The organism is Bordetella saccharivorans, from assembly GCF_045862855.1.
GTDB classification, from domain to species: Bacteria; Pseudomonadota; Gammaproteobacteria; order Burkholderiales; family Burkholderiaceae_B; genus Bordetella_A; species Bordetella_A petrii_F.
Map to the genome: position 1 here is coordinate 222,584 of NZ_BAAFZO010000001.1, position 444,432 is coordinate 667,015.

416 protein-coding genes, 5 tRNA genes and 1 other RNA gene (2 of these 422 only partly in view) are annotated in these 444,432 nt (G+C 69.3%); 194 read left to right on the top strand and 228 right to left on the bottom strand.

Annotated features, from left to right (window positions below):
* The 3 genes from ACKTT0_RS01080 to ACKTT0_RS01090 all read left to right on the top strand — a co-directional run.
* On the top strand, positions 1-456 hold the 3' portion of the coding sequence (locus ACKTT0_RS01080) for an SURF1 family protein (protein WP_407847408.1). It extends 312 nt beyond the left edge of the window; only the last 456 of its 768 coding nucleotides appear in the window; the start codon falls outside the window, past its left edge; its stop codon occupies positions 454-456.
* An 89-nt stretch (positions 457-545) separates the two neighbouring features.
* Positions 546-622, top strand: a tRNA-Pro gene (locus ACKTT0_RS01085).
* Between the two features lie 314 nt (positions 623-936).
* Positions 937-2,148 carry a hypothetical protein gene (locus ACKTT0_RS01090; protein ID WP_407847410.1) on the top strand — a complete coding sequence of 404 codons (1,212 nt, stop codon included), beginning with the start codon at positions 937-939 and terminating at the stop codon, positions 2,146-2,148.
* A gap of 77 nt (positions 2,149-2,225) precedes the next feature.
* Here ACKTT0_RS01090 and ACKTT0_RS01095 read toward each other — a convergent pair whose 3' ends face one another.
* The 3 genes from ACKTT0_RS01095 to ACKTT0_RS01105 all read right to left on the bottom strand — a co-directional run bounded on the left by ACKTT0_RS01095 (position 2,226) and on the right by ACKTT0_RS01105 (position 5,649).
* The gene (locus tag ACKTT0_RS01095; protein ID WP_407847411.1) at positions 2,226-2,870 is read right to left on the bottom strand and encodes an MAE_28990/MAE_18760 family HEPN-like nuclease; all 645 of its coding nucleotides are present in this window, start codon (positions 2,868-2,870) and stop codon (positions 2,226-2,228) included.
* Positions 2,867-3,985: a DUF262 domain-containing protein gene (locus tag ACKTT0_RS01100; protein WP_407847413.1), complete on the bottom strand. Its 1,119-nt coding sequence runs from the start codon at positions 3,983-3,985 to the stop codon at positions 2,867-2,869. The genes ACKTT0_RS01095 and ACKTT0_RS01100 overlap by 4 nt, the downstream gene beginning before the upstream one ends.
* A 659-nt stretch (positions 3,986-4,644) precedes the next feature.
* On the bottom strand, positions 4,645-5,649 hold the full coding sequence (locus ACKTT0_RS01105; protein WP_407847414.1) for a helix-turn-helix transcriptional regulator: 1,005 nt from the start codon (positions 5,647-5,649) through the stop codon (positions 4,645-4,647).
* A 173-nt stretch (positions 5,650-5,822) separates the two neighbouring features.
* On the opposite strand from ACKTT0_RS01105, the gene ACKTT0_RS01110 reads away from it, so the two are divergent.
* Positions 5,823-8,042 carry a TonB-dependent siderophore receptor gene (locus ACKTT0_RS01110; protein WP_407847415.1) on the top strand — a complete coding sequence of 740 codons (2,220 nt, stop codon included), beginning with the start codon at positions 5,823-5,825 and terminating at the stop codon, positions 8,040-8,042.
* Complete coding sequence (locus ACKTT0_RS01115; protein WP_407847417.1) at positions 8,042-8,962, top strand: alpha/beta hydrolase; 921 nt, start codon at positions 8,042-8,044, stop codon at positions 8,960-8,962. The genes ACKTT0_RS01110 and ACKTT0_RS01115 overlap by 1 nt, the downstream gene beginning before the upstream one ends.
* A gap of 717 nt (positions 8,963-9,679) precedes the next feature.
* Here the strand turns inward: ACKTT0_RS01115 and pstB are convergent.
* The 5 genes from pstB to ppk1 all read right to left on the bottom strand — a co-directional run bounded on the left by pstB (position 9,680) and on the right by ppk1 (position 15,746).
* A complete protein-coding gene (pstB, locus tag ACKTT0_RS01120; protein ID WP_407847419.1) occupies positions 9,680-10,453 on the bottom strand; it encodes a phosphate ABC transporter ATP-binding protein PstB in 774 nt (257 codons plus the stop codon).
* Between the two features lie 39 nt (positions 10,454-10,492).
* Positions 10,493-11,350, bottom strand: coding sequence for a phosphate ABC transporter permease PstA (gene pstA, locus ACKTT0_RS01125; protein WP_407847420.1), 858 nt, complete (start codon positions 11,348-11,350; stop codon positions 10,493-10,495).
* Positions 11,351-11,370: 20 nt separating this feature from the next.
* Positions 11,371-12,387, bottom strand: coding sequence for a phosphate ABC transporter permease subunit PstC (gene pstC, locus ACKTT0_RS01130; protein ID WP_407847422.1), 1,017 nt, complete (start codon positions 12,385-12,387; stop codon positions 11,371-11,373).
* Between the two features lie 101 nt (positions 12,388-12,488).
* Complete coding sequence (gene pstS, locus ACKTT0_RS01135; RefSeq protein WP_407847423.1) at positions 12,489-13,529, bottom strand: phosphate ABC transporter substrate-binding protein PstS; 1,041 nt, start codon at positions 13,527-13,529, stop codon at positions 12,489-12,491.
* 141 nt (positions 13,530-13,670) lie between these two features.
* Positions 13,671-15,746, bottom strand: coding sequence for a polyphosphate kinase 1 (gene ppk1 / locus ACKTT0_RS01140; RefSeq protein ID WP_407847425.1), 2,076 nt, complete (start codon positions 15,744-15,746; stop codon positions 13,671-13,673).
* A 186-nt stretch (positions 15,747-15,932) separates the two neighbouring features.
* Between ppk1 and ppx the strand changes: the two genes are divergently transcribed.
* Positions 15,933-17,420, top strand: a complete 1,488-nt coding sequence (gene ppx / locus ACKTT0_RS01145; RefSeq protein ID WP_407847427.1) for an exopolyphosphatase — start codon at positions 15,933-15,935, stop codon at positions 17,418-17,420.
* A gap of 65 nt (positions 17,421-17,485) precedes the next feature.
* On the opposite strand, the gene ACKTT0_RS01150 is transcribed toward ppx, so the two are convergent.
* From ACKTT0_RS01150 to ACKTT0_RS01170, 5 genes are all read right to left on the bottom strand, one after another.
* Complete coding sequence (locus tag ACKTT0_RS01150) at positions 17,486-18,286, bottom strand: GNAT family N-acetyltransferase (protein ID WP_407847428.1); 801 nt, start codon at positions 18,284-18,286, stop codon at positions 17,486-17,488.
* 211 nt (positions 18,287-18,497) lie between these two features.
* Entirely contained in the window at positions 18,498-19,841 is a 1,344-nt protein-coding gene (glmM, locus tag ACKTT0_RS01155; protein ID WP_407847430.1) for a phosphoglucosamine mutase, read from the bottom strand.
* A complete protein-coding gene (gene folP, locus ACKTT0_RS01160) occupies positions 19,838-20,680 on the bottom strand; it encodes a dihydropteroate synthase (RefSeq protein WP_407847432.1) in 843 nt (280 codons plus the stop codon). Before folP ends, glmM begins: the two co-directional genes overlap by 4 nt.
* A gap of 19 nt (positions 20,681-20,699) precedes the next feature.
* Positions 20,700-22,589 (bottom strand): ATP-dependent zinc metalloprotease FtsH, encoded by a 1,890-nt coding sequence (ftsH, locus tag ACKTT0_RS01165; protein ID WP_407847434.1) that lies wholly within the window; start codon positions 22,587-22,589, stop codon positions 20,700-20,702.
* Between the two features lie 191 nt (positions 22,590-22,780).
* A complete protein-coding gene (locus ACKTT0_RS01170; protein ID WP_407847436.1) occupies positions 22,781-23,449 on the bottom strand; it encodes an RlmE family RNA methyltransferase in 669 nt (222 codons plus the stop codon).
* Positions 23,450-23,467: 18 nt separating this feature from the next.
* On the opposite strand from ACKTT0_RS01170, the gene ACKTT0_RS01175 reads away from it, so the two are divergent.
* A complete protein-coding gene (locus tag ACKTT0_RS01175; RefSeq protein WP_407847438.1) occupies positions 23,468-24,091 on the top strand; it encodes a YhbY family RNA-binding protein in 624 nt (207 codons plus the stop codon).
* On the opposite strand, the gene ACKTT0_RS01180 is transcribed toward ACKTT0_RS01175, so the two are convergent.
* The 3 genes from ACKTT0_RS01180 to ACKTT0_RS01190 form a co-directional block, all read right to left on the bottom strand.
* On the bottom strand, positions 24,040-24,477 hold the full coding sequence (locus ACKTT0_RS01180; RefSeq protein ID WP_407847440.1) for a DUF4149 domain-containing protein: 438 nt from the start codon (positions 24,475-24,477) through the stop codon (positions 24,040-24,042). The two genes, ACKTT0_RS01175 and ACKTT0_RS01180, sit on opposite strands and share 52 nt — an antisense overlap.
* 31 nt (positions 24,478-24,508) lie before the next feature.
* Positions 24,509-24,985 (bottom strand): transcription elongation factor GreA, encoded by a 477-nt coding sequence (greA, locus tag ACKTT0_RS01185; protein WP_407847442.1) that lies wholly within the window; start codon positions 24,983-24,985, stop codon positions 24,509-24,511.
* A 406-nt stretch (positions 24,986-25,391) separates the two neighbouring features.
* A complete protein-coding gene (locus tag ACKTT0_RS01190; protein WP_407847443.1) occupies positions 25,392-26,714 on the bottom strand; it encodes a solute carrier family 23 protein in 1,323 nt (440 codons plus the stop codon).
* Positions 26,715-26,856: 142 nt separating this feature from the next.
* Between ACKTT0_RS01190 and ACKTT0_RS01195 the strand changes: the two genes are divergently transcribed.
* A complete protein-coding gene (locus tag ACKTT0_RS01195; RefSeq protein WP_407847444.1) occupies positions 26,857-27,510 on the top strand; it encodes a histidine phosphatase family protein in 654 nt (217 codons plus the stop codon).
* Positions 27,511-27,526: 16 nt separating this feature from the next.
* On the opposite strand, the gene ACKTT0_RS01200 is transcribed toward ACKTT0_RS01195, so the two are convergent.
* The 4 genes from ACKTT0_RS01200 to carA form a co-directional block, all read right to left on the bottom strand.
* Positions 27,527-28,861 (bottom strand): ferredoxin reductase family protein, encoded by a 1,335-nt coding sequence (locus ACKTT0_RS01200; protein ID WP_407847446.1) that lies wholly within the window; start codon positions 28,859-28,861, stop codon positions 27,527-27,529.
* Between the two features lie 172 nt (positions 28,862-29,033).
* Positions 29,034-29,792 (bottom strand): SDR family oxidoreductase, encoded by a 759-nt coding sequence (locus ACKTT0_RS01205; protein ID WP_407847448.1) that lies wholly within the window; start codon positions 29,790-29,792, stop codon positions 29,034-29,036.
* A gap of 57 nt (positions 29,793-29,849) precedes the next feature.
* Positions 29,850-33,095 (bottom strand): carbamoyl-phosphate synthase large subunit, encoded by a 3,246-nt coding sequence (carB, locus tag ACKTT0_RS01210; RefSeq protein WP_407847450.1) that lies wholly within the window; start codon positions 33,093-33,095, stop codon positions 29,850-29,852.
* Positions 33,096-33,105: 10 nt separating this feature from the next.
* The gene (carA, locus tag ACKTT0_RS01215) at positions 33,106-34,260 is read right to left on the bottom strand and encodes a glutamine-hydrolyzing carbamoyl-phosphate synthase small subunit (RefSeq protein WP_407847453.1); all 1,155 of its coding nucleotides are present in this window, start codon (positions 34,258-34,260) and stop codon (positions 33,106-33,108) included.
* A gap of 177 nt (positions 34,261-34,437) precedes the next feature.
* Between carA and tal the strand changes: the two genes are divergently transcribed.
* Positions 34,438-35,391: a transaldolase gene (gene tal / locus ACKTT0_RS01220; protein ID WP_407847454.1), complete on the top strand. Its 954-nt coding sequence runs from the start codon at positions 34,438-34,440 to the stop codon at positions 35,389-35,391.
* Positions 35,392-35,553: 162 nt separating this feature from the next.
* On the opposite strand, the gene ACKTT0_RS01225 is transcribed toward tal, so the two are convergent.
* The 15 genes from ACKTT0_RS01225 to ACKTT0_RS01295 form a co-directional block, all read right to left on the bottom strand.
* A complete protein-coding gene (locus tag ACKTT0_RS01225) occupies positions 35,554-36,081 on the bottom strand; it encodes a carboxymuconolactone decarboxylase family protein (protein WP_407847456.1) in 528 nt (175 codons plus the stop codon).
* Between the two features lie 47 nt (positions 36,082-36,128).
* A complete protein-coding gene (locus ACKTT0_RS01230) occupies positions 36,129-36,923 on the bottom strand; it encodes an ABC transporter permease (protein WP_407847458.1) in 795 nt (264 codons plus the stop codon).
* Position 36,924: 1 nt separating this feature from the next.
* Entirely contained in the window at positions 36,925-37,734 is an 810-nt protein-coding gene (locus tag ACKTT0_RS01235; protein ID WP_407847460.1) for an ABC transporter ATP-binding protein, read from the bottom strand.
* Positions 37,727-38,767: an ABC transporter substrate-binding protein gene (locus tag ACKTT0_RS01240; RefSeq protein WP_407847461.1), complete on the bottom strand. Its 1,041-nt coding sequence runs from the start codon at positions 38,765-38,767 to the stop codon at positions 37,727-37,729. Before ACKTT0_RS01240 ends, ACKTT0_RS01235 begins: the two co-directional genes overlap by 8 nt.
* A gap of 90 nt (positions 38,768-38,857) precedes the next feature.
* Positions 38,858-40,123, bottom strand: coding sequence for a CaiB/BaiF CoA transferase family protein (locus ACKTT0_RS01245; protein WP_407847462.1), 1,266 nt, complete (start codon positions 40,121-40,123; stop codon positions 38,858-38,860).
* A 52-nt stretch (positions 40,124-40,175) separates the two neighbouring features.
* Positions 40,176-40,784, bottom strand: a complete 609-nt coding sequence (gene recR, locus ACKTT0_RS01250) for a recombination mediator RecR (RefSeq protein ID WP_407847463.1) — start codon at positions 40,782-40,784, stop codon at positions 40,176-40,178.
* 19 nt (positions 40,785-40,803) lie between these two features.
* On the bottom strand, positions 40,804-41,130 hold the full coding sequence (locus ACKTT0_RS01255) for a YbaB/EbfC family nucleoid-associated protein (protein WP_407847465.1): 327 nt from the start codon (positions 41,128-41,130) through the stop codon (positions 40,804-40,806).
* 59 nt (positions 41,131-41,189) lie between these two features.
* Positions 41,190-43,214: a DNA polymerase III subunit gamma/tau gene (locus ACKTT0_RS01260; RefSeq protein ID WP_407847466.1), complete on the bottom strand. Its 2,025-nt coding sequence runs from the start codon at positions 43,212-43,214 to the stop codon at positions 41,190-41,192.
* 121 nt (positions 43,215-43,335) lie between these two features.
* Positions 43,336-43,433: signal recognition particle sRNA small type (gene ffs / locus ACKTT0_RS01265), an RNA gene on the bottom strand.
* A gap of 144 nt (positions 43,434-43,577) precedes the next feature.
* The gene (locus ACKTT0_RS01270) at positions 43,578-43,973 is read right to left on the bottom strand and encodes an OsmC family protein (protein WP_407847467.1); all 396 of its coding nucleotides are present in this window, start codon (positions 43,971-43,973) and stop codon (positions 43,578-43,580) included.
* A 115-nt stretch (positions 43,974-44,088) separates the two neighbouring features.
* On the bottom strand, positions 44,089-47,520 hold the full coding sequence (locus ACKTT0_RS01275; RefSeq protein WP_407847469.1) for a UvrD-helicase domain-containing protein: 3,432 nt from the start codon (positions 47,518-47,520) through the stop codon (positions 44,089-44,091).
* Positions 47,517-50,195 (bottom strand): PD-(D/E)XK nuclease family protein, encoded by a 2,679-nt coding sequence (locus ACKTT0_RS01280; RefSeq protein ID WP_407847471.1) that lies wholly within the window; start codon positions 50,193-50,195, stop codon positions 47,517-47,519. Before ACKTT0_RS01280 ends, ACKTT0_RS01275 begins: the two co-directional genes overlap by 4 nt.
* A gap of 94 nt (positions 50,196-50,289) precedes the next feature.
* Positions 50,290-50,424: a hypothetical protein gene (locus ACKTT0_RS01285; RefSeq protein ID WP_407847473.1), complete on the bottom strand. Its 135-nt coding sequence runs from the start codon at positions 50,422-50,424 to the stop codon at positions 50,290-50,292.
* A gap of 1 nt (position 50,425) precedes the next feature.
* Positions 50,426-51,631: an MFS transporter gene (locus ACKTT0_RS01290; protein WP_407847475.1), complete on the bottom strand. Its 1,206-nt coding sequence runs from the start codon at positions 51,629-51,631 to the stop codon at positions 50,426-50,428.
* A gap of 150 nt (positions 51,632-51,781) precedes the next feature.
* On the bottom strand, positions 51,782-52,492 hold the full coding sequence (locus ACKTT0_RS01295; protein ID WP_407852359.1) for a Crp/Fnr family transcriptional regulator: 711 nt from the start codon (positions 52,490-52,492) through the stop codon (positions 51,782-51,784).
* 163 nt (positions 52,493-52,655) lie between these two features.
* On the opposite strand from ACKTT0_RS01295, the gene ACKTT0_RS01300 reads away from it, so the two are divergent.
* The 4 genes from ACKTT0_RS01300 (at position 52,656) to pbpG (ending at position 57,675) form a co-directional block, all read left to right on the top strand.
* The gene (locus ACKTT0_RS01300) at positions 52,656-54,311 is read left to right on the top strand and encodes an acyl-CoA synthetase (RefSeq protein ID WP_407847477.1); all 1,656 of its coding nucleotides are present in this window, start codon (positions 52,656-52,658) and stop codon (positions 54,309-54,311) included.
* Between the two features lie 25 nt (positions 54,312-54,336).
* On the top strand, positions 54,337-56,106 hold the full coding sequence (locus tag ACKTT0_RS01305) for an acyl-CoA dehydrogenase (protein ID WP_407847479.1): 1,770 nt from the start codon (positions 54,337-54,339) through the stop codon (positions 56,104-56,106).
* A gap of 86 nt (positions 56,107-56,192) precedes the next feature.
* Positions 56,193-56,267, top strand: a tRNA-Arg gene (locus ACKTT0_RS01310).
* A gap of 163 nt (positions 56,268-56,430) precedes the next feature.
* Entirely contained in the window at positions 56,431-57,675 is a 1,245-nt protein-coding gene (pbpG, locus tag ACKTT0_RS01315) for a D-alanyl-D-alanine endopeptidase (protein ID WP_407847481.1), read from the top strand.
* A 14-nt stretch (positions 57,676-57,689) separates the two neighbouring features.
* Here pbpG and ACKTT0_RS01320 read toward each other — a convergent pair whose 3' ends face one another.
* From ACKTT0_RS01320 to ACKTT0_RS01340, 5 genes are all read right to left on the bottom strand, one after another.
* Positions 57,690-58,070, bottom strand: coding sequence for a ribbon-helix-helix domain-containing protein (locus ACKTT0_RS01320; RefSeq protein ID WP_407847483.1), 381 nt, complete (start codon positions 58,068-58,070; stop codon positions 57,690-57,692).
* 134 nt (positions 58,071-58,204) lie between these two features.
* Complete coding sequence (locus ACKTT0_RS01325; protein ID WP_407852360.1) at positions 58,205-58,783, bottom strand: DJ-1/PfpI family protein; 579 nt, start codon at positions 58,781-58,783, stop codon at positions 58,205-58,207.
* Between the two features lie 158 nt (positions 58,784-58,941).
* Entirely contained in the window at positions 58,942-59,430 is a 489-nt protein-coding gene (ybaK, locus tag ACKTT0_RS01330; protein ID WP_407847485.1) for a Cys-tRNA(Pro) deacylase, read from the bottom strand.
* A gap of 92 nt (positions 59,431-59,522) precedes the next feature.
* Positions 59,523-60,458 (bottom strand): site-specific tyrosine recombinase XerD, encoded by a 936-nt coding sequence (gene xerD / locus ACKTT0_RS01335; RefSeq protein ID WP_407847486.1) that lies wholly within the window; start codon positions 60,456-60,458, stop codon positions 59,523-59,525.
* 100 nt (positions 60,459-60,558) lie between these two features.
* On the bottom strand, positions 60,559-61,434 hold the full coding sequence (locus tag ACKTT0_RS01340) for a LysR substrate-binding domain-containing protein (RefSeq protein WP_407847487.1): 876 nt from the start codon (positions 61,432-61,434) through the stop codon (positions 60,559-60,561).
* A gap of 283 nt (positions 61,435-61,717) precedes the next feature.
* On the opposite strand from ACKTT0_RS01340, the gene ACKTT0_RS01345 reads away from it, so the two are divergent.
* Complete coding sequence (locus ACKTT0_RS01345) at positions 61,718-63,412, top strand: thiamine pyrophosphate-binding protein (RefSeq protein WP_407847489.1); 1,695 nt, start codon at positions 61,718-61,720, stop codon at positions 63,410-63,412.
* Positions 63,413-63,468: 56 nt separating this feature from the next.
* Positions 63,469-64,662, top strand: coding sequence for an acyl-CoA dehydrogenase (locus ACKTT0_RS01350; protein ID WP_028353178.1), 1,194 nt, complete (start codon positions 63,469-63,471; stop codon positions 64,660-64,662).
* A 139-nt stretch (positions 64,663-64,801) separates the two neighbouring features.
* Here ACKTT0_RS01350 and ACKTT0_RS01355 read toward each other — a convergent pair whose 3' ends face one another.
* The 5 genes from ACKTT0_RS01355 to ACKTT0_RS01375 all read right to left on the bottom strand — a co-directional run bounded on the left by ACKTT0_RS01355 (position 64,802) and on the right by ACKTT0_RS01375 (position 71,338).
* A complete protein-coding gene (locus ACKTT0_RS01355) occupies positions 64,802-65,245 on the bottom strand; it encodes a MaoC family dehydratase (protein WP_028353177.1) in 444 nt (147 codons plus the stop codon).
* An 83-nt stretch (positions 65,246-65,328) separates the two neighbouring features.
* The gene (gene boxA, locus ACKTT0_RS01360; RefSeq protein WP_407847491.1) at positions 65,329-66,582 is read right to left on the bottom strand and encodes a benzoyl-CoA 2,3-epoxidase subunit BoxA; all 1,254 of its coding nucleotides are present in this window, start codon (positions 66,580-66,582) and stop codon (positions 65,329-65,331) included.
* 16 nt (positions 66,583-66,598) lie between these two features.
* Positions 66,599-68,026, bottom strand: coding sequence for a benzoyl-CoA 2,3-epoxidase subunit BoxB (boxB, locus tag ACKTT0_RS01365; RefSeq protein ID WP_407847493.1), 1,428 nt, complete (start codon positions 68,024-68,026; stop codon positions 66,599-66,601).
* A gap of 208 nt (positions 68,027-68,234) precedes the next feature.
* Positions 68,235-69,893 (bottom strand): 2,3-epoxybenzoyl-CoA dihydrolase, encoded by a 1,659-nt coding sequence (boxC, locus tag ACKTT0_RS01370; protein ID WP_407847494.1) that lies wholly within the window; start codon positions 69,891-69,893, stop codon positions 68,235-68,237.
* Between the two features lie 536 nt (positions 69,894-70,429).
* Positions 70,430-71,338 (bottom strand): helix-turn-helix transcriptional regulator, encoded by a 909-nt coding sequence (locus ACKTT0_RS01375; protein WP_407847496.1) that lies wholly within the window; start codon positions 71,336-71,338, stop codon positions 70,430-70,432.
* A 181-nt stretch (positions 71,339-71,519) separates the two neighbouring features.
* On the opposite strand from ACKTT0_RS01375, the gene ACKTT0_RS01380 reads away from it, so the two are divergent.
* Genes ACKTT0_RS01380 through ACKTT0_RS01420 form a run of 9 tightly spaced genes read left to right on the top strand, consistent with a single transcriptional unit; the run spans position 71,520 to position 80,564 of the window.
* A complete protein-coding gene (locus ACKTT0_RS01380; protein WP_407847498.1) occupies positions 71,520-71,990 on the top strand; it encodes a 4-hydroxylaminobenzoate lyase in 471 nt (156 codons plus the stop codon).
* A gap of 4 nt (positions 71,991-71,994) precedes the next feature.
* On the top strand, positions 71,995-73,539 hold the full coding sequence (locus tag ACKTT0_RS01385) for a 3,4-dehydroadipyl-CoA semialdehyde dehydrogenase (RefSeq protein ID WP_407847499.1): 1,545 nt from the start codon (positions 71,995-71,997) through the stop codon (positions 73,537-73,539).
* Between the two features lie 37 nt (positions 73,540-73,576).
* Positions 73,577-75,136 carry a benzoate-CoA ligase family protein gene (locus ACKTT0_RS01390; protein ID WP_407847501.1) on the top strand — a complete coding sequence of 520 codons (1,560 nt, stop codon included), beginning with the start codon at positions 73,577-73,579 and terminating at the stop codon, positions 75,134-75,136.
* 38 nt (positions 75,137-75,174) lie between these two features.
* Positions 75,175-75,960 (top strand): alpha/beta fold hydrolase, encoded by a 786-nt coding sequence (locus ACKTT0_RS01395; protein ID WP_407852361.1) that lies wholly within the window; start codon positions 75,175-75,177, stop codon positions 75,958-75,960.
* A 38-nt stretch (positions 75,961-75,998) separates the two neighbouring features.
* Positions 75,999-77,159, top strand: a complete 1,161-nt coding sequence (locus ACKTT0_RS01400; RefSeq protein ID WP_407847503.1) for an ABC transporter substrate-binding protein — start codon at positions 75,999-76,001, stop codon at positions 77,157-77,159.
* Between the two features lie 22 nt (positions 77,160-77,181).
* The gene (locus ACKTT0_RS01405; RefSeq protein WP_407847505.1) at positions 77,182-78,063 is read left to right on the top strand and encodes a branched-chain amino acid ABC transporter permease; all 882 of its coding nucleotides are present in this window, start codon (positions 77,182-77,184) and stop codon (positions 78,061-78,063) included.
* Between the two features lie 5 nt (positions 78,064-78,068).
* A complete protein-coding gene (locus tag ACKTT0_RS01410) occupies positions 78,069-79,115 on the top strand; it encodes a branched-chain amino acid ABC transporter permease (RefSeq protein ID WP_407847507.1) in 1,047 nt (348 codons plus the stop codon).
* Entirely contained in the window at positions 79,108-79,866 is a 759-nt protein-coding gene (locus ACKTT0_RS01415; protein WP_407847508.1) for an ABC transporter ATP-binding protein, read from the top strand. Before ACKTT0_RS01410 ends, ACKTT0_RS01415 begins: the two co-directional genes overlap by 8 nt.
* The gene (locus tag ACKTT0_RS01420; protein ID WP_407847510.1) at positions 79,854-80,564 is read left to right on the top strand and encodes an ABC transporter ATP-binding protein; all 711 of its coding nucleotides are present in this window, start codon (positions 79,854-79,856) and stop codon (positions 80,562-80,564) included. The genes ACKTT0_RS01415 and ACKTT0_RS01420 overlap by 13 nt, the downstream gene beginning before the upstream one ends.
* A 15-nt stretch (positions 80,565-80,579) precedes the next feature.
* On the opposite strand, the gene ACKTT0_RS01425 is transcribed toward ACKTT0_RS01420, so the two are convergent.
* From ACKTT0_RS01425 to ACKTT0_RS01450, 6 genes are all read right to left on the bottom strand, one after another.
* Positions 80,580-81,332: an amino acid ABC transporter ATP-binding protein gene (locus ACKTT0_RS01425; RefSeq protein ID WP_407847512.1), complete on the bottom strand. Its 753-nt coding sequence runs from the start codon at positions 81,330-81,332 to the stop codon at positions 80,580-80,582.
* A 3-nt stretch (positions 81,333-81,335) separates the two neighbouring features.
* Positions 81,336-82,028 (bottom strand): amino acid ABC transporter permease, encoded by a 693-nt coding sequence (locus ACKTT0_RS01430; protein ID WP_407847514.1) that lies wholly within the window; start codon positions 82,026-82,028, stop codon positions 81,336-81,338.
* Positions 82,029-82,053: 25 nt separating this feature from the next.
* Positions 82,054-82,845, bottom strand: coding sequence for an ABC transporter substrate-binding protein (locus tag ACKTT0_RS01435; protein ID WP_407847516.1), 792 nt, complete (start codon positions 82,843-82,845; stop codon positions 82,054-82,056).
* Positions 82,846-82,881: 36 nt separating this feature from the next.
* Positions 82,882-83,787, bottom strand: a complete 906-nt coding sequence (locus tag ACKTT0_RS01440) for an arginase family protein (RefSeq protein WP_407852362.1) — start codon at positions 83,785-83,787, stop codon at positions 82,882-82,884.
* Positions 83,788-83,976: 189 nt separating this feature from the next.
* Positions 83,977-84,864 (bottom strand): IclR family transcriptional regulator, encoded by an 888-nt coding sequence (locus ACKTT0_RS01445; protein ID WP_407847518.1) that lies wholly within the window; start codon positions 84,862-84,864, stop codon positions 83,977-83,979.
* A gap of 95 nt (positions 84,865-84,959) precedes the next feature.
* The gene (locus ACKTT0_RS01450) at positions 84,960-86,519 is read right to left on the bottom strand and encodes an acetolactate synthase large subunit (RefSeq protein ID WP_407847520.1); all 1,560 of its coding nucleotides are present in this window, start codon (positions 86,517-86,519) and stop codon (positions 84,960-84,962) included.
* A 494-nt stretch (positions 86,520-87,013) separates the two neighbouring features.
* On the opposite strand from ACKTT0_RS01450, the gene ACKTT0_RS01455 reads away from it, so the two are divergent.
* From ACKTT0_RS01455 to ACKTT0_RS01470, 4 genes are read left to right on the top strand one after another with little or no spacing between them, the layout of a single operon-like run.
* Positions 87,014-88,021 carry a Bug family tripartite tricarboxylate transporter substrate binding protein gene (locus tag ACKTT0_RS01455; protein ID WP_407847522.1) on the top strand — a complete coding sequence of 336 codons (1,008 nt, stop codon included), beginning with the start codon at positions 87,014-87,016 and terminating at the stop codon, positions 88,019-88,021.
* Between the two features lie 18 nt (positions 88,022-88,039).
* Positions 88,040-88,720: a 3-oxoacid CoA-transferase subunit A gene (locus ACKTT0_RS01460; RefSeq protein ID WP_094807332.1), complete on the top strand. Its 681-nt coding sequence runs from the start codon at positions 88,040-88,042 to the stop codon at positions 88,718-88,720.
* Positions 88,721-88,728: 8 nt separating this feature from the next.
* Positions 88,729-89,385: a 3-oxoacid CoA-transferase subunit B gene (locus tag ACKTT0_RS01465; protein WP_407847523.1), complete on the top strand. Its 657-nt coding sequence runs from the start codon at positions 88,729-88,731 to the stop codon at positions 89,383-89,385.
* Positions 89,385-90,212 (top strand): IclR family transcriptional regulator domain-containing protein, encoded by an 828-nt coding sequence (locus tag ACKTT0_RS01470; RefSeq protein ID WP_028353154.1) that lies wholly within the window; start codon positions 89,385-89,387, stop codon positions 90,210-90,212. Before ACKTT0_RS01465 ends, ACKTT0_RS01470 begins: the two co-directional genes overlap by 1 nt.
* Before the next feature lie 28 nt (positions 90,213-90,240).
* On the opposite strand, the gene ACKTT0_RS01475 is transcribed toward ACKTT0_RS01470, so the two are convergent.
* The 7 genes from ACKTT0_RS01475 to ACKTT0_RS01505 all read right to left on the bottom strand — a co-directional run bounded on the left by ACKTT0_RS01475 (position 90,241) and on the right by ACKTT0_RS01505 (position 96,044).
* On the bottom strand, positions 90,241-91,263 hold the full coding sequence (locus ACKTT0_RS01475) for an amino acid ABC transporter substrate-binding protein (protein WP_407847525.1): 1,023 nt from the start codon (positions 91,261-91,263) through the stop codon (positions 90,241-90,243).
* 140 nt (positions 91,264-91,403) lie between these two features.
* A complete protein-coding gene (locus ACKTT0_RS01480; RefSeq protein WP_407847527.1) occupies positions 91,404-92,459 on the bottom strand; it encodes an L-threonylcarbamoyladenylate synthase in 1,056 nt (351 codons plus the stop codon).
* Between the two features lie 9 nt (positions 92,460-92,468).
* Positions 92,469-93,662 (bottom strand): 5-(carboxyamino)imidazole ribonucleotide synthase, encoded by a 1,194-nt coding sequence (locus tag ACKTT0_RS01485; protein WP_407847529.1) that lies wholly within the window; start codon positions 93,660-93,662, stop codon positions 92,469-92,471.
* Positions 93,663-93,699: 37 nt separating this feature from the next.
* On the bottom strand, positions 93,700-94,221 hold the full coding sequence (purE, locus tag ACKTT0_RS01490) for a 5-(carboxyamino)imidazole ribonucleotide mutase (RefSeq protein WP_407847531.1): 522 nt from the start codon (positions 94,219-94,221) through the stop codon (positions 93,700-93,702).
* A 99-nt stretch (positions 94,222-94,320) separates the two neighbouring features.
* The gene (locus ACKTT0_RS01495; protein WP_407847533.1) at positions 94,321-94,875 is read right to left on the bottom strand and encodes a disulfide bond formation protein B; all 555 of its coding nucleotides are present in this window, start codon (positions 94,873-94,875) and stop codon (positions 94,321-94,323) included.
* Positions 94,876-95,028: a DUF5993 family protein gene (locus tag ACKTT0_RS01500; RefSeq protein ID WP_407847534.1), complete on the bottom strand. Its 153-nt coding sequence runs from the start codon at positions 95,026-95,028 to the stop codon at positions 94,876-94,878.
* Positions 95,029-95,162: 134 nt separating this feature from the next.
* Positions 95,163-96,044 carry a phosphoribosylaminoimidazolesuccinocarboxamide synthase gene (locus ACKTT0_RS01505; RefSeq protein WP_407847536.1) on the bottom strand — a complete coding sequence of 294 codons (882 nt, stop codon included), beginning with the start codon at positions 96,042-96,044 and terminating at the stop codon, positions 95,163-95,165.
* A 124-nt stretch (positions 96,045-96,168) separates the two neighbouring features.
* On the opposite strand from ACKTT0_RS01505, the gene ACKTT0_RS01510 reads away from it, so the two are divergent.
* Positions 96,169-96,597: a GFA family protein gene (locus ACKTT0_RS01510; protein ID WP_407847538.1), complete on the top strand. Its 429-nt coding sequence runs from the start codon at positions 96,169-96,171 to the stop codon at positions 96,595-96,597.
* 46 nt (positions 96,598-96,643) lie between these two features.
* On the opposite strand, the gene fba is transcribed toward ACKTT0_RS01510, so the two are convergent.
* From fba to phnG, 8 genes are all read right to left on the bottom strand, one after another.
* Positions 96,644-97,708 carry a class II fructose-bisphosphate aldolase gene (gene fba, locus ACKTT0_RS01515; protein WP_028353146.1) on the bottom strand — a complete coding sequence of 355 codons (1,065 nt, stop codon included), beginning with the start codon at positions 97,706-97,708 and terminating at the stop codon, positions 96,644-96,646.
* A 220-nt stretch (positions 97,709-97,928) separates the two neighbouring features.
* Complete coding sequence (locus ACKTT0_RS01520; protein ID WP_407847540.1) at positions 97,929-99,116, bottom strand: alpha-D-ribose 1-methylphosphonate 5-triphosphate diphosphatase; 1,188 nt, start codon at positions 99,114-99,116, stop codon at positions 97,929-97,931.
* Between the two features lie 2 nt (positions 99,117-99,118).
* A complete protein-coding gene (phnL, locus tag ACKTT0_RS01525) occupies positions 99,119-99,835 on the bottom strand; it encodes a phosphonate C-P lyase system protein PhnL (protein ID WP_407847541.1) in 717 nt (238 codons plus the stop codon).
* A gap of 4 nt (positions 99,836-99,839) precedes the next feature.
* Positions 99,840-100,616 (bottom strand): phosphonate C-P lyase system protein PhnK, encoded by a 777-nt coding sequence (gene phnK / locus ACKTT0_RS01530; RefSeq protein ID WP_407847543.1) that lies wholly within the window; start codon positions 100,614-100,616, stop codon positions 99,840-99,842.
* Positions 100,613-101,515 carry an alpha-D-ribose 1-methylphosphonate 5-phosphate C-P-lyase PhnJ gene (locus tag ACKTT0_RS01535; protein ID WP_407847545.1) on the bottom strand — a complete coding sequence of 301 codons (903 nt, stop codon included), beginning with the start codon at positions 101,513-101,515 and terminating at the stop codon, positions 100,613-100,615. The genes phnK and ACKTT0_RS01535 overlap by 4 nt, the downstream gene beginning before the upstream one ends.
* Positions 101,512-102,660 carry a carbon-phosphorus lyase complex subunit gene (locus ACKTT0_RS01540; protein WP_407847546.1) on the bottom strand — a complete coding sequence of 383 codons (1,149 nt, stop codon included), beginning with the start codon at positions 102,658-102,660 and terminating at the stop codon, positions 101,512-101,514. The genes ACKTT0_RS01535 and ACKTT0_RS01540 overlap by 4 nt, the downstream gene beginning before the upstream one ends.
* A gap of 3 nt (positions 102,661-102,663) precedes the next feature.
* A complete protein-coding gene (gene phnH, locus ACKTT0_RS01545) occupies positions 102,664-103,272 on the bottom strand; it encodes a phosphonate C-P lyase system protein PhnH (protein WP_407847548.1) in 609 nt (202 codons plus the stop codon).
* A gap of 1 nt (position 103,273) precedes the next feature.
* Positions 103,274-103,741, bottom strand: a complete 468-nt coding sequence (gene phnG, locus ACKTT0_RS01550) for a phosphonate C-P lyase system protein PhnG (RefSeq protein ID WP_407847550.1) — start codon at positions 103,739-103,741, stop codon at positions 103,274-103,276.
* A gap of 194 nt (positions 103,742-103,935) precedes the next feature.
* Between phnG and phnF the strand changes: the two genes are divergently transcribed.
* From phnF to phnN, 4 genes are all read left to right on the top strand, one after another.
* Positions 103,936-104,661: a phosphonate metabolism transcriptional regulator PhnF gene (phnF, locus tag ACKTT0_RS01555; RefSeq protein ID WP_407847552.1), complete on the top strand. Its 726-nt coding sequence runs from the start codon at positions 103,936-103,938 to the stop codon at positions 104,659-104,661.
* 69 nt (positions 104,662-104,730) lie between these two features.
* A complete protein-coding gene (locus tag ACKTT0_RS01560; RefSeq protein WP_407847554.1) occupies positions 104,731-105,927 on the top strand; it encodes an alpha-D-ribose 1-methylphosphonate 5-triphosphate diphosphatase in 1,197 nt (398 codons plus the stop codon).
* 13 nt (positions 105,928-105,940) lie between these two features.
* The gene (locus ACKTT0_RS01565; RefSeq protein WP_407847556.1) at positions 105,941-106,675 is read left to right on the top strand and encodes a DUF1045 domain-containing protein; all 735 of its coding nucleotides are present in this window, start codon (positions 105,941-105,943) and stop codon (positions 106,673-106,675) included.
* On the top strand, positions 106,672-107,277 hold the full coding sequence (gene phnN, locus ACKTT0_RS01570) for a phosphonate metabolism protein/1,5-bisphosphokinase (PRPP-forming) PhnN (protein WP_407847558.1): 606 nt from the start codon (positions 106,672-106,674) through the stop codon (positions 107,275-107,277). The genes ACKTT0_RS01565 and phnN overlap by 4 nt, the downstream gene beginning before the upstream one ends.
* Before the next feature lies 1 nt (position 107,278).
* Here phnN and tet read toward each other — a convergent pair whose 3' ends face one another.
* Positions 107,279-108,481 carry a Tet(A)/Tet(B)/Tet(C) family tetracycline efflux MFS transporter gene (gene tet / locus ACKTT0_RS01575; protein ID WP_407847560.1) on the bottom strand — a complete coding sequence of 401 codons (1,203 nt, stop codon included), beginning with the start codon at positions 108,479-108,481 and terminating at the stop codon, positions 107,279-107,281.
* 82 nt (positions 108,482-108,563) lie between these two features.
* Between tet and ACKTT0_RS01580 the strand changes: the two genes are divergently transcribed.
* Positions 108,564-109,217 (top strand): TetR/AcrR family transcriptional regulator C-terminal domain-containing protein, encoded by a 654-nt coding sequence (locus ACKTT0_RS01580; protein ID WP_407847562.1) that lies wholly within the window; start codon positions 108,564-108,566, stop codon positions 109,215-109,217.
* Here the strand turns inward: ACKTT0_RS01580 and phnE are convergent.
* The 3 genes from phnE to phnC form a co-directional block, all read right to left on the bottom strand.
* A complete protein-coding gene (gene phnE / locus ACKTT0_RS01585; RefSeq protein WP_407847564.1) occupies positions 109,150-109,944 on the bottom strand; it encodes a phosphonate ABC transporter, permease protein PhnE in 795 nt (264 codons plus the stop codon). The genes ACKTT0_RS01580 and phnE overlap by 68 nt on opposite strands.
* A gap of 67 nt (positions 109,945-110,011) precedes the next feature.
* A complete protein-coding gene (gene phnD / locus ACKTT0_RS01590) occupies positions 110,012-110,995 on the bottom strand; it encodes a phosphonate ABC transporter substrate-binding protein (protein WP_407847566.1) in 984 nt (327 codons plus the stop codon).
* Positions 110,996-111,031: 36 nt separating this feature from the next.
* A complete protein-coding gene (gene phnC, locus ACKTT0_RS01595) occupies positions 111,032-111,874 on the bottom strand; it encodes a phosphonate ABC transporter ATP-binding protein (protein ID WP_407847568.1) in 843 nt (280 codons plus the stop codon).
* Positions 111,875-112,052: 178 nt separating this feature from the next.
* Here phnC and ACKTT0_RS01600 point away from each other — a divergent pair, with 178 nt between their 5' ends.
* The gene (locus ACKTT0_RS01600; RefSeq protein ID WP_028353308.1) at positions 112,053-112,463 is read left to right on the top strand and encodes a GFA family protein; all 411 of its coding nucleotides are present in this window, start codon (positions 112,053-112,055) and stop codon (positions 112,461-112,463) included.
* 66 nt (positions 112,464-112,529) lie between these two features.
* Here the strand turns inward: ACKTT0_RS01600 and ACKTT0_RS01605 are convergent, their stop codons facing one another.
* Entirely contained in the window at positions 112,530-112,952 is a 423-nt protein-coding gene (locus tag ACKTT0_RS01605; protein ID WP_407847570.1) for a YciI family protein, read from the bottom strand.
* A 600-nt stretch (positions 112,953-113,552) separates the two neighbouring features.
* Here ACKTT0_RS01605 and infA point away from each other — a divergent pair.
* Positions 113,553-113,816: a translation initiation factor IF-1 gene (gene infA, locus ACKTT0_RS01610; RefSeq protein WP_407847572.1), complete on the top strand. Its 264-nt coding sequence runs from the start codon at positions 113,553-113,555 to the stop codon at positions 113,814-113,816.
* A gap of 44 nt (positions 113,817-113,860) precedes the next feature.
* On the top strand, positions 113,861-114,136 hold the full coding sequence (locus tag ACKTT0_RS01615; RefSeq protein ID WP_407852363.1) for a hypothetical protein: 276 nt from the start codon (positions 113,861-113,863) through the stop codon (positions 114,134-114,136).
* Positions 114,137-114,160: 24 nt separating this feature from the next.
* Here the strand turns inward: ACKTT0_RS01615 and ACKTT0_RS01620 are convergent, their stop codons facing one another.
* The 3 genes from ACKTT0_RS01620 to mog are packed head-to-tail and all read right to left on the bottom strand — an operon-like array spanning position 114,161 to position 116,066.
* The gene (locus tag ACKTT0_RS01620) at positions 114,161-115,006 is read right to left on the bottom strand and encodes a peptidoglycan DD-metalloendopeptidase family protein (protein ID WP_407852364.1); all 846 of its coding nucleotides are present in this window, start codon (positions 115,004-115,006) and stop codon (positions 114,161-114,163) included.
* Positions 115,007-115,038: 32 nt separating this feature from the next.
* On the bottom strand, positions 115,039-115,377 hold the full coding sequence (locus ACKTT0_RS01625) for a hypothetical protein (RefSeq protein WP_407847573.1): 339 nt from the start codon (positions 115,375-115,377) through the stop codon (positions 115,039-115,041).
* A gap of 53 nt (positions 115,378-115,430) precedes the next feature.
* Entirely contained in the window at positions 115,431-116,066 is a 636-nt protein-coding gene (gene mog / locus ACKTT0_RS01630; protein WP_407847575.1) for a molybdopterin adenylyltransferase, read from the bottom strand.
* A gap of 147 nt (positions 116,067-116,213) precedes the next feature.
* Here mog and ACKTT0_RS01635 point away from each other — a divergent pair, with 147 nt between their 5' ends.
* The gene (locus tag ACKTT0_RS01635; protein WP_407847576.1) at positions 116,214-117,692 is read left to right on the top strand and encodes an inorganic phosphate transporter; all 1,479 of its coding nucleotides are present in this window, start codon (positions 116,214-116,216) and stop codon (positions 117,690-117,692) included.
* A gap of 15 nt (positions 117,693-117,707) precedes the next feature.
* Here the strand turns inward: ACKTT0_RS01635 and ACKTT0_RS01640 are convergent, their stop codons facing one another.
* Both ACKTT0_RS01640 and ACKTT0_RS01645 read right to left on the bottom strand, forming a co-directional pair.
* Positions 117,708-118,049, bottom strand: a complete 342-nt coding sequence (locus ACKTT0_RS01640) for an AzlD domain-containing protein (RefSeq protein WP_407847577.1) — start codon at positions 118,047-118,049, stop codon at positions 117,708-117,710.
* Positions 118,046-118,765 carry an AzlC family ABC transporter permease gene (locus tag ACKTT0_RS01645; RefSeq protein WP_407847579.1) on the bottom strand — a complete coding sequence of 240 codons (720 nt, stop codon included), beginning with the start codon at positions 118,763-118,765 and terminating at the stop codon, positions 118,046-118,048. The genes ACKTT0_RS01640 and ACKTT0_RS01645 overlap by 4 nt, the downstream gene beginning before the upstream one ends.
* 179 nt (positions 118,766-118,944) lie before the next feature.
* Between ACKTT0_RS01645 and ACKTT0_RS01650 the strand changes: the two genes are divergently transcribed.
* The 6 genes from ACKTT0_RS01650 to ACKTT0_RS01675 all read left to right on the top strand — a co-directional run bounded on the left by ACKTT0_RS01650 (position 118,945) and on the right by ACKTT0_RS01675 (position 124,458).
* Positions 118,945-119,430 (top strand): GNAT family N-acetyltransferase, encoded by a 486-nt coding sequence (locus tag ACKTT0_RS01650; protein ID WP_407847581.1) that lies wholly within the window; start codon positions 118,945-118,947, stop codon positions 119,428-119,430.
* Between the two features lie 3 nt (positions 119,431-119,433).
* A complete protein-coding gene (locus ACKTT0_RS01655) occupies positions 119,434-120,003 on the top strand; it encodes a DinB family protein (protein WP_407847582.1) in 570 nt (189 codons plus the stop codon).
* The gene (locus ACKTT0_RS01660; RefSeq protein ID WP_407847584.1) at positions 120,000-120,329 is read left to right on the top strand and encodes a DHCW motif cupin fold protein; all 330 of its coding nucleotides are present in this window, start codon (positions 120,000-120,002) and stop codon (positions 120,327-120,329) included. Before ACKTT0_RS01655 ends, ACKTT0_RS01660 begins: the two co-directional genes overlap by 4 nt.
* A gap of 111 nt (positions 120,330-120,440) precedes the next feature.
* Complete coding sequence (gene yfcF, locus ACKTT0_RS01665) at positions 120,441-121,097, top strand: glutathione transferase (RefSeq protein WP_407847586.1); 657 nt, start codon at positions 120,441-120,443, stop codon at positions 121,095-121,097.
* Positions 121,097-121,489 carry a VOC family protein gene (locus ACKTT0_RS01670; RefSeq protein WP_407847588.1) on the top strand — a complete coding sequence of 131 codons (393 nt, stop codon included), beginning with the start codon at positions 121,097-121,099 and terminating at the stop codon, positions 121,487-121,489. Before yfcF ends, ACKTT0_RS01670 begins: the two co-directional genes overlap by 1 nt.
* 662 nt (positions 121,490-122,151) lie before the next feature.
* Positions 122,152-124,458: a DUF3141 domain-containing protein gene (locus ACKTT0_RS01675; RefSeq protein WP_407847589.1), complete on the top strand. Its 2,307-nt coding sequence runs from the start codon at positions 122,152-122,154 to the stop codon at positions 124,456-124,458.
* Between the two features lie 66 nt (positions 124,459-124,524).
* On the opposite strand, the gene ACKTT0_RS01680 is transcribed toward ACKTT0_RS01675, so the two are convergent.
* The 3 genes from ACKTT0_RS01680 to tkt are packed head-to-tail and all read right to left on the bottom strand — an operon-like array spanning position 124,525 to position 128,815.
* Entirely contained in the window at positions 124,525-125,718 is a 1,194-nt protein-coding gene (locus ACKTT0_RS01680; protein ID WP_407847590.1) for a phosphoglycerate kinase, read from the bottom strand.
* Positions 125,719-125,723: 5 nt separating this feature from the next.
* Positions 125,724-126,734, bottom strand: a complete 1,011-nt coding sequence (gene gap, locus ACKTT0_RS01685) for a type I glyceraldehyde-3-phosphate dehydrogenase (protein WP_028353110.1) — start codon at positions 126,732-126,734, stop codon at positions 125,724-125,726.
* A gap of 14 nt (positions 126,735-126,748) precedes the next feature.
* Entirely contained in the window at positions 126,749-128,815 is a 2,067-nt protein-coding gene (tkt, locus tag ACKTT0_RS01690; RefSeq protein ID WP_407847593.1) for a transketolase, read from the bottom strand.
* A gap of 243 nt (positions 128,816-129,058) precedes the next feature.
* Between tkt and ACKTT0_RS01695 the strand changes: the two genes are divergently transcribed.
* Positions 129,059-129,793, top strand: a complete 735-nt coding sequence (locus ACKTT0_RS01695; RefSeq protein WP_407847595.1) for a 16S rRNA (uracil(1498)-N(3))-methyltransferase — start codon at positions 129,059-129,061, stop codon at positions 129,791-129,793.
* A 45-nt stretch (positions 129,794-129,838) separates the two neighbouring features.
* Here the strand turns inward: ACKTT0_RS01695 and ACKTT0_RS01700 are convergent, their stop codons facing one another.
* From ACKTT0_RS01700 to ACKTT0_RS01715, 4 genes are all read right to left on the bottom strand, one after another.
* The gene (locus ACKTT0_RS01700; protein WP_028353107.1) at positions 129,839-130,303 is read right to left on the bottom strand and encodes a barstar family protein; all 465 of its coding nucleotides are present in this window, start codon (positions 130,301-130,303) and stop codon (positions 129,839-129,841) included.
* Entirely contained in the window at positions 130,300-131,463 is a 1,164-nt protein-coding gene (locus ACKTT0_RS01705; RefSeq protein ID WP_407852365.1) for a patatin-like phospholipase family protein, read from the bottom strand. The genes ACKTT0_RS01700 and ACKTT0_RS01705 overlap by 4 nt, the downstream gene beginning before the upstream one ends.
* Before the next feature lie 46 nt (positions 131,464-131,509).
* Positions 131,510-133,798 carry an NADP-dependent malic enzyme gene (locus ACKTT0_RS01710; protein WP_407847597.1) on the bottom strand — a complete coding sequence of 763 codons (2,289 nt, stop codon included), beginning with the start codon at positions 133,796-133,798 and terminating at the stop codon, positions 131,510-131,512.
* 134 nt (positions 133,799-133,932) lie between these two features.
* Positions 133,933-134,796 carry an FAD-binding oxidoreductase gene (locus ACKTT0_RS01715; protein WP_407847598.1) on the bottom strand — a complete coding sequence of 288 codons (864 nt, stop codon included), beginning with the start codon at positions 134,794-134,796 and terminating at the stop codon, positions 133,933-133,935.
* 31 nt (positions 134,797-134,827) lie between these two features.
* Between ACKTT0_RS01715 and ACKTT0_RS01720 the strand changes: the two genes are divergently transcribed.
* Positions 134,828-135,982 (top strand): pyridoxal phosphate-dependent aminotransferase, encoded by a 1,155-nt coding sequence (locus tag ACKTT0_RS01720; protein WP_407847599.1) that lies wholly within the window; start codon positions 134,828-134,830, stop codon positions 135,980-135,982.
* A 27-nt stretch (positions 135,983-136,009) separates the two neighbouring features.
* Here the strand turns inward: ACKTT0_RS01720 and ACKTT0_RS01725 are convergent, their stop codons facing one another.
* Positions 136,010-136,846 (bottom strand): lytic transglycosylase domain-containing protein, encoded by an 837-nt coding sequence (locus ACKTT0_RS01725; protein ID WP_407847601.1) that lies wholly within the window; start codon positions 136,844-136,846, stop codon positions 136,010-136,012.
* Between the two features lie 81 nt (positions 136,847-136,927).
* Here ACKTT0_RS01725 and ACKTT0_RS01730 point away from each other — a divergent pair, with 81 nt between their 5' ends.
* Positions 136,928-138,472, top strand: a complete 1,545-nt coding sequence (locus ACKTT0_RS01730) for a UbiD family decarboxylase (protein ID WP_407847603.1) — start codon at positions 136,928-136,930, stop codon at positions 138,470-138,472.
* Here ACKTT0_RS01730 and ACKTT0_RS01735 read toward each other — a convergent pair whose 3' ends face one another.
* The 4 genes from ACKTT0_RS01735 to ACKTT0_RS01750 form a co-directional block, all read right to left on the bottom strand.
* Entirely contained in the window at positions 138,473-138,847 is a 375-nt protein-coding gene (locus ACKTT0_RS01735) for a hypothetical protein (RefSeq protein WP_407847605.1), read from the bottom strand.
* A gap of 1 nt (position 138,848) precedes the next feature.
* Entirely contained in the window at positions 138,849-139,265 is a 417-nt protein-coding gene (locus ACKTT0_RS01740; RefSeq protein ID WP_407847607.1) for a phage holin family protein, read from the bottom strand.
* Positions 139,266-139,305: 40 nt separating this feature from the next.
* Complete coding sequence (locus ACKTT0_RS01745; protein ID WP_028353098.1) at positions 139,306-139,623, bottom strand: ElaB/YgaM/YqjD family protein; 318 nt, start codon at positions 139,621-139,623, stop codon at positions 139,306-139,308.
* A gap of 81 nt (positions 139,624-139,704) precedes the next feature.
* A complete protein-coding gene (locus ACKTT0_RS01750; RefSeq protein WP_407852366.1) occupies positions 139,705-140,430 on the bottom strand; it encodes a hypothetical protein in 726 nt (241 codons plus the stop codon).
* A 208-nt stretch (positions 140,431-140,638) separates the two neighbouring features.
* On the opposite strand from ACKTT0_RS01750, the gene ACKTT0_RS01755 reads away from it, so the two are divergent.
* Positions 140,639-141,334: a hypothetical protein gene (locus tag ACKTT0_RS01755; RefSeq protein WP_407847609.1), complete on the top strand. Its 696-nt coding sequence runs from the start codon at positions 140,639-140,641 to the stop codon at positions 141,332-141,334.
* A 27-nt stretch (positions 141,335-141,361) separates the two neighbouring features.
* Here ACKTT0_RS01755 and ACKTT0_RS01760 read toward each other — a convergent pair whose 3' ends face one another.
* From ACKTT0_RS01760 to ACKTT0_RS01785, 6 genes are read right to left on the bottom strand one after another with little or no spacing between them, the layout of a single operon-like run.
* The gene (locus ACKTT0_RS01760; RefSeq protein ID WP_407847611.1) at positions 141,362-144,085 is read right to left on the bottom strand and encodes a nitrate reductase; all 2,724 of its coding nucleotides are present in this window, start codon (positions 144,083-144,085) and stop codon (positions 141,362-141,364) included.
* Positions 144,086-144,090: 5 nt separating this feature from the next.
* Positions 144,091-144,429 (bottom strand): nitrite reductase small subunit NirD, encoded by a 339-nt coding sequence (gene nirD / locus ACKTT0_RS01765; RefSeq protein WP_407847613.1) that lies wholly within the window; start codon positions 144,427-144,429, stop codon positions 144,091-144,093.
* A gap of 8 nt (positions 144,430-144,437) precedes the next feature.
* Positions 144,438-146,876 (bottom strand): nitrite reductase large subunit NirB, encoded by a 2,439-nt coding sequence (gene nirB / locus ACKTT0_RS01770; protein WP_407847615.1) that lies wholly within the window; start codon positions 146,874-146,876, stop codon positions 144,438-144,440.
* Positions 146,877-146,907: 31 nt separating this feature from the next.
* Positions 146,908-147,753 carry an ABC transporter ATP-binding protein gene (locus ACKTT0_RS01775; protein WP_407847616.1) on the bottom strand — a complete coding sequence of 282 codons (846 nt, stop codon included), beginning with the start codon at positions 147,751-147,753 and terminating at the stop codon, positions 146,908-146,910.
* Between the two features lie 3 nt (positions 147,754-147,756).
* Positions 147,757-148,584 (bottom strand): nitrate ABC transporter permease, encoded by an 828-nt coding sequence (gene ntrB / locus ACKTT0_RS01780; protein WP_407847617.1) that lies wholly within the window; start codon positions 148,582-148,584, stop codon positions 147,757-147,759.
* Positions 148,585-148,596: 12 nt separating this feature from the next.
* Positions 148,597-149,895, bottom strand: a complete 1,299-nt coding sequence (locus ACKTT0_RS01785) for a CmpA/NrtA family ABC transporter substrate-binding protein (RefSeq protein ID WP_407852367.1) — start codon at positions 149,893-149,895, stop codon at positions 148,597-148,599.
* 354 nt (positions 149,896-150,249) lie between these two features.
* On the opposite strand from ACKTT0_RS01785, the gene ACKTT0_RS01790 reads away from it, so the two are divergent.
* Both ACKTT0_RS01790 and cysG read left to right on the top strand, forming a co-directional pair.
* Entirely contained in the window at positions 150,250-150,846 is a 597-nt protein-coding gene (locus ACKTT0_RS01790; RefSeq protein WP_407847618.1) for an ANTAR domain-containing response regulator, read from the top strand.
* Positions 150,847-150,958: 112 nt separating this feature from the next.
* Positions 150,959-152,374: a siroheme synthase CysG gene (gene cysG / locus ACKTT0_RS01795; protein ID WP_407847620.1), complete on the top strand. Its 1,416-nt coding sequence runs from the start codon at positions 150,959-150,961 to the stop codon at positions 152,372-152,374.
* Positions 152,375-152,422: 48 nt separating this feature from the next.
* Here the strand turns inward: cysG and upp are convergent, their stop codons facing one another.
* On the bottom strand, positions 152,423-153,061 hold the full coding sequence (upp, locus tag ACKTT0_RS01800) for a uracil phosphoribosyltransferase (RefSeq protein WP_407847621.1): 639 nt from the start codon (positions 153,059-153,061) through the stop codon (positions 152,423-152,425).
* 82 nt (positions 153,062-153,143) lie between these two features.
* A complete protein-coding gene (gene dacB, locus ACKTT0_RS01805) occupies positions 153,144-154,589 on the bottom strand; it encodes a D-alanyl-D-alanine carboxypeptidase/D-alanyl-D-alanine endopeptidase (protein WP_407847622.1) in 1,446 nt (481 codons plus the stop codon).
* A 150-nt stretch (positions 154,590-154,739) separates the two neighbouring features.
* Here dacB and queA point away from each other — a divergent pair, with 150 nt between their 5' ends.
* The 5 genes from queA (at position 154,740) to secF (ending at position 160,475) form a co-directional block, all read left to right on the top strand.
* On the top strand, positions 154,740-155,792 hold the full coding sequence (gene queA, locus ACKTT0_RS01810; RefSeq protein ID WP_407847624.1) for a tRNA preQ1(34) S-adenosylmethionine ribosyltransferase-isomerase QueA: 1,053 nt from the start codon (positions 154,740-154,742) through the stop codon (positions 155,790-155,792).
* Between the two features lie 2 nt (positions 155,793-155,794).
* A complete protein-coding gene (gene tgt, locus ACKTT0_RS01815) occupies positions 155,795-156,931 on the top strand; it encodes a tRNA guanosine(34) transglycosylase Tgt (protein ID WP_407847626.1) in 1,137 nt (378 codons plus the stop codon).
* A 272-nt stretch (positions 156,932-157,203) separates the two neighbouring features.
* Positions 157,204-157,545: a preprotein translocase subunit YajC gene (gene yajC / locus ACKTT0_RS01820; RefSeq protein WP_407847628.1), complete on the top strand. Its 342-nt coding sequence runs from the start codon at positions 157,204-157,206 to the stop codon at positions 157,543-157,545.
* A 66-nt stretch (positions 157,546-157,611) separates the two neighbouring features.
* A complete protein-coding gene (secD, locus tag ACKTT0_RS01825; protein ID WP_407847630.1) occupies positions 157,612-159,492 on the top strand; it encodes a protein translocase subunit SecD in 1,881 nt (626 codons plus the stop codon).
* Between the two features lie 50 nt (positions 159,493-159,542).
* Positions 159,543-160,475, top strand: coding sequence for a protein translocase subunit SecF (gene secF / locus ACKTT0_RS01830; protein ID WP_407847632.1), 933 nt, complete (start codon positions 159,543-159,545; stop codon positions 160,473-160,475).
* A 33-nt stretch (positions 160,476-160,508) separates the two neighbouring features.
* On the opposite strand, the gene ACKTT0_RS01835 is transcribed toward secF, so the two are convergent.
* Positions 160,509-161,426, bottom strand: coding sequence for a LysR family transcriptional regulator (locus ACKTT0_RS01835; protein ID WP_407847634.1), 918 nt, complete (start codon positions 161,424-161,426; stop codon positions 160,509-160,511).
* 113 nt (positions 161,427-161,539) lie between these two features.
* On the opposite strand from ACKTT0_RS01835, the gene ACKTT0_RS01840 reads away from it, so the two are divergent.
* From ACKTT0_RS01840 to ACKTT0_RS01850, 3 genes are all read left to right on the top strand, one after another.
* On the top strand, positions 161,540-162,544 hold the full coding sequence (locus ACKTT0_RS01840; RefSeq protein WP_407847636.1) for a Bug family tripartite tricarboxylate transporter substrate binding protein: 1,005 nt from the start codon (positions 161,540-161,542) through the stop codon (positions 162,542-162,544).
* A 34-nt stretch (positions 162,545-162,578) separates the two neighbouring features.
* Complete coding sequence (locus tag ACKTT0_RS01845; RefSeq protein WP_407847637.1) at positions 162,579-163,649, top strand: Ldh family oxidoreductase; 1,071 nt, start codon at positions 162,579-162,581, stop codon at positions 163,647-163,649.
* A gap of 103 nt (positions 163,650-163,752) precedes the next feature.
* Positions 163,753-164,490, top strand: coding sequence for an ABC transporter substrate-binding protein (locus tag ACKTT0_RS01850; protein ID WP_407852368.1), 738 nt, complete (start codon positions 163,753-163,755; stop codon positions 164,488-164,490).
* Between the two features lie 49 nt (positions 164,491-164,539).
* Here the strand turns inward: ACKTT0_RS01850 and ACKTT0_RS01855 are convergent, their stop codons facing one another.
* Positions 164,540-165,241 (bottom strand): phosphatase PAP2 family protein, encoded by a 702-nt coding sequence (locus tag ACKTT0_RS01855; protein WP_407847638.1) that lies wholly within the window; start codon positions 165,239-165,241, stop codon positions 164,540-164,542.
* Positions 165,242-165,472: 231 nt separating this feature from the next.
* On the opposite strand from ACKTT0_RS01855, the gene miaB reads away from it, so the two are divergent.
* The 9 genes from miaB to ACKTT0_RS01900 all read left to right on the top strand — a co-directional run bounded on the left by miaB (position 165,473) and on the right by ACKTT0_RS01900 (position 172,658).
* Entirely contained in the window at positions 165,473-166,891 is a 1,419-nt protein-coding gene (gene miaB / locus ACKTT0_RS01860) for a tRNA (N6-isopentenyl adenosine(37)-C2)-methylthiotransferase MiaB (protein WP_407847639.1), read from the top strand.
* Positions 166,888-167,922, top strand: a complete 1,035-nt coding sequence (locus tag ACKTT0_RS01865; RefSeq protein ID WP_407847640.1) for a PhoH family protein — start codon at positions 166,888-166,890, stop codon at positions 167,920-167,922. Before miaB ends, ACKTT0_RS01865 begins: the two co-directional genes overlap by 4 nt.
* Positions 167,912-168,379 carry an rRNA maturation RNase YbeY gene (ybeY, locus tag ACKTT0_RS01870; protein ID WP_407847641.1) on the top strand — a complete coding sequence of 156 codons (468 nt, stop codon included), beginning with the start codon at positions 167,912-167,914 and terminating at the stop codon, positions 168,377-168,379. Before ACKTT0_RS01865 ends, ybeY begins: the two co-directional genes overlap by 11 nt.
* 81 nt (positions 168,380-168,460) lie before the next feature.
* Positions 168,461-169,360, top strand: coding sequence for an HlyC/CorC family transporter (locus ACKTT0_RS01875; RefSeq protein ID WP_407847642.1), 900 nt, complete (start codon positions 168,461-168,463; stop codon positions 169,358-169,360).
* The gene (lnt, locus tag ACKTT0_RS01880) at positions 169,357-170,997 is read left to right on the top strand and encodes an apolipoprotein N-acyltransferase (protein WP_407847644.1); all 1,641 of its coding nucleotides are present in this window, start codon (positions 169,357-169,359) and stop codon (positions 170,995-170,997) included. The genes ACKTT0_RS01875 and lnt overlap by 4 nt, the downstream gene beginning before the upstream one ends.
* Before the next feature lie 167 nt (positions 170,998-171,164).
* A tRNA-Ala gene (locus ACKTT0_RS01885) sits at positions 171,165-171,240 on the top strand.
* Between the two features lie 41 nt (positions 171,241-171,281).
* Positions 171,282-171,357 (top strand) — tRNA-Glu (locus ACKTT0_RS01890).
* Between the two features lie 28 nt (positions 171,358-171,385).
* Positions 171,386-171,462: transfer RNA gene (locus ACKTT0_RS01895), tRNA-Asp, on the top strand.
* A gap of 227 nt (positions 171,463-171,689) precedes the next feature.
* Positions 171,690-172,658 carry a LysR substrate-binding domain-containing protein gene (locus ACKTT0_RS01900; RefSeq protein WP_407847645.1) on the top strand — a complete coding sequence of 323 codons (969 nt, stop codon included), beginning with the start codon at positions 171,690-171,692 and terminating at the stop codon, positions 172,656-172,658.
* Here ACKTT0_RS01900 and ACKTT0_RS01905 read toward each other — a convergent pair.
* The 8 genes from ACKTT0_RS01905 to ACKTT0_RS01940 all read right to left on the bottom strand — a co-directional run bounded on the left by ACKTT0_RS01905 (position 172,655) and on the right by ACKTT0_RS01940 (position 180,651).
* Complete coding sequence (locus ACKTT0_RS01905; RefSeq protein WP_028353074.1) at positions 172,655-173,038, bottom strand: RidA family protein; 384 nt, start codon at positions 173,036-173,038, stop codon at positions 172,655-172,657. The genes ACKTT0_RS01900 and ACKTT0_RS01905 overlap by 4 nt on opposite strands.
* Positions 173,039-173,097: 59 nt before the next feature.
* Positions 173,098-173,880, bottom strand: a complete 783-nt coding sequence (locus ACKTT0_RS01910) for an ABC transporter permease (protein ID WP_407847648.1) — start codon at positions 173,878-173,880, stop codon at positions 173,098-173,100.
* Positions 173,881-173,888: 8 nt separating this feature from the next.
* Positions 173,889-174,764 (bottom strand): ABC transporter permease, encoded by an 876-nt coding sequence (locus ACKTT0_RS01915; protein WP_407847649.1) that lies wholly within the window; start codon positions 174,762-174,764, stop codon positions 173,889-173,891.
* Entirely contained in the window at positions 174,757-175,782 is a 1,026-nt protein-coding gene (locus tag ACKTT0_RS01920; RefSeq protein ID WP_407847651.1) for an ABC transporter ATP-binding protein, read from the bottom strand. Before ACKTT0_RS01920 ends, ACKTT0_RS01915 begins: the two co-directional genes overlap by 8 nt.
* Positions 175,779-176,858, bottom strand: coding sequence for an extracellular solute-binding protein (locus ACKTT0_RS01925; protein WP_407847652.1), 1,080 nt, complete (start codon positions 176,856-176,858; stop codon positions 175,779-175,781). Before ACKTT0_RS01925 ends, ACKTT0_RS01920 begins: the two co-directional genes overlap by 4 nt.
* Before the next feature lie 13 nt (positions 176,859-176,871).
* Entirely contained in the window at positions 176,872-178,107 is a 1,236-nt protein-coding gene (locus tag ACKTT0_RS01930) for an NAD(P)/FAD-dependent oxidoreductase (protein WP_407847654.1), read from the bottom strand.
* A 302-nt stretch (positions 178,108-178,409) separates the two neighbouring features.
* Positions 178,410-179,291, bottom strand: a complete 882-nt coding sequence (locus ACKTT0_RS01935; protein WP_407847656.1) for a MurR/RpiR family transcriptional regulator — start codon at positions 179,289-179,291, stop codon at positions 178,410-178,412.
* Between the two features lie 28 nt (positions 179,292-179,319).
* Positions 179,320-180,651: an aspartate aminotransferase family protein gene (locus tag ACKTT0_RS01940; RefSeq protein ID WP_407847657.1), complete on the bottom strand. Its 1,332-nt coding sequence runs from the start codon at positions 180,649-180,651 to the stop codon at positions 179,320-179,322.
* A gap of 150 nt (positions 180,652-180,801) precedes the next feature.
* Between ACKTT0_RS01940 and ACKTT0_RS01945 the strand changes: the two genes are divergently transcribed.
* From ACKTT0_RS01945 to ACKTT0_RS01955, 3 genes are read left to right on the top strand one after another with little or no spacing between them, the layout of a single operon-like run.
* A complete protein-coding gene (locus ACKTT0_RS01945) occupies positions 180,802-181,620 on the top strand; it encodes a carbon-nitrogen hydrolase family protein (protein ID WP_407847658.1) in 819 nt (272 codons plus the stop codon).
* Positions 181,621-181,666: 46 nt separating this feature from the next.
* Positions 181,667-182,671: a Bug family tripartite tricarboxylate transporter substrate binding protein gene (locus ACKTT0_RS01950; RefSeq protein ID WP_407847660.1), complete on the top strand. Its 1,005-nt coding sequence runs from the start codon at positions 181,667-181,669 to the stop codon at positions 182,669-182,671.
* A complete protein-coding gene (locus ACKTT0_RS01955; RefSeq protein ID WP_407847662.1) occupies positions 182,668-184,167 on the top strand; it encodes a M81 family metallopeptidase in 1,500 nt (499 codons plus the stop codon). The genes ACKTT0_RS01950 and ACKTT0_RS01955 overlap by 4 nt, the downstream gene beginning before the upstream one ends.
* 74 nt (positions 184,168-184,241) lie before the next feature.
* On the opposite strand, the gene ACKTT0_RS01960 is transcribed toward ACKTT0_RS01955, so the two are convergent.
* A complete protein-coding gene (locus ACKTT0_RS01960; RefSeq protein WP_407847663.1) occupies positions 184,242-185,135 on the bottom strand; it encodes a LysR family transcriptional regulator in 894 nt (297 codons plus the stop codon).
* Positions 185,136-185,270: 135 nt separating this feature from the next.
* Between ACKTT0_RS01960 and ACKTT0_RS01965 the strand changes: the two genes are divergently transcribed.
* The 4 genes from ACKTT0_RS01965 to ACKTT0_RS01980 are packed head-to-tail and all read left to right on the top strand — an operon-like array spanning position 185,271 to position 189,046.
* A complete protein-coding gene (locus ACKTT0_RS01965; protein ID WP_407847665.1) occupies positions 185,271-186,242 on the top strand; it encodes a Bug family tripartite tricarboxylate transporter substrate binding protein in 972 nt (323 codons plus the stop codon).
* A gap of 1 nt (position 186,243) precedes the next feature.
* Positions 186,244-187,416 carry a CaiB/BaiF CoA transferase family protein gene (locus tag ACKTT0_RS01970; protein WP_407847667.1) on the top strand — a complete coding sequence of 391 codons (1,173 nt, stop codon included), beginning with the start codon at positions 186,244-186,246 and terminating at the stop codon, positions 187,414-187,416.
* An 11-nt stretch (positions 187,417-187,427) separates the two neighbouring features.
* Positions 187,428-188,303, top strand: coding sequence for an HpcH/HpaI aldolase/citrate lyase family protein (locus ACKTT0_RS01975; protein ID WP_407847668.1), 876 nt, complete (start codon positions 187,428-187,430; stop codon positions 188,301-188,303).
* A gap of 47 nt (positions 188,304-188,350) precedes the next feature.
* A complete protein-coding gene (locus ACKTT0_RS01980; protein ID WP_407847669.1) occupies positions 188,351-189,046 on the top strand; it encodes a GntR family transcriptional regulator in 696 nt (231 codons plus the stop codon).
* Between the two features lie 43 nt (positions 189,047-189,089).
* On the opposite strand, the gene ACKTT0_RS01985 is transcribed toward ACKTT0_RS01980, so the two are convergent.
* The 6 genes from ACKTT0_RS01985 to acnA form a co-directional block, all read right to left on the bottom strand.
* Positions 189,090-190,475: an FAD-dependent oxidoreductase gene (locus ACKTT0_RS01985; protein ID WP_407847671.1), complete on the bottom strand. Its 1,386-nt coding sequence runs from the start codon at positions 190,473-190,475 to the stop codon at positions 189,090-189,092.
* A 15-nt stretch (positions 190,476-190,490) separates the two neighbouring features.
* Positions 190,491-191,498 carry a Bug family tripartite tricarboxylate transporter substrate binding protein gene (locus ACKTT0_RS01990; protein WP_407847672.1) on the bottom strand — a complete coding sequence of 336 codons (1,008 nt, stop codon included), beginning with the start codon at positions 191,496-191,498 and terminating at the stop codon, positions 190,491-190,493.
* Between the two features lie 125 nt (positions 191,499-191,623).
* A complete protein-coding gene (locus tag ACKTT0_RS01995; RefSeq protein WP_407847673.1) occupies positions 191,624-192,622 on the bottom strand; it encodes a CobW family GTP-binding protein in 999 nt (332 codons plus the stop codon).
* 10 nt (positions 192,623-192,632) lie between these two features.
* A complete protein-coding gene (locus ACKTT0_RS02000) occupies positions 192,633-193,352 on the bottom strand; it encodes an isochorismatase family protein (protein WP_289785687.1) in 720 nt (239 codons plus the stop codon).
* Positions 193,353-193,377: 25 nt separating this feature from the next.
* Positions 193,378-194,751 carry a dihydroorotase gene (locus ACKTT0_RS02005; protein ID WP_407847675.1) on the bottom strand — a complete coding sequence of 458 codons (1,374 nt, stop codon included), beginning with the start codon at positions 194,749-194,751 and terminating at the stop codon, positions 193,378-193,380.
* A 27-nt stretch (positions 194,752-194,778) separates the two neighbouring features.
* Positions 194,779-197,445 (bottom strand): aconitate hydratase AcnA, encoded by a 2,667-nt coding sequence (gene acnA, locus ACKTT0_RS02010; RefSeq protein WP_407847676.1) that lies wholly within the window; start codon positions 197,443-197,445, stop codon positions 194,779-194,781.
* Positions 197,446-197,672: 227 nt separating this feature from the next.
* Between acnA and ACKTT0_RS02015 the strand changes: the two genes are divergently transcribed.
* The 3 genes from ACKTT0_RS02015 (at position 197,673) to ACKTT0_RS02025 (ending at position 201,036) form a co-directional block, all read left to right on the top strand.
* Positions 197,673-198,569: an isocitrate lyase/PEP mutase family protein gene (locus ACKTT0_RS02015; RefSeq protein WP_407847678.1), complete on the top strand. Its 897-nt coding sequence runs from the start codon at positions 197,673-197,675 to the stop codon at positions 198,567-198,569.
* A 584-nt stretch (positions 198,570-199,153) separates the two neighbouring features.
* Positions 199,154-200,182, top strand: a complete 1,029-nt coding sequence (bioB, locus tag ACKTT0_RS02020; RefSeq protein WP_407847680.1) for a biotin synthase BioB — start codon at positions 199,154-199,156, stop codon at positions 200,180-200,182.
* Positions 200,179-201,036 (top strand): EamA family transporter, encoded by an 858-nt coding sequence (locus ACKTT0_RS02025; protein ID WP_407852369.1) that lies wholly within the window; start codon positions 200,179-200,181, stop codon positions 201,034-201,036. Before bioB ends, ACKTT0_RS02025 begins: the two co-directional genes overlap by 4 nt.
* Positions 201,037-201,938: 902 nt before the next feature.
* Here the strand turns inward: ACKTT0_RS02025 and ACKTT0_RS02030 are convergent.
* Positions 201,939-203,297 (bottom strand): MFS transporter, encoded by a 1,359-nt coding sequence (locus ACKTT0_RS02030; RefSeq protein ID WP_407847682.1) that lies wholly within the window; start codon positions 203,295-203,297, stop codon positions 201,939-201,941.
* A 77-nt stretch (positions 203,298-203,374) separates the two neighbouring features.
* A complete protein-coding gene (locus tag ACKTT0_RS02035) occupies positions 203,375-203,878 on the bottom strand; it encodes a peroxiredoxin (protein ID WP_407847684.1) in 504 nt (167 codons plus the stop codon).
* 188 nt (positions 203,879-204,066) lie between these two features.
* On the opposite strand from ACKTT0_RS02035, the gene ACKTT0_RS02040 reads away from it, so the two are divergent.
* Positions 204,067-204,480, top strand: coding sequence for a hypothetical protein (locus tag ACKTT0_RS02040; RefSeq protein WP_407847686.1), 414 nt, complete (start codon positions 204,067-204,069; stop codon positions 204,478-204,480).
* A 41-nt stretch (positions 204,481-204,521) separates the two neighbouring features.
* Here ACKTT0_RS02040 and ACKTT0_RS02045 read toward each other — a convergent pair whose 3' ends face one another.
* Entirely contained in the window at positions 204,522-208,010 is a 3,489-nt protein-coding gene (locus tag ACKTT0_RS02045) for a DUF748 domain-containing protein (protein ID WP_407847687.1), read from the bottom strand.
* Positions 208,011-208,139: 129 nt separating this feature from the next.
* On the opposite strand from ACKTT0_RS02045, the gene moaC reads away from it, so the two are divergent.
* The 4 genes from moaC to ACKTT0_RS02065 are packed head-to-tail and all read left to right on the top strand — an operon-like array spanning position 208,140 to position 210,576.
* Complete coding sequence (moaC, locus tag ACKTT0_RS02050) at positions 208,140-208,628, top strand: cyclic pyranopterin monophosphate synthase MoaC (protein ID WP_407847689.1); 489 nt, start codon at positions 208,140-208,142, stop codon at positions 208,626-208,628.
* On the top strand, positions 208,609-208,860 hold the full coding sequence (moaD, locus tag ACKTT0_RS02055; RefSeq protein ID WP_028353049.1) for a molybdopterin converting factor subunit 1: 252 nt from the start codon (positions 208,609-208,611) through the stop codon (positions 208,858-208,860). The genes moaC and moaD overlap by 20 nt, the downstream gene beginning before the upstream one ends.
* A gap of 3 nt (positions 208,861-208,863) precedes the next feature.
* On the top strand, positions 208,864-209,337 hold the full coding sequence (locus tag ACKTT0_RS02060; RefSeq protein ID WP_407847691.1) for a molybdenum cofactor biosynthesis protein MoaE: 474 nt from the start codon (positions 208,864-208,866) through the stop codon (positions 209,335-209,337).
* Positions 209,338-209,370: 33 nt separating this feature from the next.
* Complete coding sequence (locus ACKTT0_RS02065) at positions 209,371-210,576, top strand: molybdopterin molybdotransferase MoeA (RefSeq protein ID WP_407852370.1); 1,206 nt, start codon at positions 209,371-209,373, stop codon at positions 210,574-210,576.
* A gap of 20 nt (positions 210,577-210,596) precedes the next feature.
* Here ACKTT0_RS02065 and ACKTT0_RS02070 read toward each other — a convergent pair whose 3' ends face one another.
* The 9 genes from ACKTT0_RS02070 to ACKTT0_RS02110 form a co-directional block, all read right to left on the bottom strand.
* The gene (locus ACKTT0_RS02070; protein WP_407847693.1) at positions 210,597-211,217 is read right to left on the bottom strand and encodes a cysteine dioxygenase family protein; all 621 of its coding nucleotides are present in this window, start codon (positions 211,215-211,217) and stop codon (positions 210,597-210,599) included.
* Positions 211,217-212,209: an acrylyl-CoA reductase (NADPH) gene (gene acuI / locus ACKTT0_RS02075; protein WP_407847695.1), complete on the bottom strand. Its 993-nt coding sequence runs from the start codon at positions 212,207-212,209 to the stop codon at positions 211,217-211,219. The genes ACKTT0_RS02070 and acuI overlap by 1 nt, the downstream gene beginning before the upstream one ends.
* A 102-nt stretch (positions 212,210-212,311) precedes the next feature.
* A complete protein-coding gene (locus ACKTT0_RS02080; RefSeq protein WP_407847697.1) occupies positions 212,312-213,058 on the bottom strand; it encodes an enoyl-CoA hydratase/isomerase family protein in 747 nt (248 codons plus the stop codon).
* A complete protein-coding gene (locus tag ACKTT0_RS02085; RefSeq protein ID WP_407847699.1) occupies positions 213,055-214,566 on the bottom strand; it encodes a class I adenylate-forming enzyme family protein in 1,512 nt (503 codons plus the stop codon). The genes ACKTT0_RS02080 and ACKTT0_RS02085 overlap by 4 nt, the downstream gene beginning before the upstream one ends.
* Entirely contained in the window at positions 214,563-215,534 is a 972-nt protein-coding gene (locus ACKTT0_RS02090; protein ID WP_407847700.1) for a tripartite tricarboxylate transporter substrate binding protein, read from the bottom strand. Before ACKTT0_RS02090 ends, ACKTT0_RS02085 begins: the two co-directional genes overlap by 4 nt.
* Positions 215,535-215,599: 65 nt before the next feature.
* Positions 215,600-215,941 carry a carboxymuconolactone decarboxylase family protein gene (locus ACKTT0_RS02095; RefSeq protein WP_028353041.1) on the bottom strand — a complete coding sequence of 114 codons (342 nt, stop codon included), beginning with the start codon at positions 215,939-215,941 and terminating at the stop codon, positions 215,600-215,602.
* A gap of 54 nt (positions 215,942-215,995) precedes the next feature.
* Positions 215,996-217,198, bottom strand: a complete 1,203-nt coding sequence (locus ACKTT0_RS02100; protein ID WP_407847701.1) for a mandelate racemase/muconate lactonizing enzyme family protein — start codon at positions 217,196-217,198, stop codon at positions 215,996-215,998.
* 310 nt (positions 217,199-217,508) lie between these two features.
* On the bottom strand, positions 217,509-218,285 hold the full coding sequence (locus ACKTT0_RS02105; RefSeq protein ID WP_407847703.1) for an IclR family transcriptional regulator: 777 nt from the start codon (positions 218,283-218,285) through the stop codon (positions 217,509-217,511).
* Positions 218,286-218,353: 68 nt separating this feature from the next.
* Complete coding sequence (locus ACKTT0_RS02110; protein WP_407847704.1) at positions 218,354-219,319, bottom strand: tripartite tricarboxylate transporter substrate binding protein; 966 nt, start codon at positions 219,317-219,319, stop codon at positions 218,354-218,356.
* A gap of 126 nt (positions 219,320-219,445) precedes the next feature.
* On the opposite strand from ACKTT0_RS02110, the gene ACKTT0_RS02115 reads away from it, so the two are divergent.
* The 5 genes from ACKTT0_RS02115 (at position 219,446) to ACKTT0_RS02135 (ending at position 224,632) form a co-directional block, all read left to right on the top strand.
* Positions 219,446-220,606 (top strand): CaiB/BaiF CoA transferase family protein, encoded by a 1,161-nt coding sequence (locus tag ACKTT0_RS02115; RefSeq protein ID WP_407847706.1) that lies wholly within the window; start codon positions 219,446-219,448, stop codon positions 220,604-220,606.
* Between the two features lie 5 nt (positions 220,607-220,611).
* Positions 220,612-221,334 (top strand): enoyl-CoA hydratase/isomerase family protein, encoded by a 723-nt coding sequence (locus tag ACKTT0_RS02120; protein WP_407847707.1) that lies wholly within the window; start codon positions 220,612-220,614, stop codon positions 221,332-221,334.
* Between the two features lie 34 nt (positions 221,335-221,368).
* Positions 221,369-222,196, top strand: coding sequence for a CoA transferase subunit A (locus ACKTT0_RS02125; protein WP_407847708.1), 828 nt, complete (start codon positions 221,369-221,371; stop codon positions 222,194-222,196).
* Positions 222,193-222,927, top strand: a complete 735-nt coding sequence (locus tag ACKTT0_RS02130; RefSeq protein ID WP_407847709.1) for a CoA-transferase subunit beta — start codon at positions 222,193-222,195, stop codon at positions 222,925-222,927. The genes ACKTT0_RS02125 and ACKTT0_RS02130 overlap by 4 nt, the downstream gene beginning before the upstream one ends.
* Before the next feature lie 217 nt (positions 222,928-223,144).
* Positions 223,145-224,632 (top strand): class I adenylate-forming enzyme family protein, encoded by a 1,488-nt coding sequence (locus tag ACKTT0_RS02135; protein ID WP_407847711.1) that lies wholly within the window; start codon positions 223,145-223,147, stop codon positions 224,630-224,632.
* 8 nt (positions 224,633-224,640) lie between these two features.
* Here ACKTT0_RS02135 and moaA read toward each other — a convergent pair whose 3' ends face one another.
* Both moaA and ACKTT0_RS02145 read right to left on the bottom strand, forming a co-directional pair.
* Positions 224,641-225,741, bottom strand: a complete 1,101-nt coding sequence (moaA, locus tag ACKTT0_RS02140; RefSeq protein WP_407847713.1) for a GTP 3',8-cyclase MoaA — start codon at positions 225,739-225,741, stop codon at positions 224,641-224,643.
* A gap of 21 nt (positions 225,742-225,762) precedes the next feature.
* A complete protein-coding gene (locus tag ACKTT0_RS02145; protein WP_407847715.1) occupies positions 225,763-226,857 on the bottom strand; it encodes a substrate-binding domain-containing protein in 1,095 nt (364 codons plus the stop codon).
* Positions 226,858-227,018: 161 nt separating this feature from the next.
* Here ACKTT0_RS02145 and ACKTT0_RS02150 point away from each other — a divergent pair, with 161 nt between their 5' ends.
* The 7 genes from ACKTT0_RS02150 to ACKTT0_RS02180 all read left to right on the top strand — a co-directional run bounded on the left by ACKTT0_RS02150 (position 227,019) and on the right by ACKTT0_RS02180 (position 236,462).
* The gene (locus ACKTT0_RS02150) at positions 227,019-227,573 is read left to right on the top strand and encodes a formate dehydrogenase subunit gamma (RefSeq protein WP_407847716.1); all 555 of its coding nucleotides are present in this window, start codon (positions 227,019-227,021) and stop codon (positions 227,571-227,573) included.
* Positions 227,570-229,138: a formate dehydrogenase beta subunit gene (locus tag ACKTT0_RS02155; protein ID WP_407847718.1), complete on the top strand. Its 1,569-nt coding sequence runs from the start codon at positions 227,570-227,572 to the stop codon at positions 229,136-229,138. The genes ACKTT0_RS02150 and ACKTT0_RS02155 overlap by 4 nt, the downstream gene beginning before the upstream one ends.
* Positions 229,139-229,155: 17 nt before the next feature.
* Positions 229,156-232,032 (top strand): formate dehydrogenase subunit alpha, encoded by a 2,877-nt coding sequence (fdhF, locus tag ACKTT0_RS02160; protein WP_407847720.1) that lies wholly within the window; start codon positions 229,156-229,158, stop codon positions 232,030-232,032.
* Positions 232,033-232,046: 14 nt separating this feature from the next.
* The gene (gene fdhD / locus ACKTT0_RS02165; protein WP_407847722.1) at positions 232,047-232,883 is read left to right on the top strand and encodes a formate dehydrogenase accessory sulfurtransferase FdhD; all 837 of its coding nucleotides are present in this window, start codon (positions 232,047-232,049) and stop codon (positions 232,881-232,883) included.
* 6 nt (positions 232,884-232,889) lie between these two features.
* The gene (locus ACKTT0_RS02170) at positions 232,890-233,141 is read left to right on the top strand and encodes a formate dehydrogenase subunit delta (protein ID WP_407847723.1); all 252 of its coding nucleotides are present in this window, start codon (positions 232,890-232,892) and stop codon (positions 233,139-233,141) included.
* A 134-nt stretch (positions 233,142-233,275) separates the two neighbouring features.
* Positions 233,276-234,406: a methyltransferase gene (locus ACKTT0_RS02175; protein ID WP_407847725.1), complete on the top strand. Its 1,131-nt coding sequence runs from the start codon at positions 233,276-233,278 to the stop codon at positions 234,404-234,406.
* A gap of 133 nt (positions 234,407-234,539) precedes the next feature.
* Complete coding sequence (locus tag ACKTT0_RS02180) at positions 234,540-236,462, top strand: bifunctional metallophosphatase/5'-nucleotidase (RefSeq protein ID WP_407852371.1); 1,923 nt, start codon at positions 234,540-234,542, stop codon at positions 236,460-236,462.
* 823 nt (positions 236,463-237,285) lie between these two features.
* On the opposite strand, the gene ACKTT0_RS02185 is transcribed toward ACKTT0_RS02180, so the two are convergent.
* Positions 237,286-238,194, bottom strand: a complete 909-nt coding sequence (locus ACKTT0_RS02185; protein ID WP_407847727.1) for a LysR substrate-binding domain-containing protein — start codon at positions 238,192-238,194, stop codon at positions 237,286-237,288.
* A 102-nt stretch (positions 238,195-238,296) separates the two neighbouring features.
* Here ACKTT0_RS02185 and ACKTT0_RS02190 point away from each other — a divergent pair, with 102 nt between their 5' ends.
* From ACKTT0_RS02190 to ACKTT0_RS02205, 4 genes are all read left to right on the top strand, one after another.
* Complete coding sequence (locus ACKTT0_RS02190; protein WP_407847728.1) at positions 238,297-241,839, top strand: indolepyruvate ferredoxin oxidoreductase family protein; 3,543 nt, start codon at positions 238,297-238,299, stop codon at positions 241,837-241,839.
* Between the two features lie 88 nt (positions 241,840-241,927).
* The gene (locus ACKTT0_RS02195) at positions 241,928-242,830 is read left to right on the top strand and encodes a LysR substrate-binding domain-containing protein (RefSeq protein ID WP_407847730.1); all 903 of its coding nucleotides are present in this window, start codon (positions 241,928-241,930) and stop codon (positions 242,828-242,830) included.
* Positions 242,831-242,952: 122 nt separating this feature from the next.
* Positions 242,953-243,927, top strand: a complete 975-nt coding sequence (locus ACKTT0_RS02200; protein ID WP_407847731.1) for a Bug family tripartite tricarboxylate transporter substrate binding protein — start codon at positions 242,953-242,955, stop codon at positions 243,925-243,927.
* A 12-nt stretch (positions 243,928-243,939) separates the two neighbouring features.
* Positions 243,940-245,928 (top strand): aconitase family protein, encoded by a 1,989-nt coding sequence (locus tag ACKTT0_RS02205; RefSeq protein ID WP_407847732.1) that lies wholly within the window; start codon positions 243,940-243,942, stop codon positions 245,926-245,928.
* A 4-nt stretch (positions 245,929-245,932) separates the two neighbouring features.
* Here the strand turns inward: ACKTT0_RS02205 and ACKTT0_RS02210 are convergent, their stop codons facing one another.
* The 3 genes from ACKTT0_RS02210 to ACKTT0_RS02220 are packed head-to-tail and all read right to left on the bottom strand — an operon-like array spanning position 245,933 to position 247,636.
* The gene (locus tag ACKTT0_RS02210; protein ID WP_407847734.1) at positions 245,933-246,493 is read right to left on the bottom strand and encodes an RraA family protein; all 561 of its coding nucleotides are present in this window, start codon (positions 246,491-246,493) and stop codon (positions 245,933-245,935) included.
* 40 nt (positions 246,494-246,533) lie between these two features.
* On the bottom strand, positions 246,534-247,064 hold the full coding sequence (locus ACKTT0_RS02215; RefSeq protein ID WP_407847736.1) for a chromate transporter: 531 nt from the start codon (positions 247,062-247,064) through the stop codon (positions 246,534-246,536).
* The gene (locus ACKTT0_RS02220) at positions 247,061-247,636 is read right to left on the bottom strand and encodes a chromate transporter (RefSeq protein ID WP_407847738.1); all 576 of its coding nucleotides are present in this window, start codon (positions 247,634-247,636) and stop codon (positions 247,061-247,063) included. Before ACKTT0_RS02220 ends, ACKTT0_RS02215 begins: the two co-directional genes overlap by 4 nt.
* A 179-nt stretch (positions 247,637-247,815) precedes the next feature.
* Between ACKTT0_RS02220 and ACKTT0_RS02225 the strand changes: the two genes are divergently transcribed.
* From ACKTT0_RS02225 to hutG, 3 genes are all read left to right on the top strand, one after another.
* A complete protein-coding gene (locus tag ACKTT0_RS02225) occupies positions 247,816-248,634 on the top strand; it encodes an EamA family transporter (RefSeq protein WP_407852372.1) in 819 nt (272 codons plus the stop codon).
* Between the two features lie 73 nt (positions 248,635-248,707).
* Positions 248,708-249,412: an SDR family oxidoreductase gene (locus tag ACKTT0_RS02230; RefSeq protein ID WP_407847739.1), complete on the top strand. Its 705-nt coding sequence runs from the start codon at positions 248,708-248,710 to the stop codon at positions 249,410-249,412.
* Positions 249,413-249,493: 81 nt separating this feature from the next.
* Entirely contained in the window at positions 249,494-250,288 is a 795-nt protein-coding gene (gene hutG / locus ACKTT0_RS02235; protein WP_407847741.1) for an N-formylglutamate deformylase, read from the top strand.
* A 10-nt stretch (positions 250,289-250,298) separates the two neighbouring features.
* Here hutG and ACKTT0_RS02240 read toward each other — a convergent pair whose 3' ends face one another.
* From ACKTT0_RS02240 to ACKTT0_RS02255, 4 genes are all read right to left on the bottom strand, one after another.
* Positions 250,299-251,126: an anti-sigma factor family protein gene (locus tag ACKTT0_RS02240; RefSeq protein ID WP_407847742.1), complete on the bottom strand. Its 828-nt coding sequence runs from the start codon at positions 251,124-251,126 to the stop codon at positions 250,299-250,301.
* A gap of 1 nt (position 251,127) precedes the next feature.
* The gene (locus tag ACKTT0_RS02245) at positions 251,128-251,640 is read right to left on the bottom strand and encodes an RNA polymerase sigma factor (protein WP_407847743.1); all 513 of its coding nucleotides are present in this window, start codon (positions 251,638-251,640) and stop codon (positions 251,128-251,130) included.
* 18 nt (positions 251,641-251,658) lie between these two features.
* Positions 251,659-252,039, bottom strand: a complete 381-nt coding sequence (locus tag ACKTT0_RS02250; RefSeq protein WP_407847745.1) for a COG4315 family predicted lipoprotein — start codon at positions 252,037-252,039, stop codon at positions 251,659-251,661.
* Positions 252,040-252,112: 73 nt separating this feature from the next.
* Positions 252,113-252,595 (bottom strand): YajQ family cyclic di-GMP-binding protein, encoded by a 483-nt coding sequence (locus ACKTT0_RS02255; protein ID WP_407847747.1) that lies wholly within the window; start codon positions 252,593-252,595, stop codon positions 252,113-252,115.
* A gap of 143 nt (positions 252,596-252,738) precedes the next feature.
* Between ACKTT0_RS02255 and ACKTT0_RS02260 the strand changes: the two genes are divergently transcribed.
* Positions 252,739-253,206 carry a CopD family protein gene (locus tag ACKTT0_RS02260; RefSeq protein ID WP_407847749.1) on the top strand — a complete coding sequence of 156 codons (468 nt, stop codon included), beginning with the start codon at positions 252,739-252,741 and terminating at the stop codon, positions 253,204-253,206.
* A 62-nt stretch (positions 253,207-253,268) separates the two neighbouring features.
* Here the strand turns inward: ACKTT0_RS02260 and ACKTT0_RS02265 are convergent, their stop codons facing one another.
* From ACKTT0_RS02265 to ACKTT0_RS02305, 9 genes are all read right to left on the bottom strand, one after another.
* Positions 253,269-254,252, bottom strand: coding sequence for an IS110 family RNA-guided transposase (locus ACKTT0_RS02265; protein ID WP_407847750.1), 984 nt, complete (start codon positions 254,250-254,252; stop codon positions 253,269-253,271).
* A 565-nt stretch (positions 254,253-254,817) separates the two neighbouring features.
* Positions 254,818-255,807: a Bug family tripartite tricarboxylate transporter substrate binding protein gene (locus ACKTT0_RS02270; protein ID WP_407847752.1), complete on the bottom strand. Its 990-nt coding sequence runs from the start codon at positions 255,805-255,807 to the stop codon at positions 254,818-254,820.
* 71 nt (positions 255,808-255,878) lie between these two features.
* On the bottom strand, positions 255,879-257,108 hold the full coding sequence (locus tag ACKTT0_RS02275; RefSeq protein WP_407847754.1) for a pyridoxal phosphate-dependent aminotransferase: 1,230 nt from the start codon (positions 257,106-257,108) through the stop codon (positions 255,879-255,881).
* 42 nt (positions 257,109-257,150) lie between these two features.
* A complete protein-coding gene (locus tag ACKTT0_RS02280; RefSeq protein ID WP_407847756.1) occupies positions 257,151-257,501 on the bottom strand; it encodes a RidA family protein in 351 nt (116 codons plus the stop codon).
* Positions 257,498-258,421 (bottom strand): NAD(P)-dependent oxidoreductase, encoded by a 924-nt coding sequence (locus tag ACKTT0_RS02285; protein WP_407847757.1) that lies wholly within the window; start codon positions 258,419-258,421, stop codon positions 257,498-257,500. Before ACKTT0_RS02285 ends, ACKTT0_RS02280 begins: the two co-directional genes overlap by 4 nt.
* A gap of 39 nt (positions 258,422-258,460) precedes the next feature.
* Positions 258,461-259,192 carry a GntR family transcriptional regulator gene (locus ACKTT0_RS02290; RefSeq protein ID WP_407847759.1) on the bottom strand — a complete coding sequence of 244 codons (732 nt, stop codon included), beginning with the start codon at positions 259,190-259,192 and terminating at the stop codon, positions 258,461-258,463.
* 21 nt (positions 259,193-259,213) lie between these two features.
* Positions 259,214-260,008 (bottom strand): amino acid ABC transporter ATP-binding protein, encoded by a 795-nt coding sequence (locus tag ACKTT0_RS02295; protein WP_407847761.1) that lies wholly within the window; start codon positions 260,006-260,008, stop codon positions 259,214-259,216.
* Entirely contained in the window at positions 260,005-260,670 is a 666-nt protein-coding gene (locus ACKTT0_RS02300) for an amino acid ABC transporter permease (protein WP_407847763.1), read from the bottom strand. The genes ACKTT0_RS02295 and ACKTT0_RS02300 overlap by 4 nt, the downstream gene beginning before the upstream one ends.
* Positions 260,671-260,682: 12 nt before the next feature.
* The gene (locus ACKTT0_RS02305) at positions 260,683-261,546 is read right to left on the bottom strand and encodes a transporter substrate-binding domain-containing protein (protein WP_407847765.1); all 864 of its coding nucleotides are present in this window, start codon (positions 261,544-261,546) and stop codon (positions 260,683-260,685) included.
* 192 nt (positions 261,547-261,738) lie between these two features.
* On the opposite strand from ACKTT0_RS02305, the gene ACKTT0_RS02310 reads away from it, so the two are divergent.
* The 8 genes from ACKTT0_RS02310 (at position 261,739) to ACKTT0_RS02345 (ending at position 268,238) form a co-directional block, all read left to right on the top strand.
* Positions 261,739-263,400: a thiamine pyrophosphate-binding protein gene (locus tag ACKTT0_RS02310; RefSeq protein WP_407847767.1), complete on the top strand. Its 1,662-nt coding sequence runs from the start codon at positions 261,739-261,741 to the stop codon at positions 263,398-263,400.
* Positions 263,397-264,665 (top strand): NAD(P)/FAD-dependent oxidoreductase, encoded by a 1,269-nt coding sequence (locus ACKTT0_RS02315; RefSeq protein ID WP_407847769.1) that lies wholly within the window; start codon positions 263,397-263,399, stop codon positions 264,663-264,665. The genes ACKTT0_RS02310 and ACKTT0_RS02315 overlap by 4 nt, the downstream gene beginning before the upstream one ends.
* A 32-nt stretch (positions 264,666-264,697) precedes the next feature.
* Positions 264,698-265,438 carry an aspartate/glutamate racemase family protein gene (locus tag ACKTT0_RS02320; protein ID WP_407847771.1) on the top strand — a complete coding sequence of 247 codons (741 nt, stop codon included), beginning with the start codon at positions 264,698-264,700 and terminating at the stop codon, positions 265,436-265,438.
* 85 nt (positions 265,439-265,523) lie between these two features.
* Complete coding sequence (locus tag ACKTT0_RS02325) at positions 265,524-266,216, top strand: GntR family transcriptional regulator (protein WP_407847773.1); 693 nt, start codon at positions 265,524-265,526, stop codon at positions 266,214-266,216.
* A 218-nt stretch (positions 266,217-266,434) separates the two neighbouring features.
* Complete coding sequence (locus tag ACKTT0_RS02330; protein ID WP_407847774.1) at positions 266,435-266,752, top strand: DUF4148 domain-containing protein; 318 nt, start codon at positions 266,435-266,437, stop codon at positions 266,750-266,752.
* 79 nt (positions 266,753-266,831) lie between these two features.
* Positions 266,832-267,146 carry a DUF4148 domain-containing protein gene (locus tag ACKTT0_RS02335; protein WP_407847775.1) on the top strand — a complete coding sequence of 105 codons (315 nt, stop codon included), beginning with the start codon at positions 266,832-266,834 and terminating at the stop codon, positions 267,144-267,146.
* 73 nt (positions 267,147-267,219) lie between these two features.
* Positions 267,220-267,552 carry a DUF4148 domain-containing protein gene (locus tag ACKTT0_RS02340; RefSeq protein WP_407847776.1) on the top strand — a complete coding sequence of 111 codons (333 nt, stop codon included), beginning with the start codon at positions 267,220-267,222 and terminating at the stop codon, positions 267,550-267,552.
* 113 nt (positions 267,553-267,665) lie between these two features.
* Positions 267,666-268,238: a TetR/AcrR family transcriptional regulator gene (locus ACKTT0_RS02345; protein WP_407847777.1), complete on the top strand. Its 573-nt coding sequence runs from the start codon at positions 267,666-267,668 to the stop codon at positions 268,236-268,238.
* On the opposite strand, the gene ACKTT0_RS02350 is transcribed toward ACKTT0_RS02345, so the two are convergent.
* Positions 268,216-268,938, bottom strand: a complete 723-nt coding sequence (locus ACKTT0_RS02350) for a GntR family transcriptional regulator (RefSeq protein ID WP_407847778.1) — start codon at positions 268,936-268,938, stop codon at positions 268,216-268,218. The two genes, ACKTT0_RS02345 and ACKTT0_RS02350, sit on opposite strands and share 23 nt — an antisense overlap.
* A gap of 125 nt (positions 268,939-269,063) precedes the next feature.
* On the opposite strand from ACKTT0_RS02350, the gene ACKTT0_RS02355 reads away from it, so the two are divergent.
* The 3 genes from ACKTT0_RS02355 to ACKTT0_RS02365 are packed head-to-tail and all read left to right on the top strand — an operon-like array spanning position 269,064 to position 272,948.
* A complete protein-coding gene (locus tag ACKTT0_RS02355) occupies positions 269,064-270,404 on the top strand; it encodes a class-II fumarase/aspartase family protein (protein ID WP_407847780.1) in 1,341 nt (446 codons plus the stop codon).
* 38 nt (positions 270,405-270,442) lie between these two features.
* Positions 270,443-271,423, top strand: a complete 981-nt coding sequence (locus ACKTT0_RS02360) for a Bug family tripartite tricarboxylate transporter substrate binding protein (RefSeq protein ID WP_407847782.1) — start codon at positions 270,443-270,445, stop codon at positions 271,421-271,423.
* Positions 271,424-271,448: 25 nt separating this feature from the next.
* On the top strand, positions 271,449-272,948 hold the full coding sequence (locus ACKTT0_RS02365) for a fumarate hydratase (protein ID WP_407847783.1): 1,500 nt from the start codon (positions 271,449-271,451) through the stop codon (positions 272,946-272,948).
* Here ACKTT0_RS02365 and ACKTT0_RS02370 read toward each other — a convergent pair.
* Positions 272,935-273,507 (bottom strand): TetR/AcrR family transcriptional regulator, encoded by a 573-nt coding sequence (locus tag ACKTT0_RS02370; RefSeq protein WP_028352991.1) that lies wholly within the window; start codon positions 273,505-273,507, stop codon positions 272,935-272,937. The genes ACKTT0_RS02365 and ACKTT0_RS02370 overlap by 14 nt on opposite strands.
* A gap of 122 nt (positions 273,508-273,629) precedes the next feature.
* Between ACKTT0_RS02370 and ACKTT0_RS02375 the strand changes: the two genes are divergently transcribed.
* Positions 273,630-274,280, top strand: a complete 651-nt coding sequence (locus tag ACKTT0_RS02375) for an HD domain-containing protein (protein WP_407847785.1) — start codon at positions 273,630-273,632, stop codon at positions 274,278-274,280.
* Positions 274,281-274,669: 389 nt separating this feature from the next.
* Here the strand turns inward: ACKTT0_RS02375 and ACKTT0_RS02380 are convergent, their stop codons facing one another.
* From ACKTT0_RS02380 to ACKTT0_RS02405, 6 genes are all read right to left on the bottom strand, one after another.
* Positions 274,670-275,383 carry a haloacid dehalogenase type II gene (locus tag ACKTT0_RS02380; RefSeq protein WP_407847787.1) on the bottom strand — a complete coding sequence of 238 codons (714 nt, stop codon included), beginning with the start codon at positions 275,381-275,383 and terminating at the stop codon, positions 274,670-274,672.
* 96 nt (positions 275,384-275,479) lie between these two features.
* Positions 275,480-276,649: an alpha-hydroxy acid oxidase gene (locus tag ACKTT0_RS02385; protein WP_407847788.1), complete on the bottom strand. Its 1,170-nt coding sequence runs from the start codon at positions 276,647-276,649 to the stop codon at positions 275,480-275,482.
* An 8-nt stretch (positions 276,650-276,657) separates the two neighbouring features.
* Positions 276,658-277,635, bottom strand: a complete 978-nt coding sequence (locus tag ACKTT0_RS02390) for a Bug family tripartite tricarboxylate transporter substrate binding protein (RefSeq protein WP_407847789.1) — start codon at positions 277,633-277,635, stop codon at positions 276,658-276,660.
* Positions 277,636-277,709: 74 nt separating this feature from the next.
* On the bottom strand, positions 277,710-278,624 hold the full coding sequence (locus tag ACKTT0_RS02395; protein WP_407847790.1) for a fumarylacetoacetate hydrolase family protein: 915 nt from the start codon (positions 278,622-278,624) through the stop codon (positions 277,710-277,712).
* Positions 278,621-279,499, bottom strand: a complete 879-nt coding sequence (locus ACKTT0_RS02400; RefSeq protein WP_407847791.1) for a TauD/TfdA dioxygenase family protein — start codon at positions 279,497-279,499, stop codon at positions 278,621-278,623. The genes ACKTT0_RS02395 and ACKTT0_RS02400 overlap by 4 nt, the downstream gene beginning before the upstream one ends.
* 27 nt (positions 279,500-279,526) lie before the next feature.
* Complete coding sequence (locus tag ACKTT0_RS02405) at positions 279,527-280,690, bottom strand: iron-containing alcohol dehydrogenase family protein (RefSeq protein WP_407847793.1); 1,164 nt, start codon at positions 280,688-280,690, stop codon at positions 279,527-279,529.
* A 136-nt stretch (positions 280,691-280,826) separates the two neighbouring features.
* On the opposite strand from ACKTT0_RS02405, the gene ACKTT0_RS02410 reads away from it, so the two are divergent.
* From ACKTT0_RS02410 to ACKTT0_RS02420, 3 genes are all read left to right on the top strand, one after another.
* Positions 280,827-281,744, top strand: coding sequence for a LysR family transcriptional regulator (locus tag ACKTT0_RS02410; protein WP_407847794.1), 918 nt, complete (start codon positions 280,827-280,829; stop codon positions 281,742-281,744).
* Between the two features lie 139 nt (positions 281,745-281,883).
* The gene (locus ACKTT0_RS02415; RefSeq protein ID WP_407847796.1) at positions 281,884-282,876 is read left to right on the top strand and encodes a Bug family tripartite tricarboxylate transporter substrate binding protein; all 993 of its coding nucleotides are present in this window, start codon (positions 281,884-281,886) and stop codon (positions 282,874-282,876) included.
* A 2-nt stretch (positions 282,877-282,878) separates the two neighbouring features.
* The gene (locus ACKTT0_RS02420; protein WP_407847797.1) at positions 282,879-283,955 is read left to right on the top strand and encodes an NADH:flavin oxidoreductase/NADH oxidase; all 1,077 of its coding nucleotides are present in this window, start codon (positions 282,879-282,881) and stop codon (positions 283,953-283,955) included.
* A 309-nt stretch (positions 283,956-284,264) separates the two neighbouring features.
* On the opposite strand, the gene ACKTT0_RS02425 is transcribed toward ACKTT0_RS02420, so the two are convergent.
* Genes ACKTT0_RS02425 through ACKTT0_RS02450 form a run of 6 tightly spaced genes read right to left on the bottom strand, consistent with a single transcriptional unit; the run spans position 284,265 to position 293,006 of the window.
* A complete protein-coding gene (locus tag ACKTT0_RS02425; RefSeq protein ID WP_407847799.1) occupies positions 284,265-285,506 on the bottom strand; it encodes an MFS transporter in 1,242 nt (413 codons plus the stop codon).
* A gap of 36 nt (positions 285,507-285,542) precedes the next feature.
* Positions 285,543-286,289 carry a peptidylprolyl isomerase gene (locus ACKTT0_RS02430; RefSeq protein ID WP_407847801.1) on the bottom strand — a complete coding sequence of 249 codons (747 nt, stop codon included), beginning with the start codon at positions 286,287-286,289 and terminating at the stop codon, positions 285,543-285,545.
* Positions 286,290-286,299: 10 nt separating this feature from the next.
* Positions 286,300-286,986 carry a respiratory nitrate reductase subunit gamma gene (narI, locus tag ACKTT0_RS02435; protein ID WP_407847802.1) on the bottom strand — a complete coding sequence of 229 codons (687 nt, stop codon included), beginning with the start codon at positions 286,984-286,986 and terminating at the stop codon, positions 286,300-286,302.
* Entirely contained in the window at positions 286,979-287,668 is a 690-nt protein-coding gene (gene narJ / locus ACKTT0_RS02440; RefSeq protein ID WP_407847804.1) for a nitrate reductase molybdenum cofactor assembly chaperone, read from the bottom strand. The genes narI and narJ overlap by 8 nt, the downstream gene beginning before the upstream one ends.
* 13 nt (positions 287,669-287,681) lie before the next feature.
* Positions 287,682-289,232 (bottom strand): nitrate reductase subunit beta, encoded by a 1,551-nt coding sequence (narH, locus tag ACKTT0_RS02445; RefSeq protein WP_407847806.1) that lies wholly within the window; start codon positions 289,230-289,232, stop codon positions 287,682-287,684.
* A gap of 15 nt (positions 289,233-289,247) precedes the next feature.
* On the bottom strand, positions 289,248-293,006 hold the full coding sequence (locus ACKTT0_RS02450; protein ID WP_407847808.1) for a nitrate reductase subunit alpha: 3,759 nt from the start codon (positions 293,004-293,006) through the stop codon (positions 289,248-289,250).
* A gap of 244 nt (positions 293,007-293,250) precedes the next feature.
* Between ACKTT0_RS02450 and ACKTT0_RS02455 the strand changes: the two genes are divergently transcribed.
* From ACKTT0_RS02455 to ACKTT0_RS02465, 3 genes are all read left to right on the top strand, one after another.
* Positions 293,251-293,601 (top strand): VOC family protein, encoded by a 351-nt coding sequence (locus ACKTT0_RS02455; RefSeq protein WP_407847809.1) that lies wholly within the window; start codon positions 293,251-293,253, stop codon positions 293,599-293,601.
* Between the two features lie 7 nt (positions 293,602-293,608).
* Entirely contained in the window at positions 293,609-294,175 is a 567-nt protein-coding gene (locus tag ACKTT0_RS02460; protein WP_407847811.1) for a GNAT family N-acetyltransferase, read from the top strand.
* 78 nt (positions 294,176-294,253) lie between these two features.
* A complete protein-coding gene (locus ACKTT0_RS02465; RefSeq protein WP_407847813.1) occupies positions 294,254-295,567 on the top strand; it encodes a hypothetical protein in 1,314 nt (437 codons plus the stop codon).
* A gap of 40 nt (positions 295,568-295,607) precedes the next feature.
* On the opposite strand, the gene ACKTT0_RS02470 is transcribed toward ACKTT0_RS02465, so the two are convergent.
* Genes ACKTT0_RS02470 through ACKTT0_RS02480 form a run of 3 tightly spaced genes read right to left on the bottom strand, consistent with a single transcriptional unit; the run spans position 295,608 to position 297,405 of the window.
* Complete coding sequence (locus ACKTT0_RS02470) at positions 295,608-296,222, bottom strand: hypothetical protein (RefSeq protein WP_407847815.1); 615 nt, start codon at positions 296,220-296,222, stop codon at positions 295,608-295,610.
* Entirely contained in the window at positions 296,219-296,809 is a 591-nt protein-coding gene (locus ACKTT0_RS02475; protein WP_407847817.1) for a hypothetical protein, read from the bottom strand. Before ACKTT0_RS02475 ends, ACKTT0_RS02470 begins: the two co-directional genes overlap by 4 nt.
* Positions 296,806-297,405, bottom strand: a complete 600-nt coding sequence (locus tag ACKTT0_RS02480) for a hypothetical protein (RefSeq protein ID WP_407847818.1) — start codon at positions 297,403-297,405, stop codon at positions 296,806-296,808. The genes ACKTT0_RS02475 and ACKTT0_RS02480 overlap by 4 nt, the downstream gene beginning before the upstream one ends.
* 185 nt (positions 297,406-297,590) lie before the next feature.
* Between ACKTT0_RS02480 and ACKTT0_RS02485 the strand changes: the two genes are divergently transcribed.
* The 7 genes from ACKTT0_RS02485 (at position 297,591) to ACKTT0_RS02515 (ending at position 307,275) form a co-directional block, all read left to right on the top strand.
* Positions 297,591-298,706, top strand: coding sequence for an NAD(P)H-dependent flavin oxidoreductase (locus ACKTT0_RS02485; RefSeq protein WP_407847820.1), 1,116 nt, complete (start codon positions 297,591-297,593; stop codon positions 298,704-298,706).
* Between the two features lie 4 nt (positions 298,707-298,710).
* Positions 298,711-299,517, top strand: coding sequence for an AraC family transcriptional regulator (locus tag ACKTT0_RS02490; protein WP_407847822.1), 807 nt, complete (start codon positions 298,711-298,713; stop codon positions 299,515-299,517).
* Positions 299,518-299,594: 77 nt separating this feature from the next.
* Positions 299,595-300,491 carry a DMT family transporter gene (locus ACKTT0_RS02495; protein WP_407847824.1) on the top strand — a complete coding sequence of 299 codons (897 nt, stop codon included), beginning with the start codon at positions 299,595-299,597 and terminating at the stop codon, positions 300,489-300,491.
* Positions 300,492-300,540: 49 nt separating this feature from the next.
* The gene (locus tag ACKTT0_RS02500) at positions 300,541-301,947 is read left to right on the top strand and encodes a cytochrome ubiquinol oxidase subunit I (RefSeq protein ID WP_407847825.1); all 1,407 of its coding nucleotides are present in this window, start codon (positions 300,541-300,543) and stop codon (positions 301,945-301,947) included.
* The gene (gene cydB, locus ACKTT0_RS02505) at positions 301,937-302,944 is read left to right on the top strand and encodes a cytochrome d ubiquinol oxidase subunit II (RefSeq protein WP_407847827.1); all 1,008 of its coding nucleotides are present in this window, start codon (positions 301,937-301,939) and stop codon (positions 302,942-302,944) included. Before ACKTT0_RS02500 ends, cydB begins: the two co-directional genes overlap by 11 nt.
* A gap of 1 nt (position 302,945) precedes the next feature.
* Positions 302,946-303,077: a DUF2474 domain-containing protein gene (locus ACKTT0_RS02510; protein WP_407847829.1), complete on the top strand. Its 132-nt coding sequence runs from the start codon at positions 302,946-302,948 to the stop codon at positions 303,075-303,077.
* A gap of 76 nt (positions 303,078-303,153) precedes the next feature.
* Positions 303,154-307,275: a CheR family methyltransferase gene (locus ACKTT0_RS02515; RefSeq protein WP_407847831.1), complete on the top strand. Its 4,122-nt coding sequence runs from the start codon at positions 303,154-303,156 to the stop codon at positions 307,273-307,275.
* Between the two features lie 30 nt (positions 307,276-307,305).
* Here ACKTT0_RS02515 and ACKTT0_RS02520 read toward each other — a convergent pair whose 3' ends face one another.
* Positions 307,306-307,677: a hypothetical protein gene (locus ACKTT0_RS02520; RefSeq protein WP_407847832.1), complete on the bottom strand. Its 372-nt coding sequence runs from the start codon at positions 307,675-307,677 to the stop codon at positions 307,306-307,308.
* A gap of 125 nt (positions 307,678-307,802) precedes the next feature.
* Here ACKTT0_RS02520 and ACKTT0_RS02525 point away from each other — a divergent pair, with 125 nt between their 5' ends.
* Genes ACKTT0_RS02525 through ACKTT0_RS02535 form a run of 3 tightly spaced genes read left to right on the top strand, consistent with a single transcriptional unit; the run spans position 307,803 to position 311,210 of the window.
* Positions 307,803-308,540 (top strand): gluconate 2-dehydrogenase subunit 3 family protein, encoded by a 738-nt coding sequence (locus ACKTT0_RS02525; protein ID WP_407847833.1) that lies wholly within the window; start codon positions 307,803-307,805, stop codon positions 308,538-308,540.
* Positions 308,533-310,305, top strand: coding sequence for a GMC family oxidoreductase (locus ACKTT0_RS02530; RefSeq protein WP_407847835.1), 1,773 nt, complete (start codon positions 308,533-308,535; stop codon positions 310,303-310,305). The genes ACKTT0_RS02525 and ACKTT0_RS02530 overlap by 8 nt, the downstream gene beginning before the upstream one ends.
* The gene (locus tag ACKTT0_RS02535) at positions 310,302-311,210 is read left to right on the top strand and encodes a c-type cytochrome (protein ID WP_407847837.1); all 909 of its coding nucleotides are present in this window, start codon (positions 310,302-310,304) and stop codon (positions 311,208-311,210) included. Before ACKTT0_RS02530 ends, ACKTT0_RS02535 begins: the two co-directional genes overlap by 4 nt.
* A 4-nt stretch (positions 311,211-311,214) precedes the next feature.
* Here the strand turns inward: ACKTT0_RS02535 and ACKTT0_RS02540 are convergent, their stop codons facing one another.
* The 9 genes from ACKTT0_RS02540 to ACKTT0_RS02580 form a co-directional block, all read right to left on the bottom strand.
* On the bottom strand, positions 311,215-311,742 hold the full coding sequence (locus ACKTT0_RS02540; RefSeq protein ID WP_407847838.1) for a GNAT family N-acetyltransferase: 528 nt from the start codon (positions 311,740-311,742) through the stop codon (positions 311,215-311,217).
* Between the two features lie 8 nt (positions 311,743-311,750).
* Complete coding sequence (locus tag ACKTT0_RS02545; protein ID WP_407847839.1) at positions 311,751-312,326, bottom strand: helix-turn-helix domain-containing protein; 576 nt, start codon at positions 312,324-312,326, stop codon at positions 311,751-311,753.
* Between the two features lie 98 nt (positions 312,327-312,424).
* Positions 312,425-312,850 carry a CBS domain-containing protein gene (locus ACKTT0_RS02550; protein WP_407847841.1) on the bottom strand — a complete coding sequence of 142 codons (426 nt, stop codon included), beginning with the start codon at positions 312,848-312,850 and terminating at the stop codon, positions 312,425-312,427.
* Between the two features lie 65 nt (positions 312,851-312,915).
* Complete coding sequence (locus ACKTT0_RS02555; RefSeq protein WP_407847843.1) at positions 312,916-313,221, bottom strand: hypothetical protein; 306 nt, start codon at positions 313,219-313,221, stop codon at positions 312,916-312,918.
* A gap of 119 nt (positions 313,222-313,340) precedes the next feature.
* The gene (locus ACKTT0_RS02560) at positions 313,341-315,398 is read right to left on the bottom strand and encodes a TonB-dependent copper receptor (RefSeq protein WP_407847845.1); all 2,058 of its coding nucleotides are present in this window, start codon (positions 315,396-315,398) and stop codon (positions 313,341-313,343) included.
* A gap of 153 nt (positions 315,399-315,551) precedes the next feature.
* On the bottom strand, positions 315,552-315,977 hold the full coding sequence (locus ACKTT0_RS02565) for a DUF2946 family protein (protein WP_407847847.1): 426 nt from the start codon (positions 315,975-315,977) through the stop codon (positions 315,552-315,554).
* 72 nt (positions 315,978-316,049) lie between these two features.
* Positions 316,050-317,051: a glycerophosphodiester phosphodiesterase family protein gene (locus ACKTT0_RS02570; protein WP_407847849.1), complete on the bottom strand. Its 1,002-nt coding sequence runs from the start codon at positions 317,049-317,051 to the stop codon at positions 316,050-316,052.
* 6 nt (positions 317,052-317,057) lie between these two features.
* Positions 317,058-317,720: a thiopurine S-methyltransferase gene (locus ACKTT0_RS02575; protein ID WP_407847850.1), complete on the bottom strand. Its 663-nt coding sequence runs from the start codon at positions 317,718-317,720 to the stop codon at positions 317,058-317,060.
* Between the two features lie 37 nt (positions 317,721-317,757).
* Entirely contained in the window at positions 317,758-318,624 is an 867-nt protein-coding gene (locus ACKTT0_RS02580) for an alpha/beta fold hydrolase (RefSeq protein WP_407847852.1), read from the bottom strand.
* A 78-nt stretch (positions 318,625-318,702) separates the two neighbouring features.
* On the opposite strand from ACKTT0_RS02580, the gene ACKTT0_RS02585 reads away from it, so the two are divergent.
* Positions 318,703-319,323, top strand: a complete 621-nt coding sequence (locus tag ACKTT0_RS02585) for a CGNR zinc finger domain-containing protein (protein WP_407847854.1) — start codon at positions 318,703-318,705, stop codon at positions 319,321-319,323.
* On the opposite strand, the gene ACKTT0_RS02590 is transcribed toward ACKTT0_RS02585, so the two are convergent.
* Positions 319,320-320,300: a DMT family transporter gene (locus tag ACKTT0_RS02590; RefSeq protein WP_407847856.1), complete on the bottom strand. Its 981-nt coding sequence runs from the start codon at positions 320,298-320,300 to the stop codon at positions 319,320-319,322. The two genes, ACKTT0_RS02585 and ACKTT0_RS02590, sit on opposite strands and share 4 nt — an antisense overlap.
* Positions 320,301-320,426: 126 nt before the next feature.
* On the opposite strand from ACKTT0_RS02590, the gene ACKTT0_RS02595 reads away from it, so the two are divergent.
* Positions 320,427-321,278, top strand: a complete 852-nt coding sequence (locus tag ACKTT0_RS02595) for a LysR family transcriptional regulator (protein WP_407847858.1) — start codon at positions 320,427-320,429, stop codon at positions 321,276-321,278.
* Here the strand turns inward: ACKTT0_RS02595 and ACKTT0_RS02600 are convergent.
* The 3 genes from ACKTT0_RS02600 to ACKTT0_RS02610 form a co-directional block, all read right to left on the bottom strand.
* A complete protein-coding gene (locus tag ACKTT0_RS02600) occupies positions 321,268-321,717 on the bottom strand; it encodes a hypothetical protein (RefSeq protein WP_407847860.1) in 450 nt (149 codons plus the stop codon). The genes ACKTT0_RS02595 and ACKTT0_RS02600 overlap by 11 nt on opposite strands.
* Positions 321,692-322,084, bottom strand: a complete 393-nt coding sequence (locus ACKTT0_RS02605) for a phage holin family protein (RefSeq protein ID WP_407847861.1) — start codon at positions 322,082-322,084, stop codon at positions 321,692-321,694. The genes ACKTT0_RS02600 and ACKTT0_RS02605 overlap by 26 nt, the downstream gene beginning before the upstream one ends.
* A gap of 66 nt (positions 322,085-322,150) precedes the next feature.
* Positions 322,151-322,732, bottom strand: a complete 582-nt coding sequence (locus ACKTT0_RS02610; RefSeq protein WP_407847863.1) for a YceI family protein — start codon at positions 322,730-322,732, stop codon at positions 322,151-322,153.
* Positions 322,733-322,892: 160 nt separating this feature from the next.
* Between ACKTT0_RS02610 and ACKTT0_RS02615 the strand changes: the two genes are divergently transcribed.
* Positions 322,893-323,261, top strand: coding sequence for a hypothetical protein (locus tag ACKTT0_RS02615; RefSeq protein ID WP_407847865.1), 369 nt, complete (start codon positions 322,893-322,895; stop codon positions 323,259-323,261).
* A gap of 22 nt (positions 323,262-323,283) precedes the next feature.
* Here ACKTT0_RS02615 and kdpE read toward each other — a convergent pair whose 3' ends face one another.
* The 6 genes from kdpE to kdpF are packed head-to-tail and all read right to left on the bottom strand — an operon-like array spanning position 323,284 to position 331,358.
* Positions 323,284-323,976, bottom strand: coding sequence for a two-component system response regulator KdpE (gene kdpE / locus ACKTT0_RS02620; RefSeq protein WP_407847867.1), 693 nt, complete (start codon positions 323,974-323,976; stop codon positions 323,284-323,286).
* 7 nt (positions 323,977-323,983) lie between these two features.
* On the bottom strand, positions 323,984-326,749 hold the full coding sequence (locus ACKTT0_RS02625) for a DUF4118 domain-containing protein (protein WP_407847869.1): 2,766 nt from the start codon (positions 326,747-326,749) through the stop codon (positions 323,984-323,986).
* A 44-nt stretch (positions 326,750-326,793) separates the two neighbouring features.
* Entirely contained in the window at positions 326,794-327,402 is a 609-nt protein-coding gene (gene kdpC, locus ACKTT0_RS02630; RefSeq protein ID WP_407847871.1) for a potassium-transporting ATPase subunit KdpC, read from the bottom strand.
* Between the two features lie 23 nt (positions 327,403-327,425).
* Positions 327,426-329,504 carry a potassium-transporting ATPase subunit KdpB gene (kdpB, locus tag ACKTT0_RS02635; protein ID WP_407847872.1) on the bottom strand — a complete coding sequence of 693 codons (2,079 nt, stop codon included), beginning with the start codon at positions 329,502-329,504 and terminating at the stop codon, positions 327,426-327,428.
* A gap of 22 nt (positions 329,505-329,526) precedes the next feature.
* On the bottom strand, positions 329,527-331,269 hold the full coding sequence (kdpA, locus tag ACKTT0_RS02640; RefSeq protein WP_407847873.1) for a potassium-transporting ATPase subunit KdpA: 1,743 nt from the start codon (positions 331,267-331,269) through the stop codon (positions 329,527-329,529).
* On the bottom strand, positions 331,269-331,358 hold the full coding sequence (kdpF, locus tag ACKTT0_RS02645; RefSeq protein WP_289786528.1) for a K(+)-transporting ATPase subunit F: 90 nt from the start codon (positions 331,356-331,358) through the stop codon (positions 331,269-331,271). The genes kdpA and kdpF overlap by 1 nt, the downstream gene beginning before the upstream one ends.
* Positions 331,359-331,664: 306 nt before the next feature.
* Here kdpF and ACKTT0_RS02650 point away from each other — a divergent pair, with 306 nt between their 5' ends.
* Entirely contained in the window at positions 331,665-332,384 is a 720-nt protein-coding gene (locus tag ACKTT0_RS02650; RefSeq protein WP_407847874.1) for an aldolase, read from the top strand.
* 13 nt (positions 332,385-332,397) lie between these two features.
* On the opposite strand, the gene ACKTT0_RS02655 is transcribed toward ACKTT0_RS02650, so the two are convergent.
* The 4 genes from ACKTT0_RS02655 to ACKTT0_RS02670 form a co-directional block, all read right to left on the bottom strand.
* Positions 332,398-333,858, bottom strand: a complete 1,461-nt coding sequence (locus ACKTT0_RS02655) for an amidase (RefSeq protein WP_407847876.1) — start codon at positions 333,856-333,858, stop codon at positions 332,398-332,400.
* 52 nt (positions 333,859-333,910) lie between these two features.
* Positions 333,911-334,342: a VOC family protein gene (locus tag ACKTT0_RS02660; protein WP_407847878.1), complete on the bottom strand. Its 432-nt coding sequence runs from the start codon at positions 334,340-334,342 to the stop codon at positions 333,911-333,913.
* A gap of 723 nt (positions 334,343-335,065) precedes the next feature.
* Positions 335,066-336,334: a cytochrome P450 gene (locus tag ACKTT0_RS02665; protein ID WP_407847880.1), complete on the bottom strand. Its 1,269-nt coding sequence runs from the start codon at positions 336,332-336,334 to the stop codon at positions 335,066-335,068.
* 37 nt (positions 336,335-336,371) lie between these two features.
* On the bottom strand, positions 336,372-336,584 hold the full coding sequence (locus tag ACKTT0_RS02670) for a DUF3079 domain-containing protein (RefSeq protein ID WP_407847882.1): 213 nt from the start codon (positions 336,582-336,584) through the stop codon (positions 336,372-336,374).
* Between the two features lie 295 nt (positions 336,585-336,879).
* Here ACKTT0_RS02670 and ACKTT0_RS02675 point away from each other — a divergent pair, with 295 nt between their 5' ends.
* Positions 336,880-337,332 (top strand): GNAT family acetyltransferase, encoded by a 453-nt coding sequence (locus ACKTT0_RS02675; RefSeq protein WP_407847884.1) that lies wholly within the window; start codon positions 336,880-336,882, stop codon positions 337,330-337,332.
* A 15-nt stretch (positions 337,333-337,347) separates the two neighbouring features.
* On the opposite strand, the gene ACKTT0_RS02680 is transcribed toward ACKTT0_RS02675, so the two are convergent.
* Positions 337,348-339,822, bottom strand: coding sequence for an NAD-dependent epimerase/dehydratase family protein (locus tag ACKTT0_RS02680; protein ID WP_407847886.1), 2,475 nt, complete (start codon positions 339,820-339,822; stop codon positions 337,348-337,350).
* A 182-nt stretch (positions 339,823-340,004) separates the two neighbouring features.
* Between ACKTT0_RS02680 and ACKTT0_RS02685 the strand changes: the two genes are divergently transcribed.
* Complete coding sequence (locus ACKTT0_RS02685; RefSeq protein WP_407847887.1) at positions 340,005-341,300, top strand: M20/M25/M40 family metallo-hydrolase; 1,296 nt, start codon at positions 340,005-340,007, stop codon at positions 341,298-341,300.
* Between the two features lie 76 nt (positions 341,301-341,376).
* Here ACKTT0_RS02685 and ACKTT0_RS02690 read toward each other — a convergent pair whose 3' ends face one another.
* Positions 341,377-342,030: a hydrolase gene (locus ACKTT0_RS02690; protein WP_407847889.1), complete on the bottom strand. Its 654-nt coding sequence runs from the start codon at positions 342,028-342,030 to the stop codon at positions 341,377-341,379.
* A gap of 227 nt (positions 342,031-342,257) precedes the next feature.
* Here ACKTT0_RS02690 and ACKTT0_RS02695 point away from each other — a divergent pair, with 227 nt between their 5' ends.
* Positions 342,258-343,157, top strand: coding sequence for a LysR family transcriptional regulator (locus ACKTT0_RS02695; protein ID WP_407847891.1), 900 nt, complete (start codon positions 342,258-342,260; stop codon positions 343,155-343,157).
* A 126-nt stretch (positions 343,158-343,283) separates the two neighbouring features.
* Here ACKTT0_RS02695 and ACKTT0_RS02700 read toward each other — a convergent pair whose 3' ends face one another.
* From ACKTT0_RS02700 to ACKTT0_RS02710, 3 genes are read right to left on the bottom strand one after another with little or no spacing between them, the layout of a single operon-like run.
* Entirely contained in the window at positions 343,284-344,330 is a 1,047-nt protein-coding gene (locus ACKTT0_RS02700; protein WP_407847894.1) for an HlyD family secretion protein, read from the bottom strand.
* Positions 344,331-344,350: 20 nt separating this feature from the next.
* On the bottom strand, positions 344,351-345,844 hold the full coding sequence (locus ACKTT0_RS02705) for an MFS transporter (RefSeq protein ID WP_407847895.1): 1,494 nt from the start codon (positions 345,842-345,844) through the stop codon (positions 344,351-344,353).
* A complete protein-coding gene (locus ACKTT0_RS02710) occupies positions 345,844-347,325 on the bottom strand; it encodes an efflux transporter outer membrane subunit (protein WP_407847896.1) in 1,482 nt (493 codons plus the stop codon). The genes ACKTT0_RS02705 and ACKTT0_RS02710 overlap by 1 nt, the downstream gene beginning before the upstream one ends.
* A gap of 108 nt (positions 347,326-347,433) precedes the next feature.
* On the opposite strand from ACKTT0_RS02710, the gene ACKTT0_RS02715 reads away from it, so the two are divergent.
* The 3 genes from ACKTT0_RS02715 to ACKTT0_RS02725 all read left to right on the top strand — a co-directional run bounded on the left by ACKTT0_RS02715 (position 347,434) and on the right by ACKTT0_RS02725 (position 349,420).
* Positions 347,434-348,069, top strand: a complete 636-nt coding sequence (locus tag ACKTT0_RS02715) for a TetR/AcrR family transcriptional regulator (RefSeq protein WP_407847898.1) — start codon at positions 347,434-347,436, stop codon at positions 348,067-348,069.
* A gap of 47 nt (positions 348,070-348,116) precedes the next feature.
* The gene (locus ACKTT0_RS02720; RefSeq protein ID WP_407847899.1) at positions 348,117-348,959 is read left to right on the top strand and encodes a helix-turn-helix transcriptional regulator; all 843 of its coding nucleotides are present in this window, start codon (positions 348,117-348,119) and stop codon (positions 348,957-348,959) included.
* A gap of 83 nt (positions 348,960-349,042) precedes the next feature.
* A complete protein-coding gene (locus tag ACKTT0_RS02725; protein ID WP_094807472.1) occupies positions 349,043-349,420 on the top strand; it encodes a cupin domain-containing protein in 378 nt (125 codons plus the stop codon).
* Between the two features lie 21 nt (positions 349,421-349,441).
* On the opposite strand, the gene ACKTT0_RS02730 is transcribed toward ACKTT0_RS02725, so the two are convergent.
* Both ACKTT0_RS02730 and ACKTT0_RS02735 read right to left on the bottom strand, forming a co-directional pair.
* Positions 349,442-350,920, bottom strand: coding sequence for a SulP family inorganic anion transporter (locus ACKTT0_RS02730; protein WP_407847900.1), 1,479 nt, complete (start codon positions 350,918-350,920; stop codon positions 349,442-349,444).
* 275 nt (positions 350,921-351,195) lie between these two features.
* Positions 351,196-352,152 carry a Bug family tripartite tricarboxylate transporter substrate binding protein gene (locus ACKTT0_RS02735; RefSeq protein WP_407847902.1) on the bottom strand — a complete coding sequence of 319 codons (957 nt, stop codon included), beginning with the start codon at positions 352,150-352,152 and terminating at the stop codon, positions 351,196-351,198.
* 117 nt (positions 352,153-352,269) lie between these two features.
* On the opposite strand from ACKTT0_RS02735, the gene ACKTT0_RS02740 reads away from it, so the two are divergent.
* Positions 352,270-353,205 carry a LysR family transcriptional regulator gene (locus ACKTT0_RS02740; RefSeq protein WP_407847904.1) on the top strand — a complete coding sequence of 312 codons (936 nt, stop codon included), beginning with the start codon at positions 352,270-352,272 and terminating at the stop codon, positions 353,203-353,205.
* 3 nt (positions 353,206-353,208) lie between these two features.
* Here ACKTT0_RS02740 and ACKTT0_RS02745 read toward each other — a convergent pair whose 3' ends face one another.
* Positions 353,209-354,177 carry a Bug family tripartite tricarboxylate transporter substrate binding protein gene (locus ACKTT0_RS02745; RefSeq protein ID WP_407847905.1) on the bottom strand — a complete coding sequence of 323 codons (969 nt, stop codon included), beginning with the start codon at positions 354,175-354,177 and terminating at the stop codon, positions 353,209-353,211.
* A gap of 53 nt (positions 354,178-354,230) precedes the next feature.
* Positions 354,231-356,573, bottom strand: coding sequence for an acyl-CoA dehydrogenase family protein (locus tag ACKTT0_RS02750; protein ID WP_407847906.1), 2,343 nt, complete (start codon positions 356,571-356,573; stop codon positions 354,231-354,233).
* A 208-nt stretch (positions 356,574-356,781) separates the two neighbouring features.
* Here ACKTT0_RS02750 and ACKTT0_RS02755 point away from each other — a divergent pair, with 208 nt between their 5' ends.
* The 6 genes from ACKTT0_RS02755 to ACKTT0_RS02780 all read left to right on the top strand — a co-directional run bounded on the left by ACKTT0_RS02755 (position 356,782) and on the right by ACKTT0_RS02780 (position 364,532).
* A complete protein-coding gene (locus ACKTT0_RS02755) occupies positions 356,782-358,002 on the top strand; it encodes a CaiB/BaiF CoA transferase family protein (protein WP_407847908.1) in 1,221 nt (406 codons plus the stop codon).
* A gap of 14 nt (positions 358,003-358,016) precedes the next feature.
* On the top strand, positions 358,017-358,814 hold the full coding sequence (locus tag ACKTT0_RS02760) for an enoyl-CoA hydratase/isomerase family protein (protein ID WP_094807477.1): 798 nt from the start codon (positions 358,017-358,019) through the stop codon (positions 358,812-358,814).
* 106 nt (positions 358,815-358,920) lie between these two features.
* Positions 358,921-360,144: a CaiB/BaiF CoA transferase family protein gene (locus ACKTT0_RS02765; protein WP_407847910.1), complete on the top strand. Its 1,224-nt coding sequence runs from the start codon at positions 358,921-358,923 to the stop codon at positions 360,142-360,144.
* The gene (locus ACKTT0_RS02770; RefSeq protein ID WP_407847912.1) at positions 360,141-362,480 is read left to right on the top strand and encodes an acyl-CoA dehydrogenase family protein; all 2,340 of its coding nucleotides are present in this window, start codon (positions 360,141-360,143) and stop codon (positions 362,478-362,480) included. The genes ACKTT0_RS02765 and ACKTT0_RS02770 overlap by 4 nt, the downstream gene beginning before the upstream one ends.
* Positions 362,481-362,528: 48 nt before the next feature.
* On the top strand, positions 362,529-363,500 hold the full coding sequence (locus ACKTT0_RS02775) for a Bug family tripartite tricarboxylate transporter substrate binding protein (RefSeq protein ID WP_407847914.1): 972 nt from the start codon (positions 362,529-362,531) through the stop codon (positions 363,498-363,500).
* 54 nt (positions 363,501-363,554) lie between these two features.
* On the top strand, positions 363,555-364,532 hold the full coding sequence (locus ACKTT0_RS02780) for a LysR family transcriptional regulator (protein ID WP_407847916.1): 978 nt from the start codon (positions 363,555-363,557) through the stop codon (positions 364,530-364,532).
* A 9-nt stretch (positions 364,533-364,541) separates the two neighbouring features.
* Here ACKTT0_RS02780 and ACKTT0_RS02785 read toward each other — a convergent pair whose 3' ends face one another.
* Genes ACKTT0_RS02785 through ACKTT0_RS02795 form a run of 3 tightly spaced genes read right to left on the bottom strand, consistent with a single transcriptional unit; the run spans position 364,542 to position 366,686 of the window.
* On the bottom strand, positions 364,542-365,444 hold the full coding sequence (locus tag ACKTT0_RS02785) for an amidohydrolase family protein (RefSeq protein WP_407847917.1): 903 nt from the start codon (positions 365,442-365,444) through the stop codon (positions 364,542-364,544).
* Positions 365,445-365,446: 2 nt separating this feature from the next.
* Positions 365,447-366,058: a carboxymuconolactone decarboxylase family protein gene (locus ACKTT0_RS02790; RefSeq protein WP_407847918.1), complete on the bottom strand. Its 612-nt coding sequence runs from the start codon at positions 366,056-366,058 to the stop codon at positions 365,447-365,449.
* A gap of 13 nt (positions 366,059-366,071) precedes the next feature.
* Positions 366,072-366,686, bottom strand: a complete 615-nt coding sequence (locus ACKTT0_RS02795) for a glutathione S-transferase family protein (RefSeq protein WP_407847920.1) — start codon at positions 366,684-366,686, stop codon at positions 366,072-366,074.
* Positions 366,687-366,832: 146 nt separating this feature from the next.
* Between ACKTT0_RS02795 and ACKTT0_RS02800 the strand changes: the two genes are divergently transcribed.
* Positions 366,833-367,219, top strand: a complete 387-nt coding sequence (locus tag ACKTT0_RS02800; RefSeq protein ID WP_407847921.1) for a VOC family protein — start codon at positions 366,833-366,835, stop codon at positions 367,217-367,219.
* A 28-nt stretch (positions 367,220-367,247) separates the two neighbouring features.
* Here ACKTT0_RS02800 and ACKTT0_RS02805 read toward each other — a convergent pair whose 3' ends face one another.
* On the bottom strand, positions 367,248-367,574 hold the full coding sequence (locus ACKTT0_RS02805; protein ID WP_407847923.1) for a hypothetical protein: 327 nt from the start codon (positions 367,572-367,574) through the stop codon (positions 367,248-367,250).
* 170 nt (positions 367,575-367,744) lie between these two features.
* Here ACKTT0_RS02805 and ACKTT0_RS02810 point away from each other — a divergent pair, with 170 nt between their 5' ends.
* From ACKTT0_RS02810 to sodC, 5 genes are all read left to right on the top strand, one after another.
* Positions 367,745-368,638 carry an MBL fold metallo-hydrolase gene (locus ACKTT0_RS02810; RefSeq protein ID WP_407852373.1) on the top strand — a complete coding sequence of 298 codons (894 nt, stop codon included), beginning with the start codon at positions 367,745-367,747 and terminating at the stop codon, positions 368,636-368,638.
* A 41-nt stretch (positions 368,639-368,679) separates the two neighbouring features.
* The gene (locus ACKTT0_RS02815; RefSeq protein WP_407847924.1) at positions 368,680-369,951 is read left to right on the top strand and encodes an NAD(P)/FAD-dependent oxidoreductase; all 1,272 of its coding nucleotides are present in this window, start codon (positions 368,680-368,682) and stop codon (positions 369,949-369,951) included.
* A 459-nt stretch (positions 369,952-370,410) separates the two neighbouring features.
* Positions 370,411-372,099, top strand: coding sequence for a sodium:solute symporter family protein (locus ACKTT0_RS02820; protein WP_407847925.1), 1,689 nt, complete (start codon positions 370,411-370,413; stop codon positions 372,097-372,099).
* Between the two features lie 31 nt (positions 372,100-372,130).
* A complete protein-coding gene (locus ACKTT0_RS02825) occupies positions 372,131-372,253 on the top strand; it encodes a putative transporter small subunit (RefSeq protein WP_407847927.1) in 123 nt (40 codons plus the stop codon).
* Between the two features lie 138 nt (positions 372,254-372,391).
* Complete coding sequence (gene sodC / locus ACKTT0_RS02830; protein WP_407847928.1) at positions 372,392-372,922, top strand: superoxide dismutase [Cu-Zn] SodC; 531 nt, start codon at positions 372,392-372,394, stop codon at positions 372,920-372,922.
* Positions 372,923-372,991: 69 nt separating this feature from the next.
* Here sodC and lon read toward each other — a convergent pair whose 3' ends face one another.
* The 3 genes from lon to ACKTT0_RS02845 all read right to left on the bottom strand — a co-directional run bounded on the left by lon (position 372,992) and on the right by ACKTT0_RS02845 (position 377,004).
* Entirely contained in the window at positions 372,992-375,343 is a 2,352-nt protein-coding gene (lon, locus tag ACKTT0_RS02835; protein ID WP_407847930.1) for an endopeptidase La, read from the bottom strand.
* Positions 375,340-375,747: an Hsp20/alpha crystallin family protein gene (locus ACKTT0_RS02840; protein WP_028352453.1), complete on the bottom strand. Its 408-nt coding sequence runs from the start codon at positions 375,745-375,747 to the stop codon at positions 375,340-375,342. The genes lon and ACKTT0_RS02840 overlap by 4 nt, the downstream gene beginning before the upstream one ends.
* A gap of 246 nt (positions 375,748-375,993) precedes the next feature.
* Positions 375,994-377,004, bottom strand: a complete 1,011-nt coding sequence (locus ACKTT0_RS02845) for an aldo/keto reductase (protein ID WP_407847932.1) — start codon at positions 377,002-377,004, stop codon at positions 375,994-375,996.
* Between the two features lie 225 nt (positions 377,005-377,229).
* Here ACKTT0_RS02845 and ACKTT0_RS02850 point away from each other — a divergent pair, with 225 nt between their 5' ends.
* From ACKTT0_RS02850 to ACKTT0_RS02870, 5 genes are all read left to right on the top strand, one after another.
* Positions 377,230-378,018 carry a class II aldolase/adducin family protein gene (locus ACKTT0_RS02850; RefSeq protein WP_407847934.1) on the top strand — a complete coding sequence of 263 codons (789 nt, stop codon included), beginning with the start codon at positions 377,230-377,232 and terminating at the stop codon, positions 378,016-378,018.
* Between the two features lie 123 nt (positions 378,019-378,141).
* Entirely contained in the window at positions 378,142-379,101 is a 960-nt protein-coding gene (locus ACKTT0_RS02855) for a Bug family tripartite tricarboxylate transporter substrate binding protein (RefSeq protein ID WP_407847935.1), read from the top strand.
* On the top strand, positions 379,098-380,066 hold the full coding sequence (locus tag ACKTT0_RS02860) for a D-2-hydroxyacid dehydrogenase (protein ID WP_407847937.1): 969 nt from the start codon (positions 379,098-379,100) through the stop codon (positions 380,064-380,066). The genes ACKTT0_RS02855 and ACKTT0_RS02860 overlap by 4 nt, the downstream gene beginning before the upstream one ends.
* A gap of 90 nt (positions 380,067-380,156) precedes the next feature.
* The gene (locus tag ACKTT0_RS02865) at positions 380,157-381,626 is read left to right on the top strand and encodes a phytoene desaturase family protein (protein ID WP_407847938.1); all 1,470 of its coding nucleotides are present in this window, start codon (positions 380,157-380,159) and stop codon (positions 381,624-381,626) included.
* Positions 381,627-381,656: 30 nt separating this feature from the next.
* Positions 381,657-382,274, top strand: a complete 618-nt coding sequence (locus tag ACKTT0_RS02870) for a TetR/AcrR family transcriptional regulator (RefSeq protein WP_407847940.1) — start codon at positions 381,657-381,659, stop codon at positions 382,272-382,274.
* A 12-nt stretch (positions 382,275-382,286) separates the two neighbouring features.
* Here ACKTT0_RS02870 and ACKTT0_RS02875 read toward each other — a convergent pair whose 3' ends face one another.
* Positions 382,287-382,976, bottom strand: coding sequence for a GntR family transcriptional regulator (locus ACKTT0_RS02875; RefSeq protein ID WP_407847942.1), 690 nt, complete (start codon positions 382,974-382,976; stop codon positions 382,287-382,289).
* Positions 382,977-383,074: 98 nt separating this feature from the next.
* Positions 383,075-384,028, bottom strand: a complete 954-nt coding sequence (locus ACKTT0_RS02880; RefSeq protein WP_407847943.1) for a Bug family tripartite tricarboxylate transporter substrate binding protein — start codon at positions 384,026-384,028, stop codon at positions 383,075-383,077.
* Between the two features lie 150 nt (positions 384,029-384,178).
* On the opposite strand from ACKTT0_RS02880, the gene ACKTT0_RS02885 reads away from it, so the two are divergent.
* From ACKTT0_RS02885 to arsH, 6 genes are all read left to right on the top strand, one after another.
* The gene (locus ACKTT0_RS02885; protein WP_407847945.1) at positions 384,179-385,771 is read left to right on the top strand and encodes an AMP-binding protein; all 1,593 of its coding nucleotides are present in this window, start codon (positions 384,179-384,181) and stop codon (positions 385,769-385,771) included.
* A gap of 69 nt (positions 385,772-385,840) precedes the next feature.
* Positions 385,841-386,614: a citryl-CoA lyase gene (locus ACKTT0_RS02890; protein WP_407847946.1), complete on the top strand. Its 774-nt coding sequence runs from the start codon at positions 385,841-385,843 to the stop codon at positions 386,612-386,614.
* A gap of 70 nt (positions 386,615-386,684) precedes the next feature.
* On the top strand, positions 386,685-387,017 hold the full coding sequence (locus ACKTT0_RS02895) for an ArsR/SmtB family transcription factor (RefSeq protein ID WP_407847948.1): 333 nt from the start codon (positions 386,685-386,687) through the stop codon (positions 387,015-387,017).
* A 7-nt stretch (positions 387,018-387,024) separates the two neighbouring features.
* Positions 387,025-387,519, top strand: coding sequence for an arsenate reductase ArsC (locus tag ACKTT0_RS02900; protein ID WP_407847950.1), 495 nt, complete (start codon positions 387,025-387,027; stop codon positions 387,517-387,519).
* An 8-nt stretch (positions 387,520-387,527) separates the two neighbouring features.
* On the top strand, positions 387,528-388,595 hold the full coding sequence (arsB, locus tag ACKTT0_RS02905) for an ACR3 family arsenite efflux transporter (RefSeq protein WP_407847952.1): 1,068 nt from the start codon (positions 387,528-387,530) through the stop codon (positions 388,593-388,595).
* Positions 388,596-388,611: 16 nt separating this feature from the next.
* Positions 388,612-389,325, top strand: a complete 714-nt coding sequence (arsH, locus tag ACKTT0_RS02910) for an arsenical resistance protein ArsH (protein WP_407847954.1) — start codon at positions 388,612-388,614, stop codon at positions 389,323-389,325.
* A gap of 19 nt (positions 389,326-389,344) precedes the next feature.
* On the opposite strand, the gene ACKTT0_RS02915 is transcribed toward arsH, so the two are convergent.
* Both ACKTT0_RS02915 and ACKTT0_RS02920 read right to left on the bottom strand, forming a co-directional pair.
* On the bottom strand, positions 389,345-390,313 hold the full coding sequence (locus ACKTT0_RS02915; RefSeq protein ID WP_407847956.1) for a tripartite tricarboxylate transporter substrate binding protein: 969 nt from the start codon (positions 390,311-390,313) through the stop codon (positions 389,345-389,347).
* Between the two features lie 58 nt (positions 390,314-390,371).
* The gene (locus ACKTT0_RS02920) at positions 390,372-391,229 is read right to left on the bottom strand and encodes a TauD/TfdA dioxygenase family protein (RefSeq protein WP_407847958.1); all 858 of its coding nucleotides are present in this window, start codon (positions 391,227-391,229) and stop codon (positions 390,372-390,374) included.
* A 140-nt stretch (positions 391,230-391,369) separates the two neighbouring features.
* Between ACKTT0_RS02920 and ACKTT0_RS02925 the strand changes: the two genes are divergently transcribed.
* Positions 391,370-392,167, top strand: coding sequence for an IclR family transcriptional regulator (locus tag ACKTT0_RS02925; RefSeq protein WP_407847960.1), 798 nt, complete (start codon positions 391,370-391,372; stop codon positions 392,165-392,167).
* A gap of 10 nt (positions 392,168-392,177) precedes the next feature.
* Here ACKTT0_RS02925 and ACKTT0_RS02930 read toward each other — a convergent pair whose 3' ends face one another.
* Complete coding sequence (locus ACKTT0_RS02930) at positions 392,178-393,383, bottom strand: MFS transporter (protein WP_407847962.1); 1,206 nt, start codon at positions 393,381-393,383, stop codon at positions 392,178-392,180.
* A 104-nt stretch (positions 393,384-393,487) separates the two neighbouring features.
* On the opposite strand from ACKTT0_RS02930, the gene ACKTT0_RS02935 reads away from it, so the two are divergent.
* A complete protein-coding gene (locus ACKTT0_RS02935; protein WP_028352467.1) occupies positions 393,488-394,471 on the top strand; it encodes an AraC family transcriptional regulator in 984 nt (327 codons plus the stop codon).
* 13 nt (positions 394,472-394,484) lie between these two features.
* On the opposite strand, the gene ACKTT0_RS02940 is transcribed toward ACKTT0_RS02935, so the two are convergent.
* Complete coding sequence (locus tag ACKTT0_RS02940; protein ID WP_407847964.1) at positions 394,485-394,691, bottom strand: DUF7661 family protein; 207 nt, start codon at positions 394,689-394,691, stop codon at positions 394,485-394,487.
* A 74-nt stretch (positions 394,692-394,765) separates the two neighbouring features.
* Between ACKTT0_RS02940 and ACKTT0_RS02945 the strand changes: the two genes are divergently transcribed.
* The 4 genes from ACKTT0_RS02945 to ACKTT0_RS02960 all read left to right on the top strand — a co-directional run bounded on the left by ACKTT0_RS02945 (position 394,766) and on the right by ACKTT0_RS02960 (position 398,754).
* Positions 394,766-395,374, top strand: coding sequence for a LysE family translocator (locus ACKTT0_RS02945; protein ID WP_407847966.1), 609 nt, complete (start codon positions 394,766-394,768; stop codon positions 395,372-395,374).
* 30 nt (positions 395,375-395,404) lie between these two features.
* Positions 395,405-396,340 carry a LysR family transcriptional regulator gene (locus ACKTT0_RS02950; protein WP_407847968.1) on the top strand — a complete coding sequence of 312 codons (936 nt, stop codon included), beginning with the start codon at positions 395,405-395,407 and terminating at the stop codon, positions 396,338-396,340.
* A gap of 131 nt (positions 396,341-396,471) precedes the next feature.
* Positions 396,472-397,740, top strand: a complete 1,269-nt coding sequence (locus tag ACKTT0_RS02955) for a carboxylesterase/lipase family protein (RefSeq protein WP_407847970.1) — start codon at positions 396,472-396,474, stop codon at positions 397,738-397,740.
* A gap of 60 nt (positions 397,741-397,800) precedes the next feature.
* Entirely contained in the window at positions 397,801-398,754 is a 954-nt protein-coding gene (locus tag ACKTT0_RS02960) for a Bug family tripartite tricarboxylate transporter substrate binding protein (RefSeq protein WP_407847972.1), read from the top strand.
* A 16-nt stretch (positions 398,755-398,770) separates the two neighbouring features.
* On the opposite strand, the gene ACKTT0_RS02965 is transcribed toward ACKTT0_RS02960, so the two are convergent.
* From ACKTT0_RS02965 to ACKTT0_RS02995, 7 genes are read right to left on the bottom strand one after another with little or no spacing between them, the layout of a single operon-like run.
* Positions 398,771-399,496, bottom strand: coding sequence for an amino acid ABC transporter ATP-binding protein (locus tag ACKTT0_RS02965; protein ID WP_407847974.1), 726 nt, complete (start codon positions 399,494-399,496; stop codon positions 398,771-398,773).
* A gap of 22 nt (positions 399,497-399,518) precedes the next feature.
* Positions 399,519-400,214 carry an amino acid ABC transporter permease gene (locus tag ACKTT0_RS02970; RefSeq protein ID WP_407847976.1) on the bottom strand — a complete coding sequence of 232 codons (696 nt, stop codon included), beginning with the start codon at positions 400,212-400,214 and terminating at the stop codon, positions 399,519-399,521.
* A complete protein-coding gene (locus ACKTT0_RS02975; RefSeq protein WP_407847978.1) occupies positions 400,211-400,912 on the bottom strand; it encodes an amino acid ABC transporter permease in 702 nt (233 codons plus the stop codon). Before ACKTT0_RS02975 ends, ACKTT0_RS02970 begins: the two co-directional genes overlap by 4 nt.
* A 46-nt stretch (positions 400,913-400,958) precedes the next feature.
* Complete coding sequence (locus ACKTT0_RS02980; protein ID WP_407847980.1) at positions 400,959-401,813, bottom strand: ABC transporter substrate-binding protein; 855 nt, start codon at positions 401,811-401,813, stop codon at positions 400,959-400,961.
* A gap of 24 nt (positions 401,814-401,837) precedes the next feature.
* Positions 401,838-403,442: a rhodanese-like domain-containing protein gene (locus ACKTT0_RS02985; protein ID WP_407847982.1), complete on the bottom strand. Its 1,605-nt coding sequence runs from the start codon at positions 403,440-403,442 to the stop codon at positions 401,838-401,840.
* On the bottom strand, positions 403,439-404,623 hold the full coding sequence (gene metC / locus ACKTT0_RS02990) for a cystathionine beta-lyase (RefSeq protein WP_407847984.1): 1,185 nt from the start codon (positions 404,621-404,623) through the stop codon (positions 403,439-403,441). The genes ACKTT0_RS02985 and metC overlap by 4 nt, the downstream gene beginning before the upstream one ends.
* The gene (locus ACKTT0_RS02995) at positions 404,623-405,210 is read right to left on the bottom strand and encodes a cysteine dioxygenase family protein (RefSeq protein ID WP_407847986.1); all 588 of its coding nucleotides are present in this window, start codon (positions 405,208-405,210) and stop codon (positions 404,623-404,625) included. The genes metC and ACKTT0_RS02995 overlap by 1 nt, the downstream gene beginning before the upstream one ends.
* Before the next feature lie 143 nt (positions 405,211-405,353).
* Between ACKTT0_RS02995 and ACKTT0_RS03000 the strand changes: the two genes are divergently transcribed.
* From ACKTT0_RS03000 to ACKTT0_RS03020, 5 genes are all read left to right on the top strand, one after another.
* Positions 405,354-406,217 (top strand): LysR substrate-binding domain-containing protein, encoded by an 864-nt coding sequence (locus ACKTT0_RS03000; RefSeq protein ID WP_407847988.1) that lies wholly within the window; start codon positions 405,354-405,356, stop codon positions 406,215-406,217.
* A 96-nt stretch (positions 406,218-406,313) separates the two neighbouring features.
* On the top strand, positions 406,314-407,039 hold the full coding sequence (locus tag ACKTT0_RS03005) for a DUF3348 domain-containing protein (RefSeq protein ID WP_407847990.1): 726 nt from the start codon (positions 406,314-406,316) through the stop codon (positions 407,037-407,039).
* A 6-nt stretch (positions 407,040-407,045) separates the two neighbouring features.
* A complete protein-coding gene (locus ACKTT0_RS03010; protein WP_407847992.1) occupies positions 407,046-409,601 on the top strand; it encodes a DUF802 domain-containing protein in 2,556 nt (851 codons plus the stop codon).
* Positions 409,598-410,245: an OmpA family protein gene (locus tag ACKTT0_RS03015; protein ID WP_407847994.1), complete on the top strand. Its 648-nt coding sequence runs from the start codon at positions 409,598-409,600 to the stop codon at positions 410,243-410,245. The genes ACKTT0_RS03010 and ACKTT0_RS03015 overlap by 4 nt, the downstream gene beginning before the upstream one ends.
* A complete protein-coding gene (locus ACKTT0_RS03020; protein WP_407847996.1) occupies positions 410,238-410,861 on the top strand; it encodes a DUF2894 domain-containing protein in 624 nt (207 codons plus the stop codon). Before ACKTT0_RS03015 ends, ACKTT0_RS03020 begins: the two co-directional genes overlap by 8 nt.
* Here the strand turns inward: ACKTT0_RS03020 and ACKTT0_RS03025 are convergent, their stop codons facing one another.
* The 3 genes from ACKTT0_RS03025 to ACKTT0_RS03035 all read right to left on the bottom strand — a co-directional run bounded on the left by ACKTT0_RS03025 (position 410,862) and on the right by ACKTT0_RS03035 (position 413,600).
* Positions 410,862-411,572 (bottom strand): ribonuclease activity regulator RraA, encoded by a 711-nt coding sequence (locus ACKTT0_RS03025; RefSeq protein WP_407847998.1) that lies wholly within the window; start codon positions 411,570-411,572, stop codon positions 410,862-410,864.
* Between the two features lie 99 nt (positions 411,573-411,671).
* Complete coding sequence (locus tag ACKTT0_RS03030) at positions 411,672-412,334, bottom strand: Vgb family protein (protein ID WP_407848000.1); 663 nt, start codon at positions 412,332-412,334, stop codon at positions 411,672-411,674.
* 45 nt (positions 412,335-412,379) lie between these two features.
* Positions 412,380-413,600 carry a helix-turn-helix domain-containing protein gene (locus ACKTT0_RS03035; RefSeq protein WP_407848002.1) on the bottom strand — a complete coding sequence of 407 codons (1,221 nt, stop codon included), beginning with the start codon at positions 413,598-413,600 and terminating at the stop codon, positions 412,380-412,382.
* A 127-nt stretch (positions 413,601-413,727) separates the two neighbouring features.
* Here ACKTT0_RS03035 and ACKTT0_RS03040 point away from each other — a divergent pair, with 127 nt between their 5' ends.
* Together ACKTT0_RS03040 and ACKTT0_RS03045 are read left to right on the top strand one after the other, a co-directional pair.
* Positions 413,728-414,510, top strand: coding sequence for a DUF899 domain-containing protein (locus ACKTT0_RS03040; RefSeq protein ID WP_407848004.1), 783 nt, complete (start codon positions 413,728-413,730; stop codon positions 414,508-414,510).
* Positions 414,511-414,531: 21 nt separating this feature from the next.
* Positions 414,532-415,194 (top strand): copper chaperone, encoded by a 663-nt coding sequence (locus tag ACKTT0_RS03045; protein ID WP_407848006.1) that lies wholly within the window; start codon positions 414,532-414,534, stop codon positions 415,192-415,194.
* A 13-nt stretch (positions 415,195-415,207) separates the two neighbouring features.
* Here the strand turns inward: ACKTT0_RS03045 and ACKTT0_RS03050 are convergent, their stop codons facing one another.
* Positions 415,208-415,834, bottom strand: coding sequence for a DapH/DapD/GlmU-related protein (locus ACKTT0_RS03050; protein ID WP_407848008.1), 627 nt, complete (start codon positions 415,832-415,834; stop codon positions 415,208-415,210).
* 237 nt (positions 415,835-416,071) lie between these two features.
* Here ACKTT0_RS03050 and ACKTT0_RS03055 point away from each other — a divergent pair, with 237 nt between their 5' ends.
* From ACKTT0_RS03055 to ACKTT0_RS03065, 3 genes are all read left to right on the top strand, one after another.
* Positions 416,072-416,233 (top strand): hypothetical protein, encoded by a 162-nt coding sequence (locus tag ACKTT0_RS03055; RefSeq protein WP_407852501.1) that lies wholly within the window; start codon positions 416,072-416,074, stop codon positions 416,231-416,233.
* Positions 416,234-416,254: 21 nt separating this feature from the next.
* Positions 416,255-417,571 carry a YXWGXW repeat-containing protein gene (locus ACKTT0_RS03060; RefSeq protein ID WP_407848010.1) on the top strand — a complete coding sequence of 439 codons (1,317 nt, stop codon included), beginning with the start codon at positions 416,255-416,257 and terminating at the stop codon, positions 417,569-417,571.
* Positions 417,572-417,730: 159 nt separating this feature from the next.
* A complete protein-coding gene (locus ACKTT0_RS03065) occupies positions 417,731-418,633 on the top strand; it encodes a LysR family transcriptional regulator (protein ID WP_407848012.1) in 903 nt (300 codons plus the stop codon).
* A 1-nt stretch (position 418,634) separates the two neighbouring features.
* Here the strand turns inward: ACKTT0_RS03065 and ACKTT0_RS03070 are convergent, their stop codons facing one another.
* The 3 genes from ACKTT0_RS03070 to ACKTT0_RS03080 form a co-directional block, all read right to left on the bottom strand.
* Positions 418,635-419,612: a Bug family tripartite tricarboxylate transporter substrate binding protein gene (locus ACKTT0_RS03070; protein ID WP_407848014.1), complete on the bottom strand. Its 978-nt coding sequence runs from the start codon at positions 419,610-419,612 to the stop codon at positions 418,635-418,637.
* Positions 419,613-419,722: 110 nt separating this feature from the next.
* Positions 419,723-420,646, bottom strand: coding sequence for an NAD(P)-dependent oxidoreductase (locus ACKTT0_RS03075; RefSeq protein WP_407848016.1), 924 nt, complete (start codon positions 420,644-420,646; stop codon positions 419,723-419,725).
* Positions 420,643-421,056 carry a carboxymuconolactone decarboxylase family protein gene (locus ACKTT0_RS03080; RefSeq protein ID WP_407848018.1) on the bottom strand — a complete coding sequence of 138 codons (414 nt, stop codon included), beginning with the start codon at positions 421,054-421,056 and terminating at the stop codon, positions 420,643-420,645. Before ACKTT0_RS03080 ends, ACKTT0_RS03075 begins: the two co-directional genes overlap by 4 nt.
* A 174-nt stretch (positions 421,057-421,230) precedes the next feature.
* Here ACKTT0_RS03080 and ACKTT0_RS03085 point away from each other — a divergent pair, with 174 nt between their 5' ends.
* The 10 genes from ACKTT0_RS03085 to ACKTT0_RS03130 all read left to right on the top strand — a co-directional run bounded on the left by ACKTT0_RS03085 (position 421,231) and on the right by ACKTT0_RS03130 (position 430,343).
* A complete protein-coding gene (locus ACKTT0_RS03085) occupies positions 421,231-422,445 on the top strand; it encodes an ABC transporter substrate-binding protein (protein WP_407848020.1) in 1,215 nt (404 codons plus the stop codon).
* A gap of 9 nt (positions 422,446-422,454) precedes the next feature.
* Positions 422,455-423,315, top strand: coding sequence for a branched-chain amino acid ABC transporter permease (locus ACKTT0_RS03090; protein ID WP_407848022.1), 861 nt, complete (start codon positions 422,455-422,457; stop codon positions 423,313-423,315).
* Positions 423,315-424,298, top strand: coding sequence for a branched-chain amino acid ABC transporter permease (locus ACKTT0_RS03095; protein WP_407848024.1), 984 nt, complete (start codon positions 423,315-423,317; stop codon positions 424,296-424,298). The genes ACKTT0_RS03090 and ACKTT0_RS03095 overlap by 1 nt, the downstream gene beginning before the upstream one ends.
* Positions 424,291-425,031 carry an ABC transporter ATP-binding protein gene (locus ACKTT0_RS03100; RefSeq protein WP_407848026.1) on the top strand — a complete coding sequence of 247 codons (741 nt, stop codon included), beginning with the start codon at positions 424,291-424,293 and terminating at the stop codon, positions 425,029-425,031. The genes ACKTT0_RS03095 and ACKTT0_RS03100 overlap by 8 nt, the downstream gene beginning before the upstream one ends.
* The gene (locus ACKTT0_RS03105; RefSeq protein ID WP_407848028.1) at positions 425,028-425,741 is read left to right on the top strand and encodes an ABC transporter ATP-binding protein; all 714 of its coding nucleotides are present in this window, start codon (positions 425,028-425,030) and stop codon (positions 425,739-425,741) included. Before ACKTT0_RS03100 ends, ACKTT0_RS03105 begins: the two co-directional genes overlap by 4 nt.
* A gap of 124 nt (positions 425,742-425,865) precedes the next feature.
* Positions 425,866-426,609 carry a GntR family transcriptional regulator gene (locus ACKTT0_RS03110; RefSeq protein ID WP_407848030.1) on the top strand — a complete coding sequence of 248 codons (744 nt, stop codon included), beginning with the start codon at positions 425,866-425,868 and terminating at the stop codon, positions 426,607-426,609.
* Entirely contained in the window at positions 426,554-427,786 is a 1,233-nt protein-coding gene (locus ACKTT0_RS03115; protein WP_407848032.1) for an alpha/beta fold hydrolase, read from the top strand. The genes ACKTT0_RS03110 and ACKTT0_RS03115 overlap by 56 nt, the downstream gene beginning before the upstream one ends.
* Positions 427,783-428,592, top strand: coding sequence for an N-acyl homoserine lactonase family protein (locus ACKTT0_RS03120; protein WP_407848034.1), 810 nt, complete (start codon positions 427,783-427,785; stop codon positions 428,590-428,592). The genes ACKTT0_RS03115 and ACKTT0_RS03120 overlap by 4 nt, the downstream gene beginning before the upstream one ends.
* Before the next feature lie 91 nt (positions 428,593-428,683).
* Positions 428,684-429,688 (top strand): glycine betaine ABC transporter substrate-binding protein, encoded by a 1,005-nt coding sequence (locus tag ACKTT0_RS03125; RefSeq protein WP_407852374.1) that lies wholly within the window; start codon positions 428,684-428,686, stop codon positions 429,686-429,688.
* A gap of 25 nt (positions 429,689-429,713) precedes the next feature.
* Positions 429,714-430,343, top strand: coding sequence for a LysE family translocator (locus ACKTT0_RS03130; protein WP_407848036.1), 630 nt, complete (start codon positions 429,714-429,716; stop codon positions 430,341-430,343).
* Positions 430,344-430,365: 22 nt separating this feature from the next.
* Here the strand turns inward: ACKTT0_RS03130 and ACKTT0_RS03135 are convergent, their stop codons facing one another.
* On the bottom strand, positions 430,366-430,608 hold the full coding sequence (locus tag ACKTT0_RS03135) for a hypothetical protein (protein WP_407848038.1): 243 nt from the start codon (positions 430,606-430,608) through the stop codon (positions 430,366-430,368).
* Between the two features lie 113 nt (positions 430,609-430,721).
* On the opposite strand from ACKTT0_RS03135, the gene ACKTT0_RS03140 reads away from it, so the two are divergent.
* Positions 430,722-431,126, top strand: a complete 405-nt coding sequence (locus tag ACKTT0_RS03140) for a lysozyme inhibitor LprI family protein (protein WP_407848040.1) — start codon at positions 430,722-430,724, stop codon at positions 431,124-431,126.
* Positions 431,127-431,130: 4 nt separating this feature from the next.
* Here the strand turns inward: ACKTT0_RS03140 and ACKTT0_RS03145 are convergent, their stop codons facing one another.
* Positions 431,131-432,459 (bottom strand): aminotransferase-like domain-containing protein, encoded by a 1,329-nt coding sequence (locus ACKTT0_RS03145; RefSeq protein ID WP_407848042.1) that lies wholly within the window; start codon positions 432,457-432,459, stop codon positions 431,131-431,133.
* Between the two features lie 122 nt (positions 432,460-432,581).
* Between ACKTT0_RS03145 and ACKTT0_RS03150 the strand changes: the two genes are divergently transcribed.
* Entirely contained in the window at positions 432,582-433,478 is an 897-nt protein-coding gene (locus tag ACKTT0_RS03150) for a DMT family transporter (protein WP_407848044.1), read from the top strand.
* Between the two features lie 34 nt (positions 433,479-433,512).
* Here ACKTT0_RS03150 and ACKTT0_RS03155 read toward each other — a convergent pair whose 3' ends face one another.
* The 5 genes from ACKTT0_RS03155 to ACKTT0_RS03175 all read right to left on the bottom strand — a co-directional run bounded on the left by ACKTT0_RS03155 (position 433,513) and on the right by ACKTT0_RS03175 (position 439,664).
* Positions 433,513-434,343: an SAM-dependent methyltransferase gene (locus ACKTT0_RS03155; RefSeq protein ID WP_407848046.1), complete on the bottom strand. Its 831-nt coding sequence runs from the start codon at positions 434,341-434,343 to the stop codon at positions 433,513-433,515.
* Between the two features lie 6 nt (positions 434,344-434,349).
* Positions 434,350-435,816, bottom strand: coding sequence for an APC family permease (locus ACKTT0_RS03160; protein WP_407848048.1), 1,467 nt, complete (start codon positions 435,814-435,816; stop codon positions 434,350-434,352).
* A gap of 12 nt (positions 435,817-435,828) precedes the next feature.
* Positions 435,829-437,202, bottom strand: a complete 1,374-nt coding sequence (locus ACKTT0_RS03165; protein WP_407848050.1) for a heavy metal sensor histidine kinase — start codon at positions 437,200-437,202, stop codon at positions 435,829-435,831.
* On the bottom strand, positions 437,199-437,897 hold the full coding sequence (locus tag ACKTT0_RS03170) for a heavy metal response regulator transcription factor (RefSeq protein ID WP_407848052.1): 699 nt from the start codon (positions 437,895-437,897) through the stop codon (positions 437,199-437,201). The genes ACKTT0_RS03165 and ACKTT0_RS03170 overlap by 4 nt, the downstream gene beginning before the upstream one ends.
* A gap of 210 nt (positions 437,898-438,107) precedes the next feature.
* Entirely contained in the window at positions 438,108-439,664 is a 1,557-nt protein-coding gene (locus ACKTT0_RS03175) for an argininosuccinate lyase (protein ID WP_407848054.1), read from the bottom strand.
* A gap of 139 nt (positions 439,665-439,803) precedes the next feature.
* Here ACKTT0_RS03175 and ACKTT0_RS03180 point away from each other — a divergent pair, with 139 nt between their 5' ends.
* Both ACKTT0_RS03180 and cobN read left to right on the top strand, forming a co-directional pair.
* The gene (locus tag ACKTT0_RS03180) at positions 439,804-441,810 is read left to right on the top strand and encodes a TonB-dependent receptor domain-containing protein (RefSeq protein ID WP_407848056.1); all 2,007 of its coding nucleotides are present in this window, start codon (positions 439,804-439,806) and stop codon (positions 441,808-441,810) included.
* On the top strand, positions 441,810-444,432 hold the 5' portion of the coding sequence (cobN, locus tag ACKTT0_RS03185) for a cobaltochelatase subunit CobN (protein WP_407848058.1). Its footprint extends 1,334 nt past the window's final position; the window shows 2,623 of its 3,957 coding nt (coding positions 1-2,623); it begins with the start codon at positions 441,810-441,812; its stop codon lies beyond the right edge, outside the window. Before ACKTT0_RS03180 ends, cobN begins: the two co-directional genes overlap by 1 nt.

Below are 444,432 nucleotides of genomic sequence, written 5' to 3' on the forward strand. Positions count from 1 at the left end.
GGCAGCGGCTACTGGGTGATGACGCCGATGGAACTGCGCGGCGGCGGCACGGTGCTGGTCAACCGCGGCTTCGTGCTGCCGGCCTGGCGCAAGCGGCCGGCCGCGGCCGCGCCGGCCGGCGAAACCCAGGTGACCGGGCTGCTGCGCATGTCCGAGCCCGATTTCCCGTTCCTGCGTCACAACGACCCGGCCCAGGATCTCTGGTACTCGCGCGATACCCAGGCCATCGCCGCGGCGCGCGGCCTGGGCCAGGTGGCGCCCTACTTCATCGATGCCGCCAAGGGACCGCAGCCGGCGCCCGATCCCGCCGTGGCGCCGGTGCCGGGCCTGACCGTGCTGCACTTCCGCAACCACCACTTGTCGTACGCCATTACCTGGTTCGCGCTGGCGGCCATGGTGATCGTCGGCGCCGTCATCGTCGTGCGGGTCGAGCGCCGCTCCCGCTCCAGGGTGTAGCGGGCGGGCTTGCACACTCTCAGGTACAATCCACCCCCGTCGCCGGTGCGGAAAGGCAGTTCATCCCGCCCGGCATGCAGCAGTTCCGTCGGGGCGTAGCGCAGCCTGGTAGCGCATCTGCTTTGGGAGCAGAGGGTCGCGAGTTCGAATCCCGCCGCCCCGACCAATAAAATCAAAGGGTTAGCTCAGATGATGAGCTAACCCTTTGTGCTTTTGGGGAGCCAAGGGGCCAGCGCTAAGCGGAATCTTCGGCAAAGTGTTATTCCTTGCTGCGGCCCCTTTGTCAGTTAGGCTTTGGTTAGGAAAAGATTAGGTTTCCGGAAAGCCTGGGAATCCGCATAAAAAGGGCTGTCCGGCCATTTTGCCATCTTGGGTTAGGAAGGCTAGGTTTTCCCCAGCCCCTCCCGGAAACTTGTGGTGCTCGGCTTGGTGCGTCGTTGGCTATTATTGATCGCTAATGCAACCCACGGTTAAAGAGCAATGGCCATACGCCTCAGCGAGAAGTACCTCCAGCAAATTGAAGCGTGCGTCGACACCATCCAAGTCGACAATTGGATCGAGGTGTTTGAGACCGAAGCTTTCCGTGAATTGAGAGAGTCCGTCAAAAAAATACACGGCACCTACTTGACTGATGGCGATGCCGGACACCTCATTCTGAGCCGTCTAGTGGAGGTCTTCGTTGGAGAGCCGGGGCCTCGAGGTGGGGCAATAGTATGGGAAGAGAACTCAGATTTGCGAGAAAAGCTTATTGATTCTCTTCGAGATGATATCCAGTCGCTGCCCTGGACCGTGCAGGTGAATTTCCCGCTTCCCCGATTCAACCGATTCGGGGATTTCGAGATAAAGATATGCGACTCGCTATCACTACAGACGCGGCTGGCGCCTGTAAGCCCGATGCTTGAGGGGCTGAATCCTCTTATTGGCCTTGTGAGGAATCAAGGACATGCGTGGCTATGTGTCACTGTTAATGGTTATATCGATAGCTTGCATGAATCGGCTGCGGTGAGCTCCGCGATTACGCAAGCCAAGCGTTGCCTATACTTTTTTGGCGGGTTTGCTGCAGCTTCGCCGTGGGACGTCCTTCAAGCTGAAGCGTTCGCCAACGGCCCGCGCGGCAGCCAAGCCATTCGCCTTCCCCATTCGCTAGAACGGTACTTTGGCGGACTGGCCCCTGTCGAAAGCCGGCTCGCAATATATGACCATTCCGAAGGCAAAGGGCTATTAGGGGGCGCGTTCCGTCCCGCTAATACCGATGACGAGCGATGCATGGCTCTGCGCGACAATCTAGGCGTGGCGCAGAGTTTCTTCGAACGGCGCGAGCATGAGGACTTTGACGCGATAGCTGCAGCTATCGAGTGGTATATAGACTCGATAACTGCTGACAATCAGACTTTCGCCTACATCGCTGCGTGCATTGGACTGGAAGCTCTTCTAGGTTATGGAGACTCCACGGAGCGCATGGACGCCATGTCATCCCGACTAAGCGACCGCTATGGATTCCTTCTTGGGACTGGTCGCAAGCAACGCGATAGGCTGGCAGAAGAATTCAAGCAAATGCTATCTTTGAGAGGAAAGCTCGTGCATGCTCGTAGCAAGCGGCTAACGGCCGGTGAGCAGCAACAACTACATCAGGTGCAGAACATGCTTAGCAAAGTGATTGGCAAAGAAATCTCAGTTTTCATTCGTCAGTGACGTGGGCTTCGCAGATTCGGCATGGTTCGACGGTGATAGATCGCACCATCCACGCGTCATGCCTGAGTGTGCGTGTGCTACGCGGCGCGATACTTGCCCAGCAATGCCCGATTCTCCAGTGCATTGCCAAAAAGTCTCACGATTCCCATCGTTTTATCGGCAAGTTCGTCTAGATCATGCGCCCCTACTAAAGTGTCTTCACCATGTGCAATTGAGTTACGGCGCTTCAGTAGGAACACATCCACAAAATCGGGGTCGATCTCGAGTTTAGCCGGATTGATCCCGCAGACCAGACATATGTCGCAGAAGACATCGTAGTTTAGATTTGCAGTGGAAACGAGGTCGAGGTTCGCTCTGGAAAATCTAACTGTAGACGCTCCCAATATTTCGTCGATCAAGGCACAACGCTCCGCTAAGCTCGTCTTCGATCGCGACAGCGCGGCCAGCCGAGGCATGAAATGATTTCGAAGAAATTGGGGGTCTAGCTCGCCAAAACGGAGTTTGCGCATCGAAACGTGCTCAAGATACTTCTGCGCTGCAAACCGGACATAACCTTCCCAATGCGCGTAGCAAATCGTAACTAGGGCGCGTAGTAGTACGCGCTGTAAATTGGCGTCGGCGCGGAACGCCGCGGTTTTTAGGTCGGATATTTCGCGCAGTCGCCAGGTCCGATCAGATGTAAGCTGCTGGGATAGAATCTCTTCAGAATACGGTTTCGTCACGGTCTGAACCACCTCGTCCCGAATGGAACCGTTCGCTGGATGCGTGTAGTTCCGCGGAGGCCGCCTGCCGTAAATGTGCTGACTTCTGCTTGGCTCCAAAATTCTTGGGTACGTTGGCGAACGTAGGCTATCGGATCTGGTTCTTGCTGAATCAAAGGGAGGTTGTGCGCGATGCCTACTGCTATCCCTTCAAGACCTACGAGGCCCACTTTTCCAATGTGACGATTTGATGCTGCGTCAAAGCGGCGCAGCGCGTCATCACCAAGCGCCTGCTGCAGCAGATCGAAAACTTGGTTCAACAAATTCACGTCCGTCGCGGTCTCTCCGAGATGTGCGAGATCAACGATGCCCGAATCAATGTATTCTTCAACGTCCAGCGAGCCGTCGTAATCCACAAGTGAATGGACCAAGAATCGAACGGCCAGTTCCATATGCCGCTGCCGCTCCATTTGGTCTTCGCTCGTGTTCACGAGGCTAAGGAACGATTGCCGCTCGGCGGCCGCCTTGATCCCGCGAAAATACTCGGCGTTCACCATGAGCATTATGCAATTCCGCAGTTCCTGAGCATTTGCTTGCGTTCCACCGGCGTTCAGTCGCTGAAAGAGATCGAACTTGGTCTGGGTGTCGCTGGGTCGCTTAAGTATCTCAACGCCTATGCGCGCACGACGAATCGCCAACTGGTGTGGCTTGCTCAAAGGGTTTTGCTCCGCAATCGTCGCGTCTGGGATGTTTTCGGAACACTCCCAGACCGAATTGTGCAAAGACGGAAGATACTTGGTCGATTCAAGAAGCGAAGGCGGGACTAAGTTCTCGCTCTCCGGGTCTTTGAGCTTTCCCATGAACTCCAAGATGGTGGACAAGCGCTGTAGACCATCTATCAGCTCCCACTTTCCATCTTCATTTTCAAACACGAATATGGGTGGCAAGGGGATGCCCAAAAGCAAGGATTCAACGAGCCGTGACTTCTGAGTTATGTTCCATCTGAATAATCTTTGGAATTCCGGAGCAATCACAATTTCGTTTTCTTCGTACATCGTGACCACCTCGCCGATGGACATTTGATACGCGTCTGTTCTGACTTGCCGTTGAGCGGCGTTGATTTCTTGTTCAAGCATGGCCAGAGACCTCCACTAAACCGGGTGTAGTTTCCGAGACTTACCACCAGTTAAGATGTTACGGGTTGTCACGCTAAAGGATACCCCAGAACGTGTCGGAAATTGGGGGGAGTCTCCGCGATTCGAAGTGACCCAGTCAATTCCTAAGGAAATCGATGGGGCGGGGAGTCCGCCGCGAATTGTTGCGGCCAGGGCAGCCAATCGGTGAGGGCACTTAAGAGGGAAGTTAGATGGCGGCCAACGGCGTCTGCGTTTGCGCCCACCGTCCGTCCGGTCGAATTCCATTTCCTTCGCGTCGGGCCGAGCGTTGTGCAGTGCTATGTCGGTCAGTAGATTGGTCGCCATAGAAGTCTGGGTCTTCGATGGACCATCTAGGGGGCCAGAGCTTTGTGGCTGCTGGCGGCTGTTGGAAGACTTTGGCGGACTTCGAATAGCTGGAAAGCCAACAAAGAAGCGAGTGTGGCGCTTCCTGGGGACTTTCGCGGACTTCGACGGAAAGGCTCTCTTTGCTTTGGAAACAGGGGTCGCGAGTTCGAATCCCGCCGCGCCGACCACTCACATCAAGAGGCTTGCATGCTCCGGCATGCAGGCCTTTTTGTTTGGTCGCGAACCCGCGCCGGCGCTCGATCCGCCCCTGCACCGCTCACGCGGCCCCGTTCTCAGCGCAGCTTCCCCACCCGCCCCGGCGGCACGCCGTAGCGCCGGCGAAACGCCGTGGCGAAGTTCTCCGGGCTGGAATAGCCGGCGATCCACGCCGCCTGGGCCACGCTGACCGCCTCGCGCTCCAGCGCCAGCCGGGCGCGCGCCAGGCGGGCGTCGCGCAGATAGGCGAACACGGTCGTGCCCCAGGCCGCGCGGAAATGCCGCTGCAGCGTGTTGACGCTGACGCAGGCATGGCGCGCGATCTGCTCCAGCGTGAAATCGTCGGCCTGGCCGCTGTCGAGCAGGTCGCGCACCTGTTCCATGCGGGCGCGCTCGCGCCGGCCCAGCCCGGCCCCCATGCGCACGGGCGCGCCGCCGCCCAGGCAGGCGAAGGCCTCGACCGCCAGGTCGAACGCGCGCGACTCCTGGTACAGCCGCCACAACGGCGGGTCCAGGTCGGGCGGCGCCAGCATCTGCTCGACCAGCGCGGCCGCCTGCGCCGAAGCCTGCCACGGGCGGACCGCGAGGTGCCGGCCGGCGAACGCCAGGCAGGGATGTTCGCCGTCATCGCCGAAACGGCGCCGCAGCCAGTCCGCGGCGAACGTCAGGCTGACGGTGCGCTCGATGTCGCCGCGCCGCGACTGCCGCGCGAAGGCGGTGGGCTCGGCCACCGCCACCAGCGCGCCGTTGGCGCCGCCGCCGGGCCGCGGCCCCAGCAGCAAACGATGCTTCCCGAAACTGACGTCGGCCTTGCCGCCTATGGTCAGCGCCACCCGCAGGCCCGGCCGCAGGACGGCATGCACGGCCACCCCCTGCAAGTCGCGCGCGTCGACCCGGTGCAGGATCAGGCCATCGGCCAGCGGCACGGTATGGACCAGGCCCTCGAATACCGGCCGCTGCGCCCCGGGCGCGATGACGGCGTACTGCGCCGTGCCGTGGCGCGCCTGCTCGCGCAAGGCCGGCACATACAACTGCGCCGCGCGCCGCGGGGAAGAACCAATGTCGAAGAACGCTGATGTCATGGGATTGAGGATCAGGCAAAGCTTTCTGGCGGCCGGCCAAAGCCGGCCACGCCGCCCGCCTGACATAATGTTGAACGTCAAATGATATTAGAAATCATTACTGATTAAACCATATCGGGCGCGTCGCCGGGCAACCGGGGCGCGCCGCTTATTGCGCACTCGGAGAATCCGGCATGTCCACGCCCCCATACGCGCGCCCTTGCGTCGGCGCCGTCGTCAGCCTCGCCTTGTCCGGCGCCGCCCTGGCCCAGAACGCGGCCCCGGCGCAAGACCCCGCCCAGGTCCAGGAAATGGCGGCCGTGCAGGTGCTGGGCACGGCCGAGGAAGAGATCAAGGAATCGCTGGGGGTCTCGGTCATCACGGCCGACGAAATCGAGCGCCGCCCGCCCACCAATGACCTGTCGGACCTGATCCGCCGCGAGCCGGGGGTCAACCTGACCGGCAACAGCGCCAGCGGGGCGCGCGGCAACAGCCGCCAGATCGATATCCGCGGCATGGGCCCCGAGAACACTCTCATCCTGATCGATGGCAAGCCGGTCAGCTCGCGCAATGCGGTGCGCTATGGCTGGAACGGCGACCGCGACACGCGCGGCGACAGCAACTGGGTGCCGGCCGAGGAAGTGGAGCGCATCGAAGTGATCCGCGGGCCGGCCGCGGCGCGCTACGGCTCGGGCGCCATGGGCGGGGTGGTGAACATCATCACCAAGCAGCCCAGCGACAAGCCGACGGCATCGGCCACGTATTACCTGAACCAGCCGGAAGACAGCGACGAGGGCAATACCAACCGCGTCAACGTGCGCCTGTCCAGCCCGATCAGCGAGACGCTGAGCATGCGGATCTACGGCAACTACAACAAGACCAACCCGGATTCGCGCGACATCAACGCCGGCCACGCGGCAACGTCCGAGAACGGCAACCCCGAGACCTCGGGCCGCGAAGGCGTGATCAACCAGGACCTGAACGCGCTGTTTTCGTGGCGCCCCGACACCCGCAATACGGTCGACCTGGAAATGGGCTTCAGCCGCCAGGGCAACCTGTTCGCCGGCGACACCATGAACAACGCCAACAGCGATTTCTCGGACAGCCTGTACGGCGAAGAAACCAACGCCATGTACCGCGAGAACTTCAGCCTGTCGCACCGCGGCGACTACGACTGGGGCACCTCGCGCGCGTCGCTGTCGTATGACTACACCCGCAACGCGCGCCAGATGGAAGGCCTGGCGGGCGGCCCCGAGGGCGCCCCGGTGGACCAGGGCCGCGACACCGCGCGCCTGAAGAACCTGCGCGCTGCCGGCGAGATCAATGTGCCGTTCCGGCTGGGCTGGCAGCAGGTGGCCACGATCGGCGTGGAATACCTGCGTGAATCGCTCAACGACCCCTCCGCCATGCGCCAGACCTACTCGGGCACCGGCGGCACCATCGGCGACACGGCGGGCAGCGACCGCCCCACCAAGACCAAGCAGAACAGCTACGCGCTGTTCGTGGAAGACAATATCGAGGCGGGCCTGCGCACCACCTTGACGCCGGGCCTGCGCTTCGACCACAACAGCGAGTTCGGCAGCAACTGGAGCCCCAGCCTGAACGCCTCGTACGCGGCCACCGACGCGTTCCGCATCAAGGGCGGCATCGCGCGCGCCTACAAGGCGCCCAACCTGTACCAGTCCAACCCCAACTACCTGCTCTACAGCCGGGGCAACGGCTGCCTGCAATCGGAGACCAATTCGGGCGGCTGCTACCTGGTGGGCAACGAGAACCTGAAACCCGAGATCAGCGTCAACAAGGAAATCGGCTTCGAGTACGACCCCGGCACGTGGCGCACCAGCGCGGCGTACTTCCGCAACGACTACAAGAACAAGATCGTGGCGGATACGGAGTTCATGTACCGGCTGCCCAATGGCGCGCGGGTGCTGCAATGGACCAACAGCGGCAAGGCGGTGGTGGAAGGCCTGGAAGGCAACCTGTTCATTCCGCTGACCCCGGCGCTGGACTGGAACACCAACTTCACCTACATGCTGCAGTCGAAGAACAAGGACACCGGCGAGCCGCTCAGCGTGATCCCGGAATACACCATCAACAGCACGCTGGACTGGTACTACACCTCGCAATGGTCGTTCCAGGCCAACCTGACCTACTATGGCAAGCAGAAGGGCCCGAAGACCAACCTGCGCACGGGCGAAAACCTGGAGGACAGCGGCTTGCAGACCATCAGCCCGTACGCCCTGGTGGGCTTGAGCGTGGGCTACGTGCCCAACAAGAACCTGCGGTTCCGCGTCGGCGTCAGCAACCTGTTCGACAAGCAGCTGTACCGCGAAGGCAATGCCTCGTCGGCTGGCGCCGCCACGTATAACGAACCGGGCCGCGCCTATTACGCCACCGTGACGGTGACCTACTGATGCGGCGCAATAGCCATCGCCGGCGCTGCGCCGTGGCGGCGCTGTGCGGCGCGCTGCTTGGCGGCGCGCCGGCCGCGTCGCAGCCGGTGCTGGACGATGGCATGACGCCGGCCCAGGCGCGCGCCCGCCTGGGGCTGCTGGGCCTGGCGCAGCAGCATGTGCTGCCGCGCGGCGACGGCCAGCGCGCGGCGCGGGTGCACATCATCGTGCCGCCTGGCCCCGCGCCCGCCAGCGGCTGGCCGGTGCTGTACCTGCTGGACGGCAATGCCACCCTGCAGGCGCTGGCCACGGCCGGCCGCGCGCCGCGGGCGGTGCTGGTGGGCATAGGCTATGACGTCGACGCGCGCCTGGATGTGAACGCGCGCGCCTGGGACTACACGCCCCGGCTGCCCGGCGCTTCCACGCAGGGCAGCCCGGACCCGCGCCAGCCTGGCCGCCGCAACGGCGGCGCCGATGCCTGGCTGGAGCTGATCGAGCAGTGCGTCAAGCCGCTGGCGCGGGCGGCCGTCCGCCTCGACGAGACGCGCCAGACCCTGTACGGCCATTCATATGGCGGCCTGTTCGTGCTGCACGCGCTGCGGACCGACCCCCAGGCCTTCCAGCGCTATGTGGCGGCCAGTCCGTCGCTGTGGTGGCATGCGCCCTACATGACGGAACGCCTGCGCACACTGGACGCCGCCGGCTGCTGCGGCGCCGCGCCGCGCCAGCTGTACCTGTGGGTCGGCGAAGAAGAGCGCTCGCGGGCCGAGCGCGCGACGTCCCGCCCCGCCGGCGCCACCGCCAATGCCCGCGCCCTGGCGGCCGAACTGGCCGACAAGCCGGGGCTGGCGGTGCATTACCGTTCCTTCCCCGGCCTGGGCCATGGCGCCATGCTCGGCGCATCGGCCCGCGAAGCGGCCCGCATCGCCGCCCTCCCCTGAGCCACCTGGAGCGGGCGGCGGGGAGCAGGCGTCCTGGCGTGCATGAGATGCCAGACGCCCGGGGCGGCATGAGGTGTCTGACACCCCAGGAGACACCCACGGCATGCCGCCGCCGCGGCCGGGTGTCAGACACCTTCGGAGCGAGGCACCTTCCAACGCGGCATGAGGTGTCTGACACCCCAAGAGACGCCTGCAGCATGCCGCCGCCGCGGCCGGGGTGTCAGACACCTTCGGAGCGAAACACCTTCCAACGCGGCATGAGGTGTCTGACACCCCAAGAGACGCCCGCGGCATGCCGCCGCCGCGGCCGGGGTGTCAGACACCTTCGGAGCGAAACACCTTCCAACGCGGCATGAGGTGTCTGACACCCCAGGAGACGCCCACGGCATGCCGCCGCCGCGGCCGGGTGTCAGACACCTTCGAAGCGAGGCACCTTCCAAGGCAGCAAGAGGTGTCTGACACCCCAGGAGACGCCCACGGCATGCCGCCGCCGCGGCCGGGTGTCAGACACCTTCGGAGCGAGACACCTTCCAACGCGGCATGAGGTGTCTGACACCCCAGGAGACGCCCGCGGCATGCCGCCGCCGCGGCCGGGGTGTCAGACACCTTCGGAGCGAGACACCTTCCAGGCCTTCGGCGCGGCGCATCGGCTGCCGACGCAAAAAGGGCCCGGCTCCCCTGCGGGAGCCAGGCCCCTTGGACCACCGGCCCGATGGTTCAGCCGAAACGACCGGTGATGTAGTCTTCGGTTTCCTTGCGGGCCGGCTTGACGAAGATCTGGTCGGTCTCGCCGAATTCCATGAGCTCGCCCAGGTACATATAGGCGGTGTAGTCCGAGCAGCGCGCCGCCTGCTGCATGTTGTGGGTCACGATGACCACCGTGTAGTCGTTCTTCAGTTCGGCGATCAGCTCTTCGATCTTGGCGGTGGAAATCGGGTCCAGCGCCGAGCACGGTTCGTCCAGCAACAGCACTTCGGGCTTGATGGCCACGCCGCGGGCAATGCACAGGCGCTGCTGCTGCCCGCCCGACAGGCTGTTGCCGCTCTGGTGCAGCTTGTCCTTGACTTCGTTCCACAGCGCCGCCTTGGACAGCGCCCATTCGACACGCTCGTCCATCTCGCCCTTGGACATGCGCTCGAACAGGCGCACGCCGAAGGCGATGTTGTCGTAGATGCTCATGGGAAACGGCGTCGGCTTCTGGAATACCATGCCGACCTTGGCGCGGATCAGCGAAATGTCGGTCTTGGAAGTCAGCAGGTTTTCGCCGTCGAGCACGATCTCGCCCTCGGCGCGCTGGCCCGGGTACAGCTCGAACATGCGGTTGAAAGTGCGCAGCAGCGTCGACTTGCCGCAGCCCGAGGGGCCGATGAAAGCCGTGACCTTGTTCTCGCGGATCGACATGTTCACGTTGCGGATCGCATGGAACTTGCCATAGTAGAAGTTCAAGTTCTTGACTTCGATCTTGGCTTTGGCGGAGGCGGTGTTTTCCATAAGTCTTCCTGAAGCCGGCGCGGCGCGCCGGCGTGGCGATCACGATTTGCGGAACAGGTTGCGAGCCAGGATATTGATGCCCAGCACCAGCAGGGTGATCAGGGTGGCGCCGGCCCAGGCCAGGTCGTTCCAGTCCTGGAAGGGGCTGGCGGCGTACTGGTAGATGACCACCGGCAGGTTGGCCATGGGCTGGTTCATGTTCAGCGACATGAACTGGTTGGACAGCGCGGTGAACAAGAGCGGCGCGGTCTCGCCCGAGATGCGGGCGATGGCCAGCAGGATGCCGGTGATGATGCCGGTCTTGGCGGCGCGATAGCACACCATGGTGATCATGCGCCACTTGGGGCAGCCCAGCGCCGCCGTGGCCTCGCGCAGGCTGTTGGGCACCAGCATCAGCATGTTGTCGGTGGTGCGCACCACCACCGGGATCACCAGGATCGACAGCGCCACGGCGCCGGCCCAGCCCGAATAGTGGCCGACCTGCGCCACGTACACGGCGTAGATAAACAGGCCGATGATGATCGACGGCGCCGACAGCAGCACGTCGTTGAGGAACCGGGTGGCAGGCGCCAGCCAGCCGCGCTGGCCGTATTCGGCCAGGTAGGTGCCGGCCAGGATGCCGACCGGCGTGCCGATCAGCGTGCCCACGCCGGCCATCAGCAAGCTGCCGGCGATGGCGTTGATCAGGCCGCCCTGTTGCCCGGGCGGCGGCGTGATCTCGGTGAACAGCGTCAGCGACAGCGCGGGCGCGCCCTTGAACAGCAGCGTCAAGATGATCCAGAACAGCCAGAACAGCCCGAACAGCAGCGTGGCCAGCGAGATGGTCAACATGACCTTGTTGACCATGTGGCGCCGGCGGTAGATGCCGTTCTTCATGTTGAGTACGGATTCAGCCATATTTTTTTCCCGGTGCGTGCTCAGGTCTTCTTGCCTTCCGCCGCCGACAGGCGCAGCAGCAGGACCTTGGAGAGCGCCAGCACCACAGTGGTGATCAGGAACAGGATCAGGCCCAGTTCCAGCAGCGCGGATTTCTGCAGGCCGCCGGCTTCGTTGAATTCATTGGCCAGCGCCGAGGCGATGGAGTTGCCGGGCGAGAACAGGGAATCGGGCGAGCGGAAGGCGTTGCCGATGACGAACGTGACCGCCATGGTCTCGCCCAGCGCGCGGCCCAGGCCGAGCATGATGCCGCCGATGACGCCCGACTTGGTGTACGGCAGCACCACGCGCCACATCACTTCCCAGGTAGTGCTGCCCAGGCCGTAGGCCGATTCCTTCAGCATGGGCGGGACCAGTTCGAACACGTCGCGCATCACGGCGGCGATGAACGGGATGATCATGATGGACAGGATCAGGCCGGCCGTGAAAATACCGATGCCGAATGGCGGGCCGGCGAAGAAGCCGCCGACGACCGGCAGGCCGCCCAGCGCGGCGATCAGGCCCGGCTGCACATACTGCTGGAAGATCGGCACGAAGATGAACAGGCCCCACATGCCGTAGATGATGGACGGGATGGCGGCCAGCATCTCGATGGCAGTGCCCAGCGGGCGCCGCAGCCAGGAGGGCGACAGCTCGGTCAGGAAGATGGCGATGCCGAACGAGACCGGGACCGCGATGATCAGCGCAATCGCCGAGGTGAGCAGCGTGCCGATGATGGGCACCACCGCCCCGTAGTTCTGCTGGACCGGATCCCAATCGTTCAGCCACAGGAACGACAGGCCGTACTTGGCCAGGGACTCGCGGCTGCCGTAGATCAGCGAGACCATGATCGCCGCCAGCAGGATGAACACCAGGAAGGCGAACAGGCGGGTCAGGTTCTTGAACAGCGCATCCATTAGCGCGTTGTTGTTTGGCTTCATAGGCGGGGGCGTGCCGGTGGTGACGGAGTCCGTCCCGCGGGACGGTAGCGACACGCTATTATCCAATACCGCGCTCATGGATGGGCTTTCCTTGGTTACGCTGCGGGGGTGCGTGCAGGGGGACACAGCTTGGCGCGCGGGCCTGCCGGCCCGCGCGCCGTGTTACTGCAGGCCCGGAGTTACTTCCAGACCGCCTTGCCGTCGGCGCTCTTGATCTCGCCCCAGGCGGCGCGGATCTCGTCCGTGACGTTGTCGGGCAGCGGCACGTAGTCCAGCTCGGCGGCGGCCTTGTCGCCGTTCTTGAAGGCCCAGTCGAAGAACTCGAGCACGGCGCGGCCTTGCTCGGGCTTGTCCTGCACCTTGTGCACCAGGATGAAGGTGGCGGCGGTCACGGGCCACGACTCGGCGCCGGGCTCGTTGGTCAGCACCACGCCCATGCCGGGCGCGCTCTTCCAGTCGGCGTTGGCGGCCGCGGCGGCGAAGGCCGACTGCTCGGGCTGCACGAACTTGCCGTCCTTGTTCTGCAGCTGGGTCCAGGCCAGCTTGTTCTGCTTGGCGTAGGCGTATTCGACGTAGCCGATCGAGTTCTTCAGCTGGCCCACGTACGCGGCCACGCCTTCGTTACCCTTGCCGCCCTGGCCGGTGGGCCACTTCACGGCCTTGCCCTCGCCCACTTTCTCTTTCCACTCGGGCGACACTTTCGACAGGTAGTTGGTCCAGCCGAAGGTCGTGCCCGAGCCATCCGAACGGTGCACCACCACGATGTCGGTCGAGGGCAGCTTCAGGTCGGGGTTCAGCGCCTTGATGGCCGCGTCGTCCCACTTCTTGACCTTGCCCAGGAAGATGTCGGCCAGCACCGGGCCCGACAGCTTCAGCTGGCCGGGCTGGACGCCGTCGATGTTGACCACCGGCACCGTGCCGCCGATCACGGCCGGGAACTGCAGCAGGCCGCTCTTTTCGAGGTCGTCGGCCTTGAGGGGATCGTCCGAGGCGCCGAAGTCGACCGTCTTGGCCTTGATCTGCTGCTGGCCGCCGCCCGAGCCGATCGACTGGTAGTTGACGGCATTGTCGGTCGCGGCCTTGTAGTCGGAGGCCCACTTGGCATACACCGGGTACGGGAACGACGCGCCGGCGCCGGTGATGTTGGCGGCCTGCACGGCGAAAACGGCGCCGCTCAGGGCGACGCCGATGGTGATTTGCTTGAAGACACGGTTGAACATTAGGGTTCCTTCTGTGCTCGTTGAGGGAGTCGCGGCGGGCTGACTGCGCCCGTCTCATCAATCGACGGGTCAAATGTTAAAAGCGCAACATGACAAGACCGTGACAGTCACATACGTGACATCCACGCCGGCCGCCGGGGCCTACTTGTCCAGCCGCTCCATGAGGAAATCGTGCAGGTTGAAGGCCGGGCGGCGGTTGCGCACCCGGACATACGAGCCGTCGGCCTGCTGCTGCCAGGCAAGCTGGTTGTCGCGCAGCGCGAAGGTGAACGATTCGTCGATGACCCGCTTCCTGAGCGCCTTGTCGTACACCGGGAAGGCGACCTCGACGCGCCGGAAGAAATTGCGGTCCATCCAGTCGGCCGAGGACAGGTAGACGGTTTCCTCGCCGTCCGCATAGAAATAAAACACCCGCGAGTGCTCCAGGAAGCGCCCGACGATGGAACGCACCCGGATGTTGTCAGACAACCCGGGCACCCCGGCGCGCAGGGCGCACACGCCGCGCACCACCAGGTCGATCTTCACGCCGGCCTGGCTCGCCTTGTACAGCTCGGCGATGATCTGCTCCTCGAGCAGCGAGTTCATCTTGGCCATGATGCGGGCCCGCCGGCCGGCCTTGGCGGCCCGGATTTCGGCCCGGATCAGCGCCATCATGGATTCATGCAGGGTGAACGGCGACTGCAGCAGGGACTTCAGCGTGCGCCGGGCCCCCAGGCCGGTAAGCTGGGTGAACACCTTGTCCATGTCTTCGCACAGCCGCGGGTCGGCCGTCAACAGGCCAAAGTCGGTGTACAGCCGGGCGGTGCGCGGGTGGTAGTTGCCGGTGCCCAGGTGGGCATAGCGGCGCAGGCGGCCTTTTTCGCGGCGCAGCACCAGCGCCATCTTGGCATGGGTCTTGTGCGCCACCACCCCGTAGACCACATGCGCCCCCACCTCCTCGAGGCGGGCGGCCCAGTTGATATTAGTCTGCTCGTCGAAGCGGGCCATCAGCTCCACCACCACGGTCACTTCCTTGCCCGCCCGCGCCGCCGCCAGCAGGATCTGCATCAGCTCGGAGTCTTCCCCGGTGCGGTAGATGGTCTGCTTGATGGCCATCACGTCCGGATCCAGCGCGGCGGCCGTGAGGAAATCGATGACCGGCTGGAACGACTGGTATGGATGGTGCAGCAGGCGGTCGGCCTCGGCGACGGCGGCAAACAGTTCCGCCGGCTTGTCGGCCACGCGGTCGAACGGGGCCGGCACGCTCGCATGGTGCGCCGGGAACAGCAGGTCGGGTCGGGTGCCGGTGTTGCACAGCTGCATCAGCCGCGACAGGTTCACCGGCCCGTTGACGCGGTACGTATCCTCGGCCGTCAGCGAGAATTCCCGCTGCAGATAGGCCTCCAGGTCGGGCGGCGTCAGGCGGTCGATCTCCAGCCGGACGGCGGCGCCGAAGTTGCGCTGCGACAATTCCCCCTGCAAGGCGTGGCGCAGGTTGGTGACCTCTTCCTCGTCGACGAACAAGTCGCTGTTGCGGGTGACGCGCCACTGGTAGCAGCCCAGCATTTCCAGGCCGGGGAACAGCTCGCCCACGAAGGCGCGCATCAGGGAAGTCAGCAGCACGTAGCCATCGGGCTGGCCCGACACCTCGGGCGGCATCTTGATCAACCGCGGCAGTGCCCGGGGCGCCTGGACCACGGCGATCGACGCCTGGCGGCCGAAAGCGTCGGCGCCCGAGAGCGCCACGATGAAATTCAGGCTCTTGTTGTAGACACGCGGGAACGGGTGCGCCGGGTCGAGCCCGATCGGCGTCAGCAGCGGCATGACGTCGCGATTGAAGACATTGCGCGCCCACTCCTGCTGCTCGGCGTTCCATTCCGATGCATGGTGCAGCGCAATACCCTCGGCGTCCAGGCGCGGCAGGATCGCGTCGTTCAGCAGGGTGTATTGCCGATCCACCAGCGTGTGCACCGCCTGCTGCACCCGCTCGAACGCCTCGGCCGGCGTCAGGCCGTCCGGGCCGGTCATGGCCGGGTTCTGGCGCTGCTGCTCTTTCAGGCTGGAAATGCGGATTTCGAAGAATTCGTCCAGGTTGGAACTGACGATGCAGACATAGCGCAGGCGCTCGAGCAGCGGCACCTGGGGGTTTTCCGCCATGGCCAGGACCCGTTCGTTGAATTTCAACAGCGACAGCTCGCGATTCAGAAACGGGGGCTCAGCGGCCTGACGAGTCGACATACCGGGTTTCCAATCTAGGGGTTGCGGGGGGCAAGGCACTGGTTTTACTGCAGTTATGTGACGGTTCCATGACATGGCGGCACGACCTGCTAGCGTACGCCAAAAAGGGACGCTTTACCCCGGGGCAAGGCGCTGTCATATCGGTTCTCTATAATCGCGGCACTGACAGCCTCACCGACACGTCGCATGGATCACCTTCTGGCCGCCGTAGACCTCGGCTCCAACAGCTTTCGCCTCTCGATCGGGCGAGTCGTCCAGCAGGAAGGGGGGCCGCAGATCTACCAGATCGACCGCCTGAAGGAAACGGTGCGCCTGGCCGCCGGCCTGGACCACGACAAGCGGCTGGACGAGCCGGCCGTGGCGCGGGCGGTCGCGGTGCTGGAGCGCTTCGGCGAACGCCTGCGCAGCTTCCACCCCAGCCGGGTGCGGGCGGTGGCCACCAATACGTTCCGGGTGGCCCGCAACACGCCCGAGTTCCTGCCCCGCGCCGAAGCGGCCCTGGGTTTTCCCATCGAAGTCATCGCCGGGCGCGAAGAAGCCCGGCTGATTTTTTCCGGGGTCGTCCATACCCTGCCCCTGTCGGCCAACAAGCGGCTGGTCATCGATATCGGCGGCGGCTCGACCGAAGTCATCATCGGCAAGGGGTTCGAGCCCGGACTGATGTCGTCGCTCTACATGGGCTGCGTCAGCTACAGCCGGCAGTTCTTCCCCGACGGGGCGGTCGATGCCCACCAGATGAAGCAGGCCGAACTGGCGGCGCGGCGCGAAATCGAGGTGATCGCCAAGCAGTATCGCAAGACGGGCTGGAAGGAAGCCTATGGCTCCTCCGGCACGGCCAAGGCGCTGTACGCCATCCTGACCGAATGCGGCTTCTCCGACCGCGGCATCACCCGCGCCGGCCTGAACCGCCTGAAAGACCGCATCATCCGTTCCGGCCGGGTGGTCCCGCAGGAACTGCCGGGCATCAAGCTCGAGCGCGCCGACGTGCTGCCGGGCGGCCTGGCCATCATGAGCGCCCTGTTCGACGAGCTGGGCATCGACGTCATGCACACCGGCGACGGCGCCCTGCGGCTGGGGGTGCTGTACGACCTGCTGGGCCGCGACGCGGCCCACGACAAGCGCGACGAATCGGTGCAGCAGTTCATGAAGCGCTACCACATCGATGCCAGCCAGGCACAGCGGGTGCGCCAGGCCGCGCTGTCGTTCTTCGACTCGATCTACGACGCCGACGACCGCCGCGCGGAACTGCGCCTGGCGCTGGGATGGGCCGCCGACCTGCACGAGGTGGGCCTGTCGATCGCCCACAACGCGTACCACAAGCACACCGCCTATGTGCTGGGCAATGCCGACATGCCGGGGTTCTCGCGGGCCGACCAGCAATTGCTGGCGCTGCTGGCGCTGGGCCACCAGGGCAAGCTGGGCAAGCTGGAGCCGCTGGTGCGCGAACGCAGCCAGTGGGTGGCCATCCTGTGCCTGCGCCTGGCGGTGTTGCTGCTGCGCCGCCGCGCCGACATCGCGCAACTGCCCCTGACCGTGTCGGTCAAGGGCGAATCCATCGTCGTGAAGGTGGACCGGGCCTGGCTCGCCAAGCATCCGCTCAGCGACTTCACGCTGCGTACCGAGGAATCAGAATGGCGAAAAGTCGGTTTCTCGTTCGAGCTGCTTGAGTTCTAGCCGCAACGGCCGGGTCGCCCGGCAAATGAGCCGGATGCGCAGTCTCCTGAGCAGCCGGCGCATGATCAGCGCACCTCGTGGGGCGCGGCGTCCAGCCCGAAATGGCGCCGGTAGCGCTCGTCCATGCGGGTCATGTCGAGCAGCACCGGGAAATCCGCCGCGTTGAAATCCGGGTCCCAGGCGGGCTCGCCGCAGATGCGGGCGCCCAGCTTCAGGTAGCCCTTGATGAGCGGCGGCACGCGCGCGGGCAGCGTGCTGTTCAGGCGCTCCACGGGATAGCGGTGCAGCGGCTCGACCCGCGGCAGGCTGTCGTCCTTGAGATGGCCGGCCACGTTGCGCCACACCTCGGCGGCGGTCACGCCGTCATCGCGCAGGCTGACGCTGGCGCAGCCCAGCATGTAGCGGTAGCCGCCGCGGCGCATGAATTCGGCCAGGCCGGACCACAGCAGCATGATGGCGGCGCCGCTGCGGTGGTCGACGTGCGTGCAGGAGCGCCCCACTTCCACCAGTTGGCTGCGCAGCGGCTCGAGGCCGGACAGGTCGAACTCCGATTCGGAATAGTAGCTGCCCGCCTCGCGGGCCTTCTCGGGCGTCAGGATCCGATAAGTCCCCACGACACGGCCGGTATCGAGCTCGCGAACCATCAGATGCTCGCACCATTGGTCGAAACGGTCCTGTTCGATGCCGTCATGCGCATCGGGGAAAACCGCGCCCATGTCTTCGGTGAAGACGTCGTACCGCAGCCGTTGAATTCGCTCGACCTCGTCGGCCGTGCGCGCCAACCCTACGACGAGGATGCGCGCGGGGGCGTCCTCCCAGGGTTCGGCGGCGTTACGCCGCGCATCGATGCGTGCTAATTCGAGCATTGCGCAGGACTCCTAGAAGTGTCCGGACAGTGTGGAGGCCCGATATGTCAGGCTTCTGACAAAGATGTGACATGACTATGAAGTTTACGCCGAAGCCAGTTTACTTCCAGTTGATTCAAAATGATTCGAAATACGTCAACAGTGGCGCCATGCCCGGCACAAAAAAGCCGGACCCGCGAACGGACCCGGCCCTGTTTCCAGGCGACCGCCCTCAGGCCAAGCTGGCCGCCAGTTTCTCGGCGCATGTGGTCGCGAGGCCCGCGTCCTCGGCCTCGACCATCAGGCGCAGCTTGGGCTCGGTGCCGGACGCGCGGATCAGCACCCGCCCCCGCCCGGCCAGCTCGGCTTCGACGCCGCGCCGGGCCTCGGCCAGCCCTGCGTGGGTCTTCCAGTCGGTGCCCGGCTGCAGCGGCACGTTGATCATTTTCTGGGGATACATCTGCAGGTCGCCCAGCCATTCGGCCAGGGTCTGCTTGCTGCGGCACAGGGCAGTCAGGACCTGCAGGGCGGCAATGATGCCGTCGCCCGTGGTGTGGCGGTCCAGGCAGATCAGGTGGCCCGAGCTCTCGCCGCCGTACAGCCAGCCGCGCGCCTGCATCTGCTCCATGACGTAGCGGTCGCCCACGTTGGCGCGCTCGAAGCCGATGCCCAGCCGCTGCATCTGCAATTCGAAGCCGTAGTTGGTCATCAGCGTGCCCACCACCCCGGCCACCGGGCCATGCACCATGCGTTCGCGCACGATGGCATACAGCAGCTCGTCGCCGTTGAAGATGCGGCCCGCGCCGTCGACCATCTGCAGGCGGTCGGCATCGCCATCGAGGGCAATGCCCAGGTGCGCGCCGTGCTCGCGCACTGCCTTGGCCAGCGGTTCGGGATGCAGCGCGCCGACGCCTTCGTTGATGTTCAGGCCATTGGGCGAAACGCCGATGGCATGGACCTCGGCGCCCAGCTCGCGGAACACATGCGGGGCGATGTTGTAGGCCGCGCCGTGGGCGGCATCGACGACGATCTTGACGCCGTTGAGGTCCAGGTCGTTGGGGAAGGTGCTCTTGCAGAATTCGATGTAGCGGCCCTGCGAGTCCGGCATGCGGCGCGCCCGGCCCAGCTTTTCCGAGGCCACGCAGCCCAGCGGCTCGTCGAGGGCGGCCTCGATCTCGGCTTCGGTATCGTCGGGCAGCTTCATGCCCTGGGCCGAGAAGAACTTGATGCCGTTGTCCTGGTACGGATTGTGCGACGCGCTGATGACGATGCCCGCCACCTGGCGCAGCGCGCGCGTCAGGTACGCCACCGCCGGCGTGGGCACGGGCCCTGCCAGCTGCACGTCGATGCCCGCGGCCGACAGGCCGGCCTCGAGCGCGGATTCGAGCATGTAGCCGGAGGTGCGGGTGTCCTTGCCGATGATCACCTGGGGCCGGCTGCCGCCGCGGCCGGCGTGGTGGCGGGCCAGCACGCGGCCCGCCGCGTAGCCCAGGCGCAGCGCGAAGCCGGCATTGATGACTTCGCCGCCGACTTCGCCTCGCACGCCGTCGGTTCCGAAATATTTGCGTTGACTCATGGACGTATGGCTCCTTGTTCGGCCGCTTGCCAGACTTTCAGTGCATCGACGGTGGCGGCCACGTCGTGCACGCGCACGATCGAGGCGCCACGCGCCACGCAGGCCAATGCGCCGGCGATGCTGCCGGCCAGGCGGTCAGCCACCGGCTTGCCGGTAGCGTCGCCGATCATGGTCTTGCGTGAGAGTCCGGTCAGTAGCGGATAGCTGGATACACGCAGGCTGGAGAGCCGGCGCAACAATTGATAGTTGTGGTCGGCGGTCTTGCCGAAACCGAAACCGGGATCGAGCACGATGCGGCGTGGATCCACCCAGGCGGCGCGCAGGCGCTGCGCCCGGGCGCCCAGGAAGACGCCGATCTCGCCCAGCAGGTCGCTGTATTCCGGCGCCTGCTGCATGGTGCCCGGCTCGCCCTTCATGTGCATCACGCACAACCCGCAGCGCGATTGCGCCACGGCCTCGATGGCGCCGGGCTGCCGGAAGCCGTAGATGTCGTTGATCATGTCGGCGCCGGCGTCGAGCACGGCGCGCATCACATCGGGCTTGAAGGTGTCGACCGACAGCGGCACGCCGCAGTCGCGCAGGGCCTCGATCACCGGCAGCAGCCGGGCCAGCTCGTCCGGCGCCGCTACCGGCGTGGCGCCCGGCCGCGTGGATTCGCCGCCCAGGTCGAGGATGTGCGCGCCCTCGTCGATCAAGCGGCGCGCGTGCCGCACGGCGGAATCGGTATCGTCGTGCTGCCCGCCGTCGGAGAACGAGTCGGGCGTGATATTGACGATGCCCATCACCAACGGGCGCTCAAGATCGAACTCGAAGCGCCCGCACAGGAAGGTATTGGCCATAGACCGAGCCGGTGTGTCCTCAGACGGCGGCCGGCGTGCTGCTGCCGCCGGTCGCCAGACCGGTGGGCGGCGTGTCGGCGTTGTCCGACGGACCCTGCGGCGTCTTGGGAGGACGCGGCGGGCGGCCCGAAGTAATGTCGTTGATCTGGTCGGCGTCGATGGTTTCCCATTCGAGCAGCGCGCGGGTCATGGACTCGACCATGTCGCGGTTGTCTTCGAGGATCTTGCGCGCCACGCCGTATTGCTCGTCGATGATGCGGCGGATCTCGGCGTCCACCTTCTGCATGGTGGCCTCGGACATGTGCGTGGTCTTGGTGACGCTGCGGCCTAGGAATACCTCGCCCTCGTTCTCGGCGTACACCATGGGGCCCAGCTCGCTGGTCATGCCGTAGCGGGTGACGATGTCGCGGGCGATGGCGGTGGCCCGCTCGAAGTCGTTCGAGGCGCCGGTCGTCATCTGGTTCATGAAGATCTCTTCGGCGATGCGGCCGCCGAACAGCACCGCGATGGTGTTCAGCAGGCGTTCCTTGTCCATGCTGTAGCGGTCGTTCTCGGGCAGCTGCATGGTCACGCCCAGCGCGCGGCCGCGCGGGATGATGGTGACCTTGTGCACCGGGTCGGTCTTGGGCAGCATCTTGGCGACGATGGCATGGCCGGACTCGTGGTAGGCGGTGTTCTTGCGCTCTTCCTCGGGCATGACGATGGAGCGGCGCTCCGCGCCCATGATGATCTTGTCCTTGGCCTTTTCGAAGTCGGACATGTCGACGGTGCGGCCATTGCGCCGGGCGGCGAACAGGGCCGCCTCGTTGACCAGGTTGGCCAGGTCGGCGCCCGAGAAGCCGGGCGTGCCGCGGGCCAGGATGGTGGCGTCGACGTTGGGCGACAGCGGCACCTTGCGCATGTGCACCTTCAGGATCTGCTCGCGGCCGCGGATGTCGGGCAGCGGCACCACGACCTGGCGGTCGAAGCGCCCGGGGCGCAGCAGCGCCGGGTCGAGCACGTCGGGCCGGTTGGTGGCGGCGATGACGATGACGCCCTGGCCGGACTCGAAGCCGTCCATCTCGACCAGCATCTGGTTGAGGGTCTGTTCGCGTTCGTCGTTGCCGCCGCCCAGGCCGGCGCCGCGCTGGCGACCGACCGCGTCGATTTCGTCGATGAAGATGATGCACGGGGCGTGCTTCTTGGCGTTCTCGAACATGTCGCGCACGCGCGCCGCGCCCACGCCGACGAACATCTCGACGAAGTCGGAACCCGAGATGCTGAAGAACGGCACCTTGGCCTCGCCGGCGATGGCCTTGGCCAGCAGTGTCTTGCCGGTGCCGGGCGAACCTACCATCAGCACGCCGCGCGGAATGCGGCCGCCCAGTTTCTGGAACTTGCTGGGGTCGCGCAGGAAATCGACCAGTTCCTGTACGTCTTCCTTGGCCTCGTCGCAGCCGGCGACGTCGGCGAAGGTGATCTGGTTGGTGTTCTCGTCGAGCATGCGCGCGCGCGACTTGCCGAAGCTGAATGCGCCGCCGCGCCCGCCGCCCTGCATCTGCCGCATGAAGAACACCCACACGCCGATCAGCAGCAGCATGGGGAACCACGACACGAAGATGCTCATGAGCAGCGACGGTTCCTCGCGGGCCTTGCCGGAGACCTCGACGCCGTACTTGAGCAGGTCGGACACCATCCAGAGGTCGCCCGGCGAGGTCAGGGTGTATGCGCGGCCGGTGTCGGGCGTGACGTAGAGGACGTCGCCCTGCACGTCGACCTTGCGGATACGGCCCGACTTGGCGTCTTCCATGAACTGGGTGTAGCTGACGCCGTCCTGCGTCTGCGCACGCCCATCGAATTGTTTGAATACCGTGAACAGGACCAGTGCGATCACCATCCAGACCGCGACTTTAGAAAATGAATTGTTCAAGGTCGATCTCCTGCTTTCGATTCCGACCGGCAACCGCGCACCCGCGTATATGGCACAGTCACAAGTATGTCAATAGCTCATTCTACCCTGCCGGGGCAGATTCCGTCTGGACGCCCCCTGGGCGCCTGATACATATTCGAACTGGGAAGTGGCTGGGCCTCGACAGGAATGGGTTGTAGGTGCGGCGGATGTCAGGCGCCCTGCGCAGGGATCGACACCGCTTTTTCTTGCTTCAGGTCGCGCGCCACCAGGAAGGTTTCCGAGGACTTGTCGCGCGAGGCCTTGGGCTTGCGTTCCACCACCCGCTTGAAGCGCTGCTTGAAGGCCTGCACGATCTGCGAAAACCCGCTGCCGTGGAAAGCCTTGACGATCAGGGCGCCATCGGGCTTGAGGTGGGCGCAGGCGAATTCCAGGGCCAGCTCGCAGACATGCTGGATACGCGCGGAATCGGCGACACCGACTCCCGACAAGTTGGGGGCCATGTCGGAAATTACAAGATCCACCGGCTGGCCGCCCACCATTTCTTGCAACTGTTGCAAAACGGCGTCGTCGCGGAAGTCGCCCTGGATGAACTCCACCCCGGCCACGGGCTCCATGGGCAGCAGGTCCAGGGCGATGATGCGCCCGTCGACCGCGCCCCCGGGGCCGGCCAGGCGCTCGCGCGCGACCTGCGACCAGCTGCCGGGCGCCGAGCCGAGGTCCACGACCACGTCGCCGCGGCGCATGAGCTTTTCGGTGTCGAGGATCTCGATCAGCTTGAAGGCGGCCCGCGCCCGGTAGCCCTTCTGTTGCGCCAGCTTCACATAAGGGTCGTTGATGTGCTGGTGAATCCAGTCTTTAGAGAATTTCTTCTTGGCCATTACCGTACAATTCCACGCATGCCTATATTAGAACTCACCTCTCGCGAGCGCAGCGACTTGCGTTCGGCCGCCCACCCGTTGCGCCCGGTCGTCCTGATCGGCGACAACGGGCTGACCGACGCGGTCCTGAAAGAAATCGACCGCGCCCTGGCCTCGCATGGGCTGATCAAGGTGCGCGCCGGCGGCAGCGACCGCGACGAGCGCGAAGCCATGCTGGCCGCCATCTGCGACGCCCTGTCGTGCGCGCCCGTCCACCACCTGGGCAAGACGCTGATACTGTTCCGCCCGCTGCCGGGCAACGTCGCGTCCGCCGAACCGGCCGACCCCGCCCGCGCCCGGCGCAAGCCTTCCGAACCCTACACGCCCAAGAAGCTGGCCGCCCAGGGCAAGACCGTCTCCAAGCGCGCCCCGGCCCGCAAGGCCAAGGCGGACCCGGCCGAACCGGCCAACCCGGCCGCGCGCGGCCTCCTGAACAAGGCCGGCCGCCCCGTGCGTCCTACCACCAAGAAAACCGCGTCCGCATCGCCGCATGGTATTCCGCGCCGCGCCGGCAGCGCGCTGAGCCTGCGCGCCGGGGCGCGCGGCGGCCTTCAGCGCACCACGGCCACCAGCCGCAGGGCCGCCAGGGCCACCAAGAAGTAAATACCGCCAGACACGTTGTGCAGCAGGTCGGGATCGGCCCACGCCGGCACCGCCTGCCCGGCCGCGGCGAGCGCGCGGCCATGGTTCATGAGGGTGTTCAACCCGAAATACCCGATGCCTGTGCCCACCGCCATCAGCAGGACGGTGCGGCGCCCGGGGCCTTGCAACGCCTGGCCATGCGCCAGGCGATCGAGAATCAGCATAATTACCGCGCCCCCCAGCCCGCCCACGGCGAGCACCTGGAACATTCGGGCGACGACCTCGGCCGCGACGGCGGCATCCAGCATGGAAAGCGAGGCGGGCGCGACCAGCGCGCCGATGCACCACAAGGCGCCGCACCACAGTGCCGCGATCAGGCGGACCAGGATACGTGCAAGGTTGGGCATCGTCTGTGTTCCCAGGGGGCGGCGGCGTCGGTCAGATGTAACGGACGCTGAGCACTTCGTACTCGCGCACGCCCGACGGCGCCTTGACTTCGACCACGTCGCCCTCGGATTTGCCGATCAGGGCGCGCGCCACCGGGCTCGACACCGAGATCAGGTTGGACTTGATATCGGCCTCCACGTCGCCGACGATCTGGTACGACACGCGGTCGCCGGAATCCAGGTCTTCGATGTCGACGGTGGCTCCGAATACGGCGCGGCCGTCGGCCTCGAGCGAGGCGGGGTCGATGATGTGGGCATTGGAAAGCGTGCCTTCGAGTTCGGCAATACGGCCTTCGATGAAGCCCTGGCGTTCGCGGGCGGCGTCGTACTCGGCGTTTTCCGACAGATCACCCTGGGCACGGGCCTCGGCAATGGCGTTGATCACCGCAGGTCGTTCGATGGTTTTCAGCCGGTGCAGCTCGGCTTGCAAGCGCTCGGCCCCGCGCGCGGTCAAAGGAATGGCAGACATGTCGTTTCCCAAACAAAAGTAGAAAACGCCCCGAATGGAGCGTTTCGGTGAAAGGCCGCAGCCAGGCTTGTGGCCTGCGCCGCTGGTGCGGGGACAAGCCGCAGGAGTGCGCGGCAGGTTCGAACAGGGCGGGAGCATGGTCGAACCCGATGACTACTGGCTCCGGACCATCCGCGCTGATCGGCCTGCCGGTTTTCCGACGACAAGGCTGCGACCAAAACAAAACCCCGGCTCGGGTCGGAACCGGGGCAAGCAAGACCCCATTGTGGTCAAAATCCAGCGGAATTGCAAGCCATCTGTAAGGCCGGCATTTCGGCGTATTTCGCCGCAGTAGCCGGCAATATGCCGGAACTTGAAAAATAGGGGCGGACCTTGGCGCGACCGGCGCCATGGCCCGCCTGTGCGCCTACACCACCCGGCGGCCGCTGCGGCGCAGGAGCGCGTAGAGAATGATGGCGCCGAAGGTGGCGGTGCCGATGCCACCGAGCGTGAACGCGCCCAGCTTGATGGTGAAGTCGCCCGCGCCCATCACCAGGGTGACGGCCGCGACGATCAGGTTGCGGTTGTCGCTGAAGTCGACCTGGTTCACCACCCAGATGCGCGCGCCGGCCACCGCGATCAGGCCGAACACCACCACCGACATGCCGCCCAGCACGGGCGCGGGAATGGTCTGGATCAAGGCGCCGAACTTGGGCGAGAAGCCCAGCACAATGGCGATGCAGGCTGCCACCACGAACACCAGGGTGGAATAGATGCGGGTCACCGCCATCACGCCGATATTCTCGGCATAGGTGGTGACGCCGGTGCCACCCACCGCGCCCGACACCATGGTCGCCACGCCGTCGCCCACGAAGGCCCGGCCGAGGTAGCGGTCGAGGTTCTGCCCCGTCATGGCGCTCACCGCCTTGATGTGGCCCAGGTTCTCGGCCACCAGGATGATGGCCACCGGCACGATCAGGCCCATGGCGTCGGCCCGGAACACCGGCGCGGCAAAGTGCGGCAGGCCGAACCAGGCGGCCGCCGCCACCCCGGAGAAGTCCATCGGCTTGCCCAGGCCCAGGCCGTTGGCGCAGATCGCATAAATGACGCAGGCCAGCAGCAGGCCCACCAGGATCAGCAGGCGCTGCACCGTGCCACGGGTGTACACCGCGATGCCGCCGACGCACAAGATGGTGACGATCGCCATGGTGGCGTCGAAACCGGACGCGCCCATGGCGCCCTTGGCGGCGATGGGGGCCAGGTTCAGCCCGATGACGGCCACCACGGCCCCGGTGACCACCGGCGGCATCAGCGCCTCGATCCAGCCGGCGCCGCCGCCGGCGCGGGCATTGGCCGCCCAGACCACCAGGCCGATCAGGGCGTACGCCAGACCGCAGGCGATGATAGCGCCCAGCGCCACGCCGATATTGGCGTTGGGGCCCGCACCCGCGTAGCCCGTCACCGCCACCACTCCGCCGATGAAGGCGAAGCTCGAGCCGAGGTAGCTGGGCACGCGCCCGCCGACGAACAGGAAGAAGATCAGGGTGCCGATGCCGGACATCAGGATGGCGACATTCGGGTCGAAGCCCATGATCAGCGGCGCCAGCACGGTCGAGCCGAACATGGCGACCACGTGTTGGGCCCCCATGGCGATGTTCTTGGGCCAGGAAAGGCGTTCTTCGGGCGCGATGATGGCGCCCGGCGCCGTTTCGTCGGCCAGCTTCCAGCGCGGGAAATAGGAATTGGACATGGGCTCCCCGATAGTCGGATGGGAATTATTGGATGGGCGGGCGCAAGTGTAGGGGCGGCCGGCCCGGCCGGCAATACGGTCCAGCCCGCGGGCCGGCCGGCCCGGCTGGTAAGCTCCTGCCTGCGACATTACTGGAAAGCGCATGACTGAGATCTGGTTCATCCGCCACGGCGAAACCGCCTGGAACCTGGAACGCCGCCTGCAAGGATGGCAGGACATCGCCCTGAATGACACCGGCCGCCAGCAGGCCGGCCAGCTGGCCGCGCGCGTGTGTGAAGAGGCCGGCGCGCGGCCCTTCGCGGCGCTCTACAGCAGCGACTTGCAGCGCGCCCATGCCACCGCCCTGCCCATCGCCGCCGGGACAGGCCTGCGCGTGCGCACCGAACCTGGCCTGCGCGAACGCGGCTTCGGCGTGCTGGAGGGCTTGGCCATCGACCGTATCGACGCGGAAGCGCCGGCCGCCGCGGCGGCCTGGAAAAGCCGCGACCCGCTGCGCCCGGTGGAAGGCGGCGAGACACTGGGGCAATTCCAGGCGCGCGTGCTCGCTACCATCGAGGACCTGGCCGAGCGCCATGCCGGCGAACGCATTCTGGCCGTCACGCATGGCGGCGTGCTGGACATCGTCTGGCGCCATGCTTCCGGCGTGGCGCTGGACGTGCCGCGCCACGCCGCGCTGCTGAATGCCAGCATCAACCGCGTGGCCGCCGAGCGGCGCCAGTGGCGGGTGCTGGACTGGGGCGACGTGGCACACATCGCCGCCGAGGCCGGCGACGATGTGGTGCCCTGGGCGCGTTGATTGCGGCAGGCGCCGCTCAGCGCATTTCGAACAGTTCCTGGTGGAAGTCGGCCGGCGCCAGGCCATGCGCCACCAGATCGCGCCGCAACGCCGCGCCGAACGCCGCCGGACCGCAGAACCAGACGCTGGCCTGCTGCCACTCGGGAACGGCGCTGCGCAGGCGCGCGCCGTCCAGGCGCCCGTCGATGTCGTCCAGCATCAGGTGCAGCGCAACCCCGGCCGCCCGCGCATCGGCCACCAGGGTGTCGATGGCGGCCGGGGAGCGGACCGAAGACGGGTGGAACAGATCGATGGAGGGTTGCGGACCGGGGCGGTTCGCCAGATGCTGCATGCGCGCGATGAACGGCGTGATGCCGATGCCGGCGCCGACCCAGATCTGCCGCGGCTTGCGGTCGTCGAAGGTGAAACAGCCATAGGGCCCTTCGACCACCGCCGGTTCGCCGGGCGTGAGCGTCTCGTACAGGTGGGCGGTGTAGTCGCCCAGGGCCTTGATGAAGAAGGTGAGCGTGCGCTCGCGCGGCCGCCACGCCGAAGCGATGGTATAGGGATGCGCGCCTTCGCGGCGGTCGAAGGTCACGAACGCGAACTGGCCCGGCCGGTGCCCCGGCCAGGCGCCGTGCAGCTCGATGGCGGCCTGCACCGCGCGTGTCTCGGGATAGGTGGCGACGCGCGCGACCCGGCCTGCCACGGTGTGGCGCGCCCCGACCCGCTTGAACAGCGCCAGCAACGCCGACACCGTCCCCGCGGCCAGCAGCGCGGCCATGACGATGCCCAGGGGCTGGGCCCAGTAGGCGAACTCGAGCAGGATGACGGCGTGGAACACCAGCACCAGGTAGATGACGGCCAGGATGGTGTGGGTCTGGGCGAAAGACCGGTACGGGAAGCGCTTGACCAGGGCCAGGATGATCAGCAGCGCGGCGGGATAGAAAGCGGCCCATTCGCCGAGCGTCTCCGCCAGGCCCCGCTGGCTGCGCAGCATTTGCTCGAAGGCGCTGTAATCCGGCGCGCCCTGCCCCGCCGGCTTGACCAGCCAGCCCCAGCCGACCGCCCACTTGGTGCCCCGCGCCCACAGCCAGTGCACCGTGCCGACGGCCAGGGCGGCGATGCCCAGCCATTTGTGCAGCCGGTACATCTTGTCCAGCCCGTCGAACCACGGCTCCAGCCAGCGCGGCCGGGTGGCGAGGACCATGGCGACGCTCATCGCCCCCATGGCCAGCACCCCGGTGTACTGGACCATGGCGCGCCGCAGGGGAAAGTAGCCGAGCGGCCAGGGGAAGACCCTGTCGGCCAGCAGCCAGAGCAGGGTCAACGCGACCAACAAGATACCGAAGGCAAGCTTGATTCTTTTCATGGGACGCCATACTGCTGTGTGGCGTCCGCGGCACGGGATCGCGCCTGGTCATGAAAAACGCCTGTCTGTGCAGCGTCCCGACTGTATCGCAGCGCTGCCGGCCAGAATGCCGGCAGCGGCCGTTATCGCAACGGCCGTTGATACACGTCAAGCCCTGGCGCCGTGCGTCCGGTCAGCGCCGCGGCTTGCGCGGCGCATTGCGCGCGGCGCGGTCGTACAGCGCGTTGGGCAGCAGACGCAACAGCTTGGCGACGATGCCCATTTGCCAGGGAATGACGGTGTAGGACGTGCCGCGGGCGATGGCCGCCTGCGCGCGGGCCGCGAAGGCATCGGCTTCCATCAGGAACGGCATCGCATAGGGATTGTGCGCGGTCATGGCGGTCTTGATATAGCCGGGCGCGATCGTGACCACGCCGATGCCATGGCGCGCCAGCTCGACCCGCAGGCTTTCGCAATAGCCGATGACGGCGGCCTTCGATGCGCTGTAGGCGCCGGCCCCGGGCAGGCCGCGGATGCCCGCCACGCTGGCGATGCCGACCAGCCGCCCTGCCCCGGCGTCGCGCATGGGCGCGATGAACGGCTCGAAGGTGGCGACCGTCGCCAGCAGATTGGTGGCGACGATGGCTTGGAAAACGTCGAAGTCCTCGCCGTGCTCGGTGAGCGTGCCGGCGCTGATGCCGGCGCTGGCGATCACTACGTCGACCCGGCCGTCGCAGGCGCCGATGAAGTCGTGCGCGGCGGCGTGCAGGGCCGCGCGGTCGCGCACGTCGAGCGCATAGCAGCGGTGCTGGCCCGGCAGGGAATCGGCCAGCTCGCGCAGGACGTCGCCGCGCCGCGCCACCAGGCCCAGCCGCGCGCCATCCTGCGCGTAGCGCCGCGCCAGCGCGCGGCCCAGGCCGCTGCTGGCGCCGGTGATGAAGACGTTCTGCATGAGCGGGGGTCCGGAAAGCCGGCCGCGCAGCGCGGCCGGCCCGGTAACGGTAGACCGTTAAGCGGCGGACTGCAATCCGGCGTGCAGTTCCTGCAACGGATACACCTGCAGGCCGAGCCCCTGGCGCAGGTACTGCATGCCCTCGACCGCGGCGCGCGCGCCGGCGATGGTGGTGAAGAACGTGACCCGCGCCGCCAGGGCCTGCGTACGGATGGTGCGCGAATCGGCGATGGCGTTGCGGCGTTCCTCGACGGTGTTGATGACCAGCGAGATCTCGCCGTTCTTGACCATGTCGACGATGTGCGGACGGCCCTCGGTGACCTTGTTGACTACCTGCACCGGGATGCCCGAGGCCTCGATCTGGGCGGCGGTGCCGCGCGTGGCCACCAGCTTGAAGCCCAGGTTGTGCAGGCCGCGCGCCACTTCGACGGCGCGGGGCTTGTCCTGGTCCTTGACGCTGATGAAGGCCGTGCCGTTCTCGGGCAGGCGCACGCCGGCGGCCAGCTGCGACTTGACGAAGGCTTCGCCGAAGCTGGTGCCCACGCCCATGACTTCGCCGGTGGACTTCATTTCGGGACCGAGGATGGTGTCCACGCCGGGGAACTTCACGAACGGGAAGACCGCTTCCTTCACCGAGAAGTAGGACGGCACGACCTCGCGCGTGATGCCCTGGGCGGCCAGGGTGCGGCCGGCCATGGCGCGCGCGGCGATCTTGGCCAGCTGCAGGCCGGTGGCCTTGGAAACGTACGGCACCGTGCGCGAGGCGCGCGGATTGACTTCCAGGACGTAGACATCGCCGCCCTGGATGGCGAACTGCACGTTCATCAGGCCGTTGACGTTCAGGGCGCGCGCCATCATGGTGGTCTGGCGCTTGATCTCGGCGATGACCTCGGCCGAGAGCGAATACGGCGGCAGGCTGCAGGCCGAATCGCCGGAGTGCACGCCGGCCTGCTCGATGTGTTCCATGACGCCGCCGATGAAGACGGTTTCGCCGTCGGACAGGCAATCGACGTCGACTTCGGTCGCGTTGTTGAGGAAGCGGTCGAGCAGCACGGGGGAATCGTTGCTGACCTTGACCGCCTCGCGCATGTAGCGCTCGAGGTCTTGCTGCTCATGCACGATTTCCATGGCGCGGCCGCCCAGCACGTAGCTGGGGCGCACCACCAGGGGATAGCCGATGTCGGCGGCGTGCGCCAGGGCCTCGCCCTCGGTGCGCGCGGTGCGGTTGGGCGGCTGGCGCAGGCCGAGCTTGTTGAGCAGCTTCTGGAAGCGCTCGCGGTCCTCGGCCACGTCGATGGATTCCGGGCTGGTGCCGATGATGGGCACGCCGTTGGCTTCCAGGGCGCGCGCCAGCTTCAGCGGCGTCTGGCCGCCGTACTGGACGATCATGCCCACCGGGTTTTCCTTGTGGACGATTTCCAGCACGTCTTCGAGCGTGAGGGGCTCGAAGTACAGGCGATCGGAGGTGTCGTAGTCGGTGGAGACGGTTTCCGGGTTGCAGTTGACCATGATGGTCTCGTAGCCGTCTTCGCGCAGCGCCAGCGCCGCGTGCACGCAGCAGTAGTCGAACTCGATGCCCTGGCCGATGCGGTTGGGCCCGCCGCCCAGCACGATGATCTTCTTGCGGTCGGTGGGTTGCGCCTCGCATTCGTCCTCGTACGTGGAGTACATGTAGGCGGTGCGGGTGGCGAACTCGGCGGCGCAGGTGTCGACGCGCTTGTACACCGGGCGCACGTTCAGCTGGTGGCGCAGCTTGCGGATCTCGGACTCGGACGAGTCCAGCAGGAAGGCCAGGCGGCGGTCGGAGAAGCCCATGCGCTTGAGCTGCCACAGCGTGGCGTAGTCGAGGTCGGCCAGGGTCTTCTGCTCGAGCGCCAGCTCGATGTCGACGATTTCCTTGATTTGCGCCAGGAACCACGGGTCGATGCGCGTGATGTTGTGCACTTCGTCCAGCGTGAAGCCTTGCGCGAAGGCGTCGCCCACGTACCAAATGCGCTCGGGGCCGGGCTCGCCCAGCTCGACCTGCAGCTTCTCGCGGTCGGTGGTTTTCTGGTTCAGGCCGTCCACGCCGACTTCCAGGCCGCGCAGGGCCTTCTGGAACGATTCCTTGAAGGTGCGGCCGATGGCCATGACCTCGCCGACCGACTTCATCTGTGTGGTCAGGCGGGCGTCGGCCTGCGGGAATTTCTCGAACGCGAAACGCGGCACCTTGGTGACCACGTAGTCGATGGAAGGCTCGAACGAGGCCGGCGTGGCGCCGCCGGTGATCTCGTTGCGCAGTTCGTCGAGGGTGTAGCCCACCGCCAGGCGCGCGGCGACCTTGGCAATGGGGAAACCGGTGGCCTTGGAAGCCAGGGCCGACGAACGCGACACGCGCGGATTCATCTCGATGACGATCATGCGGCCGTTATGGGGATTGACCGCGAACTGCACGTTGGAACCGCCCGTGTCGACGCCGATCTCGCGCAGCACCGCAATGGATGCGTTGCGCATGATCTGGTATTCCTTGTCGGTGAGCGTCTGGGCCGGCGCGACGGTGATGGAGTCGCCCGTGTGCACGCCCATGGGGTCGAGGTTCTCGATGGAGCAGACGATGATGCAGTTGTCGGCCTTGTCGCGCACGACCTCCATCTCGAATTCCTTCCAGCCCAGCAGCGACTCTTCGATCAGCAGTTCGCTGGTGGGCGAGGCCTCGAGGCCGCGGCGGCAGATGGTTTCGAATTCCTCGGCGTTGTAGGCGATGCCGCCGCCCGAGCCACCCATGGTGAAGCTGGGGCGGATGACCGCCGGGAAGCCGGAAGTGCCGGTCTCGGCCGCGATGCGGCGCTGCACTTCCCAGGCTTCGTCCATGCTGTGCGCGATGCCCGACTTGGCCGACTCCAGGCCGATGGCGGTCATGGCCTGCTTGAACTTCTGGCGGTCCTCGGCTTTTTCGATGGCCTGTTCGTTGGCGCCGATGAGCTCGACGTTGTGCTTCTCGAGCACGCCGTGGCGGGCCAGGTCGAGCGCGCAGTTCAGCGCCGTCTGCCCGCCCATGGTGGGCAGCAGGGCGTCGGGTTTTTCGCGTTCGATGATTTTCTCGACCGCCTGCCAGGTGATCGGCTCGATGTAGGTGACGTCGGCCGTTTCCGGGTCGGTCATGATGGTGGCCGGGTTGCTGTTCACCAGGATGGTGCGGTAGCCCTCGGCCTTGAGCGCCTTGCACGCCTGCGCGCCGGAATAGTCGAACTCGCAGGCCTGCCCGATGATGATGGGGCCGGCGCCGATGATGAGGATGCTTTTTAGATCTGTACGCTTGGGCATGATGCGATGATTATTTCTGGCCGGCCATCAGGCTGATGAATTTGTCGAACAGCACGATGATGTCGTGCGGGCCCGGGCTGGCCTCGGGGTGGCCCTGGAAACAGAACGCGGGACGGTCGGTGAGCTCGAAACCCTGCAGCGTGCCGTCGAACAGCGACACATGGGTGACGCGGGCGTTGGCCGGCAGCGTAGCGGCGTCGACGTTGAAGCCGTGGTTCTGGCTGGTGATGAAGACGCGCTTGGAATCGAGATCCTGCACCGGGTGGTTGGCGCCGTGGTGGCCGGTTTTCATTTTCACCGTCTTGCCGCCCACGGCCAGGCCCATGATCTGGTGGCCCAGGCAGATGCCGAAGACGGGCAGCTTGCGCTCCAGGAAGACGCGGGTGGCGGCGATGGCGTAGTCGCAGGGCTCCGGGTCGCCCGGGCCGTTGGCCAGGAAGACGCCGTCCGGCTCGAGCTTGAGGACGTCCTCGGCGGAGGTCTGGGCCGGCACCAGCGTGATGCGGCAGCCGCGGTCGGCCATCAGGCGCAGGATGTTGTACTTGACGCCGAAGTCGTAGGCGACCACGTGGAAGCGGTCCTGCGCGGGCGCGCCGAAGCTTTCGCCCAGGCGCCAGGTGCCCTGTTTCCAGTCCTGGCTTTCCTTGATGGAGACGACCTTGGCGAGGTCCTGGCCGGTCATGCCGGGGAAGCCGCGCGCCAGCTCGACGGCGCGCTCGGCGTCGTCGCCCACCAGGATGCAGGCGCCCTGGGCGCCGCCGTCGCGCAGGATGCGGGTGAGCTTGCGGGTGTCGACTCCGGAAATGGCGACTACGCCCTGGGCGGCCAGGTACTCGGGCAGGGACTGGGTGGCGCGGAAGTTGGACACCCGCGCGGGGCAGTCGCGCACCACCAGGCCGGAGGCCAGCACGCGCGCGGTTTCGACGTCTTCGGCGTTGACGCCGGTATTACCGATGTGCGGGTAGGTGAGCGTGACGATCTGGCCGTTATAGCTGGGATCGGTGAGGATTTCTTGGTAGCCGGTCATGGCGGTGTTGAACACCACTTCGGCCACCGTATGCCCTGGTGCGCCGATGGATACGCCCCGGAAAATGGTACCGTCCGCCAAAGCCAGAATTGCAGGAGGGAAGCGATCGGCACCCTCGGGAAAAAGTTGCGGCAGCACAGTAAACCCCGGTTTAAGAATCAGTAATCAAACCTTGGAATTATACCCTGGAAGGGCCATTTGCCCGGGGAACCGCGCCGAATAAGGCTGCGGGCCGGGGTTTTCGTGTCAAAACCGGCCCATGCCTAGTGATACCCTACCCTTATCGACAACCTTTGCCTTTGTTGATCTGTCCCCATGTCCAGCCAATTAGAAGCCCTGCGTCGCCACACCACCGTTGTCGCCGATACCGGCGATTTTGAAGCCATGCGGACGCTGCGTCCGACCGACGCCACCACCAACCCGTCGCTGATCCTCAAGGCGGTCCAGAAAGACGCCTACCGTCCGCTGCTGGACCAAGTGGTGCGCGACCACCGCGGCGCGCCGCTGCCCGAGCTGACCGACCGGCTGCTGGTGGCATTCGGGCGCGAGATCCTCAACATCGTGCCGGGCCGGGTGTCGACCGAAGTCGACGCGCGCCTGTCGTTCGATACGCGTGCCACGGTGGAACGCGCGCGCGGCCTGGTCGCGCTGTACGAGGCGGCCGGCATTGCGCGCGAGCGCGTGCTGATCAAGATGGCATCGACCTGGGAAGGCATCCAGGCGGCGCGCGTGCTGCAGGCCGACGGCATCCGCTGCAACCTGACGCTGCTGTTCTCGCTGCCCCAGGCGGTGGCCTGCGCCGACGCCGGCGTGCAGCTCATCTCGCCTTTCGTGGGCCGCATCTACGACTGGTACAAGAAGGCCGCCGGCGCCGACTGGGTGGAAACCGCCAACGCCGGCGCGGACGACCCCGGCGTGCAGTCGGTGACCGAGATCTACCGCTATTACAAGCACCACGGCATCGCCACCGAGATCATGGGCGCCAGCTTCCGCAACACCGGCCAGATCCTGGCGCTGGCGGGCTGCGACCTGCTGACCATCAGCCCCGAATTGCTGCAGGAACTGGCCGGCACGCCCGGCGACGCGCCGGCCCGCCTGGTGCGCGACATGGACGCCGGCGGCGTGCCCGCGCGCCGCCCGGCCGATGAAGTGTGGTTCCGCACCGAGCTGAACGCCAATGCCATGGCCACGGAGAAGCTGGCCGAGGGCATCCGGCTGTTCTCCGCCGACGCGGTCAAGCTGGATGCCTTGCTGGGCGCGGGCCAGTGACCATGGCGGTGTCTGACGCGCAAGGTGTCAGACACCTGCTATCGGCTGTGGCGCTCACCGGGCGGTGTCTGACACACAAGGTGTCAGACACCTGGTATTGGCTGTGGCGCTCGTCGGGCGGTGTCTGACACCGTAGGTGTCAGACACCTGCGCCGCGCGCGGTCAGCGCTGGTCGTGCGAGTGCACCTGCAGGGCTTCCAGGAAGCGCGACACCATGTTGTAGGCCGCCACGGTGGCGGTCAGCTCGACCATCAGCTTGTCGCTGCCCATGGCCTGGCGCGCCGCATCGAACACCGGCTGCGGCACCTGGATCTGGCGCGTCATGGCGTCGGTATAGGCCAGCACGGCGCGCTCGCGCGCGGCGAACAGGTCCGAGGACTCCCATTGGTCGAGCGCGTCGAGCTGGGCCTGGCTGATGCCCTCGCGCCGCGCGATGGGCGCGTGCTGGTCGGCCTCGTAGGGCGCGCCATTGAGCACCGCCACCCGCATGATGACCAGCTCGCGCAAATCGCCGGGCAGGCTGCTGAGCTGGCGGATCGACGTCAGGTAGTTCAGCCAGCCGCCAGCCACGGCGGGACTGTGCAACAGCATCTGGTACAGGTGCAGCACGCTGCCGCGCTCGGCGACGATGCGCTCGACCAGCGGCTGGGCTTCGGGATGGGACAGATCGGCGTAGGGAAGACGCGCCATGCGGGAAACTCCGGGAAGGCGGCGGCCCCGCGCGGGGCCGCGCGGGGTCAGATTTTTTCGGTCTCGCCCGTCTTGGGCTGCCATTTCATCAGGCGCTGCTCGCCCAGCCCGACGATGTAGTCGAGCACCAGCGCAAAGGCGGTCAGCACCACGATGCCGGCGAACACCGTGTTGACGTCGAAGGTGCCCTCGGCCTGCAGGATCAGGTAGCCCACACCGCTGGCCGAGCCCAGGTACTCGCCCACCACGGCGCCCACGAAGGCCAGGCCTACCGAGGTGTGCAGGCTGGAGAACACCCAGCTGGTGGCCGACGGCAGGTATACGTGGCGCAGCAACTGGCGGCGCCCGGCGCCCAGCATGCGGGCGTTGTCGAGCAAGGTGGGGCTGACTTCGCGCACGCCCTGGTAGACATTGAAGAACACGATGAAGAACACCAGCGTCACGGCCAGCGCCACCTTGGACCAGATGCCCAGGCCGAACCACATGCCGAAGATCGGCGCCAGGATGACGCGCGGCATGGAGTTGGCCGCCTTGATGTAGGGATCGAGGATGGCGCTGGCGGTGCTCGACAGCCCCAGCCACAGGCCGAAGCCCATGCCGAACACCGTGCCGATGAAGAAGGCCAGCACGGTCTCGGCCAGCGTGACCCACAAGTGGCGGTAGATATCGCCATTGGTGACGAACCACGCCCAGATGCGGCCCCATACTTCCAGTGGCTGGCCGAAGAAGAACGCGACCTTGGGGTCGAGGGTGACAAAATGCCAGACCAGCAGAATGGCCACCAGCAACAACAGTTGCCAGATGCGCAGGCTGGCCGAACCGGGTTTGATCAATCTGGACATCTCAAGCTCGCTTTTGCTGGGCATAGCCCTTCAGGACTTCCTCGCGCAGCACGCCCCAGATGGCCGCGTGCAGCTCGACGAAACGCGGATGCGTGCGCACTTCCGCCACGTCGCGCGGACGCGGCAGGTCGATGGCGAATTCACCGATGGGATGGGTGCCGGGACCGGCCGACAGCACCACCACGCGGTCGCTCATGGCGATGGCCTCGTCCAGGTCGTGGGTAATGAACAGCACGGCCTTGCGCTTGGCCATCCACAGTTCGAGGACTTCGTTTTCCATCAACTGGCGCGTCTGGATGTCGAGCGCCGAAAAGGGCTCGTCCATGAGGATGATGTCAGGGTCGCGGATCAGCGTCTGGGCCAGCATGGCGCGCTTGCGCATGCCACCCGACATCTGGTGCGGATAGCGCTCCTCGAAGCCGCCCAGGCCGACGCGGCGCAGCCAGTCGCGGCCGCGCTCGAGCGCCTCGGCGCGCGCCACGCCGGCGAATTCCAGGCCGGCGATGACGTTCTCCAGCGCGCTGCGCCAGGGCAGCAGCGCCTCGCCCTGGAACATGTAGCCGGCCCGCCGGTTGATGCCCTGCAGGGGCTGGCCGAATACCTTCACCTGTCCCGACGAGGGCGCCAGCAGGCCCGCGCCGACATTCAGCAAGGTGGACTTGCCGCAGCCCGTGGGGCCCACGACCGAGACGAACTCGCCCGGGGCGATGGCCAGGCTGGTGTCCTGCACGGCGGTATAGCGCTTGCCCCCGCCGTCGCGCGACACGAAGGTGCAGGTGATGTGCTCGAGCGAAAGTGCTGCATCAGCCATTGGGATACTTCTCGTTGGCACGGCGGGTGAACTCGTTGGTCCAGGCCTTGGCGGGATCGATCTTGGCCGCGTCGAACCCCTTCACGTAGGCGGCCAGGGCCTTGGTGGCAGTGGCTGCGCCGTCCTCGGGAATGACGCCGTCGGGCGACAGGCCCTCCATGCTTTTCTCGATGGCGGCCTTGTAGACGGCCGGGTCGCCCAGCAAGTACTGGGTCGGCACGGTCTTGGCGATTTCCTCTGCGCCGGCCTTCTGGATCCACTTGTCGGCACGCACGATGGCGTTGGTGAGCGCCTGCACCGTATTGGGGTTGGCGTCGATGAAGGCCTGCGGCGCGTACAGGCTGCCGGCGGGCATGTTGCCGCCGAAGATTTCCTGCGTATCCTTGAGGGTGCGGGTATCGACGATGATCTCGATGTCGCCGGGCATGGCCAGCATCGACACCACCGGGTCGGTGTTGGAAATGGCGTCGATCTGGCCACTGCGCAGCGCGGTCACCGCGCCGGCGCCGGCGCCCACGCCGATGATGGAGACGTCGCTGTCGCGCAGGCCATGCTTGGACAGGAAGAAGCTCACCACCATGTTGGTGGACGAGCCGGGCGCGGTCACGCCGATCTTCTTGCCCTTGAGGTCGGCCGGGCCTTTGTAGTCGGGCATGTTCTTCTTGGACACGCCGACCCCGATCATGGGCGCGCGGCCTTGCTGCACGAAGGCGCGGTAGAACTGCCCCTTGGACTGCATGTGCAGGGTGTGCTCGAAGGCGCCCGACACCACGTCGGCGCTGCCGCCGACCACGGCCTGCAGGGCCTTGGAACCGCCGGCGAAGTCGGCGATATTGACATCCAGGCCCTCGTCCTTGAAGTAGCCCTTGACCTCGGCGATGGTCAGCGGCAGGTAATAAATGAGCGCCTTGCCGCCGACCGCGATCTGCACGCTCTGCTTTTCGAGCTTCTGCGCGCGCACGATGGCTGGCGCCATGCCCACGGCGCCGGCCGCGCCGGCCAGCTTGAGCACATCACGACGAGTGATTGACATTAGGGTCTCCTTTGCCGCTGGGCGGCCTGTGTCTGCGTTGCGGCCTGGACGGCCGTCGTCTTGGCATTCCGGAAGCGCCGGGCGGGCATGTTACATGGCGCGCGGCGGCAGGCCGACTGCGCCGCTGGCGGCCAGTTCGGCGATCGCCGCAGCATCATACCCCAGCGATTTCAGGACATCTTCGGTATGTTCCCCTAGGCGCGGGCCGAGCCAGCGCGTGCCGCCCGGCGTCTCGGACAGGCGCGGCACCACGGCCGGCAGCTTGACGGGGCTGCCGTCGGGGAAGCGGTGCTGTTCGATCATGCCGCGCGCGATGAACTGCGGATCGGCGAACATGTCGGCCACGCTGTAGATCTTGCCCACGGGCACGTCGGCGCCGCGCAGGATCTCCAGCGCCTGGTCGATGGTGCGCGTGTCGCACCAGCGCTGGATGGCGCCGTCGATTTCATCGGCGCGGCGGGCGCGCCCGTCGTTGCGGGCCAGCTGCGGGTCCTCGGCCAGGTCATCGCGGCCGATGGCGTGCATCAGCCGGTTGAAGATGGCGTCGCCGTTGCCCGCGATCACCACGTTCTGGCCGTCGCGGGTCGTATACGTATTGGACGGCACGATGCCCGGCAGGGCGCCGCCAGTGCGCTCGCGCACCACGCCGGCGACGTCGTACTCGGGCACCAGGCTTTCCATCAGGTTGAAGACGGATTCGTACAGGGCGACGTCGACCATCTGCCCCTGCCCCGCCACGCAATCGGCTCCTTCCTTGCCGTTCCAGCGGCCGCCGGTGGCGTCGCGATGGCGCAGCGCCATCAGCGCGCCTATCACCGCGTGCAGCGCGGCGATCGAATCGCCCACTGAAATCCCCACGCGCACGGGCGGGCGGTCGGGGTGGCCGGACACGTAGCGCAGGCCGCCCATCGATTCGGCGATGGCGCCGAAGCCGGGCGCATCGCGCATCGGCCCGGTCTGGCCATAGCCGGACAGCCGCACCATGACCAGCGCAGGGTTCACGGCGCGCAGCTGCTCGTAGCCCAGCCCCCATTTCTCGAGCACGCCGGGGCGGTAGTTTTCCACCACGATGTCGGCATCCAGCGCCAGGCGGCGGGCGATGTCGCGGCCGCGCGGGTCCTTGAGATTGAGGGCGATCGACTGCTTGTTGCGGGCCTGCACCGTCCACCACAGCGAATTGCCTTCGTGCAGGTGCCGCCAACTGCGGATGGGATCGCCGCCGCCGGTGCCGTCGGGCCCGTGCGGGGTCTCGACCTTGATGACGCTGGCGCCGAATTCTCCCAGCATGCGGGCGGCGAACGGGCCGGCGATCAGCGTGCCCAGTTCGAGGACCTTGACGCCCTTCAGCGCGGACATGGGGTGTCTCCTTCGTTGCGGCCGGCGGCGCCTCGGCGCGCCAGCCGTATTGCTATGCGGACTTGCGCTCCATCAGGGCCCAGGCGATGGTGCCGGCGTCGACATATTCGAGCTCGCTGCCGGCCGGCACGCCGCGCGCCAGCCGCGTTACCTTCAGGCCCTTGCCGGCCAGCACTTCGCCCAGGAAGTGCGCGGTGGTCTCGCCCTCGGCAGTGAAATTGGTGGCCAGGATGACCTCCTGTACCACGCCGTCGGAGGCGCGCTCGAGCAGCCGCTGGAAATCCAGTTCGCGCGGGCCGATGCCCTCGAGCGGCGCCACCCGGCCCATCAGCACGTAGTACAGGCCGCGGTAGCCGTGGCTGGCCTCGATCATGTTCTGGTCGGCCGGCGTCTCGACGATGCACAGCAGCGACGGGTCGCGCTTGGGATTGGCGCAGGTGGCGCAGATCTCGTCTTCGGTAAAGCTGTTGCAGCGCGCGCAATGGCGCAGGTTCTGCACCGCGCCGGCCAGCGCCCGGCCGAGCAGGTCGGCCCCCTGCAAGTCGTGCTGCAGCAGGTGATAGGCCATGCGGCGGGCCGAGCGCACGCCTACGCCCGGCAGGCGGCGCAATGCCTCGATCAGCGAGACCAGCGGCTCGGGTTCGGGGAGCTGGGGATCCATCGCGCCGGGCAATGCGGGCTTAGAACGGCAGCTTCATGCCCGGCGGCAGCGGCATGCCGGCCGTGACGCTGGCCATTTTCTCCTGGGCCGTGCTTTCCGCCTTGCGCAGCGCGTCGTTGAACGCCGCGGCGACCAGGTCCTCGAGCATGTCCTTGTCGTCGGCCAGCAGGCTGGGATCGATGGCCACGCGCTTGACGTCGTGGCGGCAGGTCATGGTTACCTTGACCAGGCCGCCGCCGGATTCGCCTTCGACGACGATCTCGGCCAGCGCGTCCTGGGCCTTCTTCATGTTTTCCTGCATCTGCTGGGCCTGGCGCATCAGGCCGGCCAGTTGTCCTTTCATCATGATGGAAGCTTCCTTGAATGAGAGTGGAATGCGCGGGTCGCCCCGGTATCAGGGGCCATTCACGCGGACGGATCGACGGCCCGGACCGAGCCGGGCAGGACGCGGCCGCCGAAATCGGCCACCAGCGCCTGCACGAAGGGGTCGACGGCGACGGCGTCCTCGGCGGCCTGCTGGCGGGCCGCGCGTTCGATCTGCGCGACGGCGTGCGCCGTGCCGTCGCCGGTGGCGCCGACTTCGATTTCCAGGCGCAGGCCTTGTCCGAAATGTTCACACAGGACGGTCTGCAGCCGGACGCGGCTTTCGCTTTCCGCCAGGGTCTTGACGGCGACGCGCAGCACGACCGCGTCGCCCTGCACGCCGGCCCATTCGCTCTGGCGCGCCAGCTCGGCGGCCAGCCCGGTGACCGGCAGGCGCGCGGCCAGGCCGGGCCATTCGGTGGCGGACATGGCGTCCAGGCGCGGGCCCGATTGCCTGGCGCGGCGCGGCACCGGCTGCACGCGGGGCGCGGGCACCCTGGCCTCGGCCGGCGCGGCCGTGGCCAGGGTTTCGAACTCGTCTTCCGGGTCGGCCGTGAACTCGGCGGCGGGCAGGTAGCCCCCCTCGGCCTCATCGGGAATGTCTTCGTCCACCCAGGCAGGCGGCTCGTCGGTGGCGGGCGCCGGCGCCTTGGCCTGGGCGGCCGGCGGCGTGACCGCCAGCGCGGCGGCGGGCGCAGCCTTGGCGGGCGGCGCGGGCTCGGCGGGCGGGGAGTCTTCCCAGGGCGGAATGTCGGCGGCCGCCGGCGCCGCCTTGGCGGACGGCTGGGGCGCGGCCCCGCCCGCCGCGGCGGGCGGGGCGGCGACAGGCTTGGCCGTTGCCGCGGCGGGGGGCACGGCGGCAGGCGGCGGCGCGGCGGTGGCGGCGGCCTGCGCCGCCGGGGCCCGGGCCACCGGCGCCGGCTGGACTGCCGGCATAGGCTGCGTGGCCGGCGCGGGCGCCTGCAGCGCCGCGGCCGGGCCGGCCTGGCCGTTCAGGGCCAGCATGCGCAGGCAGGCCATGATGAAGCCGGCGTACTCGTCGGGCGCCAGCGACAGCTCGCCGCGGCTGTGCACGGCCACGGAATAGAACAATTGCACCGCATCGGGGTGCAGCATGCCGCCCAGCCGCGCGATGTCGCCGGCCAGCGGGTCATCGGCCGGCGTGGCGCCCGGCACGCGCTGCTCGATGGCCACGCGCGACAACAGCACCGCCAGGTCGGCCAGCGCGCCGGCATAGGACAGCCCGCGGGTGGCCAGCTCGTCGGCGACCGCCAGCACGCCGGTGGCGTCGCCGGCGGCGAGGGCGTCGAGCAGGCGCACCAGGTGGCGCTGGTCGATGGTGCCGAGCATGCCGCGCACGGCTTCCTCGGTCAGGTTGCCGGCGCTGTAGGCGATGGCCTGGTCGGTCAGGGACAGGGCATCGCGCATGGAGCCGCTGGCCGCCTGGGCGACCAGGCGCAGGGCCGGCAGCTCGAAGCCCACGGATTCCTCGCCCAGCACCGCCTGCAGGTGGCCGACGATGGCGTCGGGCGGCATCTGCTTCAGGTTGAATTGCAGGCAGCGCGACAGCACTGTGACCGGGATTTTCTGCGGGTCGGTGGTCGCCAGGATGAACTTCACATGCGGCGGCGGCTCTTCGAGCGTCTTGAGCATGGCGTTGAACGCATGCCCGGTCAGCATGTGGACTTCGTCGATCATGTAGACCTTGAAGCGGCCCGCGCCAGGCGCGTATACGGCCTGTTCGAGCAACTGGGTCATTTCCTCGACGCCGCGGTTCGAGGCGGCATCGAGCTCGAGGTAGTCGACGAAACGGCCGGCGTCGATCTCGGTGCAGGCGCGGCACTGGCCGCACGGGCTCGAGGTAATGCCCTGCTCGCAGTTGAGCGACTTGGCCAGGATGCGTGAAAGCGTCGTCTTGCCCACGCCGCGCGTGCCGGTGAACAGCCAGGCGTGGTGCAGGCGCTGGGAGTCGAGCGCGTGTGTCAGCGCGCGCACCACGTGGTCCTGCCCAACCAGGGTATCGAACGAGCGCGGCCGCCACTTGCGGGCCAGTACCAGATAAGTCATGGGCGGATTGTAGAGCCAGTTGCGCGCGGCCGGCGCGCCGGAAATGCAAAGGGGCGCCGCAACCAGGGCGCGGACTGCATGACAATCCGTTCCGATTACGGCGCCCCTTTGGGGAAACCGGTGGGGCGAGCCTTACTCCGGCACTGATCCTAAACGACTATGGCTGCTTCGTTCCCGACCTGACCAGGTTCACCGCCGAACCATGCGAAGGGGCCCGCCACCTCGAATTCTAACAGAGCGGCCGGGAGGCCGCCTGTTGGAATTCGAGGTGGCGGGCCCCAGGGGGGCTGTATGGGGGCTCCCTCCCCCCGCCCTCCCCCCGGGGGGAGGGGGCTGGCGGCGGCGAGTGATGCGCCGGGCGGACTACGTGGGTGTCATGGTTATCGTGGGCATGTGGATGCGTACGGGCTTTGAGAGGGTGTGGGCGACGGGGGAGTTTTGCGCGGCTTGGCGGACGAGGTCCTGGTGTTCGGGCGAGAGCGGCGCCTGGAAGCGGATGGCGACATTGAAGGCGGTCTGGTGATCCAGGCGCTCGATGTCGACCTCGACGGTGTGTTCGGCAAGCGCGATGCCGTGGCGTTCGGCGGCCATCTCGATGGACATGCACAGGCATGCGGCGAGCGCGCTTTCCAGCAGTTCATGGGGGCGCATGCCGGCGTCGCCTCCCCTGCCGGCCTTGCGGGTATCGGCAAGCAACTGATGACGCCCGTTGGTGATCGAGACCGCGTAGGGTTCGCGCTTGCGGGTGGCCGTGACCATATCGTCCTCCTTTTCGACAGAGGTCGACAGCCTACGCGTGAATGTCGCGGCCGGGCAGGCAAGCGCCCATACTGGTACAGGCGCTGACAGCCTGGACCCGCGCCGCGTGCGGCTGCTATAGGTCGATCCAGAGCTGGGCGCGCGGGAAATACAGCGCCGCGCGGGCCGGCCGGGTGTCCAGGGCGGTGACCTGGGCGCAATAGCGGGCCAGTTGCTCGGCGTGGCGCTGGCGCATGCGGGTGGCGAAGTGGGCGGCGGACTCGCCGGGATGCGGGCGGGCTGTCTTGTAATCGACCACCAGCCAGCCGTCCTCGGTGCTGAGGGCCAGGTCGATAACAGATACCCGGCCGGCCGCGTCGATGAGCGGCCACTCGCGGCGCGCGCCGGATTGCGACAGCAGCCAGCGGCCGCGTTCGTGCTCCAGCGTGGCCAGCAGCGTGTCCAGCACCGCCCGGGCTGCCTCGGGCGCTTGCGCGGCGGGCAGGCCAGCGCGCGTCAACTGCCTTTGCATCGCGGGCAAATGGGCGCGCAGGATCTCGGCCGGCCAGGCCGGCAGGCCATCCTGGCCGATGCGCGCCAGCCAGGCGTGCGCCAGCGTGCCGATGGCGGCGTCGTAGGCGGTTTCCAGTTGCCAGGCGGGATGCTCGGCGGCGTCGCCCGCCGGCGCGAAGCCGGCGCCGGACGCGGGAAGCGCCGCGCCGAGGGTTGCGATGGCGGCGTCGGCCAGGCGGCGCAGCGGCTCGCCGCGCACCTGGGCGGCGGCCTCGTCGTCAGCCGGCGCTTCGCCCTGCCAATCGGCCGGCGGGACCTTCTGGTCGGCGGGCAGCCAATCCCACAGGCGGCCCAGCAGGCTGGCGGCGGGCGGCGGCTTGGGCTGCCCGGTGGCACGGTCGACGGCCACATTGCCCACCAGGTGCAGCCGGTGACGCGCGCGGGTGGCGGCCACGTACAGCAGGCGGTCGGTCTCGAACGCGGCGCGGCGCTTCTCGCGCAGCCCCAGGTAGCGCGAGACGGGATCCGGCTCTTTGTCGGCGCGCGGCTTGACCGGCCCGAACAGCACGCGCTCGCCGCTCTGCTCGAAGCTGACCAGCGGCGCACGGTCGGCGCGCGGCGCGCGATGCAGTCCGTACAGGATGACCGTGTCGAACTGCAGGCCCTTGGACTTGTGCATGGTCATGATCTCGACCACGCTGCCATCGCCCGCGCCGCCCTCGGGCGCGGCGAACAGGCGGGCCAGCGCGGCATCCAGCCGCGCCGGGTCGAGTCCGCCATGCGGCGCCAGGCGCTCGATCAGCAGGAACAGGCTTTCCGCGTCTTCTGCGGCGCTCGGGCTGGCATACAGGGCCGCGCCGCCCAGGCGTCGCCACAGCGCCTCCAGCCAGGCTGCCAGCGGCATGGCGCCGCTGGCATTGGCCGCGTCGAGCAGGACGGCGGCCGCGTGGCGCAGGCGCGCGAATTCGCCGGCCGGCAGCAGGCGCTCCGCGGGGCACGGGGCCGCGGCGGGCGAGCCCCATAGCGGCAGGGTCTGCCCGGCGGCCGGCTCCGGCTCGGCGCGCGGCGCGCGCAACGCCTCGGCCAGCAGCACCGGCACCGGCGTGGCCAGGTCGTGGCCGAACAGGGCATGCAGGGTATCGAGCGTGAGCCCGCACCAGGGCGCGCGCAGGACCGACAGCCAGGCCAGCCGGTCAGCGGGGTGCGACAGCGCGCGCATCAGTTGCACCAGGTCGGACACGACCGGGCGCTGCGCCAGCGGCACCAGGTCGACCGCGCGGCAGCGTATGCCCGCCTCCGTCAGCCGCCGCACCAGTTGGCCCAGGTGGCCCCGCGCGCGCACCAGGATGGCCACGGGATGCCGGCTGTCCGGATCGCGTTGGTCGAGCGCCTGGCGCACCAGTTGCACCGTCAAGGCTTCGGCAGCGGCATCGGCCGCCGCCGCGCCCTCCGCGCTGAATGCGGCATGGAAGCGCACCGGCTCGCCCGGCAGGGCCGGATTGAAGGCGGCCGAATCGGTGTAGGCGATGGCGCCCGCCGCCGCGTCGTTGCGCGCGGGCAGCAGGCCCCGGAAGGTGGCGTTGACCCATTCGACCACGCCGGCCTGCGAACGGAAATTGTCGGTCAGTTGCAGGAAGTCGGGCGCGATTTCGCCTACGCCGCGCTCGGCCGCCTGCAGGAACAGCCCCACTTCGGCCTTGCGGAAGCGGTAGATGGACTGCATGGGATCGCCCACCAGGAACAGCGTGCGGCCATCGCCCGGCTGCCAGCCGGCGGTGAGCGTGGCCAGCAGGTGGATCTGCGTCAGGCTGGTGTCCTGGAACTCGTCCACCAGCAAGTGGCGTATTGAGGCGTCCAGCTTCAGCAGCAGCTCGCCGGGGTCGTCGGCGCTGCCCAGCGCGTGCGTGGCGCGCTGCGCGATCTCGATGAAATCGACTTCGCCGGTTTCGGCGAAGCGCAACTGCAATTGCGCGACCGCCAGCTTCAGGGTCATGAGCTGCGCGCCCAGCACGCGCCACTGCGCATCGGTGAACTCGGCCGGCGGCACCTTGTCCACCGCGTCCAGCATCCAGACCCAGGCGGCCTTCGGATCGGCCGCGTCGAGCCACTGGGTGAATACGTCCTTGTGGTCGCACTTGGGCGGAAAGCCCAGCTTCTTGTTGATGCCGCGCGCGCTGCGCAAGCCGCCGGAAGCGGTCAGCAACAGGTGACGCACTGCTTTCCATTGGTCCAGCCAGGCCGCGTCGGGCTCGAGCGGCGCATCCCAGTCGCGCAGCGGCGCCAGGGCATGCGGCAGGCCGTCCGCGTCGAGCGCGGCCGCCGCCATGCGCGCCGGCCAGCGCAGCGCGTCGCCCCAGCCGGGCGGCATGGCCCGCGCCAGCGCCTGCAGGTCTTCGCCGATGGCTTCGGCCAGGGCGTCCTGCAGGGCCAGGCGATCGCTGCCGCGCGACAGCAGCGGCAGCCACTGGTCGCGCTGGCCCAGCATCGCGGCGATGGCTTCGGCAGCCGCCTGCGTGTCCACGTCCAGGTGCGCCAGCAGTATGCGCACGGCTTCGAAATCATCAGCCAGCGCCAGGGTGGCGCGCGCGGCGGCATCGTAGTGCGCCTGCGCGTCGTCGGCGATGCCGGGCATGCCGCCCAGCTCGGACAGCCACGGCATGCCGCGCACCAGCCCGGCGCAGAATGAATCGATGGTACGGATGGACAGGCGCGCCGGGTGCTGCAGCAGCTTCCATCCCAGCGCGTCGTTGCGCGCCAGCGCGGCGCGCGCCAGCTCCCAGCTGCGCCGGCCATGGTCAGTGCCGGGCATGGGGCCGTTGCCGTCGCGCAGCTTGCTCAGCACGCGTGCGTGCATTTCCGATGCCGCCTTGCGGGTGAATGTGATGGCCACGATTTCCTCGGGCCGGTTCACGGTGGCCAGCAGCGCCAGGATGCGGTCGGTGAGCAGTTCCGTCTTGCCCGAACCGGCCGGCGCCTGCACCAGGAACGAGGCGGCCGGGTCCAGCGCGCGGGCGCGCGCCGCGTGGTCGGAGGGTTGGCGGGCGGATCCGCTCATGCCGCGTCGTCCTCGTCTTCCAGGTGCAGCCGCAGGAACGGCATGGCATCGCAGTACTTCAGGTCATCGCGCCGGTAGGCCAGGTTGGCGGCATGGCCGCTGGCGTACTCGTCGGCCAGCACTTCGACCGCCGCGCGCCAGCGCCGCAGGATGTCGCCCCAGGCCTGGCCTTCGAACGCCTTGCTGGCGCCCGCTTCGGTCACGCCCTCGAGGCCCAGCTCGGCATCGGCCAAGCCGCTGGCGGCCACCTGGCGCGCGTGTACCTGGGCCAGCACCAGCGCGGCTACGCCGGCATCCGGCACCTCGCCGGCCAGCACGGCGGCATAGAACGGCAACTGCAGGTTCACGGGCCGGGCGCGCGCCCAGTCGGATTCGGGATTGCCTGGCGCCATGCCGGTCTTGTAGTCGACGATGGCGGCGCGGCCATCGGCCAGCCGGTCCAGGCGGTCCAGCCGCACGGTCAGGGCCAGCGGGCCGCGCGACCAGCGGTGCGTTTCCTCGACCTGCGCCACCTCGAATGGCAGCCGGCGCGCCTCCAGGTCCAGCCAGTCGGCCAGCACGCCGCGGGCCCGCGCGCATTCCAGCTCGCGCAGGGCCGGTGGATAGGCGTGCAATTCTTCATCCGCCGCCTGTTCGACCGCCGTGCCGACCAAGCCCTCGAGGCGCCCCTCGGCCATTGCTTCATGCAATTGTTCCTGGCCGGACAGCATGCGCCAGACGAGCTCCAGCGCGCGGTGCAGGAACTGTCCGCGCACATTCTGGGCGGCGACGTCCGCGTAGTCGGCCAGCGCCCTGCCCCCCAGCCGGTGGCGCACGAACGCCCACAGGGGATTGCGCGCCTGCGTGTCCAGCACGTCGAGCCCGCCCGAGGCGCCCGCGGACGCGCCGTCGCCAGTAGGCGGCGCCAGCGCCGGGCCGCGCTCGTCGTCCAGCACTTGCTGCGGCAGGACCTCGGCCGGCGCGGCCGCCGGCATCTGCCACGCGGCCGGCGGCAGATCGGCAATCAACGGCGAGGGCCGCAGTTCGCGCTCGCCATCGAGATGGGGATGACTGACGACGATATCGGGCGCGCAGCGGCACAGCGCGGCGAACAGCGCCTCGGCCCACTGCCGCTCGCGTTCGGGCGTGGCGCGCGGCGCGCCGGCCTGGCGCAGCACGGTCAGCGGCAGCAGCGGATTGGGCTGCGGCGTGGCCGGCAGCACATCGTCGGTGAGCCCGAGCATCCACACGCCATCCCAATGGCCGCCCTCCGCTTCCAGCAGGCCCAGCACATCCAGCCGGGCCGACGGATCGCGCTGCGGCTGGAACGAGGCCGCCGCGGCGGCGCTGGCCAGCAGCCGGACGGCGGCGCGGCCGTCGAGCGGGCCGGCGGCCGGCGCCAGCGCGGCATACCGGCCCAGCAATTCTCCGAAAGCTCCCATGACCTGGTAGCCGACGCTGTCCAGTGGCCGCTCGCCCGGGAAGCCCAGCGCCACCAGCGCCGCGCGGATCGCCGGCATCCAGAGGTCGCAGGTGGCGTGCCGGCCGACGGCCAGCCACGCGTCCAGCGCCGCCTGCCAGGCCCCCGACAACGCCGCGCAATCGGCCAGGTCCTTGCGCCAGCGCGCGGCATCGATGCGCACCCGGGCCTGGCGGCGCCAGCGCGCGTCGATGGCGGCATGGCGCCCGAGGTCGCGGCGGTCTCCGGCACAATGTCCGGCCAGCAGCGCGGCGCCCAGCACGGGCGCCTCGGCTTCGCCGGCCTGGGCCATTTCCGCCAGCGCGCGCAGCCAGGCCAGCGCCGCGCGCACGGCGGGCCACTCGTCCAGCGGCCGGCCGACCGCCACGTTGAAGGCATGCCCGCCCGGGGCCAGCGCCTGGCCGATCACGCGACGCGCGAACGGCGACTCGGCCTGCAACTGCGCCGAAACGATGGCAAAACGCCCGGCCGGCTGCTCGGCCAGCCGCTGTGCGGCCCAGGCTGCCGCGGCGCGCCATTCGGCGCCGGCGTCGGCGGCGCAATAACGCACCGGCAGCGCCGCGTCGGTGAGCACATCGCGCAGCCACGCGAGCCGCGCCCCGGCTGCCTCGAACGCATCCAGCAAGGCAGCGAAGCGCGGCGACACATCCGTGAACCCGGCCAGCACCAGGTGCCGGGGCGCGGACACCGCGCCCTGTTGCAAGGCGCGCAGCACCCGTTCGTAGCCCTGGTTGGCATCTTCGGCATCGATCTCGCGCAGGCGCTCGCGATAGCGCCGGCGCCAGCGCGAGAAACCCCGGTATTCGTCGGTATCGGCGCCCGCCGGCACCGCCAGGCGCCATTCGTCCATCAGCGTGTCGGCGTCGCTGGCCAGCGACGCCGCCTGCCGGGTATCGAGCAATACGCGGCCGGCTTCTTCCGCGCCGATCGCATCGGCCCAGACCATCTGGGCGGCAAAGCTGTCGAGCCTGTAGGCCGGCAGGTCGGCCTGCGGCGCGAAGGCCAGTTCGCCGGCCGCTTCGGCCAGCCAGGCCGCCAGCGGCAGCACCCGCGGCAACTCGCTGACCTGGCGCTCGCGCCGCAACTGGCCGGCCAGGTCGAGCGTCAAGCGGCGCGCCAGCCGGTTGTTGACGGTCAGCACCAGCGTCCCCGCGGCCGGCAACTGCCCGGCTTGTTCGAGGGTAATGAGGGTGCGCGAATCCGGTTCGTGGGGCATGCCGTGGTCAGCGCCGCCTGGGCCGGCGCATCGGTCGTTCATTCAGTTGGGGCAACACAGGCCGTAGGATAACGCTGCCCGCCCGCGATGCGCCTCAGAAGCCGCACATCGCGGCCAGCGTTTCCCAGTTCAGGCGCAGCTCGGGCATGGTATAGCCCACGAAGCCGAGCACCAGCACGCCGGCCAGCACGACGCCGCCCAACACGCGCCAGATGCGGCGGCGCGCCACTTCAGGCCCCCTGCCCCTGCAGCGCGGGCTGCTGCAACGGTTGCTCGCGCACCGGCAGGCACAGCGCCGCCGCGACCACGGCCAGGATCACGCCGATCCACCACATCAGGTCGTAGTTGCCCGTGCTGGCATAGACGTAGCCGCCCAGCCACACGCCGATGAAGCTGCCCACCTGGTGCCCCAGGAAAGCGATGCCCGACAAGGTGGCGGCATAGCGCAGGCCGTAGATCTGGCCGATCAGGCCCTGGGTGAGCGGCACCGTGCCGAGCCAGAACAGTCCCATCCAGGCGGCGAAGGCATACAGCACCCACGGCGACAGCGGCAGCGCCAGCAACAACAGCATGCCGAAGGCGCGCAGGCCGTAGACGCCGGCCAGCAACAGCTTCTTGCTGTGCCGGCCGCCCAGCTTGCCGGCATAGAAAGAGCCCAGCACGTTGAACAGGCCGATCAGGGCGATGGCGGTCGCGCCGTGGCTGGCATTGAGGCCGCCGTCGACGACATAGGCCGGCAAGTGCAGCGTGATGAAGGCGGTGTGGAAACCGCAGACGAAGTAGCTGCCGTACAGGAAATGGAAGGAAGGATGGCGCATGGCCTGGCGCACTGCCGCCGACAGCGATTGCCCGCCGGCGTGCGCGCCGGGCTTGCCGCGCAGGAAATACGCCAGCGGCGCGCCCGCGGCCACCAGCAGCGACAGCGCCCACAACGCGCCGGGCCAGTCCAGGCCGGTGATCAGCAACTGGCCGGCCGGCACCACCAGGAACTGCCCCAGCGACCCGCCCGCGCTGGCGATGCCCATCGCGGTGCTGCGGTAGGCCGGCGGCACCGAGCGCGCCACTACCGGCAGGATCACCGGGAACGTGGTGCCCGCCTGGCCCAGCCCCACCAGCAGCCCGGCGCTGAGATACAGGCTCAGCTCATCGGTGGCAAAGCGCGTGCCGATCATGCCGGCCACATACAGCAGCGCCCCCAGCGCGACGGTGCGGCCCGAGCCATAGCGGTCGGCCAGCATGCCCATCAGGATGCTGGCCGCGCCCCACACCAGGTTCTGCAGCGCGAACGCCATGGAAAAGACGTCGCGGCCCCAGCCGTGCGCCAGGCCCATGGGCTGCATGAACAGCCCGAACGTGGCGCGCACGCCCATCGCGAGCAGCACGACCAGCGTACCCAGCAACACGGTACGCAACGAAATGGATTGCGGATTGGACATCTGGCTTGCCTGCCTGGCGGTTGTATCGTTGTTGGCGCCCCGTTCTCCGTGGGGCGGTTGGCGCGCAGCGGAACACGCACGCCAGTATACCCAGCGGCGCCCCCTGCCGGCCGACGCGCCGCCGCCCGCAACGTCGGTGCGGCGGCAGGTTCAGATCTGGTCCAGCCCGTAGTGTCGCAGCCGGTCCGGGTCGAGCGCGGTGATCTGGTTGTAGGCCAGGGCCAGTATGCGCTGGTCGGCCAGCATCTGCAGCGCCTGGTTGACGCGCTGGCGCGACAGCCCGGTGAGAAAGCCGAGCTCTTCCTGGGAGATGGCGAGGCTGGCGCCGGCCGGCGCGCGCGGCTGCGGCCGCAGCAGCCGCGCCAGCGCCTGCGCCACGCGCGCGTCCGGATCGAGCAGGCGGTGGTTCTGGATGGAGGCGATGAACTCGCCCATGCGGTCGTTCATCTGCGCGATGACGAAATGCGCAAATGGCAGGCTGGCGGCCAGCAGGGCCAGGAACGTGGCCGCCGGCACCTGCATGACGAGTGACGGCCGCAAGGCGACCACGTCGTACTTGCGCAGCTCGCGCTTGATGACGCTGCCCTCGCCGAACCAGCAGTCCGGCGGCACGCCCGAGAACGTGCAGCTGCGCCCCGACTCGTTGTAGACCGACAGCTTGAGCAGGCCGCTGTGCACCCCCAGCCAGTAATCGGAGGGCGCATTGCGGCGCGCCACCCAGGCGCCGCCGGCGACGTGCTCGGCCCGCGAGGTGGCCAGCACCAGGTCACGGTGCGCGGCGCTCAGGCCGGCGAACCATGCGCAGCCCTGGAACAGCTCGGCAAGCTCGGCGGAAGAAACACTGCGGGCGGCATCGGACATGGAAACACGCTTCATTTGAGCGCCGCCAGCGGACGGCGCCTCTGTCGTGCTGGCGACAGACGCCATTTTCACGCCCCTCCTATCCTAGGGCAACGAGCCAGATCAAACCCGGGCCGGTGGTCCGCCCCGCGACCGCCACACGGCCCGCCCAGGAGACAAACGCATGTCCAGCATGTTCAGCCGCGGCCTTGAACGCCGTTCCGCCAACCACGAGCCCCTTACCCCGGTCGATTTCATCGCCCGCGCCGCCGAAGTCTACGGCCACCGCCTCGCCATGGTGCACGGCGCGGTACGCCGCACCTGGAGCCAGACCTACGAGCGCGCCCAGCGGCTGGCCGGCGCGCTGGCCCGGGCAGGCGTGGGCCGCGGCGATACGGTCGCCGTCATGCTGCCGAACATCCCCGCCATGATCGAAGCCCATTTCGGCGTGCCCATGCTGGGCGCCGTGCTCAACACGCTCAATACGCGCCTGGACCTGCCCAGCGTGCTGTTCATGCTGGGCCACGGCGAAGCCCGCGCGCTCATCGTCGACACCGAATACGCCGAGATCGCGCGGCGCGCCCGCGCCGAGTTTCCGCACCTGCTCGTCATCTCGGTGCACGATCTCCCCGAGGCCCCCGCCACGCTGCCGGGCGCCACCGACTACGAAGCCTTCCTGGCCGCCGCGCCGGCCCGCTTCGACTGGCAGCCGCCGGCGGACGAATGGGACGCCATCGCCCTGAACTACACGTCGGGCACCACCGGCAACCCGAAGGGCGTCGTCTACCACCACCGCGGCGCCTACCTGAACGCCATCAGCAACATCCTCGAGTGGGACCTGCCCAAGCATCCGGTCTACCTGTGGACCTTGCCGCTGTTCCACTGCAACGGCTGGTGCTTCGCCTGGACCCTGGCGGCGCGCGCGGGCGTGAATGTCTGCCTGCGCAAGTTCGACCCGCAAACCGTCTTCGACCTGATCCGCGCCGAGCGCGTCACCCACTACTGCGGCGCGCCCGTGGTGCAGAGCGCGCTCGCCAACGCGCCGGCCGAGATGCGGGCCGGCATCTCTCACTCGGTGCGCACCATGGTGGCCGGCGCCGCGCCGGCGCCCTCGGTCATCGCCCGCATGCGCGAGATCGGCTTCGACCTCACCCACGTCTACGGCCTGACGGAAGTCTACGGACCGGCCGCGGTCTGCGCGCCGCAAGACAGCTGGGGCGCGCTCGACGAAGAGCGCCGGGCGCTGCTCATGGCCCGCCAGGGCGTGCGCTACCACCTGCAGGCGGGCATATCGGTGCGCGACCCGGACACCATGCAGCCGGTGCCGGCCGACGAACAGACGGTCGGCGAGATCATGTTCCGCGGCAACCTCTGCATGAAGGGCTACCTGAAGAACGAACGCGCCACCGAGGCGGCGTTCCGCGGCGGCTGGTTCCATACGGGCGACCTCGGCGTGCTGACCGCCGACGGCTACGTACGCATCAAGGATCGCAGCAAGGACATCATCATCTCCGGCGGCGAGAACATCTCCAGCATCGAGGTCGAGGACGCGCTCTACGGCCATCCCGCGGTCGCGGCGGCGGCGGTGGTGGCCATGCCCGACCCGAAATGGGGCGAGACGCCGTGCGCCTTCATCGAGCTCAAGCCCGGCGCCGGCGTCACCGCCGAGGAAATCATCGCGCACTGCCGCCTGCTGCTGCCCGGCTTCAAGGTGCCCAGGACGGTGCGCTTCGGCGAATTACCCAAGACATCCACCGGCAAGATCCAGAAATTCGAACTGCGCGCGGCGGTCGGCGCCACGCGCGCCATCGACCTGGCCAACCCCGACAACCCCGCCTGAATCCCCCTCTTCCCGAGTACCCGCCATGCCTTACGTCGCCCCCGTGAAAGACATGCTGTTCGTGATGCACCGGCTGGCGGGCCTGGCCCAGGTGGCCGCCCTGCCCGGCTTCGAGGACGCCAGCCCCGACACGGCCCAGGCGGTGCTCGAACAGGCGGCCCAGTTCGCCGGCGCGGTGGTGGCGCCGCTGAACCAGCCCGCCGACCGCGAGCCGGGCGCCTGGCACGATGGCCAGGTCCACGCCGCCGCCGGCTTCCGCGAAGCCTTGCGCCAGTACGCCGATGCCGGCTGGCAAGGCATGACCCACCCCGTAGCCTACGGCGGCCAGGGCCTGCCCGGCCTCATCGCGGCGCCCTGCGCCGAAATGCTCAATGCCGCCAACCTGTCGTTCGCGCTGTGCCCGCTGCTGACCAACGGCGCCATCGAGGCCCTGCTGGCGGCCGGCTCGCCCGAACTGCGCAGCCGCTACCTCGAGCCCCTGATCGCCGGCCGCTGGACCGGCACCATGAACCTCACCGAGCCGCAGGCCGGCTCCGACCTGGCCCTGCTGCGCGCGCGCGCCGAGCCGGCCGGCGACGGCAGCTATCGCATCCGCGGCACCAAGATCTTCATCACCTACGGCGAGCACGACCTGGCCGAGAACATCGTGCACCTGGTGCTGGCGCGGCTGCCCGGCGCGCCGGACGGCATCCGCGGGCTGTCGCTGTTCCTGGTGCCCAAGTTCCTGCCTGACGCCGCGGGCGCGCCAGGCCCGCGCAACGACGTGCACTGCGTGTCCATCGAGCACAAGCTCGGCATCAGGGCCAGCCCGACCGCGACCATGCAGTTCGGCGACGCCGGCGGCGCCGTCGGCTACCTGGTGGGCCAGGAAAACCACGGCCTGGACGCCATGTTCGTCATGATGAACGCGGCCCGCTTCGCCGTCGGGCTGCAGGGCGTGGCCATCGCCGAGCGCGCCTACCAGCGCGCACGGGCGTACGCAGCCGAGCGCGTGCAGAGCCGGCCGGTGGATGGTTCATCGCGCCAGGCCGTGCCCATCCTCGAACATCCCGACGTCCGGCGCATGCTGGGCATCATGCGGGCGCTCGGCGAGGCCGGCCGCGCGCTGGCGTACTGCGCCGCCGCCCACGCGGACCACGCCCACGCCGCCCCCGACCCGGCCGAGCGCGCGCGCCACCAGGCAATACACGCGTTCCTGGTGCCCATCGTCAAGGGCTGGTGCACCGAAATGTCCATCGAGGTCGCCAGCCTGGGCATCCAGGTGCATGGCGGCATGGGCTACATCGAGGAAACCGGCGCGGCCCAGTACTACCGCGACGCGCGCATCCTGACCATCTACGAGGGCACCACCGCCATCCAGGCCAACGACCTGGTGGGCCGCAAGACCCTGCGCGACGGCGGCGCGGTGGCGCGCGGGCTCATGGCCGAAATCCGCCAGACCGAGGCCCTGCTCGAGACGCGCGCCGAACCGGCCGCCCAGCGCATGCTGGGCCCGCTGCGCCAGGGCCGCGAGGCCCTGGGCGCGGCGGTCGATTTCGTGCTGGCCCATGCGGCCGGGCATCCCAATGCCATCCACGGCGCGGCGGTGCCGTACCTGATGCTGGCCGGCACGGTGCTGGCCGGCTGGCAGATGGCGCGGGCGCTGCTCGCCAGCCTGGACGCGCAGCACGAGGATCCGGCCTTCCACCAAGCCAAGATCGCCACCGCGCAATGCTATGCCCTGCAACGGCTGACCCAGGCGCCGGGGCTGGCCGCCGTGGTGCTGGGCTCGATCGACTACGCCGTGCAGCCCTGAGGCCGGATGCTAGAATTGCCCCCTTGCAAGGCCCTCGCGCCGCCCATAATGGGCTTTGTTTTCAGCAACTTGCAAATCCCGCACGGCTCGCCGTAGTTAAATGGATATAACCGGCCCCTCCTAAGGGTCAATTGGTGGTTCGATTCCACCCGGCGAGGCCATCTTCCCGCCCCCTGGGCATCCCTTCCGCGCACGCGCTTGCCCAGCTGTTGAAAAAGCTGTTTAAATTCTGCGCGTAAGCCTATAATTCATTTCGCTTTTTCCGGCTCCGCTCCAGCCACCTCGGTCGTTCGGTCACGCATCTCTTTTTACCCTGCTTTAATTATGGTCTTTTCCTGGAAACGTGCCCTCGCGACCACCCTGGCGCCCCTGGCGCTGGCATTGGGCATGCTGCCGTTCGCCGCGGATGCGGCCAAGACGACCGACCCCTGCAAGACCAACGCCAAATCGGCGGCCTGCAAGGCCGCCAAGGCCAAGGCAGCCAAGACGACCAAGAAATCGACCGCCGCCACCGCCAGCAAGAAAGCCGACGCCAAGAAACCGGCCACCAAGACCACCAGCGCCAAGACCGTCTCCAGGCAAAGCGCCTCCAAGAAGGCGGCGGCGGCCAAGGCCGGCGGCAAGAGCGCCACGGCATCGAAAAAGACTGCCAAGAAAACGGCATCGACCAAGCGCACCGCCAAGAACACGGCGGTGGCGTCCAAGCACAAGGCCCGCAAGAGCACCATCGTCTACCGCCAGAATACCCGCGCCAAGGCCAGGACGGCCCAGGCCCGCGCCGAGGCGGCGCTGCCGCCGCCGGCCGCCTCCGTGCGCGCGGAAATCAACGCCCTGCGCTCCAATACGGCTTACGCGCAAGATCTCGAAACCTCGACCGTGCTGTTCGCCAAGAACGACAACGTGGTGCGGCCGATCGCCTCGATCTCCAAGCTGATGACGGCGCTGGTGGTGGTGGACGCCAACCAGCCCATGGATGAAATGCTGGAGATCACCGAGGACGACGTCGACACGCTGAAGCACACCACGTCGCGCCTGCGCGTGGGCACCCGGCTCAGCCGCGGCGACATGCTGCACCTGGCGCTGATGTCGTCGGAAAACCGCGCCGCGCATGCCCTCGGGCGCAACTACCCGGGCGGGCTGCCGGCGTTCGTCGCGGCCATGAACCAGAAAGCGCGAGCGCTGGGCATGAGCAACACCCGCTTCGTCGAGCCCACGGGCTTGTCCAGCCAGAATGTTTCGTCGCCGCGCGACCTGGCGCGCCTGCTGCGCGCCGCCGCGCAGCGCCCGCTGATCCACCGCTATTCCACCGACGACGAATACGAAGTGGACGTGGCCGACCGCACCCAGGTGTTCCGCAACACCAACCTGCTGGTGCGCAAGGCCGATTGGGACATCAAGGTGTCCAAGACCGGCTTCATCAACGAGGCGGGCGAATGCCTGGTGATGCTGGCGCGCATCAACGGCCGCGACGTGGCCATCGTGCTGCTCGACTCCCAGGGCAAGCTGTCGCGCATCGGCGACGCGGTGCGCCTGCGGCGCATCCTGCAAAGCGACGTGGCCATGCTGTAGCGTGGCGCCGCCCCTCAGGCGGCGACCCGGCGCGGCGCGGCGCCGTCATGCCAGGCGTCCGGCAGCCCCGCCAGCACCGCCTGCGCGTCCAGCGACCGGATCGGCACGGCGACATCGGCCGGAATGCGCCCGTCGACCTGCAGCAGCTCGTAGCGCAGGCAGCATACGCGTAAAAACGACGCGAAATTGGCGGCCTCGCCGCGATAATCCACCAGTTCGTCGTACAGGCGCTCGATCAGCTGATTGACGCGCATGCCGTCGCGCGCGGCGATTTCCTCCAGCACGGACCAGAACAGGCGTTCGAGCCGCACGCTGGTGGCGACGCCGTGCAGGCGCAGCGAACGGCTTTCGGGCGTGTATGAGTCCGGGTTGGCGCGGATGAAGATTTCGCACATGGCAGTGGCTCCTGGTGGGATGTCCCACTGTACGATCGGCGCCCGGCGCGCGGCAAGCGCCGCCCGCGGCCGGCGCGACGGCCGGGCGCGGCGTCGCGCGCGCAGGCGGGCGCCTGCGCGCCGCGCTTGCCGGCTCAGTGCGTGATGCGCGTGCCCAGCACCGCCAGGAACTGCGCCAGCCAGGCGGGATGCGCCGGCCAGGCCGGGGCGGTGACCAGGTTGCCGTCGGTATGCGCCTGGTCGATGGCGATCTCGGCATACGTGCCGCCGGCCAGCCGGACTTCCGGCGCGCAGGCGGGATAGGCCGAGCAGGTGCGCCCTTCCAGGATGCCGGCGGCCGCCAGCAGCTGGGCGCCGTGGCACACCGCCGCAATTGGCTTGCCGGCGCGGTCGAACTGCCGCACCAGTTCCAGCACCTGTTCATTCAGGCGCAGGTACTCGGGCGCGCGGCCGCCCGGGATCACCAGGCCGTCGTAGGCATCGGCGTCGGCCTGCTCGAAGTCCTGGTTCAGGGTGAAATCGTGGCCGCGCTTTTCGCTGTAGGTCTGCGCGCCCTCGAAGTCGTGGATGGCGGTGGCCACGCGATCGCCCGACTTCTTGCCCGGGCAGACGGCGTGCACGGTGTGTCCCACCGCCTGCAGCGCCTGGAACGGCACCATGGTTTCGTAATCTTCGGCGTAGTCGCCCACCAGCATCAGCAGTTTCTTGCCCACAGCGGTCTCCTTGGGGTTCGGGGAGGTCGGCACGATCGGATGCGTGCGGGCCGGCAAGCGCCATGCCCGGGCGCGGGCGCCCGACATCTCCGGGTAGTGACCCACCGATTGTGCGGCAGGGCCGGGCGCGGCAGGTGGTACAGGAATACCGCCCGCGCCTATTCCAGCGCCACCGACACCGGGCGGGCATCGAGCAGGCTGACCAGCACCTGGGGGTCGATGCCGATCAGGTAGCCGCGCCGCCCGCCATTGATGTAGACCACGGGGTAGTCGAGCACCTGCGCCTCGACCCACACGGGCATGCGCTTGCGCGTGCCGAACGGCGATGTGCCGCCCACTTGGTACCCGGAGTGCCGCTGGGCCACCTCGGGATGGCAGGGCGCCACTTTCTTCAGGCCGGCCTGCCGCGCCAGGTTCTTGGTGGACACTTCGCGGTCGCCATGCATGACCACCACCAGCGGACGCGCGGCCTCGTCTTCCATGATGAGCGTCTTGACCACGGCGTGCGGGTCCAGGCCCAACTGGCGGGCGGCCTCGCCGGCGCCGCCGTGGTCGACATAGTCGTACGTATGCTCGGTATAGGCGATGTGGTGCCGCTTCAGCATCTGCGTGGCGGGCGTTTCGGAAACGTGGCGGGCTTTGCTCATGGCTGCATGCGGGCCGGACAGAATGAACGGCAAAGGCGCTAGTTTAGGACTGTTCCCGCCGGCAGCGAGCCCGGCGGCGCCGGGACCGCGCTTCAGGCGCGCGGATGATGCGCGGCGTGCAGCGCCTTCAGGCGCTCGCGCGCCACGTGGGTGTAGATCTGCGTGGTGGAAATATCGGCGTGGCCCAGCAGCATCTGCACCACCCGCAGGTCGGCGCCGTGGTTCAGCAGGTGCGTGGCGAAGGCATGGCGCAGCACGTGAGGCGACAACGGCGCGCGGATGCCGGCGATGACGGCGTACTTCTTGATGAGCTGCCAGAACGCCTGGCGCGTCATGGGCTGGGCGCGCGCGGTCAGGAATAGCGCGTCGCTGACGCGCGCGCCAGCCAGGTCGGGCCGCGCGCCCTGCAGATAGCGGTCGATCCAGTGAGCAGCCTCGGCGCCCAGCGGCACCAGGCGGTCCTTGCCGCCCTTGCCCATGACCACGCGCACCACGCCTTCGTTGAGGCTGACTTCCAGCACCTTGATGTTGACCAGCTCCGACACGCGCAGGCCGGTGGCGTAGAGGGTCTCCAGCATGGCGCGGTCGCGCAGGCCGCGTGCCGTATTCAAGTCGGGCGTGGCCAGCAGGGCCTCGACCTGCGCTTCCGAAAGGGTCTTGGGCATGCGCGGCGGCTGCTTGGCCGCGCTGAGCGTCAGGCAGGGATCGCGCTGGGCGCGATGCTCGCGCAGCGCCCAGGCGTAGAAGCGGCGCAGCGCCGCCAGGCGCCGGTTGGCGGTGGTGGCGCGGCTGTCGGCGTGGCGCGCGGCGAACCAGGCCTCGATATCGGCCGTGCCGGCCTCGCGCAGCTGCCCCGCCGAGGCCGCGCCGCCGCGCTCGCCGGGGTTTTCGAGCCAGTGTGCGAAAGCGGTCAGGTCGCGCCGGTAGGCGGCCAGGGTGTTGGCCGCCAGGCCGTCCTCGAGCCAGACGGCGTCGATGAAAGCGTCGATATCGGCCTGCGAGGCCAGCGGATCGGCAGCGGAAGGCATGCGGGAGAAAACCATGGGCGGATGCGCGCTCATTCTACGGGACGGGGCGCCTGCGGAAACAATCCCGGCATGACAATCCCGGCACGGCCGCGCGCCGGCGTCAGGCCGCCGCCGTCAGCCAGCCCTCGAAGGCCTTGAGCGCATCGGAGCGCTCGTCGCGCTGCGGGTAGCCGAAGTAATAGCCCTGCCCCACCGCCAGCGCTTGCGGCACCGGCTGCACCAGCGTGCCCGCCTGCAGCGCCGGCTGCGCCAGGAAATGCGGTACCAGGCCCACCCCCAGGCCGGCCTGCGCCGCCGCCAGCATCATGGTGAACAGCTCGTAGCGCGGGCCCCCGGCGGCCTGCGGACCGTAGGGCTGGCGGTTGGCCGCATACCACTGGCGCCACGCGTCGGGGCGCGAGCTCAGGTGCAGGTGGGTCAGGCCGGCCAGGCCGTCGCCGGCGCGGCGCGGCAGGTGCGGCGCGCACACCGGCACCAGCTCTTTTTCGGGAAACAGCAACACCCCCTGCGTGCCGGGCCAGATGCCGCTGGCGTGGTACAGCGCGCCGTCGAACGGCTGGTCTTTGAACTGGAACGGCAGGGTCCGCACCGACAGGCTGACGGTGATGTCCGGGTGGCGCTGCTGGAAGCCGGCCAGGCGCGGGATCAGCCAGGTCGTCGCCAGGGTGGGCACCACGGCGATGTGGATGCTGCGGCCCATGCCGGTGCGGCTGACCAGGCCGAAGGTGTCTTTCTCGATCTGGTCCAGGTGATGGCGGATGCGGCCGGCGTATTCCGCCCCATGGTCGGTCAGCACGATGCGGCGCCGCACGCGCGTGAACAACTGCACGCCCAGGCGCGCCTCCAGGCTGGCGACCTGCCGGTAGACCGCGCTGTGCGTCAGCGCCAGTTCCTCGGCCGCGCGCGAAAAGCTGCCCAGCCGGGCCGACGCCTCGAAAGCCTGCAGGGCGCTCAGATTGGGTATGCCGTTTCTCATGGGGAAACCTGTCATTCAGGTGCCGGGCTTCCGCCTGGTTGCCGGGCACCGTTAGTATTGAGCCGACATGGCGCGCCTTCAAAGGCGTCCACCGGACAGGTGCCAGACACCTGGGCCGAGTCGGCCCTCCTGTCAAGGCGTCAGGCACCAACTGGGTGCCTGACGCCTGGCTCACGGCCCTGTGAGGGGCGACGTGCCGGCAGGTCAATATATTGTGCAATTTTATCAATTGCCTTGTGCAACCCAGGAACATTATGCTCGACGGCTTGGATTCCGGTTGATTATGACGACACCTACTTCTTCCCCCGTACCCCGCCTGGGCGGCCACATCCTGGTCGACCAACTGGCCGCCCATGGCGTCAAGCACGTGTTCTGCGTGCCCGGCGAAAGCTACCTGGCCGTGCTGGACGGCCTGCACGACGCCCGCATCGACGTCACCGTCTGCCGCCAGGAAGGCGGCGCCGCCATGATGGCCGACGCGCACGGCAAGCTCACGGGCGAGCCGGGCATCTGCATGGTCACGCGCGGCCCGGGCGCCGCCAATGCCATGGCGGGCGTGCACATCGCCAAGCAGGACTCCACCCCGCTGATCCTGTTCGTCGGCCAGATCGAGCGCGGCATGCGCGAACGCGAGGCCTTCCAGGAAATGGACTACCGCGCGGTGTTCGGCACGCAGGCCAAGTGGGTCACCGAGATCGACCAGGTCGAACGCATTCCCGAGCTGGTGTCGCGCGCCTTCCACGTGGCCACCTCGGGCCGGCCCGGCCCGGTGGTGATCGCGCTGCCCGAGGACATGCTGACCGAGACCGCCAGCGTGGCCGACGCGCCGCGCTATGAAGTGATCGACGCCGCGCCCGCCGCCGCGCAGCTCGACCAGTTGCAGGCCATGCTGGCCCAGGCGCGCGCGCCCATGGCGATCCTGGGCGGGTCGCGCTGGAGCGCCGAGGCCGTCGCGCAGTTCGCCGATTTCGCGCAGCGCCTGGCGCTGCCCACCGCCGTGTCGTTCCGGCGCCAGATGCTGTTCCCGGCCGACCATCCCTGCTTCATCGGCGACGTGGGCCTGGGGCTGAACCCCGCGCTGGCCAAGCGCGTGGCCGATGCGGACCTGATCCTGCTGGTGGGCGGCCGCATGTCGGAAAGCCCGAGCCAGGCCTATACGCTGCTGGACATTCCGGTGCCGCGCCAGAAGCTGGTGCACGTGCACCCCGACAGCGCCGAACTGGGCCGGGTCTACCGCGCCAGCCTGGCCATCAACACCTCGCCGGCCGCGTTCGCGCAGGCGCTGGCGGGAGTGCAGGGGCCGGCGCAGCCGGCCTGGGCCGAAGGCACCGCGGCCATGCGCCAGTCGTACCTGGCCTGGAGCGACCCGGCGCCGGTGCGCACTCCCGGCGCGCTGCAGATGGGCGAGATCATGGCGTACCTGGAAAAAACCCTGCCGCCCGACTCCATCATGACCAACGGCGCGGGCAACTACGCCACCTGGCTGCACCGCTTCCACCGCTTCACCCGCTACGGCACGCAATTGGCGCCCACCTCGGGCTCGATGGGCTACGGCCTGCCCGCCGCCGTGGGGGCCAAGCGCGTGCAGCCCGACAAGACCGTGGTGTGCTTCGCCGGCGACGGCTGCTTCATGATGCACGGCCAGGAATTCGCCACCGCCGTGCAGTACGGCCTGCCCATCATCGTGGTACTGGTCGACAACGGCATGTACGGCACCATCCGCATGCACCAGGAAAAACACTACCCCGGCCGCGTCTCGGCCACGTCGCTGCAGAATCCGGATTTCGCCGCCTATGCGCAGGCCTTCGGCGGCCATGGCGAGCGCGTCGAGCGCACCGAACAGTTCGCGCCGGCGTTCGAGCGTGCCCTGGCCAGCGGCAAGCCGGCCATCCTGCACTGCCTGATCGACCCGGAGACCATCACCCCGTCGACCACGCTGGAAAAAATCCGCGCCGCGGCGCTCCAGGCCGGGCAATAAGCCCGGGCCCGGCGCCGCATCGCACCCGCATCCAAGACATACGCACGGAGATCCACATGTCCTCGAACCCCTCCTTCCATTGGCAAGACCCGCTGCTGCTCGACCAGCAACTCACCGACGAAGAGCGCATGGTGCGCGACGCCGCCGCCGCCTACGCGCAGGACAAGCTGGCGCCGCGGGTGCTCAATGCCTTCCGCAACGAGCAGACCGACCCGAAGATCTTCGCCGAGATGGGCGAGCTGGGCCTGCTGGGCGCCACCATTCCCACCGAATACGGCGGCGCCGGGCTGAACTACGTCAGCTACGGCCTGATCGCCCGCGAAGTCGAGCGCATCGATTCCGGCTATCGCTCGATGATGAGCGTGCAGTCCTCGCTGGTGATGGTTCCCATCAATGAATTCGGAAGCGAAGCCCAGAAGCAGAAATACCTGCCCAAGCTGGCCAGCGGCGAGTGGATCGGCTGCTTCGGCCTGACCGAGCCCAACCACGGCTCCGACCCCAACGGCATGGAAACCCGCGCCGTGCAGACCGGCAGCGGCTACAAGCTGTCGGGCAACAAGATGTGGATCACCAATTCGCCTATCGCCGACGTGTTCGTGGTGTGGGCCAAATGCGTGGGCGGCGACTACGACGGCAAGATCCGCGGCTTCATCCTGGAAAAAGGCATGAAGGGCCTGTCGGCCCCGGCCATCCACGGCAAGGTGGGCCTGCGCGCCTCGATCACGGGCGAGATCGTCATGGACGAGGTCGAAGTGTCGGCCGAGCAGATGCTGCCGGAAGTGTCCGGCCTGCGCGGCCCCTTCACCTGCCTGAACTCGGCGCGCTATGGCATCGCCTGGGGCGCCCTGGGCGCGGCCGAGGCCTGCTGGCACACTGCCCGCCAGTACACGCTGGACCGCAAGCAATTCGGCCGCCCGCTGGCTGCCAACCAGCTCATCCAGAAGAAGCTGGCCGACATGCAGACCGAGATCACGCTGGGCCTGCAGGGCTGCCTGCGCCTGGGCCGCATGAAGGACGAAGGCACGGCCGCGGTGGAAATCACTTCCATCATGAAGCGCAATTCGTGCGGCAAGGCGCTGGACATCGCCCGCCTGGCCCGCGACATGCTGGGCGGCAACGGCATCTCCGACGAGTTCGGCGTGGCGCGCCACCTGGTGAACCTGGAAGTGGTCAACACCTACGAAGGCACGCACGACGTGCACGCGTTGATCCTGGGCCGCGCGCAGACGGGCATCCAGGCGTTCTGCTAAGCCGCGGCGCGCTGCCCAGGCCGAGCCAGGTGTCAGGCTCCCGCCAGGGTGCCTGACACCGTACGGCTGAGACAGTCTGGGCACACAAGGGTGTCAGGCACCTGCGGAGCCTGACACCTGTAAGCGACCGGGCAGCCCGTCAGTTGCCGCCGCCCAGGTCGAACAGGCTGGTGGCGTCCAGTTCCAGCACGGCTTCGTCGTGCTGGTTCAGGACGATCCAGTTCCAGGAGATGATGCCGAGGTCCGCCCGCGAGGTGGAGCGGCGCACCGCCTGCACGCGCGCCTCCAGGCGCAATGCGTCGCCCGGCCTGACCGGCACGCGCCAGCGCACTTCCCCCAGCCCCGGCGAACCGAACGACTCGGAATCGTGCAGCGCGGCCTCGACCGCCATGCGCATGGCCAGCGCGCAGGTATGCCAGCCGCTGGCGATCAGGCCGCCCCAGCGCCCTTGGGCGGCGCGCTCGACATCGGTGTGGAACCACTGCGGGTCGTACTGGCGGGCGAAATGCAGGATCTCGGCCTCGGTCACGGTAACCGGCCCGGCCTTGATCAGCATGCCTTCCTTGAATTCGGCGAACTTCATTTCGGCTTCTCGAATGACAACCGGCGTGCCTGGCACGCCGGTTCTCGTGGTGTCGGCTGGCGCCGCGCGCGCAGGGGCGCCGGCTAGTAGGTTTCGAAGTGCAGCCGCCCCTCGCGGCGCAGCGCATCATGCAGGATAGACCAATCCTGCCCGGCTTGCACGACGACATCGCGCAGCGCTTCCAGCACCCCGGCTTCCATTCCCTTCAGGCCGCACACATAAATGCAGGTGTTGGCGTCGGCCAGCAGCGCCAGCACATCGGCGGCGCGTTCGCGGATCATGTCCTGCACATAGCGCCTGGGCTGCGACGCTTCGCGCGACAGCGCCAGGTTGATGTCGATGAAATCGCGCGGCAGTTTCATCAGCGGCCCGAAATAAGGCAGCTCGCGCTGGGTGCGCGCGCCGAAGAACAGCATCAGCCGGCCATTGGTGCCGCGCGCGATGCGGCGCCGGTAGCGCTCGGTCATGGCCCGCATCGGCGCCGAGCCGGTGCCGGTGCAGATCATCACCAGGTTGGCGCCGGCGTGGTTGGGCATCAGGAAGGTATTGCCGAACGGGCCGATCACCTGGACGGTGTCGTTCTTGGCCAGGTCGCACAGGTAGTTGGAGCACACGCCGCGCGCCGGCCGGCCCTGGTGGTCCTCGGTGACGCGCTTCACCGTCAGCGACAGGTTGTTATAGCCGGCCCGCTCGCCATCGCGCGGGCTGGCCAGCGAATACTGGCGCGCGTGGTGCGGCCGGCCCTGGGCGTCGGTGCCGGGCGGCAGGATGCCGATGGACTGTCCTTCCAGCACGGGAAACGGCACATTGCCGAAATCCAGCACGATGTGGTGGATATCGCTGCCGGTGTCCTCGTCGGTGACCCGGTAGTTGCCCACCACGGTGGCGGTGGCCGGCGCCTTGTGGGTGTACAGGTTCACATACGGATGCGCGGCCGACCACGGCGGCACGCTGGCGCCGGGCAGCGATGGCGCGGACGCGACCGGCGCCTCGACGGCGGCGGTCGAGGGCGCCGCGGCCGCGTCGTCCGCCGGCGCGCCATCCGCCAGGTTCTCCGGCAGCGGCTTCTCGCCCGGCAACTCGTCCCAGCCGAATTGCTCCTGCAGGCTATAGGCCTCGGACCGCAGCACCAGCCGCCAGTTGTCGATCGATCCGGTCGGACACGGCGGCACGCAGGCCATGCAGCCGTTGCAGATGCCCGGATCGACTACGTAGTTGGTGCCGTCGTGCGTGATGGCATCGACCGGGCAGGTTTCCTCGCAGGTATTGCAGCGGATGCAGATTTCCGGGTCGATCAAATGCTGCTTGAGCACTTCGGGCGGCAAGGGCGCGTTCATTGCCGGGCTCCTGTTCCTAGTTGAAGCGCACGTACTCGAAGTTCACCGGCTGGCGGTTGACCCCCATGACCGGCGGCGCGATCCAGTTGGCGAACTTGCCCGGCTCGGCCACGCGGCCCATCAGCGAAGCGACGAAAGCGCGGTCTTCTTCGGTGGGCAGCCATTTGTCGCGGTTGGCCAGCCATTGCGACTCGCTCAGCACTTCGCCCTCGGGCGCCACGCGAATGCCGGCCAGGGTGCCGATCTGGCGGTTGAACGCCTTGTGCGGCACCGACAGGCGGAACGGCAGGCCGCTTTTCTCGATGACCTTGTTCCAGCGCCCGACGCCCGCCATGGAGTCGCGGATGAAGTCGTCGCGCAGCACTTCGTTCAGGGCATTGAGCATCGGCACCTCGATCTCGCGCAGCTTGCCACCCTCGACGGTCAGCACGCGGTAGGTGTCGTTCTTGAGCTGGTGGTCGTCGTTGCGCTTGCCTTCCTCGTAGCGCCCTTTCAGGCCGGAGCTGTAGAAGATGGCGGCATTGGACGACTGGTCGGCGCCGAACAGGTCGATGGTGACGCTGTAGTGGAAGTTCAGGTAGCGCTGGATGGTCGGCAGGTCGATCACGCCGGCGGCGCGCACCGTGGCCGGGTCGTCGGTCTTGAGCTGCTTCATGACCTCGCAGGTGCGCTGGATGATGCGCGACACGCCCGATTCGCCCACGAACATGTGATGCGCTTCCTCGGTGAGCATGAACTTGGTGGTGCGGGCCAGCGGATCGAAGCCGGATTCGGCCAGCGCACACAACTGGAACTTGCCGTCGCGGTCGGTGAAATACGTGAACATGTAGAAGGCCAGCCAGTCGGGCGTCTTCTCGTTGAAGGCGCCCAGAATGCGCGGATTGTCCGCGTCGCCCGAACTGCGCTCGAGCAGCGCGTCGGCCTCTTCGCGGCCGTCGCGGCCGAAATAGCGGTGCAGCAGGTACACCATGGCCCACAGGTGGCGGCCTTCCTCGACGTTGATCTGGAACAGGTTGCGCAGGTCGTACTGCGACGGCGCGGTCATGCCCAGGTGGCGCTGCTGCTCGATCGAGGCCGGCTCGGTATCGCCCTGGGTGACGATGATGCGCCGCAGGTTGGCGCGATGCTCGCCCGGCACGTCCTGCCAGACGTCGCGCCCCAGGTTCTCGCCGAAATGGATCTTGCGCTGGCCGTCCTGCGGCGCCAGGAAGATGCCCCAGCGGTAGTCGGGCATCTTCACGTGGTCGAAATGGGCCCAGCCGTCGGGCTCCACGCTGACCGCCGTGCGCAGGTAGACGTCGAAGCCGTGCGAGCCGTCGGGGCCCATGTCCTGCCACCATTGCAGGTAATTGGGCTGCCAGTGCTCGAGCGCGCGCTGCAGCGCGCGGTCGCCGGACAGGTTGACGTTGTTGGGGATCTTCTCGGTGTAGTTGATGCCGGACATGTCTGCTCTCTCCTTGGTGGACGGCATGCGGGCCGTCGCCGGGTGAATTGGGGGAATACCGTTTTTCCTGGGGAGGTGTCAGGCACCTTCGGAGCCTGACACCTGCTCAATGCCGATTCGTCTGGGGGGTGCCAGGCATCTTTGGAGCCTGGCGCCTGCTCAATGCCGGACTTTCTGCCAGGTGTCAGGCACCTCGGGCGCCTGACACCTACACACGGTTCCAGTCGAAGGCGGCCTGCTCGCCCTTGCCGTAGAGTTTCAGCGCGCCCTTTTCGCCGGCGGCGTTGGGACGGTTGAAGATCCAGTTCTGCCAGGCGGTCAGGCGGCCGAAAATGCGCGTCTCCATGGTTTCGCGCCCGCCGAAGCGCAAGTTGGCTTCCAGGCCGGTCAGTGCGTCCGGCGACAGGGCGCGCCGCTCTTCGAGCGCCAGGCGCACTTCATCGTCCCAGTCGATGCTGTCGGGCGCGAAAGTAACCAGGCCCAGTTCGAGCGCGCGCGCGGCGGGCAGCAATTGCCCGGCGGCGGCCCGGACGGCCTCCAGCGGCAGCGTTTCCTCGTAAAAGCGCCGCTGCAGGCGGCTCTGCCCGCTGACCAGCGGGTAAGCGCCGAAATTGCGTTCGCCCACCACGATCTGCGCCGGGCTGTCGGCATCCTCGTCGTCGAGCATGTAGATGCGGTCGGCCGCCAGGGCCAGCTCGAACAGGGTGCCGGCAAAGCAGGAACCGGGCTCGATCAGCGCGAAGATCGAACGCGACGTGACGTCCAGCCGCGCCAGCGTGCGGCGCAGCATGCCGGCTGTCTCGCGCACGAACCAGTGGTCGCCGTGCTGCTGCAAGGCCGCGTCGGCCGCCAGCACGGCCTGGATGTCGCCTTCGGTCTTGAAGACCCAGGTGCCCAGGTCGGGCTCGTTGGTACGCAGGCTCAGGATCGCGTCATCCAGCTCGCGTGCCATCTGCAGCGGCCACCAGGCCGCGCCGGCCGCGACGATGGCGTCCACCTCCTGCTCCACCGGCGCTTGCGGCGCCCGCACTGTCCAGGTGGCCAGCCGCTTGTCGCGATCGAACGCCACCTCTACGTAGCGATAAGACAGGCGGTCTTCCTCGACACGGCGCTCCAGCGGGGTCAGGGCCACGCCGCGCGCCTGCGCCGGCCGGTCGCTGCCGGCGGCCAGCTCCTCGGCGCGCGCGCGCACCGCCGCCTCGAACTGGGCCGGCTTGACCACCTGGTCCACCAGCCGCCAGTCCTTGGCGCGCTGCCCGCGCACCCCTTCCACCAGGGTGCAGAAAATATCGGCATGGTCGTGCCGCACCTTGCGCTTGTCGGTGACGCGCGTGAGCCCGCCGGTGCCCGGCAGCACGCCCAGCAGCGGGACTTCCGGCAGGGCCACGGCCGACGAGCGGTCGTCGACCAGCACGATCTCGTCGCAGGCCAGCGCCAGCTCATAGCCGCCGCCGGCGCACGCGCCATTGAGCGCCGCGATGAACTTCAGCCCGCCGTACCGGCTGGAATCCTCGATGCCATTGCGAGTCTCGTTGGTGAACTTGCAGAAATTCACCTTCCAGGCGTGCGACGACAAGCCCAGCATGAAGATATTCGCGCCCGAGCAGAAGATGCGGTCCTTCATGCTGGTGACGACGACCGTGCGCACCTCGGGATGCTCGAAGCGGATGCGCTGCAGGGCGTCGTGCAGCTCGATATCCACCCCCAGGTCATACGAGTTCAGCTTCAGCTTGTACCCGGGCCGCAAGCCCCCGTCCTCGGCTACATCCATCGCCAGCGTGGCGATGGCGCCGTCGAATTTCAATTTCCAGTGCCGATACCGGGCCGGCTCCGTCTGGAAGTCCACGCGGGTGGCGGGGCTGCTCATGATGCGTCTCCTGGAGTATGAACAATACTGCATTAGATGAATTAAAGTGCAGATTAGTGCAGAAAAAAAAGCCCGTCAAGCACCAGATGCACAAAAATGCAGTTTCCCCTGCCCGCCCTTCCGCGACACCCGGGCTCGCCACACCCGCCTGCCGTGCCCGCCCCCGTTACAAATGCGCCTGCAGGCCGCGCAGGGCGGACTGCAGACGCGGCCCCGCAAGACGCTCCTCTTTCCCCCCCCCCCCGTAGCAACGAAGCGCAAGAACCCCTACCTGCCCCGCGCCGCTGGCCATGCGTCCATTGCAAGTCGCCGGCGGGCGGCGGGGCGGGCGGGGCGCCTCGGGGCCGAGCGAGCGGACGCCGTAGGGAGGCCCGGACGGGCCGGACGAGGCGAGCGTAGCGATTCCGGGCGCGCGGGGCGCCCGGACGGCGCCGTGAAGCCCCGCCCGCCCCGCCGCCCGCCGGCGACGCCAATAGAACACCAACACCCAGCCAACCAGCCAACCAGCCAACCAGCCCGACAGACAAGCACGGCTGCTACAACGGCAACCCGCAAGCCTTGCGCACCTGCGCCCGCAGCCCCCCGAAGCTCTCCTGCAGGCTCAAGTCGCTGGTCACCCAGGTCAGGTCGGCCTTGGCATAGAACGCCTCGCGCCCGGCCAGGATGCGCTTGAGGTCGGCCATGGCTTCGTTGTTGCCGGACATGGGACGGAAATCTCCCTGCGCCATGACCCGCGCCATATGTTCGTCGGGCGTGGCGCGCAGCCATACCGTGTAGCAATGGCTCAGCAGCAGGTTGAGCGTGGCCGGCTCCGACACCAGCCCGCCCGGCGTGGCCAGCACCATCTCGGGGTAGATCTGCACCGCCTCCTCGAGAGCGCGGCGCTCGTAGCGCCGATAGGCATTGGGCCCGTACAGGTTGTGGATTTCGAGGATGCTGCAGCCGGCCACCCGTTCGATCTCGCGGTTGAGTTCGACGAACGGATAGCCCAGGTCGTCGGCCAGCATCTGCCCCAGCGTGGATTTGCCGGCGCCGCGCAGGCCGATGAGCGCCACGCGCTGGAAACGGTTGGGGCGCTGCGCTCCGCCGCCGACGCCGAACAGCTGTGCCAGTGCCTCGCGGGCGCGCTGCAGGTCGGATTCGGTGCGGCCGCTGAGCAGCTCCCGGATCAAGAGCCAGTCGGGCGATTCGGTGGTGACGTCGCCGACCAGTTCCGCCAGGGCGCAATTGAAGGCCTTGGCAATTTGCAGCAACACCAGGATGGAGGCGTTGCCGACGCCGTGCTCCAGGTTCGCCAAATGGCGCTCGGACACGCCGGTTGCCTGGGACAGGCTCTTGCGCGTCATGCCGCGTATGGCGCGCAGGCGCCGCACGCGCTCGCCCAGCGCCACCAGGAATGGTTCGCGGCGCGGCTCCGATGATTCCTTGTCTAGCGCTTGGATCATGCGATCGACTCCGAGGAAACCCTCATTTTCAGCGTTTTATGCACTATAGTGCTTGACTGTGATGGTGTGAAGCACTATTTTTCTTCAAACCAACCGCTGGTGGGCGCAAAAAAACCATAAAAAAGCAATTCATTGCATGCGCCGCGACCAGTGCGCCGACAGTGTAAAGGACGAGACAAGCATGAAACCCCCGGCGTCATTCCATCAATTGATGCGCAGCATCACCGCCCCGCTAGCCGGCCTGCCGCTGGACCAGGCGCTGCAGGAACGGCTCAACCGCGACATGGGCGCCGCCAGCCAGCCGTACCGCGAAGTATTCGCCGCCTGTCGACAGGGCGTGGCCGAGGGCTGGCTGTGCGGCCGCGAAGGCGGCGGCATCCGCTATGGCCGCGTCTTCCCCGCCGACGACGAACTGGCGGGCTTTTCGGTCGACGTGGTGGAGATGCCGAGCCTTGCCGGCCCGCACCATGCCCATCCGCACGGCGAGATCGACCTGATCATGCCGCTGGACGAGGCTGCGCGCTTCGACGGCCATCCCGCCGGCTGGCTGGTCTACGGCCCCGGCAGCGCGCACCACCCCACCGTCAGCGGCGGCCGCGCGCTGGTGCTGTACCTGCTGCCCGGCGGCGCCATCGAATTCACGCGGGCATAGCGATATGGAGCGACTGCACAATTACGTGGCGGGGCAATGGCAGGCGGGCCGGGGCGATGGCATGGTGTTGCGCGACCCGCTGTCGGGCGCGCCGCTGGCCGCGGTCGACAATACCGGCCTCGACCTGCCGGCCGCCTGCGGCTGGGCCCGCCGCACCGGCGGCGCGGCGCTGCGCGCCCTGACGTACGCCGAGCGCGCCGCGCTGCTGGGGCAGATGGCCGAAGTGCTGCAGGCCAACCGCGACAAGTACTACGACATTGCCCTGCGCAATTCGGGCACCGTGAAACAGGATTCCGCGGTCGACATCGAGGGCGGCATCTATACCCTGTCGTACTACGCCAGGCTGGGCGCCGGCCTGGCCGACCGGGGTTTTCGCGCCGACGGCCCGGCCGACGCGCTGGCGCGCGACGGCGCCTACCAGGTGCAGCACATCGCGGTGCCGGTGCGCGGCCTGGCGCTGCTGATCAACGCCTTCAATTTTCCGTCCTGGGGCCTGTGGGAGAAAGCCGGCCCGGCGCTGCTGTCGGGCGTGCCCATCGTGGTCAAGCCGGCCACCGCGACCGCCTGGCTGGCCCATGCGATGGTGGCCGACGTACTGGCCGCCGGCGTCCTGCCGGCCGGCGCGCTGACGCTGGTATGCGGCAGCTCGGCCGGGTTGCTGGACGCGCTGGCCCCGGGCGACGTGCTGTCCTTCACCGGCTCCTCGGACACGGCCGCCCTGCTGCGCGCCCATCCACGCGTGGCGCGCGATGGCGTGCGCATGAACGCCGAGACCGACAGCCTGAACTGCGCGCTGCTGGGCCCGGACGCGGCCGCCGGCGGCGCGGCGTTCGACGCGCTGGTGCGCGAAGCGGTGCGCGAGATCACCGTGAAATCGGGCCAGAAATGCACGGCCATCCGCCGCATCCTGGTGCCGCGCGCGGCCTACGCGCGCACGGCCGAGGCCATCGCGGCGGCGCTGGCGGACATCGCGGTCGGCGACCCGCGCAACCCCGCGGTGCGCATGGGCTCGCTGGTCAGCCGCGCCCAGCACGACGATGTGCAGGCGGGCATCCGGGCCCTGCGCGCGGGCAGCGAGGTGTTGTTCGACGGCGGCCGCGTGCAGTTGCTGGACGCCGACCCGGCGGTCGCCGCCTGCGTGGCGCCCTGGCTGCTGGGCGCGCCCGATCCCGATGCGCATCCGCTGGCGCACGACCGCGAGGTATTCGGCCCGCTCGCCACCCTGATGCCCTATCGCGACGCCGGCCATGCCTACGAGCTGGCGCGGCGCGGGCAGGGTTCCCTGGTGACCTCGGTATATAGCGACGACACGGCATTCCTGGCGCGCAGCGCGCTGGAACTGGCCGACAGCCACGGCCGCGTGCACTTGGTCAGCCCCGAGGCCGCCCGGACGCACACCGGCCACGGCAATGTGATGCCGCAGGCGCTGCATGGCGGCCCGGGCCGGGCCGGCGGCGGCGAAGAACTGGGCGGCCTGCGCGCGCTGGGCTTGTACCACCGCCGCGCCGCCATCCAGGGCGCGCCACAGCGCCTGCAGGCGCTGGCGTGAACGCACAGCGACGACAGCCGAACATCGGAGAGAGACCATGAACCCCTGCCCCACCGAGCTGAACTTCGCCAGCCACCTGGCCGCGCTGAATGCGCCGCGCGCCGCCAAGACGGCCTATATCGACGACACCCGGCGCATCACCTACGGCGAACTGGCCGAGCGGGTCGCGCGCTGCGCCGGGGCGTTGCGCGCGCTGGGGCTGCGCCGCGAAGAACGCGTGCTGCTGCTAATGCACGACAGCGTCGACTGGCCGGTGGCGTTCCTGGGCGCGCTGCATGCCGGCGTGGTGCCGGTCGCCGTCAATACCCTGCTGACCCCGGACGACTACGCCTATATCGCCGGCCATTGCCGCGCGCGCGCCGCGCTCGTGTCCGGCGCGCTGCTGGGCACGCTGCAGACCGCGCTGGCCAAGGCTCCGCACGAAATCGAACATTTGCTGGTCTCGCAGCCGGCCGGCCCGCTGCCGCCCCAGGCGCGCGAATTCGAGGCCCTGCTGGCGGCGGCGCCGCTGATGCCGGCGGTGCGCACGCTGGCCGACGAGATCGCCTTCTGGCTCTATTCGTCCGGCTCCACCGGCAAGCCCAAGGGCGTGGTGCACACCCACGGCAACCTGTGGCACACGGTGGAGCTGTACGCCAAGCCGGTGCTGGGCATCCGCGAAGACGACGTGGTGTTCTCGGCGGCCAAGCTGTTCTTCGCCTACGGCTTGGGCAACGGGCTGAGCTTCCCGTTGTCGGTGGGCGCGACGGTGGTGGTGATGAGCGAGCGCCCCACCCCCCAGGCGGTATTCAAGCGGCTGGTCGAGCACCAGCCGACCGTGTTCTACGGCGTGCCCACCCTGTATGCCAGCATGCTGGCCAGCCCCGAGCTGCCGGCGCGCGGGCAGGTCGCGCTGCGCGTCTGCACGTCGGCCGGCGAGGCCCTGCCGCGCGACATCGGCGAACGCTTCACGCGCCAGTTCGGCTGCGAGATCCTGGACGGCATCGGCTCGACCGAGATGCTGCACATCTTCATCTCGAACCAGCCGGGTCAGCTGCGCTACGGGACCACCGGCAAGCCGGTGCCCGGCTACGAGGTCCAGTTGCGCGACGAGGACGGCCGCCCGGTGCCGCCCAACGTGATCGGCGATCTCTACATCAAGGGCCCCAGCACCGCGCTGATGTACTGGAACAACCGCGACAAGACCCGCCAATGCTTCCAGGGCGAATGGCTCAAGAGCGGCGACAAGTACCTGTGCGATGCGGACGGCTACTACACCTATGCGGGCCGCAGCGACGACATGATCAAGGTGAGCGGCCAGTACGTGTCGCCGGTGGAGGTCGAGAACGTGCTGATCCAGCACGAGGCCGTGCTGGAGGCCGCCGTCATCGGCGTGGCCGACCACGAGGGACTGGTCAAGACCAAGGCCTACGTGGTGCTGCGCCCCGGCTTCCGGCCCGATGCCGACACCGGCGCGGCGCTGCAGCAATACGTGAAGCAGCACCTGGCGCCCTTCAAGTACCCGCGCCAGATCGACTTCACCGAAGAGCTGCCCAAGACCGCCACCGGCAAGATCCAGCGGTTCCGCCTGCGGCAGCTGGAAGAGGCGGCGCTGTGAGCAGCGTCGCGACCGCCGACGCCACGGCCTGGGCCGGACTGCGCGCCCTGGGCCGCGACCTGCGCCTGGAGTATCGCTGGATCGCGCCGGCGCGGCGCGACGCCCCATTGCTGGTCTTCCTGCATGAAGGCCTGGGCTCGGCCAGCATGTGGAAGGACTGGCCGGAGCGCGCCTGCGACGCGGCCGGCTGCCGCGGCCTGGTGTATTCGCGCTATGGCTACGGACAGTCGACGCCGCGCCCGCCGGACGAGCAATGGCCGGTGCACTTCATGCACCACCAGGCGCGCGAGGTGCTGCCAGCGCTGTTCCAGGCGCTGGGCATCGACGCCGCGCGCGACCGCCCGGTGCTGTACGGCCACAGCGACGGCGCCTCGATCGCGCTGCTGTACGCCGCCATGCACCCCGAGGCGGTAGCCGGCGTGGTGGCGGCGGCGCCGCACATCATGGTGGAGGACGTCGCCATCGCCAGCATCCGGCAGGCGCGCCGCGCCTACCTGGAAACCGACCTGCCGGCCCGGCTGGCGCGCTATCACGCCGACCCCGGCTCGGCGTTCTGGGGCTGGAACGATATCTGGCTGGATCCGGCGTTCCGCGCCTGGGATATCCGCGACTACCTGCCGCGCATCGGCTGCCCGCTGCTGGCGCTGCAAGGCGTGGACGACGAATACGGGACGCTCGAGCAGATCCGCGGCATCCGCCGGCTGGCGCCGCAGGCGCGCCTGCTCGAGATTCCCGATTGCGGCCATGCGCCGCACAAGGATCAACCCGACACGGTCATCGCGGCCGTCGCCGATTTCGTCGGCGGCCTGAGCAAGACCGGCTGAGCCCGCGCGGCCGGCCGACAATAACCAGGAGACAAACCATGCACCACGCCCTGACCCTCGCGCTCGCCGCCGGTATGCTCGCACTGGCCGCCGGCGGCGCCTCGGCCGCCGACAAGATCAAGGTCGGCTTCATGCTGCCCTACAGCGGCACCTATGCCGCGCTGGGCGCCGCCATCGAGAACGGCTTCAAGCTATATGTCGCCGAACAGGGCGGCAAACTGGGCGGCCGCGAGATCGAATACTTCAAGGTAGACGACGAGTCCAACCCGGCCAAGGCCTCCGAGAACGCCAACCGGCTGATCAAGCGCGACCAGGTCGACGTGTTGATCGGCACCGTACATTCGGGCGTGGCGATGGCGCTGGCCAAGGCCGCCAAGGGCAGCGACACGACGCTGATCGTCACCAATGCCGGCGCCGACGCGATCACCGGGCCGATGTGCGGGCCGGGCATCTTCCGCACCTCGTTCTCCAACTGGCAGCCCGGCTACGCCATGGGCCCGGTGGCGGCGGCCAAGGGGCACAAGACCGCGGTGACCATCACCTGGAAGTACGCGGCGGGCGAGGAGCAGATCGGCGGCTTCCGGGAAGGCTTCGAGAAAGCCGGCGGCAAGGTCGTCAAGGAACTGACGCTGCCCTTTCCCAACGTGGAATTCCAATCGCTGTTGACGGAAATCGCGGCGCTCAAGCCCGACATGGTGTTCGCCTTCTTCGCCGGCGGCGGCGCCGTCAAGTTCGTGCAGGACTACCATGCCTCGGGCCTGCAGAAGAGCATTCCCCTGTACGGCACCGGCTTTCTCACCGACGGCACCCTGCCGGCCCAGGGCGCGGCGGCGCAGGGCCTGCTGACCACGCTGCACTATGCCGACGGGCTGGACACGCCGCGCGACAATGCTTTCCGCGCCGACTATCGCAAGGCCTACAACATGCAGCCCGACGTGTACGCCGTGCAAGGCTACGACGCGGCGCAATTGATGCAGGTGGGCCTGCAGGCGGTGCAGGGCGATATCGCCAACAAGACGGCCTTCCGCGACGCCATGCGCGGCGCCACCATCGACAGCCCGCGCGGCAAGTTCACGCTGTCGCCCTCCGGCAATCCGGTGCAGGACCTCTACCTGCGCCAGGTGGCCGGCCAGGAGAACAAGGTGGTCGACGTCGCGGTCCGGCAGCTGGCCGACCCGGCGCGCGGCTGCAAGCTCTGACGCACCCCGGGCGGACCGCGACATGGACGCGAGCATCTTCCTCATCCAATGCCTGAACGCCTTGCAGCACGGGCTGCTGTTGTTCCTGGTGGCCAGCGGCCTGACGCTGATCTTCGGCATCATGGGCATCATCAACCTGGCCCATGGCAGCTTCTACATGATCGGCGCCTACATGGCCTTCGCGCTGGGCCCGCTGGTGGAACGCTGGCTGGGCGGCGGTTTCGCGGCCACGCTGGTCCTGTGCGTGCTGCTGGCGGCCCTGCTCGGCTACCTGCTCGAAGCGGCGTTCTTCAGCTTCCTGTACCGGCGCGACCATCTGCAACAGGTACTGATGACCTACGGGCTGATCCTGGTCTTCGAGGAAGTGCGCAGCCTGCTGGTGGGCAACGATGTGCACGGCGTGCCCGTGCCGGCGTGGCTGTCGGGCACGGTGTCGCTGGGCGGGGTGATGACCTACCCGGTGTACCGGCTGTTCATCTCGGCCGTCGGCGTCGCGGTCGCGCTGCTGCTGTATTGGGTCATCACCCGCACCCGCCTCGGCATGATGGTGCGCGCGGGCGCCAGCAACCGCGAGATGATCGGCTCGCTGGGCATCGACATCAACCGCCTGTACCGCATCGTGTTCGCCGCCGGCGTGGCGCTGGCCGCGCTGGCCGGCACCATCGCGGCGCCGGTGTCGTCGGTGTATCCCGGCATGGGCCACGGCGTGCTGATCGTGTGCTTCGTGGTCGTGGTCATCGGCGGCATTGGCTCGATCCGCGGCGCGTTCCTCGCCGCCATGCTGGTAGGCGCGGTCGAGACTTTCGGCCAGGTGCTGTTCCCGGCCGCGGCCGGCGTACTCGTGTACCTGCTGATGGCCGTCATTCTGCTGTGCAAGCCCGAAGGGCTGTTCAAACAGGGCTAGGCGCCATGAGTCATGCAAGCAAACTGATTCCCATGGCGATCCTGCTGGCGCTGGCCGCCTTCTACTGGACGGGCGCCGACTACTACACCGGGCTGGCCGTGAAGATCATGATCTACGCAATCTTCGCGCTCAGCCTGCAATTGCTGGTGGGCGGCGCCGGCCTGATCAGCCTGGGACACGCGGCCTTCTTCGGCATCGGCGCGTACGCCGCGGCGCTGCTGTCGCCCGAATCGGAAGCCGCCGCGCTGCCCGGCCTGCTGGCGGCCGCGCTCGGCGGCGCGGCGCTCTATGCGCTGGTGACCGGCGCGCTGGCGCTGCGCACGCGCGGCGTGTACTTCATCATGGTGACGCTGGCGTTCTCGCAGATGGCGTACTACATCTTCCACGATACCGAGGTCGGCGGGGGCAGCGACGGCATCTACCTGTACTTCCGCCCGCAGTTGACGCTGGCGGGCTGGATGCCGTTCGACCTGGACAGCCCCGGCGCCTACTATTTCTTCGTGCTGGGCTGCCTGGCGCTGGTGTGGGGCTTCCTGGCCATGCTGGACCGTTCGCCGTTCGGCGCCGCGCTGGCCGGCATCCGCATCAACGAGCAGCGCATGCGCGCGGCCGGCTACTCGACTTTTCCGTACAAGCTGGCGGCCTATGTCATCGGCGGCGCGCTGGCGGGCCTGGCGGGGTTCCTGTATGCGCTGAAAGACGGCTTCGTGACGCCCGAGCTGCTGGCCTGGGAGCAGTCCGGCCTGGTGCTGCTGATGGTGATCCTGGGCGGCATGGGGCGATTGGGCGGAGCGGTGCTGGGCGCGGCCGCGCTGATTCTCTTGCAGGAATTGTTCCAGTCGCAGGCCTTGCTGGGCGACTACGCCAAGCACTGGCACCTGCCGCTGGGGCTGGCCATCATCGCGCTGGTGGCGCTGCTGCCCGACGGCCTGGCCGGCCTGCCGGCGCAATGGCGCGCCCGCCGCGCGGCGCGCCAGCCGGCCGCGCCGCCGGCCGAACCCGGCGTGCCTGGCGCGCCGCCGCTCCCCTTGTCCGGAGGCCCCCATGCCTGAAGCCATGCTTGCCGCGCGCGGCATCACGCGCCGCTTCGGCGGCCTGGTCGCGGTCGACAATGTCTCGCTGGAACTGCACCGCGGCACCGTCCACGCGGTAATCGGCACCAACGGCGCCGGCAAATCGACGCTGATCAACATCCTGTCGGGAGAGTTGGCCGCCAGCGCGGGCGAGGTGCTGTTCGAAGGACGCGACATCACCACCTGGCCGCAGCCGCAGCGCGCCCGCGGCGGCCTGGGCCGCAGCTACCAGCGCTCGACCATTTTCCCAGCCCTGAGCGTCTACGAGAACTGCCGCCTGGCGGCGCAGGCCGGCCGCCAGCAGTTCTGGCGCTGGTGGCGGCGCGCCGCGGACTGCCCGCACAGCGCCGAACGCGCGCGCCACGCGCTGGAGCGCACCGGCCTGGCCGGCAGCGCGGCGCTCCCGGCGGGCCTGCTGCCGCATGGCCACAAGCGCCAGCTCGAGATCGCCATGTGCCTGGCCGGCCGCCCACGCGTGCTGCTGCTGGACGAGCCGCTGGCCGGGATGGGTCCGGAGGAAACCGAGCGCATCCTGGGGTTGCTGCAGGACTTGAAGGCGGAGCACGCCATCCTGCTGGTCGAACACGACATGGATGCGGTGTTCGGCAATGCCGACATCATCACCGTAATGGTCAACGGCGCGGCCATCGCCTGCGGCACGCCGGCGCAGATCCGCGCCAATGCCGAAGTGCAGAACGCCTACCTGGGAGACGACGCATGCACGCATTGATCGACGCCAGCGGGCTGCACAGCTATTACGGCGCCAGCCACGTGCTGCGCGGCGTGGACGTGCGCATCGCGGCAGGCGAATCGGTGGGCCTGGTGGGCCGCAACGGCATGGGCAAGACCACCCTGATCCGCACCCTGATGGGCCACGTGCGCAGCCGCCAGGGCCGCCTGTCGGTGGCCGGCCGCGATTGCACGCGCGCCGCGCCGCACGCCATCGCGCGCCTGGGCGTGGCCTATGTGCCGGAGGGCCGCGGCATCTTTCCCAACCTGAGCGTGCGCGAGAACCTGCTGGTGGCCGCCCGCCCGGGCGCGCGCGGCCAGGCCGACTGGACCTGCCCGCGCGTGCTGGCGACCTTCCCGCGCCTGGCGGAACGCCTGGGCCATGGTGGCCAGCAGCTGTCGGGCGGCGAGCAGCAGATGCTGGCGATCGGCCGCGCGCTCATGACCAACCCCGACCTGCTGATCCTGGACGAAGCCACCGAGGGGCTGGCGCCGCTGATCGTGGCGGAAATCTGGAAGATCGTCGCGGCCATCCGCGCCACCGGCATGTCGACCTTGATCGTGGACCGCAACTACCGCGCGGTGCTGGCCCACACCGACCGCTGCCTGGTAATGGAAAAAGGCCGCATCGTGCACCAGGGCGCCAGTCCGGCGCTGGCGGCGCAGCCGCAGCAGCTGGCGCGCTACCTGGGCGTCTGAACGCGCCGGCGGCGGTCAGGACAGGATCTGCCCCAGGAAGGCGCGCGCCCGCTCGCTGCTGGGAGCGCTGAAGAAGCGCTCGGGCGCGCCGGTCTCGACGATGCGGCCGCCGTCCATGAACACCACGCGGTCGCCCACCTCGCGCGCGAAGCCCATTTCGTGCGTGACGCACACCATGGTCATGCCCTCGCGCGCGAGCTCCACCATCGTGTCCAGCACTTCTTTCACCATCTCGGGATCGAGCGCCGAGGTCGGCTCGTCGAACAACATGATCTTGGGCTGCATGCACAAGGCGCGCGCAATGGCCACGCGCTGCTTCTGGCCGCCCGACAGCTGCCCGGGATACTTCGAGGCATGCTCGGGAATGCGGACCCGCTCCAGGTAGTGCATGGCGCACTCGGCTGCGCAGGCCGCGTCGACCCCTTTCACCAGTCGGGGCGCCAGCGTGCAGTTCTCCAGCACGGTCAGGTGCGGGAACAGGTTGAAGTGCTGGAACACCATGCCCACTTCGGCGCGGATGCGCTCGATGTTTTTCAGGTCGTCGGTCAGCTCCACGCCGTCGACCACGATGCGCCCTTTCTGGTGCTCTTCCAGCCGGTTCAGCAGCCGTATGGTGGTCGACTTGCCCGACCCCGACGGGCCGCACAGGATCACCTTTTCGCCCGCATGCACGTCCAGCTCGAGGCCGTCGAGCACCTGGAAATCGCCATACCATTTGCCCACGTCGCGCATCATGATGATGGGCGCCGCGCCGTTCGCTCGATCCATGATTCAGGCCTTGGAAATATCGTGGCTCTCGCCGCCGCCGCTCCAGTAGCCCGGCACCGTGAGGCGCTTCTCGGAGCGGCGGAACAGGTACGACAGCACGGCGCACATGCAGAAGTAGATGATGCCGACCAGGGTGTATACCGTGAGCGCCTGGAATGTGGCGCCCGCCAGCATCTCGCCGGCGCGCATCAGTTCGTACACGCTGATCACCGCCACCAGCGAGGTCTCTTTCACCAGCACCAGCGCATAGTTGCCCAACGCCGGGAAGATGGTGCGCAGCGCCTGCGGCAGCACGATGTTGCGCAGGCGCTGGACCTTGCCCAGGCCCAGCGCGCGCGCCGCCTCGTACTGGCCCGCGTCGACCGACTGGATGCCGCTGCGGAACAGCTCGGCCAGGTACGCGCCGAAGTTCAGCGTCAACCCCAGCACGCCAGCCACGAAGGCGTTGATCACCACCCCCAGCTCCGGCAGGCCATAGTAGATATAGAACAGCTGCAGCAACAGCGGCGTGCCGCGGATCACCTCGATGTAGCAGCGCGCGGCGCGGCTCAGCAGCGGCGAGCGCGACAGCCGGCACAGGCACACCAGCAGGCCCAGCGCGACGGCCAGGAACGCCGAACAGAAGAACAGGGCCAGCGTCCATAGCGAGCCTTCCGCCAATGGCGCCAGATAGATGCGCAGCGTGTCGAAATCCATGGCGAACTCCCAGGTGGTTGCGTGGCTATTTGCTGATCAGGTCGGCTACGCCCCATTTCTGGCCGATCGCGGCGAGCTCGCCGGTGCGCTTCATTTCGGCCAGCGCGGCATTGACCGCGTCGAGCAGCTCGCGATTGCCCTTCTGCACCGCCATGCCGACCTGCCAGGTCTTTTGCGGCCGGTACGCGGTGTCCAGCTTGACCCCCGGGATGTTCTTGGTCTTGATCTGGTAGATGATGCTGGGCGGATCGATCACGCCCAGGTCGATGCGGCCAGCCCGCACATCGGCCAGCAGGGTGGAGTAGTCCTGGTAGGTCGATACCTTGGTGTCGGGCATGTCCTTGATCATGTTGAACTGCACCGAATCGATCAGCACGCCGACCCGCTGGCCCTGCAAGTCCTCGAAGCGCGTGTACGACTTCTTGGCCTTGGCGCCGACCACGATGCCTTCGCCCCATTCATATACCGGCGCCGAGAAATCGATGGCCTTGGCGCGCTCCTCGGTGATGAAGAGCGGCGCCGACATGACGTCGGCGCGCCCCGACGTCAGCGTCGGGATGAGGCCCGAGAACGGCACGTCGGTCAGCTCATGCCGGAGCTTCAAGTGCTTGGCCACGGCATCGGCCACATCCACCATGATGCCTTCCAGCCGATTGCTGGCGGGGTTCTTGAAGCCGTGCGGCGGCGCCGACGCGGTGGTGACGATGGCCAGGCTGCCGTCCGCCTGGATCTCGGCCAGCGTGCGCGCGGCCGCGCCCGTCGCCGACATGGCCACCCCCACGGCGGCGAGGCCGGCCAGCAGTGTCTTGATATTCATGTGGTTCCCCTTGTCGTATGTGGCGAGGAGCGGCGCTCAGGCCGGCCGGCCCTCGGGATACGCCTGTACCGCGACAGCGGCCAGCGCGCAGAATTCCTGCATCACCGTCGCCGCCAGGAACGCGGTGGCGCCCTGCACATCGTGCGGCGGCGACACCGTATTCACATCGAAAGCGACGAAATTCATGCCCTGCAGCTGGCGCAGCAGCGCCAGCCCTTCCTTGGCCGACAAGCCGCCCCATTCCGGCGTGCAGACGCCGGGCGCGCAAGACGGGTCGAAGATGTCCATGTCGAAGCACAAGTAGACGGGGCGGCTGCCGGTGCGGCGACGGATTTCGGCCAGCGTGGCCTGCGGATCGCGGTCGAACTCGTCGAACGGCACGACCGTGTAGCCGACCTCGCGCCCGTATTCGATGATGCCGCCCATGAACGAATTGCCGCGCGTGCCCACGTGGAAACTGGCCGCCACGTCGAGCACCCCTTCTTCGGCCGCGCGGGTGAATGTGGTAGCCGTGTTGTAGCCCGGGATCGGGTAGGTGTCGGTGTGCGAATCGAAGTGCACCACCACTAGGTCCGGATGGCGGCGCGCCACGGCGCGCAGTTGCGGCAGCGTCACGGCGCCGTCGCCGCCCATGGTCACGGGAATGGCGCCGGCCTCCAGCACCGTGTCGATGGCGGCCTCGATCAGGGGAAACGCGGCATCCGGATCGCCGGGATGGCAAGCGACGTTGCCCAGGTCGACGGCCCGCAGGAAATCCACCGGGTTGGCGACGCCGCCGCGCTCGAACGGATCGAACGGGCGCAGCAGCCGCGACTGTTCGCGGATGGCATCCGGCCCCTGGCGCGCCCCCACGCGAAACGGATGCGTGCCGCAATCGAAAGGGATGCCCACGACGCACGCGCGCGGCGCCGCGTCCGCGCCGCGGCTGCCGGGCAGGCCCATGAATCCGGGCACGGGATGAAAGGGATTGCCGTTCGCCTGCAAGGCCTGCTCCTTCGGAAATTCTGGACGACTTTCATTTCAATCGTATCGTTAGCCGATACGATCATGTTGAAATATAGATTATCAAGGCGAGCAAATACCCGCCTATTAGGGAAATCCCGTCAGGCGACGAATAAATACCCCATCAATTTAGTCTGGAATATCGTCCAGGCCCGGCGCCGGGACAGCCCCGCCCCGGCGACCGCCGAGCAGGCTGCCGCCAGGCGGCTCGAGCTCGAAGAACGGGCGGCTGCGGCCCACGGTGCGCGACGCGCCGATGGCGTGCGCGGTTTCCAGGACCTGCGGCCCGAACACGGCCTGGGCCTGCTCGAACGACCAGCGGCTGGAAGGCACCGAGACATTGACCGCCCCCACGGGCGTGCCGCCGGCGTCGAGCACCGGCGCGCTGATCGTGATGTCGCCGGGATAGTACTCGCCGTTGGAACGCGCGTAGCCATGGCGCCGCGCGAAATCGAGCTCGGCCAGCAGGGCATCCATGTCGGTAAGCGTGCCGGGCGTATAGGCGATGCGCTCGCGGCGCTCCAGCAACTCGCGCGCACGCGGCTCGTCCAGGCGCGACAACACGGCCCGCCCCGCCGCCGTGCAATACAGGGGCAGCCGCATGCCCACCGGCATGTTGACGTACATTTCCTTGTGGGTGGCAAAGCGCGCCACGTAGACCATGTCGCCGCCTTCCGGCTCCGCCAGGCTGCAGGTCTCCTGGCTGGTGCGGTTCAGCGCATGCAGGAACGGGCTGCCGCCCAGCACCAGCGCGCTGGTGCGGGCGTATTTCATGCCCAGCTCGAGCGACCACGGCGCCAGCGAGAATTTCTTGGACAGCGGATCCTTGCGCAAGTAGCCCAGCGTCCAGAGCGTGTGCGCGAAACGCTGCACCGCGCTCTTGGTCAGGCCGGTGGCCTCGGCCAGCTCGGGCAGCGTCATGGCCGGCCGCCCCTCGGTGAAAGCGGTCAGCAGCGAAATACCGCGCGCCAGCGCGGCGACGAACAACGGCGAATCTTCGGGTGCGGTGGCGGTCATGGCGAGCACGCTAGTCGGCAAAGCCGATAGCGTACTGCATCATGAACCAACCGTATCGCAGCCCGATTGCCAGGCGCCGCCGCGCCGCGCAGGCGTCAGATCAGCGCCTCGATCAGGAACGGCCCCTTGCGCGCCAGCCCGGCCTGGACGGCCTTGGTGAAGGCTTCGATGGTATCGACGCGCACGGCTTCGACGCCCATGCCGGCGGCCAGGCTGACCCAGTCCAGGCTGGGCTCCTGCAGGTCCAGCATGCGCTTGGCGTTGCGGCCCGGTTCCTGGACGCCGACGTTCTTCATTTCGCCGTGCAGCGTGGCATAGGAACGGTTGGCCAGCACGATGGTGAGGCAGTCCAGGTTCTCGCGCGCCTGGGTCCAGAGCGCCTGTACCGTGTACATGCCGCTGCCGTCGGCCTGCAAGGTGATGACCTTGCGGTCCGGGCACGCCACCGCGGCGCCGGTGGCCAGCGGCAGGCCGATGCCGATCGCGCCGCCGGTGAGCTGCAGCCAGTCGTGCGGCGCCGAAGTCGCGCTGATGGCGGGGAACTCGCGGCCCTGGGTGACCGACTCGTCGCACACGATGGCGTTCTCGGGCAACAGGCGCGCGGTGATGATGTTGACGGCGGTGCCGGTCAGCGCGCCGGCGCGCGGCATGTCGGCCGGCGCGGCCGACGGCAGCAGGACCGGCGCGGTCGCGGCGATGCCCAGCTCGTCGGCAAGCCACTCCAGCGCCTGCAGCAGGTCTTGCTCCGGCGTGGCCAGCACGATGGGCGCCTGGTCTTGCGGCGCCAGCAGGCTGGGCTTGCCGGGATAGGCGAAGAACGCCACCGGAGCGCTGGCGCCCACCAGGATCAGCTGCCGCACATCCTTCAGCAGGGCAACGGCCTGGTCCACCGGATACGGCACGCGGGTGACCGGCGTGCGGTTGACGCCGCGCTCGGTGCGGCGGTTGGAGGTGGGCGACAGCAGCCGCACGCCAGTGGCGCGGGCGATGCGGCCAGCCACCGTCAGCGCCGGCTCGCGCAGAGCCATGCCGCCCAGCATCAGCGCCGCCCCCTGGCCCGCGCGAATGGCCTGCGCGGCGGCGCGCACGGCGTCCCGGCTGGTGCTCGGCGCGGCAGCCGGCGATGCGACCGGCGGCGCCGGCGTATCGGCGGGCAGTTCGCCCCAGGCGGCGTCGGCCGGCAGGATCAGGGTAGCGATGTTGCCCGGCGCCTGGCGCGCCACGCGCACCGCCTCGGCGGCGTCGGCGGCCAGCTCCCCGGCGGTCAGCGTGCGCCGCACCCAGTGCGACATGGGGCGCGCCACCCCTTCGACGTCGCTGGTCAGCGGCGCGTCGTATTGCACGTGGTAGGTGGCGTGGTCGCCCACCACGTTGACCATGGGCGTGCGGGCGCGCTTGGCGTTGTGCAGGTTGGCCAGGCCGTTGCCCAGGCCGGGCCCCAGGTGCAGCAGCGTGGCCGCCGGCTTGTCGGCCATGCGCGCGTAGCCGTCGGCCGCGCCGGTGACCACGCCCTCGAACAATCCCAGCACGCAGCGCATGCGCGGCTTGCGATCGAGCGCGGCGACGAAATGCATTTCCGACGTGCCCGGATTGGCGAAGCAGACGTCCACATCGTTGGCAAGCAGGGTATCGCAAAGGCTGTCGGCGCCGTTCATAGGTAGTTCCGTAAAGCAATTGGTGGGAGGGATGCGGCCGGCGGCCGCGGACGGTAAGGCATCATAGGAAGGGAATACCCGCCGGGGTAGGTCCATTCCGGGCCCCAAGGATAGAACCATTGGCGCGCACGCGCCAAACTGCCGGTCGGTTCAATGCGCTCCAGATGGTGGCCGCCCCTCTCCTTGAGTGTCCTTAGGTGTCAGACACCCCGGGAGATGGCCGGCAGGTTGCCAGGCTCTCTCAAGGGGTGTCTGACACCTGATCGCATCGCCGGTCCCGTTGAACAGGTGCGTCCATCGGGCCCATCCTTGCAGGCATGGAAGGCCTAAGTTCGGTCATCGAACAGAAAAAACCGGGCCGCTATGCGCGCCGTGAGCAAGTCGCGCATACTTTTCCCGCGACATCGTTCGCTCAACAACATAAACCGGCAGACGCCGGGCCGCCGGCCGCTGGCCATCGTCCCGGCTCATGCCCTACAGGCGGAGACACATCCATGCCCAATACCTTCCCCCGCGCGGCCCGGTTGCGCCGCGCCGCGCTGGCCGCGCTGCTGTCGGCCTCGGCCGCGCTTGCCGGCGCCACCCTGGCCGGCCCGGCGCTGGCGGCCGATGCCTGGCCGAACAAGCCGATCAAGGTCATCGTCCCGTACACCCCGGGCGGCGCCACCGACACCACCACGCGCATCGTCATGGACAAGCTGGCGCAGCGGCTCGGCCAGACCATCATCGTGGAGAACCGGCCGGGCGCCAACAGCACCGTGGGCTCGGCCATCGCGGCCAAGGCGGATCCCGACGGCTATACCTTCCTGGCCATGCTGCCGGCCTATGTGATCAACACCCACCTGTACAAGCTGAGCTATTCGCCATCGCAGCTCGAGCCGGTGGTGCACATGGCCGACCTGCCGCTGTTCCTGTTCGTCAGCAAGGACTTGCCGGTCGACAGCGTGAAAGAACTGGTCGACTACGGCCACAAGCACCCCGACACCCTCACCTACGCCTCCAGCGGCACCGGCTCCAGCGCCCACCTGACCGGCGCCGATTTCGCCCTGCAGGCCAAGCTGAAGATGACGCACGTGGCCTACAAGGGCAGCGCGCCGATCCTCGCCGACCTGCTGGCCGGGCGCGTGTCCATGGTGTTCGACCCGGTGCTGGTGCCGATGCAATACGTCAAGGAAGGCCGCCTGAAAGTGCTGGCGTTCACCGGCAAGCAGCGCTGGCCCACCGAGCCCGAGGTCCCCACCATGGAAGAAGCCGGCTTCCCGGGCTTCGTGACGGGCTCCTGGGCGGGCCTGCTGGCGCCCGCCGGCACGCCCAAGCCGATCATCGAGCGCATGGCCAAGGAAATCAGCGACATCGTGCACGAGCCGGACGTCACCGAGAAATTCCTGGCCGCAGGCTTCCTGCCCACTGGCAGCACGCCGGCCGAGTTCGGCGAACTGATGCGCAAGGACTCCCAGCGCTACGCCCAGATCATCAAGGAAGCCAACATCACCGCCAACTGACCCGGAGGGGCGCGCATCATGATCGACAAATTCATGGCATCGACCGCCGAGGCGGTGGCGGACATCCCCGATGGCGCCACCCTGCTGATCGGCGGTTTCGGCGGGGCCGGCATGCCCACCGACCTGATCGACGCCCTGATCGACCAGGGTGCGCGCGACCTGACGGTGGTCAACAACAATGCCGGCAACCATGAAACCGGGCTGGCCGCGCTGATCAAGGCGGGGCGCGTGCGCAAGATGATCTGCTCGTTCCCCAAGGCCTCGCATTCGTGGGTCTTCAACGACCTGTACCGGCGCGGCCAGATCGAGCTGGAATGCGTGCCGCAAGGCACCATCGCCGAGCGCCTGCGCGCCGCCGGCGCCGGCCTGGGCGGCTTCTACACGCCCACGGCCTATGGCACCGAACTGGCCGCCGGCAAGGAAACGCGCGAGATAGACGGCCGCCACTATGTCTTCGAGAAACCCCTGCACGGCGACTTCGCGCTCGTGCAGGCCGACCGCGCCGACCGCTGGGGCAACCTCACCTACCGCATGAGCGCCCGCAACTTCGGGCCGGTGATGTGCATGGCGGCGGCCACCACCATCGTGCAGGTGCGCGAACGCGCCGAACTGGGCGACCTGCCGCCCGAAGCCATCGTCACCCCGGGCATCTTCGTGCACCGGGTGGCAGTGGTGCCCAACCCGAGCTTCTCGAGCTGAACAGCGCCATGACCGCAACCCCGACATTCCGGCCCCTGACCCGCGCCGAGCTGGCGCAGCGCGTGGCCCGCGACATTCCCGAAGGCAGCTACGTCAACCTGGGCATCGGCATGCCGGTGCTGATCGCCGCCTGCCTGCCGCCCGGCCGCGAGATCATCCTGCACAGCGAGAACGGCATCCTGGGCATGGGGCCGCCGCCGGCGCCGCAGGCGGCCGACCGCGACCTCATCAACGCCGGCAAGCAGCCCGTCACCCTGCTGCCGGGCGGCGCGTTCTTCCATCATGCCGATTCGTTCGCGATGATGCGCGGCGGCCACCTGGACATCTGCGTGATGGGCGGCATGCAGGTCTCGGCGCGCGGCGACCTGGCCAACTGGTCGCTGGGCCGCGCCGGCGAACCGCCCGCGGTGGGCGGCGCCATGGACCTGGCGGTGGGCGCGCGGCGCGTCTACATCATGATGGAGCACAACTCGAAAGACGGCTCGCCCAAGATCGTCGAACGCTGCACCCTGCCGCTGACCGGCGCCGGCGTGGTCAGCCGCGTGTACACCGACCTGGCCGTCATCGACGTCACGCCCGAGGGCCTGGTGGTTCACGATATGATCGACGGCCTGACCCTGGAAACGCTGCAGTCGCGCACCGGCGCGCCGCTGCGCGCCGCCTGATGCGCAACCCGCCGCCCCCGCCCGACTACGCCGCGCCGCTGCCCGCCGACGAACACCCGGACCGTTTCCGCGGCGACCCGGACTTCATGCTCACGCTGTCGCGCGGGCTGCGCGTGATCCGCGCCTTCGGCGAACGCCGCTATCCGCAGACCGCCGCCGACCTGAGCCGCCGCGCCGGGCTGCCGCGCGCCGTCACGCAACGCTGCCTGCACACCCTGATCCGCCTCGGCTTCGCCGAACGGCACGGCCGCCACTACGTGCTGACGCCGCTGATCCTCAGCCTCGGGCATGCGTATTTCTCGTCCACCCCGTTCGTGTCGCTGGCCCAGCCGGTCCTGGAGGAACTCAGCGCCACCGTCAACGAAACCTGCGCGCTGGCCATCCTGGAAGGCAACGAAGTCCTCTACCTGGCGCGCTCCGAAGTGCATCGCATCCTGGCCACCACGCTGGGGCTGGGCAGCCGCCTGCCGGCCTACTGCACCACCATCGGCCGCGTCATGCTGGCGCAATTGCCGCCGGCCGCGCTGGACCGCTATTTCGACACGGTGGAGCTGGCGCCCTACACCGAATTCACCGAGACCTCGCCGGCGCGCCTGCGCGAGATCATCGCGCGGGTGCGCGAACAGGGCTACGCGGTGGTGGACCAGGAAATCGACCTGAATGTGCGCGCCATCGCCGTGCCGGTGCGCGCCGCCAGCGGCAAGGCCTGCGGCGGCCTGAACGTGAGCGTGAAGTCGTCGCGCGTGCCGCTGGCGCGGCTGACCGGCGAGTTCCTGGCGCCCATGCAGGCCGCCGCCGACCGGCTCGGCCAGTTCCTGGTGCTGTAGCGCGGGCCGGCCGGCCCGCGCCGGCCGATCAGCGGATCGGCCAGGGGTACATGGCGCCGCCCTGGTTCCACAGCGCGTTGGTGCCGCGCTCCAGGCCCAGCTTGCTGCCCTTGCCGACGTTGCGCTCGAAGATCTCGCCGTAGTTGCCCACCGCCTTGATGGCGTTATAGGCCCACTTCTCGTCCAGGCCCATGTTCTTGCCCGCGCCCGGCGTCACGCCCAGGATGCGCAGCACGTTCGGATTGGCGCTCTTGGTCATCTCGTCGACGTTCTTCTGGGTAATGCCGTATTCCTCGGCCTCCATCAGCGCGAACAGCGTCCAGCGCACGATGCCCAGCCAGTTCTCGTCGCCCTGGCGCACCATCGGGCCGAGCGGCTCTTTCGAGAAGCGCTCGGGCAGGATCTGGTAGTCGGCCGGGTTGGCCACCTGGGTGGCGCGCACCGCGGCCAGCTGCGAGGCGTCGTCGGTGAAGGCGTCGCAGCGGCCCGATTCGAAGGCGCGCACCACTTCGGTGACTTTGTCGATGACCACCGGCGTGAACTTGATGCCGTGCGCGCGGAACCAGTCGGCCAGGTTCAGCTCGGTGGTGGTGCCGGGCTGCACGCAGATGGTGGCGCCGTCCAGTTCCTTGGCGCTCTTGACGCCCAGCGCCGTGCGCACCAGCACGCCCTGGCCGTCGTAGAAGCTGGGCGCGACCGCGGCCAGGCCCAGCGAAGTGTCGCGCGTCTGCGTCAGCGTGACCGTGCGCAGCAATACATCCACCTCGCCCGATTGCAGCGCGGTGAAGCGCTGCTGGGTGGACAGGGCCGTGCCCTTGAACTTGCCGGCGTCGCCGAACACCGCGGCGGCGACCGCGCGGCAGATGTCGACGTCCATCCCTTCCCATTCGCCCTTGCTGTTGGTGGCGCTGAATCCCGACACGCCGTCGGTCAGGCCGCACTGCACGAAGCCCTTGTTCTTGACCGCATCCAGCGTGGGGCCGGCCAGGGCCGCCTGGGATACGCATGCCAGCGCGATGGCGCCGGCGATCGAGGCAATTTGCCGCTTCATGGTCGCTACTCCTCTCTTAAAGTTCGAGCGCGGCCCGGACCGCCTTGTGGGCGGCGCAGGACGCATGGTTGTCCGGCCCGGGCGTGCCGGGCGGTCAGCAAATGTACGCCAAGTCGGTCGGCAAGAACAGAGCCGCAGCGTCAGGTGCCCGGCAGGCCGGTAGTATCGAGGGAGAAGGCTGCCGCGGCGCGGCCGATGCGGTCGTTGACGGCGCTCCACGCGGAGTCGGCCGGCGGCGCCTGCACCAGGATGCGGGCATGGCCGGCGCCGTCGAGCTCGCGCAGCAGCGCGTACAGGTCGTGAGCATAGCGGCGCGGGTCGGCCGCCACCTGGCGCCAGGCGATGCGCCGGTCCAGGCCGGCCGGCGGCGGCGCGAAGGCGACCACCGCCACGCTGCCGGCCGGCAGCCCGCTGCCGCGCGCCGCCTCGGCCAGCCGCGCGGCGGCGACCAGCTCCAGCGGCGTGTGCGGGGCGTAGTGCGCCTTCAAGGTGCCCGAGGCGCGCGGCGCGGCGGCATCGGGCAGGCCTACCGGCTCGCCCAGCACGGCCTCGATCTGGGCCGCCGTGACGTGGCCCGGACGCAGCAGCACCGGCCCCACGCCGCGCGCCAGCCGCGACAGATCGAGGATGGTGGACTCGATGCCGACCTCGGCCGGCCCGCCGTCCAGCACCGGCATGCCCTGCGCCACTTCGAGGGGGAATTCGCCGCGCACGTGCTCGGCGCGGGTGGGCGAGACCTGGCCGAACTTGTTGGCCGAGGGCGCGGCCACGCCGCCATGGCCGCCCGGCCTGCCGGTAGCAAAGGCGCGCAGCAGCGCCTGCGCCACCGGGTGCGAGGGACAGCGCAGGCCGATGCTGTCCTGTCCGCCGCTGACGGCCGCGCCGATGCCCGGCGCGCGCGGCAGGATCAGGGTCAGCGGGCCGGGCCAGAAGGCGTCGATCAGGCGCCGCGCCTGGGCGGGCACGTCGGCGGCCCAATAGCCCAGGTCGGCCCCGGGGGCCAGGTGCACGATCACCGGGTGATTGGCGGGCCGGCCCTTGGCCGCGTAGATGCGCGCCACGGCCTGCGGGTTCTCGGCATCGGCGCCCAGGCCGTATACCGTTTCGGTGGGAAAGGCCACCAGTTGGCCGGCCAGCAGCCGCGCCGCGGCATGCGCGATGGCCGGATCGCCGGCGGAGGTCGGATGGCTGGACATGGCGGACGCTTACGCGGGCGCGGCCATGCCCAGCGCCGCCGCCACTCGCGCCGCGTCGGCACGCGCCTGGTCGAGCGTGGCGGCCACCACGGTCACGTGACCCATCTTGCGACCGCGGCGCGCCTCGTGCTTGCCATACAGATGCAGCTTGGCCGAGGACACGGCCAGGGCCGCCGCCCAGTCCGGCTCGCGCGGCGCGTCCGCGCCCGGCGCGAACCAGATATCGCCCAGGATGTTCAGCATGACGGCCGGCGCCAGCAAGGCCGTGCTGCCCAGCGGCAGGCCCGCCATGACGCGCGCCTGCTGCTCGAACTGGCTGGTCAGGCAGGCATCGATCGTGTAGTGGCCGCTGTTGTGCGGGCGCGGCGCGATCTCGTTGACCACCAGGCTGCCGTCTGTCAGCACGAAGAACTCGACGCACAGCACGCCGTGGTAGCCCAGCCCCTGCGCAATCGCGCGCGCGGCGTCGGTGGCCTGGGCCTGGCGGCGCGCATGGGCGGCGTCGGCGTCGGTGGCGGCCACGGTGGACACCGCCAGGATGCCGTCGCGGTGCAGGTTGCGCGCCACCGGGAACACGACATCGGCGCCGTCGAAACCGCGCGCCAGCACCACCGAGATTTCGTAGTCCAGCGGCATCAGGGCTTCCAGCACGCACGGCACGCCGCCGAATTCGGCGTAGGCGGCCAGCGCCTCGTCGCGCGAGGCCACGCGCGCCTGGCCCTTGCCGTCATAGCCCAGCCGGGCCACCTTGAGAATGCCGGGAAACAGCGCATCGGAGGCGTCGTGCAGGTCCTGCGGCGCGCAGATGGCGGCATGCGGCGCCACCGGGATGCCCTGCGCGGCGATGAACGTCTTTTCGGCGATGCGGTCCTGCACGATGGCCACCGCGTCGGCCGCCGGGCTGACCCGGCACTGCCGCGCCGCCAGGGCGCGCAGGCTTTCGGCCGGCACGTTCTCGAACTCGGTGGTCACCGCGCGACAGGAGCGCGCCAGCTCCGCCAGGCCGGCGGGATCGTCGTAGGCGGCCTGAATGTGGCGGTCGGCCACCATGGCGGCCGGGCCATCGGCGGCCGGGTCGAGCACGGCGACCCGGTAGCCCAGGCTTTGCGCCGCGTGGCAGAACATGCGGCCGAGCTGGCCGCCGCCGAGCAGGCCCAGCCAGTCGCCCGGCGCGATCGTGAAGGAAGCAGAGGATGAAGTCATTCGTCGATGGCGCGCCCGCGACGGGTGCGCGGCAGGTTCAGGGCTGGGGAGGCACGGCCATGTTGCGGGCCGCTTCGGTCTGGCGGGCGCGGAACGCCACCAGCCTGGCATGCAGGGCGTCGTCGGTGGCGGCCAGGGTGGCGATGACATGCAGGGCTGCATTGGCCGCCCCGGCCTCGCCGATGGCGAATGTGGCTACCGGCACGCCCTTGGGCATCTGCACGATGGACAAGAGCGAATCCTCGCCGCGCAGGTAGCGCGACGGCACCGGCACGCCGAAGACCGGCACTTCGGTCAGGGCGGCCATCATGCCGGGCAGGTGCGCGGCGCCGCCGGCGCCCGCGATGATGCCGCGCAGGCCGCGCGCGCGCGCCGCGGCGCCGTAGTCGGCCATGTCCTGCGGCATGCGGTGGGCGGAGATCACGCGGGCTTCGTGCGGCACGCCGAACTCTTCCAGCATGGCCACGGCATGCTTCATGATGTCCCAGTCGCTGGATGAACCCATGATCACGCCCACCACGGGAGTGGCCGGCGCGTTTGCGGAAGAAGAAGTCGTCATGGCGGAAGTCGGCAAGGCGGGAGAAGGCGCCGGCGCACACGGCGCGGGCGACGGAAAACCCGGTATTTTACCCGGCCCCGCGCCTGGCTGGCCGGCCGGCTAGGCGCCGCCCTGCCCTTGCCCCGCCGGGGCGGCGCGGCATTCGCCCAGGCCGCACTCCAGCGAGGCGGCGCCGACGTTGAGCAGAATGGCCAGCAGGAACAGCCCCATGACGATCAGCGCGGGCAGCGACACGGGCTTTTTGAGGGCGTTGTCGCCCCATTTGCGGTCGGCCGCCAGCATCAGCACGCAGAACACCAGCAGCCCGCAGAACAGCAGGAATGCCCAGGAATACACATGCATGCCGAACAATGGCGGCGCGGCAGACGCGGCCGGCGCCAGCAATTGGTTGCCGGCCGCGACCAGGCCGCCCAGCGCCGCCGCGATCACCATGGCGTAATGCAGCGGCGACGGCCCCAGCCGGATATTCAGCAGCAGGCCCACGCCGGCCATGATGAAAGCCGCGCGCTGCAGCAGGCAGAGCGGGCACGGCCCCGCGCCGGACAGCAGTTGCCAGGCGAAGGCGGCATACAGCGCGGCGCTGATTCCCAGCAGCGCCAGCGTATTGACGATGCGCGATCCGCGCGCCGGGTTGAGCGAAAAAATGACGCTCATCTACAAAGCCGGCATGAGCGGCTGGGCCAGATGCAGCCGCGCCCCGGCGGCGAACACCAGCAGGGTCGCCAGCCACAGCGTGAAGCACGGCCGGCGCTTGCCGAGCATGCCGTACAGCACCGCCAGCGCGCTGGTCAGAAAGGGCAACATCATGATCATCGCGATCGATCCTCCGGAGGTCGATCGTTACGATACGAAATATTTTTTTGCCCTGGCCGGCAAACAAGCGGGGCAAAGCGCCCTATTTCCGCCAATTGGCCGGCGCCGCGCGCCGGCCGGCGGCGGGGTCAGGCCATCAGGCGGTCGAGCGCCTCGCGGTACTTGGCCGCGGTTTTTTGCAGCACGTCCTGCGGCAGGCGCGGGGCCGGCGGGGTCTTGTCCCAGTCCTGGGTTTCCAGCCAGTCGCGCACGAACTGCTTGTCGAACGACGGCGGGCTGATGCCGACGCGATAGCCGTCGGCCGGCCAGAAACGCGAGGAATCCGGCGTCAGCACTTCGTCCATCAGGTAGAGCCGGCCATCGTCGTCCAGGCCGAATTCGAACTTGGTGTCCGCGATGATGATGCCCTTGGTGGCGGCGAACTGCGCGGCCTCGGTATACAGGCGCAGCGTCACGTCGCGGATGCGTTCGGCCATTTCCTGGCCGACCTCGTTGACGACATGGGCGAAGTCGACGTTTTCGTCGTGCATGCCGAATTCGGCCTTGGCCGCCGGCGTGAAGAGCGGTTCGGGCAGCTTGCTGGCCTGCTGCAGGCCGGCCGGCAGCTGGATGCCGCACAGCGAGCCGGTGGCCTGATAGTCCTTCCAGCCGGAGCCGATCAGGTAGCCGCGCGCCACGGCCTCGACGAGGATCGGCTTGAGGCGCTTGACCACCACCGCCCGGCCGCGCACCTGGTCGAGCTCGTCGGCCGCCACGACGTCTTCGGGGCGCACGCCAGTGGAGTGGTTGGGCAGGATGTGCGCCAGCTTGCGCAGCCAGAATTCGGTCAGCTCGGTGAGCACCTGCCCCTTGCCGGGAATGGGGTCGTCGAGGATCACGTCGAAGGCGGAAATGCGGTCGGTGGCGACGATCAGCAGTTTGTCGTCGCCGACGGCGTACATGTCGCGCACCTTGCCGCGACCCAGGAGCGGCAGGGACTTGATGCTGGATTGGTGCAGGGCGGAAGTCACGAATCGGCCTATGGCAAAAATGAGGATAGATTACTGCAAATGCCGCCGCCCCGCAGATCAGTTAGCCTAGGGCCGGTTCCCTCTAAAAGGAACACGCCCTACCGCGCAACAGAGGAGTCCGGCCATGACCGCAAGCCCGTCCTTTTCGCCGCTGACCGGCGGCTGCCAGTGTGGCGCCGTGCGCTACGAGATCAGCGCCGAACCGCTGACCACCGCCACCTGCCACTGCCGCGACTGCCAGTACGCCAGCGGCGGCGCCCCGGCGCATGCCCTGCTGCTGGCGCCGCAGGCCCTGGCGGTGCGGCGCGGCCAGGCGCGCGAACACCGCTACCTGGGCGATTCCGGCAATACGGTGGTGCGCAGCTTCTGTCCCGACTGCGGCACGCCGCTGTTCGGGCATACGGAAGGACAGGACTACGTCATCGTGAAAGCGGGGTCGCTGGACGACCCCGCGGCGTTCCGCTCGCGCATGACACTATGGGCCGATTCGGCCCCGCCATGGCATCACGTGGATACGTCGGTGCCCTGCCACGGCGGCAAGGCGGCGGGCTGAGACGCCCGCCTGGCGTCCGGGGGCCGGGCGGCCCCCGGGCGACGGCTTACTGCACCACCTGGGCGAGCTTGCCGGCGGCGTATTGCTGGGCCATGTCGGTCAGCGGCAGGGGCTTGATCTTGCTGGCGTTGCCCGCCGTGCCGAACTGGGTGTAGCGCTGCACGCAAATGGCCTTGGCGGCCGCGCGGGCCGGCTTCAGGTATTCACGCGGGTCGAACTTGCTGGGGTTCTCGGCGAAGAAGCGGCGGATGGCGCCGGTCATGGCCAGGCGGATGTCGGTGTCGATGTTGACCTTGCGCACGCCGAACTTGATGGCTTCCTGGATTTCCTCGACGGGCACGCCGTAGGTTTCCTTCATGTCGCCGCCGAATTCGCGGATCTCGGCCAGCAGGTCCTGCGGCACGCTCGAGCTGCCGTGCATCACCAGGTGGGTGTTGGGCAGGCGCGCATGGATCTCCTTGATGCGCGAGATCGACAGGATGTCGCCGGTGGGCTTGCGGGTGAACTTGTAGGCGCCGTGGCTGGTGCCGATGGCGATGGCCAGCGCGTCGAGCTGGGTCTTGCGCACGAAGTCGGCGGCCTGCTCCGGATCGGTGAGCAGCTGCTCGCGGGTCATGGTGCCCTCGGCGCCGTGACCGTCTTCCTTGTCGCCCTTCATGGTTTCCAGCGAGCCGAGGCAGCCGAGCTCGCCCTCAACCGTGACGCCCACTTTGTGGGCCATGTCGACGACCTTCTTGGTGACTTCGACGTTGTAGTCGTAGTCGGCGATGGTCTTGCCGTCTTCTTCCAGGGAGCCGTCCATCATGACGCTGGAGAAGCCCAGGTCGATGGCGCCCTGGCAGACCTTGGGCGACTGGCCGTGGTCCTGGTGCATGACCACGGGAATGTGCGGATAGGATTCGACCGCCGCCTGGATCAGGTACTTCAGGAAGCCCTCGCCCGCATATTTGCGCGCGCCGGCCGAGGCCTGCATGATCACCGGGCTGTCGGTTTCAGCGGCGGCTTCCATGATGGCCTGGACCTGTTCCAGGTTGTTGACGTTGAACGCGGGAATGCCGTAACCGTGCTCGGCGGCGTGGTCGAGCAACTGGCGCATGGAAACTAGGGCCATGGTGGTCCTCCTGATAGGCAATGGAATGATTGGTTGGAGCCTTGCTGAACAGCGGGATTTTAGCCGGGATTCCGGCCGCTTCCCGGCGCGGGGCCGGCCAGGACGTAACCAACTTCATCAAAAGGACGGGGGACGCGGGCCGCGCTTGTCAGAGCTTGACCGTCTGTAAGGAATTGGCGCGCGGGCGCAGCTGGCCGCCGCGCCCGCGCCAGGCGGCCGTTCAGGCGGCCACCGCCTCGCGCGCGGCGGCGCGCGAAGCCGGGAGGTAATGCGCGGCGAACACCAGCCGGCCGGCCGACCAGGCGCGGCTGACCAGCGGCAGCTGGCCCACTAGCGCGACCGCCACCAGGTCGGCGCGCAGTCCCACGGCGATGCGGCCGCGGTCCCCCAGGCCGCAGGCGTCGGCCGGGTTGGCGGTGACCAGGGCCACCGCCTGCGCCAGCGTCAGGTCGCTCTGCGCCGCCACGGCGAAGGCCGCGGCGATCAGGGTCGAGGGCTGGTAGTCCGAGCACAGGCAGCTCGCCACGCCGGCGCGCACCGCGTCAATGGCCCGCATCGAGCCGCTCTGGCTCTGGCCGCGCAACACGTTGGGAGCGCCCAGGATGGTCGGCAGACCGCACGATACGGCGGCGGTAGCGGTATCCAGGTTGATCGGGAACTCACTCATCGACACGCCCAGGTTGCGCATGGTGGCGATGCGCTGCACGGAATCGTCGTCATGGCTGGCGGTCGGCACGCCCAGGCGGCGCGCATCCGCCAGCAGGGTCTCGACCCGCAGGGCGGCGCCGTCGCGCGCGCGCAGCTTGGCGCGGGCGGCTTCCTCGGCCTCGTCGCGGCTCATGGCGTGGTTGCCCATCATGTATTGCAGGTAGGCTTCCAGGGTCTTGAACTGGCCCTGCCCCGGCGAGTGATCCATGACCGACAGCAAGTCGACCACGCCCTCGTCGAGCAGCGCCTGCAGCACCGGCATGGCTGTCTCGTCGGTGATTTCATAGCGGCAGTGCACGCGGTTGTCCACCAGGCTGTGGGCGCGGAACGCATGCAGGGTACGCGCCACCTGGGCCGCGGTCTGGTTGTTGCGCACGCCCCATTCGTTGTTGGCGAACGACAGCGCATGGAACGGCGTAGTGATGCCGGCCGCGGCATTGCGGCGGTCCACCTGGGCCACGGCGAAATCCAGCGGGAACAGCACGCGCGAACGCGGCTCGGCTTCCTTCTCGATGGCATCGCAGTGCACGTCGATCAGGCCGGGCAGCAAGGTCTGGCCTTCCAGGTCGATCTCGGCGGCGCCGTGCGCGCCGTCCGGTTCGATGGCGGCGATCACGCCATTCTCGATCAGCAGCGCGGCATCGGACAGTACCGCGTCGGGCAGGACGACGCGGGCATGGGTCAGGTACAGGGCGGACATGGTTACTCCAGGGCGTCGGCCGGGACGGCCGGACGAATGGGCAGGATACGCGTGGCGACCTGGTCGCGCACGGCCTCGTCATGGAAAATGCCGACCAGGCAGCGGCCGGCGGCCACCGCCTCGCGGATCAGGGCCACCACCACCGCGCGGTTGTCGGCGTCCAGCGAAGCGGTGGGTTCGTCCAGCAGCAGCACCGGATGGCCGCCAATGAAGCCGCGCGCGATGTTGACGCGCTGCTGTTCGCCGCCGGAGAACGTCGCCGGCGGCAGGTTCCACAAGCGTTGCGGCACGTTCAGGCGCGCCAGCAGCGCGGCCGCCCGCTCGCGCGCCTGGCCGGCGTCGACGCCGCGCTCGCGCAGGGGCTCGGCCACCACGTCCAGCGTGCCGACCCGCGGGATTACCCGCAGGAACTGGCTGACATAGCCGATCACATCGCGCCGCAGGCGCAGGATGCGCTGCTCCGGCGCGCCGGTCAGCTCGATCCAGTCGGCGCCGTCGCGCACGCGGATGCTGCCTTCGGTGGCCAGGTAGTTGCCGTACAGGCAGCGCAGCAGCGTGCTCTTGCCGGTGCCGGACGGGCCCGCCAGCACCAGGCAGTCGCCCGGGCCGGCCTCGAAGTCCACGCCTTGCAACACGGGCAGCCGGATGCCGCCCTGGTTGTGCAGCGTGAACATCTTGCCCAGGCCGCGCACCTCGATCAGGGAAGTAGAGGCATTCATCGAATCAACTCTGCAAAATGGAGGACACCAGCAACTGGGTGTACGGATGCTGGGGGTCGTCGAGGATCTGGTCGGTCAGGCCGCTTTCGACCACGCGGCCGCCGCGCATCACCAGCGTCCGGTGGGCCAGCAGCCGCGCCACGGCCAGGTCGTGGGTGACGACGATGGCCGCCAGCTTCAGGTCGGCCACCAGTTGGCGCAGCAGGTCGAGCAGGCGCGCCTGCACCGAGACGTCCAGCGACGCCGTGGGCTCATCCATGAAAACCATGCGCGGGTGCGTGACCAGGTTGCGGGCAATCTGCAGGCGCTGCTGCATGCCGCCGGAGAACGCCGCCGGCGCATCGTCCAGGCGGCCGGTGTCGATCTCCATCTTGTGCAGCCAGTTGCCGGCCACGCGCCGCAATTCGCCGTAGTGGCGCCCACCCACGGCCATCAGGCGCTCGGCGATATTGGCGCCGGCGCTGACCTGCATGCGCAGGCCGTCGCGCGCGTTCTGCCGCACGAAGCCCCAGTCGGTCCGGGCCAGCACGCGCAGGTGCGCGGCCGACAGTGACGCCAAGTCGACGAAGCCGCGGTCGCGGGTGTCGTACCAGACGCTGCCGGACTCGGGCCGGGCCTGCCACGACACCGCCTGCAGCAAGGTGCTCTTGCCCGAGCCGGACTCGCCCACCACGCACAGCACTTCGCCGGGGTGCAGGTCGAAACTGATGTCGCGGCAGCCGTGCACGCCGTCCCAGGTGCAGGTCATGTCGCGCACGGAAAGCAGGGGTTGGCTGTTCATGCTGCGGCCCCCGGTGCGGCCGGCGCGGCGGCGCCGAGGTGGCCGCGGGCGCGGCGGTCGGCGCAGTACTCGGTGTCCGAGCAGACGAAACGCCGCGTGCCCTGGTCGTCCAGGATGATCTCGTCGAGGTAGCTTTCGCGCGAGCCGCACAGGTCGCAGCACTGGTCCCACCGCTCGACGCGGAACGGGTGGTCGTCGAAGTCCAGGCTCTTGACGCGCGTATACGGCGGCACCGCGTACACGCGCTTCTCGCGGCCGGCGCCGAACAGCATCAGCGCCGGGCTGCGGTCCAGCTTCGGATTATCGAACTTGGGGATCGGCGAAGGTCGCATCATGTAGCGGCCGTTGACGATGACCGGATAATCGTAAGTGGTGGCGATGTGGCCGTGCTGCGCGATGTCCTCGTACAGCTTGACGTGCATGCCGCCATACTCGGCCAGCGCATGCATGGTGCGGGTCTCCGTCTCGCTCGGCTCCAGCCAGCGCAGCGGCTCGGGAATCGGCACCTGGTACACCATGATCTGCCCTTCGCGCAGCGGCGTCTCGGGGATGCGGTGGCGGGTCTGCACGATGGTCGCTTCGCGGGTGGACTCGGTGGTGCGCACGCCGGTAACCCGGCCGAAGAAGCGGCGGATGTTGATGGCGTTGGTGGTGTCGTCGGAGCCCTGGTCGATCACCTTGAGCACGTCGGCCGGGCCGATGATGGCCGCCGTGACCTGGATGCCGCCGGTGCCCCAGCCATAGGGCAACGGCATTTCGCGGCTGCCGAACGGCACCTGGTAGCCGGGGATGGCCACCGCCTTGAGCAGGGCGCGGCGCAGCATGCGCTTGGTGGACTCGTCCAGGTACGCGAAGTTGTAGTGGTCGTCGCGCGCGACCGTCTGTGTAGCGGAATTCATGACGACAGGGCCTCGTCGGCGAGGGTGGCGGGGGCCGCGGCGGGCGCGGCGGCGGAGGGCGCGGGCGGCGCGGCGGCGGCCTGTTCCTGGCGCAGGCGGCGCAGCAGTTCCAGGTTGGCCTGGAAGTCCACGTAATGCGGCAGCTTCAAGTGCTGCACGAAGCCGGAGGCCTCGACGTTGTCGCTGTGATACAGCACGAACTCGTGGTCATTGGCGGGCGCATCGGCGGCCTCGCCCAGTTCCGCCGCCTTGAGCGCGCGGTCGACCAGCGCCATGGACATGGCCTTGCGCTCGCCGTAGCCGAACGTCAGCCCGTAGCCGCGCGTGAACTTCGGCGGTTCGTGGGCATTGCCGGCGAACTGGCTCACCATCTGGCATTCGGTCAGCTCGATCTCGCCCACGGTGACGGCGAAGCCCAGCTCTTCGATGAACATCTCCACCTCGAGCGTGCCGTAGCGGATCTCCGCGGCGAACGGGTGGGTATTGCCGTAGCCGCGCTGCGTGGAATAGCCCATCGACAGCAGAAAGCCCTCGTCGGCGCGCGCCAGGTTCTGCAGGCGCGCATCGCGCCCGGCGGGAAAGGCGAGCGGCTGGCGCGTCAGGTCGAACGGCGCGGGGTCGTCCGGCGGCACCGGCTCCTGGTCGATCAGGTCGTCGTGCTGCAGCAAGTCGGTGACGCGCGGCATGGATTCGGGCAGGGGCTGGGCGGCCGGCGCCAGCGGCTCGGCGGCCGCGCCCTCTTGTTCCAGCGCGAAATCCAGCAGCCGCTGCGTGTAGTCGTAGGTGGGGCCGAGGATCTGGCCGCCCGGCACATCCTTGAAAGTGGAGGAAATACGGCGCGCCAGGCGCATGCGCGCCGTGTCGACCGGCTGCGTATAGCCGAAGCGCGGCAGCGTGGTGCGATAGGCGCGCAGCAGGAACACTGCCTCGATCACATCGCCGGCGGCCTGCTTGATGGCCAGCGCGGCCAGTTGCGGATCGTACAGCGCGCCCTCGGCCATGACGCGCGATACCGCCAGCGGCATCTGCTGGCGGATCTGCGCCAGCGTCAGCTCGGGCACGCCGGTATCGCCGCGCCGGTAGGCGTCCAGCATGCGGTAGGAATTCAGGATGGCGCGCTCGCCCCCTTTGACAGCGACGTACATGTGTCAGTCCTCCACGATGACCGTGCGGGGCAGCCCGCACAGCCGGTTGCCCTGGATCAGGAACACGTCCACGCCCAGCGGAAACAGCTGATGGTTGGCGCGCCACTGCGGCCAGAAACCGGCCGGCAGGCCGGCCACGCGCAAGGTGCGCCGCGTGGCGATGCCCGGGCCGGCGAGCGTCACCGCCGCGCCCTCGGCCAGCGACTCCACTTCCAGCAGCATGGTGCCCGACAAGTCGGGATAGGCCGGCTCGCCCGGATGGCAGCGCTCCAGTCCGGGCGCCGCCGCGCCGGCGGGCACCACGACAAAACGCGCCTGCGCCGGCTCGTCGACCAGCGGGCAGCCGCAATGAAAGCGCAGGAAACGCCGCACCGCCTCATCCACGCCGGCCGGCAGCCAGACAGGCGCATCGACGTCGGCCAAGGCCAGCAGCATGGCCGTCATGCCCGGCGACAGGCCGGGCGGCACGCCGCACTCGATAGCGAGCTCCTGGATTTCGCCGGGATGCGCCAGCGCATGCAGCGCGGCGCGGAAGGTTTCCTGGGACTGCGCCACCGCGTCCTGGAAACCGGGCAGCGGCGCAGCTTCGATGGCATTCGACAGGGTTTGCATGTCAGTCCTCGCCTCGCACCATGGTGAAGAATTCAACTTGCGTCCGGGCCGCTACGCGCGAGCGCCGCTCGGCGCGCTCGGCCAGGTCGCGCGCCAGCGGCTCGATGACCTCGGCCTGCACCCTGGCGCGCCAGTCGTCGCGCTGCAGCAGCGCGTCCAGCAGCGCCGCCTGCTCGGCATGGCGGCGGCCGCGCCCGGGCACATAGCCCACGCCCATGATGCCGCCGTCCAGCGTGACGGCGCAGCGGGTCACGCTCATTTCGCCCAGGTTGAACTGGGCGCCGGTGCCGCCGCTGCGGGCACGCACCATGGCCATGCCGTTTTCGGCTGGGCGCAGCGTGCTGTGCGGCGGCAGGGGCCCCAGGCCCTGCACGGCCCGCTCCAGCGCGGCCGGCTCGGCCAGCGCCAGGACCCGCATCCAGGCGGCGCGGGCCGCCCTGTCCGCGGAGAGTGTCGAGGTGGCTTGCATTCTCTGATTTCCTCTAAACGTCTAGACGACTAGATGCGCTATGATACGGAAGGAATTGCGGCCAGTACACCATCGGCGCGTGAATTTTTGATGACACCGTGGCAAGCTGTCACAGCGTCGCCACGAAGGCGCGCGGCTGATGCACAATCATGGCCGTCCAGCATGAAGCTGCCATTACGGAATGGATTACCACCATGGTCGAACGAGGCTCCGGTGTCGCGGTATGGCGACAAATCGGTGAACTGCTGGCGGACGAGATCCGCAACAAACTCTACGCGCCCGGCGAACGCCTGCCGCCCGAGCCCGAGCTGGCGGCCAAGTTCTCGGTCAACCGCCACACCATCCGGCGCGCCATGGGCGAACTCGAGCAAAGCGGCCTGGTGCGCATCGAGCAGGGCCGCGGCACTTTCGTGCAGGAGCACGCCATCGATTACGCCATCGGACGGCGCACGCGCTTTTCCGAGAACCTGCGCAGCCAGGGCATGCTGGGCTACATCGAGGTGATGGGCAGCCAGGGCGTGCGCGCCGCCGAGGTCGCGCGCCACCTGGGCCTGGCCCGCACCGCGCCGCTGCTGCGCGTGCAGTCGCTGGGCAAGGCCGAGAACCGCTGCATCGATGTCTCGGAACACTACCTGGATGAAAAGCGCTTCCCGGATTTCGCCGACACCCTGCGCAAGCTGCGCTCCATCTCGCGCGCCTATGCGCACTATGGCGTGTCGGACTACACGCGCAAGTGGTCGCGCATCACGGCGGCCATGCCCACGCCCGAAGTGGCGCGCCTGCTGGGCCAGCCCAAGACCCGTCCCATCCTGCAAGTGGAGTCGCTCAATGTCGACGGCGACGGCGCGCCCCTGCAGTACAGCGTGACGCGCTTCGTGGGCGACTGGGTCCAGTTGATGGTGTCCGACGAGGCTGCCTGAGCGGGGGCGCCCGCCCGCCGATATTCATCTAGACATCCGGCTGTCATAGAACCTCGATAAATTGCCCGCATGAACCCCGACTCCCCCTCCCCCGCACTGGCCGGCATTTCCGGCGATCGCGTGTTGACGCCCGCCGGCCTGGGCGGCAGCCACCTGGCCTTTCGCGACGGCCGCATCGCCGACCCCGGCATGGCCCCCGCCGCCGGCGGCGCCTGGCTGGACGCCGGCGACCTGCTGGTGCTGCCCGGCATCGTCGACCTGCACGGCGACGCCTTCGAGCGCGCCGTCATGCCGCGCCCCGGCGTGACCTTTCCGTACGACGCGGCCCTGCATGACGTCGACCGCCAGTTGCTGGCCAATGGCATCACCACCGAATTCCACGGCGTCACGCTGTCCTGGGAAGGCGGGCTGCGCGGCGAGCCTTATGCCGAGCGCATGTTCGAATGCCTGGAACGCATGCGCGGCGCGCTGGGCGCGCGGCATCACGTGCACTTGCGCTTCGAGACGCACCACGTCGACGGCGTGGGCATCGCGCAGCAATGGATACGGGCCGGCCGGGTGCAATTCCTGGCCCTGAACGATCACTTGCCCGGCATGGCCCGCCGCCTCGGCGACGACCGCAAGCTGCTGCAATATGCCGACCGCGCCGAATGCGACCTGGACACCTTCCAGGCGCGCATCCGGCAAGCCATGGCGGCGGCCGACGACGTGGGCGACGCCATGCGCGAACTGGCCCGCAGCGCGCGCGAAGCCGGCCTGAGCGTCGCCTCGCATGACGATCCCGATGCGGCCACGCGCCGCTATTACCATCAACTGGGTTGCCGGGTGGCCGAGTTCCCGCTCACCGCCGAGGCGGCCCGCGTGGCACGCGACCTGGGCGACGCCATTGTGTTCGGCGCGCCCAACGTCGTGCGCGGCCGCAGCCACACCAATGCCCCCAACGCCGCCGAAATGGTGCGCGCGGGGCTGTGCGACATCCTGACCTCCGACTACTACTATCCCGCGCCGCTGGCCGCCGCGCTGCGCCTGGCCGAACAGGGCATCCTGCCGCTGCCGCAAGCCTGGCGGCTGGTGTCGGCCAATCCGGCGCGCGCCGCCGGGCTGGCCGATCGCGGCACGCTGGCGGCGGGCCAGGCGGCCGACGCCATCGTGGTCGACGACAGCCTGCCCGGCCTGCCGCGCGTTTGCGCCGCCATCGTCGGCGGCGTGCTGCGCCATGCCACGCGCAGCTTCGAGCCCGCGCGCGCCCAGCGCATCGCCGCCTGACCGGGACGCCGCCATGCCGCAAGCGCATCGCTATGCCATCTACCTGGCGCCGGTAGGCCCGTGGCGCGATCTCGGCCGGCGCTGGCTGGGCCGCTGCGAAGAAACCGGCGCCCCGCTGGCGCGGCCGGCCGGCGCCGATCCACGCCAGGCGACCTGGACCGAGGCGCCGCGCCGCTACGGGCTGCACGCTACCTTGAAGCCGCCGTTCCGGCTGCGCGACGGCATGCGGCCGGCCGACCTGGACCGGGCCATGCGCGCGCTCGCCAGCGGTCGCCAGGCGTTCGGCATTCCGCTGCGGCGCGAACGCCTGCGCGGCTTCCTGGCCTGGTGCATCGACGACGAACGCGCGCGCGGCCGCATGAATGCCCTGGCCGCCACGGCGGTGGCCGGGCTCGACGCGCTGCGCGCCCCGCCCTCGGCCGCCGAGCTGGCGCGCCGCCGGCCGCAATCATTGAGCCCGGCCCAGCGCACGATGCTGGAGCGCTGGGGCTACCCGTACGTGTTCGATACCTTCACCTTCCACATCACCCTGACCGGCCTGCTCGACGCCGCCGAACTGGCCGAGGCCGATGCGCAGATCGAGGCGCTCGGCGGGCCCGCCCTGCAGGCTCCCATGCCGGTGCGCGCGCTCAGCGTCTACGTCGAGCCCGGGCCAGGCGCCGATTTCGTGGTGGCGCGCCACTACGATTTCGACGGCGCCACGCGCGACGGCGCGGGCGCGCGCTTCCTGGAGGACCGCGCGCCATGAAGCCGGCGCTCGCGACCGGCCCGGCCGCGCCGGCCATGCTATTGCGCGGCAGCCGCCTGGTGTACCTGATGGGCGCCTCGGGCAGCGGCAAGGACACCCTGCTGCGCGGCTTGCGCGCGACGCTGCGGCCGGACGAGCCGGTGCTGGTCGCGCACCGCTACATCACGCGCCCCAGCGGCGCCGACGAAGCCTCGGTCAGCCTCAGCCCGGCCGAATTCGCCCGCCGCGTGGCGCTGGGCTGTTTTGCGCTGCACTGGGACAGCCACGGCCTGCGCTATGGCATCGGCATCGAGGTCGACAGCTGGCTGGCCGGCGGCGCGGTGGTCGTGGTCAATGGTTCACGCGTCCATCTGGCGCAGGCCTGGGCCCGCTATCCCGAGCTTGCCGCCGTCGAAGTGGTGGCCGACCCGCATGTGCTGGCGCAACGCCTGGCGCAGCGCGGCCGCGAAACGCGCGCGCAGATCGCCGAGCGCCTGCGCCGCGCCAGCCGCGCGGTCGAGGCGCCGGCCGATTGCGCGGTGACGCGGCTGTCCAACGACGGCGCGCCCGCGGAAGCCGCCGACCGGCTGCTGGCGCTGGTGCGCGAGCGGCTGGCGGGGTGACCTAGCGAGGCGCCAGGCCGCGCCCCGGCGCGGGCCGCCGGCGCAGCGCGGGCAGGCACAGCGCGTAGAGCATCGCGCCGATCAGCCAGACCGCGCCATTCCACTCCGCCGGCAGGCGCGCATAGACGGCGCTGAACAGCAACGGCCCGACGATCCCGCTCAAACCGGCCAGGCTTGCCAGGACGCCCTGCAAGGCCCCCTGTCCATGCTCGCCCGCCGCCGTGGACAGCATGCCCTGCAACGCCGGCATGCCGACCCCGCCCACGGCCAGCAGCACCAGGATCGGCGCCACCAGCCAGTCCGCCCCGACAAATGCCATCAGCACCAAACCGGCCGCGTCGGCCAGCATGCCCGCCAGCAGGGTGCGCCGCGCGCCGAGTCGCGTCGCCAGCGGGCCGGCCAGGCATCCCAGCGCGAGCGCGTGCAAGGTGCCGAAGCCCGCCAGCGACAGGCCGAGCGCGGGCGCGCCCCAGTGCAGGCGGTCCTGCATGAAGACGACCCACAGCACGGCGGGAATCTGGCCGATCAGCTGGATCATGAAGTAGGCGCCCAGCAAGGGGCGCAGCGCCGCGGGCAGCGCGCGCGGGCGCAGCGCGGCGACAAACCGCGCCGGTGCCCGCGGCGCTGCCGCGCCGTGCGGGCGCCTGGTTTCCGGCAGGAACAGCCATGCCAGCAAGAACGCCAGGGCGTGCAGGGCCGCGGCGGCCGCGAACGGCGCGTGGAGCGAGACGCTGCCGAGCAGCCCGCCGATTGCCGGGCCCGCCATCAGGCCGCCGCCATAGCAGGCGCCCATCAACCCGAAGCGGCGGGTGCGCGCCTGGTCGGCGGTTGTATCGGCGATGCACGATGCCGCCACCGCGCCCGTCGCGCCGCTGATGCCGGACACCACGCGCCCCACATACAACACCCAGAGGCCGGGGGCCGCCGCCATGATCGCGTAGTCGGTCGCCGCGCCCGCCAGCGACGCCAGCAGGACCGGCCGGCGGCCGTGGCGGTCCGACAACGCGCCCAGCATGGGCGCGCAGCAGACCTGCATCAAGGCATAGAGCGCCAGCAGGACACCGTAGTGGCCGGCGACCTGTCCGGCGGGCACCAGCGCGCGCAGCAGGCCAGGCAGCACCGGCATCACCAGGCCCATGCCAAGTGCGTCCAGCGTGACGGCGGCCAGTGCCAGCACGAACGGTCTCCGGGTCGCTATATTCATTCTGTCAAAATTTATCAATGATAAATAATTCGGATTAGAAATTTATCAGCGATAATTTGTCAAGCAGAATGGGGAGAACGCCATGGCGAAACTTCAGCGGGAAAACGTGATCCGGGCCGCGCTCGCCTTGCTCGACGAGGTGGGCGCCGAGGGCCTGACGACCCGCAAGCTGGCTGAACGGCTGCACGTCCAGCAACCGGCGCTGTACTGGCATTTCAAGAGCAAGCGGGAACTGCTCGACGCCCTGGCCGAAGCCATGCTGGCGGAAAACCATTCGCATTCGCTGCCACGCGCGGGCGAGGATTGGCACAAGTTCCTGGCGGCCAATGCGCGCAGCTTCCGGCGCGCCCTGCTGGCGCACCGCGACGGCGCCCGCATTCATGCGGGAACCCGCCCGGGCGGCGAGCCATCCGCCGCGGCGCAGGCCCAGGTCCGCCTGCTGTGCGAAGCGGGCTTCACGCCGCGCGACGCGGTGCTCGCGCTGGCCGCGATCAGCCATTACACGGTCGGCGCGGCGCTGGAACAGCAGATGGCCGAAGAGGCCGGCCGCGAGGCGGGCGGCGGCCTGCTGCGCGACTACGACCGGGCCGGGCCGGATGCCGCGTTCGAGTTCGGCATCGAGACGCTCATCGCCGGCCTGGAGCGGCGCGCCGGCGGCGCCGCGACGCCTAGATCAGCGCCTTCCGGATCCGCGCCGACAACAGGTCGATCACCACCACGAACGCGACCACGATGATCATCACGGCGCAGGTCTCGGCATACTGGAAGCTGCGGATGATTTCCCACAGCACGGTGCCGATGCCGCCCGCGCCGACGATGCCGACCACGGACGCCGAACGCACATTGGATTCGAACCGGTACAGCGAGAACGAGATCCACAGCGGCAATACCTGCGGAATCACCCCGTACACCACCTCTTCGACCGCATTGGCGCCGGTGGCGCGCACCCCTTCGACGGGACGCGGGTCGATGGCCTCGACCGCCTCGGCGAACAGCTTGGCCAGCACGCCGGTGGTGTGCACCCACAATGCCAGCACGCCGGCAAAGGGCCCCAGGCCGACCGCCACGATGAACAGCATGGCGAAGACCATTTCATTGATGGCGCGGCACGCGTCCATCAGGCGCCGCATGGGCTGGTAGACCCAGGCCGGCACGATATTGGCCGAGCACAGCAGCCCGCACGGCACCGCCACCACGATGGCCAGGAAGGTGCCCCAGATGGCGATCTGCACCGTCACGAGCATTTCGCTCATGTACATGCGCCAGTCACGGAAATTGGGCGGGAAAAAATCGGCCGCATAGGCGGCCATGTTGCTGGACTCGCTCAGCAAGTCCAGCGGACGCATATCGGCGCCGCGCCAGGACAGCATCAGCAGCGCCAGGACCACCGCCCAGACCAGCAGGCCCGGCAGGGACGACCGCGCCGCGGCGGGATGACGGGCAGGAGAAAGAGCAGCGCTCATGAATGGGAATCCGTACTAAGGCAAAGAATGGCGCCGGCCCCGGCGCGGATGGGGCCGGCGCGGCGGTTTATTGCGGCTTGGCGGCCAGCTTGTCCAGTTCGTCCAGCTTGCGGTCCAGTTCGGCCAGCTTGGCTTTCTTGTCGGCCGCGCTCAGCGTGGTGTCGGTCTCGACGTGGATCTTCTGCTTGGCCAGCTCCATCTGGCGGATCGGCACGAGCTGCGCGTTGCTCGAGGCGCGGAAGCCCTTGTAGGTCAGCCCGGCCAGGACCTTCTGCTCGCGCTCGGCGTCCGTCCCCTTGCCATAGTTGACGAAGAATTCCTGGATGCGCTTTTTCACGTCGGCCGGCACGTCGCTGCGCACGACCATCGGGTCGGCCGGAATCAGCGGCGACTTCCACAGCACGCGCACCGACTCGGTGGCGTCCTTGCCGGTATTCACGCGATACCGCTCCAGCATCTCGGTATTGTTGATGGCCACGTCCACCTGCTTGTTGATGACCGACAGCAGGTTGGTCTCGTGATTGGCGGCACGCACCGTCTTGAAGAAAGACTTGGGATCGATCTTGTGGGCGCCCCACAGGAAGTAGCCCGGCACCAGCGTGCCCGAAGTCGAGTTGGGATCGCCCGCCCCGTAGCTGAGCTGCTTGCCGTTCTTCAGCACGTCGTCCAGGGTCTGCAGGTTGCTGTCCTTGTTGACCAGCAGCACCGACCAATAGCCCGGGTTGCCGTCCTTGTCGATCACCGAGGCGAACACTTCCCCGTTGGCGCGGTCCACTGCTTCCATGGCGGACTTGTTGCCGAACCAGCCAAGCTGCACCTTGTTGAAGCGCATGCCTTCGATGATGCCGGCGTAGTCCGAGGCGAAGAACGGCTTGATGGGCACGCCCACGGCCTTGCTCAGATCGTCGATCAGGGGCTGCCAGGCCTGTTTCAGGTTGGTGGACGATTCGGTCGAGATAATGCCGAAGTTCAGCGGCTTGCCGTCCTGCGCGAAAGCGGGGGACGACAGCGCCGCGGCGGCCGCCAGGGCACAAAAGGTTCTGCGTAGCATGAGTCGGGACTCCGTCGGGTAATAGGGCTTGGAGCTTCAGGCCGCGGCGGCCAGCGGCCGCGGAGCAATCAGGGGAGGCTGGGACACGGGCGCCGCGGCGTCCGGCTGCAGCAGCTCGGCGACATCGGCGCCGTACAGGTCGCGCAGCATGGCTTCGGTCAGCGCCGCGGCCGGGCCGTCGTACACCACGCGGCCATGGCGCAGCGCCACCACGCGCGCGCAATAGCGCAGCGCCACGTCGACCTGGTGCAGCGACACCACCACCGCCACCTGGCGGCTGCGGTTGATGTGCGCCAGCGTGTCCATCACGCGCCGCGAGGACTCGGGATCGAGCGAGGCGATCGGCTCGTCGGCCAGGATCACCCGCGCGTTCTGCACCAGCGTGCGCGCGATCGCGGCGCGCTGCTGCTGGCCGCCCGACAGCGTCGAGGCGCGTTGAAACGCGTAGTCGTCTATACCAACCTGGGCCAAGGCGTCGAGGCCGACCTGCACTTCGGCGCGGCGGAAGTAGCGCAGCAGGCTGCGCCACAGCGGCACGCGCGGCAGCATGCCGGTCAGCACGTTGGTGATCACCGGCAGGCGCCCCACCAGGTTGAACTGCTGGAACACGAAGCCGATGCCGGCGCGCGCCGCGCGCACGCGCGGGCTGATGCGGCCGTCGCGCTGGATTTCCTGGCCATTGACCGTGACGCTGCTGCTGCCGGGATCGGCGGCGACGAAACCGGCCAGGTGGCGCAACAGCGTGGACTTGCCCGAGCCCGAGGCGCCCAGCAAGGCCACCATCTCGCCCGGCGCCACCGCCAGGCTCACCTCGTCGAGCGCCTTGCTGCCGGCGCGGAAGGACTTGCTGAGGCCGCGCACCTCGATCGCATAGGTCATGTGGGATCCCCTTGTCGAACCATGGATGGCATTCTGTGGACAGGGGGTGACAGGGTGATGACCGGCGCCGCCATGCCTGCCGCCATGCCGGGCGGGGGGACGCATATCCTGCAATCAAACGGTCATGAAGCGGCGCGGACGCGCGCCGGTATATATTCGGGTTTTACAGGAGCGCGAGATGCTGAAAGGTTCCTGCCTGTGTGGCCGCGTAGCCTACGAGATAACGGGTCCGTTGACGCAGGCCGTGAATTGCCATTGCGTCATGTGCCGCAAGGCCCATGGCGCCGCCTTCCGTACCCGGGCGACGGTGCGGTCCAAGGACTTCGCCTGGACCCGCGGCGCCAACCACGTCACCTGGTACAGCTCGTCGCCCGGCAATTACCGGGGCTTCTGCGGCGCCTGCGGCACGCCGCTGCTGTCGCGCTTCGACCAGACGCCCGAGGTCTACGGCCTGCCCTTGGGCGCGCTGGACGACAACCCGGGCATCAAGCCGGCCTGCCACGTGCACGTCGCCAGCAAGGCGCCCTGGTACGACATCACTGACGACCTGCCGCAGTATCCGGAGGGCGGGCCCGGCCTCGCCGACTGAGCCAGGCCGCCCGGCCGTCCGGCGCTGCGGCCGGCCTCCCCCGGGGGAGGCCGCGTCCTGCCCGTCTTACTGGCCCTCCAGCTTTTCGCGCAAACGATCGAACTGCGCCGTGATCTCCGGTGTCAGCGCCGCCTCGAAATCGGCCATTTCATAGAACGGCCGGATCTCGATCTCGCTCGGTCCGGGCATCGGGTTGGGGCAGCGCTTGACCCATTCGACCGCCTCGGCCAGGTCCTTGACTTCCCATACCCAGAATCCGGCCACCAGTTCGCGGGTTTCCGCAAAGGGGCCGTCGATGACGGTGCGGCGCGCGCCGTCGAACGCCACCCGCTTGCCGTGCGACGAAGGCTTGAGCCCGTCGCCCGCCTTGATGATGCCGGCCGCCGCCAACTGCTCGTTGAACTTGCCCATGGCTTCCAGCAATTCGCTGGAGGGCAGGATGCCCGCCTCGCTGTCCGGGGTCGCCTTGACTAGAACCATTACACGCATGTCGTCTCTCCTCAGTGTCCGGGAAGGCCGGATCCGGCCTCCTGTCTACACGACGAACGGGCAGCGGCGCAATCGACAGCGACGCGCGCGCGGCAGGCAAAAACACCACGCCCCCGCCGCCGACCACGGGAAAACCCTGGTCAAATGCGTGTGACAGGAGTATTATGTCTAGTTGTTCCGTGAATGGCCTAGCCTGCATAAAGCACCCCTTGCTCCAGATCCGTCCCCATACCCGCTCCGTCCGGCCCCGCCGCCTTCCAGGCTGCCGCGGCCTGTCGTTCCAGGCGGGAAGCGCCGGCCCTGCAACGCAAGGGGGCGCAAGGGGCGGAAACCTCACGGCCCGGTTCCAACCCGCTTCTTCCGTTGGCGCGCCCCAGGCTCGCCAACGCGACCAAGCCGCGCCCCGCGCGCACACCGCCCCAGCGGCGTGAGTACCCGCCCAGCGTCTGTCCCAGACCGCCACGGCCCGTACCCGTACCAGCCGGGACGTTCACGTTCCACCGCTGGCCCAAGTCCGCTTGGGTCCCGCGCATGCCGCCTCCGGGCGGCGCGTGCGCCGGCCTGCCGGCGCACGGGCGCATCGACCAAGGAGAGTAATACATGGCCAAAGAAGAATTGATCGAACTGGACGGCATCGTCGACGAAGTGCTGCCCGACAGCCGCTACCGCGTCACCCTGGACAACGGCATCGAAGTCGGCGCCTATGCGTCGGGCCGCATCCGCAAGCACCGCATCCGCATCCTGGCGGGCGACCGCGTCACCCTGGAAATATCGCCCTACGACCTGACCAAGGGCCGCATCAACTTCCGCCACAAGGACGAGCGTGCCCCCAGCACCGCGCGTCCGCCGCAGCGGCGCCGCTGAGGCCCGCGCCACGTCGCTGCCGCGCATGGCGCGCCATGCCTGTCATGGACACCGTCGAATCGCCGCAGGCCGCCGCCGAACGCGTGGCCCGGGCGCGCCGCATCGTCGCACAGGGCGAGGAAGGCCTGCGCCTGCTGCGCCTGTCGCGCCCCGCCTTCATCCAAAGCCTGCGGGCCACCGGCCTGAGCTACGCGCAGGCTTGCATCAAGTACGACAATTGCCTGGATGAACAGCTTCGCCTGCACCAGGCGGCCATTCACGAACTGCAATACGCCGAACGGCGCCAGCAGCGCCAGGCGGCATCTGACGCCGAGGCCTGACGCCGCGCCCGGCTTCCCACGGGCTCACGGCCCGGTCACGGCCCCGATGAAGATCGCGGGATCGACCCGCGCATCATTCAGGCTGACGTTCCAGTGCAGGTGCGGCCCGGTCGCGCGGCCGGTGGATCCGACCTTGCCCACCACGGCGCCGCGCGCGACCTCGTCGCCCACCTTCACGTCGATCGCCGACAGATGGCAGAACATGCTGATGAAGCCCTGCCCATGGTCGACGAACACCGTGTTGCCATTGAAGAAGTAATTCCCCACCAGCACGACCCGGCCGGCGGCCGGCGCCTTGATCGGGGTGCCGGCCGGCACGGCGAAGTCCAGCCCGGAATGCGGGTTGCGCTCCTGCCCGTTGAAAAAGCGCCGCAGCCCGAACGGGCTGGACAGCCGCCCGTCCACCGGGCGGTCGAGCATGACGTTGCTGGGAATGACGCCGGCGCGGAAGCTGCGATAGGCGGCGAGCTGCTCGTCCAGCTCGCGCTCGATGCGCTTGAGGTCATCGGGATTCGGCGTGACCTGCCGGCGGTTCTTCAGCTTGATGTGTTGCGCGGCGTATTCCTTGGCACGCACCTGGAAGGCCACCGGCGCGCCGCCCTGCACTTGCAGCGTCTGGCGGCCCGGCTGGGTGCCGAGCGGGATGCCGACCACGGCGATCCACTGGGCGTCGCTGTCGCGGATCACCATCACGCGGCGGCCGCCGTAGCTGGCCTGCGGCGCCTGCTCGCCCGCGCCCAGCCCCACCACGGCCACGCCGCCCGGCACCGGCACATCGAGCTTGCGGCTGATGTAGCCCTGCGCATGAGCCGCCAGGGCGCCGCAGGCCGCCACCGCCGCCAGCACCACGCGGGCGGCCAGGCGGGCCAGCGGGCCGGCGCCCGCCGGCTTGCGGATGCGACCTACAGGCACAGGTTGGCGGCCTCGGACAGCGACGTGCTGCGGCGCTGGATGCGGGTGGACAGGCGCACGTCGGTCTTGCCCTCCCAGGTGGTGGCGCTCAGCACCGCCTCGACCCCCATCGAGCCTTGCACGATGAGCTCGTAGCCATTGTGGATGGGCTGGCGCTCGGAGGCCGTGCCGATGCCTTTCCAGGCAGTGGCCACGCATTCGGTGTATTGCTCGGCCGGACGCGCGGTGGAGCCGAAGAACACGGGATCGCGGTCGCGGATGTCTTTTACGCTGGCGCAGCCGGCCAGCGCGCCGGCCAGCGCCAGCGGCGCAAGAATACGCAGATTCATGAATGGTTCATCCAGAAAAAAATCAGGCCGGCCAACTATAACGCAGCGTATCGTCAGGCGGCCGGCTTGCGCAGCGCGGACTTCGGCCGGAACGCCTTGACCACGGCCTCGTGCGTTTCCGCATAGGGGCCGCCGATCAGGTCGATGCAGTACGGCACGGCGGCGAACACGCCGGGCACGCTCACCGCGCCGGCCTCGTCGCGCAGGCCCTCGAGGGTTTCGCGGATGGCCTTGGGCTGGCCGGGCAGATTGATGATGAGCGCGGCGTGCCCGGCAGTCTCGCGGATGACCGCGACCTGGCGCGACAGGATGGCGGTGGGCACGAACTTCAGGCTGACCTGGCGCATCTGCTCGCCGAAACCGGGCATTTCCTTGGTGGCCACCGCCAGCGTGGCCTCGGGGGTGACGTCGCGCCGCGCCGGGCCGGTGCCGCCGGTGGTCAGCACCAGGTCGCAGTGGCAGGCGTCGACCAGTTCGGCCAGCGCGGCGGAAATGGCCGGCGCCTCGTCGGGCACCAGCCGCTCGACCGCCTGCCACGGCGAGGCCAGCGCCGTGCCCAGCCATTCACGCAGGGCCGGCAGGCCCTGGTCTTGGTAGACGCCGGACGAGGCGCGGTCGGAAATGGACACCAAGCCGACGATCAGTTCGTCGGGATGGCGGCGGGCAACGGGTTGCGCGGAGACGGACATGGCAGTGAGCGGGCGAGGAAAAAACCCGATGCTATCGCACGCGGCGGCGCCTGTCGCGCGCCGGCCCGGCCAGCCCGGCCGGCGTCACAAATCTGCAATAATCGAGCCTGTTGCCTGCCAACCGCCCCCTTCCCTCTCCCCCTTCCCATGTTTCATCTCTTCTCCGGCCTGGATTTCTGGATCGGCGTCAGCCTGGTCCTGGCGCTGGCGTTCGTCCTGGCGTTCGAATTCATCAACGGCTTCCACGACACCGCCAACGCGGTCGCCACCGTCATCTACACCAAGGCGATGCCGCCCCACCTGGCGGTCATGCTGTCCGGCATATTCAATTTCCTCGGCGTGCTGCTGGGCGGCGTGGGGGTGGCCTACGCCATCGTCCACCTGCTGCCGGTCGAGCTGCTGATCAATGTCGATACCGGGCAGGGCCTGGCCATGGTGTTCGCCATGCTGACCGCGGCCATCGCCTGGAACCTCGGCACCTGGTATTTCGGCATCCCGGCTTCCAGTTCGCACACCTTGATCGGCTCCATCCTCGGGGTGGGCCTGGCCAATGCGCTGCTGACCGACCTGTCGGTGGCCGACGGGGTCAACTGGAACAAGGCAATCGACATCGGCCTGTCGCTGGTGGTCTCGCCGGCGGCGGGCTGCCTGGCCGCCGGCTGCCTGCTGCTGCTGTTCAAGCACTGGTGGCCGGTGTCGAAGATGCACAAGACGCCCGAACAGCGGCGCGAGCTCGACTCGAAGAAGCATCCGCCCTTCTGGAACCGCCTGGTGCTGGTGCTGTCGGCCATGGGCGTGAGCTTCGTGCATGGCTCCAACGACGGCCAGAAAGGCATCGGACTGATCATGCTGGTGCTGATCGGCATCGTGCCCGCGCAATTCGTGCTCAACGAGAACAGCACCACCTACCAGATCGACCGTACCCGCGACGCCGCCACCCACCTGGCGGCGTTCTACCATCGCAACGAGGCAGCCCTGGGCGACTACCTGGCCCTGTCCAAGGGCCGCAACGGCACCACCGACCTGCCCGAGCAGTTCCGCTGCCATCCGCAGCTCACGCTGGCCACCATCGACGCCCTGCTGGAAGACCTGCGCGGCGTCACCCATTATGCCGAGCTGCCGCCCGCCAAGCGGGTGGACATCCGCCGCTACCTGCTGTGCCTGGACGACACCGCCAAGAAGGTAGCCAACCTGGACGGCCTGCAGGACCGCGACCGCGCCGACCTGCACCGGCTGCGCGCCGACCTGACCGCCACCACCGAATATGCGCCGCTGTGGGTGATCGTGGCAGTGGCCCTGGCGCTGGGCATCGGCACCATGGTCGGCTGGCGCCGCGTGGTGCTGACGGTGGGCGAGAAAATCGGCAAGCAGGGCATGACCTACGCCCAGGGCATGGCGGCCCAGCTCACCGCGGTGGCGGCGATCGGCATGGCCAACGTGTTCAGCCTGCCGGTCTCGACCACCCATGTGCTGTCGTCGGGGGTGGCGGGCACCATGATCGCCAACAAGAGCGGCCTGCACCACGGCACCATACGCACCATCCTGCTGGCCTGGGTCCTGACCCTGCCGGCGTCCATGCTGCTGGCGGCCGGGCTGTTCTGGCTGGGCGTGACCATCGCCGGCTGAACGGCCGTGGCCGGCCTAGCCGGCCGCCGCCATCAATACCCCATATACCGCCACCCCGACGATCACCGCCGCCCCCGCGTTGCCCAGCCCGCGCGCGGCCAGGGCGGTGGCGAGCAGCCCACCGGCATAGGGCGCCACCTCGGCCGCCCCGCGCAGCGCCATCAGATCCGGCACGATGACCGCCGCGGCGATGCCGGCCAGCAGCGCCGGCCCCAGCGCCGCCAACGACGACCCCTCGGCCAGCCGCCGCTGCAGCCGGCTGCGCGCCGACAGCAGGAACGGCAAGGCGCGCGTCAGATAGGTGATGACGGCCATGGCGATGACCGCGGCCCAGAAGTCCAGCCCGGCGCCGCTCATGGCGCGCTCCGCGGGCGGTGGCACACGCAGCCGGCCACCGCGCCGGCCAGGATGGCCAGCGTGGCGTGGCCCGCCGCGGCGAAGGCGGCGCCGACCGCCAGCGCCGCCAGGATCGGCCAGCGCAGCGCGCGGCTGGCGCTCTGGCACACCAGGGCCAGGAACAGCGCCGGCAGCGCGAAGCGCATGACCTGCGACAGCATCGGGAAATGGCGCTCCAGCCCGTCGCCCGCATAGACCCCCACCGCCGTGCCGGCGATCCAGGTCAGCCAGGCGCCCACGCCCAGCAGCGTCATCCAGCGGTTGCGGTGCGCCGGGGCGACATGCTCGATGCGGTTGAGCGCGGTGGCGAACACCTCGTCGGTCAGCAGGAAGGCGATCTTCAGGCGGGCGCGCAGCCGCTCGGGCAGGAAGCGCGCCAGCAGCGGCCCGTACAGCAAGTGGCGGGCATTCAGCAGGGAGCACAGCGCCACCACCCAGAGCCAGGGCGTGCCGGCCTTGATCGAGGCGAGCAGCAGGAACTGGCTGGCGCCGGCATACACCAGCGCCGAGATCAGCACCACTTGCATGGGCGACAGGCCGGTGGCCAGCCCGGCGATGCCGAATGTGACCGCGACGGGAAAGTACCCGATCATCACGGGCACGCAGGCCTTCAGGCCGCCCAGGCCGGCGCCGGCCGGCAGGGCCAGGTGCGGCGCGGAAGTGGATGGGCGGTTCATGGGCGGTTCATGGGCGGCAATGGTGCAGGCAGTTTACCCGCGCCGGCCCGCGGCCCGCGCTGCGCGCGGCCGCGGATGGCGAAACGCGCGCGGGGCGTCATAATAGCAACCGGCTTCATTCAACCCCTGGTCGTCAATACGCGGCGCCGCCCGGCGGCGCCAGGAACGGAATCCCCATCGTGCTGGACATCATCGACGCCGATTTCACCAATCCCGCCCACGGCGACATGGTCGTGGCGCTGCTCGACGAATACGCCCGCGGCCCCATGGGCGGCGGCCAGCCGCTGTCCGACTACGCGCGCGCCAACCTGGCGGCCGAACTGGCGCGCCGCCCCGCCGCGGGCGCGCTGGTGGCGCTGCAGGACGGCGTCCCGGCCGGGCTGGCGATCTACTTCGAGGGCTTTTCCACCTTCGCGTGCAAGCCGCTGCTGAACCTGCACGACCTGATGGTGTCCGAGCGCTTCCGCGGCCGGGGCATCGCCCGGAGGTTGCTGGCGGCGCTCGACGAGCGCGCCGCGCGGCGCGGCTGCTGCAAGATCACGCTGGAAGTGCTGCAAGGCAACGAGCCGGCCAAGGCGCTGTACCGCAAGATCGGCTACCAGGGCTATGAACTGGCGGGCGACGCCGGCCAGGCCATGTTCTGGCAAAAGAAGCTGGCGGCCTGACCCATGCCCACGGTCGCCGACCTGCGCCTGCTGGCGGACTACAACGCCTGGATGAACGCGCGCATCTACCAGGCCGCCAGCCTGCCCGCCGCCGACGCGGCCGCGCCGCGCGGCGCCTTCTTCGGTTCGCTGCTGGGCACGCTCAACCATATCGCGGTGGGCGACATCCTGTGGCTCAAGCGCTTCGCGCAGCACTCGGCCAGCTATTCCGCGCTGGACCCGGTACGCGCCCTGCCCATGCCGGCCGGGCTGGACCAACTGCTGCGTCCCGACCTGGTCGGCCTGGCGGCGCTGCGCCGCCAGCTCGACGAGGCCATCGTGGGCTGGTCGGCGCAAGTCCGGCCGGCCGACCTGGACCGCGAACTGGCCTATACCAGCTCGCGCGGCGTGCCGTCGCGCCGCCCGTTCGGCAGCGTGGTCATGCATTTCTTCAACCACCAGACCCACCATCGCGGGCAGGCCACCACCCTGCTCAGCCAGGCCGGCATCGACATGGGCCCCACCGACCTGCTGTTGCGGGTTCCCGACGCCCTGGCCGACGCGCCGCCCTCCCCCACCGAGACCCAACCATGAAGATGCACGACATCCCGTTCGGCACGACCGACTGGCAATCCATCGAACGCACGGAACATCCCGGCGAGACCGGCACCGCCTACTGGCGCACGCGGCAATTCGGCGACATCCGGGTGCGCGTGGTGGACTACTCGCCCGGCTACCTGGCCGACCACTGGTGCAGCAAGGGCCATATCCTGTTCTGCCTGGAAGGCGAACTGCACACGGAACTGGAGGACGGCCGCCATTTCGTGCTGACGCCCGGGATGAGCTACCAAGTGGCCGACCAGGCCGAAGCGCACCGCTCGTCCACCACGACGGGCGCCCGCCTGTTCATCGTCGACTGAACGCGACACGCGCGTCACTGCCGAGTGGCCGGCGGCCGGCCGATTGCGTTACGCTGTAGGGCACGATGGCCGGCCCGCCGGCCGCGCCCTCACGCCGCACCGGAGACCGCCTTGCCTGCGCCGCTTGCCTCGCCGCTTACGCTGTACGTCGATTCCCAGCTGCTCAGTCCTTATGCCATGGCCGCCTACGTGGCGCTCGCCGAAAAGGGCCTGCCGGTCGAACTGCGGCTGGTGGACCTGCATGCCGGCGAACAGCGCATGCAGCCCTATACCAGCCGCGCGCCCACCTGTCGGGTGCCGGCGCTGGCGCACGATGCCTTCCACCTGACCGAGTCCAGCGCCATCATCGAATACCTGGAAGACGTCTTTCCAGCCCCGGAGTATCCCGCGCTGTATCCGGCCGCCGCGCAGCAGCGCGCCCGCGCACGGCAGATCCAGGCCTGGCTGCGCAGCGACCTGGCGGCGCTGCGCCAGGAGCGCCCGACCGAGGTCGTATTTCACGAGGCCGCGAGCGCCCCGCTGGGCAACGCCGCGCAAGCCGACGCCGCCAAGCTGGTGCGCGTGGCCCAGGCCCTGCTGCCCGCGGAAGGGCAGTCGCAACTGTTCGAAGCCTGGTGCATCGCCGACACCGAGCTGGCGCTGATGCTGCGCCGCCTGGCGGGCCCCGGCGACGACCTGCCCGAGGCCCTGCGCGCCTACGCCGACGCCCAATGGCGACGCCCGCCGGTGCAGACCTGGCTGCAATTCAACCAGGACGCGCGCGCCTAGTGCGGCTGCTCGATCATGTCTCCATCGCGGTGCCCGACCTGGACACCGCCCGGCCCTTCTACGACGCCGTGATGGCCATCCTGGGCGCCGCCAAGGCCTACGACCGCCCCGACGGCCTGGGCTACGGCGAGCGCTGCAGCGCGGCGGCGCCCGGCCATACTTACCTGTCGGTGCTGCGCTCGGCCGCGCCCAACAGCGAGCCGCGCCGCCACTGGTGCTTCAAGGCCCCCAGCCGCGCCGCGGTCGATGCCTTCCACCAGGCCGCCCTGCGCCACGGCGGACGCGACGAAGGCGCCCCCGGGCTGCGGCCCGATTACCATCCGCACTATTACGCCGCCTTTGTCACCGACCCGGCCGGCAACCGGCTCGAGGCGGTCTGTCACCTGCCTTAGTCCAGTTGCTTCAGTCGCTCGTTGATTCCATGGATGGCGCGTGGCTGTTGTCTTCTTGGCGCTGTCTCCTCTTATGGAAAAGGGCTTGCTCGTAGGGCGTCCTGGACGGGGCTGGCAGGGCGAGCCGGCCACGGTCCGCTGTAATGCATTGCGCGTTGGTGTTGGACGTCGGCGTTGCACGTCGGTGTCAGACACCCCTTGCGGCACTCCCGCCTATCTGCGCCGCTGACGCAGGGGGTGTCTGACACCTGGGCGACACCTGTACCCCATCGCCGTCGTCGCGACTGCGCAACCTCGACGCAAGACCCAAGACCCGAACCCGAGATATTGCGAGCCCGCGCCTGCCGGCGAGGCCCGGGCAGCCAGTTGGAGCGAGGGCAGCCCCCGCAGGGGGCCGAGGGCGCCTGGTGGCGCGCCCGAGCCGAGCGACGTGGCCGCCTGGGCCTCGCCGGCAGGCGCGGGCGTCTCAAGAACTCAAGCCCTCGTTCATCCACGAGCCAATCCCTCTATACCCCCCACAGCACCCTCAAGACCCCCCACAGAAACACCCCGATGTTGCATTGCAACATTGATTGCGCTGTAATTGAGTCCTGTTTTTTCGTTCTGTTCCCCCGCCCGTACACAACGCGCGGCAGAACCTTCCCCTTTCTACGGAGATCGCCGTGGCCGCAACCGCCAACGATCGCAGCGCCCCTCCCGCCTCGTCCGCCAACCCCTGGCTGGCTGCCTACGAATACGCCGTCGACACCCTGCAGCGCAGCGTCCTGTACACCGACGTCATGCGCCAGCGCGGCAACCAATACCACAGCCACATGGCCAAGCGCGCCCCCAATGTGCTCAGCATGAAGTCCGAGCTGATCCTGGACGGCCGCGAATTCGACCGCCCGGTCAACTACGGGCTGCTGCGCATCCTGCCGCCCGCCGACGTCCAAGTGGACCCGCAAAAGCGCCCCTTCCTGGTAGTGGACCCCCGCGCCGGCCACGGCCCCGGCATCGGCGGATTCAAGCCGGAAAGCGAAATCGGCGTGGCCGTGCGCGCCGGCCATCCCTGCTACTTCGCCTCCTTCCTGCCGCAGCCCACCGCCACCCAGACCGTCGAGGACGTGATGCGCGCCGAGGCCCGCTTCCTCGAGGAAATTATCGCCCGCCATCCCGAATCCGAAGGCAAGCCCGTCGTCGTCGGCAACTGCCAGGCCGGCTGGCAGATCATGATGACGGCCGCGATGCGGCCCGAACTGTTCGGCCCCATCATCGTCGCCGGCGCGCCGCTGTCGTACTGGGCCGGCTGGCGCGGCAGGAACCCGATGCGCTACAGCGGCGGCCTGACCGGCGGCAGCTGGCTCACCGCCCTGGCCAGCGACCTCGGCGACGGCAAATTCGACGGCGCCTGGCTGGTACAGAACTTCGAGAACCTGAACCCCGCCAACACCCTCTGGAGCAAACAGTACAACCTGTACTCCAAAGTCGACACCGAAGCCTCCCGCTACCTGGGCTTCGAAAAATGGTGGGGCGGGCACGTCTACCTGAACGGCCCCGAGATCCAGTACATCGTCGACAACCTGTTCATCGGCAACCGCCTGGCCACCGCCGGGCTGGTCACTTCCGATGGCATCCGCATCGACCTGCGCAACATCCGTTCGCCCATCATCGTGTTCTGCTCCAAGGGCGACAACATCACCCCGCCCCCCCAGGCGCTGGGCTGGATCCCCGACCTGTACCAGGACGACACCGAAGTCGTGGCGCACGACCAGACCATCGTCTACGCCGTGCACGAAAGCATCGGCCACCTGGGCATTTTCGTGTCCGGCAGCGTAGCCCGCAAAGAGCACCAGGAATTCACCGCCAACATCGACCTGATCGACGTGCTGCCGGCCGGCATCTACCAGGCCGAGATCGCCGACAAGACCCCGGACACGCTCAACGCCGACCTGGCGCCCGGCGATTATGTGCTGTCGTTCGCGCGCCGCAAAGTCGACGACATCCGCGCCATCGTCGAGCGCAAGGAAGAAGACGACCGGCGCTTCGCCGCCGTGGCGCGCATCTCCGACATCAACCTGGGCCTGTACCGCAGCTTCGTGCAGCCCTGGGTGCGCGCCGCCGTCACGCCGCAGACCGCCGACTGGATGCAGCGCCTGCACCCGCTGCGCCTGCCCTACGAACTGATCTCCGACCGCAACCCCTGGATCGCCCCGGTCGCGCAGGCGGCCGCGCAAGTGCGCCAGCATCGCCAGCCGGCCGCGCCGGCCAACCCGTTCGCGGTCATGGAACGCATGGTTTCCAACACGATCGAGGCCAGCCTCGACATCTGGCAGGAGCTGCGCGACGCGGCGGGCGAGCAACTGTTCATGGCCGTCTATGGTTCCCCGCTGGTGCAGGACTGGGCCGGCCTCGGCGCCAAGACCGATGCGCCGCGCAAGCATCCCGGCGTATCGCCCGAGCACCGCCGCTTCATGGAAGAGCGTGCCGGCGAGCTGCGCGCGCTGATGGACCAGGGCGGCGTGCGCGAAGCGGGCATGCGCATGCTGCTGTATGTCGCCGGCGCCGAAGGCAGCATCGACGAACGCAGCTTCGCCATGCTGCGCAAGATGCGCGCCGATGCCGACTCCGGCCTGGCGCTGCAGGAATTCAAGAACGTGGCGCGCGACCAGGCCTTGATGATGCGGCTGGACGGCGCGGCCGCGCTGGATGCCATGCCGCGCCTGCTGGAGCAGGCCTCGGCCGAGGAAATACGCAACGCGTTCGGCACCATGCGCCACGTGCTCGAAGCCACCGGGCCGCTCAACGAGCGGGCGCGCGAGTGCCTGCTCGAAATGGAGCAGATCTTCCGCGCGGCGGCTCAACGCGCGCTGGCGCGCGAGAAGAAACCGCAGGCAGGCAAGCCGGCCGCCGCTCGCAAGGCCACCCCGCGGCGCCGTGCCGCGGCAAGCAAGGCTGCCGGTAGCCGGCGCCCCGGCCGCGAGGACGCGTAACGCAAGAAAAACGGGCGCACAAGGCGCCCGTTTTTCTTGCCATGGCCGGAAACGGCCGGGCTGCGCTCAGTCCGCGCGCTCCTCCAGGATGGCCACCGCAGGCAGCGACTTGCCTTCGAGGAACTCCAGGAACGCCCCGCCGCCGGTGGAGATGTAGCCCACCTTGTCGGCGATCCCGTACTTGGCGATGGCCGCCAGGGTGTCGCCGCCGCCGGCGATCGAAAAGGCCGGCGACGTGGCGATGGCCTGCGCCAGCACCTCGGTGCCGTGCGCGAAGGCGTCGAACTCGAACACGCCCACCGGGCCGTTCCAGACGATGGTGCCGGCCTGCTGCAGGATGCCGGCCAGGCGCTGCGCCGTCTGCGGGCCGATGTCGAGGATCATGTCGTCCTCGGCGACTGCGTCGGCCGCCTTGACGGTGGCTTCGGCATCCGCCGCGAACGACTTGGCGCACACCACGTCGGTGGGGATGGGCACCTCGGCGCCGCGCTGCTTCATGATCTCGATCACGGCGCGGGCCTCTTCGACCTGGTCGGGCTCGGCCAGCGACTTGCCGATGGACAGCCCGGCCGCCAGCATGAAGGTGTTGGCGATGCCGCCGCCCACCACCAGCTGGTCGACCTTGTCGGCCAGCGACTGCAGGATCGACAGCTTGGTCGAGACCTTCGAACCGCCCACGATGGCCACCAGCGGCCGCTTGGGCTCGTGCAGCGCGCGGCCCAGGGCCGTGAGCTCGGCCTCGAGCAGCGGGCCAGCGCAGGCCACCGGGGCGAAGCGCGCCATGCCGTGGGTGGTGGCTTCGGCGCGGTGCGCCGTGCCGAACGCGTCGTTGACGTACACGTCGCAAAGCGCCGCCATCTTGCGCGACAGCGCCTCGTCGTTCTTCTTCTCGCCAGGATTGACGCGGCAGTTCTCCAGCAGCACCACCTGGCCCGGGTCGACGTTGACGCCGTCGACCCAGTCCTTGACGAGCTGCACGGGCATGCCCAGCAGTTGCGACAGGCGCCGGCCGACGCGGTCGAGCGAGTCGGCCTCGGTCAGCACGCCCTCGGTGGGACGGCCCAGGTGGGACGTGACCATGACCGCCGCGCCACCGTCGAGCGCCAGGCGGATGCCGGGCACCGAGGCGCGGATGCGGGTGTCTTCGCTGATCTGGCCGGCGTCGTCGAACGGCACGTTGAGGTCGGCGCGAATGAACACGCGCTTGCCGTGCAGCGCGCCGGCCTTGGCCAGCGCGGACAGGGTGTTGACCTTGGCCATGCCGCTTACTTGGCCGACATCAGCGCGACGGTGGTGTCGAGCATGCGGTTGGAGAAGCCCCACTCGTTGTCATACCAGGACGACACCTTGACCAGCTTGCCCGACACCTTGGTCAGGGTGGAGTCGTAGGTGCTGGACGCGGGGTTGTGGTTGAAGTCGACCGACACCAGGGGTTCGGTGTTGTAGTCCAGGATGCCCTTGAGCTCGCCTTCGGAGGCGGCCTTCAGGATACTGTTGACTTCCTCGACCGTGGTTTCGCGCTTGGCCACGAACGACAGGTCGACGATCGACACGTTGATGGTGGGCACGCGGATGGCGAAGCCGTCGAGCTTGCCGTTCAGTTCGGGCAGCACCAGGCCGACCGCGGCAGCCGCGCCGGTCTTGGTGGGGATCATGCTCATGGTGGCCGAACGGGCGCGGCGCAGGTCTTCGTGATAGACGTCGGTCAGGACCTGGTCGTTGGTGTAGGCGTGCACGGTGGTCATCAGGCCGCTTTCCAGGCCCAGCTTGTCGTGCAGGGGCTTGACCAGCGGGGCCAGGCAGTTGGTGGTGCACGAGGCGTTCGAGATGACCGTGTCGGAAGCCTTCAGCACGCCGTGGTTGACGCCGTACACGATGGTGGCGTCGACGTCCTTGCCGCCGGGAGCCGAGATGATGACCTTCTTGGCGCCGCCCTTCAGGTGCGCGCTGGCCTTTTCCTTGGAGGTGAAGAAGCCGGTGCACTCGAGCACCACGTCGACCTTCAGCTCGCCCCAGGGCAGCTCGGCCGGGTTGCGGTTGGCCAGCACGCGGATCTTGTCGCCGTTGACGACCATGTAGTCGCCGTCGACTTCGACGGTGCCGGGAAACTTGCCGTGGGCCGTGTCGTAGCGCGTCAGGTGCGCGTTGGTCTTGGGATCGCCCAGGTCGTTGATGGCGACGATTTCGATGTCGTGCTTCTTGCCGGCTTCGTAGTGGGCACGCAGGATGTTGCGGCCGATGCGGCCGTACCCGTTGATGGCGACGCGGATGGTCATGACTAGAGCTCCTTTTACAAAACTTGCTTGACGGCCTCGGCCACCTTGTCGGCGGTCAGACCGAAGAACTTGAACAAGGCCCCTGCGGGCGCGGATTCGCCGTAGCGGTCGATGCCGACCACGGCGCCTTCCAGGCCCACGTATTTGTGCCACAGGCCGGTCGTGCCGGCCTCGACGGCAACGCGCGGCAGGCCCGGGGGCAGCACGGCGCGCTTCCAGTCGGCGTCCTGGCGGTCGAACACGTCGGTGCTGGGCATGGACACCACGCGCACCGCGATGCCCTGCCCGGCCAGCTGTTCCTGCGCGGCCAGCGCGATGGCGACTTCCGAGCCCGTGGCGATGATAACGGCACGCGCGCCTTCTGCGTCTCGCAGAACGTAACCGCCGCGGACAATCGCTTTCAGCGTGTCGGCGTCGCGCGCCACGAACGGCAGGTTCTGGCGCGACAGCAGCAAGGCGGTCGGGCCGCCGTCATGGACGTCCATGCCGATGCTGGCCGGGCGCGCCACGGCGGCGCCCCAGGCGACCGCGGTCTCGGTGGTGTCGCACGGACGCCAGACCGACAGATTGGGGATCAGCCGCAGGCTGGCGGCGTGCTCGATGGACTGGTGGGTGGGCCCGTCCTCGCCCAGGCCGATGGAGTCGTGCGTGAACACGTGCACCACGCGCTGCTTCATCAGCGCGGCCATGCGGATGGCGTTGCGGGAGTAGTCGGAGAAGGTCAGGAAGGTGCCGCCGAACGGCAGGTAGCCGCCGTGCAGCGCGATGCCGTTCATGATGGCGGCCATGCCGAATTCGCGCACGCCGTAGTTGATGTGGCGGCCGAACTGGATGCCCTGCGCGCCGGCGCGCACCGGCGCCACGCCCTTCCAGTCGGTGTAGTTGGAACCAGTCAGGTCGGCCGAGCCGCCCAGCAGCTCGGGCAGGACTTCAGCCAGCGCCGCGATGGCGAACTGCGAGGCCTTGCGGGTGGCGACGGTCTCGGCTTTCTGGTCGGTGGCCTGCACGAAGGCCTGCAGCCGGGCGGCGAAGTCGGCCGGCAGCTCGCCCTTCATGCGGCGCGTGAACTCGGCGGCCTCGGCGGGGTACTTGGCCGCGTAGGCGTCGAAGCCGGCCTGCCAGGCGGCCTGGGCCTCGGCGCCCTGCTTGCGGGCGTCCCAACCTTCGCGCACGACCTGGGGGATCTCGAACGGCGCGGCGGTCCAGCCGAGCGCGGCGCGCGTGGCGGCGACTTCCTCGGCGCCCAGCGGCGCGCCGTGCACGTTATGGGTGCCGGCCATGGCGGGCGAGCCCTTGCCGATGATGGTGCGGCACACGATCAGGGTGGGCTTTTCCGACTGCGCGCGCGCCTGGCGGATGGCGGCGTCGACGGCGGCCACGTCGTGGCCGTCCACGCCGCGAATGACGTTCCAGCCGTAACCCTCGAAGCGGGTAGCGGTGTCGTCGCCGAACCAGTGCTCGACATGGCCGTCGATGGAAATGCCGTTGTCGTCGTACAGCACCACCAGCTTGGACAGCTTGAGCGTGCCGGCCAGCGAGCAAGCCTCGTGCGAGATGCCTTCCATCAGGCAGCCGTCGCCGGTGAACGCATAGGTGTAGTGGTCGACGATGGGCAGGCCGGGCTTGTTGAACTCGGCGGCCAGCAGCGCCTCGGCCAGCGCCATGCCCACGGCATTGGCCAGGCCTTGCCCGAGCGGGCCGGTGGTGGTCTCGACCCCGGGGGTGATGCCGACCTCCGGGTGGCCGGGGGTGCGCGAGTGCAACTGGCGGAACTGCTTGAGCTCGTCAATGGGCAGGTCGTAGCCGGACAGGTGCAGCAGCGCGTAGATGAGCATCGAGCCGTGGCCGTTGGACAGCACGAAGCGGTCGCGGTTGGCCCAGGCCGGATCGGCCGGGTTGTGGCGCAGGTGGCCGAGCCACAGCGCCTGGGCGATTTCCGCCATGCCCATGGGGGCCCCGGGGTGGCCGGAGTTCGCTTGTTGGACGGCGTCCATCGCGAGGACGCGGATGGCATCCGCCAGGGCAAGTTGATGGGCGGTGGATTGGCTCATGCGGAAAAGGCTCGTAGGCTCCGGCAACATGTTCCGGCTGGTGCCAGACACCCTGGCGAGCCCGCGCCCGCCCGTGGGCGCGCATTGCCGCGCCGGGGTGCCCGGCGCCCGGGAAAATGGGGCCAGGTAGAGAGGTTGTGAAGCTCATGATTTTAGCATCCGGGGATAACCCGGGACCTGGCGTCCCGGCGGGCGCCGCCCGGGCCGCGCGGGGGATGGTAGGCTACGCGCTTGACCGGACCTTGCCGCCCGCCGCGGCCCCCTGATCGACCCATGCCCCTGCCGCGCTTCTTCTGCGACGCTCCCCTGTCCGCCGGCGCCCGCATGGCGCTGCCCGACGCCCTGGCGCACCACGCCGTGCGGGTGCTGCGCCTGCGCGCCGGCTCGCCCATCGTGCTGTTCGACGGCGCCGGCGGCGAATACCCCGCCACGCTCGAAATCGACGGCAAGGCCGCCCATGCCGTGCTGGGCGCGCACGACCCGCGCGAAGCCGAGCTGGCCGGCCGCATCATATTGGTGCAAGGCCTGCCGTCCGGCGACAAGATGGACTGGGTGGTGGAAAAGGCGGTCGAACTGGGCGCCAGCCGGGTCTGCCCGATCGCCGCGCAGCGCAGCCTGCTGCAACTGGACGGGGCGCGGCTGGCAAAACGGGTGGCGCACTGGTCCCGCATTGCCCAGGCGGCATCCGAACAATGCGGGCGCAACCGCCTGATGGCGGTCGATGCTCCGGTCGGCCTGCGCGCATGGCTGGAGCAGCCGGCCGAGGGCGTGCGCCTGCTGTGCCACCCGGAAGCCGGGCCCGGCCTGGCCGACGCGCTGCGCGCGCAGCCGGACCTGCAGGCCTTGAGCCTGCTGGTGGGGCCGGAGGGAGGCTGGTCGGACGCCGAGCTGGAGCTGGCGGCCGCGCACGGCGTGCAAGCCGTGCGCTACGGGCAGCGCGTGCTGCGCACCGAGACCGCGGGGCTGGCGTTGATCGCCGCCGCCACCGCCCTGCTGGGGTGGCAGTAGGCCGCGTCTACAGGCCTGCAGGTGCCTGACACCCGGGGGATGGGGTTACCCTTCCCCGTAAGGCGCCGCGGCGACGCCGGGTTCCGGGTCGGGATGCTTGCCGGCGTGCTCGATGACGTAGGTGAAGACCCGGCCGTTGTCGCGCGCGAATTCGGCGGCATCGGCGCACACGGCTTCGATCTGGGCGGCGTCGGCTTCCAGGGCTGGATCGCCTGAATGAAGCTTGTAGAGCCACAGCACCACGCCGGTTTTCTGGTCCAGCACGGTGTCGCACAGGCAGTCGTACAGGGCGTCCAGGTTGCCGCCGAAGTACTCGGGGAAGTCGACCGCCTTGGCAATGGCGCGCAGCACCGCGGAACGGCTGCGCGCCCGGTCGCAGTCGGCCACCATGAGGGCCAGTCCGAGCTGATGCGCGGCTTCAACCACGGCTTCCTTCTGCAAACCGTCATGATCGATCGCGCCCCCGCGGCCCAATTGGCGCTGCAGAGCAGACTGGCCATTCCGCGTCATGCCTGGCCCTCCTTGAAAAAGCCAACCACCTCTTCGATACGCCGCATCGTATCGGCATAACCCAGTTCGATCAATCGTCGCGTGTAGGCGCTTTCAAACAGCAAATAGGACATCAGCGCACCGCCGCCCGACCGGCCTGGGTCGGACGATACACCGAGTACGCGAAAAAGGGTACGTGCCTCGAGTGGCATTTCTTTCAGGTAATCGAGCGCGAGCAAATCCAGCGATTGGCTGGGCGTCAGCGTCAGCACGTTCACGCGCCGGACACTCAGGCCCGTGGCCGGGTCGCGCGAGGTGTGGTCGACCAGTTCGTTGATGCGTTCCAGGCGCTCGATGTCGGCCGACAGGCCGTCCAGGAAAATGCTCGACAGCACGTGCCCGCCCACCTGCGCCAGCGACGGATACGGCGGCGCCTTCTCGCGCTTCTCGGGGTGCGTGTCGTCCCGGTAGCCGGTGCCGATCACCAGCACCCGCTCGGCGCCCAGGTGGATGACCGGGCTGATGGGCGCCAGCTGCCGCATCGAGCCGTCGCCGCACCATTCAGTCTGTCCCTGCACATCCACCGCCTGCGCCGGGAACACGAACGGAATGGACGACGAGGCCATCAAGTGCTCGATGCCGATGCGCGCGGGCACGGCGCGCCGCAGCGAGCGATGCCACGGCTCGATCACGCGGTGGGACTGGTAGAAAGTCAGGTGCTCGCCGCTGGTGAAGCCCGAGGCGGTGATGGCCAGCGACGACAACGCGTTGCGCTCGAGATTGACGCCCAGGCGGTCGAAATCCAGCACGCGCGCCAGCAGGTCGGCCAGCGGCCGGTTGTCCAGCAGCGACTGGGGCCGCTTGCCGGACAGCCCGGAGAACATCCAGCCCAGCGCCAGCAGCCCCAGCCAGCGCACGCCGGTCTTGATCAGGCCGGGCGCGTCGGCCCGGTACACCATGCCGGTGTCGAGGGACTCCCAGAGCCGGCGGATGCGCCGCGCCGCCAAGTGCGGGCGGTCGGCCCGGCACGCCAGCGCGGCGGCATTGATGGCGCCGGCCGAAGTGCCGCTGATGATGGCAAAAGGATTACGGAACCCGGGCCGCGACGCCGGGTCGAGGATCTCGAAAATGGCGCCCAGCACGCCGACCTGGTAGGCCGCGCGGGCGCCGCCGCCGGTCAGCACCAGCCCCGTCACCGGCTGGGACGGGGCGGCGCCGGCTGTCGTGTTACCGGGGGACGTTGGCATCGACGACGACCAGGGCGGTCATGTTGACGATGCGGCGGACAGTGGAGCTGGACGTCAGGATGTGGACCGGCGCGTTGGCGCCCAGCAGGAACGGGCCGATGGCGACATTGCCGCCGGCTGCCGTCTTCAGCAGGTTGTAGGCGATGTTGCCGGAATCGACATTGGGGCACACCAGCAGGTTGGCTTCGCCCTTGAGCGTCGAGGACGGCAGGATGCGCAGGCGCTGCGCCTCGTCCAGCGCGCAGTCGCCGTGCATTTCGCCGTCCACTTCCAGGTCCGGGGCGGCGGCTCGGATCAGCGCCAGGGCCTCGCGCATCTTGGCGCCCGAGGCCGAGCTGCCGGTGCCGAAGTTCGAGCGCGACAGCAGCGCCACCTTGGGCGCCAGGTTCAGGCGCGCCATTTCTTCGGCCGCGGCGATAGTGAACTCGGCGATCTGCTCGGCGGTGGGATCGTCATTGACGTGGGTGTCGACCAGCGCCACGGTGCGCTCGTTGAGCAGCAGCACGTTCATCGCCGCATAGACCTTGGCGCCGGGCCGCATGCCGATGACCTGGTCGACGAAACGCAGGTGCTCGGCATACGAGCTGACGGTGCCGCAGATCATGCCGTCGGCGTCGCCCAGGTGCACCATCATGGCGCCGATCAGGGTCAGGCGGCGGCGCATCTCGACGCGCGCCATTTCCTTGGTGATGCCGCGTCGGCACATCATTTCCCAGTAGGTGGTCCAGTAGCGGTGGAAGCGCTCGTCGTACTCGGGGTTGGTGACCTCGACGTCCTCGCCCAGCCGCAGGCGCAGGCCGTATTTCTCGATGCGGGCCGCCAGCACCGCCGGGCGGCCCACCAGGATGGGCTTGGCCAGGCCTTCGTCGACCACCACCTGCACGGCACGCAAGACGCGCTCGTCCTCGCCTTCGGTGAACACCACGCGGGCCTTGCCGCCCTCGCGCACGAAGCTCTTGGCGGCCGAGTACAGCGGCTTCATGAAGGCGCCGGAGTGGTACACGAACTGCTGCAGCTGTTCGACGTAGGCTTCCAGGTCGGCCAGCGGGCGCGTCGCCACGCCGCCGTCCATCGCCGCCTTGGCCACCGCCGGCGCGATGCGGGTGATCAGGCGCGGATCGAACGGCTTGGGAATCAGGTACTCGGGGCCGAAGCTGATGTCATACGTGCCGTAGGCCGCCGCGACCACCTCGTTCTGCTCTTCCTGGGCCAGCTTGGCGATGGCGTACACCGCCGCCATTTCCATTTCGCGCGTGATGGTGGTGGCGCCGACGTCCAGCGCGCCGCGGAAGATGTACGGGAAGCACAGGACGTTGTTGACCTGGTTCGGGTAGTCGGAACGGCCGGTCGCCATGACCACGTCGTCGCGCACCGCGCGCGCGTCTTCGGGCAGGATCTCCGGGTTGGGGTTGGCCAGCGCCAGGATGACCGGGCGGGCCGCCATGGCCGCCACCATCTCGGGCTTGAGCACGCCGCCGGCCGACAGGCCCAGGAACACGTCGGCGTCCTGGATCACGTCGGCGAGCTTGCGGTGGTCGGTCTTCTGGGCGAAGCGTTCCTTGTCGGGATCCATCAGCGCCGTGCGGCCCTGGTACACCACGCCTTCGATGTCGGTGACCCAGATGTTCTCGATCGGCACGCCGAGGTCCACCATCAGGTCCAGGCAGGCCAGCGCCGCGGCGCCCGCGCCGGAGGTCACCACCTTGACCTTGTCGATGTCCTTGCCCACCACTTTCAGGCCGTTGATGAAGGCGGCCGACACACAGATGGCCGTGCCATGCTGGTCGTCGTGGAATACCGGGATCTTCATGCGCTCGCGCAGCTTGCGCTCGACCGTGAAGCATTCCGGGGCCTTGATGTCCTCGAGGTTGATGCCGCCGAAGGTAGGCTCCAGGCCGGCGATGATCTCGACCAGCTTGTCGGGGTCTGTCTCGTTGATCTCGATGTCGAAGACATCCAGGCCGGCGAATTTCTTGAACAGCACCGCCTTGCCTTCCATGACCGGCTTGGAGGCCAGCGCGCCGATGTTGCCCAGCCCCAGCACCGCGGTGCCGTTGGTGATCACGCCCACCAGGTTGCCGCGCGCGGTGTAGCGCACCGCGTTGACCGGATCGCTGACGATCTCTTCGCAAGCCGCGGCCACGCCCGGCGAGTAAGCCAGCGCCAGGTCGCGCTGGTTGGACAATTGCTTCGTCGGGGTGACGGAAATTTTGCCGGGGCGGCCGGACTCGTGGTATTCAAGCGCGGCTTTGCGAAAGTTGGCGTCCATAAGGCGGGCTACTCGGGTGGGTGCACGGAAAGTGAAGGATTCTAGCTCAGGGCGGCAGCTATCTTACTCCTCGCTTACTTCCATGCCGTGCCGTGTCACCGCCCGGCCGGGCGCCGGCGCGGCGGCGGATGCCGTCAGGGCGCGTACAGACCCGGCGGATCGAAGGCATCCTGCACGCGCATGGCGAGCCGGTGGGCGGCGGCGGCGACCGCGGGCGGCGGCGCGTCCGCCGCGGCGCCGGCCGCCTGGCCGGGCGCCAGCAACGCGCCCTCCACCCAGGCCAGCGTGCCGCCATGTCCCAGCAGCAATTGCGCCAGGTTCACGCCGGCCGGCGGCTCGGGCGCCAGCGCGTCCAGGCGGTAGCGGCACGGCCAGGACGGATGCGCGCGGCAGGCCGCGGCATCGGCCGAGCCGGCCAACTGGAACAAGGCGGGCACCAGCCGCTGCACCGCGGCCGAGCGCAATGGCTGGACGTCGTCCTGGCCGAACGGCCCGAGCGTCTCGGCGGTGCCGTCCGACAGCAGCAGGTCGATGCCGACGAGACCGCTGGCGGCCGTGCCGCCCGGCGGCCAGGCGCCGGCCCCCGCCAGCCAGCCGGCCAGCGTCTGGGCTGGCGGCGCCTGCGCGAATTGCGGCAGCCCGGCGGCGGCCAGGTCCGCGGCCCGGCAGCCCGGCTGCGCGCGCCACTGTCCTGGCAGCGGCCCCGGCGCCAATTCCGTGAGCGCCGAGGGATCCACTTCCAGCACCGCGCGGCCGGCCGGCATGCCGGCCGCGGCCGTGCCCGCCAGCACCAGCGCCACGCCGTACTCCACGCACAGGGCGCGCGCGTGGCGCACGTCCTCGGGGCGCGCCGGCCGCAGCCTGGCGCGGCCCGGCGGCGCCGCGTCGAGCTCCTCCAGCGGGCCATGCGCCGCGCGAGCCAGGCGCTGGCGGAACATGTCCCACGGCGTGCGCGGCAGCCGCCGGCCGAACAGGAATGCGCGCCGCGATGACTGCATCTACAATCCCTTTTTCGTTTTGAGAACCATCATGCTGCGCCTCGCATCACGCGCCCACGACTTCCTGACCTTTCACGTCGTCGAACTCTTCAAGCAGGCGCAGGCGCTGCAGGCGGCGGGCCGGGACATCATCAGCCTGGGTATCGGCGAACCGGACTTTACCGCGCCGCCCCAGGTCGTGGAAGCGCTCGAGCGCGCCGCCCAGGCCGGCCTGAGCGGCTACAGCGCGCCGGCCGGGCTGGCCGGGCTGCGCGAGGCCATTGCCCAATTCTACGCAAGCGAGTTCGGCGCCGCCGTCGATCCCGCCCGCGTCATCGTCACGGCCGGCGCCTCGGGCGCCCTGTCGCTGGCCTGCTCGGCCATCGTCGAGCCCGGCGCCGAGGTGCTGATGCCCGACCCCTCCTATCCGGCCAACAGCAATTTCATCCTGGCCGCCGGCGGCCGGCCGCGCCTGGTTCCCAGCCACGCCGGGCAGCGCTTCCAGCTGTCGGCGCAGGACGTGCGCGACCACTGGACGCCCGCCACGCGCGGCGTGCTGGTGGCGTCGCCCAGCAATCCCACCGGCACCAGCATCGCGCGCGACGAACTGGCGGCACTGCTGCACGCGGTGCGCGAACGGCAGGGCTTCGCCATCGTGGACGAGATCTACCTGGGCCTGAGCTACGAGGGCCGGCCACGCTCGGCGCTGACCCTGGACGACGACATCATCGTCATCAACAGCTTCTCGAAATACTTCCACATGACGGGCTGGCGGCTGGGCTGGATGATCGTGCCCGAGCGGCTCGCCGCGCCCATCGAGAAAATGGCGGCCAGCCTGGCGATCTGCGCGCCGACGCTGGCGCAGCACGCGGCGCTGGCCTGCTTCGCGCCCGATACGCTGAAGATCTACGAGCATCGCCGCGACGCCTTCCGGCAGCGGCGCGACTACCTGCTGCCCGAATTCGAGCGGCTCGGCCTGCATGTGCCGGTGCGGCCCGACGGCGCCTTCTATATTTACGCCGACATCGCCGCGCTCGGCGCCGACAGCGCCGCGCTGTCGCAGCGGCTGCTGCACGAGGCGGGCGTGGCGGTAGTGCCGGGCCTGGATTTCGGCCCGGCGCACGGCGGCCACACGCTGCGGTTCTCGTACGCCACGGGGCTGGACCGCCTCGAGGAAGCGGTCCGGCGCATGGGGAAGGTACTCTAGGAAGCGGCGCGCCTGGCGCCGCGCCGCTTACTCGCGCGCCAGCGCGATGCCGGCGGCCAGCGCCAGGCGGCGGCGTTCGGCCTGGACCTTGGCGCCGTAGCCGCCGTCGCTGGGGCCGGTGGCGCCCACGTAGCAGGCCAGGCCGCCGTCGATCGAGCCGCGCCGTTCGATGCAGTCCTTCAGGATCGTCGTGCCGACGCGGATGTTGGCGATCGGGTCGAGCGGGTTGTTCATGCCGTCGCCCAGCCTGTCGAACTTGTCCTGGTGCACGCGCGTCATGACCTGCATCAGGCCCTGCGCGCCCACCGAGCTCTCGGCGAACGGGTTGTAGCGCGATTCAATGGCGATCACGGCCAGCAGCAGCAAGGGGTCGAGCTCTTTTTCGCGCGCGACCTTGTATACGGTATTGACGAGCACGGACGTCGCGTCATAGGCGACGCGATACTTGCGCGAGATATAGTTGCGCAGTGCCTCGACTTGCGGTCCGGACACGGTGCTGCGCGCCCGCTTCTTGGGCGGGGCGGGCGGCAGGTCGCTTCTCAGCGGCCCCAGGAAACCTGTGGCATTGCTGACGGGCGCAGCCGGAATCGCCATGGCTACCGCTGAAGGGGTGTCATAGGCGGGGTCGTACCCGGATTCGGCGGATGAACCGGGCGGCACGGATGTAGGCGCTAGGGCGGTCAACAAGGCTTTGTGCACCTGCAAGGCCTGGTCGCGCAAACCAGGCAAGGCGAAGCCCATGCTTACCGTAACGATCACTGCGATGCCCAGATAGGTACAGCAGATACGCAACCACTCGGCAAGATGGTGGTGCACTCCTTGGGCGGTCTGGCGGAACAGGCCGGCCACTGACGCATCGGGCATGGGGACCTCCTGCGTTAAGAGAGGACTGGATGTTAACCTCTGTTCCACCGTAAAAATGTAACGAATTGACCGGGATCTGTAGTGAAATACCGCGACCTTAGAGACTTTTTGCAGCAATTGGAACTGCGCGGCGATCTCAAGCGCATCGCCGCGCCAGTCTCGACCCGCCTCGAAATGACCGAGATTGCCGACCGGGTGCTGCGTACGGAAGGCCCCGCCCTGCTGTTCGAGCACGCCATGCACGATGGCGCGCGGGCCGCCATGCCGGTGCTGGCCAATTTGTTCGGCACGCCGCGCCGCGTGGCCTGGGGCATGGGCGCCGACGACGTCGGCGCGCTGCGCGAGACCGGCGAGCTGCTGGCCGCCCTGCGCGAGCCCGAGGCGCCGCGCGGCCTGCGCGACGCGCTGGGCAAGGTGGCCATGCTGAAGTCGGCGCTGTGGGACATGGCGCCGAAGCGCGTGCGCGGCCCCGCCTGCCAGGAAATCGTCTGGGAAGGCGCCGACGTGGATTTGTCCCGCCTGCCCATCCAGACATGCTGGCCGGGCGACGTGGCGCCGCTCCTGACCTGGGGCCTGGTGGTCACGCGCGGGCCCAATGCGCGCCGCCAGAACCTCGGCATCTACCGGCAGCAGCCCATCGCGCCCAATAAACTGATCATGCGCTGGCTCTCGCATCGCGGCGGCGCGCTGGATTTCCGCGACCACGCGCGCGCACACCCCGGCACGCCCTTCCCCGTGGCGGTGGCGCTGGGCGCCGATCCCGCCACCATCCTGGGCGCCGTGACGCCGGTGCCGGACAGCCTGTCCGAATACCAGTTCGCCGGCCTGCTGCGCGGCTCGCGCACCGAGGTCGCGCAGGCGGTGGGCAGCGAGTTATCGGTGCCGGCGCGCGCGGAGATCGTGCTCGAAGGCCACCTGCTGCCGGCGGGCGATCCGCGCGCCGTCGCGCCCAGCGTGCCGGACGGCGCTCCGCCGCCGCCCGACACGGGCTACGAAATGGCGCTCGAAGGCCCCTACGGCGACCACACCGGCTACTACAACGAACAGGACTGGTTCCCCGTCTTCACGGTCGACCGCATCACCATGCGGCGCGACCCCATCTATCACTCCACCTACACCGGCAAGCCGCCCGACGAGCCGGCGGTGCTGGGCGTGGCCCTGAACGAAGTATTCGTGCCGCTGCTGCGCCGGCAGTTGCCCGAGATCGTCGACTTCTATTTGCCGCCGGAAGGCTGCAGCTACCGGCTGGCGGTGGTGTCGATCCGCAAGCAGTACGCCGGGCATGCCAAGCGCGTGATGTTCGGTTTATGGAGCGTGCTGCGCCAGTTCATGTACACCAAGTTCATCGTGGTGGTGGACGAGGACATCGATCCGCGCAACTGGACCGAAGTGGTGTGGGCCATTACCACCCGCATGGATCCGGTGCGCGACAGCGTGCTGGTGGAACGCACGCCGATCGACTATCTGGACTTCGCGTCGCCGGTGTCGGGGCTGGGCGGCAAGATGGGAATGGATGCCACCAACAAGTGGCCTGGCGAGACCGACCGCGAATGGGGCCGCCCCATCGTGATGGACGCGGCGGTCAAGCAGCGGGTGGACCAGATGTGGGGCGACCTGGGGCTGTGATCAGGGCGCCGGCGGCGGCGCGCCGGCATCGCGCGGCTGGCGCGAGTCGCGCCAGCCCTTGAATACCTGCCAGCCCAGCAGCGCGCCGCCGGCCAGCCGCAGCAGGCGCGAGCGCTTGCCGCGCCCCATGATGAGCGCCGACAGCGTGGAACTGATGAACGGGTAGCGGCGCGCCAGCGTGACGCCCTGCCACAGCAGCCGCGACACATTGCCCTTGGCCAGGCCGGGCAGCCAGCGCTTGAGCAGGTTGGCCGGCTCGAGCGAGCGGCCAGCCGCGGCGATGTCATGGGCGAGGGATTCGCGTTCCAGCGCGGCGCGGGCGCGCAGCAGCTCGATGCGCACGGCGCGGTCGACGGCGGGAGTGGGCTTGGCCATGTCAGCGCGGCTCCCGGGAGTCGTGCTGGGCGTCCTGTTCGGCCTGCGCGACGCGCACGCTGTCGAGCAGGTCGGCATCGCGGCCGAGCTCTTCGAACGTGGCGGAAAACGGCACCGGGCCGGACACCAGTTCGCGGCGCACGGCCAGCAGCAGACCCAGGCCGATGACAGCATACAGCGCCGCCAGCAGGCCCAGCGCCAGGTAGCGGTCCTCGGTGGGCCAGAACGCCACCGCGACGGTGACGCTGAACACCAGCACCGCCAGCGTCAGGAACAGCAAGGCGGCGAATGCCATGCCCAGCAGCTTGACCAGGCGCGCCTTTTCCTCGGCGGCTTCCAAGGCGAACAATTCGAGGCGCGTGCGCAGCAGCCCGACCAGGCTGCCGGCCACGCCGAATACGGATCTGCGCAGGCCCATGGGCAGGAGCGGGCCGGCCGCCAGGGGCCGGCCCCGCGCTTCAGCGGCGGGCGATCAGCAGGCCGAGCAGCAGGCCGGTCACGCCCGCGATGCCGATGGCTTGCCAGGGATTGTCGTGCACGTAGTCGTCGGTGGCGCGCGCCGCCTTGCGGCCGCGTTCGAGCACGGCATCCTGGGCGTCGTAGAGCGCTTCGCGGGTGCGCTTGAGCGAGGCCATGGCGCGGTCGCGCAGTTCGGAGGCTTTCTCGCCCGAACTGGAGGCTGCTTCGCGCAGCAGGTTTTCCGCATCGTTCAGGCTGCTTTTGACGCTGTCGATGAGTTTTTCTTTGGCGACTTCCTCGGATCGTCGGGTGGTCATAAAGGCTCCTGTTGATGTGTCGAAGACGAGATCATCATACCAGCCGGGCAATACAATCGCAGCCCCGCTTGCTACCGGCTGCTACTTGATCTGCGTAATCTCAACGGCCGATTTCACGCCGTTCTGGTCGATGTCCTGGCGCATGACCAGGTTCACCGCCGGGCAATACCAATCGGTCACGGTGGTGTTCATGCCCGGGATGGGCAGCGTGATGCCCTGGAACGTCGCCATGGTGGGATCGGTATTGCGCGCGTAGCGGATCGGCCAGCACGCCTGGCGGCCCAGCGCCGTGTCGAGGGTCTGCCTGGCGCCGATGGACTTCTCGCCGATGCGCACGACGGTGGTGGGCTGGCCGCCCACCGGGGCGTCCTTGCCGATGTTCAGCCGGTAGGTGGCGCCGGGCAGCCGCTGCCCTTCGGCGACCTTGCCGTCGTAGGCGAACAGCCCCAGCATGCGCAGGTCGAACTGGCCGCCGTCCTGCGGTTTTTCGCCCGCCTTGGCATAACGCACGAACTCTGCCTTGCCGCCCTTGATGGTCATCAGGTAATCAAGCTTGGACTTGCCGGCCGGCAGGCCGGCGTAGCTGAAACTGGCGGTGCCCTGCACGCGCGCGCGGCAATTGGCCGCGTCCGTCTTGGCGACTTCGGCGAAGGTCAGGTCGGCGCCCAGGCTCAGGTTGCCGGAGCCGGTCAACTGGACCGCGCCGCCATTGCGCATGAACTGCGCATCGCATACGCCGGCCAGGGCCGGGGCCGACAGGCTTGCCGCCCCCGCCAGGAAGAGATAAGAAAAAAAGCGTGCCGCCACCGGGTGCTCCTGGAAACTCAAAAAAGCCATGCGCTCGGGCATGGCTTTTCGATACTACACCGGTTGGCCAGCGGGCGGCCAACGCGCCTGGAACCTTGGAAACAATGGATACCGACGGGCATGCCGACGCGTGGAGTCCACACATCGGTAAATTTTTTGTCCGATTTTGTATAGAATTGTGCCCCCCCTCCCCCTCCTGCGAATCCCCATGTCGTTCCTGTCACGCCGTTTTTCCGCGCCGCTGCGCCGGACCTTTTGCTGGGCCGCCCTGGCCGGCGCGGCAACCCTGGCCGGCTGCGCGAATGTGCCCAACACGCTCCCGGTTACCTATTCGCCGTCGTCGGTGCTCAGCGCCGAGGGCGCGGTCGAGGTGGGCGCCTTCACCTACGACCCGAACAAGGCCGACGACAATGCGCCGCCCCCCAAGAACGACCGCTACGCCAACGCTGGCCTGTCTTCGTCGCAACAGGCCAGCGGCGGCTCGCCCGGCAGCTACCGGCCAGCCAGGATCGAGCCGAACCAGATCCGCAACACGGCCATGGGCAGCATCCTGCTGGAAAAAGACGTCAAGGACCTGGTGCGCGACGCCACCTTCGCCGAATTGCGCTTCATGGGCGTGCAGGTCAACGGCACCGCGCAACCCGTCCGCCTGACCGGCGACATCCTGGAGTTCCTGATCGACGACCTGGGCTATTCGGTAGACTGGACCTTGCGCATTGCCTACCTGGTGGTCGACAAGGCCGGCGACAAGCCGGTGTACCAGGCGACCAAGGAAATCAAGCGCCGTACCACCAAGTTCGCCAATTTCTTCGGCGCGCTCAACGACACGATCCGCCTGAACATCGAAGAGCTGGTGAAAGATCCCGCCTTCCTGGCGGCCATCAAGCAGCCAAGCGCGCAGTGAAAACCCGCCCCTGAAGCGTAGCGCGCGTCAGGAGTCCGCTGCGCTTGCCGCATGCGGCGCGGCCAGGCGGCGCACTTCCGGCATGCACGAGCCGCAGCCGGAACCGCAGCCCAGGCGCACCTTCAGTTCCTCGGCGCCCAGGCCCGCGTCGACGCCGGCCTGGATGGCCTGTTCGGTCACGCCGGCGCAGGCGCATACCGTGCGCGAACGCGGCGGCGCCTGGGTACGCCCCATCAGCAGCAGGGCCAGGCTGGCCGGCGCCTGGCCGCCGTCGGCCCAGGCCAGCAGGCCGTCGTTGGCGCGCACATCGCCGGCCAGCAGGAAGGCCGCGGGCGTGCCGGCCGACAACCGCACGCGCCGCAAGACCCCGCGGGCCGGGTCGTCGAAGGCGGCATCGGGCTGCCCGACGTCCAGGTCCCGGGCCAGGGCGTCCAGCACATGCGCGGGCGGCGCCGACTCGGCGGCCAGCCGCAGCCGGACGCCCGGCCCGGCCGCGCAGGGCGCCACCACCGCATAGTCGAAGCGCCGCAGCCACGGCGCCAGCGCGGCGCGCAGGCGCGCGGCGTCGCCGGCCGCCCAGCCCATGGCCTGCCACGGTAGGCGGGCCGGCGCCACGGCCACGGCCGCGTGCTTGAGCTCGGGCTGGCGCGACACCGGATCGCGCGCCGGATTGGTCAGGGCGTTGATCCCCAGCCCCGCCATGAAGGCGCTGCCCCAGTGCATGGGCAGGAAGGCATGTCCGGGCTTCAGGCCATCGTCCGGGCGCACGGGCAGCACGATGGCGCCGCGCCGGGAGCGGATGCGCGCCAGCGCGCCGGGCGCCAGCTTCAGGCGCTCCAGGTCGAGCGGATGCAGCGACAGCCCGGGTTCCTCGACATGGCGCGTCAGCGCCGGGGCCAGGCTGGTGCGCGCCAGGGTGTGCCAATGGTCGCGCAGGCGACCGGTGGTCAGGCGCAGCGGATATTGCGCCGAGACCGCCTCGGCGACCGGCGTATAGCCGGTATCGAAGAAGCGGGCCCGGCCGTCGTCGGTGGCGAAGCGCCCGTCGGCGTACAGGCGCGCCACGGCGGCGCCGGCCTGGTATGGCCATTGCAGCGGCCCCTGGCGCTCCAGCAAGGCGTAGTCGACCGCGCTGTAGTCCAGGTCGCGGCCGGCGGTCATGCGTGCATGCTCCGCGAACACGGCGGCCTCGTCCGCGTAATCGAACAGGGCCGCCTTGTCCGGCGCGATCAGCCCCGCCAGCCGACGCGCCACCGCGGCCGCCAGGCGCCAGTCCGGCCGCGCCTCGCCGGGCGGCGCGACAGCCGCGCGCACGCGGCTGATGCGGCGTTCCGAGTTGGTGACAGTGCCCGACTTCTCGGGCCAGGTGGCGGCCGGCAGCACCAGGTCGGCGTAGGCCAGCGTCTCGGTGCCGGCATAGGCTTCCTGCACGATGACGAACTCGGCCTGCTGCAGCGCGGCGCGCACGCGCGCCTGGTCGGGCAGCGACTGGGCCGGATTGGTGGCGGCGATCCACAGCACCTTGATGCGCCCTTCCAGCACCGCGTCGAACATCTCGAGCGCCGGCTTGCCCGGGCTGGCCGGCAGGCTGTCCACGCCCCACAGCGCCGCCACCTCGCGCCGGTGCTGCGGATCGGCGGGATCGCGATGGCCCGGCAGCAGGGTCGCCATGCCGCCGGCCTCGCGCCCGCCCATGGCGTTGGGCTGGCCGGTCAGCGAAAACGGCCCGGCGCCGGGCCGGCCGATCTGCCCCGTGGCCAGGTGCAGGTTGATCAGCGCGCCGTTCTTCGCGGTGCCGCTGCTGGACTGGTTCAGGCCCATCGTATACAGCGACAGGGCGGCGCCGGCCTGGCCGAACCAGCGTGCCGCCTGGACGATGTCGGCCGCCGGCACGCCGCACACGTCCTGCGCGGCGCGCGGCGTGAACTCATGCACGCGCGCCTTCAGGGCCGCGAAGCCCGCCGTGTGAGCTGCCAGGTAGCGCTGGTCCACCAGCCCTTCCCAGATCATGACATTGAGCATGGCATGGAACAGCGCCACGTCGGTGCCGGGCAGGATGGGCAGGTGCAGGTCGGCCAGCGCCGCCGTGTCGGTGCGGCGCGGGTCGACCACCACGATCTTCAGCCCGGGGCGCGCCGCCTTGGCGTCCTCCAGCCGGCGAAACAGCACCGGATGCGCATACGCCATGTTGGCGCCGGCGATCAGCACCGTATCGGCCAGCTCCAGGTCGTCGTAGCAGGCCGGCGGAGCATCGGCGCCCAGCGTCAGCTTGTAGCCGGACACCGCGCTGGACATGCACAAGCGGGAATTCGTATCGATATTGTTGGTGCCGACCAGCGCGCGCGCCAGCTTGTTGAATACGGCATAGTCCTCGGTAAGCAACTGGCCCGACAGGTAGAAGCCGACCGCGTCCGGGCCGTGCAAGCCGATGGCGGCGGCAAGCCTGGCGGCGGCCAGGTCGAGCGCGTCGGACAGCGGCACCGCGACGCGCTCGCGGCCCCGCTCGGCGCGCCATTCGGCGCGCAGCACGCGCGCCGCGTCGCGCCGTACCGTGTCGGCCAGCGCCAGGCCCTTGCTGCACAGCCTGCCGCGGCTGGACGGATGCGCCGGGTCGCCCGCCACCGCCACCACGCGCTCGCCGTGCGCCGTCACGCGCACGCCGCAGCCGGTGCCGCAATAACAGCAGACCGACGCGACAGTGCGCGCGGCGGCGCCGGCGTGCGAATCGACAGGCAGGGCCGCGGTATCCATCAGAATCAGCCCTCGCCTTCCAGGTCCAGGTACACCGCGCCGCCCTCCAGCTTGACCGGCAAGGTGCGCACGCAACCCTGGTCCGGGGCCTGGGCCTGGCCGCTTTCCAGGTCCAGCACCCAGCCATGCAGCGGGCATGCCACCGAGCGGCCATGCACCAGCCCGGCCGACAGCGGGCCGCCCTTGTGCGGGCAGCGGTCCACCACCGCGTAGAGCTGGCCGTCGCCGGTGCGGAATACCGCCACGTCGTCCTGGCCGGGCCGCCGCACCACGCGGGCGCCCTGGGGGGGAATGTCGTCGATATGGCAGACGTTGCGCCATTGGCAGGTAGCGGTTTGCGGCATGGTGGGTCTCATACGGTCAAGGATTGGAATTCGCGGGAAGCCGGCGCGGCGGCGCGGCGCGCTTGCCATGGGTCGGTTTCGAACGACAGGGCGAACTTCAGGCGCGCATAGAGCTCGGCCCGGTTGGCGGCGTCCTCGACCACGCGCGCCTTGACGTACTCCAGGCCGACGCGCGCCAGGTAGTGGACGGTGCGCTCGAGGTAGAACGCTTCCTCGCGGTACAGCTGCAGGAACGCGCCGCTGTACTCCAGCACCTCCTCGGCCGTCTTCACCTTGGCGAAGAATTGCGCCACTTCGGTCTTGATGCCGCCATTGCCGCCCACGTAGAGCTCCCAGCCCGATTCGACCGCGATGATGCCGACATCCTTGATGCCCGATTCGGCGCAGTTGCGCGGGCAGCCGGAGACGGCCAGCTTGACCTTGTGCGGGCTCCACATGCCCACCAGGTCCTTCTCCAGGGCGATGCCCATGGCGGTGGAATCCTGCGTGCCGAAGCGGCAGAACTCGCTGCCCACGCAGGTCTTCACGGTGCGCAGGCTCTTGCCGTAGGCATGCCCGGAGGGCATGTCGAGATCGGCCCACACCTTGGGCAAGTCCTCTTTCTTGACGCCCAGCAGGTCGATGCGCTGCCCGCCCGTCACCTTCACCAGCGGGATGGCGTACTTGTCGGCCACATCGGCGATGCGGCGCAGCTCGGACGGGTTGGTGACCCCGCCCCACATGCGCGGCACCACCGAATAGGTGCCGTCCTTCTGGATGTTGGCGTGCATGCGTTCGTTGGCCAGGCGCGACTGGCTGTCGTCGCGCGCCTCGCCCGGCCAGGTCGACAGCAGGTAGTAGTTCAGCGCCGGCCGGCAGGTGGCGCAGCCGTCGGGCGTGCGCCATTCCATGAAATGCATGGCATCGGCAATCGTCACCAGGTGGTGCTGGCGGATGGCCTTGCGCACCTCGCCGTGGGTCAGGTCGGTGCAACCGCAGAGCGGCTTCTCCGATTTGGGCTTGACGTCGGCGGCGCCGCCCACGCAATTGATCAGGATCTGTTCCACCAGCCCGGCGCAGGACCCGCACGAGCTGGCGGCCTTGGTGTGCTTCTTGACCTCGTCGACGGTGAACAGGCCCTGCTCGCGAATCGCCTTGACGATGGTGCCCTTGCACACGCCGTTGCAGCCGCACACCTCGGCGCTGTCGGGCATGCCGATGGCGCGGTTCTCGCCGGCGTGGCCGGTATCGCCGCCGATGGCGCTCTCGCCGAACATGAGCTGGTCGCGCAATTCGTCCACCCGCTTGCCCTCGCGGATGAGCCGGAAGTACCAGGCGCCGTCGGCCGTGTCGCCATACAGGCAGGCGCCCACCAGCTTGTCGTCCTTGAGCACCAGTTTCTTGTAGACGCCGCCCACCGGATCGGCCAGGGTGATTTCCTCGGTGCCCTGCCCGCCCATGAAATCGCCGGCCGAGAACACGTCGATGCCGGTGACTTTCAGCTTGGTCGAAGTGACGCTGCCCTCGTAGCGGCCGATGCCGTGCATGGCCAGGTGATTGGCCGCCACCTTGGCCTGTTCGAACAGCGGCGCCACCAGGCCATAGGCCGTGCCGCGATGGCTGACGCATTCGCCCACCGCGTAAATGAGCGGGTCATAGGTCTGCAGCGTATCGCTCACCACCACGCCGCGGTTGACGTACAGGCCGCAGCTCTCGGCCAGCTCGGTGTTGGGCCGGATGCCGACCGCCATCACGACCAGGTCGGCTTCGGCCTCTTCGCCATCGGCGAAGCGCACGGCGCGCACGCGGCCGTCGTCGTTGCCCAGCAAGGCCTCGGTCTGGCGCGGCATCAGGAATTTCAGGCCGCGCGCCTCCAGGCTGCGCTGCAGCAGCAGCGCGGCCTGCGGATCGAGCTGGCGGTCGAGCAGGCCGGACCCCAGGTGCACCACCGACACGTCCATGCCGCGCGCCGCCAGGCCGCTGGCCGCCTCCAGTCCGAGCAGGCCGCCGCCGATCACCACGGCGCGCCGGTGCGCGCGCGCCGCCTCGATCATCAGGTTGACGTCGCGGATATCGCGGAAGGTCACCACGCCGTCCAGGTCCTTGCCGGGAACCGGCAGGATGAACGGATTGGACCCGGTGGCCAGCAGCAGCCGGTCGTACGGGACTTCGCTGCCGTCCGCGCCGATGACGACGCGGCGCGCCCGATTGATGCGCTCGACCTTGCAGTTCATGCGCAGGTCGATGCCATTGGACCGGTACCAGTCCACGTCATTGAGCACGATGTCCTGCAGGGTCTGCTCGCCGGTCAGGACGGGCGACAGCAGGATCCGGTTGTAGTTGGGATAAGGCTCCGACCCGAACACGGTGATGTCGTACAGGTCAGGGGCCAGCTTGAGCAGTTCTTCCAGCGTGCGCACGCCGGCCATGCCGTTGCCCACCATTACCAGCTTCAGTTTCTTGTCCATGATGTCTCTCGTGTTGCTTGCGGGCCGGCCCTCAGGCGTCGGCCGTTTCGATGACGGCGGCGGGCTCGGGCCGCGCCGCCGCCTGGCCCGGCGCCGGATTGCCGTGGCGCCGGTGCAGGAAATCGACCACCGCGGCGCGGCAGGCCAGGTAATCGCGATCCCCGGCCAGCGCGACGCGGTCGCGCGGCCGGGCCAGGGGCACCGGCAGGATCTGGCCGATGGTGGCCGCCGGGCCGTTGGTCAGCATGACAATGCGATCCGACAGCAGGACGGCCTCGTCCACATCGTGCGTGACCATGATGGCGGTGCTGCGGGTCGCGGCCACGATCTTCAGCAGTTCGTCCTGCAGGTGCGCACGGGTCAGCGCGTCCAGGGCGCCGAACGGTTCGTCCAGCAGCAGCACCTTGGGCTCGATCGCCAGCGCCCGCGCGATGCCCACGCGCTGCTTCATGCCGCCGGAGATCTCGCCGGGCAGCTTGCCCTGCGCATGCGCCAGCCCCACCAGTTCCAGCGCGGCGCGCGTGCGGTCGGCCAGCTGCGCCTTGGTTTCCCGGGCGCCGAATACGCGCTGCACCGCCAAATGGACATTCTGGAAACAGGTCAGCCAGGGCAGCAGCGAATGGTTCTGGAACACCACCGCGCGGTCCGGCCCGGGCCCGGCGATCTCGCGCTCGGCGCACAGCAGCACGCCCGCGGTGGGCCGCGCCAGGCCCGCCACCAGGTTCAGCAGCGTGGACTTGCCGCAGCCCGAATGACCGATCAGCGAAATGAATTCCCCCTGCGCGACGGTCAGGTCGATGTCGCGCAAGGCGACGAAACTGCCCCGGGCGGTGACGAAGGTCTGGCCGACATTCTCGATGCGCACGAACTTTTCCATGGCTTACTCCTCGGTATAGGCGAAGCGGCGGGCCAGGCGCACCAGCGCGGTCTCCAGCGCCAGGCCGACGATGCCGATCACGAAAATGGCGACGACAATGTGCTCGACCTTCAGGTTGTTCCACTCGTCCCACAGCCAGAACCCGATGCCCGTGCCGCCGGTCAGCATTTCGGCCGCCACGATCACCAGCCAGGCCGTGCCGATCGACAGGCGCACGCCGGTCAGGATGTGCGGCAGCACGGCGGGCAGCAACACTTTGGTGATCACTTGCCATTCCGACAGGTTCAGCACCCGGGCCACGTTCAGGTAGTCCTGCGGCACGCGCGCCACGCCGGCGGCGGTGTTGATCACCATGGGCCAGATCGAGCAGATGAAAATCGCCCAGATGGCGGCCGGGTCGGCGCCGCGGAACAGCAGCAGGCCCAGCGGCAGCCAGGCCAGCGGCGACACCGGCCGCAGCAGGCTGACGATGGGCGCGAACATGGCGCTGGCGGCGGCGTAGCGGCCCATCACGAAGCCGGCCGGGATGCCCACCACGGCCGCCAGCCCGAACCCGATGCCGACCCGCCGCAGCGAAGCCAGCACGTTCCAGCCTATGCCCTGGTCGTTGGGACCGTTGTCGTAAAACGGATCGGCAAACAGCAGGCGCGCGGCGTCCCAGGTAGCCCCGGGAGTGGGGATGTCCGGGACAGCCATGGCGATGGCCTGCCACACCAGCACGAACAGCGCGAAGCCGGCCGCCGGCCCGACCGCGGCGCGCGCCGCGCCTTCGAGGGCCCCGCGCCAGGCGGCGCCGCGCAAGGAGGTGGCGAAGAGTGTGGTCGTCGGCATGGCGCGCTCCTGTCAGGCCTTGATCTTGAAGCCGTCGGCGTAGGCGGCCGGGTCGCTGCCGTCCCAGCGCACGCCGTCCAGCAGCGTGGAGGCGCGCATTTCGCCCTGCGGCAACGGCGCGCCCGCCGCGGCGGCGGCTTGCCGGTAGACGTCGATGCGATTGATGGCGCGCGCCACGCCCAGGTAATCGGGATGCGACTTCAGCAGGCCCCAGCGCTTGTGCTGGGTCAGGAACCACATGCCGTCGCTCAGGTACGGGAAGCAGGCAGCGCCATCGGCGTAGAAGCGCATGGGGTGCGCGTCGTCCCAGGTCTTGCCCAGGCCGTCGGCATAGCGGCCCTGCATGCGGTCGACGATGGCGTCGGCGGCGGTGTTCACATACGCCTTGGCGGCAATCGTCTCGGCGGCCTGGCGGCGGTTCGCGGCCGACGCGTCGATCCATTTGCCGGCTTCGATCACCGCCGCGGTGACGGCGCGCGCCGTGTTGGGATGCGCCGCCACGAAGTCGGCCGTGGCGCCCAGCACTTTCTCGGGATGGTCGGCCCAGATCTGCTGGGTGGTCGCGGCGGTAAAGCCGATGCGGTCCATGATGGCGCGCGCGCCCCAGGGTTCGCCCACGCAGAAGCCGTCCATGTTGCCGACCCGCATGTTGGCCACCATCTGCGGCGGCGGCACGGTGATCACGCGCGCGTCGCGCATCGGATCGATGCCGTGCGCGGCCAGCCAGTAGTACAGCCACATGGCGTGCGTGCCGGTGGGAAAGGTCTGCGCGTAGGTATAGGCGCGCTGCTCGGCCTGCATATGTTTGCGCAGCGAATCGCCGTCGGCCACGCCCGCCTCGCGCAGCTTGGACGACAAGGTGATGCCCTGGCCGTTCTGGTTGATGCCCATCAGCACCGCCATGTCCTTCTGCGGCCCGCCGATGCCCAGGTGCACGCCATAGACCAGGCCGTACAGCACATGGGCGAAATCCAGCTCGCCGTTGATCAGCTTGTCGCGCACGCCGGCCCACGACGCTTCCTTGGATGGCACGATCCGCACCCCGTGCTTCCGGTCGAGGCCCAGCACCGAGGCCATCACCACCGAGGCGCAATCGGTCAGCGGAATGAAGCCGATGCGCACCTCGGGTTGCTCGGGCGCATCGCTGCCGGCCGCCCAGGCGCCGGCGCGCACCAGCGGATCGACCAGGCCGAGCAGCCCGGCCCCGGCCACGGCTTTGGCTGTCGCGCCCAGCCACTTGCGACGCTGGGCGTTGGCGGCCTCGGCCGGCTCGATGGCCGGCGCGGCGGCCGGTCCGGACTTGCGGTGCATCGCGGACATCGCGGCTCCATAAAAAGAAAAGCGTTCCGCGCGCCGCCGGGCCGTGCCGGCCTGGCGGATCGCAGAACGCCGTTGTCCTGTGCGCGGCCGCAGCGGCGGCCGTGGCGACCAGCGTTGGCCGCCCTCTCCCACAGAAGCAAAGCCCATGCCAACTTCGTTCGCCCCCGGGGAACGGGGGTAGCGGCAGCCGCCTGGCACAGAAATGGTGCAGGCCCGCATGCCGCAGCGCACCATCGCTGTGCCGCGCGCCCCGCCGTCGCGCCGTCCGCATCGGGAAGCCCGCGCGGCCTCCAGCGCCGGCCGATGGCATGGATGTTGCTTTTTCCACGATGAATGGGAGCCAACATGCTGAAGGTCATGCTTCTGAACGACGGAGACGGACGCGCGGCCGCGCTGCGGCAAACGCTGGCGGCGGCGGGCGTGCAAGTCGTGGCCGAACGCGCCGCGGGCATGGACTTGGCCGAGGCCATCACCCGGCTGGCGCCCGACGTGGTGCTGATCGACGCCGACGCCCCGGCCCGCGACACCCTCGAAGACATCTGCGTGGCCAGCGAACACAGCGCGCGGCCCGTGGTGATGTTCACCGACGACGGCAATCGCGCGACCATCCGCGCGGCCTTGCGCGCCGGCGTGGCCGCCTACGTCGTGGGCGAGGTGCCGCCGGAACGCATCCAGCCGCTCTTGACGGTGGCCATCGAGCGCGGCGCGGTCGAGCGAGCGCGCCGCGAAGAGCTGGCCGAGGCGCGCCAGCGGCTGGCCGACCGGCAGGCCGTGGAAAAGGCCAAGGGCTTGCTGATGCAGTTGCGCGGAGTTTCCGAGGACGAGGCGCATCGCCTGTTGCGCGAACGCGCCATGCAGCGCCAGCGCCGCCTGGGCGACGTGGCGCGCGAAGTGATCGAAATGGCGCAGTGGATAGGGGGCAGGCCGGGAGGCGCCGGCTAGGGCCTAATCACTTATCGCTATATCAATCCAATTAATCAAAAGTTGTAGGGATGAAAGGCTGTCCCTATGATCGATTGACATATCGCGGGCTAGTCCCGCCAGGCTGATCTTGATGACGCTTTTCCCCTTATTCGCCGATCTGCAGGGCCGCCGCGTCGTGGTGGTGGGCGGCGGCGAGGTCGCCGCCCGCAAGGTGCAGGTGCTGCTGGAAGCCGGCGCCCAGGTGCAAGTAGGCGCACCCGCGCTGACGCCCGAGCTGGCCGGGCTGGCGGCGCAGGGCCGCATCCGCCACCTGGCCGGCGAATTCCGGCCCGAATGGCTGGACGAGGCCTGGCTGGCCGTGGCCGCCACCGATGACCGCACCGTCAACGCCGCCGTCTCGCGCGCCGCGGCGCAGCGGCGCGTATTCAGCAACGTGGTCGACGACGCCGCGCTGTCCTCGTTCCAGGTGCCGTCCATCGTCGACCGTTCGCCGCTGATCGTGGCCATCTCGTCGTCGGGCGTGGCGCCGGTGCTGGCGCGGCGCCTGCGCGAGCGGGTGGAGTCGCTGTTCGACCATTCGCTGGGCGCGCTGGCCGGGCTGGCGGCCCGCTACCGCCCGCGCATCCGCGAGCGCCGCCCCGACCTGAAGCAGCGTCGCCGCTTCTATGACTGGCTGCTGGATGGCCCGGTGGCCGGGCTGCTGCGCCAGCAGCAGCCGGCCGAGGCCGAACGGGTGCTGAACGCCGCCCTGGACGCTCCCGAGGACGCGAGCCAGGGCAGCGTGGTGCTGGTGGGCGCCGGCCCCGGCGACCCCGGGCTGCTGACCTTGAAGGCGCTGCGCGCCCTCAACGAAGCCGACGTCATCCTGTACGACCGCCTGGTCAGCCCGGCCGTGCTGGCGCTGGCACGCCGCGATGCCGAGCGCGTGGCCGTGGGCAAGCGCCCCGGCGAGGACCACGATGCCACGCAGGCGCGCATCCACGCGCTGCTGGCAGAACATGCCCGCGCGGGCCGGCGCGTGGTGCGCCTGAAGGGCGGCGACGCCTTTATTTTCGGACGCGGTGGCGAGGAACTGGAATATCTGCGCGCCCAGGGCGTGCGCTATGAAGTGGTGCCGGGCATCACGGCGGCGCTGGCCTGTGCCGCCTACGCCGGCATTCCCCTCACCCATCGCGACCACGCGCAATCGGTGCGCCTGGTGACGGCGCACTGCCGCGACGACGAGGATGCGCTCGACTGGCCCGGCCTGGCGCGCGAGCACCAGACACTGGCGTTCTACATGGGCGTCGGGCAATTGGAGACGCTGTCGGCCCGCCTGATCGGCCACGGTCGCCCGGGCGCCACGCCGTTCGCGCTGGTCGAGAACGGCAGCCGGCCCGAGCAGCGCGTGGTGACCGGCCGGCTGGCCGACCTGGCCGCCGTGGCGCGCAGCCACGAAGTGCGCGCGCCCGCGCTGCTGATCGTCGGCGAAGTGGCCGGGCTGGCGCGCCAGCTGCACTGGTTCGGCTCGTACCAGGAAGGCCGGCGCGAGCCGCTGGCCGCCTGAACCGGGCGCGCGCCGCGGCGCCGCGCCCGTGCCGCCGTCATCGGACCGTCATTCGGCCTTTTGCTTGGTGCCGAAAATGCGGTCGCCGGCGTCGCCCAGGCCCGGCATGATATAGCCGTGCTCGTTGAGCCCCTGGTCGATGGAAGCGGTATAGATGTGCACGTCGGGATGGCGGTCGAGCACCGCCTCGATGCCGGTCGGCGCGGCCACCAGCACCAGCGCGCGGATCTCGCGGCAGCCGGCCCGCTTGAGCATGTCGATGGTGGCCAGCATCGAGCCGCCGGTGGCCAGCATCGGGTCGACGATCAGCGCCAGGCGCTGGTCCAGTTCGCCGACCAGGCGTTCCAGGTAGGTATGGGCCTGCAGGGTTTCCTCGTTGCGGGCCACGCCCACCACGCTGACCTTGGCGCCGGGGATCAGGCTGAGCACGCCGTCGAGCATGCCGATGCCGGCGCGCAGGATGGGCACCACGGTCACTTTCTTGCCGGCGATCTTCTCGACCTGCACCGTGCCGCACCAGCCCTCGACCGTCGACTGGGCCAGCGGCAGGTCCTTGGAAGCCTCGTAGGTCAGCAGCGCGCCCACTTCCTGGGACAATTCGCGGAAACTCTTGGTGCTGAGGTCGGCGCGGCGCATGATGCCGAGCTTGTGGCGGATCAGCGGATGGCGGATTTCATGCACGGGCATGTGCGGCAATCTCCAGGATGCGAGGAACGGCGGCGCGCGGGCGCCGACAGCGCAATCGTAAACCGTTTGGGCGCGGCGCGGCTTACTGGGTGGCCAGCCAGGCGATCAGGGCGTCGTCGAAAGCGCGCACCGCCGCCGCGTTGGGGTCGTTGACGATGCTGACCACCACATAGCGCTTGCCGCTGGCACCCAGCACATAGCCAGCCACCGCCCGGACGTCGCGCAGCGACCCGGTTTTCAGGTGCGCCATGCCGGCGGTCTCCTCGCCCTTGAGGCGCCGCCGCATGGTGCCATCCACCCCGGCGATCGACAGCGAAGAGAGGAATTCCGGCATCAGGGGCGAATGCCAGGCCAGCGTCAGCATCGACGCCAGGCTCTCGGCCGACACGCGCGCCGCGCGCGACAAGCCGGCCCCATTGTCCATGACGAGTTCGGGCATGTGCAGGCCCTGCCCCGCCAGCACCGCCTTGGCGACGGCCTCGCTGCTCTCGGTGGTGGCCGGCCGGCGGCCGCGCTCGGCGCCCAGCGTCAGCAGCACCGTGCGGGCCATGACATTGTTGCTGCGCTTGTTGATCTGCCGGATCGCCTCGCCCAGCGGCGGCGATTCATGCGAGGCCAGCAGCACGGCGTCAGGCGGCACCATGCCGGCGCGGATCTTGCCGGAGAAGCTGCCGCCCAGTTCGCGCCACAGCAGCCGCAACAGGGCCTCGGAGAATTCAGGCTGCGACACCGCCAGGCGGTACAGGCTGAACTCGCCGCACGAGCCCGCCACCGTGCCGCCCAGCCGGATCGACACGCCCTGCTGGGTCAGCACCGGGTCGGTGGTGACGACCGGCGGGCCGGGACAGCGGGCGCTGCTCCATTCCACCTGCCCCTCCAGGCGCAGCCCCGGCAGCGGGGGATCGATGATGGGGATCCATTTCTGCGCCGCCGGGTCGGGGCTGAACAGCAGGCGCAGCGCGCCGAAGCCCACCATCAGGGCGTCGGGGCTGGCGTTGTAGGCGCGGTCCGGCGCCCCGTCGAAAGCGCCCGGGTCGGTGGCGACCTGGCCGAAAATGCTGCGGTCGACCACCAGGTCGCCGATTTTCTTCACGCCGCGCAGCCGCAGTTCGCGCAGCATGGTCCAGAGATCCTGCACCATCAGGTGCGGATCGCCCGCGGCGCGCAGGTAAAGCGGCCCGGACAGGGCGCCATGCTGGTCGGGCCGCACGCCGGGTTCAGTCAGGAATTCGGTGCGCCACACATAATTGGGCCCCAGCTCGGACAGCGCGGCCCAGGTGGTGACCAGTTTCATGACCGAGGCGGGGTTGCGCGGTTCGTTGGCGTTGATGGACACCATGCGCTGGCCGCCCAGTTCCTGGACCACCAGCGACAGCGACGATCCGGGCAGGCCGGAGGCCTTCCAGGCGCGCGTCAGTTCGTCCGGCAGCAGGCCCTGCGCCTGCGCCGCCAGCGCGCCCGCCAGCAACGCGCCCGCCGCCAGCCACTGTTTCCATCGCCCGCCTCGTGTGTTCCTGGGTACCGCCATGCCGCGTCCGCCACGCATTGTTCCGATAAAGACGCAAGCATACCGAACCCGGCCGGCCCGTGGATGAAAGCGGGCCACGCACCCGGGTCCGCATACAATAGCGGGTTGTCCGAGCCCGCCCTGGCGGGCCTCCTTCGAGTTGCCAGCCGCGTGTCTTCCTCCCTTACCGTTTCCGATTTCGACTATTTCCTGCCGCCCGAACTGATCGCCCAGACGCCGGCGGCGCAACGCGGCGGCAGCCGGCTGCTGCACCTGGATGCCGCCGGCGCGCTGCACGACCGCCAGTTCCCCGACCTGGCCGCGCTGCTGCGGCCGGGCGACCTGCTGGTGTTCAATGACACACGCGTGATCAAGGCGCGCCTGGCCGGCCAGAAGGCCAGCGGCGGCAAGGTCGAGGTGCTGGTCGAGCGCATCGTCGAACCCGACCGGGCCCTGGCGCACGTGCGCGCCAGCAAGTCGCCGGGCGCGGGCACGACGCTGCGGCTGGCCGGCGCCTTCGACGCCACCGTGCTGGGCCGCGCCGGGGAGCTCTACGACCTGCGCTTTCCCGCGCCGGTGCTGGACCTGCTCGACACGCACGGCGCCACGCCGTTGCCCCCCTATATCTCGCACGCCGCCGACGCCACCGACGAAGCCCGCTACCAGACGGTCTACGCGCGCGAACCCGGCGCGGTGGCCGCCCCGACGGCCGGCCTGCACTTCGACGAGGCCATGCTGGAACGCCTGGCCGGCCTGGGCGTCGAACGCGCGTTCGTCACCCTGCACGTGGGCGCGGGCACCTTCCAGCCGGTGCGCGTCGACAAGCTCGACGACCACGTCATGCACGCCGAGTGGTACACAGTGGGCCCGGCGGTGGTCGAGGCGGTCGCCCGCGCCCGCGCCCGCGGCGGCCGCGTGGTGGCGGTCGGCACCACCAGCGTGCGCGCCCTGGAATCGGCCGCGGCGCACAACCCGGCCGGGCCCGATGCGCCGCTGGCGCCGGTCCAGGGCGACACCCGCCTGTTCATCACGCCGGGCTACCGCTACCGGGTGATCGACGCGCTGGTCACCAATTTCCACCTGCCGCAATCCACCCTGCTGATGCTGGTGTCGGCCCTGGCCGGCATCGAGCCGATCCGCCGCGCCTACGCGCATGCGGTCGCCCAGCGGTATCGCTTCTTCAGCTACGGCGACGCCATGTTCATCGAATCGCCCGCCTCCTGACCATGACCGGACTCAATTTCGAACTGCTGGCCACCGACGGCCAGGCCCGCCGCGGCCGCGTCACGCTGAACCACGGCGTGGTCGAGACGCCCATTTTCATGCCGGTGGGCACCTACGGCAGCGTCAAGGCGATGCTGCCACACGAACTCGAGGACATCGGCGCCCAGATCGTGCTGGGCAACACCTTCCACCTGTGGCTGCGCCCGGGCACGGATATCCTCGACAAGCACGGCGGTCTGCACGGCTTCATGCAGTGGGACAAGCCCATCCTCACTGATTCGGGCGGCTTCCAGGTCTTCAGCCTGCAGGGCATGCGCAAGATCACCGAGGAAGGCGTCAAGTTCGCCTCGCCCATCGACGGCGCGCGCCTGTTCCTGACGCCGGAGGAATCCATGCGCATCCAGCGCTCGCTGAACTCCGACATCGTCATGGTGTTCGACGAGTGCACGCCCTACCAGGTCGACGGGCGGCCGGCCACGGCCGAGGAAGCGGCCCGCTCGATGCGCATGTCGCTGCGCTGGGCGCGCCGCTCGCGCGAGGAATTCGACCGGCTGGGCAACCCCAATGCCCTGTTCGGCATCGTGCAGGGCGGCATGTACGAGCACCTGCGCGACGAATCCCTGGCCGGCCTGACCGACATCGGCTTCCATGGCTATGCCATCGGCGGCCTGTCGGTGGGCGAGCCCAAGGAAGACATGATGCGCATCCTGACGCACGTCGCGCCGCGCCTGCCGGCGCAGGCGCCGCGCTACCTGATGGGCGTGGGCACGCCCGAAGACCTGGTCGAGGGCGTGGCGCGCGGCGTGGACATGTTCGATTGCGTCATGCCCACCCGCAATGCCCGCAACGGCTGGCTGTTCACCCGCTACGGCGACCTCAAGATCCGCAACGCCAAGTACCGCGACGACACCCGGCCGTTGGACCCGAGCTGCGCCTGCCACACCTGCGCCCATTTCTCGCGCGCCTACCTGCACCACTTGCAGCGCGCCAACGAAATCACCGGCGCGCGGCTCAACACCCTGCACAACCTGCATTTCTACCTGACGATCATGGCCGAAATGCGCGAGGCCATCGCCGGCGGCACGTTCGACGCCTGGCGGGAGCAGTTTGCGGCGGATCGGCGGCGGGGAGTGGAGTAGTTTTTCTCGGCAGGCCGGGCTCTCTGCGAAAAGTGTCAGACACCCCTCGAGACGCTCCGGGCAGGCCTGCAGCGCCGCGAGGGTGTCTGACACCTGCCCCCTCGGGCGCCCCCGCGGACGCTGGCGCCCGAACCCGTCCGCCGACAAGACGCCCTCCACCCATAACCTAGCTACAATAGTCGGCTTGCCCTGTCCAAGGCTCGCGCGGGGACGGGCGCAGAAAACAAATTGCCAGAACCTGCTCCCAACCATCCAAAATTCAGGAGATTTTCATGTCCGTTATCGATACCGCCAGCCTCGTCCTGGCCCAGGCTGCCCCGGAGGGCAGCGCGCTGATGGGGATGCTGCCCATCGTGCTGATGTTCGTGATCCTCTATTTCCTGATGATCCGTCCGCAGATGAAGCGCCAGAAGGAACATCGCAACCTGGTCGCCAACCTGGCCAAGGGCGATGAAGTCCTGACGGCCGGCGGCCTGCTGGGCAAGGTCTCCAAGGTCACCGACACCTACATCACCGTCGAGGTCGCCGAGCTGGCCGACAAGCCGGTCGAGGTGCTGATGCAGAAGACTTCCGTGTCGACCGTGCTGCCCAAGGGAACCATCAAGGCCCTGTAGGCGTCTTATCCGGCCCCCCTTTCGCGGGGGCCTTTTCTCGCTCCATCTCGCATGAACTAGCCGCCAATGAACCGCTATCCCCTCTGGAAGTACATCACGGTGCTGGTCGCGGTCGTCATCGGCCTGCTCTATACCCTGCCCAATTTCTACGGCGAATCCCCTGCCGTCCAGGTGTCCAGCGCGAAAGCCACCATCAAGGTGGACAACGCCACGCTGGCCCGGGTCGAACAGATCCTGGCCTCGGCCAACGTGCCGGCCACCAACGTCTACTATGAACAGAATGGCACGCTCGGCACCGTGCGGGCGCGCTTCCCGTCCACCGACGTGCAGCTGCAGGCCCGCGACCTGCTCGACAAGGCGCTCAACACCACGCCGGACGACCCGCAATACACCGTGGCCCTGAACCTGCTGCCCGCCTCGCCCCCGTGGATGCGCGCGCTGGGCTGGTTCGAGCCCAAGCCCATGTACCTGGGCCTGGACCTGCGCGGCGGCGTGCACTTCCTGCTGCAGGTCGACATGCAGGGCGCCCTGACCGCCCGCTACGACTCGCTGGCGGCCGACGTGCGCACCGTCCTGCGCGACGAAAAGATCCCCGTCGGCGGCGTGGAGCGCGCCGGCACCTCGGTGGTGGCCAGCTTCGCCAACGCCGACGAGCGCGACCGGGCGCACAGCGTGCTGCGCGGCCGCCTGCCCGACCTGCAGTTCACCGAAGGCGACGAATCCGGCCGCCCCACCCTGGTCGGCATGCTGAGCCCCACCGCGGTCACCCGGGTGCAGGACTCGGCGCTCAAGCAGAACATCAACACCCTGCACAACCGCATCAACGAACTGGGCGTGGCCGAGCCGGTCATCCAGCAGCAGGGCGCCGACCGCATCATCGTGCAGCTGCCCGGCGTGCAGGACGTGGCCAAGGCCAAGGAACTGCTGGGCCGCACCGCCACCCTGGAAATCCGCATGGTGGACGACTCCCCGGCTGCCCAGTCGGCCCTGGCGGGCGGCTCGGTGCCCTTCGGCCTGGAGCGCTACACCGACCGCGACGGCCGCCCGATCCTGGTGCGCCGCCAGGTCATCCTGACCGGCGAGAACCTGCAGGACGCCCAGCCGGGCCGCGACTCGCAGACCCAGCAGGCCGCCGTGCACCTGACGCTCGACAGCAAGGGCGCGCGCATCTTCCGCGACGTCACGCGCGACAACGTGGGCAAGCGCATGGCCATCCTGCTGTTCGAGAACGGCAAGGGCGAAGTCGTCACCGCGCCGGTCATCCGCAGCGAGATCGCCGGCGGCCAGGTGCAGATTTCCGGCAGCATGACCGCCGAGGAAGCCGCCGATACCGCCCTGCTGCTGCGCGCCGGCGCGCTGGCCGCGCCCATGTCCATCATCGAGGAACGCACCATCGGCCCGAGCCTGGGCGCTGACAACATCGCCAAGGGCTTCCACTCCACGCTGTACGGCTTCCTGGCCATCGCGGTGTTCATCATCCTGTACTACCACTTGTTCGGCGTGTTCTCGACGCTGGGCCTGACGATGAACGTGCTGCTGCTGCTGGCCCTGCTGTCCATGCTGCAGGCCACGCTCACGCTGCCGGGCATCGCGGCCATCGCGCTGACGCTGGGCATGGCGATCGACTCGAACGTGCTCATCAACGAGCGCATCCGCGAGGAACTGCGCAACGGCGCCGCGCCGCAGCAGGCCATTCACCATGGCTTCGAGCGCGCCTGGGGCACCATTCTCGACTCCAACCTGACCACGCTCATCGTCGGCCTCGCGCTGCTGGCTTTCGGTTCCGGCCCGATCCGCGGCTTCGCCGTGGTGCACTGCCTGGGCATCGTCACGTCGATGTTCAGCTCGGTGGTGGGGGTGCGGGCGCTGGCCAACCTGTGGTACGGCCGCAAGAAGAAGCTTGCGAGCATTTCCATCGGCACCGTCTGGAAACCCAAGGAAAACTGACCCTGGCGGGCGGCCCGTCCGCCCGCCGTCGATAGGACTCAAGGCGAAACATGGAATTTTTCCGTATCCATCGCACTATCCCGTTCATGCGCCACGCGCTGGTGCTGAACATCATCAGCCTGGTCACGTTCCTGGCGGCCGTGTTCTTCATCGCGACGCGAGGCTTTCACCTGTCGATCGAATTCACCGGCGGCACGGTCATGGAAGTCAACTACGCGCAGACGGCGCAGCTCGACAGCGTCCGCAGCGCCGTGTCCAAGCTGGGCTACAGCGACTTCCAGGTGCAGAACTTCGGCACCTCGCACGACGTCATGATCCGGTTGCCGCTGACCGAGGGCCAGACCTCGGCCACCCAGAGCGAGGCCGTCATGGGCGCGCTGAAGGCCGCCGACCCGTCCGTCGAACTGCGCCGGGTCGAATTCGTCGGCCCGCAGGTCGGCCAGGAACTGCTGCACAACGGCCTCATGGCGCTGCTGTTCGTGGTGATCGGCATCATGGTGTACCTGGGCATCCGCTTCGAATGGAAGTTCGCGGTGGCCGGCGTCATCGCCAACTTGCACGACGTGGTCATCATCCTGGGCTTCTTCGCGTTCTTCCAGTGGGAATTCTCGCTGTCGGTGCTGGCCGGCGTGCTGGCGGTACTGGGCTACTCGGTGAACGAATCCGTGGTCATCATGGACCGGATCCGCGAGAACTTCCGCAAGTACCGCAAGGCCACCGTGCACGAAGTCATCAACAGCGCCATCACGCAGACCATCTCGCGCACCATCATCACCCACGGCTCGACCCAGATGATGGTGCTGGCCATGCTGTTCTTCGGCGGCCCGTCGCTGCATTACTTCGCCCTGGCGCTGACCATCGGCATCTGGTTCGGCATCTACTCGTCGGTGTTCGTCGCCGCCGCGCTGGCCATGTGGATGGGAGTCAAGCGGGAAGACCTGGTCAAGCCGGTCAAGAAGGAAGGGGATCCGGAGGTCGCCTGAGAGGCATCCAAGGTGCCTGACACCCCGCGGATGTCAGGCACCTTGCATACGCAGGCCCCCACCCCCGCCCCGCATCTTCACCACCATGTCGTAGAGCAGCCGCGCCACCGGGCTCAGCTCCCGGCCGCGGCGGTGGATCAACCCGATGGTGCGGCTCACCACCGGATCCTCCAAGGGCACGCTGGCCAGTGCGCCATGCCCCGCCGGCGGCATCGCCAGTTGCGGCACCACGCCCACCCCCAGCCCCGCCTCCACCATGCTGACCAGCGCCGGCACGTGCTGCACCTCGCAGAACCAGCGCGGCCGGTCCGGGCTGTGCGCCAGGGCCTGGTCGATCAGGAAGCGGTTGCCGCTGCCCTGGGCCAGGCTGATGTATTCGCATGCCGACAGGTCCCGCCAGGCCAGCGCGTCCCGCCCGGCCAGCGGATGGTCGGCGCGGACCGCCACCACGAACGGCTCTTCGAGCAGCGGCTGGAATTCGATATCGGCATCCTGCGTGCCAATGTAGGTCAGGCCGAAATCGGCGTCTCCGCCCGCCACCGCGGTCAACGCCACCGACGATGACTCGTCGATCAGCCGGATGCGGATGCGCGGATACTGCCGGTGGTATTCGCGGATGACCGCCGGCAGGAAATACGCCACCGCCGACGGCACGCAAGCCACGGTCACCTGCCCCGACATGCGCTCGGCCACGTCCTGGATGCCTACCAGGGCGCTCTCCAGTTCGTTGAGCACATTGCGGGCGCGCGGCACGAAGCCGCGGCCGATGGTGGTCAGCTCCACCTTGCGGGTGGTGCGGGTGAACAATTGCACGCCGAGCGCCTGCTCGAGCTTGTCGGCGCGCCGCGACAGGGCGGACTGCGACAAGTGCAGCGCCTCCGAAGCGGCGCGGAAACTCCCCAGGTCGGCGACCGCCAGGAAGGCGCGCAAATCGGCCAGATCGAATTTCATGCGTTTTCATCAATAATCAATCGAATATTTGCACTTTACTGGATATTCCGGCTTGCGCATCATCTGCCCTCACGAAGCCGCGCCAGCGGCGCCCAACCACGGAGGCAGACCCCATGAACCCCATTTCACGACTCCTGCGGCGCGGCGCCGCCCCGGCCCTGGCGCTGGCAAGCCTGGCGGCGCTGGCGCCGGGTTCGGCTCCGGCTGCGGCGGCCGACTGGTCTCCCCAGCGCCCCGTGCGCCTGCTGGTGCCCTACGGCCCGGGCGGCAGTTCCGACGTGATCGCGCGCGCCATGGCGGCCGAAATGTCGCGCACGCTGGGACAGCAAGTCATCGTCGAGAACAAGGGCGGCGGCCAGGGCGTCATCGCCACCATGGAGGCGGCGCGCGCCGCCCCGGACGGCTATACGCTGCTGCTGGGCCACGTGGGTACCCTGGCGGTCAATCCGGCCATGATGCCGGACCTGCCGTACGATCCGCAGCGCGACTTCGCCCCCGTCGCCCTGCTGGCCAAGGTGCCGATGATCTTCGCCGTGGGCCAGCAGGTGCCCGCCACCGACCTTGCCTCGTTCGTGGCGCTGGCCAAATCCAAGCCGGGCGTCCTGAACTACGGATCGGCCGGCAATGGCAGCGCCGGCCACCTGGCGTTCGAGATGCTCAAGACCGCCGCCGGCATCGACGTGGTGCACGTGCCCTATAAGGGCACCGGGGCGCAGACCACCGACCTGCTCGCCGGCAATATCGATGCCGCCTCGGCCGGCACGCCGGGCCTGCTGCCCCACGCCCAGGCCGGCAAGGTGCGGATCATCGCGGTGGGGTCGGCGCATCGCCTGGCCGTGCTGCCGGACGTGCCGACCGTGGCCGAGCAAGGCTATCCGGGCTTCGAGAGCTCGCAATGGTTCGGCCTGCTGGCGCCGGCCGGCACGCCCGCGCCGGTCGTCGCACGGCTCCAGAAAGATGCGCTGGCCGCCTTGCGCTCCCAATCAGTCAGTGAACGCCTGGCCCACGATTCCAGCGAGCCCGCCGGGCTCGGTCCGCAAGAATTCACCGCCTTCATCCAGGCCGAAGGCCAGCGCTGGGGCGAAGTCGTGCGCCGCGCCAACCTGCGCACCCAGTGAGCCCTTCTTCTTTCTTCGACAGGATACCGCCCGCATGAATGCACCTATGAACGAACCGCGCCTGTTTTCCCCAACCGAGCTGCTGGACCTGGGCACGCGCGCCTTCGTCGGCCTGGGCCTGCCCCGCGACGACGCCGCCGACGTGGCGCGCGTACTGGTGCAGGCCGACCTGTTCGGCCTGAGCACCCATGGGCTGGGCCGCATCGAATCGTACGGCGAACGCCTGCAGGTGGGCGGCATCCGGGCCCGCGCCCGCATTACCGTGCAAAGCCCCGCCCCGGCGCTGCGCCTGGTGGACGGCGACAATGGCGTCGGTCCGCTGGTCGGCATGCATGCCCTGCGGGCCGCCATGGAGGCGGCCCGCGCATGCGGCGTGGGCGTCGCCCTGGCGCGCCAGAGCAATCACTTCGGGCCCATCTCGCCCTATGGGCTGATGGCCGCGCAAGCCGGCTTCGCCAGCATCATCGGCAGCAATGCCACGACCACGATCGCGCCGTGGGGCGGCAGCGACGCGCGGCTGGGCAACAGTCCGCTGGGCTTCAGCGTACCCAATCCGGACGGCCCGCCGTTCCTGCTGGACATGGCCATGAGCGTGGTGGCGCGCGCCAAGATCCGCAACGCCCTCAAGCGCGGCGCCGCCGTCCCGGATACCTGGGCAACCGATCGCGGCGGCCGCCCCACCACCGATGCCGCCGCCGCGCTCGACGGCTTCCTGCTGCCCATCGGCGGGCACAAGGGCTACGGCCTGGCGCTGGTGGTCGATTTGTTCTCCGGCCTGCTGTCGAACGCGGCCTACCTGACCCACGTGAAATCATGGGTGGACGCCCCGGACCAACCGCAGAACCTGGGCCATTTCTTCATCCTGATCGATACCGCCCGGCTGGGCACGACGGCGTGGCTGGCCGAGCGCATGGCCGATTTCGCCGCCATCCTGCATGGCAGCCCGCCCGCGGATCCCGCCCGGCCCGTCATCGTGCCGGGCGAAATCGAGCTGGCCAACATGGCGCGCCAGCAGCGCGACGGCGTCGCCCTCGACCCGGCCGTGCTGGCGCTGCTGGAGAGCCACGCCGCCCGGGCGCAAGATCCGGTTCGGCGATACTCTTGAAAACCGCGCTCACAAGCCTGGGCCGTCCCGGCCTGGCCGCGCGGCCCAGGTGCCTGACACCCCAGGGGAGTCAGGCACCTTGCCTCCCGACCTGGACCCGACCATGACGCTCGACCCCACGATCATCCAAGCCTTCACCCCCACCGGCAAGCTGCGCGCCTCCATCAACCTGGGCAACCCCATCCTGGCCGGACGCGACCCGGCCAGCGGCGAGCCCGCCGGCGTATCGGTCGACCTGGCGCGCGCCTTCGCCGAGCGGCTGGGCGTCGGACTGGAACTGGTGATATGGGACAGCGCCGGCAAATCGGTCGACGCCGTGACCAGCGAACAGGCCGACATCGGCTTCTTCGCCATCGACCCGGTGCGCGGCGCGGGCATTGCCTTCACGGACGCCTATGTGCTGATCGAAGGCGCATACCTGGTGCGCGATGCCTCGCCGCTGCGCGAGCGCGGGGCGGTGGACCGCGAGGGGCTCAGCGTCATGGTCGGCAAGGGCAGCGCGTACGACCTGTACCTGACGCGCGAACTCAAGCACGCGCGGATCCTGCGCGCGCCCACCTCGCCGGCGGTGGTCGATACCTTCCTGGCCGAGGGCGCCGACGTGGCGGCCGGGGTCAGGCAGCAACTGGAGGCCGACATGCAGCGCCTGCCCGGCCTGCGCATGCTGCCCGGCAGCTTCATGACCATCCGCCAGGCGATGGGCGCGCCCAAGGGCCGCGGCGCGGCCGCCGCGGCGGCGCTCAGTGCATTCGTCGAAGAAATGAAGGCCGGCGGTTTCGTGGCGCGGGCCCTGCAGCGCCACGGCATCCAGGGCGCGGCGGTGGCGCCGCCCGCGGCCTAGGCCGGTTCACGCCCAAAGCGGCCCCGCCCCCGGCGCGGGGCCGGCCGGCCTAGCGGTCCGGCGCCTCGCCCTGCCGCCAGCGCCACGGCGCGCGCAGCATCCAGCGATAGCGTTCGCCCAGGATGTACGGCGCCAGGTAATGCGCCACCATGATGCCGATGAATGCCGCCGCGGTGACGTCCGACAGGAAGTGGTCGCGGTTGACCACCCGGCTGGCCGCCACCACGGCGGCCACCAGCAGCAGCGGCAGGCGCCAGCGCGGCGCGATCTCGCCAATGACGGCGGCCACCGCGAAGGCGGTCAGCGTGTGGCTGGACGGAAAGGAATCGTACGGATCGCCGGCGAACGGCACGCCCAGTCCGTGCCAGCCCTGCTCCAGCAGGACTTCCGGCCGCGCCCGCGACACCACCTTCTTCAGCACCAGGGTGATGAGCCCGCCGATGCTCATGGTGGCCAGCAGCAGCATGCTGTAGCGCGCCAGGCGCTCGAAGCCGGCCCGCAGCGGGCAGGTCCAGCCGCGCCGCATGCCGACCAGCGACACCACGTACAGCAGCAGCCCGGCCAGGATGTAGCCCTCGCTGTCGCCGAGGTCCCCGATCTGGTCGAAGACATCGTTGACCAGCGGCGGCACATGGCGTTCGATGGCATGGGTGAGCGGCACGTCGATCCAGCGGCTCATCAGCAGCAACAGCACGGCGAAGCAGGCGGTGAGCGCCACGCCGCGGAACGGCCGGTGAGGAAGGGGTGCCATGGGCAGCGGGGCGGAAACGGGCAGTTGCGTGGGGGAAAGGCCGCGATCGAGGGTCATGGGCGTCAAAAAAGGGGGACGATATATCCCGCGATGCGCCTGGGCACAGTCGCGCGGCTGACATCGTATACGCCAATTGCCCCGGCACCAAGACCGCGATTGCATCCACGCGTTAAAATCCGCGTTTTCCGTCCATTTCCGCCCCCGGGATCTACACCCGTCACGGCGCACGCCATGCAAGAAACCTCCGTCAAGCGCGCCGGCGCGCCCGCCGCCGCGTCCCCCTCCTCCGCCGCTTCCGCCCGCAAGCTGTACATCCGCACCTTCGGCTGCCAGATGAACGAGTACGATTCGGACAAGATGGCCGACGTGCTGCGCGGCGACCAGGGCCTGGAACTGACCGACAACCCGGAAGACGCCGACGTCATCCTGTTCAACACCTGTTCGGTGCGCGAAAAAGCGCAGGAAAAAGTGTTCTCTGACCTCGGCCGGGTGCAGCACCTGAAGAAGCTCAACCCCGATCTGGTCATCGGCGTGGGCGGCTGCGTGGCCAGCCAGGAAGGCGAAGCCATCGTCAAGCGCGCGCCCTACGTCGACGTGGTGTTCGGCCCGCAGACACTGCACCGCCTGCCCGAGCTGATCGCGCGGCGCCGCGCCTCCGGCGCCTCGCAGGTCGACATCAGCTTTCCCGAGATCGAGAAATTCGACGCCCTGCCGCCGCCGCGCGTCGAGGGCGCCACGGCCTTCGTGTCCATCATGGAAGGCTGCAGCAAGTATTGCAGTTTCTGCGTGGTGCCCTACACCCGCGGCGCCGAAGTCTCGCGCCCGTTCGACGACGTGCTGGTCGAAGTGGCCGACCTGGCCGACCAGGGCGTCAAGGAAGTGACCCTGCTCGGACAGAACGTCAACGCCTACCGCGGCGCCATGGGCGACAGCGGCGAGATCGCCGATTTCGCCATGCTGCTGGAATACGTGCATGAAATCCCCGGCATCGAGCGCATCCGCTACACCACCTCGCATCCCAAGGAAATGACCCAGCGCATGGTCGAGGCCTATGCGCGCCTGCCCAAGCTGGTGTCGTTCCTGCACCTGCCCGTGCAGGCCGGCAGCGACCGCGTGCTGGCCGCCATGAAGCGCGGCTACACGACGCTGGAATTCAAGTCGGTGGTGCGGCGCCTGCGCGCCGCGCGCCCGGGGCTGACCCTGTCGTCCGACTTCATCGTGGGCTTTCCCGGCGAAACCGAGGAAGACTTCCAGAAAACCCTCAAGCTGATCGAAGACGTGGGTTTCGACACTTCGTTCTCGTTCGTCTATTCGCGCCGCCCCGGCACGCCCGCCGCCGACCTGTCCGACGACACCCCGCAGGACGTCAAGCTGCGCCGCCTGCAGCAGTTGCAGGCCCTCATCAACCGCCAGGCCGCGGCGATCGCCCAGGCCATGGTGGGCACGCGCCAGCGCCTGCTGGTCGAAGGCCCGTCGCGCCGCGACCCGAACGAACTGATGGGCCGCACCGAAAACAACCGCATCGTCAATTTCCCCGCCCCGCCGCGCCTGATCGGGCAGATGGTCGACGTGATCATCACCGAAGCCTATCCGAACTCGCTGCGCGCCCGGGTGGCGGACGTCGACGGCACCGCACAAGGCACCGCATGACGCCAACCCGCAGCCGTACCCGCCGCAGCATGCCCACCGTGGTCAACCTCGAGGGCGACAACACGCACCTGGCCAACCTGTGCGGCCCGCTCGACGAAAACCTGCGGCAGTTGGCCGACGGCATGGGCGTCACCCTGGCCCGGCGCGGCAGCCGCGTCACGCTCGAGGGCGAGCGCGCCGAACTGGCCGGCCGCGCGCTGCGGCGCTTCCACGAACAGGCGGTGCACCGCGCGCTGTCGGTCGACGACATCCAGCTCGGGCTGGTCGAGATGGGCGTCGGCCGCGCCGGCGAACAGCAGGCCGGCGACGACGCGCGCGGCGTCGATCCGGCCGCCCTGCCGACCGGCGACGGCGACGACGGCGAGGGCATCGTGCTGCGCACCCGGCGCAGCGACCTGCGGCCGCGCACCCCGCGCCAGCGCGACTACCTGAACAACATCCTCAAGCACGACATCACCTTCGGCATCGGCCCGGCCGGCACCGGCAAGACCTGGCTGGCGGTGGCCTGCGCGATCGACGCCATGGAGCGCGATTCCGTGCAGCGCCTGGTGCTGACCCGCCCGGCGGTCGAAGCGGGCGAGCGCCTGGGCTTCCTGCCCGGCGACCTGGCGCAGAAGGTCGACCCGTACCTGCGGCCGCTGTACGACGCCCTGTACGACCTGATGGGCTTCGACAAGGTGCAGCGCCTGTTCGAGAAGCAGACCATCGAGATCGCCCCGCTGGCCTACATGCGCGGCCGCACGCTCAACCATGCCTTTGTCATCCTGGACGAGGCGCAGAACACCACCCCCGAGCAGATGAAGATGTTCCTGACCCGCATCGGCTTCGGCAGCAAGGCAGTGATCACCGGCGACCCGTCCCAGGTCGACCTGCCGCGCGGCCAGCAAAGCGGGCTGGCCCATGCCGTGCGCGTGCTCGAGGACGTGCAGGGCATTGCCACCACCCGCTTCACCAGCCGCGACGTGGTGCGCCATCCGCTGGTGGCGCGCATCGTCGACGCCTACGACCGCGCGGCCGAAGATGAGTCCTGAACTCTCGCTGTCGGTTCAGTACGGCGTGGCCGAGCCGCGCCTGCCGCGCTGGCGCCTGCGCCGCTGGGCGCGCCGCGCGCTCGACGGCGCGGCGCGCGACGGCCTGGCGCCTTTCGCGCGCGCCGAGCTCAGCCTGCGCCTGGTCGGCCAGGCCGAAGGGCGCCGCCTGAATCGCGACTACCGCGCGCGCGACTACGCCACCAACGTGCTCACCTTCGAGTACGGCACCGACCCGCTGGGCACCGCGCGCGGCGATATCGTCATCTGCGTGCCGGTGCTGGCGCGCGAAGCGCGCGAACAGCGCAAGCCGCTGCTGGATCACGCCGCCCACCTGACGGTGCACGGCGTGCTGCACGCGCTGGGCTACGACCACATCAAGGCGCGCGACGCGCGACGCATGGAAGCGCTGGAAACCGCCATCCTGGCGGACATGCGCATCGCCGACCCATACGCCTGAACCGGCCGGACGCCGCGCCGTAACAATTCGCAGCCGATATTCGGTTATGCTGACCTTTCCCTAACTTGTCCGCTTTGGACGATGTCCGACCCTTACCCTGCCAACGACGCGCAAGCCGCGCGACCCGCAAAAACCTCGACCAAATCCCTGCTAGACCGCCTGCTTGCCCTGGTGCGCCGCGAACCCGAAGACCGCGAAGGCATCAAGGCCGTGCTCGATGCCGCCCACGACCGCGACCTGCTCGACGTGGAATCCTACGGCATGATCAAGGGCGCGCTGGCCATGTCCGACCGCACCGTGGCCGACATCATGGTGCCGCGCTCGCGCATGGACCTCCTCGACGTGGCGCAGCCCCTGCCCCAGCAGCTGGCCTTCATCATCGAAGCCGCGCATTCGCGTTTCCCGGTCTACGAAGACGACCGCGACAACATCATCGGCATCCTGCTCGCCAAGGACCTGCTGCGCTGCATGCTCGAACCCGGCATCGAACTGCGTTCGCTGATCCGGCCGGCGGTGTTCATCCCCGAAGCCAAGCGCCTGAACGTGCTGCTGCGCGACTTCCGCGCCAGCCACAATCACCTGGCCATCGTGATCGACGAGCACGGCGGCATCTCCGGGCTGGTCACCATGGAAGACGTGCTGGAGCAGATCGTCGGCGACATCGAGGACGAGTTCGACGATGACGACGAAGAGAGCATCTTCCCCGAAGGCGAGAACCAGTGGCGCCTGATGGCCACCACTGAAATCAGCCATTTCAACGAGACCTTCGCCACCGACCTCCCCGACGACGAGTACGACAGCGTCGGAGGCTGGCTCGGCGGCCAGCTGGGGCGCATTCCGCGGCGCGGCGACAGCGCCCGCCATGGCGACCTGCAGATCGAAGTGCTGCGCGCCGATGCGCGCCGCGCGCTGTGGCTGCGCGCCAAGCGCCTGCCCGCCTCGGCCCTGCCCCCCTCCGACCCGGCCACGCCCGGCCCATGAGCGCGCGTCCGAGCCGCGCCCCGCGCTGGGCCGCCATTGGCCTGCCGGCCGCGGGCGCCATCCATGCCCTGACCTTCGCGCCCGGCCCGCTGCCCCCCTGGGCGCTGGCCCTGGTGCAAGTACTGGCGCTGGCCTACGCCGCCCATGCCACGCTGCACGCTCCTGGCGTCGGCCGGGCACTGCTGCGCGGCTGGTGGTTCAGCTTCGCCAGCTACTCGCTGGGCCTGTACTGGATCTTCATCAGCCTGCACCGCTACGGCGGCCTGGTCGCCCCGCTGTCGGTGGCCGGGGTGCTGGCCTTGTCCGCCTTCCTGGCGCTGTTCCCGGCCGCGGCCTGCGCGCTGGCCCGCTGGCTCTGCCCGCCGCCGGCGACGGGCGAGCCGGACCCGGCCCCGGTGCGCCGCATGGTGGTGGCGGCGCTCGCCTGGGCGGCCGCCTGGGCGCTGCTGGAATGGCTGCGCGCCACCGTGCTGACCGGTTTTCCCTGGCTGAACATCGGCTACGCCCATGCCGACAGCCCCCTGGCGGGCTGGGCGCCCGTGCTGGGCGTGCACGGCATGGCCCTGCTGGCGGCGTTCGCCGCGGCCGCCCTGGCCGGCCTGTGGCAGGCGGCGCGCGGCGCCGGCGCGCGCACCGACGCGCGACGCGCGCTGGCGTGCGCCCTGGCGCTGCTGCTGGTGGCTGCCGGCTGGCCGTTGCGCGGCATCGCGTGGTCGCGCCCGGCCGGCGAGCCGCTGCAAGTGCGGCTGGTGCAGGGCAATGTCGAACAGTCGCAAAAATTCGACCCGGCGCTGCTGGAGCTGGGCGTGCGGCGCCACCTGGAACTGGCCTCGCTGCCGGCGCCGCCGGCCGACCTGATCATCCTGCCCGAGACCGTGCTGCCGGTCTTCCAGGACCAGCTCGACCCGCGCGTCTGGGAAGCCTGGCGCGAAGTCGCCGCGCGCAACCAATCCACCATCGCCATGGGCGTGCCGCTGCGCGACCGCGCCCCGGATGGGCAGATCCGCTACACCAACAGCGTCATCGGCTTCGACGCCGCCACGCCGCTGGCGCAACTGCGCAGCGGCGCCACCCCGCTGCGCTATGACAAGCACCATCTGGTGCCCTGGGGCGAATACGTCCCGCCCGGCTTCCGCTGGTTCGTCGACATGCTGAACATCCCGCTGGGCGACTTCGACGCCGGCGCACGCCGCCAGCCGCCCTTCCAGGTGGCCGGCCAGCACGTGGCCTTCAACATCTGCTACGAAGACCTGTTCGGCATCGAACTGCTGCCCGCGCTGCACCCCGGCCCCCACGGCGAACCGGGCGCGACCATTCTGGCCAATGTCAGCAACCTGGGCTGGTTCGGCAATACCTGGGCGCTGCGCCAGCATTTGCAGATTGCCCGGCTGCGCACCCTGGAAACGGCGCGCCCCATGCTGGCCGCCACCAACACCGGCATCACCGCCGCCATCGACGCGCGCGGCCGCGTCGCCGCGCAGCTGCCGCCGCACGAGGCCGGCATCCTGCCGGTCTCGGTGCAAGGCATGACCGGCCTGACGCCCTATGCCCGCTTTGGCGATACGCCCGTGCTGGCACTGGTCGCCATGGCCCTGGTCGCCGCCGCCGCGCTGGGCCGCCGCAAGCCCGGCCGTTGAAGGTTCGGCCGGCCAGGAGTACATTTTTTTGGAATTTGCTGATTTTTCTTCCCCCAACTTGCACACCAAAAAAAACTCGTGCATAATCTCGTTTCTTCGCCAACGGCACTAAATAAAACCTGCAGCGACAGCGTAAAAACTGAAGTTTGCAGGCGGTTTTAGGAAACGGGGGTATAGCTCAGCTGGGAGAGCGCTTGCATGGCATGCAAGAGGTCAGCGGTTCGATCCCGCTTACCTCCACCAGTCGAAAGCGAAGTGGTAGTAAAGCAGTACGGCAAGTCCAAGTCCCCTTCGTCTAGAGGCCTAGGACATCACCCTTTCACGGTGAGTACAGGGGTTCGAATCCCCTAGGGGACGCCAGTCTACCTGGCATGTAGTACACCGCTGCGGAGCGGTAGTTCAGTTGGTTAGAATACCGGCCTGTCACGCCGGGGGTCGCGGGTTCGAGCCCCGTCCGCTCCGCCACCAATTCAAAGGGCCAGCGCGCTTCACGCCGCTGGCCCTTTCCCTTTTCCGGAAGCGGCATCTTCATGATGCGGCAGCCACGCGCGGGGCCGCTCGGATGACGCGACAGCGGGAGGCAACCCCAATTGCGCCGCTCGCGGGGTGCTGCCTAGAATGCCATGCCCCCGCGGTAACCCACCAAAGCGACAACCATCCGCACGGGGTCTGTCATCCCAGGGGAGAATCGCTTGAGTCGAGGCCTGAGCTTCCGGCATGTGGAGGTCATCCGCGCAGTTGTGCTCACCGGCACGGCCACCGGCGCCGCGGCGCAACTGCACGTTACGCAGCCCGCCGTCAGCAATGTGCTGAAAGACGCCGAGGAACGCCTGGGTTTCGTCCTGTTCGAACGGGCCGGCGGGCGCCTCATCCCTACGGAAAAAGCAAAGCTGCTGGTCGCCGAAATCGAACGCGCGTTCACCGGCCTGGACACCATCAATGAAGTGGCGGCGCTGCTCGGCCACAACGAAAACCGGCGGCTGCACATCGTTACCACCCCCTCTTTTGGAGCCGCGGTATTGCCGCGCGTCATCCAGCAGTTCCGCGCACGGTATCCCAACGTGCGCATGTCGCTGTCTTCGCGGGCATCGAACTTGGTGCAATCCATGGTCGTATCGCAGAAGGCGGATATCGGTTTCGGGTTGGAAGTTCCCGCCATCCCGGGAGTACGGCAAGAAGGCATCCTGCGCACGCCCCTGCACTGCATCGTGGCGCACGACCATCCGTTGGCCGGCCGCGACCGGGTCGATGCGCTCGACCTGCACCGCTATGACATGGTCAGTTTCTCGCACTTGAGTGAAGGCACGGAAGACCAGATATCGTGTCTGTTCGACCGGGCCCCCTCGCCACCCGAATCGATTGTCGACTGCGCGACATCCATCACAGTCTGCGCCCTGGTCGAAAGCGGCGTCGGCTTTGCGCTGTCGCATTCCCTGGTGCTGCACCTGTTCCGGCATGCCGCACTGCGCGCGCTTGCCTTCTCGCCCGAGACCTACCTTGGCATTTGCGCCTACCGGGCCGATTGCAGCCAGTATCCGGCCGCGGAGCTCGACTACCTGGTCGAGCTGGCGCGCGAGGAATCACGCGCCATCGATGTGGATTTTCACCGGCGCATGCAAGCCGCAAATGGCCGATCCGAGCCAGGCCGCGCCAGCCGTTAGCCGAGCATCGCGTGCGCCACCATTTCAATGCGCATGCCCGGGGCCAGTAGTTCTTTCACCACCACCGTGGCGCGATTGGGATAAGGCGGGGTGAAAAATTCGGCGTAGACGCGGTTCATGACGGGCGCGTCGGCGCCGTCGACCAGGTAGATCAGCACCTGCGCCACATTCGCCATCGAACCGCCTGCCGCTTCCACGGTCTGCTTCAAGTTGGACAACGCCTGGCGGGCCTGCGCTTCGATATCGCCCGCCACGATTTCCCCCGTGGCGGGATTCTTGGGCACCTGCGCCGTATAGAGGATGCGGCTGCCGGCAGCCACGACCGCGCCCGAGATCGGGCCCTTGGATTTAGCGATACCGGTATCGACGACTTCGATCATGAGAACTCCAGGTACAGTGGGGAAAAAAGCGTCCCGCGCACGCTCGCGGCGCGCCCCGGTCACAGCCGGCGCGCGCGCATTCTTCGCAGGCTGGCGTCCAGGGCAAGGAACAGGACCGTTGCCATGATGAGCAGCGCGCTGACAGCGGCGATGATGGGTTCGGCGTCCATCAGCAGGCTGTTCCAGATGCGTACTTGCAGCGTCTCGGCCGACAGTCCCGCCAGAAACATGGCTATGATCAGCTCGTCGAACGACGTGAGAAAGCTGAACAGCACGGCCGAGACCACGCCCGGCAGCGCCAGGGGGATCACGACGCGACGGAACGTGGTCCAGCGGCTCGCGCCCATGCTGTAGGCGGCCCGCTCGACGTTTTCATCCACGCTTTGCAGCGCCGATATCAGGATCAGCACCACGATAGGCAGGCCGATGACGGCATGGGCGACGCTGATCCATGGCCGCGCCCCGATCAACCCGAGCTTGCTCGACAGGAAGTACAGCGCGATGGCGCTGATGACATGGGGGATGATCAGCGGCAGCAGGATGAACGAGAGCGCCAGCTTCTTTGCCTTGAACTTGCCGCGCACCAGCGCATAGGCCGCCAGGAAGCCGACGCTGGTGGCGATCAGGCAGGCGCCCAGCCCGATGACCAGGCTGTTGTACAAGGCATCGCGCCAGCGGCTGTCGCCGAAGAAGTTCTCGTACCAGCGCAGCGAGAACGACCGCGGCGGGAACTGCAGCAGCGCATCGCCGCTGAATGACAGCACCATCACGATGAAGATGGGCGAAATCAGGACGATGCACAACAGCGCCGTAAACGAATTGACCCAGGTGAGTGCTTTCATGCGGCGCCTCAGTGCTTGCCCATCATGCGGTCGATCTGGGTGTAGCGGCAATAGATCACATACAACAGCATGGTGATCACCAGCAGCACCAGCGAAAGCACGGCCGCCAGGCCCCAGTTCAGGTTCGTCTCGATCTCGCGCTGGATCAGCATGGCGATCATCATGTCCTGCGCGCCGCCCATCAATGCCGGGGTGATGAAGAACCCGACGGCCAGGATGTAGACGATCAGGCAGCCCGAGATGACGCCCGGCATGCTCAGCGGCAGGAATACGCGCCAGAACGTGAACAGGCCGGACGCGCCCATGCCGCTGGCGGCGCGCAGCAGGTTGGCGTCGATGCTTTTCATGGCCGCGTACAGGGTCAGCACCAGGTAGGGAAGCAGGACGTAGACCATGCCGATCAGGACGCCGGTGCGGTTGTACATGAGGCCGACGGGCGCGTCCGCCAGGCCCGAGCTCATCAATAGCTGGTTGACGAGGCCGTTGCGCCCGAGGATGACCATCCAGGAATAGGTCCGCACCACCACCGAGGTGAAGTACGGCACGATCACGCAGATAAAGATGAGCGCCGCCGCGCCGCGCGAAACGTGGCACAGGCTGTAGGCAATGGGATAGGCGCACAGCAGCGCCAGCAGCGTGACCACCGCCGATATCCATACCGTGATCCAGATGACCTGCAGCATGACGGGAGACAGCACCAGGGCGCTCACCTGCTGGATAAAGCCCTGCTCGACATCCGCAAAGGTCTGGAAAAAGAACCAGAGCATGGGACCGATATGCACGAGCAGCAACATCAGCAGCAGCGGCATGAGCATGCCGCTGGTTCCATCCAGGCGCGGACGCGCCACGGGCCGGGGGCTGGCGAGCGAGAGAGCGTCAGCCATTTGCCAATATCCTCGTATCGGCGGGGCGCCATTGCGCCGCGACCTCCGCCCCCATGTCGAACGGCCGGGCATCGCCCGAGTTGGGCGCGTCCACGGTCAGGCGATGGCCGGACCGGGTCTCGACGCTGTAGCGCACGATATGCCCCAGGAACGAGGCGCGCGTCACCAGGCCCGGGACACTGATCATGCCAGCGCTGGCCGGGCCGCGGGCCGCTTGCAGGCGGACGCGCTCGGGCCGCACGAACACTGCGGTGTCGCGGTGATGCTCGTACCCTGGAACCGCCTGCGCCGGCAACAGGTTTGCCTCGCCCAGGAACTTGGCCACGAAGCAACTATTGGGGTCTTCATAGACCTGGCGCGCGCTGCCCATCTGGGCGATGCGACCCCGGTCCATGATCGCGATGCAGTCGGACATGTTCATCGCCTCCTCCTGGTCGTGCGTCACGTAGACAACGGTCATGCCCAGGCGCTGCTGGATTTCCTTGATCTCGACCTGCATGCGATAGCGCAGGTTCTTGTCGAGCGCGCCAAGCGGCTCGTCCATGAGCACTACGCCGGGTTCGAAGGCGATGGCCCGCGCCAGGGCCACCCGCTGCTGCTGGCCGCCCGACAATTGCCGGGGCCGGCGCGACGCCAGGGCCGACAGTTGCACCACGTCCAGAGCCCAACGGACTTTGTCGCGGATCTCGGCGGGCTTGCGCCGGCGCACCTGCAGCGGGAACGCCACGTTCTGTTCCACGCTGAGGTGCGGAAACAAGGCGTAGTTCTGGAACACCATGCCCAGGCCCCGTTGCTGCGGAGTCTGGCCGGTGATATCCCGCCCGTCCAGCAGCAGTCGCCCGTCGTCGGGCGCGGCGAAGCCCGCGATCATCATGAGCGTCGTGGTCTTGCCGGAGCCGCTCGGGCCCAGCAGCGAAAAGAAGCTGCCGGCCGGGATGACGGCCGATATCCGGTCGACCACGGCCTGCCCGGCGTATCTCTTGGTCAGCCCCTCGAGGACGATGCCAGCGCCCTTCATCGGCTCAGCACCCACTTGGACCAGGCCGCGCTGACCTTGCCGCGATTGTCTTCCCACCATTGGGCATCGAGGATGAAGCCGTTCCTGGCGGTGCGCTCGCCGCCCGGAATCTGGGCCCGGCGCTCGGCGCTGAGGTTCTTGTAGGCCGTCTTGGTAACCGGGCCGCCCTTGTAGCGCTCGAAATATCGTTGCTGCACATCCTTGCTGAGGCAATAGTCCACCAGCTTCTTGGCGCCCTCCACGTTCGGGCCATCCTTGAGAATCGAGTAGGCCTGCACGTGCACGCAATGCTGGTTCCAGCTGGCCGCCACCGGCGCGCCGGCCTCGGCCGCGGCTATCAGGCGCGGACTCCAGATCGACCCCAGCACCGCCTGCTTGCTGCTCAGCATCTGGGCCGATAGCGAGCCGGTATCCCAGAACTTCGGAATCGCGGGCCGCACGCGCGACAGCGACTCAAAGGCGCGCTCGATATCGAGCGGATAGAGCTTGTCCAGCGCCACGCCGTCGGCCAGCAACGCAAACTCGAGGTCGGGGGTCCCCACGCTCATGTCGGCCAGCATGCGGGGACCGGGGAAAGCCCGGGCATCCCAGAACTCGGCCCAGCTCTGCGGCTCCTTGCCGGCGTCGTAGGCCTCGGTGTTGTAGCCCATGACCACGCCATAAATGAAGTTCCCGACGATGTACTCGTACTTATAGTCTTCGTCGATGTCATCGGGGTCGGTGTACTTGAATTCGCGGTATGGCATGGGCAGCAGCGCGCCGGCGCGCTGGAAAGCCATGAGCTGCGGCACGGTGATGTCCACGATGTCGAGCTCCATGTTGCCGGACTTCAGCATGGTCATCAGTTTGGCGCCGGTGGTGGCCACGGGCACCACTTCGATGCCGGTCTCCTTGCGGAACGGCTCATATATGGTTTCGCGGCGGATGTCGTCGTAGACGCCGCCGGGCGAGCGGATGATCACGCGCCCGGCCGCGTCGGCGCGGGGAATCCAGATATGCGGCATGACCAATGACGCGCCAGCCAGTTGCAACACGCGGCGACGGGAGACGACCTGCTTGTCGGGAATAGATGTCATGGCGGACCTCGGTTCAGGAGAAGCGTTCCAGGCGATAGGGTGCTGGGTCGATGAACGGCTGGACGCCGGCGACCAATTCGGCGACCAGGCGGCCGCTAACGGCGCCCGCGGTGACGCCGGTATGGCCGTGGCCGCAAGCGATGTACACCCCCGGATGGCGGGCGGAGGCGCCCAGCACCGGCAAGGTGTCGGGCGTGGAAGGGCGGTATCCCATCCACATCTTGTACTCGCCGACCTCCAGGCGCGGCAGCAGCCGCCTGGCATTCTTGATCAGCGCTTCGGCGCGGCGCGGCTCGGGCGGATTGTGCAGGCCGGCGATTTCGACCGTGCCGGCAATGCGCAGGCCTGTTTCCATGGCGCAGGCGCCAAAGCCGCGCCCCTTGTGCAGCACGGGATACGGCACCTGGATATTGGCTGACGCAATCTGTACGTGATAGCCGCGCTCGGTTTCCAGCGGAAAGCCCAGGCCCAGGGGCCCCAGCAATTCCAGCGACCAGGCCCCCGCGGCCACCACGAGTTTGTCGAAGCAATGGTCGCCGCGGTTGGTCAGCAGGCGGTAGCGGCTGCCCTCGGGCACGATGCGCGCCGCCTTCTCGTGCACGATCCTCCCGCCCGCTTCGGCAAATATGCCGGCGACGGTCTCCGCCAGGCGCAGCGGGTTGATGGTATTGCCGTTCTGCGGAAGGTACAGGGCGCGGCTGATGTCGGGCGTCAATTCAGGCACCATCTCGCGCAGCCGCGCCTGCGACAGGGTTTCGGCGGGAATGCCCAGCTCTTCGCGTATGGCCGCGCCGATCCGCTCGGACGCGGATGGCGTGGGACTGTCCCACACATGGATCTGCCCGATTGTCTGAATGAGGCTGCTGAAGTGGGCCGCCCCAAGCAACCGGCGGTACTCGTCCAGCGCATGGCGGTGCAATTGCCACAGTCCCTGGGACGAACGTTTCACCTGCCCGGCGGCGCCCGCGCGCACCCAGCGCAGCAGCCAGGGCAGCGCCGCGGGCAGGTAGCGGGGATTTATGAACAACGGTCCCTCCGGGTCGCGCAGCCACCGCGGCACATTGCGCAGCATGCCAGGCATGGCCATCGGCATGGCCGCCGCGACGCTGACCATGCCGGCATTGCCGTAGCTGGTGCAGTTGCCCGGTGGAAGCGCGTCGAAGACGGTCGTTGCCAGCCCCATGCGCTGCAAATTGGCCGCCGTGCTCAAGCCAATAATGCCCGCCCCCACTACTGCGACAGACGTCATCTTTCTTTCCCCTTGTCCACGCCGGGCGCCTGCACGCGCCCCGCGGAGATGTCCATCAATTGTCGGAATGAGATGTTCGCGGACGATGGTACCGGCGCGGCGCGCGGGTGCCTAATCAGTTTTTCTGATGCGCGATAGCGAGAGGTAATAGGCGCTTGCGCGCGGCACGGCGAAGGTCCGCGCGCACGGCACGCGCATGCGCCACTGCACATAGCTGCCCGTGGCGCTACGGTCCATGGGCCCATCCGAGACCCACCGCCAGTCAATCGTTCTCGCGCAAATCCGGCGCCGCGCCGGTCGCGTTATGACCTGGGGCGATCCTTCAGGTACACCGCGAACTCGCGCAACTGCCCTTCGCTTTTCTCGATTTCTTCCAGGCTGGCATTGCCGCCGCTGGCCACCAGCAAAGCCACCAGGGTCTGGGCAATCGACAAGGCCGGCACCACGGACGGAAACAGCGAAGGCGTGGCGTTGCCGGCCACGATCAGCGCGGCGGCCTGCGCGGCGATGGGCGACACGGCGCTGTCGGTAACGCTGACGATGCGCAGGCCGCGCGCACGGGCAAAGCTCACCGCCGACACCGCATCGCGCGCATAGGGTTCATAGCTGAACACCAGCAAGGCGTCGTCCGGCCCGGCGCGGCGCAGGTCGTCGGCGAAGGTGCCGGCAATGCCCGACAACAGCGTGGTGTTGTGCCGGAACATGCCGCAGGCGTAATGGAAATAGAAGGCCGCGGGGAACAGGCTGCGCAGGCCCGCCACGTAGATGTGGCGCGCGGCGGCCAAGACATCGGTGGCGGCGCGGACGGCATCGAGCGTGGCGGGCTGCAGCATGGACATCAGGTTGCCGCTGTCGGCCTGCACCAGTTCGCGCACCAGGCTTTCGGTCTTGTCGCGCGCGCCGCGCCGCTGCAACGCGGTGGCGCGCTGCGCGAACGACCCGGCGTCTTGCGCCAGCCAATCGCGGTAGACGGCGCGCATGGCCTCGTAGCCGTCGAACCCCAGCTGGCGCGCCAGGCGGTGCATGGCGCTGGACTGCAGCCCCGCCTCGGCGGCGACGGCGCGCATGGAATGCAGCGCGATGGCCTTGGGATTGTCGATGGCGTAGCGCGCGGCGCGCTGCAAAGTGGGAGGCAGGCTCGGGTACTGCTCCTCGATGAGTTTGTCGACCGCGCGCTTGTCCATCGGGGTTCCTGTGTTGCCGGTGAGACAGCTATTTTACGGTGGCGATCGCGGCGTCCACGGCCTCGCCCAGCGTCTCGACCGCCGCATCCAGTTCGGCGCGCGTCGTCAGGTACGGCGGCGCCAGCAGCACGTGGTCGCCGCGCTCGCCATCGATCGTGCCGCCGCCGGGGTAGCACAGCAGGCCGCGCACCAGGGCCTGCTGCTTGATGCGCGCATGCAACTGCAAGGCCGGGTCGAAGGCGGTATCGGCATCGCGCCGCGCCACCAGCTCGATCGCCTGGAACAGGCCGCGCCCCCGGATATCGCCGACATGCGGATGCTCGGCGAAGCGCGCGCGCAACTGCGCCTGCAGATACTCGCCCAATTGCGCCGACTGCCGGACCAGCCCATCGCGCGCCACGATCTGCTGCACCGCCAGCGCCCCCGCGCAGGCCACGGGGTGTCCCACATAGGTATGGCCGTGCTGGAAGGTTCCCGAACCGCCGACGATGGCCTCAACCACCTTGTCATGCGCCATCACCGCGGCAATCGGCTGATAGCCGCCGCCCAGGCCCTTGGCCAGGCACAACAGGTCGGGCACCACCGCTTCGCGCTCGAACGCATGGTACGAACCGGTGCGCCCCAGGCCCGACATGACTTCGTCCAGGATCAGCAGCACGCCATGGCGATCGCACACGGCGCGGATCTTGCGGAAGTAGCCCGGCACGGCGCAGACCGCGCCTGCCGTCGCGCCCACCACCGTTTCGGCGATAAAGGCGCTGACCGTGTCAGGCCCGAGCGCGAGGATCGTCTGCTCCAGCTCGTCGGCCAGACGGGTGCCATAGGCATCGTCCGATTCGCCCGGCAAGCGGTAATGGCGGGCGAAGCACGGCGATACATGGTGGCTGTCCGGCAGCAGCGGCTGGTACAGGGCCTTGCGGCCGCGATGCCCGCCAATGGCCAGCGCGCCCAGCGTATTGCCGTGGTAGCTCTGCAGGCGCGCAATATTGTGGCGGCGCTCCGGCTGGCCGCGCTCCACATGGTATTGGCGCGCCATCTTCAAGGCGGTCTCCACCGCCTCCGAACCGCTGGACAGGAAATACACATGGGCCAGCCCGGCCGGCGAACGCTGCACCAGCGCGTCAGCCAGGCGTTCGGCCGGCTCGGACGTGAAGAAACTGGTATGCGCGTATTCCAGCTGGCGGATCTGCGCGATGACGGCTTCCACGACCTCGGGATGAGCATGCCCCAGGCACGACACCGCCGCGCCGCCGGAACCGTCGTAGTAGCGCTGCCCGGCGTCGTCGAACAGGAAACTGCCCTCGCCGCGCACGGCCAGCGCCGGCGGTTTACGAGGGGTGCGATGAAAAATGTGGGTCATGGAAATGAAGCGGGGAACGGTTGACTCAGGCGATCGAAAAGTGGATCATATGATTCATACTATCAGAAAATAGATCATATGTTCACCCTGTCGTCCCCCGGCCACCGACGGGGCCAAGGCAGCCAACCGATCCCGCACAGGAGCATGGCCATGAGAATCGCGTGCGTGCAGATGCGCAGCACTGAAGACCTGCAAGGCAATCTGGCCCAGGCCACGGCCTATATCGAGCAAGCCGCCGGCCAAGGCGCCGAACTGGTGGTGCTGCCCGAGTTCTTCAACACCATCTTCTTCGCTCAGTACCAGGACAGCAAATACCATGCGCTGGCCGAAACCGACGCGGGCCCCAGCATCAGCGCCATGCGCGAGGCGGCGCAACGCCACCGCACCGCGGTGGTCGCCACCATTTACGAAAAAGTAGCGGCCGGCCTGTACTTCGATACGGCCATGCAGATCGACCCGGCGGGCGAGATCGTCTTCAAGTACCGCAAGGTGCACCCGGCGGCGGTGCACAGCCTGGAGAAGATCTATTTCCGTTACGGCACGCGCTTCGATACCTATCAGCTGGCCGACTGGCGCGTCGGCATCGGCATCTGCTATGACATGGGGTTCCCGGAAACCGCGCGCTGCCTGGCGGTCAATGGCGCCGAGCTGCTGCTCGCGCCCTATGCCACCTCGCGCGTGAATATGTTCCAGGAGGTGCTGCGCACACGCGCCTTCGAGAACGGCTGCTTCCTGGCGGCGGCCAATAAAGTGGGCCGCGAAGGCGATTGGCACATGGGCGGCGGCAGCCTCATCGTGGCCCCGGACGGCACAGTGCTGCAAAGCGCCGACACCGCCAGCGACGCCGTGCTGGTGGCCGACATCGACCCGGCGCAAGTCGAACAGGCGCGCATTGCCTATCCGTCGCGACGCGACCGGCGTCCGGACCTGTACAGCAGCCTGGCGCGCGAAGTCGACGCCACGCTATAGCCATCTTTTCCATTACGCAAGACACCGACACAAGGGGCAGTCCATCATGCGCAAGCACACACCGCCGGCGGCCCGCCGGTTTTCCAAGCACGTCGTCCTGCCGCTGCTGGCGGGCACGCTGGCGCTGTCCGCGTTGCCAGCCGCCGCGGCCGGCGACTGGCCGGCCAAGCCCATCCAGCTGATCGTGCCGTTCGCCGCGGGCGGCACCACCGACCTGCTGGCCCGCCTGGTGGCCGACGGCCTGTCCAAGGGCCTGCAGCAGAATGTCATTGTCGAAAACAAGCCGGGCGCCGGCGCCAATATCGGCGCCGCCGAAGTGGCGCGCGCCGCACCGGACGGCTATACGCTGCTGATGGGCACGCCCGGCCCGCTGGCCATCAACCCGTACGTGTATCCCAAGATGCCGTTCGACCCGGCCAAGGACTTCGCCGCCGTGTCCTACGTGGCCGACGTGCCCAACGTCATCCTGGCCAATCCGGCCACCGGCCTGAAAAACATTCCCGACCTGCTGGCGCGGGCCAAGGCCAAGCCCGGCCAGCTCAATTGGGGTTCGCCGGGCGTGGGCAGCACTGGCCACATCCAGCTGGAACTGCTGAAGCAATTGTCGGGCGTGGACATCGCGCACGTGCCCTACAAGGGCGCGTCGCAGGCCTCGGCCGACCTGATTGCCGGCCATATCCAGCTGGCGGGCGACAACGTACCCACCGCCCTGGAGAACATCCGGGCCGGCAAGCTGGTGGCGCTGGGCGTGGCCAGCAACGAGCCGCTGGAAGTCCTGCCCGGCGTGCGTCCGGTGCGCGAAGCCGTGCCCGGCTACCTGCTGCCGTCCTGGTTCGTGATCGTGGCGCCGGCCGGCACGCCGCAGCCCATCGTCGATAAAATCGCCGCGGTGATCGACGCTTACAAGCAAGAGCCCGCCACCATCGAGAAATTCCGCGCCCTGGGCGCGGTCCCGGTAGGCGGACCTGCCGCACGCCTGGCCGAGCATTTGAAAGCCGAGCAGGCGCGCTACGGCGAAGTCTTGAAGAACATGCCGGGGAATGCCCAATGAAGCGCAAACGCCTGGCGGTGGCGCGGCTCTGGTTCGAAGGCAATGCCTTCGGCCCGGTGCCGGCGGGCATGACCCAGTTCGAGCAATATGAATGGCAATCCGGGCCCGCCGTGCTGGAGGCCATGCGCGGCACCGCCACCGAGCTGGGCGCGGTGGCGCGCTTTGCCGACACTCACCCGGATTGGGAGGTGACGGTGCTGCGCTGCGCCGCGGCCCTGCCGGCCGGCCCCATCGACGACGCCGTCATGCAGCGCTATATGCGCGACGTGCAGGAAGGCCTGCAGGCCGGCATGGCGCAAGGCGGCTGGGACGCCATCTACCTTTCGCTGCATGGCGCGGCCATCACCCCCACCTGCGAAACTCCGGAGCTGGAAGTGGCCCGCATGGTGCGCCAGACATGCCCCGGAGCGCCGCTGGGCGCCAGCTTCGACCTGCATGGCAATATGCCCCCGGCCTGGGCCGAAGTCCTGGATATCGCCTCGGTGTACCGCACCCATCCCCACGTGGATATGGACGAGACCGCCGACCGCGTGCTGCAGGGCCTGCTGCGCATGGCCAATGACGGGCTGCGTACGCGGCGGGTGCTGCTCAACGAAGGCATTGTCCTGCCCAGCATCAACATGCGCACCGCGCCCGGGGGCCCGATGCACGCGCTGGAACAGGCCGCCCGCGACGCCACGACGGGGCCGGTGCGGGATGTGTCCGTGTTCGGCGGCTTTCCCTATGCGGATACCGCCGCGACCGGTGCGGCGGTATTCGTGGTCAGCGATGCCGCCGGCGACCCCGACGGCCAGGCGGCGCGCGCCGCGGCCGAGCAAGTCATGGCCGCGATCCGGCAGCGGGCCGGCGACTTCCGCATGCGCCTGCCGTCGCCCGCCGCGGCGCTGGCCAGCGCCCTGGCCAGCGCCAAGCCGGGCCTGATCGCCGTCACCGACTCGGGCGACAATCCGCTGTCGGGCGGCGGCGGCGACACGCCCGGCCTGTTTCGCGCCATCATGGACGCGCGGCCGCAAGTGGCCACGCTGTTCGCCAGCTTCGCCGACCCGGCTACCGTGCAGGCCGCGCGGCAGGCCGGCTTGGGCCAGCAGATCGAAGCGACACTGGGCGGCCGCAACGGTCCGCATTTCGGCCCTGGCGTGCCGGTGCGCGCCACGGTGGAACGCCTCACCGACGGCGTGTTCCTGAATAGCGGTCCGATGCAGACCGGCGTGGAGCGACGCTGCGGGCCCAGCGCGGTGCTGCGCATCCACGGCCTGCCAGCGCTGCGCGTCATCGTCACCGAACGCGTGGTGGCCGCAGACGACCCGGCTTTCTATGCCCTGCATGGTATCGACCCGGCAACGCTGCGGCTGCTGTGCGTAAAAGCCAAGAACCACTTCCGCGCCGCGTTCGCGCAGCGCTGTGCCGAGATCATCGATTGCGATGCCCCCGGCCCCGCCTGCCTGGACTTGTCGCAATTGCCATTCAAGAACGGCCACATCCAAGCCGGATATTGACGCGGTGAACGGACCCGGCCGGATTACTGATGCGCGATAGAGATTAGGTAATGGGCACATGCCGGCGGCCTCGCTCAGCCGGCCGCCAGCACCGCGTCCACCACCCGGTGCACGGCGCGCACGGCCGCGTCGGCGGCGCGGTTGGGGTGCGTCACCAGGTTGATGGTGCGTGTGATGGGCGGATCGGCGATCGGGGTGAGCGCCAGCTCGCCGCGCCGGATCTCGTCGCCGACCGAATGCACGGACAGGATGCTCTGGCCCTTGCCGGCCGACACCAGCTTCTTGATCGCATAGGTGGAGTCCACGTCGAGCAGGACTTTCGGCGCCCTGCCCAGGTGGTCGGCGAAGGTCTTTTCTATCATCAACCGCAGCGTCTGCGGGAACGCGGGCAGGATCAGCTCCAGGTCGATGATGTCCGCCAGCGAGACGGTCGGGGCCAGGCGCCGCCTGAACGCCGGATCGGAGACCAGGTAGAGGTCCTCGCGGCCCAGGCTGTGCACGGCCAGCGGCGTGCCGGTAGGCACGTCGTAGACCACCGCCAGGTCGATGCGGCCGGCCTGGGTCCATTCGAGCAGGGTGCCGCTCATGTGTTCGGTCAGGGCCAGCCGGATGTTCGGGTAGGCCTGGGTGACTTGCTCCAGCACCGATACGCAGAACTTGGTGTTGACCGCGGTGGACATGCCCAGCGTGACATTGCCGAAGGGATTGGTGTCCGACGACTTGAGATCATCGTGGACCGAATCCACCCGCCGCAGGATTTCCAGCGCGTGTTCCTTGAGGTAATGCCCGGCGGGCGTGAGCTCGATGCCGCGCGGCAGCCGCTTGAACAGCACCTGGCCCAGCTCTTCCTCGAGCTGCCGCAGGCGCTGCGAGATGGCCGGCTGCGCCACGTGGATCTGCGCGGCCGCGCCGGAAATGCTGCCGCAGCGGATGATGGCCAGGAAATACCGTAGTTGGGTAAGCGTCATGACATTGCATGGCTGCCCGGCGTGGCGCCGCGCACAAACATACATGAATATGTATGTAGACTATATTTTTATACTATTTTACCTATGTCTTCTTTGAGTGAAGAATAAGCCCAAACCATTCCAAGGAGACACCCCATGTCATTCAAGAAACTGGCGGCCGGCCTGGCCGCCGCCGCGAGCTTCGGCCTGGCACCTGCGGGCGCGCACGCCGCCTATCCCGACAAACCCGTCACCGTGGTGGTGCCGCAAGCCCCAGGCGGCACCAACGACATCGTCGCGCGCATCGTTGCCGAGAAGCTGGCGCAGCAGCTCGGCCAGCCTTTCGTGGTGCAGAACAAGCCGGGCGCCGGCGGCAATATCGGCACCGCCCAGGTGGCGCGCGAGGCGGCCGACGGCTATACGGTGCTGTTCACCATCAGCAGCGCCCAGGCGATCAACCCGGCCATCTACAGGGACCCCGGCTTCGATCCGGTGCAGGACTTCGCGCCGGTGGCGGCGGTCGGCTCGGTGCCCAACGTGCTGTGCGTGCATCCGTCGTTTCCGGCCGGCACGCTCAAGGAGTTCATCGAGCTGGTCAGGGCCAACCCCGGCAAGTACCAATATGCCTCGGCCGGCAACGGCACGCTGAACCACCTGCTGGGCGCCATGCTCGACGAGAAAGGCGGCCTGAAGCTGCAGCACATTCCCTACCGCGGCGTGGCCCCGGGCATGACCGACGTGCTGGGCGGCCAGGTGCCGATCATCTTCGCCAGCCTGCCTTCGGCCATGGCCAACATCCAGTCCGGCAAGCTGCGCGCGCTGGGCGTGAGCACGCGGGAACGCAACCCCGCCCTGCCCGACGTGCCGGCCATCGGCGAGCAGATTTCCGGCTACGGCGGCGAGCTGTGGATCGCCATGTATGTGCCCAAGGACACGCCCAAGGCCACCATCGACGCGCTCTACCAGGCCACCCGCAAGGCCCTGGCCAGCGACGACCTCAAGCAGAAATTCGCCGAGCTGGGCGTGCAGGCCCTCAACGACGATCCGGAGCAGCTCGCGCGCCGCCTGGAAGAAGACCTCGCCCTGTGGGCGAAGATCGTCAAGACCTCCGGCGCGCAGATCAACTGATATGAAAGCATTCGATCCCGGGCTGCAGGGCCCGCTCAAAGATGTACGAGTGGTGGACCTGTCGCGCCTGGTCGCCGGCAACATGCTGTCGCTGTACCTGGCCGATTTCGGCGCCGACGTCATCAAGGTGGAACGGCCTGGCAAAGGCGACGACCTGCGCCACTGGCGCGAGGGCGGCCAGCCCGTCTACTGGAAGGTCTATGGCCGCAACAAGCGCTCGCTGGAACTGGACATCAAGTCCGAGCAAGGCCTGGTCCAGCTCAAGAAGCTGATCAGGACCTCGCAGGTGCTGATCGAGAATTTCGTGCCCGGCGGACTGGAGAAGATGGGCCTGGCGCCAGAGGTGCTGCACGCCCTCAACCCCGCGCTGGTGATCGCGCGCGTGTCGGGCTGGGGCCAGACCGGCCCCTACAGCGGCAAGCCGGGCTTCGGCACGCTGGTCGAGGCCATGTCCGGCTACGCCTATTTGAACGGCTTTCCCGACAAGCCGCCGGCCCTGCCGCCGCTGGCGATGGCCGACATGATCGCCGGCATCTACGGCGCGGCCGGCGTGCTGACGGCGCTGCGCTCGGCCGAGCGGACCGGCGCGGGCCAGGTGGTGGACCTGTCGCTGTTCGAGCCGATCTTCTCGCTGATCTCGTCCGAGGCCGCCAAGTTCCAGGCCACCGGCACGCCCACCCTGCGCTCGGGCAACCAGTCGGCCCACACCGCGCCGCGCAATGTGTACGTGTGCCGGGACGGCAAGCACATCGCCATGTCGGGCTCCATGCAGTCGATGGCCATGCGCATCTTCGACACCATCGGCCGGCCCGAGCTGAAGACCGATCCGCGCTTCGAGAACAACGACGCGCGCGTGCAGAACAAGGACCTGCTGGACGGCATCATCCAGGACTTCGTCGCGCAGCGCAGCCAGGAAGAGAACCTGGCGCTGTTCGAGCGGGCCGGCGTTACCGCCGGGCCGGTATATTCGGTGGCCGACCTCATCGGCCACCCCTACGTGGCCGGCCGCGAGGCCATCGTCGAGCTGGCCGACGCCGACATGGGCAGCGTGCCCATGCACAACATCATTCCGCGCCTGTCGTCCAGCCCGGGCGGCTTCCGCCGCCCGGCTCCCGCGCTGGGGGAACATACCGCCGACATCCTGGCCGAACTCGAGCGCGTCTCGCTGAACTGAAGGACTTTCCCATGAGCCAAGTCTTCGCGTGGCGATCGATGCTGTTCGTGCCGATCGTCAATGACCGCTTCATCCAGAGCGCGTTGAAGCAGCCCGCCGACGCCATCCAGCTGGACCTGGAAGACAGCGTGGCGCTGGACCAGAAAGCCCTGGCGCGCGAGCGCGTGGCGGAGGTCGCCGGCCTGTGCGCCGGGCACGGCAAGGACGTGATCGTGCGCGTCAACCGTCCCTGGCGGCACCTGCTGCGCGATATCGAGGCCAGCGTCGGCCCGCACGTCCAGGCGCTGACCCTGCCCAAAGTGCCAAATGCCGCCTTCGTGCAATCGGTGGCCGAGATCGTCGACGAGCTGGAGCGCGAGCGCGGCATGGCGCCGGGCGCCACACGCCTGATCGTCATGGTCGAGGACGCGGAAGGCCTGCATCACATGCATGACATCGCGGCCGCGCATGCGCGCGTCTGCGGCATGATCGTCGGCGCCGAGGACCTGGCGGTGTCCATGCAGATGGCGGTCACCGCCGATACGCTGTATGTGCCCAACGTCATGGCGGTGGCCGCATGCCGGCGCGCCGGCATCGCGCCCATCGGCTTCGTGGGCTCGGTGGCCGATTTCGCCGACCGCGAGGCGTTCCGGCGGACGGTCGAGCGCGGCGCGGCGCTGGGATTCGAAGGGGCATTCTGCATCCACCCGGCCCAGGTGCCCATCGCCAACGCCGCCTTCGCGCCCAGCGCGGCCGCCGTCGCGCGGGCGCGCGCGCTGATCGCCGCTTTCAAGGAAGAAGAAGCCAGGGGCCGCTCGGCCTGCACATTCGAAGGCCGGATGGTGGACGCTCCGGTAGTCAAGCAGGCGCAGCGGGTAGTGGCGAAGGGCGAGGCGTTCGGGATTTGAGCAGGGAAAGAGTTGACACTTTCAACCGCTACTTCTACCTTTACAGGATGAAGGAAACGCCCATCACCGCTATCGACAAGAAGGACATCGACGCGCCGCTCACCGACGTCGTGTATCAGCGCATGCTCGACGGCATCTACGCCGGGCGGCTGGCGCCCGGCAGCGTCATCAATGAAGTCGAGCTGGCTCGCGAATTCGGCGTGAGCCGCGGACCTGTCCGCGAGGCGGTCAGGCGCCTGCAGGGCATCCAGATCGTCACGCGCGAGCCCTATATCAAAGCGCGCGTCGTCACGCTGTCGGCAGAGTCGGCACTGGAGCTGTTCCAGATGCGCATGGGCCTGGAAGGCGTGGCCTGCCTCCTGGCCACGCAGCGCATGAGCGACGCCGAGATCGAACAGTTGCTGCGCGACATGGATGCCCACCACGAAAGCTGGACCCGGCGCGGCTCGGCGCCGGACGGCAGCGAGCGCCATTTCGACCTGCACGAGCGCATCGTCAGGGCCAGTGGCAACCGGCGCATCATCGCCGCGCTATGCGAAGATCTCTATCACTTGCTGCGCATTTACCGTCGCCACTCTGGCTCGGTGCTCGAACGCAAGGACGATGCCTACGACGAACACTGGCAGATCGTACGCGCGATCCGCAGCCGCGATGCCCGGCTCGCCGAATCACTGATGCGATCGCACATCGAGCGCGCGGCCAACCACGTGGCCAGCCAGCTCGGCACGCCGGCGCAGCACTGACCCCGGCGCCATGGGCCCGCGCGCAGCGCTCTTCGGCGCAGGCTCAGCCTCCGGCGCCGTCGAGCTCTGCCGCGATCGCCCGGCCGATGCGCATTCCCAGTCCCAGGGCGGACAACAGGCCGTTACCCGACATATAGCCAAGGCTGCCGCGATTACCGCTGATGCCGCAGGCCGCGCCGCCGCCGGCCCAGAGGCCCGCGATGGCGACGCCACTCGCGGCCTGCACGCGGCCATCGGAGTCGACCCGCAAACCACCCTGCGTGTGAAAAATGGCGGGCCCAATGCGCGTGGCCGTCAGGCGCTCGCCCAACGCGCCCAGCCCCCACTGGGCGCGGCCGAAGCTGTCGCGCGCAGCGCCGGCCGCGCATAAGCGCGCCGCGTCCAGCGTCGCCGCCAGGCCGCCCGCGTCGATCCCGGTGCGCGCGCAGATTTGCGGCAGCTCGCCTTCGAGCACCCCGCCATGTGCGGCCAGCTCGGCATATTCTTCCTGGCCGGCAGCGGTCAGATCGCGTACCCGGGTATCGGCAATCAGCCAGAATGGCCCCTCGCGCTCCAGTTCCAGCGCGGCGAAGGCAGAATAGCCGATGCTCTCGTCGCCGAACCGCCGGCCGGCGCGGTCGACGATGATGCCGCCCTTCTCCACCACGGTCCACGTCACCAGGGACCCATGCGGGTCGGCCAGGCTGGCGTGGCCCTGATATGCCCGCATATTGGCCAGCGCGGCGCCGAGCGGCTCGCCCCACAGAATGGCCTCGCCCGCGCTGCCGGTGCCGCCGCCATAAGGAGCGTCGGCGACCTCCGGGACGAAGCGCCGCAACAGTTCCTTGTTGGCGGCATAGCCATTGCTGGCCAGCACCACGTGACGCGCGCCGATCCGCGTGGCCGCGCCATCCGGCGTGACGCAGGCGACGCCGCACAGCCGGCCTTCATCGACGGCCAGGCCGGTCACCGCATTCGACCACGCCACCGGAATATCGCGCCGTTCGCATTCGCGCAGCAAATCGTCGACCAGGTCGGCGCCGCGGCGCGATGGCGGGGCGTGGAGCCGGTGCACGCGATGGCCGATATGCTTGTAGGACTCCACCAGCGTCAGCCGCACATGGGCCCGGTCCACCAGCCATTCGACCAGTTCGGCCGAGGTTGCGGTGAGCGCCCGCGTCAGGTGCATGGCCTCGTGCTCGCCCGCCACCGAAAGCAGATCTTCCTCGAACAACGCCGGCGTGTCGTGGATGCCGGCAGCTTGTTGAAAACGCGTGCCCGCAGCCGGGATCGAGCCGCTGGACAATACCGTATTGCCGCAAGCTCGGTCGGCCTTGTCCAGGACCGCGATGCCGGCGCGGGGGCATTGGTCATGGATGGCGATGGCGGCCGCCAGGCCGCACCCGCCGGCTCCCACGATGAGAACATCGAACTCGGTATCGAATGACATGGCGATCCGCGGGCGCTACTGCACTTTCGCGCCGGAAATCTCCACGGCCTGCGCCCACGAGGCGCGCTCGCGTTCGAGTTCCGCGTCGAAATCGGCCAGCGTCACAGGCATCGGCGTCAGCCCGAGCGTCTGGAGTTTCTCAACGACATCGGGCGATGCCATGGCGGTCTTGATGTCCGCCGCGATCTTCTGCACGACCGGCGCAGGCGTGCCCTTGGGCGCGAAGATGCCCGACCAGGGCGCGGCCGCGAATCCCGGGAAACCCTGCTCGGCAATGGTGGCGTAACCACTGCCGCTGTAGTCCTTGTCGGTCGTGATGGCGATCAGCTTGAGCTTGCCCGCCTTGATCTGCGCCTCGGCCGACGGCAGCCCCGTGATGCCCACGGGCACGAAGCCGGCGACGATGTCGTTGATCAGCGGGCTGGCCCCTTTGTACTGGACCGCCTCCATCGGGAACTGGCCGCGCTCGCGCAGCAACTCCATGGTCAGGTGCGAGGCAGTGCCATTGCCGTCCGTGCCGTATACCTGGAACTTCGGGTCCTTCTTGGCCAGCGCGATCAGTTCCTGGAGATTATTGGCGGGGATGCCTGGATTGGCGAGTATCGCATTCGGATAGATCACGACTTTCGCCACCGCCTCGAAGTCCTTCTCCGGATCGTAGGGCAGCTTGGGATACAGCGAGCCGGCAATGCCGTGCGAGCCCGTGACGCCGAGGACCAGGGTATAGCCGTCGGGCGCCGCCTTGGCGGTATAGCCGGCGCCGATCGTCCCACCCGCGCCGGCGCGGTTCTCGATCACCACGGTCTGCTTCCACTGTTTGCTCAGCGCCTCGCCAAGCACGCGCGCCGTGACATCGGTGGGGCCGCCAGGCGCGAAAGGCACGACCAGGGTCACCGGGCGCTCAGGCCACTGCGCCGCGACCGCCTGCGACGCCGGCCAGGCCGCCAGCGCCGTCAAGGCCAGCGCAGCCAGCGCGACGCGCCGGCGCTGCGGCGAACGGGGGCCGAATGCGGGTTGATTCATTGTTGATCCTTTAGTGTTGACAGATTTTGCATTTATCAGCATGCAAAGCGAGAAAATCGCCATTCAAGCGCGCTATATGTGGAAATCTACACAAAGTGTTAACAGATTAGGATCGGTGTTAACACCTAGCCGATTTCATCGGCGGGCGTTGCCAGCAATCGGACCATCTGCTCGACCTCGGCACGATCCAGGTCGCGGACGATGAACACCAGCTTGCCGATGAGGCGTGAAGGGGTGCCCGCGGCCGCTGCCGGCGTCGAGAACACGTGGTGTACGGCATGCACGGCCATCGGCCCCGCTTCGGCGAACGGCAACACGCCTTTCAGCCGCAGCAGCCGGTCGGCGTAGCCGTGCTGCACGCCGCGCACGAATGCCGCCCAAGCCGGCCAGCCAACCGGACCCGGCACATCTACCGTGACGCTATGAATGCCGTAGGCCAGCAGGTGGCGCAACGCGGTTGGCGGACTGTCAGCGGCGGACGGGCCGGCCGGGCGGACGGGCGCGGCGGTGGGATCCAGCAGGTCGCGGGCCAGTGCGTCATCGGCCATGCGGTTGTCCAGGATGCGCGCGGCCGGATGCAAGACGGCGAGCCACGCCGCCAGCCGGCCGGTGTCGGGGTACATATCGCCCTTGGTCAGCACGATGGTGTCCGACATCAGCAATTGGGTCTTGGCTTCGTGGTACGTGTCCACGTCGGCCTGCCCGAACCCCGCATCGAAGGTGCTGATGACGCCATCGAACCGGAACTGGCGGCAAAGCGAACCGTCGCCGTAGACCGCATTGATGATCGGCCCGGGCTCGGCCAGGCCCGAGGTTTCGATCAATACACGGTCGAACCAGGGAATGTCGCCGCGCAGCCGCCGGTAGTAGAGCGAGGCCAGCGTGTCCTGGATAGCGCTGCTGGCCAGGCAACACAGGCAGCCTGAATCCAGCAGTTGAATATCCCGGTCGTCGGATTGGTCGGTCACCAGCGCCTGGTCCAGCCCTACTTCCCCGAATTCGTTGACGATCACCGCGCAACGCGCGAACCCGGGCTGGTGGATCAGCCGCCGCAACAGGCTGGTCTTGCCGCTGCCCAGGAACCCGGTCAACAGGGTAAGAGGGATGGGAGTGGTGGCGCTCATGCCTGCGGGCTCATTCCACGGCGCGAACCGGCAGCGCCCTCAGATAATCGGCCACTTCGGCCGTGGGGATGACATCGGCATACTTGCAGTTCAGGTCGAACAGGCTCATCGCGTGGCTGGACTGGAAACGGTCGAACGAAGCTTCTTCGGGGATGATCACCTTGAAGTTGTACGAATAGGCGTCGACAGTTGTGGCGCGCAGGCAGCCGGAGGTGGTGCAGCCGACCAGGATGAGCGTGTCCACGTCGAAAAAGTTGAGGTGGCTCATGAAGATCGTCCCGAAAAAGCACGATGGCTTCTGCTTGACGATGCGGATGTCCTGCGGGCGCGGCGCCAGCTCCTCCACCGTCCGGGTCGCGTGGGTATTGGCGAGCACGGTTTTCTCGGTGCCGCGGTGGTTCTTGCCCACCTGCACTCCGCTGTCGAGCAAGTCGTTGCGACGGCCGCTTTCTGTGTAGAAAACGGGCAGGTTCTTCTCGCGCGCCAGCTCCAGCAACGGCACGATGTGCTTGACCGCTTCCCAGGCTTCGGCCCCGCAATGAGTGCGGTACTGCTTGAGACCTTCCAGGATGTCTTGCGGCGTGTCGCCGCAGAAGTTGTACTGCACATCGATGATGAACAAGGCCGGACGCTTGCCAAAGCCGCCGCGCTTGCCGTAGCCCGCCGCCTTGAATACCGCCTTGTCCCGGTCGGTCAGGAAATCGTCCCAGATGCGTTTGGGTTCGGACATTGGTTTTGCTCCTGTTGATTGATGTTCAAAGTCGGCTCAGATAGCGGCCGCCGGGAGTGTGCCGCGCGGCATCGGCGATCTTGCCGTCGCGCGCCACGGTGCGGCCGCGCACCAGGGTGCGCACCGGCCATCCCTTGAAGGTCATGCCCTCATATGGCGAGTAATCGGCATGCGATTCCGAGGCAGCGGGGTCGACGGCGCGCTCGAGGTCGGGATCGACGATCACCAGGTCCGCATCGTTGCCTACCGCGATGCGCCCCTTGCCGGACATGCCATAGATGCGCGCCGATGCGCTGCTGGCCACCTTCATGAGCGTCTCCAGCGGCACCTGACGACGGTGATAGCCCTCGTGCAGCAAGATCGGGAGGATCATGCCCGTGCCAGGAAAGCCATTGCTGGCCGCCCAGATGTCCTTGTCCTTGGTGGCGCGCTTGCGCGGCACGTGATCGGATCCGATGGTGGTCACCGCCCCGTCGCATACTCCTTCCCACATGGCGTCGATGTCGGCGGCCGAGCGCACTGGCGGGTTCACCTTGGCATAAGCGCCCGCCGGGCTGCGGTCGTCCAGGAACAGATAGTGCGGGCAGGTCTCGACATGAATGGGCGCCGTGCGGCCGTCGCCGCGATGGCGACGCACCTCTTGCAGGGCCTCGCGGCTGCTCAGGTGCACGATGTTCACCGCGGTGCCCGTCTTGCCGGCGAAGTAGCACACGCGGTGCACGTTCTCGGCTTCCAGGAAGTCGGGGCTTTGCTCGTTCCAGGCCGCCAGGTCGTCGCGGCCGGCGGCGCGCAACGGGTCGCGCAGCCAGGGGATGACCTCGACGTTTTCGCAGTGCACGCCCAGGACCGCGCCGGGAATTTCCCGGGTGGCCATCAATGCGCCCCACAGCAGGCCGTCGTCGATGTCGGTAAAGCCTTTCGACAAGCCGGCCGCCCCCTTGTACATCATGTACAGCTTGTATGAGTTGACCCCGAAGCGGCGCGAAATCTCGTCCAGCGTGTCGACGTGCAAGCGGCTCGTGATGCCGAAGTGAAAGCCGAAATCGATGCAGCTCTGGCTCTCCGCGCGCGCTTTCACGGCATCGAAGCTGTCCCGGATGTCAGCCGAGCGATGAAAGGAGATGACACTGGTGGTCCCGCCCAGCGCGGCGGAGCGCGATTCGGTCTCGAAATCCGTCTCCGGCGAGCCGAAGCCGAAATGCACATGCGGATCGATGACGCCGGGCAGCGTCCATAGCCCCTGGCAATCGATGACCTCGCGCGCGGGGGGCAGCGCTTGCCCGTGGGCCACGATCATGGCGATCCGGCCGTCGGCGATGCCGATCTGCCCGGGCACCAGCCCCTGGCCCTCCAGAAAGACGAGCGTATTGACCAGAGCGGTATCGAGAGGCCTTGTCATGTTGATTTATTTCCTTGGAAGCACGTTTCAATTGCGCAGATAGTCCGCCAGTACGCTGGCCGGGATACCGCCCTGAAGCAGCAGCTCACGCTCGGACCGGGTCAATACTTGCGGTTGCACGACAAATTCGATGCGGGCGTCCGCCCGGGTGGCGGTGACCCGCAAGGCACGCCCTTGCTGCACGGCGTCGACCACGTCATGAAAGTCGAATTCCTCGCTGCCGTTCAGGCCGAGCTCCTGCCACCCCTGGCCGGCCTCGAACTGGAGGGGAAGCACCCCCATGCCGACCAGATTGGCACGATGGATCCGCTCGAAGGACTTGGCCAGCACGGCACGCACGCCCAGCAGCGCGGTTCCCTTGGCGGCCCAGTCGCGACTGCTGCCGGTGCCGTACTCTTTGCCGGCGAGGACGACAGTGGCCGTGCCCTGCGCGATGTAGCGCCGGCTGGCGTCGTAGATGCTCATGACCTCGCCGCTGGGGAAATGGCGCGTGTAGCCGCCCTCGGTATCCGGCGCCAGCAGGTTCCGGATACGAATGTTGCCGAACGTCGCCCGCGTCATGACTTCGAAATTGCAGCGGCGAGCCACGTACGTGTTGAAGTCCGGCTGGGCGACGCCGCGGCTCAGAAGATACTGGCCGGCCGGCGCCTCGACGGGAATTTCGCCGCTGGGCGAGATATGGTCGGTGGTCAGCGAATCACCATAGAGCCCCAGCACTCGGGCGGCCCGCAGCCGTTGCCCCGACTGCTGCGCCGAGGGCGCGGGAGGCTGGAAGAACGGCGGTTCGACCAGGTAGGTGGAATCCGGGTCCCATTGCCAATGCCGCCCCGTCCCGGCCACCAGTTGGCTCCACTGCGGCGCGCCTTCCGGCTCCAAGTCCCAGACCCTGCGAAACCCGTCGGCCGACAGCGCCGTCCGCATCAATGCGCCCAGCTCCGCCTCGTCCGGCCACAGCTCGTGCAGCCACACCGGCTGTCCCTGGGAGTCGTGCCCGATGGGATCCCTGGCGAAATCGATGTCGATGCGTCCAGCCAGCGCATACGCCACCACCAGCGGCGGCGAGCCGATGTAGTTGGCGCGCACCAGCTTGTGGATGCGCCCCTCGAAATTGCGGTTGCCGGAAAGCACCGCGCACGCCACCCATTCATGCTCGACGAGATCGCGGACCACATCCGGAGACAATGGGCCGGATTTCCCGCCACAGGTGGTGCAACCATAGCCGACTACGGCAAAGCCGATGGCGGCCAGATCGTCCAGCAAGCCGGTATTGCGCAGGTAGTCGGTAACGGTGCGCGAGCCCGGCGCCAATGACCGCTTCACCCATTGCGGGGGAACGAGGCCCCGCTGCCGGGCGCGGCGGGCCAGCAGGCCGGCGGCCAGCATTACCGAGGGGTTGGAAGTATTGGTGCAGGAAGTGATGGCGGCCAGCACGATGCTGCCATGGCGCAGCCCGGCGCCGCCCGCCGGCCGGGCCAATGCGCCCGGAGCGACGCCGAAGCCGCCGTCGGCCGGCGGCCGCGACAGCCGCTGCACGAAATCGCCGCCCAGCTCACTGATGGGCAGGCGGTCTTGCGGACGGCGCGGGCCGCTCATGCAGGGTTCGGCCCGGTCCAGGTCGATGGTCACGGTCCGTGCGTACCGTATGGAGGATGAGAGCGGATCCGCCCGCCACAGGCGGTTCGCCTTGCAATATGCCGCGACCGACTCGATATGGGCGTCGTCGCGGCCCGTCATGCGTAGATAGCGCAGCGTCTGCTCGTCGACGGGGAAAAAACCGCAAGTAGCGCCGTACTCCGGTGCCATGTTGGCGAGGGTTGCGCGGTCGGCCACCGACAGCCGCGGCACGGCCTCGCCGAAGAATTCGACCATGCAGCCGGTAACGCCTTCGCGGCGCAGGCACTGGGTGACCAGCAGCGCGGCGTCCGTGGTGGTCGCCGGGCCGCGGAACGCCCCCTTGAGCTCGACGCCGACCACTTCGGGGATGGGGAATGTGTATGCGCGGCCCAGCAAGGCGGATTCCGCATCGATACCGCCGACGCCCCACCCCAGCACGCCCAGGCCATTGATCATGGGGGTATGCGAATCGCCCCCGATGACGAAATCAGGATAGGCCCACTGCCGGCCGGCATGCTCGCGCAGGGTGACGACCGTGGCCAGCTTCTCGAGGTTCACCTGATGGATGATCCCGGTTCCGGGCGGAAAGACGCGCAACCCACCGAAAGCCTGCTGGGCCCACTTGAGGAAGCGATAGCGCTCGGCGTTGCGGCCGAACTCGGCATCGAGGTTGCGCCGTAGCGCGCCGTCTTCGCCCCAGGCGTCGACCTGCAGAGAATGGTCGACGATCAGGTCGACGGGCACCCGTGCGTCCACGGCGGCCGGATCGCCGCCGGCCGCGGCGACGGCATCGCGCAATGCGGCAAGGTCCTGCAGCACGGGCAGGCCGCTTGAATCGGGCAGGATCACCCGTTCGACGTGCAGGGAAATCTGGGCGGAGATATTGCTCTGCCACTGGGCAACCGCCCCGATTTCGGCATCCTGCACCGGCCGCCCGAAATGCCGATGCCGCTCCAGGTTCTCGAGCAGGATGCGGATGACATAGGGAAGCGTGTCGATGTCGACCCCATACCGGCCGGCGACATGCGCCACGTCGATATAAGCGGCCGGCACCCCGTTCAATACCAACGACGCCGTCATGTAGAAGCCCTTCTTTGTACCCTAGGGAGCATAGAGCTATCCCAGCTTAACTGTCAACACTATGTCCGAATGGCCACGGGAATTTGCGGCTATAGCGCAAGCCTCAAAGGAGGCGACGCCTTGTTACCCCAAAAAGAGTTGACACTTTTGGCAGTGGAAATTGATAATTCGCCCACGCCGGCGCTGCTGCGCCATGACCACGAGCCGTACAGAGGAAATCCACGCCCATGACATCCGCCGCCCAGAAATTCCGGGATCTGCTCAACACCGCTGAATTCATTGTCTCGCCAGGCGTCTATGACGGCTACAGCTTGCGGCTGGTGCAGGCCGCGGGGTTCAAGACGGCGTGCACTAGCGGGGCCGCCCTGTCCAACGCCCTGCTCGGCATTGCCGACATCGGCGTAATGGGCCTGACCGAAAACGTCAATCATTGCCGCATGCTGGCGCGTTCGGTAGATATCCCGCTGACCGCCGACGCCGATACGGGCTACGGCAATCCGGTGAATGTGTTCCATACCGTACGCATGTTCGAGGAAGCCGGCGTCGCCGGCGTCAACATCGAGGACCAGGTCAGCCCCAAGCGCTGCGGCCACATGCCAGGCAAGGATGTGATCCCGCTGGAAGAAATGGTGAAGAAGATCGAGGCGGCCTGCCTGGCGCGGCGCGACGACAGCTTCGTCATCATCGCGCGCACGGATGCGTTGGCCGTTGAAGGCATCGAAGGCGCCGCGCGCCGCGCCCAGGCCTACGCCGCAGCGGGCGCCGACGTGATCTTTCCCGACGCGGTCAAGACGCCGGAAGACATCGGCCGCATCGTAGAGGCGGCAGGCATCCCGGTCAGCATCAACATGGGCTTCGGTATCCGCCAACGCCCGACCACACCTCTCATCCCGATCCCGGAGCTCAAGAGACTCGGCGTCAAGCGCATCAGCCTGCCGCGCATGCTGCCCGCGGCCGCCATCCACGGCATGCGCAGCGCGCTGGAAGAAATGAAGACCGTCGTCGCCACCGGCGTGCCGGCCCACCGCCCCGACCTGCTGGTGGGAATCGAGGACATCATGGAGCTGATGGGCTACGAAGAAATGCGGGCCCTGGAAAAGCGGCTCACGACGCTCGCCCCTTGACCGGCGCGAGGCCGGGCCCGTAAGCGAGGCGCCTGCAGGCCTCGCGATACTGGCCAACGGAACGCCATCTTGCCCCGGGGCCATGTGCCGCTCCATAGCAGCGTGGCCTGGCCACAAGAGCCGCGGCACTGCCCATTACGACAACTTGCGCCGGCACGGGTCGGGTATGCGGCGGCGCGTGGGGACGCCGGCATTACACCGTCGCCGCAATCAAACGAGGTTCGGCAATGATGCCGGCATGCCCCCCGTCCAGGCGCCGCGGCTTGCAGGCCACCCATATTAATTATAATTAATTGTTATTCTCATAACTAATCACCATGCTCTAATCACCGCCGGGGAGCTTGGCCCGGCCTTGTTTCACAAAAAGATACAAAAAATCGCCGCTTTCCGCTCGGCGAAGATGGCATCGCGTTACCGACAGACACATGACAATACGCGGCCATTTCCGCCTAAACCGTCTCAACACACAGTCATTCAGCCAGCTTCCCGCGCCGTTGCATCGGTGCGGCCGGCGTTCTTACGATCCGGCCCATTGGCCTGCCCCGGTTTCGCCGCGGCGCCATGACGATCCACCGGAGAACGCCATGCACACCTCGACCATTCCCGTGTCCGATATCGCCAGGCCGGCCGCTCCCGCGCCGCAGGCCTGGCGTGCCGACGACATCCTGGCCCTGTACGAACTGCCGTTCATGGACCTGCTGTACCGGGCCCAGCAGACGCACCGGCAGCATTTCGACGCCAACGCGATCCAGTTGTCCAGCCTGCTGTCGATCAAGACCGGCGGCTGCCCGGAAGACTGCGCCTACTGCCCGCAGTCGGCGCACTACGACACCGGCCTGGCGGCCGACAAGCTGATGCCGCTGGACGAGGTGCTGCAGGCGGCCCGCGCCGCGCAGGCCGGCGGCGCGCAGCGATTCTGCATGGGCGCGGCCTGGCGCAGCCCCAAGCCGCACCACCTGGAGCAAGTGGCCGAGATGATCAGCGCGGTCAAGGCGCTGGGCATGGAAACCTGCGTCACGCTGGGCATGCTGCGCGAAGGCCAGGCCGAGCAACTGAAAGCGGCCGGCCTGGACTACTACAACCACAACCTGGATACCTCGCCCGAGTTCTATGGACAGATCATTTCCACCCGCACTTACCAGGACCGCCTGGACACGCTGGAACGCGTGCGCGATGCCGGCCTGAGCGTGTGCTGCGGCGGCATCGTGGGCATGGGCGAGTCGCGCCGCGAACGCGCCGGCCTGATCGCGCAACTGGCCAGCCTGGATCCTTATCCCGAGTCGGTGCCGATCAACAACCTGGTGCAGGTGGAAGGCACGCCGCTGGCCGGCACCGAACCGCTGGACCCGTTCGAGTTCGTGCGCACCATCGCAGTCGCCCGCATCACCATGCCGCGCGCGCGGGTAAGGCTGTCGGCCGGCCGCGAAGCCATGAGCGACAGCCTGCAGGCCCTGTGTTTCCTGGCGGGTGCCAATTCGCTGTTCTGCGGCGACATGCTGCTTACCACCGCCAACCCGCAGGTGGCAGCCGACCAGCGGCTGCTGGCGCGCCTGGGCATGCATGCCGAAGGCCTGCCGCCGCCATCGCCCGGGAGCGCCGCCGCATGTTCGTGACGCCCGGGCTGCTATACCTGCTGGCCAGCGTGGCGTTCAGCGTCACCGTGGCGGTGCTGCTGAAGCTGGCGCGCCGCCACGACATCGACGTCCGGCAGGCCATCGCCGCCAACTATGCGGTCACGGCGGCGCTGACCTGGCTCATGCTGAACCCTTCGGCCAAACAGCTCGCATCGGCCGGGCAGGCGTGGGGCCTGTTGTTGGCGCTGGGGCTGCTGCTGCCCAGCGGCTTCATGGCGATGGCGCAATCGGTGCGCCATGCCGGCATCGTGCGCAGCGACGCCGCGCAGCGCCTGTCGCTGTTCCTGCCGCTGCTGGCGGCTTTCGCGCTGTTCGGCGAGCCGCTCACGCTGCGCAAGGCCGCCGCCGTGCTCCTGGCTTTCACCGCATTGTTCTGCGTACTGCGGCGGCGCACGCCGGCGGCGGCCGCCTCGGCCGACGGCCGCGCCTGGCTGTGGCCGCTGGGCGTCTGGCTGGCGTACGGGGTAGTGGATGTGCTGTTCAAGCAGGTCGCCAAGACCGGCGCGGCGTTCTCGGGCGCGCTGCTGATCGCCTTCGCCCTGTCCGGCATCGTCATGGCCGGCTACCTGCTGCTGCGACGCACCGAGTGGCAGGCGCGCCACCTGTTGGCCGGCATGGCGCTGGGCGTGGCCAATTTCGGCAACATCGTGACCTACATCCGTGCCCACCAGGCGCTGCCCAACAATCCCGCGCTGGTGTTCTCGACCATGAACATGGGGGTGATTGCCGTGGGCACGGTGGTGGGCGCGCTGGTGTTCCGGGAGAGGCTCAGCGGCTTGAACCTGCTGGGACTGGTGTTGGCGGGGGCGGCCATCTTGATGATGATGCCGTGAAGGGGATGATGCGCGGGTGTTGATGGCTAAGGGGTAGAGTTCGGCGTTAGAGGTTGTTGTTCTATTGGCGTCGGGGCGGATGGGCGGAGCCGGCGGGGCTTCCGTGGCCGTCCGGGCGCCCAGCGCGCCCGGCACCGCGTCGCTCGCCTCGTCCGGCCCCTTCGGGCCTCCCTACGGCATCCGCTCGCTCGGCCCCGAGGCGCCCCGCCGGCTCCGCCCATCCGCCCCGACTCGCGACAACGCCAAACCGCCACGCCGCTGCCGCCAATACCGTTCTTGCGCTTCGTCGGCCGCGCCTGGGGGGAAGAAAAACATCTTGCAGGGCCGCGTGTTCCAGCCGCCCTGCGCGGCTTGAAAACGCATTCGGGCGGGATGCGGGGTGGGTGGTTTTTCATGGACGTTGCCAAGCCCTACCAGCCAGGCCGGTAATGGTGCGATGTGCAGATGTTGGCGCGCGTTGTCGTTATCGGGCGTCCGGAAGCTTCTAACGCTCATCGTGCAACATACGAATCACGACCCCGTCCTTCGACACCAGTCCTTCGACACCAGCCTTTCGCCCGCCACCGGCCGAAAGCGTGTTCCAGCCGCGCAGGGCGGCTGGAACACGCGGCCCTGCAAGATGTTTTTCTTCTCCTCGCCGCGACCGACGAAGCCTACGAGCCCATATCGTGCCGGCGGCGTATCGAGGTTGGTCAGGTGCGAGTCGGGCCGTGGCGCCGGGGGTGGCGGGGCGCCTCGGGGCCGAGCGAGGGAAACCGAAGGAGCGTAGCGACGAGGTTGACGAAGCGGTGCCGGGCGCTGGGGGCGCCCGGACGGCCACGGAAGCCCCGCCGCCCCCGGCGCCACGGCCCGACGCCAATAGAAAGAACAGAGAACGACACCCTCCAGGCAGCCCGCGCCGATCAGGTGCCCGTCCGCACCTCGCCCGCCTCCGGCTCCTCCCCGGTGCTGGCGGCATCGGCCGCCGCCTCCGGCCCCTGCACCACGCCCGGCTCGGGCGAAGCCATCTCCATGGTGACATCGATCTCCGGATCCACGCGCGGGTCGAGCGCCGCCGCGGCGGGCGAACTCTGCAGGTTGTCGGGCAGCGGCACGAAATGCACCGGCGCCTCGTCCACCTGGTGCGCGCCTGTCACGCGGGCCGGCCGCACCTGCCATACCAGGACCAGCGCGCACACCGATACGAACACGTAGTACATGCTCGGCCCCGCCGTCGACATCAACAGGCCGGCCACCATGGGCCCCAGGCACGCCCCCACCCCGTAGGTCATCAGCAGGATGGCGCTCAGGCCGACGCGGCGTTCGGGCTCGACGTGGTCATTGGCGAAGGCGGCGCCGAGGGGATAGAGCGTGAACTGCAGCACGCCGAATACGCATGACAGCAGCACCAGCAGCCAATATGGCAAGGTGAACCAGCCCCACATGGCCACCGGCAGCAGCGCCAGCAGCAAGGCATTGAAGCGGATCAGGCCGGCGCGGTTGATGCGGTCCGACAGCCAGCCCATCGGCCATTGCGACAACAGGCCGGCGGTGACGCCCGCCGCCACGAAGATGGCCGATTGCGACGTCGTCATGCCGTACTTGGCGGCGTAGACGGGAGCCAGGCCGTAGAAAGCGCCGGACAGGTTGCCGGCCACGAACAGCACGGTCAGCGACAGCGGCACGCGCTGGCGGAAGAAGTGCAGGTCCAGCGGCGCCGGCAGCGGGGTGGGCGGGTGCGAACGCGCCGTCACGGCGATCGGCACCAGGCACAACACCAGGCAGGCCGCCACCAGGGTCAGCGGCCCCTGGTCGAGCGAAGCGTAGGCGGTCAGCACGAGCTGTCCCAGCACCGTGCCCAGGCCCGACACGACCATGTAGACCGAAAATACGCGGCCGCGCTGGTGGTTCTCGGTCTGTTCATTGAGCCAGCTTTCGATCACCATCAGCTCGGTCACCATGACGATGCCCGACACCAGGCGGAACAGCAGCCAGACCGGCATGTAGTCGACCAGCATCTGCGCCAGGATCATGCTGGTGGAAATGGCGGCGCATGCGACGAAGGCGCGGATGTGGCCGACGCGGATGATCAGCTTGTGGCCCAGGCGCGCGCCGCACACCAGGCCCAGGTAATAGCCGGCGATCAGCGCGCCGATCCAGATTTCGCTGACCGATTCGGCGGTCAGCCGCAGCCCCATGTAGGTATTGAACAGGCCGGTGCCTATCAGCATCAGCAACGTCGCCAGGTACAGCGACGAAAACGAGGAAATGGTGGATAGCATGGGTGCGGGGAACGCCGCTCGCTTGGGCGGCGCCGCGGGCGCTGCGCGCGCCCGCGGCGTACGACAACAACAATAGACTAGATCTGCGACAGCATGGTGGCGGCGTCGCTGACTTCGAACTTGCCGGGCGCCTCGATGTTCAGTTTCTTGACCACGCCGTCTTCGAGCAGGGCCGAATAGCGTTGCGAGCGCACGCCCATGCCGCGCGCGTCGAGGTCCAGCTCGAGGCCCAGCGCGCGAGTCCAGTGCGCCGAGCCGTCGGCCAGCATGCGCACCTTGCCGGCGGCCTTCTGCTCGCGGCCCCAGGCCCCCATCACGAACGCGTCGTTGACGGCCACGCACCAGATCTCGTCCACGCCCTTGTCCTTCAGGGCCTGGGCCTGCTCGATGTAGCCGGGCAGGTGCTTGGCCGAGCAGGTGGGCGTGAAGGCGCCGGGCAGGGCGAACAGGGCGATGGTCTTGCCCTTGACCAGGTCGGCGACCTGGAAGGCATTGGGGCCGAGCGCGCAGCCGTCGGCCTCGGTGTCGAAGAATTCTGTCAGGGTGCCGTCGGGCACGCGGTCGCCCACTTTGATGGTCATGTACCTCTCCATGTACAAGCAGAAAACGGGCGGGAATCGCCCGGCAAACCCTCATCATAGTGCCAGTCGGACCGTTGCGGGGCTGACCGTCCGGCCGGAGGGTGGCGGGAAAGAAACATGCACAGTCTGATACGACTCCACACCGCGGCGGGGATGCCGGCGCGGCGGCGCCTTGCCATAATGGAGCCATGCGCACCCTGCTGACCACCGTCGTCGGGCTGGCCCTGGGCTGGGCCGCCCAGCCCGCCCTGGCGCAGAGCCAGGCGGAATTCGATCAACTCGTGACCACGGCCGGCGCCACCAACGGCGCCGCACAGGCCTGCGGCGCCGCCGCGCCCGACCTGGCGCGGCACCAGGCCACGGCGCGCGCCAACCTGCAGCGCTACGCGGCCGAGTTCGGCTATTCCGCGGCGCAGTTCGACCCGCTGTTCCAGAAGGGGCGCGGCGAAGGCAAGAAAATGATGACCGACATGCGCGAGTCCGGCGTGGACGGCTGCGCCGGCATGCTGGGCAGTTTCCAGCACGAGCGCGACATCGGCTACGACGAAATGAAGCGCGCCATCGCCGAAGTCACCGACGGCCTGCCCGAGCCCCGGAAATAGGCCGGCGCCGCGGCAAGCGCCGCCGGCCGGCCCGGCGCGCGTCACTGCAGCGCGAAATCCACCCGCGACGGCGCGGCATCGCCCTCGCCCGCCGCGCCGTCGAGTTCCGGCGCCACGATGAAGATGCGGTCGGCCGGGCCGCTTTCCTGCAGCTTTTCATACACCGCCTGGGCGCGCGCCTCGGCCAGCTGCCGCAGGTCGTCGTCGCCCACCGGCGCGGCCTCGCGCAGCAGCGCTTCCATCTGCTCGGGCGGGATCGACTTGGCGAAGCCGATGAAATTGCGCGGTTTGTTCTCGATGTCGGTGTCGTCGTAGACCTCTTCGAGGTATTCGGCCCGCTCGGCGTCGGTCAGCGTGACGCCGGCCGGGTCGGGCCGCTTGCCGCGGCCGCCGCTGTCGGCGGCCTTGGCCTTGCGGATCTGCAGGTCGACCCAGGCCTGCCGCAGGCCTTCCGTGTCGGTGGCTGGATCGGCGCGGCCGATGATGTCCAGCTTGAGGCCCGGCCGGTCGTTCAGGGCCTTGGCCAGGGTGGCGATGCGCTCGTCGGCCTCGGCGGCGAGGACCGCGCTGCCCGGCTCGAAGTTGATATAGGACAGTTCCTCGCCCCCGCCGAAGGCCGAGGCCAGCAACGAGAACGGCGAGGTGACCGCCTTCACGACCAGGTTGACCAGCACCCGCACGATGATGCCGCCCACCGAGAATTGCGGGTCGTCCAGCGACCCGGAGATGGGCAGGTTGATATCGATATTGCCGCGGCTGTCCTTGAGCAGCGCCACCGCCAGCATGACCGGCAGGTCGGTGGCGTCGGGGCTGTTGGTCTTGTCGCCGAAGGTGAGCTGGTTGAGCACCACGTGGTTGCTGGCCTGCAGGGCGCGGTCCTTCAGCTTGTATTCGAGGTCCAGCGACAGCTTGCCGCGCTTGATCGGATAGCCGACGTACTTGGCCGAATAGGTGGTGAAGCGCGGCAGGTCGACGCCCTTGGCCGAGGCCTTCAGGTCCAGCGACAGGTATTCGGCGAACGGCTGCACGCTGCCGCTGATGGACAACGGCGCGGTGCCGTAGACCCGCCCGGTGACCTTGACGTTGGCGGGCTTGGGGCTGCGCGACGACACCGCGGACAGGCCGCCTTCGATGCGCGAGAGCTCGGCCGTGTAGTTCGGCTTGACGAAGCGGTCAGTGAAGGTCATGCGGCCGCTCTTGAGCGTGACGCTGGCGATGGAGATGTCGGGCAGTTCGCCCGACTTGCCTGGCTGGCGCGGGGCGCGGCCGCGCGTCTGGGTGTCCTGCGTGATCGACCCGCCGGCCTGGCCCGGTTCGGCCACCAGATCCATCACGTTCAGCCGGCCCTCGGCGCTGAGCAGGATGCGGCCGTAGAAATCGTCCAGGGTGATGTCGCCCAGGTTGGCGGCGAACTTCGCGCCGTCCATCGACACCTGCATGCCTTCCAGGCCAAGGCGCTTCCATTTGAGGAAGTCGTCGCGGTTGACGCGGTCGGCGAGGTCCAGCCCGGTGACGTCCACCGCGCCCTGCCAGCCGGCCTTCATGGGCGCGCCGCCGGCGGCGGCGGCGAACGAGGCCTGGCCGCGCGCGCCCACCGTGACCGCGCGCACGGTGGCGTTCAGGCTGGAGGCCACATACGGCGCCAGCGAGGCCAGGTCCAGCCCGGCCAGGTCGACCTCGGTCTGCAGCGCCAGCGGCTGGGGGGTGAGCGAGCCCTTCAGGGCGAGCCGGCCATTGCCCTGGATGCCGGAGGCCTCCAGCGTGAACGGCGTCGGCGTCGCGTCGAGCGCGAGGCGGTCGGCGGCCAGGGTGAGCTGGTCCAGGGCCAGCGGGACGGCGGGCTCGACCGATTCGTCGCGCACTGACAACTTTGACAGGTCGGCCTTGACCCCGGTCGCCGATACCTGGGTCGCGCCGCCTTTTTCGGCCACGTTGACGCGCGCCTGCAGGCTCAGGAAGCCGTCGAGCAGCCGGATGGGCGCCTGACTGCGCACCGCCTGCGCGAACGGCGCCAGCCCGAGGTGGCCGGCCCGCACGTCCAGGTCGAGCGCCAGCGGGCTGAGCATCAACGGGCCCTTGGCGCGGATCCAACCGCCATCGGCCGGGTTGTCCATGGTCAGCCACAGGTGGATCGGCCGGTCCGGCGGTTGGGGGAACTGCACGTTCTCGACCGTGACCGCCATGCCCGCCAGGGCGTAGTCGAGCTGGGTCGCGGCGTCGCGCAGGCGCAGGCCGAAATCGTTGATGTTGATGGCGTCGACGGAAATACGCCAGCCGTCCGGGGCGGGCGCGGGCTGGCCGGCGTCGGCCGGCTGGGGCGCGGCCGGGGCAGCCGGCTTGGCCGCATCGGTGTGCGCCTCCGGCGCGACGGGATCGGGTTTGGCGGCGGGCGCCGGCGCGGCCACCGGCGTGGGCTTGGGCGCCGGCGCGGGCTTGGAGGCCGGCTGGCCGCCGCCCAGGGCCTGCAGCTTGTTGATGATCTCCAGCCAGTTCACCCGCTGGCTGGCGTCGCGCCGCGTGTGCGCCTGCGGCGACCAGAGCTCGACCTGCCCCACCGCCAGGCGGCGCTCGACCAGGTCGAAGGCGATGCGGCGCACGTCCAGCGTGCTCCAGGCGAGCAGGGGCTCGCCGGAGGTTTCGCGCACGTCCAGCTGCCGCAGGCCCAGGTCGCCCACCACCTTGACGCGCGGCGCGGCGTCGCGCGGCTGCTCGAACACGACCTGCAGGTCGGAATCGAGCAGCGCCCGCTCGACCTTCACGGGCAGCGGCGCGGGCCAGGCGTCGGCCCATTTTTCCAGCTCCAGGCCCTGGAACGCCACGTTCAGGGTCGAGGCCGGCACCACGTCGAATGGCCGCGCCACCCCGGTGAGGTCGAACGGGCTGCCGTTGATGCGCATGTGCACGCGCGGCTGCACGTCGATGTCGGTGGCATAGCCGAAGGTCGAGATGAAGGGCACGCCCAGCGCGATCTCGTCGACCTGCTGCTTGCGGCCGGTGACCTGGTCGTCCAAGCTGATGGAGCCTTCCTCGAGCACCAGGTTGTTGAGCGAGAAGCGCGGCAGGCCTTCGTCTTCGCCCGCCTCGGGCGGCGTGGCGGGCCGCGCGGCCGCCATGTCCGCCAGCTTCTGCTGGATGTCGGAGAAGTTGAAGCGGGTCACGTCTTCGCGCACCAGCGCGATGCGCGGACGCTGCACGCGCAGCGAGTCGACCACCGGCGCGAACCAGAACAGCGACATCCAGGAAGCGCTGACATCGAGCTGGCCGATGTCCAGCAGCGGCGCGGCCCCGCCGGGCTGCGCCACGGAGAGATCATGGGCCCGCACCGTGAGCGTGAAGGGATTGAAGCTGATGTCGCCCACCTGCACCTGGCGGCCCAGCAGGCCGGCCACGTCTTCGGTGAGCGCGCTGCGCAGCACCTTGGGAACTTGCCAGGCGGCGATGCCGCAGAGGATCAGGATGACGGCCAGCGTAGCCAGTAGGATTTTTCCGATTCGCCGGGTAAACCTCAACCTGGGCATCCTGAGGGGCATGCGTGATCTCCTGGTACGGGCACGGGGATTATCGCGCCCCCGGCAGAGCTCGTCTATCATAGGGCGTGGACGCGATGGTCCTCGCCCGAAACCGTCCCGCATTTTCAATCGTTAACACTTTTTCTGCCCATGTCTTCCCCTTCCCCCACGCTCAGCCACCTGGACGAGTCCGGCCAGATCCGCATGGTCGATGTCGGCGCCAAGGCCGACACCGACCGCGTCGCCATCGCGCGCGGCAGCGTGCGCATGAATGCCCAGGCCTATGCCCTGCTCACGCAGCCGGGCCAGGGCAAGGGCGAAGTGCTCAACACCGCGCGCGTGGCGGCCGTGCTGGCGGCCAAGCGCTGCGCCGAGCTCATCCCGCTGTGCCACAGCCTGCCGCTGGCCTTCGTGGGCGTGGAGTTCAACCTGCACGACGCCGCCCACACCGTCGAGGTGCGCGCGACCTGCCGCACGCGCTACAAGACCGGCGTCGAAATGGAAGCCATGACGGCCTGCAGCGTGGCGGCCCTGACCATCTACGACATGTGCAAGGCCGCCGACAAGGGCATCGTGATCGAACAGGTACGCCTTGAATACAAGGCAGGAGGTAAAAGCGGTGAGTGGCGCAACGATTAACCTGCTGTACTTCGCGCGCGTCGCCGAACTGGTCGGCAAGCGCGCCGAAGCCTGGCCGCTGCCCGAACAGGCCACCGGCGCCGAACTGCTCGCCGCGCTGCAGGCGCGCTACCCGCAGCTCGAGCCCGCCGCGCGCCTGAAGCTGGCCATCAACCAGACCCATGCCAAGCCGTCGGCGCCGATCCGGCCGGGCGACGAAGTGGCCATCTTCGAGCCGGTCACCGGAGGCTGAGCCATGATCACCGTCCAGGAAGCCGACTTCGACGGCGCGGCCCTGCTGGCCGCGCTGCGCGAACAGGCCGGCGCCGAAGCCGGCGCCATCGTGTCCTTCACCGGCTACGTGCGCGACTTCGCTCCGGACCAGGCCACCGACACGCTGTTTCTCGAACACTACCCGGGCATGTGCGAGCGCGAGCTGCATGAAATCGCCGACACGGCGCGCCAGCGCTGGACCCTGGCCGGCACCGTCATCGCCCACCGCGTGGGCGCCCTGCCGCGCGGCGCGCAGATCGTCTTCGTGGCGGCCGCCAGCGCACACCGCGGCGACGCCTTCCGCGGCTGCGAATACATGATCGACGCCCTCAAGACCCGCGCGCCCTTCTGGAAACGCGAAACCCTCGCCGGCGGCCGCAGCTTCTGGGTCGAGCAGCGCGAAGCCGACGACGCGCGCACCCGTTCCTGGGACGCCGGCGCCACGCCGCGCGACTGACCACCCGCCATCCGATACCGCATGAACAACGATCTGCTCGACTTCGACCGCGCCCAGGCGCTGCTGGCGCAGGCCGCCGCCCCCCTCGACCGCCGCCAGCTGGTGGCCCTGGCCGACGCGGCCGGGCGCGTGCTGGCCAACGGCCTGTCGGCCACGCTCGACCTTCCGCCGGCCGACAACAGCGCCATGGACGGCTACGCGATCCGCCACGCCGACTACCAGCCGGGCGCCAGCCTGCCCGTGCAGCAGCGCAGCTACGCGGGCGAGATGCCGCAGCCGCTGCTGCCGGGCCAGGCCACGCGCCTGTTCACCGGCAGCCTGATCCCGGAAGGCGCCGACACGGTGGTCATCCAGGAAAACACCCGCGAATCGGACGGCCACGTGCAGATCCTCGAAGCGCCCGCGCCCGGCCAGTTCGTGCGCAAGCGCGGCATGGACACCACCGCCGGCCAGCCGCTGCTGGCGGCCGGCACCCTGCTCGAAGCCGCGCACATCGCGCTGCTGGCATCGCAGGGCCTGACCCATGTGCAGGTCTATGACCGCCTGCGGGTCGGCATCCTGACCACCGGTGACGAACTGGTCGCGCCCGGCGCCGAGCGCGCCGCGCAGCAGATCTACAACTGCAACGGCCCGATGCTGGCCGCGCTGGTGCAAAAGACCGGCGCGCACACCGTGCACGTGCTGCACGCGCGCGACAACGAAGCCGACCTGCGCGCCGCCCTGACGACCATGCTGGCCGACTGCGACCTGGTGCTCAGCATCGGCGGCGTGTCGGTGGGCGAGAAAGACCTGGTCAAGCCGGTGCTGGAATCGCTGGGCGGCAAGCTGGCGCTCTGGAAGGTGCGCATGAAGCCCGGCAAGCCGGTGGCGCTGGCGCATATCGATGGCAAGCCGGTGGTGTGCCTGCCCGGCAACCCCGTGTCGGTGTATGCCGTGTATGCCATGCTGGTGTCGCCCCTGGTGCGCCGCATGCAGGGCCGCGCGGCGCTGTTTCCGCCAGTGGGCGCGGCCGCGCTGCGCACCGAGCGTCCGCGCCAGGACAGCCGCGAGGAATTCCTGCGCGTGCAATGGCGCCAGGAACCGGGCGGCGCGCCCGAACTGGTGCCCTATCCCAACCAGGATTCGTCCGTGATCAGCTCCATGCCCTGGGCCACCGGGCTGGCGCGCATGCCGGCGGGACAGGAAGTGCGCGACGGCGACGTGGTGGCCTATTACGACGTGGCGCACTGGCTCGCCTGAAGGCGGCGCGCGCGGGCGGCCTACCGGCCCTGGCCGGCCAGCCCCCGGCGCACCTCGGCCGAACGATCCCATACATTCGGCAGGGAAGCGCTCGAATAGCCCGACACGAACGGCTTGGCCTGCCCAGTGTCCGGGTCATAGACATGCCGCGCGATGGCGCCGATGTTGCCGCCGTACAGGTGCACGCTGATCGACACCGCGTCGGCATGGGCATTCCACACCCGGTGGATGTCGCCTTCGGCGGGCGACAGCACTTCGATCTGGCCCGGCTGCAGCGCCACCGGCGGGCCGTCCGGCGCATAGCCGGGCGCGGCGGCCCGGTAGCGCTGGCTCCACTCGCTGCCGCGCAGCATCGCCACGTAGCCCCATACGGTGTGGTCGTGCACCGGCGTGGCTTGCCCCGGCCCCCACACGAAGCTCACCAGGCTGAAGCGCTCCAGCGGATCGCAATGCAGCAGGTACTGCTGGTAGTGCTCGGGATGCGGCACGGCGCAGGCCTCGGGCAGCCAGTCGTCGTGCGCCACGAGTGCCGCCAGTTGGGCTTGCAGGGCCGGCCCGGCCATGCCGGCGGCGCCGTGCCGGTCGGCCTGGCGGGTGGCGCCGACAATGAAATCGCGCAAGCGTTCCGGACCGGTCGCCATCAGGATTCCCCCACCCGCACCAGCACGCGACCGTGCGGCAGCTTGCCGGCCAGCAGCGGCGCGGCGTAGTCGATGGCTTGCGCCAGCGGGACTTCCTCGGCCATGGCGTCGATGCGTTTGCCCGGCAGGCTGGCGGCCAGGTCGTCCCAGGCGGCCTGGCGCTGCGCCATGGGCGCATAGACGCTGTCGATGCCGGCCAGCGTCACGCCGCGCAGGATGAACGGCGCGACCGTGGCCGGCAGGTCCATGCCCTGCGCCAGGCCGCAGGCCGCCACCACGCCGCCATACCGCGTGGCGGCGCAGGCGTTGGCCAGCGTGTGGCTGCCCACGCTGTCGACCACGGCCGCCCAGGTTTCTTTCTGCAGCGGCTTGCCAAGCTCGGACAACTGCGCGCGCTCGATGATGCGCTGCGCGCCCAGGCCCTTGAGCCGCTGGTGCGCGTCGGCGCGCCCGGTGCTGGCCACCACTTCGTAGCCGCGCCGCGCCAGCAGCGCGATGGCGGTGCTGCCCACGCCGCCGTTGGCGCCGGTGACCAGCACCGGCCCGCTGTCCGGACGGATGCCCAGGGCCTCGAGCCGGCGCACGCACAGCATGGCGGTGTAGCCGGCCGTGCCCAGCATCATGCAGCGCCGCGGCGTCAGGCCCTGTGGCACATGCTGCAGCCATTCGGCCGGCACCCGCGCATAGCCGGCCAGCCCGCCCCAGCGCGTCTCGCCCAGGCCCCAGCCGTTGAGCAGCACCGCGTCGCCCGGCGCGAAGCCCGGGGCGTCGGACTGCTCCACCACGCCGGCGAAGTCGATGCCCGGCACCATCGGGAACTGCCGCACCACCGGCGCCTTGCCCGTGATCGCCAGGGCGTCCTTGTAGTTCAGCGTGGAATACTGCACGCGCACGGTCACCGCACCCTCCGGCAACTGGCCGGGTTCGACGCGGGCCAGTGCCGCATGCGTGGTCTTGTCTTGCTGCGTCAGCATCAGCGCCGCAAAGCTCATTGCTAGCTCCTCATGTGTTGCCGCGCGCGGCGGCGGGCATCGCGGATGCCCGGCCGCCGGCGGGATCGATTCAAGATGGCCGCTTTAATACAAGCATAGCCCTCAACGGCCGGCGAAACGCGGATCGCGCTTGTCGCGGAAGCTGGCCAGCCCTTCCTGGAAGTCGGCGCTGCGGAACACGCGCTCGGTCTCGCGCCAGGCCAGGCCGGCCGTCTCCACCGGGCTCTGCGGCACGGTCGCGGCGGCGAAACGCTTGAGCATGGCCATCACCAGCGGCGCGTTGGTGGCCAGCCGGCGCGCCAGCTTCATGGCCTCTTCCAGGTGCGCGCCGGGCTCGGCCAAGCGGTTGACCAGGCCGACCTCGTAGGCGCGCTGCGCGTCCACCACCTCGCCCAGCAGCATGAGCTCCATCGCCACTTTGTGCGGGATGCGCGCGGCCAGCGAGGCGATCATGCCGCCGGCGAAGCCTAGCTTGGGTTCCGGATAGGTAAAGCGCGCGTCGCGGGTGGCGACGCACAAGTCGCACATGGCCACCAGCACCAGCGCGCCGCCCACGCACCAGCCGCTGACCGCGGCGATGAGCGGCTTGTCCAGCGCCACGCCGACATTCGGCGTGAAGCTGCGGTAGTCGGGCGGGCTCTGGGCGTCCCGGTCGCGGCCCGAGGAAAAGGCCCGGCTGCCGGCCGCGGTCAGGATGCCGACGCGGTCGTCGGGACTGTCGTTCAGGCGCATCCACGCCGCCGCCAGGCCGGCCTCGACCTCGGGGCCGATGGCATTGAGCCGCTCGGGGCGGTTGATGGTGATGACGGCGATGCCGTCCCGCGATTCGTACGTCACCGCGTCGCTCATAGCAGGTCTCCTATCTGTTGCAACAATTGGGGTTTCAGGACTTTGCCGTTGGGCGCCACCGGCAGCGCCGGCACGAACAGGATGCGTCCGGGCCGCTTGTAGGGCGACAGCCGCTCGGCCAGGTGGGCCCGCAGCGCGGCTTCCTGCGGCTGCCGGCCGGGCGCCGGCTCGACCACCGCGACGATCTCTTCATTGCCGGCCACCGCATGGCCGAACACGGCCGATAACTGCACGTCGGCATGGCTGTTGAGGGCCTGCTCCACCTCCAGCGGCGAGACGTTGAAGCCGGAGCGGATGATCAGGTCCTTGGCGCGGCCGACGATCTCGATGCGCCCGTCCGGCAGGCGGCGCGCCAGGTCCTGGCTGTTGAACCAGCCGTCGGGCCTTAGGGCCGCGGCGGTCTGTCCGGGCGCGCGGAAATAGCCCAGCATCACATTCGGCCCGCGCAGCCACAGTTCGCCTTGCGCGCCGTCGACCACCTCGCGCCCCTCGGCGTCGCAAATGCGCAGGCTCATGCCGGGGGTCGGCGGCCCCACCGTGGTGCCGGGATCGGGATCCTCGAGGCGGGTCCAGCACGTGCCGGAGGCTTCGGTCAGGCCGTAGCCGTTGTGCAGCGGCAGCCCGAACAGGGCGCGCGCCTGCGCGCGCAGCGTCGGGTCGAGCGGCGCGCCGCCGGCGGCGATGAAGCGCAGCGCCGGCGCGGCCGCCCCGTCCGGCGCGGCCTGCACCAGGCGCGCGAACATGGCGGGCGCGCCCTGCAGGATGCTGATGCGGTCGCGCGCCAGCGCGTCCAGGCAGTGGCGTGGCTCGAAGCGCGCCACCAGCCGGATGTGCGCGCCCGACGACAGCGTGCCGAGCAGGCCGGAGGACAGTCCCATTACGTGCGTGATGGGCAGCACGCCGTATACCCGGTCCGCGGGCGTGACCTGGCGCAGTGTGCGCATCAGGCCGCCGATGTGCAGCAAATTGGCGTGGCTCAGCATCACCCCCTTGGGCACGCCAGTGCTGCCGGTGGTGTAGATCAGCGTCGCCACCTGCCGGGCGGCGTCGGCCTGCACGGGCTCGGCGGTGCTGGCGGCGTCGGCCGCGCCCACCGCCACCGCGCCGAACGGCGTCGCATGCGCGGCAGCGCCATGGCGGCGCGCGTGGGCCGCCGCGTCCGGCGAGGTGTCCAGCGCGTACAGCAGGCGGCGCGGTTGCGCCAGGCGCGCCACCGTGTCGACCTCCAGCGGCGCGCGGCGGGCGTTCTCGAGCACCGCCCACAAGTCGAGCCGGCCCGCCGCCAGGATGAGGGCGGCCAGCGTCGCGCCGTTCTCGCCCACCAGCATGACGCGCTCGCCGGGCGCCAGCCCGAGCCCGCGCAGGAACGCCTCGGCCTCGCTCACGCGCTGCGCCAGCTCCGCGTACGTCCAGTCGACATGCGCATCGGACAACGCCGGCTGCCGCGGCGCGCGGCGCGCCCAATCGGCCAGGCAATCGGCCAGCCGGCGCGGCGCGGGCGCGCTCATTGGGGCTCCACCTTCATTTCGCGGGTCAGCTTCTGCCAGCGCTGCATTTCCGCCTCCACATACGCGCCGAAGGCCTGCGGGGTCGAGCCGGCCGCTTCGGCGCCCAGCGTCGTGAGCGTCTTGCGCACCCCTTCGGTCTGCAGCATGGCGTTGATGTCGGCGCTGACCCGCTCGAGAATCGGCTGGGGCGTGCCGGCCGGCGCCCATACGCCGTACCAGGCGGTCACGTCGTAGCCCGGCAGGCTCTCGCCGATGGCCGGCACGTCGGGCAGGTAGCTGGACCGCTTGGGCGTGGTCACGCCCAGCACGCGCACCTGGCCCGCCGCGATGTACGGCAATGCCTCGTTGGCGAAGAACATGGTGGACTGCCCGCCGATCACCGACTGGATCGCCTGGGTGCCGCCCTTGAACGGTACGTTGACGATCTGCGCCCCGGACAGCACCTTGAACAGCTCGCACGACAGATACGGCGAGGAGCCCACGCCCGAAGTGGAGCAGCTCAGCGATTCCGGTTCGCGCTTGGCCAGCGCGATCAGTTCGCCGAGGCTGCGCGCCGGCACCTTGGGGCCCACCGCCAGGTAGTTGGGCACCGAGGTCACCTGCGCGACCGGCGCCAGGTCCTTGCGCAGGTCATACAACGGCTCTTTATAGAAGAAGTTGTTGAGCACATTCGAGATGCTGCCGAGCAGGAAGGTGTAGCCGTCGGGCTCGGCGCGGGCGACGAATTGCGAGCCCAGCATGCTGCCGGCGCCGGGCTTGTTCTCCACCACCACCGTCTGCTTCAGGCTTTCGGTCAGGCGCGCGGCGATCATGCGCCCGAGCGTGTCGGAAGCCCCGCCGGCGGTGTACGGCACGATCATGCGGATCGGCTTGTCCTCGGGCCAGGCAGCCTGCGCGGCGAGCGGCGCCAGTCCCAGCAGCAAGAGCGATGACAACAGGCCGCGGCAGCGGTGCGCGACGATATTCATGGGTGTCTCCTCCGCCGGCGTCCATGCGCAGGCGTGTGGTTGTCAGGAACGCGGGCGGCGCCCGCTCAGCGCTGGAACTGGCCGAAGGCCTCCAGGGCGCGCACCGAATACACATACGCGGCGCCGGCATTGAGCGCCACCGCGGTACCCAGCGCCTCGGCGACTTCCTCGGCGGTGGCGCCGGCCTGCTGCGCCGCCGCCGCATGCGAGGAAATGCAGCCGTCGCAGCGCGTGGTCACCGCCACGGCCAGCGCGATCAGTTCGCGGGTCTTGGCGTCGAGCGCCTGGCCCTTGCCGAGCGCCTCGTTCAGGCCGCGATACGCGCCGACCACCGGCGGATTGGCCTCGGCGAACGCGCCGGCGGCCTTGCGCAGGTTGGTCAGCGTGTCGGTCCAGTTATTCATCATGATGCTTGTCTCCTTGGCTACGGGGATGGTGGCGGGCCGCGGCCCGCCGTGGATTCAATGGCGCGGGCGCGGCTGGATCAGGCCGCCGCCGGCCTTGGGCGGATGGGCGCGCAGCGCCTCTTCGATCGGGTCGGTGCCCCAGCCGGGCCGGTCCGGCACCAGCAGGTGGCCATCGCGGTATTCAGGCGCATGCGTGAACAGTTCATCGTCCCAGGCCAGCCGGTCGATGTCGGTTTCCATGATGCGGAAGTTGGGCACGGCGCAGGCGAAATGCGCGTTCATGAAGGTGCACAAATGGCCATAGAAATTGTGCGGCGCCACGTTGACCTCGTGCGTCTCGGCCAGGTCGGCGATCTTCACCGACTGCCACACGCCGTTCCATACCGCGTCCACGATGGCCACGTCGACCGCGTTGCCGCGCAGGAACGGCAGGAACTCGCGGGTGCCGAACAGCGTCTCGCAGGAGCTCACCGGATGGGGGCTGTGCTGGCGGATATAGGCCAGGGCGTCGGGGCTGTAGCTGTCGATCTCGACCCAGAACAGGTCGTGGTCGGCGATGGCCCGCAGCAGCTTGAGATAGCCCTCGGTCTTGGCGTTGAAATTCAGGTCCAGCAGGATATCCATGTCGGGACCGGCGCCATCGCGCAAGGCCTCGAGGTTGTCGCGCAGATTGCGGACCAGCCGCCGCTCGACGTTCAGCTCCGGATGGAATGGCGCGGCGAAGCCGGGCCGCCAGGCATGCGCGGGGCCGTCATCGAACAGGAACAGGTTGGTCTTGAGCGCGGTAAAGCCGCGCTCGCGCGCCTCGGCGCCCATGGCCTTGACGCCGTCCAGGTCGGTGACAGGCGGGCCGAAGTACTTGGGATGGTTGATCCGCCACGCCGGGCAGTGCGACCAGTACACCCGCAGCCGGTCGCGCAGCTTGCCCCCCAGCAGTTCGTAGCACGGCACGCCGAGCGCCTTGGCGCGTACATCGAGCAAGGCGTTCTCGAGTGCGCCGATGCCCTCGCCCACCACCCCGCCGGCCGCCGGCCGGGTCCTGCTGTAGGCCTCGGCATAGAAGCGCTGCGGGCCGGGCACCGGCTGGCCGACCAGGCCCTGTGCCAATTGCGCGATGACGGCAGTCACGCCCGGCGAGCCGAACCCTTCGTCGTATTCGCTCCAGCCGACGATGCCCGCGTCGGTCTCAACCTTCAGGAAGTGATAGTTGCGCCAGCCCGCGTCGCACGCGAGGGTTTCGACATTGACGATCTTCACGCAGTCTCCTTATTTCCCAATTATTAGGACTTATATCTTTTTATTCAGGACTTAAATTCATACTACGCGCAAAAACCGTGGCGTTCAACCTTTTGGATATTGCGTCCTGTTATTTGGGATTAAAAAGTGCTTGCATGGTGGGTGCCGGACTATGGGTGCCTGACACCGGCGCGAGGAGAAGTCAGGGAGGTGCAAGGTGTCAGACACCCGGTGGGTGTCTGGCACCTGCGCGAAGAGGAGAGGCGCCATGCGCGCGCATGGCGGGACAAGAGAAACAGAAGGCCGCGCGCGGCTGGCGCGGCGGCCGGCGTCAGGCCGTGCCGGCCGGCCTGGCGTAGGGGCCGGAGTAGCCGAGCTGCCGCGAGATGGCCTCGGCGGCGTCGAGGATCAGCGGGACATACTGGGCCATTTTCACCGAGGTCAGGCGGTCCAGCGGGCCGGAGATGCCGAGCGCCGCCACCGGCCGCTCCAGGCCGCTGAAGATGGGCGCCGCCACGCCGCCGATGCCGTCGCGCCACTCGCCCCGGTTGATGGCGTAGCCGGCGCGCGCGACCTCGGCCAGTTCCTGCTTGAGCACGTCTTCGGTGGCGCGCGTGGTCTGGGTGTGCGAATGCAGCTGGCTCTTGTAGTGCGAGATGTAGTCGAGCTGCTGGAACGCCAGCAAGGCCTTGCCGGTAGCCACGGCATAGGCCGGCGCGCGGCCGCCGATCACGGAATAGGCGCGGATGGGCTGCGGGCTGTCGATCTTGTCGATGTAGACCACGTCCAGCCCGTCGAGCACCGACAGGTGCACGGTCTCGCCGGTCTGGATGGCCAGGGCGCGCATGAAGGGCGGCGCATAGGAGCGGACATCCATGTTCGACAGTTGCCGCGCGCCCAGCTCGAACATCTTCAGCGTGCTGCGATAGCTGCCGGTGTCCTGGTCGCGCACCACGTATCCGGCATGGGCCAGCGTCTGCAGGGTCCGGTGGGTGTTGCTGCGCGACAGCCCGCACACCTTGGCGATCTCGTCCAGCGTGTGCGCCCGGCCGTCGAGCTTGCTGACGGTCTCGAGCACCATCAATCCCTTCAGTAGAGTCTTGTCCATGTACGGTTACCAGATTGCCACGCACGCCATTGTATGCGCTGGCCCCTTGGCATCCGGGCCGTCCGCGGTCATTTGAGGTCGGCGTTCTTGACCACGTCGGCCCAGATGGCGATCTCGTCGCGCAGCGCCTGGTCGGTCTGCTGCGGCGAGGTCGGCACGGCCGTGGCGCCCTGCCCCGCCATGGCCTGGCGCACCGACGGCTGCGCGGCCGCCTGCCGCATGGCGGCCGACAGGCGCTGCACCACCTGGTCCGGCGTGTCGCGCGGCGCCAGCATCGCATAGCGCGTGCTGAGGTCGTAGCCCGCCACGCCCTGTTCCTGCAGGGTCGGCACGTCCGGCAGCGCCGGCGCGCGCGCTGCCGTGGTGACGCCGATGAAGCGCAGCTTCGGGTTGGCGACCTGCGACATCAGCGTGGGCATGGTGTCGAACACCATGTCGACCTGCCCGCCCATCAGGTCGGCCAGGGCCGGGCCGCTGCCCTTGTAGGGCACGTGCAGCAGGCGCGTGCCGGTGGCGAGCTGGAACTTCTCGGCCACCATGTGCTGCGACGAGCCGTAGCCGGCCGAGCCGTACGACAGTTCGCCGGGCCGGCGCTTGGCCAGCGCGACCAGTTCCTGGATGTCGCGCACCGGCAGGTCGGCCCGCACCACCACCGCCAGCGGCGTGGTAGTGGCCATGGAGACGCCGCGCAGCGACTCGGGGAACGCATATTGCTGCTGCTTTGAGGGCAGCAGGGAATTGATCGCCAGGCTGCCTACCGCGCCCAGCAGCACGGTGTATCCGTCCGGTTTGGCATTGACCACCGCCTGCGCGCCGATTTCGCCGGCCGCGCCGGCCTTGTTCTCGACCACGACCGGCTGGCCCAGGATGCGGGCCAGCTCCTCGGCATAGACACGCGCCGAGAAATCGGTGGCGCCGCCGGGCGGGTACGGCACCACCATGCGGATGGGAGCAGCGGGCCAGGAACCGGCCAGCGCGGTCGTGGCGGCGGCGAGCAGCAGGACGCCGCCCAGGCGGGAAAGGAATGCGGTCATGACAGTCTCCTTTGATGAAGTCCCATTTTTTGGGATTTAAATTCTATTATTTGATTTTTTATAGGCTCCCATATAACATTCCAGGCGTCAATCGCATTCGGCCGGGGACGGCCCACAGGAGCACAAATGAAGCAGGAATCCACCCTGGCGGGTGTACGGGTCATCGAAATCTGCAATGTGGCGGCCGGGCCTTTCTGCGGCCTGCTGCTGGCCGACATGGGGGCCGACGTCATCAAGATCGAACCCCCCGGCACGGGCGACACCCTGCGCAGCTGGGCGCCCATCACCGATGGCTACAGCGAGAATTTCGCCTCGTTGAACCGCAACAAGCGCTCGGTGGCCCTGAACCTGAAGGACGAGGCCGACCGCCAGGTGGCGGCCGACCTCATCGCGCATGCCGACGTGCTGATCGAGAACAACCGGCCCGGCGTCATGGAACGCCTCGGCCTGGGCTACCAGGCCATGTCGGCGCGCAATCCCGGGCTGGTCTACTGCTCCATCTCGGCCTATGGGCAAAGCGGCCCGCGCAGCCAGGAAGGCGGCTTCGACCTGACCCTGCAGGCCATGAGCGGCCTCATGAGCGTCACCGGCGAACCGGACGGCGCCCCGGTCAAGTGCGGCGTGCCGGTCTGCGATTTCACCGCCGGCCTGTACGGCGCCTTCTCGGTGGCGGCCGCGCTGCGCGCCGTGCAGGCGGGCCAGCCGGGCACGCACATCGATGTCTCCATGCTGGGCGCCACGCTGGGCATCGCCGCGCTGCAGACTTCCCAGTATTTCGGCATGGGAGTGGATCCGGTCAAGCTGGGCTCGGCGCACCCGCGCAATGCGCCCTACCAGGTGTTCCGCTGCCGTGGCGGCTATTTCGGCATGGCGGCCGGCAACGATTCGCTCTGGAAAGCCGTGTGCCAGGTGGTCGGCCGCCCGGAATTGTTCGACGATGAACGCTATGCCAGCACCACCGCGCGCGCCACCCACCAGGAAAGCCTGCGCGACATCCTGGAAGAGATCTTCGCCGGCGCGGATGCCGACACCTGGCTGGCGCGCTTTCGCGAGGCCGGCGTGCCGTGCGCGCCGATCAACCGCTATTCCGACGTGCTGGGCGACCCGCAGGTCGAGCATATGCAATGGGTGCAGGACCTGACGCTGCCCAATGGCGCGCAGACCAGGACTTTCGTGTCGCCCATCCGCTTCGACGCGCGCACCGCCGGCGTGGCGCGGCGTCCGCCCGGACTGGGCGAGCACAACGCGGAAGTGCTGGCCGAACTGCGCGCCCGCACGGAGCAATAATGGCCATGACCGACACCGTGCTCACCATCGACAAGTCCCCGCGGGCCTGGACCTACACGCTCAACCGGCCCGACAAGCGCAACGCGCTGTCGGCCGAACTGGTCGAGGCGCTGATCGAAGGCGTGGATGCCGCCCATGCGGATCAAGTCCCGCTGCTGGTGTTCCGCGGGGCCGGCAAGAATTTCAGCGCCGGGTTCGACTTCACCGGCTATGAAGCGCAAAGCGAGGGCGACCTGCTGCTGCGCATGGTGCGCATCGAGACCTTGCTGCAGCGCGTGGCCGGCTCGCCCAGCCTGACCCTGGCGCTGGCCCATGGCCGCAATTTCGGCGCGGGGGTCGACCTGATCGCCGCCTGCAAGCTGCGCCTGTGCACACCGGACGCCAGCTTCCGCATGCCCGGCCTTAAATTCGGGCTGGTGCTGGGCACCCGGCGCTTCCGCAATATGGTGGGCGCCGACAATGCGCGGTCCATCCTGGGCAGCGCGCGCAGCTTCGACGCCGAGGAAGCCGCCCGCATCGGCTTCGTGCAACGGCTCGCGGCCGATGCCGACTGGCCGGCCCATATGCAGCAAGCGGCCGACACCGCCACGGCGCTCGACGCGCCGACGCGCGCCAGCCTGTACGAAGCACTCGACACCAATGCGCCCGACGCCGACCTGGCGGCGCTGGTCCGGTCGGCATCGCGGCCGGGATTCAAGGCGCGCATACGGCAATACCTGGACGGCTGAACCCAGCCCGCCCGGCCACGGAGGAGGAATATTCATGTCATCCGGATTCAACCAGCAAGACAAGCAGGTGCCGCTGGCCGACCTGGCCGCGCTGATACCCGACGGCGCCTCGGTCGCGCTGGGCGGCAGCTTCCTGCACCGCGGACCGTTCGCCTTCGTGCGCGAACTGGTGCGGCAGAACAAGGCGCGCCTGGAAATCATCAAGCAATCGCCCGGCTACGACATCGACCTGCTGTGCCGCGCCGGCGTCGCGGCGCGCGCGCGCACCGGCATCGTCGCCATGGAAGGCAATTTCGGCCTGGCGCCCTACTACCGGAAGGCGGTCGAGACGGGCAAACTGGAACTGGAGGAACACGCCTGCGCCACGCTGACCGCCGGCCTGCGGGCCGCCGCCTACGGGGTGCCGTTCCAGCCCTGCGCCGGGGTCGAGGGCAGCCAGCTGATCGACATCAACGGCTGGCAACGCCTGGAGGACCCTTACGGCACGGGCAAGTCGGCGTGGGTGATCCCGGCCGTGCAGCCGGATTTTGCCGTGATCCACGCCAATGAAGTGGACCGCCGCGGCAACGTGCGCGTGCTGGGCACGTCGCACTGGGACCGCATCATGAGCCGCGCCGCGCGCAGCGTGCTGGTGGTGGCCGAGCGCGTGGTCGACAGCGAGGTGTTCGAGCGCCAGCCCGAGGTCACGCTGGTTCCTTATTTCATGGTGCAAGCCTACGCGGTGGTGCCGCAGGGAGCGTGGCCGGGCTCGTGCTGGCCGGAATACGAAATCGATTATGCGGCGGTAGAGCGTTACCTGGATCCCGCCGCGCTGCAGGCGCACCTGGACGCCGCGCCCGAAGTCTCGCAGGAGCACGCATGAGCACTCGCTGGTCGCCTTTCTCGTACATCGTCACCAACCTGGCCCGCTTCATCCGCCCGGACGAGATCACCTTCAGCGGCGTGAACTCGACCCTGCCGATGCTGGCCTGCCTGCTGGCCAAGCGGGCCTATGACTGGGATTTCATCTACATCAACGTCGCGGGCGGGGTGGACCCGCGGCCATCCAAGGTGCCGCTGTCCAGTTCGGACCCGGTGCTGGCGGAGCACAGTGCGTCGATTTTCGACAACGAGGATTTCTACGACCTGTGCTGCCGCGGCCGCATGGACCTGACGTTCCTGGGCGCCGCGCAGATCGATGGCGCGGGCAACGCCAACAATTCCTGCATCGGCGACTGGCACCAGCCGAAAGTGCGGCTGCCGGGCGGCGGCGGCGGCGCGGTGATGCTGCCCACCGCCAAGCGGGCCTGCACCTGGCGCACCGAGCACTCGCGCCGCACGTTCGTGGAACAGCTGCATTTCCGCACCTCGTGGGGCGGCTTCCACGGCGTGGCCACGCCGATCGCGGTGTTCGTCAAGCGCGACGGCCGGCTGGCCCTGCAATCGTGGCATCCGGAATCGAGCCTGCAGGAAGTCCAGGAACGCACCGGTTTCAGCTTCGATCACACCGGCGCCGCGCCGACCGAACCGCCCACCGAGCGCGAAGCCCGCGCCCTGGCCGAACTGGACCCGGACGGCACGTTCGAGCGCGATGCCGCAGTGACGCTACGGTAAAGGGGGGTGGGCCCCCGGGGGGGTTGGATGGAGGAGGGAGCGGGGTTGGGTTCTTCAGGCGCCCACGCATGGCGACGTGGCCGGCCCGCACCGCCCAGCCCCGGCCAGGACGCCCGATGAACACCGCCCTCCGCACGAAACGAACCACCACCCCCCAGACACGAAACAATCCCCCCGCACCCGCTGCCGCCTAGATAAACAAAGAGAGGAACCCGCCATGCCCCTCCCCCCCACCCTGTGCGCCGCCTACCTGGAACTGTGGCGCAGCCAAGCCTGGGCGAACCGCCCCGCGCTGATCGACGCGCGCGGCGAGACGACGCTTTCGTATGGGCAGTTGCATGACGCGGTGGCCGCGATGGCGGGCCGGCTGCGGCAGGCGGGGGTGGCGCCGCGCCAGCGCGTGGCTATCGCCATGGAGCGCACGCTCACCGGCGTGACCGCCATACTCGGCGCCATGGCCGCCGGCGCCTGCCCCTGCCCGCTGGAGCCGCGCCTGACACGCGACGAAATCCTGGCCCGGCTCGCCACGGCCGGCATCGGCGTCGTGCTGGCCGACCGCTCCAATCGCGCCGCCTATGCCGGCATGCCCGGCATCCAGCTGCTCGACGCCGACGCGCTGGAACCGGCCGCGCCCTTCTGGAACCCCGACATCGCCGCCAACGACCCCGGCCTGCTGCTGTTTACCTCCGGCAGCACCGGCCGCCCCAAGGGCGTGCTGCAGAGCCATCGCGGCCTGCTCAACAACGCGCGCGGCATCGTCCCGGCCACCGGCCTCACCGAGGCCGACAAACTGCTGCACGTCATGCCGCTGTATCACACCAACGGCCTGAACAACCAGCTCTTCAGCCCCCTGCTGGCCGGCGCATCCGTCGTGCTCGGCGACCGGTTCCGCGCCCAGGACATGCCCGTGCTGATGGACCTGCACCGCCCCACCCTCATCACCGGCGTGCCCACCATGTACTCGCGCATGCTGGACCATCCCTGCACCCCGGCCAGCCTGGCTGCCCTGCGCTTCGCGCGCTGCGGCTCGGCGCCCATCACGCGCGAGCTGCATGCCCGCATCGAAGCCATGCTGGGCTGCCCGCTGATCGTCTCGTACGGCTTGTCCGAAGCCACCTGCACTTCCACCATCAACCCGCCCGGACAGCGCAGGATCGGCTCCATCGGCCGGCCCCTGCCAGGCCAGCGGGTCTTCCTGCGCGATGCCGGCGGACAGGAAATCACCCGTCCCGACGTGGATGGGGAAATCTGCATCGCCGGCGGCAGCCTGATGCTGGGCTACGTCGGCGCCGCCGCCGACGGCGTGCTGGAACCGGCGCCCGCCGTGCTGCGCACCGGCGACCTGGGGCGCCGCGACGCCGACGGCTACTTCTACATCACCGGCCGGCTGAAAGACGTGATCATCCGCGGCGGCGAGAACATTTCCCCCATGCTGATCGAGCAGGCGCTGTGCACCAGCCCGGCGGTCCACAGTTGCTGCGTGGTGGGCAAGCCCGATGCCGACCTGGGCGAAGTGCCCGTGGCGTTCGTGGTGCCGGCGCCCGGGGCCCGCCCCGGCGCGGCCGATCTCAAGGCGCTGGTGGCGAACCGGCTGTCGCGCATCCACCAGCTCGAGGACGTGGTGTTCGTGGAGGCCCTGCCCGAGAATTCCGTGGGCAAGGTCGACCGCAAGGCGCTGGCGCGCGCGCTCGCCGCGCCGGCCTGAGGCGCCGGTCAGCCGCCGATGTAGCTCATCTCGACCCGGCGCTCGCCGGCCGCTGGCGCGGTGCCGCGGCCGCGCAGCTCGGAGTAGCGGTCGTCGCGCTGCGCCCAGATGCCGGCAATGGCCTCGGCCAGTTGCGCATCGCTGGCGCCGCCGCGCAGCAACCCGCGCAGGTCGTGCCCCTGCGAGGCGAACAGGCACAGGAACACCTTGCCCTCCGGCGACAGGCGCGCGCGCGTACAGCCCCCGCAGAACGCGTGGGTGACGCTGGAGATGACGCCGATCTCGCCGCCGCCGTCGGCATAGGCCCAGCGTTCCGCCACGCGGCCCATGATCTCGCTTTCGAGCGGGCGCAGCGCATGCGCCGCGCCGATCACGCGCAGCACCTCGTCGCTGGGGACGACTTCGGTCAGGTTCCAGCCGTTGGTGGTGCCCACGTCCATGTACTCGATGAAGCGCAGCACATGGCCGGTATGGCGGAAGCGCCGCGCCATCGGCAGGATCTGGTCGTCGTTCAGGCCGCGCCGCACCACCATGTTGACCTTCACGGGCGCCAGCCCGGCCTCGGCCGCGGCGTCGATGCCGCGCAGCACGTCGTCGGGCGTGAAAGTGCTGTCGCTCAGGCGCGCGAACATGTCGGCGTCGAGGGCGTCCAGGCTGACGGTGACGCGCGTCAGGCCGGCCTGCTTGAGGGCGGCCGCCTTGCGGCGCAGCAGCGTGCCGTTGGTGGTGAGGGTCAGTTCCAGCGGCCGGCCCGCCGGGGTGCGCAGCTCGGCCAGCATGCCGACCAGGGCCTCGATGTTCTTGCGCAGCAGCGGCTCGCCGCCGGTCAGGCGGATTTTCTCGACCCCCAGCTGCGCGAACTGGCGCGCCAGCCGGGTGATTTCCTCGAACGACAGCAGCGCCGACTGCGGCATGAAGACATAGTTGCCGTCGAACACTTCGCGCGGCATGCAATACGTGCAGCGGAAGTTGCAGCGGTCGGTGACCGAGATGCGCAGGTCGCGCATGGGGCGCGCCCGCGCGTCCAGCGCGGGCTGCCCGGCGGGCGGCAAAGGCGCCTGCGGCACGCGCGGGACGGTGCGATCGGCCAGGAAGATGACTTTGCTCATGCAGACATCATATCGCGCAAATCACTGCCATGTGGTTCGGCCAAACGCCTCTTGCAGCGTCTGGAGCCGGCCAGTGTCGGTGGCATCGTAGCCCGCCAGCTGGCTGACATAGGACAGGTACTCCCGGCCACGCATGATGCCGAGCAAATCCTGCATGGCCGGCGCATCCAGCGACGCACGGCGGATGGCGAAGAAATAGCGCTCGCGCACCAGCGGGATGAAGTCCAGGCCGAAGCGCGAGGCGGCCGTCTCGACGCCCACTCCGGTGTCGGCCATGCCGCTGGCGATGTGGGCGGCGATGGCCATGTGGGTGAATTCATTGGTCTCGTAGCCCTGCACGGCGCCGGTCGACACGCCCGCCTGCTCCAGCATGAGCCCCACCAGATAGCGGGTGCTGGAACCGATCTGGCGGTTCACGAACCGCACGTCGGGGCGCGCCAGGTCGGCCATGCCCTGGATGCGCTTGGGATTGCCCGCCACCACGAACAAGCCGGTATTGCGCACCGCGAGATGGATCAGCAGGTAGTCGTCGGGCGACAGCCATTGCGCGTAGCGCGCCATGATGGGCGCCTCGAACGGCCCGCTGGGCACCTGGAAGCCGGCCAGGTCGCACTCGCGGCGCTCCAGCGAGGCGAGCGCCTCGATGGCGGTGCGGTAGCGCAGTTCCAGCCCTGGTTGACGGCCGCTCATGTGCTGCATCAGAGCCTCCACCGCGAAGCCGTGGCTGGCATGCAGGCGCAAGTGCGGAAGCGCCTCGGGCAACAGCTGTTCCAGCTCTTCCTGCAATTCGGAAGCGAGGCTTTCCAGGGTAGGCATCAGGCGCGCCTCGATGCGGCGGTTGGCCCACAGCAGGCGCTGGGCGAACGGCGACAGCTCGGTGCCCTGGCGCCGCCGGGTGATCAGCAACTGCGTGCCGAACAGGTCTTCGAAGCGGCGCAGTATTCCCCAGGCATGGCGGTACGACAGGCCGCAGGCACGGCAGGCGCCCGCGATATTGCCGGTGGCGTCGATGGCCGACAGCAGCGAGAGCATGTCCTGCAGCGGCTGGCCGGGCTCGCCGGCGGCGCCTTCCAGGAGCCATTGCGGCCGCAGCCCAATGCGGAATTTATATGTCATTAATTTCTTATTGAACCTGGTCAGATTGGCGTTTAGAGTACGCTGATCCAGCGAAGCCCGGCGTATTTATATGTTTTATAAAACATATTATAAAGCCCGCCGGGGCGCCACAAGAACGCCATGCGCCCTGCCCACGGCAGGGCCGCCACCAGGAGACCGCCATGCCGATTTCCCCGGCCGAACAAAACCCACCGGGCAGCGCCCGCGGCGGGCCGCCGGCCGTGCCGGCGCGCCAGTCCGGCCCGGCCGCCGTGGCCGCGCGCGCCGCGGCGCGCCTGCGCGACCAGCCCGGCGCCCTGCTGCCCGTCCTGCATGCCGTGCAGGATGAACTGGGCTGTATCCCGGCCGACGCGGTGCCCGCCATCGCCGAGGCCCTGAACCTGTCGCGCGCCGAAGTCCATGGCGTGATCACCTTCTACCCGCATTTCCGCGGCAAGCCGGCCGGCCGGCACGTGCTGGAAGTCTGCCGCGCCGAATCCTGCCAGGCGATGGGCGGCGACGGCCTGGCCGACCATGCGCGCCAGGCGCTCGGCTGTGATTTCCACGGCACCACCGCCGACGGCGCGTTCACGCTCGAGCCGGTCTATTGCCTGGGCCTGTGCGCCCAGTCGCCGGCGGTAATGATCGACGGCCATCCGCATGCGCGCGTCACGCCGGACAAGCTGGGCCGGCTGCTGGCGCGCGCCGCGCAAGGCGACGCGGAGACCCGGCCATGAACGCGCCGGTCACCGTCTACCTGCCGCGCGACGCCGCCGCGCTGGCCATGGACGCCGACGCGGTGGCGCGCGCCATCGAACACGAGGCCGCCCGCCGCGGCCAGGCAGTGCGCCTCGTGCGCAACGGCTCGCGCGGCCTGCTGTGGCTGGAACCGCTGGCCGAAGTCACTACCCCGGCCGGCCGCATCGCCTACGGGCCGGTGCAGCCCGAGGACGTGGCCGGCCTGTTCGAGGCCGGCTGGCTGCAGGGCGGCGCGCACCGCTTGCGCCACGGGCCGACCGAGGACATCCCCTACCTGAAGCGGCAGCAGCGCCTGACCTTCGCGCGGGTGGGCGTCACCGACCCGCTCTGCCCCGACGACTACCTAGCGCATGGCGGCCTGCAGGGCCTGCGGCGCGCGCTGGCGATGACGCCGCGGCAGATCGTCGACGAGGTCATCGAATCGGGCCTGCGCGGGCGCGGCGGCGCGGCCTTTCCCACCGGCATCAAGTGGAAGACCGTGCTGACCACGCCGGCGCCCCGCAAATACATTGTCTGCAATGCCGACGAAGGCGATTCCGGCACGTTCTCCGACCGCCTGCTGATGGAAGGCGACCCCTACGTGCTGATCGAGGGCATGGCGATCGCCGGCCTGGCCGTGGGCGCCACCTACGGCTACATCTATGTACGCTCGGAATACCCGCACGCCATCGCCGCGCTGGACCAGGCCATCGAGCGGGCGCGCCGCGCCGGCTGGCTGGGCGACGACATCCAGGGCAGCGGCCGGCGCTTCGACCTGGAAGTGCGCAAGGGCGCCGGGGCCTATATCTGCGGCGAAGAAACCTCGCTGCTCGAAAGCCTGGAAGGCAAGCGCGGCGTGGTGCGCGCCAAGCCGCCGCTGCCGGCCATCGCCGGCCTGTTCGGGCAGCCCACCGTCATCAACAACGTCATCTCGCTGGCTTCGGTGCCCATCATCCTGGCGCGCGGCGCGGCCTACTACCGCGACTACGGCATGGGGCGCTCGCACGGCACCCTGCCGTTCCAGCTGGCCGGCAACCTCAAGCGCGGCGGCCTGGTGGAGGCGGCCTTCGGCGTGACCCTGCGCGAACTGCTGTACGACTACGGCGGCGGCAGCGCCTCCGGGCGGCCGCTGCGCGCGGTGCAGGTGGGCGGCCCGCTGGGCGCCTACCTGCCCGAATCGCAATGGGACGTGCCGCTGGACTACGAAGGCTACGCCGCCATCTCGGCCATGATCGGCCACGGCGGCATCGTGGCGTTCGACGACACGGTCGACATGGCGCGCATGGCGCGCTACGCCATGGAGTTCTGCGCGGTCGAATCGTGCGGCAAGTGCACCCCGTGCCGCATCGGCGCGGTGCGCGGGGTCGAGACGCTCGACAAGATCGCGGCGCGCGGCCCGCAGCACGAGCAGCAGGTGCACCTGCTGCGCGACCTGTGCGACACCATGCTGGGCGGATCGCTGTGCGCGCTGGGCGGCATGACGCCCTACCCGGTGCTGTCGGCACTGGACCATTTCCCAGAAGACTTCGGGGTGGCCGCGCGCGCGGCCGCACACCCGGCCTGACCACCACGAGGCCAGCCATGCTCGAAACCGTCATCAAGCGCGACCGCGACCTGGGCACCCCCGCCCGCGTGGCCGACACGCTCGTCACCCTGACCATCGACGGCCAGCCGGTCACGGTGCCGGCAGGCACCTCCGTGATGCGCGCCGCGGCCGAAGCCGGCATCAACATCCCCAAGCTGTGCGCCACCGACAGCCTCGAGCCGTTCGGCTCGTGCCGCCTGTGCCTGGTGCAGATCGACGGGCGGCGCGGCTATCCCGCGTCGTGCACCACGCCGGCCGAGGACGGCATGGTGGTCTACACCGAGACCCCCAAGCTGCACGAGCTGCGGCGCGGCGTCATGGAGCTGTATATCTCCGACCACCCGCTCGACTGCCTGACCTGTCCGGCCAATGGCGATTGCGAGCTGCAGGACATGGCCGGCGTGGTGGGGCTGCGCGCGGTGCGCTACGGCCACGACGGCGCCAACCACCGGCACGATCGCACCGACGACTCGAACCCGTATTTCTCGTACGACCCGTCCAAGTGCATCGTCTGCAACCGCTGCGTGCGGGCCTGCGAGGAAACCCAGGGCACCTTCGCCCTGACCATCTCCGGCAAGGGCTTCGCCTCGCGCGTGGCGGCCGGGCAGGACCAGCCGTTCCTGGACAGCGAGTGCGTGTCCTGCGGCGCCTGCGTGCAGGCCTGCCCGACCTCGACCCTGCAGGAAAAGACCGTCATCATGATGGGCCAGGCCGAGCATTCGGTGATCACCACGTGCGCGTACTGCGGCGTCGGCTGCGGCTTCAAGGCCGAAATGAAGGGCCAGGAAGTGGTGCGCATGGTGCCCTGGAAAGACGGCCAGGCCAACCGCGGGCACGCCTGCGTGAAGGGCCGCTTCGCCTGGGGCTACGCCACCCACAAGGAACGCGTGCTCAAGCCGATGATCCGCGCGCGCATCACCGACCCGTGGCGCGAAGTCTCGTGGCAGGAAGCGATCGACTACGCGGCCGCCGAATTCCGCCGCATCCAGGCCAGGCACGGCCGCGACGCGGTTGGCGGCATCACGTCGTCGCGCTGCACCAACGAGGAAACCTGGCTGGTGCAGAAACTGGTGCGCGCCGCCTTCGGCACCAATAACGTCGACACCTGCGCGCGCGTCTGCCATTCGCCCACCGGCTATGGCCTGAAGCAGACGCTGGGCGAATCGGCCGGCACGCAGACCTTCGATTCGGTCATGCATACCGACGTGGTGATCCTGATGGGCGCCAACCCCAGCAGCGCGCATCCGGTGTTCGCCTCGCGCCTGAAGCGCAGGCTGCGCCAGGGCGCGCGGCTGATCGTCATCGATCCGCGCCGCACCGAGCTGGTCAACTCGCCGCACATCAAGGCCGCGTTCCACCTGCCGGTGCGCCCCGGCACCAACGTGGCGCTGCTGACCGCCATGGCGCACGTGATCGTGACGGAAGGGCTGGTCGACGAGGACTTCGTGGCCCGCCGCTGCGAAGCCAAGGCCTTTGAACAGTGGCGCGAGTTCGTCGCGCGGCCCGAGCACGCGCCCGAGGCCACCGAGGCGGTCACCGGCGTGCCGGCCGCCGACGTGCGCGGCGCGGCGCGCCTGTACGCCACTGGCGGCAACGGCTCGATCTACTACGGCCTGGGCGTCACCGAGCACAGCCAGGGATCCACCGCGGTGATGGCCATCGCCAACCTGGCCATGGCCACCGGCAACATCGGCCGCGAAGGCGTGGGCGTCAACCCGCTGCGCGGCCAGAACAACGTGCAGGGCTCGTGCGACATGGGCTCGTTCCCGCACGAGCTGCCGGGCTACCGGCATATCTCGGACGACGCCGTGCGCGGCGCCTTCGAGGCCGACTGGGGCGTGACCCTGCAGCCCGAGCCCGGGCTGCGCATCCCCAACATGTTCGAGGCGGCGCTGGCCGGCAGCTTCAAGGGCCTGTACTGCCAGGGCGAGGACATCGTGCAGTCCGATCCCAATACGCAGCACGTGGCGGCCGCGCTGGCGGCCATGGAATGCATCGTGGTCCAGGACCTGTTCCTGAACGAGACCGCCAAGTACGCGCATGTGTTCCTGCCGGGCTCGTCGTTCCTGGAAAAAGACGGCACCTTCACCAACGCTGAGCGCCGCATCTCGCGCGTGCGCAAGGTCATGGAACCCAGGAACGGCCTGTCGGACTGGCAGGTGACCGCGGCACTGTCGAACGCGCTGGGCTATCCCATGGACTACCGCCACCCCAGCGAGATCATGGACGAGATCGCCCGCCTGACGCCGACCTTCGCCGGCGTCACCTACGAAAAACTGGACCGCCTCGGCAGCCTGCAGTGGCCGTGCAACGACGCCGCGCCGGACGGCACGCCCATCATGCACATCGACGAATTCGTGCGCGGCAAGGGCAAGTTCATGATCACCAAATACGTGCCCTCGGACGAACGCAGCACCCGCGAATTCCCGCTGCTGCTGACCACCGGCCGCATCCTGTCGCAGTACAACGTCGGCGCGCAGACGCGCCGCACCGCCAACGTGGCCTGGCACAGCGAGGACGTGCTCGAGATCCATCCGCAGGACGCCGAGGACCGCGGCATCGCCGAAGGCGATTGGGTCGGCGTGCACAGCCGGGCGGGCCAGACGGTGCTGCGCGCCACGCTGACCGACCGGGTGCAGCCGGGCGTGGTCTACACCACCTTCCATTTCCCCGAGTCGGGCGCCAACGTGGTCACCACCGACAGCTCCGACTGGGCCACCAACTGCCCGGAATACAAGGTGACGGCGGTGCAGGTGATGCGCGTGACGCAGCCCTCGGAATGGCAGCGCCAGTGGTCGCGCTTTTCGGATATCCAGCACAAGCTGCTGCGCGAACGGGCCCGCGAGAGCGAGGCCGCGCTGAGCGGCAAGTGAGCCGGGCGCGCCCCATGGACGACCGCTTGTACCGCCGCCTGCCCGCCGCGCGCGCCGATTGCGCCGACGCGACGGTGCTGCGCGTGCGCGGCGGCGCGCCCGATGCCGCCACGCAGACCGACCGCGTCGCCGAAGAAACCCCGGTGGCGCTGGAATACAACGGCATCAGCCACGCCACCATGCTGGCCTCGCCGGCCGACCTGGAAGATTTCGCGCTGGGGTTTTCGTTGACCGAAGGCATCGTCGACCGGCCGGCCGACGTGCGCGGCATCGAGGTGGCGCCGCAGTTCAACGGCATCGTGGTGCAAGTGGAGATCTCCAGCGCCTGCGCCGCGCGTCTCAAGGCGCGCCGCCGCGCCATGGCCGGTCGCACGGGCTGCGGCCTGTGCGGCGTCGAGACGCTACCGGAAGCGCTGCGCCAGCTCCCGCCCGTGCCGGACGGCCCCGCCGTGGCCCTGGCCGCGGTGCTCGGCGCCATGCGCGCCATGCGCGGCAGCCAGGCGCTGCACGATATCACCGGCGCGACTCACGCCGCGGCCTGGGCCGACGCCGGCGGCCAGGTGCGCCTGGTGCGCGAGGACGTAGGCCGCCACAATGCGCTGGACAAGCTGATCGGCGCGCTGGCCCGCCAGGACGTCGACGCGCGCGCCGGCCTGGTCCTGGTATCCAGCCGCGCCAGCTACGAGATGGTGCAGAAATGCGCCGCCGCCGGCATCGGCATCCTGGCGGCGGTATCCGCGCCCACCGCGCTGGCCATCCGCGTGGCGCAGAACACCAACGTCGCCTTGCTGGGCTTCGTGCGCAACGCCGACGCCACCCTATATTCGCATGCCGAACGCATCCTATCCTGAACGCCCATGGACATCGCCAACCTGATCCGCATGGCCAATCGCATCGGCGATTTCTTCGACGCCCTGCCCGACCGCGAAGAAGCAATCGAAGGCGTGGCCGGCCACATCCACAAGTTCTGGGAGCCCCGCATGCGCAGCGCGCTGCTGGATTTCCTCAGCCAGCACGCCGACGGGCAGGCGGGCGAGGTGCGCCTGTCCGGGCTGGTGCTGGAAGCCGTCACCCGCCACCGCGCGCGGCTCGCGCCCCGCGCCGCCTGAGGGCGGATGCCGGCCGCCGCGCCTGCGCGGCGTCAAATGGCCCCGGGCGGGCGGAGCCGCGCCACGGCCTGCACCAGACCCGCGCGGCACGGGAACTGCTACATTGGCGGGCCAGCCGCCCCAATGCCGCCCGCATGTCCACCTCGCCCACCGTCCACTGGATCGAATCCGGCCAACCCCGTTCCGCGCTCTGGCGCTCGGAAAGCGCCGCGCCGCCGCCAGCCCGCATCCAGGTCGCCGACGACCGGCTGCGCGCCGACGCGGCCTACCGGCTGATCTGCGAAGGCACCGCGCTACTGTGGCGCGGCGACTACCACAACGCCCGCCAGTTAATGCAGGCCCTGGCACGGCGCATCGACAAGAAGCCCCGCAAGCCGGCCGACAATGCCCTGGATGCATTCAACCGCCACCGCCAGGCGCAGTCGCAGCGCGCGCGCCTGTTGGGCAGCCTGCTGCTGTCGTTCGACGCCGACCACGGACTGGACCTGCGGCGCGCGCCGGACGTGCGGCAAGCCTGCCTGCAGGCCTACGGCCCGGCCGTCGGTCCGTACCTGGCATCGCTGCGCGAACTGCAGGGCGTCATCGGGGCGCACGAATGGCGCAAGAAAGGCGTGCCCATCCCGGCGCTGGGCGGCGCGCGCATCCATCCGCACTACGGCGTCTTCTCGCCGGTGCGCGGCGAATACCTGGACCTGGCGGCGCGCGCGCCGCTGCCGGGCGGCCAGGCCGCGCTGGCCTACGACATCGGCACCGGCACCGGCGTACTGGCCGCGGTGCTGGCGCGCCGCGGCGTCGAGCGCGTGGTCGCCATCGACCAGGACCCGCGCGCCCTCGCCTGCGCGCGCGACAACCTCGACCGGCTGGGCCTGGGCGCGCGCGTCGAGGTCGTGCAGGCGGATCTCTTCCCGTCCGGCCAGGCGCCCCTGGTCGTCTGCAATCCGCCCTGGCTGCCGGCCCGGCCCAGCTCGCCGGTGGAGCACGCGGTCTACGACCCCGACAGCCGCATGCTGCGCGGCTTCCTGCAAGGGCTGGCGCCGCACCTGGCGCCGCGGGGCGAAGGCTGGCTGATCCTGTCGGACCTGGCCGTGCACCTGGGCCTGCGCCAGGCCGACGAAGTGCCGGCCCTGATCGCCCGGCACGGCCTGCGCGTGCTCGACCGGCTCGATGCGCGCCCGACGCACCCGCGCGCCTCCGACCCGGACGACCCGCTGCACGCGGCGCGCGCGGCCGAGGTCACGTCGCTGTGGCGGCTGGCCGCCGCCTGAACCGCCGCGGCTGCAACCTCGCTGTCATGTCGCGCGGCCCGGCGCGCCGTCACAGTCATGTCCTGTTGCATTCATCGCGACGTCATCTGCGTCGTCAATCATTCCGCTTCCTTTTCCCATGGCACGCGGAATGATGAAACCCTGGCAAAGAAACACGAGCGCATTCCTGTTCAGCACCCTGGCCCTGCTGGCCGGCTGCGGCAGCGGCAGCGATGACGACGACGACGCTCCCCCGGCGCCGCCCCCGCCGGCGGCGAACCGGCCGATGGAGTTGACCATCCTGCACATCAACGACCATCACTCCAACCTGGATTCCAAGTCCCGGACCTTGCAGCTCAAGAACGCCGCCGGCGCCGCCACGGCGGTGAGCGTGGACGCCGGGGGTTTCCCGCGCGTGACGGCCGCCATCGAGGAACTGGCGGCGCAATCGGCCAACGTGCTCAAGCTGCACGCCGGCGACGCCATGACCGGCACGCTGTATTTCAACCGCGCCGGCGAACCGGGCGAGGCCGACGCGGCCCTGATGAATACGGTGTGCTTCGACGCGATGACACTGGGCAACCACGAGTTCGACAAGGGCGACAGCGGCCTGCGCCGCTTCATCGAACTGCTGCATGCCGGCGCCTGCCAGACACCGCTCTTGAGCGCCAACGTCAGCTTTGGCGCCGACTCGCCGCTGAACCCCTCGCGCGCGCCGGGACTGGTGCAGCCGTCGACCATCGTGCAGCGCGACGGCCAGCCGATCGGCCTGGTCGGCCTGACCATAGCCAACAAGACGCAGCAGTCGTCCAGCCCCGACCCCGGCACCGTGTTCTCGGACGAGACCGCTGCCGCCCAGGAGCAGATCGACGCGCTGCGCGCCCAGGGCGTGAACAAGATCATCGTCATGAGCCACATTGGCTATGGCTACGACAAGCAGGTGATCGCCGGCTTGAGCGGCGTGGACGTGGTGGTGGGCGGCGATTCGCATACCCTGCTCGGCCCCGACGCGATGTCCGCCTACGGCGTGGGCTCGCCGGCCGGCGCCTATCCGACCGAACTGACCGACAAGGACGGCAAGCGCGTCTGCCTGGTGCAGGCGCGGGAATACTCGCAGGTCGTGGGCGAGCTGAAGGTCAGCTTCGACGCCAACGGCGACGTCACCACCTGCGCGGGCACGCCGCATGTGCTGATCGGCGACGCGCTCGCCGTCGGCGGCACCACCCCCAACCCGGCGGACGAGGCGGCCATGCGGGCCGACATCGCCGCCAGCGGCTTCCTGCGCGTGCAGGCCCCGGACCCCGAGGCCACCGCGGTGCTGCAGCCCTACAAGGAGAAGGTCGACGCCTACAGCCAGAGCGTGGTCGCCTCGGTGCCCGAGGAACTGTGCTCGCGCCGCGTGCCCGGCGGCCCCGGCTCGGTGGATTACGGCCGCTCCAGCGCGGCCTGCAACGCGCTGGGCAGCGTCAGCGTGCGCGGCGGCGATATCCAGCAACTGGTGGCGCAAGCCTATGTGGAAGTGGCCAACGCCCTGTACGGCGGCGCCGACATTTCGCTGCAGAGCGGCGGCGGTGTGCGCATCCCGCTGGAAGGCGAGGTAACCGCGGCCAGGGTGATCGAAGTGGTGCCGTTCGGCAATATGCTGTGGCGCCTGGACGTGACCGGCGCCGAGGTCAAGAGCATGCTGGAAGACGGCCTGCAGGCGGTCTATGGCCCGGGCGGCAGCACCGGCCCGTACCCGTACACCGGCGGCCTGCGCTTCGACGTGAACAGCCTGCAGGCGCAAGGCAACCGCGTGTCCAACGTGGAGGTGCGCGACGCCGCCACCGGCGCGTGGCAGCCGCTGGACCCGGCCCGCACCTACAAGCTGTTCGTGCTGAGCTTCAACGCCACCGGCGGCGACGGCTACAAGACCCTGGCCAACGTGCCCGCCGAACGCCGCCAGGATATCGGCGTGCTCGACGCCGACGTGCTGCAGACGTACATCGACATGCAGGCCAAGGATGCGGGAAGCGGCTTGCCGGTGCTGCGGAAACTGCCGGTGGAGTTGTATAGCACCAAGAGCTATATCGAGTAAGTTGCGGGGGGCGCGCTGCGGCGGAGGCGGGTTCTTCTGGCGTCGGGGCCTGGTCCGGGGAGCGGCCGGGCTTCCGGGGCCGTCCGGGCGCCCTGCGCGCCCGGCACCGCTACGTCAACCTCGTCAGCCTGCGGCTTCCTTCGGTTTCCCTCGCTCGGCCCCGAGGCGCCCGGCCGCTCCCCGGACCAGGCCCCGACTCGCGCCAATGCCGATTCCACCATCGGCGGGACGGTTGGGGTTCTTGAGCTTCGTGGGTGGCGCTGGGGAGGGAAGAAAAATCGTGCAGTGCCGCGAATCCGGGCCGCCCTGCGCGGCCCGGATTCGCATTCAGGCTCGGAATGGCGGGGGCGGATCGGATTTTGTGTTGTTGTTGTGGCGGAGTATCGGCGCTCCCTCCGATATTGTCTGCGAGCCTTATCGGTGGCCTCCGCAATACGCGGCGCATCGGAACAGTTGGGTCAAGATCCACACACGCACTCAGCCCTCTCCCCGCGCCACCGCACGAATGCGTCTGCAAGCCGCGCAGGGCGGCTTGCAGACGCGGCCCCACGAGACGTTCTTCTTGTCCCCCGACGCAGCGACGAAGGGCCAGCACGCGGTCGACCCCGGCGGCGTGGCGGTTTGCAACCGGTGCGAGTCGTGGCGGGAGGCGGAGAGCCGGCGGGGCGCCTCGGGGCCGAGCGAGGGAAACCGAAGGAGCGTAGCGACGAGGTTGACGAAGCGGCGCCGGGCGCGCAGGGCGCCCGGACGGCCCCGGAAGCCCCGCCGGCTCTCCGCCTCCCACCACGACGCCATTAGAAAACCCACCCTCCAAGGCCCAAAGTCACTGCCACCCACACGCATGGATCATGAATTGCCGCACCGCTTCGGCCGGCCTGGCCAGCGCCGCGCGCGGATGCCAGATCAAGCCTGCTTCCATGGGCGGCACAGCATCGGCGATCGGCACTGCCTCGATCTTCTTGCCCTCCAGCGACCACGGCCGGTACACCATGTCCGATAGCACGGTCACCCCGAAGCCGTGCGCTACCAGGCCGCGCAAGGCTTCCATCGAACGAGTGCGGAAAGCGATGTCGGGCCGCAGGCCGTGCCGTTGCCAATACGCCAGCGTGGAGCGCTCGCCCTCGTCCATCTCCAGCAGGATGTACGGGCATGCCGCGATGTCCGCCAGGGTGGGCGCCGGCCGCGCCAGCAGCGGGTGCCCGGCCGCCGCCCATAACTGGCGCCGCGAGCGCACCAGCACGTGGTGGCCGAAGCGGGCACGCCTGTCCATGTTGGACACCAGGGCCACGCCCAGCTCCACCTCGCCGCTGGCCACGGCGGCTTCGATGGCCGGGCGGTCCATGTCGACCAGGTCCAGCACCACGTCCGGATAGCGCTTGCGGAAACGCGCCAGCAGTTCGGGCAGGAAATAGCCCAGCACCGTATACGACGCCGCGATGCGCACCGAGCCGCGCAGCGCGTAGCGCTGGAAGCCGGGCTCGCGCAGGGCGTCGTCGAGCGTGTCCAGCACTTCGCGGGCGCGCTGGTGGAAATTGTGGCCCTCCGGCGTCAGGGTGACGCCGTGCGGATGGCGGTCGAACAGCCGCACGCCCAATTGCCCTTCCAGCGCCAGGATGGCGTTGGTGACCGCCGACTGGGACACGTGCTCGTCGGTGGCGGCCATCGACAGGCGGCCTGTGCGGGCCGCCGCGACGAAGTAGCGCAACTGGCGCAGCGTGACATCCTTGGTCATATATTTTTCACATACCTGCTAGCTGAATATATGAATATACGATAACCAGGCGGCTCTCTACACTGCCGGAAAAAACACTCATCCGGCCACGAGGAGACACGCGTGAACGCCCCCTTCCCCGCCGGCGCGGCCGGCCTGCCCGCCCCCGCCCTGGACGACAAATACACCCTGGACACCGGCCGCATCTACCTGAGCGGCACCCAGGCGCTGGTCAAACTGCCGCTGCTGCAGCGGTCGCGCGACCGCCTGGCCGGACTCAATACCGCCGGCTACATATCAGGCTACCGGGGTTCGCCCCTGGGCGGGCTGGACCTGGCGCTGTGGAAAGCCAAGCACCACTTGCAGGCACACGACGTGGTGTTCCAGCCGGGCCTGAACGAGGACCTGGCCGCCACCGCGGTCTGGGGCACCCAGCAGCTCAACCTGTTCCCCGGCGCCACGCGCGACGGCGTATTCGGCATGTGGTACGGCAAGGGGCCCGGCGTGGACCGCTCCATCGACGTGCTCAAGCACGCCAATTCGGCCGGCACCGCGCCCCACGGCGGCGTGCTGCTGCTGGCCGGCGACGACCATGCGGCCAAATCCTCGTCGGTGGCGCACCAGTCGGAGCACGTGCTGATCGCCAGCGGCATTCCGGTGCTGTATCCCTCGAACGTCCAGGAATACCTGGACTACGGGCTGCACGGCTGGGCCATGAGCCGCTACACCGGCTTGTGGGTGGCCATGAAGTGCGTGACCGACGTGGTCGAATCGAGCGCCTCGGTGGAAGTCGACCCCGCGCGCGTGCGCGTGGTCCTGCCAGACGAGCTGCTGCCCGATGGCGGCCTGAACATCCGCTGGCCGGATACGCCGCTGGCCCAGGAAGCGCGGCTGCTGGACCACAAGTGGTATGCGGCGCTGGCCTACGTGCGCGCCAACCGGCTGAACCGGGTGGTGCTGGACAGCCCGACGGCGCATTTCGGCATCATGACGGCGGGCAAGGCCTACCTGGACGTGCGCCAGGCGCTCAACGACCTGGGCCTGGACGAGGCGGCCTGCCGGGCGGCGGGTATCCGGCTCATGAAGGTGGGCTGCATCTGGCCGCTTGACGCGCAGGACGCGCGCGCCTTCGCCACCGGCCTGAAGGAGATCCTGGTCGTCGAGGAAAAACGCCAGATCCTCGAATATGCCCTCAAGGAAGAGCTCTACAACTGGCGCGACGATGTGCGGCCGCGCGTGTACGGCAAATTCGACGAGCGCGACAACGGCGGCGGCGAATGGTCCACCCCGCGCGGCGGCTGGCTGCTGCCGGCGCGCCATGAACTGTCGCCCGCGCTGATCGCGCGCGCCATCGCGGCGCGGCTCGACAAGGCCGGCCTGCCGGCGGCGCTGCGCGCCCGCATCGCGGCGCGCCTGGCGGTGATCGACGCGAAAGAACGCGAGGCGGCGCGGCCGGTCCTGGCCGAGGAGCGCCAGCCGTGGTTCTGCTCCGGATGCCCGCACAACACTTCCACGCGGGTGCCGGAAGGCTCGCGCGCGGTGGCGGGCATCGGCTGCCACTACATGGCGATGTGGATGGACCGCAATACCGACACCTTCAGCCAGATGGGCGGCGAAGGCGTGGCCTGGCTGGGCCAGAAGGACTTCACCACGGAACGCCACATCTTCGCCAACCTGGGCGACGGCACCTACTTCCATTCGGGCCTGCTGGCGATCCGCGCGGCAGTGGCGGCGCGCGCGCCCATCACCTACAAGATCCTCTACAACGACGCGGTGGCCATGACGGGCGGCCAGCCGGTGGACGGGGTGCTGACCGTGCCGCAGATCGCCGCGCAGGTGCGGGCCGAAGGCGTGGCGCGGGTCGTCGTGGTGACCGACGAGCCGGACAAGTACGCGCGCGGGCCGGCCCTGCCCGCCGGCGTGGCGGTCCATCACCGCAGCGCGCTCGACGCGGTGCAGCGCGAACTGCGCGAGATCGCGGCCACCACCGTGCTCATCTACGACCAGACCTGTGCCACCGAGAAGCGCCGTCGCCGCAAGCGTGGAACGTATCCGGCGGCGCCGCGCCGCGCCTACATCAACCCGGCGGTGTGCGAGGGCTGCGGCGACTGCTCGGTGCAGTCCAACTGCCTGTCGGTTGAGCCGCTCGATACGCCGATGGGCACCAAGCGGCGCATCAACCAATCCTCCTGCAACAGCGACTATGCCTGCGTGGACGGCTTCTGCCCGAGCTTCGTCACGGCCGAGGGCGCGGTCGTGCGCAAGGCGCGCGGGGTCTCCGGCACGGCCGAGCCGGCCGCGACGCCGCTGCCGCCGCCCGCCGCCATCGAGGCGGGCGGCGCCTACCGGCTGGTGGTGGCCGGCGTGGGCGGCACCGGCGTGGTCACCATCGGCGCGCTGCTGGGCGCCGCCGCGCACATCGAGGGCAAGGGCGTCACGGTGCTGGACATGGCGGGCCTGGCCCAGAAAGGCGGGGCGGTACACAGCCACGTGCAGCTCGCCAACCGTCCCGAAGACCTGTACGCCACGCGCGTCGCGGTGGGCGAGGCCGACCTGGTGATCGGCTGCGACGCCTTGACCGCGGCATCGCCCGAAGTGCTGTCGCGGCTGCGGCCCGAGCATGGCAGGGCGGTGGTCAACAGCACCGCCGCGCCCACGGCGAGCTTCCTGGCGCAGCCGGCCTGGCGCTTTCCCGGCGCGCAGGCGGAGCAGGCGCTGCGCCGAAGCACCGGCGGCCATTGCGACTTCATCGACGCCGGCCGGCTGGCCGAGACCCTGCTGGGCGACGCCATCTACGCCAACCCGCTGCTGCTCGGCTACGCCTGGCAGCAGGGCGGCCTGCCGCTGGCCTGCGACAGCCTGCGCCGCGCCATCGTCCTGAACGGGGTCGCGGTGGAAAAGAACCTGGCGGCGTTCGAGATCGGCCGCCAGGCGGCGCATTGGGGCGCGGCGTCGCTGCTGCCGGCGGCGCCGGCGCGCGTGGTGGCCATGCCGGAATCGCTCGACGCGCTGGTGCGGCGCCTGTCGGCCCACCTGCGCGCCTACCAGGACGAGGCCCATGCGGCGCGCTACCGCGCCGCCGTCGAGGCGGTGCGCGCGCGCGAGGCGCAGTTGCCCGGCGCGGGCCGGCTGGAGGTCACGCTGGCGGTGGCCCGCAACCTGGCCCGGCTGATGAGCTACAAGGACGAGTACGAAGTCGCGCGCCTGCATGCCGACCCCGCGTTCAAGAACGGCCTGCGCGAGCAGTTCGAGGGCGAACCGGGCCGCGACTACCGCCTGACCTACTATCTGGCGCCGCCGTTGCTGGCGCGGCGCGACGCCCAGGGCAAGCCGCGCAAGCGCGCGTTCGGGCCATGGATCGAGTATGCGTTCCGCGCGCTCGCGCCGCTCAAGCGCCTGCGGGGCACCCGGCTCGACCTGTTCGGACAGACCGCCGAGCGGCGCCTGGAACGCCGGCTGATGGAGGACTACCTGGAGCTGGCGGCGGAGTTCGCCGGCACGCTGCGCGCGGACAACCGCGACGTGGCGCGCGAGCTGGCGACGTTGCCCGACACCATACGCGGCTACGGGCATGTAAAGGAACGCAGCATCGGCCGGGCGCAGGCGCGCCGGGCCGCGCTGCTGCGGCGCTATCGCGGCGAGCCGCCGGCCAGCCTGGCGGCCTGAGGCCGCGCGGGCGGCGCGCCTTGGCATCCGGCCGGCGCGCCGCCCTGTAGTACGATGGCCCGCTACCGGTCGCCGGCAGGGGCCCGCCATGGAAAACATCCTCCGCAAACTCGACTTCACCACGCTGCGCCTGTTCGTCACCGTCTGCCAGGAGAACAGCATCGCGCGCGCAGCGGAGCGCGAGTTCATCGCGCATTCCGCCGTCAGCCGCCGCATCGCCGACATGGAATCGCTGGTGGGGCTGCCGTTGATTACGCGGCACACGCGCGGGGTCGCCATCACGCCGGCCGGCCAGACGGTGTTGCGCCACGCCCGCCGGATCATCGGCGACGTCGAGGCCATGGGTGCCGAGCTGTCGCGGCTGTACGCCGGCGTGAAAGGCCACGTGCGCGTGGTAGCCAACCTGTCGGCCATCGTGCAGTTCCTGCCCGAAGACCTGGCCGCCTTCCAGCGCCTGTTCCCCGAAGTCGACATCGACCTCGAAGAGCAGCACAGCCCCGACGTGCTACGCCTGGTGCGCGAACGGGCCGCCGACTTCGGCATCTGCAACCGGATCGCCGGCGCGCAGGGGCTGGAGCTGCTGCCGTATCGCCGCGACCGGCTGGCCGTCATGCTGCCGGCCGGCCATCCCAAGGCGGCGGCACGCCAGCTCAGCCTGCGCGATATCGCCCAGGAGACGTTCGTCGGCCTGCGCGAGAACAGCGCGCTGACGCAGTTGCTGGCCGCCCAGGCGCAGGCGCTGGACACCACGCTGGCCGTGAAGATCCGCGTGGCGAGCCTGGACGCCTTGTGCCGCATGGCGCATGCGGGGCTGGGCATCGCGATCATGCCGCAACAAGTGGCCGAACTCTATTTGCAGGCGCTCGATGTCGCGGTGCGGCCGCTGGCCGATGCCTGGGCGCAGCGCGAGATCTGCATCGTGCATTCCGGCGCGGCCCAGCTGTCGGCCACGGCCGGGGCGCTGGTGCGCTTCCTGACCCAGCAGCCCTGATGCCGCGTTTCGCGGCGGCCGGTGTGCCGAAACGGTACTTCGGCGCACCGCGGCGACTCTCTATATTGCCAACCCAGGCGTGGGCGCGCAGACCCCGCCACGAGAGCAATGGAGACAACGCAATGACCACAGCCAGATTCCTGGCGGGCTGCATGCTCGCCCTCGGCGCCCTGGGCCAGGCACTGCCGGCGCTGGCCGCCGGCTACCCCGAGCGCGCCATCCGCTTGATCGTGCCGACCTCGCCCGGCTCGACCGCCGATGTGGTGGCGCGGGTCGTCGCCGAGAGCCTGGGCAAGGAACTGGGCCAGGCGCTGATCGTCGAGAACCTGTCCGGAGCCGCTGGCATCCCGGGCACGCGCCAGCTGGTGTCGGCCCGGCCGGACGGCTACACGCTGGGCATGGTGTCGTCCAACCACGCCATCAACCCGAGCCTGTATCGCAGCATGCCCTACGACGCGGTGCGCGACGTCACCCCGATCTCCATCATCGGCACGACGCCGCTGGTGCTGGTAGTGGCGCAGGACTCGCCGTATCGCAGCATCGGCGACCTGCTGCAAGCCGCGCGGGCGCAGCCCGGCAAGATCAATTACGGTTCGTCGGGCACCGGCAGCGTGCTGCACCTGGCGGGCGAGCTGCTGAAGGCCAAGGCGGGCATCGACATGATGCACATCCCCTACCGGGGCGGCAATGCGCTCATCACCGATGTCATGTCGGGACAAGTCCAGACGGCGTTCCTGGCGGTGCCTTCGGCGGTGGCGCAGATCCAGGCCGGCCAGCTGCGCGCCCTGGCCGTCAGCACGCCGCAGCGCGTGCCGGTCCTGCCCGGCGTGCCGACGCTGGACGAGTCCGGCGTGCGGGATTATTCCTACGATGCCTGGATCGCCCTGATCGGCCCAGCCCGCCTGCCGGCCGATATCGTGCGCCAATTGCAGGCGGCGACGCAGCAAACCATGCGCGCGCCCCAGGTGACCGGCACGCTCGGACCGCAGGGCTTTGTTTCGCTGGGCAGCAGCACCCGCCAGGCCGACGACACGCTGGCCGCGGAGATCGCCAGGACCAGGACCCTGGTGAGCGCCGCGGGCATCGCCCCCGAATAACCACGGCACCCCATGAGCGAGATTTTTTCCGTAGACGAACCGGCGCGGCTGCTGTTGCTGTCGCGCGACCCCGCCCGCATCGCGGCGCAGCTGGCCGGCCAGGCGCTGGCCCTGTGCGACGCCGCGCCGCTGCGCGACGATATCTCGACCGACGAGATCACGCCGCTGCCGATCATGACGCATTTCGACGAGCAGCTGGGCCGCTATCCCTATACCGGCCTGCTGGTCGGCGGCGCACGCCCCATCGGGGTGGACGCCATCCGGCAGGCGGGCATCAACGTGATCGTGGCGGGCAAGCGCTATGGCAAGGGCTCATCGCGCGAGCACAGCCCCATGGCGGAAAAATCGGCCGGCGTGCGGCTGGTGATCGCCGAGAGCTTCGAGCGCATCTACCGGCAGAACGCCGACAACATCGGGCTGTACACCAGCACCGACCTGGGGCTGGTCGAGCGCCTGCGGCGCGGCGAGGCCATCGCCGTGGACGAACTGGTCGCCGGACGCGACGCGCTGGCGGCCACCATCGTGCGCGCCGGCGGCCTGCTGGCCTTCGGCCAGGCCGAGCTGCATGGCGGACAGCCCGCGCTGGCGCCGCGCGCGTCAGCGGCGGCAGAGCCGCCGCGCACCCTGTTCGAGAAAATCGTGCGGCGCCACCTGCTGGCGACCCCGGTCACGCCGGCCGATCCCGGCCAGGGCGACGGCGTGTTCATCCAGGCCGACTGGCGCTTCATCCACGAGTACTACACCGGCATGGCGGCGCACCTGCTGCGCGGGCGCTTCGGCCGGCAGCCGCGCCTGGCGGATCCGGCCCGCATCGTCGTGTTCGAGGACCACACCTCGTACGTGGAAGAAAGCCCCAATCACGTCCGCATGGGCATCGTCCCGCAGGTGCGTGCCATGTGCCAGGCGCAGAGGGACTTCGTCCGGGCCCACAGCCTGCGGCAGCACCGCACGCTGACCGAGGCCGAGGCCGCGCGCGACGCCGGCGGCAATGCCGCGGGCATTTCGCACGCCATGATGACCGAGCACTATGCGCTGCCGGGCCAGATCGTGGTGGGCACCGACTCGCACACGCCGCACAGCGGCGCCCTGGGCTGCGTGGCGTTCGGCGTGGGCACGACCGACATGGCCAACGCCTTCGTCACCGGCGCGGTCCGGCTGGCCCTGCCCGCCTCGCTGCGCGTGGAGCTCGCCGGCACGCTGCCGCCCGGCGTGACGGCCAAGGACGTGGTGCTGCACCTGCTGGCCCTGCCCGAGATCCGCGCCGGCGCGGGCGTCGGCAAAGTCTTCGAGTTCGTCGGCGAGGCCGTCGAAGCGATGTCCATCGACGAACGGGCCACCCTGACCAACATGACGGCCGAGCTGGGCGGCCTGACCGGCATCGTGGCGCCGGACCAGCAGACCCTGCGCTTCCTGCGCGAGCGGCGCGGCGTGGCGATGACGCTCGAACCCTGGATGCGCAGCGATCCGGACGCCGCCTACGCGGCGCGGCTGCGCGTCGATTGCGCCGCGCTGTCGCCCATGGTCGCGGCGCCGGGCGACCCCGGCAACGGCGTGCCGCTGGCGCAGCTGCGGGACCGGCCCCGGGTCGACATCGCGTATGGCGGCTCCTGCACGGCCGGCAAGCGCGAGGACTTCGACCACTACCACGAGGTGCTGGCCTGGGCGCTGGCGCGCGGCCTGCGCCTGCCGCCGGGCGTGACACTGTACCTGCAATACGGCACCACGGCCGTGCGCGATTACTGCGTGGCGCGCGGCTATCACCGCACCTTCGCCGCCATCGGCGCGCGCATCCTCCAGCCGTCGTGCGGCGCCTGCGCCAATTGCGGGCCGGGCTCCTCGACCGCGCCCGAGCAGATAACCGTGAGCGCCATCAACCGCAATTTCCCCGGCCGCTCGGGCCCGGGCAGTGTATGGCTGGCCAGCCCGCCCACCGTGATGGCCAGCGCGCTGGCCGGCGAACTGCTGTCGTACGCCGAACTGCGCGCCCGCCACGCGCCCTGACGCCTCAGGACGCGGGCGCCTGCGCGGTGTGGCGCCGCGCCATCAGCACGATGCCGTCGGTGTCGACGTAGGCCCAGTCGCCGTCGCGCACGTCCAGCCCATGCAAGGTGACGGCGTCGCGCGGCAGCGCGGGCGCCATGGCGGCCGGCCGGTTCGGCATGGCGCCCAGGGCATGCACGCCGAGCGGCAACCGCGCCAGCGTGGCGGTGTCGCGCACGTAGCCGTGGACCAGCACGCCGCTCCAGCCATTCTGCACCGCCATGCAGGCCATGCGGTCGCCGAAGACGGCATGCGCCGCGTTGCCCAGCGCATCCACCACCAGTACGCGCCCCGCCCCGGGGCCGGCCAGCACGCCGGCCAGCGACAGCGCCCCGTCGGGACCGGGCGCCGCGACGACCTGCACCTGCCCGAAGTACCACTCGCGGCCGCCATAGGAGCGGTACACGGGCGGCAGCACGCGCAGCCCGCAGGCGGGGTCGCGCAAGGCCGCGTCGCATAGATCGGCAGTGGACCAGGTGACGTCCGGCGCGTTGCCATAGCTGGGAGGGGTGAAGGAATCCGACATGGACGGGCCTTTGAGTGGTTGGCGGCGGGGCAGGCGCCGTTCAGGGCTGGCCGATGCCGGTGAGGCCGATCAGCGCGCCCACCAGCAGCATCCACAGCGGATGCACGCGGGTGTACAGCGTGGCCAGCGCCACCAGCGCCGTGATGCCGCCCAGCACCCAGGTGTGCACCGAGGCCTCGGTGATGAGCGCCGCGCTGGCGGCCATCAGCCCGGCGGTCATGGGAAAGATGCCGGCCTGCACCACGCGGCGCCAGGGCTTGTCCTTGAAGCGCTCCCACAGCCCCAGCGCGATGACGGCCAGCACCGAGGACGGGCCGAACTTGGCGATGGAAGTGACCAGCGCGCCTTGCCAGCCGGCCACGTGCCAGCCCACCAGCGTCACGATCATCAGGTTGGGGCCCGGCGCGGCCTGGCTCAGCGCGAACAGCGCGCTGAAGTCGGCGGCCGACATCCATTGGTGCACTTCGACCACCTGCCGCTGCATTTCGGGCAGGATGGTGTTGCCGCCGCCGAAGGCCAGGACCGACAACTGGGTGAAGATCGCCAGCAGCGAAATCAGCACCGGCGTCATCGCGTCGTCCTCCAGGTCAGGAAGATGCTGAGCGGCGTCAGCACCAGCATGGTCGGCAAGAGCGGCAGGCGCAGCACGGCGATGGCGACGAAGCACGCCAGCGCCACCGCGATGCCGGCCCATTTGCCGCGCAGCGGCCGCGCGATCTTCACCGCCATCGAAATCAGCAAGCCGGCGGCCGCGGCGGCCAGGCCGGCGAACAAATGCTGGATGCGCGGGTCGTCGGCATAGCGCTGGTACACCATGCCCAGCGAAATCACGATGAGCGAAGGCGCGGCGATCAGCCCCATCAGCGCCGCGAACGCCCCCTTGGGGCCGCGGAACTTCATGCCGAGCGCCACCGACATGTTGATGATGTTGCCGCCCGGCAGGAACTGGCACAGCCCCAGCAGCTCGGTGAAGTCCTCTGGCGACAGCCAGCGGTTCTTCTCGACCACCATGTGGCGGGCCAGCGGCAGGGCGCCGCCGAAGGCGCTCAGCCCGAGCCAGAAGAAACCCTTGAAGAGCGCCCAGGAAGTGGGCGGGGAAGCGAGAGCGGCGGCGTCGGGGCCGGCGGGAGGCGAGGCGTTCATGATGGGCGGCTGTTGACAGGGGCCAAAGCCTACTCCTGCGCGCGCCGGATCGCAATCGCCCGGCGCGCCTGCCGTAGAATGGCAGGCCAGCCGCCTTCTGCGGCCGCCCGCGCAGCATGCCCACCTCCGCCTCCCGCCTTTCCTCGCCGCTCTACCCCGTCGTCCTGCTGATGATCGCCATGGTCTCCATGCAGGGCGGTGCGGCGCTGGCCAAGAGCCTGTTCCCGGCGGTCGGCGCGCCCGGCACCGCGGCACTGCGCCTGCTGTTTTCGGCGTTGATGCTGCTGGCCTATTTCCGGCCGTGGCGCATCCGCCTGGCGCCCTCGGGATGGCGCCTGATCGTGGCCTACGGGCTGGCGCTCGGCGCCATGAACCTGCTGTTCTACCTGTCGCTGCGCACCATCCCGCTGGGCATCGCGGTGGCGCTGGAGTTCACCGGCCCGCTGGCCGTGGCACTGCTTGCCTCGCGGCGGCTGGCCGACTTCGGCTGGATCGCGCTGGCGGCGGCCGGCCTGTTGCTGCTGGTCCCGCACGGCGCCGACATCCGCACGCTCGACCCGGCCGGCATGGCCTATGCGCTGGCCGCCGGCCTGTGTTGGGCGCTGTACATCGTGTTCGGCCGGCGCGCCGCGCTGCGCCACGGCACGCACAGCGTGGCGCTGGCGGCCTGCGTGGCGGCCGTGGCGGTGCTGCCGTTCGGCCTGGCGCACGCCGGGCCGGGCATGTTCGCGCCCGCTATCCTGCCGCTGGCCATCGGCGTGGCGATCCTGTCCAGCTCGCTGCCCTACGCGCTGGAGATCACCGTGCTGGCCCGCATGCCGGTGCGCACCTTCGGCACGCTGCTCAGCCTGGAGCCGGTGTTCGCCGCGCTGTCGGGGCTGGTGTTCCTGGGCGAGGCGCTGACGCTCATGCAGTGGGCGGCCGTGGCGGCCATCGTGGCGGCCTCGGCCGGCATCACGGCGGGCAGCCGGCCCACGCCGCCCCGCCAGCCGGATTGACGCGGGTTTATGATGGCACCCACCGGCCGGCCGCGTCCCGGCCTGCTTCCCCATTTTCTCTACAGGAGCTGACATGTCCAATCAGAAAGTCGCGCTGATCACCGCCGGTGGCAGCGGCATGGGCGCCGCGGCGGCGCGCAAGCTGGCCGAGGACGGCTTCCAGGTCGCCATCCTGTCGTCGTCGGGCAAGGGCGAGGCGCTGGCCGCCGAACTGGGCGGATTGGGCGTGACCGGCTCGAACCTGGTGCCGGACGACATCGCCCGGCTGGTCGACGGCGCCATGCAGCGGTGGGGCCGCATCGACGCGGTGGTCAACAGCGCCGGCCACGGCCCGAAGGGCAAGCTGCTGGACATCCCCGACACCGACTGGCAGCTCGGCATGGAGTACTACCTGCTGAACGTAGTGCGCATCGCGCGACTGGTCACGCCCATCATGCAGCGGCAGCGCGCCGGCGCGATCGTGAATATCTCCACCTACGCCACCTTCGAGCCGGAAGCGCTGTTCCCCACCTCGGGAGTGTTCCGCGCCGGCCTGGCGGCCTTTGCCAAGGTCTATGCCGACGACTACGCCGCCGACAATATCCGCATGAACAACGTGCTGCCCGGCTTCATCGACAGCCTGCCCGAGAAAGACGACCGTCGCCGGCGCATTCCCATGGGCCGCTACGGCCGCGCCGACGAGGTCGCCGAGCTGATCGCCTTCCTGGCCTCGGACCGGTCCAGCTACATCACCGGGCAGAACATCCGCATCGACGGGGGCATCACCCGCTCGGTCTAGGGCCTGTGCCTTCTAAAAGGCGCGCCGGCCAGTCCAGGGCTGCCCGCCATCCCGCTTCCTTTCACCGCAACACCTGCAAGCATGACCACGCTTTATACCCTCGCCCGCGGCGACGCGCCGCTCGTCATCAACATCCCGCACGTCGGCACCTGGGTGCCCACCGAATTGCGCCCGCTCATGACCGCGCAGGCACTGGGCGTGCCGGATACCGACTGGCATGTGGACCGCCTGTACGATTTCGCGCGCGCCCGCGGCGTGACGCTGATGGCCGCCACCCATTCGCGCTATGTGGTCGACCTGAACCGCGATCCCGAAGGCGCCGCGCTGTATCCGGGCGCCTCGAACACCGAACTGTGCCCCACCGGCCGCTTCGACGGCGGCCCGGTCTGGCGCGACGGCGCGGCGGCCGACCCGCTGCTCGACGTGGCGGCCCGCCGGCGTGCCTACTTCGACCCCTACCATGCGCAGCTGCGGGCCGAACTGGACCGCGTGCACGCGCGGCACGGCTACGTGGTGCTGCTGGACGGCCATTCGATCATCTCGCGCTGCGCGCGCTTCTTCGAGGGTCGCCTGCCCGACCTGAACCTGGGCACGGCCGACGGCGCGAGCTGCGCCGCCTCGCTGCAGGACGCGGCGGCGCGCGTGCTGGCGGCCGCGCCGGCGTTCACCCAGGTGGTCAACGGCCGTTTCAAGGGCGGCTGGATCACCCGCCATTACGGCCGGCCGCAAGACGGCTATCACGCGCTGCAACTGGAAATGGCGCTCGAGGCCTACATGACCGAGGCCGAGCCCTACCATTGGGACCCGCAGCGCGCCGAACCGCTGATCGGCGTGCTGCGCGCGCTGGTCGACACGCTGCTGGCCTGGCGGCCCTGAGCCGCGCGGCTCAGCCCGCCGGGCGGCCATCCAGCTGCCGGTAGACCTCGGTGGACACACGCATCAGCTCGCCGCGCTCCACCTCGCCCGACAGCGCGTAGCCGAACTGGCCGTCGACCCAATAGAACACCCGCACCGGCCCGTCCTGGGCAAACTGGAAGGCGGTCTGGGCGCCGGCGGCTTCACGGGTGACATACAGGGTCAGGCGGCGCCCGTCGGCCGAGGCGTACATGAATTGCGCCACCGGCCCCTGCCCGCCAGGCAGCAGGCGGCCGCCCACCAGCGCATACCCGGCCCGCGCCAGCGCCGGCGCCCGGACCGGGGCGCCCAGCCGCTTGGTCAGCCAGGTGACCAGCGCCTGTTCCTGGTCGGCGCCGATCTCCACCGGCCGCCGCGCGTCGGCGGCGTACACCGCATGGGCCACGGCGGCACGGTGCGCGAAGCCCGCGCCGGCGGCCGCCACGGCCGCTGGCGGCGAGGCGGCCAGCGCGGCCCGGCGGTCCAGCTCGCCGCGCGCCAGCCATGCCGCGGCGGCGCTGCACAGGGCCAGCGCCACGCTCGCCGCCAGCGCCGGCCAGCGGCGCCGTCCCCTGGGCGGGGCCAGCGGCAACCGCAGCGGCAAGGGCTCGTCGGCCACCGGGCCGAGCCATTCGCGAAGGCGCCGGTTCTGTTCGCGCCAGGCCTGCACGCGGGCCCGCGCCTCGGCGTGCTGCTCCAGCCAGGCCGCCACTTCCGCCACGCGTTCGGCGGGCAACTGGCCGTCGGCATAGGCATGCAGGTCGGCCTCGGTGATCGGCGCGCCCGGGCCGGACATGGCGTGCAGCGTCTTGTCGTTCATGTCATTTGACCCGGTGGATGAGCGCGGCCGCCGGCCGTCCCGCCAACAGCGCGGCCAGCCGCTCGCGTGCCCGCGACAGGCGCGACATGACCGTGCCGATCGGCACGTCGAGCGCCAGCGCCGCCTCGCGATAGCTGAACTCCTCGACGCTCACCAGCAGGATCACGGCGCGCAGGTCGGGCGGCAATTGCTGCAGGCAGCGATCCAGGTCGCGCACTTCCAGGCCGTCGGCCTGGGTGGCCCGCACGGGGATCCCGTCCAGGTCGGCGTCGGCCTGCCAGTCGGCCTGGCGGCGCTGCGCGCGCAAGCCGTCGATGAACTGGTTGTGCATGATGCCGAACATCCAGGCCCGCAGCTCGCCGCGCCGCTGCCAGCGCGAGAAGCGGCTCCAGGCGCGTTCGAGCGTGTCCTGCACCAAGTCGTCGGCGCGCTCGCGGTCGCCCGTCAGCCCGCGGGCGTAGCGCCGCAGGCTGGGGATGCAGGCGACGATCAGCGCCTCGTCGTCGGCGCGCATGCGGGCGGCCGCCCGGGCTCAGGGCTTGACGATATGCCAGACTTCCTTGACGTTGTCGCCCTGCTTGTCGCCGGGCTTGGCGTCCTTGACGAACAGGTACAGCGGCTTGCCCCGGTAGGCCCACTGCTTCGAGCCGTCGTCGCGCGTGACGATGCTGTAGTCGCCTTGCGCCTTGGCGTCGGCCGAGGCGGCCAGCGGCGGCCAGGCCTTGGCGCACTGGTCGTTGCACACGCTCTTGCCGGCGCTGTCCTTGTCGAAGGTATAGAGGGTCATGCCGGACGGGTCGACCAGCATGCCGTCCTGGGTCTTGACGGGCGCCTGGGCATGGGCGGCGGCGGCGAACAGGGCGCAGGCCGCCAGGACGGCGGCGTGGCGTGCGGTGGCGATACGGATGGTCATGGTGGGCTCCTGAAAAAGGGATACGGCACTGCTACAGACGTCCGCCCTGCCCGACTTATTCCATCCGGCCGGCTCAGTCGCGGAAGTTCTGGTACTGCAGGGGCAGGTCCACGTCGGTCTTGCGCAGCAGGGCGATGACCTCTTGCAGGTCGTCGCGCTTTTTGCCGCTGACGCGCAGCTTGTCGCCGTTGATCTGGGTTTCCACCTTGAGCTTGGCGGCCTTGACGGCGGCGATCAGCTTCTTGGCCACCGGCTGCTCGATGCCCTGGCGCACGGTGATCTTCTGGCGCGCCCCGCCCAGGTTCTCGAGCGGATCGGCGACTTCCAGGCAGCGCACGTCGATGCCGCGCGCCGACAGGCGGCCGCGCAGGATGTCGAGCATCTGCTTGAGCTGGAAAGCGCTGGGGGCGGTCTGGGTGACCACGAAGCCCTCGAGCTCGAACCTGGCGTCGGTACCCTTGAAATCGAAGCGGGTGGCCAGTTCGCGATTGGCCTGGTCGACCGCGTTGCTGAGTTCGTGTTTGTCCACTTCGGAAACCACGTCGAAACTGGGCATGGCCTGCAACCTATGAAAAAAGTCAATCAACGGCGGCCCTCCTGCCGCCGGCGCATGCTCCAGTTTATGTCGATTTCGGGGCCGCGGCGATATCATCGGGGCTGGGCGGCGCGCTCCCGGCGCCGCCGCTTCCGGGAATCGCCATGTTCTACAACGTCCTGAAGTTCGCGCACCTGCTGGCCATCATCGTCTGGGTCGGCGGCATGATCTTCGCGTACTGTTTCCTGCGGCCGGCGGTCGCGGCGCTGGAACCGCCGCAGCGGCTGCGCCTGATGCAGGACGTGCTGGGCCGCTTCCTGAACGCCGTCTTGTGGGCGGTGGTGGCGGCCCTGGCCAGCGGGGCCTGGATGGTCGGCCGCTCGGCGCGCCAGGCGGCCGAGTCGGGCGGCAATTTCCACATGCCGCCGTCCTGGATGGCGATGGCGGTGCTGGGCCTGCTCATGACCGCCATCTTCGGCCACGTCCGCTACATCCTGTACCCGCGCCTGGCGCGCGCGGCCCAGGCCGGGCAATGGCCCGCCGCCGGCGCCGCGATGGGCGCCATCAAGACCTGGGTGGGCATCAACCTGGCGCTGGGCCTGCTCACCGTGGCGGTGGTCATGCTCGGCTGACCGCCGCAGCCGGCCGTGGGCCGGCAGGCCCGCAGGCGTCTCTGCAGATACCGTCTCGGCAGTCAAGCATTTAAAGCGTAGTCACTGCGGTAGGGGGTGCGGTTTTTGAGCACGCCGAAGCACAAGTGAGTGAGCTTTCGCATGGCCGCGCCCAGCGCGGCCATCTTGCTTTTGCCGGCCTTGAGCAAGCGGGCATAGAGCTGCTGCACGTGCGGATTACGCCGCACGGCCACGATGGCAGCCATGTAGAGAATGGCCCGCACCTGAGCCGGGCCGGCCTTGGACAGCCGCGCTCGGCCGCACAGGCTGGTCCCGGACTGGCGCTGCACCGGCACCACACCCAGGTAAGCGGCCAACGCCCCTGGCGAGTCGATACGCCGGTTGTGCATGATCGACAGGATGGCATTGCCTGTTTGCGGGCCGATGGCCGGGATGCTGGTCAACAGCTCGCGATCTTCTTTCAGGTCCGGATGACGATCGATATGGTCGTCGATCGCACGCTCCAGGCGCTTGAGCTGCTCGCGCAAGAACGCCACGCTCTCGCTGATCGAGCCCGTCACCAGTTGCGGCGAGCGGCCGAACTGGGCCTTCTCCTGGCGGTTGAGTTCTCGCTGCAAATCCTGAACCAGCGCCTCGCGCCGAGCCAGCAGCGCGCGCAACTGCCGCGCGTGCAGCGGCGCAGGCTGCCAGGCCGACGGACGCAGCACCTGGCCATAGCGTGCCAGCACGTAGCTATCGATTCCATCGGTCTTCGAGCGCACCGCCAGCGCACCCGCAAAATCGCGAGCCTGCGCCGGGTTGATCATCGACACCGTCACCCCCGCATCGTGCAGCGCGGTGCCGGCCTGCTCGTGATACGGCCCGGTCGGCTCAAGCACGGCATGCAACTGCTCGGGCTGCGCGCCCTGCTTGGCGCACCAACCCAGCAACAGCCGCACCCCGGCCGCCGTATTGGGCACCACCTTGGTCTTGCGCTTGGTCCCTTCGGCGCTCAACAGCGCGCAATCCAGCTTCGCCTTTGAAACATCAATTCCCAGAAAAAACATAGACTTGGACTCCTATTGACGCTGCCTCCAAGCCCACTGCGCCCACTTGCCTTGTACATCCAGGGTCTCCAAGCCCTTCGCTACCGTCCAGTGTCCAGTCGGCTCTCAGAGGGAGGATCCGGCGCTTAATCTGTAGGAGAAAGTCTCAAGCCTTCGGTGTCTGAACAAGCTCACCAGATCCGCTAGTGGGGATAGCTAATCACCACTGCGCCCAAGATACAAGGTGTCTGACACCCCATGCGGCACTGTGCGCCAGCACGCGGTCTCGCCAGGGGGTGTCAGACACCTTCCCTGCGACACTGCCACAGGTGTCTGACACCCCATGCGGCACTGTGCGCCAGCACGCGGTCTCGCCAGGGGGTGTCAGACACCCTCCCTGCGACACTGCCACAGGTGTCTGACACCCCATGCGGCACTGTGCGCCAGCACGCGGTCTCGCCAGGGGGTGTCAGACACCTTGCCTGCGACACTGCCACAGGTATCTGACACCCCATCCGGCACTGTGCGCCAGCACGCGGTCTCGCCCCGGGGGTGTCAGACACCTTTTCTTAGCCGGCCGCGGCGGTCAGTCCACCCGCGCGCCCGACTGCTTGACCACTTCCGCCCAGCGCTTGATGTCGGCCTTGTGCACGCGCTCGAAGGCCGCGGGGCTGGGATCGGCCGGCGGGGTGATGCCCTGCGAGTCGATCAGCCAGCGCTGGAACTCGGGCTTGGACATTTCCTTGATGACGGCGTCGCTGAATCGCTTCTGGATATCGGCCGGCAGCTTGGCGGGGCCGAACAGGCCATACCAGGTGCTGCTTTCATAGCCCGGCAGGCCGCAGCCCTCGGCCACCGTGGGCACGCCGGACAGGGCTTCGAGCGGCTTCGAGGTGGTGACGCCCAGGGCGATCACCTGGCCGGACTGCACGGCGGCGATGCTGGGCGCGCTCTGGTTGAAGAAGAAATCGACCTCGCCCGACAGCAGCGCCGTCATGGCCGGGCCCTGCCCGCGATAAGGCACGTGCATGATCTGCACCTTGGCCTGGTTGGTGAATTGCGCGCCGGCCAGGTGGCCGGAGGTGCCGTTGCCGGTGGACGAGTAATTCATCTTGCCGGGATTCTTGCGCGCCAGCGCGATCAGGTCCTTGCAAGTCTTGATATCCGGGTGCTTCTTCGGGTTGACCAGCAGCACGTTGGGCACGTCGCCCAGCAGCGCGATATGGCTGAAGTCGTCCCATACGTCGAAGCTCAGGCTCTTGTACAGCGCGGCGTTGATGGCATGCGTGCCGGCCGTGCCGAACAGGAACGTATAGCCGTCGGGCGCCGCGCGCGACACCACGTCCGACGCCACATTGCCGCCCGCCCCGGTGCGGGCTTCGACGACCACGGGCACCCCCAGCGTTTCGGTCAGGCCCTGGCCCAGCTTGCGGGCGTACAGGTCGACCCCGGATCCGTTCGGGAAGCCGCCGACGATCGTGATGGGCCGCGACGGCCATTTGTCCTGCGCGGCGGCCGGCACGGCGGCCGCCAGGCTGGCCGCGGCCAGGGTGGCGATGCTCAGGATACGCAACATGGTTTATTCCCCTTGTGTGAAGTTGGTGCTGCGATATGCCGCCCGCCGTGGCGGGCGGCGGTTTGTGAAAATCAGCGCAGTTGCGCCACCGCCCGGCCGATCCGTTCCAGGGCGGCCTGCAGCTGCGCCTGCGAGGTGGCATAGCTGATGCGGAAGTACGGCGCCAGCCCGAATACCGTGCCCGGCACGACGGCAACGTCGTGCTCGTGCAGCAGATATTGGCAGAAGTCGGCGTCGGTCTCCAGTTTGCGGCCGCCGGGCGTGGCGCGGCCCAGCACGCCGGCGCAGCTGGCGTAGGTGTAGAACGCCCCTTCGGGCCGGCGGCAGCTCAGGCCGTCGATGGCGTTGAGCCCGTCGACCACCAGGTCGCGCCGCGCCTGGAACGACCGCCGGCGCTCGGCCAGCACGTCTTGTGGGCCGTCCAGCGCCTCGATGGCGGCCGCCTGGCTGACCGAGCACGGGTTGGAAGTGCTCTGGCTCTGCACCACCGCGATGGCGCCGATGAGCTCTTTCGGCCCGCCGGCGTAGCCGATCCGCCAGCCGGTCATGGCATAGGCCTTGGACAGGCCGTTGATGGTCAGCGTGCGCGCCTTCAGGCGCGGCTCCACCTGCGCCATGGTGCGGAACGCGAAGTCGCCGTAGACCAGGTGCTCGTAGATGTCGTCGCAGATCAGCCAGACATGCGGGTGGCGCAGCAGCACGTCGGCCAGCGCGCGCAAGTCGGCCTCGCCATAGGCCGCCCCCGTGGGGTTGGACGGCGAGTTCAGCATGACCCAGCGCGTGCGCGGGGTGATGGCGCGCTCCAGGTCGGCCGGGTCCATGCGGAAGCCGTTGTCTTCGCGGCAGGCCACTTCCACCGTCTTGCCGCCGGCGATGGCGATCATGTCGGCATAGGAGGTCCAGTACGGCACGCCCACCACCACTTCGTCGCCCTCGTCCAGCGTGGCCATCAGGGCGTTGTGGATGACCTGCTTGGCGCCGGCGCCCACCGTGATCTCGTCCAGGCGGTACGACAGGCCATTGTCGCGCTCGAACTTGCGCGCGATGGCCGCCTTCAGGGCCAGTGTGCCGTCGAGCAGGGTGTACTTGGTCTCGCCGGCGCGGATGGCGCGCATGGCGGCTTCCTTGACGTTGTCCGGCGTGTCGAAGTCGGGCTCGCCCGCCCCCAGCACGATGACATCGCGCCCTTCGCGCTTGAGCTGGGCGGCCTGCGCGCCGATGCGCAGGATCTCGGACACCGCGATGCGGGCGATGCGGCCGGCGCGCCGGAATGCGGGCGCCGGGGATTGATCGGTAGACATGCTTGCTGTTGATCCTTGTTCAGTGAAAGAAGCCGGCGCCGCCTACAGCGCGGCCGTGACCATGATCTCGACCAGGATGTCGGGCGCGGCCAGCTCGATGGCACCGCAGCAGCGCGCCGGCGCCTGGCCGGGCACGATCCAGGCATCGTAGACCGAATTCATGGCCTGGAAGTCGGCCATGCTCTTGAGCCAGATCGTCACGTTCAGCACCTTGGACTTGTCGGTGCCGGCGGCCGCCAGCATCTCGTCCACCTTGGCCAGCACCTGGCGGGTCTGGCCGGCCGCGTCGGCGCCGCGGTCGTCGGCGGTATGGCCCGCCAGGTACACGGTGCCGTTGTGGATCACCGCGCGCGCGCGGCGGGCATTCTGGTCCAGCCGGGTGATGGCGCTCATTGCTGAACCCCCTGGCCGGAGATGCGGCGGCAGTGGTTCAGCGCCGCCTGGATCAGGTTGTCGCTGGCCTCCGGCGTGCGGAAAGCCGAATGCGCCGACAGCGTCACGTTGTCCAGGCGCGTCAGCGGGTGGTCCTTCGGCATGGGCTCGGTGACGTACACGTCCAGGCCGGCGTGGCCCAGCTTGCCCGATTCCAGCGCCGCGATCATGGCCGCCTCGTCGACCAGCGCGCCGCGCGCCGTGTTGACCAGGATGGCGCCGTCGCGCATGCGGGCGATGCGCTCGCGCGAGATGATGCCGCGCGTCTCGTCGGTCAGCAGCAGGTGCAGGGACACCACATGGCTCTGCGCCAGCAGTTCGTCCAGCTCGACGAAGCGCACGCCGGGATGCGTCTTGGGGCTGCGGTTCCAGGCGATCACTTGCATGCCGGCGCCGCCAGCCAGTCGCGCCACCTCGGCCGCGATGCCGCCGAAGCCCACCAGCCCGAGCGTCTTGCCGGTCAGTTGCACGCCGTCCGAGCGCAGCCAGTTGCCGGCGCGCATGCCGCGGTCCATGCGGCCGAAGCCCTTGGCCGAGGCCCACATCAGGGCGAACGCGCATTCGGCCACGGCGGTGTCGCCATAGCCCTTGATGATGTGCACCTGGATGCCGGCCTCGGCCAGTTCCTCGGGATTCATGTACGAACGCGGCCCGGTGCCGAGGAACACCACGTGCTTCAGGCCGGCGCACTGGCGCGCGATGTCGGTCGGCAGGTGGGTATGGTCGATGATGGCGATCTCGGCGTCGCCCAGCACGCCCGGCAGCTGGTCGGACGTGATGTCGGGCTGGCGGTTGATGGTCAGCGGCAGGTCGTCGGCGCGGTGCAGGCGCTCGGCCACGGCCGACAAAGTGGGGTTGGCATCGACAAAGATAGCTTTCATGTGGAAGGGATCCTGGGTGAGGGTTCGGAACAAAAGAGCTCAGGAAGAAGCGGACGCGGCGGCCGGCTCGAGCAGGCGCGATTCCGCATAGTCCGCCAGGGCATTGCCCATGTAGATCTCGGCGTAGCCGGCGCGGGTCAGTTCGACCACGTGGTCGAGGTGCTTGTCGATGTGCTGGCTCATCAGCGCCTGCACCGCGGCCACGTCGCGCGCCTGCAGGGCGCGCACGATATCGGGATGGTCGTTGCGGGTCTGGCTGCGGCGCGCCTTCAGGTCGATCCAGCGGGGGAAGCGGATCCGCTCATTGATGGAGCGCACCGACCGCACGAACTCGGGGTTGTCGGCCAAGGCCGCCAGGCGTTCGTGGAACGCCTCGTCGCGCCACAGCAGGTCGAGCGCCTGCGCGTCGGTGTCGACCTCGTCGCGGCTGCCGGCCACCGACGCGGCCAGGTCGGCCAGCGCCTGGTCCGAGGCGCGCGCGCAGACCAGCCGGACCACGCCCAGCTCGACGGTGGCGCGATACTCGTACAAGGCCATCAGCTGCCTGGCGTCGAGCGGCCGCACCGTGTAGCCCCGGTTGGGCGTGGCCACCAGGAAACCCTCGGCCGCGATGCGGTTCAGCGCCTCGCGCACCGGCGTGCGGCTGACCCCGAGCTGGCGCGCCAGCTCGAGTTCGTTGACGCGCTCGCCGGGCCGCAGCCGGAAGGTGGTGGCCATGGCCTTGATGCGGTCGTATACCAGGGCCGGGGAGGCGGGCGGGGCGGAAGTCATGGCAAGCACCAGAAAGCGGCCTCAGGCGGGCCCGGCGGCATGGACCGCCTGGCCATGGTGGAACCGCTGCAGGAAGGACTTGAGGCGGTCGTTGCGCGGCTGGCGGAAGATCTCCGCCGGCGTGCCGATCTCGGCCATGACGCCGTCCAGCATGAAGCCGACCCGATCCGACACGTCCGCCGCGAATGCCATCTCATGCGTTACCAATACCATGGTCATCCCGTCGGCCGCCAGTTCCTTGATGACGCCCAGCACCTCGGACACCAGTTCGGGATCGAGCGCCGAGGTCACTTCGTCGAACAGCATGACAGCGGGCCGCATGGCCAGCGCCCGGGCAATGGCGACCCGCTGCTTCTGGCCGCCGGACAGCCGGCTGGGATAGGCGTCGACCTTGTCGGCCAGGCCCACCTTGGCCAGCAATTCGCGCGCCAGCTCGCCCGCTTCGGCGCGGCTCATGCCCTTGACCTGCATGGGCGCCTCGATGACGTTCTGCAGCACTGTCATGTGCGGGAACAGGTTGAAGTGCTGGAACACCATGCCGATGTCGCGCCGCAGCGCCGCCAGGCTGGCGTCGCCGGGCGGCCGGTGGCCGGCGTCGAAGTCGAAGGCGTGCGCGCCCACCGCCAGGCGCCCCGACTGGGGCATTTCCAGCAGGTTCATGCAGCGCAGGAAGGTCGACTTGCCCGAGCCGCTGGCGCCGATCAGCGTCACCACTTCGCCCTTGGCGACGTCCAGCGACACGCCCTTGAGGACATGGTGGCTGCCGAATGACTTGTGGATGGCGGCCGCCTGCAGGATGGGGGTGTCCGGGTTCATCGATGCGCTCCCATGCGGGCTTCCAGGCGCTGCGCCCCCAGGGTCAGCGGGAACAGCACCACGAAATACACGACCGCCACCACCGTATAGGTTTCCAGCGGCCGGTAGATGGCGGCGGTGATGACCGAACCCTGGTACAGCAGGTCGCCCACCGCCACGGTGGATACCAGCGAGGTGTTCTTCAGCTGCAGCACCGTCTGGTTGATGAAGGACGGGATCATCACCCGCACCGCCTGCGGCAGGATCAGGCGCCGGAAAATGCGGCCGCGCCGCATGCCCAGCGCGCGGCCGGCCTCCCACTGGCCGCGCTCGACCGCCTCGATGCCGCCGCGGAAGATCTCGGCGTAGAAGGCCCCGCCATACAGCGACAGCGTCAGGAAGCACGCCATGCCGGGCGACATCTCCACCTGGATCAGCACCGGCAGCGCGTAGTACATCCAGACCAGTTGCACCAGCAGCGGGGTGCAGCGGAACACCTCGATGTAGGCCACCACCGGCACGTTGACCCAGCGCGGCGCATTGGTGCGCAAGACGCCCGCGACCAGCCCGATGACGAGCCCGGCCAGCGCCGTGGTGACGGTGAACACGATGGTGATCCACAGCCCCTTCCAGAGCAGGCCGGTATAGGGCGCCAGGGCCTCGAAACTCCATGCGTACTCCATGGCGCGGCCCGCTCAGAACTGCACTTCGGGCGGGATGTCGTCTTCCTGCACGTCTAGCTCGGCCAGGCTCTGCAGGAACCATTCGCGAGTCTGCGCCATCGAGCGGTTGTAGTCGGCCCAAACGCTCAGGAAGTCGCGCCAGCTCGGGTCGGCCTCGCGGCGCACGGCGATGTTGGTCGGCAGCGTCAGGATCGGGCGCGGGATGCCGATCTCGCCCAGCGCCGGGTTTTTCTTCAACATGGGCAGCGCCAGGATAGCCAGCACCACATTGCAGTCGGCGCGCCCGGTGGCCACCGCCAGCACCGCCTCGTCGCGCGTCTTGAATGCCAGGATGTTGGCGCGCGGCGCATAGCGGCGCGCGATCAGTTCGTGCGCCGAGCCCATGTCCACCGAAATGCGCACCTCGGGCTTGTTCAGGTCCTGCCAGGTGGCGGGCTTGGCAAAGCCCTTGCGCGTGACGGCGGTGAACGAATGCACCAGGATGGGCGTGGCGAAATCCACCATCAGCGCCCGCTCCGGCGTGGGATTCACGGCGAAGGCCAGGTCGATCTTGTTCGATTGCAGATCGAGGATCTGGTTGCCCCAGGTGGTTTCCACCGTCTCGACCTTGACGTTGAGGATGCGGGCGATATCGGCGGCCATGCTCAGGCAGGCGCCGGACCAAGTGCCATCGGCCAGGTTCTTGGTGAAGTACGGCGCCTGCCCGACGATCACGCCCATGCGCAGGGCCCCCGCCTTGCGCACCCGCTCCATGGTGGAGCCGGCGGCGGGCGCGGCGGGCGCCGCCTGGGCGGAGGCGCGCGCGGGCAGCCCGGCGGTGGCGGCCGTGATGGCACCCAGCAGGGCGGCATGACTCAACATCTCTCGGCGCTTCATATATAACCCCTTGAATTTTCAGTTGAAATAAACGATTCCCAGCTGCCTTGCCGGCCAGGCTCGCCTGGCAGATTGCACACGAATGTGTAGACATATGATGAATATTGTTTTGTATACAGTCAAGTGTTATGCTCCGCCGTGTCGGGCGCCATCGTCTGCGCGCCCTCCTTCCCATACGGCGAGAGACCGCACATGACCACCGGCCTTCCCGTCCGCACCGGCGGACAAATCCTGATCGATCAATTGCGCCGCCAGGGCGTCGAGCGGGTCACCTGCGTGCCCGGCGAAAGCTACCTGGCGGCCCTCGACGCGCTGTATGACAGCGGCGTCGATGTCGTCATCTGCCGCAATGAAGGCGGGGCCGCGATGATGGCCGAGGCCTACGGCAAGCTCACCGGGCGACCCGGCGTGTGCTTCGTCACGCGCGGCCCGGGCGCCACCAATGCCAGCCACGGCGTGCACATCGCCATGCAGGACTCCACGCCCATGCTGTTGTTCATCGGCCAGGTCGACCGCTCCATGCGCGAGCGCGAGGCCTTCCAGGAAGTGGACTACCGCGCCATGTTCGGCGCCATGGCCAAGTGGGTGGTGGAAATCGACCGCGCCGAGCGCATTCCGGAACTGGTGGCGCGCGCCTACCGCGTGGCCATGCAGGGCCGCCCCGGTCCGGTGGTGATCGCGCTGCCCGAAGACATGCTGGTGGACACTTGCGCCGTGGCCGACGCGCCGCGCGTCGAGCCGGCCCAGGCCTGGCCCGCGCCGCACGACCTGCGCGCGCTGGAAACCATGCTGGCGCAGGCCCGCCGCCCCATCGCCATGCTCGGCGGCTCTGGCTGGGACGAAACCGCCTGCCGCCAGTTCGCCGATTTCGCGCAGCGCGCGGGCTTGCCGGTGGCCACCTCGTTCCGGCGCGCCTCGCTGTTCCCGGCCGACCACCCCTGCTATGCCGGCGACCTGGGCATCGGTCCGGACGTCCGCCTGAAGGCGCGCGTGGCCGAGGCCGACCTGATCCTGCTGGTGGGCGGGCGGCTGTCGGAAATGCCGTCTTCCTCGTACACCCTGCTGGACGTGCCCGTGCCGCGCCAGCAACTGGTGCACGTGCACCCCGGCGCCGAGGAACTGGGCCGCGTCTACCAGCCGGCGCTGGCCATCCAGGCCGGGCCGCGCGCCTTCAGCGCCGCGCTGGCGGAACTGGCCGTGCCGGCCGCGCCGGCCTGGCAAGGCAGCGCCGAGCAGGCGCACGCCGACTACCTGGACTGGACCGAAACGCCGCGCACCCTGCCGGGCGACTTCCAATATGGCCAGGCGCTGGCCTGGCTGCGCGAGCGCCTGCCGCGCGACACCATGGTCTGCAACGGCGCGGGCAACTATGCGGGCTGGCTGCACCGCCATCACCGCTTCCACGCCTTCGGCACCCAGTTGGCGCCCACCAGCGGCTCGATGGGCTATGGCGTGCCAGCCGCGGTGCTGGCCAAGCTGCAGTTCCCGCAGCGCACCGTGCTGGCCTTCGCGGGCGACGGCTGCTTCCTGATGAACGGCCAGGAGTTCGCCACCGCGGTGCAGTACGATGCCGCCATCATCGTCATCGTGCTGGACAACAGCCAATACGGCACCATCCGCATGCACCAGGAACGCGACTACCCCGGCCGGGTGGTGGGCACGCAATTGCGCAACCCGGATTTCGCCGCCATGGCGGTGGCCTTCGGCGGACATGGCGAGCGCGTCGAGCGCACTGAAGATTTCGCGCCCGCGTTCGAGCGCGCCCTGGCATGCGGCAAGCCCGCCATCCTGCACTGCATGCTGGATCCGCGCGCCCAGTCGCACGCGCGCGACTTCGCCCCGTCCGCCTCATGAGCGCCGCCTCGCACGTCGTCGTGATCGGCGCCGGCGCGGTGGGAGCCGCGACCGCCGTCCAGGCCCTCAACGCCGGGCTGCGCGTCACCCTGGTGGAATCCGGCGAACCGGGCGGGCGCCAGGCCGCCAGCTACGGCAATGCCGGCTGGCTGTCGTCGCACTCGATCCTGCCGCCGGCCGCGCCGGGGGTGTGGAAACAGGTGCCCAAATGGGTGCGCGACCCGCTCGGGCCGCTGGCCGTGCGCGCCGGCTACTTGCCGCGCGCCCTGCCCTGGCTGGCGCGCTACCTGGCCGCGGCCTGGACCTGGCCGCGCGTCGAGCGCACCGCCCATGCCCTGCGCACGCTGCTGGCCGACGCGCCGGCGCTGCACCAGGCGCTGGCCGCCCAGGCCGGCGTGCCGCACCTGATCGAACAGCGCGGCCTGCTGCATGCGTATTTGTCGGAACAGCAGTTCCGCGCCGACGCGCGCGCCTGGGAGATCCGCCGCCGCGAAGGCATCCAGTGGCAAGAACTGGACGCCGCCGCGCTGCGCGCGCGCGAACCGGACCTGCATCCGCGCTACACCTTCGGCGTGCTGGTGCCCGAGACGGGCCATTGCCGCGACCCGGGCGCCTACGTGGCGGCGCTGGCGCGCCTGGCCCGATCGCTGGGCGCCGACCTGCGGCGCACGCGCGCCACCGGCTTCGCCATCGACAACGGCCGGCTGCGCGCGGTGCGCACCGCCGATGGCGACATTGCCTGCGACAAGGCCGTGATCGCCGCCGGCGGACACTCGCGCGAGCTGGCCCGCCAGGCCGGCGACCGCGTGCCGCTGGGCGCCGAGCGGGGCTACCACGCGGTGGTCCGGCAGCCCGAGGCCGGGCCGCGCACCTCGACAATGTTTGCCGACTGCAAAGTGGTGGTCAACGCAATGGAGCCCGGGCTGCGCGTAGCCGGCCAGGTCGAAATCGCCGACATCGACGCCGCGCCGGACTGGCGCCGCGCGCACATCGTGCGCGACCTGCTGCTGTCGATCTATCCGTCGCTGCCCGACCCGCTGCCCGAAGAGCGGGTCGAATACTGGCAAGGCGCGCGCCCCAGCATGCCCGACGGCCTGCCCTGCATCGGCGCGGCCTCGGCCAGCGCCGACATCGTGCACGCCTACGGGCACGGCCATACCGGACTGGTGGGCTCGGCCCGCACGGCCGAGCTGGCCGTGCAGTTGCTGCAGGGCCGCCCGCCCGCCATCGCGCTGGCGCCGTTCGACCCGCGCCGCTTCGCGTGAACCTCAACTCTCATTGCGCAAGGATCCCGTCCATGTCATCCGCTTCCTCTTCCGGCCGCATCGCGCGCGGCGGCAAGTCCCTGTACGGCGCGCCGCTCGGCATCCTCATGCTGGACGCGCGCTTCCCGCGCATTCCCGGCGACATGGGCAACGGCCAGACCTGGCCGTTCCCGGTGCTGTACCGCGTGGTGCGCGGCGCCAGCCCGGAAAAAGTGGTGCTGCATGGCGCCGAAGGCACGCTCGACGCCTTCATCGAGGCCGGCCGCGAACTGGTCGACCTGGGCGCGGAAGCCGTCACCACCAACTGCGGCTTCCTGGCCCTGTTCCAGCAGGAGCTGGCGCAGGCGCTGGGCGTGCCGGTGGCCACCTCGTCGCTGATGCAGGTGCCGTGGGTGCAGGCCACGCTGCCGCCCGGCAAGCGCGTCGGCCTGGTCACGGTCAGCGGCGCGACCCTGTCGCCGGCGCACCTGGCGGCGGTCAACGTGCCGGCGGATATCCCGCTGGCCGGCACCGAGAACGGCCGGGAATTCTTCCGCGTGCTCATCAAGGCCGAGAAACACGACATGGACATCGGCCTGGCCGAACAGGACATCCTCGATGCCGGCCGCGACCTCGTGCGGCGCCATCCCGAGGTGGGCGCCATCGTGCTCGAATGTACTAATATGCCACCTTATGCCGCCGCCCTGCAGGCCGCCACCGGGCTCCCCGTCTACGACATCTATTCGATGATCACCTGGTTCCACGCCGGACTGCGGCCGCGGGCATTCGGCTAGGGCCTGCCCTCCGCTACCCCGGAACGGCATCGCCCGGCCGTCCGCCGCCGCATCCGCCGGCGGCCGTCCTTTCACCGGAGATCCCGTGAGCGCCGTCCCCGACAGTACCGTCGACCGTGTCTACAGCCAGCTGCGATCCATGGCCATCGGCTACGAATTCAAGCCCGGCGAGAAACTCAATGAAGTCGCGCTGGCCAAGCGGCTGGAAGTCAGCCGCACGCCGCTGCGCGAGGCGCTGAACCGCCTCGGCATCGAAGGCCTGCTGCGCTTCCAGCCCGGCAAGGGCTTCTTCTGCCGCGACCTCGACGTGCACGAGATCTTCCACCTGTACGAACTGCGCAAGGTCGTGGAAGTGGCCGGCGCGCGGCTGTCGATCGAACGTGCGCAGGACGCAGATATCCGCGAACTGCTGGCCTTTCTGGACGCCACCGGTCCCGAACCGGGCGACCGCGACGTGGCCGAGCTGGTCGACCTGGACGAAACATTCCACGAGCGCCTGCTGGCCATGTCGGGCAATACCGAGATGCTGCGCGTGCTGCACAACGTCAACGCGCGCATCCGCTTCGTGCGCTGGATCGACATGCGGCGCGGCGACCGCCGCAACTCGCAGCTCGAGCACCGCCAGATCCTCGAAGCGCTGCTGGCGCGCGACGAGGCAGGTTGCGTCGCCCTGCTCGAAAAGCACATCGGCCGCCGGCTCGACCAGATCACCTCGGCGATCCGCGAAGGCTACGCGCAAATCTACATGGGCGCGCAGGCCCAGGCGGCGGCCGCCTGAGGACCAGCCGAGGCGCCCGCGCCACACCCGCCTGAAAAAAAATCCAAAAAGCGCTTGACTTGCCTATCTACTAGTAGATAACATGCGTCTCATGGTTGGAATGCAAGCGGTGCCGCCCTCCAGCCAGCGCTTCCGGCGCATTTTTATTTCCCCGTTTATCTATCTACATATAGGTAAATTAATACAACTGCTGCAGACACTCTGGAACTGGAACCATCATGAAAACCGCTGCTTCGATCCTGCTGATCTCCGCCGGCCTGGCCGGTACCGCCGCCTATGCCCAGGAACCCTCGGGCGAGCTGGACTATCCGCCCGCCGTGGCGCAGACCTCGTCACTGACCCGCGCCCAGGTCGTGGCCGAGCTGCAAGCCGCGCGCGCCGCCGGCCAGGTCACCTTCGGCGAAACCGAACAGGCCGCCGCCCCCGCCGCCTCCAGCACGCTGACCCGCGCCCAGGTCCAGGCCGAAGCCGCCGAGGCGCGCGCCCACGGCGCCTATGCGTTTGGCGGCGAAGGCTATCCGGACACCGGCGCCTGAGCCTCTTTTATTTTCCCTGCTCACCTATCTACAAATAGATAGCTTTATTCCGCGATTCCTACCTTAACGGAGCATCACCATGAAGACCCTTGTTTCCGCCGCGTTGATTTCGATGACCATGATGGGCGCCGCCTACGCCGCCGAGCCCTCGGGCGAACTGGACTACCCGCCCGCCGTCGAGCAGACCTCTTCTCTGACCCGCGCCCAGGTCGTGGCCGAACTGCAAGCCGCCCGCGCCGCCGGCCAGGTCACCTTCGGCGAAACCGAACAAGCCGCTGTCCCCGCCGCCTCCAGCACGCTGACCCGCGCCCAGGTCCAGGCCGAAGCCGCCGAGGCGCGCGCCCACGGCGCCTATGCGTTTGGCGGCGAAGGCTATCCGAACACCGGCGCCTGAGCCTCTTTTCATTTGATTGCACTCCTACCCGCAAATAGATAGCTCAACGATTGATTCCTTACGGAGAATTGCCATGAAGACCCTCGTTTCCGCCGTGCTGATGTCGATGACCATGATGGGCGCCGCCTACGCCGCCGAGCCCTCCGGCGAGCTGGACTACCCGCCCGCGCATGACTCGTATGGCACCGTCACCCGCGCCGAGATCCAGGCCCAGTTGCAAGCCGCCAAGGTGGCCGGCCAGGTCACCTTCGGCGAAGAAGAGCAGCCCGCGGCCTACGCCGCCGGCCCCGTCCCCACTCGCGCGGAAGTCCGTGCCGAAGCCCGGGCCGCGCACGCCAGCGGCGCCGACGCGTTCGGCGAACTGGACTACCAGGCCAGCTACGACGTGGCCGGCCAACGCAGTTGAGCGCGGCGCATGCGCCGCGCCGCGGCGGCGCCGCCGATGCTTCGGCACGGCGGCCCGCCCGCGCCCTTTTTCAACAGGAGCCTGGACGCCCCGCCGCCAGACGGTGACCCACCATGAATACTGAAACCATCCGCACACAGATCATGCAGCATGCCCAGCGCCTGATCCAGGAGCGCGGCTACAACGGCTTCAGCTATCGCGACCTGGCCGCGCTGATCGGCATCAAGACCTCCAGCATTCACTATTACTTCCCGTCGAAAGAAAACCTGCTGCTGGCTGTCGTCCAGGAATACCAGGCCCGCTGGCATGCCGCGATGCGCGACATCGACCCCGCCCTGACCGCCGACGCCAAGCTGCGCGCCTATGTCGATGCGCACCGGCGCGCGTTTTGCGGCACCGAGCGCATCTGCCTGGGCGCGGCGCTGGCGGCCGAAGTCGCCAGCCTGCCGGACTGCGTGCGGCAATCGCTGCAGGACTTTTACCGCGCCAACGAAGACTGGCTGGTCGCGCTGCTGGAACAGGGCGCGCGCGAAGGCAGCCTGCGTGTACCCGGCGACCCGCGTCCCGCGGCGCGCGCGCTGTATGCCGCCTTGCAGGGCAGCGTGGTCGGCGCCCGGCTGTTCCAGAATGACGACCGGGTACAGGACCTGCTGCCCGTGGCGCTCAGCGTTCCCGAATCAGCGTGAGCGAGAACTGATAGCGGCCCGCCGGATGATATGAGGTGGACGCCTCGACCACGTTGCCGGCCTGGTCGCGGTACTGCCGCAATATGAACAGGCCGGCGGAGTCCGGCTCGACATCCAGTTCCCGCGCGATCGCGGCGGGAATGGCGCGCGCCGTGATCATCTGCTCGACCGTCGCGATGCGCCTGCCGTAGTGCGCCTCGATCAGCTCGGAAACCAGCCGGTCGGGATGTTGCTGCGCCAGCTTGCGTATGCCGCGGTAGTGCGCGTCGACGTAGAGGTCGGTCCATACCATAGGCGGCCGGCCCGGCTCGCCGCGCTTGGAACTGATGCGCAGCCAGCGCGTGCCCGCCGCGACGCCTAGCTGCCCGGCGAGGTCGATGTCGGCGACGATCTCCTGCATCTTCTGAATGTCGCGCGGCGTGCGGGCGGCCAGTTGCACCAGGTCTTCCAGCGACGACAAGGACTGGCTGAAGCCGGCCTTCGGGCGCACCGCCTCGACCGTGGTGCCGCTGCCGCGCCGGCGCGCGATCAGCCCCAGGTCCTGCAATTGTCGCAAGGCCGCGCGCACCGTGTGGCGGCTGGCGCCGAACTCCTCGGCCAGCGCGTTCTCCGGTGGAATGGCGGTGCCCACGGGATATTCCTGGCTGGCGATACGGCGCGCGAGCTCTTCGGATATCTGGGTGTATAGCGAAATCGGCATGGGACGGCGGTCGATGGACGGTACGCCATTCTATCGTCCGCCCGGCCAGCGCCGGCGGCGCCTGTTGACGGGTCGGAAAAGCGCCCCTAAGATGTACGTACATTTACTTTAGAGCGTACTTTTAGATGCCCATTTCCGTGCTCGAATCCGCCATATTCAAGGACATGTTCGGCACCGCCGCGATGCGCGCCGTGTTCGACGACCGCGCCACGGTGGCGCGCTATGTCGAGGTCGAGGTCGCGCTGGCGCGCGTGCAGGGGCGCCTGGGCATCATCCCCGCCGACGCCGCCGACCGCATCGCCGAAGCCGGCGTGGCGGGCCGGGTCGACCTCGCCGCGCTGAAGGCCGAGACCGAAATCGTCGGCTATCCGATCCTGCCGCTGGTCCACCAGCTGGCCGCGCTGTGCGGGCCGGCGGGCCAGTACGTGCACTGGGGCGCCACCACCCAGGACATCATGGACACCGCCACGGTGCTGCAGATCCGCGCCGCGCTGGAGCTGATCGACAGCGACCTGGCGCGCCTGGATGCGCTGCTCGACCAACTGGCGGCGCGCTACCGCGACACGCCCATGGCCGGCCGCACTCACCTGCAGCACGCGCTGCCGGTCACCTTCGGGTACAAGGCCGCGGTATGGCTGCTGATGATCCGCCGCCACCGCGAGCGCCTGGCGCAACTGCGGCCGCGCGTACTGATCGGCCAGTTCGGCGGCGCGGCCGGCACGCTGGCCTCGCTGGGCGACCGCGGCCTGGAAGTGCAAGCGGCGCTGATGCAGGAGCTCGGCCTGGCGGCGGCGCCCATCACCTGGCACGTGGCGCGCGACGGCCTGGCCGAAACGGTCCAGTTCCTGGCCCTGGTGGCGGGCAGCCTCGGCAAGATCGCGCTCGACATCATGCTGATGATGACCAACGAACTGGCCGAGGCCTTCGAGCCTTTCGTCAAGGGACGTGGCGCGTCCAGCACCATGCCGCAGAAGCGCAATCCCATTTCGTGCGAGCTGATGTGGAGCGCATCCCGGACGGTGCGCCAGCACGCCGGCCTGGCGCTCGACGCCATGCTGCACGACTTCGAGCGCGCAACCGGCCCGTGGCACGTCGAATGGAGCGCCATCCCCGAGGCCTTCGTGCTGACGGCCGGGTCGCTGCACCAGGCCTGCTTCATGCTCGGCGGCCTGGAAGTCGACACCGCGCGCATGGCGCGCAACCTGGACCTGACCAACGGCCTGATCGTCGCCGAGGCGGTGATGATGGGACTGGCCCCGCACATCGGCCGCCAGGTCGCGCACGACGTGGTGTACGAAGCATGCCGCCAGGCGCACGCCCGGCAGCGCCCGCTGGCCGACATCCTGCGCGCCGACGCCCGCGTCGCCGCGCGCCTGGATGGCGCGGCCATCGACCGCCTGTGCGATCCGTCCCGCTACCTGGGGCAGGCCCCCGCCATGGTGGACCGGATGCGCAGCGCCGGCTGAACGCCGGCGGATTTTTCCACAAGAACCAGGAGACAAGCATGAAGAAGTGGCTTGCGGCCGTGTCGGCCGCGCTGATCCTCACCCCGCCCGGCGCGGCCGTGGCCCGCGACGGCTATCCCGAGCGCGCCATTACGTGGATCGTGCCGTTCGCCGCCGGCGGCCCGACCGACGCCATGGCGCGCAACATCGCCAACGAAGTGTCGAAGCAGCTCGACCAGACCATCCTGATCGAGAACGTGCCGGGCGCGGGCGGCACCATCGGCGCCACCCGCGCCGCGCGCGCCGCGCCCGACGGCTATACCTTCCTGGTGGGCCACATCGGCTACATGGCGGCCGCCCCGACGCTGTATCCGCGCCTGGCCTATGACCCGGTGCGTGATTTCGACGCGGTATTCCGCTTTCCCGACACGCCGCTGGTGCTGCTGGTCGGCGCGCAGTCGCCCTATCGCAGCGTCCAGGACCTGATCGCCTATGGCAAGGCCAACCCGGGCAAGCTCAATTTCAGCAATGCGGGCGTGGGCTCGACTTCGCACCTGGTCGCCTCGCTGTTCACCAGCCAGGCGGGCATCGAGATCACCCCGATCGCCTACAAGGGCGCGGGCCCGGCATTGAACGACCTGATGGGCGGGCAAGTGGACGCCATGTTCGACCAGACCAACACGGCCCTGCCGCAGACGCGCGGCGGCAAGGTGCGGGCGCTGGGGCTGACCTCGGCCGCGCCGATGCCGCAGTTCCCCGGCGTGGCGGCCATCGGCGCGCAAGCCATTCCCGGCTTCCAGGTATCCACCTGGTACGGGCTGTACGCGCCCAAGGGCACGCCGGCGGCAGTCATCCAGACGCTGTACTCGGCATACCAGCGGGCCCTGCAGAATACCGGCTTCACGCGCCAGATGGGCGACCAGGGCATCCTGCTGCTGGCGGCCGAAGATTATGCCCCGCAAGCCCTGCAACGCCACACCGAGGCCGAGGGCAAGCGCTGGGCCCAAGTCATCAAGCAGGCCGGCATCAGCCTGCAATAGGCAGCGCGGCCAGGGAGCCCCACACATGCGCACCTATGCGGCAGAACATATCGTCGCCAGCATCGCCGACGCGCTGCAGTTCGCCAGCCACCACCATCCGCCCGATTTCGTCGCGGCGCTGCAGCGCGCCTATCGCGCCGAAAGCCAGCCGGCGGCGCGCGATGCGCTGCTGCAACTGCTGGTGAACAGCAAGCTGGCGGCGCGGGCCGCGCGGCCCGTCTGCCAGGACACCGGCGTCGCCCACGTGTACTTCGAGCTCGGCATGGACGCGCGCATCGGTGGCGCCGGCCGCGGCGCGACGCCGACCCCGCAGGCGCTGGCCGACCGCGCGGTGGCGCGCGCCTATACCGACCGCGCCAACCCGCTGCGCGCGTCGATGGTGCGCGACCCATTGGGCCGGCGCGTCAATACCCGCGACAACACGCCCGCCATCGTGCACACCGAGCTGGTCGAGGGCGACGGGCTGCGCATCACCGTGGTCGCCAAGGGCGGCGGCGGCGACGCCAAGACCCGCTACGCCATGCTCACGCCCAGCGACTCGGTGGCCGACTGGGTGACGGCGCAACTGCCGGGCATGGGGGCCGGCTGGTGTCCGCCCGCGGTACTGGGCGTGGGCGTCGGCGGCACGCCGGAGCAGGCCATGCTGGCCGCCAAGCGCGCGCTGTTCGCGCCGATCGATATCGACCCGTTGCGCGCGCGCGGCCCGCGCGACGCGCAGGAACGGCTGCGGTTGGAACTGTACGAGCGCATCAATGCGACCGGCATCGGCGCGCAGGGCCTGGGCGGCGACACTACCGTGCTCGACGTCAAGGTGGCGGCCCTGCCCTCGCATGCCGCGCTGCTGCCCGTGGCGATGGTGCCGAACTGCGCGGCCACCCGCTACGTATCGTTCGAGCAGCCTGAAAACGGACCGGCCTTGTTCACGCCGCCCGACGCCTCGCTGTGGGACGATGTGCCGGACGCCCTGCCCCCGACCGGCACGCCGGTCGACCTGGACGCCCTGACGCCGCGCCAGGTAGCCGGCTGGCGCGCCGGCCAGCAGTTGTTGCTGTCGGGGCGGCTGCTGACGGCGCGCGATGCGGCGCACAAGCGCCTGGCCGATCTACTGCGCCAGAGCGCGCCGCTGCCGGTGGAGCTGCGCGGTCGCGCGCTGTACTACGTGGGTCCGGTCGACGCGGTGGGCGACGAAGCGGTCGGGCCGGCCGGGCCGACCACCGCCACGCGCATGGACAAGTTCATGCCGGCCCTGCTGGAACGGACCGGGCTGCTGGTGACTATCGGCAAGGCCGAGCGCGGCCCGCAGGCCATCGAGGCGATCCGCCGGGCGGGCGCCGCGTACCTGAGCGCGGTGGGCGGCGCGGCCTACCTGGTGGCACGGGCGGTGCGTTCGGCCCGCGTGGTGGCCTTCGCCGATCTCGGCATGGAAGCGATCTACGAATTCGAGGTGCGCGACATGCCGGTCACCGTGGCGGTGGATGCGCAAGGCGGATGCGCGCACCGCCGCATCGCCATCAGGCCGGGCTAGGGTCGGGCTCGCGCTGTACGGCGGCCACCACGTCGCGCAGGCGCGCCGGGTCCTGGAACAGGCGCGACCCCATCAGCGCGCCCTGGAAGGTCGCGAACAGCCAGCGGCCGTCGGCCTGCGGGTCGCCCGAGGATCTCAGCGTGCCCTCGCGGGCGCCGTCGGCCATGACCTTGGCCAGCCAGGTTTCGTGCATGCGGAAGAAGGCCTGCAGCGACTGGCGCGCGCGCTCGGACAGCGAGGCGAAGTCGGCGGCCAGCATGCCGCACAGGCAGACCCGGTCGCACGGCGTGTCGCGGAACAGCGCGGCATAGCGGTCCAGCCGTTCGCGCGCGGGCAGCGCGGCGTCGATGGCCTGGACCTTGGCGGACGCGTGGGCCGCGTAGGCCTCGATGGCCTCGATCAGCAGGTCGTCCTTGCAGGGGAAGTAGTAATGGATGCTGGCCGTCTTCACCCCCACGCGCTCGGCCAGATCACGGTAGCTGAAGCCGTTGTAGCCTCGCTGCATGATGAGCGCCTGGGCATGGTCCAGGAGTTGGTCGCGGGTGGTGGCGGTAGTCATGCCGTGATTGTTATCTACTAGTAGATTGGGGTCAAGGAGGACGGCGGCGCCCGGGGGGCAAAGCGTATGCTTGAGGGAAGCGATCCGCTTCCATTCAATTCGTCCCTATTTCTGGAATCCGCATGCCCCATACTCTTGCCGCCTGGCTCCCCCGCCTGACCGCCATTGCCACGGCGGATCACCAGGACGACGGCGCGCACGATCTGAACCACCTGCACCGCGTCTGGCAGGCGGCCCGCACGCTGTTGGCCAGCCATCCGGAGGCCGACGCGCTGGTGGTGCTGGCCGCCTGCTACCTGCACGACCTGGTGAACCTGCCCAAGAACCACCCGGAGCGCGCGCAGGCCTCGCGCATGGCGGCCAGCCTGGCGCGCAGCCGCCTGGCCGAGGCCGGCTTTCCGGCCGACAAGCTGGACGCGGTGGCGCATGCCATCGAGGCGCACAGTTTCTCGGCCGGGATCGCCCCGGCGACACTGGAGGCGATGATCGTGCAGGACGCCGACCGCCTCGATGCGCTGGGCGCGGTGGGCCTGGCGCGGCTGTTCTATACGGCCGGCCGCATGGGCTCGGCGTTCGCGCACCCGGATGATCCGCTGGGCCGGCGCCGGGCGCTGGACGACCGCGCTTATGCGCTGGACCACATCGAGGTCAAGCTGGCGACGCTGCCCGCCGCCATGCACACGGCGGCCGCGCGCGCGCTGGCCGACCAGCGGCTGGCGTGGCTGCGGGACTTTCGGGATGCATTCGTGCGGGAATGGGGGGTGGTGGGCTGACTGGCTGCCGGGGGGGATGATCGGCGGTCGGAGGCTCTTGGAGACGGTCGTGGAGTTGTGCGGGGGGATGGATGGGCGGGTGCTTGGTTCTTTAGACGCCCGCGCCTGCCGGTGGGGACTGGGCGGCCACGTCGCTCGGCTCGGGCGCGCCACCAGGCGCCCTCGGCCCCCTGCGGGGGCTGCCCTCGCTCCAACTGGCCGCCCAGTCCCCACCGGCAGGCGCGGGCTCGCAGGATCGTCCAAGTGTCGGGCACTTCCACATTTAGGGAGCCCCTTGTATCTCTTCCAGGTGTCTGACACCCCGATGAGATGGCCTCCATCTGCACGGCGTGCCGGCGTGGGGTGTCGGACACCTTGCAGATGCCCGCGCCTGATGCCGGGCACTGTGCTCAGGGCAGCTTGGCGGCCAGTTCGACCAGGTCGTCGGCGGCGTAGTCCCAGCCGGCGGGGCGCGCGGCCGCGCCGGCTTTGGACGGGTCGCCGGCATGCGGGCGGTGGACATAGGCGGTATGCAGGCCGCAGCCGCGCGCCGCGTCCAGGTCGTAGTCGTGGGCGGCGACCAGCATTGCCCGGTCCGGCGTCACGCCCAGCAGTTCGCAAGCGCGCAGGTACACCTGCGGCGCGGGTTTGTAGGCGCCGGTGATGTCGGCGCCCAGGACCGCATCCCAGGGCAGCCCGCCATGCTTGGCCATGTCCGCCAGCAGGCGCGTGTTGCAGTCGGACAGCGGCGCCACGATGTAGCGTTCTTTCAACCGCGCAATGCCTGGCACCGAATCCGGCCACGGGCGCAGCCGATGCCAGGCCTGGTTGAGGGCCTCCAGCTCGGCAGCGGGAAACGAGGCCGGCGCCAGCCCGAATTGGTCCAGGCTGGCATGCAGGTTTTCCAGGTTGAGCTGGTCGAGCGGCACGAACGGCCGCTGGCCGCTGCGCACCGCCGCGGACGATGCGCTGTAGCGGCCGATCCAGGCATCGGCGAGCGCGCGCGCATCGATGCGCGCGGCGTCGTGGCGCTGCAGGAACGCCTGCGCGTCGGCCGCGATGCTGCCGCGCCAGTCGACCACGGTTCCCAGGACATCGAAAAACAGGACTTCGACCTTTGCCATTGCGCTCCTCCGTGGGCAGTACGGGAACCCGGCGCGGCGCGAGCCCCGCGCGTCGCCGCGCACTGCGGTAAGCCATGCGGATGTGGTCGGACGATTCTACAGGACCGTTTGCGGCGGCGGCTCGCGGAACAAGAGGTCCGGGCCGATGCCGGCCACCTCGCACACGCCGCACAGTTGCATCGTGCGCTGCAGCTCGTCGCGCAGGATGGCCAGCGCGCGCGCCGCGCCCGGCTCGCCGCCGGCCACCGCGCCCCACAGCGTGGCGCGCCCCACCAGCACCGCCTGCGCGCCGAGGGCGCGCGCCTTGAGCAGGTCGGCGCCGCGCCGCACGCCGCCGTCGACCAGCACGGGCAGGCGCCCGCCGACGGCGCGCGCCACGCCCGGCAGCGCGGCGAGCGTCGCCGCCGCGCCGTCCAACTGGCGGCCGCCATGGTTCGACACCACCACGGCATCGCAGCCCAGCGCGGCCAGCCGTTCGGCATCGTCCGGGCGCAGGATGCCCTTGACGATCAACTTGCGCGGCCAGGCATCGCGGATGGCGCGCAAGCGGTCCCAGTCGAACGACGGATCGTAGCTGCGCCCCACTGAAGAGGCCAGCCGGGTCGCGCTGGCGGCCGGCGCTTCCAGCTCCTTGAGGTTCTCCATCACGGGCAGGCCGTGCCGCAGCACCGCCACGGCCCAGGCCGGCCGGCTGGCGAAATCCAGCAGGTTGCGCGCCGTGTAGCGAAACGGAAAGGACAAGTGGTTGCGCGCGTCGCGCTCGCGCTTGCCGCCCACGGGCAGGTCCACCGTGATCATCAGCGCCTCGTAGTCGGCGGCGCGCGCGCGGGCGATCAGCGCATCCAGCAGTTCGCGGTTGCGCAGGATGTAAGCCTGGAACCACAGCCGTCCCGGCGCGGCGCGGGCAATCTGCTCGATCGAGGCGGTGGCCGAGGTCGACAGGGTATAGGGCACGCCGGCCGCCGCGGCGGCGCGCGCGATGGCGATGTCGCCGCCGGGCCGCCCGTAGCCGACGGCGCCGGTGGGCGCCACCGCCAGCGGCATCGCCGCGGGGCCGCCCGCCACTTCGGTCTGGGTGCTGACCTGCGCGACATTCACCAGGGCGCGCGGCACCAGCCGCACCTGAGCGTAGGCCGCGCGGTTGGCGGCCAGCGTCAGTTCGTCTTCGGCGCCGCCGTCGAAAAAATCGAAGATGGCGCGCGGCAGGCGCCCGCGCGCGGCGCGGCGCAGGTCCTCGATGCTCTGGGCGCGGATGGCTGCGGTCATGGCCCGGCCTATTGCGCCGAAATGCCGGCGGCCTTGATCACCGCCGCCCAGCGTTTCTGGTCTTCGAGCAGGAACGCGCGGAAGTGCTGCGGCGAGTCGCCGATCGGCAGCGCGCCCAGGTCCTTCAGGCGCGCCTGCACCTGCGGCTGGCCAAGCGCATGCACCATGGCCTGGTTCAGTTTCTGCACCACCTCGTCCGGCACGCCGGCCGGCGCCAGCAGCCCGACCCAGGGCGCGGTGTCCTGGAAATCAGCGAAGCCGACATCGGCCATGGTGGGCACGCCGGGAAAATCGGCGCTCGCCTGCGGGCTGCCCAGCGCCAGCACCCGCAAGCGCCGGGCCTGCACGTTGTCGGCCACGCCGATGATGGGATAGAACATGAAGGACACGCGGCCGGCCATCACCTCGGTCAAGGCGGGACCATTGCCGCGGAACGGCACGTGGATCATTTTCAATCCCGCCATGGTGCCCATCATGGCCGCCGCCAGGTGGGCCGAACCGCCGTTGCCCGCCGAGCCGTAGCTGATGCTGTCCGGCTTGGCGCGGGCCTGCTCCACCAGCTGCTTCATCGAGCGGATCGGCGAATCGTAGGCCGTGACCGCCACCATGGGCAGCGACGCGGCGTTGGAGATCGGCGCGAAGTCCGCCAGCGGATCGTAGCCGGCCTTGTCGCCGAGCAGCAGGCGGTTGACATTGTGCGACAGCGAAGCGAACAGCACCGTATAGCCGTCCGGCTGGGCGGCCGCGACCTCGCGGGTGGCGATCAATGAATTGGCGCCGGTCTTGTTCTCGACCACCACCGATTGCCCCAGCGTGCGGCCCATGTCCTCGGCCAGCAGACGCGCGATCACATCGGTGGGGCCGCCCGCGGCGAAGCCGACGATCATGCGCACCGGCTGGGCCGGATAATCGCCCGCGGCGCGCACCAGCGGCGCCGCGGCCATCAACGCGGCCGCACAGGCGGCGCGCAACAGCAGTCTCCTCATGGTTCTCTCCTTGTGTTGTCGTAGTACTTGCCCAGGGCCTGTCCATGCGGGGCTCCTCTCGAGGCGGGCAGGCCCTAAGCGATGGCGTGCTCCAGCACCCCGACGCGCGAAACCTCCATGCGCAGGCGGTCGCCTGGCCGCAGGTAGCGCGGCGGATCGCGGAACGCGCCGATGCCGGCCGGCGTGCCGGTGGCCAGCACGTCGCCCGGCTCCAGCGTCATATAGCGCGACACATAGGCAATCAGCGTCGCCACCGGAAACAGCATGTCCGCCGTGCTGGCGTCCTGCATCAACTCGCCGTTGAGCCAGCTGCGCACGGTGAGCGCCTGCGGGTCGCCCACCTCGTCGGCGGTGACGAGCCACGGCCCCATGGGCGCGAAGCCGTCCATGCTCTTGGCGAAGGTGGTCTGCGCCGGCGCGACGTCGAACTGGAATTCGCGCGCGCTGAGGTCGTCCAGCACGGTGTACCCCGCCACATGCGCCAACGCGTCGGCCACGGCCACGGCGCGGGCAGGCCGGCCGATGATCACCGCCAGCTCCGCTTCGAAATCGAGCTTGGCCACGCCGGCGGGCCGCACCACCGCCCGCCCGGGCGCGCAGACGCAGGATGGCAGCTTGCTGACGATGCGCGGCTGCTCGAACGGATCGACGCCGGTTTCCTTGGCGTGGTCGGCATAGTTGCGCCCTACCGCCACGATCTTGCCGGGGCGCGGCACCGGCGCCAGCAGCTCCACGTCGGCCAGGCCGGGGCCGGCGGCGGCCGCCTGGTCCGCCACATGGCGCCGCAATGCCTGCAAGGCGGCCGGGCCGGCCTGCAACAGGCGCAGCATGCCGTGGGAGGCGGGCTCGACGCCGGCCTGCGCCAGGCAGTCGCGCGCCGCCGCGTCGGGCTGCAGGGCCGCCACCCAACTGGTCAGGTCCAGCACGCGCCCGTCGCGCACGGCGCCCACCGCCAGCCGGCCGCCGGCGCGATAGCTGACCAGTTTCATGGCGCCGCCTCGCCGAAGTAGCGGTCGGCCATGACCTGGCAGCGCTTGATCAGCCGGTGCTCGTGCGGCGCGTAGTCGGCCACGGCGTTGTGGATGGTGCCCATGTTGTCCCACATCAGCACGTCGCCCACGCTCCAGCGGTGCCGATAGCGGAACTTTTCCTGCAATTGATGCTGGAACAGGAACTCCAGGGTGCGTTCGCTCTCGTCTGGCGGCAGCTCGTTGATGCGCATGGAATAGCCCGGGTTCGCATACAAGACCTTGCGCCCGGTGATGGGGTGCGTCAGGAAGACGGGATGCGAGACGGGCGGCTTGGCGCGGCGCTGCGCCTCGGTCAGCGGCGGGCGGGTGCTGCCCTTTTCCCGGCGCATGCGCTCCCAGAACTTGTTGAAGTCGTGCAGCACGGTCATGCCGTCCAGCCGCGCCTTCAGATCGCCGGGCAGCTCGTCGTACGCCGCGTGCATATTGCAGAACTCCGTGCAGCCCAACGGCTCGCCATCGCGGAACGGGATCTCGATGCCGTACAGGATGTTCGCGAACGCGATCATGTTGCTGTAGGACATGTCGGTGTGCCAGTCCTGCCCGGCATCGGCCAGGCCGATCGGCTTGCCGTCCTGCAGCTTGTTCGACAGGATCATCACCTCGGGCAGGCCCGGCTCCTGGTAGTTGTTGGCGACGTTGACCTCCAGCGTGCCGAACTGCTGCGCGTAAGCCTTCAGTTGCGCCGGCGTCAGGTCCTGGCGCGGGAAGCTCAGCACCCCGTAGCGCCCCAGCAATTGCTCCACCGCGCGGAACGTGGCGGGCGGCAGCGGCTGCGACAAGTCCAGCCCCTCGACCCGGGCGCCCAGGCTGTATCCGCTTTCGACGACTTCCATATGTCTCTCCGTATCAGGCGGACACCGCTACCACGCGGCATCCAGCAAAGCTTCCAGTTCGGCGGCCCCGCGCACGCGGCGTGGATTGCACGCCAGGCCGCGCTCGCGCAGGGTGCGCTCGGCAACGGCGGGTAGGACGGCGCGCGCCACGCCCAGTTCGCGCAGGCGGCGCGGCACGCCCAGCGCGGCTTGCAGCGCCACGACCTGGTCGATGGCGGCCTGCGGCGCCTGGCCGGCGTCCCAGGCCCGCGCCAGCGCGGCCAGCGGCTCGCGCGCGGCGGGCAGGTTGTAGCGCAGCGCGTGCGGCAGCATCACCGCGTTGAGCGCGCCGTGGGCCGCGCCGCAGGTGGCGCCCAGCACATGGCACAGCGCGTGGTGCAGGCAGCTGCGGGCGGTGGCCAGCACCATGCCGGCCATGTGGGCCGCTTCGAGCAGCGCGCCGCGCGCGCCGGCGTCGCGCGGGTCGTCGGCGACGCGCGGCAGCGCCTGGCGCAAGCGGCGCGCGCCCTCCAGGGCCAAGGTCGCGGCGATCGGCGAGCCCTGCGTGGAATACAGTCCCTCTATGCAATGCGCCAGCGCGTTCATGCCGGTCTCCAGCATGATGGAGGCCGGCACGGCCAGGTTCAGCGCCGGATCCAGCAACACCACCCGGCTGGCCAGCCGGGGATCCCAAAACAACAGCTTTTCGCCGTCGGCGGCGCGCACGCCGCACGACGGCGTGACTTCGGCGCCGGATGCAGTCAACGGCACCGCCACGATCGGCAACTTGGCGCGCAGCAGCGGCGGCGCATGCAACGTGGCCGGCGGCTCGAAGCGGGTGGCGTGCGTCGCCAGGCCGCCGCCTTCGGCCGCCAGCAGCGCGGCCCCCTTGGCGGTGTCGACCACGCTGCCGCCGCCGAACGCCACCAGGCAGTCGGCGCCATGCCCGGCCAGGGCCCGCGCCACCGCGGCGACCGTCTGCGGCGAAGAATGGGCGGGCACATCGACGCTTTCGGCAATCTCCGCGCCGGCCAGCGACGCCTGCAGTCCGGCGTAGGCCGGCATGGCGCGCGACCGGCGGCTTGCCAGCAGCAGCGGCCGGCGGCAGCCGAGCGCGGCGACTTCGCGTCCCGCCTCGGCCAGCACGCCGGGCCCGAATACGAGGCGGGTGCGCAGGGCCTGGTGAACGTAGCGGGTGGATTCTGTCGGCATGGTCGGCAACGGCGTGGCGCATCGGCCTGGCGGCCGGCACGCATGAACGACGGGCAGTGTATCGGCGCCCCGCCAGCCGGGATAGAATCGGGACGGGAATTTATCGTTTCCAAAACGAAAACAAATGGAGACCGCCATGGACAAACTCCGCTGCATCGAAGTGTTCATCGAAGTGGCCCAGGGGTTGAGTTTCTCGGGCGCCGCGCAGCGCCTGGGCATGGCCAAGGGCAACGTGACCAAGCACGTGAACTGGCTCGAGCACCACCTGGGCGCGCAGCTGTTGATGCGCACCACCAAGAGCGTCAGCCTCACCGAATCCGGGCTGGCCCTGCTCGAGAACGGCCGCGACCTGCTCGAGCGGGTGGAAAACGTCGAAGCCGCCGCGCGCCGGTCCGTCAAGGAGCCCAAGGGCATGCTGCGAGTGGGCACGCCGCCGTCGTTCGGCGCGTTCCACCTGGTCCCGGTGATCACCGCGTTCGCGGCCGCGCACCCGGATATCCAGGTAGTGCTGTACCTGGATGACGGCCGCACCGACCTGGTGGCCGAAGGCCTGGACATGTCAGTGCGCATTGCCCCGGCGCTCAAGGACACCAGCCAGATGGCGCACCGGCTGGCAGTAGCCCCGCAGGTGCTGGTGGCCACGCGCGGCTATCTCGAGCGGCGCGGCCGCCCGCCCGGCGTGGCCGACCTGGCCGAGCACGATTGCATGGTGCACGCGCTGAAGGCGCCCACCAATACCTGGACGTTCCAGGACCCGCAGGGCAAGCCCTGCTCGGTGCGGGTGGGCGGCACCATCCGCGCCAATTTCGGCGAGCCCCTGCGCCACGCGGCGCTGCTGGGCCACGGCATCTCGATGCACCCCACCTACATGGTGGCCGACGACATCCGGCAGGGGCGGCTCGAGATCGTGCTGCCGGCGTACCGCCCCACCGGGCTGGACATCTATGCCGTGTTCCCCAGCCGGCGCAACCTGCCGCTGCGCGTGCGCACTTTCCTGGACTTCCTGAAGGAATGGTTCAAGCGGCCCGACTGGACTGGCATCGCGCCGGTATAGTTTCCACACCGGAAACGACAAGTTCTTGATCAGGTCCTATGCCGGGGCCGGATGCGTTCCTATACTGCCGCCGGTAAACAGCGCCGGCCACAGGCGCGCGGCCAGGCATTCCGCCTGCGCCCGACCGAGAGGAGCCAACATGAACCTGCCCGCGATGCGCCCATGGAGGCGCCTGCTGCATGCCTGCGCCTGCCTGCTGGCCATCGGCGCGATGCTGCCCGCCGCCCGCGCCGCCTATCCCGACCACCCGATACGTATCATCGTGCCGTTCTCGGCCGGCGCGACGCTGGACCTGATGACGCGCGCGGTCGCCGAGCAACTGGCCGGCGAACTGGGCCAGCAGGTCATCGTGGAAAACCGCCCCGGCGCCAGCGGCATCATCGGCGCCGACGCCACGGCCAAGGCCGCGCCCGACGGCTACACCTACATGATGGCGCCGTTCAGCGTGCTGGCGGTCAACGCCAGCCTGCACCAGAACCTGCCTTACGACAACCTGCGCGACTTCGCGCCGGTGGCCCTGGTGGCGGCGGCGCCGCACGTGCTGCTGGCCAGCGCGCAGTCGCCCTTCAAGACCCTGGGCCAACTGATCGACTATGCCAAGGCGCATCCCGGCGAACTGTCGTATGCCTCGGCCGGCGCCGGCAGCTCGGCGCACCTGGCGACCGAGGTGCTGCGCTACATGACGGGCATGAACATGGCGCACGTGCCGTACAAGGGCACCGCGCCAGCCTACAGCGACCTGATCCCCGGCCGGGTGGCGGTCATGGTCGACGGGGTCGGCGCCGCCCTGCCGCGCATCCAATCGGGCCAGGTGCGCGCGCTGGGCGTCACCAGCCCGCAGCGCGTGCCGGTATTGCCGGACGTGCCCACGCTGGCGGAGGCCGGCGCCCCCGGGTACGATGTGACGCCATGGTATGGCATGGTGGCGCCGCGCAATACGCCGGCCGCCGTGGTCGACACCATGAACGACGCAATCAATCGCGCGCTGCGCAGCGCCGCGCTTGGCAAGCGCTTTGCCGACATGGGGCTGGAGCCGCGCGGCGGCACGGCCGCCGACTTCGGCGCATACCTGGCCAGCGAAACCGCCAAATGGCGCGAAGTCGTGCGCAACGCCCACGTTACAGTGAACTGAGCATGTCCAGCCTGTTGTTTACCCCGCTGCAACTGCGCAGCGTGACGTTCAAGAACCGCATCGGCGTGGCGCCGATGTGCCAGTACTCCTGCCGCGACGGCCTGGCCAGCAACTGGCACCTGGTGCACCTGGGCAGCCGGGCGGTGGGCGGCGCCGGCATGGTCATGGTGGAAGCCTCGGCCGTGTCGCCCGAAGGGCGCATCAGCCCCGCCGACCTAGGCATCTGGAGCGACGCACACGCGGCCGCGCTGGCGCCCATCGCGCAGTTCATCGCCGAACAGGGCGCGGCGCCCGCCATCCAGCTGGCCCACGCCGGTCGCAAGGGTTCCACGCAAGTGCCCTGGCAGGGCCGCCAGGCCGCGGCGCCGGAACACGGCGGCTGGCCGGTGCGCGCGCCCAGTCCCGTGCCTTTCAATGACGTTTATCCCCTGCCGGCCGAAATGACCGAGGCCGACATCACGCAGGTGGTCGACGATTTCGCGGCGGCCGCGCAGCGCAGCCGCGCCGCCGGCATGCGGGTGGTCGAACTGCACATGGGCCACGGCTACCTGATGCACCAGTTCCTGTCGCCCTTGAGCAACCGCCGCACGGACGCCTACGGCGGCTCGTTCGACGCGCGCGTGCGGGCGCCGCTGCGCGTGGCGGCCGCGGTGCGCGAAGCATGGCCGCAAGATTTGCCGCTGTTCGTGCGGCTGTCGGCCACCGACTGGCTCGAAGGCGGCTGGGATGTGCCGCAGTCGATAGAGCTGGCGCGCCGCATGAAGGCGCTGGGGGTGGATCTGGTGGATTGCTCCAGCGGGTCGATCGTGCCGGGCTCGCAGGGCGAGGCCGCGCCCGGCTACCAGGTGCCCCTGGCCGAGCGGATCCGGCGCGAAGCCGGGGTGGCCACCGCCGCGGTGGGGCTGATCACCCAGGCGGCGCAGGCCGAGCAGATCCTGCGCGACGGCAGCGCGGATATGGTGCTGCTGGCGCGCGAACTGCTGCGGGACCCCTATTGGCCCCTGCGGGCGGCGGCGGAACTGGATGCGCCGACGCAATGGCCGGTGCAGTACCTGCGGGCAGTGGCGGCGCGCGGCTGACGCGGCGCCCGGTTGTCACGCAACACCGGGCCCCGGGCTGCCGCGCCGCTTGCTTACCGAGGTGTCTGACACCCTTGCGGTGTCAGACACCTGGGCTCCAGGCCGCCGCATCTCTTGCTTGACGAGGTGTCCGCCCCCCCACGATGTCAGACACCTGGGCCCCCCAGGCTGCCGCATCTCTTGCTTGATGAGGTGTCCGCCCCCCCACGGTGTCAGACACCTGGGCCCCCCCCAGGCCGCCGCATCTCTTGCTTGATGAGGTGTCTGACACCCTTGCGGTGTCAGACACCTGCCAAGGGCTGCCCGGGCTCAGGATTCCCGCGCCACTTCGCCGGAGATCTCCACCTTCCTGACCTCGCCGACGTACATCACGATCAGCGACACCCATACGACGCCATAAAGCAGCATGAAGCAGCTGGAGCGGATCTGCAGCAGGTCCGCCATCGCGCCGAACATCAGCGGCAAGAGGAACCCGCCCACGCCGCCGGCCAGGCCCACGATCCCGGTCACCACCCCCATGTTCTCGGGAAAATCGTCGGCCACGTACTTGAAGGTGGACGCCATGCCGAAGGCGAACATCGCACCCAGCACGAACAGCAGCAGCGTGAACAGCCAGATCGGCAGGTAAATGTGGAATGCCTCCGGTCCGTGCAGCGTCTGCACGGTCAAGGTGGTGTTGGGATAGGACAGCAGGAACAGGCACACCCAGGCGACCCACAAGCACCACCAAGTCATCTTGTGGGCGCCAAAGCGGTCCGCCAGGCCGCCGCCCACGGCGCGCAGCACCGCCCCCGGCAGCGAGAAGCCGGCCGCCAGCGCCGAGGCGGCCACCAGCGTCAGGTTGTACTCGGCCTGGAAGTACTGGGGGATCCACAGCGACAGCGCCGTGAAGCCGCCGAAGGTGATCGAGTAGTACTGGCAATAGCGCCACACCCGCGGGTTCTTCAATACCTTGAACTGGTCCGCCAGCCTGCCGCCGCTCTGCCCGGCGCCGGGATCGGGCGCGGCGGCCAGCCAGAAGATCGCGGCCGTTACCAGCAGGGACACCGCGTAGATCTTCGGCACCATGCGCCAGCCGTAGGTTTCCAGCAGGATCGGCGTGATGAACAAGTTGACCGCCGCCCCCACCGTGCCGGCGCCGAAGAAACCCATGGCGAAGCCCTTGCGCTCCGGCGAGAAAAAGCGCGACACATACGGCGTGCCGACCGCGAACGACGCACCCACCAGGCCCAGGAACAGGCCGATCAGCAGGAACTGCCACAGCGCCTGCGCGTAGCTGACCAAGTACACGGGTATCGCGCAGCCCACCAGCAGCACCGTCATCACGATGCGGCCGCCGTAGCGGTCGGTCCAGAGGCCGAGCGGCAGGCGGAAAATCGCGCCGGTCAGCACCGGCGTCGAGGTCAGCAGGCCGAACTGGAACGCATTCAAGCCCAGCTCCTGGCGAATGCGGATGCCCAGCACGCCGAACATCATCCACACCACGAAGCACACCATGAATGCGAACGTACTGCTGTACAAGACCGCATAAGCCCTGGGACGGTTGCTCATCGCGCTCTCCCTGGTGAATAAAAAAGCCGAACCGGGTTACTGCAGCAAGGGCGAATCGGCGCCGGGCATGTCCAGGCCCTCGATGCGCGCCTGGCCCACCAGCCACTGCAGGTACTGGTGCGTGGCGCGCCGGTCGGAGGCCTGCTTCAACCAGCCGGCGATGCGCGCGTGCACGTCCTCGAAGGCCATCGGCGTGCCTTCGACCTTGCGCCCGCTGCGCACGATATGGAAGCCGTGGCGGGTCTGCACCAGCCGGTCCAGCAGCGTATGCGCCGGCATGGCGAACACCGCCTGCTCGAACTCGGGCACGGTGGCGCCGCGGCTGATGTCGCCCAGCCGGCCGCCCTCCTGCGCCGAGGGACAGTTGGAATACTGCCGCGCGAAATCGGCGAACGCCCCGGGCGCGGCGCCATGCACCTGCTGCAGGATCTCGCCGGCCCGCGCGCGCAGCTGTTGCGGATTCACCCGCGGCGTCAGCTGGAACAGGATGTGCCATACCTCCACCAGCGCGCCGCTCAGGAACTGCGCCGGGTGCTGCTCGTAGTAGCGCCGGCAGGCGGCCTCGTCGGCCTCGGGGGTGCGCACCTCCGCCGCCAGCACGGCTTGCACCGCGGCTTCCTCGCCGTGCCCGGCCAGGCCGAGCGCGCGGGCGCGCTGCAACAGCAGTTCGCGCAGGACCAGTTCGCGGCCGGCGCTCTGCAGGGGATCGGCCTCGTCCTGGTGGCGCGGCAGTTCGGCCTGCAGCCGCGCATCGTCGATGGTGACGCCGTTGACGGAGATCATGCGCGCGCCCTCAACGCGAACGCACCAGTTGCCAGGCCCGGCCCAGGTAGCCCAGCGACGCGAAACCGCTCCATACATGCACCAGCCGCGTGAACGGGAAGATCAGGAACAGCGTCATGCCCAGCACCATGTGCCACTGGTACACCCATGGCACGCCCTGCATGATGTCGGCCGCGCCAGACCGGAAGGTGACAATGCGCTGCGCCCATTCGCCCAGCAATACCATCAGCGCACCGTCTTCGTGCTTGGCCGAGGTCAGGATCGACAGCAGGCCCAGCGACAGCACGACCAGGATCCACAGCAGCGTCAGCCAGTCGGAAAACCGCGAAGTCGCGACCAGGCGCGGCTCGGAGAGGCGGCGATAGATCAGGATCAGCAGGCCCGCCAGGCACACGATGCCCAGTATGGCGCCGACGATCACCGCCATGGCCTGTTTGGCGTGCGTGGACAGGCCCAGGGCGTGATACACCGCCGGCGGCGTCAACAGGCCGACCAGGTGCGTAAAGAACAGCGAGATGATGCCCAGGTGGAACAGATTGCTGCCCCAGCGCAGCATGCCACGCTTGAGCAGTTGGCTGGAGTCGCTTTTCCAGGTGTATTGCTCGCGCTCGAAGCGTGCCAGGCTGCCGAACAGGAACACCGCCAGGGCAATGTACGGATACAGGCCAAAGAAGAAGTAGTGCACATGATCAGCCATGTCGATCTCCTTGTGCGGGCCCGAGCGCGGCATGCGCCCGCCGGGGGGCGGTTTCGTAGAAATGCACGGGTTGGGCGGTCTGGGTACGGGCCCGCAGCGCCGGTTCGGTGCCGTCGGCCTCGGGGCCGAACGTCACCATGGTTTCTTCCATCTCGCCCTCCGGCGGCTCGGGCAGCGGCTGCGGCACCGTATCCGTCAGGCCGCGCAGCACCGTGAACACCGCCGCGTACGGGCTGCCCGCCTCGGCGAGCTTGCCGCCGAGGCGGGCCAGCACGTGGATCGCGTCGCCCAGCAGCGCGGCCGCCGCCGGCGGCGGAATCTGGGCCAGGAACTCCAGGAACAGCGGCACGTAGTCGGGCAGTTCGGTGCTGTCCAGCACCAGCCCGTGGCGCAGGTATTCCTCGCGCAGGTCCACCATGGCCTGGCCGCGGTCGCGCGACTCGCCGTGGATGTGCTCGAACAGGTGCAGAGAATGGGCCGGCCGCCGGTCGAACGTGGCGACGTATTGCTCCTGCAGGTCGATCAGGTCGCCCCCGCCTTCCAGCAGGGCGAAGACCGGCTCCAATTCGGCGCGCCGCGCCGGATCCAGCGCGGCGCGCAACTCGGGCAGCGCCGCCAACAGCTCGGCGTCCGGGTATGCCAGCAGTGCCGACAGCACTGCATAGACGGGGGTCGCGGGCATGGTCATGGCCGTGCTACCCCGCCACCTTGTCGCGCTGCACTTCCATGAACACCACCTGCTGGGCATCGCCGCGCGGCTTGCTGCCGAACAGGCTGCCCTGCGACACCCCGCCCGAACAGCCGTTGCCGAACGAGAAACCGCAGCCGCCGCGCATGTCGAAGGCATTCTCGGCGTACTCGCGGTGCGAGGTGGGAATCACGAAGCGGTCTTCGTAGTTGGCGATCGCCAGGTAGCGGTACATGTCCTCGACCTGCGCGGTGCTCAATCCCACCTGGCGCAGGATATCGGCGCGCTCCTCGCCATCCACCGTGCGGGCCCGCATGAAGGCGCGCATGGCCAGCAGGCGCTCCAGCGCCAGCGCCACCGGCGCCTCGTCGCCGGCGGTCAGCATGTTGGCCAGGTAGCGCAGCGGAATGCGCAGCGACTTCACGTCGGGAATCTCGCCGAACGCGCCGATATGGCCGCTGTTGGCCGCCGCCTGGATCGGCGACAGCGGCGGCACATACCACACCATCGGCAGCGTCCGGTATTCCGGATGCAGGGGAAAGGCGATGCGCCATTCCACCGCCATCTTGTAGGTGGGCGAGTAGCGCGCCGCGTCCAGCCAGGCCTGCGGCACGCCGTCGGCCAGCGCCTGCGCGATCACCGCGGGGTCTTCAGGGTCCAGGAAGACCTCCAGCTGCGCCTCGTACAGCGCCTTCTCGTCCTCGACCGAGGCGGCGCGCTCGATGCGGTCGGCGTCATACAGCAGCACGCCCAGGTAGCGGATGCGCCCCACGCAGGTTTCCGAACAGACGGTCGGCTGCCCGGCCTCGATGCGTGGATAACAGAAAATGCATTTCTCGGCCTTGCCGCTCTGCCAGTTGTAGTAGATCTTCTTGTAGGGACAGCCCGACACGCACATGCGCCAGCCGCGGCACTTGTCCTGGTCGATCAGCACGATGCCGTCTTCCTCGCGCTTGTAGACCGAGCCGGACGGACAGCTCGCCACGCAGCTCGGGTTCAGGCAGTGCTCGCACAGGCGCGGCAGGTACATCATGAAGGTATTCTCGAACTGTCCGTAGATGTCCTTCTGCACGTCCTCGAAGTTGTAGTCCTGCGAACGCTTGGCGAACTCGCCGCCCAGGATCTCCTCCCAGTTGGGGCCCCACTCGATCTTCTCCATGCGCCGGCCGGTGATCAGCGAGCGCGGCCGAGCGGTGGGCGCGGCCTGCAGCTCGGGCGCATTGTGCAGGTGCTCGTAATCGAAAGTGAATGGCTCGTAGTAGTCGTCGATCTCGGGCAGGTTGGGGTTGGCGAAGATGTTGGCCAGCAGCCGCAGCTTGCCGCCCTGGCGCGGCTCGATGCGGCCGGCGGCGGTGCGCTTCCAGCCGCCGTTCCAGCGCTTCTGGTTCTCCCAGTCCTTGGGATAGCCGATGCCCGGCTTGGTCTCGACGTTGTTGAACCAGGCGTATTCCATGCCGCCGCGCGAGGTCCAGACGTTCTTGCAGGTGACCGAACAGGTATGGCAGCCAATGCACTTGTCCAGGTTCAGCACCATGGCGATTTGCGCGCGTACTTTCATTGTCGTCTCCGCTGCTCAGGCATGGGCCTGGTTGGACTGCGCGCTGCGCGGCTGTTCCAGCCAGTCGATCCGGTTCATCTTGCGCACGATCACGAACTCGTCGCGATTCGAGCCCACCGTGCCGTAGTAATTCAACCCGTACGACAGCTGGGCATAGCCGCCGATCATGTGGGTGGGCTTGAGCACGGCGCGCGTCACGGAATTGTGGATGCCGCCGCGCGCGCCTGTGATCTCGGAGCCCGGCACGTTCACGATCTTTTCCTGCGCGTGGTACATCAGCGTCATGCCTTCCGGCACGCGCTGGCTCACCACCACGCGCGCCACCAGCGCGCCGTTGACGTTGTAGGCCTCGATCCAGTCGTTGTCGACGATGCCCGCCTTGGCCGCGTCCTTCTCAGAGATCCACAAGATCGGCCCGCCGCGCGACAGGGTCAGCATGATCAGGTTGTCGGTGTAGGTGGAGTGGATGCCCCACTTCTGGTGCGGCGTGATGAAGTTCAGCACCACATGCGGGTTGCCGTTGCCGAAACGCTCCTCCAGCATGGGACCGATCGACTTGGTGTCGACCGGCGGCCGGTACACGCACAGCGCCTCGCCGAACGCGCGCATCCAGGCGTGGTCCTGGTAGAGCTGCTGGCGGCCGGTCAGCGTGCGCCACGGGATCAGCTCGTGCACATTGGTATAGCCGGCGTTGTAGCTGACATGGTCGGACTCCAGCCCCGACCAGGTCGGCGACGAGATGATCTTGCGCGGCTGGGCCTGCAGGTCGCGGTAGCGGATCTTCTCGTGCTCGCGCGGGATGGCCAGGTGCGTGTGGTCGCGCCCCGTGAAGGCCGACAACGCCTGCCAGGCCTTGACCGCCACCTCGCCGTTGGTCTCGGGCGCCAGGGCCAGGATGGTCTCGGCGGCGTCGATATCGGTGTCCAGGCGCGGCAGCCCCTGGCTGACGCCCTCCTCGGCCACCTGGTAATTGAGCTGGCCCAGCAGGTCGCACTCCTCGCCCGCGGGCCAATTGATGCCCTTGCCGCCCACGCCCAGCTTGCGGGTCAGCGGGCCCAGCGAGGTGAACTGCTTGTAGAGGCCGGGATAATTGCGTTCGACCACCGCCAGCGACGGCATGGTCTTGCCGGGGATCATCTCCGCCTCGCCGCGCTTCCAGTCGCGCACCCCGAACGGATCGCCCAGTTCGGCCGGGCTGTCGTGCTGCAGGGGCGTCAGCACCAGGTCCTGCGCGGCGGGCAGTTCGGTCTCGGCGATGGCCGAGAAGGCCCGGGCGATGCCCTTGTAGATTTCCCAGTCGCTGCGCGATTCCCATACCGGGTCCACCGCCGCCGACAGCGGGTGGATGAACGGGTGCATGTCCGAGGTGTTCAGGTCGTTCTTCTCGTACCAGGTGGCGGTGGGCAGCACCACGTCGGAATAAATGCCAGTGGTGGACATGCGGAAATCCAGCGTCACCAGCAGGTCGAGCTTGCCGCGCGGCGCCTCGTCGCGCCAGGCGACCTCGTGGGGCTTTTCCTGGCCGTCCTGGCCCAGGTCCTTGCCCTGCACGCCGTGTTCGGTGCCCAGCAGGTGCTTCAGGAAATATTCATGGCCCTTGCCCGACGAGCCCAGCAGGTTGGAGCGCCACACGAACATGTTGCGCGGGTAGTTGTCGGGATGATCCGGGTCTTCGCAGGCCAGCTTCAGCCGGCCGTCGCGCAAGGCCTGCACGGCGTAGGCGGCCGGCTCCTGTCCGGCCTGGCGGGCGTCGCGCACCACCTGCAACGGGTTGGTCTGCAATTGCGGCGCCGACGGCAGCCAGCCCATGCGCTCGGCGCGCACATTGAAATCGATCAGCGAGCCCTGGAACGCCGCGGGGTCGGCCAGCGGCGAAAGGATCTCGGACACCTTCAGTTTCTCGTAGCGCCATTGGTCGGTGTGCGCATAGAAGAACGACGTGCCGTTCATGTGGCGTGGCGGACGGCACCAGTCCAGCCCGAACGCCAGCGTGGTCCAGCCCGTCTGGGGCCGCAGCTTTTCCTGGCCCACGTAGTGGCACCAGCCGCCGCCCGACTGCCCCACACAGCCGCACATGACCACCAGGTTGATGATGCCCCGGTAGGCCATGTCCATGTGATACCAGTGGTTCAACCCGGCGCCCAGGATCACCATCGACTTGCCGCGCGTCTTGTCGGCATTCTGCGCGAACTGCCGCGCCACGGTGATGACGTCGTCGCGCTTGACCCCGGTAATGCGCTCCTGCCAGGCCGGGGTGTAGGGCACGTCGTCGTCGTACGAGGCCGCCACGTTGGCGCCGCCGAGCCCGCGGTCCAGCCCGTAGTTGGCCATCAGCAGGTCGTACACGGTGACCGCCAGCACCTCGCCCTCGGTCGTCTGCAGGCGGCGCGCCGCCATGTTGCGCTCGAGCACCTCGGGGTGGTCGGTGCCCTGGAAATAATCATGCTGGCGTTCGCCGAAATACGGGAACGCCACGGGCACGACGGCATCGTGCGCCCCCACCAGCGACAGGCGCAGGGTCAGCGGGTTGCCGTCGGCGTCCCTGGCGTCGAGATTCCACTTGCCCAGGTCGCCGCCTTCCTGCTGGCCCCAGCGGAACCCGATCGAGCCGGCCGGCACCGTCACCTCGCCGGTGGCGTCATGACAGGCGACGGGCTTCCATTCCGGGTTGTTGCTTTGCCCCAGGGCCCCGGGGAAATCGGCGGCGCGCAGCATGCGCTCCGGCACATAGCGGTCGCCCTGGCGCACCAGGCGCACCAGGAACGGCATGTCGGAATACTGCCGGCAGTACTCGCGGAAATACTCGCTGCGGCCTTCGAGATGGAATTCCTTGAGGATCACATGGCCCATCGCCAGCGCCAGCGCGGCGTCGGTGCCCTGCTTGGGATGCAGCCACACATCGCCGAATTTCGCGCCCTCGGCGTAGTCCGGGAAGATCGACACGATCTTGGCGCCGCGGTAGCGCGCCTCCACCATGAAGTGCGCATCGGGCGTGCGCGTCTGCGGCACGTTCGAGCCCCACATGATGATGAAGCTGGAGTTGTACCAGTCGGCCGACTCCGCCACGTCGGTCTGCTCGCCCCAGGTCTGCGGGCTGGAAGGCGGCAGGTCGCAGTACCAGTCATAGAAGCTCAGGATGGTGCCGCCCAGCAGCGACAAGTAGCGGCTGCCGGCCGAGAACGACACCATCGACATGGCCGGGATCGGCGAGAACCCGACCACGCGGTCCGGGCCGTAGCGCTTGATGGTGTACACGTTGGCGGCGGCCACCAGCTCATTGACTTCGTCCCAGGTGGCGCGCACGAAGCCGCCCATGCCGCGCACGCGCTTGTAGCTGTCGGCCAGCTCCGGCGTGGCGCAGATGTGTTCCCAGGCCGCCAATGGCGCCATGGTCTTGCGCGCCTCGCGCCACAGGCGCGCCAGCCGGCCGCGCAGCATCGGATACTTGATCCGGTTGGCGCTGTACAAGTACCAGGAATACGACGCGCCGCGCGAACAGCCGCGCGGCTCGTGGTTGGGCATGCCGGCGCGCGTGCGCGGGTAGTCGGTCTGCTGGGTTTCCCAGGTGACGATGCCGCCCTTGACGTAGATCTTCCACGAACAGGAGCCCGTGCAGTTGACGCCGTGGGTCGAGCGCACGATCTTGTCGTGCTGCCAGCGGTCGCGATAGGCCTGCTCCCACTGGCGGTCTTCCTTGACCGTGCTGCCGTGGCCATCGGCGAAAGGTTCGCGGACGCGGCTGAAATATTTGAGGCGATCGACGAAATAGCTCACGAGCAGCTCCTGGAGGCGTTAAGCGGTGCTACGGCACGCTCGTGCGCCCTGGAGGAGGCCTGGGAGGCTTGCGCGGGATGAATGCCATAAAAGGGATTCCTTCATGACGATCGCCGGACTGCAAAGTGCACTTAACGTACAACCTGCGTCAAAAGTCGTCAATATTGGCAATAATCCAGGTAGATTCATTCACCGCCATGACAGCGCGCCGGCCCAGTCCGGGCGGGCGCCATCCGGAGCCGCCATGCAAGTCAAGCGCATCGTCGCCAATATCCCGGCCCTCGACATCGCCGCGGCCCGGCGCTTCTACCAGGAGGCCCTGGGCTTGGAAGTCCTGATGGACCACGGCTGGCTCGCCACCTACGGCACGGACCGCCAGGCGACCGTGCAGCTCAGCGTCGCCACGCAGGGCGGCTCGGACACGCCGGTGCCCGACCTGTCGATCGAGGTGGACGACCTGGACGAGGCGCTGCGGCGCCTGCGCGCCGGCGGCTTTCCCATCGAATACGGCCCGGTCGACGAGCCCTGGGGCGTGCGGCGCTTCTATGTGCGGGACCCGTTCGGCAAGCTGGTGAACATCCTGGTGCATCGCTGAGCCCGCCATGCAACTGCGACCCTTCCTGGGCGCCGGCGCCCTGCCCCCCATCGGCACCGACGGCCTGGCATTGCGCGCCCTGCGCCCACAGGATGCGTCCGACTGGTACGCCTACCTGCGCGACGCCGCGGTTACGCGCCATACCAGTTGGCGCCTGGACGGCCTGGCCGACCTGGAACAGCTGATCGCCGCCTGCCTGGCGGGCCGGGAAACCGGGCCGGTGCGGCTGGCGATCGCCGACACGGCGTCCGACCGATTGCGCGGCACGATCGGCTTCAATGAAATATCGGTCCCGCACCGGCGCGCCGAGATAGCCTACGACCTGGCGCCCGAACTGTGGAACCGCGGCATCGCTTCGCGCGCCTGCGCCGCCGTGACAGCGTGGGCCCTGGATTCGCTGGGCCTGCAGCGCGTGCAGGCCACGGTGCTGGACACCAATCTCGCGTCGCGGCGCGTCCTCGAGCGCGCGGGCTTCCGCGCCGAAGGCCTGCTGGCCGGCTATCGCCTGGTGCGCGGCGAACCGCGCGACTTCTGGATGTACGCCCGCGCGGGCCGACCGCGCCCCGCGCGCTGACATCCCGAAGGAAAAAGATACAACGCCGCACGCGCCGCGCTTGCTAAGATCGCCCGGTTCCAACGGAGGGGAACCGGGATGCCAGCAGGGTCGATCGCCGCGCCGTTCGCATTGACGTTTCGCCTGTGGCTGCGCTTCTGGCCGCAGTTGATGTGCCTGGTGCTGGCCGGCGTCCTGGCCAATGACATCCTGCTGTGGGCGGCGGTGCATGCCGGCTTCGCCAACCACCTGGCCGGGCTGGCGGTGCTGACCCTGGTGGCGCTGGCCCACCTGATCGTCACGGTGCTGATGTTCCAGGTCCTGTTGCCCGGCATGCCGGCCCTCGCCGCCGCCCAGGCGGCGGCGAGGGGCAAAACGGATGCCGAGCAGCCCTCCAACCGCCTGGTCTCGGCGGTCACGATCGCGCTGCTGCCCTTCTTCGCCTATTACGCCGCCTGGGGCTTCCTGGGCGATACCGTGCGGCAGTACTCGCGCCTGGCGTACAGCCTGGACCCGCTGGGCACGCACGGCATGATTCTCGACGTGCTGGATTCGCGCTGGCTGCTGGTTTCCGTGGGCATCTCCTGGCTGGTGCGCAAGGTGGCCAAGCGGATGCGCGAGGCCACCGGCCGCCCGGCCTGGCAGGTGGTGGTGGTCATCTGCGAGACGAACTGGATCCTGATCGGCCTGTATGTCATCAGCCGCTGGAAGGGCGACCTGTGGACCTGGTTCTCTAACCTGCAAATCTGGCACGTGCTGCGCTCGATGCTGAATGCGCTGGCCACGCCGCTGGCCGACGCCCATGCCGCGGCCGCGGCCATGGTGCCGGTCGATGCGCTGCCGGACGCGCCCGGCACGCTGCTGGTCAAGCTGTTCTTCTACGCGCTGCTGCCGGTGGTGTGGCTGGTCATGGCCGCGCTGGTGTACGGCTACGATGTGCGCGACGACAGCGAGCTGCTGCGCATCCACCACCGCATCGAGCGCTTCGGCCAGCGCTACCAGGCGATTCCGAAATTCCTGCGCGACTTCGTGATGCATTTCGTCGGCGGCTACCGTTCGCGCTACCTGCCTGTGGCCAACGGCATCCGGCTGACCCTGAACTCCGGCGTGCTGCTGCTGGTGACGCTCATCATCGGCTACCGGCTGATCGACTGGGGCAGCGCCTGGCTATGGATCGGCGCCACCCGCCTGATCGGCGCGCACGACCTGGACAGCTGGCAGGTCCTGGCGCAAGGACTGACCCTGCTGCTGGGCAGCCCGTTCCGCGATTCGTCCACCGGCCTGCTGATCGAGCCGCTGCGCATCTGTTTCCTGGCCGCGATCCTGGAGACCGCATTCTCGATGCCCACGCGGCGCACGGCGTCCGCTGCCCCGCCGCCCGGGCCGGCGCCATCCCCGCGGCAGCCGGCCTGAGGCGAGTGCGCGGGGCTGGTCCTTTTGGCGTGAACCGGCCTTAGGGCGCCACCTGCTGGGGCGGCCGGGCAAAGCGCAGGTAATACGGCCGCTGCGGGTCCAGCGTCACGACCACGCGCACCCCGGCGGCGGCCTCGCGCGGCACCAGGAACGCCTCGCGCACCCGCACCGTGTCGCCGACCTTGGCCCCCGCGTACATGGTGCCGACACAGTTGCGCGCCTCCGAGCGTGGCAGGCGCAGGCGCAGCACGTCGGAGCCATCCCATCGGCGCCCCGCGCCGTCCTGCAGCAAGATGCCGCAACCACGCCACTTGTGCGGCAGGTCGGCGTCCAGGACCTCCACTTTGAAGTCCGCGACCACGCCCATGGCGTTGTCCGGGATGCGGCCGTCGCCGGGCAGCGGCGCCATGCGCAGGGCATGCAATTGCCAACGGGCGCCGCCGTACTCGACCGCCTCGCCATCGGCGACCTCGCGGGCAAACAGGTCGCGCCCCTTCCACCACTGCTGGATCGAGCCATACGCCACCACGCCGGCCGTCAGCGGCAACAGGACCACCAACAGCACCATGCAACGCCGCCGCCAGCGCCGTTCGGTAGCCAGCCCGGCCGCCGGGCCGGCTACCGGGACGTCGGGTCCGGCCGGGATATCGCTCATGGCTTGGCTCCGCGGGGCGGGTTCATGTCGAGCAGATCCTGGATCGCCAGCGCGCCATCGGCGCCCAGCGGCAGGCTGTCCAGCGCGATCCGCGCCTGGGAGTCCAGCAGCGGGAACGGGCCCTGCGACACCAGCAGCGTGGCGTCGCCGACCTGGTCGGGGCGGATCTCGAAGACGAAGCGGCCGCGCCGCGGCAGGCCGGGATCGACATCGACGGGGGGCAGGTCCGGCACCAGGCTGACGCGGTCGGACAGTTCATAGCGGATCCCCGTCGGGCCCTGCCAGAAGGCGCGCGTGACGCTGACCGACTCCGCGCGGGCGGCCAGCCGGGCTGTCACGACTGCCCAGAGGCCGGAGGTCTCGCGCAGCGTCGCGCCCCCCAGGCTGTTGTGGTACTGCAGTCTGCGCGCGAATTCGACGCGCTCGACCTCGATGTCGAAAGTGCGCGCACGCACGGTCTCGCGCATGCCGCCGGCGACGGGGATGGGCCCGGTCAGGTCCTCGTAGCGCGGCGTGCTGTGCTGCATGGCGAACAGCACCGCGGCGGCGGCAAGGACCAGGGCCAGCGTGGCCAGGCGGCGCGTCACGAGGCCTGCCCCGCGCCGCCGGCGTCGGCCGGCGCTTGCAGCGGCAGCGACACCTGGCCGACCACCTTCGGATTGAACCAGCCCGGCGTGCCGTACAGGTTGTCGACCGGCTTGAAAGTCTTGGCGATCACGTCCAGTTCCAGCCTGGCCGGCGGCGCGGCCGAGCCCGGCAGCTTCCAGACGTAGACGACCCGCTCGCCCAGGCCCGGATGCAGCAGCGGCAGCACCCTCGCGTCGCGCACCAGCGCCACCTCGGGTTTTTCCAGCGTTACGCCGGGCAGCGGATGCAGGCGCAGCAGCTCGCCATAGTCGCGGGTCGAGGCACTGGTGCGGTTGTTGAGATCGGCTTCGAGCACCAGCGCCTGCTCGCCGTCGCGCAGCCGCACGCCATGGATTTTCTGCTCCCGGCTGATCCAGGCGCGCTGCGGCACCACCTGCCACTGCCCCGCCTCGATCGGGCTGCCAGCCTGGTATTGCGCGACAGCCGGCGGCGGGCCGCCGCTCAGCAAGGTATAGAGCGCCGCCGTACAAACCGCCACCGTCGATCCAATGCCGGTCGCAAGCCGGGTCCTGAGTTTGCCGAATGCGTTGCGCATCTGCGCTCCCGTATCCACACGCCTGGGTTGGGGGATGCTGGACAGCCCGGCATGGTAGCCGGGCCGGCCGACGGCGTAAATTGCAGGATTGTTTCGATACGTACGTCCTCCCCGGGGCGCACTTTGCATCCGGTACACATTCAAGTACCGTTGCTTGCAAATCCCTTGCCCGAACAGGAATCCTCATGCCGTCCGTTTCTTCCGCCGCCGTGCCCGGTTTTGTCCAGCGCCTGGGCCTGTCCACTCCCATCGTCCAGGCGCCCATGGCGGGCGTCAGCACACCCGCGCTGGCCGCGGCCGTCTCGAATGCCGGCGGGCTGGGCTCGCTCGGGCTGGGCGCCACCGACGCGGCCGGCGCGCGGCAGGCCATCGCCCAGACGCGCGCGCTTACCGACCGTCCATTCGGCGTGAACCTGTTCTGCCATGCGCCCGATCCCGCCGATCCGGCCTTGCAGGCGCGCTGGCTGGAATACCTGGCGCCCAGTTTTGCCGAATTCGGTGCGCAGCCGCCGGCCAGCCTGCGCGAGATCTACACCAGTTTCGTGGCCGACGACGCCATGCTGGAGGTGCTGCTGGCCGAACGGCCCGCGGTGGTCAGCTTCCATTTCGGCCTGCCCGGCGCCGACCGCATCGCGGCGCTGCGCGAGGCGGGCATCTACCTGATGGCCAGCGCCACCAGCCTGGACGAGGCGGCCCGGATCGCCGCCGCCGGGCTGGATGCCGTCATCGCCCAGGGCGACGAGGCCGGCGGCCACCGCGGCATTTTCCAGCCGGACGGCCACGACGAGCACCTGGGCACGCTGGCCCTGACGCGCCTGCTGGCGGCGCGCCAGGAGCTGCCGGTGATCGCCGCCGGCGGCATCATGGACGGCGCCGGCATCGCCGCCGTGCTGGCACTGGGCGCGCAGGCCGCGCAACTGGGCACCGCCTTCGTGGCCTGCCCGGAATCGTCGGCCGATGCGCGCTACCGGGAGGCCCTGCTCGCCCCGGGCGCCATCTCGACAGTACAGACCCGCGCCATTTCAGGCCGGCTGGCGCGCGGCATCGCCAACCGGCTGACGGCCCTGGGCGAAGCGCCGGACTGCCCCGCCACGCCGGGCTACCCCTATACCTACGACGCCGGCAAGGCCCTGCATGCGGCCGCCAAGGCGCGCGGCAGCGCCGATTTCGCCGCGCAGTGGGCCGGCCAGGCCGCGGCGCTGTCGCGCGGGCTGCCGGCGGCCGAGCTGATGCGCGAGCTGCAGGCCGAGCTGGCCGCCACCGTGGATCGCCTGGGCGCGTACGGCGGCGCGCGCGGGTAGGCGCATGGCACGCGGCGAGTTCGCGCGGCGGCCCTGCGCCCTCGCGGGCGTCGAGGCCATCGAGGCCGACACGCGGCACGCCTTCGCGCGCCACGCCCACGAACATTTCGGCATCGGCCTGATCGCGCGCGGCGCGCAGAAATCGCACAGCGGACGCGGGCCGGTAGAGGCCGGCCCGGGCGATATCATCACGGTCAATCCCGGCGAAGTGCACGACGGCGCGCCGATCGGCGATGCGGGCCGGCGCTGGGCGATCCTGTACCTCGACCCCGGCGTGGTGGCCGGGGCGGTCGCGGACATCGACGCCGGCCCGGCCGGCTGGCGTGAATTCGGCCAACCCGTGATACGCAGCCGGGCCGTGGCCGACGACTTCCGGCGCCTGTATGCCGCCGCCACCGCGCCCTGCCAGGGCGCGCGCACCCCGGCGGCCGAATCGCTGTTGCTGGCGCTGCTGGCGCGCACGCTGGAACTGCGCCCGGCAAGCCAGCGCGGCACGCCGTCCGCCGCCATAGCGCAGGCCCGCGCGCTGATCGACGACGACCCCGCCGCCGCGCTGTCGCTGGCCGACCTGGCCCACGCCAGCGGCCTGAGCCGCTTCCAGGTGCTGCGCGCCTTCGCGCGCAGCACCGGCCTGACGCCGCACGCCTACCAGCTGCAGCGCCGCATCGGCCTGGCGCGGCGCCTGATCGCCGGCGGCGCGGCCCTGTCCGAGGCCGCGGCGGCCAGCGGTTTCGCCGACCAGAGCCACATGACCCGCGTCTTCGTGCGCCAGTACGGCATCACGCCGGGCAGCTACGCGCGCGACCGCTGACGCCCTGCAATCGCGTTCAAGACGCACGGGCCGCGCGCGCCCTAAGCTGCGCCTTCCATCATTGAAGGGATGCGGGCATGACCAGGCGCACGCGGGGCTATCTTTATCTGACGCTGGCCATGATCACGGTGGGCAGCACGGTGGTGGCCAGCAAGCTCATCGCCGCCGGCCTGCCGCCGTTCACCGCGACAGCGCTGCGGTTCGCCCTGGCGCTGCCGCTGTTCCTGGTCCTGATGCGCGCCACCGGCACCGCCTGGCCGCGGCCAGGCGCGCGCGACTGGACGATCCTGGCCATCCAGGCCGGCGCCGGCAGCGTCGGCTACACGGCGCTGCTCATACTGGGCTTGCGCCACACTTCGGCGGCCGATGCCGGCGTCATCATCGGCACCCTGCCGGTCGTGTCGACCGCCATCGCCATCCTGGTGCTGGGCGAACGGCCGCGGCCGGCCATGCTGGCCGCCATCGCCCTGGCCGCGGCCGGCGTGTTCTTCATCGCCGCGCACGGCGGCGCCGGAACCGGCCGGCAGTCGCTGCTGGGCAATGCGCTGATCTTCGGCGCCATCGTCTGCGAAAGCCTGTTCATCCTGCTGAACAAGCGCTTGCGCCAGCCGGTGCGGCCGCTGGCGCAATCGACCTTGATGACAGCCCTCGGGCTGGCGGTGGCCGCGGCGGCGGCCCTGTTCGAGACGCCGGCCGCGCCGGCGCCCGGCGCGCTGGCGGCGGTGGCCTATTACGCCGTGGTGCCGACCGTGGCGGGCTTCCTGCTGTGGTACGCCGGCGCCGAGCGCGTCAGCGGAGCCGAGGCTTCGCTGTTCACCGCGGTGGCGCCCGTCGCGGCGCTGCTGCTGGCCGCGGCCGTGCTGGGCGAGACGATCGCGCCCGGCCAGTTGGCCGGTACGGCATGCGTGCTGGCGGCGGTCGGCATCATGAGCCGCGCGGCCCGGCCCGACCGAAGCCGGCACAAGAATTGCTGACCGACGCGCCATCGACAACGTCCGCACGGCCGCCCGGCCCCGGAGGGACATGGACGCGCTGCTGCTTGCCCGGATCCAGTTCGGGTTCACGATTTCCTTCCACATCATCTTTCCGGCGCTGACGATCGGCCTGGCGAGCTATCTCGTCGTGCTGGAAGCGCTGTGGCTGCGCAGCGGGCGCCCGGTCTACCTGACGCTCTACCAATTCTGGCTCAAGCCGTTCGCGGTGGCCTTCGCCATGGGCGTGGTCTCCGGCATCGTCATGGCCTACCAGTTCGGCACCAACTGGAGCGGCTTCTCGCGCTTTGCCGGCAGCATCACCGGCCCCCTGCTGGCCTACGAAGTGCTGACCGCCTTCTTCCTGGAGGCCGGCTTCCTGGGCGTGATGCTGTTCGGGTTGAAGCGGGTCGGGCCCGGCCTGCATTTCCTGTCGACCTGCGTGGTGGCGCTGGGCACCCTGATCTCGGCCACCTGGATCCTCGCCTCGAACAGCTGGATGCAGACGCCGCAGGGCCACGAGATCATCGACGGCCGCGTCGTGCCGGTGGACTGGCTGGCGGTCATCTTCAATCCTTCGTTCCCCTATCGCCTCAGCCACATGGTCGTGGCGGCCTACCTGGCCACCGCCCTGATGGTGGGCGGCACCGCCGCCTGGCACCTGCTCAAGGGCCGCGATGCGCCGGCGGTGCGCACCATGCTGTCGATGGCCATGTGGATGCTGCTGGCCAGCGCGCCGCTGCAGGCGCTGCTGGGCGACCTGCACGGTCTCAATACCCTGCGGCACCAGCCGGCCAAGCTGGCGGCCATGGAAGGCCATTGGGAACCGACGCCGCCCGGCTCCGGCGTGCCGCTGATCCTGTTCGGCTGGCCCGATATGCAGGCCGAGACGACCCGCTACAAAGTCGAGGTCCCGCGCCTGGGCAGCCTGATCCTGACGCACAGTTGGGACGGCCAGATCCCGGCGCTGAAATCGTTCCCGCCCGAGGACCGCCCCAATTCGACCATCGTGTTCTGGACCTTCCGCATCATGGTGGGCCTGGGCCTGCTGATGATCGCCCTGGCGCTGTGGGGCGCCTGGCTGCGGCGCGGCTCGCGGCTGTACCGCGCGCGGGCCTTCCTGCGCTGCGCGGCAGCCATGGCGCCGGCCGGGCTGGCCGCCATCCTGGCGGGCTGGTACACCACCGAGATCGGCCGCCAGCCCTGGGTTGTCTATGGACTGCAGCGCACCGCCGATGCGGTCTCGCCGCACGACGCGGGCGAGGTCGGCTTCACGCTGGCGCTGTTCGTGCTGGTCTACCTGGCCGTATTCGGCGCGGGCACCGCCTACGGACTGCGGCTGCTGGCCGCGGGCCCGCAACAGGCCGGCGGCGATCCCGGGCCGGGCGGCGCCGGCGAGCCGCGCCAGCCGATGCGGCCGCTCTCGGCCGCCGACGGGGAGGCGCCCCATGGGCATTGACCTGCCGCTCCTGTGGGCCATCATCATCCTGTTCGGCGTGATGATGTACGTGGTCATGGACGGCTTCGACCTCGGCATCGGCCTGCTCTTTCCGCTCTTTCCGGACAAGGCCGACCGCGATGTCATGATGAACACCGTCGCGCCGGTGTGGGACGGCAACGAGACCTGGCTGGTGCTGGGCGGCGCGGGCCTGCTCGCGGCCTTCCCGCTGGCGTATTCCGTGGTGCTCAGCGCGTTGTACCTGCCGCTGACGCTGATGCTGGTGGGCCTGATCTTTCGCGGCGTGGCCTTCGAATTCCGCTTCAAGGCGCGGCCTGGCCGCTTGCGTCTGTGGGACCACGCCTTCGCCGGGGGCTCGCTGGTGGCCACCCTGTTCCAGGGCATCACCCTGGGCGCTTTCCTGAACGGACTGCCGGTCATCAATGAACGCTATGTCGGCGCGCCGTTCGCCTGGCTGGCGCCCTTCCCGGTATTCACCGGCCTGGGGCTGGCGGTCGCCTACGCGCTGCTGGGCGCCACCTGGCTGGTGATGAAGACCGAGGGCGCCTTGCAGCAGCAACTGCGCAGCATGGCCGGCCGCCTGGTCTGGGCGCTGCTCGCGGTCATCACGCTCATCAGCATCTGGACGCCGCTGGCGCATCCGGCCATCGCCGCACGCTGGTTCAGCCTGCCCAACCTGTTCTGGTTCGCCCCGGTGCCGCTGCTGGTGGCCGCCGTTGCCTGGCGGCTGCTGGCCGCGCTGCGCGCCCACGCCCAGACCGCGCCGTTCCTGCTGACCCTGGCGCTCGTTTTCCTGGGCTACAGCGGGCTGGGCATCAGCTTGTGGCCGTACGTCATACCGCCTTCGATCACCATCTGGCAGGCGGCCGGCCCGCCGCAAAGCCTGGGCTTCGCCCTGGTCGGCGCGCTGCTCATCATCCCGCTGGTGCTGACCTACACCGGCTGGGCCTACTGGGTATTCCGCGGCAAGGTGCGGCGCGGCGAGGGATATCACTGACATGAAGCGCCACGCTCCGCTCTGGGTCCGGCGGCTCGGCTGGCTGGTCATCCTGTGGGCCGGCGGCGTCGCCGCGCTGTTTGCCGTAGCGCAGTTGCTCGAGGCCATCATGCGCGGCAGCGGCATGGCCTGAATCAGGCGCCGGCCGCGCCCTCGCCAGCGCGCTATCATCGCGAAAACCCCTGCAGCGGCGCACCGCCGCCTCCTCCATGCCCGATACGCCGTCCAAACCCGTCAACAAGAAGCACCTGCTGCGCAGCGACCTGCCCTTCCCGGTGGTCGGTATCGGCGCCTCGGCGGGCGGCATCGAGGCGCTGAAGACCTTCTTCCAGCACATGCCGGCCGAGCCGGGCATGGCATTCGTGGTGGTGCTGCACCTGTCGCCGCACCACGAAAGCATGCTCGACCGCATCCTGCAGTCGGCCACCTCGATGCCGGTGGTGGCGGTCACGCGCAGCGTGCCGGTGCAGCGCAACCATGTCTATGTGATCCCGCCGGGCGTCAGCCTGTCGATGAACGACGGCTACCTGCGGCTGACCCGCACCCCCCGCCCGCCCGGCCAGCACATCGCCATCGACGTATTCTTCCGCACCCTGGCCGATGTGCACCAGTCGCGCGCCATCGGCATCGTGCTCACCGGCGGCGGCGCCGACGGATCGATCGGCATTGCCCGCATCAAGGAACAGGGCGGGGTCACCTTCGCCCAGCAGCCCGAGGACGCGGCGCACGACACCATGCCGCGCAGCGCCATCGCCACCGGCATGGTCGACATCGTCCTGCCGGTGGCCGATATCCCGGCCCGCCTGCTGGAATTCGCGGAAAACCTGGCGCGCATCCACATTCCCGCCCCCATCGACCAGGAAGTCCATCCGCGCGCCGACGCCCCGGTCGACGAAACGCCGGCCGACCGCAACGCCCTGCACGATATCCTGGGCCTGCTGCGCGCCCGCACCGGCCACGACTTCCGGCATTACAAGCGGGCCACGGTGCTGCGCCGCATCGAGCGGCGCATGCAGGTCACCGGGGTGCCCGACATGGCGGCGTATGCGGCCATGTTGCGCGAAACCGTCGACGAAACGCCCAAACTACTGAGCGACATGCTGATCGGCGTGACGCAGTTCTTCCGCGACCGCGACGCTTTCCAGGCGCTCGAGCACCTGGTCGTGCCCGCCCTGTTCAACCGCGGGCCGCGCGGCGAACGCGCCGCCACGGTACGGGCCTGGGTGGCCGGCTGCTCCACCGGCGAAGAAGCCTACTCGCTGGCGATGCTGCTCAGCGACGAGGCCGAGCGGCTGGCCGCCCCGGCCAAGATCCAGGTATTCGCCACCGATATCGACGCCCACGCCCTGGCCGCCGGCCGCGCGGGGCTGTATCCGCAGGCCATCGAGACCGACGTATCCGCCGCGCGGCTGCATAGCTACTTCACCAGGGAAGACGCCAGTTACCGGGTCAAGAAAGAGATACGCGAAAAGGTCTTGTTCGCGCCGCACAACATCCTGCACGATCCGCCTTTCTCCAAGCTCGACCTGGTCACCTGCCGCAACCTGCTCATCTATCTCGACCGCGAAGTGCAGGCCGACGTGCTGCGCATGTTCCATTTCGCGCTGAACCCGGGCGGCTACCTGTTCCTGGGCAGCTCCGAATCGGCTGATGCCTGCGAGAACCTGTTCAAGGTGGTGGACAAGCGCAATTGCCTGTACCAGGCCAGGGACGCCGCCTCGATCCCGCGCGCCATCCGCATGCACGCGGCCGCGCCGTTCGACAAGGCCCAGCCGGCGCCGGCCGACGCCGAAACCGGCCGGCGCGGCAAACCCTCGTTCGCCGACCTGCATCGGCGCGCGCTGGAGCAATACGCGCCGCCCAGCGTCGTCGTCGACCTCGAAGGCAACATCGTCCACATGTCCGAACGCGCCGGCCGCTACCTGCGCCATGTGGGCGGCGAGCCCTCGCGCAGCCTGGCCTCGCTGGTGCATCCCGAGTTGCGCATGGAGCTGCGCACCGCGCTGTTCCAGGCGCTGCATTCCCGCAAGAGCATCGAGGCGCGGCGCGTCGCGCTCACCATGGGCGAGCGGCGCGTCTACGTGAACATCGTGGTGCGGCCATTCAGCGACGCGGAAACCGGCGGCGACTTCGTGCTGGTGATCTTCGACGAAGTCGAGGACGTGCTGGACGAAAACAGCGCGATACGGGGCTCGCACCTGGAACAGAGCGTGCTGGCCCAGATCGAAGCCGAACTGCGCCAGACCAAGGAACAGCTACAGCTCACCATGGAGCAGTCCGAGACCTCCACCGAGGAACTGAAAGCCTCGAACGAAGAGTTGCAGGCGATCAACGAAGAGCTGCGCTCCGCTACCGAGGAACTCGAGACCGGCAAGGAAGAGCTGCAGTCGGTCAATGAAGAACTGATCACGGTCAATGCGGAACTGAAATCCAAGGTCGAGGAAACCGCCAAGATCAACGACGACCTGCAGAACCTGATCGCCTCGACCGACATTGCCACCGTGTTCGTCGACCGCAGCATGCGGATCAAATGGTTCACGCCGCGCGCGGCCGACATCTTCAGCGTCATCGCCAGCGATGCCGGCCGTTCGCTGCTGGATATCACCCACCGGCTCGATTACGCCGACCTGGCGCGCGACGCGGCCGGCGTGTTCGAGTCGTTGCGCCCCATCGAGCGCGAGGTCTGCAGCGCCGACGGCCGCTGGTACCTGGCGCGCCTGCTGCCTTACCGCAGCTCGGAACACCGCATCGAGGGCGCGGTGCTGACCTTCATCGACATCACCGACCGCCGCAAGGCCGAGGAGCTCATGCGCCTGGGCGAAGCGCACATGAAGCTGGTGGCCGAAAGCGCCAAGGACTTCGCCATCATGACGATCGGCCCCGACGGCACCATCGTGACCTGGAGCTACGGCGCCGAACTGATGTTCGGCTATACCGAGGCCGAGGCCATCGGCCAGTCGATCGCCATCATCTTCACGCAGGAAGACATCGAGGCGGGCGCCCCCGCGCAGGAAATGGAACGCGCGCGCCGCAGCGGCTACGCGCCCGACGAGCGCTGGCATCGCCGCAAGGACGGCACGCGCATCTTCTGCACCGGTGGCGTCAGCCCCATGGAAGACTCCACCTTCCGCGGCTACGCCAAGATCACGCGCGACATCACCGAGCAGAAGCGGCGCGAACATGAACGGGAAACCACGCTGGAGCGCACGCGCGCCGACAATGTCCAGAAAGACGCGTTCTTCGCCGTCATGTCGCACGAGCTGAAGCACCCGCTGAACCTGGTGCAGCTCAACACGGAACTGCTGTTGCGCATCCCGGAAGTCAGCGCCAGCCGGCCGGCGCGGCGGGCGGCCGAGGCGATCCAGCGCTCGGTCAAGAGCCAGGCGCGCATCATCGAGGACTTGCTCGACCTGTCGCGCGTGCGCACCGGCAAGCTCAAGCTCAACCGCAGCGTGATCAACCTCACGGCCACGGTGCAGAGCATCGTCGACGTGCTGGCGCCCCTGGCCGCCGATGTCGGCGTGACGCTGCGGCCGCTGTACGATGCGTCGCAGCCGCTGAACATCGATGCCGACCCGGTGCGCATCGAACAGATCGTCTGGAACCTGGTCAACAACGGCATCAAGTTCACGCCCTCCGGCGGCACGGTCGCGGTCGGCCTGTGCCGCGACGGCGCGATGGCGCGGCTCGACGTCCGCGACACCGGCGACGGCATCGACCCCGACTTCCTGCCGAAAATCTTCGATATGTTCACGCAGGGCCAGCCGCGCTTGCATGGCCAGCGCCGCGACGGGCTGGGCATCGGCCTGGCGATCGTGCACCAACTGGTGCTGGCCCATGGCGGCCGCATCGAGGCCGCCTCCGAAGGCGCGGGCCGCGGCGCGCTGTTCACGGTGTGGCTGGCCGGCGCCGCGGCGCCGCCGGACGCCGAGACGGGCGGCGCGTCCGCCGGCCCGGGGCAACTGGCCAAGGTGCGCATCCTGGTGGTGGATGACTCCGACGAAGTGCTCGAGACCTTCCAGGCCCTGCTGGAAATGGAGGGCGCCGTGGTCCAGGCCTACAACAATGGCGCCGCCGCCCTGGCGGCGCTGGACGACGCCGAGTTCGACCTCATCATCAGCGACATCGCCATGCCCGGCATCGACGGCTACCAACTGCTGCGCGCCGTGCGCGAGCGGCTGCCCGACACGCCCGCCATCGCCCTGACCGGCCACAGCAGCAAGGACGACGTCGAGCGGGCCATGCGGGCGGGTTTTTCCACCCACCTCAGCAAGCCCGTGCCGATGACGGCCCTGCTGGAAACCGTCACCCGCATCCTGCAATGGTCCTGAGGCCTGCCGGCCCAGGAGAGTGAACCGGCCCTAGCGCAGGTCGGGCGTCCCGCCCGAGCCCGACGAGGCGCCCGAGCCCGGCATGCCGCCGTGGCCGGTCGAGCCGGTGGTGCTGCCCGGCTGGCCCTGCGAATCGCGCGTGTCGGTGCCGCCGGCCGCGTCATGGTCGCCGGACGCCGGCGGACGCCGCGCGCCGGACGGCTCCTGCGCGCCGGGCTGCCGCGGGTCGCGCCCGCGTTCCTGCATTTTTTGCTTCCCGTCTTGTAAGGAAGGCGTCTGGCGGGTCGAGGTCGGGTCGGGCGCCTGGCGGCGTTCGCCGTCGCCGCGCGCCTGGACAGGCCCGGCCGCCAGCAGCGCGCACAGCAGGCAGGGGCCCGATGCGCGGATAGAACGGTTTCGCATATGCACTCCCGGTTGCGGCCTTCAGGCCGGCGAATGCCGGCAAGCGGCGTGCCGGGCAAGTGAATTGCTGCAGGGCTGCCGTTGTCGCTACGGACGCCGTCGGCGTCCGGTTACCGGAGCCGCACATGCAAGACCATCCCGCCCGCGGGCGGCGCAGTGTCCTCAAGGCGCTCACCGTCGGGCTGCCGGGCGCCGCCTGGGCCGGACGCGCCCACGGCGCGCCGCAGCCCAGCCCTCCGCCCGACCCGGCCGGCGCCGGCCGCACCCTGCGCTTCTTCAATCCGCGCGAGGCCGCCGCCATGGACGCCATCGCCGCGCGGCTGATCCCCGCCGACGAACTGGGCCCGGGCGCCAGGGAGGCCGGCGCCACCTATTTCCTGGACGGGCAACTGGCCGGCGCCTGGGGCGCGGGCGACCAGTTCTACCGCCAGGGCCCCTTCCACGAGGGCACGCCGGAACAGGGCTACCAGCTCTCGTTCACGCCGGCCGAGATGATGCGGCGCGGGCTGGCGGCGCTGGACGAGGCCTGCCGCCAGCGCGACGGCAAGCCGTACGCCGAGTTGAGCGCCGAGCGGCAGGACGCCTGGCTGCGCGCCATGCAGGAAGGCGAAGCCGACTTCTCGCCGCTGCCGTCGGCCGTGTTCTTCCAGGCCCTGCTGCAGGCCACCATCGAAGGCTTTTTCTCGGACCCGCTGTACGGCGGCAACCGCGACATGGTGGGCTGGAAGCTGGTGGGTTTTCCCGGCGCCTACGCCAGCTTCTCCAACGATATCGAGCGCCACGGCGTGCAATGGGCCGGCCAGCCGGTCTCCATCGCCATGGCCAAGCCCCACGCCGCCCACCAGGAGGAAGAGCATGGCTGAGAAACTCCCCCCCGTGGACGTGGCCATCATCGGCGGCGGCTGGACTGGTTCCATCATCGGCAAGGAGCTGGCCGCCGCCGGCCAGCGCGTGGTGATCCTGGAGCGCGGCGAGCCGCGCTGGCCATCGCCCGATTTCCAGGGGCCGAACGTGCATGACGAACTGAAGTACACGCGGCGGCACGCCCTGCACCAGAACGCCGCCACCGAGACGTATACGTTCCGCAACAATACCGACCAGCGGGCCCTGCCGATGCGCCGCTGGCAGTTCGCCTACCCGGGCACGCACCTGGGCGGCGCGGGCAACCACTGGTCGGGCGCCTATTACCGCTTCCACCCCACCGACTTCAACCTGCGCAGCCATCATGCCGAACGCTACGGCGCGGACATCTTCGACGCCGACCTCACCTGCCAGGACTGGCCGCTCTCGTACGACGAGCTGGAGCCCTACTACGACCGCTTCGACTACCTGATCGGCGCGTCGGGCCAGGCCGGCAACCTGAAGGGCCAGAAGCAGGAAGGCGGCAACCCGTTCGAGCCGTGGCGCTCGCGGCCCTATCCCAACCCGCCCATGAAGGTGCCCTATGCGTCGGCGTTGTTCGGCGAAGCCGCGCGCAGCCTGGGCTACCACCCCTACGTGCAGCCCTCGGCGCTGGCCACGCGGCCCTATGTGAACTCGGAAGGCCTGCACATGAGCGCCTGCGTGTACTGCGGGTTCTGCTCCAACTTCGGCTGCGAACATTTCGCCAAGGCCTCGCCGCAAGTCTGCATCCTGCCGGTGGCCATGAAAATGGACAACTTCGAGATCCGTACCGGCGCGCACGTGCTGCGCGTGGAGCTCAGCGCCGACAAGCAGCGCGCCACCGGCGTGACCTACGTGGACGCGGCCGGCGCCGAGCGCTTCCAGCCGGCCGAGACCGTGGTGCTGTGCGCGTTCAGCATCAACAACGTGCGCCTGCTGCTGCTGTCCGGCATCGGCCAACCCTACGACCCGGTCGCCGACACCGGCGTGGTGGGACGCAACTACACCCACCAGACCACCTCGGGCGTGAACCTGTTCTTCGACGAATCAGTCCACATCAATCCCTTCATGGGCGCGGGCGCGGTGGCGGTCACCATGGACGATTTCTGCGCCGACAATTTCGACCACGGCCCGCACGGCTTCGTGGGCGGCGGCTACCTGCAGATCCAGGTGGTCAGCGGCGCGCCGATCGGCTACCACCCCACGCCCAAGGGCACGCCCGCCTGGGGCCCCGAATGGAAGCGGGCGGTGCGGCGCTACTACAACCACTCCGCCTCCATCACCATCACCGGCTCGGCCCAGCCCACGCGCGGCGCCTACCTGAGCCTGGACCCGACCTACAAGGACGCCTGGGGCCAGCCGCTGCTGCGCATCACTTACGACCTGCCCGACAACGACATCCGCATGTCGGCCTTCCTGACGGCCAAGGGCGACGAGATCGGCAAGGCCATGAAGGGTGTGCGGCAGACCGAGCCGGGGCCGCGCCAGCGTCCCTTCTCCGCTACCGCCTACCAGTCCACCCACCTGACCGGCGGCGCCGCCATGGGCGACGACCCGGCCACCAGCGTGGTCAACCGCTACGGGCAGGTGTGGGACGTGCCCAACGTGTTCGTGACGGGCGCCTCGCTGTTCCCGCAGAACTCCTGCTTCAACCCGACCGGCACGGTGGGCGCCACCGCGTACTGGATCGTCGAGAAAATCAAGGCGGACTACTTGCGTTCGCCGGGACCGCTGGTGTCGACATGAACGAGTCCAGAGCGGGAATTCCCGTCGTCCTCGGCCTGGTCCTGGCCGCGCCCGTGCTGACGTTGGTGGCGACGGCCTACCAGATGATGGCGACCGGCGGCGATGGCCTGATCCGGCCGGCCGCCGTCACCGCGCCGGCGCCGGGCGCGGCCGGGCCCGCGCAGCAAGCCGGGGGCCCTGCGGGCGCGGCGGCGCCAGCGCCTGCCCCGGCGCCCGCCGCGCCGCCCAAGCCGCCTGAACCGGTGCCGGGCCGCAGCGCGCAGGACTTCACGCCGTACCGTCCCGCATGGGAAGCGGCGCTGGCGCGGGCCGACCCGGAACAGGGCCGCCAGTTGGCCCAGTCCGGCAAGCCGGACGCGGGCGTGCAGGCGTGCGTCGCATGCCACGGCCAGCAGGGCATTGCCACGGCCGCCGGCAATTTCCCCAGCTTGGCCGGCCTGTCGGCCGACTACCTGGCCAAACAGCTTAGCGACTATCGCGACGGCACGCGCACGCAACCCTTGATGAACGCCATCGCCAAGGGGCTCAGCCCCGAAGAAGCCGCGCACCTGGCGCAGTACTACGCCGGCCTGCGGCCGCCTGCCCTGGCGCGGCCCGAGGGTCCGGAGGCGGCCCGCGCGCTGGATGTGGAAGGCGACAATGCCCGCGCCCTGCCGGCCTGCGCCAACTGCCACGGACTGGGCGGCCGCGGCGAAGGCGCGCTGCTGCCGCGCCTGGCCGGCCAGCCGGAACGCTATTTCATCGAGCAGATGAACGCGTTCCGCAACGGCCAGCGGCGCAACGACGACGTCGGCGTGATGCGCGCCTTTGCGCAGCGCCTCACGCGGCAGGAAATCGAGGCGCTGGCCAGCTACTACGCCAGTGCCGCGGGCGGCGGCGGCGCATCGGCGCCGGCCGGCCAGTAGCCGGTCACAGCAGCTTGTACATGATGGTGGTCGGGTCGGTGCGCCGCCCGGTGATGTCCAGGCAGAATTCCGGGATGACGCCGGCGCGCTGGTAGCCCAGCGCGGCGTACAGCGGCTCGGCCAGGTCGCCGGTGCGGGTATCGAGCGTCAGCAGGCGGCGCCGCGCGGCGCGCGCGCGCTGTTCCAGTTCCACCATCAGGGCGCGGCCGATGCCGCGGCGGCGCCAATGCGGATGCACCAGCAGCTTGCGCACCTCGGCCCGGTGCGGCTGGTTCGGCGGCGTGTCGCAATCGAGCTGCACCGTGCCGACGATGCGTCCGCCCGTGCGGGCCGCCAGCAACGTGCGGGTGCCGTCGCGCACCGCGGGCAGCACCTGGCCGGCCCAGAAGGCCTCGGCCTGGCGCGGCTCGTAGGGCAGGATGAAGCCGACGCTGGCGCCGTCGTGCACGCACGCATGCAGCAGCGCGCCCAGTTCGGGCAGGCAGCCGGCGGTGTCATCCGCCGACAGCGCCGAAAACGAGAACGTATCCAAGCTTGACCTCAAACGATGAACAGCAGATAGCGCGCGCCGCTGCGCGCCGGCGTGTCGAAGGCGCTGGCGCCGGACAACTGGTAGCGCAGGCAGTCGCCAGGCCGCAGCGCGTGCGTGCGGCCTTCGATAGTGACCTGCAGCCGGCCTTCCAGCAGCAGGAGATGGTGTTCCAGGCCGGGACGGGGCGGCGCGCTGTAGGCGATGTGCGCGCCGGGCGCCAGCGTGCATTCGAGCACCTCGCCGGCCAGCCGCTGGGCGGGCGGCGAGACGGAGCGCCGCTCGAAGCCGATGCTCGCGTCCATCCATACCGGCTGGTCGGCGCGCGCCAGCAGCGGCGCGTAGTCGTCCTCGACCAGGCGCATCAGGCGCGACAGGGTCAGGCCATAGGCGGCGCTGAGCTTGCCCAGCACGCTGGCGGTGGGGCTGACGGCGGCATTTTCCAGCCGCGACAGCGTGGCGCGGCTGACCTGGCAGCGGCCGGCCAGGTCGTCGAGCGACCAGCCGCGCTCGGCGCGCAGCGCGCGCAGGCGCTGCGCGATCTGGCGATCGATCGGGTCGGCGGCGGACGTGGCGTTGTTTTCCATATAAGAGATATTCTCTCAAATACGAAAAACACGCAAGCGCTGCCGCCGCGCTCCACCGGCCAGCGGAATTGGCCCGCCGCTGCGGGCCCTGCGACGCGTCAGCGGGCTGGCTGGGCCGGCGACGAAACGCTTGCCAGCGTGGACCCGGTATCGCCCGCCTTGACGGCCAGGTCGCCCAGCGACACGACTCCCACCAGTTGCTTGTCGCGGTCCAGCACCATCAGCCGGCGCACCTGCTCGTCGGCCATCTTGGCCTTGGCGTTCTCGACCGAGTCGTCCTGGTAGCACCACAGCACGCGCTCGGTCATGGCGTCGCCCACGCGCGCATTGTCGGGCGATACGCCGCGGGCCGTGCAGCGCACTGTAATGTCGCGGTCGGTGATGACGCCGACCAGGCGCCGGCCGTCGCACACGGGCAGTTCGCCGATATCCAGGTCGGCCATCATCTCGGCGGCATGGCGCACCGTTTCATGGGTGCGCAGTATGGTCGCGCCGGGCGTCATGACTTGCGATAGCTGCGTCATGGTTTCCTCCGTCGGTTGCGTGGATCAGGACGACGGGGGCAGCAAGCCCCATGCCGCGGCGCGGCTCAGTCCTCGCCGCGCGGCGGGCGGCGGCCGCCCTTGGCGCCGGGCTCCTCGCGGCCCGTGTCCGGCGGGGTGAAATTGCCCTCGTCGGTAATGCCGCCGGTGCGGGCCGCCTGGTCGGCCGCGGCGGTGCCGCGGTCGAACAGGGGCCGGTCGCCGCCGCGCGCCGGCGGCGGATGATCCATGTCCGGCCGGCGCTCCTCCTCGTCGGAGACATGGCGCGGCCGCGGCGCGCCGCGGTTGGGATCGGGCTGGGGCAGGCGCTGGCCGGCGCGCGGGTTGCGGTCCGGCGGGTCGGGTCGTGTCATGGCAGTCTCCTGTCTGGCTGGGAAGGCGGCGTTCGCCGCCCTCTTCCCGCACGCGCGCAAGCGCCGTTCCCGGGCGCCAGGGCCTGTTCCCCCTAAAAGGAGCCCCGCCTGAGCAGGTCCTAGTACTTGATGCCGAGGCGCGCCCACACCGTGCGGCCGGGCTCGTTGAAGCGCGTGGCCGCCGGGAAACCGAAGCCGCTGTCGCCCGCCAGGTTCAGGTGCTCGCTGTAGGTCTTGTCGAACAGGTTGTCCACGCCGACCGCCAGCTTGACGCGCCGGTTGAAGGCGTACCCGGCATTGAGCGAAACCACGCCGAAGCCGGCGCTCGGGCCGAAGTCCTGGCCGACCACGTTGCCCGTGCCGGCGGCATGGCGGTGCTGCGCCGCCACCAGCCGCCACAGCGCGCCGGCCGACCATTTGCCATCGTCATAGGCGGCGCTCAGCTTCGCCTCCAGCGGCGGCATCTGCGGCAACGGCCGGCCGTCGTCGCGGTTCTCGCCCCAGGCGTAGGCCAGCGTGGCGCCCACCGTCCAGGCTGGCGCCGCGCGGTATGACAGGCCCAGTTCGCCGCCGGCGATGCGCGCATCGACGTTGCGTGCCTGCGAGGTCGCGCCCATCATCGCGCCGGCGTGGTAGTTGAACAGGATGAAGTCGTCGACCCGGCCCGCGTAAGCCGAAACCCACGCATCCAGCGTATCGGTGCGGTACTGGGCGCCGATATCGATCTGGGTGGTCTTCTCCGGCCGCACGCCTTCGAACGCGTTGGCCGAGCCCGCGGGCCCCTGGCTGGGCGAGAACAGCTCCCAGTAATCGGGAAAGCGCTGCACGTGGCCGATGCCCGCGTACCAGGTCGCGGGCATGTCCCGCAGGTCGCGCTCATAGCGCAGGAACCCGCTCGGCAGCGTATCGGCGCGGCGCTCGCCGGCCGTGGGGTTGGGCATGGCCATCATGCGCCCCACGGTCTTGCGGAAGTCCTTGGCCGACGCGCGGTCGACGCGCGCCCCGCCGATCACGCGCGCCTGTTCATCCAGCGTCCACGTCAATTCGCCGAACAGGCCGGCGTTGTCGAATTCGGCGTCCTTGGCCCACGCGTGGTTGCGGTAGGAATCCCTCTCGGTGCCGCTGCGCGCGCGATGGCGGCTGCGCTGGAAATCCAGCCCGCCCTCCAGGCCAAGCCGCTCGGCCAGCTGCAACTTGCCCGCCACGCGCCCGCCCCAGGTGGCGCGGTCCACCGCGGAGGCCATGCCCATGGGCATGGCGCTGTGCGGGTCGGGCGAGCGCAGCGTGTAGTTGTCCATGACGTGATCGGCGTTGTTGTAGTAGAGCTGCGCCTCCAGTTCGCGCAGCACGGTTCCCAGGTTGCGGCGCTCGACGCGCAGGCCGAAGCTTTCGCGCTTGAACTGCACCCCGTCCATGCCGCGGCCCGCATAGCGCGCCTCGCCGTCGCCCGTGCCGGCGCTCAGCTCGACCAGAGTGTCGGCGTCGGGCGTGAAGCCCAGCGCCACGTCGGCATTCCACTTGTCCCAGCGCGACGGTACCCAGTTGCCATCGCCGTCGCGATAGTCCTGCGAATGCGAGTGGTTGGCCGTGATGCGCGCATAGCTGCGCGCATTGCCCACCGTCAGGTCGGCCGCCTGGTCGTTGCGGCCCCACGAGCCGCCCAGCAGGCTGCCGTCGAAGCGTACCCCCGCGCCATCGAAGCGCGGCGTGTCGCGGTCGAACTTCACGGTGCCCGCCGATGCGCCGGGGCCCCACAGCACCGTCTGCGGGCCCTTGATGACAGTAAGCCGGTCGAAGTTCTCCGGCGAGATGTACGAGCTGGGCGCGTCCATGCGCGACGGGCAGGCGCCTGGCATCGACGTGCCGTTGGCCAGGATGTTCAAGCGCGAGCCGAACATGCCGCGCAGCACCGGGTCGCCATTGCTGCCGCCGTTGCGGATGGCGGAAAACCCCGGGATCGTCTTCAGGTAGTCGGTGCCGTCGCTGGCCGGCACTGGCTGGCGGGGAATCTTGGGGTCGGTGCTGAATGTCAGCGGCGCCTCGGGCGCGACGCCGGTGATGACAATGGGATCGAATTCATGAGGCGTGGCCGGCCCCTGGCCGGCCCAGGCGGCGGAGACGGCCGCCGCGGCGGCGCACAGGCCGAGCGCCTGCGGGAAGCGGAAGTTTCTGTCCATGATGCGTGACGTACGAATGCCGCGGCGGCGCCGCCGCGGCGCAGGAACGCCGCCGGCAACGCGCCAGCCGCATGCAGTGGATGCGAATCGACAGCCGCGGCGCGCCGGTCGGATGGCGGGCGCTCAAGCGGGCGGGCTGTCGGGGAAGGACGGTCAGGCGGACAGGATCGGCGGGGCGCGCGGCCCCAGCGGCGGACCGGCCGGCGGCAGCGGCGGCAACGCGCGCGCGGCCGGCAGGTCGGGCTGCACGCCGGAGATGGCGGCCAATGGCGCCACGCAGGGCGCGGGGGGAAGGTCCAGCGCCTGGTGCGCGACCATCCAGAACGGGCATTCCTGCGCGGTGGCGTCATCCTGGTGCGCGTCGTGCGGCGCGCTGTCGATGAGGGCCTGCAGGACGGTGGGCGCGCCGCCGGCGGCCGAGCAGAAGCTGATCTCCAGCCGCCCCTGGCGCAGGGCCGAGGCATCCGGCATGTAGCCCACCGGCACCAGCGCGCGGAACAGCGTGGCCAGCGCCAGCAGGCACAGCATCGTGCGGGCGCGCACGCCGGTGATGGAACCACGGAAGGCCGGTGCGGACATGGCGCGATTCTAGCCCAGCCATGCCGGCTGATTCGCGCCAGCGCCACGCGGATGGGATTCGTCTGACGTGCGTCAATCGCCGCGCGGCGCCTTGGGTGCCCGCTCTTCGCGCAGCCAGCGCGCCGCGGCCACGATCTCGTCGGTGTAGATGCCGCCGCCGTAGCCGCGCGGCAGGCGGGCCAGGTCGTGCGGGGAGTCGAGGCCCGCCGAGAAGCCGCCGTGGTAGGGCCCCAGCGCGTACACCTCGCTGCCCGCGGCGCGCATGCGCGCCAGGAAGCGATTGGGCCAGCCCCACAGCCACGGCGCGATATTGATCGGCACGAACACCGGCATATTGGCGCAGGCCGCCGGCACGATGCCGCTCCAGCCGTACGCCGCGTAGCGCAGCAGGCACGACTGCAGCGACGCCCGCGACATGGCCGCGACCCGCGGCAGGCGCTCGCGCAGCCGGGCTATCGGCGCGTCGCCGCCGTATACCATGACGCGGGCCCGCGACGGCTCGGGCAAGGTGGAAAGGAACGCCGCCAGGCGCTCGCCTTCGTCCGCGTCATTGCTCTTGACGTTGACCAGGAAGCGGCGCCCGGGGAAAGCCTCCAGCACCTCGTCCAGCGCCGGCATCAGGCCGACGCCCTTGCCACGGAAGGGAAACGTGCGCCCGCCGTCGGCCGTGTAGCCATAGCCGATATCCAGCGCCTTGAGTTGCGCCATGGAATGTTCGCGCGTCACCCCGGCGCCATTGGTGCGGCAGTCGAGCGTCCAGTCGTGGAACACCGCGAAGCGCCCGTCAGTGGTGGGATGCACGTCGATCTCGACCACATCGGCGCCGGCCGCGAAACTCGCGCGCATCGAGGCCAGGGTGTTTTCCAGGTAGGCGTGGCGCGGTGGCAGCATGCGCGCCGCCGTACAGGTGTCGCCCCGCAGCCCGGCGGTGTCGAAGCGCTGCGCGATGCCGCGGTGCGCCAGCAGCGTGGGCGCCGTGCCGGGCGCGGGCGCCAGGCTGCTGCTGTTGACCGCGAACAATGCCACCCCGGCCGCCAGCGCGGCGAATATGATGGCCCCGCGCCGGCTGCGCATGGCGCGCTAGCCTTGCGCGCGCTGCAGCCGGTAGACCAGCGTGTCGAGCCGGTCCAGGCCGCGTTCGGCGAACTTGGGCTCCTTGGCGAGGATGTCGCGCCGGTCGATCAGCAAGGCGTCGGAATGCCCTGCGTAAAGCGCCTGCACTTCGTCGTCGCGCACCGAGAACGGCGGCCCTTCCATCTGGTCCTGGTCATAGTCGAGCGTGATGAGCAGGCCGCGATAGGAACCGGCCAGCTGGCCATAGACATGGCGCGCGTAGCGGGCGCGCATGTCGGCCGGCAGCGCCACCAGGGCGGCGCGGTCGTAGGCGCCGGCGCACGCGCCCAGCACGTCCGGGCCCAGCGCGAAGATGTCGCCGCAGTAGATCTCGATGTCGCCCGCCGTGTAGTAGCTGCCCTGGCCCGCCTCGCGCACGCTGGGCCGCAGGCCGTTCTCGGCGTAGAACTGCTCGACCGCCAGCGGCGACAACTCGACGCCCAGCACGCGGTATCCCTGTTGCGCCAGCCACACCATGTCGAGCGACTTGCCGCACAGCGGCACCAGTACCCGGCTGCCGGCCGGCAGCCCGAGCGACGGCCAGTACTTGGCCAACAGCGGCGTCACCCGCGTCTGATGAAAATGCGTGCGTCCGTCGCGCCAACGTTCCAGCCAGAAATCCGCGTCCATGCAATCAGCCTTTTGCCCGTCTCTACAAGTCCGAGCCTTATTGTAGAGAGCCGGCGGGGTCCGCGGGGCCCGGCCGCGGGGCGGCGACCGCGGCCAGGAAATCGGCCAGGTGCGCGGCCACGGCCTCCGGGGCATCTTCCTGCATCAGGTGGCCGGCCTGCGGCACGGGCCGGAAATCGGCCCGGCGGAAGCGGCTCGCCAGCTCGCGGCCGCGCTCCAGCGGCAACCAGGCGTCCTCGGTGCCCCACAGGATCATGACCGGGCAATCGATCTCGCCATAGCGGTGCTCGATCTCGTCCGTATAGCGTTGGTCCGCCTGCGCGACCTGCCGATAAAAGGCGGCCTGGCCGACGTCGCCGGTCCATGGCCGGGTATACAGCGCCATGACATCGTCCGGCAGGGGACGGTGCGCGCCGCCCTGGATATAGGCCTTCAGGATGGCGGCATGGATGTACGGCGGCATGCCGGCGAACGCGGCCTCGTGCACCTTGGCGTGGCGCGCGAATGCCACCGCGTCGATCAGGGTGAGGCTGCCGTAGGCGCAGCCTTCCAGCAAGGCCGCGCGCAGGGCCGTGGCGCCGCCGAAGTCGTGCGCCACCACGTCGGGACGCGACAGGTTCCAGTGGCGCAGCAACGCCGCGAACAGGCGGCCCTGCGTGGCCAGCGAGACGTCCTGCCCGGCGCGCTGCTCGGACTGGCCGTAGCCCAGCAGGTCGTACACGTACACCTGCCGGCCGCGCGCCAGCAAGGGTGCAAGCTTGCGCCACACAGCGGAGGAAAACGGCGTGCCATGCAGCAGCACCAGGGGCCGGCCCCGGCCCCGGACGGCATAGCGCACCGCCTGCCCTTCGAAAGTGAAACACTGCGGCAGCGGGGGGAGAAAATCGTGGTCAACGGAATCCATGATAACCCTTTAAAGCCTTTAATACGGTTAGTCTTTCGATACCTTAAAATAACCGTTCAACAAGGTCAAGGCGGTTATATGGAAAACTCCACCGGACACCAGCAGGGGCCCCATTCCTTCGTAGGCGGGCATCCCTACCTGGACTTCCTCAATACCGGCGGCGGCAAGAACAAGGCGCGCGACGTGCGCGGCTTTGACGACTGGCCGGCGCTGCTGGACTGGCTCGCCGCGGCCGGCCTGCTCGAGCCGGGCGAGCGCGCCGGCCTGCAGCGCCTGGCGGCGGGCCGGCCGGCGCGCGCGGCGCTGGACCGGCTGGTCACGCACCGCGAGAACGCCTACGAGGTACTGGCGGCAGTCGCGCACGGCCTGCCCCCGCCGCCCGCCGGCGTGGCGCGCCTGGAAAACGACCTGCGCGCGGCGCTGCGGCACGCGACGCTGCGCCTGGCCGGGCCGGGTCCGGGCGCCTGGCGCGTCGACGCGGCCGCCGCCGGGCTCGACCTGCCGCGCCATCGCCTGGCCCTGGCGGCGCAAGCGCTGATCGCCGACGGCCTGCTGCCGCGCCTGCGCCAATGCGAGGCCTGCAGCTGGCTGTTCCTGGATACCTCGCGCGGCGGCCGGCGGCGCTGGTGCTCGATGGCCACCTGCGGCAACCGCGCCAAGGCGCGCCGCCACTATCACGCGCAAAGCCTGGCGAACTAGGGCCGGCCCGCTCTAAAGGAAGCCCCGCATCCGCGCGGCGGCCGCGCCACGCCCTGGCGGGCCGGCCGGCCCGGCGGCCCCGGCGCCGGCTCGCCGCGCGCCACCAGCAGGATGCCCGCCGCCGAAATGGCGAATCCCGCCGCCATGGACCATGTCAGCGGTTCGCCGAACATGGCCCAGGCCCACACCGCCGTCACGCCCGGGCTCAGGTACAGCACGCTGGCCACGCGCGTCGCAGACGAACGGCGCAGGCACGTCCAGTAAAGGCCGTAGCCGCCCAGCGTGGACAGCAGCGCCGTCCATGCCACGCTGAGCGCGAAGCCGCCGCTCAGGGGCGGCGCCAGGCTGCCTTCCATGCCGGCCAGTACCGCGAAGGCGGCGCCGGTGGCGGCACATTGCAGCCACAGGCCCGCGGCCAGGCCGGGCGCGCCCTGGTCCGCCTGTTCCTGCCGCCATAGCGTGGCCACCGCCAGCGACAGCATGCCCAGCACCGGCAAGGCGTAGGCGACGGCGGGCGCATCGCCCCACGCCAGCACGCCCTGAGTCACCAGCAACACACCGGCCAGGCCGACCAACAGGCCGGCCCAGACGCGCCGCCCGATCCGCCGGCGCAGGAACAGCGCCCCCAGCAGCGCCGTGCCCAGCGGCAGCAGGTCGGCGACCAGCGCCGCCAGGGCGGCCGGCACGCCCAGCTCTACCCCCTTGACGACGCCGGCCAGATAGCCGGCCATGGCCAGCAGCCCGATGCCCGCCTGCGCCGCCAGGGTCCGCGCCGTGGCGCGCCGCAGGCCGGCCAGCGCCCAGGGCAATAGCAGCGCCGAGACACATACGCAGCGCCAGAACACCACCAGGAAAGCCGGCGCGTGGTCGACGGCATAGCGCGCGCCCACGAAACCGGAACTCCACGCCACCACCAGCGCGGCTTCGGCCAGCCAGAGCGGGACGCCCTGCCGGCATCGGGCGGAACGGCCAGACATGGGCGGGGACGGGCGAAGACGATGCGGCATGGGCGAATGATCCGGATAGGGATCCTTGACCTTAGCCTGGCCATCGTATTCAATAAATCAAAACCTTCGTGACGCCATATTCTGTTTTTTTAAATAATGCCCGCCACGCTCGACATCGAACTGCTGCGCACTTTCCACGCGGTCGCGCGCCTGGGCCGCTTCCGCGCGGCGGCCGCGCACGTGCACAAGAGCGCGGCCGCCGTCAGCGTGCACATCCAGCGGCTCGAGGCCCTGGTCGGCGCGCGCCTGCTGGAACGCGACAACCAGTCCGTGACGCTCACGCCGCTAGGCCAGCGCTTCCTGGCCCGCACCGCCGAACTGCTCGACGCCCATGACCGCGTACTGGCCGACCTGCGCGGCGCGCCGCCCGCCGGCCGGGTCCGCCTGGGCATCCCCGACGAGTACGCGGAACATGTCATACGCGACATCCTGCCGGCATTCGCGCAAGCCTGGCCCGGCATCACGCTGGAACTCGCCACCGCGCCCAGCCTGGCGCTGCGCGAGCAGGTCGCCCGCCGCCGGCTGCACCTGGCGGTCATGGTGCAGCCGGCGGCGGCCGGCCGCCGCGCGAGCCGGCCGCTGGCCCTGACGACGCCATTGTGGGTGGCCGGCGCCGCGGCCGGCCCGCTGCCCGATCCGGTGCCGCTGGCATTGCATGCCGCCGATTGCCCATACCGGGCCGCCATGATCGAGGCGCTGGAACGGGCCGGCCGGACCTGGCGCACGGTGCTGGCCAGCCCGTCGAGCCGCGCGGTCGAGGCCTGCGTGGAAGCCGGGCTGGGCGTCAGCATCGTGGATCGCAGCCGCGTGACGGCGCGCATGCACGTGCTGGAGCGCATGCCCAAGCTGGCGCCGCACGAGGTGGTGCTGCTGCGTGACGGCTCGGCCGGCGGCCAGGCAGCCCTTGACGTGCTCGAGGAAGCGCTACGGCAGCATTTCAGGTTGTAGGCGTTGGCGGCGCCGCGGCCGGCGCCTCGCGCGCGGTCCGCAGGCGCCGCACCTGTTCATCCAGCTGCAGCCGCAGTTGCTCGATTTCGCGCGGGTCGCCGGCCTTCTCGGCCGCAGCGCGCAGCTCGGCCACCAACTGCGCCAGGCGCGCGACCTCGGCATCGGGCAGCGGGCCGCTGGCGCGCCGCACCTGGCGGCGCCGCCACAGCGACGCGAGGCGGTCGCGCACCGCCACCGCCGCCATCGCGCGCAGCGGCTGCTTCAGAAACGGCGGCCAGCCAACCGCGGCGCCGGCCGCCAGGGCGGTGGTGGCGGCCCAGCCGCGCCCGGGCGGCCCGGCAGGCGTGGCGCGCCTGACCGCATCGGCCAGTTCGCGGCGCTCGCGCGCCATCTTGGCGAGCAAGGCTTCCTTGTCAGCCTGCGTGGTGGTCTTCGGCATAATGGCTCCTCGCGGCATCGGTATCCAGGCGCACCTGCCGGCTCAGCTCGCTGAACGGCGATGACCTGGGAGCATTGCGGACGGCGACACACAGGGCGATGAGCGTGATCAGCAGCCAGGCGCCGGCCACCAGCCAGGCAGCCAGGCCGCGCTGCGGCGTGTCCCAGAAACTCACCACGACAGCCACCGAAACGAACGCCAGGGTGCCCAGCGCGCAGAACAGCAAGGCCACGCAACTGAGCAGGGTCGTGACCAGCGCGGAACGGTACAGCGACAGCTCGATGCCCACCAATTCCACGTAATCGCCCATGCGATTGGCCGCGAACTCCGCGATGTGGCGCAAGCGCCGCAACCGTTCCGAAATCATGGCTGGCTCCCTTGAGATGAAGACGGCCGCGCAGCAAATGGCGTACCCGCCGGCGGACGGCCGCCGCTACCGGCGGCGCAGCGCCTCGACCTGGATCTCGAGCTCGACCTTGGGATCGAAGCCCATGTCGAGCGCGAAATCCAGCCCGTAGTCGCCGCGGTTGAACGAGGCCGACACGTCGGCCCCGCAGACTTCGCGCTTTTCCATCGGGTGCTGCATGCACTTGAAGTCGTCGATGTCCAGCGTGAGCGTGCGCGTGACGCCGCGCAGCGTGAATTCGCCCACGGCCTCTTCGGGACGGTCGCCGTCGAACTTGGTAAAGCGCCCCTTGAAGGTGGCGGTGGGATAGCGCGCCGCGTCGAAGATGTCGGGCGCCACGGCGTGCCGGTTCATCTCGTCGTGGCCGAAATCGACCGAATCGATCTGCACGGTCACGTCGATGGTGCCGGCGCGCGCCTCGCGATCCAACACGATGACGCCCGCCGACTGGTTGAACTTGCCGCGCCAGGTGGACAGCCCGTCCATGTGGTCGGCCTCGAAGCTGGGATAGGTGTGCGACGGATCGATGTCGTAGGTGACGGGCGCCGCATTCGCGGCGGACGCCGTGATAAAGCCGGCGGCCGACAACAACGCAAGGGCGATTCTCATGCAGGACTCCAGTAATAGCGTGGCTGGCGCATGCCACAATACGTGCGCGCCCCGGGATGGACCGGCGCGGCGCCGTTCAGTTCAATGTAAGCATAAAGCAAGCGTGCCGCCGGGCGGCAAGCCGGCCGTGGCCACGCACCTACCTGACATGGACCGCCGCATGGATGTGAAACGCACTTACTTCCAGCCGCGCCTCGATGCCGCGGCGCTCGGCCAGCTCATCGCGCGGCGCGCCTCCTTCTTCCTGGAAGACGTGGCCGACGTGGATGCTGCCGCGGCCCAGTTGGCGCGCACGCTCGGGGCCCAGGGCCTGGCCTGCCGGGTGCATGACAAGCGGCCCTTGTTGTTCGACGAAGTGACCGTCGGGTTCGTGCCCTGGTGGCTCGCGCTGCCGGCGCTGGCCGACGGCGCCCTGCAAGCCGTCGCCAGCCGCCTGGCGTGCCCGCGCCCCCATGTGGTGATCGTGAAATCCGCGCGGGCGCTGGACGTGCGCTTTCAGGCTCGCGCGGCCGGCGCCGCGCGAGCCTGAGGCCCGCGGCGGACCCGTCCGCTCAGCCCGCGCAGCGGTATCCCACCCCGACTTCCGTCAGCAGGAAGCGCGGCTGCGCCGGATCGGCCTCGAGCTTGTGCCGCAGGTGGCCCATGTAGATGCGCAGATAGTGCGAATGCTCCACGTGCGACGGCCCCCACACTTCGCGCAGCAGCTCGCGGTGCGTCATGACCTTGCCGCGGCGCGCCAGCAGCGCGGTCAGCAGCCGGTATTCGATGGCGGTCAGGTGCACATGCGCGCCGCCGCGCGTCACCTCGCGGCGCGCCAGGTCCACCCGCACATCGCCGAAGGCGATCTCCGCCGGATTGCCGGCGCCGCCGCGGGCATGCCGCCGCAGCAGCACGCGCAGGCGCGCCAGCAGCTCGCCCACGCCGAACGGCTTGGCCAGATAGTCGTCGGCGCCGGCGTCCAGCGCGGCGATCTTGTCGGTCTCGGCCGTGCGCGCCGACAACACCAGCACCGGCACTTCGGTCCAGACGCGCAGGTCGCGGATCAGCACCATGCCGTCGGCGTCGGGCAAGCCCAGGTCCAGAATGACGGCATCGGGCTGGCGCGTGCCGGCTTCGATCAGCCCGCGCGCCACGGTCTCGGCCTCGAACACTTCGCAGCCCTCGCCTTCCAGGGCCGCGCGCACGAAGCGGCGGATGTGCGGGTCGTCTTCGATGAGCAGGATCCGGGGCGAGTAATCGAACATGGGTGTCTCAGGCGGAATCGGGCTGGACGGCCGGCGGCTCGCCCAGCGGCAGGGTAAATGCGAAGCGCGCGCCATGCGCCTGTCCGGGGGCCGGCTCTACCCAGATGCGGCCGCGGTGCGCGCGCACGATGGCTTCGCAAACGGCCAGGCCGAGACCGACCCCCGGCGTGGCCGACTCGCGCGCGCCGCGCGTGAACTTCTCGAAAATGCGGCGTGCATCGCCGTCCGGCACGCCGGGCCCGTCGTCGCTCACGCCGACCTGCAGGTCGGCGCCCTGCACTGCCGCCTCGAGCCGGATCGCGCCGCCGGCCGGCGTGTACTTGGCGGCGTTCTCCAGCAGATTGCACAGCACCCGCTCGATCAGCACGCCGTCGCACTCCACCAGCGGCAGGTGCGACAGCGGCGCCACGCTCACCGCGTGGCCGGACAGCGCCTCGCGCATGGCGGCCAGCGCCGCGCCCGCCAGCTCTTCCAGCGACTGCCATTCGACCCGCAGCGGCGCATCGCGGCTCTGCAGGCGCGCCATGTCCAGCAAGTTGACCACCAGCGCGTGCATGCGGCGCGCCTGCTCGCGCATGGCCAGCACGGTATCGCGCGCGGCCGCCGGCAAGGCGTCTTGGTCGCGGGCCAGCGTATCGGCCATGCCCACCAGGCTGGTCAGCGGCGTGCGCAGATCGTGCGACACGGCCGCCAGCAGCGAATGCCGCAGTTTCTCGGATTCCATGCTGACCAGCGCCTGCTGGGCCACTTCCACATAGTGCAGCCGTTCCAGGGCGATGGCGACCAACGTTGCGTATGTCTCGATCAGCCGGCGCGCGTCCGGCCCGTTGAACGCCGCGCGCGCCGGGTTCTCCACCGCCAGCACGCCGCGCGTGCGCAGCGGGGCCTTCAGCGGCAAATACAGCAAGGCGCTGGTCGCCAGCGTGGCGGTGCCGGCGCCGGCGGGCTGGCCATGGTCGTACACCCACTGCGCCACGGCCGGATCGAGTCCGGCAGGCTCCTGCCCGGGCGCCGCGGCCTGCGCCAGGCGCTCGTCCAGGCCCAGGATATACAGCGCGCAGCGCGCGCCGAACGCCGCCTGGATGAACGCGTCCGCGGCGGCCACGATCTGCTGCGGCTGCAGCGCCGACGACAGCTCGCGCGCGAACTCGTACAGGCCGCGCGCCTCGGCCTCGCGCCGGATCGAGGTGCGCGCCTGCAGCCGCAGCCCGGCGGTCAGCTGGCCGATCAGCAGCCCCACGCCCAGCAATACCAGGAAGGTCAACAAATACTGCACATCCGAGACGGCGAACGAGGCGAGCGGCTGCACGAAGAAGAAATCGAACAGCCCCACGCTCAGCACCGACGCCAGCGCCGCCGGCCCGCGCCCGTGGCGCAGCGCCACCGCCACCACGGCCAGCAGGAACAGCATGACGATATTGGTCTGGTGCAGCAACGGAAACGCCAGGGCCGACAGCGCCGTGGCGGCCCCGCAGTACAACAGCGCCCACAGATAGCCGGCATGCAGGCGCCGGCCCGCGCCAGCCGGCGCGGCGCCCGCCGCCTGGCGCACTGGCGGCGGCGACGCATGCGGCGGCGCGCCCAGGCGGATCACGTCGAGGTCGGGACACGCCGCCGCCAGCGCGTCGGCAAAACTGTGGCGATGCCAGATCCAGCCGGGCTCGAGCGCGGCGCCCAGCGCGGCCGACCACGACAGCCGGGCGCGCGCGGCCGCGTCGGCGCGGCCGCGGCCCAGCACGATCTTGGTGATGTTGTGGCGGCGCGCATAATGCGCCACGGCCAGCACCCGGTCGCCGCCGGGCAGGGTCTCGATGCGCGCGCCCATCTCGCCGGCCACCGCCAGCGCGCGCTCCAGGCGTTCGCGCGCGGCTTGCGAGCCGGACGTCACGCGCGGGGCGTCCAGGGTGATGACGTGCCAGTCGCAGTCCAGCTCCTGCGCCAGCCGGTGCGCGCTGCGCACCACATGCTCGGCGTCCGCGCCGGCGCCGATGCATGCGACCAGGGCTTCGCGGGTGCGCCATACCGTCTGGATGGCGCGGTCCTGCCGGTAGCTCTGCACGTCGTCGTCGACGTGATCGGCGGTGCGCCGCAAGGCCAGTTCGCGCAGCGCGATCAGATTGCCCTTGCGGAAGAAATGCCGGCCCGCGTGGCTGGCCTGTTCGCCCAGGTAGACCTTGCCTTCGCGCAGGCGGCGCAGCAGCTCGTCGGCCGAGGTATCCACCAGGATGACTTCGTCGGCCGCGTCGAACACTTCTTCCGGCACGGTCTCCCAGACCCGCACGCCGGTAATGCCGCCGACCGCCTCGTTCAGGCTGTCCAGGTGCTGCACGTTCAGCGTGGTCCAGACATCGATGCCGGCGGCCATCAGTTCGTGCACGTCCTGCCAGCGCTTGGCGTGGCGCGCCCCGGGCGCGTTCGAGTGCGCCAGCTCGTCGACCAGGATCAGCGCCGGGCGGCGCGCCAGCGCGCCGTCCAGATCGAATTCCTGCAGGACGCGGCCGCGATGGGACAGCGCGCGCAGCGGCAGTTGCTCCAGCCCGTCGAGCAGGGCGGCGGTTTCCTTGCGGCCGTGGGTCTCGACGATGCCGGCCACCACGTCCGCGCCGCCGGCCTGCTGGGCGCGCGCGGCGGCCAGCATGGCGTAGGTCTTGCCCACCCCGGCCGATGCGCCGAAGTAGATGCGCAGCTTGCCGCGCGTGGCCTGGCGGGCAGCCTCGTCCAGCGTGCGGAGCAGGCTGTCGGGATCGGGGCGGCGATTGTCAGGGTCGGCCATGTGTCGGCGTGGGCGGAAACAGCATCGCTACTATACGCCCAGCCTCAGCGCGGCGGCGCCAGCCGGTCCAGGTCCAGGTTGAGGGCCAGCACATTGACGGCCGGCTTGCCCAGCAGTCCGACGATGGGCCGGCTGGTGTGCGCGGCCACCAGTTGTTCCACCTGCGCGAGGGGCAGGCCGCGCAGGCGCGCCACGCGCGGCGCCTGGTACAGGGCGGCGGCCGGGCTGATATGCGGATCGAGGCCGCTGCCCGAGGCGGACACCAGGTCGGCGGGAATGGGCGCGGTATTGCCCGGGTCGGCCGCCCGCAGCGCCGCGACGCGCTCGCGCACGGCTTCGGCCAGCGCCGGATTGCGCGGCCCCAGGTTGGATCCGCCCGAGGCGGCCGCGTTGTAGGGCGTCGGCGCGGTGGCCGACGGCCGGCCCCAGAAATACTGCGGCGAGGTGAACGCCTGGCCGATCAGTTCGGAACCGACCACCCGGCCATCGCGCGCTATCAGGGAGCCCGCCGCCTGGTGCGGCAGCAGCAGCCGGGCCACGCCGGTGGTGGCCAGGGGGTACAGCAGGCCGGTCAGCGCCGACAGCAGGACGAACACGACCAGCGCGGGCCGCCAGAGGCCGGCGCGCTGCGCGGCGGGGGATTGGGTGTGCATGATGGTGCTCCTGGATGATGAGGTCAGGCCCAGCCCGTGGCGGCCAGCGCCATGTCGATGAGCTTGATGCCGGCGAACGGGGCCAGCAGGCCCCCCACGCCGTACACGAGCAGATTGCGCCGCAGCAGTACCGCCGCGCCCAGCGGGCGATAGCGCACGCCGCGCAGCGCGAGCGGGATCAATGCGACGATGATGAGCGCATTGAATATCACGGCCGACAGGATGGCGGAGTCTGGCGTGGCCAGGCCCATGATGTTCAGCGCGCCCAGCTGGGGGTATACCGCCGCGAACGCGGCCGGAATGATGGCGAAATACTTGGCGACATCATTGGCCACGCTGAAGGTCGTCAGGGCGCCGCGCGTCATCAGCATCTGCTTGCCGACCTCGACGATCTCGATCAGCTTGGTGGGGTTCGAATCCAGGTCCACCATATTGCCGGCCTCTTTCGCGGCCTGCGTGCCCGAGTTCATGGCCACGGCCACGTCGGCCTGCGCCAGCGCCGGCGCGTCGTTGGTGCCGTCGCCGGTCATGGCGACCAGCCGGCCCTGCTCCTGGTACTGGCGGATCAGGGCCAGCTTGGCCTCCGGCGTGGCCTCGGCCAGGAAATCGTCCACGCCCGCCTCGGCCGCGATGGAGGCGGCGGTGAGTTTGTTGTCGCCGGTGATCATCACCGTCTTGATGCCCATGCGGCGCAATTCGCTGAACCGCTCGCGCATGTCCGGCTTGACGATATCCTTGAGCTCCACCACGCCCAGGGCGCGGTCGCCGTCGGCCACCACCAGCGGGGTGCTGCCGCGGCGCGCCACATCCTCGGCGGCGCGGGCGACGGCCGCCGGCAGCTCCGCCCCCTGCTCGCGCAGCCATGCCGCCACTGCGTCGACCGCCCCCTTGCGGATGCGGCGCGTGCCGGCATCGACCCCGCTCATGCGCGACTGCGCCGAGAACGGCACGAACTGCGCGTCCGCCAGCGGGTCGCCCTGGGCGGGCGCGGCGCGCTGCGCCAGCGCCACGATGCTGCGCCCCTCCGGGGTTTCGTCGGCCAGCGAGGCGTGGCGGGCGATGTCGGCGAGCTGCCCGGCCGCCACCCCGGGCGCCGGCAGGAAGGCCGCGGCCTGCCGATTGCCGAAGGTGATGGTGCCGGTCTTGTCGAGCAACAGCACGTCCACGTCGCCGGCCGCCTCGACCGCCCGGCCGGAGGTCGCCACCACGTTGGCCCGCATCATGCGGCTCATGCCCGCCACGCCGATGGCCGACAACAGGCCGCCGATGGTGGTCGGGATCAGGCAGACCAGCAGCGCCACCAGCACCGTCAGGCTGACCACCGCCCCGCCGCCGGCCGCCTCGACCGCATAGACCGAAAACGGCAGCAGCGTGACGACCACCAGCAGGAATACCAGGGTGAGCCCCACCAGCAGGATGGTCAAGGCCACCTCGTTGGGCGTCTTCTGGCGCCGCGCGCCTTCCACCATGGCGATCATGCGGTCCAGGAAGCTCTCGCCCGGGTCGGCGCCGATGCGCACGAACAGCCAGTCCGACAGCACGCGCGTGCCGCCCGTGACCGACGAGAAGTCGCCGCCGGATTCGCGGATCACGGGCGCCGATTCGCCCGTGATGGCGCTTTCGTCCACCGCCGCGATGCCGGCCACCACCTGGCCGTCGCCCGGAATGATGTCGCCCGCCTCGACCAGCACGACGTCGTTCTTGCGCAACTGGCTCGATTCGCGCTCGACGCTGGCGGCGCGATGGGCTTCCGGGGTCGCGGCCGCCGCGTCGGCCTCGCGCCAGCCGGTGACCACGCGGGCCGCCACGGTGGTGCGCAGCCCGCGCAAGGCCGCCGCCTGCTGCTTGCCGCGCCCCTCGGCGATGGCTTCCGCGAAATTGGCGAACAGCACCGTGAACCACAGCCAGGCGGCAATGGCCAGGATGAAGCCCGCCTGCCCGCCGGGCTCGCGCCAGGCGGCCACTGCCAGCAGGGTGGTCAGGATGCTGCCCAGGTACACCACGAACATGACGGGGTTCTTGAACTGTGCGGCCGGCGCGAGCTTGCGCAGGCTGTCGGCCAGGGCGACGCGGACCGCGCCCCGGATCTGACGCTTGGACATGGTTTTCACTTTCTCGTTCATTTCAGGGTTGCAGATGCTCGGCCACGGGGCCCAGCGCCAGCGCCGGCACATAGGTCAGGGCGCCCACCATCAGCACCGCGCCCATGAGCAGCGCGGCGAACAGCGGTCCGTTCGTCGGCATGGCGCCCGGACCGGCAGGCAGGCGGCGCTTGGCGGCCAGGGAGCCGGCCAGCGACAGGATCGCGACAATCACCCAGAAGCGGCCGAACCACATGGCCAGGCCGGTCAGCACGTTGTAGAACGGCGTATTGGCCGACAGCCCGGCGAAGGCGCTGCCGTTGTTGTTGGCGGCCGAGGACAGCGCGTAGAGGATCTCGGAATAACCGTGCGGGCCCGGATTGAGCACGCCGCCCTGCCCGGCCGGCACCGACACGGCCAGGGCGGTGCCCAGCAGCACCAGCAATGGCGTGGCCAGGATGACGATCGACACCATCTTCATTTCGTGGGCCTCGATCTTCTTGCCCAGGTATTCCGGCGTGCGCCCGATCATCAGGCCGGCGATGAACACGGCCAGCATGGCGAACGCCAGCATGCCGTACAGCCCCGACCCCACGCCGCCGAACACCACCTCGCCCAGCTGCATCAGCAGCAGCGGCGCGAAGCCGCCCATGGCGTTGAATGAATCGTGCATGCCGTTGACCGCCCCGCACGAGGCAGCCGTGGTGATGGCGGCGAACAGCGCGGTCGCGGCGACGCCGAAGCGGGTCTCCTTGCCTTCCATGTTGCCGCCCGGCGCCAGCGCGGTCGCGGCCGTGTCCACGCCGGGCTGGGCCAGCATGGGATTGGGCTGCTGTTCGAAATAGGCGGCGGTGCCGGCGAACAGCACGAACAACAGCGTCATGGCCGCCAGGATGGCCGCGCCCTGGCGCCGCCCGCCCACCATCTCGCCGAAGCTGAAACACAGGGCGGCGGGAATGGCGAAGATGGCCAGCATCTCCAGCAGGTTGCTGAGCGCGGTCGGATTCTCGTAGGGATGGGCGGAATTGGCGTTGAAGAAGCCGCCGCCGTTGGTGCCCAACAGCTTGATCGCTTCCTGGGACGCCACCGGGCCCATTGCGATGCGCTGCACGCCGCCCGCCGCGCCTGCCTGCGGCTGCGCCAGGACCGCAGGATCGAGCGTGGCCACGTCGCGATAGGCATCGAAGTTCTGGACCACGCCCTGGCTGACCAGCGCCAGGGCCAGCACGAATGCCAGGGGCAGCAGCACATAGAGCGTGCTGCGCACCATATCGACCCAGAAGTTGCCCACCGTGGCGCTGCCGTGGCGCGCCAGGCCGCGGATGAGCGCGAACAGCACCGCGATGCCGGTGGCCGCCGACACGAAATTCTGCACGGTCAGCGCCAGCATCTGCGTCAGCAGGCTCATGGTGCTCTCGCCCGCATAGCCCTGCCAGTTGGTATTGGTGACGAAGCTGATGGCGGTATTGAGCGCCGAGTCGGCCGCCACCGGTCCCAGGCCGGCCGGATTCAGGGGCAGCGCTCCCTGTGCGCGCTGCAGCGCATAGACCGCCAGCACGCCCAGCACGTTGAACAGCAACACGGCCCAGGCGTACTGCTTCCAGTCCATCTCGGCCGCCGGCTCGACGCCGGCCAGCCGGTAGATGCCCCGCTCGATGGGCCGTCCCCAGGCGGTGGCGCGGCTGCCGCCCTGCATGGCGAGGCGGATATAGCGGCCCAGCAGCGGCGCGACGGCCAGCAGGATGGCCAGGTAAAGCGCCAGCAGGCCTGCGAATTGCGCGTCCATCAGAATTTCTCCGGCTTGAACAGCGCGACCAGCAGGTACGCGAACAGGAAGGCAGCCAGCGCGCCGGCCAGCCAATAAAAGCCGGTCATGCGCGCTCTCCTTGTTTCAGCGAACCGCAGAACTGCAGCAGGGCCGCCACCAGGGCAGCCATGGCCGCGAACGCGGCGAGGTAGACGACATCCACTTTTCTCTCCTGGAATGACCGCCGCGCGCGGCAACCCGGAGCCGCGGCAGCGCATGCCAGGCAGATTAAGGAGAGGCGGATAAAAACGGGGTAAAGCTTCGCCGGGCGGGTGTAAAGAAGATATAAAAACGCGGCCGCGCGCCGCGGGGCGCCGGGCGCCGGCGGGAACTTGCTAGACTTGCTGCTCCCGGTCCCTGCCCTGTTCCTCGCCATGAACGAAATCTTTCATTCGCCCGCCGTGGCCGCCCTGCGCGCCGATCTATCGCTGGCGCTGCGCGCGGCCGCCCTGCACGGCCTGGGCGAAGGCGTCTGCAACCATTTCAGCGTCGCCCTGCCCGGGCAGGATGGCCTGTTCCTGCTCAATCCGCGCGGCCTGATGTGGGACGAGGTCGGCCCCGACGACGTCGTGCTGGTGGATGCCCAGGGCAACAAGCTGGCCGGCCGCCACGAGGTCGAGCCCACGGCCATGTTCATCCACGCGGCCATCCACCGCATCGCCGGCAAGCATTGCGTGCTGCATACCCACATGCCCTATGCCACCGCCCTCACGCTGACCGACGCCCGCGCGCTCGACACCACGCTGTCGCAGAACGCCATGCGCTTCCATGGCCGGCTGGCCATCGACGAGCGCTACAACGGCCTGGCGCTGGACAGCAGCGAAGGCGAGCGCATCGCGCACGCCATGGGGACGGCCGACATCGCGTTCCTGGGCAACCACGGCGTGGTGGTGTGCGCCGAGCGCATCGACTACGCCTACGACGATCTGTATTTCCTGGAGCGCGCCTGTGCGGCGCAGGTGCTGGCGCAGTCCAGCGGCCGGCCGCTGGCGCCGTCCTCGGCCGACATGGCCGCCAAGGTGGCGGCGCAGGTGCAGTCCGAACGGCTGCAGTCGACCCTGTTCTTCGAGGCCCTGCGCCGGCGCCTGGGCTGAGCGCCGTGGCGCGTCAGCCCAGCAGCGGACTGCGCAGCCGGCTGAATCCGCTGGCGCGGTCGTAGGCCAGGCCGACCTGCAGGACTTCCAGGTCGTGCTGCGCCGGCCCGATGATCTGGATGCCGGCCGGCAAGCCCTCCGGGCCGAAACCGGCCGGCGCGGCCAGCGCCGGCATGCCCGCCATGGTGGCGGGCACCACGGCTTCCATCCAGCGGTGATAAGTATCCATGGCGCGCCCGCCCACCTCGGCCGGCCAGTCCAGTTCGGCCGCGAACGGGAACACCTGGGCGGCCGGCAGCACCAGGAAGTCGAACTGCTCGAACAAGCCGCGCAGCGCCGCATACCAGGACGAGCGCACCAGCGCGGCCTGGTAGATGTCCTGCCCGGACAGCCGCAGCCCGCGCTCGATCTCCCAGACGGCCTCCGGCTTGAGCAGCGCCCGCCTGGCCGCGTCGTGGTAGAGCGGCGCGTTGGTTCCGGCGAACGTGAAGCTGCGCAAGTCGAGCCAGGCCTGCCACAGCCGCGCCAGGTCGAATGCGGGCACGACGGGCTCGACCTGGCAGCCGATGGTCTCGAAGTGCCGCAGGGCGTTTTCGCACACCTGCAGCACGCCGGGCTCGGTCGGCAAGTAGCCGCCCAGGTCGCCCAGCCAGCCCACGCGCAGGCCGACGCAATCGCGCTCCAGCGCCGTGGCATAGGCGCGCGGGTCGGCGCGGCGGTGCGTCAGCGGCAGCCGCGCGTCGAACCCGGCCTGCACCGACAACAGCAGCGCCAGGTCCGGCACGTTGCGCGCCATGGGGCCGCTCACGCTGAACTGCTGGAAATGCACTTCTTCGGTGGGGCCGTGCGGCACCACGCCCGGGGTGGTGCGCAGGCCATATACGTTATTGAATGCCGCCGGCGTGCGCAGCGAACCCATCATGTCCGAGCCGTCGGCCACCGGCAGCATGCGCAGCGCCACCGCCACGCCCGCGCCGCCGCTGCTGCCGCCGGCCGAGCGGGCCGGATCGAAGGCGTTGCGGGTAATGCCGTACACCGGGTTGTAGGTGTGTCCGCCCAGCCCGAACTCCGGGCTGTTGGTACGGCCCACGAACAAGGCGCCCCCGGCGCGCATGCGTTCATACACGATGGCGTCGGCGTCCGTCACCTGCCCGGCATAGATGGGCGACCCCTTGGTGGTGACCATGCCGCGCACCGGCATGATGTCCTTGGGCGCCTGCGGAAAGCCATGCAGGGGCCCCAGGCTGGTGCCGCGCGCCAGCAGCGCGTCGAGCTCGGCGGCCTGCACGCGCAGCGCATCGCGGTCCTGCGGCGCGACGATGGCGTTGACCGTGGGATTGCACCGGTCGATCTGGCCCAGGTACGCTTCCAGCACTTCTACGCACGACACCTGCCGGCCGTGGATGGCGGCGGACAGCGCCACGGCGTCCAGGGACACGATGTCGGAAGGCGAGTGGGAAGCGGACGATGTCATGGCGGGCCTCGGGGCGCTTGGAAAGGCCCAGTATAGAGACAGACGGCCCGCGTTATGCGCCGGGGGGCTGGTGCAGTTGCCAGGACACGCCATACTTGTCCTGCACCCAGGCAAAGCGCGGGCTGAACGGGTAGGCGTCGAGCGGCATCAGCACGGTGCCGCCGTCGGAGAACGCGGCATAGAGGCGGTCCACTTCGGCGGCCGATTCGCAGTCCACGAACAGGGAGATGGCGGGCGTGAAGCCGAAGGCGTGCTTGGCTGGACTGTCGATGCACATGAATTCGCGGCCGTTCAACTCGAAGCGGGCCTGCACGATCGAGCCCTCGCGGCCCGGCCCTTCCGGCCCGTAACGCTGGATGTGCCGCATGGCGGAGCCGGGGAACAGCGACATGTACCAATTGACGGCCTCTTCGGCCTGGCCTTCGAACATCAGGAACGGAGTGACGGCGGGCAACGCGCCCGTCGGCGGGACGGTGGCTGGCATGACGGATCTCCAGGGTCGCGCCGCGCCTGTGCGCGGCAGTATCACGATACTCGATGGTTGTGTCGTGGGTGCGTAATTGGGGGATTTCAGTGGTGAGCTATTGCGACGGGGGGTGGTGATCGAGGCTCTTGGTTGGGAGCGCTCGCCGCGCCTGCCGGTGCGGTTGAACGGCCTGGCTTCGTGGGCCGCCCACGCCTGCCGGTGGGGCCTGGTCGGCCACGTCGCTCGGCTCGGGCGCGCCACCAGGCGCCCTCGGCCCCCTGCGGGGGCTGCCCTCCCTCCAACTGGCCGCCCAGGCCCCACCGGCAGGCGCGGGCTCACAGCGTCTCGGGTCGAGGCACCCGACGCCTCATGTCGGCATGTCGGTGTCAGGCCATGGGGTCTCGTGTTGGTGTCAGACACCCCATGCCCCCGTCTCGCCACGCAAGACAGCGCACAAGGGTGTCTGACACCTGGGTGACTCTTGCTTGCGTCGAGACCACGGTGCCCTCACATCGGTGTCGGACACCTCCATATCCCCACACGTGGTTGCTGGACCGGCGCGTGCCGTTGATGTGAGTCCAGGGCGGGGCTGGGGCGTGCGGGACGGCCAGTTGGAGCGAGGGCAGCCCCCGCAGGCGGCCGAGGGCGCCTGGTGGCGCGCCCGAGCCGAGCGACGTGGCCGGCCCGCACTCCCCAGCCCCGCCCAGGACGCCCTACGAAGCGAACCCACCCCGCCAAGACCTACAACACCGCCGCCCGCACCACCAACTCACTCCGCGGCAACGCCGGCAACCGCGCATAATCCAGCGCCATATCTCCCCCGGCAGTCACGCACTGCGTGCGCGCCAGCAGGAAATCCAGCGACACCTTCATGATGGCCAGCGCGGCGTCCTCGCCGGGACAGCGATGCCCACGCGCCGCATCCGCCCCGCCCTGCGGAATGAACTCGAAAGCCGTCGGCACGCGCGCGCGGAAGCGGCCCGGGTCGAACCGGTCGGGGTCGTTCCAGGCGCGCGAGTCATGGTTGGTGCCGTACAGGTCCAGCACGGCGCGCCGCCCCTTCGGAAACCAGTAGCCGTTCCATTCGAAATCCTCGCGCACCCGCGCCGCGACCGCCGGGAAGAACGGGTAATAGCGGCGCACCTCGTTCAGGAAATCCATCCCCACGCCCGCCGGCTCGTCGCGCCGCGACCGCAGGACCTCCGGGTGCGCCTGCGCCGCATGCAGGCCGAACACGATATACACCGACACCGCCACCACCGGCCGCAGCACATTCAACAACTCCGTGGCGGCCAGCCGCGCATCCAGCCGGCCGCCCGCCGCATCGCGGAACGCCGCCACCTGCTGCAACGGAGAATCGCCGGCGGCCGCCCCGCCCTGGCGTCGCGCCCGCTCGACCTGGCCCGCCAGCCATGCCTGCAGGCGCAGGCGCGACCAGCGCGCCCGTCCATGCGCCAGCAGCCCGCGCGCCGCGTCGTCGAACAGCGCCACCAACTGCCGGGTGCGCGCCGACGCCTCCGCCTCCGGCAGGGAAACACCCGCCCACTCGCACACCGCGCGCGCCAGGACATCCTGCGCCGCCCCATAGAGCGCCACGCCATCGCGCGGCCAGCGCGCCAGCGCAGTCTCCCAGTGGCGCCCGACATGGCCCGCCAGCGCCGCTACCGCCGGCCGGTCCAGGGTGTCCAGGAACAGCGCCTTGCGGCGCCAATGGTCCGGCCCATCCAGCGACTGCACCGCGCGCTTGCCGAACAGCGTGGCCTGCAGGGGCTCCGGTGCCGCGCCGCGGCGCTGGAAGCGCTCGCCGTCATAGAACAGCTCGGCGGCGCGCGGCCCCGACAGGAAGATCGTCGGCGCCAGCAGCAGCCGCGACTGGAACACGTCCGTATTCAGGGCGCGGCACTGGCCGCCGATATACCGGTAGGGATCCGCAAGAAATTCCCGCGTGCTGTCGAAAGCGCGCGGCCGCGGCATGGGAATGGCGGACGGGGAACGATGGGTGGCGGCCATGGCCCCGCGTCAGCACGACGCGTGCCAAGCGGCGCCGCTACGGCTTGGCGGGCGACTCGCCGGCGGTGGCGGGCGGGGCGTCCAGCCCCCAGTCGCCCACCGTGTACCAGTCGTCCCCCAGCAATTCGGCGGGATGCATGGTGCGGCTGGAGCCGTTGCCGCAGGCCAGCGCGCCAGTGGAACAGTACTTGTCGCAGCCCCAGCAAATGCGCTCGGGATGCTGCGGATGCAGGGGGAATTTCTTTGCCATGGAAGGCTGCCGTTGACAACAGTAGATGTCAAGATACTGCCGTCGTTGCCGTGCTCCTTTGACGCCACGCAAGCTTCGGGTATGCTTACCGCCATGGACGACGCACTCCTCACCCATCGCGCCCCCGCGCGACGAACCACTCGACGCCGACGTTGAGTGGCTTTGCGTTGTCCAAGCGCCGCCTCCGCGGTGCTTATCCCGAAGGCCACGGTACCTCGTGGCCTTTTTGCTGTTGCGCCCCTTCCCCGCCCGAGGCACCCGCCGCCTTCGTATCCCCCACCTGAAGGAACGAAGCATGAATCCACCCGCGCTTACCATCCGGCAATTCCACCCCGACGACGCCGACGCTGTCGTGCAGTTGTGGCACGACTGCGGCCTGACGCGCCCCTGGAACGACCCCTATAAAGACATCGCCCGCAAGCTCACCGTCCAGCCGGAACTGTTCCTGGTGGGCACGACTGGCGCCGCCATTGTCGCGGCGGTCATGGCGGGCTACGACGGTCATCGCGGCTGGGTCAACTACCTGGCGGTGGCGCCGGGCTGCCAGCGGCGCGGCTACGCCAGCGCGCTGATGCGGGCAGTGGAACGGCAACTGCTGGCGATGGGCTGCCCCAAGATCAACCTGCTGGTGCGCGGCGGCAACGAGGCGGTCGTGGCGTTCTACCGCAAGCTGGCCTTCACGCAGGACGAGGTGATCAGCCTGGGCAAGCGGCTGATCCCCGACCTGGCGCCGGCCGCCGCGCCGTAGCGCAAGCGGCTCCGCTCACACGACCAGCCGGTCCCACGGCCCGTAGCGGCCCTCGATCCGGCCGCGCGGGATCGCCAGGGCGATCAGCGCCAGGCCGGCCGCCACGTCCAGGCCGATCTGCAGCATGCCGGCGCCGTACACCGGGGCCGCCACCAGCAGCCCCACGCCCAGCGGCACCAGCAGCAGGCGCGCCAGCCGCGCGACCTCCGCGGCCGCGACCGCGATCACGGTCAGCACCAGCGCGCCCACCAGGTGATCGATATTGGCCATGGTGCCCTCGGTGCCCAGGGCCAGGCGCGTGCACATCAGCCAGGCGCCGATGGCCGCCGCCAGCCACAGCGACGGCGGCATCGATACCCCGCCCGCCACGATGTCGCGCACGATGGCGCCAGGGCGCCGGTCGAACTCGTCGCGCGGCTCGGCGCGCGGCCCCTCGTCGGTATCGCCGAACAGGAACACCCGCAACAGGCTCTTGCCGGCCTTGCGGCGGCGCTGCAGGAACTGGCAGGTGGCCAGCAGCTCGTCCAGCGAATACGGAATCTGCACCAGCATCGCCGCCGCGCCGATCAGCGCCAGCGTGCTCCAGGTGCCGATCACGATCGGCTGGATGATGACGAACGTGATGGAGACGATGCCCAGGGGCGCGATCATCAGGCCGAAGATCACCACCAGCCAGGGCATGGTGCGCCAGCGCGCGCGCGAGCCGACCACGCCGGTGAGTATCTCCAGCATATAGGTGTAGGCGCCCACCGCCGCGTCCGGCACGGGCCAGGCGCGCGACACGCTCGAGGTGATGATCTCTTCCGTACCGTTGCGCGGGTCGGCCGGGCTGCCGGCGAAGAACGGCTCCCACACATGGCCGATCTGCTCCATCTGGTAGGCGGCCAGGTAGCGCGACACATACAGGCCCACCAGCGCCAGCGCGATGATGGGCACGCGCTGGGTCCAGGCCGACGGGTTGTAGGTCCAGCCGGGCGGCGTCTCGGGGCCGGTCAGGCGGGCCAGCGGCACCGGCCCGGGCTCGGGTTTCAGGCCCACCGCGAACCCGAATGCCAGCCCCCCCACCAGCGTGTCCGACAGGTAGGCCGCCGCGTTGCCGGTCCACAGCACGAACGGCGCGGCCATGATCAGCGCGCCGAGCGCGGCGCACACCCAGCGCGCGAAGGCCATCTGCCAGCCCAGCGACAGGAAGGCGAACACCACCAGCAGCGCGCCCAGCACGATCTCCGCGCCGCGCAGCAGCGGCTCGGTCACTCCCACCAGCGGTGGCTGGCAAAGCAGCCAGGTGCCCAGGGCGATGTTGACGAAATGCGCCCAACGGTGCTGCGCGTGCTCGGCGCGATACAGCGCGACGTGACGGGCGCGGAACTGCTCGGGGTCGTCCACCTGCCCGGCGCTTTCGCGCAGGAATTGCGGCGGCGTCATGCCTTGCGCGCGGTACCAGCCCAGCGGATCGCGCTTCAGGTTGGCGATGATGGCGGGCAGGGTGCGCTTGAGGCGGTGGCGCGGCCGCCAGCCCAGCAGGTCCTCGGCGCGCGCGGTATCCAGCGCGTAGTGCGCGTCGGACATGGCCACCATATAGGGCTTGATGAACGGCTTCTCGCCCTGGTCCAGCGCGTCGGGCACCAGCGGCTCGAGCTTCTCGCGCATCCAGGTGCCGGTGGCGGCCACTGCCTTGGGCACGCGCAGCGTGGGCCAGTCCTCGGCGCCATGGATCAGGTAGCCGATCTCGTCCTGCAGCGCGTCGTAGCCCAGCGCCTCGGTCTCGCCGATCAGCAGTTCGGTCTGCGCCGGCAGTTCGGCGCGGCGCGCCAGCGTCAGCCGCACGGCCTCGTGCAGGTCGTCCCGGTGCAGCATGGACTGGCCCACCTGGTTCGAGGCCGAATAGAAGTAGCTTTCGAAATCGCGCTCGTAGATGCGGGCGATCTGCTGCGCCAGCGTCGGCACTACCGACTGCTCGTCGTAGACGCCGGCCAGCCGCAGGATGGCGTACGGCATGTCGCCGTGCTCGCGCCGCAGCACTTCCTCGGCCTGCAGTTTCGATTGCGGGTATACATACTCCGGGCCGAACGGCTGGTTTTCGTCGATCAGTTCGCCCGGCTTGCCCGGCGCGTGGACCAGCATGGTGCTGGCGTACACGAAGCGCTCCACCTCGAAGCCATCGCGCAGCGCCCGCAGCAGGCGGGCCGTGCCGTCGACATTGACCGTGCGGTACAAGGGGTTGTCGGCGCCGGTGGAATCGAAGTACGCCACCAGGTGGATCACCGCGGCCAGCCGGCCGCCGCATTCCTGGCGTACCGCCTGCAGCGCCCGGCGCACCGAGTCGTCCGACGCCAGGTCCACTTCGAACATGGGGAAGCCCGGGTCCGCGCCCTTGCGGTCCAGGCCGACGATGCGATAGTCGGCCTCCAGGTAACGGGCCAGCGATCTCCCCAGGTTGCCGGACGCGCCCGTGATCAGGATCACGGGCAAGTCTGCGGTGACAGGCATGGCGACTCCCAAAATTACAAAATGCCGGGCCGGCAGGCGGGCGCCGCGCCGGCCTGCCGCCGTCACAGCAAGCGGCATGCCGGGCCGCCCCAGGTTATTGACAAGTCAAACGAACTGACTCAGTGTTAGCGCTCGCCTTCAACCCATGAGGAGAGACAACGATGTTGCAGGACGCTCGGCGTGTGGCAGTTGTGTTGGCGGTATCCATGGCGTGCGCGGCGGCGCCCGTCATCGGCAAGGAAGCAATCGAGTCCAGCGCGGCGCACGCCCAGGCCGTGCAGAAGGTGCTGGACTCCGGCGCCTACAAGAAGGCCCTGGCGCTGCTGGACGAACAGCACGGGCGCATCGTCGACGACGGCATCGCCTTGACGGAAATCCCCGCCCCGCCCTTCAAGGAAGCCAAGCGGGCCGAGGCGTTCGCGCAGTTGCTGCGCGACAGCGGCCTGGATGACGTGACGATCGACGAGGAAGGCAATGTGCTGGGCCTGCGCCCGGGCACGGCCGGCGACGACAAGGTCGTGGTGGTGTCGGCCCACATGGACACGGTCTTCCCGGAAGGCACCGACGTCAAGGTCAAGCGCCAGGGCACGCGCCTGGCGGCGCCCGGCATCGGCGACGACACCATGAGCCTGGCGGTCCTGGCCGGCTACGTGCGGGCCATGGACGCCGCCGGCATCCGGACGCGCGACAACATCCTGTTCGTGGGCACCGTCGGCGAGGAAGGCCCCGGCGACCTGCGCGGCGTGCGCCACCTGTTCACCAAGGGCAAGTACCAGGGCAGGATCAAGGCGTTCTTCTCGGTCGAGTCGGGCTCGGTGGCGCGCGTCACGCACGGCGGCGTGGGCTCCAAGCGCTACCGCGCCACCTTCCAGGGGCCGGGCGGGCACAGCTTCGGCGCCTTCGGGCTGGTCAACCCCATGTATGCGCTGGGCCAGGCCGCCACGGCCTTCTCCACGATGGCGGTGCCGGCGCAGCCCAAGACCACCTACAGCATCGGCCGGCTGGGCGGCGGCACCTCGGTCAACTCCATTCCGGTCGAGGCCTGGATGGAGGTCGACATGCGCTCGGAAGACGTCGAGGCGCTCAAGCGCATCGAGCAGCGCTTCCTCGCCATCGTCAAGGAAGCGGTCGCCACCGAGAACTTCGCGCGCTCGACCAAGGAAGGCGAGATCAAGCTCAAGCTCGATCCCATCGGCGACCGGCCGGCCGGCACCACGCCGGTCGATGCCGACATCGTGCAGTACGCGATTTCCGCCATCAAGGCGGGCGGGTACGAGCCCGAGCTGAACCGCAGCTCCACCGATTCGAACCTGCCCATGAGCCTGGGCGTGCCCGCCCTGACGGTCGGCCGGATGGCGCCCGGCAAGTTCGGCCGCGCGCATGCGCTGGACGAATGGATCGACGTCGAGAAGGCGCCCATGGTGAAGGCCATGGGCACGACGCTGGGAACCATCCTGGCGACCTCGGGCATGCAATAGCGCGGCCCCGCGGGGAAGATTCCGCGCGCGATCCGCCGTTTCGGCAGGCTGTGCGCGCGGCCTTCCCCCGCCCGGATTACCTGGCGTTGCCGGGCACCGGCGTGTTGAGCAATTGCTGCTCCCAAAGGTACGCGATGCCGCTGCCGGCGGCATGGTGCTTGAGCACGTCCGTCAGCTCCGCGACGTGCTCGGTGCGGGCCCAGTCGCGCTGCCATTCGGCTGCCAGCGCCAGCCAGGTCATCATGTTCGCGCCCGCCGCCATCATGCGCTGGATGGCGACCTGGTGGGCTTCGAGCGACACGCCGCCCGACGCATCGGTGATCACCGTCACGTCCCAGCCTTCGCCCAGGGCATGGATCACCGGCAGGGCCACGCAGACCTCGGTCCACAGCCCGGCAATGACCAGTTGCTTGCGGCCCGTCGCCTTGACCGCATCCACCACCTTCTGGTCTTCCCAGGTATTGATGGTGGTCCGGTCGATCACCTCCTGGCCGGGAAAGACGTCGGTGATCTGGGGGAAGATGAGCCCGCCGCGATCGGCGATCACGCTGGTCAGGATGGTGGGCACGCCGAAGGCCTTGGCGACCTTCGCCAGCGCGGCCGAATTGTTGACCACCGCCTGCGGATCGTGGCTGTTGAGGTTGGTGAGCTGGTAAGGCTGGTGGTCGATCAGGACGAGTACCGAGTCTTCGGGGCGAAGCAGGGAAGCAAGGCCGTTACGGAAAGTCATGGAGCATCCTTTGTTGCCGTTTGCGGGGATTGGTGTTCCGGACGGCATCCGCCGGGAGCCCGGCAACGCTGTCTGGAACGGCATTCTGAGTTGCCCATGCCCGCGACGGTAGTGCCATTGCGCGAGCAGCTGTGTCGCGCAACCGGGAACGCCCGCCGTGCTATTCCCGTATCGGATACGGCGGTACCATGCCGTGGCGGGCAGTGTCGCGGAACAGGGAACGCAGCATGAATATCGAAGAACTACGGACATTCGTGGAAGTCGCCGATGCCGGAGGAATCTCGCCCGCCGCGCTGCGGCTCGGGGTGTCGAAGTCGATCGTCAGCCGCCGGCTGTTGCGGCTCGAAGCGGAGCTGGGCGCCCAGCTGCTGGCGCGGTCCACCCGCGGCGCTGCCCTGACGGAAGCCGGGGCCACGTTCCGGGACCATGCCGCCAGGGTCTGCGCCGAGATCGACGCGGCCCGCGAAACCATCGCGCCCGCCGGCGAACTGCGTGGCCGCCTGCGGGTCGCCGCGCCGCTTTCGGTCGGCCTGACCCACTTCGCTCCCGTGCTCGCGGAAATGGCGCGGCGCCATCCCCGGCTGCATATCCAGGCCTGCTACAGCGACCGCTTCGTCGATCTCATCGCCGAGGGCTACGACTGCGCGATACGGGTGGGCTATCTGCCGGACTCGAACCTGGTCGCCAGGCGCATCGGCCCGATCCACGGCAAGCTGGTGGCGAGTCCGGACTACGTCAAGGCGCACGGCGCGCCCGAAACGCCGGACGAACTCGCCGCCCATCAGGCGCTCATGCAGGGCACGGAAGCCTGGCAGCTCACGGACGGCGACAAGGTCGTCACGGTGCGTCCGCGCGGCCGCTTCAAGGCCGACAACGGCACGGCGCTGGTCGCCGCCGCCGTGGCGGGGCTCGGGATCGCCTACCTGCCCGATTGGCTCACCCACGAGCATGTGGCCGCTGGGGCGCTCGTGCCGGTCATGACGCGTCATCCGCCGCCCGCCGCGGGCGCTTATGTCGTGCGCCCGCCAGGCCAGCACCCCGCACGCCAGGTGCGCGTTCTCACCGAGCTCCTGATCGAGTATTGCAACCGGACTTCACACCCCGCGCGAGCCGCCGCCCCTGCGTGAATGGCGCGCCGCCCTGGGCCTGCCGCCGCGCAGCGGCTGCCGGCCCAGGGCGGCGCCGTGAAAAAAAAGCCGCCCGCAGGCGGCCAAGGGGGTTGCCCCCCGGGAGGAACCGGCCCTGGCCCCACGCTATGGGGAATCCGGGCCAGGACCGGTCTCGATCTCGGGCCGCACCGACATGCCCATGCGCAGGCGCGCGAGCGCCGGCTGGCCGGCATCGAACTCGATGCGCACCGGAATGCGCTGCACGATCTTGGTGAAATTGCCAGTGGCGTTATGCGGCGCGATGGGCGCGTAGCTGACGCCGCTGGCCGGTCCCAGGCTGGCGACCCGGCCCGTCAGTTCGATACCGGGCAAGGCGTCGACCGCCATCCGCACGCGCTGCCCGGGCCGCACCCGCGCCAGTTGCGTCTCGCGGAAATTCGCTTCCACATACGCGTGTTCCAGCGGCACGATGGCCAGCAGCGGCTTGCCGGCCTGGACCTGCGCGCCGACCCGCAGTGTCCGGTGGCCCACCATGCCGCCCACCGGCGCCTTAATACGCGTATAGGAAAGCTGCAGTTGCGCGGCCGTGCGCGCCGCCTCGGCCTGGGCCAGGCTGGCGCGGGCGCTGCGCAGTTGCGCCTCGAGCACATCGGCCTGGCGGTGCGCCGCCTCGAGCGCGGCCAAGTGCTGCGCGCGCCCTGCCTGCAGCACATCCAGCCGCGATTGCGCCTGCTGCCGCTGCTGCACCGTGCCCGACCCTTCGGCCGCCAGACTGCGATAGCGCGCCAGCTCGGCGCGCGCCAGCGACAGCGAGGCGTCGTCGGCGTCGATGGCGGCGGCGGCCTGGCGGATGGCGGCCTGCTGGCGCGCCTGCTGCGCCTGCAGGGCGTCAATGGCGGCCCGCGCACCGTCCACCCGGGCGCGGGCGCCGGCCAGCGCGGTGGCGAAATCGCGGTCATCCAGCGTGGCCAGCAGATCGCCCGGCGCGACTTGCTGGTGATCCTCGACCAGTACCTGGCTGATCGTGCCGGCCACGCGCGGCGCCACCACGGTGAAGTCGGCGTGCACGTAGGCGTAGTCGGTGGCCTGGCGCGCGGCGGCGCTCTCCGGCCGGTCGAGCCACAAGGCGCCGCCCAGCAGGGCCGCAGCCGCCAACAGCACGCCGGCACGGGCGTTCCTGGAAAAAGCCATGATGCGATCTATCCGTGTCGTCATTGAGAAGAACCCGGCGGCGCCTGGCGATGCAGGCTCAGCACCAGGGGGATCAGCAGCAGCGCCAGCAGGCCGGCGGCGCGATACGCATCGGCCGTGGCCAGCACGAAGGCCTGCTCGCGGACTGGCCCGGCCAGCGCGGCCAGCCCGTCCGCATCCGGCAGGGTGTCCTGCACCCGGCCCAGGCGGTCCAGCAAGGCGTCGGCATGCCAGCGCTCGCGCACCACCAGCACCTGGCCGATGACCGTGCCGCCCAGCAGCGTGCCGAGCGCGCGCAGCGTGTTGATGGTGCCTGTCACATAGGGGCCTTCCGGCGGCTGCACCACGCTGGTCGCCAGGAACAGCATCGACACCACCGCCATCGGCTGCCCCGCCGCGTGCAACAGTTGCACCCAGGCGAACTGCTGCCAGACCCAGCTCGAGTCGAGCCGCGCGCTCTGCCAGCAGGCGCAGGCGATCAGCGCCAGGCCCAGGCTGAAGACCAGCCGCGCATCGACCCAGCGGCGATACAACAGCGCCGCGACGGCCGGCGCCAGCACCAGCTGGGCCAGCGCGATGATCAGGCCGACAGGCGCGCTCTGCTGCGCGCGGTAGCCCCACGCTCGCCCCAGGTAGCCGAGCGGCAGCAGCGAAGCGCACAGCACCAGCGTCAGCATGCAGAAGAAAATGGTGAAGCCCAGCCCCAGATTGCGCCGCGACAGCATGCGCAGCCGCAGGAACGGATCCGGGTGGCGCCATTCGGTAGCCAAGTAGGCCGCCAGCAGCACCAGCCCCGCATAGGCGCAGAACACCACCAGGCGCGAGTGGATCGTATCCAGGCGGACCGCCTGGTCCAGCGCCACCGCCAGCAGGCCCAGGGCAGCCGCGCCGCACGCCAGCCCGGCCCAGTTGCACTGGCGCCAGCGGGCGGCGCGCGCCGGTTCGCGCGGCAGGCCCCAGCCGGCCAGCGCCGCCGCCAGGGCCAGCAACGGCACACATTGCCAATACACCAGCCGCCAGTCGGCGAAGCCGTCCGTCCACACGCCGACCAGCCAGACCGCGATGGTGGAAGCGAATGTGGCGGTCAGGGAATACAACGCCAGCCCGTACAACTTGACGCGCGGCGGCAGGAACTTCAGCGCCGCCATCATCAGCAGGGGAATCAGCGCCCCGCCCGCCAGGCCCTGCAGCGCGCGCAGCGCCAGCATCAGCTCCAGGCTGCGCGCCAGCGGCAGCGCCAGCGCGGCCAGGCCGGACAGGCCGATGGCCCACAACACGAAGCGCCGCACCGACAAGGTGATGGCGAACCAGGCGGCGAACGGCATGGCGATCAGCTCGGCGGCCGCGTGCGCGGTGCCCAGCCAGGACGCGGCATCGAAGCCGAACCCCAGGGCGCCGCGCAGGTCGGCCAACGCCAGCGCGCCCATGCGGCCGGCCAGGCTGGCCGTGGTGGCGGCCACGAAAATGCCCAGCAGCCCGCAAACCGGGCGTACGGGCGAACCGGCGGCGTCCACTAGCGCTCTCCGCGCGCCAGGCGCGGCGCGGCCGGACGGTCCGCGTCGGCCTGCGCGGGCGGCTGCCAGCCGCCGCCCAGCGCCTTGTACAAGGCCACCACCGCCAGGGCCGCGTCGGTCTGGCCCGCGTCCAGGGCCAGGCGCGCTCCCAGCAGCGCCTGCTCGGCCCGGTTCACGGCCAGCCGGTCGGCGGCGCCGGCGCGGTAGGCATCCGCGACATGCCGCAGCGCCTGCCGCTGCTGCGCATGGGCGTCTTGCAGCGCGCGCTGGCGGCGCTGCTGCGCGGACCAGGCGTCGAGCGCGTCGTCGATCTCGTGCCAGGCCCGCAGCACGGCGGCGCGATAGGCGATGGCGGCTTCCTGCTGGCGCGCCTCGGTGAGCGCCAGCCGGGCCTTGAGCCGCCCGCCCTCGAAGATCGGCAAGTAAATCGCCGGCCCCAGCAAGAACTGCCGCGACGCCCAGTCGCCCAGGTCCTCGCTGTCGAAAGCCTCGCTGCCGAAGCGGCCGATCAAGTCGATGCGCGGATAGAAATCGGCCTTGGCCACGCCGATGGCGGCGGTCGCCGCATGCAGGCGGGCCTCGGCCTGGCGGATGTCGGGACGCCGCCGCGCCAGCTCCGACGGCAGGCCGACCGGCAGGACGGGCGGCGCCGGCGGCCGCGGCGCCGCACCCGCCAGCTCGGCGTCCAGCGCGCGCGGCGGCGCGCCGACCAGCAGGGCCAGCGCATTGAGCAGCGCGTCGCGGCGCTGCTCGAATTCGGCGATGCGTGCCTGCAGGCCATCCAGTTGCGCCCGCGCCGCGGCGATTTCCTGCAAAGTCGCCGCGCCATGGTCGCGGCGGCTGCGCAGCAAGGTCCAATGGCGCACGGCCGCGACGCGCAGCTCGAGCGCGGTGGCCAGCGCGGACTGGGCGCCGCGCAGCCGGAAATAGGCGGCCGCCGTTTCCGCCGCCAGCGCCACGCGCAGCGCTTCGCGCTCGTACGCGCTGGCGCGCGCCGCCGCGCCGGCGCCCTCGCGCAGGCGGCGCGCGCGGCCCCACAGATCCAGCTCCCAGCTTGCATCGAACCCGACTCGCCAGTAATCGAACGGATCGGTGCTGGCGCCCATGGCCACGAACTTGCCATGCTCGCTGACGGCTTCGCGCGATACGCTGCCGCCTATTGCCAGCCGCGGCCAAGCCGCGGCCGCGGCGATGCCGGCGCGCGCCCGGCTCTGCGCGACACGGCTGGCGGCCGCCTGCAGGTCCAGATTGCCGGCCGCCACGCGTGCCTGCAACTGATCCAGCACCGGGTCACCGAATAGTCGCCACCATTGTTCTGGCACCTCCCCAGCGTGCAGCGCCGCGCCGGCCGCCGGCTGGCGCGGCGCCAGCACGGCATGCGTCAGGGCGTCCGGCGGCGGCGCGAAATCCGGCCCGACGGCGCAGCCGCCCAGCAGCGCCGCCAGCGCGACGCCGGCCAGGCGCCGCGGCAAGCTGTTCATCCAGGGAGGTTCTAGTGGGCTCATTTGAACTATACCGAACGGTTCGGTTCGATACATTATGAGCAGCTTGTGGTAATGTCAAGAAAAATCGAACCGATAGGTACAGATATGAATGCCCCCCCTGCCGCGCCGCTCGGCGAGAAGGCCCGGGCCGTCCTGGCGGGCGCGCGCCGGGTCTTCCTGGAGCACGGCTTCAGCGCCGCGTCGACCGACATGATCCAGCGCGCGGCCGGCGTATCGAAGTCCACGGTCTACGCCCACTTTCCCACCAAGGAAGCCCTGTTCATCGCGGTCATCGAAGCCGAGTGCGCCTCGTTCATGGACACCGTGCGGCGCATCGATTTCCGCCCTGGCGCCCTGTCCGACACACTCAAGGCGCTGGCCGTGCGCTACCTCGAAGTGGTGCTGTCGCCCGCCGCGCTGGCGCTGTTCCGCGTCACCGTGGCGGACGCCCCGCGCTTCCCGCAACTGGCGCGCACCTTGTACCTGGCCGGGCCGCACGTCATGACCGCGATGGTCGCCGAACATCTGGCGCGCGCCGCGCAGGCGGGCGAAATCGATCTCGCCGAGCCGGGACGCGACGCCGCCGCCAGCCTGTTCGTCAGCATGGTGCGCGGCGAACCGCACGTCGAATACCTGACCCATCCCGACGCCCGCCCCACCGAAGCGCAGCTCGACCAATGGGCCACGCTGGCGGTCGGCACCTTCCTGCGGGCCTATGGGCGTACGCCCGCAGGCAAGTAGCATCGACAGGCCCGCCCAACCTCGCGTGCCGCGCGCCGGAGCCGCTCATGCCCAGAATCCTCGAACCTGGCGATTATTTCGGCGCCACCCTGCCGCGCTACCACGACGACGGCATCGCCATCGCCGAAACGCGCTTCGCCGCCGATCTCGTCATTCCGCAGCACGAGCACCTGAATCCGTTCTTCTGCTTCGTGCTGAACGGACACGGCACGCGTTCATGGCCAGCGCGCGCCGGCGCCGACCGGCCCATGGCGTTGACCCTGTTCCCGGCCGGCATGCCGCACGCCAACCGCTGGTACGGCGGCGGCGGCGAGGCATTGCACGTGGAATTCTCGCCCCTCTGGCTGGAACGGCTGGGCGGCCATGCAGGCGTACTGCGCACGCCCAGCGACTTCGCCGCCGGCGCGCCGGTCTCATTGATGCGCCGGCTGGTGGCCGAATGCCGCGAGCCCGATACGGCCACGCCCCTGGCCGTCGAAGGCCTGGTGCTCGAGTTGGTGGCCGCGTGCGCGCGCTCGACTGCCGCCCGCACCGCCGCCGGCCGGCGCCGCGCATGGCTGGATCGCGTCGAAGCGATGTTGCGCGAACGCTTCCATGAAAACCTGGCGCTGGACGAGATCGCCGCCGCCAGCCATGTCTCCGCCGACCACCTGGCGCGCGAATTCCGCAAGCGCTTCGGCTGCAGCGTGGGCGAATACGTGCGCCAGCTGCGGCTGGAGTTCGCCTGCCGGCAATTGGCGGTCGGGGGCGAACCGCTGGCGCGCATCGCGCAGGCCGCAGGCTTCGCCGACCAGAGCCATTTCACGCGCGTGTTCCGCCGCGCCATGGGCGCGACGCCGGCGGCCTATCGCGCCCAGCTCGCGCCGCATCGCTGCCGTTCCAGGAATTGACGCCGGCGTTCAAGACCGGCGCGCCGCGCCGGCATAGAGTCTGCCTGCATCGCCGCATTCCGCCGGCGCCCAGGAGAGCTCCCATGAACACCGCCCCGTTTCCCTATCTGACGCGACTCGACGTGCTGCACGGCGCCGGCGAGCGCATCGACGTGCCCGCGCTGGTCGCCGCCAATACCCACCCCTGGTACAACCAGACGCTCTGCCGCGTCAACGATTCAGTGGTCCGCCTGGGCGTGGTACAGGGCGAATATCACTGGCACAAGCACGATACCGAAGACGAGTTCTTCTATGTGGTCAGCGGCAATCTGCTGATCGACCTGGAAGACCGCACGGTCGACCTGCAGCCCGGCCAGGCCGTCGTCGTGCCCAAGGGCACCCGCCACCGCCCGCGCGCGCCCGGCCAGACCGTGATGCTGATGGTCGAAGGCGCCGGTATCGTGCCCACCGGCGACGCCTGACGGCGCGCGGCCGCCGCCCCGTCAGTGGGACGCCGCCGCCGCGCGACCCGGCTTGTCATGGGTGCCGTAGCGTTCGATCATGGTGCGGCTGGCGCGGTTCAGACCGGCCACATCGACCGCCACGCCATGGCGGCGGAACTTGTGCACCACCCGGTCCAGCGCGTCGACCGCCGTGATGTCCCAGAAATGCGCGTGCGACAGGTCGATGCACACCGCCGGCACCTCCTCGTGGAAATCGAACGCCGCCACCATCGCCTCGGACGACGCGAAGAAAACCTGGCCATGCACCGAGTAGCGCCGCAGCGCCCCGCCCTCGTCCAGCGCCGACTCGACGCGCAGCACGCCGTGCACCTTGGAGGCAAAAAACACCGCGCTCAACAGCACCCCCACCAGCACGCCGAGCGCCAGGTTGTGGGTCGCCACCACGACCGCCACGGTCGCCAGCATCACCGCCGACGAAGTCTTGGGATGAGTCGCCAGGTTGCGCAGCGAGGTCCAGTTGAAGGTGCTGATCGACACCATGATCATCACCGCCACCAGGGCGGCCATGGGAATCTGCCGGGCCCAGGGGCCCAGGAACACCACCAGCACCAGCAGCACGGCGCCCGCCGTGAAAGTGGACAGGCGGCCGCGCCCGCCAGACTTCACGTTGATGACGGACTGGCCGATCATGGCGCAGCCCGGCATGCCGCCGAGCAGGCCGGCCGCGATGTTGGCCAGGCCCTGGCCCTTGCATTCGCGGTTCTTGTCGCTGGGCGTGTCGGTGAAATCGTCGATGATGGAAGCGGTCATCAGCGATTCCAGCAGGCCTACCGCGGCCACGGTCACGGCATAGGGGAAGATGATCGACAAGGTCCGCCAGTCCAGCGGCACGCCGGGCAGCGCGAACGTGGGCAGCTGCTCGGGGAATGCGCCCATGTCGCCCACGGTGCGGATCGGCAGCTCCAGCCACATGGCGATCGCAGTCAGCACCACGATGCACACCAGCGGCGACGGAATGGCCCGGCTCAGGCGCGGGAACAGATAGATGATGGCCAGTCCACCCGCCGTCATGGCGTAGACCGTCCAGTGCACGCCGGTCAGCTCGGGCAGCTGGGCCAGGAAGATCAGGATCGCCAGCGCATTGACGAAGCCGGTGATGACCGAGCGCGACACGAAGCGCATCAGCGCGCCCAGCCGCAGCAGGCCGGCGCCGATCTGCAGCAGGCCGGCCAGCACGGCGGTGGCGAACACATACTGCACGCCATGGTCGCGCACCAGCGAGGCGATCACCAGCGCCACGGCGCCGGTGGCGGCCGAGATCATGCCTGGCCGCCCCCCGGCGATGGCGCAGACGACCGCGATACTGAACGCGGCGTACAAGCCCACCTGGGGATCGACGCCGGCGATGATGGAAAAAGCCAGGGCCTCGGGAATGAGGGCGAGCGCGACGACGATGCCGGCCAGCAGGTCGCCGCGGACATTGCCGAGCCAGTCCCGGCGCAATGTGGAAAACGTCATGGAATATTCAAGCAGGAATGGTGCTGCAAGGCAGCGCAGGCCATCGGCAGAAGAGTCGCGCGCAATGCGGGAGCGGCCGGTCGACCGGCGCCCGCCACCGCATGACAGCGCGGCGCGCGGCAGCGCGCCCGTCCGCGAATCTTCGTCCGAGGAGTTCAGGAGGAAGATTCGGCTGATGTCACATGGGTAGGCGCGGGCAGGGAATGCGGAGTGAAGGCCGGATTGTACACAGCCCGGCTGCCGCTACCGTTGGCTGGAAGTATGGAAGGAATGACTCAGTCGGCGCCGATATGCTGTCGTTCGATGATCTCGCGCCAGCGGGCTGCTTCTTCGCGGTTGAACTGCGCGAAGGCCGCCGGCCCCTGCGGCGCGCCAATCAGCCCCAGCCCCTTGATCCTGTCCTTTACCGAGGCGGTTTCGCTCACCGCCAGGATAGCCTTGGCCAGTTGCGCCCGCAGATCGCCCGGCGTCGAGGCCGGCAGGTAGAACCCGAACCAGCTGCTGGATACGACATCGGCGACACGACCGCTCTCATTTACCGTGGGCAGGTCCGGCAGGTCGTCCAGCCGCTGCGCGGTCGCCACCGCCAGCGCGCGGATCTTGCCCTCGCGCGCGTAGGGCATCGACTGCATGGTGTCGAAATAGGCGTTGACCTGGCCGCCCAGAAAATCTTTCATGGCGGCCCCCGTCCCCTTGTAGGGCACCTGGATGACTTCTATGCCCGCCCTGGCGGCGAACAATTCCGCCGCCAGGTGCGGGCTGGACCCCACGCCGGACGAGGCAAAGCTGAGCTTGCCCGGATGCGCGCGGGCGAAATCGATCAGTTCGCCGACATTGCGGGCCGGCACCGAGGGATGCACATACAGCACGTTCGGCGCCAGCGCCACGCGCCCCAGCGGCGCCAGGCTGGCCGGCTCGTAAGGCATCTGCTTCAGCATGTACGGGTTGGTCACCATGCCAACGCTGCCCACCAACAGGGTATAGCCGTCGGCCGGCGCGCGGGCCACGGCGGCCGCGCCGATGGAGGCGCCGCCACCCGGCCTGTTTTCCACCACCACGGGCTGGCCCCAGCGCCGGCCCAGCGCATCGGCATACAGGCGCGCAATGTTGTCGGTCAGGCCGCCGGGCGAATACGGCACGACGATGGTCACGGGCCTGGCGGGAAAATCCGCCGCGGCGGCGGGCGCGGCGAATGCCGTTAAACTGGCCAGCAGAAATAGAAAGCGGCGCATGGGGGTCTCCTCGTAGTCGTGGCGTATGGCCGTTGCATACGGCGCTGTTGGCAGTCTATTGGCGTCCCTGCCCGCATACGAGCGCCGCACCTGCAAACCAGAATTGCGACAAATGACATGGCTACGCGTACGCCCCAATGGGATCTGCAACGACTATCGATCTTCATGAGCGTGGCCTCGGCCGGCAGCCTCAAGGGCGCGGCGAATGCGCTGGGCTTGCCCCAATCCGCGATCAGCAGGCAGATCACGCGCCTCGAAAGCCAATGCAATGGCCGCCTGTTCAGCCGTACCGGCCGGGGGATGGTGCTGACCGAGCTGGGCGAACGCCTGATGCCGCAGATCGATCGCCTGCTGGACCAGGCCGACGAGCTGTCCGGCGTCGTGGCGGAAAGCGCTGCCCAGCCCTTCGGCGAGGTGACGGTCGGCGCCCTGCCGTCGTTGTACCTGTCCGCCATCGTGCCGCTGTTCTTCGCGCTGCGCGACCAGCACCCCGGCATCAAGCTGCGCATTCTCGAAGGTTCGGGCGGCCAGATCGACCAATGGCTCGGCAATGGCGAGGTGGATATCGGCCTGCCCTATCGATACGGGCCCTCGGCCGCCAACGATGCGGATCTGCTGTTCGACCTGGCTTCCTATCTGGTCGGCAGGCCCGGCGCGCCGCTGCTGGGACGCGACCATATCGCCTTCGCCGATCTCGACGGCGTGCCGCTCGTACTGCCGGGGCGTCCCAGCGCGGTCAGGCTGCTGCTGGACCAGATCGCCCGGCGCGCCGGCATCTCGATCAACGTGGTGTTCGAAGCCGACTCCACCCAGCTGCAAAAAGCGCTGGCCGCGGGCGGCGGCGGCTACACGGTGCTTCCGATGCACGTGGTGCGCGACGAGATCGCGGCCGGCAAGATGCAGGCGGTGCGCATCGTCGAGCCGCAGTTGCGCCGCGGCCTGGTCCTGGCCGTGACGCGGGCCCGTCCGGCCTCGCTGGCCGTGCGCTCGGTAGTGGCGCTGCTGCGCCAGCACTTCGGCTCCGAGAGAGTGATGCGCAAGTTCCTGGACTAGGGCCTATTCCAGGCGGGCGCCCGAGACTTCGATCACTTGCCTCCATTTGGCGGCCTCGCGCTGCACGATGGCGGCCATTTCCTGCGGCGTGCTGCTCTCCGGCAGCAGGCCCACATCGATCATGCGCCGCTGCAGGTCGGGCTGGGCAAGCACCTGCGCCACCGCGGCGTTCAGCTTGTCGATCACGGCGGCGGGCGTGCCGGCCGGCACCGTCAGGTAATTCACGGGCGACGCGTCGAAACCGGCCAGATCGTCCGCGATGGGCGGCACGCCGGGCAGCATGGGCAGCGATTGGGGCGTCGTCACACCCAGCGCCTTGACTGCGCCGGACTGGATGTGCGGCAGGTAGACGGCGACACTGTCGATGGCGATCTCGACCGTGCCGCCCAGCACGTCGCGCAGCGCGGCGCCCGTGCCCGGATAAGGCACGTGGTCGATCTCGATGCTGGCCATGGCCTTGAACAGTTCGCCGGCCAGGTGGCTCGATGCGCCGATCCCGGCGCTGGCAAAGCGCACCTCATGCGGGTGGGCCTTGGCGTAGGCCACCAATTCTCGCACCGAGGCGACGGGCAGCCTCTTGCCCGCCACCAGCACGCTGGGCACGACCGCCAGCTTGGACACAGGCACCAGGTCCTTCTGCGGATCGTACGGCAGGCTTTTCATAAGATAGGGATTGGTGATTTGCGGGCCCGGTGTCGTGTACAGCAGGGTATAGCCGTCCGGCGCCGCGCGTGCCACCTGGGTGGCCCCAATGGTGCCGCCTGCGCCCGGCTTGTTTTCCACCACCACAGGTTGGCCGAGGACCTTGCCGAGCGGTTCAGCCACCAGACGTGCCGTCAGGTCGGCGCCGCCGCCGGGCGCGAATGGCACGATCAGGCGCAGGGGATGGTCCGGATAATCCCCTGCCTGAGCCGGCGCCATGGGAACCAATGCGGCGAATAATGCAATAGCGTGCAAAAGACTGCGCAGCATGATGTTGTCTCCTGTTTGTAGGTTCTGTTCAAGATACTGGGCACAACGGCGCTTCAGGCCGGCAACCCAAGCACGTGCTTGGCGAGGATATTGCGCTGTATTTCATTGGTGCCGCCGTAGATCGTGGTAATTGCCGAGTTGTACAGGCGCCCGGCCGGCGTGACGCGCGTGTCGCCCGCCACATGCGAACCGGCATCGCCGCCATGCTCGGCGGTGGCCTCAACCACCTGCATGGCGATGCGCGAGTACACCTCGGTCGCCCATACCTTCAGCAGGGATACGCTGGGCGGCAGCTTCTCGCCGCGCTTGACCATGTCGGCGTATTCCGCGTACAGCGACTGCAAGTCAGCCACATCCAGCAGCGACGCCGCGTACATGGCCTTGAAGCGCTCGCTGGCGAACAGCCCCGCGGCCTCGCCAACACGCCGCAACTGGTTCAGGGCGTAGCGGGCCTGTGCCGGGCTGCCGACAAAGATGCGTTCGAATTCGAGAAGCGCCTTGGCGATGGTCCAGCCCTGGTTGAGTTCGCCCACCAGGTTGCTCTGCGGTACTCGCACCGCGTCGAAGAACACTTCGCAGAACTCTTCTTCGCCGCCGATATTTCGGATGGGACGCACCGTGATGCCCGGCGTTTTGATGTCGGCCAGCAGGAAGCTGATCCCGGCCTGCTTCTTGGCGGTCTTGTCAGTGCGCACCAGCATGAAAATATGCGTCGCATCCTGCGCCAGCGTGGTCCAGATCTTCTGCCCCGTCACGATGAAGTCGTCGCCGTCCGGCACGGCCTCGGTGCGCAGCGAAACCAGGTCGGAGCCGGCATTGGGTTCGGAATAGCCCTGGCACCAGACGTGATCGCCGGCGATGATGCGCGGCAGGTACTTGCGGCGCTGCGCCTCGGTCCCGTAGCGGATCAGGATGGGGCCGATGTTGATAATGCCCTGGTCGGGCATGCGGGCTACCCCATGGGCTTCCATTTCCTCGACCATGGCGATGATGCGCTCCGGCCCGAGCGCCATGCCGCCGTGCTCCCTGGGCCAGGCAGGCGCCAGCCAGCCCTTGCGGGCGAGCGCCAGGTACCAGGGACGCATTTCATTCCAGTGCAGCCGCTGCGGCGGATGGCGCAGATGCGCGGGGTAGTATTGCCGGATGAATGATCGCACGCGCGCCCGGAACTCTTCCTCGGGGATCGCATTCCAGTCGATGCCGGCGTCCGATTCCGGCGGTTCAGGCGGCAGGTCCGGCGCGCCCGCATGGCGGTCGCCGTCGTCCTGCCAGTAGTGCAGGGCCAGCCCGCGGTTTTCCTGGACCCCGCCCAGCCAGCTGCACAAATGCAGCGCACGCTTGAGATACAGGCCGACATCGCACTCGTCGGTATATCCGATGGCGCCATGCATCTGGATCGCTTCGCGCGTCATGTGCAGCGCGGCGTGCGCGCAGCGGCTCTTCAGGCGCGCTGCCCAGGCCTGGAAGTCCGCGCCTGCCACCTCGGCAGCGCCGGCCGCATCCTGCAGCACCGCCTGCGCCAGCCGCACCTGGAGGTGGGCGTCCACCATCCGGTGCTGCAAGGCCTGGTTCGCGCCAATCGGGCGGTTGAACTGGACACGGGTCTTCAGATAGTCCAGCGTCAGGTCATGCGCCTGCAGCGCGATGCCCAGCAACTCGGCCGCCTGCGCCACGCGCGTCTGGCAGTTGGCCGCCGCCACCGCCATCTCGACTGCCGCGCCATGCGCCAGCAGCGCATCGCCGTCGAGGGCAACGTCGTGGAACGACAACGTCGCCGCCGGCGTCCCGTCGACGCGCTCGTGCACGCTGACCTCCAGCCCCTGCGCATCCGCGGCCAGCCAGCACAGCGCCGGCTCCTGGCCGCGACGGCATACCACCAGCCAGCCGTCCGCCCCGGCGGGATAGACCCATTGCTTGCGGCCGCTCAACACATCGCCGTCCGGCCGCGCCGCCAGGGCGACCGCCGGCGGCTCGAACTCCAACTGCCGGGCGCTTTCCTGCCAGGCCAGCCCCACAACGCGGCGGCCGGCGGCGATATCGGCCAGCAGCGCGTCGCGAGGCCCGCCGGACGGCAAGGCGTTCAACGTCGCTACCGCCTGCACGCCCACGGCAATGACGGGCTCAGGCAGCGGATGCCGGCCGATCTCGCACGCGATGGCGGCAAATTCCCGCAGGCCCAGCCCCAGCCCGCCATGCCGCTCGGCAACCAGCAGTCCTGGCCAGCCAGCCTGCGCGAGCTTGGACCAGGTCGAACGTTCGAAGCCTGGCAGCGTGCCGCGCAGGGCCCGCAACCGCGATAACGGACTTTCCTGCCGGAGCAGATCCCTGGCGCTGTCGTGGAACGCGCGTATCACTTCGGCATCCGCGCCACTGCCCATCACTCGACCTTCCTGCATCAGTCCTCCATCCCTCGGGTTGCATCTCCCGGCGAGTCTAGGAGCAAACCGCCACAGCGGGCGCACGCCGCCGGCAAACCAGAATTGACGGAATTGCAATGGGCGCGGATTGCACGCGGCCGCATAACAGCCTTGCCGATCGCGGCATCCTGCCATGACGCTATCCGCCTAGACTTGTCGCATCACACAGTCGTCAAGGAGAATGGCTTTGCAGCCGCTGTTATCGAACATCAAGGTGCTGGACCTGAGCCGGGTGCTGGCCGGCCCGTGGGCCAGCCAGATACTGGCCGACCTGGGCGCCGACGTCATCAAGGTCGAGCGCCCGGGGCGCGGCGACGATACGCGCGCCTGGGGTCCGCCTTTCCTCAAGGATCGCGACGGCGCCGACACCACCGATGGCGGCTACTTCGTCGCCACCAATCGCGGCAAGCGCTCCATCACGATCGACCTGCAGACGCCCGAGGGGCAGGATCTGGTCCGCCAGCTGTGCCGCGACGCCGATGTCGTGCTGGAGAACTACAAGGTCGGCACGCTGGCGCGCCTGGGCCTGGACTACGCCACGCTCTCGCGGATCAATCCCCGGCTGGTGTATTGCTCGGTCACCGGCTTCGGCCAGAGCGGCCCGCGCGCGCCGGAGCCGGCCTACGACTTCCTCATCCAGGCCATCGGCGGCCTGATGAGCTTCACCGGCGAACGCGACGACAAGCCCGGCGGCGGTCCGCAGAAAGTCGGGGTGCCTATCGTCGACCTGACCACCGGCGTGTATGCCGCCCTCGGCATCTTGGCGGCGCTGCTGCGCCGGGCCCAGGTCGGCGCCGGCGAGTACATCGACGTGGCCATGCTCGACGTACAGGTCGGGCTGCTGGCAAACCAGGCGATGAACTTCCTGCTCGGCAACCGGGTGCCGCGCCGCACCGGCAACGCCCATCCCAACATCCAGCCGCAACGCACGTTCGCCTGCGCGGATGGCGACATTGTGCTGGTCGTCGGCAACGACCAGCAGTTCGCCGCGCTGTGCCACACCATCGGACGGCCCGAGCTGGCCGGCGACGAGCGCTACGCAACCAACGGCCAGCGCGTGCGCAACCAGTCCGCGCTCGATCCCCTCCTGGACGCCGCGTTCGCCGCCCGGCCGCGCGCCTACTGGCTCGATGCGCTCAAGCAGGCGGGCGTGCCCGCCGGGTCGATCAACACGGTGCCGGAGGTCTTCGCCGATCCGCAAGTGCGGCATCGCGACATGCTGCGCCACCTGCCGCATCCGGTTGCCGGCAGCGTCCCGCAGGTCATGAACCCGTTGAAATTCGGCGCCTCCGGCCTGCGGGCCGACTTGGCGCCGCCCCTGCTGGGGCAACACACCGAAGAGATCCTGGCGGAACTCGGCCTGGGCGCCGAACAGATCCAGGACTATCGCAACCGCAACATCATCTGAACCGGAGATACCCCATGACCACCCCGACCGACCTCGCCGGCCCGTACACCGCCCTGGATGTCAGGATCGAGGACGGCATCGCCGTCGTGCTGCTCGCCAATCCGCCCGTCAACGCGCTGAGCACGGAGATGATGAATGAGCTCACGCTTCTACTGGATCGTATTTCGGAGGTCTCCGACGTGCGAGCGGTCGTGCTGTCCGGCCAGGGCAAGACCTTCTGCGCCGGCGCCGACCTGAAGAACCGCGCCACCACCATACGCGGTCCCGGCGACCTGCCACAACACTCGCGGCGCACGCGCGAGTGCTTCCATGCCATCCGCGAATGCGCCAAACCCGTGGTCGGCGCGATCAACGGCGCGGCGCTCGGCGCCGGCCTGGCCATCGTCGCGTCCTGCGACATCCTGCTGGCGGCCTCTTCGGCGGTGGTGGGCCTGCCGGAGATCAATGTCGGCCTGCTGGGCGGCGGCCGGCACGGCATGCGCCTGTTCGGCCATTCGCGCCTGCGCCGCATGATGCTCACCGGACTGCGCATCGACGGCGACGAACTCTACCGCCTCGGCGTGGTGGAAGCCTCCGTGCCGGCCGAAGCGCTGATGGACCACGCCATGGAGCTGGCGCGCGAGCTTGCCTCCAAGAGCCCGCTGGCCACCGTATTGGCCAAGCAGACCCTCAATGCGATCGAGGACATGAGCCTGCGCGACGGCTACCGCTATGAACAGGACATGACTGCGGCCATCGCCAAGACGGAGGACGCGGCCGAGGCGCGGCGCGCGTTCCTGGAAAAGCGCGCGCCGGTATTCCAGGGCCGCTAGCGGCCGCGCGCCGAATCGCGGCGGCGCGCATAACAGCTATTACCGCGCAGCCGTAGGTTCGCCCGGAACGCCTGCCTACACTGCCTTCCAACAATCAGGAGGCGATATGGCAGGTGCTCTGAGCGGCTTGAAGGTGCTGGACCTGAGCCGTGTGTTCTCCGGGCCGTGGGCGGCCCAGATGCTGGCGGACTTCGGCGCCGACGTCATCAAGGTCGAACGGCCCGGCAGGGGCGACGACGTGCGGCACCAGGGCTATCCCATGCCGGACCGCGACGGGCGGCCCAGCGGCCCGACGTCCTCGTTTGTCGCCATGAACCGCGGCAAGCGTTCCGTGACCATCGACATCTCCCGTCCGGCCGGCCAGGAACTGGTACGGCGGCTGGCGCGGCAGTCGGATGTGCTGATCGAGAATTTCAAGGCGGGCGACCTGCGCCGCTACGGCCTGGACTATGCGGCCCTGTCCGGGCTCAACTCGCGGCTGGTCTATTGCTCCATCACCGGCTTCGGCCAGGACGGTCCCTACAGCCACCTGCCCGGCTACGACCCCATCTTCCAGTCCATGAGCGGGCTGATGAGCCTGACCGGCATGCCCGACGGCGAACCGGGGGCGGGACCGGTCAAGGCGGGGTATTCCGTGTCCGACCTCACGGCCGGGTTCTATGCAGTGGCGGCCATTCTCGCGGCGCTGCGGCACCGCGACCAGGTATCCGGCGCGGGGCAGCATATCGACCTGGCGTTGCTGGACGCACAGATCGCCGCCATCTCGCACATGGGCATGAATTATCTCGCTACCGGACGCCAGCCGGAGCGCGTGGGCAGTGCTTCGCAGATCACCGCCCCATTCCAGGCTTTCCCCTGCCGGGACGGACACATCATGATCGCGGTCGGCAACGACGCGCAGTTCCGCAGCTTCTGCCATGCCATCGACAGGCCGGAACTGGCATCGGATCCGCGTTTCGGGACCAATCCCCAGCGGGCCGCGCAGCGCGCGGAATTGGCGGCACTGATCGAACCGGCCATGCGCACGCGCACGGTGCGGCAGTGGAACGATGCGCTGGCGGCGGCGAATGTTCCCTGCGGCCCCATCTACACCATGGAGCAGGTCTTCCAGGACCCGCAAGTCCGGCATCGCGGGCTGCTGGGCGAGGTGGCGCATCCGCAACTCGGCCGGCTGCCGGTCATAGGCAACCCCATTCACTTCTCGCAGACGCCCGTGCAGGTCGGCGTGCCGCCGCCCATGCTGGGCGAACACACCGCCGCGGTGCTGGCGTCGGAGCTCGGCATGGACGAGCTGGACATCGGCCGCCTGCGCGCGGAGGGCATCGTATGACGGCCACCGACCACCAACTGATCGAGGCGGTGCGCGACAGCGCGCGCGACTTCCTGCAGCGGCGCGACCAGCGGCGGCGCAGGCGTGCTCAGCCCGCCCGGGATGCCGGCTACTGGCGGGAGATTGCCGCCATGGGATGGCTGGCGATGACGGTGCCGGAGGCACAGGGCGGACTGGGCATGGGATGGCACGCCATGGCGACGGTCGTGCAGGAAGCCGGCCGGGCCGCGCTGCCCGATCCATTGGTGGCCGCCGGCATCATTCCGGCAGCGTTGCTGGCGCGCCTGCATCGGCAGGCCGATCCGGACCGGTGCGAGCGCCTGCTGGCGGACGTATGCGAAGGCGGGCGCGTGGTCTGCCTGGCCTGGCAGGAAAGCGAGGGACAGCTCGAAGCGGGCGAAACCTCGGGCGCGTTCGGCGTCAGCTTTGCGCCGCGCGACGGCGGTTATGTGCTGAACGGCGAGAAGCGCCACGTAGTGCCCGGCGCGCACGTCGACGCCTGGCTCGTCACCGCGGACGGCCCGGATGGCACCGCGCTGCTCCTGGTCCCCGTCGGCACGGCCGGGGTTGGGATACATGCGCATGAACGCACGGACGGCACGCCCGCCTGCCACCTGTCCTTCGACTCCGTCCGCCTGCCGCCGGACGCGCTGCTATCGGCGCACGCCATCGCGGATACTGTCGATGCGGCGCTCGACCATGGCCGCCTGATGCAGGCGGCCGAACTCATCGGCATGGCGCGCCAGGCCCTGGCCGACTCGGTGGCGTACCTGAACACCCGCCAGCAGTTCGGCCGGCCGCTGGCGTCATTCCAGGCCTTGCAGCATCGCCTGGTGGACGCCGCCATGCAAGTGGAGCTGGCCCAGAACAGCCTGACGGACGCGCTCGACACACTGGCGGACGCGCCCGAGGCTGGCGCCAATGCGCTCAAGAGCCTCGCCAGCCGGGTGAAGGCCCGCGCGGCGCATGCCAGCCTGCAGGCGTGCCGGCTGGCCATCCAATTGCATGGCGCCATCGGCTACACCGACGAATGCGACATCAGCCTGTATTTCCGCGCCACCTTGCACCAGGCCGCCTGGCTCGGCAATGCCGCCGCCCATCGCCAGCGCTATGCGGCCCTGGCCGCCGATGTCCCGGCCGAAGACGCCGCGCGCCCGCGCCAGGAATGGACCGAGTTCCCGCGCCAGGCCGACTGGAATGCCATGCCGGAGGCCGAATTCCGCGCCATGCTGCGGGAGTTCTTCCGCCGGCATTATCCCGACCGCCTGCGTCATGCCGCATGGCGCCTGCACTGGGACGACATCAAGGAATGGTATTTCACCCTGTCGCGCCAAGGTTGGATCGCACCGTCCTGGCCGCGCGAACATGGCGGCATGGAGCTGTCGCCGGCGCGGCAGATCGCCTTCATCGAGGAAGCCGAACGCTACGGGGTGGCGCGCGCTCCCGACCAGGGGCTGGTGATGCTGGGCCCGATCCTGATCCGCTATGGCACGCCCGAACAACGGGCCCGCTTCCTGCCGGGCATCCTGTCCGGCCGGGACGTCTGGGCCCAGGGCTACTCGGAGCCCAACGCCGGCTCGGACCTCGCGGCGCTGCGCTGCGAAGCGGTGCCCGATGGCGACCACTTCGTGGTCACGGGCCAGAAGACCTGGTCGACGCTGGCGCAGGATGCCACTCACATGTTCATGCTGGTGCGTACCGACAAGACCGTCAAGAAGCAGGCCGGCATCAGCTTCCTGCTGGTCGACCTGGCCAGCCCGGGCGTCAGCCGGCGGCCCATCAGAACCGTATCCGGCCACGAGGAGTTCTGCGAAGTTTTCTTCGACCAGGTCCGCGTGCCGCGCGCGAACCTGGTCGGCGAGCTCAATGCGGGCTGGGGCATCGCCAAGGCGCTGTTGGGCTTCGAGCGGCTGTTCAGCGGCAGCCCCAAGCACGCCAACCACGCGCTGCAGCAGATCCTGCAGATCGCCCGGCAGCGCGGCCTGCTGGCCGACCCTGCGTTCGGCGACCGGCTGGCGGAATTGCGCCTGGATACCGCCGACCTGACCGCCATGTACCGCGTATTCGCCGACATGGCCAGGGCCGGCCGCCCGCTGCCTCCCGAGCTCTCGCTATTGAAGATCTGGGCGACCGAAACGCACGAGCGCCTCGGCGCCCTGTTGATCCAGATCGCGGAGGAATACGGCGGCGCCGCCATGACGGACACCTACCCCAATAGCGGCGTCCACGTACTGGCGCCGTACACCAACGCGCTGGCAGCCACCATCTTCAGCGGCACCAACGAAATCCAGAGAAACATCTACGCCAAGCAGGTCCTGGGCCTGCAAGGCGCTTGAGAAAACGGGCCACCCGGACCGCGGGCCCCACCATTTTGGAGAGAGACAATGAAAAAGACATGCGCGTCCATCGCGGCGGCGCTGCTGCTGGCCGCCAGTCTAATGCCGGCCGCGCGGGCCGGCGAGTCCTGGCCCAGCCAGCCGATCCGCCTCATCGTGCCCTACCCGCCCGGCGGCTCGGTGGACAATCTGGCCCGCCTGCTGGCGCCGGTGCTGGGCAAGCAGCTGGGCCAGAGCATCGTGATCGAGAATCGGGCCGGCGCCAGCGGCACCATCGGGGTAGACGCGACGATCCGCGCGGCGCCGGACGGCTATACGTTCGGGTTCGGCGTGCCGGGCGCCATCAGCGGCCTGCCGCATGTCATGAAAGTCCCCTATGACGTGGCGAAAATCCAGTACGTCTCGCTGGTGGCGCGGGTGCCCCAGGCGATCATGGTCAATCCATCCAATCCGGCGCGGACCCTGCCGGATTTCGTGGCCGCGGCCAAGGCGGCGCCCGGCCGGTACAACTACGGCTCGGCTGGCAACGTCACCACCCCCCACCTGGGCGGCGAACTGCTCAAGCAGCAGACCGGCATCGACCTGGTCCACGTGCCCTACAAGGGCGCATCGCCCGCGCTGACCGCCTTGATGGCCAATGAAGTGCAGATGTTTGCCGGCGACGTGTCGGCTGCGCTGGGCTTCATCAGGTCAGGCAAGGTGCGGCCGCTGGCGGTCAGCAGCCCCGAGCGCTTTGAAGGTCTGCTGGATGTCCCCACCACCGGGGAACTCGGCTATCCTGGCGTCATCGTCGAATCCAACTACGGGATCATCGCCCCTACCGGCACGCCGCCCGCCATCGTCGGGCAAATGGCCGAGGCGGTTGCCGCGGCGCTGGCCGAGCCGGCGCTGCATCGGCAGATCGTCGCCCAGGGGGCTGTCCCGCAGGCCACCACGCCGCAAGCATATCGGCAGCTGATGGAGGACGAGTCGCGCAAGTGGGGCGAGGTCATACGCAAGGGCAAGCTGGGCCTGCACTAGGCTGCCGCCCGGCCGGTGATTTATAGTGTCTGCGCTTCTTCACGACCTCCTGCCATGCCTTCCGCCAAAGCCACAGGCCTGAGCCTGGACATTACCGCTGATCTGCACAAGTGGCGCGCCTTCCTGGCCATCGCCGAACTGGGCAGCATCACTCGCGCCGCCTTGTACCTGGACCAGGACCAGTCGGTGCTGAGCCGGCGCATCAATGCGCTGGAACGCGAATGCAATGCCCGCTTGTTCAACCGCACCGGCCGCGGCGTGCAGTTGTCGGAAGTGGGAACGCGCCTGTTCCCGCTGGTGCGCACGCTGCTGGGCGATGCCGAGCGTCTGGAGCTCGAGCTCAACGGCCAGGCCCGCGAGCCCGCCGGCGAAGTGACGCTCGGGCTGCTGCCGTCCACCGCGCATCCGCTCATCCGCCGGCTGTTCTCCCGCCTGCGCAAGGCCTTTCCCAAGGTGCACCTGAAGATCCTGGAGGGTTCGAGCGGACAGATCGAGGAATGGCTCACCGACAACCGGGTCGACATCGCCATCCTGTATCGCTACGGTGAAAAATGCCCTCCTGGCGAACAGGCGCTGGCTTACGTGGACTCCTACCTGGTCGGCGCCGCCGACGATCCCCGCACGCGGGCCGACGATATCCCGTTCGCCGAACTGGACGGCCTGCCCTTCATCCTGCCGGGCGCACCCAATGGCGTGCGCAATGCCCTCGACGGCCTGGCGCGCGCGCGCAAGATCACCATCGCGCCGCTCATCGAGGCGGATTCCCTGCCATTGATGAAATCCATCGTCGCCCAGGAACGGATGTACACCGTGCTGCCGCTGCACGCCGTCTGGCAGGAAGTGCAGGAAGGCCGGCTGAGCGTCGCCCTGCTGCGCGACCCATCGATGGGCCGCATCATCTCGATGGCCCTGTCGCGCACCAAGGGGCCGGGCCGCACGGTCATGGAAGTGGCCGCGCAGATCGAAGACCTGGTGCGCGAAATGGGCGACGAAGGCGTGTGGCGGACGCGCCTGGAAAAAGCGACGGAATAGCGGGCGCGGTCAGCGGAATCCGTAGAGCCGCGCCGGGTTGTCCACCCATACTTTGCGCCGCAGCGTGTCGTCGCCCAGCCATTCGTGCTCGAGGTCGGCCAGCGCGTCGGCATAAGGCGCAGCCTGCCCCATCCGCACGAACGGCCAATCCGACCCCCACAATACCTGGTCCGCATTCGCGGCCACGAAGGCATCGTGCAGTCGCCGGGCATCCTCGTAGCCCGGCGCGCCGCCGACGCGGCACACGGTCAGCTTGATCCACACCAGGCCGTCGGCCAGCAGCCCGCGCAGCAGTGCGAACGCCGCATCGCCGGGGCCGCGCGCCGACGCCAGACTGCCCAGGTGATCGATCACCAGGGGCACCTGCAGCCTGGCGAGCGCGGGCAGGTGCCGCAGATAAGCCTCGGATGGCGCCCATAGCTGCGCATGCAAGCCGAACTGGCGCATGCGCGGCGCCAGCGCAGCCACTTGGTCAAAGCCGACGCTGCCCGGGAACAGGCGGCCGGCCGGATCGCGCGCCTCGACGAAGCGCAGCCCACGCACGCCGCCGTCATACAGATTCTGCAGTTGCGCGTCACTGATATCCGGATCGGCCACGGCGATGCCGCGCAGGCGTTCCCCGCCTGCGGCCAGTGCATCCAGCAGCGCCGCGGCCTCGGTGCCATAGGGCGCGGGCTGGACCAGCACGCCGCGTTGCGCGCCTAGCGTATCGAGCATGTGCAGGTAGCGTCCGACCGGCGCGTCGGGCGCGGCATACGACGAAGGATGCTGCAGTGGAAAGCGGTCATACGGGCCGAACACGTGACAGTGAGCGTCGCAGGCCAGCGGCGGCAACCGGTGACACGGGCGTCCCGGCATGCGCGGGGCCTCGGTGCTGGCCGGAACGTACGGCTTGGCGGCATCGACAGGCATCGTCAGCGCTCCCGCCCAGGCGCCGCCGGCAATCGGCTCAGCGCGGCGCGGCCGTCCCGCAGCGGCGTATCCAGGGGCGCGGGCGCATTGTCCGGCATCGGAATTTCGTGCGCGTTCAGGGTCATCGATACCATGGTGTAGTAGCCCACCACGGCAGTCAGCTCCACGACGCCCACCACATGCCAGGCTGCCAGCGCGCGCCCGTACAGCTCTTGGTCGACCTGGCCGGTTTCCTGCAATTGACGGCTGAACTCATAGGCGATCGCGTCGCCGGCTTGTTCGAAGACCGGCTCGCGCCGGGTGCGGATCGCCTCGATCACGGCGGACGGCACGCCGGCGGCGGCCGCCGCTTGCGCATGAATATGCCATTCGATCTGGCTGTTCCAGCGCCGCGCCGTGACCAGGATGGCCAACTCGCTGACGCGCGGCGGCAGGCTCGTGCCATAGCGCAGCAGGGCCCCGAGCGCCTGCCAGCGCTCGGCCAGGTCCGGATTGTGCAGCGCCGCGCGCAGCGGGCCGACCAGCCGGCCACGCGGCCCGGAGACGATCTGCTCGTAGACGCGTTTTTGGTCGGCGCTCATCGCGTCCGGGCTGGGCAAGGGAATTCGGCTCATGGACGAGGCTCGTTCAAGGGGTTTCAGTGGGCGCGCTGCGCAGCACGGAAGGCCGCTGCGCGAATCGCTCATGCCAGACCGCGAGCTTGGGATGCCCGTCGCGCCAGGCAATATCAGGAAAGCGGTAATCCAGGTACGACAGCGCGCAGCCGATGGCGATATGGCCGAGGTCGAAGGGGCCCGCCTGCAGTTCGTGCGCCTCGGCCTCCAGTGCCGCCAGCACCGCCTCGACCTTCAGGGAAAAAGCGTCCAGCCAAGCCTCCGTCTGCCGCTGCGGCGGCTTGGCGCGCTCCTGGCGGTAAAGCAGCAGCACATCAAGCAAGCCGTCGCCAAGCGCCTGGCGCCGCTCGGCCAGCAGGCGCGCGCGCGGCTCGGCCGGCAGCAAGCCGCAACCGCCCAGCGTATCGAGGTAGGCGCAGATCACCCGCGAGTCGTACACGGACGTGCCGTCGTCGAGGACCAGGGTCGGCAGCTTGATCAGGGGATTGTCGGGCAGCAGGTCCAGGTTGGGCTTGTCCATCGCGACAGGCGTGCGCACCAACTCCACGGCTTCCGCCATGTCGGCTTCGTACAGGACGATCATGACTTTGCGCACGAAAGGCGAGCGCGGCGACCAATGCAGTTTCATGGGGACTCCCGTGAGGACTTGGCGTATGGTAGCCAGCATGGGCCGCGCGGGATATGCCGGACACCGCATATCAGCTATGTGCCGGCACGGCCGGGCACGATGCTTGCCGCGGCCGGCCGCAACCCCAAGCCCGAGGAGACCCTCCCATGCTCGACCACACCGGCATCACCGTCTCGGATTTCGAGACCAGCAAGAAGTTCTACCTGACCGCCCTGGCCCCCCTGGGCTACGCCATCCGCAAGGAACATCCCGGCGCGGCCGGCTTCGGGGCCGGCAATCCGCGCGACGGCGGCGATCCGGGCGGCGATTTCTGGCTGATGCAGGGCGAGCCGTCGACACCGCGCATCCACATCGCGTTCCGCGCGCAAAGCGTCGAGCAGGTGCAGGCCTTCCACCGGGCCGCCCTGGCGGCCGGCGGGCGCGACAACGGCGCGCCCGGCCTGCGCCCGCAATACCACGAACACTACTACGGCGCCTTCGTGTACGACCCGGACGGCTACAACATCGAGGCCGTCTGCCACCGGCAAGCGTGACGCCGCGGCCCGCCGGAGCGAACCGGCGCTAGGCGCGGATATACAGCCAGCCCGCGCGCTGCAGGCGCGCCATTTCCAGGATCGAAGAACCCGGCAGCACATTGAGCGGCGCCCGGCCCTCGCGGTCGATCTTGCGCAGCGTGTTCGGACACAGCCAGGTCGCCTCGTCCAGTTCGTGGGCCGGCGCGTCCAGCGCGGCCGCCACGGCGGCGGCATTGAGCAGGATGCGCACCTCGGCCCGCGGCGCCTCGCGCCGCACATTGGCGGCGTTGCTGCGCGCGCGCTCCAGCGCGGCGGCGGTAGGCGCATGAAGCAGGATTTTCAGGTTGCTGTCGGATATCGTGTCGGGTGTCATGTCGTATTGATCCAGGAAGCATCGACAACGCCGGCGCGGTCGCGGGATGCGCCCGCCAAGCTGCTATATTTCTATTGGAAATAAACTAATTATTTTAGTTTATTATCGATCAGACAGGAGTCCTCATGTCCGAATCCCACGCTGACGCGGCGCTCGCCCAGGCCATCGACATGGTACGGGATGCGAGCCGGGGCGCCGCGCTGCGGCCCGATGTCGCCTCGTTCTTCGATCCCGCCACCAACACGGTCAGCCACATCGTGCGCGATCCCGGCAGCAGCGCCTGCGCGATCATCGATAGCGTCCTGGATTTCGACCCGGCCAGCGGCCGCACGCGGCACGCCAGCGCCGACGCCCTGCTCCGGTTCATCCGCGACCAGGACCTGCAAGTGCAGTGGGTGCTGGAAACGCACGCCCACGCCGACCATTTTTCCGCCGCGCCGTGGCTGCAGGAACGGCTGGGCGGCCAGCTCGCGATCGGCGAGCGAATCACCGTCGTGCAGCATACTTTCGGCAAGCTTTTCAACGCGGGCACGCAGTACGCGCGCGACGGCAGCCAGTTCGACCGGCTGTTCGCCGACGGCGACCGGTTCCGCATCGGCTCGCTCGATGCGGCGGTCCTGCAGGTGCCCGGCCATACGCCGGCTTGCATCGCATACGTCATCGGCGATGCGGTCTTCGCGGGCGACACGCTGTTCATGCCCGACTACGGCACGGCGCGCTGCGACTTCCCGGGCGGCGACGCGGCCACGCTGTACCGGTCCATCCGGCGCCTGCTGCGCCTGCCCGGCAACACGCGCATGTTCCTGTGCCACGACTACAAGGCGCCGGGACGCGACCACTATGCCTGGGAAACCAGCGTCGCGGCCCAGCGCAACGGCAACATCCACGTGCGCGAGGGCATCGGCGAGGCCGAGTTCGTCGCCATGCGCCAGGCGCGCGATGCCACCCTGGCCATGCCGCGCCTGATCCTGCCGTCGATCCAGGTGAACATGCGCGGCGGCCACTGGCCCGAGCCCGAGGACAACGGCATCCGCTACCTGAAGATTCCACTGAATGCGCTGTGACGCGCACGGCCGGATGCATTGACAAGACCCAAGGAGAGACCATGCACAGACCTGCCAACGGCCTGGCGCCGCCAGTCTACGACGTGGCCGTGGTCGGCGGCGGCTCGGCCGGCCTGGCGGCCATCGCCAGCCTGCTGCGGCGCCGTCCCGCGCTGCGCATCTGCCTGATCGAACCCGCGACGGAACACTGCTACCAGCCCGGCTGGACGCTGGTCGGCGCCGGCGTGTTCGCGCAGCACCGCACTGTACGGCCGATGGCCAGCCTGGTGCCGGACTGCGTGACCTGGGAACGCGCCGCGGCCGCGGCATTCGAGCCGGACGACAACCGTGTCGTGCTGGGCAACGGCGCGGCCGTCCACTACCGGACCCTGGTGGCGGCGCCGGGATTGAAGCTGGACTGGAATGCCGTCGCGGGCCTGCGCGACACGCTCGGCCGCAACGGCGTCACGTCGAACTATCAGCCAGGCCTGGCGCCCTACACGTGGCAGCTGGTCAGCGGATTGCGCCGCGGCCGCGCGCTGTTCACGCAACCGCCCATGCCCATCAAATGCGCCGGCGCGCCGCAGAAGGCCATGTACCTGTCGGCCGACCACTGGCTGCGCGCGGGCTGCCTGGGCGACATCCGCATCGAGTTCCACAACGCGGGCGCGGCGTTGTTCGGCGTCGACGCCTATGTGCCGGCCCTGATGGCGTACGTCCGCAAGTACGGCGCGCACCTCGAGTTCGGCTCGCGCCTGGTGGCGGTCGACGGCGCTGCGCGCGTCGCCACCTTCGAGCGCGCCGGCGCGGACGGCGCGCGCCATGAGGAACAGCGCGAATTCGACCTGCTGCATGTCTGCCCGCCCCAGGTGGCGCCCGACTGCGTGCGCGCCAGCCCGTTGGCGGCGGCCAGCGGCTGGATCGAGGTCGACCCGTATTCGCTGCGGCATGTGCGCTACGAGAACGTGTTCGCCCTGGGCGACGCGATCAGCGCATCCAACGCGAAGACTGCGGCGGCCGCGCGCAAGCAAGCGCCGGTGGCGGCCGAGAACGTCATTGCCGCGCTGGAGGGCAAGGCGCTGCCCGCCGCTTACGACGGCTACGGTTCCTGCCCGCTCACTGTCGAACGCGGCAAGATCGTGCTGGCCGAGTTCGGCTACGGCGGCAAGCTGCTGCCGACCTTCCCGCGCTGGCTCATCGATGGCCGTCGCCCGTCGCGGCTGGCCTGGCATCTCAAATCCGAGGCCCTGCCTGCCATCTATTGGCGCGCCATGCTCAAAGGCCGGGAATGGCTGTGCAAGCCGCGGCGGCGCGAGGCGGCAGAAGCGCGCTGATGCGCCGCGCGGCTGGACACGATGTGTCCATGTCTCTATACTTCGACATCTTTACCAGGCGGTCAACGGCCCACACAGCCGATCCGGCCGCCTGTCACAAGGTTGCGCACAGCGACCCGGCATCTTGCCGAAACACCTACACCCGGCCGCTTTGGCCGCGGAACAACATAGCCGGCTCACCAGGCCGGTTCATCGCCAAACCACGGCGGGCCGTTACGACCTGACTCCAACCCGTTGTGGCAACGCGGCACCTTTGTGCTGTGTCTCGACGCTGCTCGGCCAGGCGCCCGGAAGATCCCGGCCTGGCCCGCGCAGGCTTGCGATCGCGCGTTTCTTCGATCGACGGGTGTTTCGGTGCGCCATGGGATAAGTTGCCGCCCATCGCATACCGCGGAAACGGCATTGGGGGCATGCACGATGCCACGCGCGTCGCGCTGCGAAGGAGCAAGGATTACCAAGATGCAAGAGGCAGACTTTTTTCAGCTCTCGGGGACGACCGCCATTCTGCTGCTGGTCGGTTTCTACGGCGCCACCTTTCTGATGTCGCTGTTGATCAGCGAGAAGAACGAGAACGTCGACGGCTACATGGTGGCCAACAGCGCCGTGGGATTCGGCCTGTCGGCGGCCAGCATGATCGCCACCTGGATCTGGGCCGCCTCTTTCTATGCCAGCGCGACCTCCGGCTTCAAGTACGGACTGTCGGGACCGATCCATTACGGTTTCTGGGGCGCCCTGATGATCCTGTTCATCTACCCTTTCGGCAAGCGGTTCCGCAAGCTCGCCCCGCAGGCCCATACGCTGGCGGAAGTCATCCACGCCCGCCACGGCGCATCCAGCCAGATGATCATGGCGGTGTCGAATATCGTCGGCAGTTGCATCAGCCTGATGGTGAACTTCACCGCGGCCGGCGCGCTGGTCTCCATCCTGAGCCCCCTGACGTTCATCCAGGGCGTGCTGATCGCTGGCCTGGGCGTGCTGTCGTACACACTCTGGTCGGGCTTCCGCGCCTCGGTGATGACGGACTTCGCCCAACTGGTGGCGATGATCCTGGCCGCTGTGGTGATCATCCCGCTGGTGTTCGTCAATGCCGGCGGACCTGACCTGCTGGACGCGAACATGTGGCGCCTGAACGCCGAGCAGGCCGACTTCTATTCCACCAAGGCCATTCTCGAACAGGGCGCGCCGTACTTCGTCGCCGTGCTGGCCTACGCCATCGGCAACCAGACCATCGCGCAGCGCCTCTTCGCGGTGCGCGAGGACCTGATCAAGCCGACCTTCCTGACCGCCACCATCGGCTACGGCGCCGTGGTGATCGGGCTGGGCATGCTGGGCCTGCTGGCGCTGTTCACCGGCCTGGAGCCGGCCAACGGCGACATGAACAACATCATCCCCCAGATGGCCTCGACCTACCTGCCGCCCATCGGGATCGCGCTGTTCTTCATCCTCGTCATCGGCTCGCTGTCGTCGACGGCCGACTCCGACCTGGCCGCGCTGTCGGCCATCGTCATGACCGACGTCTACGCGAAAAACGTCGCGGCCGGGCGGCCCGATCCGCGCCGTATGCTGTGGTGGGGCCGCGCCACCATGATCATCGCCACCATGATAGGCGTGATCTTCGCCAGCCTGCGGCTCGACATCCTGGTCATGCTGGTGTTCGTCGGCGCGCTGTGGGGCGCCATCGTCTTCCCGGTCATCGCCAGCTTCTACTGGGACCGGGTCGACAACCGCGCCTTCGTCTGGTCGGTGCTGTCGGCCGTGGCGCTGTTCACCATCGTGCGCTTCGAACTGGTGCCCATCCAGGGCGCGGTCGCCGTGTTCTTCGAGATCTGCGCGGCCATCGGCGGCGGCGTCGTGCTGGGCCTGATGACCTTCGGCTTTTTCGGGCGTCCGGCCGCGCTGGTGGTGGGCGTGGTCGCGGCGGCGGTCATGATGTTCGCGTTCGCCGGCACGCTGCGCGAGCACATCGTGCTGATGGGCTCGCTGACCGCCTATGGCGTCAGCACGGTGGTGTGCGTCGCGCTGAGCCTGCGCAACCGCGAACGTTTCGATTTCAGCCTGCTGGCCGACCGCGTCACCTCGTTCCATCGCGAACAGGCAGCCTTGCGGGCGGCCGCGACGGCCACGCCGGCCCAGCCGGCACGCACTTGAACCCCAGACGATTCATGCAACGGAGACTGATATGTGGTTGACGCTTTATGTACTGATCTGGCCGGCGATCTCCGCCGCCATTCTCGCCATCCTGGTGGCAGCCCTGTGGCGCGACTTGCGCGCCGCCAGGGCGAGCGGCAAGTCGATGATCTAGGGCCTGCGCATGCGCGGCGCGTTTCATGGCGGACGGGCCCTGGCGTTCGCCGGCCAGGCTGTGTACCCTGTATGGTGTTGCGTTCGCGAGAACGGCGGCCGTGCGCGGCCGCGCTGGTTTTCTTCCAAGGAGGTAGCCATGAAGCGTCATCTCAAGATCACCTTGCTGGCCGGCGCGCTGAGCCTGGCGGGCATCGCCCAGGCCGACGTCAGCGTGCCCGTGCAGTTGGCCACCGACAAGGGCCCCGGCGCCGACGCCGGCACGGTGAGCCTGTCTGAAAGCAAGTACGGGCTGGTGCTGACCCCCAACCTGAAAGGCCTGCCGCCCGGCGTGCACGGCTTTCACGTGCACGAGAACGGCAATTGCGACGCCAAGCAGCAGGACGGCAAGATGGTGCCTGCCGGCGCAGCCGGCGGGCACTACGATCCCGACGGCACCAAGAGCCATGGCGCTCCCTGGGACGACGGCGCGCATCGCGGCGACCTGCCCGCGCTCTACGTGAATGCCGACGGCACGGCCACCACCCCGGTGCTGGCGCCGCGTCTCAAACTGGCCGAGGTGCAAGGGCGCGGCCTGATGGTGCACGCCGGCGGCGACAATCACAGCGACCATCCCAAGCCGCTGGGCGGCGGCGGCGGCCGCATCGCCTGCGGCGTCATTCCGAAGTAAGCCCGCCGCCGGCCGTCCGGCAAGACACCGGCGGCGCCCGCCGCCGGCGCCCGGCCGCTCGCCCGCGGCTCAGGCCTGCACGGCGGGCTCGGTGGCGGCCAGCGGCGCCTCCTCGCCGTCGATCGCGCACCGGATCGCATCCTCGGTGCGCTCCAGCAGCACGAACTTCAGCTTGCGGCGCGCCTCGGCGGGCACGTCGTCGAGGTCCTTCCCGTTGCGGCGGGGGATCATCACCGTGGTGATGCCGGCGCGCAAGGCCGCCAGCGTCTTTTCCTTGACGCCGCCGATCGGCAGCACCAGGCCGCGCAGGCTCACCTCGCCTGTCATGGCCACGTCGGAACGCACCGGGCGCCCCGACAGCAGCGAGGCCAGCGCCAGGAACATGGCGACGCCGGCGCTGGGGCCGTCCTTGGGCGTGGCGCCGGCCGGCACGTGGATATGCACGTCGGTCTTTTCCAGCGAATCGCCGCTCCAGATCTTGGCCAGCGTCAATGCGGTCTGGGCCGATTCCTTCATGACGTCGCCCAATTGCCCGGTCAGGATCAGGCGCCCGCTGCCCGGCGTCTTGCTGGCCTCGATGAACAGGATGTCGCCGCCCACGGGCGTCCACGCCAGGCCAGTGGCCACGCCCGGCACGCTGGTGCGCAGCGCGACCTCGTTCTCGAAGCGCCGCGCCCCCAGGATGGGCGGCAGGTCCGGCGCATCGATGGCCACGTGGGCCGCCTTGCCTTCGGCCACTTGCATGGCGGCATGGCGCAGCGCCGCGCCGATTTCGCGCTCGAGCTGCCGCACGCCGGCCTCGCGGGTGTAGTCGGCCACGATGGACGACAGCGCGGCATCGGTCAGTTCCGCCTGCTCGGCGCTCAGGCCGTTGGCCTCGAGCTGGCGCCGCACCAGGTAGCGGCGCGCGATCTGGATCTTTTCCTCTTCGGTATAGCCCGGCAGCTGGATGATCTCCATGCGGTCGCGCAGCGGCCCCGGAATGGTATCCAGCATGTTGGCCGTGCAGATGAACATCACGCGCGACAGGTCGAAATCCACGCCCAGGTAGTTGTCGCGGAACTTGCTGTTCTGCTCCGGGTCCAGCACCTCGAGCAGCGCGCTGCCGGGGTCGCCGTGGAAGCCGCCGGCGCCGAGCTTGTCGATCTCGTCGAGCATCAGCACCGCATTGCTGGTGCCGGCGCGCCGCATGGCCTGGATGATATTGCCCGGCAGCGCGCCCAGGTAGGTGCGCCGGTGGCCGCGGATCTCGGCCTCGTCGTGCACGCCGCCCAGCGCCACGCGCTGGAACGCCCGGCCCGTGGCGCGCGCGATCGACTGGCCCAGCGAGGTCTTGCCCACCCCGGGCGGACCGGCAAAGCACAGGATCGGGCTGCGGCCCTGCGGGTTCAGCTTGCGCACCGCCAGGTACTCCAGGATGCGCCGCTTGATCTTGTCCAGCCCGAAGTGGTCTTCGTCCAGCACCTTGCGCGCTTCGGCCAGGTCGATAGGCGGCTGGGGCTCCTGCTTCCAGGGCAGTTCGGTCAGCCATTCCAGATAGGTGCGCAGCATGGCCGATTCACCGCTGCCCTCGCCCATGCGCTGCAGGCGGCCCAGTTCCTTGCGGGCGTGGCACAACACCTCGTCGGGCATGCCGGCCGCCTCGATGGCGTCCTTCAGGCGGGCCACCTCAGCCGCGCTGTCGTCGATCTCGCCCAGTTCTTTCTGGATCTGGCGCAATTGCTCGCGCAGCACGGTCTCGCGCTGGCGCTCGTCGAACTGGGCGCGGGTGCGGTCGCCGATTTCCTTGGACAGCCGCAGCACTTCCACGCGGCCGGCCAGCAGCTCGATGGCCTTGTCCAGGCGCCGCGCCAGGTCGAAGGTTTCCAGGATGTCCTGCTTCTGCTCGGGCTTGATGTCGATCATGTGCGTGACCATGTCGGCCAGCAAGCCGGGCGATTCGATGCCGCGCACCACGCCGATCAGTTCGTCGGGCACATTGGGCAACAGGGTGATGGCATCGATGGCCTGTTCCTTGAGCTGCAGGAAGCGGGCCTCGGTCTGGCTGTCCTGGGCCTCGGCGGCCGGCACTTCAGCCACGCGCGCCACCATGTACGGCCAGCCGGTCAGGAACTCCAGCACGCGAAAGCGCGATTGGCCCTGCACCAGCAGGTGATGCGCGCCCTCCTGCCCGGTGATGTAGCGGGCGATCGGGCCTTCGGTGCCGACCCAGTACAGGTCGTCGGGCCCGACCGTGTTCTTGGTAGGGTCGCGCTGCAGCAGGAAGCCCACCGGACGCTCGTTCTTGACGGCGTCCTGCGCCGCCGCGACGGACGATTCGCGCCGCACCGTCACGGGCGACAGCACGCCGGGGAACAGCACCGCGTCGCGCAGCGGAATGATGATGCGCGCGTCTTCGGGCAAGGTGCGCGTGTCGGTCATGGGGCCTCCCTCAGTTTAGTCAGGGTCAAGACCAGGCAGCCGTCGGCCAGCGTGGACGATTCCGGCTCGAGCGCGTGCAGCGGCAGCGCGATGCGCCGGCGAAAACGGCCGTAGGGAATTTCGAAACGGTGGATGCGGGCATTGGCCGCCACGGGCATCGGGCGCACGCCCGACACCGTGATGCCGCCCGGGTCGAACGCCACCACCAGCGCGTCGGACGGCACGCCCGGCAGCGCCACGTAGACCATGACGGCGGTGGCGGTCTCGATGACGTCGACCGGCGGTTCCCAGTGAGGCGCGTCGGCCGGGCCGGCCCGCAGCAACTGGCGATGCAGGCGCTCGGCGTGTTCCAGCAGCGACAGCGCGTCGCCCCAGATCCAGGATGAAAAATCGCGCGATCTCATGAACTTGCCCTCTTGGCCATGGCTGGTATCTGGCGGCAAGTCGGCGGATTTCAAGCCACCGGCGGCGCTGCGGCCCCGCCGCAGGCCGCCGGCGGCGCGTGCGCGGCGCCGGCTGGCCGCCCTGCCGGCGCGGGCGCGAACCCGGCAGGCCCGGTCCTGTCATGATGCGCGCTGTCGGCGCCCGGCGCAACCGCCCCAACTATAGGGGCCGGAACATCGGTGCGCGCGGGCAGCGGGCCGCGGGGCTTACGCCGCCGTCACCGGCCGGCCATGGAACGGGTAATTGGGATCGTTGTAGCCGGGCGTGGAGGCGTGGCCCGGCGTTACCCAGGCGTTCACCATGGTTTCTTCCTCGGGCGTGATCTGCACGTCCAGCGCGGCGTAGTAGTCCTGCATCTGCGCCAGCGTGCGCGGCCCGGCGATCACCGCGCTTACCAGCGGGTTGGCCAGCACCCACGCGGTGGCGAAGTGGCCGGGCCGGATGCCGCGCCCTTCGGCGTAGGCGGCAAGTTCGGCGGCGATGCGCAGCGATTCCTCGCGAAACTCGGTGTCCAGGATGCGCTTGTCGCCGCGTCCGGCGCGGGTATCGGCCGCGGGCGGCTGGCCCGGCGCATACTTGCCGGTGAGCACGCCGCGGGCAATCGGGCTATAGGGCACCACGCCCAGGCCGTAATGCGCGCACGCGGGCAGGATCTCGACCTCCGGCCCGCGGTTGAGCATGTTGTAGTACGGCTGGCACACCACGGGCTGGGGCACGCCCAGCTCGCGGCACAGGCGGATCACTTCGGCGATGCGCCAGCCGCGGAAGTTCGACAGGCCGAAGCTGCGCAGCTTGCCGGCGCGGATCAGGTCGCCCATGGCGCGCACCGGCTCTTCGAGGTTTTCTTCATGAAAATCGCGATGCAGGTACAGGATGTCGATGTAGTCCGTGGCCAGCCGGGCCAGGCTGGTGTCCACGCCCTGCATGATCCATTGGCGCGAATAGTGCGAACGGTTGGGCGCCTTGGCGACGGCATTGCCGATCTTGGTGGCCAGGATCCAGTCGTGGCGCTGGCCGGCCAGCAGCTTGCCGACCACCTCTTCCGAGCGTCCCTGGTTGTATACGTCGGCGGTGTCGATGAAATTGACGCCCGCCTCGCGCGCGGACGCGACGATGCGCTCGGCTTCGTCGAACGGCGTCTGCTCGCCGAACATCATGGTACCCAGGCACAACGGGGAAACGCGCAGGTTGCTGGCGCCGAGGCGGCGGTATTTCATGGCGGTAGTCCTAGTCGGGTGATGGAAAGAAGCGGCTCGCGCGGGCGCGACGCTACAGCGTACCGCTATCGGGCGGAGCTTGCAGCAGCCCCGGGTGCTTCACGAAGCGTGAAGCCCCCTTTACGAATGCCGATAACCGGCGCGCCGCGATCGCTCTTACAGTAGATGATTCCCGATGAGGCCGGCTGCAGGCCTCATACAACTCATCGAATTCAGGGGCGAGGCATGACCGACAATGGCGTTTTGCGGATTCCTTCCATGCGCGACCGCTGCTCCGACGCGGAATGGCAGGCGCGCGTCGACCTGGCCGCCTGTTATCGCCTGGTAGAGCTCTACGGCATGGCCGACATGATGGCCAACCACATTTCCGTGCGGGTGCCGGGCGAAGACAACGCATTCCTCATCAATCCCTACGGCATGATGTACGAAGAGATCACGGCATCCTGCCTGATCAAGGTCGACCTGGCCGGCAACATCCTGGCCAAGCCGGACTTCGGCGCCCTTGACTACGGCATCAACAAGGCCGGCTATGTCATCCACAGCGCGGTGCACGAAGCCCGCCACGACGTCGACTGCGTCATCCATACCCATAGCTGGGCCTCGATGGCCATTTCGTCGCTGGCCTGCGGCCTGCTGCCCCTGACGCAGACGGCGATGCGCTTCCTGAAGATCGGCTATCACGACTACCAGGGCGTGGTGCTGGACAACCAGGAAAAAGCCTCGCTGATCGACGACCTGGGCCAGGGCGAGGCGCTGATCTTGCGCAACCACGGCGCCCTGACCGTGGGACGCACCGTGGGCGAAGCGTTCAACTGGATGCACCGGCTGGAGCTGGCCTGCCGCTCGCAGCTGGCCGCCCAGGCCACGCAGCAGCCGCTGCAGCCCGTGCCGCGGCACATCCTGGAAGAGACCTGGAACAACTACCAGCCCGGCACGCGCCGCCCCTACGGCGTCATGGAATGGCCGGCGCTGCTGCGCAAACTGGACCGGCTCGACAGCAGCTACCGCGACTAGGGCCGGTTCCCTCTCAAAGAACCGCCGCTTCCCTCCCTGCGGGCCGCCAGCCGACGCCGCGCGCGGTGCCGGCGTGGGCCGCGTTTTCCCTTCTGCAATAACGATAACGACGAGGAGAGTCACATGAAGGCAAGTTGGAAATCCCTCATCGCGGCCGGCGCCCTGGGCCTGGCCGCGGCCCTGCCGGCGCAGGCCGGGTACCCGGAACGCCCGGTCAAGGTCGTGGTGGCGTTCACCGCCGGCGGCACCACCGACAAGCTCACGCGCAGCGTCAGCGAACACTTGGCGCAGCAACTGGCGCAGCCCTTCGTGGTCGAGAACCGGCCCGGCGCCGGCGGCAATATCGGCACCGAGTACGTGGTGCGCGCCGATCCGGACGGCTACACGCTGATCGTCGATTCGGTCGGCCCCATCGCGGTCAACCCGTCGTTGCACAAGCTGGACTACGATCCCTTGACCGACCTGGCGCCCATCGTGCAGATCGCCACTGTGCCCAACGTGCTGGTGGTGCCGCCCTCGCTGCCGATCAAGAACATCGACGACTTCCTCAAGTACGCCAAGTCCAAGAAGAGCCTCAACTATGGTTCCACCGGCGTCGGCACGTCGTCGCACCTGTCCAGCTTCATGCTGATGCAGGCGCTCGGCGCCCGCGACGCGACCCATGTGCCCTACAAGGGAGCCGACGCCGTCAACGACCTGCTGGCGGGCCGGCTGGACTTCATGTTTGCCACGGCGCCGTCCGTCATGGGCCAGATCCGCGCCGGCAAGCTGCGCGCCATCGCGGTCAGCACCGACAAGCGGCTGGCCTCGCTGCCCGACGTACCCACCGTCGCCGAGTCGGGGTTCAAGGACTTCGACGCCGGCTCGTGGTTCGGCTACTTCGCGCCCAAGGACACGCCGCCGGAGGTCATCGCCGCCATCAACAAGGGCGTCAACGACGCCCTGCCCAAGCTCAAGGACGAGATGCTGCGCGAAGGTGCGATCGCGGTGGGCGGCACGCCCGAGCAGTTCGACCGCTTCACCCATATTGAATACGAGAAATGGAAAGCCATCGTCCAGCAACTCGGCGCCAAACCGCAATGAGCGCCGCCGGGCCGCTGCGCATTCTTTGTTCCGAGCTGGAAGCCCGCGCGCTGGCGCCGCGGTTGCGGCCCGGCGGGCGGGAAATCCGGCTGTGCCACCCAGGCGACCCGGATGCCGCGCGGGCTGAAATCGGATTCATCTCCCGCGACATCACCGGCCGCTCCACCAAGTTCGAAATCCTGCCCGACACCGAGCGCTTCTACAGCGCGCTGCGGGCGGCGCGCCACTTGCGCTGGCTGCACGTGCATTCGGCGGGCCTGGACCGCGACATCTATCAGGAGTTGCAACGGCGCGGGGTGCGCGTGACCGCCTCGCACGGCGCCTCCGATGCGGTCGTGGCCCAGACCGCCGTCGCCGGCGTGCTGGCGCTGGCCCGCCACTTCCCGCACCTGATGCGGGCGCAGCGCCGGCACGCCTGGGAACCGCTGCTCGACGAGCAACTGCCACGCGACCTGGAAGGACAACGGGCTGTCATCGTCGGCTGGGGCGGCATCGGCCAGCGCATCGGACTGCTGCTGCAAGCGCTGGGGCTGAAGATCTCGGTGGCGCGCCACGGCGGCGAGCCAGCCGGGGCCGGCATCCCGACCGTGCGCTACGGCGAACTGCGCGGCATTCTGCCCGGCGCGTCATGGCTGGTGCTGGCCTGCCCGCTCACCGACGCGACACGCGGCCTGGTCAATGCCGCCGTGCTGGCGGCCCTGCCGCGCCATGCCTGCCTGGTCAACCTGGCGCGCGGGCACGTGGTGGACGAGCCGGCGCTGGTCCGCGCACTGCAGACGGGCACGCTGGGCGGCGCGTTCCTGGACGTGTTCCACCACGAACCCCTGCCCGCCGCCTCGCCGCTCTGGGACCTCGACAATGTGATCATCTCGCCGCACAGCGCCGCCTTCTCGGACGGCAATACGGCGCGGGTGCGGCAGATATTCCTGGACTACCTGCGGCAGTGGGTGCAGGACGGCGGCTAGCCGCCAGCCAGGCATGGGGAGTGCGGGCCAGCCCGGATATTTTTAGACAATGTATAATTTTCTACATTGTCTAAAAATATGGCTGCCTCCATGCCGACCCCTGCCCCTTCTCCTGTCGTTGTCATCGGCGCCGGCCTGGCCGGGCTGGCCGCCAGCCTGCGCCTGGCCTGCGAGGGCCATCCGGTAACCCTGCTGGAAGCCGGCGGGGCGCCGGGCGGCTGCTGCGCCAGCGTCGAGGTCGACGGCTTCCGTTTCAATACCGGCGCGGTGTACATGGCGGCGCCGTCGTTGCTGGGCGCCGCATTTCAGCGCCTGGGGCTCGAGCTCGAGCGCGAACTGACTTTGCTGCCCATCCAGCGTCCGCACCAGACCCACCTGCAGGACGGTGCCGTCGTGCACCTGGCCGACGCCCGGACATCGCGGGTCGACGGGCCGCGCGGCGCCGAGCGCACGGCCATGCTGCGCGACGGGCTGGCGGCGCTGCAGCGCCACTGGGGACCGGTCTACCGCATACTCACCACCGAAGTGCTGCCGCACCAGCCTTCGCCATGGCGCGCGCTGTGGCACCTGGGACGCTACCTGCCGCGCATGGGCGGGCATGCCGCCGCCCTGATCGCGCGCTTCTTCCCGGACACCGGCTTGCAGGCGGCAGTGGCCTCCACGCTGCTGTACACCGGCCTGCCGCCCGACCGCCTGCCCGCCACGCAGATCATCGGACTGATCGCCTTGCTGGAAGAAGGCTTCCACCTGCCGCGCGGCGGCATGGGGGCGGTCAGCGCGGCGCTGGCGCGCCGTCTCGGCCAGGCCGGCGTCACGCCGCGCCTGGGCGCGCAGGTCGAGCGCATCGAAACGGCCGGCGGCGCCGTGCGCGGCGTAGTGCTGGCCGGCGGCGAACGCCTGGCGGCGGACCGGGTCCTGGCGACCTGCTCCGGCTTCGAGCTGGCGCGCCGGCTGCTACCGGCCGCCGCCGTGCCGAGCCGGGTCGCCCGGGCGGCGCGGCGCGCGCCGCTGTCGCACCGGGCGGTGTCGATCCAGCTGGGATGCTCCGGTGCCGCCATGCCGTCGTCGTTTGTGGTCAACCATGTCCCGGACATGGCGCACCAGGGCCTGCTGCACCAGGCCCAGCCGGACGTGCCGCAATGGCTGGCCTACACCGTGCTCACCCAGGTACAACCGGACCTGGCGCCGGCCGGCAAGTCGATCATCGAGCTCTATGCCCCGGTCTCGGGCATCGGCCATGCGTCCGAATGGACGCCGGCCATGACCCGCCAGGCCGTGGACTTCCACATGGAAGCGTTGCGGCGCCGCCTGCCCGGCCTGCAGGTCGAAACCGCGCGCGTGCTCGACCCCAACGACTTCGCCCGGCAGCGCCACCTGTACGAAGGCGCCCTGTATGGCGTCGCGCCCGGCACCGCTCCCGACCGGCTGTTCCCGCACCGGACCGGACTGCGCGGCCTGTACCTGGCCGGCCAGAGCACCTTCCCGGGCTACGGCGCGCCGACGGCGGTATGGTCGGGCATCCATGCGGCCGACGCCTTGCTGCGCCACGAGCCGGCCTGACCCGCCACCCACTCTTTACGGACCAGACTCTTGCCGGATCTCGCCACCGATGCCAGCCGCAGGACGCGCAAGCGCCTGCAGACCCGCGACCACATCGCCGCGGCCGCCTTCGCGCTATTCGACGCGCATGGCTATGACGCCGTGACCATGGAACAGATCGCCGCCGCCGCCGACGTGGCGCGCGGCACCTTGTACAACCATTTCCCGGTCAAGGAGGCCGTGCTGGCGCATGGCCTGCACGCACAACTGGCGCGCGACCTGGAACCGCTGATGCGGGCGGTGCTGGCCCGCGACTCCGTGGCCGAACGCCTAGCCACCTTGCTGGCGGCATCGGCCGGCTGGTGGGAAGCGCATCGCCATTACGCGATGCCGTACATTCGCTATCGTTTCCAGCAGGCGCGCGCCGGCCATCCCCAGGACGGGGCGTCCGACATGGTGCCCGTCTATGCCGGCCTGATCGCGCAGGCACAGGAACGCGGCGAACTGGACCCGCGCCAGGCGCCCGCCCGGCTGGCGCACTACCTGCATTATCTTTACCTGGGCGCGCTGATGGCCTGGCTGGGCGACGCGGACCTGCCGCTGGGCGACGAACTGGCCCGCGTGGTCGAGTTCTTCATGCGCGGCGCCGCGCCCGCGTCGCGCCCGTGACGGCGGGGCGCGCTACATGCTGCGCAGCATCCGGCTCAGGCGCGCCTTGTAGGCGCCCCGGATGTGGTCGCGGGTGATGCGCTCGGCCAGGTCGAGATCGCGCTGCTCGAGCGCGGCCATCAGGTTCTGGTGTTCGCGCGCGCTATCGTGCGCGCGCTGCGGATCCAGCAAGGTGGTCGGACCGAGCAGGCCCATCGATTCCTGCAGCAGGCTCAGCGTCTTCAGCAAATAGCGGTTGTGCGCGCAGCGGTACAGCATCTCGTGGAACAACCGGTTGTTCTCGGCGAGCTGCTCGGGGTTGTCGATCAACAGCGCATCGCGGTCGACGATATCGCGCATCGCGGCGATCTCGATCTCCGACGCATGGTGCGCCGCCAGCCGGGCAGCCGTGCCTTCCATGACTTCGCGCATGAAGTAGAGCTCGTTGACCATGTTGTGGTCCAGCTGCGTCACGATCAGCCCACGGCCCAGGTCGTTGGTAACCAGCCCTTCGCTTTCCAGCCGGCTCAGGGCTTCGCGCACCGGCGTGCGGCTCAGGCCCAGCAGCTCGGCCAATTCGATCTCGCGCAGCCGGGTGCCTGGCTCCCATTCGCCGCGGCGGATGGCGGCGCGGATGTACTGGTAGACCTGGTCGCCGCGCTTGCATGCCGGCTTGCCGAGGCCGCCGGCATCGGCGCTGGTCCGGGTTTTTTGTCTTGCCATGGTCCGTCGACGTAGCGGGTTGAAGAGCGGCCATGATACCCAACCCGGCCGGCCACGCCCGCGGGCCTGGGCGCCGGCGCCCCGCCCGGCCGGCGCGCTCACCGGGCCGGCTTGAGCAGCGCATGCCAGCGCCCGATCTCGGCGCGCACGAACTGTTCGAACTGTGCCGGCGAGGACACGCGCACCTCGCCGTCGATGACTCGCAGCCGCCGGGCAACCTCCGGGTCCGCCAGGCTGGCGCGCAGCGCCTGGTTGATCTTGTCGACGACCGGCCCGGGCGTGCCCGCGGGCGCGAACACCCCCCACCACACTTCCGCCTCGAAACCCGGCACGCCCTGTTCGGCGATCGTCTTGACGCCAGGCGCCGACTGCAGCCGCTCGCGGCCTGAAGTCGCCAGCAGCTTGACGCGCTTGCTGTCCAGGTGGGGACGAATCTGCGACATGCCGGTGAAGGCGAGATCCACCTGCCCGCTGGCGACCGCGAGCAGCGCGGGGCCCGCGCCCCGGTACGGCACTTCCATGATGTCCGCCTGCGTGGCGGCCTTGAACAGGGCCGCGGCAAGGTGGGAGGCCGAACCTTCGCCCGACGTGGCGATGGTGATCTTGCCGGGATGCTTCCTGGCCAGCGCGATCAAGGCCGGGATGTCGTCGGCCGGGAGCGCCGAGCGCGCCGCCAATCCCATCGCATACGTGATGACCTGGCCGACCGGCGCGAAGTCGTCGGGCGTGCGGTAGGGCAAGTCGGGCAACAAGGTCGGATTGGTGGCGAAGCTGGGGCTGGTCAGCAGCAAGGTATAGCCGTCGGGCGGCGCGTGCGCCACGGCCTCCGTGCCGGTCACGGTGTTGCCGCCCCCGCGGTTCTCGATGATGACGGGCTGCTTCAGGGTTGCCGCGAGCTTGTCGGACCAGGCGCGCGCGATGAAATCGCCGCCGCCGCCGGCCGCGAAGGGAACCACGATGCGCACCGGCCGGGACGGATAGTCGTCGGCCCGCGCGGGCTGCGCCTGCAAGGCCAGCACGGCCAGGCAGGCCGCCGCGAATGCGTGTTTCATGTCTCCTCCGATGGCGCGGCGGGATCGCGCGCCGGTTGAAGCAAGGCCATGACTTCGGCTCTGGCGGCCATTATTCCATTGTGTTCCTATGTACACAATAGTATTCCAACGCTAAACTGGCGGCGTTCCCTGCTCGCCGGTCGTATTCGCATGAAAGCACCGCTTGAAGTCCTGAACACCTATCCCGTCCACGACTGCACCTTGCATGGCGCCTTCCAGAGCCGGCTGGCCAGGCGGGCTGCCGAACTGTTCCTGGTCCAGGGCGAACTGCGCTGGACCTGGGCGGAATTCGGCGCCCGGTACGAGCGCCTGGCGCGCGCCCTGGCGGCGCGGGGAATCGGTCATGGCATGCGCGTGGCGGTGGTCGGCCGCAACGACAAGGCGCACTTGCTGGCGCTGTTCGCGCTGGCCAGGCTGGGGGCCGTCATGGTGCCGGTCAATCCCGATTTCGGTCCGCGTGAACTGCGCTATGCCCTGCAGCACGCCGACGTGCACGGAGTCATCGCCGAGACCCGCCTGCGGGCGGCGGTCGCCCCCATCCTGGACGGCTTCGCCGCGCGCCCCTGGCTGCTGGCGCTCGACGGCGCCGCGCGGGATCCGGACTCGCTGGAGGCCGCCATGGCCGGCGCCCCGGATACCGCGCTGCCGCCCCCCGCCGCGCCCGCCGATACATGCGTCATCATCTTCACTTCGGGCACCACCGGCTTCCCGAAAGGCGTGATGCACAGCCAGCGGAACCTGATCGCCGCCGGCGAGGCGAACGTGGCGCGGGTGCACTTGCAGCCCGACGACCGCATCATGATCGTCCTGCCGTTCTTCCACATGAACGCGCTCTTCTATTCGATCGGCGGGGCGCTGGCCGCCGGCGCCAGCGTGGTGCTGGTGCCGCGCTTCTCGGCCTCGGCGTTCTGGCGCGAGGCGGCCGACAGCGGCGCCACCGTGGTCAATATCATCGAGGCCATCGGCACCATCCTGGCCGCGCGCGACCGGCGCGAATACCGGCCGGATCATCGCCTGCGCGCTGTCTACGGCGTGCGCCGCAAGTTCGCGCGGACCTTCCACGAAGAATTCGGCATCCCGCACCTGCTGGCCGGCTTCGGCATGACCGAGATCCCGGGCGTCACCTGCAACCCCTACGGCGAAGCCGGCAAGCCGGGCAGCATGGGCCTGGTGGCCAGCCACCCCGACCCGTCGCGCCCGTGGGCGCAATGCCGCGTGGTGGACGACGCTGGCCGCGACGTGGGCGTGGACCAGGTCGGCGAGCTATGGGTCGACACGCCGATCGTCATGCAGGGCTATTTCCGCGATCCCGAGCAGACGCGCCAGGCTTTCAGCGGCCGCTGGCTCAAGACCGGCGACCTCGTGCGGCGCGACGCGGACGGCTATTTCTTTCATGTGTCGCGCAAGAAGGACATCATCCGCCGCCGCGGCGAGAACATCGCGGCGGCCGAACTCGAAATGGTCATCAACGAGCATCCCCAAGTATTCGAGGCGGCGGCATTGGCCGTTCCTTCCGAACTGGGCGAGGACGACATCCTGGTCGTGGTGGCGCCGCGCGATGGCGCGCGCCTGAGCGAGGCCGACATCGCCGCCTGGTGCCAGGCGCGGCTGGCGGCCATCAAGGTGCCGCGCTATGTGGCGATGCTGCCCGAACTGCCCCACACGCCCACGCACAAGATCGCCAAGCACGCGCTGCGCGACGACCCCCGCGTCAGGGCGCGCGCCGTCGACCTGCAGGCCTGACGCCGCGCCCGCGGCCTCGCGCCGATTCCCTGCCAGCCGCACATTGCCCAACGAAGGAGACCCGCCGCCATGGCCAAGCGCAAGCAATTGAGGACAGACATTTGCTGGAGTACCGAGGACAAGATCACCATCAAAGGGCTGGACCTATGCCGCGACATCATGGGCAAGGTCTCGCTGGGCGACATGGCGTTCCTGGAACTGGCCGACCGCCTGCCCAATGAACGCGAGTCGCGGGTATTCAACGCGCTGGCGGTGATCCTGGTCGAGCACGGCATGACGCCCAGCGCCATCGCGGCGCGCCTGACCATCGCCGGCGCGCCGGAGGCCATGCAGGCGGCAGTGGCGGCCGGCCTGAACGGCCTGGGCAGCGTGTTCGTCGGCAGCATGGAGAACGCCGCGCGGCTGCTGCAGGAAGCGTTGCCCGACCCGGCCGCGCCGGCCGACATCCCGGCGCTGGCCGCGCGCATCGTGGACCAGTGCACGCAACGCGGCGGCGCCATCCCAGGCATCGGCCACCACATGCACAAGCCGGTCGATCCGCGCGCCCCGCGCCTGTTCGAGATTGCCCGCGAGAACGGTTTCGACGGCCCCTACGTGGCGCTGATGCAGGCCGTCGCGGCCGAAGCGCAGCGGCGCCTGGGCAAGAGCCTGCCGGTCAATGCCACCGGCGCGATCGCCGCGGTCGCCAGCGAACTGCGCCTGCCCTGGCGCATCGTGCGCGGCATCGGCGTCATGTCGCGGGCCATCGGCCTGGTGGCGCACGTGCTGGAGGAATGGCGCCAGCCCATGGCGCGCGACATCAAGGCCATGGTGGAAGAGGAAGCCACCGCGCACCTGCGTTGAGGACGCTCGCCGCGGCTTGCGATTATGCCGGCCGCAGGCTACTATTCAATAAACGTTGAATTATTGAATCATGACCGAAGACCACGCCGTCGCCGCGCTGTCCGCGCTGGCGCATCCGCACCGCCTGCGGCTGTTCCGCGCCCTGGTGGTCGCCGGCCTCGCCGGCCTGACCCCCAGCGTGCTGGCCGACCAATTGGAGGTGGCCCGCAGTGCGCTGTCGTTCCACTTGAAGGAACTGGCGCACGCCGGCCTGGTCAGCGTCGAACAACAAGGCCGCAATCTCATCTACCGCGCCGACTTCGGCCGGATGAACGCCCTGCTGGGCTACTTGACCGAGCATTGCTGCCAGGGCGGCGCCTGCGAAGTCACGCCCGGCTTCCTTCCAGGCAACCCACGCTGCTGAGGCAACCATGCCGGACAAGATCTACCACGCACTGTTCATCTGCACGGGCAATTCGGCCCGTTCGATCCTGGCCGAAGGCCTGCTCAACGGGCTGGGCCAGGGGCGGTTCCGCGCCTGGTCGGCCGGCAGCCAGCCCAAGGGCGAAGTCCACCCGCTGGCGCTGGCCACGCTGCAGCGGCTGGGCCTGCCGGCCGATGGCTACCGCAGCAAGAGCTGGGACGAGTTCGCCACGCCGGACGGCCCGCAATTCGACTTCATCTTTACCGTGTGCGACAACGCCGCCGGCGAGGCGTGCCCCATCTGGCCGGGCAAGCCCATGACGGCGCACTGGGGCGTGCCCGACCCGGCCGCCGCCGCGGGCACGCAAGAAGAGCGCCTGAAGGCCTTCCAGGATGCCGCCCTGGCGCTCAAGCGCCGCATCGAACTGTTCCTCGCCCTGCCGCTGGAACGGCTCGACGGCATGTCGCTGCAGCAGCAGTTGCGCGACATCGGCAAGGCCTGAGGCGCGCCATGGCCGACGGCAGCTGCGCCATGGCGCGCCCGGCGGGCGCCATGAGCCTGTTCGAGCGCTACCTGAGCTTGTGGGTGCTGCTGTGCATCGTCGCCGGCGTGCTGCTCGGGCAGGCCGCGCCGGCGTTGTTCCAGTCCATCGCGCGGCTGGAAATCGCGCGCGTCAATGTGCCGGTGGGTTTGCTGATCTGGGTCATGATCATCCCGATGCTGATGAAGGTGGACTTCGGCGCGCTTGGCCAGGTGCGCCGCCATTGGCGCGGCATCGGCGTGACCCTGTTCGTCAACTGGGCCGTCAAGCCGTTCTCCATGGCGCTGCTGGGCTGGCTGTTCATTCGCCACGTCTTCGCGCCCTGGCTGCCGGCCGCCCAGCTCGACAGCTACATCGCCGGGCTGATCCTGCTCGCCGCCGCGCCGTGCACCGCCATGGTCTTCGTCTGGAGCCGCCTGACCGGCGGCGACCCCGCCTTCACGCTGTCCCAGGTGGCCCTCAACGACGCCATCATGGTGTTCGCCTTTGCCCCCATCGTGGGCCTGCTGCTGGGCATCTCCGCCATCGCCGTCCCATGGGACACCCTGTTTGCCTCCGTGGCGCTGTACATCGTGATCCCGGTCGCCCTGGCACAGGCGTGGCGGCGCGCCCTGCTGCGCCGCGGCCCGGCCGCTTTCGAACAGGCCATGGCGCGCGTCGGCCCGGCCTCGATGGCCGCGCTGCTGCTGACCCTGGTGCTGCTGTTCGCCTTCCAGGGCCGGGCCATTCTGCAACAACCGCTGGTGATCGCCATGCTGGCGGTGCCGATCCTGATCCAGGTGCTGTTCAATGCCGGCCTGGCGTATTGGCTGAACCGGCGGGCCGGCGAACAGCACAGTGTCGCCTGTCCATCTGCGCTGATCGGCGCGTCGAATTTCTTCGAGCTGTCGGTAGCCGCGGCCATCAGCCTGTTCGGCTTCCAGTCGGGCGCCGCCCTGGCCACCGTGGTCGGCGTCCTGATCGAAGTCCCCGTCATGCTGCTGGTCGTGCGCGTGGTCAACCGCACGCGCGGCTGGTACGAATCGGCCGCATCCTGAACCCCCTGGAATCACCATGCTGAAAGACTTGCCCAATGTGCAGCCCGGCTGCTTCGACTCTTCCGTCGACACGCGCCTGGCCGGCGGCCGCATGACCCACCCGCCGCGCATCCTGCTGCTTTACGGGTCCCTGCGCGAACGCTCGTTCAGCCGCTTCGCCGCCGAAGAGGCCGCCCGCCTGCTGCGCGCCATGGGCGCGGAAACGCGGCTGTACGACCCGCGCGGCCTGCCGCTGGCCGACGGCGCGCCCGACGACCACCCGAAGGTGGCGCAACTGCGCGAATGGGTGCAGTGGGCCGAAGGCATGGTGTGGAGTTCGCCCGAGCGCCACGGCGCCATGACGGGGCTGATGAAGACACAGATCGACTGGATCCCGTTGTCGATCGGCGCGGTGCGGCCCACCCAGGGCAAGACGCTGGCCGTGATGCAGGTCAGCGGCGGTTCGCAATCGTTCAATGCCGTCAATCAGATGCGCGTGCTGGGCCGCTGGATGCGCATGATCACCATCCCGAACCAGTCGTCGGTGGCCAAGGCCTGGCAGGAATTCGACGACGCGGGCCGCATGAAGCCGTCGCCCTATTACGACCGCATCGTCGACGTCATGGAAGAACTGGTGAAGTTCACGCTGCTGACGCGCGAGGCGGCGCCGTACCTGGTGGACCGCTACAGCGAACGCAAGGAAAGCGCCGAAGAACTGTCCCGGCGCGTCAATCAGCGGGCCGCTGTCTGAGCCGGCGCCCGCGCCGGGCTTACTCGATGCGGACGTTGCTCTGTTGCGCCACCTTGCGCCACTTGTCGATCTCGTCGCGCAGGAAGCGGTCGAAGGCGGCTGGCGTGGAGGCCACCGGCGTCATGCCCAGCTCGGCCATGGCTTGCGCCACTTTGGGTGAATGGATGACCTGCGCGGCCGCGTCCCGGATGGCCTGCAGGCTGCCCGCCGGCGTCCCGGCCGGGGCCACCAGTCCGAACATGCTGCCGACCTCGAAGCCGTCGAGCGTCTCGTCCACCGTCGGGTAGTCGGGAAAGGCCGGGTCACGCCGCGGCGAAGCCAGGGCGATGACTTTCAAGCGGCCGCTGCGCACCATCGGCAATGCCGATTGCAGCAGGTCGAACATCAAGTCCACCTGGCCGCCTATCAGGTCCGTCTGGGCCGGGCTGCTGCCTTTGTAGGGCACGTGGACGATATCGACGCCGGCGGCGAGCTTGAACAGTTCCCCCGCCAGATGCGTGGAAGTCCCCGCGCCCGGCGAGGCATAGGTCAGCTTGCCGGGCCGCCGGCGCGCCAGGTCGATCAGCTCGGGCACCGTGTCGAATGGCGCATCGGCCCGCGCAACCAGCGCAAGCTTGGATTCGGCCAACTGCGTGACACCCTGCAGGTCGCGCAGCGTGTCGTAGGGCATCGAAGGGCGCACCGAGGGATTGATGGTGTATGCGCTGATCACCATGCCCACGGTCTGCCCGTCCGGCGCGGCCTTGGCCACGTAGTCCGCGCCGATCAATGTGCCGGCGCCCGGCTTGTTCTCGACAATGACCGGCTGGCGCCACTGCGCCTGCAGCCCCTCGGCCAGCAGGCGGGCCAGGGTATCGGTCGGGCCGCCGGCGGGGAACGGCACCACCAGGTGCACCGGTCCGGCGGGATAGGCGGGCGCCGCCGGCGCCGGCGCGGCGCCGGCCAGCGCGGCCACGCAGGCGGCCGCGGCGATGAGCGCTTGTTTCATGCTTGTCTCCTCCTCCGCGTGACGCGGATCTTGTCGTGGTTGTGCGAGGCGGGGCGCCTCAGGCCGCGTCCACGGTCGTGGTGCGGCGCAATTCGCGCCGGGCCGACAGGTCGAAGGCGCGGCCGCGGTGCAGGGTGCTGCGGTTGTCCCACATCACCAGGTCCGCCGGCTGCCAGACGTGGCGATAGACGAAGCGAGGCTGGGTGGCATGCTCGAGCAAGTCCATCAGCAGCAGCCTGCCTTCGGCCACCGACAGTTCCGCCACATGGCTGGCGTGCGCCCCGATGAACAGCAGATCCCGCCCGCTGCCGGGGTGACGGCGCACCAGCGGCCACAGCACGGGCGGAATCGCCTCGCGCTGCTCTTCGGAATAGTCGGTATCGCCCAGCAGGAAACGCGAATGCAGCGCGTAGTGCTGGGCATGCAGCCCCGCGAGCCGCTGCTTCTGCGCTTGCGGCAAGGCATCGTAGGCGGCCCGCATATCGGCGAACTCGGTTTCGCCGCCCTGTTCCGGCAGGACCACCGCGTGCAGCATGGAATAGCGCGCGGGCGGGTCCTGGAACGAACTGTCGCTGTGCCAGAGCTGGTTCGCCAGGTTGCCGACAATCTTGCGGTGGTTGCGATCGGCCACCCGCCCGGTTTCGTCCACGTTGGATATGTCGAGCAGTTCCTCGCGGGCCAGCCGATTGGGCGCCTTTGACGCTTTTTTGAAACCAAGGTCCAGTTTTCCGAAATTTTCGGCGAATTGCAGCTGCGCCTCCGGCGCCAGCGCCTGCCCCCGGAACACCAGCACCGCGTGCCGGTCCATGGCCGCCTCGATGGCCTGGATATCCGTTTCACCCAGCGGCGCTGCAAGGTCCAGGCCGCTCGCTTCGGCGGCGAAGCCGGGTTGGATCGGCGTCAATACCAAGGGCATGATCTCCTCCTAATAATGAAATTTAATTTTATTATATTTGAGTTTGATCAATAAACAAGCACTCCAGCGGGCCATTACAATCCGCCTGCGGCCCTGCGTTTCAGAATTGCGCGACCGATCCGCTACAGGAGACCTTTCACATGCATGACGTCCCGCACGGGGAGCCCATCGAAGGCGAAGTCAGCGCCCTGGCGCGCGGGCTGGCGGTGCTGCGCTGTGTCGCCGCCGGCGACGAAGCCGCCACGCTCAAGGAAATCTCGGAAGGCACGGCCATTCCCAAGCCCACTGCGTCGCGCCTGGTCGGCACCCTGCTGGCGGCCGGGCTGCTGCGCCGCATGCCGGGAACCGAACGCTATGCCCTGGGGCCGGGCGTCATGGCGCTCAGCAATGCCTACCTGGGCAAGCTGGACATGCGCGCCGAGGCGCGCGTGCACATGCGCGCCTTCGCCGAAGCGTCCGGCGTGACCGTACACCTGGGCACCCGCGACCGGCTGGAAATGGTCTTGCTTGAGACAGTGCGGCCGCTGTCCGCCGCGCTGGTCATGCGCATCGGCGTGGGCGACCGGCTGGGCCTGGCCACCTCGGCCTCGGGACGCGCCTACCTGGCGGCGCTGCCGGCCCCCGACCGCGAACGCCTGATCGAAACGCTGCGCATCAGCATGGAAAACCGCTGGCCCGCCGTGGCGCCGCAACTGGAGCAGGCCATCGCCCAATATCGCGAGACCGGCTATGTGGCATCGCACGGCGAATGGCATCCGGATGTGAACGCCATCGCCGCGCCGCTCGTCATGCCCGACGGCGAAATCTATTCCGTGAATTGCGGCGGCCCGGCCTTCAAGCTGCCCGCCGAGACCCTGGCCAGCGAGGTGGCGCCGCGCCTGCTGGCCTGCGTCCGGGCCATCGTGGCGGATACCGGCGCGACGCTGCCAGCCCGCTAGCCCCCGGCCGCTACTGGGCCACCGGCAAGGTCCGCGCGCGGAACACGGCAAACACGCACAGCGTCGCCGTGAGCAGCACCAGCCCGCTGCCCAGGAATACGCCGCGCGCGCCGCTGGCGTCGAACACCACGCCGCCGGCGGCCGCCCCGGCGGCGATCGCGAACTGCACGGCCGCCACGATCAGGCCGCCGCCGCTCTCGGCCTCGTCCGGCACCACGCGGGTCAGCCAGGTGCTCCACGCCACCGGCACCGCGCCGAAGGCCATGCCCCACAGCGCCACCAGCCCCGCGTCGGCCAGCGGCGCGCCGCCCAGGCCGGCCAGGATCAGGCCGATCGTGCCCATCAGCAGCGGCATCAGCATCAGTGTCGCCCGCAGGTTGCGCTCCAGCAAAAAGCCGGCCAGCGACGTGCCGAGGAAATTGGCCACGCCGAAGCCGAGCAAGATGCCGGACACGCCGACCACGCCCACGCCGGTCACGTTTTCCAGGAACGGCCGCAGGTAGGTGAAGAACGCGAAATGGCCGGCGAACACCAGCAGGCAGGCGAACATGCCGACCGCCACGCCCGGGCGGCGCAGGACTTCCACCATGGTGCCGAGCCGCGTCGCGCCGGCCGGCGCCATGCGCGGCAGGGCCAGCCATTGCCAGGCGAATGCCAGCAGGCCCAGCACAGTAGCCAGCAGGAAGACGTTGCGCCAGCCGATCAGGTCGCCAAAATAGCTGCCCAAGGGCGCCGCGGCAATGGTGGCGGCCGACACGCCGGCGAAGATCATCGACAAGGCGCGCGGCACCAGGTCGGCCGGCACCAGGCGCATGGCGGTGGCGGCCGACATGGTCCAGAAGCCGCCGATCGCCACGCCCAGCAGCACGCGGGCCCCCAGCAGTATCTGCAGATTCGGCGCGAACGCCACCAGCAGGTTGGACACCATCAGCAGGGCCGAGAACGCCAGCAACACGTAGCGCCGGTCGATGCCGCGGGTCATGGTCGGGATCAGCAGGCCCGCCATCAAGGCGATGACGGCCGTGACCGTGACGGCCTGCCCCGCCAGCCCTTCGCTCACGTCCAGGCTGGCGGCCATGGGCGTCAGCAGGCTGGCGGGCAGGAATTCGGCTGTCACCAGCCCGAATACGCCCAGGGCCAGCGAGAACACCGCGTTCCAGGCGGGTTTGTCCGGCGCGGGAACGGGGCCCGTGGCGGCTTGCATACGTGCTTCCATCGAGTGCTTCCTTAGGTAATTCAAGCGATATGGCAGCGTAAGCGCGCGAGCCCGGACGGTCTATGATATAAAATCCGATATTATTGACTGATCGTCCGATCCTGATGGCACCGAAAATCCCGGCCCCGACGCCCGGCCACGATCTGGCCAGCGAACTGCTGATGGGCATGCGCCTGGTGGGGGTGAAATACCGGCGCATCGAAATGGACGCGCCCTTCGGGCTGGCGTTCGGCAACGCCCCCGGGCGCGCGCAGTTTCATTTCATCGGCCGTGGGCCGGTGCTGCTGCGCACGGCCAGCGGCCAGGAATTCCCGCTCGCTACCGGCGACGCGCTGCTGCTGCCGCAGGGCGGCCAGCATGAGCTGCTGTCGGCGCCGGACGTCGCCAGCCGGGACATCGACGTGTTCGCCTCCACCAATCTCTGCGCCACCGTGTGCGCCGTGACGCCGCCCGACGGCGCGGCCTGTCCCGTCAGCGGCGTGCTGATCTTCAGCGGCTGCATGGAGTTCGACCTGGGCGGCATGCAACTGCTGGTGGCGTCCATGCCCGAGGTGATGTTCGTCGGCACGCTGCTGGAACGCAATCCGGAGCTGCGGCCCATGCTGGAAGCCATGGAACGCGAATCGCTGGCCCGGCGCGCCGGCTTCGCCGGCATCCTGGCGCGCCTGGCGGACGTGGTGTCCGCCTTCATCGTGCGGGCCTGGGTGGAATGCGGCTGCGGCGACGCCACCGGCTGGGTCCAGGCCCTGCGCGACCCGCGCCTGGGCAAGGTGTTCCTGGCCCTGCACCGCGACCCGGGCCGCAACTGGACCGTGGCCGAGTTGGCGGCGGAAATGGGCAGCTCGCGCTCGGTGTTCGCCGAGCGCTTCCTGGCCGTGACCGGCATGACGCCGGTGCGCTACCTGACCGAATTGCGCATGCGCCTGGCCATGCAATGGATCAGCCGCGACCGCGAGGCCATCGAGACCGTGGCCTACCGGCTCGGCTACGGTTCATTGGCGGCCTTCAGCCGGGCCTTCAAGCGCGTGCTGGGCCACCCGCCGGGCGAATTGCGGCGCGCCGCGCCGCTGCCCGCTCCGCCCAACTGACGGCGTCCGCGCGCTACAACGGCACGATGCGCCCGCCCGGCGGCGACAGCTCGTGCAGCAGGTCGTCCAGGTATGCCGGGATATCGGCGGCGTCCAGGTCCGGCGGCAGCACCAGGTCGTCGACCGGCACCCGCTTGCCGGCCGTTTCCCGATACACCTGCCAGCCGCCGGCGCTTCTCAGGATCTCCAGCCGGTAGCGTCCGTACACGTCGAATCTCATGGGATCTCCGTACAATGCCCTTGCCGCGCCGCATCCGCCGCCGCGGCATTCTCATGCCCTGGGCTAGAAATACCATGACGCTGCACACCTGGCTGCTGTATCTCGTCGCCGTGACCGGCTTGTCGCTCACTCCCGGTCCCAACACGCTGCTGGCGCTGACGCACGGCGCCCTGCATGGCCACCGCAAGGCGGTATGCACCATCGCCGGCGGCACGCTGGGCTTCATCCTGGTGATCGCGCTCTCCATGCTGGGCATCAGCGCCCTGCTCAAGGCCTGGTCGCCCGCGCTGATCCTGCTGAAATGGGTGGGCGGCACCTACCTGGTCTACCTCGGCATCCAGCTGTGGCGCGCGCCCGCGGTGCGGCTGCAGGCCGAACCCAGCGCGCCGGCGGCGCGGCCGGCGCGGCTGTTCGGCCAGGGCCTGCTGTCGGCGGTGTCGAACCCCAAGGCGCTGTTGTTCTTCGGCGCCTTCCTGCCGCAGTTCATCGATCCGGCGCGCAGCCTGGCGGCCCAGTTCGCGGTCATGGCGGCCACCTTCGCGGCCATGGAATTCATCGTCGAATATGGCTTGGCGCGCACCGCGCATCGCATCCGGCCGTGGCTGGAGCGCGCCGGCAAGCGCTTCAACAAGGTCTGCGGCGGCGCCTTCGCGGCGCTGGGAATCGCGCTGCCGACGACCTAGGGACTGTTCACCCGACAGCGCACCGCAGCCATGACGCCCTTTCGCGGCAAGCTCCGCATCCGCCACCTGGAGATCGTGCTGGCCGTGGCCGAGCTGGGCAACCTGTCCAAGGCCGCGGCGCAATTGCACAGCACCCAGTCCGGCCTGTCGCGCGCCATCGCGGAAATCGAGGAACTGGTCGGTGCCCGCCTGTTCGAGCGCACGGCGCGCGGCACTTCCTGCACGCCGCTGGGCGCGGCCATGTGCCGGCATGCGCGTCTGCTGCTGTCCGGCTTCCGCACGGCCGAGATCGACCTGGCGGCCGTGCTGCGCGGCGAGGAAGGCAGCCTGACGGTCGGCTGTTTCTCGATGTTCGCCGGCTGGCCGGTGGCCGAGGGTGCGCGCCTGTTCCGCGAGGCCTATCCGCGCATCATGCTCACGCTGGAGATCGGCACGCACGAAAAGCTGATCGAGGACCTCGACGCCGGCGCGCTCGACGTGCTGATCAGCCGGTTTTCGGCGACGGTCAATCCGCAGGTGTATCGCTCGGCCCCGCTGCTCAACGACCCGGTGGTGCTGGCCTGCGCCCACGCCCACCCGCTGGCGGCGCAGACCGGCGCCACTCTGGCCGACTACGTGCGCTACCCGTGGATTACCGCGCTGCCGGGCAGCCGCATCCGCGGCGAGTTGGAGAACTCGCTGCGCCAGGCCGGCCTGGCCATTCCGGACATGATCGGCGCGCTGTCGCCGGAATTCGGGCGCGAGATGCTGTTGGCCGGCGATTACCTGTGGATGCTGCCCGGCAGCGTGGCGGCGGTTGGCCGGACGCGCGGCGATTTCCACGTACTGCCGTGCCGGCCGGCGCTGAAGCGCTCGCCGCTGGCCGCGATCTGGCGGCGCGACCGGCCCAGCACCCGCCAGGCGCGGGCTTTCGCCAGCATGCTGGCCCAGGTCATCCAGGCCGAGCAGCTCGACCTGGAAGCGTAGGACGCAACCGGGCCATGCGCAGTCCGCATGGCTTGGTTCGAAATCCGCATGCCCGCGCGCGCGGGTTCCTTCCTACCATAACGGCAAGGCCGCCCCATGACGCGGCCATGACGACACGCCCGGGGAGGAACATGAGCACGACCGTTCGGGTTGAACTGGAGCAGGGCCCGCTGACGGGCATGCGCCAACACGGCGTATGCCGTTTCAGCGCCATCCCGTACGCCGAGGCGCCGATCGGCGCGCTGCGGTTCGCGGCGCCGCGGCCGGCGGCGTGGCGCGGTCCGCGCGATGCCACCCGGCCCGGCCCCGTCGCGCCGCAGTTGCCGTCGCGCCTGCGCGATGCCATGGGCGACTTCGACGTCCCGCAATCGGAAGACTGCCTGCACCTGACCGTCTGGACTCCCAACCCGGATGCCTCGCGACGGCCGGTGGTGGTCTGGCTGCACGGCGGCGCCTGGCAAAGCGGCGGCGGCGCGCTGGATTGGTACGACGGCGCCCGCCTGGCGGCGCGGGGCGACGTGGTGGTGGTCGCGGTCAACTACCGCCTGGCGGCACTGGGCTGGCTGTACGTGCCGGGCGAGGCGGCCAACGCCGGCTTGCTGGACCAGGAGCTGGCCATCGACTGGGTGCTGGACCACATTGCCGCCTTCGGCGGCGACCCGGCCCGCCTGACCGTGATGGGCCAGTCGGCCGGCGCCTCGTCGATCTGCGCCATGCTGGCCCGCCGGCCGCGCTTCTCGCGGGCGATCTTGCAAAGCGCCGCGCTGGGCCGCGGCTTCCGCAGCGCGGAACAGGCCTGGCTGCTGAGCCAGGCGTTCCTGCGGGCCGCCGGCGCGTCCGACCTGGCGGCGGCGCGCGCCCTGCCGGTGGAGGCGCTGCTCGACGCGCAACGCGCTCCCGCGGTCGCCGAGGCGCTGCGCGCCGAAGGCACGCAGCGCAGCCTGTTCTGCCCCGTGCTCGACGGCGCGATCCTGCCCCACGACATCGCCCCCGCGCTGGAGCAAGCGACGGGCCGCGCCGACGTGCTGGTCAGCGTCACGCGCGACGAGATGGCGGCTTTTCCCGGCCACGGCGTCGCCGCGGCCGACCGCGAGCTGGGCGAGCGGATATTCGGCCGCCCGTCGCGGCAATGGGCCGAACAGGCCGCCGCGCGCGGCCGGCAAGCGTGGCTGGCACGCTTCGATGTCGCGCCCGCGCCGCGCTACGGCGCCTGCCACTGCATCGAACTGCCCTTCGTGTTCGGCACCCTGCCCGCCTTCGCCGCGGCGCCCATGCTACGCGGCCTGGACCCGCGGCATGCCGGGCAACTGAGCCAGGCCGTGCAGCGGGCCTGGATCGGCTTCATCCGGGGCGAGTCGCCCGGCTGGGAGCCTGCGCCCCATCAGCAACTGCTGGCCTAGAGCTGCGCACCCGGGACGCGCGCCGCCATACCGACAAAACAAACTCCAAGGGGAACATCCATGCGCATCAAGCTCATTGCCGCCGCACTCGCCCTGCTGATCCCGGCTGCCGCCGCGGCGGCGTATCCGGACCGGCCGGTCACGATCATTGTCTCCAACCCGCCGGGCGGCCCGGTGGACGTCATGCTGCGCGTGTTGGCCAAGCGGCTGGGCGAGACCTGGGGCCAGCCGGTGGTGGTGGAAAATCGCCCCGGCGCATCGGGCATCATCAGCACGGGCGCGCTGGTCAAGGCCGAGCCGGACGGCTACACGCTGGGCATGGTGGTGGCCTCCGCCGTCACCATCGTGCCGTTCGCGGTCGACAAACTGCCCTACGACACGCGCCGCGACCTGCAGCCCATTTCGCTGGTCGCGCGCACGCCGTTCATTTTCATCGCGCCGGCCGACGGCCCGATCAAGACCTGGCAGGATTTCGTGCGCGCCAGCAAGGCGCGCAACCTGACGGTCGGCTCGTTCTCCATCGGCACGGCGTTTCACCTGGTATGGGAACAGACCGCGCGCCGCGCCGGCATCACGGCGCTCTACGTGCCGTCGTCGTCCTCCGGCAAGACGCAAAGCGACCTGATCGGCGGACAACTCGATGTCGCGCTGGATGCGCCGTCCAGCGCCAAGGGCCTGATCGACAGCGGCCGGGTGCGCGCGCTGGCGATCACCAGCCCGCAGCGCTTCGCCGGCTTGCCCGGCACTCCGACGCTGGCAGAATCGGGGCTGCAAGACTACGCGCCGCAGCCCTGGATCGGCCTGATGGGACCGGCCGGCATGCCGGCCGAGCGCGTGGCGTTCATCCACGAATCGGTGGCGGCCATCCTGCGGGAACCCGCCATGCGGGCGCAGATGCAGACGCTGGGCATGATCCCGGTCGGCGGCAGTCCGGACGACCTGGCCGCCACCATCGAATCCGACCGCGCCGACATGGAGCCGCTCATCAAGGAGCTGGGCATCCGGCTGCAGTAGCGCCCCCCGCCGGGGCTCAGTGAATGATGTCGGCCAGGAACTTGCGGGCCCGCTCATGGCGCGGGCGCGAGAAGAATTCGGCCGGCGGGGCGTCCTCCAGGATTTCGCCCCGGTCCATGAACCAGACGCGGTCGGCCACTTCGCGCGCGAAGTTCATTTCGTGCGTCACGCACACCATGGTCATGCCTTCGGCGGCCAGGTTCTTCATGACGCCCAGCACCTCGCCGACCATCTCCGGATCCAGCGCGCTGGTGGGCTCGTCGAACAGGATCAGCGGCGGCTTCTGTGCCAGTGCCCGCGCGATCGCCACGCGCTGCTGCTGGCCGCCCGACAGGTTGGCCGGCATGGCGTCGAGCTTGTCGGCCAGGCCGACCTTCCGCAGCAGCTCGCCGGCCAGTTCGTAGGCTTCCTTGCGGGCCATGCCGCCGACCTTGATGGGCGACAGCGCGATATTGTCCTTCACCGACAGGTGCGGGAACAGGTTGAACTGCTGGAACACGAAACCGATGCGGGCGCGCAGGTGGTTGATGTCGATCTTGTCGCCGCTGATGCTCTGGCCCTGCACACGGATGGTGCCGCTCTGGATCTCCTCCAGCTTGTTGATGGTGCGGATCATGGTCGACTTGCCCGACCCCGACGGGCCGCACACCACCAGCACCTCGCCGGTGCGGACTTCGCCGCAGATGTTGTTGAGGGCGTGGTACTTGCGGTACCACTTGTTCACGCTTTCGAACTGGATCATTTGTCTCTCCATGCGCGCCTGGCTATATCGCCAGCCCCAGGCGCCGGTTCTGCAGGTGCTGCTCCAGCCGCTTGGCCAGCCGCGACAGCAGCGCGCACAACAAGAAATAAAACAGCGCCAGCACCAGGTAGGTGCGCAGCGCGCCCGTCAACTCGATACTGTTGATCTGCTGGGCCGAGAACGCCGCTTCCTGGACGCCGATGATGTAGACGATGGAGGTCGCCTTGATGGTCGAGACGAACTGGTTCAGCAGCGACGGGATCATGTTGCTCAGCGCCTGCGGCAGCTGCACCGACCACATGGTCTGGAAATAGCCCAGCCCCACCGCCCGCGCGGCTTCCACCTGGCCGGCCGGCAGCGACTGGATGCCGGCCCGCACGATCTCGGCGAGGAAGGCCGATTCGTAGACGATGATCGCCGCCAGGGCAGTGGAAAACGGCGGCACCTCCATGCCGGTCAGCGCCGGCAGCAGGAAATACGCCCAGAACACGATCATGATCAGCGGGATGGACCGGAAGGTGTAGACCCAGGCCATCGACGCCCATTGCACGGCGCGGTTGTCGCTGGTGCGCGCCACGCCGATCAGCAGGGCGAACGGAAACGCCCCCGCCAGCCCGAGGGCGGCCAGGATCAGCGTGCCGGCGAACCCGCCGATGGGGCCGTTGGGCCACGACCCCACCAGGAACATCATGCCGTAGGTGTGCAGGAACTCGATCATGTTCGACTCCTGAAACTGGCCGGATACTTGCGCGCGAGGTGGGCGCCCAGCGCCGAGATCAGCAACGCCATGCACAAATAAATCAGCGTGGAGATCATGAAGACCTGGAACGTCTGGAAGGTCGCGTTCTCGATCCGCTTGGTCTGGTAGGTCAGGTCCGTGACGCCGATCACCATGGCCAGGCTGGTGTCCTTGAAAAGGATGATGGACCGGTTGATGATGGGCGGCACCGCGTAGCGCACCGCCTGCGGCAGCACCACATAGCACAGCGCCTGCACGGCGCTCAGGCCGACCGAGCGCGCGGCCTCGATCTGCGTCGCCGCGATCGCCCGTATGCCGGAGCGGATGTCCTCGTAGTAATAGGCGCTGACGTTCAGCGACAGCGCGATCAGGGCGAACGAGAATTCGGTATTGCCCTGGTTGATCCAGTCGCGGATCGCCGCGGGCAGGATCTCCGGCATGCCGAAGTACCAGACCAGGATCTGCACTACCGTGGGCACATTGCGGTGATATTCCACATAAAGCGCCACCAGCGCCCGCACGATGCGCGACGGCACCAGGTTGACGCCGGTCAGCGCCAGCGCCACCAGGAAGCCGCCCGCCAGCGCGCCGGCGAACAGGCGCAGCGTAATGCCGACGCCGGTCATGAGCATGCCCATGATCTCCGGGTCGGACAGCATAGAGAAAGAAAAATCCATGGGAATGGCGGAGGCGCCGCGGCGCCTCCCTGCTCCGGTTGCCTGGCTACTTGGCCGCGTCGGCCTGGGAAGCCGTCGCCACCGACTCCACCTTGAAGTCGCGCTTCATCTTGTAGATGGAACCCGCGCCCATCCACTTGTCGTAGATGCGGGTCAGCTCGCCCGACTTGTCCAGCGCGGCGATCGCCTGGTTGATGGCCGCCAGCAGCTCGGGCTCGCCCTGCTTGACGATGATGCCGATGTGCTCGGTATGGGTGGGCTGCTCCAGCAAGGCGGTGGGCTTGCCTTCCTCGCGCGAGTCGTTCAGGAACCGGCGCAGCACCAGCTCGCCCGCGGTCATGGCGGCCACCTTGCCGCTCTGCAGCCCCACATAGCATTGCGAGATGTTCTGGAAGGTCAGCACCTGGGCATCCTGCAGCACTTTCTGCGCGATCGCGGCCGAACTCGAGCCCGACGAGGCGCAGACCTTCTTGTCCTTCAGGTCGGCCAGCGTCTTGATGCCGGAATCCTCCTTGACCAGCACCTTGATGTAGCCCTGCAGGTACTGGTCGCTGAAATCGACCTGCTCGGCGCGCTTGGGCAGCCACGCCACCGCGCCGGCCATCATGTCGACCCGGCCCATCTTCACCTCCGGGATGCGCGCCTCGGTCGAGACCGGCTTGTGCTGGACCTTCAGCCCCATCTCGCCGGCCACGGCCTTGCACATGTCGACGTCGTAGCCGACGTACTCGCGGGTGGCCGGGTCCTGGTAGCCATAGGGCGCGCTGGCGTTCTGCGTGCCGCACACGATGGTGCCGCGCGCCTTGATGTCGTCCAGCTGGCTGGCCGCCGCCGGGCCGGCCCAGGCCGCCGCGGCGATGACGGCCCCCAGGGCCAAGTATTTGTTGATCGGGTGGTGCATGTCTTCTCTCCTCCTGTGTCAGGGCTAGGCGCCCACTGAGAACGTCCTGCGTTCCTGTTCGTCGATCTGCGATACCAGGTTGGTTTCCCATTCCAGGTACTTGCGCGCCGCCTCCTTGTTGCCGTCGTGGCGGTCGTGCACGAAGAACAGGTAATCGATGCAGACCTCGTCCGGCAGGTCGGCGTTGTCGGCCAGCGGCAGGCCCGACGCGCGCAGGGCCGCGTCGTCGATCACGCACAGATGAATATCGCGCCGGCCGGCCTGTTCCAGGTCGTGGGCCAGCAGGCCGAGCCTGGCGCGGCTGTCGCCCAGCAGCAGCAGCGGCCCCGCCGGCCGTCCGGCGAGCTGCTGCGGCAGCATCGGGCGGATCGTCCACGCCGCGCCCCGCAGGCTGGCCTGGCGGAACCGGGCGCTGGGCCGGGCGTCCAGGATGGCCGCGTCGGGATGGGCCGCGACGAACGCGGCCAATTGCTCCGCCGGCACCTCGCGGGTATGCGCCAGCGCCGGGGCAGGCGCGGCGCCCGCCGGCAGCTCGCCCAGGTCTTGCGGGCAGGCGAGCAGGCTGACGTCCCAGCCGAGCTGCTTGAGCCAGCTCGCCACCACCGGCGCCCGGATGCCGTCGGTGTCGCACAGCACGATGCGCGCCTTGCGCACGCCGATGTACTGGTCGGTGGCCTGGATCAACTGCCCGCCCGGCGTATGCTGCGCCAGCGCCGGCAGGTCGCCCTGCCGGTGTTCCTCCTCGGTGCGCACGTCGCACAGGAAGACATTGCGGCTCGCGTCGGCCAGCCAGGCGCGCACTTGCGCCGCGTCCACGACGGGCAGCGCGAACTTGTCGCGCAACCGGCCGGCGCGCTCGCGCAGCGCGTCCAGGCCTTGCGCCGGGACGTGCTCGGGATACACCCGGCCGGACTGGTGTTCGAGCGGCAGGTCGGCCAGGTACCAGCCCTGGGTGCCGTTTTCGAGCGCGTAGACTTCGTTGGGGATGCCCAGGTTGATCAGCGTCTGCGCGCCGATGATGCTGCGCGTGCGGCCGGCGCAGTTGATCACGATCTTGGTGCGCGGGTCGGGCGCCAGTTCGCCGATGCGCAGCGCCAGTTCGCCGTTGGGGCAGCAGATGGCGCCCGGGATGTTCATCTTCCGGTACTCGGCCACCGGCCGGCCGTCCAGCACGATGAGATTCTCCGACGCATCGTTGAGCATCTCGTGCAGCTTGCCGGCCGACACGCTGGGCGTGTGATAGACATGCTCGGCGATCTCGCCGAATGTCTTGCTGGGCAGGTTGACGCCCGCGAAGGTGGCATAGCCGGCCTCGGCCCAGGCCTCGATGCCGCCCCGCAGCACGTGCACCTGGCCGTAGCCCAGGCCTTGCAGCACGCGCGCGGCCGCCAGCACCGCGGACTCGGTGCGGTTATCGCCATAGATCACCATGCGCGTGCCGGTGCGCGGCACCAGCCGCGCGATGTGCAGTTCCAGTTCGCTGTAGGGCAGCGGCACGGCGAAGAACAAGTGGTTCTCGCCAAACTGGCCATGCTCGCGCACGTCCAGCAGGGCCAGCTCGGCCTCGTCGTGAATCCACGTTTTCAGGTCGCGGGCCTCGATGTACCGCGGGGTTGAGTCGTTCATCATGCAATCGCTTGTTGTTGTGATAAACCGGGCAGCGCATCCAGCAGCGCGCCCAGGTCCTGCCGCAGGTCGGCCGGATCTTCCAGGCCGACGTGCAGGCGCAGCAGGTAGCCGGGCGCCGGGACCTGGCCGGCCAGGCGCGTGCGCGCGATGTCCACCGGCAGTACCAGGCTTTCATAGCCGCCCCACGACGAGCCGATGCCGAACAACTGCAGCCGGCCGATGGCCGCCTCCACGGCGGCGGCCGGCAGCGCCGGATCGAACTCGATGGTCAGCAGGCCGTTGCTGCCTTGCGCGTCGCGGCGCCACAGCGCATGGTTCGGGTCGCCGGGCAGCGCGGGGTGGAAGACCGTCCTGATGGCCGGCTGGCCGGCCAGCCAGGCCGCGATCTCGAGCGCGCTTTGCGCATGCCGCCGCATCCGCAGATCGAGCGTGCGCAGCCCGCGCAGCACCAGGAAGGCGTCCTCGGCCGACACCGTCTGGCCGAGGTTGACGCTGACGTTCTCGATCGCGTCGAAATGCGCGCCGGTGGTGGTCACCGAGCCCATCATGACGTCCGAGTGGCCGCCCAGGTATTTGGTGGCCGCCACCACCGAGATATCGCAGCCCAGCGCCAGGGGTTGGCAGGCCAGGCCCGAGCCCCAGGTGTTGTCGGCGCACAGCACGATGCCGCGGGCCCGGCAGGCCTGGGCGATGGCCGGCAGGTCCAGCATGTCGTAAAGCAGCGAACTGGGCGACTCGGCATAGACCATGCGCGTCTCGGGCCGCAGGTGGCGCTGCCAGCCGGCGTCGCGGGCGCTGAAGAAGCTGTGGCTGATGCCGTAATGCACCAGTTGCGTCGCGCACAGGCGCCTGACCGGCTCGTACACGCCCTCGGAGATCAGCACGTGATCGCCCGTCTTCAGGCAGGCCAGCAGGGTGGCGGCGATGGCGGCCAGCCCGGTCGGGAACAGCTTGCTGCGATGCCCGCCTTCCAGTTCGGTGATGGCGTCTTCCAGCGCGTATACCGTTTCGTTGCCGCGCGCGCCGTAGGACAGCACCCGTTGCGTCTCGCGCTGCTGGCGCGCGTCGCGCCATTGCTCGAGGCTGTCGAACAGGTAAGTGCTGCCTTTCACGATGGGCGTGTTGGCCCAGCCGGAGGCCGGCCGGCCCATGTGCGCCAGCCGCGTCGAGCGGGCGCGCATCACGCGCTCCGGCGCGTCTGCACGCCCACCGACATGACCTTGCAGGTGTGGTTCTCGGTGTCGTAGGCCAGGCGCTGGTCGAGTTTTTCGAGCGCCAGCCCGTACATGTGCAGGTGGCGGATGCTGGCATCCTCGATGCGCACCGCGTGGATGTCGTCCGCCAGCAGGGCGATGCCCTGGCCGGGCGAGACCATCTGCACGCCCGTCTCGCGCAGCGTGGCGTGGCCGGGCCGGCTGCCGTCGTCGGTGCGCTCGTACAGGTAATTGCTCTCGGTGCCTTCCACGGCCGCGATGCAGGCCCAGGTCGTGTGGTTGTGGGGCACGATCTTCTTGCCCGGCCTCATCACGTTCAGGTACAGCGCGTAAGTGCTGTCCGGCTCTTCGTGGATCAGGTAGCGGGCCTGCAGTTCATCGCCTTCCGGCGCGGGATAGTCCGCCTCGGACCACCACTGCGGGCGCGCGGCGATCTCCACCAGCGCGTCCAGCACGACGGCGAGGTTCTCGCGCGTGACGTGGCCGCCGGTCTGCTGTTTTGCGGTGTCGATGAAGCGGGCGATGGCCGCCTGCTTGTCGTGGGCTTGGGTCATGGGTCGTCTCCTGTAGCGAAGACGACTATAGGAGCGGGGTCCCCTGCCCACAAATTAATTGTTATAAGAAACATATAAGCACCCCTAATCCTTTATCTATGAAATCGCCGCTCGGCGAGATCGCGCGTTTAAGGGTAATCCCCATGAAAAATCTCGACCTCGACCTGCTGCGCACACTGGTAACCGTAGAAAAGGCTAATACATTCTCGGGCGCTGCCCAGGCCCTGTACAAGACGCAGTCGGCCGTCACGCAGCAGATGCAGCGGCTGGAAAGCCAGATGGGCTGCCCGCTGTTCCAGAAGAAGGGGCGGCGCCGCATCCTGACCGCGCAGGGCCAGCAGCTGGCCGACTACGGCCGGCGGCTGCTCGCCATCAATGACGAGGCCTTGCGCAGCATCGGGCGCAACCAGATGGAAGGCCAGATCAAGCTGGGCGCGCCGCTCGACGTGGCCGACACCATCCTGCCGCCGGTGCTGACGCACATCGCGCGCCACGCGCCCAAGGTGCGCATGGAGATCCGCGTGGACCGCAGCCCGTTCCTGATGGAAGCCCTGGAATCGGGCGACATCGACCTGACCATCTCGACCCGCACCAGCCCCGACCTGGTCGGCTTTGCCCTGCGGACCTCGCCCACGGCCTGGATATGCGCCGCCGACTACGTCTACAACCGGCGCGCTCCCCTGCCCCTGATCCTGGCCGACGAACCGAGCATCTTCCGCCGGCTGGCGCTCGAGGCGCTGGCGCAGACCCGCCTGACCTGGCACATCAACTACCTGGCGCCCACGCTGGTGGGCATCAAGGCGGCGGTGCGGGCGGGACTGGGCGTGACCGCACGCAGCGTGGAGCTGCTGGGCGCCGACATGCGCGTGCTGGGCGAGGCCGACGGCCTGCCGCCGCTGCCGCCCATGACCTACATGCTGTGGACGCGCGGCGACACCATCAGCCCGCTGACCCTCGCCATCTACGAAATGCTCAAGGCCCACTTCGAACAGCAGGAAGCCGCCTAGCGCCGCCACGACGGGCACTTGTTTTCACATTTTGTTGCGATTGTGCGCGTCCCTGCCGCGCACCCTGTAAACTGCCGGATTTTCGACTCTGGCGGTATGGTTCAAGTACCCCGGCGTACAGGCGTCAGCGGACCGGCCCTGGTCCGCTTGCTGACCCGCCTGGCACACGCCGATATCTCCGAATCCGGGCAATCGCTTGCGGACCGGCTGAGCCTGTGGCTCGGCTGGACGGACGCGATTGCCCTGTCGGCCGTGCTGGACAGCGGTGCCCAGGCGGCCCCGGCCGGCGCGCCGGCATCCGACGGCGCCGAGGAACACGAATGCGCCCGCCTGCGGGCCGCGCTGGCAGATGCCATCGACGACGACGGCACGCGCGCGCGCGCGCCGATCCTGCGGCGCGGCCAGCCCGTCGTGCGCGAGACGCCGCCCGACGCCGGCACCGATTACGCGCCGCATCGGCAACGCTACCTGGCCCTGCAGCAGACCATGGAGACCCGCATCGGCCAGTTGCGCAGCCGGCTACGGGCGATCCTGGCCGGCATGCCGGGCATGGCCCGGCTGGCCATGATGGACGCGGTCATGGACCGCTCGCTCGGCGCGCACGAACGGCGCCTGCTGGCCGCCGTGCCCACCCTGCTGGAAAGCCATTTCGCGCGCTTGCGCCAGGCAGCACAGGACGCGCCGGACGAACCGGCGGCGGCCGCGCCGGCCCCGTGGCTGGCCACTTTCCGGCAGGACATGCGCAGCGTCCTGCTGGCCGAACTGGACATTCGCCTGCAACCGGTCGAGGGGCTGCTGGCCGCCCTGCGCGACCGCCCCTAGGACACCATGACCCGACATCTCGTTCATTCCGTTGTTTTCCTGGCCGGCCTGGCCGTCGTGTGCTGGATCGGCGCCGGCTACCTCGGCTCCAACCCCCTGGCCCTGGCCGTGACCGGCCTGATTGCCCTGTTCTACCTGGCCGGCGCGCTGGAACTGCTGCGCTACCGCCAGGGCACCGCCACCCTCACGCGCGCCCTGGCAGGCCTGTCCGAAGCGCCGGCCAGCCTCGGCCAATGGCTCGGCCAACTGCATCCCGGCCTGCGCAACGCCGCGCGCCTGCGCATCGAGGGCGAACGCGCGGCCTTGCCGGGGCCGGCGCTGGCGCCGTACCTGGCCGGCCTGCTGGTGCTGCTGGGCATGCTGGGCACCTTCCTGGGCATGGTGGCCACGCTGCGCGGCACCGGCCTGGCGCTGGAAAGCGCGGTCGACCTGCAAGCCATCCGCGCCTCGCTGGCGGCGCCGGTCAAGGGCCTGGGATTCGCCTTCGGCACCTCGGTAGCGGGCGTGGCCAGTTCGGCCGCCCTGGGGCTGCTGGCCGCACTGTGCCGGCGCGAGCGCCTCGAGGCGGCGCAGGCGCTCGACGCGAGCATCGCGACCACGCTGCGGATCTATTCGCAGAGCCACCAGCGCGAGGAGAGCTTCAAGCTGCTGCAGCGGCAGGCCGAGGCCATGCCGGCCCTGGTCGACCGGCTGCAGGCCATGATGGCAGCGCTGGAACGGCAGACCCAGGCCATGAACGAGCGGCTGGCCGCCGGCCAGGACGACTTCCACGGCAAGACGGAAGCCGCCTACACGCGCCTGGCCGCATCGGTCGAGCAATCGCTCAAGCAGAGCGCCGCCGACAGCGCGCGCGCCGCCGGCGCGGCGATCCAGCCGGCCGTGGAGGCGGCGCTGGCGGGCCTGGCGAGCCAATCCGCCGCGCTGCAGGACCAGGTGGCCAATGCGGTGCAGCGGCATCTCGACGGCCTGGCCGGCCGGTTCGAGGCCACCACCGCCACCGTGGGCGACATCTGGAGCCGCGCACTGGATGGGCAGCAACAGGCCAACGCCACCCTCAACACCAAGCTGGACGCGGCGCTGCAGCGCTTCGCCGCGACTTTCGAACAGCGTTCGGCCAGCCTGCTCGACGGCGTGGCCGGACGCCTGGACACGGCGGCCAGCCAGGCCGCCGGCGCCTGGAGCGCCGCCCTGGCCGAGCAGGAACGCGTCAATGCCAAGCTGGACGCCGCCCTGCAGCGCCATGCGGACGCCTTCGAGCAGCGCTCGGCCGGCCTGCTCGATGGCATGGCCGAACGCCTGGACGCCGCGGCCGCCAATGCCGCCAGCGCCTGGAGCGGCGCCCTGGCGGGCCAGGAGCGCGTCAACGACAAACTGGCCGCATCGCTGCAGCACTATGCCGATACGTTCGAGCAGCGCTCGGCTGGCCTGCTCGACGGCGTATCCGCGCGCCTCGATGCCGCCGCCGGCCAGGCCGCCGGCGCCTGGACTTCGGCCTTGGCCGAACAAGAGCGCGCCAGCGAAAAGCTGGCCGATTCCCTGCAGTGCTTCACCGACACGTTCGAGCAACGCTCGGCCAGCCTGATCGACGGCGTATCCGCGCGCCTCGATGCCGCCGCCGGCCAGGCCGCCGGCGCCTGGACTTCGGCCCTGGCCGAGCAGCAACGCGTCAACGGCAAGCTGGCCGACGACAGCCAGCGCGCCCTGACGGCGGCGGCGGCCGCATTCGAGCAGCATTCGGCCGGCTTGCTGCGCGCGCTGGGCCAGTCGCACGCCGAATTGCAGGCGCAATTGGTGTCCCAGGACCAGCAGCGGCTGGCGGCCTGGAACGACAGCCTGGGCGCCATCGCCGCCACGCTGCGCCAGGAGTGGGAGCAAGCCGGCGCGCACGCCAGCAGCCGCCAGCAGGAAATCTGCGATGCACTGGCCCGCGCGGCGCACGATATCTCGTCGCAGACCGGGGCACAGGCGCGCGACACCATCGCCGAGATCGCCCGGCTGGTGCAGGCCGCGTCGGAGGCTCCCAAGGCGGCCGCCGAGGTCATCGGCGAACTGCGCCAGAAGCTCTCCGAAGGCATGGAACGCGACAACGCCATGCTGGAAGAGCGCAGCCGCCTGCTGGAAACGCTCGGCACGCTGCTCGACGCCGTCAACCATGCCGCCACCGAGCAGCGCACGGCGGTCGACGCGCTGGTCTCGAGCTCCGCCGAGCTGCTGGACCGGGTCGGCAGCCAGTTCGTCGCCAAGGTCGAGGACGAAACCGGCAAGCTCGGCAGCGTCGCCGCGCAGGTGACCGGCAGCGCGGCCGAAGTCGCCAGCCTGGGCGAGGCATTCGGCGCGGCCGTGCAGCTGTTCAGCCAGTCCAATGACAAGCTGGTCGATCACCTGCAGCGCATCGAGACCGCCCTGGATAAATCCATGACGCGCAGCGACGAGCAGCTTGCCTATTACGTCGCGCAGGCGCGCGAAGTCGTCGACCTGAGCCTGATGTCGCAGAAGCAGATCGTCGAAGACCTGCAACAGCTCGCCGCCCAGCGGGCCCCGGCCGGCAGCGAAACCGCATGAACGAGGAAATCGACGCCGGCGTGGAATCGACCGCCCCGGCATGGACCGTGTTCGGCGACCTGATGTCCGTATTGCTGGGCGCCTTCGTGCTGGTGCTGGTGAGCGTCATCGGCGTGCAACTGGAGCTGTCCGCCAGGCTGGAAGACGAAGTCAAGCAGCGCCAGCACGAAACCGAGCGGCGCGAGGCGCTGGAACAGGCCCTGGCGGGCCCACTGGCCGAAGGCCGGGTCACCTTCGTGGACGGACGCATCGGCATCAGCGGCAGCGTGCTGTTCGCGCTGAACTCCGACCAGCTGCAGCCCGAGGGCCTGGACATCCTGAAGAGCCTGGTGACGCCGCTGACCGCCTATTTGCAGGCGCACGACGAAATCCTGATGGTCAGCGGCTTCACCGACGACCTGCCGGTGCATGGCACCAATCGCCGCTTCGCCGACAACTGGGACCTGTCCGCGCAACGGGCCCTGACCGTGACGCGCGCCCTGATCGACGCCGGCATCGCGCCCTCCTCGGTCTTCGCGGCCGCATTCGGCGCGCAGCAGCCGGTGGCCCCGAATGTCGATGACGCCGGCCGCGCGAAGAACCGCCGCGTCGAGATCGCGCCGGTGCCCCGGCCCTCCACCGCCACGGTGGCCGCGCGTGGATAACGCCGGCCCGCGCGACGCCCAGGCGACGCTCGACGCGTGGCGCGAGCGCGGCGCCGATCGCCTGGACCCCGCCCGCTTCCATTTCATCGCGGCGCTGGCGCGCCGCGCCGCGGGCCATGAGGGCGAGGCGCGCCGCATCCTGGACGAGCGGCTGGCCGGGCTGCTGCAAGCATATGGCGAAGCCGTGGAACAGGCGTGCCGCGCGGAGGCCGCCGATCGCGCGCAAGCTCCCGCCGCGCCGGCGGGACCGTTCGCCGGACTGCTGCGCCAATTCGCCCGCGACGGCCAGGCGGACGGCCCAGCCCCGGAAGGCGGTTATCCGGAACTGGCGGCGCTCGATTATTTCCGCGCAACCTGGGCCAGGCTCAGCACCGACCGGCAACTGCGCCAATCGGAAGCGCAGGTGCCCCAGAATGCCGGCCCGCTCAATTCGAACCACCTGGTGCACCGCGCGCTGTCACTGATGCACGAACTGTCGCCGGCCTACGTGCGCCAATTCCTGGCATACCTGGATGCCCTGGCCTGGCTGGACCAGCTGCAGGCCGCGACGTCGGCGCCCGCCGCCCCCGCCGCGGCGCGGCCGCGCAAGGCCGGCGGCCGCGGACGCGCTCAGTAGCTAGCGCGCTCTCGTGGCGGCCTCGTAGCGGGCCCGCTGTTCGGCATTGGGCGGATACAGCCCTGGCAGGGCCGCGCCGGCCTGCACCTCGTCCATGATCCAGCCTTCCAGGCGTTCCTGTTCGACCGCCAGCGCCACCACCTCGTCCAGCAGCGCCGCCGGGATGACCACCGCGCCATCCTGGTCGGCCACGATGACATCGTCGGGAAACACCGCCACGCCGCCGCAGCCGACCGGCTGCTGCCAGTCCACGAAGGTCAGCGCGGCCACCGAGGGCGGCGCGGCCGCGCCGCGCGCCCACACCGGCAAGCCGGTGGACAGCACGCCGGCCAGGTCGCGCACGGCGCCGTCGCTGACCAGCGCCGCCACGCCGCGGCGCGCCATGCGCGCGCACAGGATGTCGCCCCAGAAGCCGGCGTCCGTGACGCCTTGCGCATCGACCACGGCGACGCAGCCGGCCGGCATCTGCTCGATGGCGGCGCGGGTCGATTTGGGCGAACTCCACGACTCCGGCGTCGCCAGGTCCTCGCGCGCCGGGATGAAGCGCGCCGTAAAGGCGCGGCCGACAATGCGCGGCAACCCCGGCGCCAGCGGAACGGCGCCGCGGATCCAGACATTGCGCAGGCCCTTCTTGAGCAGGATGGTGGTCAGGGTGGCGGTCGTCACGCCAGCCAGCGCCTCGAAGGCGGCGGCGTCTTTCGTAGCATCCACGGGCATCTCCAGGAAGAAGCGGCCGGCATCGGCCGCGCTGCCCGCAGTGTATCGCCCGGATCGGCTCACACAGTGAAGGACGCCCCGCACCAGCCGGCCCTACGCCGCGCCCGGCCGGCCGGCGGGCCGGCGCGCGGGCCGGCGCACCACCCTGACCTTGCCGCTGGCGCCGCCGCCGCAGAAGAAGCGTTCGGCGCCATCCGATTCCAGTCCCGACACGCCGGTACCGGCCGGCATCTCCAGCACGTCCAGCACTTCGCCGCTGCGCGGGTCGAGGCGCCGCAGGTCGCTGGCGTCTGCTTCCCAGGTGCCGTGCCAGAGTTCGCCGTCGACCCAGGTCACGCCGGTCACGTAGCGGTTCGATTCGATGGTGCGCAGGATGGCGCCCGTGGCGGGATCGACCTGCACGATCTTGCGTTCCGGATAGCGGCCGACCCACAGCGAGCCCTCGGCCCACGCCAGTCCGGAGTTGCCCGCGCCCGCGGGGGCCGGGATGGTGCCGACCACCTCCCCCGTGCCCGGGTCGATCTTCTGGATGCGCTCGCCCGAGATCTGGTACAGGTACTTGCCATCGAAGGCGGTGCCCGCGTCGGCCGGCACGTCTATGGCGCGCGCCAGGCTGCCGCTGTCGGGGTCCATGGCGTTGAGCTGCCGCCCGGTGGCGACCCATACATGCCGGCCGTCAAAGCTGACTCCATGCACATCGTCGACCCCCGGGAAGGGCCCGTATTCGCGAATGATTTCGGCTGCTGATCGGTTCATGGCTTTCTCCTCGCCGGTGGCTGCATGTGGTTCATGGCTTCCATGCTAGCCGTCCGGCAGCGCCATGGGGAGTAACAAGCTTGGCGTGAATCCGGGCATCGGCGGCGCGACCCAGCGGCGCGCCCGGCCATGCCCGAGCGCCTGGGCCTTGCCGGCCGCGGCCAGCGCCTCCAGCGCGCGCTGCACCGTGCGCTGGCTGGCGTCCAGCGCCAGCGCCAGGGCCGAGCTGGACCAGGCTTCGCCATCGGCCAGCAGCGCCAGCACCGCCGCGTGCGGCTCATCGACGGGCTGGGCCAGGACGATAGGCGCGGCTGGCCAATGCGGCCGCAGCGCATAGCCGCCGGGCGTCGCCGCGACGCCCGCCAGGGCGTGCAGCGCGCGGCGCAGGCGCCCGATCTCGACGCGCAGGCGCACGCGGTGCGAATCGTCGGGGCGGCGCGCGCGGAACACGCGGGCGATCAGCTCGTCCCTGGGCACGTCGCGCGGCCATGCCTCGGCCAGCAGGCGCGCCAGCGCGAACAGCACCGGACGCCGCGCCAACGCCACCGTGGCGTGCGCGTCGCGCACCACATGGCGGCACGCGTCAACCACCAGCGCGGGCGAGCCGAGCAGCGCTTCGAGCTGGTCGAGCGACAGGAGCTGTTCGCCGTGTGGCCCGACCCGCCGCGCCGCGGGCGCATCCAGCAGGCGCGCCATGCCGTCGACCTCGGCGGCGAGCGCCGGAATGCCCGCCTGGCCGGCCACGCGCGCCGCCCGGGCCAGCGCCTGGCGGGCCGACCGGGCGCGCAGGCGCCGCATGGCGATGCCCGCCAGCGCCAGTTCGTGAGTGGCCTTGAACGCCATGGGCAGGCGGGCCGGATCCAGGCCGGCCAGCAAGCGCTCGGCCTCGTCCAGCCGGCCGATCAGCAGCAGGCGGCGCAGTTCCAGGTAGCGCGCATGGGCGGCGTTCACCTGGTCGCCGTGCGCTTCTAGCGTCGCCCGCGCGGCCTCGAGCGACTTGGACGGCCAGTTGAGTTCGCGCGCAGCCAGCGCGATCTCGGCTTCGGCGATGACGCAGCGGGCGCGGGCGACCGCGCTGCCGGCGCCGAACGCGCGCGCCGCGCTGCGCACCAGCGCGCGGGCGCGCGCGAATTCGCCCAGCTGGGCCATCGCGATGCCGCGCAACGCCAGCGCCGGCGCGTCGTCGCGCAGCGCGACGCGGTTCAGCGCGGCGAGCGGATCACCGGCCGCCAGCGCGCGCGCCGCGGCCTGGATGAGCACGTCCATCGGAATCCCGCCACACTTGTCACTCCCCCCGTTCGATGTGGCGATCCTAACCTATCGCATCAGGACCAACCAGCGCGCCAGCGCGGCCATCCCGGCCGGCGCGGCGCGACATCCAACGGAGGACACCATGCAGGCAACCCACACCACCGGCACCCGGCAGGACTGGCTCGCGGCGCGGCTCGAACTGCTCGAGGCGGAAAAGGAACTGACGCGGCGCAGCGACGAGCTGGCACGGCGCCGCCAGGCGCTGCCCTGGGTCCGCATCGACAAGCCGTACCAATTCGAGACGGATGCCGGCCAGGCCACACTGGCCGATCTGTTCCAGGGCCGCTCGCAACTGCTGGTCTATCACTTCATGTTCGGGCCGGACTACCGGGCGGGCTGCCCCTCGTGCTCGGCCATCGCCGACGGCTTCGACGGCTGCGTCGCGCACCTGGCCAACCACGACGTGACTCTGATGGCGGTATCGCGCGCGCCGCTGGCCAAGTTGCAGGCATACAAGCAGCGCATGGGCTGGAGCTTCCCCTGGGCCTCGTCGGCCGGCAGCGATTTCAATGCCGATTTCAACATCTGGTTCACCGAAGCGCAGCAGCGCGCCGGCGACATCGAATACAACTACCAGCGCGAAACGCGCTTCGAATGGCGCCCCGGACAGGAAGGCGGCGGCGTCCAGGCGGAGAACCAGATGGCTGCCATGTGCGGCACCGACCGAGCCACTTATCACCGCGACCGGCCCGGCATGAGCGCTTTCGTGCTGGAAGACGGCGCCGTCTACCACACCTATTCGACCTACGCGCGCGGGCTCGACGGACTGTGGGGCATGTACCAGTGGCTGGACCGCGCGCCGAAAGGACGCAACGAGACCGGCATCTGGTGGCGCCGCCACGACGAATACGCGCGCCCCGAGTAGCCGGCGCCGCGGACGATCGCCATGTTCGACGCGCTGCCGGCCTGCGGCGACCGCCTGGCCTGGGCCATGTGGCTGCCGCTGCCCGGCCAGTCCTGGCCGGGCGCCGCCCTGTCGTTCGCGGCCATGTGGCTCGCCATGATGGCGGCCATGATGCTGCCGGTCCTGCTGCCCGCGTTATGGCGCCATCGCCTGGCCGGCGGGCCGGCGCGGCAGGCCTGGTGGATGGGGCAGGCAGGGCTGGCCTACCTGTCCGTGTGGGCGCTGGTCGGCCTCGCCGTCTATCCGCTCGGCGCGGCCTGGGCGACGGCGCAACTGGCGCGGCCGGCGCTGGCGCAGGCCACGCCGCTGCTGGGCGCGCTGGCCATGCTGGCGGCCGGCGCGCTGCAGTTCAGCGCCTGGAAGGCCCGCCACCTGGCGGGCTGCCGCCAGGCGCCGCGCCATGGCCGCGACGCCGGTTGGCGCCACGGCCTGCGCCTCGGCCGGCATTGCGCCGGCAGTTGCGCCGGACCGATGGCGGCCCTGCTCGCCTTCGACATGATGGACCCCGCCGCCATGGCGGCGGTCACCGCCGCCGTCATGCTCGAACGGCTGGCGCCGGATCCCCTGCGCGCGGCGCGTGTCCTTGGCATTGCGGCCATCGGCGCCGGTCTTTACCTGCTGGCGCAAGCCGCCATTCCAGCCTGAGGCGCGCCCGCGCTCAGCCCCATTTGGCGCAAAAGGCCCGCGCATCCGCCTGCTGGAAATCGGCCAGCCGCGCGGCGATGAGATCCTCCGGCCAGTTCCACCAGGCGATGGCCTGCAGGCGCCGGGCCGTGTCCTGGTCGAAGCGGTCGCGGATCTTGCGCGCCGGCACGCCGGCGACGATGGTGTACGGCGCCACATCGCGGCTGACCACTGCGCCGGCGGCCAGCACCGCGCCGTCGCCGATCTCCACGCCGGGCAACACGATGGCGCCGTGGCCGATCCAGACATCGTTGCCGATGACGATCCGGTCGCCGCGCCGATCGCCGAAAAACCCGGCATCGCGGCGTGCATCGGCAAAGTAATATTCCGGACAATACGTAAACCGATGCTGGGACGCCCGGCCCATGGGATGGTTGGGCGCGCCGATGCGCACGTGCGCTGCAATGGCGCAAAACCGCCCGATCTCGGCATCGGCGATCATGCAGCGCTCGCCCACGTAGGAATAGTCTCCCAGCGTCGCGTATTCCACGACGGTGTCGTGCAGGATCTCGCAGCGCCGCCCTATGGCGGCTTCGCGCAGCCTGGCGGCCGGGCTGATGACGGTGTCGGCAATCTTCGGGGTCGGCGGGGAATCCGGCATGGTCGTGTGGCCTGGACAAGAACAAGCCGTGCACTATAGGCGGCCAGCATGACGCGCGCATTTCTTGATATATACGTCTAGACAAATACAGACCTGCCACAGTCGGTCACGAATAAGCGCTTTGGTCACGAATAAGCCATTTCGAAACGATTACAAGACCGAACTCGCCGCTAAGCTCTGTGCCTAAATTGGCATGAGCGCGCGGCCTTCGCCGCGCCACCGATGGGAGTCGCCATCATGAGAACCTTCGTCGCGCTGCTGGCTGTCGCCGCCACCCTCGCCGGGTGCGTGGTCGTCCCCGCCCGCCCGGCCCATTACCACCATCGCGGCGGGGACGTGTATGTGCGGCCCGCGCCGCCGGTCTATTACTACCCGGCGCCGTACTACTACGGATACTGACTTCCCATCCGGGAGACCATCATGAACCTGCTCAAGAATCTGTCCGCCGGCATGCTGATCGCCGGCGCCCTGGCGGCGGCCACGATCGCGCCGCTGCCGGCCAGCGCGGATGTCGCCATCCGCATCGGCATCAACGCCTGGAATTCGCCCCCGCCGCCGCTGCCGGAGTATGGGCAACCGATGATCCCGGGTCCCGGCTATATCTGGACGCCCGGCTACTGGGCCATCAACCCGTCGGGCTATTACTGGGTGCCGGGCGCCTGGGTCATGCCGCCTTACGTCGGCGCCCTGTGGACCCCGGGATACTGGGCTTACGCCGGCAATGTCTATCGCTGGCATCCCGGCTACTGGAGCCGCCGCGTCGGCTACTACGGCGGCATCAACTACGGCTACGGCTATATAGGCATCGGCTACGCGGGCGGCTACTGGGACCGCGACCGCTTCTACTACAACCGCGAAGTCAACCACATCAACGTCACCCGGGTCACCAACGTCTACAGCCGCAAGGTGGTGGTCAACCACGTCGACAACCGCCGCATCAGCTACAACGGCGGCCGCGACGGCATCCGGCACCGCCCCACGCGCGAAGAACAGGAGGCGATGCGCCATCGCCACACTCCGCCGACCCGCGTGCAGCAGGACCATCGCCGCGAGGCCGCGCGGGACCGCGACCAGTTCGCCGATCGCAACCAGGGCCGGCCGCCGCGCATGACGGTCGACGACGAGCGCCGCCATGACCAGGCGCAGCGCCACGAACGGCAGCAGCGCGCCGAGGCCGACCGGCGCGATGCCGCCACGCGCGAGCAGCGCCAGCAGGCCGAGCGCCGGCAACAGGAACGGGCGCGCGACCAGCGCCAGGACGCTGAACGGCGCCAACAAGCGGCCGACCGGCAGCAGCGCGAACAACAGCAACAGTTGCGAAGCCAGCAAGAAGCCTCGCAACGGCAGCAACAGCGGGCGCAGCAGCAGGCGGGGCAGCGTCGGCAGGAGCAGGCGCAACAGCGGCAAGCCATGGAACGCCAGCGCCAGCAGCAGCAAGCGCAACAGCGGCAATCGATGGAACGCCAGCGCCAGCAGCAACAAGCACAGCAGCGACAATCCATGGAACGCCAGCGCCAGCAGCAACAAGCACAGCAGCGACAATCCATGGAACGCCAGCGCCAGCAGCAACAAGCACAGCAGCGACAATCCATGGAACGCCAGCGCCAGCAGCAGGCGCAGCAGCGGCAGTCCATGGAGCGCCAGCGCCAGCAGCATGCCCAGCGCACGGAGCGCGGTCCCCAGGGGCCGCGCCAGGACGGGGGTGGCCACGGCCGGGGCGGCGGACGCGACCACTGACGGCTCGCGGTGCAAGCTGGCTGCGCCGGCCAGGCTCGGCGCGGGTAATCGACGATAATCGCGACAAGCAGTCGATCGGCGCGCTGGCGGACCGCGATCCGCCGGCGCGCCGCCTCCATGGCTGCGCCACGACCGAACCCGCACCGCAAGGACCACGCAGTGAACAAGGACGTAGACAGGCTACGGGACATGGCCCTGTTCGCCGAAATCGCCAAGGCCGGCACCTTCACCAAGGCCGCGGAAATCCTCGGCATGCCCACTTCCACGCTGTCGCGCCGCATTTCCGATTTCGAGGACAGCATCGGGGTGCGGCTGCTGCACCGGACCACCCGGCGCATCACCCTCACGGAAGTCGGCGCCCGTTATCTGCAGCAGATCGACGAGATCATCCAGCAGGCCCATGCCATCAACGAAGAACTCGACAGCGAAATGTCGAGTCCGGCCGGCCCGCTGCGGGTCAGCATGCCGGCCGACTTCGGCGCCTATTTCGCCGATGCGCATTTCCGGGAATTCCACTCCGCGTATCCGGATATCCGCTTCGAGTTCTTCATGACCTCGGTGCTGCCCGACCTGATGGTCGAGCCATACGACGCCAGCATCCTGCTGGGCGATCCGCCGGCGGAATCGCGCTTGATCGCCCGGCGGCTCGGCACGGTGCGCCAGAACCTCTACGCTTCGCCGGCCTATCTCGAGCGGCACCCTGCGCCCGCCACGCCCAGCCAGCTGGCCGACCACCAGTGCCTGCTGATGCCGGGCGCAGATCCCGGCGAAGCCTGGACCCTGCGCAACGGCGCCGAGACCGCGCGCATCCAGCCGCGCCCCCTGCTCAGCGCCAACAGCCAGCCGGTGCTCAAGCAACTGGTGGTGGACGGCGTCGGCATCGGGCAGCTCAGCCGCACCTTTGCCGCCGCGCTGGCGGACGCCGGCAAGATCGTGCGCGTGCTGCCCGATTGGGAACTGCAGCCGCGGGCGCTGTATGTCCTGACCGCGACGCGCCTGCTGCCGGCCCGGGTGCGCGTGTTCGTCGAGTTCCTGCTGGCAAAGATCCAGCCGCTCGATTGAATCAATTGACTGGCACGCCGGCCTGTTCGATCAGCGCGGCGAAGCGCGGCACGTCGCGCTCCAGCAGGGCCTGCAGGGCGGCCGAACCCTGGTCGCGCGGCGCCGGCGCCTGGGCGGCCAGTTTTTCCAGCGACGCCTGCACGTCGGGATCGCGCAGCGCCGCCGCCAGCGCCTGCTCCAGGCGCCGCACCGCGGGCGCCGGCGTGCCGGCCGGCGCCGCGATCGCGTTCCAGACATTCAGGTCGAAGTCGGGCACGCCGCCTTCCGCGAATGTGGGCACATCGGGCAGTTGAGGCAGGCGGGCCGGGCTGGCCACCGCCAGCGCGATCACCCGGCCGGCCTGGTGCAGGGGAATCATGGTGACGGTCTGGTCGATGACGGCGTCGACCGTGCCGGCCATCAGGTCCGCGATGGCCGGCCCCGCGCCGCGATAAGGTACCTGCGTGGCCTTCGTCTTGGTGACATGCTCGAAGTACACCGCGGCGATATGGCTGGTCGAGCCCGATCCGGCATTGCCGAAGTTGACCGCGTCGCCTTCCTGCCGCAGGCGCTGCACGAAGTCCTCCAGCGTCGAGATGCCGCTGGCCTTGCTGGCCGACAGCACCATGGGCACCGTGGCCACCAGGCCGATGCCGATCATGTCGCGGCGCGGGTCGAAATTGGCCTTCGGATAGAGCGAGGGCGCGATGGCCAGCGAGCCCATGTTGCCGAAGGTCAGCGTGTAGCCGTCCGCCGCGGCGCGGAGCACGCGCTGGTTGCCGATCATGGTGCCGCCGCCGCCCAGGTTCTCTACCACCACGGTCTGCCCCAGGTCCTTGCCCATGGCCTGCGCGACGATGCGCGCCAGGCCGTCGGTAGAGCCGCCTGCCGCGTACGGCACCACCATGGAAATCGGCCGCGACGGGAAAGTGTCGGCCCGTGCGCCGGTGGCGGCCAGGCCCAGGCAGGCGGCCAGCGCCGCCACGATAATCTTGTTCATGTCTGCTCCTCGTTTGGTCCGGGCGACAGCCCGCCCGCCGCGCCGCTGCGGGCGGCGGATGATGATGGTGGTGGAGGCGGGACCGCCGCGCCGGGCGGCGGCCCGCCGCGTCAGTGGTCGCGCGCGGCGGCCAGTTCGACCCCCGCCAGCTGCTCGCACAGGCGCGCCACGGCGGTGTGGTCCTGCCCCTTGCCCAGGCTCTTGCCCGCGGCTGCCCACAGCTCGTGGCACAGCGCGGCAAACGGCGTCGGCGTGCCGGTGTCGGCGGCGATGCCCAGCGCGATGCCCAGGTCCTTGACCATGAGATCCAGGCCGAAGCCCGAATTGAACTGGCGCGACAACACGAACTGCTTGAACTTCTTCTGCGTCGAGTTGTTCATGCCGGTGGACGCGTTGAGCACATCGACGATCACCGCCGGATCCAGGCCGAACTGCTGGCCGATCAGCATCGCCTCCACGCCGATCAGGAACCCGCCGGCCGACACCAGGTTGTTGAGCGCCTTCATGGCGTGGGCGCTGCCGACCGCGCCGGTGTGCAGGATCGACGTGCCCATGGCCGCCAGCACCGGCCGCACCCGTTCCAGGGTGGCGGCCGGGCCGCCGAACATGATGGCCAGCTCGCCGGTGCGCGCGCGCGGCACGCCGCCCGACACCGGCGCATCGGCCAGCTCGCCGCCGGCCGCGGCGACCGCCGCCGCCAGGCGCTGGGTATGCGCCGGCACGCCCGAACTCATCTCGATGACCACGCTGCCCGGACGCAGCCCGGCCAGCACGCCGTCCTGGCCCTGCAGCACCTGTTCGACGATGGCGCTGGTCGGCAGCATGGTGATGATCAGCTCGCAGCTTTCGGCCAGGGCCCGGCAACTGGCGGCCGCCGTGCCGCCAACCTCGGCGGCGAAGCGCGCCGCCTGGCCCGGGGCCGCGTCATGGACCTGCACCGCGTGGCCAGCCTGCACCAGGCGCGCCGCCATGGGCCAGCCCATGCTGCCGACGCCGACCACGCCGACGCGCAGGGAAACCGGGCCGGCGCTCATTTGGCCGCCTCCTTGAACGCGCCCTCTTCTTCCAGCACCTGGTTGGCCACCTTGAACGCGTCGAGGCCGGCCGGGATGCCGCAGTAGACCGTGGCCTGCAGCAGAATTTCCTTGATCTCCTCGACCGTGACGCCGTTATTGAGCGCGCCCTTGACGTGCAGGCGGACTTCGGCCGGACGGTTGAGCGCGGTGAGCATGGCCAGGTTGAGCATGCTGCGGGTCTTCTTTTCCAGGCCCGGCCGGCCCCAGGCGTAGCCCCAGCACCATTCGGTGGTGATGCGCTGGAACGCCATCATGAAGTCGTTGGCGCGCGCCAGCGAGCCGTCCACATACTCGGCGCCCAGCACTTCGCGGCGCAAGGACAGGCCCTGGTCGAACAGGGCCTGGGTTTCGGATTGCACATCTGCCATGGTTTCCTCCCGGTTGGATAGATGAATGCCGCCCGTCGCAGCGGCGTGGTGAATCTCCATTTCGCTAGATTGTCATACAATCATCTTGACAGTCAATAATACGATCAGAATAATCTGTCCCCAGCACCGGCGCGCAACAGCCGGGCGCCCGCGAACAAAACACGGAGACAAACCATGCAGAAATCTTCCCCAGCAGGCCTGCGCCCGGGGCGCAGGGAATTCGTCATGGCCATGGGCGCCGCCGCGCTCGGCGCGGCGCTGCCCGGGCGGGCCGGCGCGGCAGAGGAAATCGCGGTCGGCGTGGTCCTGCCCCTGTCGGGCGCCAATGCGCAGTTCGGCATCAACTCGCGCCAGGGCCTGGAACTGGCCGCCGACGAGATCAACGCCGCCGGCGGCATCAAGGCGCTGGGCGGCGCCCGGCTGAAGCTGATCGTCGCCGATTCCACCTCGCAGCCCACCAGCGCGGCCACGGTGGCGCAGCGCCTCATCACCCAAAACCGCTGCGTCGCGCTCATCGGCGCCTACGCCTCCTCGCTCACGCTGGCGGTATCCGAGGTCACCGAACGGCGCGGCATCCCGCTGCTGACCATGTCGTTCTCCGACATGCTGACCGAGCGCGGTTTCAAGCACATCTACCAGGTGGTGTCCAAAGGATCGGTGCTCGGCAAGGCCCAGTACGACTATGCCGCGGCCGTGGTGGCCGGCGCCGACCGGATCAAGAAAATCGCCATCCTGTACGAAGACACCGCCTACGGCACCTCGCAAGCGGTCGGCATCCGCGACGCGGCGCGCGCGGCCGGGGCCGAAGTGGTGCTGGACGAGGCCTACCCGCTGGGCATCACCGACGTCACCCCGCTCATCAACAAGCTGCGGGCTTCCGACGCGCAGATCGTGTTCCCGGTCTCGTACCTGAACGACAGCCTGCTCATCATCCGCGTGATGCGCCAGCAGCAGATCACGCTGCCGGTGGTGGGCGGCGCCGCCGGCTACGTGATCCCGGATTTCGCCAAGGCGCTCGGCCAATACGCGCAGGCGGTGCTGTCGATCGCCCCGGCCAACTACGACCAGAAGCCGGAATACACCGAACGCTACCGCAAGCGCTTCGGCACCTTCATGCCGCACGAGGCGCTGGAGCACGCCGTCTGCCTGGGCGTGCTGGCCGGCGCGCTGGAAGCAGCCGGCTCGGCCAAGCAGGACGCCCTGTCGCAGGCGCTGCGCTCGCACACCTTCGACCAGGGCTGGGCGGGCGTCATGTCGGGCGGCGGCGTGAAATTCGACGCCAAGGGCCTGAACACGCTGGCCCGGCCCGTCATGGTGCAGTGGCAGGACAACGAGCTGGTATCGGTATGGCCCGAAGCGCTCGCCAAAGGCAAGCTGATCTCCGCCTAGGAGGCGACCATGCAATTCCTGCAAGCCCTGGTGGACGGCATCCTGCTGGGCGGCGTGTACGCGGTCATATCGATCGGCCTCACGCTGGTCTTCGGCGTGGTCTCGATCGTCAACTTCGCCCAGGGAGAATTCCTGATGCTGGGCATGTTCGTCGCGTACTTCGCCTGGAAGCTGCTCGGCCTGGACCCGCTGGCCGGCTCGCTGCTGTCCTTCGCGACGGCCTTCGTGCTGGGCGTCGGCGTACAGCGCTGGCTGATCGAACGGGTGCTGCAGGCGCCGGCGGTGGCGCAGATCTTCCTGACGGTCGGCCTGCTGATCGTCATGGAAAACCTGGCCCTGATCCTGTTCGGCTCCGAGTTCCGCTCGGTGCAGACGCCCTACCAGATGACCGCCCTGAAGCTCGGACCGCTGCTGTTCAGCGCGCCGTACCTGTTCGCCTTCGTGGTGGCCGCGGTGGCGGCGCTGGCGCTCTGGTGGGTGCTCAAGCATACGTGGTGGGGCATGGCCGTGCGCGCCACGGCGCAGGACCCGATGGCGGCCCGCCTGTCGGGCGTCTCCACGCGCCGCGTGCACCAGCTCGCGTTCGGGCTGGGCGTGGGGCTGACCGCGCTGGGCGGCGGCATCATCCTGCCGTACTTGACGGCCTCCACCACCATCGGCGCGCAGTTCAGCGTGCTGATGTTCACGGCGGTGGTGCTGGGCGGCCTCGGCAGCGTGCTGGGCGCCGTGGTCGGCGGCATTGCGGTGGGCGTGATCCAGTCGCTGTCCGCGCTGGCGCTGCCCGTGCAGTTGCAGAACCTGGTGCTGTTCGCGGTGTTCATCCTGGTGCTGGCCATCAAGCCCGAAGGCCTGTTGAAGAGGGCAAGCTGATGCGCGCGAACCGGACCCGACGCTCCCTGCCCTGGCTGGCGCTGCTGGCGCTGGCCCTGGCCGCGCCCTGGTGCTTCGAAGATCAGGGCTATGGCATCCGCGTGCTGACCCTGGTGCTGCTGTTCGCCGCGATGGCGCAGGCCTGGAACATCGTCGGCGGCCTGGCCAACCAGATCTCGCTGGGCCACGCCGCGTTCTTCGGCCTGGGCGCGTACACCTCCACCCTGCTGCTGATGCGCCTGGGCATCTCGCCCTGGCTGGGCATGCTGGCCGCCATGGCAGTGGCGGCCGTCGCCGGCGCGCTGCTCAGCCTGCCCACCATGCGGCTGCGCGGCCACTACTTCGCCCTGGCCACCCTGGCGTTCGGCGAGGTGATGCGCGCCATCGCCAACACCTGGGCTTCGCTCACCGGCGGCCCGGTAGGCATCTCGGTGCCCTATTCGGACGGCAGCTTCGTGCTGATGCAATTCAAGTCCAGCATTCCCTATTACTACCTGATGCTGGGCGCGGTGACGGTCGCCACGCTGGTGTTCGCCGCCATCAGCCGCTCGCGCCTGGGCTACCGGCTGCGCGCGGTCAAGGCCAATCCGCAGGCGGCCGAAGTCATCGGCGTCGATACGGTGCGCACCCGCATCCTGGCGGCCGTGATCTCGGCGGCCCTGATGGGCGCGTGCGGCACGCTGTACGCGCAGTTCATTTTCTTCTTCGATCCGGATACGGTGTTCTCGCTGGCCGGCATCTCCGTGCGGGTGGCGCTCATCTGCATCGTCGGCGGCATCGGCACCGTGGCCGGCCCGCTGGTCGGCGCCCTGCTCATCATCCCGCTGGAAGAACTGTTCAACGACTGGCTGTCCGGCCAGAGCGCCGGGGTCTCGCAACTGGCCTACGGCCTCATCCTGGTGGCCATCATCCTGCTCGAGCCGCGCGGGCTGATGGCGCTGTGGCAGCGCGTGCGGCAACTGGGCGGAGGCCGCCATGCCTGACATACTCGCAGTCGAAGGCGCCAGCCGGCGCTTCGGCGGATTGAAGGCGGTCGACGCGGTGTCGTTCCGCGTGGCCCGGGGCGACATCCTGGGCCTGATCGGTCCCAACGGCGCGGGCAAAACCACGCTCTTCAATCTGCTGGTCGGCCTGTACAAGCCCCACGCGGGCCGCATCATGCTGGCCGGGCAGGACATCACCGGCTGGCGGCCGAACCGCATCGCGGCCTGCGGCATGACCAAGACCTTCCAGAACGTCGCGCTGTTTCCCGAGATGACCGTGCTGGACAACGTGCTGGTGGGCGGCATCCTGCGCCATGGCGTGCCGCAAGCGCGCCGCCTGGCCGCCGACAACCTGGCGCGCGTGGGCCTGTCGGCCATCGCCGCCAAGCCCGCCGGCGAATTGTCGTTTCCCGAGCAGGCGCGCGTGGAGCTGGCGCGGGCGCTCTGCACCGCGCCCAAGGTGCTGCTGCTGGACGAAGTCATGGCCGCGCTCAACGACACCGAAATGGATGCCCTGCTGGACCTGATCCGCGCGCTGCGCGACGAATCCGGCATCACCTTCGTGGTGGTCGAGCATCACATGCGCGCCATCATGCGCTTGTGCAACCGCATCCTGGTGCTGTCCTTCGGCCAGAAGATCGCCGAGGGCAGCCCGGCCGCGATCGCCGCCGACCCGGCCGTCGTCGAGGCCTACCTGGGCAAATCGCTCGACCACCTGGAGGTACCGGCATGAACCTGCTGCAGATCGAAGGCCTGACCGCCCGCTATGATCGCAGCCCGGTGCTGCATGGGGTGGACCTGAGCGTGCCGGCCGGCGGTTTCGTCGCGGTGGTCGGCGCCAACACGGCCGGCAAGAGCACGCTGCTGCGCTGCATATCCGGGCTGCTGGACAAGGTCGAGGGGCGCATCCGCTTCGACGGCCAGGACCTGCTCCGGCGCGCGCCGCACCAGGTGCCGGAACTCGGCATCGCCCACGTGCCCGAAGGGCGCCACGTGTTCCCGGAAATGACGGTGGAAGAAAACCTGTACCTGGGCGGCTACGTGCGGCGCCGCCAGGCAGGGGCGCTGCGGGCCAGTTGCGAGCGCGTCTACACGCTGTTCCCGCGCCTGCGCGAGCGCCGCCGCCAGGCCGCCGGCACCTTGTCCGGCGGCGAACAGCAGATGGTGGCGTTCGGCCGCGCGCTCATGCTCGAGCCGCGCCTGCTGCTGCTGGACGAGCCCAGCCATGGCCTGGCGCCCAAGGTCGTGGAGGAGCTGCACCAGGCCATGCTGGACATCCATTCCGGCGGGCTGGCCATCCTGCTGGTCGAGCAGAACACCCGCCTGGCCCTGTCGGTGGCGCGCGATGCCTACGTGCTGCAATCGGGCCGCGTGGTGCTGTCCGGCCCCAGCGCCGAGCTGCTCGACGACAGCCGGGTGCGCGCGGCCTACCTGGGAATCTAGGACGGAAAGAGCCATGGCGCGCCGACGGGATATATTTCGGCTTTACCTTCAGGCGCGGCCGCCTGGCGGCGGAACAGCCCGTATTCCGCCGCCGGCGGCGCCATCACGTTAAGTCGAGGATCTTATGGCCAACCCGTCCGGTGCCGTGTTCGAGAAACCCACCACCCTGCGCACGCGCGTGGAAGAATTCCTGCGCGCGGCCATCATGGACGGGCGGTACAAGGGCGGCGACCGGCTGCGCGAACAGGAATTGTGCGAGCAGCTGGGCATCAGCCGCCCGACGCTGCGCGAGGCGCTGCGCACCCTGGAGGCCGAGCGCCTGATCTCCATCGAACCGCATCGCGGCCCGACGGTCGTGCGCATCACGGAGAAAGCCGCGCGCGACCTCTATGCCCTGCGCGCGCTGCTGGAAGGCTACGCCGCGCACGAGTTCGCCCGGCTCGCCAGCGACGCCGCGGTCGAGCGGCTGCGCGCCTCGGTGCGCGCGCTGCACGGCCAGGCCGGCGGCCAGGACCGCACCGCCCTGCTGGCCGCCAAGCGCGATTTCTACGACGTGCTGCTGTCCGGCTGCGACAACGATCTCATCAAGGACCTGCTGCCCGGCCTGCTGTCGCGCATCAACCTGCTGCGCGCCACCTCGTTCGCCAGCCCCGAGCGCCTGCCCCAGAGCCTGGCCGAGATCGACCGCCTGTTCGACCGCATCCAGGCGCGCGACCCGGACGGCGCGCAGGCCGCCGCGCGCGCGCATATCGTCAACGCCGAACGCACCGCTCTCGAAGTGCTGCGGCGCCAACAACCGGAGACATCCGCCAGTGAACGAGATCCAGCAGCGCCTGCAGGCCGGGATCGCCCGGGCCCGGCAAGATAGCGAATTCATCGCCGCCGCGCGCGGCCTGTCCTGCGCCGTCTGGCTGCAGGCCGGCGCGTCCGGCGAGCGCCTGGCGGCCTGGAACGGCCAGCCTGCCACGCCGTCGCAGACCGTCGTCGTCCGGGCATCCCCGCCCACCTGGGACAAGCTGCTCAATCCCCTGCCGCCGCCGGGCTACCAGTCCTTCTCCGCCGCCCTGCGCCAGGCCCAGGACTTCACCGTGAAGGCGGAGCCGCTGGCGCTGGCCCAGTCCCTGCACCTGCTGGAACGCCTGTTCGAGATCCTGCGCGGCCAGGTCGAGGCCGACGCGGCCGCGCTCGACCGCGGCGCCATCCACGGCCGCTATGCCGCGATCACGCTGGATGGCGCGGCCGGCTCGGTCTATGTGGAAAGCAGCGGCCTGGCGGCCGGGCCGACCCTGCTGATGCTGCACACCGCCGGCGCCGATTCGCGCCAGTTCCATGGCCTGATGGCCGACGCGGCGCTGCGGGCGCAGTGGCGCATGCTGGCCTTCGACATGCCCGGCCATGGCCGCAGCATGCCCTGGCCGGGCCGGGCCTGGACGGCCGGCGGGCTCACCCGCGACACCTACCTGGCCACCTGCCTGGCGGTGATCCGCCAGGCGGCGCGGCAGCCGGTCGTGCTGCTGGGCTGTTCCATGGGAGCCGCCATGGCTCTGTACATCGCCGCGCGCAGCCCGCGCGACGTGGCCGGCGTGGTCGCGCTGGAAGCGCCCTGGAAAGCCGCCGGACGGCGCACGCCGCTGCTGTGCCATCCGGAAGTCAACCAGGCCGCCCACAACCCCGCCTACGTGCGCGGCCTGATGGCGCCGCACACCGCGCTGGCGGCGCGCCGCGAAGCGGCCTGGATCTACGCCCAGGGCGGCTTCGGCGTGTACGCGGACGACCTGCACTTCTACAGCGAGGACTTCGACGCGCCGGTGCACCTGGCCGGCCTGGACGCCACCTCGTTCGGCATATCGCTGCTGACCGGCGCCTACGACTATTCGGCCAGCCCGGAAGATTCGCGGCGCGTCGCCGCGTTGATCCCCGGCGCCCGCTTCACCCTCATGCCCGACCTGGGCCACTTTCCCATGGTCGAGGACCCGCAGCGCCTGCTGCACTATCTGCGCCCCGAACTGGCGCGCCTGCATCCATCGCCCGAGGCCCGGCCATGACGCTGCCCCGCTACGAGATCTACGCCCTGCGCTATGCCACCGTGGCGCGCCGCCGCGCCGAGAACTTCATCACCCCGCCCGACCCGCACGACGGCCCGATGCCGATGGATTACTACGTCTGGGTGATCCGCCGCGACGCGCGCGTCTACCTGGTCGACACCGGGTTCAACGAAGCAGCCGCGCGCGCCCGCGGCCGCCGCTTCCTGCGCTGCCCCATCGAAGCGCTGCGCCAGCTCGGCATTGCCCCGGACGCCGTGCAGGACGTGATCGTCACCCACTTGCACTACGACCACGCGGGCAACATCCGCCTGCTGCCGCGCGCCCGCCTGCACCTGCAGGAAAGCGAGCTGCACTACGCCTGCGGCTGCAACATGCGCTTCGACATGCTGCGCCATGCCTATGCGGTCGAGGACGTGGTCGATGTGGTGCGCGGCGTGTACGACGCGCGCGTGAGCTTCTACCACGGCCACGACGAGCTCGCCGCCGGCCTGCAGCTGCTGCACATCGGCGGCCACACGCAGGGGCTGCAGGCGGTGCGGGTCCACACCGCGCGCGGCTGGGTGGTGCTGGCCTCGGACGCCAGCCACTTCTACGACAACATGCAGGCCGAGGCGCCGTTCCCCATCGTCTACAACGTAGCCGACATGCTGGCCGGCTACGGCACCCTGCTGAAGTTCGCCGAGTCGCCCGACCATATCGTGCCCGGCCACGATCCGGAGGTCATGCGGCGCTATCCGCGCGCCGGCGACGGCACGGTCGAGGCGGTGGCGCTGCACCAGCCGCCGCGCGCACCGGCGGCCGGCTGAGCCCTGGCCGCGCGGGCGGCGCGCGGGCGCTTGTTATCATCGATGCTTTTTTGCCACGGAAGACAGGAAACATCGATCAATGACCCATCGCATGCGCATCAATCGCATTCTGACCGCCGCCAGCCTCGTACTGGGCGCCACGTTGAGCCTCGACGCCCACGCGCAATCCCCGACCTGCGAACTGGACCGGCCCATGAAATTCGGTGGCATGAACTGGGAATCGAACCTGATGCTGGTCGGCGTGGAGCGCTACATTGTCGAACATGGCTACGGCTGCGATACGCAGGTAGAACAAGGCGACACGCTGCCGATGTTCGCCGCGCTGCAGCGCGGCGACGTGGACGTCAACAGCGAGATCTGGATCACGCAGATGCAGCAGGCCTGGGACGAGGCCATCGCCGCCGGCAAGGTCAAGCAGGTGGGCAGCGTCTTCACCGGCACTGATGGCTGGTACGTGCCGCGCTATACGGCCGAAAAATTCCCGCAGCTGCGCGGCGCCGCAGACCTGAAGGGCCTGCGCGAAGCCTTCATCGACGACGAAGATCCCGGCAAGGGCCGCATCTACGGCTGCGCCGTGGGCTGGACCTGCGGCACCATCAACGCCAACCTGCTGCGCGCCTTCGGGCTGCAGGATGAATACCTGGTGTACTCGCCGGGCAACGCGGCCGCGCAGCGCGCCGCCATCGCCTCGGCCTACAAGCGCAAGAAAGACATCGTCTTCTACTACTGGACGCCCACCTCGCTGGTCGGCTCGCTGGACCTGGTCAAGCTGGAATTGCCGCCGGTCGACCCGCAAGCGCTGGCCTGCATCACCGATCCGCAATGCGAGCATCCCCGGCCCACCGGGCTGGCGGCGTATCCGGTGGTCACGGCGGTCAACAGCGCATTCGCGCAACGCGCGCCGCAACTGACGGCCTTCCTGGCCAAGGTCAACGTGCCCGAAGCGGTGCTGACCGCGACGCTCGGCCACATGCAGCGCGAGCAGCTCGAGATCGAGGAAGCCTCGCTATACTTCCTGCGGCAGCATCCGCAGATCTGGCGCGAATGGCTGCCCGCCGACGTCGCGCAGCGGGTACAACAGGCGCTCGACGGCTGATCTCATCCTCGAACGGAACTACGCCATGTCCAGCGGCATCAACCTCTACCTGATCCTGCTCGCGGCGCTGGTCGCCTCGGCCAGCCCGGGCCCGGCCACGCTCGCCATCGCCGGCACGTCCATGTCGCACGGCCGGCGCGCGGGCCTGGCGCTGGCATCGGGCGTCACGGCGGGCTCGCTGTGCTGGTCGGCGATGGCGGCCTTCGGGCTGGGTGCGGTGATGCTGGCGCACGCCTGGTTGTTCGAGGCGGCGCGCTACCTCGGCGCCGGCTACCTGCTCTACCTGGCCTGGAAATCGGCCCGGCACGCGCTGGCGCCGGCCAGGCCGGCGACCATCACGGCCGCCGGCGCCCCTTCGGGCAGGCGGGCCTTCCGGCGCGGCCTGGCGCTGCACCTGACCAACCCCAAGGCGGTCCTGTTCTTCGGCTCGCTATATTCGATCGGCATACCCAGGGACGCCACGGCCACCGACCTGATGTGCATCATGGCCGCGGTGGGCGTGCAGGGCGCGATCGTCTTCCACGGCTACGCGCTGCTGTTCTCCAGCCGCCGCATGACAGCCTGCTACCTGCGCCTGCGCCGAGCCTTCGAAGCGGTGTTCGCCGTGGCCTTCGCGGCGGCCGGGATCAAGATACTGACCACCCGGGTCTCCTGAAGCCGCGCCCCGGCGCGGCGCGCTACTTGTGGTGCCGCATGGCGTCGCGGTCCATGGCGTGCTCGACCTCTTCTTCCTGCAGTTTCTGCTGCTGCAGCATGCAGTTGTCGTAGCTCGGCGTACCGCGGGCAATGCCCAGCTTGTCGCACTCCCGCTGGTAGTTCTCCACCTCCATGCGGTCCAGCGTATCGCAGCCCGACAGCGCGGCGGTCGCGACGATGGCGCCCAGCACGAAGAAACGTCCACGTTGGCCATGGCGAAGCATAAGATCCCTCTCCCGGTTGTGTTGTCGTGCGGATGGTAACCACGTACCGGGTATGATTCTTTAACGGAACAGCGAAATAATCAAGCCTTCTCCAGACGCCTCAAAGGACTGCCATGCGTACACTCCTGCTGTCTCTCGGCCTTGCGATGTTCGTTCCCGCCGCGCACGCCGCCACGCCCGATTGCGCCAATGCCAGCGATCAAGCCGGCATGACCGCATGCGCGGCCGCGGAGTACAAGCAGGCCGATGCCGCGCTCAACGCCGCCTACAAGCAGGCGACCGCCCGCCTGAAGGATGACAAGGACCAGCGCCAGCGCCTGGTCGCCGCGCAGCGCGCGTGGCTTGCCTTCCGCGACGCCGAATGCGCGTTCAAGACCGGCCTGGCCGAGGGCGGCTCGGCCTATCCCATGCTGCTGGCCCAGTGCCAGGCCACGCTCACCGAGCAGCGCACGGCCGCCCTGCAGGCGCACATGAAATGCGAGGAAGGCTCGCTGGATTGCGCGATTCCGAACAACTGAGGCCCTAGCGCGGCGCGAGCGCCGCGCGGACTTTTTCCAGGGCGGCGCGCAGCGTGTCCATGTCGACCGAGCCGAGCGCCAGCCTGATCGCATGCGGCACGTGCTGCGTCACCGCGAAGGGCTCGGCGGTGGACACGGCCACTTGCTGCTGCATGAGGGCCATCGCGACCTGGTCGGCCCGCACGTCCTCGCCCAGCGGCAGCCACAGGAAATACGACGCCGGGTGGCCTATGCTCGCGCACCCCGCCAGCACGCGGCCGGCCAGCGCCTGGCGCGCGCGGGCGTCGCGGCGCTTGTCGCGCTCCAGCCGGTCGACCGTGCCATCATCCATCCAGGCGCAGGCAATGGCCGCCATGACGCCCGGCGTGTTCCAGGTAGTGGCGCGGATCGCCCGCTGCAGCGCCGCCATCCATGGCCCGGGCGCCGCCATGAAGCCGACCCGCAGGCCGGTGGCCACGCTCTTGGACAGCCCCGACACATACACCGTGCGCTCGGGCGCCAGCGCGGCCAGCGGCGGCGGCGCATCGTCGGCCAGGAAGGCATAGGCGCCGTCCTCGATCACCAGCAGGTCGTGCCGGCGCGCAATGGCCGCCAGTTGCGCGCGCTGTGTGTCGTCCAGCACCCACCCCAGCGGATTCTGCAGCGTCGGCATGGCGTAAAGGGCGCGCACGCGGCGCGTCCGGCACAGATGCTGCAAGGCTTGCAGGTCGGGCCCCTGCGCCGTCGCCGCGATGGGCGCCAGCTCCAGCCGCTGCGATTCCGCCACCGCCTTGAAGCCGGAATAGGTCAGCGCATCCACCGCCACCACATCGCCGGGCCGCAGCAGGGCCATCGCCGCGACGGCCAGGCCGTGCTGCGCGCCGCTGACCATCAGCACCCGGTCCGCCGGCAGCCGCAACCCGCGCGCGCGCAGGTGCCGGGCGATACTGGCCCGCTCGTGCGGGCGGTTGCCGTGCGGCTGATAGCGCAGCAGCGCATCCAGGTCGCCCGACAATGCCAATTGGCGCATGGCGCCGCGCAGCAGGTCCGCCTGCCCCGGCAGCACGGGATAGTTGAAGCTAAGATCCACCGTGCCTTCCGCGGTGGCCTGCTGGTCCATGCCCAGCCCGGCCGGCAGCCCGGCCTCGCGCACGAAGGTGCCCCGCCCCGTTTCCCCGCTGACCAGGCCCATGGCCTCCAGTTCGGCGTACACGCGCGTGGCGGTCACCAGCGCCAGCCCTTCGCGGGCGGCCAGCTCGCGATGGGTCGGCAGGCGCGTGCCCGGCGCCAGGCGCCCCGCCCGGATATCGGCCGCGTACGCGTCGACCAGCTGCTTATATCGAGCGCGCGGCATGGGCGGATGTATCCATGACAATTATTTGATTGTATTGATCCACGAGCATAGCATTGCCAACGCCGCTAGGCCGGCGCAAACAGGCCCGGCCGCGCCGGGCGATATTCCGGGCACGAACGACAATGCAACAGGCAGCAACCTTGCGGGACCAGCCGGCCACGAGCGCGGCGAGCGGGTGGATCAACGGATTCATCGGCGTGGTGATTTTCAGCGGCTCGCTGCCCGCCACCCGGGTCGCGGTGCTCGACTTCGAGCCGCTCTTCCTGACCGCGGCGCGCGCCAGCCTGGCGGGCCTGCTCGCCATCTGCGTGCTGCTGTTGTTCAGCCCGGCGCGCCCGGCCCGCCGGGACCTCGCGCCCCTGCTCGTGGTCGCGAGCGGCGTGGTCATCGGCTTCCCGCTGCTGACCGCCCTGGCCCTGCAGCGCGTCACCTCGGCCCACTCCATCGTATTCCTGGGGCTGCTGCCACTGGCCACCGCCGTGTTCGGCGTGGTCCGCGGCGGCGAGCGGCCGCGGCCGGCGTTCTGGTTCTTCTCGGCGCTGGGCAGCCTGATGGTGGCCGGCTTCGCGGTGGCGCAGGGCCTGGCCGCAGACCCGCTGGGCGACCTGCTGATGCTCGCCGCCATCCTGGTCTGCGGCCTGGGCTACGCCGAAGGCGCCAGGCTGTCGCGCGCGCTGGGCGGCTGGCAGGTGATCTCCTGGGCCCTGGTCCTGTCCCTGCCGCTGACCGCGCCCCTGACCCTGCTGCTGGCGCCCGCCTCGTTCGCCCATGTCGGGGCGCCCGCCTGGATCAGCCTGGCCTACGTGGCGCTGTTCAGCATGTTCCTCGGATTCGTGTTCTGGTACCGCGGCCTGGCGCAGGGCGGCATCGCGGCGGTCGGGCAGTTGCAGTTGCTGCAGCCGTTCTTCGGCCTGGCGCTGGCGGCCTCGCTGCTGCGCGAGCGCGTCAGCCCGGCCATGCTGGCCGTGACCATGGGCGTGATCCTGTGCGTGGCGGGCGCGAAGAAGTTCGCGCGCTGACGCGCCGGCCGGCCGCCGGCGCGCCGCCGCCGGTTCAGCGAGACGCCAGCGTGGCCTTCCAGGACGCCTTGCCGTCGGTAGTGCCCTGCATCGCGTCGCCCGACACCTGCCCCGTGTAGCGCTGCGAACCCACGGTGAAGCGGATCGTGCTGCCGTCCATGCGCGCATCGCTGATGGGCGTGGCCTGCCCCCCTTCGCGCAGCGATCCGGACAGTACCTGGTAGGTCTGGTCCAGCACCAGTTCCTTGCCGTCCAGCCTCCAGGTGCCGGCGACCTTGGCCGGCACCACCCATTTGTAGGCGCTGCAGTACGCCGAGCAGTCGGCGGCGGCCTGCACCGATTCGTCGGGCTGCCAGTCCCCCATCGTGAACGAGTTGGAGACGATGCGGGTGCCCGGCTTCATGTCCAGCAGCGTCGGGCGCAGCTTGACGTTGAGGGAAGGCAGCAGGAACAGGGTGATGACCGTCGCCTCGGAGAAATCCGATTCGAAAATGTCCGCCTGTTCGAAGCGGGCGCGCTGGGCCACGCCTTCGGCCTCGGCCGCGCGGCGGGCCAGCGCCACCATGTCGGGGTTGAACTCGATGCCGCGCGCCGTGGCGCCGCGCTTGGCGGCGGTGATCACCGTGCGGCCGTCGCCCGAGCCCAGGTCGACCAGGCGGTCCTCGGGGGTGAGTTTCGCCATGTCCAGCATGCGGTCGACCAGCGCCTGGGGCGTGGGCACCCACACCACGTCCTTGCCCGACTGGCCGACCGTCGGCTCGTAGGTGGCGGCCGCGCCTGCGCTGGCCTGGGCCGCCGCGCCGCCATGCCAGGCCAGCGCGCAGATCACGGCAGAAACAATGGATTTTTGCAACATCTGCATCATGCTCTCCTATCGGGGGTAGTCATTGCCACGGGCAATACCGCTGTGCGCCGCCGCGGCCGCGGCGTTGTCTCCCGCCTTCCTCGCGAACAGCAGGATCGGCGTACCAAGGGCCAGCACCGCCAGCCCGGCCAGCGCCGCCACGCCGGTGTGGGCGATGCTGGCATACAGCATGTAGGAACATGTCAGGCAGAACACCACGGGGGTGAGGGGATACAGCGGCACGCGATACGGCAGCTCGCGCCGCGGATAACGCCAGCGCAGCACGAACAGCGCCACGCCCACCAGCAACAGGAAGCCCCAGAACACCGGCGCGGTGTAGTCGACCATCGCCTTGAAGCCGTCGCGCGTCACCGCGCCCATGGCGATCAGCGCCAGCGCAATCGCCGCCTGGGCGATCTGCCCGTTGGCCGGGTTGTTGCCGCGGCCGTTCCAGATCGCCATCCAGCGCATTACCGACAAGTCCTGGGCCATGGCGTAGAACACCCGGGCGCCAGTGAAGATAGTGGCGTTCAGCGTCGAGACCGCCGCCACCACCACCGCCAGCGTGACGATGACTTCGCCGGCCGGCCCCGCCACCCGTCGCATCATGTCGGCGGCGACCGCCTCGGAGCCGCGCAGGCCGTCCAGCCCCAGGATCGACAGCAGCGCCAGGTTGGCGAGGGTGTAGAGCGTCACCAGGATGAGCGTGCCCAGGGTCAGCACGCGCGCGATATTGCGCGGCGCGTCCCGCAGCTCGCCGGTCAGGTAGGCCGCCTCGTTCCAGCCGCCGTAGGTCAGCAGCACGAAGATCATCGCCACCCCGAGCGCCGTGGCCTCCGGCGCCGCCGCCGGGACGGGCGCCGCGCCGCCGTCCGGCGCGCCGAACAGGCCGAACAGGATCACCGCGGCCAGCGCGGCGATCTCGATCAAGGTCACCGCCACTTGCAAGGCCTTGCCCTCGGCCGTCCCCACGACGTTGATGCCGGTGAAGATGCAGACCGCCAGCGCGGCGTAGATGGCCGCGCCGTAGGGCCCCAGCGGGAACAGTTGAGCCACGTAGTCGCCCAGCATGAAGGCGACCCCGGCGATGGCGCCGGTCTGGATCACGGTGCAGCGGGCCCAGCCGAACAGCATGGCGACCGGCCGGCCATAGGCGCGCGACAGGAAATGGTATTCGCCGCCCGCATGCGGATGGGCGGCGGACAATTCCGCATAGCAGAGCGCGCCCACCAGCGTGACCAGGCCGCCGGCGATCCAGACCAGGATGAACGACCATTCCGAGCCGACATTGGCCGCCACGATCGACGGCGTCTTGAAGATGCCTACCCCGACCACCAGCCCCACCATGATGGTGACGGCGTCGAAGACCGACAGCACGCCATCGGGCTTGGCCGCGCCAGCCGCGGGCGCGCGCAGGGGCCCCGCCGCGCCGGCCAGCGCGCCGTCTGCCTGGATGATCAAGGACTGCTGCTTGCCATGGGGACGCTGGTTCATGGGCTCACCGGTTCAGCTGGATCGGGACAGGGAAAAACCGAAGGTATTGACGCCATCGGCGCTGCGCACGAATACACGGCCGCCATGCATGGAGGCGATCGCGCGCACGATCGACAGGCCCAGCCCGTGATGCACGCCGCTGCGCGTGCGCGCCGCGTCGCCGCGATAAAAGCGCTCGAACAGGCGGGCTTGCTGTTCGGGCGGGATCGGGTCGCCCTGGTTCGACACGGAGACCCAGACCTGGTCGCCCTGCGGCTCGATCGACACGACCACGGCGGTGCCGCCGCGCGCATAGCGCGCGCTGTTGGACAGCAGGTTGGCCAGCGCGCGGTGGAACAGCCGCTTGTCCACCCGGGCGGTGGTCTCGCCCTGCACGCGCAGCGCCACGCCCCGCTCCGCGAAGGCGTCCTCGACGTACTCGACCGTCTTGCACGCCTCGTCGTGCAGCGACACCTCGCTCAACTCGGCCGCGCGATGCCCGTTCTCGGCGCAGGACAGGAACAGCATGTCGTTGACGATGCTGCTCATGCGCTCGAGCTCCTCCAGGTTGGATTCGAGCAGGTCCTGCAAGGCGCCCAGGTCGCGCTCGCGGGCCAGCGCCACCTGCGTCTGGCCGATCAGGTTGGTCAGGGGCGTGCGCAGCTCGTGCGCGACGTCGGCGTTGAAGCCTTCCAGTTGCAGCCAGGCGGCCTCGCGGCGCTCCAGCGCGTTATTGAACGATACGGCCAGCTCGCGGATCTCCGGCGGCAGTCCGGCCACGTCGAGCCGCTGGCGCGGGTTGCCGGGCGGCAGGCGGTTGGCCTGCTGGCCGAGGCGGCGCACCGGCGCCAGCCCGAGCTTGGCGATCCAGTAGCCCAGCACCGCCACCAGCAGGATGCCCAGCGCTGAGGCGATGCCCATGACGCGCGTGAACTTTTCCTTCGTGTCGATATAGGCGGTGGCGTCCAGCGCCACCACGAACTCGATCGGCGGGCGTTCGCCGTAGGCGGGAATCGTGCGGCTCAGCACCGCCCATACCTTGGCCGGCTCGCGCACCTTGACGAACCCGAACGGGGTGTCGGGCATGCGCGAGCCTTCTTTCAGCAGGAACGGCCCGCCGTAGGAAAACCGCTCGTCCGGCGAGCGGATCCAGTAGCGGATGCGCGCGCCTTCCTGGGCCATGCCGTCGAGCTTGCGGCGCACCAGGTCCCATTCGCGGTCGGACCGGCGCGCCTCGATGACCGGATCGAGCAGCGTGTGATGGACCTCCAGCTCGCCGCGCACCTGTTCGCGGACGGAGTCGGACAAATAGCAGTACAGGAAGAACGCCACGCCGGAGAACACCACGGCGGCGGTCGCGGCGAACATGGCCACCAGCCGCCATGCGATGGGCAGGCCGCGGCTCATGCGGCGGGAGCGGCGCGGTCGACGCGCCGGTCCTCGAGCACGTAGCCCATGCCGCGCACCGTGTGCAGCAGCTTGCGGGCATACGGCGCGTCCACCTTCGCGCGCAGGCGCTTGACCGCCACTTCGACCACGTTGATGTCGCTGTCGAAATTCATGTCCCAGATCTGCTCGGCGATCATCAGCTTGGACAGCACTTCGCCCTGGTGGCGCGCCAGCAGGCTCAGCAAGGCGAACTCCTTGGCGGTCAGGTCGAGGCGCTGGCCGGCGCGCACCACCTTGCGGGCCAGGAGGTCGATGACTAGGTCGTCGAGCTGCAGGACCGTCGGCTCCTTGCCTTCCGCGGACCGGCGCGTCAGCGCCTGCAGCCGGGCTACCAGCTCGATGAACGAGAACGGCTTGGGCAGGTAGTCGTCGGCGCCCTTGCGCAGGCCGGTCACGCGGTCGTCCACCGCGCCCCGCGCCGACAGCATGATGACCGGCGTGGCCTTGCGGCGGCGCAACTGGGTCAGCACGCCGTACCCGTCCAGCCCCGGCAGCATCAGGTCCAGCACGATGGCGTCGTAGTCGAACTCCAGGGCCAAGTGCAGGCCGTCGGTGCCCGTGTCGGCGACGTCGACGGTATAGCCCTGCTCCGTCAAGCCGCGCAGAATGTAGGAAGACGTCTTGTCTTCGTCTTCGATGACCAGTACACGCATGGCGCTCTCTTGCGCAAGAATGAGTGGCTCGGGATGCAACGCGAGGCCAGTCTACGCCGCCGTATCGGTCGAAGCGCTGACCGTGCGCTGACATTTTCGTCAGGAAACCGGCGCGGCGCGCTCCTCGCGCCGGTTCATTCTACGCAACGCACATGCAGCCCGCAGGCGCGCAGCGGCGCGGGCCGCGAGGCCGGCGCCGCCGCGGCAAGGTCATTCGGCCGGCCTGGCGCCGCCGGCCAGCTTGGCGAAGTCGCCGTCCAGCCGGGCCAGCGCATCGTCGATATGCTTGCGCCGCGCCTGGATCCACGCATCCTGCTCGGCCAGCCTGGCGCGCGCCTGGGCCAGCATGCGGTCCATCTCGGCCGGCTGCGGACCGCCGACCGTCGCGCGGTTCTTCACGATGGCCACTGGATCCAGCGTGGCGCGGAACTCCGCCTCGTCCATCGGCAGCACCTGCGGATACTTGGTGCCCTTGACGGTCTCGGCGTAGATGCGCTGCGCCTCGGCATAGGGAAAATCGAGCGGCTTGATGCCCTGGGCGCGCGCATGGCTGACTATTTCGGAAGCGAAGTGATGGCCCTCGCGGAACGGCAGCCGGTACTTGCGCATCAGCACGTCGGCCAGCTCCTGGGAAGCGGTCCAGTCGCTGTTGAGTTCCTCCAGCGCCCGCTCGGGGCTGATCACCAGGGCCTTCAGGACCCGGTTCCACTTGGCCAGCACGGTGATCGCGCTGTCGACCATGGCGGAGTTCTGCTCCACGTCCTTCGGGTCGCTCATGCCCGGCGTGATGTTGTGGGTCTGGATCACCGGCCCCAGCGCCAGGGTGACGGCGGTCGACGCGTCGCTGCGGGTCGAGTTGAGCAAGCCAGGGTTGCGCTTCTGCGGCATGGCGCTCGACACGTAGGTATTGCCGCCGCCCTCCTGCAACAGGATCCACGGACGCGACTGCGCGTACTGCGTCATCAGGTCCTCGATGAAATTGCCCGCATGCAGGGCGATGCTGGCGACAATGGCGCCGACCTCCACCGGCTGGTCCATGGAGGAAATCTGCGAAGCGTCGTAGGCGTTGTCGACCAGGCCGGCAAAGCCCAGGTAATCCGCCATGCGCTGGCGGTCCAGCGGCCAGCTGGTGCCGTTCAGGACCGTGGTGCCCATGGGCGAGCGGTCGATGCGGGCATAGGCTTCGCGGATGCGCTGGGCGTCGCGCTCCAGCCCGGCGGCATGGCCCAGCAGGTAGTGGCCGTAGCTGTTGGGCTGCGCCGCCACGCCGTTGGTGTAGTTGGGCACCACGGTGCCGGCATGCCGCGCGGCCAGCTCCACCAGCGTGGCCGACGTCGCGTTCAGGCGATCCGCCAGTTGCAGCAGCTTGTCGCGCAGGATGGCGGCGCGATAGGTGGCGTGCATGTCCTGGCTGGAACGGCCGGCGTGCAGCAGCGTCACGTCCATGCCGCCGGCCTTGATCAGCAGCGGCTCGAAAGTGATGACCGTGGCGGGACGCTTGGCGCCGGGCTGGTTGCCGTCCCGGATGACCTGCGCCACCGCAGCCGCCAGGCGCGGCGCCAGGGCCCGGTCCAGCAGGCCTTGCTCGGTGTTGATGACGGTGGTGGCCTTGTTGATCTCGCCCAGCCAGAAAAATTCGTCGCGGGACGGCGCCTCGGCGGCCTGCTGGCCAGCCGGCGCCGCCGCCTTGCCGGACTGCGCGTGGGCCGGGGCGCCGCCCAGCGCAAGCGCGACGGCCAGGCACACGGGGGTAAGGATAGGTCTCATGGTCTCCTCTTCTTCCTTTTTGACGGTCTGGCGATTTTATCGGCGCCCGGCGGCCCCGGCAGCCTGCGTCTTGATGCAAGATTAGAAATGTTATAACGTTCTATATTTTGCAAGAAGACCACCGGCACCGATGCGCCCCATGAAAGCCAGACCAGCCCACGACCACTCCATCCGGCGGGATGTCGCCGCAAGCTGCCTGCTGGCGCTCACGGCATTGAGCGGGGCGGCCTGGGCCGAAGAACCGGAAGCGCAGCGGCGTGCCCGCGCGACACCCGCGCCGCACCATGCCGGCACCCTGCCGGCAGTGGTCGTGACCGCCACCGCCGCCGAACGCGAGGCCGCCAACGCCCCGGCCAGCGTCACCGTAATCGATGGGGCGGCGCTGCGCCGCCAGCCGGTGCTCGACCTGGCGGACGCCGTGCGGGACACCGTGGGCGTCGGCCTGGAAGATGCCGGCCTGGGGCGGCGCGGCATCTCGATCCGCGGCATGAGCGCCGCGCACACCCTCATGCTGGTCGACGGGCAGCGGGTCAACGCTTCCGCGTCCGCCATCGCCCATTCCGACTTTGAACTCGGCTGGGTGCCCACCGAAGCCATCGAGCGCGTGGAAGTGGTGCGCGGCCCCATGTCGTCGCTCTATGGATCGGAGGCGCTGGGCGGCGTGGTCAACGTCATCACGCGCAAGGCCACCGATGAATGGCAAGGGTCGTTCAGCGGCTACGCACTGGTCAACGACCACGGCCTGGACGGCAACCAGTACAAGAGCGGCTTCTATATCGGCGGGCCGATCGTGCCAGGCCGCCTGGGCCTGAATGCATGGGGCGAGTTCAACCGGCGCGCGCCGCTGCGCGACGCCGGCAATACCGCGCTGACGGCGCTCGACGAACGGCGCGCCACCACCGGCCACGTCGGCCTGACCTGGACGCCCGACGTGCGCCAGCGCATCGACCTGTCGGTGGACGCGGGCAATGAAGACCAGCAGGGCTACCGCGACAACAGCGACGCCACGCTCTATGAAGCGGAAAACGACGTGCGGCGCCGCCGCTATGCCATCTCGCACAGCGGCGACTGGCAGTGGGGCCAGAGCCAGGTGCGGCTGTACCGGGCCACGCTGGACCGCCATGCGCGCCGCAGCGACGGCGGCGACGCGACCGGCCCCAACCGCTTCACCGACACCGTGCTGGACGGCCGCGTGGGCTTCGCCGCGGGCCGGGCGCACCAGCTCACGCTGGGCGCCGAGACGCGCCGCGAAACGCTCGAGGATCCCACCGTCAACCAGGCCGGCAAGCAGTCGCTGACGCATTACGCGCTATTCGCGCAGGACGAGATCCGGCTGGGCGAGCAGTGGGAACTGGTGCTGGGCAGCCGCTTCGACCGCCACGAGGAATTCGGCTGGCAGACCAGCCCGCGCGCGTATCTGCTGTTCCATCCCACGCAGGCGCTGACCTTCAAGGCGGGCGCGGGCCGCGGCTTCAAGGCGCCGACGCTCAAGCAGTTGTCGCCCGAATACGAGTCGCGCGCCGCCATGGGCGGGCGCGGCATCATCCGCGGCAATCCCGACCTGCGGCCCGAGACCAACCAGTCCTATGAACTGGGCGTGGAATACCAGCAGCGCCGCTGGTCGGCCGGCGCCACGCTGTTCCACAACGATGTCCGCAACCTGATCGAGACGGTGCGGCAGCCGACCTGCTACGAGCCCCGCCGTGTCTGCCTGGAGTACGAGAACGTCGCACGCGCGCGCCTCAAGGGCGTGGAACTGACGGCCGGCGCGAGCCTGCTGCCCGACTGGCGCGTGGATGCCAACTACACCTACCTGGATGCCCGCGATCGCGCGACCGGCGAGCGCCTGCCGGATCGCTCGCGCCACCGCGCCAATGCCACGCTGACCTGGGCGGCGCTGCAGCAATTGAGCACCCGCCTGCGGGTCGAGTACATCGGCTCGCAATACCGTTCCGCCACCGAGAGCGAGCGGCCCGGCTACACCCTGCTGCACTGGTATGTCGATTACGACGTCAACAGCAACCTCAGCCTGCATGCCGGCATCGAGAACCTGACCGACAAGCGGCTGGCCAATGACGATGCCGATGTCTACGGCCGCGCCGACGAGGGGCGCCGCTACTTCGCCGGGCTGACCGCGAGGTTCTGATGGCCGTCCTGCATCTCGCCCGTCTGTGGCGCCGCGGCGCGCCGGCGCTGCTGGCGGCCCTGCTCGGCCTGGCGGGCGCCGCGCAGGCGCGGCCGGTCGTGCAAGTGCTGCACAATGGTTTCGTCTCCGCCGAGAAATTCCAGCGCCTGGAGCAGCTTGCCGCCCGCGAGGGCGTGGCGCTGGCGCACACCGACGTCGAGCGCGCCACGCCCGCCGCCCTGCGGCAGGCGGTCGCCGACGCGGCGCTACTGGTGCTGGATACGCCGCGGCCGGGCGATCGCGCCATGGTGCAACAGCATCTGCGGCAAGTCCCGGGGCACGACGGGCCGCCCTGGCTGGTCGTGGGCGGCGGCCGCCCCGCCTGGGAGCGGCTGCCGCCGCGCCCCGCCGCCACGCTGGCGGCGCTGTACGCCGCCGGCGGCGCCGGCAATTTCGGCCGCTTCTTCGCGCTCGCCAAGGCCGTGCGGCAAGGCGCCGAACCGGCGCCGAGCCTGCTCGCCCCGCCCGCCGCGCTGCCGCCCAGCGGCTTCTACCACCCCGCCGCGCCGCGCCTGTTCGAGGACCTCGACACCTACCTGCAATGGCACGCGGCCCGCGCGCAGGCCGCCCCTGCGGCGGCGCCGCCGCGCGGCCGCGTGGCCTTCCTGGTGCATCGCGGCGTAGTGGCCGACATGCTGACCGGCGAAGTCGACGAGCTGATCGCGCGCAGCGAAGCGGCGGGCCTGCAGCCGGTGGTGTTCTGGTTCGATGCCGCCGCGCCGGGGGGCCTGCCCGGCGTGCTGGGCGCGGGCCGCATCGACGCGCTGGTCAACCTCACCCACATGCAGGACGGCGCGGCGCGCAGCCGCGATTTCCTGGCGCTGGACGTGCCCGTCATCCAGACGCTGCGCTTTCGCGACGGCGAAGCCGCCGACTGGCCCGCCGCGCCGAGCGGCGTCGCCGCGCGCACCGCCGCGCTGTTCCTGGCCGGGCCCGAGGGCTGGGGCATCAGCGATCCGCTGGTGCTGTCGGCCAGCACCGCCGGCCTGCACCACCTGCTGCCCGGCCAGGCCGACGCGCTGATCGCCAAACTGCAGCGGCTGGCCGCGCTGCGCCACACGCCGCCGCCCGACAAGAACCTGGCCCTGATGTTCTGGAACTACCCGGCCGGCGAAAAGAACCTGGGCGCCTCGCACCTGAACATCCCGCGCAGCATCGTATCCATCCAGGCCGCGCTGGCGGCCGCCGGCTACCAGGTGGGCGCGCCGGTCGCCGAACAGCAGGTGATCGAGCGGGCGCAGCGCATGCTCGGCGCGCTGTATGGCAGCGTCCCGCTGGACGCGCTGCTGGCCGAGGGCCTGGCCGCGCGCTATCCGCTGGCCGACTACGAACAGTGGCTGGCCGGCCTGCCGCCGCGGCGCCAGGCCGAACTACGGCAGGCCGGCGACCCGGCGCGGCACCGGGCCGTCCGCGAGATCGACGGCCGGCGGTATTTCATCATCCCGCGCTGGCAGCTCGGGCGCCTGCTGGTCATGCCGCAGATGCCGCGCGGCGCCGATGCGGCCGGCCACTACCACGATACCACCAGCGCGCCCGACCATCTCTACATGGCGGCCTATCTGTACCTGCAACGGCAGTACGCCGCCCACGCCCTGATCCACCTGGGCACCCATGGCACGCAGGAATGGCTGCCCGGCAAGGACCGCGGCCTGGCCGCCGACGACTATCCCTGGCTGGCGGCCGGCGCCATGCCGGTCTTCTATCCGTATATCCAGGACAACGTCGGCGAGGCCATCCAGGCCAAGCGGCGCGGCCGCGCGGTGACCATCAGCCACCAGACGCCGCCTTTCGCCCCCGCGGGCCTGTACGACCAGTTGCGCGACCTGCACCAGTTGATCCATGAATACCAGCAGCTCGACGACGGCATGGTGCGCGCGCGCGCCGGCGCGCAGATCCGCGCCCTGGCGGTCGCCGCGCAACTGCACCGGGACCTCGGCTGGACCGCAGCGCAAGCCGAGCAGGACTTCGACGGCTTCCTGCAGGCATTGCACGATCATCTGCACGAACTGGCGCGCACCGCCATGCCGCTGGGCCTGCATACGTTCGGCATGGCGGCCGAGCCGGCGCACCGCGCCAGCACAATCATGCAGCAGTTGGGCCCGGCCTTTTACCAGGCGCTGGGCGTCGAGCAGGCAGAACTATACGCCGCCGACCCGGCCGCCCTGCGCGACAGCGCACCGTATCGGGCCGTCTCGCGGATGCTGGACCCCGGCGCGGCGCAGGCGCTGCCGCCCGATTGGTCGGCATTCGCCGCGCGGGCGCGCGAGCTCGACCAGCGCCTGCAGGACACGCAGGAACACGAAGCCTTGCTGGCAGGCCTGGCGGGCCGCTTCGTGGCGCCCGGCGCCGGCGGCGATCCAGTCCGCAACCCGGAAGCGCGCAGCGGCCGCAACTTGTACGCATTCGAAGCCGACAAGATTCCGGCCCGGGCGGCCTACGAATCGGCCGCCACCGCCTACACGCAGGCCGTGCAGGCCTTTCGCGCCGGCCACGACGGCGCCTGGCCGCGCAAGCTGGCCTTCAGCCTGTGGGCCTCGGAAGCGATCCGGCACCTGGGCGTGACCGAAGCGCAGATCCTGCACG

What these genes read in the sequence shown, in the direction of transcription:
- arsH (WP_407847954.1), top strand. Translation starts at nt 388,612, where the DNA reads ATGCTGAAAGACTTGCCCAATGTGCAGCCCGGCTGCTTCGACTCTTCC.
- ACKTT0_RS02930 (WP_407847962.1), bottom strand. Translation starts at nt 393,383, where the DNA reads ATGGAAGCACGTATGCAAGCCGCCACGGGCCCCGTTCCCGCGCCGGAC.
- ACKTT0_RS01345 (WP_407847489.1), top strand. Translation starts at nt 61,718, where the DNA reads ATGACGACACCTACTTCTTCCCCCGTACCCCGCCTGGGCGGCCACATC.
- ACKTT0_RS02355 (WP_407847780.1), top strand. Translation starts at nt 269,064, where the DNA reads ATGCCCATTTCCGTGCTCGAATCCGCCATATTCAAGGACATGTTCGGC.
- ACKTT0_RS02535 (WP_407847837.1), top strand. Translation starts at nt 310,302, where the DNA reads ATGAACGAGTCCAGAGCGGGAATTCCCGTCGTCCTCGGCCTGGTCCTG.
- ACKTT0_RS01715 (WP_407847598.1), bottom strand. Translation starts at nt 134,796, where the DNA reads ATGCAGTCATCGCGGCGCGCATTCCTGTTCGGCCGGCGGCTGCCGCGC.
- ACKTT0_RS02320 (WP_407847771.1), top strand. Translation starts at nt 264,698, where the DNA reads ATGTCATCCGCTTCCTCTTCCGGCCGCATCGCGCGCGGCGGCAAGTCC.
- ACKTT0_RS01725 (WP_407847601.1), bottom strand. Translation starts at nt 136,846, where the DNA reads ATGCCCGATGCGTCAGTGGCCGGCCTGTTCCGCCAGACCGCCCAAGGA.
- narI (WP_407847802.1), bottom strand. Translation starts at nt 286,986, where the DNA reads ATGGCTGATCATGTGCACTACTTCTTCTTTGGCCTGTATCCGTACATT.
- ACKTT0_RS02860 (WP_407847937.1), top strand. Translation starts at nt 379,098, where the DNA reads ATGAGCGCCGCCGGGCCGCTGCGCATTCTTTGTTCCGAGCTGGAAGCC.
- ACKTT0_RS01275 (WP_407847469.1), bottom strand. Translation starts at nt 47,520, where the DNA reads ATGAGCGGATCCGCCCGCCAACCCTCCGACCACGCGGCGCGCGCCCGC.
- ACKTT0_RS02105 (WP_407847703.1), bottom strand. Translation starts at nt 218,285, where the DNA reads ATGGACAAGACTCTACTGAAGGGATTGATGGTGCTCGAGACCGTCAGC.
- ACKTT0_RS01280 (WP_407847471.1), bottom strand. Translation starts at nt 50,195, where the DNA reads ATGCCCCACGAACCGGATTCGCGCACCCTCATTACCCTCGAACAAGCC.
- recR (WP_407847463.1), bottom strand. Translation starts at nt 40,784, where the DNA reads ATGGATCCCCAGCTCCCCGAACCCGAGCCGCTGGTCTCGCTGATCGAG.
- pstA (WP_407847420.1), bottom strand. Translation starts at nt 11,350, where the DNA reads ATGGCTGAATCCGTACTCAACATGAAGAACGGCATCTACCGCCGGCGC.
- ACKTT0_RS01955 (WP_407847662.1), top strand. Translation starts at nt 182,668, where the DNA reads ATGAAGCGCAAACGCCTGGCGGTGGCGCGGCTCTGGTTCGAAGGCAAT.
- ACKTT0_RS02895 (WP_407847948.1), top strand. Translation starts at nt 386,685, where the DNA reads ATGACCGAAGACCACGCCGTCGCCGCGCTGTCCGCGCTGGCGCATCCG.
- ACKTT0_RS01875 (WP_407847642.1), top strand. Translation starts at nt 168,461, where the DNA reads ATGTCCGACCCTTACCCTGCCAACGACGCGCAAGCCGCGCGACCCGCA.
- ACKTT0_RS01230 (WP_407847458.1), bottom strand. Translation starts at nt 36,923, where the DNA reads ATGTCCAGATTGATCAAACCCGGTTCGGCCAGCCTGCGCATCTGGCAA.
- ACKTT0_RS01425 (WP_407847512.1), bottom strand. Translation starts at nt 81,332, where the DNA reads ATGGATCGAGCGAACGGCGCGGCGCCCATCATCATGATGCGCGACGTG.
- ACKTT0_RS03090 (WP_407848022.1), top strand. Translation starts at nt 422,455, where the DNA reads ATGCAATTCCTGCAAGCCCTGGTGGACGGCATCCTGCTGGGCGGCGTG.
- phnG (WP_407847550.1), bottom strand. Translation starts at nt 103,741, where the DNA reads ATGCAAGCCACCTCGACACTCTCCGCGGACAGGGCGGCCCGCGCCGCC.
- ACKTT0_RS01850 (WP_407852368.1), top strand. Translation starts at nt 163,753, where the DNA reads ATGACGCTCGACCCCACGATCATCCAAGCCTTCACCCCCACCGGCAAG.
- phnF (WP_407847552.1), top strand. Translation starts at nt 103,936, where the DNA reads ATGGTCGAACGAGGCTCCGGTGTCGCGGTATGGCGACAAATCGGTGAA.
- ACKTT0_RS01935 (WP_407847656.1), bottom strand. Translation starts at nt 179,291, where the DNA reads ATGGACAAGCGCGCGGTCGACAAACTCATCGAGGAGCAGTACCCGAGC.
- ACKTT0_RS01960 (WP_407847663.1), bottom strand. Translation starts at nt 185,135, where the DNA reads ATGACGCTTACCCAACTACGGTATTTCCTGGCCATCATCCGCTGCGGC.
- ACKTT0_RS01240 (WP_407847461.1), bottom strand. Translation starts at nt 38,767, where the DNA reads ATGTCAATCACTCGTCGTGATGTGCTCAAGCTGGCCGGCGCGGCCGGC.
- moaC (WP_407847689.1), top strand. Translation starts at nt 208,140, where the DNA reads ATGTCTTCCCCTTCCCCCACGCTCAGCCACCTGGACGAGTCCGGCCAG.
- ACKTT0_RS01950 (WP_407847660.1), top strand. Translation starts at nt 181,667, where the DNA reads ATGCGCAAGCACACACCGCCGGCGGCCCGCCGGTTTTCCAAGCACGTC.
- ACKTT0_RS02775 (WP_407847914.1), top strand. Translation starts at nt 362,529, where the DNA reads ATGAAAAAGACATGCGCGTCCATCGCGGCGGCGCTGCTGCTGGCCGCC.
- ACKTT0_RS01305 (WP_407847479.1), top strand. Translation starts at nt 54,337, where the DNA reads ATGCCTTACGTCGCCCCCGTGAAAGACATGCTGTTCGTGATGCACCGG.
- ACKTT0_RS02365 (WP_407847783.1), top strand. Translation starts at nt 271,449, where the DNA reads ATGCGCACCTATGCGGCAGAACATATCGTCGCCAGCATCGCCGACGCG.
- ACKTT0_RS01535 (WP_407847545.1), bottom strand. Translation starts at nt 101,515, where the DNA reads ATGAATTCCGCTACACAGACGGTCGCGCGCGACGACCACTACAACTTC.
- ybeY (WP_407847641.1), top strand. Translation starts at nt 167,912, where the DNA reads ATGAGTCCTGAACTCTCGCTGTCGGTTCAGTACGGCGTGGCCGAGCCG.
- ACKTT0_RS02885 (WP_407847945.1), top strand. Translation starts at nt 384,179, where the DNA reads ATGAAAGCACCGCTTGAAGTCCTGAACACCTATCCCGTCCACGACTGC.
- ACKTT0_RS02285 (WP_407847757.1), bottom strand. Translation starts at nt 258,421, where the DNA reads ATGAAAGCTATCTTTGTCGATGCCAACCCCACTTTGTCGGCCGTGGCC.
- tkt (WP_407847593.1), bottom strand. Translation starts at nt 128,815, where the DNA reads ATGTTGCCGGAGCCTACGAGCCTTTTCCGCATGAGCCAATCCACCGCC.
- ACKTT0_RS02965 (WP_407847974.1), bottom strand. Translation starts at nt 399,496, where the DNA reads ATGATCCAGTTCGAAAGCGTGAACAAGTGGTACCGCAAGTACCACGCC.
- ACKTT0_RS02370 (WP_028352991.1), bottom strand. Translation starts at nt 273,507, where the DNA reads ATGACTACCGCCACCACCCGCGACCAACTCCTGGACCATGCCCAGGCG.
- ACKTT0_RS02595 (WP_407847858.1), top strand. Translation starts at nt 320,427, where the DNA reads ATGCCCGCCACGCTCGACATCGAACTGCTGCGCACTTTCCACGCGGTC.
- ACKTT0_RS01865 (WP_407847640.1), top strand. Translation starts at nt 166,888, where the DNA reads ATGACGCCAACCCGCAGCCGTACCCGCCGCAGCATGCCCACCGTGGTC.
- phnK (WP_407847543.1), bottom strand. Translation starts at nt 100,616, where the DNA reads ATGAACAGCCAACCCCTGCTTTCCGTGCGCGACATGACCTGCACCTGG.
- ACKTT0_RS02880 (WP_407847943.1), bottom strand. Translation starts at nt 384,028, where the DNA reads ATGAAACACGCATTCGCGGCGGCCTGCCTGGCCGTGCTGGCCTTGCAG.
- phnH (WP_407847548.1), bottom strand. Translation starts at nt 103,272, where the DNA reads ATGCAAACCCTGTCGAATGCCATCGAAGCTGCGCCGCTGCCCGGTTTC.
- kdpC (WP_407847871.1), bottom strand. Translation starts at nt 327,402, where the DNA reads ATGCACACCCAATCCCCCGCCGCGCAGCGCGCCGGCCTCTGGCGGCCC.
- ACKTT0_RS02815 (WP_407847924.1), top strand. Translation starts at nt 368,680, where the DNA reads ATGCACAGACCTGCCAACGGCCTGGCGCCGCCAGTCTACGACGTGGCC.
- ACKTT0_RS02185 (WP_407847727.1), bottom strand. Translation starts at nt 238,194, where the DNA reads ATGACCAAGGATGTCACGCTGCGCCAGTTGCGCTACTTCGTCGCGGCG.
- ACKTT0_RS03035 (WP_407848002.1), bottom strand. Translation starts at nt 413,600, where the DNA reads ATGGACGTGCTCATCCAGGCCGCGGCGCGCGCGCTGGCGGCCGGTGAT.
- ACKTT0_RS02360 (WP_407847782.1), top strand. Translation starts at nt 270,443, where the DNA reads ATGAAGAAGTGGCTTGCGGCCGTGTCGGCCGCGCTGATCCTCACCCCG.
- ACKTT0_RS02995 (WP_407847986.1), bottom strand. Translation starts at nt 405,210, where the DNA reads ATGACCCAAGCCCACGACAAGCAGGCGGCCATCGCCCGCTTCATCGAC.
- purE (WP_407847531.1), bottom strand. Translation starts at nt 94,221, where the DNA reads ATGACGACTTCTTCTTCCGCAAACGCGCCGGCCACTCCCGTGGTGGGC.
- ACKTT0_RS01195 (WP_407847444.1), top strand. Translation starts at nt 26,857, where the DNA reads ATGACTGAGATCTGGTTCATCCGCCACGGCGAAACCGCCTGGAACCTG.
- ACKTT0_RS01845 (WP_407847637.1), top strand. Translation starts at nt 162,579, where the DNA reads ATGAATGCACCTATGAACGAACCGCGCCTGTTTTCCCCAACCGAGCTG.
- ACKTT0_RS02700 (WP_407847894.1), bottom strand. Translation starts at nt 344,330, where the DNA reads ATGGCTTTTTCCAGGAACGCCCGTGCCGGCGTGCTGTTGGCGGCTGCG.
- ACKTT0_RS01480 (WP_407847527.1), bottom strand. Translation starts at nt 92,459, where the DNA reads ATGTCCAGCCATCCGACCTCCGCCGGCGATCCGGCCATCGCGCATGCC.
- acuI (WP_407847695.1), bottom strand. Translation starts at nt 212,209, where the DNA reads ATGAGCTTTGCGGCGCTGATGCTGACGCAGCAAGACAAGACCACGCAT.
- ACKTT0_RS01115 (WP_407847417.1), top strand. Translation starts at nt 8,042, where the DNA reads ATGCGGCGCAATAGCCATCGCCGGCGCTGCGCCGTGGCGGCGCTGTGC.
- ACKTT0_RS02550 (WP_407847841.1), bottom strand. Translation starts at nt 312,850, where the DNA reads ATGACGCAGCTATCGCAAGTCATGACGCCCGGCGCGACCATACTGCGC.
- ACKTT0_RS02005 (WP_407847675.1), bottom strand. Translation starts at nt 194,751, where the DNA reads ATGACAAGGCCTCTCGATACCGCTCTGGTCAATACGCTCGTCTTTCTG.
- ACKTT0_RS02920 (WP_407847958.1), bottom strand. Translation starts at nt 391,229, where the DNA reads ATGCCCTTGGTATTGACGCCGATCCAACCCGGCTTCGCCGCCGAAGCG.
- ACKTT0_RS02600 (WP_407847860.1), bottom strand. Translation starts at nt 321,717, where the DNA reads ATGCCGAAGACCACCACGCAGGCTGACAAGGAAGCCTTGCTCGCCAAG.
- ACKTT0_RS02330 (WP_407847774.1), top strand. Translation starts at nt 266,435, where the DNA reads ATGAAAACCGCTGCTTCGATCCTGCTGATCTCCGCCGGCCTGGCCGGT.
- ACKTT0_RS02255 (WP_407847747.1), bottom strand. Translation starts at nt 252,595, where the DNA reads ATGCCCAGTTTCGACGTGGTTTCCGAAGTGGACAAACACGAACTCAGC.
- metC (WP_407847984.1), bottom strand. Translation starts at nt 404,623, where the DNA reads ATGCGCGCCCGCTCGACGCGGCTGGCGCACATGGGCCGGCCGGCCTCC.
- ACKTT0_RS01225 (WP_407847456.1), bottom strand. Translation starts at nt 36,081, where the DNA reads ATGGCGCGTCTTCCCTACGCCGATCTGTCCCATCCCGAAGCCCAGCCG.
- ACKTT0_RS01445 (WP_407847518.1), bottom strand. Translation starts at nt 84,864, where the DNA reads ATGACCGCCACCGCACCCGAAGATTCGCCGTTGTTCGTCGCCGCGCTG.
- ACKTT0_RS01260 (WP_407847466.1), bottom strand. Translation starts at nt 43,214, where the DNA reads ATGACTTATCTGGTACTGGCCCGCAAGTGGCGGCCGCGCTCGTTCGAT.
- ACKTT0_RS02875 (WP_407847942.1), bottom strand. Translation starts at nt 382,976, where the DNA reads ATGGCAAGACAAAAAACCCGGACCAGCGCCGATGCCGGCGGCCTCGGC.
- ACKTT0_RS02145 (WP_407847715.1), bottom strand. Translation starts at nt 226,857, where the DNA reads ATGACATATAAATTCCGCATTGGGCTGCGGCCGCAATGGCTCCTGGAA.
- ACKTT0_RS02525 (WP_407847833.1), top strand. Translation starts at nt 307,803, where the DNA reads ATGCAAGACCATCCCGCCCGCGGGCGGCGCAGTGTCCTCAAGGCGCTC.
- ACKTT0_RS01450 (WP_407847520.1), bottom strand. Translation starts at nt 86,519, where the DNA reads ATGAACGGCGCCGACAGCCTTTGCGATACCCTGCTTGCCAACGATGTG.
- glmM (WP_407847430.1), bottom strand. Translation starts at nt 19,841, where the DNA reads ATGAGTCAACGCAAATATTTCGGAACCGACGGCGTGCGAGGCGAAGTC.
- ACKTT0_RS02430 (WP_407847801.1), bottom strand. Translation starts at nt 286,289, where the DNA reads ATGATCTCCGTCAACGGCGTCACCATCGACGATGCGCGGCTGCAGGCC.
- ACKTT0_RS01460 (WP_094807332.1), top strand. Translation starts at nt 88,040, where the DNA reads ATGATCGACAAATTCATGGCATCGACCGCCGAGGCGGTGGCGGACATC.
- ACKTT0_RS01615 (WP_407852363.1), top strand. Translation starts at nt 113,861, where the DNA reads ATGGACACCGTCGAATCGCCGCAGGCCGCCGCCGAACGCGTGGCCCGG.
- ACKTT0_RS03125 (WP_407852374.1), top strand. Translation starts at nt 428,684, where the DNA reads ATGCGCATCAATCGCATTCTGACCGCCGCCAGCCTCGTACTGGGCGCC.
- nirB (WP_407847615.1), bottom strand. Translation starts at nt 146,876, where the DNA reads ATGGACAAGAAACTGAAGCTGGTAATGGTGGGCAACGGCATGGCCGGC.
- ACKTT0_RS02565 (WP_407847847.1), bottom strand. Translation starts at nt 315,977, where the DNA reads ATGTCCGCACCGGCCTTCCGTGGTTCCATCACCGGCGTGCGCGCCCGC.
- ACKTT0_RS02240 (WP_407847742.1), bottom strand. Translation starts at nt 251,126, where the DNA reads ATGAACGACAAGACGCTGCACGCCATGTCCGGCCCGGGCGCGCCGATC.
- ACKTT0_RS01740 (WP_407847607.1), bottom strand. Translation starts at nt 139,265, where the DNA reads ATGGGCCTGCGCAGATCCGTATTCGGCGTGGCCGGCAGCCTGGTCGGG.
- ACKTT0_RS03130 (WP_407848036.1), top strand. Translation starts at nt 429,714, where the DNA reads ATGTCCAGCGGCATCAACCTCTACCTGATCCTGCTCGCGGCGCTGGTC.
- ACKTT0_RS02225 (WP_407852372.1), top strand. Translation starts at nt 247,816, where the DNA reads ATGGTCTCCATGCAGGGCGGTGCGGCGCTGGCCAAGAGCCTGTTCCCG.
- ACKTT0_RS02270 (WP_407847752.1), bottom strand. Translation starts at nt 255,807, where the DNA reads ATGTTGCGTATCCTGAGCATCGCCACCCTGGCCGCGGCCAGCCTGGCG.
- ACKTT0_RS02220 (WP_407847738.1), bottom strand. Translation starts at nt 247,636, where the DNA reads ATGAACGCCTCGCCTCCCGCCGGCCCCGACGCCGCCGCTCTCGCTTCC.
- fdhF (WP_407847720.1), top strand. Translation starts at nt 229,156, where the DNA reads ATGCTCGAAACCGTCATCAAGCGCGACCGCGACCTGGGCACCCCCGCC.
- ACKTT0_RS02405 (WP_407847793.1), bottom strand. Translation starts at nt 280,690, where the DNA reads ATGCCGACAGAATCCACCCGCTACGTTCACCAGGCCCTGCGCACCCGC.
- ACKTT0_RS03175 (WP_407848054.1), bottom strand. Translation starts at nt 439,664, where the DNA reads ATGAGACCTATCCTTACCCCCGTGTGCCTGGCCGTCGCGCTTGCGCTG.
- ACKTT0_RS01565 (WP_407847556.1), top strand. Translation starts at nt 105,941, where the DNA reads ATGCCGCAAGCGCATCGCTATGCCATCTACCTGGCGCCGGTAGGCCCG.
- ACKTT0_RS02945 (WP_407847966.1), top strand. Translation starts at nt 394,766, where the DNA reads ATGACGCTGCACACCTGGCTGCTGTATCTCGTCGCCGTGACCGGCTTG.
- ACKTT0_RS02935 (WP_028352467.1), top strand. Translation starts at nt 393,488, where the DNA reads ATGGCACCGAAAATCCCGGCCCCGACGCCCGGCCACGATCTGGCCAGC.
- ACKTT0_RS02380 (WP_407847787.1), bottom strand. Translation starts at nt 275,383, where the DNA reads ATGGCAAAGGTCGAAGTCCTGTTTTTCGATGTCCTGGGAACCGTGGTC.
- ACKTT0_RS02590 (WP_407847856.1), bottom strand. Translation starts at nt 320,300, where the DNA reads ATGTCTGGCCGTTCCGCCCGATGCCGGCAGGGCGTCCCGCTCTGGCTG.
- ACKTT0_RS02730 (WP_407847900.1), bottom strand. Translation starts at nt 350,920, where the DNA reads ATGACGTTTTCCACATTGCGCCGGGACTGGCTCGGCAATGTCCGCGGC.
- tgt (WP_407847626.1), top strand. Translation starts at nt 155,795, where the DNA reads ATGACCGGACTCAATTTCGAACTGCTGGCCACCGACGGCCAGGCCCGC.
- cydB (WP_407847827.1), top strand. Translation starts at nt 301,937, where the DNA reads ATGGGCATTGACCTGCCGCTCCTGTGGGCCATCATCATCCTGTTCGGC.
- kdpE (WP_407847867.1), bottom strand. Translation starts at nt 323,976, where the DNA reads ATGTTCGATTACTCGCCCCGGATCCTGCTCATCGAAGACGACCCGCAC.
- ACKTT0_RS02480 (WP_407847818.1), bottom strand. Translation starts at nt 297,405, where the DNA reads ATGCGCAACGCATTCGGCAAACTCAGGACCCGGCTTGCGACCGGCATT.
- boxB (WP_407847493.1), bottom strand. Translation starts at nt 68,026, where the DNA reads ATGTCCGGCATCAACTACACCGAGAAGATCCCCAACAACGTCAACCTG.
- ACKTT0_RS01720 (WP_407847599.1), top strand. Translation starts at nt 134,828, where the DNA reads ATGCTGCGCCTCGCATCACGCGCCCACGACTTCCTGACCTTTCACGTC.
- ACKTT0_RS02975 (WP_407847978.1), bottom strand. Translation starts at nt 400,912, where the DNA reads ATGGATTTTTCTTTCTCTATGCTGTCCGACCCGGAGATCATGGGCATG.
- ACKTT0_RS02090 (WP_407847700.1), bottom strand. Translation starts at nt 215,534, where the DNA reads ATGAATATCGTCGCGCACCGCTGCCGCGGCCTGTTGTCATCGCTCTTG.
- ACKTT0_RS01170 (WP_407847436.1), bottom strand. Translation starts at nt 23,449, where the DNA reads ATGGCCAAGAAGAAATTCTCTAAAGACTGGATTCACCAGCACATCAAC.
- ACKTT0_RS03030 (WP_407848000.1), bottom strand. Translation starts at nt 412,334, where the DNA reads ATGAACCGATCAGCAGCCGAAATCATTCGCGAATACGGGCCCTTCCCG.
- ACKTT0_RS02915 (WP_407847956.1), bottom strand. Translation starts at nt 390,313, where the DNA reads ATGAAACAAGCGCTCATCGCCGCGGCCGCCTGCGTGGCCGCGCTGGCC.
- ACKTT0_RS02800 (WP_407847921.1), top strand. Translation starts at nt 366,833, where the DNA reads ATGCTCGACCACACCGGCATCACCGTCTCGGATTTCGAGACCAGCAAG.
- ACKTT0_RS02925 (WP_407847960.1), top strand. Translation starts at nt 391,370, where the DNA reads ATGCATGACGTCCCGCACGGGGAGCCCATCGAAGGCGAAGTCAGCGCC.
- ACKTT0_RS01420 (WP_407847510.1), top strand. Translation starts at nt 79,854, where the DNA reads ATGCACGCATTGATCGACGCCAGCGGGCTGCACAGCTATTACGGCGCC.
- ACKTT0_RS01435 (WP_407847516.1), bottom strand. Translation starts at nt 82,845, where the DNA reads ATGAATATCAAGACACTGCTGGCCGGCCTCGCCGCCGTGGGGGTGGCC.
- tet (WP_407847560.1), bottom strand. Translation starts at nt 108,481, where the DNA reads ATGAATATAGCGACCCGGAGACCGTTCGTGCTGGCACTGGCCGCCGTC.
- ACKTT0_RS02655 (WP_407847876.1), bottom strand. Translation starts at nt 333,858, where the DNA reads ATGACATCGTCCGCTTCCCACTCGCCTTCCGACATCGTGTCCCTGGAC.
- ACKTT0_RS02675 (WP_407847884.1), top strand. Translation starts at nt 336,880, where the DNA reads ATGAATCCACCCGCGCTTACCATCCGGCAATTCCACCCCGACGACGCC.
- ACKTT0_RS02175 (WP_407847725.1), top strand. Translation starts at nt 233,276, where the DNA reads ATGTCCACCTCGCCCACCGTCCACTGGATCGAATCCGGCCAACCCCGT.
- ACKTT0_RS01695 (WP_407847595.1), top strand. Translation starts at nt 129,059, where the DNA reads ATGCCCCTGCCGCGCTTCTTCTGCGACGCTCCCCTGTCCGCCGGCGCC.
- ACKTT0_RS03155 (WP_407848046.1), bottom strand. Translation starts at nt 434,343, where the DNA reads ATGATGCAGATGTTGCAAAAATCCATTGTTTCTGCCGTGATCTGCGCG.
- ACKTT0_RS03085 (WP_407848020.1), top strand. Translation starts at nt 421,231, where the DNA reads ATGCAGAAATCTTCCCCAGCAGGCCTGCGCCCGGGGCGCAGGGAATTC.
- ACKTT0_RS02760 (WP_094807477.1), top strand. Translation starts at nt 358,017, where the DNA reads ATGACCACCCCGACCGACCTCGCCGGCCCGTACACCGCCCTGGATGTC.
- ACKTT0_RS01380 (WP_407847498.1), top strand. Translation starts at nt 71,520, where the DNA reads ATGAAACCCCCGGCGTCATTCCATCAATTGATGCGCAGCATCACCGCC.
- ACKTT0_RS02260 (WP_407847749.1), top strand. Translation starts at nt 252,739, where the DNA reads ATGTTCTACAACGTCCTGAAGTTCGCGCACCTGCTGGCCATCATCGTC.
- ACKTT0_RS01840 (WP_407847636.1), top strand. Translation starts at nt 161,540, where the DNA reads ATGAACCCCATTTCACGACTCCTGCGGCGCGGCGCCGCCCCGGCCCTG.
- ACKTT0_RS02150 (WP_407847716.1), top strand. Translation starts at nt 227,019, where the DNA reads ATGCCGATTTCCCCGGCCGAACAAAACCCACCGGGCAGCGCCCGCGGC.
- ACKTT0_RS02960 (WP_407847972.1), top strand. Translation starts at nt 397,801, where the DNA reads ATGCGCATCAAGCTCATTGCCGCCGCACTCGCCCTGCTGATCCCGGCT.
- ACKTT0_RS02520 (WP_407847832.1), bottom strand. Translation starts at nt 307,677, where the DNA reads ATGCGAAACCGTTCTATCCGCGCATCGGGCCCCTGCCTGCTGTGCGCG.
- ACKTT0_RS02315 (WP_407847769.1), top strand. Translation starts at nt 263,397, where the DNA reads ATGAGCGCCGCCTCGCACGTCGTCGTGATCGGCGCCGGCGCGGTGGGA.
- ACKTT0_RS01270 (WP_407847467.1), bottom strand. Translation starts at nt 43,973, where the DNA reads ATGGTCACGGCCACCCGCAAGCGCGAACCCTACGCGGTCTCGATCACC.
- ACKTT0_RS01785 (WP_407852367.1), bottom strand. Translation starts at nt 149,895, where the DNA reads ATGCACCGCAAGTCCGGACCGGCCGCCGCGCCGGCCATCGAGCCGGCC.
- ACKTT0_RS02400 (WP_407847791.1), bottom strand. Translation starts at nt 279,499, where the DNA reads ATGGAAGTCGTCGAAAGCGGATACAGCCTGGGCGCCCGGGTCGAGGGG.
- ACKTT0_RS02115 (WP_407847706.1), top strand. Translation starts at nt 219,446, where the DNA reads ATGAAGCAGGAATCCACCCTGGCGGGTGTACGGGTCATCGAAATCTGC.
- ACKTT0_RS02575 (WP_407847850.1), bottom strand. Translation starts at nt 317,720, where the DNA reads ATGGACGCGGATTTCTGGCTGGAACGTTGGCGCGACGGACGCACGCAT.
- ACKTT0_RS02120 (WP_407847707.1), top strand. Translation starts at nt 220,612, where the DNA reads ATGACCGACACCGTGCTCACCATCGACAAGTCCCCGCGGGCCTGGACC.
- ACKTT0_RS02245 (WP_407847743.1), bottom strand. Translation starts at nt 251,640, where the DNA reads ATGCGCGCCGACGACGAGGCGCTGATCGTCGCCTGCATCCCCAGCCTG.
- ACKTT0_RS02670 (WP_407847882.1), bottom strand. Translation starts at nt 336,584, where the DNA reads ATGGCAAAGAAATTCCCCCTGCATCCGCAGCATCCCGAGCGCATTTGC.
- upp (WP_407847621.1), bottom strand. Translation starts at nt 153,061, where the DNA reads ATGCCCGTGCATGAAATCCGCCATCCGCTGATCCGCCACAAGCTCGGC.
- ACKTT0_RS02580 (WP_407847852.1), bottom strand. Translation starts at nt 318,624, where the DNA reads ATGGATTCCGTTGACCACGATTTTCTCCCCCCGCTGCCGCAGTGTTTC.
- ACKTT0_RS02745 (WP_407847905.1), bottom strand. Translation starts at nt 354,177, where the DNA reads ATGCTGCGCAGTCTTTTGCACGCTATTGCATTATTCGCCGCATTGGTT.
- ACKTT0_RS02980 (WP_407847980.1), bottom strand. Translation starts at nt 401,813, where the DNA reads ATGCACCACCCGATCAACAAATACTTGGCCCTGGGGGCCGTCATCGCC.
- phnC (WP_407847568.1), bottom strand. Translation starts at nt 111,874, where the DNA reads ATGACCTATGCGATCGAGGTGCGCGGCCTCAGCAAGTCCTTCCGCGCC.
- ACKTT0_RS02015 (WP_407847678.1), top strand. Translation starts at nt 197,673, where the DNA reads ATGACATCCGCCGCCCAGAAATTCCGGGATCTGCTCAACACCGCTGAA.
- ACKTT0_RS01980 (WP_407847669.1), top strand. Translation starts at nt 188,351, where the DNA reads ATGAAGGAAACGCCCATCACCGCTATCGACAAGAAGGACATCGACGCG.
- ACKTT0_RS02900 (WP_407847950.1), top strand. Translation starts at nt 387,025, where the DNA reads ATGCCGGACAAGATCTACCACGCACTGTTCATCTGCACGGGCAATTCG.
- ACKTT0_RS02275 (WP_407847754.1), bottom strand. Translation starts at nt 257,108, where the DNA reads ATGTCTACCGATCAATCCCCGGCGCCCGCATTCCGGCGCGCCGGCCGC.
- ACKTT0_RS01190 (WP_407847443.1), bottom strand. Translation starts at nt 26,714, where the DNA reads ATGTCCAATTCCTATTTCCCGCGCTGGAAGCTGGCCGACGAAACGGCG.
- infA (WP_407847572.1), top strand. Translation starts at nt 113,553, where the DNA reads ATGGCCAAAGAAGAATTGATCGAACTGGACGGCATCGTCGACGAAGTG.
- ACKTT0_RS01625 (WP_407847573.1), bottom strand. Translation starts at nt 115,377, where the DNA reads ATGAATCTGCGTATTCTTGCGCCGCTGGCGCTGGCCGGCGCGCTGGCC.
- ACKTT0_RS01790 (WP_407847618.1), top strand. Translation starts at nt 150,250, where the DNA reads ATGCTGAAGGTCATGCTTCTGAACGACGGAGACGGACGCGCGGCCGCG.
- ACKTT0_RS01945 (WP_407847658.1), top strand. Translation starts at nt 180,802, where the DNA reads ATGAGAATCGCGTGCGTGCAGATGCGCAGCACTGAAGACCTGCAAGGC.
- ACKTT0_RS01560 (WP_407847554.1), top strand. Translation starts at nt 104,731, where the DNA reads ATGAACCCCGACTCCCCCTCCCCCGCACTGGCCGGCATTTCCGGCGAT.
- ACKTT0_RS02295 (WP_407847761.1), bottom strand. Translation starts at nt 260,008, where the DNA reads ATGAACCCGGACACCCCCATCCTGCAGGCGGCCGCCATCCACAAGTCA.
- ACKTT0_RS02230 (WP_407847739.1), top strand. Translation starts at nt 248,708, where the DNA reads ATGTCCAATCAGAAAGTCGCGCTGATCACCGCCGGTGGCAGCGGCATG.
- ACKTT0_RS01520 (WP_407847540.1), bottom strand. Translation starts at nt 99,116, where the DNA reads ATGTCCGCCCTGTACCTGACCCATGCCCGCGTCGTCCTGCCCGACGCG.
- ACKTT0_RS02625 (WP_407847869.1), bottom strand. Translation starts at nt 326,749, where the DNA reads ATGGCCGACCCTGACAATCGCCGCCCCGATCCCGACAGCCTGCTCCGC.
- ACKTT0_RS02840 (WP_028352453.1), bottom strand. Translation starts at nt 375,747, where the DNA reads ATGAGATCGCGCGATTTTTCATCCTGGATCTGGGGCGACGCGCTGTCG.
- ACKTT0_RS02350 (WP_407847778.1), bottom strand. Translation starts at nt 268,938, where the DNA reads ATGCCGATTTCGCTATACACCCAGATATCCGAAGAGCTCGCGCGCCGT.
- fba (WP_028353146.1), bottom strand. Translation starts at nt 97,708, where the DNA reads ATGGCCCTAGTTTCCATGCGCCAGTTGCTCGACCACGCCGCCGAGCAC.
- xerD (WP_407847486.1), bottom strand. Translation starts at nt 60,458, where the DNA reads ATGCCTTCCGCTGCCGATCCGCTGGCCTCGCAGGCCGATATCGACGCT.
- ACKTT0_RS01355 (WP_028353177.1), bottom strand. Translation starts at nt 65,245, where the DNA reads ATGAAGTTCGCCGAATTCAAGGAAGGCATGCTGATCAAGGCCGGGCCG.
- ACKTT0_RS01400 (WP_407847503.1), top strand. Translation starts at nt 75,999, where the DNA reads ATGCACCACGCCCTGACCCTCGCGCTCGCCGCCGGTATGCTCGCACTG.
- ACKTT0_RS01600 (WP_028353308.1), top strand. Translation starts at nt 112,053, where the DNA reads ATGCTGAAAGGTTCCTGCCTGTGTGGCCGCGTAGCCTACGAGATAACG.
- ACKTT0_RS01390 (WP_407847501.1), top strand. Translation starts at nt 73,577, where the DNA reads ATGAACCCCTGCCCCACCGAGCTGAACTTCGCCAGCCACCTGGCCGCG.
- ACKTT0_RS02290 (WP_407847759.1), bottom strand. Translation starts at nt 259,192, where the DNA reads ATGACTTCCGCCCCGCCCGCCTCCCCGGCCCTGGTATACGACCGCATC.
- bioB (WP_407847680.1), top strand. Translation starts at nt 199,154, where the DNA reads ATGCACACCTCGACCATTCCCGTGTCCGATATCGCCAGGCCGGCCGCT.
- narJ (WP_407847804.1), bottom strand. Translation starts at nt 287,668, where the DNA reads ATGCCCGCGACCCCCGTCTATGCAGTGCTGTCGGCACTGCTGGCATAC.
- ACKTT0_RS02035 (WP_407847684.1), bottom strand. Translation starts at nt 203,878, where the DNA reads ATGACCATCAAAGTGGGCGACCGCGTGCCCGACGGCACCCTGACAGAA.
- secF (WP_407847632.1), top strand. Translation starts at nt 159,543, where the DNA reads ATGGAATTTTTCCGTATCCATCGCACTATCCCGTTCATGCGCCACGCG.
- moaA (WP_407847713.1), bottom strand. Translation starts at nt 225,741, where the DNA reads ATGAGCAAAGTCATCTTCCTGGCCGATCGCACCGTCCCGCGCGTGCCG.
- lon (WP_407847930.1), bottom strand. Translation starts at nt 375,343, where the DNA reads ATGACCGACACGCGCACCTTGCCCGAAGACGCGCGCATCATCATTCCG.
- ACKTT0_RS01485 (WP_407847529.1), bottom strand. Translation starts at nt 93,662, where the DNA reads ATGACTTCATCCTCTGCTTCCTTCACGATCGCGCCGGGCGACTGGCTG.
- ACKTT0_RS02080 (WP_407847697.1), bottom strand. Translation starts at nt 213,058, where the DNA reads ATGAGCGACGCGGTGACGTACGAATCGCGGGACGGCATCGCCGTCATC.
- ACKTT0_RS01175 (WP_407847438.1), top strand. Translation starts at nt 23,468, where the DNA reads ATGCCTATATTAGAACTCACCTCTCGCGAGCGCAGCGACTTGCGTTCG.
- ACKTT0_RS02785 (WP_407847917.1), bottom strand. Translation starts at nt 365,444, where the DNA reads ATGCCTGTCGATGCCGCCAAGCCGTACGTTCCGGCCAGCACCGAGGCC.
- ACKTT0_RS01465 (WP_407847523.1), top strand. Translation starts at nt 88,729, where the DNA reads ATGACCGCAACCCCGACATTCCGGCCCCTGACCCGCGCCGAGCTGGCG.
- ACKTT0_RS02510 (WP_407847829.1), top strand. Translation starts at nt 302,946, where the DNA reads ATGAAGCGCCACGCTCCGCTCTGGGTCCGGCGGCTCGGCTGGCTGGTC.
- ACKTT0_RS01495 (WP_407847533.1), bottom strand. Translation starts at nt 94,875, where the DNA reads ATGAGCGTCATTTTTTCGCTCAACCCGGCGCGCGGATCGCGCATCGTC.
- ACKTT0_RS03060 (WP_407848010.1), top strand. Translation starts at nt 416,255, where the DNA reads ATGAACCTGCTCAAGAATCTGTCCGCCGGCATGCTGATCGCCGGCGCC.
- ACKTT0_RS02795 (WP_407847920.1), bottom strand. Translation starts at nt 366,686, where the DNA reads ATGAAACTGCATTGGTCGCCGCGCTCGCCTTTCGTGCGCAAAGTCATG.
- ACKTT0_RS03050 (WP_407848008.1), bottom strand. Translation starts at nt 415,834, where the DNA reads ATGCCGGATTCCCCGCCGACCCCGAAGATTGCCGACACCGTCATCAGC.
- ACKTT0_RS02790 (WP_407847918.1), bottom strand. Translation starts at nt 366,058, where the DNA reads ATGAGCCGAATTCCCTTGCCCAGCCCGGACGCGATGAGCGCCGACCAA.
- ACKTT0_RS02850 (WP_407847934.1), top strand. Translation starts at nt 377,230, where the DNA reads ATGACCGACAATGGCGTTTTGCGGATTCCTTCCATGCGCGACCGCTGC.
- ACKTT0_RS03040 (WP_407848004.1), top strand. Translation starts at nt 413,728, where the DNA reads ATGCAGGCAACCCACACCACCGGCACCCGGCAGGACTGGCTCGCGGCG.
- ACKTT0_RS02455 (WP_407847809.1), top strand. Translation starts at nt 293,251, where the DNA reads ATGCAAGTCAAGCGCATCGTCGCCAATATCCCGGCCCTCGACATCGCC.
- ACKTT0_RS02825 (WP_407847927.1), top strand. Translation starts at nt 372,131, where the DNA reads ATGTGGTTGACGCTTTATGTACTGATCTGGCCGGCGATCTCCGCCGCC.
- ACKTT0_RS02460 (WP_407847811.1), top strand. Translation starts at nt 293,609, where the DNA reads ATGCAACTGCGACCCTTCCTGGGCGCCGGCGCCCTGCCCCCCATCGGC.
- ACKTT0_RS03150 (WP_407848044.1), top strand. Translation starts at nt 432,582, where the DNA reads ATGCAACAGGCAGCAACCTTGCGGGACCAGCCGGCCACGAGCGCGGCG.
- mog (WP_407847575.1), bottom strand. Translation starts at nt 116,066, where the DNA reads ATGTCCGTCTCCGCGCAACCCGTTGCCCGCCGCCATCCCGACGAACTG.
- ACKTT0_RS03110 (WP_407848030.1), top strand. Translation starts at nt 425,866, where the DNA reads ATGGCCAACCCGTCCGGTGCCGTGTTCGAGAAACCCACCACCCTGCGC.
- ACKTT0_RS02780 (WP_407847916.1), top strand. Translation starts at nt 363,555, where the DNA reads ATGCCTTCCGCCAAAGCCACAGGCCTGAGCCTGGACATTACCGCTGAT.
- ACKTT0_RS01440 (WP_407852362.1), bottom strand. Translation starts at nt 83,787, where the DNA reads ATGGGCCTGCCCGGCAGCCGCGGCGCGGACGCGGCGCCGCGCGCGTGC.
- ACKTT0_RS02750 (WP_407847906.1), bottom strand. Translation starts at nt 356,573, where the DNA reads ATGCAGGAAGGTCGAGTGATGGGCAGTGGCGCGGATGCCGAAGTGATA.
- ACKTT0_RS02660 (WP_407847878.1), bottom strand. Translation starts at nt 334,342, where the DNA reads ATGCCAGCCACCGTCCCGCCGACGGGCGCGTTGCCCGCCGTCACTCCG.
- ACKTT0_RS03135 (WP_407848038.1), bottom strand. Translation starts at nt 430,608, where the DNA reads ATGCTTCGCCATGGCCAACGTGGACGTTTCTTCGTGCTGGGCGCCATC.
- boxC (WP_407847494.1), bottom strand. Translation starts at nt 69,893, where the DNA reads ATGAGCAGCCCCGCCACCCGCGTGGACTTCCAGACGGAGCCGGCCCGG.
- ACKTT0_RS01415 (WP_407847508.1), top strand. Translation starts at nt 79,108, where the DNA reads ATGCCTGAAGCCATGCTTGCCGCGCGCGGCATCACGCGCCGCTTCGGC.
- ACKTT0_RS02000 (WP_289785687.1), bottom strand. Translation starts at nt 193,352, where the DNA reads ATGTCCGAACCCAAACGCATCTGGGACGATTTCCTGACCGACCGGGAC.
- ACKTT0_RS02715 (WP_407847898.1), top strand. Translation starts at nt 347,434, where the DNA reads ATGAATGCCCCCCCTGCCGCGCCGCTCGGCGAGAAGGCCCGGGCCGTC.
- ACKTT0_RS01295 (WP_407852359.1), bottom strand. Translation starts at nt 52,492, where the DNA reads ATGTCCGATGCCGCCCGCAGTGTTTCTTCCGCCGAGCTTGCCGAGCTG.
- ACKTT0_RS02495 (WP_407847824.1), top strand. Translation starts at nt 299,595, where the DNA reads ATGACCAGGCGCACGCGGGGCTATCTTTATCTGACGCTGGCCATGATC.
- ACKTT0_RS02425 (WP_407847799.1), bottom strand. Translation starts at nt 285,506, where the DNA reads ATGAGCAACCGTCCCAGGGCTTATGCGGTCTTGTACAGCAGTACGTTC.
- ACKTT0_RS02070 (WP_407847693.1), bottom strand. Translation starts at nt 211,217, where the DNA reads ATGGCGACCGGTCCGGAACGCTTGCGCGATTTCATTGTCGGCGCCACC.
- greA (WP_407847442.1), bottom strand. Translation starts at nt 24,985, where the DNA reads ATGTCTGCCATTCCTTTGACCGCGCGCGGGGCCGAGCGCTTGCAAGCC.
- ACKTT0_RS01605 (WP_407847570.1), bottom strand. Translation starts at nt 112,952, where the DNA reads ATGCGTGTAATGGTTCTAGTCAAGGCGACCCCGGACAGCGAGGCGGGC.
- ACKTT0_RS01235 (WP_407847460.1), bottom strand. Translation starts at nt 37,734, where the DNA reads ATGGCTGATGCAGCACTTTCGCTCGAGCACATCACCTGCACCTTCGTG.
- ACKTT0_RS01910 (WP_407847648.1), bottom strand. Translation starts at nt 173,880, where the DNA reads ATGAAAGCACTCACCTGGGTCAATTCGTTTACGGCGCTGTTGTGCATC.
- ACKTT0_RS01930 (WP_407847654.1), bottom strand. Translation starts at nt 178,107, where the DNA reads ATGACGTCTGTCGCAGTAGTGGGGGCGGGCATTATTGGCTTGAGCACG.
- carB (WP_407847450.1), bottom strand. Translation starts at nt 33,095, where the DNA reads ATGCCCAAGCGTACAGATCTAAAAAGCATCCTCATCATCGGCGCCGGC.
- ACKTT0_RS02810 (WP_407852373.1), top strand. Translation starts at nt 367,745, where the DNA reads ATGGTACGGGATGCGAGCCGGGGCGCCGCGCTGCGGCCCGATGTCGCC.
- ACKTT0_RS02060 (WP_407847691.1), top strand. Translation starts at nt 208,864, where the DNA reads ATGATCACCGTCCAGGAAGCCGACTTCGACGGCGCGGCCCTGCTGGCC.
- ACKTT0_RS02210 (WP_407847734.1), bottom strand. Translation starts at nt 246,493, where the DNA reads ATGTCGGATTCCTTCACCCCTCCCAGCTATGGCAACGCGCCGGACGTC.
- ACKTT0_RS02845 (WP_407847932.1), bottom strand. Translation starts at nt 377,004, where the DNA reads ATGAAATACCGCCGCCTCGGCGCCAGCAACCTGCGCGTTTCCCCGTTG.
- ACKTT0_RS02340 (WP_407847776.1), top strand. Translation starts at nt 267,220, where the DNA reads ATGAAGACCCTCGTTTCCGCCGTGCTGATGTCGATGACCATGATGGGC.
- ACKTT0_RS02345 (WP_407847777.1), top strand. Translation starts at nt 267,666, where the DNA reads ATGAATACTGAAACCATCCGCACACAGATCATGCAGCATGCCCAGCGC.
- ACKTT0_RS02615 (WP_407847865.1), top strand. Translation starts at nt 322,893, where the DNA reads ATGGATGTGAAACGCACTTACTTCCAGCCGCGCCTCGATGCCGCGGCG.
- ACKTT0_RS02485 (WP_407847820.1), top strand. Translation starts at nt 297,591, where the DNA reads ATGCCGTCCGTTTCTTCCGCCGCCGTGCCCGGTTTTGTCCAGCGCCTG.
- ACKTT0_RS01540 (WP_407847546.1), bottom strand. Translation starts at nt 102,660, where the DNA reads ATGTACGTCGCTGTCAAAGGGGGCGAGCGCGCCATCCTGAATTCCTAC.
- phnE (WP_407847564.1), bottom strand. Translation starts at nt 109,944, where the DNA reads ATGAGCGCTGCTCTTTCTCCTGCCCGTCATCCCGCCGCGGCGCGGTCG.
- ACKTT0_RS01640 (WP_407847577.1), bottom strand. Translation starts at nt 118,049, where the DNA reads ATGAGCGGCGCCGGGCTGGACTTCTGGGCCGCGGTCATCGCCATGGCC.
- ACKTT0_RS02820 (WP_407847925.1), top strand. Translation starts at nt 370,411, where the DNA reads ATGCAAGAGGCAGACTTTTTTCAGCTCTCGGGGACGACCGCCATTCTG.
- ACKTT0_RS02865 (WP_407847938.1), top strand. Translation starts at nt 380,157, where the DNA reads ATGCCGACCCCTGCCCCTTCTCCTGTCGTTGTCATCGGCGCCGGCCTG.
- ACKTT0_RS03070 (WP_407848014.1), bottom strand. Translation starts at nt 419,612, where the DNA reads ATGAACAAGATTATCGTGGCGGCGCTGGCCGCCTGCCTGGGCCTGGCC.
- yajC (WP_407847628.1), top strand. Translation starts at nt 157,204, where the DNA reads ATGTCCGTTATCGATACCGCCAGCCTCGTCCTGGCCCAGGCTGCCCCG.
- ACKTT0_RS03000 (WP_407847988.1), top strand. Translation starts at nt 405,354, where the DNA reads ATGAAAAATCTCGACCTCGACCTGCTGCGCACACTGGTAACCGTAGAA.
- miaB (WP_407847639.1), top strand. Translation starts at nt 165,473, where the DNA reads ATGCAAGAAACCTCCGTCAAGCGCGCCGGCGCGCCCGCCGCCGCGTCC.
- ACKTT0_RS01455 (WP_407847522.1), top strand. Translation starts at nt 87,014, where the DNA reads ATGCCCAATACCTTCCCCCGCGCGGCCCGGTTGCGCCGCGCCGCGCTG.
- arsB (WP_407847952.1), top strand. Translation starts at nt 387,528, where the DNA reads ATGGCCGACGGCAGCTGCGCCATGGCGCGCCCGGCGGGCGCCATGAGC.
- ACKTT0_RS02610 (WP_407847863.1), bottom strand. Translation starts at nt 322,732, where the DNA reads ATGAGAATCGCCCTTGCGTTGTTGTCGGCCGCCGGCTTTATCACGGCG.
- ACKTT0_RS01990 (WP_407847672.1), bottom strand. Translation starts at nt 191,498, where the DNA reads ATGAATCAACCCGCATTCGGCCCCCGTTCGCCGCAGCGCCGGCGCGTC.
- ACKTT0_RS02265 (WP_407847750.1), bottom strand. Translation starts at nt 254,252, where the DNA reads ATGTTTTTTCTGGGAATTGATGTTTCAAAGGCGAAGCTGGATTGCGCG.
- ACKTT0_RS02805 (WP_407847923.1), bottom strand. Translation starts at nt 367,574, where the DNA reads ATGACACCCGACACGATATCCGACAGCAACCTGAAAATCCTGCTTCAT.
- ACKTT0_RS02335 (WP_407847775.1), top strand. Translation starts at nt 266,832, where the DNA reads ATGAAGACCCTTGTTTCCGCCGCGTTGATTTCGATGACCATGATGGGC.
- ACKTT0_RS02465 (WP_407847813.1), top strand. Translation starts at nt 294,254, where the DNA reads ATGCCAGCAGGGTCGATCGCCGCGCCGTTCGCATTGACGTTTCGCCTG.
- ACKTT0_RS01660 (WP_407847584.1), top strand. Translation starts at nt 120,000, where the DNA reads ATGAAGATGCACGACATCCCGTTCGGCACGACCGACTGGCAATCCATC.
- ACKTT0_RS02310 (WP_407847767.1), top strand. Translation starts at nt 261,739, where the DNA reads ATGACCACCGGCCTTCCCGTCCGCACCGGCGGACAAATCCTGATCGAT.
- ACKTT0_RS01925 (WP_407847652.1), bottom strand. Translation starts at nt 176,858, where the DNA reads ATGACATCTATTCCCGACAAGCAGGTCGTCTCCCGTCGCCGCGTGTTG.
- ACKTT0_RS01245 (WP_407847462.1), bottom strand. Translation starts at nt 40,123, where the DNA reads ATGTCCGCGCTGAAGGGCGTCAAGGTCCTCGAACTGGGCACGCTGATC.
- ACKTT0_RS03120 (WP_407848034.1), top strand. Translation starts at nt 427,783, where the DNA reads ATGACGCTGCCCCGCTACGAGATCTACGCCCTGCGCTATGCCACCGTG.
- tal (WP_407847454.1), top strand. Translation starts at nt 34,438, where the DNA reads ATGTCCAGCCAATTAGAAGCCCTGCGTCGCCACACCACCGTTGTCGCC.
- ACKTT0_RS02040 (WP_407847686.1), top strand. Translation starts at nt 204,067, where the DNA reads ATGCGCACCCTGCTGACCACCGTCGTCGGGCTGGCCCTGGGCTGGGCC.
- pstB (WP_407847419.1), bottom strand. Translation starts at nt 10,453, where the DNA reads ATGGAAAACACCGCCTCCGCCAAAGCCAAGATCGAAGTCAAGAACTTG.
- ACKTT0_RS02770 (WP_407847912.1), top strand. Translation starts at nt 360,141, where the DNA reads ATGACGGCCACCGACCACCAACTGATCGAGGCGGTGCGCGACAGCGCG.
- ACKTT0_RS03105 (WP_407848028.1), top strand. Translation starts at nt 425,028, where the DNA reads ATGAACCTGCTGCAGATCGAAGGCCTGACCGCCCGCTATGATCGCAGC.
- ACKTT0_RS02530 (WP_407847835.1), top strand. Translation starts at nt 308,533, where the DNA reads ATGGCTGAGAAACTCCCCCCCGTGGACGTGGCCATCATCGGCGGCGGC.
- nirD (WP_407847613.1), bottom strand. Translation starts at nt 144,429, where the DNA reads ATGCCGCAAACCGCTACCTGCCAATGGCGCAACGTCTGCCATATCGAC.
- ACKTT0_RS01835 (WP_407847634.1), bottom strand. Translation starts at nt 161,426, where the DNA reads ATGAAATTCGATCTGGCCGATTTGCGCGCCTTCCTGGCGGTCGCCGAC.
- ACKTT0_RS03180 (WP_407848056.1), top strand. Translation starts at nt 439,804, where the DNA reads ATGAAAGCCAGACCAGCCCACGACCACTCCATCCGGCGGGATGTCGCC.
- ACKTT0_RS03165 (WP_407848050.1), bottom strand. Translation starts at nt 437,202, where the DNA reads ATGAGCCGCGGCCTGCCCATCGCATGGCGGCTGGTGGCCATGTTCGCC.
- ACKTT0_RS02385 (WP_407847788.1), bottom strand. Translation starts at nt 276,649, where the DNA reads ATGACCGCAGCCATCCGCGCCCAGAGCATCGAGGACCTGCGCCGCGCC.
- ACKTT0_RS02735 (WP_407847902.1), bottom strand. Translation starts at nt 352,152, where the DNA reads ATGCGCCGCTTTCTATTTCTGCTGGCCAGTTTAACGGCATTCGCCGCG.
- ACKTT0_RS02110 (WP_407847704.1), bottom strand. Translation starts at nt 219,319, where the DNA reads ATGACCGCATTCCTTTCCCGCCTGGGCGGCGTCCTGCTGCTCGCCGCC.
- ACKTT0_RS02690 (WP_407847889.1), bottom strand. Translation starts at nt 342,030, where the DNA reads ATGACTTTCCGTAACGGCCTTGCTTCCCTGCTTCGCCCCGAAGACTCG.
- ACKTT0_RS03075 (WP_407848016.1), bottom strand. Translation starts at nt 420,646, where the DNA reads ATGAGCGCCGGCCCGGTTTCCCTGCGCGTCGGCGTGGTCGGCGTCGGC.
- ACKTT0_RS02695 (WP_407847891.1), top strand. Translation starts at nt 342,258, where the DNA reads ATGAATATCGAAGAACTACGGACATTCGTGGAAGTCGCCGATGCCGGA.
- ACKTT0_RS01150 (WP_407847428.1), bottom strand. Translation starts at nt 18,286, where the DNA reads ATGCTCGAATTAGCACGCATCGATGCGCGGCGTAACGCCGCCGAACCC.
- ACKTT0_RS02305 (WP_407847765.1), bottom strand. Translation starts at nt 261,546, where the DNA reads ATGAAGCGCCGAGAGATGTTGAGTCATGCCGCCCTGCTGGGTGCCATC.
- ppk1 (WP_407847425.1), bottom strand. Translation starts at nt 15,746, where the DNA reads ATGTCGACTCGTCAGGCCGCTGAGCCCCCGTTTCTGAATCGCGAGCTG.
- gap (WP_028353110.1), bottom strand. Translation starts at nt 126,734, where the DNA reads ATGACCATCCGCGTCGCCATCAACGGGTACGGCCGCATCGGCCGCAAC.
- ACKTT0_RS03080 (WP_407848018.1), bottom strand. Translation starts at nt 421,056, where the DNA reads ATGGCAGATGTGCAATCCGAAACCCAGGCCCTGTTCGACCAGGGCCTG.
- ACKTT0_RS02555 (WP_407847843.1), bottom strand. Translation starts at nt 313,221, where the DNA reads ATGACACGACCCGACCCGCCGGACCGCAACCCGCGCGCCGGCCAGCGC.
- ACKTT0_RS02500 (WP_407847825.1), top strand. Translation starts at nt 300,541, where the DNA reads ATGGACGCGCTGCTGCTTGCCCGGATCCAGTTCGGGTTCACGATTTCC.
- ACKTT0_RS02200 (WP_407847731.1), top strand. Translation starts at nt 242,953, where the DNA reads ATGACCACAGCCAGATTCCTGGCGGGCTGCATGCTCGCCCTCGGCGCC.
- ppx (WP_407847427.1), top strand. Translation starts at nt 15,933, where the DNA reads ATGGATCACCTTCTGGCCGCCGTAGACCTCGGCTCCAACAGCTTTCGC.
- phnL (WP_407847541.1), bottom strand. Translation starts at nt 99,835, where the DNA reads ATGAATGCCTCTACTTCCCTGATCGAGGTGCGCGGCCTGGGCAAGATG.
- ACKTT0_RS02650 (WP_407847874.1), top strand. Translation starts at nt 331,665, where the DNA reads ATGAACGAAATCTTTCATTCGCCCGCCGTGGCCGCCCTGCGCGCCGAT.
- ACKTT0_RS02855 (WP_407847935.1), top strand. Translation starts at nt 378,142, where the DNA reads ATGAAGGCAAGTTGGAAATCCCTCATCGCGGCCGGCGCCCTGGGCCTG.
- ACKTT0_RS01735 (WP_407847605.1), bottom strand. Translation starts at nt 138,847, where the DNA reads ATGGCCAAGCCCACTCCCGCCGTCGACCGCGCCGTGCGCATCGAGCTG.
- ACKTT0_RS02985 (WP_407847982.1), bottom strand. Translation starts at nt 403,442, where the DNA reads ATGATGAACGACTCAACCCCGCGGTACATCGAGGCCCGCGACCTGAAA.
- ACKTT0_RS01100 (WP_407847413.1), bottom strand. Translation starts at nt 3,985, where the DNA reads ATGCTTGAACAAGAAATCAACGCCGCTCAACGGCAAGTCAGAACAGAC.
- ACKTT0_RS01205 (WP_407847448.1), bottom strand. Translation starts at nt 29,792, where the DNA reads ATGCAGAACGTCTTCATCACCGGCGCCAGCAGCGGCCTGGGCCGCGCG.
- ACKTT0_RS01500 (WP_407847534.1), bottom strand. Translation starts at nt 95,028, where the DNA reads ATGATGTTGCCCTTTCTGACCAGCGCGCTGGCGGTGCTGTACGGCATG.
- lnt (WP_407847644.1), top strand. Translation starts at nt 169,357, where the DNA reads ATGAGCGCGCGTCCGAGCCGCGCCCCGCGCTGGGCCGCCATTGGCCTG.
- secD (WP_407847630.1), top strand. Translation starts at nt 157,612, where the DNA reads ATGAACCGCTATCCCCTCTGGAAGTACATCACGGTGCTGGTCGCGGTC.
- ybaK (WP_407847485.1), bottom strand. Translation starts at nt 59,430, where the DNA reads ATGAGCAAAGCCCGCCACGTTTCCGAAACGCCCGCCACGCAGATGCTG.
- ACKTT0_RS01410 (WP_407847507.1), top strand. Translation starts at nt 78,069, where the DNA reads ATGAGTCATGCAAGCAAACTGATTCCCATGGCGATCCTGCTGGCGCTG.
- ACKTT0_RS01340 (WP_407847487.1), bottom strand. Translation starts at nt 61,434, where the DNA reads ATGAGAAACGGCATACCCAATCTGAGCGCCCTGCAGGCTTTCGAGGCG.
- ACKTT0_RS03015 (WP_407847994.1), top strand. Translation starts at nt 409,598, where the DNA reads ATGAACGAGGAAATCGACGCCGGCGTGGAATCGACCGCCCCGGCATGG.
- ACKTT0_RS01970 (WP_407847667.1), top strand. Translation starts at nt 186,244, where the DNA reads ATGAAAGCATTCGATCCCGGGCTGCAGGGCCCGCTCAAAGATGTACGA.
- ACKTT0_RS02250 (WP_407847745.1), bottom strand. Translation starts at nt 252,039, where the DNA reads ATGACCATCCGTATCGCCACCGCACGCCACGCCGCCGTCCTGGCGGCC.
- ACKTT0_RS02375 (WP_407847785.1), top strand. Translation starts at nt 273,630, where the DNA reads ATGCCCCATACTCTTGCCGCCTGGCTCCCCCGCCTGACCGCCATTGCC.
- ACKTT0_RS02085 (WP_407847699.1), bottom strand. Translation starts at nt 214,566, where the DNA reads ATGAGCGCGCCCGCGCCGCGCCGGCTGGCCGATTGCCTGGCCGATTGG.
- ACKTT0_RS01635 (WP_407847576.1), top strand. Translation starts at nt 116,214, where the DNA reads ATGTTTCATCTCTTCTCCGGCCTGGATTTCTGGATCGGCGTCAGCCTG.
- ACKTT0_RS01350 (WP_028353178.1), top strand. Translation starts at nt 63,469, where the DNA reads ATGTCCTCGAACCCCTCCTTCCATTGGCAAGACCCGCTGCTGCTCGAC.
- ACKTT0_RS02030 (WP_407847682.1), bottom strand. Translation starts at nt 203,297, where the DNA reads ATGCTATCCACCATTTCCTCGTTTTCGTCGCTGTACCTGGCGACGTTG.
- boxA (WP_407847491.1), bottom strand. Translation starts at nt 66,582, where the DNA reads ATGAACGCGCCCTTGCCGCCCGAAGTGCTCAAGCAGCATTTGATCGAC.
- ACKTT0_RS03145 (WP_407848042.1), bottom strand. Translation starts at nt 432,459, where the DNA reads ATGCCGCGCGCTCGATATAAGCAGCTGGTCGACGCGTACGCGGCCGAT.
- ACKTT0_RS02180 (WP_407852371.1), top strand. Translation starts at nt 234,540, where the DNA reads ATGAAACCCTGGCAAAGAAACACGAGCGCATTCCTGTTCAGCACCCTG.
- ACKTT0_RS01255 (WP_407847465.1), bottom strand. Translation starts at nt 41,130, where the DNA reads ATGATGAAAGGACAACTGGCCGGCCTGATGCGCCAGGCCCAGCAGATG.
- ACKTT0_RS01760 (WP_407847611.1), bottom strand. Translation starts at nt 144,085, where the DNA reads ATGGATACCGCGGCCCTGCCTGTCGATTCGCACGCCGGCGCCGCCGCG.
- ACKTT0_RS02720 (WP_407847899.1), top strand. Translation starts at nt 348,117, where the DNA reads ATGCCCAGAATCCTCGAACCTGGCGATTATTTCGGCGCCACCCTGCCG.
- ACKTT0_RS02390 (WP_407847789.1), bottom strand. Translation starts at nt 277,635, where the DNA reads ATGAGGAGACTGCTGTTGCGCGCCGCCTGTGCGGCCGCGTTGATGGCC.
- ACKTT0_RS02605 (WP_407847861.1), bottom strand. Translation starts at nt 322,084, where the DNA reads ATGATTTCGGAACGGTTGCGGCGCTTGCGCCACATCGCGGAGTTCGCG.
- ACKTT0_RS03160 (WP_407848048.1), bottom strand. Translation starts at nt 435,816, where the DNA reads ATGAACCAGCGTCCCCATGGCAAGCAGCAGTCCTTGATCATCCAGGCA.
- ACKTT0_RS03045 (WP_407848006.1), top strand. Translation starts at nt 414,532, where the DNA reads ATGTTCGACGCGCTGCCGGCCTGCGGCGACCGCCTGGCCTGGGCCATG.
- ACKTT0_RS01755 (WP_407847609.1), top strand. Translation starts at nt 140,639, where the DNA reads ATGTCGTTCCTGTCACGCCGTTTTTCCGCGCCGCTGCGCCGGACCTTT.
- ACKTT0_RS02890 (WP_407847946.1), top strand. Translation starts at nt 385,841, where the DNA reads ATGGCCAAGCGCAAGCAATTGAGGACAGACATTTGCTGGAGTACCGAG.
- hutG (WP_407847741.1), top strand. Translation starts at nt 249,494, where the DNA reads ATGACCACGCTTTATACCCTCGCCCGCGGCGACGCGCCGCTCGTCATC.
- ACKTT0_RS01965 (WP_407847665.1), top strand. Translation starts at nt 185,271, where the DNA reads ATGTCATTCAAGAAACTGGCGGCCGGCCTGGCCGCCGCCGCGAGCTTC.
- ACKTT0_RS01405 (WP_407847505.1), top strand. Translation starts at nt 77,182, where the DNA reads ATGGACGCGAGCATCTTCCTCATCCAATGCCTGAACGCCTTGCAGCAC.
- ACKTT0_RS02545 (WP_407847839.1), bottom strand. Translation starts at nt 312,326, where the DNA reads ATGGAAAACAACGCCACGTCCGCCGCCGACCCGATCGATCGCCAGATC.
- ACKTT0_RS02125 (WP_407847708.1), top strand. Translation starts at nt 221,369, where the DNA reads ATGTCATCCGGATTCAACCAGCAAGACAAGCAGGTGCCGCTGGCCGAC.
- ACKTT0_RS02300 (WP_407847763.1), bottom strand. Translation starts at nt 260,670, where the DNA reads ATGGAGTACGCATGGAGTTTCGAGGCCCTGGCGCCCTATACCGGCCTG.
- ACKTT0_RS01375 (WP_407847496.1), bottom strand. Translation starts at nt 71,338, where the DNA reads ATGATCCAAGCGCTAGACAAGGAATCATCGGAGCCGCGCCGCGAACCA.
- ACKTT0_RS01645 (WP_407847579.1), bottom strand. Translation starts at nt 118,765, where the DNA reads ATGAACCGCCCATCCACTTCCGCGCCGCACCTGGCCCTGCCGGCCGGC.
- phnN (WP_407847558.1), top strand. Translation starts at nt 106,672, where the DNA reads ATGAAGCCGGCGCTCGCGACCGGCCCGGCCGCGCCGGCCATGCTATTG.
- ACKTT0_RS01200 (WP_407847446.1), bottom strand. Translation starts at nt 28,861, where the DNA reads ATGAAAAGAATCAAGCTTGCCTTCGGTATCTTGTTGGTCGCGTTGACC.
- ACKTT0_RS02490 (WP_407847822.1), top strand. Translation starts at nt 298,711, where the DNA reads ATGGCACGCGGCGAGTTCGCGCGGCGGCCCTGCGCCCTCGCGGGCGTC.
- ACKTT0_RS03010 (WP_407847992.1), top strand. Translation starts at nt 407,046, where the DNA reads ATGACCCGACATCTCGTTCATTCCGTTGTTTTCCTGGCCGGCCTGGCC.
- ACKTT0_RS01510 (WP_407847538.1), top strand. Translation starts at nt 96,169, where the DNA reads ATGACCGCAAGCCCGTCCTTTTCGCCGCTGACCGGCGGCTGCCAGTGT.
- ACKTT0_RS01110 (WP_407847415.1), top strand. Translation starts at nt 5,823, where the DNA reads ATGTCCACGCCCCCATACGCGCGCCCTTGCGTCGGCGCCGTCGTCAGC.
- pstC (WP_407847422.1), bottom strand. Translation starts at nt 12,387, where the DNA reads ATGAGCGCGGTATTGGATAATAGCGTGTCGCTACCGTCCCGCGGGACG.
- cysG (WP_407847620.1), top strand. Translation starts at nt 150,959, where the DNA reads ATGACGCTTTTCCCCTTATTCGCCGATCTGCAGGGCCGCCGCGTCGTG.
- ACKTT0_RS01470 (WP_028353154.1), top strand. Translation starts at nt 89,385, where the DNA reads ATGCGCAACCCGCCGCCCCCGCCCGACTACGCCGCGCCGCTGCCCGCC.
- ACKTT0_RS02130 (WP_407847709.1), top strand. Translation starts at nt 222,193, where the DNA reads ATGAGCACTCGCTGGTCGCCTTTCTCGTACATCGTCACCAACCTGGCC.
- ACKTT0_RS02205 (WP_407847732.1), top strand. Translation starts at nt 243,940, where the DNA reads ATGAGCGAGATTTTTTCCGTAGACGAACCGGCGCGGCTGCTGTTGCTG.
- acnA (WP_407847676.1), bottom strand. Translation starts at nt 197,445, where the DNA reads ATGACGGCGTCGTTGGTATTGAACGGGGTGCCGGCCGCTTATATCGAC.
- pbpG (WP_407847481.1), top strand. Translation starts at nt 56,431, where the DNA reads ATGGTCTTTTCCTGGAAACGTGCCCTCGCGACCACCCTGGCGCCCCTG.
- ACKTT0_RS02280 (WP_407847756.1), bottom strand. Translation starts at nt 257,501, where the DNA reads ATGAGCGCCATCACCCGGCTGGACCAGAATGCCCGCCGCGCGCGCGCG.
- folP (WP_407847432.1), bottom strand. Translation starts at nt 20,680, where the DNA reads ATGGCCAATACCTTCCTGTGCGGGCGCTTCGAGTTCGATCTTGAGCGC.
- ACKTT0_RS03005 (WP_407847990.1), top strand. Translation starts at nt 406,314, where the DNA reads ATGGTTCAAGTACCCCGGCGTACAGGCGTCAGCGGACCGGCCCTGGTC.
- pstS (WP_407847423.1), bottom strand. Translation starts at nt 13,529, where the DNA reads ATGTTCAACCGTGTCTTCAAGCAAATCACCATCGGCGTCGCCCTGAGC.
- ACKTT0_RS01580 (WP_407847562.1), top strand. Translation starts at nt 108,564, where the DNA reads ATGGCGAAACTTCAGCGGGAAAACGTGATCCGGGCCGCGCTCGCCTTG.
- ACKTT0_RS03095 (WP_407848024.1), top strand. Translation starts at nt 423,315, where the DNA reads ATGCGCGCGAACCGGACCCGACGCTCCCTGCCCTGGCTGGCGCTGCTG.
- ACKTT0_RS02765 (WP_407847910.1), top strand. Translation starts at nt 358,921, where the DNA reads ATGGCAGGTGCTCTGAGCGGCTTGAAGGTGCTGGACCTGAGCCGTGTG.
- ACKTT0_RS01995 (WP_407847673.1), bottom strand. Translation starts at nt 192,622, where the DNA reads ATGAGCGCCACCACTCCCATCCCTCTTACCCTGTTGACCGGGTTCCTG.
- ACKTT0_RS01920 (WP_407847651.1), bottom strand. Translation starts at nt 175,782, where the DNA reads ATGAAGGGCGCTGGCATCGTCCTCGAGGGGCTGACCAAGAGATACGCC.
- narH (WP_407847806.1), bottom strand. Translation starts at nt 289,232, where the DNA reads ATGAAAGTACGCGCGCAAATCGCCATGGTGCTGAACCTGGACAAGTGC.
- ACKTT0_RS02710 (WP_407847896.1), bottom strand. Translation starts at nt 347,325, where the DNA reads ATGAACAGCTTGCCGCGGCGCCTGGCCGGCGTCGCGCTGGCGGCGCTG.
- kdpA (WP_407847873.1), bottom strand. Translation starts at nt 331,269, where the DNA reads ATGGACGCGCAATTCGCAGGCCTGCTGGCGCTTTACCTGGCCATCCTG.
- ACKTT0_RS01905 (WP_028353074.1), bottom strand. Translation starts at nt 173,038, where the DNA reads ATGATCGAAGTCGTCGATACCGGTATCGCTAAATCCAAGGGCCCGATC.
- ACKTT0_RS02955 (WP_407847970.1), top strand. Translation starts at nt 396,472, where the DNA reads ATGAGCACGACCGTTCGGGTTGAACTGGAGCAGGGCCCGCTGACGGGC.
- ACKTT0_RS02940 (WP_407847964.1), bottom strand. Translation starts at nt 394,691, where the DNA reads ATGAGATTCGACGTGTACGGACGCTACCGGCTGGAGATCCTGAGAAGC.
- ACKTT0_RS01975 (WP_407847668.1), top strand. Translation starts at nt 187,428, where the DNA reads ATGAGCCAAGTCTTCGCGTGGCGATCGATGCTGTTCGTGCCGATCGTC.
- ACKTT0_RS01300 (WP_407847477.1), top strand. Translation starts at nt 52,656, where the DNA reads ATGTCCAGCATGTTCAGCCGCGGCCTTGAACGCCGTTCCGCCAACCAC.
- ACKTT0_RS02470 (WP_407847815.1), bottom strand. Translation starts at nt 296,222, where the DNA reads ATGAGCGATATCCCGGCCGGACCCGACGTCCCGGTAGCCGGCCCGGCG.
- ACKTT0_RS01855 (WP_407847638.1), bottom strand. Translation starts at nt 165,241, where the DNA reads ATGGCACCCCTTCCTCACCGGCCGTTCCGCGGCGTGGCGCTCACCGCC.
- ACKTT0_RS01290 (WP_407847475.1), bottom strand. Translation starts at nt 51,631, where the DNA reads ATGTCCAATCCGCAATCCATTTCGTTGCGTACCGTGTTGCTGGGTACG.
- ACKTT0_RS01745 (WP_028353098.1), bottom strand. Translation starts at nt 139,623, where the DNA reads ATGACCACCCGACGATCCGAGGAAGTCGCCAAAGAAAAACTCATCGAC.
- ACKTT0_RS02410 (WP_407847794.1), top strand. Translation starts at nt 280,827, where the DNA reads ATGGACAAACTCCGCTGCATCGAAGTGTTCATCGAAGTGGCCCAGGGG.
- phnD (WP_407847566.1), bottom strand. Translation starts at nt 110,995, where the DNA reads ATGCTACGCAGAACCTTTTGTGCCCTGGCGGCCGCCGCGGCGCTGTCG.
- ACKTT0_RS02515 (WP_407847831.1), top strand. Translation starts at nt 303,154, where the DNA reads ATGCCCGATACGCCGTCCAAACCCGTCAACAAGAAGCACCTGCTGCGC.
- ACKTT0_RS03055 (WP_407852501.1), top strand. Translation starts at nt 416,072, where the DNA reads ATGAGAACCTTCGTCGCGCTGCTGGCTGTCGCCGCCACCCTCGCCGGG.
- fdhD (WP_407847722.1), top strand. Translation starts at nt 232,047, where the DNA reads ATGGACGACCGCTTGTACCGCCGCCTGCCCGCCGCGCGCGCCGATTGC.
- kdpF (WP_289786528.1), bottom strand. Translation starts at nt 331,358, where the DNA reads ATGACCGGCTTTTATTGGCTGGCCGGCGCGCTGGCTGCCTTCCTGTTC.
- ACKTT0_RS02135 (WP_407847711.1), top strand. Translation starts at nt 223,145, where the DNA reads ATGCCCCTCCCCCCCACCCTGTGCGCCGCCTACCTGGAACTGTGGCGC.
- ACKTT0_RS01985 (WP_407847671.1), bottom strand. Translation starts at nt 190,475, where the DNA reads ATGTCATTCGATACCGAGTTCGATGTTCTCATCGTGGGAGCCGGCGGG.
- ACKTT0_RS01105 (WP_407847414.1), bottom strand. Translation starts at nt 5,649, where the DNA reads ATGACATCAGCGTTCTTCGACATTGGTTCTTCCCCGCGGCGCGCGGCG.
- ACKTT0_RS02195 (WP_407847730.1), top strand. Translation starts at nt 241,928, where the DNA reads ATGGAAAACATCCTCCGCAAACTCGACTTCACCACGCTGCGCCTGTTC.
- ACKTT0_RS02155 (WP_407847718.1), top strand. Translation starts at nt 227,570, where the DNA reads ATGAACGCGCCGGTCACCGTCTACCTGCCGCGCGACGCCGCCGCGCTG.
- ACKTT0_RS02665 (WP_407847880.1), bottom strand. Translation starts at nt 336,334, where the DNA reads ATGGCCGCCACCCATCGTTCCCCGTCCGCCATTCCCATGCCGCGGCCG.
- ACKTT0_RS02970 (WP_407847976.1), bottom strand. Translation starts at nt 400,214, where the DNA reads ATGATCGAGTTCCTGCACACCTACGGCATGATGTTCCTGGTGGGGTCG.
- ACKTT0_RS02560 (WP_407847845.1), bottom strand. Translation starts at nt 315,398, where the DNA reads ATGGACAGAAACTTCCGCTTCCCGCAGGCGCTCGGCCTGTGCGCCGCC.
- ACKTT0_RS01915 (WP_407847649.1), bottom strand. Translation starts at nt 174,764, where the DNA reads ATGGCTGACGCTCTCTCGCTCGCCAGCCCCCGGCCCGTGGCGCGTCCG.
- ACKTT0_RS02585 (WP_407847854.1), top strand. Translation starts at nt 318,703, where the DNA reads ATGGAAAACTCCACCGGACACCAGCAGGGGCCCCATTCCTTCGTAGGC.
- ACKTT0_RS02170 (WP_407847723.1), top strand. Translation starts at nt 232,890, where the DNA reads ATGGACATCGCCAACCTGATCCGCATGGCCAATCGCATCGGCGATTTC.
- ACKTT0_RS02570 (WP_407847849.1), bottom strand. Translation starts at nt 317,051, where the DNA reads ATGCGCAGCCGGCGCGGGGCCATCATATTCGCCGCGCTGGCGGCCGGG.
- ACKTT0_RS02095 (WP_028353041.1), bottom strand. Translation starts at nt 215,941, where the DNA reads ATGATGAATAACTGGACCGACACGCTGACCAACCTGCGCAAGGCCGCC.
- ACKTT0_RS01090 (WP_407847410.1), top strand. Translation starts at nt 937, where the DNA reads ATGGCCATACGCCTCAGCGAGAAGTACCTCCAGCAAATTGAAGCGTGC.
- ACKTT0_RS02680 (WP_407847886.1), bottom strand. Translation starts at nt 339,822, where the DNA reads ATGCCTGTCACCGCAGACTTGCCCGTGATCCTGATCACGGGCGCGTCC.
- dacB (WP_407847622.1), bottom strand. Translation starts at nt 154,589, where the DNA reads ATGGCGGTACCCAGGAACACACGAGGCGGGCGATGGAAACAGTGGCTG.
- ACKTT0_RS02950 (WP_407847968.1), top strand. Translation starts at nt 395,405, where the DNA reads ATGACGCCCTTTCGCGGCAAGCTCCGCATCCGCCACCTGGAGATCGTG.
- kdpB (WP_407847872.1), bottom strand. Translation starts at nt 329,504, where the DNA reads ATGTCCAAGCGTCAGATCCGGGGCGCGGTCCGCGTCGCCCTGGCCGAC.
- ACKTT0_RS02215 (WP_407847736.1), bottom strand. Translation starts at nt 247,064, where the DNA reads ATGACGCCGGTGCTGATTTCGCTGCTGGCGATCTTCACCCAGTTGTCG.
- ACKTT0_RS01710 (WP_407847597.1), bottom strand. Translation starts at nt 133,798, where the DNA reads ATGGACGCCAACTTTCGCAAAGCCGCGCTTGAATACCACGAGTCCGGC.
- ACKTT0_RS02395 (WP_407847790.1), bottom strand. Translation starts at nt 278,624, where the DNA reads ATGAAACTGGTCAGCTATCGCGCCGGCGGCCGGCTGGCGGTGGGCGCC.
- ACKTT0_RS01700 (WP_028353107.1), bottom strand. Translation starts at nt 130,303, where the DNA reads ATGACGCGGAATGGCCAGTCTGCTCTGCAGCGCCAATTGGGCCGCGGG.
- ACKTT0_RS01475 (WP_407847525.1), bottom strand. Translation starts at nt 91,263, where the DNA reads ATGAAGCGGCAAATTGCCTCGATCGCCGGCGCCATCGCGCTGGCATGC.
- ACKTT0_RS02740 (WP_407847904.1), top strand. Translation starts at nt 352,270, where the DNA reads ATGGCTACGCGTACGCCCCAATGGGATCTGCAACGACTATCGATCTTC.
- ACKTT0_RS03140 (WP_407848040.1), top strand. Translation starts at nt 430,722, where the DNA reads ATGCGTACACTCCTGCTGTCTCTCGGCCTTGCGATGTTCGTTCCCGCC.
- ACKTT0_RS01385 (WP_407847499.1), top strand. Translation starts at nt 71,995, where the DNA reads ATGGAGCGACTGCACAATTACGTGGCGGGGCAATGGCAGGCGGGCCGG.
- ACKTT0_RS02725 (WP_094807472.1), top strand. Translation starts at nt 349,043, where the DNA reads ATGAACACCGCCCCGTTTCCCTATCTGACGCGACTCGACGTGCTGCAC.
- ACKTT0_RS03170 (WP_407848052.1), bottom strand. Translation starts at nt 437,897, where the DNA reads ATGCGTGTACTGGTCATCGAAGACGAAGACAAGACGTCTTCCTACATT.
- ACKTT0_RS02045 (WP_407847687.1), bottom strand. Translation starts at nt 208,010, where the DNA reads ATGCCCCTCAGGATGCCCAGGTTGAGGTTTACCCGGCGAATCGGAAAA.
- ACKTT0_RS01680 (WP_407847590.1), bottom strand. Translation starts at nt 125,718, where the DNA reads ATGGCCAAGGTCAACACCCTGTCCGCGCTGGCCAAGGCCGGCGCGCTG.
- ACKTT0_RS02415 (WP_407847796.1), top strand. Translation starts at nt 281,884, where the DNA reads ATGAACCTGCCCGCGATGCGCCCATGGAGGCGCCTGCTGCATGCCTGC.
- ACKTT0_RS03100 (WP_407848026.1), top strand. Translation starts at nt 424,291, where the DNA reads ATGCCTGACATACTCGCAGTCGAAGGCGCCAGCCGGCGCTTCGGCGGA.
- sodC (WP_407847928.1), top strand. Translation starts at nt 372,392, where the DNA reads ATGAAGCGTCATCTCAAGATCACCTTGCTGGCCGGCGCGCTGAGCCTG.
- ntrB (WP_407847617.1), bottom strand. Translation starts at nt 148,584, where the DNA reads ATGCCGACGACCACACTCTTCGCCACCTCCTTGCGCGGCGCCGCCTGG.
- ACKTT0_RS01775 (WP_407847616.1), bottom strand. Translation starts at nt 147,753, where the DNA reads ATGGAAAAGTTCGTGCGCATCGAGAATGTCGGCCAGACCTTCGTCACC.
- ACKTT0_RS01430 (WP_407847514.1), bottom strand. Translation starts at nt 82,028, where the DNA reads ATGGATTTCGACACGCTGCGCATCTATCTGGCGCCATTGGCGGAAGGC.
- ACKTT0_RS01655 (WP_407847582.1), top strand. Translation starts at nt 119,434, where the DNA reads ATGCCCACGGTCGCCGACCTGCGCCTGCTGGCGGACTACAACGCCTGG.
- ACKTT0_RS02420 (WP_407847797.1), top strand. Translation starts at nt 282,879, where the DNA reads ATGTCCAGCCTGTTGTTTACCCCGCTGCAACTGCGCAGCGTGACGTTC.
- ACKTT0_RS01180 (WP_407847440.1), bottom strand. Translation starts at nt 24,477, where the DNA reads ATGCCCAACCTTGCACGTATCCTGGTCCGCCTGATCGCGGCACTGTGG.
- ACKTT0_RS01940 (WP_407847657.1), bottom strand. Translation starts at nt 180,651, where the DNA reads ATGACCCACATTTTTCATCGCACCCCTCGTAAACCGCCGGCGCTGGCC.
- ACKTT0_RS01320 (WP_407847483.1), bottom strand. Translation starts at nt 58,070, where the DNA reads ATGTGCGAAATCTTCATCCGCGCCAACCCGGACTCATACACGCCCGAA.